387 protein-coding genes, 5 tRNA genes, 3 pseudogenes and 1 riboswitch (2 of these 396 running past the window's edge) are annotated in these 461,373 nt (G+C 60.1%); of the genes and pseudogenes, 207 read left to right on the top strand and 188 right to left on the bottom strand.

The features are described from left to right. Nucleotides 1-680 carry the 3' portion of an EamA family transporter RarD gene (gene rarD, locus Q1B40_RS12465; protein ID WP_299814622.1) on the top strand. It extends 253 nt beyond the left edge of the window, so 680 of the gene's 933 nt are visible here — the last part of the coding sequence; the start codon falls outside the window, past its left edge; the stop codon is at nt 678-680. Between the two features lie 7 nt (nt 681-687). Here rarD and Q1B40_RS12460 read toward each other — a convergent pair whose 3' ends face one another. After that, on the bottom strand, nt 688-1,305 hold the full coding sequence (locus tag Q1B40_RS12460; protein WP_299814619.1) for a TIGR00730 family Rossman fold protein: 618 nt from the start codon (nt 1,303-1,305) through the stop codon (nt 688-690). Nucleotides 1,306-1,518: 213 nt separating this feature from the next. Between Q1B40_RS12460 and Q1B40_RS12455 the strand changes: the two genes are divergently transcribed. The 8 genes from Q1B40_RS12455 to Q1B40_RS12420 all read left to right on the top strand — a co-directional run bounded on the left by Q1B40_RS12455 (nt 1,519) and on the right by Q1B40_RS12420 (nt 10,121). After that, nucleotides 1,519-3,033 carry a LysM peptidoglycan-binding domain-containing protein gene (locus Q1B40_RS12455; protein ID WP_299814617.1) on the top strand — a complete coding sequence of 505 codons (1,515 nt, stop codon included), beginning with the start codon at nt 1,519-1,521 and terminating at the stop codon, nt 3,031-3,033. 241 nt (nt 3,034-3,274) lie between these two features. Beyond that, nucleotides 3,275-3,667, top strand: coding sequence for a helix-turn-helix transcriptional regulator (locus Q1B40_RS12450; RefSeq protein WP_299814612.1), 393 nt, complete (start codon nt 3,275-3,277; stop codon nt 3,665-3,667). Between the two features lie 121 nt (nt 3,668-3,788). Beyond that, the gene (locus Q1B40_RS12445; RefSeq protein ID WP_299814937.1) at nt 3,789-5,663 is read left to right on the top strand and encodes an ABC transporter ATP-binding protein/permease; all 1,875 of its coding nucleotides are present in this window, start codon (nt 3,789-3,791) and stop codon (nt 5,661-5,663) included. Nucleotides 5,664-5,974: 311 nt separating this feature from the next. Then, nucleotides 5,975-6,925, top strand: coding sequence for a LysR family transcriptional regulator (locus tag Q1B40_RS12440; RefSeq protein ID WP_299814609.1), 951 nt, complete (start codon nt 5,975-5,977; stop codon nt 6,923-6,925). A gap of 120 nt (nt 6,926-7,045) precedes the next feature. Next, entirely contained in the window at nt 7,046-7,750 is a 705-nt protein-coding gene (locus tag Q1B40_RS12435; protein ID WP_299814606.1) for a phosphatidylserine decarboxylase, read from the top strand. Nucleotides 7,751-7,824: 74 nt separating this feature from the next. Beyond that, entirely contained in the window at nt 7,825-8,631 is an 807-nt protein-coding gene (locus tag Q1B40_RS12430; RefSeq protein WP_367279117.1) for a phosphatidylcholine/phosphatidylserine synthase, read from the top strand. Nucleotides 8,632-8,728: 97 nt separating this feature from the next. Continuing rightward, entirely contained in the window at nt 8,729-9,478 is a 750-nt protein-coding gene (locus tag Q1B40_RS12425) for an SDR family oxidoreductase (RefSeq protein WP_299814603.1), read from the top strand. A 115-nt stretch (nt 9,479-9,593) separates the two neighbouring features. Next, on the top strand, nt 9,594-10,121 hold the full coding sequence (locus tag Q1B40_RS12420; RefSeq protein WP_299814600.1) for a GNAT family N-acetyltransferase: 528 nt from the start codon (nt 9,594-9,596) through the stop codon (nt 10,119-10,121). Nucleotides 10,122-10,187: 66 nt separating this feature from the next. On the opposite strand, the gene Q1B40_RS12415 is transcribed toward Q1B40_RS12420, so the two are convergent. From Q1B40_RS12415 to Q1B40_RS12400, 4 genes are all read right to left on the bottom strand, one after another. Next, nucleotides 10,188-11,141 (bottom strand): bifunctional helix-turn-helix transcriptional regulator/GNAT family N-acetyltransferase, encoded by a 954-nt coding sequence (locus Q1B40_RS12415; protein ID WP_299814597.1) that lies wholly within the window; start codon nt 11,139-11,141, stop codon nt 10,188-10,190. 307 nt (nt 11,142-11,448) lie between these two features. After that, a complete protein-coding gene (locus Q1B40_RS12410; RefSeq protein WP_299814594.1) occupies nt 11,449-15,015 on the bottom strand; it encodes an efflux RND transporter permease subunit in 3,567 nt (1,188 codons plus the stop codon). After that, the gene (locus Q1B40_RS12405) at nt 15,012-16,115 is read right to left on the bottom strand and encodes an efflux RND transporter periplasmic adaptor subunit (RefSeq protein WP_299814591.1); all 1,104 of its coding nucleotides are present in this window, start codon (nt 16,113-16,115) and stop codon (nt 15,012-15,014) included. Before Q1B40_RS12405 ends, Q1B40_RS12410 begins: the two co-directional genes overlap by 4 nt. A 26-nt stretch (nt 16,116-16,141) precedes the next feature. Beyond that, complete coding sequence (locus Q1B40_RS12400) at nt 16,142-16,699, bottom strand: PadR family transcriptional regulator (protein ID WP_299814588.1); 558 nt, start codon at nt 16,697-16,699, stop codon at nt 16,142-16,144. A 309-nt stretch (nt 16,700-17,008) separates the two neighbouring features. On the opposite strand from Q1B40_RS12400, the gene Q1B40_RS12395 reads away from it, so the two are divergent. Beyond that, nucleotides 17,009-17,368, top strand: a complete 360-nt coding sequence (locus Q1B40_RS12395) for a hypothetical protein (protein ID WP_299814586.1) — start codon at nt 17,009-17,011, stop codon at nt 17,366-17,368. A gap of 13 nt (nt 17,369-17,381) precedes the next feature. Here Q1B40_RS12395 and Q1B40_RS12390 read toward each other — a convergent pair whose 3' ends face one another. Continuing rightward, nucleotides 17,382-17,531: a hypothetical protein gene (locus Q1B40_RS12390; RefSeq protein ID WP_156510613.1), complete on the bottom strand. Its 150-nt coding sequence runs from the start codon at nt 17,529-17,531 to the stop codon at nt 17,382-17,384. A gap of 175 nt (nt 17,532-17,706) precedes the next feature. Here Q1B40_RS12390 and puuE point away from each other — a divergent pair, with 175 nt between their 5' ends. Together puuE and Q1B40_RS12380 are read left to right on the top strand one after the other, a co-directional pair. Next, on the top strand, nt 17,707-18,618 hold the full coding sequence (gene puuE, locus Q1B40_RS12385) for an allantoinase PuuE (RefSeq protein WP_299814583.1): 912 nt from the start codon (nt 17,707-17,709) through the stop codon (nt 18,616-18,618). Between the two features lie 580 nt (nt 18,619-19,198). Next, nucleotides 19,199-19,384: a hypothetical protein gene (locus Q1B40_RS12380; protein WP_299814581.1), complete on the top strand. Its 186-nt coding sequence runs from the start codon at nt 19,199-19,201 to the stop codon at nt 19,382-19,384. Between the two features lie 148 nt (nt 19,385-19,532). Here Q1B40_RS12380 and pcaF (Q1B40_RS12375) read toward each other — a convergent pair whose 3' ends face one another. Both pcaF (Q1B40_RS12375) and Q1B40_RS12370 read right to left on the bottom strand, forming a co-directional pair. Then, nucleotides 19,533-20,738 carry a 3-oxoadipyl-CoA thiolase gene (gene pcaF, locus Q1B40_RS12375; RefSeq protein ID WP_299814579.1) on the bottom strand — a complete coding sequence of 402 codons (1,206 nt, stop codon included), beginning with the start codon at nt 20,736-20,738 and terminating at the stop codon, nt 19,533-19,535. 112 nt (nt 20,739-20,850) lie between these two features. Beyond that, complete coding sequence (locus Q1B40_RS12370; protein ID WP_299814576.1) at nt 20,851-22,251, bottom strand: mannose-1-phosphate guanylyltransferase/mannose-6-phosphate isomerase; 1,401 nt, start codon at nt 22,249-22,251, stop codon at nt 20,851-20,853. A 172-nt stretch (nt 22,252-22,423) separates the two neighbouring features. On the opposite strand from Q1B40_RS12370, the gene Q1B40_RS12365 reads away from it, so the two are divergent. The 8 genes from Q1B40_RS12365 to Q1B40_RS12330 all read left to right on the top strand — a co-directional run bounded on the left by Q1B40_RS12365 (nt 22,424) and on the right by Q1B40_RS12330 (nt 29,965). Then, nucleotides 22,424-23,362: a metal ABC transporter ATP-binding protein gene (locus Q1B40_RS12365; protein ID WP_299814573.1), complete on the top strand. Its 939-nt coding sequence runs from the start codon at nt 22,424-22,426 to the stop codon at nt 23,360-23,362. Then, the gene (locus tag Q1B40_RS12360) at nt 23,352-24,179 is read left to right on the top strand and encodes a metal ABC transporter permease (protein ID WP_299814570.1); all 828 of its coding nucleotides are present in this window, start codon (nt 23,352-23,354) and stop codon (nt 24,177-24,179) included. Before Q1B40_RS12365 ends, Q1B40_RS12360 begins: the two co-directional genes overlap by 11 nt. Next, nucleotides 24,176-24,583, top strand: coding sequence for a Fur family transcriptional regulator (locus tag Q1B40_RS12355; RefSeq protein ID WP_299814567.1), 408 nt, complete (start codon nt 24,176-24,178; stop codon nt 24,581-24,583). The genes Q1B40_RS12360 and Q1B40_RS12355 overlap by 4 nt, the downstream gene beginning before the upstream one ends. A gap of 95 nt (nt 24,584-24,678) precedes the next feature. After that, nucleotides 24,679-25,260 (top strand): NnrU family protein, encoded by a 582-nt coding sequence (locus Q1B40_RS12350; RefSeq protein WP_299814564.1) that lies wholly within the window; start codon nt 24,679-24,681, stop codon nt 25,258-25,260. 199 nt (nt 25,261-25,459) lie between these two features. Further along, nucleotides 25,460-26,140: a tetratricopeptide repeat protein gene (locus Q1B40_RS12345; RefSeq protein ID WP_299814559.1), complete on the top strand. Its 681-nt coding sequence runs from the start codon at nt 25,460-25,462 to the stop codon at nt 26,138-26,140. After that, the gene (locus Q1B40_RS12340) at nt 26,141-27,493 is read left to right on the top strand and encodes a PQQ-binding-like beta-propeller repeat protein (protein ID WP_299814556.1); all 1,353 of its coding nucleotides are present in this window, start codon (nt 26,141-26,143) and stop codon (nt 27,491-27,493) included. It begins immediately after the preceding gene. A gap of 151 nt (nt 27,494-27,644) precedes the next feature. Further along, a complete protein-coding gene (gene der / locus Q1B40_RS12335) occupies nt 27,645-29,072 on the top strand; it encodes a ribosome biogenesis GTPase Der (RefSeq protein WP_299814552.1) in 1,428 nt (475 codons plus the stop codon). A 95-nt stretch (nt 29,073-29,167) separates the two neighbouring features. Then, nucleotides 29,168-29,965, top strand: coding sequence for an inositol monophosphatase family protein (locus Q1B40_RS12330; protein WP_299814549.1), 798 nt, complete (start codon nt 29,168-29,170; stop codon nt 29,963-29,965). A 25-nt stretch (nt 29,966-29,990) separates the two neighbouring features. On the opposite strand, the gene Q1B40_RS12325 is transcribed toward Q1B40_RS12330, so the two are convergent. The 11 genes from Q1B40_RS12325 to rpsF all read right to left on the bottom strand — a co-directional run bounded on the left by Q1B40_RS12325 (nt 29,991) and on the right by rpsF (nt 40,213). Then, nucleotides 29,991-30,362 (bottom strand): VOC family protein, encoded by a 372-nt coding sequence (locus Q1B40_RS12325; RefSeq protein WP_299814546.1) that lies wholly within the window; start codon nt 30,360-30,362, stop codon nt 29,991-29,993. Nucleotides 30,363-30,399: 37 nt separating this feature from the next. Continuing rightward, nucleotides 30,400-31,014 carry an HAD-IA family hydrolase gene (locus Q1B40_RS12320; RefSeq protein ID WP_299814543.1) on the bottom strand — a complete coding sequence of 205 codons (615 nt, stop codon included), beginning with the start codon at nt 31,012-31,014 and terminating at the stop codon, nt 30,400-30,402. 71 nt (nt 31,015-31,085) lie between these two features. Then, nucleotides 31,086-31,814: an SDR family NAD(P)-dependent oxidoreductase gene (locus Q1B40_RS12315; protein ID WP_299814540.1), complete on the bottom strand. Its 729-nt coding sequence runs from the start codon at nt 31,812-31,814 to the stop codon at nt 31,086-31,088. A 62-nt stretch (nt 31,815-31,876) separates the two neighbouring features. Next, the gene (gene purF / locus Q1B40_RS12310) at nt 31,877-33,349 is read right to left on the bottom strand and encodes an amidophosphoribosyltransferase (protein WP_299814537.1); all 1,473 of its coding nucleotides are present in this window, start codon (nt 33,347-33,349) and stop codon (nt 31,877-31,879) included. Between the two features lie 182 nt (nt 33,350-33,531). Beyond that, nucleotides 33,532-34,143 carry a CvpA family protein gene (locus Q1B40_RS12305; protein WP_299814535.1) on the bottom strand — a complete coding sequence of 204 codons (612 nt, stop codon included), beginning with the start codon at nt 34,141-34,143 and terminating at the stop codon, nt 33,532-33,534. A gap of 73 nt (nt 34,144-34,216) precedes the next feature. Next, nucleotides 34,217-35,611 carry a DNA repair protein RadA gene (radA, locus tag Q1B40_RS12300; protein WP_068410479.1) on the bottom strand — a complete coding sequence of 465 codons (1,395 nt, stop codon included), beginning with the start codon at nt 35,609-35,611 and terminating at the stop codon, nt 34,217-34,219. 15 nt (nt 35,612-35,626) lie between these two features. Then, a complete protein-coding gene (gene alr, locus Q1B40_RS12295; RefSeq protein ID WP_299814530.1) occupies nt 35,627-36,757 on the bottom strand; it encodes an alanine racemase in 1,131 nt (376 codons plus the stop codon). Between the two features lie 181 nt (nt 36,758-36,938). Then, nucleotides 36,939-38,423 (bottom strand): replicative DNA helicase, encoded by a 1,485-nt coding sequence (locus Q1B40_RS12290; protein WP_299814527.1) that lies wholly within the window; start codon nt 38,421-38,423, stop codon nt 36,939-36,941. Nucleotides 38,424-38,790: 367 nt separating this feature from the next. After that, nucleotides 38,791-39,396: a 50S ribosomal protein L9 gene (gene rplI, locus Q1B40_RS12285; protein WP_299814524.1), complete on the bottom strand. Its 606-nt coding sequence runs from the start codon at nt 39,394-39,396 to the stop codon at nt 38,791-38,793. A 115-nt stretch (nt 39,397-39,511) separates the two neighbouring features. Continuing rightward, entirely contained in the window at nt 39,512-39,760 is a 249-nt protein-coding gene (gene rpsR / locus Q1B40_RS12280) for a 30S ribosomal protein S18 (protein ID WP_068410465.1), read from the bottom strand. Nucleotides 39,761-39,766: 6 nt separating this feature from the next. After that, entirely contained in the window at nt 39,767-40,213 is a 447-nt protein-coding gene (gene rpsF / locus Q1B40_RS12275; RefSeq protein ID WP_299814518.1) for a 30S ribosomal protein S6, read from the bottom strand. Between the two features lie 585 nt (nt 40,214-40,798). Between rpsF and fabD the strand changes: the two genes are divergently transcribed. From fabD to gmk, 7 genes are all read left to right on the top strand, one after another. After that, nucleotides 40,799-41,743: an ACP S-malonyltransferase gene (gene fabD, locus Q1B40_RS12270; protein ID WP_299814515.1), complete on the top strand. Its 945-nt coding sequence runs from the start codon at nt 40,799-40,801 to the stop codon at nt 41,741-41,743. A 72-nt stretch (nt 41,744-41,815) separates the two neighbouring features. Continuing rightward, entirely contained in the window at nt 41,816-42,553 is a 738-nt protein-coding gene (gene fabG, locus Q1B40_RS12265; protein ID WP_299814512.1) for a 3-oxoacyl-[acyl-carrier-protein] reductase, read from the top strand. A gap of 260 nt (nt 42,554-42,813) precedes the next feature. Beyond that, nucleotides 42,814-43,047: an acyl carrier protein gene (locus Q1B40_RS12260; protein ID WP_008194310.1), complete on the top strand. Its 234-nt coding sequence runs from the start codon at nt 42,814-42,816 to the stop codon at nt 43,045-43,047. 85 nt (nt 43,048-43,132) lie between these two features. Beyond that, nucleotides 43,133-44,398, top strand: a complete 1,266-nt coding sequence (gene fabF, locus Q1B40_RS12255) for a beta-ketoacyl-ACP synthase II (RefSeq protein ID WP_299814508.1) — start codon at nt 43,133-43,135, stop codon at nt 44,396-44,398. Nucleotides 44,399-44,627: 229 nt separating this feature from the next. Beyond that, nucleotides 44,628-45,758 carry an endolytic transglycosylase MltG gene (mltG, locus tag Q1B40_RS12250; RefSeq protein ID WP_299814500.1) on the top strand — a complete coding sequence of 377 codons (1,131 nt, stop codon included), beginning with the start codon at nt 44,628-44,630 and terminating at the stop codon, nt 45,756-45,758. A gap of 59 nt (nt 45,759-45,817) precedes the next feature. After that, entirely contained in the window at nt 45,818-46,711 is an 894-nt protein-coding gene (locus Q1B40_RS12245; protein WP_299814497.1) for a YicC/YloC family endoribonuclease, read from the top strand. 5 nt (nt 46,712-46,716) lie between these two features. Further along, nucleotides 46,717-47,409, top strand: coding sequence for a guanylate kinase (gene gmk / locus Q1B40_RS12240; protein WP_299814494.1), 693 nt, complete (start codon nt 46,717-46,719; stop codon nt 47,407-47,409). 47 nt (nt 47,410-47,456) lie between these two features. Here the strand turns inward: gmk and rsmA are convergent, their stop codons facing one another. From rsmA to lptF, 6 genes are all read right to left on the bottom strand, one after another. Then, on the bottom strand, nt 47,457-48,308 hold the full coding sequence (rsmA, locus tag Q1B40_RS12235) for a 16S rRNA (adenine(1518)-N(6)/adenine(1519)-N(6))-dimethyltransferase RsmA (protein WP_299814491.1): 852 nt from the start codon (nt 48,306-48,308) through the stop codon (nt 47,457-47,459). 1 nt (nt 48,309) lies between these two features. Next, nucleotides 48,310-49,332 (bottom strand): 4-hydroxythreonine-4-phosphate dehydrogenase PdxA, encoded by a 1,023-nt coding sequence (pdxA, locus tag Q1B40_RS12230; RefSeq protein WP_299814488.1) that lies wholly within the window; start codon nt 49,330-49,332, stop codon nt 48,310-48,312. 5 nt (nt 49,333-49,337) lie between these two features. Continuing rightward, on the bottom strand, nt 49,338-50,258 hold the full coding sequence (locus tag Q1B40_RS12225; protein ID WP_299814485.1) for a peptidylprolyl isomerase: 921 nt from the start codon (nt 50,256-50,258) through the stop codon (nt 49,338-49,340). Nucleotides 50,259-50,468: 210 nt separating this feature from the next. Further along, nucleotides 50,469-52,787: an LPS-assembly protein LptD gene (locus Q1B40_RS12220; protein WP_299814482.1), complete on the bottom strand. Its 2,319-nt coding sequence runs from the start codon at nt 52,785-52,787 to the stop codon at nt 50,469-50,471. 63 nt (nt 52,788-52,850) lie between these two features. Beyond that, nucleotides 52,851-53,942 carry an LPS export ABC transporter permease LptG gene (lptG, locus tag Q1B40_RS12215; protein ID WP_299814479.1) on the bottom strand — a complete coding sequence of 364 codons (1,092 nt, stop codon included), beginning with the start codon at nt 53,940-53,942 and terminating at the stop codon, nt 52,851-52,853. Beyond that, nucleotides 53,942-55,117, bottom strand: a complete 1,176-nt coding sequence (gene lptF, locus Q1B40_RS12210) for an LPS export ABC transporter permease LptF (RefSeq protein ID WP_299814476.1) — start codon at nt 55,115-55,117, stop codon at nt 53,942-53,944. The genes lptG and lptF overlap by 1 nt, the downstream gene beginning before the upstream one ends. Nucleotides 55,118-55,391: 274 nt before the next feature. Between lptF and Q1B40_RS12205 the strand changes: the two genes are divergently transcribed. Continuing rightward, nucleotides 55,392-56,891 carry a leucyl aminopeptidase gene (locus Q1B40_RS12205; RefSeq protein WP_299814473.1) on the top strand — a complete coding sequence of 500 codons (1,500 nt, stop codon included), beginning with the start codon at nt 55,392-55,394 and terminating at the stop codon, nt 56,889-56,891. A gap of 83 nt (nt 56,892-56,974) precedes the next feature. On the opposite strand, the gene Q1B40_RS12200 is transcribed toward Q1B40_RS12205, so the two are convergent. Together Q1B40_RS12200 and Q1B40_RS12195 are read right to left on the bottom strand one after the other, a co-directional pair. Continuing rightward, nucleotides 56,975-57,535, bottom strand: a complete 561-nt coding sequence (locus Q1B40_RS12200; RefSeq protein WP_299814469.1) for a type 1 glutamine amidotransferase domain-containing protein — start codon at nt 57,533-57,535, stop codon at nt 56,975-56,977. 201 nt (nt 57,536-57,736) lie between these two features. Beyond that, a complete protein-coding gene (locus tag Q1B40_RS12195) occupies nt 57,737-58,093 on the bottom strand; it encodes a PRC-barrel domain-containing protein (RefSeq protein ID WP_299814466.1) in 357 nt (118 codons plus the stop codon). Nucleotides 58,094-58,800: 707 nt separating this feature from the next. On the opposite strand from Q1B40_RS12195, the gene Q1B40_RS12190 reads away from it, so the two are divergent. Both Q1B40_RS12190 and Q1B40_RS12185 read left to right on the top strand, forming a co-directional pair. Continuing rightward, nucleotides 58,801-59,253 carry a DNA polymerase III subunit chi gene (locus Q1B40_RS12190; protein WP_299814464.1) on the top strand — a complete coding sequence of 151 codons (453 nt, stop codon included), beginning with the start codon at nt 58,801-58,803 and terminating at the stop codon, nt 59,251-59,253. 49 nt (nt 59,254-59,302) lie between these two features. Next, nucleotides 59,303-59,695 (top strand): rhodanese-like domain-containing protein, encoded by a 393-nt coding sequence (locus Q1B40_RS12185; RefSeq protein WP_299814462.1) that lies wholly within the window; start codon nt 59,303-59,305, stop codon nt 59,693-59,695. A gap of 15 nt (nt 59,696-59,710) precedes the next feature. On the opposite strand, the gene Q1B40_RS12180 is transcribed toward Q1B40_RS12185, so the two are convergent. The 3 genes from Q1B40_RS12180 to Q1B40_RS12170 form a co-directional block, all read right to left on the bottom strand. Continuing rightward, nucleotides 59,711-60,409: an HAD family hydrolase gene (locus Q1B40_RS12180; protein ID WP_299814460.1), complete on the bottom strand. Its 699-nt coding sequence runs from the start codon at nt 60,407-60,409 to the stop codon at nt 59,711-59,713. Further along, nucleotides 60,409-62,292: an ABC-F family ATP-binding cassette domain-containing protein gene (locus tag Q1B40_RS12175; protein ID WP_299814458.1), complete on the bottom strand. Its 1,884-nt coding sequence runs from the start codon at nt 62,290-62,292 to the stop codon at nt 60,409-60,411. Before Q1B40_RS12175 ends, Q1B40_RS12180 begins: the two co-directional genes overlap by 1 nt. 182 nt (nt 62,293-62,474) lie before the next feature. Next, nucleotides 62,475-63,353, bottom strand: a complete 879-nt coding sequence (locus Q1B40_RS12170) for a DUF4344 domain-containing metallopeptidase (protein ID WP_299814456.1) — start codon at nt 63,351-63,353, stop codon at nt 62,475-62,477. Between the two features lie 238 nt (nt 63,354-63,591). Here Q1B40_RS12170 and ndk point away from each other — a divergent pair, with 238 nt between their 5' ends. The 4 genes from ndk to Q1B40_RS12150 all read left to right on the top strand — a co-directional run bounded on the left by ndk (nt 63,592) and on the right by Q1B40_RS12150 (nt 70,552). Next, the gene (ndk, locus tag Q1B40_RS12165) at nt 63,592-64,014 is read left to right on the top strand and encodes a nucleoside-diphosphate kinase (RefSeq protein ID WP_299814931.1); all 423 of its coding nucleotides are present in this window, start codon (nt 63,592-63,594) and stop codon (nt 64,012-64,014) included. 297 nt (nt 64,015-64,311) lie between these two features. Beyond that, nucleotides 64,312-64,758 carry an EF-hand domain-containing protein gene (locus Q1B40_RS12160; RefSeq protein WP_299814454.1) on the top strand — a complete coding sequence of 149 codons (447 nt, stop codon included), beginning with the start codon at nt 64,312-64,314 and terminating at the stop codon, nt 64,756-64,758. A gap of 125 nt (nt 64,759-64,883) precedes the next feature. Further along, entirely contained in the window at nt 64,884-66,980 is a 2,097-nt protein-coding gene (locus Q1B40_RS12155; protein ID WP_299814452.1) for a molybdopterin oxidoreductase family protein, read from the top strand. A gap of 191 nt (nt 66,981-67,171) precedes the next feature. Next, a complete protein-coding gene (locus Q1B40_RS12150) occupies nt 67,172-70,552 on the top strand; it encodes a hypothetical protein (RefSeq protein WP_299814450.1) in 3,381 nt (1,126 codons plus the stop codon). Between the two features lie 88 nt (nt 70,553-70,640). On the opposite strand, the gene Q1B40_RS12145 is transcribed toward Q1B40_RS12150, so the two are convergent. Beyond that, nucleotides 70,641-71,801 (bottom strand): exo-alpha-sialidase, encoded by a 1,161-nt coding sequence (locus Q1B40_RS12145; RefSeq protein ID WP_299814448.1) that lies wholly within the window; start codon nt 71,799-71,801, stop codon nt 70,641-70,643. A gap of 138 nt (nt 71,802-71,939) precedes the next feature. Between Q1B40_RS12145 and Q1B40_RS12140 the strand changes: the two genes are divergently transcribed. Continuing rightward, a complete protein-coding gene (locus Q1B40_RS12140) occupies nt 71,940-72,578 on the top strand; it encodes a 5-formyltetrahydrofolate cyclo-ligase (protein WP_299814446.1) in 639 nt (212 codons plus the stop codon). A gap of 59 nt (nt 72,579-72,637) precedes the next feature. On the opposite strand, the gene Q1B40_RS12135 is transcribed toward Q1B40_RS12140, so the two are convergent. The 3 genes from Q1B40_RS12135 to purM form a co-directional block, all read right to left on the bottom strand. Beyond that, nucleotides 72,638-73,711 carry a tartrate dehydrogenase gene (locus Q1B40_RS12135; RefSeq protein WP_299814444.1) on the bottom strand — a complete coding sequence of 358 codons (1,074 nt, stop codon included), beginning with the start codon at nt 73,709-73,711 and terminating at the stop codon, nt 72,638-72,640. A 301-nt stretch (nt 73,712-74,012) separates the two neighbouring features. Next, nucleotides 74,013-74,660 carry a phosphoribosylglycinamide formyltransferase gene (gene purN, locus Q1B40_RS12130; protein ID WP_299814442.1) on the bottom strand — a complete coding sequence of 216 codons (648 nt, stop codon included), beginning with the start codon at nt 74,658-74,660 and terminating at the stop codon, nt 74,013-74,015. Continuing rightward, nucleotides 74,657-75,748, bottom strand: coding sequence for a phosphoribosylformylglycinamidine cyclo-ligase (purM, locus tag Q1B40_RS12125; protein ID WP_299814440.1), 1,092 nt, complete (start codon nt 75,746-75,748; stop codon nt 74,657-74,659). The genes purN and purM overlap by 4 nt, the downstream gene beginning before the upstream one ends. A 224-nt stretch (nt 75,749-75,972) precedes the next feature. Here purM and Q1B40_RS12120 point away from each other — a divergent pair, with 224 nt between their 5' ends. From Q1B40_RS12120 to Q1B40_RS12105, 4 genes are all read left to right on the top strand, one after another. Next, on the top strand, nt 75,973-77,070 hold the full coding sequence (locus Q1B40_RS12120) for an AI-2E family transporter (protein ID WP_299814437.1): 1,098 nt from the start codon (nt 75,973-75,975) through the stop codon (nt 77,068-77,070). A gap of 11 nt (nt 77,071-77,081) precedes the next feature. Beyond that, entirely contained in the window at nt 77,082-77,762 is a 681-nt protein-coding gene (locus tag Q1B40_RS12115; protein ID WP_299814434.1) for a DnaA/Hda family protein, read from the top strand. 145 nt (nt 77,763-77,907) lie between these two features. Then, a complete protein-coding gene (locus tag Q1B40_RS12110; RefSeq protein WP_299814928.1) occupies nt 77,908-80,082 on the top strand; it encodes an RNA degradosome polyphosphate kinase in 2,175 nt (724 codons plus the stop codon). Nucleotide 80,083: 1 nt separating this feature from the next. Then, nucleotides 80,084-81,604, top strand: coding sequence for a Ppx/GppA family phosphatase (locus Q1B40_RS12105; protein WP_299814431.1), 1,521 nt, complete (start codon nt 80,084-80,086; stop codon nt 81,602-81,604). Between the two features lie 65 nt (nt 81,605-81,669). Here Q1B40_RS12105 and Q1B40_RS12100 read toward each other — a convergent pair whose 3' ends face one another. After that, nucleotides 81,670-82,134 (bottom strand): hypothetical protein, encoded by a 465-nt coding sequence (locus Q1B40_RS12100; RefSeq protein WP_299814428.1) that lies wholly within the window; start codon nt 82,132-82,134, stop codon nt 81,670-81,672. A 153-nt stretch (nt 82,135-82,287) separates the two neighbouring features. Beyond that, complete coding sequence (rnd, locus tag Q1B40_RS12095; protein WP_299814425.1) at nt 82,288-83,472, bottom strand: ribonuclease D; 1,185 nt, start codon at nt 83,470-83,472, stop codon at nt 82,288-82,290. 147 nt (nt 83,473-83,619) lie between these two features. Here rnd and Q1B40_RS12090 point away from each other — a divergent pair, with 147 nt between their 5' ends. From Q1B40_RS12090 to Q1B40_RS12080, 3 genes are all read left to right on the top strand, one after another. Continuing rightward, nucleotides 83,620-84,246, top strand: a complete 627-nt coding sequence (locus Q1B40_RS12090) for a ParA family protein (RefSeq protein WP_299814422.1) — start codon at nt 83,620-83,622, stop codon at nt 84,244-84,246. 188 nt (nt 84,247-84,434) lie between these two features. Further along, a complete protein-coding gene (aspS, locus tag Q1B40_RS12085; RefSeq protein WP_299814419.1) occupies nt 84,435-86,216 on the top strand; it encodes an aspartate--tRNA ligase in 1,782 nt (593 codons plus the stop codon). 159 nt (nt 86,217-86,375) lie between these two features. Then, a complete protein-coding gene (locus tag Q1B40_RS12080; RefSeq protein ID WP_299814416.1) occupies nt 86,376-88,163 on the top strand; it encodes an ABC transporter ATP-binding protein in 1,788 nt (595 codons plus the stop codon). A gap of 84 nt (nt 88,164-88,247) precedes the next feature. Here the strand turns inward: Q1B40_RS12080 and Q1B40_RS12075 are convergent, their stop codons facing one another. Beyond that, nucleotides 88,248-89,417 carry a hypothetical protein gene (locus Q1B40_RS12075; RefSeq protein ID WP_299814413.1) on the bottom strand — a complete coding sequence of 390 codons (1,170 nt, stop codon included), beginning with the start codon at nt 89,415-89,417 and terminating at the stop codon, nt 88,248-88,250. Between the two features lie 139 nt (nt 89,418-89,556). Continuing rightward, on the bottom strand, nt 89,557-90,456 hold the full coding sequence (locus Q1B40_RS12070) for a sugar kinase (protein WP_299814410.1): 900 nt from the start codon (nt 90,454-90,456) through the stop codon (nt 89,557-89,559). A 232-nt stretch (nt 90,457-90,688) separates the two neighbouring features. On the opposite strand from Q1B40_RS12070, the gene Q1B40_RS12065 reads away from it, so the two are divergent. From Q1B40_RS12065 to Q1B40_RS12050, 4 genes are all read left to right on the top strand, one after another. Continuing rightward, nucleotides 90,689-92,296: an EAL domain-containing protein gene (locus Q1B40_RS12065; RefSeq protein WP_299814407.1), complete on the top strand. Its 1,608-nt coding sequence runs from the start codon at nt 90,689-90,691 to the stop codon at nt 92,294-92,296. Between the two features lie 163 nt (nt 92,297-92,459). Further along, complete coding sequence (locus Q1B40_RS12060; RefSeq protein WP_299814404.1) at nt 92,460-93,029, top strand: TetR/AcrR family transcriptional regulator; 570 nt, start codon at nt 92,460-92,462, stop codon at nt 93,027-93,029. A gap of 7 nt (nt 93,030-93,036) precedes the next feature. After that, nucleotides 93,037-94,131, top strand: a complete 1,095-nt coding sequence (locus Q1B40_RS12055) for an efflux RND transporter periplasmic adaptor subunit (protein WP_299814401.1) — start codon at nt 93,037-93,039, stop codon at nt 94,129-94,131. Nucleotides 94,132-94,161: 30 nt separating this feature from the next. Next, nucleotides 94,162-97,275 (top strand): efflux RND transporter permease subunit, encoded by a 3,114-nt coding sequence (locus tag Q1B40_RS12050; RefSeq protein ID WP_299814398.1) that lies wholly within the window; start codon nt 94,162-94,164, stop codon nt 97,273-97,275. A 571-nt stretch (nt 97,276-97,846) separates the two neighbouring features. On the opposite strand, the gene Q1B40_RS12045 is transcribed toward Q1B40_RS12050, so the two are convergent. The 3 genes from Q1B40_RS12045 to Q1B40_RS12035 form a co-directional block, all read right to left on the bottom strand. Continuing rightward, nucleotides 97,847-98,344 carry an ureidoglycolate lyase gene (locus Q1B40_RS12045; protein ID WP_299814394.1) on the bottom strand — a complete coding sequence of 166 codons (498 nt, stop codon included), beginning with the start codon at nt 98,342-98,344 and terminating at the stop codon, nt 97,847-97,849. Between the two features lie 4 nt (nt 98,345-98,348). Next, nucleotides 98,349-99,170, bottom strand: coding sequence for a bifunctional allantoicase/(S)-ureidoglycine aminohydrolase (locus tag Q1B40_RS12040; protein WP_299814391.1), 822 nt, complete (start codon nt 99,168-99,170; stop codon nt 98,349-98,351). A gap of 261 nt (nt 99,171-99,431) precedes the next feature. Then, complete coding sequence (locus tag Q1B40_RS12035) at nt 99,432-100,640, bottom strand: NADH:flavin oxidoreductase/NADH oxidase family protein (RefSeq protein WP_299814388.1); 1,209 nt, start codon at nt 100,638-100,640, stop codon at nt 99,432-99,434. Nucleotides 100,641-100,787: 147 nt separating this feature from the next. On the opposite strand from Q1B40_RS12035, the gene denD reads away from it, so the two are divergent. Beyond that, complete coding sequence (denD, locus tag Q1B40_RS12030; protein WP_299814385.1) at nt 100,788-101,774, top strand: D-erythronate dehydrogenase; 987 nt, start codon at nt 100,788-100,790, stop codon at nt 101,772-101,774. Continuing rightward, on the top strand, nt 101,771-102,547 hold the full coding sequence (locus Q1B40_RS12025; protein WP_299814382.1) for an SDR family oxidoreductase: 777 nt from the start codon (nt 101,771-101,773) through the stop codon (nt 102,545-102,547). Before denD ends, Q1B40_RS12025 begins: the two co-directional genes overlap by 4 nt. Nucleotides 102,548-102,904: 357 nt before the next feature. Here Q1B40_RS12025 and Q1B40_RS12020 read toward each other — a convergent pair whose 3' ends face one another. From Q1B40_RS12020 to Q1B40_RS12000, 5 genes are all read right to left on the bottom strand, one after another. Beyond that, entirely contained in the window at nt 102,905-103,459 is a 555-nt protein-coding gene (locus Q1B40_RS12020; RefSeq protein WP_299814379.1) for a TRAP transporter small permease, read from the bottom strand. Between the two features lie 56 nt (nt 103,460-103,515). Continuing rightward, nucleotides 103,516-104,490 (bottom strand): TRAP transporter substrate-binding protein, encoded by a 975-nt coding sequence (locus Q1B40_RS12015; RefSeq protein WP_299814376.1) that lies wholly within the window; start codon nt 104,488-104,490, stop codon nt 103,516-103,518. A 22-nt stretch (nt 104,491-104,512) separates the two neighbouring features. After that, nucleotides 104,513-105,796 carry a TRAP transporter large permease gene (locus Q1B40_RS12010; RefSeq protein WP_299814373.1) on the bottom strand — a complete coding sequence of 428 codons (1,284 nt, stop codon included), beginning with the start codon at nt 105,794-105,796 and terminating at the stop codon, nt 104,513-104,515. A gap of 13 nt (nt 105,797-105,809) precedes the next feature. Beyond that, nucleotides 105,810-107,339 carry an amidase gene (locus Q1B40_RS12005; RefSeq protein ID WP_299814370.1) on the bottom strand — a complete coding sequence of 510 codons (1,530 nt, stop codon included), beginning with the start codon at nt 107,337-107,339 and terminating at the stop codon, nt 105,810-105,812. A gap of 137 nt (nt 107,340-107,476) precedes the next feature. After that, nucleotides 107,477-108,430: a LysR substrate-binding domain-containing protein gene (locus tag Q1B40_RS12000; RefSeq protein ID WP_299814367.1), complete on the bottom strand. Its 954-nt coding sequence runs from the start codon at nt 108,428-108,430 to the stop codon at nt 107,477-107,479. 570 nt (nt 108,431-109,000) lie between these two features. Between Q1B40_RS12000 and Q1B40_RS11995 the strand changes: the two are divergent. From Q1B40_RS11995 to Q1B40_RS11970, 6 genes and pseudogenes are all read left to right on the top strand, one after another. Next, a pseudogene (locus tag Q1B40_RS11995) lies at nt 109,001-109,158 on the top strand (3-oxoacyl-ACP reductase); the annotation flags it as partial. A 285-nt stretch (nt 109,159-109,443) separates the two neighbouring features. Further along, a complete protein-coding gene (locus Q1B40_RS11990) occupies nt 109,444-110,391 on the top strand; it encodes a hypothetical protein (protein ID WP_299814364.1) in 948 nt (315 codons plus the stop codon). Continuing rightward, nucleotides 110,388-111,266, top strand: a complete 879-nt coding sequence (locus Q1B40_RS11985) for a ThiF family adenylyltransferase (protein WP_299814362.1) — start codon at nt 110,388-110,390, stop codon at nt 111,264-111,266. The genes Q1B40_RS11990 and Q1B40_RS11985 overlap by 4 nt, the downstream gene beginning before the upstream one ends. Nucleotides 111,267-111,268: 2 nt before the next feature. Then, nucleotides 111,269-112,504 (top strand): hypothetical protein, encoded by a 1,236-nt coding sequence (locus tag Q1B40_RS11980; protein WP_299814359.1) that lies wholly within the window; start codon nt 111,269-111,271, stop codon nt 112,502-112,504. Then, the gene (locus Q1B40_RS11975) at nt 112,501-113,610 is read left to right on the top strand and encodes a GNAT family N-acetyltransferase (RefSeq protein ID WP_299814356.1); all 1,110 of its coding nucleotides are present in this window, start codon (nt 112,501-112,503) and stop codon (nt 113,608-113,610) included. The genes Q1B40_RS11980 and Q1B40_RS11975 overlap by 4 nt, the downstream gene beginning before the upstream one ends. Beyond that, nucleotides 113,607-114,608 carry a hypothetical protein gene (locus Q1B40_RS11970; protein ID WP_299814353.1) on the top strand — a complete coding sequence of 334 codons (1,002 nt, stop codon included), beginning with the start codon at nt 113,607-113,609 and terminating at the stop codon, nt 114,606-114,608. Before Q1B40_RS11975 ends, Q1B40_RS11970 begins: the two co-directional genes overlap by 4 nt. A gap of 1 nt (nt 114,609) precedes the next feature. Here the strand turns inward: Q1B40_RS11970 and Q1B40_RS11965 are convergent, their stop codons facing one another. Next, complete coding sequence (locus Q1B40_RS11965; RefSeq protein ID WP_299814350.1) at nt 114,610-116,286, bottom strand: hypothetical protein; 1,677 nt, start codon at nt 116,284-116,286, stop codon at nt 114,610-114,612. 182 nt (nt 116,287-116,468) lie between these two features. Between Q1B40_RS11965 and Q1B40_RS11960 the strand changes: the two genes are divergently transcribed. Continuing rightward, a complete protein-coding gene (locus tag Q1B40_RS11960; protein WP_299814347.1) occupies nt 116,469-116,795 on the top strand; it encodes an antibiotic biosynthesis monooxygenase in 327 nt (108 codons plus the stop codon). 566 nt (nt 116,796-117,361) lie between these two features. On the opposite strand, the gene Q1B40_RS11955 is transcribed toward Q1B40_RS11960, so the two are convergent. The 3 genes from Q1B40_RS11955 to Q1B40_RS11945 all read right to left on the bottom strand — a co-directional run bounded on the left by Q1B40_RS11955 (nt 117,362) and on the right by Q1B40_RS11945 (nt 120,045). Continuing rightward, on the bottom strand, nt 117,362-118,681 hold the full coding sequence (locus Q1B40_RS11955; RefSeq protein ID WP_299814344.1) for a GNAT family N-acetyltransferase: 1,320 nt from the start codon (nt 118,679-118,681) through the stop codon (nt 117,362-117,364). Between the two features lie 85 nt (nt 118,682-118,766). Beyond that, nucleotides 118,767-119,540: a glycerophosphodiester phosphodiesterase family protein gene (locus Q1B40_RS11950; protein ID WP_299814341.1), complete on the bottom strand. Its 774-nt coding sequence runs from the start codon at nt 119,538-119,540 to the stop codon at nt 118,767-118,769. Nucleotides 119,541-119,580: 40 nt separating this feature from the next. Next, entirely contained in the window at nt 119,581-120,045 is a 465-nt protein-coding gene (locus Q1B40_RS11945; protein WP_299814338.1) for a RidA family protein, read from the bottom strand. A gap of 317 nt (nt 120,046-120,362) precedes the next feature. Between Q1B40_RS11945 and Q1B40_RS11940 the strand changes: the two genes are divergently transcribed. Next, entirely contained in the window at nt 120,363-121,241 is an 879-nt protein-coding gene (locus Q1B40_RS11940) for a cell envelope integrity EipB family protein (RefSeq protein ID WP_299814925.1), read from the top strand. Nucleotides 121,242-121,278: 37 nt separating this feature from the next. Here Q1B40_RS11940 and Q1B40_RS11935 read toward each other — a convergent pair whose 3' ends face one another. The 3 genes from Q1B40_RS11935 to Q1B40_RS11925 are packed head-to-tail and all read right to left on the bottom strand — an operon-like array spanning nt 121,279 to nt 123,585. Beyond that, a complete protein-coding gene (locus Q1B40_RS11935) occupies nt 121,279-122,574 on the bottom strand; it encodes a DNA polymerase IV (protein ID WP_299814923.1) in 1,296 nt (431 codons plus the stop codon). A 50-nt stretch (nt 122,575-122,624) separates the two neighbouring features. Beyond that, complete coding sequence (locus Q1B40_RS11930; RefSeq protein WP_299814335.1) at nt 122,625-123,293, bottom strand: hypothetical protein; 669 nt, start codon at nt 123,291-123,293, stop codon at nt 122,625-122,627. Further along, complete coding sequence (locus tag Q1B40_RS11925) at nt 123,286-123,585, bottom strand: DUF3572 domain-containing protein (RefSeq protein ID WP_299814332.1); 300 nt, start codon at nt 123,583-123,585, stop codon at nt 123,286-123,288. The genes Q1B40_RS11930 and Q1B40_RS11925 overlap by 8 nt, the downstream gene beginning before the upstream one ends. A 139-nt stretch (nt 123,586-123,724) precedes the next feature. Here Q1B40_RS11925 and Q1B40_RS11920 point away from each other — a divergent pair, with 139 nt between their 5' ends. Next, nucleotides 123,725-124,096, top strand: coding sequence for a response regulator (locus tag Q1B40_RS11920; RefSeq protein ID WP_068410288.1), 372 nt, complete (start codon nt 123,725-123,727; stop codon nt 124,094-124,096). A gap of 559 nt (nt 124,097-124,655) precedes the next feature. Here the strand turns inward: Q1B40_RS11920 and rpmG are convergent. The 13 genes from rpmG to Q1B40_RS11855 all read right to left on the bottom strand — a co-directional run bounded on the left by rpmG (nt 124,656) and on the right by Q1B40_RS11855 (nt 140,250). Beyond that, nucleotides 124,656-124,823 carry a 50S ribosomal protein L33 gene (gene rpmG, locus Q1B40_RS11915; protein ID WP_094070346.1) on the bottom strand — a complete coding sequence of 56 codons (168 nt, stop codon included), beginning with the start codon at nt 124,821-124,823 and terminating at the stop codon, nt 124,656-124,658. Between the two features lie 218 nt (nt 124,824-125,041). After that, nucleotides 125,042-125,443: a RidA family protein gene (locus Q1B40_RS11910; protein WP_299814319.1), complete on the bottom strand. Its 402-nt coding sequence runs from the start codon at nt 125,441-125,443 to the stop codon at nt 125,042-125,044. Between the two features lie 104 nt (nt 125,444-125,547). Continuing rightward, nucleotides 125,548-126,294 (bottom strand): NUDIX domain-containing protein, encoded by a 747-nt coding sequence (locus Q1B40_RS11905; RefSeq protein WP_299814316.1) that lies wholly within the window; start codon nt 126,292-126,294, stop codon nt 125,548-125,550. After that, nucleotides 126,291-126,773: a DUF983 domain-containing protein gene (locus tag Q1B40_RS11900; RefSeq protein WP_299814313.1), complete on the bottom strand. Its 483-nt coding sequence runs from the start codon at nt 126,771-126,773 to the stop codon at nt 126,291-126,293. Before Q1B40_RS11900 ends, Q1B40_RS11905 begins: the two co-directional genes overlap by 4 nt. Next, nucleotides 126,770-129,022 (bottom strand): ribonuclease R, encoded by a 2,253-nt coding sequence (gene rnr / locus Q1B40_RS11895; protein ID WP_299814310.1) that lies wholly within the window; start codon nt 129,020-129,022, stop codon nt 126,770-126,772. Before rnr ends, Q1B40_RS11900 begins: the two co-directional genes overlap by 4 nt. Nucleotides 129,023-129,084: 62 nt before the next feature. Next, nucleotides 129,085-131,781, bottom strand: coding sequence for a type I DNA topoisomerase (gene topA / locus Q1B40_RS11890; protein ID WP_299814307.1), 2,697 nt, complete (start codon nt 131,779-131,781; stop codon nt 129,085-129,087). 158 nt (nt 131,782-131,939) lie between these two features. Further along, nucleotides 131,940-133,094, bottom strand: coding sequence for a DNA-processing protein DprA (gene dprA, locus Q1B40_RS11885; RefSeq protein WP_299814304.1), 1,155 nt, complete (start codon nt 133,092-133,094; stop codon nt 131,940-131,942). Beyond that, nucleotides 133,091-133,756, bottom strand: coding sequence for a glycerol-3-phosphate 1-O-acyltransferase PlsY (gene plsY / locus Q1B40_RS11880; protein ID WP_299814300.1), 666 nt, complete (start codon nt 133,754-133,756; stop codon nt 133,091-133,093). Before plsY ends, dprA begins: the two co-directional genes overlap by 4 nt. A 160-nt stretch (nt 133,757-133,916) precedes the next feature. Then, nucleotides 133,917-135,221, bottom strand: a complete 1,305-nt coding sequence (locus Q1B40_RS11875; RefSeq protein ID WP_299814297.1) for a dihydroorotase — start codon at nt 135,219-135,221, stop codon at nt 133,917-133,919. A 12-nt stretch (nt 135,222-135,233) separates the two neighbouring features. Beyond that, the gene (locus Q1B40_RS11870) at nt 135,234-136,199 is read right to left on the bottom strand and encodes an aspartate carbamoyltransferase catalytic subunit (protein ID WP_299814294.1); all 966 of its coding nucleotides are present in this window, start codon (nt 136,197-136,199) and stop codon (nt 135,234-135,236) included. Between the two features lie 112 nt (nt 136,200-136,311). Then, a complete protein-coding gene (locus tag Q1B40_RS11865) occupies nt 136,312-137,238 on the bottom strand; it encodes an AEC family transporter (protein WP_299814291.1) in 927 nt (308 codons plus the stop codon). Between the two features lie 52 nt (nt 137,239-137,290). Beyond that, nucleotides 137,291-137,776 (bottom strand): Holliday junction resolvase RuvX, encoded by a 486-nt coding sequence (gene ruvX / locus Q1B40_RS11860; RefSeq protein ID WP_299814288.1) that lies wholly within the window; start codon nt 137,774-137,776, stop codon nt 137,291-137,293. A gap of 68 nt (nt 137,777-137,844) precedes the next feature. After that, nucleotides 137,845-140,250: an EAL domain-containing protein gene (locus Q1B40_RS11855; protein ID WP_299814285.1), complete on the bottom strand. Its 2,406-nt coding sequence runs from the start codon at nt 140,248-140,250 to the stop codon at nt 137,845-137,847. A 239-nt stretch (nt 140,251-140,489) separates the two neighbouring features. On the opposite strand from Q1B40_RS11855, the gene Q1B40_RS11850 reads away from it, so the two are divergent. From Q1B40_RS11850 to Q1B40_RS11840, 3 genes are all read left to right on the top strand, one after another. Continuing rightward, on the top strand, nt 140,490-141,194 hold the full coding sequence (locus tag Q1B40_RS11850; RefSeq protein WP_299814282.1) for a metal-dependent hydrolase: 705 nt from the start codon (nt 140,490-140,492) through the stop codon (nt 141,192-141,194). 62 nt (nt 141,195-141,256) lie between these two features. Further along, nucleotides 141,257-141,805 carry a cupin domain-containing protein gene (locus Q1B40_RS11845; RefSeq protein ID WP_299814279.1) on the top strand — a complete coding sequence of 183 codons (549 nt, stop codon included), beginning with the start codon at nt 141,257-141,259 and terminating at the stop codon, nt 141,803-141,805. Between the two features lie 74 nt (nt 141,806-141,879). Further along, complete coding sequence (locus Q1B40_RS11840; protein WP_299814276.1) at nt 141,880-142,584, top strand: VIT family protein; 705 nt, start codon at nt 141,880-141,882, stop codon at nt 142,582-142,584. A 98-nt stretch (nt 142,585-142,682) separates the two neighbouring features. Here Q1B40_RS11840 and Q1B40_RS11835 read toward each other — a convergent pair whose 3' ends face one another. Next, nucleotides 142,683-143,879 carry a lytic murein transglycosylase gene (locus tag Q1B40_RS11835; protein WP_299814273.1) on the bottom strand — a complete coding sequence of 399 codons (1,197 nt, stop codon included), beginning with the start codon at nt 143,877-143,879 and terminating at the stop codon, nt 142,683-142,685. A gap of 230 nt (nt 143,880-144,109) precedes the next feature. Between Q1B40_RS11835 and Q1B40_RS11830 the strand changes: the two genes are divergently transcribed. Continuing rightward, nucleotides 144,110-145,291 carry a phytanoyl-CoA dioxygenase family protein gene (locus tag Q1B40_RS11830; protein ID WP_299814270.1) on the top strand — a complete coding sequence of 394 codons (1,182 nt, stop codon included), beginning with the start codon at nt 144,110-144,112 and terminating at the stop codon, nt 145,289-145,291. Between the two features lie 96 nt (nt 145,292-145,387). Here the strand turns inward: Q1B40_RS11830 and Q1B40_RS11825 are convergent, their stop codons facing one another. Both Q1B40_RS11825 and Q1B40_RS11820 read right to left on the bottom strand, forming a co-directional pair. Beyond that, complete coding sequence (locus tag Q1B40_RS11825; protein ID WP_299814267.1) at nt 145,388-145,867, bottom strand: hypothetical protein; 480 nt, start codon at nt 145,865-145,867, stop codon at nt 145,388-145,390. 154 nt (nt 145,868-146,021) lie between these two features. Next, a complete protein-coding gene (locus Q1B40_RS11820) occupies nt 146,022-147,191 on the bottom strand; it encodes an SH3 domain-containing protein (protein WP_299814264.1) in 1,170 nt (389 codons plus the stop codon). On the opposite strand from Q1B40_RS11820, the gene Q1B40_RS11815 reads away from it, so the two are divergent. The 7 genes from Q1B40_RS11815 (at nt 147,192) to amt (ending at nt 157,470) form a co-directional block, all read left to right on the top strand. After that, entirely contained in the window at nt 147,192-147,530 is a 339-nt protein-coding gene (locus Q1B40_RS11815) for a hypothetical protein (protein WP_299814261.1), read from the top strand. Continuing rightward, nucleotides 147,527-148,714 (top strand): ABC transporter substrate-binding protein, encoded by a 1,188-nt coding sequence (locus Q1B40_RS11810; protein WP_299814258.1) that lies wholly within the window; start codon nt 147,527-147,529, stop codon nt 148,712-148,714. Before Q1B40_RS11815 ends, Q1B40_RS11810 begins: the two co-directional genes overlap by 4 nt. A 202-nt stretch (nt 148,715-148,916) precedes the next feature. After that, nucleotides 148,917-149,417, top strand: coding sequence for a TetR/AcrR family transcriptional regulator (locus Q1B40_RS11805; protein WP_299814255.1), 501 nt, complete (start codon nt 148,917-148,919; stop codon nt 149,415-149,417). A 111-nt stretch (nt 149,418-149,528) separates the two neighbouring features. Next, nucleotides 149,529-150,635, top strand: coding sequence for an alkene reductase (locus tag Q1B40_RS11800; protein WP_299814252.1), 1,107 nt, complete (start codon nt 149,529-149,531; stop codon nt 150,633-150,635). A 300-nt stretch (nt 150,636-150,935) separates the two neighbouring features. Further along, entirely contained in the window at nt 150,936-152,780 is a 1,845-nt protein-coding gene (gene ilvD / locus Q1B40_RS11795) for a dihydroxy-acid dehydratase (RefSeq protein WP_299814249.1), read from the top strand. Between the two features lie 112 nt (nt 152,781-152,892). Further along, a complete protein-coding gene (locus Q1B40_RS11790; protein ID WP_299814246.1) occupies nt 152,893-153,993 on the top strand; it encodes a metal-dependent hydrolase in 1,101 nt (366 codons plus the stop codon). A gap of 279 nt (nt 153,994-154,272) precedes the next feature. After that, a complete protein-coding gene (gene amt / locus Q1B40_RS11785) occupies nt 154,273-157,470 on the top strand; it encodes an ammonium transporter (RefSeq protein ID WP_299814243.1) in 3,198 nt (1,065 codons plus the stop codon). A 56-nt stretch (nt 157,471-157,526) separates the two neighbouring features. Here the strand turns inward: amt and Q1B40_RS11780 are convergent, their stop codons facing one another. The 3 genes from Q1B40_RS11780 to Q1B40_RS11770 all read right to left on the bottom strand — a co-directional run bounded on the left by Q1B40_RS11780 (nt 157,527) and on the right by Q1B40_RS11770 (nt 161,666). Next, the gene (locus Q1B40_RS11780) at nt 157,527-158,471 is read right to left on the bottom strand and encodes a hypothetical protein (RefSeq protein WP_299814240.1); all 945 of its coding nucleotides are present in this window, start codon (nt 158,469-158,471) and stop codon (nt 157,527-157,529) included. Between the two features lie 340 nt (nt 158,472-158,811). Further along, nucleotides 158,812-159,195, bottom strand: coding sequence for a hypothetical protein (locus Q1B40_RS11775; RefSeq protein ID WP_299814237.1), 384 nt, complete (start codon nt 159,193-159,195; stop codon nt 158,812-158,814). Between the two features lie 290 nt (nt 159,196-159,485). Then, entirely contained in the window at nt 159,486-161,666 is a 2,181-nt protein-coding gene (locus Q1B40_RS11770) for an anthranilate synthase component I (protein WP_299814234.1), read from the bottom strand. A 410-nt stretch (nt 161,667-162,076) separates the two neighbouring features. Here Q1B40_RS11770 and sthA point away from each other — a divergent pair, with 410 nt between their 5' ends. Both sthA and Q1B40_RS11760 read left to right on the top strand, forming a co-directional pair. Next, nucleotides 162,077-163,477 (top strand): Si-specific NAD(P)(+) transhydrogenase, encoded by a 1,401-nt coding sequence (gene sthA / locus Q1B40_RS11765; protein WP_299814232.1) that lies wholly within the window; start codon nt 162,077-162,079, stop codon nt 163,475-163,477. 215 nt (nt 163,478-163,692) lie between these two features. Continuing rightward, a complete protein-coding gene (locus Q1B40_RS11760) occupies nt 163,693-165,114 on the top strand; it encodes an 8-oxoguanine deaminase (protein ID WP_299814230.1) in 1,422 nt (473 codons plus the stop codon). Between the two features lie 32 nt (nt 165,115-165,146). Here Q1B40_RS11760 and Q1B40_RS11755 read toward each other — a convergent pair. Both Q1B40_RS11755 and Q1B40_RS11750 read right to left on the bottom strand, forming a co-directional pair. Then, a pseudogene (locus Q1B40_RS11755) lies at nt 165,147-165,488 on the bottom strand (rhodanese-like domain-containing protein); the annotation flags it as partial. A 39-nt stretch (nt 165,489-165,527) separates the two neighbouring features. Beyond that, nucleotides 165,528-165,926: pseudogene (locus tag Q1B40_RS11750) on the bottom strand (FKBP-type peptidyl-prolyl cis-trans isomerase); the annotation flags it as partial. Between the two features lie 298 nt (nt 165,927-166,224). On the opposite strand from Q1B40_RS11750, the gene Q1B40_RS11745 reads away from it, so the two are divergent. After that, a complete protein-coding gene (locus Q1B40_RS11745) occupies nt 166,225-167,766 on the top strand; it encodes a class I adenylate-forming enzyme family protein (protein WP_299814229.1) in 1,542 nt (513 codons plus the stop codon). On the opposite strand, the gene Q1B40_RS11740 is transcribed toward Q1B40_RS11745, so the two are convergent. Next, entirely contained in the window at nt 167,763-168,338 is a 576-nt protein-coding gene (locus tag Q1B40_RS11740) for a MarR family winged helix-turn-helix transcriptional regulator (RefSeq protein ID WP_299814227.1), read from the bottom strand. The two genes, Q1B40_RS11745 and Q1B40_RS11740, sit on opposite strands and share 4 nt — an antisense overlap. A gap of 226 nt (nt 168,339-168,564) precedes the next feature. On the opposite strand from Q1B40_RS11740, the gene Q1B40_RS11735 reads away from it, so the two are divergent. Further along, nucleotides 168,565-169,542, top strand: a complete 978-nt coding sequence (locus Q1B40_RS11735; RefSeq protein ID WP_299814225.1) for a DMT family transporter — start codon at nt 168,565-168,567, stop codon at nt 169,540-169,542. Nucleotides 169,543-169,573: 31 nt separating this feature from the next. On the opposite strand, the gene Q1B40_RS11730 is transcribed toward Q1B40_RS11735, so the two are convergent. Continuing rightward, entirely contained in the window at nt 169,574-170,467 is an 894-nt protein-coding gene (locus Q1B40_RS11730; protein ID WP_299814223.1) for an ROK family protein, read from the bottom strand. Between the two features lie 162 nt (nt 170,468-170,629). Here Q1B40_RS11730 and Q1B40_RS11725 point away from each other — a divergent pair, with 162 nt between their 5' ends. Further along, on the top strand, nt 170,630-171,574 hold the full coding sequence (locus Q1B40_RS11725; protein ID WP_299814221.1) for a DUF6030 family protein: 945 nt from the start codon (nt 170,630-170,632) through the stop codon (nt 171,572-171,574). A 59-nt stretch (nt 171,575-171,633) separates the two neighbouring features. Here the strand turns inward: Q1B40_RS11725 and Q1B40_RS11720 are convergent, their stop codons facing one another. Then, a complete protein-coding gene (locus Q1B40_RS11720; RefSeq protein WP_299814219.1) occupies nt 171,634-172,560 on the bottom strand; it encodes a pirin family protein in 927 nt (308 codons plus the stop codon). A gap of 148 nt (nt 172,561-172,708) precedes the next feature. Between Q1B40_RS11720 and Q1B40_RS24710 the strand changes: the two genes are divergently transcribed. Continuing rightward, nucleotides 172,709-173,230, top strand: coding sequence for an AAA family ATPase (locus Q1B40_RS24710; RefSeq protein ID WP_367279116.1), 522 nt, complete (start codon nt 172,709-172,711; stop codon nt 173,228-173,230). Between the two features lie 83 nt (nt 173,231-173,313). Next, nucleotides 173,314-173,919: a thiamine phosphate synthase gene (locus Q1B40_RS11710; RefSeq protein WP_299814215.1), complete on the top strand. Its 606-nt coding sequence runs from the start codon at nt 173,314-173,316 to the stop codon at nt 173,917-173,919. A 45-nt stretch (nt 173,920-173,964) separates the two neighbouring features. Here the strand turns inward: Q1B40_RS11710 and Q1B40_RS11705 are convergent, their stop codons facing one another. Continuing rightward, nucleotides 173,965-174,846, bottom strand: a complete 882-nt coding sequence (locus tag Q1B40_RS11705) for a LysR family transcriptional regulator (protein ID WP_299814213.1) — start codon at nt 174,844-174,846, stop codon at nt 173,965-173,967. 332 nt (nt 174,847-175,178) lie between these two features. On the opposite strand from Q1B40_RS11705, the gene Q1B40_RS11700 reads away from it, so the two are divergent. The 6 genes from Q1B40_RS11700 (at nt 175,179) to cydX (ending at nt 184,026) form a co-directional block, all read left to right on the top strand. Then, complete coding sequence (locus tag Q1B40_RS11700; RefSeq protein ID WP_299814210.1) at nt 175,179-176,678, top strand: CoA-acylating methylmalonate-semialdehyde dehydrogenase; 1,500 nt, start codon at nt 175,179-175,181, stop codon at nt 176,676-176,678. A 745-nt stretch (nt 176,679-177,423) separates the two neighbouring features. After that, a complete protein-coding gene (gene cydD / locus Q1B40_RS11695; protein WP_299814208.1) occupies nt 177,424-179,193 on the top strand; it encodes a thiol reductant ABC exporter subunit CydD in 1,770 nt (589 codons plus the stop codon). After that, nucleotides 179,190-180,860: a thiol reductant ABC exporter subunit CydC gene (gene cydC / locus Q1B40_RS11690; protein WP_299814205.1), complete on the top strand. Its 1,671-nt coding sequence runs from the start codon at nt 179,190-179,192 to the stop codon at nt 180,858-180,860. Before cydD ends, cydC begins: the two co-directional genes overlap by 4 nt. A gap of 266 nt (nt 180,861-181,126) precedes the next feature. After that, complete coding sequence (locus tag Q1B40_RS11685) at nt 181,127-182,731, top strand: cytochrome ubiquinol oxidase subunit I (RefSeq protein WP_299814203.1); 1,605 nt, start codon at nt 181,127-181,129, stop codon at nt 182,729-182,731. Between the two features lie 5 nt (nt 182,732-182,736). Then, nucleotides 182,737-183,894: a cytochrome d ubiquinol oxidase subunit II gene (gene cydB, locus Q1B40_RS11680; protein ID WP_299814201.1), complete on the top strand. Its 1,158-nt coding sequence runs from the start codon at nt 182,737-182,739 to the stop codon at nt 183,892-183,894. Between the two features lie 12 nt (nt 183,895-183,906). Beyond that, entirely contained in the window at nt 183,907-184,026 is a 120-nt protein-coding gene (gene cydX, locus Q1B40_RS11675; RefSeq protein ID WP_299814199.1) for a cytochrome bd-I oxidase subunit CydX, read from the top strand. 139 nt (nt 184,027-184,165) lie between these two features. Here the strand turns inward: cydX and Q1B40_RS11670 are convergent, their stop codons facing one another. After that, nucleotides 184,166-184,708 carry a peroxiredoxin gene (locus Q1B40_RS11670; protein WP_299814198.1) on the bottom strand — a complete coding sequence of 181 codons (543 nt, stop codon included), beginning with the start codon at nt 184,706-184,708 and terminating at the stop codon, nt 184,166-184,168. A 476-nt stretch (nt 184,709-185,184) separates the two neighbouring features. Between Q1B40_RS11670 and Q1B40_RS11665 the strand changes: the two genes are divergently transcribed. From Q1B40_RS11665 to Q1B40_RS11655, 3 genes are read left to right on the top strand one after another with little or no spacing between them, the layout of a single operon-like run. After that, nucleotides 185,185-185,625 carry a TRAP transporter small permease subunit gene (locus tag Q1B40_RS11665; RefSeq protein WP_299814196.1) on the top strand — a complete coding sequence of 147 codons (441 nt, stop codon included), beginning with the start codon at nt 185,185-185,187 and terminating at the stop codon, nt 185,623-185,625. Beyond that, nucleotides 185,622-187,178, top strand: coding sequence for a TRAP transporter large permease subunit (locus Q1B40_RS11660; protein WP_299814194.1), 1,557 nt, complete (start codon nt 185,622-185,624; stop codon nt 187,176-187,178). Before Q1B40_RS11665 ends, Q1B40_RS11660 begins: the two co-directional genes overlap by 4 nt. 19 nt (nt 187,179-187,197) lie before the next feature. Continuing rightward, on the top strand, nt 187,198-188,262 hold the full coding sequence (locus Q1B40_RS11655; RefSeq protein ID WP_299814192.1) for a TRAP transporter substrate-binding protein: 1,065 nt from the start codon (nt 187,198-187,200) through the stop codon (nt 188,260-188,262). Between the two features lie 57 nt (nt 188,263-188,319). Here Q1B40_RS11655 and Q1B40_RS11650 read toward each other — a convergent pair whose 3' ends face one another. Beyond that, nucleotides 188,320-189,381 (bottom strand): AbrB family transcriptional regulator, encoded by a 1,062-nt coding sequence (locus Q1B40_RS11650; RefSeq protein ID WP_299814190.1) that lies wholly within the window; start codon nt 189,379-189,381, stop codon nt 188,320-188,322. Between the two features lie 401 nt (nt 189,382-189,782). Here Q1B40_RS11650 and Q1B40_RS11645 point away from each other — a divergent pair, with 401 nt between their 5' ends. From Q1B40_RS11645 to Q1B40_RS11605, 9 genes are all read left to right on the top strand, one after another. Further along, nucleotides 189,783-190,232 carry a tripartite tricarboxylate transporter TctB family protein gene (locus tag Q1B40_RS11645; RefSeq protein WP_299814188.1) on the top strand — a complete coding sequence of 150 codons (450 nt, stop codon included), beginning with the start codon at nt 189,783-189,785 and terminating at the stop codon, nt 190,230-190,232. Continuing rightward, nucleotides 190,232-191,785: a tripartite tricarboxylate transporter permease gene (locus Q1B40_RS11640; protein WP_299814186.1), complete on the top strand. Its 1,554-nt coding sequence runs from the start codon at nt 190,232-190,234 to the stop codon at nt 191,783-191,785. The genes Q1B40_RS11645 and Q1B40_RS11640 overlap by 1 nt, the downstream gene beginning before the upstream one ends. A gap of 11 nt (nt 191,786-191,796) precedes the next feature. Further along, the gene (locus Q1B40_RS11635) at nt 191,797-192,747 is read left to right on the top strand and encodes a tripartite tricarboxylate transporter substrate binding protein (protein ID WP_299814184.1); all 951 of its coding nucleotides are present in this window, start codon (nt 191,797-191,799) and stop codon (nt 192,745-192,747) included. Nucleotides 192,748-192,801: 54 nt separating this feature from the next. Continuing rightward, nucleotides 192,802-193,764 carry a D-2-hydroxyacid dehydrogenase family protein gene (locus tag Q1B40_RS11630; protein ID WP_299814182.1) on the top strand — a complete coding sequence of 321 codons (963 nt, stop codon included), beginning with the start codon at nt 192,802-192,804 and terminating at the stop codon, nt 193,762-193,764. Nucleotides 193,765-193,852: 88 nt separating this feature from the next. Further along, nucleotides 193,853-194,668, top strand: a complete 816-nt coding sequence (locus Q1B40_RS11625) for an alpha/beta hydrolase (protein ID WP_299814180.1) — start codon at nt 193,853-193,855, stop codon at nt 194,666-194,668. A gap of 37 nt (nt 194,669-194,705) precedes the next feature. Continuing rightward, nucleotides 194,706-196,796 carry a 3-hydroxyacyl-CoA dehydrogenase NAD-binding domain-containing protein gene (locus Q1B40_RS11620; protein WP_299814178.1) on the top strand — a complete coding sequence of 697 codons (2,091 nt, stop codon included), beginning with the start codon at nt 194,706-194,708 and terminating at the stop codon, nt 196,794-196,796. A gap of 3 nt (nt 196,797-196,799) precedes the next feature. After that, nucleotides 196,800-198,002: a 3-oxoadipyl-CoA thiolase gene (pcaF, locus tag Q1B40_RS11615; protein ID WP_299814176.1), complete on the top strand. Its 1,203-nt coding sequence runs from the start codon at nt 196,800-196,802 to the stop codon at nt 198,000-198,002. A gap of 1 nt (nt 198,003) precedes the next feature. After that, the gene (locus Q1B40_RS11610; RefSeq protein WP_299814174.1) at nt 198,004-198,663 is read left to right on the top strand and encodes a glutathione S-transferase N-terminal domain-containing protein; all 660 of its coding nucleotides are present in this window, start codon (nt 198,004-198,006) and stop codon (nt 198,661-198,663) included. A 100-nt stretch (nt 198,664-198,763) separates the two neighbouring features. Then, nucleotides 198,764-199,516: a GntR family transcriptional regulator gene (locus Q1B40_RS11605; protein ID WP_299814171.1), complete on the top strand. Its 753-nt coding sequence runs from the start codon at nt 198,764-198,766 to the stop codon at nt 199,514-199,516. A gap of 25 nt (nt 199,517-199,541) precedes the next feature. Here the strand turns inward: Q1B40_RS11605 and Q1B40_RS11600 are convergent, their stop codons facing one another. The 13 genes from Q1B40_RS11600 to Q1B40_RS11540 all read right to left on the bottom strand — a co-directional run bounded on the left by Q1B40_RS11600 (nt 199,542) and on the right by Q1B40_RS11540 (nt 212,265). After that, on the bottom strand, nt 199,542-200,309 hold the full coding sequence (locus Q1B40_RS11600) for an enoyl-CoA hydratase/isomerase family protein (RefSeq protein WP_299814168.1): 768 nt from the start codon (nt 200,307-200,309) through the stop codon (nt 199,542-199,544). Nucleotides 200,310-200,339: 30 nt separating this feature from the next. Continuing rightward, nucleotides 200,340-200,951 carry a flavin reductase family protein gene (locus Q1B40_RS11595; protein ID WP_299814165.1) on the bottom strand — a complete coding sequence of 204 codons (612 nt, stop codon included), beginning with the start codon at nt 200,949-200,951 and terminating at the stop codon, nt 200,340-200,342. A 21-nt stretch (nt 200,952-200,972) separates the two neighbouring features. Beyond that, nucleotides 200,973-201,596, bottom strand: a complete 624-nt coding sequence (locus Q1B40_RS11590; RefSeq protein WP_299814162.1) for a carboxymuconolactone decarboxylase family protein — start codon at nt 201,594-201,596, stop codon at nt 200,973-200,975. Further along, nucleotides 201,596-202,786, bottom strand: a complete 1,191-nt coding sequence (locus Q1B40_RS11585) for a CaiB/BaiF CoA-transferase family protein (protein WP_299814159.1) — start codon at nt 202,784-202,786, stop codon at nt 201,596-201,598. Before Q1B40_RS11585 ends, Q1B40_RS11590 begins: the two co-directional genes overlap by 1 nt. Next, nucleotides 202,786-203,607 carry an alpha/beta fold hydrolase gene (locus tag Q1B40_RS11580; protein ID WP_299814156.1) on the bottom strand — a complete coding sequence of 274 codons (822 nt, stop codon included), beginning with the start codon at nt 203,605-203,607 and terminating at the stop codon, nt 202,786-202,788. The genes Q1B40_RS11585 and Q1B40_RS11580 overlap by 1 nt, the downstream gene beginning before the upstream one ends. A gap of 186 nt (nt 203,608-203,793) precedes the next feature. Further along, entirely contained in the window at nt 203,794-204,948 is a 1,155-nt protein-coding gene (locus tag Q1B40_RS11575; protein WP_299814153.1) for an acyl-CoA dehydrogenase family protein, read from the bottom strand. Beyond that, a complete protein-coding gene (locus tag Q1B40_RS11570; protein ID WP_299814150.1) occupies nt 204,945-206,009 on the bottom strand; it encodes an acyl-CoA dehydrogenase in 1,065 nt (354 codons plus the stop codon). Before Q1B40_RS11570 ends, Q1B40_RS11575 begins: the two co-directional genes overlap by 4 nt. Before the next feature lie 9 nt (nt 206,010-206,018). Then, nucleotides 206,019-207,242: a CaiB/BaiF CoA-transferase family protein gene (locus Q1B40_RS11565; protein ID WP_299814147.1), complete on the bottom strand. Its 1,224-nt coding sequence runs from the start codon at nt 207,240-207,242 to the stop codon at nt 206,019-206,021. A gap of 259 nt (nt 207,243-207,501) precedes the next feature. Next, entirely contained in the window at nt 207,502-209,022 is a 1,521-nt protein-coding gene (locus tag Q1B40_RS11560) for a tripartite tricarboxylate transporter permease (protein ID WP_299814144.1), read from the bottom strand. Between the two features lie 5 nt (nt 209,023-209,027). After that, nucleotides 209,028-209,480, bottom strand: a complete 453-nt coding sequence (locus tag Q1B40_RS11555; RefSeq protein ID WP_299814141.1) for a tripartite tricarboxylate transporter TctB family protein — start codon at nt 209,478-209,480, stop codon at nt 209,028-209,030. 63 nt (nt 209,481-209,543) lie between these two features. Beyond that, nucleotides 209,544-210,539, bottom strand: coding sequence for a tripartite tricarboxylate transporter substrate binding protein (locus Q1B40_RS11550; protein ID WP_299814138.1), 996 nt, complete (start codon nt 210,537-210,539; stop codon nt 209,544-209,546). A 227-nt stretch (nt 210,540-210,766) separates the two neighbouring features. Continuing rightward, nucleotides 210,767-211,399 carry a fumarate hydratase C-terminal domain-containing protein gene (locus Q1B40_RS11545; protein ID WP_299814135.1) on the bottom strand — a complete coding sequence of 211 codons (633 nt, stop codon included), beginning with the start codon at nt 211,397-211,399 and terminating at the stop codon, nt 210,767-210,769. Further along, nucleotides 211,396-212,265 (bottom strand): fumarate hydratase, encoded by an 870-nt coding sequence (locus Q1B40_RS11540; protein WP_299814132.1) that lies wholly within the window; start codon nt 212,263-212,265, stop codon nt 211,396-211,398. The genes Q1B40_RS11545 and Q1B40_RS11540 overlap by 4 nt, the downstream gene beginning before the upstream one ends. 304 nt (nt 212,266-212,569) lie before the next feature. Between Q1B40_RS11540 and Q1B40_RS11535 the strand changes: the two genes are divergently transcribed. Further along, nucleotides 212,570-213,046 carry a MaoC family dehydratase gene (locus Q1B40_RS11535; RefSeq protein ID WP_299814130.1) on the top strand — a complete coding sequence of 159 codons (477 nt, stop codon included), beginning with the start codon at nt 212,570-212,572 and terminating at the stop codon, nt 213,044-213,046. A gap of 153 nt (nt 213,047-213,199) precedes the next feature. After that, on the top strand, nt 213,200-214,219 hold the full coding sequence (gene dusA, locus Q1B40_RS11530) for a tRNA dihydrouridine(20/20a) synthase DusA (RefSeq protein WP_299814127.1): 1,020 nt from the start codon (nt 213,200-213,202) through the stop codon (nt 214,217-214,219). 26 nt (nt 214,220-214,245) lie between these two features. Here dusA and Q1B40_RS11525 read toward each other — a convergent pair whose 3' ends face one another. From Q1B40_RS11525 to cobS, 4 genes are all read right to left on the bottom strand, one after another. Then, nucleotides 214,246-214,959 (bottom strand): TIGR02281 family clan AA aspartic protease, encoded by a 714-nt coding sequence (locus Q1B40_RS11525; protein ID WP_299814124.1) that lies wholly within the window; start codon nt 214,957-214,959, stop codon nt 214,246-214,248. Beyond that, nucleotides 214,956-215,141 (bottom strand): DUF1289 domain-containing protein, encoded by a 186-nt coding sequence (locus tag Q1B40_RS11520; RefSeq protein WP_299814121.1) that lies wholly within the window; start codon nt 215,139-215,141, stop codon nt 214,956-214,958. The genes Q1B40_RS11525 and Q1B40_RS11520 overlap by 4 nt, the downstream gene beginning before the upstream one ends. Nucleotides 215,142-215,326: 185 nt before the next feature. After that, nucleotides 215,327-216,514, bottom strand: coding sequence for an alpha/beta hydrolase (locus Q1B40_RS11515; protein ID WP_299814118.1), 1,188 nt, complete (start codon nt 216,512-216,514; stop codon nt 215,327-215,329). A 34-nt stretch (nt 216,515-216,548) separates the two neighbouring features. Beyond that, nucleotides 216,549-217,331, bottom strand: a complete 783-nt coding sequence (cobS, locus tag Q1B40_RS11510; protein WP_299814917.1) for an adenosylcobinamide-GDP ribazoletransferase — start codon at nt 217,329-217,331, stop codon at nt 216,549-216,551. Nucleotides 217,332-217,553: 222 nt separating this feature from the next. Here cobS and cobT point away from each other — a divergent pair, with 222 nt between their 5' ends. Next, nucleotides 217,554-218,579, top strand: a complete 1,026-nt coding sequence (gene cobT, locus Q1B40_RS11505; protein WP_299814115.1) for a nicotinate-nucleotide--dimethylbenzimidazole phosphoribosyltransferase — start codon at nt 217,554-217,556, stop codon at nt 218,577-218,579. 21 nt (nt 218,580-218,600) lie between these two features. On the opposite strand, the gene Q1B40_RS11500 is transcribed toward cobT, so the two are convergent. Continuing rightward, on the bottom strand, nt 218,601-220,157 hold the full coding sequence (locus Q1B40_RS11500) for a HAMP domain-containing sensor histidine kinase (RefSeq protein ID WP_299814112.1): 1,557 nt from the start codon (nt 220,155-220,157) through the stop codon (nt 218,601-218,603). 131 nt (nt 220,158-220,288) lie between these two features. Between Q1B40_RS11500 and Q1B40_RS11495 the strand changes: the two genes are divergently transcribed. Both Q1B40_RS11495 and Q1B40_RS11490 read left to right on the top strand, forming a co-directional pair. Continuing rightward, entirely contained in the window at nt 220,289-220,927 is a 639-nt protein-coding gene (locus Q1B40_RS11495) for a uracil-DNA glycosylase family protein (protein WP_299814109.1), read from the top strand. 171 nt (nt 220,928-221,098) lie between these two features. Continuing rightward, nucleotides 221,099-221,584 (top strand): Lrp/AsnC family transcriptional regulator, encoded by a 486-nt coding sequence (locus tag Q1B40_RS11490; protein ID WP_299814106.1) that lies wholly within the window; start codon nt 221,099-221,101, stop codon nt 221,582-221,584. Nucleotides 221,585-221,611: 27 nt separating this feature from the next. Here the strand turns inward: Q1B40_RS11490 and Q1B40_RS11485 are convergent, their stop codons facing one another. Then, nucleotides 221,612-222,265, bottom strand: coding sequence for a TetR/AcrR family transcriptional regulator (locus Q1B40_RS11485; protein ID WP_299814103.1), 654 nt, complete (start codon nt 222,263-222,265; stop codon nt 221,612-221,614). Between the two features lie 170 nt (nt 222,266-222,435). Between Q1B40_RS11485 and Q1B40_RS11480 the strand changes: the two genes are divergently transcribed. From Q1B40_RS11480 to Q1B40_RS11465, 4 genes are all read left to right on the top strand, one after another. Continuing rightward, entirely contained in the window at nt 222,436-224,472 is a 2,037-nt protein-coding gene (locus tag Q1B40_RS11480; RefSeq protein ID WP_299814100.1) for an NADH:flavin oxidoreductase, read from the top strand. 145 nt (nt 224,473-224,617) lie between these two features. Then, nucleotides 224,618-225,853, top strand: a complete 1,236-nt coding sequence (locus Q1B40_RS11475; protein ID WP_299814097.1) for an SRPBCC family protein — start codon at nt 224,618-224,620, stop codon at nt 225,851-225,853. Nucleotides 225,854-225,857: 4 nt separating this feature from the next. Further along, nucleotides 225,858-226,931 (top strand): hybrid-cluster NAD(P)-dependent oxidoreductase, encoded by a 1,074-nt coding sequence (locus Q1B40_RS11470; protein ID WP_299814094.1) that lies wholly within the window; start codon nt 225,858-225,860, stop codon nt 226,929-226,931. 134 nt (nt 226,932-227,065) lie between these two features. Beyond that, nucleotides 227,066-227,566: a DUF302 domain-containing protein gene (locus Q1B40_RS11465; RefSeq protein ID WP_299814091.1), complete on the top strand. Its 501-nt coding sequence runs from the start codon at nt 227,066-227,068 to the stop codon at nt 227,564-227,566. Nucleotides 227,567-227,601: 35 nt separating this feature from the next. Here Q1B40_RS11465 and Q1B40_RS11460 read toward each other — a convergent pair whose 3' ends face one another. Both Q1B40_RS11460 and Q1B40_RS11455 read right to left on the bottom strand, forming a co-directional pair. Further along, a complete protein-coding gene (locus Q1B40_RS11460; RefSeq protein ID WP_299814088.1) occupies nt 227,602-228,483 on the bottom strand; it encodes an NAD(P)-dependent oxidoreductase in 882 nt (293 codons plus the stop codon). Between the two features lie 134 nt (nt 228,484-228,617). After that, nucleotides 228,618-228,785: a hypothetical protein gene (locus Q1B40_RS11455; RefSeq protein WP_299814086.1), complete on the bottom strand. Its 168-nt coding sequence runs from the start codon at nt 228,783-228,785 to the stop codon at nt 228,618-228,620. Nucleotides 228,786-228,884: 99 nt separating this feature from the next. On the opposite strand from Q1B40_RS11455, the gene Q1B40_RS11450 reads away from it, so the two are divergent. Continuing rightward, nucleotides 228,885-229,775, top strand: coding sequence for a LysR family transcriptional regulator (locus tag Q1B40_RS11450; protein WP_299814083.1), 891 nt, complete (start codon nt 228,885-228,887; stop codon nt 229,773-229,775). A gap of 7 nt (nt 229,776-229,782) precedes the next feature. On the opposite strand, the gene Q1B40_RS11445 is transcribed toward Q1B40_RS11450, so the two are convergent. From Q1B40_RS11445 to Q1B40_RS11430, 4 genes are all read right to left on the bottom strand, one after another. After that, nucleotides 229,783-230,949 carry an aminotransferase class I/II-fold pyridoxal phosphate-dependent enzyme gene (locus tag Q1B40_RS11445; RefSeq protein ID WP_299814080.1) on the bottom strand — a complete coding sequence of 389 codons (1,167 nt, stop codon included), beginning with the start codon at nt 230,947-230,949 and terminating at the stop codon, nt 229,783-229,785. 48 nt (nt 230,950-230,997) lie between these two features. Further along, nucleotides 230,998-231,825 carry an ABC transporter permease gene (locus Q1B40_RS11440; RefSeq protein ID WP_299814077.1) on the bottom strand — a complete coding sequence of 276 codons (828 nt, stop codon included), beginning with the start codon at nt 231,823-231,825 and terminating at the stop codon, nt 230,998-231,000. After that, nucleotides 231,822-232,535 carry an ABC transporter permease gene (locus tag Q1B40_RS11435; protein WP_299814075.1) on the bottom strand — a complete coding sequence of 238 codons (714 nt, stop codon included), beginning with the start codon at nt 232,533-232,535 and terminating at the stop codon, nt 231,822-231,824. Before Q1B40_RS11435 ends, Q1B40_RS11440 begins: the two co-directional genes overlap by 4 nt. 133 nt (nt 232,536-232,668) lie before the next feature. Next, entirely contained in the window at nt 232,669-233,445 is a 777-nt protein-coding gene (locus Q1B40_RS11430; protein WP_299814072.1) for an ABC transporter substrate-binding protein, read from the bottom strand. Between the two features lie 503 nt (nt 233,446-233,948). On the opposite strand from Q1B40_RS11430, the gene Q1B40_RS11425 reads away from it, so the two are divergent. Further along, on the top strand, nt 233,949-234,596 hold the full coding sequence (locus Q1B40_RS11425; RefSeq protein WP_299814069.1) for a glutathione S-transferase family protein: 648 nt from the start codon (nt 233,949-233,951) through the stop codon (nt 234,594-234,596). A gap of 37 nt (nt 234,597-234,633) precedes the next feature. Here Q1B40_RS11425 and glp read toward each other — a convergent pair whose 3' ends face one another. The 7 genes from glp to Q1B40_RS11390 all read right to left on the bottom strand — a co-directional run bounded on the left by glp (nt 234,634) and on the right by Q1B40_RS11390 (nt 241,038). Further along, on the bottom strand, nt 234,634-235,911 hold the full coding sequence (gene glp / locus Q1B40_RS11420; RefSeq protein ID WP_299814066.1) for a gephyrin-like molybdotransferase Glp: 1,278 nt from the start codon (nt 235,909-235,911) through the stop codon (nt 234,634-234,636). Beyond that, nucleotides 235,908-236,429, bottom strand: coding sequence for a molybdopterin-guanine dinucleotide biosynthesis protein B (mobB, locus tag Q1B40_RS11415; RefSeq protein ID WP_299814914.1), 522 nt, complete (start codon nt 236,427-236,429; stop codon nt 235,908-235,910). The genes glp and mobB overlap by 4 nt, the downstream gene beginning before the upstream one ends. A gap of 2 nt (nt 236,430-236,431) precedes the next feature. After that, nucleotides 236,432-237,058 (bottom strand): molybdenum cofactor guanylyltransferase MobA, encoded by a 627-nt coding sequence (mobA, locus tag Q1B40_RS11410; protein WP_299814911.1) that lies wholly within the window; start codon nt 237,056-237,058, stop codon nt 236,432-236,434. A gap of 415 nt (nt 237,059-237,473) precedes the next feature. Further along, on the bottom strand, nt 237,474-238,643 hold the full coding sequence (locus Q1B40_RS11405; protein WP_299814063.1) for a benzoate/H(+) symporter BenE family transporter: 1,170 nt from the start codon (nt 238,641-238,643) through the stop codon (nt 237,474-237,476). Nucleotides 238,644-238,791: 148 nt separating this feature from the next. Continuing rightward, nucleotides 238,792-239,250, bottom strand: a complete 459-nt coding sequence (locus Q1B40_RS11400) for a BLUF domain-containing protein (protein WP_299814060.1) — start codon at nt 239,248-239,250, stop codon at nt 238,792-238,794. A gap of 457 nt (nt 239,251-239,707) precedes the next feature. Beyond that, nucleotides 239,708-240,298: a GNAT family protein gene (locus tag Q1B40_RS11395; RefSeq protein WP_299814057.1), complete on the bottom strand. Its 591-nt coding sequence runs from the start codon at nt 240,296-240,298 to the stop codon at nt 239,708-239,710. Nucleotides 240,299-240,357: 59 nt separating this feature from the next. Next, nucleotides 240,358-241,038: an SDR family NAD(P)-dependent oxidoreductase gene (locus tag Q1B40_RS11390; protein WP_299814054.1), complete on the bottom strand. Its 681-nt coding sequence runs from the start codon at nt 241,036-241,038 to the stop codon at nt 240,358-240,360. 273 nt (nt 241,039-241,311) lie between these two features. On the opposite strand from Q1B40_RS11390, the gene Q1B40_RS11385 reads away from it, so the two are divergent. Together Q1B40_RS11385 and Q1B40_RS11380 are read left to right on the top strand one after the other, a co-directional pair. Next, complete coding sequence (locus Q1B40_RS11385) at nt 241,312-242,472, top strand: Mrp/NBP35 family ATP-binding protein (RefSeq protein ID WP_299814051.1); 1,161 nt, start codon at nt 241,312-241,314, stop codon at nt 242,470-242,472. A 366-nt stretch (nt 242,473-242,838) separates the two neighbouring features. After that, the gene (locus Q1B40_RS11380) at nt 242,839-244,077 is read left to right on the top strand and encodes a multidrug effflux MFS transporter (protein WP_299814048.1); all 1,239 of its coding nucleotides are present in this window, start codon (nt 242,839-242,841) and stop codon (nt 244,075-244,077) included. A gap of 49 nt (nt 244,078-244,126) precedes the next feature. On the opposite strand, the gene moaA is transcribed toward Q1B40_RS11380, so the two are convergent. After that, the gene (gene moaA, locus Q1B40_RS11375) at nt 244,127-245,116 is read right to left on the bottom strand and encodes a GTP 3',8-cyclase MoaA (RefSeq protein ID WP_299814908.1); all 990 of its coding nucleotides are present in this window, start codon (nt 245,114-245,116) and stop codon (nt 244,127-244,129) included. A 294-nt stretch (nt 245,117-245,410) separates the two neighbouring features. On the opposite strand from moaA, the gene Q1B40_RS11370 reads away from it, so the two are divergent. Beyond that, the gene (locus Q1B40_RS11370) at nt 245,411-246,847 is read left to right on the top strand and encodes a deoxyribodipyrimidine photo-lyase (protein ID WP_299814045.1); all 1,437 of its coding nucleotides are present in this window, start codon (nt 245,411-245,413) and stop codon (nt 246,845-246,847) included. A 117-nt stretch (nt 246,848-246,964) separates the two neighbouring features. Beyond that, on the top strand, nt 246,965-247,333 hold the full coding sequence (locus tag Q1B40_RS11365; RefSeq protein WP_299814042.1) for a DUF971 domain-containing protein: 369 nt from the start codon (nt 246,965-246,967) through the stop codon (nt 247,331-247,333). 79 nt (nt 247,334-247,412) lie between these two features. On the opposite strand, the gene Q1B40_RS11360 is transcribed toward Q1B40_RS11365, so the two are convergent. The 5 genes from Q1B40_RS11360 to Q1B40_RS11340 all read right to left on the bottom strand — a co-directional run bounded on the left by Q1B40_RS11360 (nt 247,413) and on the right by Q1B40_RS11340 (nt 252,024). Beyond that, nucleotides 247,413-248,006: a L,D-transpeptidase gene (locus Q1B40_RS11360; RefSeq protein ID WP_299814039.1), complete on the bottom strand. Its 594-nt coding sequence runs from the start codon at nt 248,004-248,006 to the stop codon at nt 247,413-247,415. A gap of 371 nt (nt 248,007-248,377) precedes the next feature. Further along, the gene (locus Q1B40_RS11355) at nt 248,378-250,015 is read right to left on the bottom strand and encodes a fumarate hydratase (protein WP_299814036.1); all 1,638 of its coding nucleotides are present in this window, start codon (nt 250,013-250,015) and stop codon (nt 248,378-248,380) included. 184 nt (nt 250,016-250,199) lie between these two features. Beyond that, a complete protein-coding gene (locus Q1B40_RS11350; RefSeq protein ID WP_299814033.1) occupies nt 250,200-250,757 on the bottom strand; it encodes a YceI family protein in 558 nt (185 codons plus the stop codon). 24 nt (nt 250,758-250,781) lie between these two features. Continuing rightward, complete coding sequence (locus Q1B40_RS11345; RefSeq protein WP_299814030.1) at nt 250,782-251,366, bottom strand: cytochrome b; 585 nt, start codon at nt 251,364-251,366, stop codon at nt 250,782-250,784. 73 nt (nt 251,367-251,439) lie between these two features. Then, nucleotides 251,440-252,024, bottom strand: a complete 585-nt coding sequence (locus Q1B40_RS11340; RefSeq protein WP_299814027.1) for a YceI family protein — start codon at nt 252,022-252,024, stop codon at nt 251,440-251,442. A 437-nt stretch (nt 252,025-252,461) separates the two neighbouring features. On the opposite strand from Q1B40_RS11340, the gene Q1B40_RS11335 reads away from it, so the two are divergent. From Q1B40_RS11335 to Q1B40_RS11325, 3 genes are all read left to right on the top strand, one after another. After that, complete coding sequence (locus Q1B40_RS11335) at nt 252,462-253,181, top strand: glycerophosphodiester phosphodiesterase family protein (RefSeq protein ID WP_299814024.1); 720 nt, start codon at nt 252,462-252,464, stop codon at nt 253,179-253,181. Nucleotides 253,182-253,613: 432 nt separating this feature from the next. Next, nucleotides 253,614-254,630, top strand: coding sequence for a FecR domain-containing protein (locus Q1B40_RS11330; protein WP_299814021.1), 1,017 nt, complete (start codon nt 253,614-253,616; stop codon nt 254,628-254,630). Between the two features lie 162 nt (nt 254,631-254,792). Beyond that, nucleotides 254,793-257,585 (top strand): EAL domain-containing protein, encoded by a 2,793-nt coding sequence (locus tag Q1B40_RS11325; RefSeq protein ID WP_299814018.1) that lies wholly within the window; start codon nt 254,793-254,795, stop codon nt 257,583-257,585. 7 nt (nt 257,586-257,592) lie between these two features. Here the strand turns inward: Q1B40_RS11325 and Q1B40_RS11320 are convergent, their stop codons facing one another. From Q1B40_RS11320 to Q1B40_RS11295, 6 genes are all read right to left on the bottom strand, one after another. Beyond that, the gene (locus tag Q1B40_RS11320; RefSeq protein ID WP_299814015.1) at nt 257,593-259,050 is read right to left on the bottom strand and encodes an NAD-dependent succinate-semialdehyde dehydrogenase; all 1,458 of its coding nucleotides are present in this window, start codon (nt 259,048-259,050) and stop codon (nt 257,593-257,595) included. A 329-nt stretch (nt 259,051-259,379) separates the two neighbouring features. Continuing rightward, nucleotides 259,380-259,733, bottom strand: coding sequence for a helix-turn-helix domain-containing protein (locus Q1B40_RS11315; protein ID WP_299814012.1), 354 nt, complete (start codon nt 259,731-259,733; stop codon nt 259,380-259,382). A gap of 219 nt (nt 259,734-259,952) precedes the next feature. Beyond that, the gene (locus tag Q1B40_RS11310; protein WP_299814009.1) at nt 259,953-264,299 is read right to left on the bottom strand and encodes a translocation/assembly module TamB domain-containing protein; all 4,347 of its coding nucleotides are present in this window, start codon (nt 264,297-264,299) and stop codon (nt 259,953-259,955) included. Nucleotides 264,300-264,304: 5 nt separating this feature from the next. Then, entirely contained in the window at nt 264,305-266,161 is a 1,857-nt protein-coding gene (locus Q1B40_RS11305; RefSeq protein WP_299814006.1) for an autotransporter assembly complex family protein, read from the bottom strand. 391 nt (nt 266,162-266,552) lie between these two features. Then, complete coding sequence (gene folD / locus Q1B40_RS11300) at nt 266,553-267,464, bottom strand: bifunctional methylenetetrahydrofolate dehydrogenase/methenyltetrahydrofolate cyclohydrolase FolD (RefSeq protein ID WP_299814003.1); 912 nt, start codon at nt 267,462-267,464, stop codon at nt 266,553-266,555. A gap of 147 nt (nt 267,465-267,611) precedes the next feature. Next, on the bottom strand, nt 267,612-268,796 hold the full coding sequence (locus Q1B40_RS11295; protein ID WP_299814000.1) for an AGE family epimerase/isomerase: 1,185 nt from the start codon (nt 268,794-268,796) through the stop codon (nt 267,612-267,614). 225 nt (nt 268,797-269,021) lie between these two features. Between Q1B40_RS11295 and Q1B40_RS11290 the strand changes: the two genes are divergently transcribed. From Q1B40_RS11290 to Q1B40_RS11270, 5 genes are all read left to right on the top strand, one after another. Next, nucleotides 269,022-270,152 (top strand): polysaccharide biosynthesis/export family protein, encoded by a 1,131-nt coding sequence (locus Q1B40_RS11290; protein WP_299813997.1) that lies wholly within the window; start codon nt 269,022-269,024, stop codon nt 270,150-270,152. 75 nt (nt 270,153-270,227) lie between these two features. Beyond that, nucleotides 270,228-271,577, top strand: a complete 1,350-nt coding sequence (locus Q1B40_RS11285) for a capsular biosynthesis protein (RefSeq protein ID WP_299813994.1) — start codon at nt 270,228-270,230, stop codon at nt 271,575-271,577. Next, on the top strand, nt 271,561-272,883 hold the full coding sequence (locus Q1B40_RS11280) for a capsular biosynthesis protein (protein WP_299813991.1): 1,323 nt from the start codon (nt 271,561-271,563) through the stop codon (nt 272,881-272,883). The genes Q1B40_RS11285 and Q1B40_RS11280 overlap by 17 nt, the downstream gene beginning before the upstream one ends. A gap of 2 nt (nt 272,884-272,885) precedes the next feature. Continuing rightward, nucleotides 272,886-274,625: a hypothetical protein gene (locus Q1B40_RS11275; RefSeq protein ID WP_299813988.1), complete on the top strand. Its 1,740-nt coding sequence runs from the start codon at nt 272,886-272,888 to the stop codon at nt 274,623-274,625. Between the two features lie 68 nt (nt 274,626-274,693). Next, nucleotides 274,694-275,506, top strand: a complete 813-nt coding sequence (locus Q1B40_RS11270) for an SDR family oxidoreductase (protein WP_299813985.1) — start codon at nt 274,694-274,696, stop codon at nt 275,504-275,506. A 32-nt stretch (nt 275,507-275,538) separates the two neighbouring features. Here the strand turns inward: Q1B40_RS11270 and Q1B40_RS11265 are convergent, their stop codons facing one another. The 3 genes from Q1B40_RS11265 to Q1B40_RS11255 all read right to left on the bottom strand — a co-directional run bounded on the left by Q1B40_RS11265 (nt 275,539) and on the right by Q1B40_RS11255 (nt 286,571). Then, on the bottom strand, nt 275,539-276,897 hold the full coding sequence (locus Q1B40_RS11265) for an aminotransferase class I/II-fold pyridoxal phosphate-dependent enzyme (protein WP_299813982.1): 1,359 nt from the start codon (nt 276,895-276,897) through the stop codon (nt 275,539-275,541). Between the two features lie 40 nt (nt 276,898-276,937). After that, on the bottom strand, nt 276,938-284,557 hold the full coding sequence (locus tag Q1B40_RS11260; RefSeq protein ID WP_299813979.1) for a type I polyketide synthase: 7,620 nt from the start codon (nt 284,555-284,557) through the stop codon (nt 276,938-276,940). 475 nt (nt 284,558-285,032) lie between these two features. Continuing rightward, the gene (locus Q1B40_RS11255) at nt 285,033-286,571 is read right to left on the bottom strand and encodes a trimethylamine methyltransferase family protein (RefSeq protein ID WP_299813976.1); all 1,539 of its coding nucleotides are present in this window, start codon (nt 286,569-286,571) and stop codon (nt 285,033-285,035) included. A 466-nt stretch (nt 286,572-287,037) separates the two neighbouring features. Here Q1B40_RS11255 and Q1B40_RS11250 point away from each other — a divergent pair, with 466 nt between their 5' ends. Next, nucleotides 287,038-289,599 (top strand): FAD-dependent oxidoreductase, encoded by a 2,562-nt coding sequence (locus Q1B40_RS11250; protein WP_299813973.1) that lies wholly within the window; start codon nt 287,038-287,040, stop codon nt 289,597-289,599. Between the two features lie 93 nt (nt 289,600-289,692). Beyond that, entirely contained in the window at nt 289,693-290,718 is a 1,026-nt protein-coding gene (gene bmt / locus Q1B40_RS11245; RefSeq protein ID WP_299813970.1) for a betaine--homocysteine S-methyltransferase, read from the top strand. 62 nt (nt 290,719-290,780) lie between these two features. Here bmt and Q1B40_RS11240 read toward each other — a convergent pair whose 3' ends face one another. Next, entirely contained in the window at nt 290,781-291,290 is a 510-nt protein-coding gene (locus Q1B40_RS11240; RefSeq protein ID WP_299813967.1) for a hypothetical protein, read from the bottom strand. A gap of 187 nt (nt 291,291-291,477) precedes the next feature. Between Q1B40_RS11240 and Q1B40_RS11235 the strand changes: the two genes are divergently transcribed. After that, complete coding sequence (locus Q1B40_RS11235; RefSeq protein WP_299813964.1) at nt 291,478-291,903, top strand: PaaI family thioesterase; 426 nt, start codon at nt 291,478-291,480, stop codon at nt 291,901-291,903. Between the two features lie 100 nt (nt 291,904-292,003). On the opposite strand, the gene Q1B40_RS11230 is transcribed toward Q1B40_RS11235, so the two are convergent. Continuing rightward, entirely contained in the window at nt 292,004-293,170 is a 1,167-nt protein-coding gene (locus tag Q1B40_RS11230) for a GGDEF domain-containing protein (RefSeq protein ID WP_299813960.1), read from the bottom strand. A 359-nt stretch (nt 293,171-293,529) separates the two neighbouring features. On the opposite strand from Q1B40_RS11230, the gene rplM reads away from it, so the two are divergent. Both rplM and rpsI read left to right on the top strand, forming a co-directional pair. After that, nucleotides 293,530-293,997, top strand: coding sequence for a 50S ribosomal protein L13 (gene rplM, locus Q1B40_RS11225; RefSeq protein ID WP_068417336.1), 468 nt, complete (start codon nt 293,530-293,532; stop codon nt 293,995-293,997). 2 nt (nt 293,998-293,999) lie between these two features. Further along, nucleotides 294,000-294,476, top strand: a complete 477-nt coding sequence (rpsI, locus tag Q1B40_RS11220; RefSeq protein WP_299813955.1) for a 30S ribosomal protein S9 — start codon at nt 294,000-294,002, stop codon at nt 294,474-294,476. A gap of 103 nt (nt 294,477-294,579) precedes the next feature. Here rpsI and Q1B40_RS11215 read toward each other — a convergent pair whose 3' ends face one another. Next, nucleotides 294,580-295,020: a helix-turn-helix domain-containing protein gene (locus Q1B40_RS11215; protein ID WP_299813952.1), complete on the bottom strand. Its 441-nt coding sequence runs from the start codon at nt 295,018-295,020 to the stop codon at nt 294,580-294,582. 71 nt (nt 295,021-295,091) lie between these two features. On the opposite strand from Q1B40_RS11215, the gene Q1B40_RS11210 reads away from it, so the two are divergent. Continuing rightward, nucleotides 295,092-296,345 (top strand): MFS transporter, encoded by a 1,254-nt coding sequence (locus tag Q1B40_RS11210; RefSeq protein WP_299813948.1) that lies wholly within the window; start codon nt 295,092-295,094, stop codon nt 296,343-296,345. On the opposite strand, the gene guaD is transcribed toward Q1B40_RS11210, so the two are convergent. After that, nucleotides 296,321-297,661, bottom strand: coding sequence for a guanine deaminase (gene guaD, locus Q1B40_RS11205; protein WP_299813945.1), 1,341 nt, complete (start codon nt 297,659-297,661; stop codon nt 296,321-296,323). The genes Q1B40_RS11210 and guaD overlap by 25 nt on opposite strands. A gap of 185 nt (nt 297,662-297,846) precedes the next feature. Further along, nucleotides 297,847-298,812, bottom strand: coding sequence for a cation diffusion facilitator family transporter (locus Q1B40_RS11200; protein ID WP_299813942.1), 966 nt, complete (start codon nt 298,810-298,812; stop codon nt 297,847-297,849). A gap of 218 nt (nt 298,813-299,030) precedes the next feature. Here Q1B40_RS11200 and speB point away from each other — a divergent pair, with 218 nt between their 5' ends. Beyond that, a complete protein-coding gene (speB, locus tag Q1B40_RS11195; protein WP_299813939.1) occupies nt 299,031-299,993 on the top strand; it encodes an agmatinase in 963 nt (320 codons plus the stop codon). 20 nt (nt 299,994-300,013) lie between these two features. On the opposite strand, the gene Q1B40_RS11190 is transcribed toward speB, so the two are convergent. After that, entirely contained in the window at nt 300,014-300,619 is a 606-nt protein-coding gene (locus tag Q1B40_RS11190) for a DUF6653 family protein (protein ID WP_367279118.1), read from the bottom strand. Between the two features lie 400 nt (nt 300,620-301,019). On the opposite strand from Q1B40_RS11190, the gene Q1B40_RS11185 reads away from it, so the two are divergent. After that, entirely contained in the window at nt 301,020-303,287 is a 2,268-nt protein-coding gene (locus Q1B40_RS11185) for an EAL domain-containing protein (RefSeq protein WP_299813933.1), read from the top strand. Between the two features lie 39 nt (nt 303,288-303,326). Here Q1B40_RS11185 and Q1B40_RS11180 read toward each other — a convergent pair whose 3' ends face one another. After that, nucleotides 303,327-305,132 carry a class I poly(R)-hydroxyalkanoic acid synthase gene (locus tag Q1B40_RS11180; RefSeq protein ID WP_299813930.1) on the bottom strand — a complete coding sequence of 602 codons (1,806 nt, stop codon included), beginning with the start codon at nt 305,130-305,132 and terminating at the stop codon, nt 303,327-303,329. Between the two features lie 232 nt (nt 305,133-305,364). On the opposite strand from Q1B40_RS11180, the gene Q1B40_RS11175 reads away from it, so the two are divergent. The 12 genes from Q1B40_RS11175 (at nt 305,365) to Q1B40_RS11120 (ending at nt 318,638) form a co-directional block, all read left to right on the top strand. Beyond that, nucleotides 305,365-305,616 (top strand): hypothetical protein, encoded by a 252-nt coding sequence (locus Q1B40_RS11175; protein WP_299813927.1) that lies wholly within the window; start codon nt 305,365-305,367, stop codon nt 305,614-305,616. Between the two features lie 239 nt (nt 305,617-305,855). After that, a complete protein-coding gene (locus Q1B40_RS11170) occupies nt 305,856-307,091 on the top strand; it encodes a GGDEF domain-containing protein (protein WP_299813924.1) in 1,236 nt (411 codons plus the stop codon). Between the two features lie 200 nt (nt 307,092-307,291). After that, nucleotides 307,292-308,509, top strand: coding sequence for an LL-diaminopimelate aminotransferase (locus tag Q1B40_RS11165; protein WP_299813921.1), 1,218 nt, complete (start codon nt 307,292-307,294; stop codon nt 308,507-308,509). Nucleotides 308,510-308,531: 22 nt separating this feature from the next. Continuing rightward, a complete protein-coding gene (locus tag Q1B40_RS11160) occupies nt 308,532-309,854 on the top strand; it encodes a homoserine dehydrogenase (protein ID WP_299813918.1) in 1,323 nt (440 codons plus the stop codon). A 57-nt stretch (nt 309,855-309,911) separates the two neighbouring features. After that, complete coding sequence (gene glpX, locus Q1B40_RS11155) at nt 309,912-310,907, top strand: class II fructose-bisphosphatase (protein WP_299813915.1); 996 nt, start codon at nt 309,912-309,914, stop codon at nt 310,905-310,907. Between the two features lie 69 nt (nt 310,908-310,976). Then, on the top strand, nt 310,977-312,794 hold the full coding sequence (recJ, locus tag Q1B40_RS11150; protein ID WP_299813912.1) for a single-stranded-DNA-specific exonuclease RecJ: 1,818 nt from the start codon (nt 310,977-310,979) through the stop codon (nt 312,792-312,794). 97 nt (nt 312,795-312,891) lie between these two features. Continuing rightward, the gene (locus Q1B40_RS11145; protein WP_299813909.1) at nt 312,892-313,083 is read left to right on the top strand and encodes a hypothetical protein; all 192 of its coding nucleotides are present in this window, start codon (nt 312,892-312,894) and stop codon (nt 313,081-313,083) included. Between the two features lie 169 nt (nt 313,084-313,252). Further along, a complete protein-coding gene (locus Q1B40_RS11140; protein ID WP_299813906.1) occupies nt 313,253-314,161 on the top strand; it encodes a nitrilase-related carbon-nitrogen hydrolase in 909 nt (302 codons plus the stop codon). Nucleotides 314,162-314,275: 114 nt separating this feature from the next. Then, the gene (locus Q1B40_RS11135; protein ID WP_299813903.1) at nt 314,276-314,761 is read left to right on the top strand and encodes an NUDIX hydrolase; all 486 of its coding nucleotides are present in this window, start codon (nt 314,276-314,278) and stop codon (nt 314,759-314,761) included. 135 nt (nt 314,762-314,896) lie between these two features. Beyond that, entirely contained in the window at nt 314,897-316,405 is a 1,509-nt protein-coding gene (locus tag Q1B40_RS11130; protein WP_299813900.1) for an inorganic phosphate transporter, read from the top strand. A 135-nt stretch (nt 316,406-316,540) separates the two neighbouring features. After that, nucleotides 316,541-317,026 (top strand): NUDIX hydrolase, encoded by a 486-nt coding sequence (locus Q1B40_RS11125; RefSeq protein WP_299813897.1) that lies wholly within the window; start codon nt 316,541-316,543, stop codon nt 317,024-317,026. A 121-nt stretch (nt 317,027-317,147) separates the two neighbouring features. Further along, a complete protein-coding gene (locus Q1B40_RS11120; protein WP_299813894.1) occupies nt 317,148-318,638 on the top strand; it encodes an inorganic phosphate transporter in 1,491 nt (496 codons plus the stop codon). A gap of 34 nt (nt 318,639-318,672) precedes the next feature. Here Q1B40_RS11120 and Q1B40_RS11115 read toward each other — a convergent pair whose 3' ends face one another. The 5 genes from Q1B40_RS11115 to Q1B40_RS11095 form a co-directional block, all read right to left on the bottom strand. Further along, nucleotides 318,673-319,389: an endonuclease/exonuclease/phosphatase family protein gene (locus Q1B40_RS11115; RefSeq protein WP_299813891.1), complete on the bottom strand. Its 717-nt coding sequence runs from the start codon at nt 319,387-319,389 to the stop codon at nt 318,673-318,675. 171 nt (nt 319,390-319,560) lie between these two features. Next, nucleotides 319,561-320,136 (bottom strand): sarcosine oxidase subunit gamma, encoded by a 576-nt coding sequence (locus Q1B40_RS11110; protein WP_299813888.1) that lies wholly within the window; start codon nt 320,134-320,136, stop codon nt 319,561-319,563. After that, the gene (locus tag Q1B40_RS11105; RefSeq protein ID WP_299813885.1) at nt 320,129-323,131 is read right to left on the bottom strand and encodes a sarcosine oxidase subunit alpha family protein; all 3,003 of its coding nucleotides are present in this window, start codon (nt 323,129-323,131) and stop codon (nt 320,129-320,131) included. The genes Q1B40_RS11110 and Q1B40_RS11105 overlap by 8 nt, the downstream gene beginning before the upstream one ends. After that, nucleotides 323,128-323,433: a sarcosine oxidase subunit delta gene (locus Q1B40_RS11100; protein ID WP_299813882.1), complete on the bottom strand. Its 306-nt coding sequence runs from the start codon at nt 323,431-323,433 to the stop codon at nt 323,128-323,130. Before Q1B40_RS11100 ends, Q1B40_RS11105 begins: the two co-directional genes overlap by 4 nt. A gap of 13 nt (nt 323,434-323,446) precedes the next feature. Then, on the bottom strand, nt 323,447-324,700 hold the full coding sequence (locus Q1B40_RS11095) for a sarcosine oxidase subunit beta family protein (protein WP_299813879.1): 1,254 nt from the start codon (nt 324,698-324,700) through the stop codon (nt 323,447-323,449). A gap of 396 nt (nt 324,701-325,096) precedes the next feature. Here Q1B40_RS11095 and Q1B40_RS11090 point away from each other — a divergent pair, with 396 nt between their 5' ends. Together Q1B40_RS11090 and fghA are read left to right on the top strand one after the other, a co-directional pair. Then, nucleotides 325,097-326,209: an S-(hydroxymethyl)glutathione dehydrogenase/class III alcohol dehydrogenase gene (locus Q1B40_RS11090; protein ID WP_299813876.1), complete on the top strand. Its 1,113-nt coding sequence runs from the start codon at nt 325,097-325,099 to the stop codon at nt 326,207-326,209. A gap of 159 nt (nt 326,210-326,368) precedes the next feature. Continuing rightward, nucleotides 326,369-327,205, top strand: coding sequence for an S-formylglutathione hydrolase (gene fghA / locus Q1B40_RS11085; protein ID WP_299813873.1), 837 nt, complete (start codon nt 326,369-326,371; stop codon nt 327,203-327,205). Nucleotides 327,206-327,215: 10 nt separating this feature from the next. Here the strand turns inward: fghA and Q1B40_RS11080 are convergent, their stop codons facing one another. The 5 genes from Q1B40_RS11080 to Q1B40_RS11060 form a co-directional block, all read right to left on the bottom strand. Beyond that, nucleotides 327,216-328,292 (bottom strand): lysophospholipid acyltransferase family protein, encoded by a 1,077-nt coding sequence (locus Q1B40_RS11080; protein ID WP_299813870.1) that lies wholly within the window; start codon nt 328,290-328,292, stop codon nt 327,216-327,218. Further along, entirely contained in the window at nt 328,289-329,722 is a 1,434-nt protein-coding gene (locus Q1B40_RS11075) for a cytochrome P450 (RefSeq protein ID WP_299813866.1), read from the bottom strand. Before Q1B40_RS11075 ends, Q1B40_RS11080 begins: the two co-directional genes overlap by 4 nt. 144 nt (nt 329,723-329,866) lie before the next feature. After that, complete coding sequence (locus tag Q1B40_RS11070; protein WP_299813863.1) at nt 329,867-330,277, bottom strand: DUF423 domain-containing protein; 411 nt, start codon at nt 330,275-330,277, stop codon at nt 329,867-329,869. Between the two features lie 12 nt (nt 330,278-330,289). Beyond that, entirely contained in the window at nt 330,290-332,329 is a 2,040-nt protein-coding gene (locus Q1B40_RS11065; RefSeq protein ID WP_299813860.1) for a M3 family metallopeptidase, read from the bottom strand. Nucleotides 332,330-332,480: 151 nt separating this feature from the next. Next, entirely contained in the window at nt 332,481-333,089 is a 609-nt protein-coding gene (locus tag Q1B40_RS11060) for a pyridoxamine 5'-phosphate oxidase family protein (RefSeq protein WP_299813857.1), read from the bottom strand. 477 nt (nt 333,090-333,566) lie between these two features. Between Q1B40_RS11060 and Q1B40_RS11055 the strand changes: the two genes are divergently transcribed. The 7 genes from Q1B40_RS11055 to Q1B40_RS11025 all read left to right on the top strand — a co-directional run bounded on the left by Q1B40_RS11055 (nt 333,567) and on the right by Q1B40_RS11025 (nt 341,411). Then, nucleotides 333,567-334,910 carry a substrate-binding protein gene (locus Q1B40_RS11055; protein ID WP_299813854.1) on the top strand — a complete coding sequence of 448 codons (1,344 nt, stop codon included), beginning with the start codon at nt 333,567-333,569 and terminating at the stop codon, nt 334,908-334,910. A 308-nt stretch (nt 334,911-335,218) separates the two neighbouring features. Beyond that, nucleotides 335,219-336,247 carry a branched-chain amino acid ABC transporter permease gene (locus Q1B40_RS11050; RefSeq protein ID WP_299813851.1) on the top strand — a complete coding sequence of 343 codons (1,029 nt, stop codon included), beginning with the start codon at nt 335,219-335,221 and terminating at the stop codon, nt 336,245-336,247. A gap of 73 nt (nt 336,248-336,320) precedes the next feature. Then, the gene (locus tag Q1B40_RS11045; RefSeq protein ID WP_299814905.1) at nt 336,321-337,388 is read left to right on the top strand and encodes a branched-chain amino acid ABC transporter permease; all 1,068 of its coding nucleotides are present in this window, start codon (nt 336,321-336,323) and stop codon (nt 337,386-337,388) included. 11 nt (nt 337,389-337,399) lie between these two features. Then, nucleotides 337,400-338,155 (top strand): ABC transporter ATP-binding protein, encoded by a 756-nt coding sequence (locus Q1B40_RS11040; RefSeq protein ID WP_299813848.1) that lies wholly within the window; start codon nt 337,400-337,402, stop codon nt 338,153-338,155. After that, nucleotides 338,152-338,931, top strand: coding sequence for an ABC transporter ATP-binding protein (locus Q1B40_RS11035; protein WP_299813845.1), 780 nt, complete (start codon nt 338,152-338,154; stop codon nt 338,929-338,931). The genes Q1B40_RS11040 and Q1B40_RS11035 overlap by 4 nt, the downstream gene beginning before the upstream one ends. Nucleotides 338,932-339,194: 263 nt before the next feature. Next, nucleotides 339,195-340,328 carry a calcium:proton antiporter gene (locus tag Q1B40_RS11030; RefSeq protein ID WP_299813843.1) on the top strand — a complete coding sequence of 378 codons (1,134 nt, stop codon included), beginning with the start codon at nt 339,195-339,197 and terminating at the stop codon, nt 340,326-340,328. Nucleotides 340,329-340,466: 138 nt separating this feature from the next. Beyond that, a complete protein-coding gene (locus Q1B40_RS11025; RefSeq protein ID WP_299813840.1) occupies nt 340,467-341,411 on the top strand; it encodes an ornithine cyclodeaminase family protein in 945 nt (314 codons plus the stop codon). A 6-nt stretch (nt 341,412-341,417) separates the two neighbouring features. Here the strand turns inward: Q1B40_RS11025 and Q1B40_RS11020 are convergent, their stop codons facing one another. Beyond that, on the bottom strand, nt 341,418-342,269 hold the full coding sequence (locus tag Q1B40_RS11020) for a GNAT family N-acetyltransferase (RefSeq protein WP_299813837.1): 852 nt from the start codon (nt 342,267-342,269) through the stop codon (nt 341,418-341,420). Between the two features lie 340 nt (nt 342,270-342,609). Here Q1B40_RS11020 and Q1B40_RS11015 point away from each other — a divergent pair, with 340 nt between their 5' ends. From Q1B40_RS11015 to Q1B40_RS10990, 6 genes are all read left to right on the top strand, one after another. Further along, nucleotides 342,610-345,324 (top strand): caspase family protein, encoded by a 2,715-nt coding sequence (locus Q1B40_RS11015; RefSeq protein ID WP_299813835.1) that lies wholly within the window; start codon nt 342,610-342,612, stop codon nt 345,322-345,324. A gap of 11 nt (nt 345,325-345,335) precedes the next feature. Further along, nucleotides 345,336-345,599, top strand: coding sequence for a hypothetical protein (locus tag Q1B40_RS11010; protein WP_299813832.1), 264 nt, complete (start codon nt 345,336-345,338; stop codon nt 345,597-345,599). A gap of 32 nt (nt 345,600-345,631) precedes the next feature. Continuing rightward, nucleotides 345,632-347,254, top strand: a complete 1,623-nt coding sequence (locus Q1B40_RS11005) for a caspase family protein (protein WP_299813829.1) — start codon at nt 345,632-345,634, stop codon at nt 347,252-347,254. A 192-nt stretch (nt 347,255-347,446) separates the two neighbouring features. Further along, on the top strand, nt 347,447-348,133 hold the full coding sequence (locus tag Q1B40_RS11000; RefSeq protein WP_299813826.1) for a hypothetical protein: 687 nt from the start codon (nt 347,447-347,449) through the stop codon (nt 348,131-348,133). Continuing rightward, nucleotides 348,130-350,064, top strand: coding sequence for an adenylate/guanylate cyclase domain-containing protein (locus tag Q1B40_RS10995; protein WP_299813824.1), 1,935 nt, complete (start codon nt 348,130-348,132; stop codon nt 350,062-350,064). The genes Q1B40_RS11000 and Q1B40_RS10995 overlap by 4 nt, the downstream gene beginning before the upstream one ends. 179 nt (nt 350,065-350,243) lie before the next feature. Beyond that, nucleotides 350,244-352,259 carry a M23 family metallopeptidase gene (locus Q1B40_RS10990; protein WP_299813821.1) on the top strand — a complete coding sequence of 672 codons (2,016 nt, stop codon included), beginning with the start codon at nt 350,244-350,246 and terminating at the stop codon, nt 352,257-352,259. A gap of 68 nt (nt 352,260-352,327) precedes the next feature. Here Q1B40_RS10990 and tssH read toward each other — a convergent pair whose 3' ends face one another. From tssH to Q1B40_RS10945, 9 genes are all read right to left on the bottom strand, one after another. Beyond that, nucleotides 352,328-355,144 (bottom strand): type VI secretion system ATPase TssH, encoded by a 2,817-nt coding sequence (tssH, locus tag Q1B40_RS10985; RefSeq protein WP_299813818.1) that lies wholly within the window; start codon nt 355,142-355,144, stop codon nt 352,328-352,330. A gap of 25 nt (nt 355,145-355,169) precedes the next feature. After that, a complete protein-coding gene (gene tssG / locus Q1B40_RS10980) occupies nt 355,170-356,744 on the bottom strand; it encodes a type VI secretion system baseplate subunit TssG (RefSeq protein ID WP_299813815.1) in 1,575 nt (524 codons plus the stop codon). Beyond that, nucleotides 356,741-358,738, bottom strand: a complete 1,998-nt coding sequence (gene tssF, locus Q1B40_RS10975; RefSeq protein ID WP_299813812.1) for a type VI secretion system baseplate subunit TssF — start codon at nt 358,736-358,738, stop codon at nt 356,741-356,743. Before tssF ends, tssG begins: the two co-directional genes overlap by 4 nt. Continuing rightward, a complete protein-coding gene (gene tssE, locus Q1B40_RS10970; RefSeq protein ID WP_299813809.1) occupies nt 358,735-359,286 on the bottom strand; it encodes a type VI secretion system baseplate subunit TssE in 552 nt (183 codons plus the stop codon). Before tssE ends, tssF begins: the two co-directional genes overlap by 4 nt. A 143-nt stretch (nt 359,287-359,429) precedes the next feature. Further along, complete coding sequence (locus Q1B40_RS10965) at nt 359,430-359,915, bottom strand: type VI secretion system tube protein Hcp (RefSeq protein WP_299813806.1); 486 nt, start codon at nt 359,913-359,915, stop codon at nt 359,430-359,432. 205 nt (nt 359,916-360,120) lie between these two features. Then, the gene (gene tssC, locus Q1B40_RS10960) at nt 360,121-361,644 is read right to left on the bottom strand and encodes a type VI secretion system contractile sheath large subunit (protein WP_299813801.1); all 1,524 of its coding nucleotides are present in this window, start codon (nt 361,642-361,644) and stop codon (nt 360,121-360,123) included. After that, nucleotides 361,645-362,199 (bottom strand): type VI secretion system contractile sheath small subunit, encoded by a 555-nt coding sequence (tssB, locus tag Q1B40_RS10955; protein ID WP_299813799.1) that lies wholly within the window; start codon nt 362,197-362,199, stop codon nt 361,645-361,647. A 296-nt stretch (nt 362,200-362,495) separates the two neighbouring features. Then, entirely contained in the window at nt 362,496-363,779 is a 1,284-nt protein-coding gene (locus Q1B40_RS10950; protein ID WP_299813795.1) for a type VI secretion system ImpA family N-terminal domain-containing protein, read from the bottom strand. Between the two features lie 72 nt (nt 363,780-363,851). Continuing rightward, nucleotides 363,852-364,532, bottom strand: coding sequence for an OmpA family protein (locus Q1B40_RS10945; RefSeq protein ID WP_299813792.1), 681 nt, complete (start codon nt 364,530-364,532; stop codon nt 363,852-363,854). A 388-nt stretch (nt 364,533-364,920) separates the two neighbouring features. Between Q1B40_RS10945 and Q1B40_RS10940 the strand changes: the two genes are divergently transcribed. The 11 genes from Q1B40_RS10940 to Q1B40_RS10890 all read left to right on the top strand — a co-directional run bounded on the left by Q1B40_RS10940 (nt 364,921) and on the right by Q1B40_RS10890 (nt 381,667). Beyond that, nucleotides 364,921-366,750, top strand: coding sequence for a type VI secretion system Vgr family protein (locus tag Q1B40_RS10940; RefSeq protein WP_299813789.1), 1,830 nt, complete (start codon nt 364,921-364,923; stop codon nt 366,748-366,750). Nucleotides 366,751-366,814: 64 nt separating this feature from the next. Further along, nucleotides 366,815-367,411 (top strand): hypothetical protein, encoded by a 597-nt coding sequence (locus tag Q1B40_RS10935; protein ID WP_299813786.1) that lies wholly within the window; start codon nt 366,815-366,817, stop codon nt 367,409-367,411. Between the two features lie 22 nt (nt 367,412-367,433). Further along, the gene (gene tagH, locus Q1B40_RS10930; RefSeq protein ID WP_299813783.1) at nt 367,434-369,206 is read left to right on the top strand and encodes a type VI secretion system-associated FHA domain protein TagH; all 1,773 of its coding nucleotides are present in this window, start codon (nt 367,434-367,436) and stop codon (nt 369,204-369,206) included. 60 nt (nt 369,207-369,266) lie between these two features. Beyond that, nucleotides 369,267-370,601 (top strand): type VI secretion system baseplate subunit TssK, encoded by a 1,335-nt coding sequence (gene tssK / locus Q1B40_RS10925; protein ID WP_299813780.1) that lies wholly within the window; start codon nt 369,267-369,269, stop codon nt 370,599-370,601. After that, nucleotides 370,601-372,208, top strand: coding sequence for a type IVB secretion system protein IcmH/DotU (icmH, locus tag Q1B40_RS10920; protein WP_299813777.1), 1,608 nt, complete (start codon nt 370,601-370,603; stop codon nt 372,206-372,208). Before tssK ends, icmH begins: the two co-directional genes overlap by 1 nt. Nucleotides 372,209-372,244: 36 nt before the next feature. Continuing rightward, nucleotides 372,245-375,898, top strand: a complete 3,654-nt coding sequence (gene tssM, locus Q1B40_RS10915; RefSeq protein ID WP_299813774.1) for a type VI secretion system membrane subunit TssM — start codon at nt 372,245-372,247, stop codon at nt 375,896-375,898. A 142-nt stretch (nt 375,899-376,040) separates the two neighbouring features. Further along, complete coding sequence (tagF, locus tag Q1B40_RS10910) at nt 376,041-376,733, top strand: type VI secretion system-associated protein TagF (protein ID WP_299813771.1); 693 nt, start codon at nt 376,041-376,043, stop codon at nt 376,731-376,733. Further along, entirely contained in the window at nt 376,730-377,494 is a 765-nt protein-coding gene (locus Q1B40_RS10905) for a protein phosphatase 2C domain-containing protein (RefSeq protein WP_299813768.1), read from the top strand. The genes tagF and Q1B40_RS10905 overlap by 4 nt, the downstream gene beginning before the upstream one ends. After that, nucleotides 377,494-379,425, top strand: coding sequence for a serine/threonine-protein kinase (locus Q1B40_RS10900; protein WP_299813765.1), 1,932 nt, complete (start codon nt 377,494-377,496; stop codon nt 379,423-379,425). Before Q1B40_RS10905 ends, Q1B40_RS10900 begins: the two co-directional genes overlap by 1 nt. A 32-nt stretch (nt 379,426-379,457) precedes the next feature. Next, on the top strand, nt 379,458-379,880 hold the full coding sequence (locus Q1B40_RS10895; protein ID WP_299813763.1) for a biopolymer transporter ExbD: 423 nt from the start codon (nt 379,458-379,460) through the stop codon (nt 379,878-379,880). Continuing rightward, nucleotides 379,877-381,667 (top strand): hypothetical protein, encoded by a 1,791-nt coding sequence (locus tag Q1B40_RS10890; RefSeq protein WP_299813760.1) that lies wholly within the window; start codon nt 379,877-379,879, stop codon nt 381,665-381,667. The genes Q1B40_RS10895 and Q1B40_RS10890 overlap by 4 nt, the downstream gene beginning before the upstream one ends. 11 nt (nt 381,668-381,678) lie before the next feature. Here the strand turns inward: Q1B40_RS10890 and Q1B40_RS10885 are convergent, their stop codons facing one another. The 3 genes from Q1B40_RS10885 to Q1B40_RS10875 form a co-directional block, all read right to left on the bottom strand. Continuing rightward, on the bottom strand, nt 381,679-382,362 hold the full coding sequence (locus Q1B40_RS10885; RefSeq protein ID WP_299813757.1) for a MotA/TolQ/ExbB proton channel family protein: 684 nt from the start codon (nt 382,360-382,362) through the stop codon (nt 381,679-381,681). 51 nt (nt 382,363-382,413) lie between these two features. Continuing rightward, a complete protein-coding gene (locus Q1B40_RS10880; protein WP_299813754.1) occupies nt 382,414-382,845 on the bottom strand; it encodes a hypothetical protein in 432 nt (143 codons plus the stop codon). 70 nt (nt 382,846-382,915) lie between these two features. Further along, on the bottom strand, nt 382,916-383,353 hold the full coding sequence (locus tag Q1B40_RS10875) for a DUF1036 domain-containing protein (protein WP_299813751.1): 438 nt from the start codon (nt 383,351-383,353) through the stop codon (nt 382,916-382,918). A 59-nt stretch (nt 383,354-383,412) separates the two neighbouring features. On the opposite strand from Q1B40_RS10875, the gene Q1B40_RS10870 reads away from it, so the two are divergent. Next, nucleotides 383,413-383,979, top strand: a complete 567-nt coding sequence (locus Q1B40_RS10870) for a biopolymer transporter ExbD (RefSeq protein ID WP_299813748.1) — start codon at nt 383,413-383,415, stop codon at nt 383,977-383,979. A 106-nt stretch (nt 383,980-384,085) separates the two neighbouring features. On the opposite strand, the gene Q1B40_RS10865 is transcribed toward Q1B40_RS10870, so the two are convergent. From Q1B40_RS10865 to Q1B40_RS10855, 3 genes are all read right to left on the bottom strand, one after another. Then, nucleotides 384,086-385,627 carry a caspase family protein gene (locus Q1B40_RS10865; protein ID WP_299813745.1) on the bottom strand — a complete coding sequence of 514 codons (1,542 nt, stop codon included), beginning with the start codon at nt 385,625-385,627 and terminating at the stop codon, nt 384,086-384,088. Nucleotides 385,628-386,312: 685 nt separating this feature from the next. Continuing rightward, a tRNA-Glu gene (locus Q1B40_RS10860) sits at nt 386,313-386,388 on the bottom strand. Between the two features lie 125 nt (nt 386,389-386,513). Further along, on the bottom strand, nt 386,514-386,954 hold the full coding sequence (locus Q1B40_RS10855) for a VOC family protein (RefSeq protein WP_299813742.1): 441 nt from the start codon (nt 386,952-386,954) through the stop codon (nt 386,514-386,516). Between Q1B40_RS10855 and Q1B40_RS10850 the strand changes: the two genes are divergently transcribed. The 4 genes from Q1B40_RS10850 (at nt 386,953) to Q1B40_RS10835 (ending at nt 389,495) form a co-directional block, all read left to right on the top strand. Beyond that, entirely contained in the window at nt 386,953-387,786 is an 834-nt protein-coding gene (locus Q1B40_RS10850; protein WP_367279115.1) for an NAD-dependent deacetylase, read from the top strand. The genes Q1B40_RS10855 and Q1B40_RS10850 overlap by 2 nt on opposite strands. Before the next feature lie 137 nt (nt 387,787-387,923). Beyond that, nucleotides 387,924-388,505 carry a cold-shock protein gene (locus Q1B40_RS10845; RefSeq protein WP_299813736.1) on the top strand — a complete coding sequence of 194 codons (582 nt, stop codon included), beginning with the start codon at nt 387,924-387,926 and terminating at the stop codon, nt 388,503-388,505. A gap of 402 nt (nt 388,506-388,907) precedes the next feature. Continuing rightward, nucleotides 388,908-389,273: a DUF192 domain-containing protein gene (locus Q1B40_RS10840; RefSeq protein WP_299813733.1), complete on the top strand. Its 366-nt coding sequence runs from the start codon at nt 388,908-388,910 to the stop codon at nt 389,271-389,273. A gap of 145 nt (nt 389,274-389,418) precedes the next feature. Next, a tRNA-Pro gene (locus Q1B40_RS10835) sits at nt 389,419-389,495 on the top strand. A gap of 197 nt (nt 389,496-389,692) precedes the next feature. Here Q1B40_RS10835 and Q1B40_RS10830 read toward each other — a convergent pair. Continuing rightward, entirely contained in the window at nt 389,693-389,926 is a 234-nt protein-coding gene (locus Q1B40_RS10830) for a hypothetical protein (protein WP_299813730.1), read from the bottom strand. A 439-nt stretch (nt 389,927-390,365) separates the two neighbouring features. On the opposite strand from Q1B40_RS10830, the gene Q1B40_RS10825 reads away from it, so the two are divergent. Together Q1B40_RS10825 and Q1B40_RS10820 are read left to right on the top strand one after the other, a co-directional pair. Further along, the gene (locus Q1B40_RS10825; protein ID WP_299813727.1) at nt 390,366-390,671 is read left to right on the top strand and encodes an ETC complex I subunit; all 306 of its coding nucleotides are present in this window, start codon (nt 390,366-390,368) and stop codon (nt 390,669-390,671) included. 147 nt (nt 390,672-390,818) lie between these two features. Next, a tRNA-Arg gene (locus Q1B40_RS10820) sits at nt 390,819-390,895 on the top strand. Nucleotides 390,896-391,049: 154 nt separating this feature from the next. Here the strand turns inward: Q1B40_RS10820 and Q1B40_RS10815 are convergent. After that, nucleotides 391,050-391,370 carry a hypothetical protein gene (locus Q1B40_RS10815; RefSeq protein ID WP_299813724.1) on the bottom strand — a complete coding sequence of 107 codons (321 nt, stop codon included), beginning with the start codon at nt 391,368-391,370 and terminating at the stop codon, nt 391,050-391,052. 230 nt (nt 391,371-391,600) lie between these two features. Between Q1B40_RS10815 and Q1B40_RS10810 the strand changes: the two genes are divergently transcribed. Continuing rightward, complete coding sequence (locus Q1B40_RS10810; protein ID WP_299813721.1) at nt 391,601-393,478, top strand: BTAD domain-containing putative transcriptional regulator; 1,878 nt, start codon at nt 391,601-391,603, stop codon at nt 393,476-393,478. Here the strand turns inward: Q1B40_RS10810 and Q1B40_RS10805 are convergent. Both Q1B40_RS10805 and Q1B40_RS10800 read right to left on the bottom strand, forming a co-directional pair. Then, nucleotides 393,470-393,757, bottom strand: coding sequence for a hypothetical protein (locus Q1B40_RS10805; protein ID WP_299813718.1), 288 nt, complete (start codon nt 393,755-393,757; stop codon nt 393,470-393,472). The two genes, Q1B40_RS10810 and Q1B40_RS10805, sit on opposite strands and share 9 nt — an antisense overlap. A gap of 84 nt (nt 393,758-393,841) precedes the next feature. Then, nucleotides 393,842-394,132 (bottom strand): hypothetical protein, encoded by a 291-nt coding sequence (locus Q1B40_RS10800; RefSeq protein WP_299813715.1) that lies wholly within the window; start codon nt 394,130-394,132, stop codon nt 393,842-393,844. Between the two features lie 271 nt (nt 394,133-394,403). On the opposite strand from Q1B40_RS10800, the gene Q1B40_RS10795 reads away from it, so the two are divergent. Then, entirely contained in the window at nt 394,404-395,798 is a 1,395-nt protein-coding gene (locus Q1B40_RS10795; RefSeq protein WP_299813712.1) for a YcaO-like family protein, read from the top strand. A gap of 268 nt (nt 395,799-396,066) precedes the next feature. Here the strand turns inward: Q1B40_RS10795 and Q1B40_RS10790 are convergent, their stop codons facing one another. Then, a complete protein-coding gene (locus Q1B40_RS10790; RefSeq protein ID WP_299813707.1) occupies nt 396,067-396,615 on the bottom strand; it encodes a CAP domain-containing protein in 549 nt (182 codons plus the stop codon). Next, nucleotides 396,615-397,451, bottom strand: a complete 837-nt coding sequence (locus Q1B40_RS10785) for a phosphodiesterase (protein WP_299813704.1) — start codon at nt 397,449-397,451, stop codon at nt 396,615-396,617. Before Q1B40_RS10785 ends, Q1B40_RS10790 begins: the two co-directional genes overlap by 1 nt. Nucleotides 397,452-397,618: 167 nt before the next feature. Here Q1B40_RS10785 and Q1B40_RS10780 point away from each other — a divergent pair, with 167 nt between their 5' ends. The 4 genes from Q1B40_RS10780 to Q1B40_RS10765 all read left to right on the top strand — a co-directional run bounded on the left by Q1B40_RS10780 (nt 397,619) and on the right by Q1B40_RS10765 (nt 401,522). After that, a complete protein-coding gene (locus Q1B40_RS10780; protein WP_299813701.1) occupies nt 397,619-399,478 on the top strand; it encodes a glycosyltransferase family 39 protein in 1,860 nt (619 codons plus the stop codon). Between the two features lie 25 nt (nt 399,479-399,503). Continuing rightward, a complete protein-coding gene (locus tag Q1B40_RS10775) occupies nt 399,504-400,373 on the top strand; it encodes a phosphatase PAP2 family protein (RefSeq protein ID WP_299813698.1) in 870 nt (289 codons plus the stop codon). Further along, nucleotides 400,370-401,131: a glycosyltransferase family 2 protein gene (locus tag Q1B40_RS10770; RefSeq protein ID WP_299813695.1), complete on the top strand. Its 762-nt coding sequence runs from the start codon at nt 400,370-400,372 to the stop codon at nt 401,129-401,131. Before Q1B40_RS10775 ends, Q1B40_RS10770 begins: the two co-directional genes overlap by 4 nt. Nucleotides 401,132-401,207: 76 nt before the next feature. Continuing rightward, nucleotides 401,208-401,522 (top strand): lipid-A-disaccharide synthase N-terminal domain-containing protein, encoded by a 315-nt coding sequence (locus tag Q1B40_RS10765; RefSeq protein ID WP_068412202.1) that lies wholly within the window; start codon nt 401,208-401,210, stop codon nt 401,520-401,522. A 21-nt stretch (nt 401,523-401,543) separates the two neighbouring features. Here the strand turns inward: Q1B40_RS10765 and metC are convergent, their stop codons facing one another. Then, nucleotides 401,544-402,722, bottom strand: coding sequence for a cystathionine beta-lyase (metC, locus tag Q1B40_RS10760; protein WP_299813686.1), 1,179 nt, complete (start codon nt 402,720-402,722; stop codon nt 401,544-401,546). Nucleotides 402,723-403,232: 510 nt separating this feature from the next. Here metC and Q1B40_RS10755 point away from each other — a divergent pair. From Q1B40_RS10755 to Q1B40_RS10735, 5 genes are all read left to right on the top strand, one after another. After that, nucleotides 403,233-404,252 carry an amino acid ABC transporter substrate-binding protein gene (locus tag Q1B40_RS10755; RefSeq protein ID WP_299813683.1) on the top strand — a complete coding sequence of 340 codons (1,020 nt, stop codon included), beginning with the start codon at nt 403,233-403,235 and terminating at the stop codon, nt 404,250-404,252. A 233-nt stretch (nt 404,253-404,485) separates the two neighbouring features. Further along, nucleotides 404,486-405,691, top strand: coding sequence for an amino acid ABC transporter permease (locus tag Q1B40_RS10750; RefSeq protein WP_299814902.1), 1,206 nt, complete (start codon nt 404,486-404,488; stop codon nt 405,689-405,691). Nucleotides 405,692-405,704: 13 nt separating this feature from the next. Next, the gene (locus tag Q1B40_RS10745) at nt 405,705-406,856 is read left to right on the top strand and encodes an amino acid ABC transporter permease (RefSeq protein ID WP_299813680.1); all 1,152 of its coding nucleotides are present in this window, start codon (nt 405,705-405,707) and stop codon (nt 406,854-406,856) included. 69 nt (nt 406,857-406,925) lie between these two features. After that, the gene (locus tag Q1B40_RS10740; protein ID WP_299813677.1) at nt 406,926-407,729 is read left to right on the top strand and encodes an amino acid ABC transporter ATP-binding protein; all 804 of its coding nucleotides are present in this window, start codon (nt 406,926-406,928) and stop codon (nt 407,727-407,729) included. Between the two features lie 383 nt (nt 407,730-408,112). After that, nucleotides 408,113-409,453, top strand: a complete 1,341-nt coding sequence (locus Q1B40_RS10735; protein ID WP_299813674.1) for a globin-coupled sensor protein — start codon at nt 408,113-408,115, stop codon at nt 409,451-409,453. 10 nt (nt 409,454-409,463) lie between these two features. Here Q1B40_RS10735 and sseA read toward each other — a convergent pair whose 3' ends face one another. The 5 genes from sseA to Q1B40_RS10710 form a co-directional block, all read right to left on the bottom strand. Beyond that, a complete protein-coding gene (gene sseA, locus Q1B40_RS10730) occupies nt 409,464-410,309 on the bottom strand; it encodes a 3-mercaptopyruvate sulfurtransferase (protein ID WP_299813671.1) in 846 nt (281 codons plus the stop codon). A 9-nt stretch (nt 410,310-410,318) separates the two neighbouring features. Then, the gene (locus Q1B40_RS10725; RefSeq protein WP_299813668.1) at nt 410,319-410,792 is read right to left on the bottom strand and encodes a GFA family protein; all 474 of its coding nucleotides are present in this window, start codon (nt 410,790-410,792) and stop codon (nt 410,319-410,321) included. Between the two features lie 100 nt (nt 410,793-410,892). Next, on the bottom strand, nt 410,893-411,609 hold the full coding sequence (locus Q1B40_RS10720) for an alanyl-tRNA editing protein (RefSeq protein WP_299813665.1): 717 nt from the start codon (nt 411,607-411,609) through the stop codon (nt 410,893-410,895). A 67-nt stretch (nt 411,610-411,676) separates the two neighbouring features. Next, a complete protein-coding gene (cls, locus tag Q1B40_RS10715) occupies nt 411,677-413,191 on the bottom strand; it encodes a cardiolipin synthase (RefSeq protein ID WP_299813662.1) in 1,515 nt (504 codons plus the stop codon). A gap of 21 nt (nt 413,192-413,212) precedes the next feature. After that, nucleotides 413,213-414,247: a cysteine synthase A gene (locus Q1B40_RS10710; protein ID WP_299813659.1), complete on the bottom strand. Its 1,035-nt coding sequence runs from the start codon at nt 414,245-414,247 to the stop codon at nt 413,213-413,215. A gap of 333 nt (nt 414,248-414,580) precedes the next feature. Here Q1B40_RS10710 and Q1B40_RS10705 point away from each other — a divergent pair, with 333 nt between their 5' ends. Together Q1B40_RS10705 and Q1B40_RS10700 are read left to right on the top strand one after the other, a co-directional pair. Next, nucleotides 414,581-415,216 (top strand): ChrR family anti-sigma-E factor, encoded by a 636-nt coding sequence (locus tag Q1B40_RS10705; protein ID WP_299814899.1) that lies wholly within the window; start codon nt 414,581-414,583, stop codon nt 415,214-415,216. A gap of 70 nt (nt 415,217-415,286) precedes the next feature. Next, nucleotides 415,287-416,096 carry an SDR family NAD(P)-dependent oxidoreductase gene (locus Q1B40_RS10700; RefSeq protein ID WP_299813656.1) on the top strand — a complete coding sequence of 270 codons (810 nt, stop codon included), beginning with the start codon at nt 415,287-415,289 and terminating at the stop codon, nt 416,094-416,096. 4 nt (nt 416,097-416,100) lie between these two features. On the opposite strand, the gene Q1B40_RS10695 is transcribed toward Q1B40_RS10700, so the two are convergent. The 4 genes from Q1B40_RS10695 to Q1B40_RS10680 form a co-directional block, all read right to left on the bottom strand. Then, nucleotides 416,101-417,258 (bottom strand): cyclopropane-fatty-acyl-phospholipid synthase family protein, encoded by a 1,158-nt coding sequence (locus Q1B40_RS10695; RefSeq protein ID WP_299813653.1) that lies wholly within the window; start codon nt 417,256-417,258, stop codon nt 416,101-416,103. Nucleotides 417,259-417,349: 91 nt separating this feature from the next. Further along, nucleotides 417,350-418,195: a DUF1365 domain-containing protein gene (locus tag Q1B40_RS10690; RefSeq protein WP_299813650.1), complete on the bottom strand. Its 846-nt coding sequence runs from the start codon at nt 418,193-418,195 to the stop codon at nt 417,350-417,352. Further along, entirely contained in the window at nt 418,192-419,490 is a 1,299-nt protein-coding gene (locus Q1B40_RS10685; RefSeq protein ID WP_299813647.1) for an FAD-dependent oxidoreductase, read from the bottom strand. Before Q1B40_RS10685 ends, Q1B40_RS10690 begins: the two co-directional genes overlap by 4 nt. Before the next feature lie 262 nt (nt 419,491-419,752). Further along, nucleotides 419,753-420,352: a hypothetical protein gene (locus tag Q1B40_RS10680; RefSeq protein ID WP_299813644.1), complete on the bottom strand. Its 600-nt coding sequence runs from the start codon at nt 420,350-420,352 to the stop codon at nt 419,753-419,755. Between the two features lie 819 nt (nt 420,353-421,171). Here Q1B40_RS10680 and Q1B40_RS10675 point away from each other — a divergent pair. Further along, nucleotides 421,172-422,239 (top strand): D-TA family PLP-dependent enzyme, encoded by a 1,068-nt coding sequence (locus Q1B40_RS10675; RefSeq protein ID WP_299813641.1) that lies wholly within the window; start codon nt 421,172-421,174, stop codon nt 422,237-422,239. Nucleotides 422,240-422,305: 66 nt separating this feature from the next. Here the strand turns inward: Q1B40_RS10675 and Q1B40_RS10670 are convergent, their stop codons facing one another. Together Q1B40_RS10670 and Q1B40_RS10665 are read right to left on the bottom strand one after the other, a co-directional pair. After that, a complete protein-coding gene (locus Q1B40_RS10670; protein WP_299813638.1) occupies nt 422,306-423,547 on the bottom strand; it encodes a GAF domain-containing sensor histidine kinase in 1,242 nt (413 codons plus the stop codon). Between the two features lie 383 nt (nt 423,548-423,930). Beyond that, nucleotides 423,931-424,842 carry an ROK family protein gene (locus Q1B40_RS10665; protein ID WP_299813635.1) on the bottom strand — a complete coding sequence of 304 codons (912 nt, stop codon included), beginning with the start codon at nt 424,840-424,842 and terminating at the stop codon, nt 423,931-423,933. A gap of 217 nt (nt 424,843-425,059) precedes the next feature. Between Q1B40_RS10665 and nagA the strand changes: the two genes are divergently transcribed. Continuing rightward, a complete protein-coding gene (gene nagA / locus Q1B40_RS10660; protein WP_299813632.1) occupies nt 425,060-426,205 on the top strand; it encodes an N-acetylglucosamine-6-phosphate deacetylase in 1,146 nt (381 codons plus the stop codon). 57 nt (nt 426,206-426,262) lie between these two features. Here nagA and galE read toward each other — a convergent pair whose 3' ends face one another. Together galE and Q1B40_RS10650 are read right to left on the bottom strand one after the other, a co-directional pair. After that, nucleotides 426,263-427,294 (bottom strand): UDP-glucose 4-epimerase GalE, encoded by a 1,032-nt coding sequence (gene galE / locus Q1B40_RS10655; RefSeq protein WP_299813627.1) that lies wholly within the window; start codon nt 427,292-427,294, stop codon nt 426,263-426,265. A gap of 182 nt (nt 427,295-427,476) precedes the next feature. Next, a complete protein-coding gene (locus Q1B40_RS10650) occupies nt 427,477-428,385 on the bottom strand; it encodes an ABC transporter substrate-binding protein (RefSeq protein ID WP_299813624.1) in 909 nt (302 codons plus the stop codon). A gap of 97 nt (nt 428,386-428,482) precedes the next feature. On the opposite strand from Q1B40_RS10650, the gene Q1B40_RS10645 reads away from it, so the two are divergent. The 4 genes from Q1B40_RS10645 to Q1B40_RS10630 all read left to right on the top strand — a co-directional run bounded on the left by Q1B40_RS10645 (nt 428,483) and on the right by Q1B40_RS10630 (nt 431,907). Then, nucleotides 428,483-429,472 carry an iron ABC transporter permease gene (locus Q1B40_RS10645; protein ID WP_299813621.1) on the top strand — a complete coding sequence of 330 codons (990 nt, stop codon included), beginning with the start codon at nt 428,483-428,485 and terminating at the stop codon, nt 429,470-429,472. Nucleotides 429,473-429,480: 8 nt separating this feature from the next. Further along, nucleotides 429,481-430,491 (top strand): iron ABC transporter permease, encoded by a 1,011-nt coding sequence (locus Q1B40_RS10640; protein WP_299813618.1) that lies wholly within the window; start codon nt 429,481-429,483, stop codon nt 430,489-430,491. Beyond that, entirely contained in the window at nt 430,484-431,278 is a 795-nt protein-coding gene (locus Q1B40_RS10635; RefSeq protein ID WP_299813615.1) for an ABC transporter ATP-binding protein, read from the top strand. Before Q1B40_RS10640 ends, Q1B40_RS10635 begins: the two co-directional genes overlap by 8 nt. Before the next feature lie 182 nt (nt 431,279-431,460). Beyond that, a complete protein-coding gene (locus Q1B40_RS10630; protein WP_299813612.1) occupies nt 431,461-431,907 on the top strand; it encodes a GNAT family N-acetyltransferase in 447 nt (148 codons plus the stop codon). A gap of 193 nt (nt 431,908-432,100) precedes the next feature. Here the strand turns inward: Q1B40_RS10630 and Q1B40_RS10625 are convergent, their stop codons facing one another. Continuing rightward, a complete protein-coding gene (locus Q1B40_RS10625; protein ID WP_299813609.1) occupies nt 432,101-433,657 on the bottom strand; it encodes a serine hydrolase in 1,557 nt (518 codons plus the stop codon). A 538-nt stretch (nt 433,658-434,195) separates the two neighbouring features. Continuing rightward, nucleotides 434,196-434,271: transfer RNA gene (locus Q1B40_RS10620), tRNA-Asn, on the bottom strand. Between the two features lie 266 nt (nt 434,272-434,537). Continuing rightward, a riboswitch (cobalamin riboswitch) is annotated at nt 434,538-434,750 on the top strand. Between the two features lie 32 nt (nt 434,751-434,782). Between Q1B40_RS10620 and cobU the strand changes: the two genes are divergently transcribed. The 7 genes from cobU to Q1B40_RS10585 are packed head-to-tail and all read left to right on the top strand — an operon-like array spanning nt 434,783 to nt 443,150. Beyond that, on the top strand, nt 434,783-435,334 hold the full coding sequence (gene cobU / locus Q1B40_RS10615; RefSeq protein ID WP_299813606.1) for a bifunctional adenosylcobinamide kinase/adenosylcobinamide-phosphate guanylyltransferase: 552 nt from the start codon (nt 434,783-434,785) through the stop codon (nt 435,332-435,334). Beyond that, a complete protein-coding gene (gene cobW, locus Q1B40_RS10610) occupies nt 435,331-436,449 on the top strand; it encodes a cobalamin biosynthesis protein CobW (RefSeq protein ID WP_299813603.1) in 1,119 nt (372 codons plus the stop codon). The genes cobU and cobW overlap by 4 nt, the downstream gene beginning before the upstream one ends. Nucleotides 436,450-436,491: 42 nt before the next feature. Next, nucleotides 436,492-440,250: a cobaltochelatase subunit CobN gene (gene cobN / locus Q1B40_RS10605; protein ID WP_299813600.1), complete on the top strand. Its 3,759-nt coding sequence runs from the start codon at nt 436,492-436,494 to the stop codon at nt 440,248-440,250. Next, entirely contained in the window at nt 440,247-440,885 is a 639-nt protein-coding gene (gene cobO, locus Q1B40_RS10600) for a cob(I)yrinic acid a,c-diamide adenosyltransferase (protein ID WP_068412109.1), read from the top strand. Before cobN ends, cobO begins: the two co-directional genes overlap by 4 nt. Before the next feature lie 18 nt (nt 440,886-440,903). Further along, on the top strand, nt 440,904-441,374 hold the full coding sequence (locus Q1B40_RS10595; RefSeq protein WP_299813595.1) for a GNAT family N-acetyltransferase: 471 nt from the start codon (nt 440,904-440,906) through the stop codon (nt 441,372-441,374). A 2-nt stretch (nt 441,375-441,376) separates the two neighbouring features. Further along, nucleotides 441,377-441,688 (top strand): YrhK family protein, encoded by a 312-nt coding sequence (locus Q1B40_RS10590; RefSeq protein WP_299813592.1) that lies wholly within the window; start codon nt 441,377-441,379, stop codon nt 441,686-441,688. Between the two features lie 22 nt (nt 441,689-441,710). Beyond that, nucleotides 441,711-443,150 carry a cobyric acid synthase gene (locus tag Q1B40_RS10585; protein ID WP_299814896.1) on the top strand — a complete coding sequence of 480 codons (1,440 nt, stop codon included), beginning with the start codon at nt 441,711-441,713 and terminating at the stop codon, nt 443,148-443,150. A gap of 11 nt (nt 443,151-443,161) precedes the next feature. On the opposite strand, the gene cbiB is transcribed toward Q1B40_RS10585, so the two are convergent. Together cbiB and cobD are read right to left on the bottom strand one after the other, a co-directional pair. Then, nucleotides 443,162-444,139, bottom strand: a complete 978-nt coding sequence (gene cbiB, locus Q1B40_RS10580) for an adenosylcobinamide-phosphate synthase CbiB (protein WP_299813589.1) — start codon at nt 444,137-444,139, stop codon at nt 443,162-443,164. Between the two features lie 9 nt (nt 444,140-444,148). Beyond that, a complete protein-coding gene (gene cobD, locus Q1B40_RS10575; protein ID WP_299813586.1) occupies nt 444,149-445,150 on the bottom strand; it encodes a threonine-phosphate decarboxylase CobD in 1,002 nt (333 codons plus the stop codon). Nucleotides 445,151-445,337: 187 nt separating this feature from the next. Between cobD and Q1B40_RS10570 the strand changes: the two genes are divergently transcribed. Further along, on the top strand, nt 445,338-445,574 hold the full coding sequence (locus Q1B40_RS10570) for a hypothetical protein (protein WP_299813583.1): 237 nt from the start codon (nt 445,338-445,340) through the stop codon (nt 445,572-445,574). Nucleotides 445,575-445,604: 30 nt separating this feature from the next. On the opposite strand, the gene Q1B40_RS10565 is transcribed toward Q1B40_RS10570, so the two are convergent. Beyond that, nucleotides 445,605-446,735 (bottom strand): carboxylate-amine ligase, encoded by a 1,131-nt coding sequence (locus Q1B40_RS10565; protein WP_299813580.1) that lies wholly within the window; start codon nt 446,733-446,735, stop codon nt 445,605-445,607. A 210-nt stretch (nt 446,736-446,945) separates the two neighbouring features. Further along, nucleotides 446,946-447,019 (bottom strand) — tRNA-Cys (locus Q1B40_RS10560). 249 nt (nt 447,020-447,268) lie between these two features. On the opposite strand from Q1B40_RS10560, the gene Q1B40_RS10555 reads away from it, so the two are divergent. From Q1B40_RS10555 to Q1B40_RS10545, 3 genes are all read left to right on the top strand, one after another. Continuing rightward, nucleotides 447,269-447,931 (top strand): protein-L-isoaspartate O-methyltransferase, encoded by a 663-nt coding sequence (locus Q1B40_RS10555; RefSeq protein WP_299813577.1) that lies wholly within the window; start codon nt 447,269-447,271, stop codon nt 447,929-447,931. A gap of 312 nt (nt 447,932-448,243) precedes the next feature. Continuing rightward, a complete protein-coding gene (locus Q1B40_RS10550; RefSeq protein ID WP_299813574.1) occupies nt 448,244-449,635 on the top strand; it encodes a TolC family outer membrane protein in 1,392 nt (463 codons plus the stop codon). 285 nt (nt 449,636-449,920) lie between these two features. Beyond that, the gene (locus Q1B40_RS10545) at nt 449,921-450,676 is read left to right on the top strand and encodes a PopZ family protein (protein ID WP_299813571.1); all 756 of its coding nucleotides are present in this window, start codon (nt 449,921-449,923) and stop codon (nt 450,674-450,676) included. Nucleotides 450,677-450,761: 85 nt separating this feature from the next. Here the strand turns inward: Q1B40_RS10545 and Q1B40_RS10540 are convergent, their stop codons facing one another. Continuing rightward, nucleotides 450,762-451,187 (bottom strand): DUF1284 domain-containing protein, encoded by a 426-nt coding sequence (locus tag Q1B40_RS10540; RefSeq protein ID WP_299813568.1) that lies wholly within the window; start codon nt 451,185-451,187, stop codon nt 450,762-450,764. Between the two features lie 260 nt (nt 451,188-451,447). On the opposite strand from Q1B40_RS10540, the gene Q1B40_RS10535 reads away from it, so the two are divergent. Beyond that, nucleotides 451,448-454,378: a valine--tRNA ligase gene (locus Q1B40_RS10535; protein WP_299813565.1), complete on the top strand. Its 2,931-nt coding sequence runs from the start codon at nt 451,448-451,450 to the stop codon at nt 454,376-454,378. A 183-nt stretch (nt 454,379-454,561) separates the two neighbouring features. Continuing rightward, the gene (locus Q1B40_RS10530) at nt 454,562-455,035 is read left to right on the top strand and encodes a DUF2155 domain-containing protein (protein ID WP_299813562.1); all 474 of its coding nucleotides are present in this window, start codon (nt 454,562-454,564) and stop codon (nt 455,033-455,035) included. 121 nt (nt 455,036-455,156) lie between these two features. On the opposite strand, the gene Q1B40_RS10525 is transcribed toward Q1B40_RS10530, so the two are convergent. Next, complete coding sequence (locus tag Q1B40_RS10525) at nt 455,157-455,825, bottom strand: alpha/beta hydrolase (protein ID WP_299813559.1); 669 nt, start codon at nt 455,823-455,825, stop codon at nt 455,157-455,159. A gap of 298 nt (nt 455,826-456,123) precedes the next feature. Between Q1B40_RS10525 and Q1B40_RS10520 the strand changes: the two genes are divergently transcribed. From Q1B40_RS10520 to Q1B40_RS10495, 6 genes are all read left to right on the top strand, one after another. After that, complete coding sequence (locus Q1B40_RS10520; protein WP_299813557.1) at nt 456,124-457,293, top strand: cysteine desulfurase family protein; 1,170 nt, start codon at nt 456,124-456,126, stop codon at nt 457,291-457,293. Between the two features lie 111 nt (nt 457,294-457,404). Further along, nucleotides 457,405-458,877, top strand: coding sequence for a Fe-S cluster assembly protein SufB (gene sufB, locus Q1B40_RS10515; protein WP_299813554.1), 1,473 nt, complete (start codon nt 457,405-457,407; stop codon nt 458,875-458,877). Between the two features lie 43 nt (nt 458,878-458,920). After that, on the top strand, nt 458,921-459,058 hold the full coding sequence (locus Q1B40_RS10510; protein ID WP_299813551.1) for a hypothetical protein: 138 nt from the start codon (nt 458,921-458,923) through the stop codon (nt 459,056-459,058). Nucleotides 459,059-459,088: 30 nt separating this feature from the next. Then, nucleotides 459,089-459,844, top strand: a complete 756-nt coding sequence (gene sufC / locus Q1B40_RS10505; RefSeq protein ID WP_299813548.1) for a Fe-S cluster assembly ATPase SufC — start codon at nt 459,089-459,091, stop codon at nt 459,842-459,844. Between the two features lie 14 nt (nt 459,845-459,858). Continuing rightward, a complete protein-coding gene (gene sufD, locus Q1B40_RS10500; protein ID WP_299813544.1) occupies nt 459,859-461,178 on the top strand; it encodes a Fe-S cluster assembly protein SufD in 1,320 nt (439 codons plus the stop codon). A 148-nt stretch (nt 461,179-461,326) separates the two neighbouring features. After that, nucleotides 461,327-461,373 carry the 5' portion of a cysteine desulfurase gene (locus Q1B40_RS10495; RefSeq protein ID WP_299813541.1) on the top strand. It continues 1,210 nt past the right edge of the window, so the window shows 47 of its 1,257 coding nt (coding positions 1-47); it begins with the start codon at nt 461,327-461,329; its stop codon lies beyond the right edge, outside the window.

Raw genomic sequence — 461,373 nt, 5'->3', positions numbered from 1 at the left:
GTGCTTCGGCCACCCTTATCGCGGTGAACTGGCTGGTGTTCGTCTGGGCGATCTCTAACAGTCAGGTTCTCGATGTATCGCTCGGATATTTCATCAATCCGCTGGTGAGCATTCTGGTCGGGCTCGTGGTGCTGCACGAAAAACTGTCTCGCGGGCAGGCCGTCGCGATTTCGATCGCGGTGCTGGCCGTGGTCTTGCAGGCTGTGCTGGCCGGCGGATTGCCGTGGGTATCGCTTGTCCTGGCGTTCTCCTTCGCCGGGTACGGCTATGTCCGGAAGGTGACGCCCGTCAAGGCAACCCCTGGCCTGTTTGTCGAAACATTGCTGCTGTTTCCCCTGGCCGCAGTCTACATCCTTTTGAACCTGAGCTGGGGCGTGGATGCGCTCATTCTCAACGATCTGCCGGTGCTGGCGGCGCTCGCGGGAACCGGCATCGTCACGGCTCTGCCGCTCATCTTCTTTTCGTCGGCCGCCCGCCGGGTGCCGCTCTTCATGCTTGGGCTGATGCAGTATCTCGCACCGTCCATCCATTTCCTGATGGCTGTCTATGTCTGGGGGGAGCCGCTGGATCAAACCAGGCTGATCGGCTTCGTCATGATCTGGGCCGCACTGGCGGTCTTCACCTGGGACAGTTGGCGACGTTACCGCAAAAGCCGGTCCGTCACCGAAAAAGGAACGTGAAGAGCTATTAGAGTTCCGACACGGAGAGCAATTCGTCGGAAACTTCCTGGGGAGCGCCCGAGATGGATTGGCGCAGCATCGGCAGGATATCGTCCAGCCGGTTGGCAACCAGATAGGGCACTTCGGTTTCCGGCCGGATGTAGCCCTGCGCCCGCATGTGATCGAAAAGTTCCAGCAGCGGTGACCAGAAACCGTTGATATTGGCAAGCGCGACCGGCTTGCGATGCTGGCCGAGCTGTGCCCAGGTCATCATTTCAACAGCTTCCTCAAGCGTGCCGATGCCGCCGGGCAGGGCGATGAAGGCGTCCGACTTCTGAAACATCAGATGCTTGCGCTCGTGCATGTCCTTGGTGACGATCAGGTCATCCAGCGACTCCAGCATGACTTCCCGCTTTTCCAGGAAGTGGGGAATGATGCCCGTGACTGCTCCGCCCGATTCCAGCGCGGCGTTCGCGACCGTGCCCATAAGGCCGACGGAGCCTCCGCCGTACACCAGGCGCAGGCCCGCTTCGGCGATGAGCTGACCCAGCCGGGTTGCTGCCGCTTCATGCGAGGGATCCGAACCGAAGCTGGATCCGCAATAAACACATACGCTTGTGAGCTGATTTTGAGTGACCGTATTCATGACTCAAAGATGTGGCATCGTGACGGGTAAGACGTCAAGCATTCTGTTCGAAGGACTTGGCTCTCAAGCAGGATTTCTTGCCGCGCCTGTAAAAGGCGGCTATGCATGAAACCTGATGGAATTATGCGACGGCGCAACCGCCGCTCCGCACTGAAGGGGACAGTTTCAGAAAAAGCTCCGGAGTTTCCGTTTGCTTTTCTGATGGGATGAGCAATGAACAAGCAGACACTGATCTGGAGTTTGATCGTAGCGGTGCCGGCCGCCGCAGCGGCGGTGACGGGGTATGTCTATCACGAGACCGGCCGATTGCCGTTCCAGACGCCCGCCGAGACCACTTCCACGCAGGCCGTGACCGACGGCAAGTCGCAGGATCAGGCGGCTGTCTCGGATGACCAGTCTCTCGTAGAAGAAACCGGCCAGACAGCTGCGGCAGACCCGCAGGATCAGGCCGTTGACGAAGCTGCCGCGAAAGTGCCGAGCTTCGACGTGGTCGGCGTCGAACCCACCGGTGAAACCGTCGTCGCCGGACGTTCCGAGCCCGGCGCGATCGTTGCGCTGACCGCCAATGGAAAAGTCGTCGGCAAGAGCATCGCCAACGAAGCGGGAGAGTGGACCATCATTCTCGACGAACCGCTGAAGCCCGGCGATTATGACGTCGGTCTGGAAGTCCATGACGAAAAGGGTCAGGCCATCGCGCAATCCGAACAGCGTGTTGCAGTCTCCTTTTCCGACGATGGGAATCAACAGCCGCTCGTCGTCCTGAATTCGCCGGAAGGCCCGTCCGACATTCTTCAAATTCCCGATACGGCGCAGGAAGTTGCCCAGAGCGCGGATGCACCTGCAGCAAGCGAAGAACAGGTGGCCGACGTCACGGCGAAACCGGACGAGACGGAAGCCGGCGCGTCTGAAACAGTGGTCGCTTCCGCCGAACCGGCCACCGCGGAGAACAAGCCTGCCGTTCCCGATCAACAGAGCACTGCAACGGCAACTCCCGATCCGGCAACGGATGTTGCCGTGGCAACTCCGTCCGACGAACCGGTGGCCGCTACCGGGGAACAGGAAGCGGCAGCCGACGCATCTCAAGACAAGCCTGCCGCTTCCAAGACCGCCCTTGAAACCGCCGATGGCAAAACGTCTCAGTCGCCCGCTGCCACCGTGGACAGCGGATCGGCCGGTGATGCGGCGCCGACTGTCACGGTCGAAGCGGTCGAATCGGAAACAGACAAGGTCTACATCGCCGGCACCGGCGAACCCGGATCCTCCGTCCGGGTCTATGTCGGCGACGAGTTTCAGGGTGAATCCAGGATCGATTCCGGTGGAAAATGGCTGGTGCAGGGCACCAAGAATGTTGCCGAGGGCAATGTCGAAATCCGCGCCGACCTGATCGGTGAGGACGGCAACTCGGTGGATGCCCGCGCGGCGGTGACCTTTGAAAAGGAACAGGACCAGCAGATTGTTCTCACCAAGGTCGTCGCGACCGGCGCCAGCGGCGGCAGTGGCGACCAGGAGGCTGACGTCCGCAAATCGCTGCCGGTGGTCATCATCCGCAAGGGCGACAATCTCTGGCGGATTTCCCGTCGTCTCTATGGGGACGGCTTTCGCTATTCCACCATCTACCAGGCCAACCAGGATCAGATTCGCAATCCGGACCTGATCTATCCGGGACAGGTGTTCCTGACACCGGAAGGCGACCTGAACTGGCCGAAGCCACCGGCCGATAACGGCTGATTTCAGTCCGGGTTTTTCAAGGAAAAAGGACAGGAAACCATATCCGGCTTGCTGTCCTTTTTGATCGCACCCCTTGTCTTGGGGATAATTCATCGCATATCACCGATAAGATCTATCGGGATTCCTGCGCGCGTTTCGCCGCACGCAGGCGGTCCGGTTCAACCTTGAAATCCGGTTCTCCGGCTGTCGCGCGGCATCGCGCCAAAGCAGGTTCTGCGGGTTTCCTCCAGGGAGCTGAAAAATGAGCGGGGCGGGATCGCCGGCGGACACAAAATGCGCAGCGCCGCAGGCGGAAATGTCGAATTGCGAGGAACTCGCCGCCATTTTCCGGGCTCTCGGCCACCCTGCGCGTCTTGCGATTGTCAGGCAGCTTGCCAGGCAGACCGATGCCTGTTGCGGGGAAATCGTGAGTCATTTGCCGCTCGCCCAGTCGACCGTTTCCCAGCATCTGCAGGTGCTCAAGGACGCCGGACTTCTGTCCTGCGATACCCGTGGGCGCAATTGCCACTATCTCTTGAACCGGGACAAGCTGCGCCAGGCTGAACAGAGCTCGAACGATTTCTGGTCCCGTCTCAATTCCTCGGAACCGGCCGGTCTTCCCTCAGACGAACCGTCCGTTCTCACCACAAAATAGAGAGTTGCAGGCTGCCCCGGCAGTCCGGAGATTTTATTTGACAGATCCATCAGCCACCTCGCCGCGAAAGCCATCTGCCGCGGCATCAGGCAGCCATCCGAAACAGGCAAAGGTCAAGGCGGTGAATGCCGATGAAGGCAGCACACTGACGACGCTTGCCAATCTGTGGCCCTATATCTGGCCGTCAGAACGCCCCGACCTGAAAAAGCGTGTCCTGCTGGCCATCTTCGCCTTGGTCATCGCCAAATTCGTCACGGTGCTCTCTCCCTACTTCTTCGCCTGGGCAACCGATGCGCTGACAGGAGAGGGCACGCCGAACCTGCCGGCTTTCCTCGTCGCGCCGGTCATGCTTGTGCTGGCCTATAACGCCGCCCGCATTCTGGCTGTCGCCTTCAATCAGCTTCGCGACGCGCTGTTTGCCCGGGTGGGGCAGCACGCCGTGCGCCAGCTCGCATTTCTGACCTTCCGCCATCTGCACGAACTGTCGCTTCGGTTTCATCTTGCCCGGCGGACAGGCGGGCTCAGCCGGGTCATCGAGCGCGGCGTCAAGGGCATTGAATCCATTGTCCGCTTCACCATCCTGAACGGCATCCCGACGGTTCTGGAATTCGCCCTCATGGCCGGGGTCATCTGGTATCAGTTCGGCTTTGTCTACGTCATCATCGTCGCGGTGATGATTGTTGCCTATGTCTGGTTCACGATCAAATGCTCGAACTGGCGCATCGAAATCCGGCGCGAGATGAACGACAGCGATACGGACGCCAACTCCAAGGCCATCGACAGCCTGTTGAATTTCGAGACCGTGAAATATTTCGGCAATGAGAAGATGGAAGCGCGGCGCTTCGATGAATCCATGGCGAAATACGAGAGCGCGGCCACCAAGACCTGGACGTCGCTTGCGTGGCTCAACCTCGGTCAGTCGGTGGTCCTCGGGATTGGCATGGCCGCTTGCATGGCGTTGTCCGCCAGGGCGGTTCTGGCAGGCGAGCAGGACATCGGCGACTTCGTCCTGATCAACGCACTGCTGATGCAGATCTCCATTCCGCTGAACTTCATCGGCTTCCTCTACCGCGAGATCCGGCAGGGACTGGCGGATATGGAATCCATGTTCGATCTTCTGCTTGTTCCAACGGAAATCTATGACAAGCCGGACGCCGCTCCTCTCAGGGCGGTCGAAGGCACGATTACCTTCAAGGATGTCCGCTTTCACTACGATCCCGACCGGCCAATCCTCAAGGGGATCGACTTCGAGGTGCCCGCCGGCAGAACAATCGCGATCGTAGGTCCCTCCGGAGCGGGCAAGTCGACCATTTCCCGGCTGCTGTTCCGCTTCTATGACGTGACCGGAGGGTCAGTGGAGATCGACGGGCAGGACTTGCGCGATGTCACCCAGGAAAGCGTGCGCCACGCCATCGGCATGGTTCCGCAGGACACGGTGCTTTTCAACGACACCATTGCCTACAACATCCGCTACGGCCGTCCTGATGCGAGCGACGAAGAAGTCCGGGAAGCAGCGCGTATGGCGCAGATCCACGACTTCATCGAGAAACTGCCGAAAGGCTATGCATCGGAAGTCGGCGAACGCGGACTGAAACTGTCCGGCGGCGAGAAACAGCGCGTGGCGATTGCCCGCACGATCCTCAAATCGCCGCCGATCCTGATCCTCGACGAGGCGACTTCCGCGCTCGATACCCACACGGAACGGGAAATCCAGTCCGCTCTGGACGAGGTTTCCCAGAACCGCACGACGCTGGTCATCGCCCACCGGCTTTCAACGGTGGTCAATGCGGATCAGATCATCGTGCTGGAAGCCGGCCGGATCGCCGAGCGTGGAACCCATACGGAGCTGCTGGACAGCGGCGGGCTCTATTCATCCATGTGGGCGCGCCAGCGCGAAGCGGACGAAGCCGAGGAGCGGCTGCGGGCGGCGCGGGAGAACGACGAGCTCGGTATCGTCACACGCGGCCAGACAGCGGATTACGTGCCGGAAAACTAGGCCAGAAGGGACTGACCGGGCGCTACGCGGCGCGGTCTTTCCTGGGCACCTGGTCGTTGGCGCATGTATTGCGCCCGACAAGGGGAGGGCGGCCTGTATCGTGCGCGGGCCGCGGGCGGAACAGAAATCCGGACACTGCCCTGACCAGTACTCTCAATTCGGCATGTCTGGCGCTTCGGGCGCGGGCCTCGTATTCGTCTCCTGTGTGCATCATCGTCTTGGGTCTCCGTGTCGGTGCGGAGGTTATCGCATGTTGCATTTGGTTGAAGAATTGGGCTAATTTGAAAGATATCTTTCGAAAGTTTCGAATAATGCGCCTTGATGACCTGAAATTCTTCAAACGTGTCGCCGAACTCGGCAGTCTGTCCGCGGCCGGGCGTGAAATCGGCCTGTCGCCTTCCGCAGCCAGCAGCCGGCTCAGCACGTTGGAAAAGAACCTGGGAGCCCAACTCGTGTCCCGGACCACCCGGCGCACGCGGTTGACGGAGGCCGGCGAGGTCTTCCTGCGTCATGCCGGCTCCGCCGTACGCGAGATGGACCAGGCCAAGGCATTGATCGATGCGGCGGAAGATTCGCCTCGCGGCACCTTGCGGATATCGTCCAACGTCTTCTTCGGCCGCAAGCACATCCTGCCTCACCTGGCTGAATACCGGCAGCTCTATCCCGATCTCCACCTTCAGGTCGACATGACAGACCGGATGGTCGATCTTCTGGAAGCAGGCTATGACTTGGGGATCCGTGGCGGCCCGATGCCCGATTCCAGCCTCATCGCCCGCAAGCTCGGCGGAAATCGCCGCGTTTTATGCGCCAGCCCCGACTATCTTGCCCGCAAGGGAACACCGCAGACGCTGGATGACCTGCGCCATCACGATTGCATCGGTTTTGATTCCATGCCCGTGTGGTATTTCAGCGGACCGGATGGCGAGATTGCCTATCAGGCGGAATCTCCCGTGATTTCGGGTGACAATGGCGACTTCGCCTATGATGCGGCGATTTACGGTCTCGGTCTGACGGTCAAGTCTCTGGCGCATGTCTGGGAGGACCTGCGCGACGGCCGGCTGGTGGAATTGCTGGAGGATTATCCGATCACCCGCACCGGCAGCATCTATGCGGCCTATCCGCCGACCAGGTTCATTCCGCCCAAGATCACCACCTTCGTCGATTTCCTGATCTCCAAATTCGGTCGTCCGGCTTACTGGGAAACCGATTACCGGCAGGCCGCCGCAGGGGCATCCGGGCAAAGTGCTTTGAAAAGCGCTTGAAATTCCGCAAAGCCTGTTCTCTTCCGCTGCAAAAGCCTCTAGAAGCGAGGGGAGAAAAAAAGACGCAACCGGTGCATTTACCGAGCTGAAACGCGCCTGTTCTGAAAGCGGAAAGTTACAATGTCGATTGCAGATTCAATCTCCAAGGCGATGGTCCCGATCCACCGGGAGGGTTGGCCCTTTATCGCGATTGCGTTGGTCGCGACGCTGGTCATCGGCTGGTTCATTGACCCGCTGTTCTGGATAGGGCTCATCTTCACTGGCTGGATCTGCTACTTCTTCCGCGATCCCAAGCGGGTAACCCCCGTCGGCGACAGCCTGGTGATTTCACCGGCGGATGGGGTGGTCAGTCAAGTGGGGCTTACCAGGCCACCGGCAGAGCTGGAACTCGGCAACGAACCGCTTATGCGGGTGTCGATCTTCATGAATGTCTTCAACTGCCATGTGAACCGTGCGCCGTTCGGCGGCAGGATCACCCGTGTCGCCTATCGCGCCGGCAAGTTTCTCAATGCCGACCTCGACAAGGCGAGCGAGGACAACGAGCGCAACGGTCTGGTGATCGAGGCAGGCGATACGCAGATCGGAGTGGTGCAGATCGCGGGCCTCGTCGCCCGGCGGATTGTCTGTTTCGTGCGCGAAGGGGAGACGATCTCGACCGGCGACCGTTTCGGCCTGATCCGGTTCGGCTCCAGGCTGGATGTCTACTTTCCGGTGGGCACCGTGCCGAAGGTTGCCTTCGGCCAGACCATGATTGCCGGCGAGACGATCCTTGCCGACCTGGCGCAACCGCAAGCTCCCTCGCAGCCTCTGACCCGTGTCAGCTGAGGGGCGTTGTGACTGAAACTCCCGAACCCAAGATGGTGCAACAACGGCGGCAACCGCGTTTCCGCCGCGTGCCCATGCGTCTGATTATCCCGAACCTTGTCACACTTCTGGCCCTGTGTTCCGGCCTGACGGCCGTGCGCATGGCTTATGAAGGGTTCTGGGACTTCGCAGTGGGCGCCATCCTTCTTGCAGCGGTTCTCGACGGCGTCGACGGCCGGGTCGCGCGGTATATGAAAGGCACGTCCCGCTTCGGGGCGGAGCTGGATTCGCTTGCCGATTTCGTCAACTTCGGCGTTACTCCGGCGTTGATGCTGTACCTGTGGATCCTGAAAGACGCGGGGTCGCTCGGCTGGATCGCAGCGCTGATTTTCGCGATTTCCGCGGCCCTCCGCCTTGCCCGTTTCAATGTGGCGCTTGAAGATCCGCAAAAACCGGCCTGGGCGCATCGCTTCTTCACAGGTGTTCCTGCACCGGCGGGAGCGCTGACGGTGCTGTTGCCGCTCTACCTCGACTTTCTCGGGCTGTTTCCGCACTGGTTTGCCGACGAAGCCTTCGTAGCCTTCTATACGATAGCCATCGCGTTCCTGCTGATCAGCCGTCTGCCGACCTATTCCGGCAAGTCGATCGGCACCCGTGTGCGACGAGACCTCGTCCTGCCGCTGTTTGTTGTCGCAGTATTGATCGTGGCACTCGTCGTCAGCTATCCGTTCCGCATGCTGGCCGGAGGGTCGGTGCTGTATCTGCTGAGCATTCCGTTTTCCTGGCGGGCGCACCGCAAACTGGTCCTGGCTGATGCTTCCATGGTCCTGGATGACGATGGGGACGAATGCGACACCGATCTCGACAATCTCGGTGATCGGGACAAGGATCACGGCGGCTAGATCTGTCTTGAGGAGACCCGGGCGCTCGCGTTTCGGGTTTCCCGAGACCGGATCGCCGTTCATTTAAAGGCCCTCGAAATCTTGAGGAGCCAAAAACATGTTAACCGGAAAAACTGTTCTGATTACCGGCGCCAGCAGCGGCATCGGTGCGGCCGCTGCACGGCTTTTCGCCGACAAGGGCGCCAATCTCGTGCTTGCCGCCCGACGTGAGGACAGGCTGGAAGAGGTGAGGAACGCGCTGCCGGAGGCAGCCGGACGGATCTGCATTTTTGCAGGCGATGTCGCGGACCCGGACTTTTCGGAAAACTCCGTCAGGGCCGCCGAAGAGGCTTTTGGCGGACTGGACGCAGCCTTCAACAATGCCGGAATGCTCGGCGACATGGGCCCTGTTCCGCAAATGACCCTGCAAAGCTGGAACGAGGTCGTCACGACAAATCTCACCAGCGCCTTCCTGGCGGCAAAGCATCAGATCCCGGCAATGCTGGCCCGTGGGGGTGGATCGATCGTCTTCACCTCCTCCTTTGTCGGTCACACCATCGGTCTGCCGGGGATGGCGGCCTATGCGGCGGCGAAGGCCGGTCTGATCGGTCTGACCCAGGTTCTTGCAGTGGAACACGGAGCGGACAACATCCGCGTGAATGCCTTGTTGCCGGGAGGGACCAAAACGGAGATGGCCGGCGATGACCCTGCGTTTCATGACTATGTCGCAGGACTGCACGCGCTCAAGCGCATGGCGGCCCCGGAGGAAATCGCCAAGGCAGCGATGTTCCTGCTGTCCGATGCCGGATCGTTCGTCACGGGATCGGCTATGCTGTGCGATGGCGGCAATTCTATCTGCAAGGGATGAAACGTGACCGGCGGGCGGGGGCCGGTCCCGCCTCCCGCCTGAAGACGGATATCCGCTTGTCTTGGCAACCGGACCCGGCGATACAAGGTGGAACACTCCCCGAGGAGCCTTAGTCGTGAGCAAAGACACAGATCTGCGCCCTGGCACGGAAGCCGACTTACCTTCTATCGAAACGCTCTACGGGTCGGCCTTTCCGGAGGAGGACCTTGTTCCACTGGTCCGTCAGTTGCTCCGGGCACAGGAAGGTGTCCTGTCGCTGTTGGCGGTTTCCGGCGATGATATTGTCGGTCATGTGATCTTCACCAGATGTACCGCCGAACCGGGGGGGCATACGCTCGCGTTGCTTGGACCGCTTTGCAGCGCGCGCTCCGTCCGCAAGCAGGGCATCGGCAGCCGTCTGGTCCGGGCCGGGTTGGAGCGTCTGGAAGCCTGGCAGGTAGTGCAAGTGCTTGTTCTGGGCGATCCGGAATACTACGGGCGCTTCGGTTTCCTGCCCCGGTGCCCGATTGCGCCCCCTTATGAAATCCCTGAAGGTTGGGCCACCGCGTGGCAATTTCTGAATCTGGACGGGAGTAAAGCGCCCGGGACGGGCCGGCTTGTCGTACCGCCGCCATGGCAGGAACGGACGCTTTGGGTAGATTAGGACAAGCGAAGTTTGTCAGGGGTGCTTACGGGCAAACATCTGCTCCGTCACGGGAGATAAGCGCTGTTACTTCGGCCGTCTGCGGATGAATTTCTGTTCGGTGACCGCCTTGCCCCACTGATCGCCGACATATTCTTCGACCAGCACGAAGCTGTGTTTTTCGTATAAGCCGCGGGCGGCTTCGAGGCCCTTCAGGGTCCAGAGATGAATTTCGTCAAATCCGAGCCTGTCGCAATGGGTGAGTGCCTTCAGGAGGAGGGCCTTGCCGAGCCCCTTGCCGCGCAGGCGCTCCGACAGGATGAACCAGCGCAGATGAGCGATATTGTCACCAAGGTCCTCGCCATCGATGCTGATCGACCCGATGATCTGTCCGTCCTCTACAACGCACCAGCTGTTGTTCGCCGGATTGCCGATACGCGGCATGAACTCGGCCATGGCTTTTGAGACAACGCTTTCAAAGGCTGGTCCCATGCCGACGATCGGCCCGTGGGTGCGGGCATGCATCGCGGCGATGTCGCCGATCATACCGGTCTGATAGCCTTCCACGATCTCGAGGGAAGGGTGCGACCCGTCCGTAGCCTCGTCAGGCGACGGCAGCGCATCGGCATAGGCGGAGAGGCTTTGGGCCACGATTTCGGCTGTCATCCCCCTTACCCTTGAAAGAGCGCCGCGCGCCAGTCGCTCACCGAACTGATCGACTGTCCGAAAGGTCTTCTTGCCTTCCGCCGTCAGGTTCAAACCGAAGGCTCGGCGGTCCGTCTCGGACCGGGTCAGCTCAATCTCGTCCCGCTTTTCGAGCGTTTTCAGCAGCCGGCTGATGGTGGATTTTTCCAGTTTCAGCCTGGCTGCCAGTTCCTTGGCCGTGATGCCCGGATGAAGCCCGATTTCCATGATGGCGTGAACACCCGAACCGGAAAGGTTGGTTCCGGCGATGGTCTTGTCGAGAAAACCGAATTCCCGGACCAGCTTCCGGGAGGCGGCGCGGACGTCCTTGACGAGGGCGGGAGAGGTTGTGGTCATGTTGAAACCCATATAGTTGTATTAAGCAACTATATGGGTAGCCGGAGCGGATTTCAAGTGAAAGCGTCCACAGGACTGAACACGGTGCACTCAGTTCAGTGGCAAACGTCCGTTCGTCGTCCCGGATGCGGTACGGATGAGAGATCGGAGAGGCAATGTTTGTCGGTGGGAAAAGGTCACTGGAACAAAAGGTCTCGTGACTCACCGGTCTCGCGTTTCGCCAGACCTGGATGACGACGGTGAGAAGACAACCTTTTCAGCGAAAAGGGCCGCCGGATACCGGCGGCCCTCATGTTTTGTCGTGGCTTCATTCCGCCGCGTGCGGCAGATCTTCTTGCGGGGGAAGCTTGGGTGAAGCCGGTTTCGGCAGGGAAACGACCGTCGCGGCAGCCCTGTCATTGTTCTCCTGCAGCGTATCGGCATGTGCTCCGTCTGTGGCCGGCAGCATCGCGTAGCCCAGTTTGCGCTGGGAGAAGGCGAAGATGGTCGCGAACAGATTGGACCACACACTTGGCGCTGCGATCATCACGGGGATCATCAGAAGGGTTAGCAGGGTCGAGAAGGCGAGGCCGGAAATTACCGCCGTTGCCAGCTGCACCCACCACACCGCTGTAATGCCGCCATAGGCGATCACCTGGTTGAAGAAGTCGAAGTTGACCATGGTCGCCATCGGGATGAGACCCGCGATGGTGGTGATCGTGGTCAGCAGGATCGGACGGATTCGCTGGGCGGATGTTTTCAGGATCGCGTCAAGCGGTGGCAGTCCGTCTTCAATGAACCGGTTGTAGGTGTCGATCAGAACGATGGCGTTGTTCACCACGATCCCCGCCAGCGCCACCACCCCGGTCCCGGTCATGATGATCGAGAAGGGCTGGTTGGTGATGAGCATGCCCAGCAGCACGCCGAAGACCGACAGGATCACCGTCGAGAGGGTCAGGAATGTCTGGTAGAACGAGTTGAACTGGGTCAGCAGGATCAGGAACATCAGGAACAGCGAGGCAACCATCGCCTTCATCAGGAACTCGCCCGACTCCTGCTGGTCCTCGTCCGCACCGCGGAACTTCAGATAAACGTTCTCCGGCCATGTCTGACCGTCCAGCCAGCTCTGGAACGCCGCGACCTGTTCCGTCGGGTTCGACCCGGACTCCGGGTTGACGGTGGCTTTCACCATCATCGAATAGAGCCCGTCCCGGCGAACGATCTCTGACACTTTCGGCGCCGGTACGCGGCTGACGAAATTCGCCATCGGCACCAGGCCGAGACTGGTCTGCAGGCGCAACTGGTCGAAGCGGCCGATGCTGCGTTCGTTTTCCGGCAGCCGGACGCGGATATCCACCTCGTCCTCGCTGTCGCCCGGCCGGTATGTCCCGATCAGGACACCGTTGGTGACGAGCTGGACCATGTTGCCGACAGAGGCGATATGGGCCTGGTAGCGGCCGGCCTGTTCCCGGTCGATGGAAATCTGCCATTCGATGCCGGGCAGGGGACGGTCGTCCTCCTGATCCATCAGGACCTCTTCACCGTTGATGTGGTCCCGGATTTTGGCAACCGCCGCGACCATGTCGTCATAGTCGGTCGACTTGACCTCAAGCTGGATATCCTTGCCAGTCGGCGGCCCGCCTTCGATCTTGCGGGTTTCAACCTTGATACCGGGGATATCCGCCGTCTGGGTGCGGATATCGGCGAAGATTTCCTTCGCCACGCGCCGGCAGCAGAAATCGGCAAGCTCGATGTTGATTTCGCCCATCACGTCGGCAGGCTTGTCCTGGACATCCCCGACCGCCGGACCGCCGGAAGACCCGCCCGGAGGAAATGCATTGGTGATGACGTTTTCAATGCCGGGGATCGTCATGATCCTGTCTTCCACCTGGACGACCAGATCACGGGCCTCGCCCGCCGACATGTTGCCCCGGCCCGAAACCAGCACGACGGCCTGTTCCGGTTCCTCATCGATGAAGAACTGCACACCGGTGGGATTGGCCACGAAGGCGCCGATGATGGCGGCGCAACTGACAACCAGCAGAAGAATCGCAGCGACGTTACCGATGGGGTTGCCGGCAAACAGCTTCAGGATCCGCACATAGATGCCGGTGAAGCCGCGAACGGTCTTGACGTCAAAGGCCTCCGATCCTGAAAGTTTGGCAGCTTCTATCCTGTCCAGCTCGGCGCGTTTGGCCGCGCGCGCCTGCGACCAGCGAACGAACGGACGCAGGATGCGGTAGGAGAAATAGCCGATCACGACGAAGGCAAGAATGCCAAGCAGGATTGTCACGGGCTGGATCAGACCGGCTGAAACGAACCCGGACAGCGCGAGTGGCACGAACGGGCCTGCGATCACCGCGAGAGCGAAAAGCAATGCAATGGTCAGGGCCAGCAGCGCGGTGGCATGGCGGCTCATCCAGTGCGAGACCTGAGCCAGTATGCCGCCGGTCACCGGCAGGAACACCATCGCTGTGAACAGCGACGCGGTCAGGACGATGATCACCATGATCGGCAGATAGCTCATGAACTCGCCGGCGACACCTGGCCACAACAGCATCGGTAGGAAGGCCACCAGTGTCGTCGCGGTCGAGGAGACGATCGGCCAGAACATCAGCTTTGCGGCGCGGATATAGGCCTCGCGGTCCTCCATGCCTTCCTGGATCTTCCGGTCGGCATATTCGGTCATCACGATCGCACCATCGACAAGCAGGCCCACCGTCAGCACGAGGCCGAACATGACCATGTTGTTGACCGTCTGGCCGATGCCGCCGAGGATGAGAAAGCCGATCATGAAGGAGGTCGGGATCGCAAGGCCGACAAGCAGGGCGGATCGCAATCCGAGCGCGGCCAGCACCAGGATCATCACCAGGAAGATCGCGGTCAGGATCGAGGATTGCAGCGAGCCGAGCACTTCGAAGATGTTGTTCGACTGGTCGAGCATCATGTCGACGCGGATCGTCTCAGGCCAATCTTCCGATGCCTTCTCGACGATCTCCCGCACGGCGGTGTTGTTCTCGATGATGTTCGTGCCGATGCGCTTGACCACCTGAAGGGAGATCGCCGGATTGCCGTTGACGCGCGTATAGGCGTTCGCATCCTTGAACGTGCGGCGGATTTCGGCAACGTCTGCCAGGGTGACGACACCTTCGCCGCTCTGTTTCAAGGGCAGGGTGTAAACATCTTCAGCCGTTTCGACGAGACCGGGAACCTTGACGTTGAACCGGCCCTTGCCGCCGTCGATGAAACCGGCCGGAACCAGCTGGTTGTTGAGCTGCAGCGTATTGAGCAGTTCCTGCTGCGTGATCGAATAGGATTCCAGCTTCTGGGTGTCGATCAGAACTTCCAGCAGCTCTTCCCGGTGGCCGGTGAGATCCGCCGAACGCACGGAGTCGATCGCCTCGATTTCATCCTTGAGCCTGCGGGCGTGCTGATAGAGCGTACGCTCTGGAACATTGCCCGAAAGGGCGATGATCATCGTCGGCGCCAGTGCGAAGTTCATTTCCGTGATGGTCGGCTCTTCGGCCTCGTCCGGAAGCTTGCTCTTTGCCTGATCGACCTTGTCGCGCACATCCGCCAGCGCCTCGTCCTTGTTGAACGAGATGTCGAATTCAAGGACGATGCCCGCGTGGCTTTCCGACGCGATCGCGGTGATTTCCTTCAGGCCGTCCAACCCGCGCAACTCCGTCTCCATCGGCCGTACCAGCAGACGCTCGGAATCTTCCGGCGAAATGCCCTGCTGGGTGATGGAGATGTAGAAGATCGGCAGGTCGATATCCGGACTTGCTTCCTTCGGAATGGAAATATAGGTCGCCGTACCGGCGATGATCAGCGCCAGCATCATGACGAAAACAGTCTTTGGGCGGCGAAGAACGCCTTCGAGCAAGTCTATCATTTGCTGACCTCTGCGGTCTGAAGAACCGGTTCCACAATCTGTCCGTCCGAGACATATTCCTGCCCAACGGTGATGGCGGTCACTTTGTCCGGCAGTCCGCCGATCCACATGCCGTCCTGGTCGCCGCCGAGAACCTTGACTGGATAAAAGACGGTCTTGTTATTTTCGTCCACGCCGCGAATTCCAACTTGTCCCGCATCGTTGAGCGTCAGAATTGCCGGCGAGATCAAGTGGGCCTTTTCAGCCGGCAGGGACAGCATTGTGAGAGCGGTGACACCGTCCCGGGCCCTGCCGTCCGCGTTCGGCAATTCAATCTCGATGCGAAACGTCTTTGTGTCGGGATTGGCTGATGGCGAGATGTAGCGCACCTTGCCGTCGAGGGATTCACCGGTCACCAGCTTGACCGTCGCCGGCATGCCCTCGGAGACGTGGCTGATTTCCAGTTCGGACACCTGCCCGATGGCAATCATCGGATCGGAATCGATCACCGTCGCACAGATATCGCCATTTTCCAGATGCGCTCCGACTTCCGCCATCGGGCTTTCGATAACGCCGTCGATGGGGGATTTTATCACGGTGCGCTGGAGTTCGAGCTCGGCCTCCTTGAGGCGGGCCCTGGCAGCGTCGCGCTGAGCGAGGACGGCGGCTACACGGTTTTCGGCGGTGAAGCCCTTGCTGTTCAACTGCGTGGCCGCATCGTGGTCGAGTTTTGCCTGGGCCAGCACGGCCTTCGCTTCCAGCACGCTTGCCTCACGGGTTCCCCGGTCAAGGACACAAAGGATATCACCTGCAGACACACGGCTGCCCTCGCGGGCCGGGCGTTCGACCACGGTGTCGGTGGTCACGGTCCGCACGGCGACCTTCGCCTCGGCTTCCGTTCTCCCGCGAACTTCCAGAACAGCCCGGCGGTCCTGAGCGACCAATTCTTGAACCTGAACACGGAAAGGGGCGCTGGTCGCCTGGCTGACGCGCAGAGCCGGAGTCGGCGCCGCATTTTCGCCGTCGCCCACGCCGCCGATTACCACCGTGCCGGTGTACATCCAGAAACCGATGCCTGCCGCTAGTCCGGCTGCCAGGACGTAGGAAAGTTTCACACGCATTATGTCTTGTCTCCGAAACTTCAGGCTTACTCAGCGGCCGCCGTATGTGGGCTGGCTGCGTCTTCAGCAATTTTGATCAAGGCCTCACCGTGTTCTTCCAGATAGGTGAGGGTGAAATTCATGCAGGCAATGCCGTAGTCCCGTGTCCATCCGGAGCCGGGGTGCGGGCAAGCAGTGTCTTTGTGTGTGTCGGTCAGCAGGCGCAATTCCTCCTGCACCTGAGCCCTGCGGCGCTCCAGCGCGCGGCGGACGACTTCCGGCGGAAGCTGCGCCGCATTCAGGGCGATGAGCAGAAACGGGGATTTGAAGGTGTCCGGTGCCTGGGGTTCGCAAAGTGAGCTTATGAATTCCGCCCGCCCGGCTTCGGTGATCGAATAGACCTTCCGTGCGGGTTTGCCGGCCTGCGGTTCCTCGCGCACGGTCACCAGCCCTTCCGACTCAAGACGCGCCAGGGCCGGATAGATCGACCCGAAGCTCGCGTCTTCGAAATAGCTGAACCGACCGTCCGTGGACTCCTTCCGGATCTCGTATCCGGTGGCATCCCCGAAAGACAGGATTGCAAGACATAGGCTGCGTACGCTCATCAATTTCTCCGCGGCCGGGAGCTCTCTCCCGGATCGACGGTCCTTCCAGCGTGATGGAATGACAGGAAGAGCCCACTCGGCAGACCTGTCAAAAGTCACATATACCGGACCGATATATCGAACAAATATATGCCTTCACCTCTTCATTCAAGAGTGCGACGCACAATTTTTCCATGTTTGGGCAACAAAATCCGTCAATCCAAACCGCTTCGATCCTGATCGCTCCTTTTGACAGCTTGTTGAAGGTGCAGGGCGGGCGTTAGAATGGAGTGAGTTCTATTCGCAATTGCAGCATCGGGAGACGGCGAGATGGACAGGATTGGCAAGATTGTCGGCCGGCTGAAACTGCCGCGCGATCCCCTGTTCAGATTATTGGCAATCAACGCTACTGCCGGAATTGCTGTCGCCGGCCTGGTTCTTGCCGGAATTTTCTGGGCCAACATCGGCAATTTACGTGTGCTGGTGCTCAATTCCGACGATCCGGTTCTCCCGGTCATCATGCTGGCCATTGCGCTGGTGATCACGCTCGGATCCGTCGTCATCGGATCGGCCATCATGCTGCTTGGTGAAAACGATGCCGGAGGCGCGACCCCGTCGAGATCCCGCCCGATGCGCATGAAAAACGATCTCAAGCCGCTGCCGGTCGCGGCGGGCGGCCGCCGCCACTGAAAATATTTGAACTTTAGTCTGCCAGCGTCCGGTAGACGACGTTCGCCTTGGCGCCGTTCGTCTGGCGCGGGTCGAAATCGGCGAACAGCGTCATGGCGGCAGCCGCAAGAAGAAGCAGCAATCCTGCGGATGAGAGCTTCATCTCTTCGGGCCTTTCAGTCATGACGTTCTCCTTGTTTGAGAGGCGATTTATAGCGTCGCAGCTTCTAAAACCCCGGTAACAGCTCCTGTAAAATTTTACTTACCGGCATTTTTGCCAAGGACGATTGTCTGCATGCTTGCACGGCTTGTCCGGATGCGCTCTTTTGTCGAAAGCGAAAGACTGCCTGGAGTGAAAAATGAGCGATTCTTATCCGCGCGACATGATTGGATACGGCCGGACACCGCCGGATCCGCAATGGCCGGGGGGAGCGAAAATCGCGGTTCAGTTCGTGCTGAACTACGAAGAAGGCGGCGAAAACAACATCCTGCACGGTGACCCGGCATCCGAAGCTTTCCTCTCGGAAATCGTCGGGGCGCAGCCCTGGCCGGGCAAGCGTCACTGGAACATGGAATCGATCTATGAATACGGCTCGCGCGCCGGCTTCTGGCGGATCTGGCGCATGTTCACCCAGCGCTCCCTGCCGGTCACGGTCTACGGTGTGGCGACTGCGCTGCAGCGCAATCCCGATGTGGTGGAGGCCATGAAGGAAGCCGACTGGGAAATCGCCTCCCACGGATTGAAGTGGATCGAATACGCAGACATGGACGAGGAGGAGGAGCGTCGCCAGCTTCAGGAAGCGATCCGCATCCATGAAGAGGTGACCGGCGCCAGACCTCTCGGCTGGTACACCGGCCGATGTTCCATGCAGACCCGGGACCTGGTCATGGAGGAGGGCGGTTTTCTCTACGATTCAGACAGCTACGCGGATGACTTGCCCTACTGGGTCGACGGTCCGAACGGTGACCATCTCGTGATTCCCTATACGCTCGATAGCAACGACATGCGCTTTGCCGCCATCCAGGGGTTCAATTCCGGAGACCAGTTCTTCAGCTATCTCAAGGACTCCTTCGACACGCTCTATGCCGAAGGGTCGGACGGCGCGCCGAAAATGCTGAATGTCGGCCTGCATTGCCGTCTGGTCGGGCGACCGGGCCGCGCAGCCGCACTTGCCCGTTTCCTCGACTATATCCTGGCCCATGAGGACGTCTGGGTTGCCCGGCGGATCGACATCGCCTGGCACTGGCATGCGCATCATGGCCGAAGCTGACCCGATCGCTCTCGCTTCGCGCGTCCGGGGATGAGGCAAGAGGAACCGCGCGTCCTGTCTCGGCGACCAGAAGAACATTTCTTCCTCGTCATGCCATGGCATCCACGCCGCTTCTTTGCCACGCACTCGAGCCTGACCTGATCTGATGTCGTGGCATGGATTGCAGTATCAAGCCCTGCAATGACGGCGCAATTTCAGGGGATTTGCGGTTCCCAAGTCGGCACTGCACGTGGCAGAGGTGATAGCTACGGCGAGAACGAGCGATGGGTAACAGGTCACAAGGCGCTTCATGGGAGGCGCCTTTTGTTTTGTGACGCAATGTATACAGCGAGCGAAATTAACCAAACTCGTTAAAATACAACTTAAAATCGCACCACACCTGTTGTGTGCAGGAACAGCATGTTTTACGACCTTGGGTAGATTAATAATCTATTAACCATTGCTTGGGGTTGTGATGCGTTATTTGCTTAGAAATTTCCATATCTTTGTTTTCGTGTCTTTCTCGGTCTTTTCTGCACTTTTTGTCGCGAACGAGCCCGAGCGGACTGTCCATCTTGTACGGCCGTTGGTTGCAGATGCGGTGGAGCTGAGGGATCTGGCTGTGGGAGCCTATCTGGAAGCCCGCGACGTTAACCTTCGGGATGCAGTGGATGAAGTCCTGTCTGTCTATATCAGGACATTGAGAATGCCGACTTTGCTGTTCGAAGGTCTTTCGGAAAGGATTGATGAGGTCGAGCGCAAGATGGCCAGACAGTCGCGCACCTGAATAGCCCGGCATGCAGGACGAACCTCGATAGAGGCTCTCCGCGCTGCCTGCTTAAATCCGATATGCACCGGATACCGTAAGGCCAAAGAGCTGACGGTCCCGACGCCACCGAATTCATTCGAAACCCGGAAAAACCTGAATCCAGACCCTAGACGGCGGCCAGTGCGATTGCGATGCCCTGTCCGACACCTATGCACATTGTCGCGAGTGCAAGTTTGCCGCCGCGTTTGTTCAATTCAAGCGCGGCTGATCCTGTAATACGCGCACCGGACATGCCAAGGGGATGGCCGAGGGCGATGGCGCCGCCATTCGGATTGACATGCTCACCGTCTTCCGGCAGGCCGAGATCGCGCATGACTGCGATACCCTGAGCGGCGAAAGCTTCGTTCAATTCAATCACATCGAACTCGGCGAGCGCGATTCCGTGCCGGGCACACAGCTTGCGCGTGGCAGGGGCAGGGCCAATCCCCATGATGCGTGGCGGAACGCCAGCCGTGGCGCCGCCGACAATCCGGGCGATCGGTTTGAGATTGTATTTCGCGACGGCGGCTTCCGAGGCGATCAGCAGCGCGGCTGCACCGTCATTGACGCCGGAAGCGTTTCCGGCGGTTACCGAGCCATTGTCCCGGAACGGTGTCTTTAGGCCGGCAAGCTGTTCCCGCGTCGTTCCGGGGCGGGGATGCTCGTCCGTATCGGCCAGCACCGGATCGCCTCTGCGCTGCGGGATCATCACCGGCACGATCTCCTCGGCGAAACGGCCGGAGGCCTGTGCCTTCCCGGCGCGTTCCTGGCTGCGCAGGGCGAATGCATCCTGATCCTGCCGCGAAATGCCGAATTCTTCGGCAACGTTTTCCGCCGTCTCGGGCATGGAGTCGATGCCATACTGGCTTTTCAGCAGCGGATTGACGAAGCGCCAGCCAATCGTGGTGTCGTGAATTTCCGCATTTCGGGAAAACGCGGTTTCCGCCTTCGGAATAACGAAGGGCGCACGGGACATGCTCTCTACGCCGCCCGCGATTGCCAGATCGATTTCTCCGGCCTTGATGGCTCTGGCGGCTGTCAGGACCGCATCCATTCCCGAACCGCACAGCCGGTTGAGCGTCAGGCCTGGAACAGTGTCCGGCAGTCCGGCCAGAAGCGCTGCCATGCGCGCGACATTGCGATTGTCTTCCCCGGCCTGATTGGCGCAGCCGTAGAAGACGTCATCGACACTCGCCCAATCCGTGTCCGGATTGCGCTCCATCAGCGCTTCGATCGGGATCGCGCCCAGATCGTCGGCACGCACGCCGGAGAGAATGCCGCCGAAACGGCCGATCGGCGTCCGGACATAGTCGCATATGAAGACGTGGTGCATGGGCTGTTCCCGGTCTCGGTGCAGGCAGGGGACCGACGCGGTCCGTTCGGCGCAAAGTCTTGCCGGAAATCAGGATGGAAGGCAAGAATGCATCACAGGCCTGAGTGGTAAGTCAGGTTTCTTGTGATGTTTCGTGCCGCAAGATATCGTCTTCATCCAGATAGGTTCCCGACTGGACCTCGATCATCCGAACCGGGATCTTTCCCGGATTGTGCAACGTATGCTGCGCACCAAGGGGAACATAAGCCGACTGGTTTTCCGTCAGCAGCCTGGTCTGCCCGTTGATGGTGATTTCCATGGTTCCGGAAACGACGACCCAGTGCTCCGCCCGGTGCAGGTGGCTCTGCAGGCTGAGGCGTTTGCCGGGTTTGATCATCATCGACTGGACGGCAAACCGGTCACCGGCGTTGATGCGTTCGGTATAGCCCCACGGCCTGTAGGAGCGCGGATGGATATCCACCTCTGTCCGGCCTTCCGCCTTGAGCTGCTCGACCACCTTTTTCACGTCTTGGGCCTTGTCCTTGTGGGCGACGAGAACGCTGTCGGTGGTGGCGATGACCATGACGTCTTCAAGGCCGATGAGCGAGACCAGACCGCGGCCCGCGTAGGCAAGACAATTGGTGCTGTCCAGAAAGCGCGCATCTCCGAGCGCGGAGTTGCCGTCGCTGTCCTTGTCGAGAACGGTCCAGATCGCCGACCAGGAACCAAGATCGTCCCACTCCGGCGCTATCGGCGCGCAGACGACATTCTCCGCCTTTTCCATGATTGCGTAATCGATGGAGATATCGGCGAGTTTTTCGAAACTCTCCTGATCGAGACGCGTGAAGTCCAGGTCGCCATGCCGGGATTTCATGACCGCGGCAATATCCTCGTACATCTCCGGCTGGTATGTCTTGAACGCTTCGATCATCGTTTTCGCCGAATACAGGAATATGCCGGCATTCCAGACATATCCGCCGTCCTTCAGGAAGGATTCGGCGCGGGCAAGATCGGGTTTTTCGACAAACGCCTCCACCGGCCGGACCGGGGCGTCGCCTGCGGCAACCTTGATATAGCCGTAGCCGGTATTGGGCTCGCTCGGCGTGATGCCGAAAGTGACGATGGCGCCGTTCCTGGCAGCTTCCTCGGCAGTAAAGACGGCATCAAGGAAAACGTCTTCTTTCTTGATCAGGTGATCGGAGGGAAGCAGCAGCACAAGCGCCTCCGGGTCGGTCTCGGCGGCGATAATGGCCGCCATGAGCGCAGGGGGGGCCGTGTTTCGGCCAACCGGTTCCAGCAGGATTGAATTTGCCTCCAGACCGACTTCGACCAGCTGTTCTCCGATAAGAAAGCGGTGATTGTTGCTGCCGATCACGATCGGGGCGGCAAAGCCGGGCTGGTTGACGCGCTTGCAGGTTTTCTGGAAAAGGCTTTCGCCTTCAAACAGGGTCAAAAACTGCTTCGGCCGGTCTGTGCGTGACATGGGCCAGAGCCGCGAACCGATGCCACCGGACAGAATGCATGGAAAAATCATATGCCTGTTCCCGAAAATTCATTTGCGCAGTGTAAACTCAACTCCCGTCCAACCGTTCCGAGGAATAAACATCGCCGGTGGAAGTTGCAAGCGGCGGGCGGGACCGCTATGTGTGTTACAACATAACATAGATGCACGCTTCGCAGGACGGGCGTTCCAGGCTCGCAATACCATGAAACAGCCAGACTTAAAGCCAGAATCCGGACCGGGGCTCGCACCCGTGTCCTTGCAAGAGCCCGTGCTGGTACGGCTCGAGCGGGCAGGCATCCGCAAGGGGGCGGACTGGCTGGTCCGCGGCGTCGACCTGACGGTTTCACCAGGCGAAATCGTCACCCTGATCGGTCCGAACGGTTCCGGAAAATCCACGACCGCCAAGATGGCGCTCGGCATCCTGAAACCGAGCGAGGGGCGTGCATCGAGACGGCCCGGTCTCAAGGTGGGCTATGTTCCGCAGAAGCTCGCCATCGACTGGACGCTGCCGCTGAGCGTTCAGCGGTTCCTGCGCCTCACCAATCCTTTGTCCGACGCGCAATGCAGGCAGGCGCTTGAGCAGACGGGTGCCGCCAGGCTGATGAAGTCGGAAATGCGGACCCTGTCGGGCGGCGAGCTCCAGCGCGTCATGCTGGCGCGGGCCATCGCGCGGCACCCGGATCTTCTCGTCCTCGACGAGCCGGTGCAAGGCGTGGATTATGCCGGTGAAATCGCGATCTACGACCTGATTTCCGAAATTCGCAGTTCTCTCGGCTGCGGCATTCTGATGATTTCCCATGACATTCACATCGTCATGGCCGCCGCCGATCAGATCATCTGCCTGAACGGCCATGTCTGCTGCCGTGGGACGCCTTCCGATGTCAGCAAGAGCGACAGCTACCACGCACTTTTCGGAGCACGCGCCGGGACCGCGCTGGCGGTCTATGAACATCATCATGACCACGTTCATCTGGCGGACGGGCAGGTTCGCCATGCAGATGGCTCGCTGTGTTCCGATTGCCCGGGAGACCACCACGACCACACCGCAGAGGGACATGATCATTCCATGGATGGGCATGTAACGGACACAACCGGCCGGGACGAAGCCGGCAAACGCAAAGATCTCGGCAATGCTGGATGATTTTTTCACAAGGGCCCTGGTTGCCGCGGTCGGTGTGGCGCTGGTTGCCGGACCGCTGGGCTGCTTCATCATCTGGCGCCGAATGGCCTATTTCGGCGACACGCTTTCCCATGCCGCTCTCCTGGGGGTCGCGCTTTCGCTGCTGCTGGAGGTCAACACCACTCTGACAGTCGCGGTTGTCTCCGTCATTGTGGCCGTGTTGCTGCTTTTCCTGCGGCGCAGCGACACTCTGTCGTCCGACGCGCTCCTGGGGCTTCTGTCCCATTCGGCGCTGGCCCTGGGGCTGGTGTGCCTTGCCTTCATGACGTGGGTTCGTGTCGACCTGCTGGGACTGCTCTTCGGCGATATCCTTGCAGTGACAAGGATCGACATCGCCATGATTTACGGCGGCGGCGGGCTTGTATTGTGCGTGCTGGCGCTGATCTGGCGGCGGCTCTTTGCGGCAACGGTCAGTCCGGATTTGGCCGCCGGGGAGGGCCTGCAGCCGGACCGCACGGATCTGGTCTTCATGGTGCTGACGGCTGTGGTGATTGCCATATCGCTGAAGATCATCGGTGCGCTGCTGATCACCGCACTGCTGATCATTCCGGCGGCCGCCGCGCGCCGGCTTTCATCGACGCCGGAGCAGATGGCCGTTGTCGCTGGGCTCACAGGCGCCGCGTCGGCCGTCGGGGGCCTGTATGCGTCCTTGCACTACGACACGCCGTCCGGCCCGTCGATTGTCGTGGCGGCCATGGTGTTGTTTGCGGTCAGCCTTGTCCCCGGAGGGCTAATCGTGAGAAGGATGGTTTCAAAGACGCGAGGAGACCGGCCGTGAGGACGCATGCTCAACACGAACTGACGAAAAACCAGGCCCTGGTTTTCGGCTCTCTTTCCGAAGCGGGTGGTCCCTTGACGGCCTATGCCATTCTGGATCTTCTGCGCGAAGATGGCTTCCGGGCGCCGCTTCAGGTCTATAGAGCGCTCGACAAGCTGGTCGAATTCGGAATAGTCCACCGCCTGGAAAGCTTGAATGCATTTGTGGCCTGCAGCCACAAGGATTGCACCGGGCACGGTTCAGCCGCTTTCGCCATCTGCGAAAAATGCGGGGATGTGCGCGAGTTCACACCTGACGACGCGGTCAGGCTGTTGAAAGACTGGACCGAAAGTCAGGGCTTCGCGCTGGCAAGAACGACAATTGAATTACGCGGTACCTGCAAGGACTGCGTCGCCTCCGGTTAACCTGGGTTTGCGCTGTATCTGTGCCTGTTTGCCTGATGGGCAGGTTCAGTGTGCGACGGCTGGGGCGCTTTGAGGTGAATTGAGGGAGAGCGGGAATGGTTTTACTTGTTGCGGGACTTGTTTTGTTTCTGGGGGTGCATCTCGTGCCGACGAGACCGGCCCTTCGATCCGGATTGATTTCGAAGCTCGGTGAATATGGCTACAAGGGCGCCTTCACGCTGATTTCTGCAGCGGGATTCATCCTCATCGTCTACGGCTATGGTGCCGCGCGCTTCGACGGGTCGCCGATCTTGTACGACCCACCCGTCTGGCTGCGCCATGTCACCTTGCTGCTGATGATACCGGTCTTCATCTTTCTCGTTGCCGCTTACGTCCCGTGCCGGATCAGGAATGCCCTGAAACATCCGATGCTGGTTGCGATCAAGCTCTGGGCCCTGTCCCATCTGCTCGCCAACGGCGATCTGGCCTCCGTACTGCTTTTCGGCTCCTTCATGGCTTGGGCGGTGTTCGACAGGATATCGGTCAAGCGGCGCGGGCCGGGGGCCGGGCAGCCGGACTTTGTTTCGGGCGATCCGGGCAAATGGTCCGATGTCAGCGTGATTCTGGTCGGGCTCGCTCTTTATGGATTGTTCGTCTGGAAACTTCATGCGCTGCTGATCGGAGTATCCGTGACCTGAAGCGGGCACACTGCGGCGGAAATTCCGGCAGATCCGGCCTTTTCGGCGGGCCTTGCCCCACTTGCGCCATGAAATGCAGGTTAAGCCCGTTCAGGGAATTGCCCGAAACGGATCAAATGGATAATGTGCGCCACTCAAACAGGGGCGTAGTCCGGCCAGCTTGCCGGACAGACAGAGTGAATGCAGGAAAAAGACACGCATGTCCGATATATTTCGTGAAGTCGATGAAGACATCCGCCAGGAGAAGTACCGTCGACTTTGGGACCGGTTCGGCTTCTGGTTGATCGGTGTTGCGGTCCTGATTGTGGTCGGCACGGGTGGTTATCGCGGTTGGCTCTACTGGCAGGAAAATCAGTCGCAGACGGCCGGCGACAAATTCTTTGAAGCCGTTCAGATGTCCGAGGCTGGAGATTTCGAGGGTGCGGCCGCACTTTACGGCGAGCTCGACTCGGCCATTGGCGGTTATCCTGCCTTGGCGAAGTTCCGCCGGGCGACGGATCTGGCAAATGCCGGGCAGACGGACGAGGCACTTGCCGAATTCGACGCCCTGTCCAATGAAAGCAGCCTTTCGGATGCCCTCAAGGACGTGGCGGCCCTGCGCGCGGGCTATCTCGTGGTGGATACACAGGATTACGCCAGTGTGGCCGACCGGGTGGAAAGACTGACGGGCGATACCGGACCGTTTCGGGCTGCGGCGCGTGAACTGCTTGCTCTAAGTGCCTGGAAGAACGGTGATATCGAAACCGCTCGCGAATGGATAACCGCGCTTGAAGAAGATCCGGAAACGCCCGCTGATCTGAACCGCCGCGTGGCGCTTCTGGCCGATGTCATCCGCGCCGAGAACGGCGACGTGAAGGCGGACAGTGAAGGAAACAACTAGGTGATTTTTGCGACCGTTTCTTCCAGCCGGCGTGGTTTGTTCGGTGTACTGGCTTTGTCTCTGGCCCTGACCGGATGCGGCTCGGTCGGCGAGTTTGCCGATAGTGTGAACCCCTTTGGCCGCGAAAAGATTCTGCCGGGCGAACGCGCACCGGTTTTCGACGGCGCGGATCCCGTCGCGCAGGCGCTTGGCCAGTCCGCATCGGTCGGCCCCGCCACCGGCGGACAAAGCTGGACAACCGCCGGCGGCGGATTGACCAACGATCCGGGCAATGTGGCCATTTCGGTTTCCGGCAACAGGTCCTGGCGCTCTCAGGTTGGTTCCTCGGGAGGCGGTATCACCTCCTCGGCGCTGCGAATTTCGGCCCGTCCGGTCAGCGATGGCAGCCGGATCTACATCTACAAGCCGAACGGCGAAGTTGTTGCCCTGTCGACAGGTGGCGCACGCCAGTGGACGCAGAACCTGCGTCCGGAAGGCGAACGTGACATCGGACCTGGGGGCGGCGTGACCGTCGAGGGCGGCGTGGTCTATGCGGCGACCAGCTACAGGCAGCTCGCAGCGCTCGAAGCCGGGTCAGGCCGTGTGATATGGAAGGTCGATCTGGATACGCCGGCGCGCGGCGCGCCTGTGGCCGGTGCCGGCCATGTGTTCGTGGTCTCGCAATCCAACGAGGTTTACGCACTCTCCCAGTCAGATGGCAGCATTGCCTGGACATATGCCGGCATCGAGGAAACCGCGGGGCTTCTGTCCGCCGCCAATCCCGCCATTTCCGGCAACCGGGTGATCGTGCCGTTCTCCTCCGGTGAAATCATGGCGATCAACATCAAGTCCGGCGAACCGGAATGGGTCGACGGGGTCTCGCGCGGATTCCGTACACTGGCCCTCTCGGGTCTGGCGGATGTGTCGGCAAGTCCGGTCGTCTCCGGGAACACGGTCTATGCGACCGGTGTTGCCGGTCGTACCGTCGCCGTCGACGTTCGCAGCGGACAGCGCAAGTGGGAACAGGATCTGGGCAGTGTTCATACGCCGGTCGTTTCCGGAAGCGCGCTGTTCATGGTGGATCTCGATGACCGGATGGTGGCAGTCAGCCTGAAGTCCGGGGAAACCCTCTGGGCAACCGCTCTGCCGCGCCCGGAAAAGAAGAAAAGCCGGCGCAACTGGGCAGGTCCCATTCTGGCCAATGGAACACTTGTGGCGTTCTCCAGCGACGGGCAGATTGCTCTCGTGGATGCCGCTTCCGGCAAGGTCATGTTGACCCAGCGCACCAACACGGATGTCTACGTGACGCCGATCGCGGCGGGTGGCCGTGTTGTCGTGCTGACCGGCAATGACGGTGTCGCCGCGTTCAATTAGTTTTTGGAGCACTTGCGTCCGCATCAGCGCGGACGAGATGCTTTGACACTTTAAAATCGATCAGTTCTTCTGCTTTTCTGCGGTCCCGCAGGAAAGCGGACTGATCATAGGCCGGGCCCGTTCAGGAGGTCCGCCATCAGGAGTAATTGCTGTGGGCGCTACAGTCGCCATTATCGGACGGCCGAATGTCGGCAAGTCCACGTTGTTCAATCGACTGGTCGGCAAGCGCCTGGCCCTCGTTGACGACACACCGGGCGTGACCCGAGACAGGCGTCCGGGCGACGCCCGTCTGGGCGATCTGCGCTTCACCATCATCGACACCGCCGGTCTCGAAGACGCGGACATGAGCACGCTGGCAGGACGCATGCGGCGCCAGACGGAAGAAGCCATCGAAACCGCCGATGCCGTTCTCTTCGTCATCGATGCACGTGCCGGCGTCACGCCGCTCGATGCCCATTTTGCCGATGTCGCGCGCAAGACGACGCGCCCGGTGATCCTGCTTGCCAACAAGGCGGAAGGCCGGGCAGGCGAGGGCGGCTTATACGAATCCTATTCGCTCGGCCTCGGTGAACCGATCGCCATTTCCGCCGAACACGGCGAGGGCCTTGCCGATCTCTACGATGCGCTGAAACCGCATGTCGACCGGATTGACGACGAAGAAGAAGCCCGCCGCGAAGAAGCCGTCACCAATGTCGCGGTCGACGAGGACGGCGAGATTGTCGGCGAGGAAGATCCTGTCGGAACCCATGACCGCCCGTTGCGCGTGGCGATTGTCGGCCGGCCGAATGCCGGTAAATCGACGCTCATCAACAAGATGCTCGGTGAGGATCGCATGCTGACAGGCCCCGAAGCGGGCATCACGCGCGATTCCATTTCCGTCGAGTGGATCTGGCGAGAACGGCACATAAAGCTTTTCGATACTGCAGGCATCCGCCGCAAGGCGCGCGTACAGGAAAAGCTGGAGAAACTCTCCGTCGCGGACGCGCTTCGAGCGATCAAGTTCGCCGAAGTGGTGGTGGTGACGCTCGACGCCACCATGTCCTTCGAAAAGCAGGACCTTCAGATCATCGATCTTGTCGCGCGCGAGGGCCGGGCCCTGGTGATCGCGATCAACAAATGGGATCTGGTCGAGGACCGGGAAGCGGCCTGGAAGAAGATCCGCGACGCCAACGAGCGCTATTTCAACCAGATCCGCGGCGTACAGATCGCAACCCTGTCCGGTCTTCAGGGCCAGGGCATCGACAAGCTGGTGGAAAGCGTCTTCACCGCATACGAGGCCTGGAACTCGCGTGTTTCCACCTCCAAGCTGAACCGCTGGCTGGAGCGGGTGACGGTCAACCATCCGCCGCCGGCCGTCGCCGGTCGCCGCGTGCGCCTGCGCTACATGACCCAGGCGAAAACCCGTCCGCCGCATTTCGTGGTGTTCTGCTCCCGGCCGGAACAGCTGCCGGAGAGCTACACCCGCTATCTGGTGAACACGTTGAGAGCCACCTTCAACATTCACGGCACACCTATCCGCCTGTCCTACCGCAAGGGCGAAAACCCTTACGCGACCAAGAAAAAGCGGAAAATCCAGTAGCCGGGTCCACCTCGTTTCAATCATTCACGCGAAAGCTGTTCGATTTTCCCTGAACAGCTTTTCCTCCGCCAAAACTCTTTGAAGGAACTCTTTTGATGTCACAAGAACGGCTTGATTTCGCCGAAACCCTGGCCCGTAAGGCAGGTGAACTCGGAGTGGAATATTTCCGCAAGCTGGACACCTTGACGGTGACGCAGAAGGGCCACCAGGACCTCGTCTCCGAAGCCGACCGCAATGTGGAAACGCTCATTCGCGGCGAGATCGCCAAGGCTTATCCGCAAGACGCCATTCTGGGCGAGGAACACGGCATGGAAGAGGGCACCTCGGGTTTTACCTGGGTGACGGACCCCATCGACGGTACGGCGAATTTTGTCGCCGGCATCCCGCAGTGGTGCGTGATCATCGCCTGCGTCCACCAGGGCCAGGTGATCGTCGGTGTCATCCATGATCCGGTCTCCAACGAAACCTTCAAGGCGGCGGCAGGTCACGGGGCCTTTCTCAACGGCAAGCCCATCAAGGCGTCCGACAGCAAGAGCCTTTCCCACGGTTCCGTCGGCGTCGGCTTCAACGGCCGCACGGCGGTCACCGACGCTGTGAATGTCGTCGGAGCGCTCGTTTCCAAGGGCGGCGTCTTCTTCCGCAATGCCTCCGGCGGCCTGATGCTCGCCTACGCCGCTTCCGGCCGTCTCATCGGCTATGTGGAATCCCACATGAACGCATGGGACTGCCTTGCCGGCATGCTGATCACCCGGGAAGCCGGCGGCGAAGTGATGGAACAGGATATCAACCATTCCCTCACTCACGGTGCCCGCGTGGTCGTCGGCGCTCCCGGCGTCTTCAGCGACCTGAAGGAAATCGCCGAAAGTTCCTTCTCCCCACTCGAAGCGGCCTGACCGGAAAAACCGCTTTTTTGCAGGTTCACACGTGCTGATCGACCAGGACCGGGTTTCCGTCCGGGTCGATCAGCATGAAACTGGCGCGGCCGCTGCCCGACTCGTCCGCCTCCGAGACGAAGCTGTAGCCTTTGGCTTTCAGGTCTTTCTGGATGTCCCGCACGTCCTGAAAATCCTTCAGGGGCTGGCCGTCCTGATCCCATCCGGGATTGAAGGTCAGGATGTTGTTCTCGAACATGCCCTGAAACAGCCCGATAATCGTGTCGCCGTTCTTGAGGACGGTCCAGTTATCCGCGTTGGAAATTCCGATATCTGCAAAACCGAGACCTTCGTAAAAGGCCTTTGATTTTTGAAGATCCTTGACCGCAAGACTGATTGAAAACGCACCGAGCTGCATGGAAAGCTCCTTTCCCTGAATGCCGGGAAGCATGCTTTCAAAGACCGAGAAAGGACGCAAGCTCCGAGCGGGTGTCTTCGGTGAAATGAAAAACCTGCCAGCCGAGCGCAGCGGCTGATCTGATATTCGCGGCACTGTCGTCGATCAGAAGAATCTCGCGGGGAGCCAGGCCTATCGCTTCGGCGACGTGCCGGAAAAAAACCGCGTCGGGCTTGGCATGACCGATGCGGCCCGACGAGAACACGCGGCTGACCAGCTTTCCGAACCCCGCGTTCTCCTCGATATAGGCGGAGCGCCGGGTCTCGTTGTTCGTCGCAATCACCTGGAGAATGTTGCGTTCGGCCAGTTGGCCGAGCAGCTCCACTGTGTAGGGATCTTTCAGGTCGTCCTTGGCGAACCAGTAGTCCAGAAGCGTGGACGCGTCGACAGCGTGACCGCTATGGTCAAGCCAGTCCTGCACATGGGTTTTCAGATCCCGCTTGCCGGAGATCATGTGTACGAACTGTGCGTCGAAAACGCCTTTCTCGAAAACCTCGAGCGGAATGCCCAGATCGGCTTCAAGAGTGTCGGCCCACACAAACCGGCCGTTGACGATGTTGCGGTTGAGCACCCCGTCAAAGTCCCAGGCGATTGCCCTGGTGTCGCTGTGCATTTGCGAACGTTCCGAATTCAGAACTGCCCCTCACGAGCGACTTCGAAAAACCGGAGAAGGGGAGGAGGACCTCAGCGTTGAACCCACTCACGGCTGACCCGGTCGAAGAGCAGGCCCGTTTCCAGAACATCCGGTTTCAAAAGCTTCAGCAGATCTTGCGCGACGACTTCCGGGGTCGGCAGGTTCTCGGGGATCTCACCCGGCATGGCCTTGGCGCGCAGACCGGTGCGGGTCGGGCCGGGGTCGACCAGATTGATCTTCATGGCGGTTTGCCGGCTTTCGTTCGCCCAGGTCCTGGCCATCGCCTCGACTGCTGCCTTGCTGGTGGACTGCAGGCCCCAGAATGCCGTGCAGGTCTGTGCCTGTACGGAGGTCAGGAACAGCGCCCGTCCGGCATCCGACTGACGCAGCAGCGGGTCCAGCGATCGGATCAGCCGCCAGTTCGCGGTCACATTCACCGCCATGACCTTTTCGAAGTCCTTCGGCCCGATATGGCCGAGGGGCGACAGGACGCCCAGCATGCCCGCATTGCCGACGAGGATGTCGAGCTTTTTCCAGCGCTCGAAAATCGCAGCGCCAAGCCGGTCCAGCGCATCGAAATCGGTCAGGTCGACCGGCACCAGCGTCGTCTGGCCCCCGGCGGCTTTGATTTCGTCGTCCAGATCTTCCAGACCACCGACCGTGCGCGCGATGGCAATGACATGGGCTCCGCGCGCACCAAGCTGTTTGGCAAGCTGATAGCCAATACCGCGGGAGGCGCCGGTCACCAGAGCTATCCGGCCTTCAAAGTCTTTTTCCATTGAATGTCTTGATCGATCTGAAGGTGTTGGAGCATTCCGCGTTCAACCGTATGCCGGATGCGCTAGCCGACTTCCACAAGGCGGGGCGGTCTGATGAAGTCCTGTTCCCCTGAAAGGTCTGTCAGCGGCGTTGGGTAGTCCCCGGTGAAGCAGTGATCGGTGAACTGCGGATTGGCGTTGTCGCGCCCCTCGTAGCCCATGGCCTTGTAAATGCCGTCCACGGACAGGAACGCCAGACTGTCGGCACCGATATAGGCGCGCATTTCCTCAAGGCCGTATTTGGCCGCCAGAAGCTTTTCGCGCACCGGGGTGTCGATGCCGTAATAGTCGGAAAACTTGATCGGCGGGCTGGCCAGCCGGAAATGGACCTCGCGGGCTCCGGCATCGCGGATCATCTGAACGATTTTGACGGACGTGGTGCCGCGCACCAGACTGTCGTCGACGAGCACGACGCGCTTGCCTTCGATCTGCGACCGGTTGGCCGAGTGTTTCATCTTCACGCCAAGCGCGCGGATCTGCTGCGTCGGCTCGATGAAGGTGCGGCCGACATAGTGGTTGCGGATAATGCCGAGTTCGAACGGCACGCCGCTTTCCTGGCTGAACCCGATGGCGGCCGGGACGCCGCTGTCGGGCACCGGAACGATGACATCCGCCTCGACCCGGGTTTCCCGGGCAAGCTGCCTGCCCATTTCCCGGCGCACGTCATAGACGCTGCGGCCGCCGACGATGGAGTCGGGCCGCGAGAAATAGATGTATTCGAAGATACACGGCCGGGCGGTCTGCTTGCCGAACGGGAAAAAGGATTCAATCCCGGTCGGCGTGCATACGATGACCTCGCCGTTTTCCACTTCGCGAATGAACTTCGCGCCGATGATATCGAGCGCGCAAGTTTCGGAGGCCAGTATAGGCGCACCGTTGAGATCTCCCAGAACCAGCGGACGGATACCGAGCGGGTCGCGGGCGCCGATCAGCTTCTTGGCTGTCAGCGCCACCAGGGAATAGGCGCCTTCCATCTGGGTGATCGCCTCGATGAAGCGATCGACGATCTTGTCCTTGCGGGAGCGGGCGACGAGCTGGAGAACCACTTCGGAATCCGACGTCGACTGGCAGATCGCTCCGTCGCGGATCAACTGGCGGCGCAGGGTGAGGGCGTTGGTAAAGTTGCCGTTGTGGCACACCGCGATGCCGCCGCCGTCAAGTTCGGCGAACAGCGGCTGGACGTTGCGCAGGATCGTCTCGCCGGTCGTGGAATAGCGCACGTGTCCGATGGCGGCCATGCCGGTCAGGCGCCCCATCGTCTCCGCGTCGGAGAAATGGTCGCCGACAAGCCCGAGATGCCGTTCCGCCCGGAACTGCTCATTGTCGTAGGTGACAATTCCAGCTGCTTCCTGGCCCCTGTGCTGAAGGGCGTGCAGGCCAAGGGCCGTCAGGGCGCTGGCATCCTCGTGACCCAGAATGCCGAACACACCGCACTCTTCGCGCAGCGTGTCGTCATTGATGTCAAACGCTTCATGCAAGTCGGCTTCGCCGTTCATGGCGAACACTCCTTCGTTCCGGCCGGCATCAAAAAGCCTGCCTGGATCAACCGGCGTCCAATCGGAATCGACTGGAGCTCTGAGAGTTGATCGATTTCAAAGTGCCGAAGTAGCCTGTGTTCCACGGATCGCAGGATACTCCGGATCAATTTTTGCATTCCAGGACACGTTGCCTGTCCGCGTCAATTGCTGTCCGTCGTAAGTTGTTCAAGGCCCTGGCGTTCGGAGTCGCTGTAGTTCGGCTCCTCTGCAGGCGTGGATGCATCGCCGCCGGTCAGGTTGTTGTCGCGGATCTTGTCGAGGATCGCCTTTTCCGGATCTTCCGGCAGCACGGCCACCAGACGCTCGCCGATGGACAGCAGGATCGGCCGCGATTTGGCATTCACCACCCAGCCCGGTTGCTGGTCGGGTTGGACGAACCAGTTGAAGAACATCATCGCCACCACAACGAGAAGCAGTCCGCGCACGGCGCCGAACACGAAGCCCAGTGTCCGGTCCAGCGCACCGATGCGGCTGTCCAGCACGAAGTCGGAAATCCGCATGGTGATGTAGCTGACGACAATGAGCGTAACAAGAAAGACGGCAGCTGCGGAGACGCCGATGGCGACCAGGTCATGGGCTATATATTGCTTGGCGTAGGGAAGCACGCGCTCATAGAGCAGAAAGGCCGCTGCCGCCGCCGCAACCCAGGAAACGATGGAGAGCACTTCCCGGACAAATCCGCGGATCATCGCGAGGACCGCCGAAATGAACATGATGACCAAGAGAAGTCCGTCCAGCAGCGTTATCGGCATGGTCCTGAAAAATCCTCTTCTGGCGCTCGATAGCGAGCGGCAACCTTTAGTTGGAACCCGTTTCCATCATGCGTCAACTTTCCTTCAAGGCACCAGCCTCAGCCGAGATTTTGGCGACAAAGTCCCCAAGTTCCGCCAGTCCGGTCGTCTTGAAGGACGCTCCCGCGCTGTCCTTCAGGTTGCCCTCCGGGCAATAGGCCTGATCGAAGCCGAGTTTCTCCGCTTCCTTCAGCCTGGATTGAGCCTGGGCCACCGGCCGGATGGCCCCGGACAGGCTGACTTCGCCGAAATAGACGCAATTGGCCGGAAGGGCAAGTCCGCTGAGTGAAGAGATCAGGGCGGCTGCCACGGCAAGGTCGGCGCCCGGCTCGTTGATCTTGAGCCCGCCGGCGACATTCAGGTAGACATCATGCTGGGAAAAGCGGACGCCGCACCGCGCTTCCAGCACCGCCAGGATCATCGACAGGCGCGCGCTGTCCCAGCCGATCACGGCACGTCGCGGCGTGCCGAGAGAGGATTGCGCGACCAGTGCCTGGATCTCGATCAGCAGCGGGCGCGAGCCTTCCAGGCCGGCAAAAACGGCAGCGCCCGGGGCGCTGGAGTTCCGGTCGCCCAGAAACAGGGCCGACGGGTTCGGAACCTCCACGAGACCCTTGCCCGTCATCTCGAAGACGCCTATTTCATCCGTCGCGCCGAAGCGGTTCTTGACCGAGCGCAGGATGCGGTACTGATGGGCTCCGTCGCCTTCGAAATAAAGCACGGCATCGACCATATGCTCGACCACCCGCGGTCCCGCGATCTGGCCGTCCTTGGTCACATGCCCGACAAGCACCATGGTGGTACCGTTCTTCTTTGCGTAGCGCACCATAGCCTGCGCGGAGGCACGGACCTGGGTGACGGTGCCGGGCGGCGATTCGACCTTGTCGGTCCAGAGCGTCTGGACGGAATCCAGGATCAGCAGGGCAGGTGCCGTGTCCGACTCGAGCGTTGCCAGGATGTCTTCGACGCTGGTTTCCGCCGCCAGCGCGACTGGAGCTTCCGAAAGGCCGAGCCTTTCAGCCCGCAGCCGCACCTGACCGATCGCTTCTTCGCCGGAGATATACACAGTCTTGTGCCCGAGCCTCGCCAACTGGGCGGCAGCCTGGATCAGCAGCGTGGATTTGCCAATGCCCGGATCGCCGCCGACGAGCAGGGCCGATCCGCGAACGAACCCGCCGCCGGTTACCCGGTCAAGCTCGGCCACCTCGGTCCTGATGCGCGCAGCTTCCTTTGCATCGCCGGTCAGTCCCACCAGCGGTATCACCCGTCCCTTGCTGCGCGAGGCCCGTCCGGGTCCGCCGCCGATCCCGCCGCCGGTCTGCTCTTCGACAATACTGTTCCATTCGCCGCAGGATTCGCAGCGTCCGGCCCATTTGGCGGTAACCGCCCCGCAGGTCTGACAAACATAGGACGAGGGCCGCCGGGCCATGAAACGCTGCTCCGATCAAATGAGAGGGGCGTAGACGCGTTCGAAGCGCCGCCCGAGACTTGTCAGGTATTCGTAATCGATGGTTTCCGCATAAGCCGCAAGGTCGGAAGCCGCAACACTCGGCCCCAGCATTTCCACAAGGGCGCCCCTCTTGAGCAACTCTTCGGGAACATCGGTGACATCGAGCGTGATCATGTCCATGGAAATGCACCCGAGGACAGGCGCCCTGTATCCGCCGATCATGGCGAAGCCGCCGGGACGTTCATCCGACGAGCTTGCACGGCGCAGCAGGCCGTCCGCATATCCGGCGGCAACCACGGCGTTCCTGAGGGGGCGTGTGGCCGTCTGGCGGGCTCCGTAGCCGATAGTGTCACCCTCGGGGACGTCGCGCACCAGCATGATGCGCGCCTCGACCCTGGCCACCGGCTTCATGGCATTGGGTTCACTGTCGATTGCCTTGCCGCCGTAAAGCGCGATGCCCGGTCGGACCAGGTCAAAATGATACTCCGGTCCCATCAGGATACCGGCGGAGTTCGCCAGGGATCTCGGGATATGGGGAAAGGGAGCGGTTACCTCCCGGAAGAGGTCGAGCTGCCGGCGGTTCATCGGATGTGCAGGCGTCGATCCGCAGGCCAGATGGCTCATCACAAAAGAGGGAACAAACGGTCCGAGCAGATCCGCATCGCTCATGGCGGCGGAAAACTCGGCCGGTGACAGGCCGAGCCGGTGAATGCCCGTATCGACATGGACTGCGGCGTCCAGATTTTTTCCCGCGCTTTTGCAGATCCCGGCCCATTCGCGAAGCTCGCAAAGCGAACCCAGAACGGGACGGATATCATGCTGGATGAAATGCTCCGCCGATCCGGGAAACAGACCGTCGAGAACATAGATGACGGCATCGGGCAAGGACGTCCGCAAGGCGAAAGCCTCGGCCGGGACCGCAACGAAGAAGGTTCTGCACCCGGCGCCGGAAAGCGCCTGTCCGGCTTGTTCCTGGCCGACCCCGTAGGCATCCGCCTTGATGGCCGCGGCGCATTCGGCTTTACCGCCCAGCTTGCCGTTCAACGCGGTCCAGTTCGCGGCGATGGCCGCCAGATCGATGGTCAGGCGACCGCCATATAAATCGGAGGGAAAAGGGGAGGGCATTGGGGAAGTCACGGTCCGGGTGGTGCTCCAGTCACGCAAGACAGCATTGGAATCGGTGCCGACTTTAACCCATAGACTGCCGTGTCCGCCAATCTTCAAAAAACGCGGGCCGCGGCAATTACGCGCGCGGCCTGATTGTTTGAGGTATCGCGGCGGCGATACGATTTCTGTCAGCAGCAGGCTATTCGTAACGCTCCGGCAGGTGATCGTCCTCTGCAAGGTCGGAGAAGCGGGTGTACTGGCCCTCGAAGTGGAGGTAGGCGGTGCCTGTCGGGCCGTGACGCTGCTTGGCGATGATCACTTCCGCCTTGCCCTTGGCGGCTTCGTGCTTGGCTTCCCAGGCCGCGTATTCCGGCGAACCGATTTCCGGCTCCGTCTTGGAAAGATAATATTCCTCGCGATAAACGAACAGAATCACGTCCGCGTCCTGCTCAATGGAGCCGGATTCACGCAGATCCGACATCATCGGCCGCTTGTCGTCTCGGGATTCCACCTGACGCGAGAGCTGGGAAAGGGCGATGATCGGAACTTGCAGCTCCTTCGCCAGCGCCTTCAGGTTGGTCGTGATTTCCGTGATTTCCTGAACCCGATTGCCGGAATTCTTGGCGGATCCCGAGAGCAGCTGAATATAGTCGACCACCAGCAGGTCGAGCCCGCGCTGGCGCTTCAGCCGCCGGGCCTTCGACACCAGGGCGGCAATCGAGATGCCACCGGTCTGGTCCACATGCAGTGGCACCGTTTGCATGGTCTGGGCGCAGGCCGCAAGTTTTTCGAATTCGGCTTCGGTGATATCGCCGCGCCGGATCTTCGAAGACGAAATTTCCGCCTGTTCGGAAATGATACGAGTGGCGAGCTGTTCGGCCGACATTTCCAGCGAGAAAAAGCCGACCACGCCGCCATTGACAGTCTCAAGGTTGCCGTCGGGCCGTTCTTCCGCCTTGTAGGACTGGGCGATATTATAGGCGATGTTGGTTGCAAGCGAGGTTTTGCCCATGGCGGGGCGGCCTGCGAGAACGATAAGGTCGGAGGACTGCAGCCCGCCCATCAGCCGGTCGAGTTCGCGCAATCCTGTGGAAATGCCAGACAGGGCGCCTTCGCGGTTATAGGCGGCATGCGCCATCTCGATGGTTTCCGACAGAGCGTCGCTGAAGGTGACGAATCCGCCTTCGGTGCGGCCAGTTTCGGCCAGTTCGAAAAGCCTGCGTTCAGCGTCGTCGATCTGCTGGGTCGGCGGCACGTCGATCGGCGCGTCATAGGCGATGTTGACCATGTCCTCGCCGATGCGGATCAGGTTCCGGCGGATGGCAAGATCGTAGATCGTGCGGCCGTAATCCTCGGCATTGATGATCGAGGCAGCATCGCCGGCGAGACGCAGCAGGAACTGGGTCGCGGTCAGGTCGGCGATTTTCGCTGACGCCGGATAGAATGTCTTCAGCGTGACCGGAGACGCGGTCTTGCCGGCCCGGATGAGGTGGGAGATCTTCTCGAAAACATCCTTGTGGGGAGGGACGAAAAAATGGACCGGCTCGAGAAAGTCTGACACCCGGTAGAACGTCTCGTTGTTCACCAGAATCGCACCCAGAAGCTGCCGTTCCGCTTCCGCGTTATGCGGCGCGAGGCGCTGGATGTCTTCCTCAGTTTCAACCTTCTGCAGTTTGCCGTTCATTTCGTCCCCCGGTGGCCCAACTGCACTGGGAATACCCTCAGACGGGAACAGGCTCAAGCGGCAAAAAAAGCTGTTTTTGATTCCCACCGTCTCCGGCAGATCAGCGGGGATAGAATCGAATCCCGCTTGACTCGAAAGCCTGTAGTGGACTCAAGGCCCTAGTGCTTAGTTATTGAAATTACGTATTAATTTAGAATGATAAATAGGCGGTTAAGGATTTGTTAAAGGTTTCAGTGCCTTGCGGGGGAGACTGAAATCGGGGCATGAGCCCGGTTCCGCGAGTGGGCAGAAAAATCGCCGGCAAAACAAAAAAACGGCGCTGCAGGCAGCGCCGTTTGATTTTAGACGGATAAGGGTCCCGAAGGGATTATTCCGGCTTTTCTTCGGCCGCTTCTTCGCTGGCCTCGGCAGCTTCTTCGCCGCCTTCGCCGTCAGCGTCTTCTTCGCTTTCGTCTTCTTCTTCAAATTCGAAGACGTCCATTTCCGGAGTGGTGAGGTCTTCACCGGCGGCCTGACGGACCGCTTCGTCGGAGGAACGGGCAACGTTGACCGTAACGGAGACTTCGACTTCCGGGTGAAGCCGGATCAGAACGCTGTGCAGACCGATCGTCTTGATCGGGGTGCGCAGTTCAACCTGGCTGCGGGTAACGGTGAAGCCGGCTTCGGTGAGGCCATCCGAAATGTCGCGGGTGGACACTGAACCGTAGAGCTGACCGGTTTCACCGGCAGAGCGGATCATGACCAGGATTTCGCCGTCGAGCTTGGCGGAAACGCTTTCTGCTTCGCTCTTGCGCTCGAGGTTACGGGCTTCAAGCTGGGCACGCTCATTCTGGAAACGTTCCAGGTTGGCCTTGTTGGCGCGCAGCGCCTTGCCCTGCGGCAGAAGGAAGTTACGGGCATAACCGTCGCGGACGCGTACGGTGTCGCCCATCTGGCCGAGCCTGGCGATACGCTCAAGAAGGATAACTTGCATTATATTGCTCCTACTGTCCCACCGTTTGCGGTGGTTAGAGGCCATTTGCCCGCGGCCCCAATTCGGGTCTCCCGGGCGGACCCGGGAGAAGGCGTCTCCATAGATAAGGAGAGGCTTAGCTGATCAGGAACGGCAGCAGGCCGAGAAGGCGGGCGCGCTTGATCGCACGGGCCAGCTCACGCTGCTTTCTGGCGGAAACCGCGGTAATCCGGCTCGGAACGATCTTGCCGCGCTCGGAAATGTAGCGCTGAAGCAGACGGATGTCCTTGTAGTCGATCTTCGGTGCGTTGGAACCGGAGAACGGGCAGGTCTTCCGGCGACGGAAGAACGGACGGCGGCTCGGAAGCTGTGCAACATCAACCATGATCAATTACTCCCCTTCTGCACGGCGCGGAGGACGGCTGCCACCCGGGCGGTCGCCCCGGTCGCCGCGATCACCACGGTCACCGCGAGGTCCGTCACCGCGTCCACCGCCACCACGGCGGTCGTCACGGTCACGCTTTTGCATCATTGCGGACGGTTCTTCGTCCAGCTCATCGACGCGGAACGTCATGAAGCGCAGGACGTCTTCGCTCAGGCCCATCTGGCGTTCCATCTCGGCAACCGCTGCATGCGGAGCGTCGAGGTTCATCAGCGTGTAGTGAGCCTTGCGGTTCTTCTTGATGCGGTAGGCGAGGGATCGCAGACCCCAGGTCTCCACTTTACCAACAGTACCGCCGGCGCCTTCAATGAGGCCCTTGTACTGTTCGACGAGTTGTTCGACCTGCTGGGCCGAAACATCCTGGCGCGCCAGGAAAACGTGCTCATAAAGAGGCATGAAACAAGCCTTTCTTCGTGTTGACAACGCAGGGCTGGCGCAGAGCCTCCTCGCAGCTTCGGAAAGGCACGAGAATTCTAACGAGAGCGGGAACACGGGAAGTCGGATCTTTTTCAGGGATCCTGGCAAAATGCCCTTCCGTTCAGCCCCCGGCCATACCCCGGATGAAGCGCGCTCTATACTCGCTTTCGGGAAAATTGCAAGCTCAATCCACCAAAAGATGAGGGAAACGGCACTCCATCCCTTGCTTGTTACTTCGCAGTTGGCGGAAGCAGCGTTTTTGTTCTTCGAACGGCACCTTGCAACAGGCTTTTATCAATCCGTCCCTGCCGGGAACACCCTGTAGAGAAAGAAACCGGAGAATCGGATTTTCGGGTGCGGGCGGAGTTGAAAACGCGTAAACAGGACGCGAAATAGGAATTGATTGAGGGCTGGGCCTTGACAGTTTGGTCAAGAGCGTATCATAGCCTCGCGCCAAGTTTGGCATGTGGCCCCGGGCGGGCCGCTGCATCGCTTTTCAATCAAAGCCGAAGATCTCTTGCTGGATGGCAGGGCTCTCACACGTGTCACGGAGGCGTATTCCAGATGACCATTGCATTCACCTTTCCCGGACAGGGCAGCCAGAGTGTCGGAATGGGCAAGGTCCTTGCCGATACATATCCGGAAGCCAAAGCCGTCTTCGACGAGGTGGACGAGGCCCTGGGGCAGAAGCTCTCCCAGGTCATGTGGGACGGACCGGAAGACGCGCTGACGCTTACGGCGAATGCACAGCCGGCTCTCATGGCTGTCAGTCTAGCCACCATGCGCGTTCTGGAATCCAGAGGCTTCGATCTGGCCACCGGCGCCACCTATGTGGCCGGCCATTCGCTCGGTGAGTATTCCGCGCTGGCGGCCGCAGGAAGCCTGGATGTGGCAACCGCAGCACGCCTGCTGCGTGTGCGCGGTGATGCCATGCAGAACGCGGTGCCCGTCGGCCAGGGGGCAATGGCTGCGCTTCTCGGGCTGGATTTCGACGTGGTCGTCGAAGTCGCCGCGGCCGCTGCCCAAGGCGAGGTCTGCCAGGCGGCAAACGACAATGCGCCCGGTCAGGTTGTCGTCTCCGGACATGTGGCCGCCGTCGAGCGTGCCATAGAGATTGCCAAGGCCAAGGGCGCCCGCCGCGCCCTGCTGCTGCCGGTCAGCGCTCCGTTCCACTGCGCGCTGATGGCGCCGGCAGCCGACAAGATGGCCGAAGCGCTCGCCAGCGCGGAAGTGCGCTCGCCGGTCGTGCCGCTGGTGGCAAATGTCGTCGCCGGGCCGATCACCGCGCCTGACGAAATCCGTGGCCGGCTCGTGGAGCAGGTGACCGGCACCGTGCGCTGGCGGGAAAGCATCACCTGGCTTGCAGAAAACGGTGTCGACACATTTGTCGAAATTGGAACCGGCAAGGTACTGACCGGCATGGTAAAACGCATCCACAAGGAAGCCACCGGCCTCGCCGTCAACACACCTGAAGACATCGATGCCTTGCTGGAAAAGACTTCCGGCTGACGCCTTAATAACAGGCCATCAGAGTTAATGTCCCGCTGCGGGGCGCATTCACGATCAGGGAAGGACCCCCACATGTTCAGCTTGGAAGGGAAAAAAGCTCTCGTTACCGGCGCAACCGGCGGCATCGGCGAAGCCATCGCCCGTGTGCTCCATGCGCAGGGCGCGAGCGTTTCACTGTCCGGCACCCGCGCCGAGAAGCTGGAAGCGCTGGCATCGGATCTGGGCGAACGCGCCTTTGTCACACCTGCTAATCTGTCGGACCGGGAGGCTGTCGGAGGACTTCTTGCAGCAGCCGAGGAGAAAATGGGCTCCGTGGACATCCTGGTCAACAACGCCGGCATTACCCGCGACAACATTTTCATGCGTATGAAGGATGAAGAGTGGGATCAGGTTCTGGAGGTCAATCTGACCTCCGGTTTTCATCTGTGCCGGGCAGCGATCAAGGGCATGATGAAGCGCCGGTCCGGCCGCATCATCGGCGTCACATCCGTTGTCGGCGTGACCGGAAATCCGGGGCAGGCCAACTACGCGGCGGCGAAGGCCGGAATGATCGGCATGTACAAGTCCCTTGCGCGGGAAGTCGCCAGCCGCAACATAACGGTCAACACGATTGCACCGGGTTTCATCGAAACGGCGATGACCGATGCACTGAACGACAAGCAAAAAGAATCGATTTTGGCGAGCGTCCCGGCGGGTCGTCTGGGCACTTCGGAGGAGATTGCTTCGGCCGCACTCTATCTTGCCAGTGACGAAGCGGCCTACATGACCGGGCAGACGCTACACGTCAATGGCGGCATGGCCATGATTTAAAAGGAAGTTTCGCCGAGCAGGCAAAAAGAATCCGGGCAGCTCCCGTGCGGTCTGGACCGGCTGGTAAAGGGCAACAAAGTATGTTACCAACCCGCCGATTGTTACGAATTGCGCAGTCACGTTCGATATTCCGTGTTCGGAATCCGTCCTGCCTGCGCGCAGACATCTTGAAGACAGCGATCGCCTGCCACCGTTTTCCTGGAAACCGGTCAGGGCAAGCTTCGCCAAAGATGAACAGACGAAAACTAAGGAAGTAAAAGATGAGCGATATCGCGGATCGGGTAAAGAAAATCGTCGTTGAACACCTCGGTGTGGATGCGGAAAAGGTCGTGGAAGGCGCAAGCTTTATCGATGACCTGGGCGCAGACAGCCTTGACACCGTTGAACTGGTCATGGCGTTTGAAGAAGAATTCGGCGTGGAAATCCCGGACACCGCAGCAGAAACCATCCTGACTGTTGGCGACGCCGTCAAGTTCCTGGAAGCCAACAAGTAAGGGCGCTGCCCTTCCTGATTTTGAACTGAATCTGGTGCCGGCGGGGCAGGTCCCCGCCAGTCCTTTCCAACGCAAGTGCAGGTTTATGAGGCGAGTTGTCGTAACTGGGGTGGGCATGGTGACGCCGCTTGGTAGTGGTGTTGATGTCACTTGGAAAAAGATCCTCGAAGGCAAAAGCGGGGCAAACAAGGTCACCAATTTCGAAGTCGACGATTTGGCCTGTCAGATCGCCTGCCAGATTCCGCGCGATCCCTCTGCAGAAGGGGCTTTCAATCCGGATGACTGGATGGAAGTCAAGGAGCAGCGCAAGGTCGATGACTTCATCATCTACGCCATGGCTGCAGCCGATCAGGCAATAGCTGATTCCGGCTACAAGGCAGAAACCTACGAGCAGCAGGTGCGTTCCGGCGTCCTGATCGGTTCGGGCATCGGCGGACTGCAGGGCATTGAGCAAGGTGCCAACATGCTGGCCGAAAAAGGCCCGCGTCGCCTCAGCCCGTTTTTCATTCCCGGACGTCTCATCAATCTGGCTGGCGGCTATGTTTCCATCCGCCACAGCCTCAAGGGACCGAACCACGCCGTTGTGACCGCGTGTTCGACCGGGGCCCACGCCATCGGCGATGCCTCCCGCCTGATCGCCTTCGGCGACGCGGATGTCATGGTGGCCGGTGGAACCGAATCGCCCGTCTGCCGTCTGGCTCTCGCCGGATTTGCCGCGTGCAGGGCCCTGTCCACCGGTTTCAACGACAGCCCGGAAAAGGGATCCCGGCCCTATGACAAGGCCCGCGACGGCTTCGTGATGGGCGAGGGCGCCGGCGTTGTGGTTCTGGAAGAATATGAACATGCCGTGCGCCGCGGCGCGACCATCTACGCCGAGGTCATTGGCTATGGTCTCTCCGGCGATGCTTATCACATCACCGCTCCGTCCTCCGATGGCGACGGCGCCTACCGTTGCATGGAAGCGGCCCTGAAGCGCGCGGAAGTCACCCCGGCCGACATCGACTATGTCAATGCGCACGGAACATCGACGCCGTTGGGCGACGAGATCGAACTGGGCGCCGTGACCCGGCTTGCGGGCGAACATGCCTCCGGCCTCACCATGTCGTCGACTAAATCCTCCATCGGCCATCTGCTGGGTGCGGCAGGGGCCGTTGAAGCAATTTTCTCGGTTCTGGCTATCCGCGACGGCATGGCGCCGCCGACCATCAATCTCGACAATCCATCGGTCGAGACCGAAATCGATCTGGTGCCGCACAAGCCCAAAAAGATGGACATCAATGTCGCCTTGTCGAATTCTTTCGGCTTCGGCGGCACAAATGCCTCGCTTGTCTTCCGTAAAGTTGCCGCATAACCCGTTCAAATTCTCTCGGCCCGCATCTATTCTCATGGTGCGGGCCGAGTCGTTGATCGTGACCATTGGTCAGTAAGGGCATTCTTTGATCGCCAAAGTGCGGGCAAGATGCTCTAACGATTTAAATTCGATCGACTGTTCCGCTTTCATATGGGCCCATGTGAAAGAAGGTTTGGTGTAGAGCCTGAATCAGGGATCTGGGGGCTCAGTTTTGGAGGTGCGACCAGATATGCGCATTAAGCCGAAAAGCCCGCGTGAAGCCTTGCAGCCGGAACCGGCTCCGGGACCGCCGCAACGCTCCCGTCACGTCCGCAATCCGCTCGTCATTCTGGTCAACATGATCATCTCGCTTGCCGTGATCGGGCTCGCCACGCTTGGCGGCGTGCTTTATTTCGGCAAGGAGAAGTTCGAGGAAGCCGGTCCGCTTCAGGAGGACGCCACGGTGGTGATTTCCTCCGGAGCCGGTCTTTCCGGCATCACCGACCGGCTGTCCAGCCAGGGGGTGATCGAGGACAGTCTGATCGATGAATGGATCTTCAATCTCGGCATCCGCTTCTACAAGAACGCTACGAAGCTGAAGGCCGGGGAATACGCCTTCGCGCCCGGCGTTTCGATGCAGGAGATCATGACCGATCTGGTGGAAGGCAATGCCGTCACTCACTCCGTCACCGTCCCGGAAGGCTGGACCACGGCGCAGATCATAGAGCGGGTCCGCGCGCATCCGGTTCTGTCGGGAGAAATTACGGAGATCCCCCGCGAAGGCGACCTGTTGCCGGAGACCTACACATTCGCGCGCGGAACGACACGTCAGGAAGTTCTGGAACAGATGAAGGCGGCCCAGGAAAAGCTGTTGGCGGAAATCTGGGAGCGCCGCTCCGAGGATCTGCCGGTGACCTCGCCGGAAGAACTGGTGATCCTGGCGTCGATCGTTGAAAAGGAAACCGCTCTGGCCGACGAGCGGCCACGCGTCGCCGGTGTTTTTGTCAACCGTCTGAACAGAAACATGCGCCTGCAGTCGGATCCGACGATCCTCTACGGTCTTTATGGCAGCGAAGCCTGGCTCAAGGACCGCTCCGCGATCAAGCAGTCGGAATTGAAGGCGGACAACAAATACAACACCTACCAGATCGACGGGCTGCCGCCCGGACCGATCGGCAACCCCGGCCGCGCGGCCATGGAAGCCGTGGCCAATCCGTCACGCACCAAGGATCTGTATTTCGTCGCGGACGGCACCGGCGGGCATGTTTTCGCCGAAACCTATGAGCAGCATCAGGAAAACGTCCGCAAGTGGCGGCAGATCGAACGGGATCTGCGTGAGGCTGAACAGAACGCGCAAACACAGCCGGCGACGTCCAACTGATCGAACATTCGACAGGGAAGGCGGAAGATCGCTCGCACAATGTCCGCAAGGGGGGGCTCATGGCACTGGCCAGCATGACGGGATTTGCGCGCGCGCTGGGGGAAACAGGTCCGGTTCGCTGGACCTGGGAACTCAGATCGGTCAACGGCAAATCCCTCGACCTGCGCATTCGCATTCCCGCCGGACTGGAAACGCTAGAGCCGAAGATCCGCGAACGTTGCGGCAAGCTTCTCAGGCGCGGCAATGTCACCATCGGTCTTGCCATGCAGCGCGACCAGTCCGAACAGCAGCTTCAGGTGAATGAAAAAGCGCTTGAAGCGGTTCTTTCCACGATTGACCTTCTGAAAGACCGCGTACCGGATCTCGCGCCGCCCTCCCTCGACGGCATCCTGTCACAGAGAGGCGTGTTCGAGCTCAAAGAACCGGAAGAGGACCCGGAGGCCCAGGCCGCCCTGCACAACGCGCTGCTGACCACTCTGGACGCTGCCCTGATCGATCTGGTCGACATGCGCCATACTGAAGGCCAGGCGATCAGCGGTATCGTCCGCAAGCAGATCGACACCATCGCCGAACTGACACAGGCAGCCGAGAACCTGCCGGCCCGCACCACGGAGGCGATCAAGGCCCGGTTGCGGAAGCTGGTTCTCGATCTTATGGACGCCTCGGACGGTCAGCTCGACCCGCAACGTCTTCACCAGGAAGCGGTGATCCTGGCGACGAAGGCGGATATCCGCGAAGAGCTCGACAGGCTGCATGCCCATGTCGCCGCCGTCCGCGAACTGATGGACGCCGGTGGAGCGATCGGCCGGCGCCTCGATTTTCTGGCGCAGGAATTCAACCGCGAGGCCAATACCTTGTGTTCCAAATCCAACGATGTCGAATTGACCGCGATCGGGTTGGACCTGAAGGCGGTGATCGATCAAATGCGTGAGCAGATACAGAACCTGGAGTAGACCATATGAGCGAGTCGCGCACTGGAACGACCGTCAGCGCGGATCAGGCCGAACAGCAGCGCAGGGGGCTGATGCTGGTTCTGTCGTCTCCTTCGGGGGCGGGAAAGTCCACCATCGCACGCCTGCTTCTGGAAAAGGAAGACAATCTGGAATTGTCGATTTCCGTCACAAGCCGGCCACGCCGCTCCAGCGAAGTCGATGGTGTGCATTACCATTTTCTGGATGCCGGGCGGTTCGAGCAGATGCGCGATCACGGCGAATTGCTGGAATGGGCGGAAGTCCACGGCAACTACTATGCAACGCCCCGAGCTCCCGTGGAAAACGCCATCGAGAACGGCCGGGACATCCTCTTCGACATCGATATCCAGGGTACGTTCCAGCTCTGCGAGAAAATGCGGTCCGACGTGGTGTCGATCTTCATCCTGCCGCCGTCGATTGCCGAAATGAAATCCCGTCTGCACCGGCGCGCGGAAGACACCGAGGAAGTCATCGCCAAGCGCATGAAAACCGCGGTCGAAGAAATGTCCCATTGGGGTGAGTACGACTATGTGGTCGTCAATGACGATCTGGAGCGTGCTTTTGAGAATGTCCGCTCGATCCTGAGGGCGGAGCGCCTCAAGCAGTTCCGCTCCCCGAAAATCGGCCCGCTGATTCAGGGCATGGTCGAGGATCTGCAGAAGGAACTGGGCGAAGAGTGAAGTCATGCGGACCTTGATGCGCAGGGTCCGAATGAATGAGACGCGCTTTAAACCGCTCCGGCTGCCCTGAAGACATTGGCGAGGTTCACAAACCCGGCAATGTCGATTTCCTCCGCCCGCGCCGTCGGCTCGATGCCTGCCTTTACGATCAGGGCCTCCGCTTCCGGCGAGAGCGCCTTGAGGCTCGACCGCAGCATCTTTCGGCGCTGGCCGAACGCGGCGGCGGTGAGCCTTTCCAGAGCGCTCAGCTCGCAGGGCAGGGGCGCAGTATCGGGCGTCAGGTGCACCACTGCGGAGGTGACCTTTGGCGGCGGGGTGAAGGCCTTGGGACTGATGTCGAACAGGATGCCGCCCTTGCAGCGCCATCCGGCCAGAACGCCGAGGCGCCCGTAAGCCTTTGAGCCCGGTGGCGCGACGATCCGCTCGCCGACTTCCTTTTGAAACATCAAGGTCAGCGACGACCAGAAGGGCGGCCAATCCGCTGTGGTGATCCAGTTGAGAAGCAGCTGCGTGCCGACATTATAGGGCAGGTTTGCGGCGATGCGGACCTTGCCGCCACCAGTGAGGGCAACGGGATCGAGTTTCAGGGCGTCGCCTTCGATGACCTCAAGCCGGCCCGGATAGTGCGCCGAAATCTCCGCAAGAGCGGGCAGGCACCGGCTGTCCTTTTCAATCGCCACGACTTTCCTGGCGCCGGATGCGAGCAGGGCCCGCGTTAGGCCTCCCGGCCCCGGTCCGATTTCCAGGACGGTGCAGTCCTCCAGGCTTCCCGCCGAGCGGGCGATGCGCGAGGTCAGGTTCAGATCGAGCAGGAAGTTCTGGCCGAGCGATTTCTTCGCATCAAGGCCGTGGGTCGCGATCACGTCGCGCAACGGGGGCAGATCGTCTATCTGGGCCAATTTACACCTGGTCGGGATTGGCAAGAGCATCCGCGAGACGCACAGCCGCCGAAAAGCTGTCGATGCGGGCCGTGCCGGTGCCCGCCAGCCCGTAAGCGGTGCCGTGATCCGGGGAGGTGCGCACGAAGGGCAGCCCGAGGGTGACATTCACGCCCTCGTCGAAGCCGATTGTCTTGGCCGGGATAAGCACCTGATCATGGTACATGCCAAGCACGCAGTCGTAGGCTTTGCGAGCCGGTGGATGAAACAGGGTATCGGCGGAATGCGGGCCGGTTGCCGCTATGCCTGCCGCCTGGAGCCGCGCCACGGCCGGTGCGATGACATCGCGGTCTTCCGTGCCGATACTGCCGTCTTCCCCCGCATGCGGATTGAGGCCGCAGATCGCCAGCCGGGGATTGGTGAATCCGAAACGGGTACGAAGATCCTGCGCGGTGATTTCGGCGGTCTGGACGATGAGGTCTTCCGTCAGCGTGGCGGGCACATCCTTGATCGGAATATGGATTGTAACCGGCACCACCATCAATTCCGGACCGGCAATCATCATGACCGGCTGCGCCGGAGCATCGGGCCAGTGTCTGGCGGCAAGCGCACCCAGAAATTCCGTATGCCCGGGATATGAAAACCCGGTTCTGTAGAGCGCGGCCTTGTTGATCGGGTTCGTCACCAGACCTGAGGCCAGTCCGCTGCTGATGTCTTCGACACAGCCTTCTATGGAAGCGATGACCGAGGAGGCGGTTTCGCTCTGTTCCTCGCCGGGCCGGTCCACCAGGGCAGGGCCTGTCTGGACGACCGGCAGGCATTTTGAAAACCGTGCGCCGGCCTGATCCGGCGTCAGGCTTTCCATGCGGATATTCAGACCGAGCGCTTGCGCCCTGCTGGCGAGAAGAGCCTCATCCCCGCGCACGTAAAAAGGCGGCAGGTGGAGAGACTTGCGATTTGCCCAGGCCAGAAGAACCAGATCGGGCCCGATGCCCGCAGGTTCGCCCAAGCTGATGGCGATCGGTTTTTTTGCGGGGCGGCCCATATCGTTCAGCGATAGATGATGGTCGCGCGGCGGCGGATTTCCATCAGGTAACGGCGGGACTGGCTTGCGCCTTCCTTCGCGCGCAACTCATTTTCAAGCTCCGTGCGCACGGCGATATCCGACGCGATTTCCCGCTTGCCGCATAAAGCGATCATTTCATAGCCGACAGGCGTGGTGTTCGGCGTTGTCAGATTGCCGATTTCCAGCTTCTCGATTTCCGTACGCAGCTTCTCCGGCAGTTCCGTCTCAAGCCGGCGGCCGATGGGCTGGACCACCACTTCGCTGTATTTACCCAGGACGGGACCAGCTCCTTCGCAGCCGTTGAAGGCAGCACGGATCTGGTTGCTTTCCTGTTTGCGCTTGGACTTGAAGCCGCCGGAGGCATTCTTCGGAACGACGACGATCACGCGCTTTAGATCGTATTCGATCGACTTTTGCCGGTCTTCCTCATCGGTCTTCTTGAGCGCTGCGATAATGTCGGATTCGTCAACTTCGATATTGCCGCTGAACCGGCGGCTCAGGATCTGGTTCCACGCGATCTGCGCTTTCAGGCGATCCTTGAGCGTATCCGGTTTTACGCCGCCACTGCTCAGCGCCTTGGAAAGCTGGGAAGGGGACATTTTCACGTTGCGGGCGATGTTGTTGAACGCGTTGTCGACTTCGGACTGGCTGACTTCGACACCGACCCGCGCAGCCTCGGCCAGCTTGACCTGATCGTCGATCAGTTCCTGTTCCGCTTCCCGCTTGGCAATCGAGGCCGATTTGCGCTGCGTCAGCGTGATCAGCCGTGAACGCTGGGAGATGTCATAGTCAGTGATGGGAATATCATTGACGATGACCTTGATCGCAGCTGTTGCAGATCCTGAAAACGGGACCGCCAGAACCAGCGCGAGGCTGAAGAAAACCGGGACGAAACGAAGTCGCATTACCTAACCATCCGTGCTGGCCTGCGGCCAAACCGAAGTTTGAACATGACGCGGTTTTAAAGGAATCGCCCCACGTTCTGATGTGTCTATGATCAGTTGTGTCGCATATTGCGGTCACAAATTCAAAGGTTCCGCGCATCATGCCTTATTTCATGGCGGTATGATGTCTTTGCGGAAATGCCCGCTATGCTCTGCTGCTGTTTCAGCAACCTAGTTCAGAGCGCCGCTCGAAACCTGGGTATTGCCGATGGTCCTGAGGCCTATGCGGAAATACAGCGTGCGGTCGACCTCGTCGCCGTCGTTGCGGCTGCGGTCCTCGGCATAGGAGACGGACAGGGAGAAGCCTTCATCGTCATAGCCGACCCCGAAGCCGTCCTGAACGATGTCGTTGTTTTCCAGATCGTAACGCATCGATCCGAAGACCCGCCAGTTTTCTTGCAGCCGCAGGCTCGCCGCGCCCAGAAGCTCTTCGCGGGGATCGTCGATGCCGACATCCGGCTGAGCATTCAGGAAGGCGTAGGCGAGGGTGGAAACCACCGGACCGTAGATGCCGGTTGCCTGCGCCTGCAGACGGTTGATCGAGAAATCGTCCTTGTCCAGCCGCGCCTGCGCGCCCAGTTTCACGCCGTATTGCGTGTCCAGATAGAGGCTGCCGACATAGTCGGACAGCGTGGTCGCAAGGCCTGAATCCTCGGTCGCTCCCAGAATGTCCGGCACCGCGTAAGAGTTTTCCCCGGCCAGCTGGTAGGACCGGCCGAACAGGCCGCTGATGTAATAGCCGCTGTCCAGCTGAAGCTTGTAGTTCAGTCCGACATTCAGGCGCGTGCCGCCTTCGGCGCGGTCAAAGCCGGAAAACTTGTCATAGTCGAACAGGGTCGTTGTGTCGAAGACGATACTCTGGGCGTCGTCGTTCGGCAGTTCTCCGATGCGCTGCTCGTTCGGACGGGCAACGATCTGCGCGATCGGCTCGAGGATCTGGTTGCCGCCGTTGAACGTGGCGATGAAGGGATAGCGGTATTCCAGACCAATGGCCGGCATGGCCCGGCCGACAAAACTCTCCCCGGTCAGCGCGGTCACGTCGGAATCGGGCGAGGCCAGGAAAAACAGGTCGCCGCGCATATAGGCGAAGGGGGTGAAGGACTGGCCGAGCGGATCGACAAAGGTCCGGCGCCAGTTCCCCTTGAGAGACAGACGGGAAAACGTTCCGTCGACACCGCGGAATTTGGCCGTTGTACCGCCGTCGATGGAAAAGGCATCCGTTTCGTCGCGCGTGAGCGACGTGAAGTTCGCGGTCAGCGCGAGTTCGCCCGCCAGGATAGGATCGGCGAAAACATAGTCATAATCGATCACAGGAAGGACAAGCGGCTGTTTGTCCTGCAGGGAACTGCCGACCGGAGAAAATCCGTTCGCATCGAATTCACTGTCGGTATAGTCCTCCTGGGAAATCTGGAACGCATAGGCGCGCACGGTCAGCGCATTGCGGTCCGTCTTTCCTTCCAGATAGATTTCCGAGGTTTCGCCGTTGTCGCCGAAACTGGTGAAGGAATAGTCCTTGAAAAACGCACGGTCGCTCTTGTAGGTGAGGTTCCAGCCGAGGGTCCAGTCCTTCGAGAGGCTTAAAGACGCCTTGGAATTGACGGCACCGCGCCAGCGCTCATCTGCCCTGGAGGTCGAAAACTCCCCGGGACGTGCCTGGAAAAGCCCTGCGGCGGAAACGCTGACCTCACCCGCAGAGAACCTTTGACGGTACTCCACGTCGCCGAACAGCCCTTGCGTGGTCAGGGGCGTGAGTGTGGTCGTCAAATCGTAATACGGGTCGAGCGCCCAATAGTAGGGAACGGTCACGCCATAGCCTAGCTTGTCCGACACGATCCCGCTCGGCATGAGGAAACCGGATTTTCTCTTGATCGTCGGATCCGGCATCGACAGGTAGGGCATATAGGCGATCGGCTGACCGTAGACCTCGAAGGCGGCGTTCTCGAACCGGATGATCTTTTCCTGCTGATTGTGGATGATCTTCTCGGCCCTGACGCGCCACAGTGGTGGCTTGTCCGGCGGTGTGGTCGGCTTGGTATAGACCGTGTAGACGCCGTTCTCGATGGTCGTGACGTTATCGCCCTCGCGCCGCGCCTGTTCGGCCAGGAACCGCGTGCGCTTGGTCGTGTCGATTTGCAGGGCTCTCGCAAAGCCTTCCGAAAAATCCTCCGACAGGGTCAACTCTTCGGTGCGCACGACATTGCCGCCGGCTTCGATGAAGATGACGTTGCCCATCGCCTTGAGCTGCTCGCTCTTGCGGTCGAAGACAATCTGGTGCGCCTGCACGGTATTGCCGTCGTAATAGACCTGGACATCTCCGGTCGCGACGATCAGGTCACGGTCGAAGTCATAGGTGATCTCGCTGGATTCCAGAAGCAGATTGGCGTCCGGGTCGATATCCGCGGAAATTCCGCTCGTCAGGTCCTGGGCATACGCCGGGGACGTGATGGCGTGACAAAGGGTTGCTGCAATGGCGAAAGCGCTCGCCGCCATCAGCTGCCTGCCCCTTACGGACCAAATCTCTGTGTTCAGGAAAAACGGAAAAGACATAGATCCTTACCCGTCTTCCTGATGCAAGAGAATCGTCAACCCCATCAGTACTCCAAATATTCCAGGCGCCCACGCAGCCACTGTCGGAGGCACTATACCCGCCCCTCCGAAGTCCTTGGCAAGCTCGGTTAGAACGTAAAGCACGAACCCGGAAAGGATTCCACCCAGAATCATGCTTCCCAATCCGCCAAACCTCGAAACTTTAAGGGAAACTGCCGCTGCGATCAAAATCATGGCCACCAAAAGAAGGGGCCGTGCCAGCAGCGTCTGATACTGCAGATTGTACCGGTAAGCGGGTAACCCTGCGTTTCTGGCCAATTCGATGAAGCGCGGCAATTTCCAGAAGGAAATCGATTCGGGGGAACCGATGCTCTCCCGGACCTCTGTCGCGGTCAGAAATGTGCTGACCTCATAGCGTCCATAAGTCTGGGGATCTTGCTCGGTCGTGTAGACGATCGCGTTGTCCAGGTACCAGATCTCGTCTCCCAGGCGGGCCTCCTCGGATTCGATCCGCTCCCGGAAGGTTCCATCCTTGTCGAAGGTGAAGATGGTCACGCCGATCAGTCGGGTCCCGCCCTCCAGAAGCTTCTTGGCCAGCAGAACCGATTCCCCGTCGAGCCCGTCCTGGCGCACCCACACGTCGTTGGAGGTCTGCATCAGGAAGCTCTCTTCCGCTCCGAACAGGCCGGTGGCGACTTCGTCCGATTTCTGCTGAAACCAGACGGCTACCGGATTGTAGACCGTGACGGAAAGCACGCCGAGCACGATGCCGACGATGATCGCCGGCATGGAGAACTGCCAGACCGAAATACCGGAGGCCCGGGTGACCACCAGTTCCAGGCCGCGGCTCAACGTCACGAAGGCCGCGATGGCGCCGAACAGCACTGTAAACGGGATCACCTGTTCCAGAAGCAACGGCACACGCAGGGCGGAAATCAGTGCCACCCGCAGGACAGTGAAGCCTTCGCGGTCGCCGCCGCGCCGTACCAGTTCCAGAACGTCGAACAGGTAGATCAATACCGCGGCGAACAGCAGCAGGCCGAGGATCGCCTTCAGGAAACGACCTGAAAAATAGACCGACAGGGTGCCTCCGAGCATTATGCCAGGCCTCCCTTCAGACGGTCGGTCACGGCTTCGATCCGCTCATGCACGGCCAGTTGAAGAGAGGTCAGCCATTTGGGATCGGAGCTGCGCTGTCCGCGGAAGATGGAAATGAGCGCGAGTGTCGATCCGGCGGCGGGCACAACGTAAAGCAGACCCAGGAGCGCGGTGGAGCCACCCGAAATCGCCGTAACGCCGAAACCTGCCGTTCTCAGAAGCACGCAGGCGCAAATCGCTCCGACGACCGCCAGACCCCGGCCGTGACGCGTCGTGCGGGCCTTCCCGAGAAAGGCGAAGACAATCAGGCCGAAGGCAATGCAGTAGAGCGGCTGGCTGAAGCGTTCATGCAGCTCCGCCGTCAGTTTTCCGGAATTCTTGAGGGCATAGGCGTCGTCACCAGGTGGCGACATCAGGTTGCTCGTTGTCCGTTCGCTCGCCTTGTAGACCGGCTCGCCGGCTTCTGGAATGAGGTTGGAAAGGTCGAAGGCGTAGGACTGGAAGCGGACGATGGAGATGTCGCCCTGTTTCTTGGGGCGGCGCTGGATGGTGCCGTTTTGCATCACCAGAAGCGTCCTGTCGGCCGCTTCGACGATCAGACCCGTATCGGCTTGATAGGTGAACGCGGTTTCCTCGTCACGTGTGTCGTGCAGCAGCAGGCCGTCCAGAGTGCCCTTGCCCGACCGGTTGCGGATATGAAAAGTCAGACCGTTCTCGACGGTTATGAAGCGGCCCGGCTTGACGATATTGGCGACGAGGTCCGCCCGCACCCGCGTGATTTCCGTTCTGAGCTGGGCAAGGCCCATCGGTGCGAAATATAGCGACATGCTGGCTGTCAGCATCATGACAACCGTTGAAAACAGCAGCACGGGTTTGAGCACCAGAAAGCGCGAGCCGCCGCTGGCATCGATCACGATGAGCTCGCTGTCGCCGGACAGGGCGTTCAGCACCAGGATGAGGGCGATCATCAATGCGAAGGGGGCAACAATCACGATCAGAAAGGGCAGGGCCAGAATCGTGATGCCGATGAACTGAACGATGGTCTGGCCTTTCGACGTGACCAGATCAAGCTGACGCAGGGCCTGAGTTGCCCATACGACACCCGTCATCGCGGCAATCGTAAGCGTGAAGGCGTAGGCAGTCCGGCGGACGATGTACCGTTCGAGCGTTTTCATAAAGATGCCGGACCATGTCCCTTGTAACCATGACGATAATTCAGCTCATAACCGAATAACACGGAATGTGGTGAAGGGCCCATGAATAAGAATGGTTAACCTGCATTAAATTTTATCCCACTTGCCCAAAAGCTGTTGAAACCCCATGATTTGTCTGGAAGACCGAAATCACAGGATATGAACCCCGACACGGCCCTTGGCGGCCCGGGACGGTTCGATCCTGCTGCCGCCTTTCCCCTATCGGGCGAACATCCGTAACAAATAGGACCGACGAATGATCAAACTTGCGAAAACCTCATTTTCAAAAGCAGAAGCTCCGAAGAAGGGCGTGGCGGTGATCCTGGCCGGCGAGGACCTGTCCCTGGGCACGCTCGCCGCTGAGGTCGTTTCCGGTCTTGAGGGGGGATTGCAGCGCGCAGCCGGAATCGCCGGCTTCAAGGGGCAGAAAAAATCCTGCCTGGATCTGGTCGCACCGGCCGGATCGGGCCTGGACCGGTTGATCGTCTTTGGCATCGGCAAGCCTGCCGACCTGAGCAGGGACGACTGGCGCGCATTCGGCGGTGCTGTCTTCGCCGAACTGCAAAAAGCCAAGGCGGATGCCGCGACCGTTCTTCTGGACGCGCCCGAGGGGACAGTACTGTCCGCGGAATCGGCGGCGGAATTCGCAATGGGTGCCAAGCTGCGCTCCTATGCGTTCGACGCCTACAAGACGAAGAAAAAGGGCGACGACAAGGACAAGGATCTCAAGCTCACATTGTCGGTTTCGGATCTGAAAGGCGCCAGGAAAGCCTGGGCGGCCGCGGAAGCTGTCACCGACGGCGTGATTCTGGCGCGCGACCTGGTGAACGAACCGGCCAACATTCTCGGCCCCGTCGAATTCGCCAGGAAGGCGGAAGAGCTTGGAAAGCTGGGTGTCGAGGTCGAGGTTCTCGGCGAAAAGGAGATGAAGAAGCTGAAGATGGCGGCGCTGCTCGGCGTCTCCCAGGGGTCTGTTCGTCCTCCGCGTCTGGCGGTGATGCGCTGGAACGGCGGCAAGAAAGGCGACGCGCCGGTCGCTCTGGTCGGCAAGGGTGTCGTCTTCGACACGGGTGGCATCTCCATCAAGCCTGCCGCAGGCATGGAAGACATGAAGGGTGACATGGGCGGAGCGGCAGCGGTCGTTGGCGCCATGCATGCCATCGCCGGTCGCAAGGCCAAGGCCAACGTGATCGGTGTCATCGGCCTTGTTGAAAACATGCCCGACGGCAACGCGCAGCGGCCTGGCGACATTGTCACCGCCATGTCCGGCACGACCATCGAGATCCTCAATACGGATGCCGAAGGCCGTCTCGTTCTGGCCGATGCGCTCTGGTACACCCAGCAGAAATACAAGCCCGCCATCATGATCGACCTGGCGACGCTCACAGGTGCCGTGCTCGTCGCGCTCGGCAATCAGAATGCGGGACTGTTCTCCAACAACGACGATCTGGCCGACAAGCTGCTGGCTTCGGCGCGGGCGAGCGGCGAACCCTTGTGGCGGCTGCCGCTTTCAAGCGACTACGACAAGATCATCGACACGCCCAACGCGGATGTGAAGAACACCGGTGGCCGCTGGGCGGGCTCGATCACCGCCGCGCAGTTCCTTCAGCGCTTTGCCAATGACGTGCCCTGGGCGCATCTGGACATCGCCGGTACGGCCTTCGGCGCTCCGAAGGATGATATCTGCCAGAGCTGGGCATCCGGCTACGGCGTGCGTCTTTTGAACCAGCTCGTGGAAGATCACTACGAAGGCTGATCTGCAAGGCTGTGCGGGCAGAAACAAAAAAGGGGCGCGTCCCGGCAGGACGCGCCCTTTTTCCGTAAAGGAACCAAAGCCGCTTAGGCGACCTTGCGCTCGTGTTCACCTTCCTTGACCTCTTCGACGATCTTGGAAACGAATGCTTCCAGATCTTCCGGCGAGCGGCTGGTGATGATGCCGTTCGAGATGGCGATTTCCTTGTCGACGACATTGGCGCCGGCGTTCTTCAGGTCGGTGCGGATGGAATGGTAGGAGGTCATCTCCCGGCCTTTCACCACGCCGGCTTCGATCAGCAGCCACGGAGCATGGCAGATCGCCGCGACGATCTTGTCCGAGGAGACGAATTCCCTGACCTTGGCAACCGTTTCCTCGTCGGCGCGCAGAATATCCGGGTTCATCTGGCCGCCCGGCAGAACCAGGGCGATGTAGTCATCAACCTTGACGTCGCTGATCTTCAGATCTGCGCTGAATTCGTCACCCCAGTCCTTGTCTTTCCAACCCTTGATGGCCTTGCCGTCCAGTGTCGCGACATGAACGGTCGCGCCTTCTTCGCGCAGGCCGTTGAGCGGTACTTCGAGTTCGGACTGTTCAAATCCGTGTGTCGCCATGATGAGAATTTTGGCTTCGGTAATCTTCGGCATTTGAAATCTCCTGTATTGTGCGGAGGCCACGGTCCAGGCGGCCACCGGAAGTGCCTTGCCGGTTCATGGCGAGGCCTCGGTTCGTTCGGGAGGGAAACGACCGGGGAGGCGGTGCGTTCCCTGAAATTACATAAAAGTGAGCGCTGGAGCGCGGTGGATCCCCGGCCGGATCGAACCGGCCGGGTGGGAGGAAGATCTCCCTTACATCCAGTAGTAGGGCACGGAAAAATAGTCGAATGACCGCTTTTCCCACTCACGGTCGGAGTGCCATTCCGGATGAGCCTCCGGCGCGCCCTTCAGCTGTTCTTCGCTGATGTCGGTGACGAAAGCGTCCTTGGAGACATCGTAGCTGAGCTTCTTCCAGGGAATGGGATATTCATCCTGCCCCAGACCCAGGAAGCCGCCGAAGGTCATAACCGCGAATGTCACGGTGCCGCTGTTTTTCTCGATGATCAGATGATCGATTTCACCGACCTTTTCGCCATCGATTCCGTAGACTGCGGTGCCGTTGACGTCCTTCGAGTTCACAACTGAAGAACTGGTAAGTTTCTGATCCATGTTTCCTCTCCTTGCAAATTCGTTGCAGGCAGCAGGGAAACAAGTCTCTCTTGCTTCGGTTCCTTGTGGACGCGGCAATTTTAACGAAAAATATTTTCTCAAACGAATGGAACTTCAGCCCGGGAAGGGCAGGGGTAGACCGGCGAATCCGGATCTCTTTGCGGGCATGACCCGCCGAAGAGGAAGGCAGATCCTATGCTGATCCTCAGAGAGTGTCGGAGGGCACCTGAGTGCCTGACTTCAGATGCGGGATGCCCGCCGGCAAAAGAAAAACCCGCCACGAGGGCGGGTTTTTCGGATGTCAGGAGTTAAGGCGTTCAGCAGGTCTTGTAAGCCTGGCAGGCTGTGGCCGGCTCGACCAGGAAACCCATTCCAACAGTGGCGCCAGCAACGACAGCCACCAACGCACAAAACACAACAACACGTGCAAGCATTCACAAAATCCCCTTTTAAGCCGGTTCGGAATAACCGCTCACCAACTCAAATCACTTGATCCATGGATCGTCCCCAGGGACGAAATCTAGCCAATCGACATTTGCGAAGGGTTAATGATACGAGTCTTGTTGCCTGTCCATGCCGCGCTTGCCGCCAAAGCCATTTGGCGGCTCTGTTGTTGCATGCCTGCATCACCTTCCCCCGGTGCCTTTGGATAACTTCCGGGCACAGGCGGGAAACGCCTTAATTGAAACAAGGTTCCGCATTCGTCGATGACAACTGAAGTCGTGTTTTATCACCTGCTGCACCAACCGCTCGAGGCGGCGCTGCCAAAGCTGTTGCTGAAATGCCTGGAGCGGGACTGGAAGGTCGTGGTGCAGACCGGATCCGAGGAACGCTGCAGCGCGCTCGATGCGCATTTGTGGACCTTCGCCGATGACAGCTTCCTGCCGCATGGCACGAAGGCCGATGGCCATGCCGAACATCAGCCGGTCTACCTGACGGCCGAGCAGGACAATCCCAACGCCGCAAACGTCCGGTTTCTGGTGGACCGTGCGCCGCCGCCGCCGCTCGCTTCCTACACAAGGGCTATCTACATGTTCGACGGAAACGATCAGGACGCCGTTCAGGAGGCCAGGATGCGCTGGAAGGAGGCCAAGGACGAGGGATTCGAGATCGCCTACTGGCAGCAGACGCAAACGGGCGGCTGGGAGAAGAAGGCCTGATATCGGCTAGCTCCGACATGACGGCTGGACGGAAATCGGAGAGGAATGCATGAACAAACTGAAACTGTCTTCGCAAGACCTGGTGAGATCGGCAAAGGCCCGCATCGAGGAAATCGAAACCGGTGACGCGATTGCCCTTCACGGCGATCCGGACGTGGTGTTTGTCGACCTCCGCGACATACGCGAACGGCAAAGATCCGGCGTCATCCCCGGAAGCTTTCATTGCCCGCGCGGAATGGCCGAATTCTGGGTCGATCCGGAAAGCCCGTATTTCAAGGAGGTTTTCGGCGAAGACCGGCGTTTCATCTTCCACTGCGCTTCCGGCTGGCGCTCGGCCCTGACCGTGGCGACGCTGAACGACATGGGGTTCAAGTCAGCCCATCTGAAGGACGGCTTTACCGACTGGGTGGAAAAGGGCGGTCCGGTGGGACGGAAAGACTGACTTAACGCGTGTACGCTAATTCAGCCGCGCCAGAAGCTGCGGCACCTTGCCGATGTGATCGACCCGGTGGAACCTGTCCTCGCCTTGCGGTTCGTCCGCTTCTTCCAGCTCCCAGGTGATCTCGTAAGGCACATGGACGCCGTAAGCCCCGGCCTCAAGTGCCGGCAGAATGTCGGACTTGAGGGAATTTCCGACCATCATCGCCTCGGTCGGTCCGCTCCCGTGACGGGAAAAAAGGGTTCTGTAGGTTTCGGGGTTCTTTTCAGAAACGATCTCGATCGCGTCGAAACAGACATCGAGACCGGACGCGGTGACTTTCCGTTCCTGGTCGAACAGGTCACCCTTGGTGATCAGCACTAGCGCGTAGTCGTTGCCGACGGCTTTCAGTGTCTCTTCCACATGGGGCAGGGGCTCGATCGGATGGTTGATCATGTCCCTCCCGGTTTCGAGTATCTCGGAAATCACGTCGGCCGGCACCTGCCGGTCCGTGACCTCGATCGCGGTCTCGATCATCGACAGGGTAAAACTCTTCGAACCATAGCCGTATTGGAGCACATTGCGCCGTTCCGCAGCCAGAAGGCGCTCGGAAAGGTGGCTCTTGTCCGAATAGTCGGCGAGCAGCGAAGCGAACCGGTCTTCCGTCAGCCGGAACACCCGTTCGGTGTGCCAGAGAGTGTCATCGGCGTCGAAACCGAGTGTGGTGATTGTGGCCATCAGACCACGGCCTCATACTCGGCGGAAAGCTCCAGCCACTCTTCTTCCATCTTCACCAGTTTCTTTTCGCAAAAGGCGCGTTCCTTGGCGAATTTGGCGGCCCGTTGCGGATCGAGGGCGAAAAACGCCGGATCGGCGAGAGCCTTGTCGAGCTTGGCGATTTTTTCCTGAAGCCGGGCGATTTCCTTTTCGGCGACGGCGATCTTCAGCTTCAGCGGCTTCAATAGGCTGCGCTTTTCCGCCGATCCCCGACGCTTTTCCTGCGCGGAGGCTTTTTCGGCTTCTTCCGCCGCCTTTTCGCGAGCCTTGCGGGCCGCCTCCGGCCCTTGCAGGATCAGCCGGCGGTAGTCTTCCATGTCGCCGTCATAAGCTTCAACCTTGCCGTCGGCCACCAGCCACAAACGGTCGGCGCAGGCTTCCACAAGATGCCGGTCATGGCTGATCAGGACCACAGCGCCCTGAAACTCGTTCAGCGCCATCACCAGCGCTTCGCGGCTGTCGATGTCCAGGTGGTTGGTCGGCTCATCGAGGATAAGCAGATGCGGTCCGTCGAACGTGGCAAGGCCGAGAAGCAGCCGGGCCTTTTCGCCGCCGGACAGGTCTTTCGCCGGTGTGTCCATCCGGTCGGTGGGCAGGCCGAAACGGGCGACCCTGGCGCGCACTTTTGCTTCCGGTGCTCCCGGCATCAAGGCGCGCACATGTGCCACCGCGTTTTCCGCGGGCTTCAGTTCGTCCAGCTGGTGCTGGGCGAAAAAGGCGATCTTCAGCTTGGACGCCCTGGTGATCTCGCCGCTCATCGCGCCGAGCCGGCCCGATATCAGCTTGGCGAATGTCGACTTGCCGTTGCCGTTGGCCCCCAGCAGCGCGATCCGGTCGTCCGTATCGATATTGAGCGTCAGCCGGGAGAGGATTTTCGTCTCGCCATAGCCGGTCGAGACGTCCTCGAGCTTCAGGATCGGCGGAGCAAGCTGCTGTTCGGGATTTGGAAAATGGATCGGCTTGCTGCTTCCCTCCGTCAGGGCGGCGATCGGCTGCATTTTCTCCAGCATCTTGAGCCGTGACTGGGCCTGCCGGGCCTTGCTGGCCTTGTAGCGGAAGCGGTCGACGAACGCCTGCATGTGCTTGCGCTGGGCGTCCTGCTTTTCCTTGGCTTTTCCGGCAAGGATCAAGGCCTCGCGCCGCTGCCGGTCGAAACTGTCATAGCCGCCCGTGTAATAGGTCAGCTTGCCGCCTTCCAGATGGACGATGCTGTCGACCGCGTTGTTGAGAAGGTCTCGGTCGTGGGAAATCAGCAGCACCTGGTGCGGATAACGGGCGACATAGTTTTCAAGCCACAGCGTGCCTTCCAGATCGAGATAGTTTGTCGGCTCGTCAAGCAGCAGCAGGTCGGGTTCGGAAAACAGTACCGCCGCCAGCGCCACGCGCATGCGCCAGCCGCCGGAAAAGGACGAGCAGGGCCGTTGCTGAGCTTCGGCGTCGAAGCCGAGGCCGGACAGGATCGTGCCCGCGCGCGCTTCGGCGGTATGCGCGTCGATATCGGCAAGGCGGATGTGGATCTCGGCGATCTTGTGCGGATCGGTCTCCGTTTCAGCGTCCGCAAGCAGACGGCTGCGCTCCTTGTCGGCGGCAAGGACCACCTCCATGAGCGTTTCTTCGGTGCCGGGTGCCTCCTGGGCGACCTGGCCGATCCGGGCGCGCTTGGGGATCTGGACCGAGCCGGTCTCGGTGGAGAGATCGCCGGTGACAATCTTGAAAAGGGTGGATTTGCCCGCACCGTTTCTCCCCACGAGGCCGGTTTTGGCCTTGCCGGGTAGCGTGACGCTGGCGTTTTCGATCAGGAGGCGGTCCCCGATCCGGTAGGTGACATCTGTAATTTGCAACATGGGCCGGATATTTGGCGAACCGGGCGCGAGGATGCAAGCGGAAAGCTCGGCTTTACCCCATCATGTCGCGGGCTGTTGCTTTGCTGCACGAACCTCCGGCAACCACACCCGCAGTCACGGAAGGGAAGGCGAGTGGAACCTGGCTTCGTGAGTGGGGGACAACGCTCTACACGCCGTGCAGCTCATTCTTCTTCGTAAAGCAGACCCAGATAGAGATCGGCGAATGCGCCGAGCATTTCGTGGCACAGGATGACTTCCCGTATTTCCGGGTCCCAGAAGGCGTTGTCCTCGCCGCAGGCAGCTGCGCGGAAGGTGATGTCTTCGGGAATGTCGTAGCGCGTGTCGAATTCCCTGGCGACGTCCTCCAGCAGCTCGCTGGTCTTCAGGAACTGCGCGAGGATCTGCAGGCCTTCCGGCGCCGGATCGTGAACGGCCTTTATCCTGCCGCCCGGCGTATTGCTCTTGCGGGCGAAGGATGCGGTTGCCAGCTGCCAGGATTCTGAAGCCTGGGCATAATCGAAGGCGCAGCTTTCGATCCGGTCCTCCGGCAGGTCCAGCTCATGGGCGAGATCCATGAAGGCCTCCTCGTCGGCTCCGACCATGAGGCAGAGCATCCTGAACCCGCGCTGCAGGTCCAGATCGTGCTCATCGTAGAAGACCAGGTTTTCGCCGGTGCTGTCGGCCATCAGGAACCAGCCGGTCATCGCATCCTGAAGCATCAGGTCCACGTCGCTCGTTTCGGTTTCCAGCATGGTGACCGTCGCAAGATTGTCGACGGCGTCTTCCTCCTGGGCCAGCACCGGCAGTTCGAGTACGGAGATCAGCATGTGCCCGCCCTCATGATAGAGGGTGTGCAGGGCATTGCCGGCGACGAACAGCAGCAGTTCTTCCCGCTCTTCGGCGGAAAGCTCCGCAAGGTCGTCTTCGAGGGTGGCGTAATAGCTTTCGGTGTCCTTCGCCTCCGCCCGGATGGGCGCTGCCGCAAGGTACATGAGCAAGACGAAAGTGACCCCGCTCGTAATCGTCGCGAGGCGTCCGGAAATCGCGGCCAGCGTTGTCATTCGATACTCAATCCGTCTTGACGTCCGGCCGAATTGTTCAGCCCCAGAGCGCACAGATTAGGCCGCGCCTGCCGTCAATGCCAGTAAACTTCCGTAAGGGAGTAGGTCGTCAACACCGGATTGTCTTGCCGCTCCCCCTTGCGGGCCGCGCAGGCCCCCGGTATGAAGGCCGCGAAATTCATGAATGAGCCGGCCCAGCAGATCCGCCGGGCGCTCCTGTAACGAGAAAGACGAAACCATGGCGATTGAACGCACGTTTTCCATGATCAAGCCGGATGCAACCAAGCGCAATCTGACCGGCGCAATCACCGCCAAGCTGGAAGAAGCCGGCCTGCGCGTTGTGGCCTCCAAGCGCGTCTGGATGTCCCTGCGCGAAGCGGAAGCCTTCTACGCGGTTCACAAGGAACGGCCTTTCTTCGGTGAACTGACCGAATTCATGTCCTCCGGCCCGACCGTCGTTCAGGTTCTGGAAGGCGAAAATGCCATCGCCAAGAACCGTGAAGTCATGGGCGCGACCAATCCGGCTGACGCAGCCGAAGGCACCATCCGCAAGGCCTACGCCCTGTCCATCGGTGAAAACTCCGTACACGGCTCCGATGCAGCAGAAACCGCCGCAGAGGAAATCGCTTTCTGGTTCTCCGGCGTCGAACTCGTCGGCTGAAGGTTTTAAAGACATTCTGCCAAAAGCCGGTCCCTCGGGGCCGGCTTTTTTCGTTTGCCGCCCTGATTGTCTGGAGACCTTGGTGCGTTACAGGCTGTTACACATTCTTACGAGTGCACGACAGCATCGCGGCGGCGCACCTCCTATCTTCAGGATGTCAGGAAATGGAATGGGAGAAGGATCATGCGCTCGACCAACGTTGCTTTCTGGCCCGGTTGTGAATGGTTCCGCCTCAATGTCCCTTTTTTTTTGACGAAAATATTCATACATTCGAATCTGATTAATAAAGGTGATGCCATGAAAACCTCTGTACTTGCGATAGCCGCCCTGATGACGCTGACGGCAGTTCCTGCGGTGCTGGCCGGGGACCGTCCGGGGGCGCATTTCATCGAGAACTGGGATCTGAACAGCGACGGTGAGGTGACTGCTGACGAAGCGCGGGAACGGCGGGGCAATGTTTTCGCCAGCTTCGATGCCAATGACGACGGCTACCTGGATGCGGAGGAATACGAGTTGTTCGACGAGGCCCGCGCTCAGGACATGGCGGAAAACGAGCCGGCAGGCATGGGGCGCGGAGCCCGCAATCCGGCAAATGGCATGCGTCTTGAGGTCAACGACAACGACAGGGACGGCAAGGTCTCCCAGGCGGAGTTTCTGGACAACGCGCCTGACTGGATCGCGATGATCGACCGGAATGGCGATGGCGTGGTCTCGCTGGCCGATTTCGGACCTGGCAGGAAGTAACGGTTTATCCGACCCGATCCGGCCTGAAGGTCAGTTGATCCGGCGGCGCGCTCTAGCGTGCCTCCGTACTTGACAGGCGGTCGAAGGGCGGGGAACTTGCCGGCTCAATCCAACCGGATGCGACCATGACCCGGCAACAGCCCAAAACCGCCTTTTCCGCCTGTCCGCACGACTGCCCGTCGACGTGCGCTCTCGATGTGCACTTCGATCCCGACGGCAGGATCAAACGCCTGAACGGGGCGAGGGACAACGACTACACGGCCGGGGTCATCTGCGCCAAGGTCGCCCGCTATGCGGAACGGCTCTATCATCCCGACCGCCTGCTGAAACCGCTGCGCCGGGTGGGCGCCAAGGGGGAGGGCAGGTTCGAGGAGATCTCCTGGGACAGCGCTCTCGACCTGATCGCCGAGAAGTTTCTCTCAGCAGAGGCCGAATTCGGCGCGGAAAGCGTCTGGCCCTACCACTATGCGGGAACGATGGGGCTGGTCCAGCGCGACAGCATTCTCCGGCTGCGCCACGCGAAAGGCTATTCGCGTCAATTCGACAGCATCTGCACCAACATTGCCTGGACCGGTTATGTCGCCGGCACGGGAAGGCTTGCCGGGCCCGATCCACGCGAAATGGCGGTCTCCGACCAGATTGTCATCTGGGGCACCAATCCCGTGGCGACCCAAGTCAACGTCATGACGCATGCGATCACCGCGCGCAAGAAGCGCGGCGCCCGCATCATCGTCGTCGACGTCTATCGAACCGAGACGATGAAACAGGCCGATATCGGCCTGATCGTCAAACCCGGCACCGACGCCGCCCTTGCCTGCGCGATCATGCATGTTCTCTTCCGCGACGGTTTCGCCGACCGCGACTATCTCGAAAAATACACCGATTGCCCGGATGACCTGCAAGCTCATCTCCAGTCCCGGTCGCCCGAGTGGGCTGCCGCGATCACCGGACTTGAGGCCGCACAGATCGAGGAAGCCGCCCGGCTGATCGGTGAGGTGAGAAAGACCTATTTCCGGCTCGGTTACGGCTTCACGCGTTCGCGCAACGGCGTGGTCGCGATGCATGCCGCCAGCTCGATTGCCGCTGTCACCGGTGCATGGCAATACGAGGGCGGCGGTGCCTTTCACAACAACGGCGCCATCTACGAACTCGACAAGGAGATGATCGAGGCCGGATCGCTGAAAGACCCGGCCGTGCGGGCTCTCGATCAATGCCTGATCGGCCGGATCCTGACCGGCGACGAAGCAGCCTTGCTCGGCGGTCCCCCGGTCAAGGCGATGCTGATCCAGAACACCAACCCGGTGTCCGTCGCCCCGGAACAGGACCTGGTCAAACAGGGCTTTGCCCGCGAGGATCTGTTCACTGTGGTTCATGAACAGTTCATGACCGAAACGGCGAAAATGGCCGACATCGTCCTTCCGGCCACGCAGTTTCTGGAGCACGACGACATCTACAAGGGTGGCGGACATCAGTACCTGATACTGGGACCCAAGGCGGTGGAGGCACCGAAGGGACCACGCGAGAATATATTTGTTATCAACGAGATCGCCGGGCGTGTTGATTCAAGACCTCACCCGGGATTCGATATGAGCGCGCGCGATCAGATCGCCTGGATGCTGGAAAATTCCGGTTACGGAACACTGGAGGATCTGGAGGCGGGCAAATGGATCGACCTGCAGCCTGATTTCGAGACCGCGCACTATCTGAAAGGCTTCGGCCACGCGGACGGCAGATTCCATTTCAGGCCGGACTGGGGTCGCTCCGCGGCGCCTAACAAGCCGGAGGGCGATCCTTTCGGCCCCTGGCAAACGATGCCCGAGCTGCCCGACCAGTGGGACAGCATCGAAATCGCCGACGAACAGCATCCGCTCCGCCTGGTGACGGCCCCGGCACGCTCTTTCCTCAACTCGACGTTCAACGAGACGGACAGTTCCCGAAAAAAGGAAGGCCGGCCCGAAGTCTGGCTGCGCCCGGAAGACGCAGCCCGCTTCGGCATCTCCGACGGTGAGAAAGTGAAAATGGGCAGCCGGCGTGGTGTGGTCACGTTGCACGCCCGTCTCGTCGAAACGCTCGCACCGGGCACCGTCATCTCCGAAGGCATCTGGCCCAATGATGCTTTCGAGGACGGCAAGGGCATCAACACGCTCACCGGTGCCGACCCGGTGGCGCCTTACGGCGGTTCTGCGTTCCACGACACGGCAGTGTGGGTGAGGGCGGTTTAGCGAACGGACGCAATTGTTCCATGGCGCATTGCTCAGGTTTGTGAATCAACCTAAAATTTAATGGGGATTGGAGCTTGACCCGACGATTAAAACGTCGGGTGCCGTTGCACGTCAACGGCGGTTTCTCCCTGTCGGGACATCGGTAAACAGATGTCGCCAAGTCGCTGCAATGTGACGCCTGGGAGAGGCTGATGAAAACACTCGTTTCCGCCATTGTGATGGTCGGGTTCGCATTTTCCGCGCAAGCCGAGATCTGGTGCGATGCCACTCCGCCGAGCCCCTACGACACCGCGGCCGGGCTTATGCCGACGGAAGGGACGTTCGAGGGCACGACGTGCGCGGAACTTGAAGCGCGGCTGAAAACCCCCGGCGCAACCCAGCCGTCCGGCGACAAGGTGGCGCCTGAAGTCTACGAAAACCTGGTCAGCCTGTTCTTCATCAACATGTGCCACCGCCGTAAGGCGCCCGTCGAGGCCGGAAAACCCGTTGGTGAAGGCTGGTATCGCGACAAATATGTACGCCAGTTGGGACCGGAGATGGCAACCGGTGTGACCTTCGGTACATCGGGCTCCGGTACCTGGCAAACCCATCAAAGTGCGTTTCATTCACCCGCGGTGATCTGGTACAACCAGATCGCGTTTGACTGGATCTCGACGTTCCGGACCGGGGAAGAAACGGACTACAGTCTGCCGGACCGCCCGATGCCCGATGGCGCGATCATCGTGAAGGAAATGTATTCCGCGCCCGCCACCGTGTGCCAGGACCGCGATCCGATGACGCTTTTCCCACAAAGCGGCATTGCATTCATGGTGCGCGATGCCGAGGCAACGCAGGACGGCTGGTACTGGGGCTATTACGGCTTCGCCCTTGGCGACACCAAGGCCGAGGCGCAGAACAACTTTGCAACGCAAACCACGAAGTTCAGCCCCGACGCCACCACGCAGAACGTTTCCGCCAACGATTGGCCGGCGATTAATCGCGGTCCGCCGGCGATGGGCTTTGGGCAGTATTGTCTGAATTGCCACGCGTCCGCCGTCGACAATTCGACCTTCTCCAGCATGCACAACCTGCAACTCGGCAAGGGCGAGCCGAAGAGTTATCTGACCAACGCCTGGTTTGACGTTCAAGTGATCAGTGACCCGGCCTCCCTGACGCCATCCAAGACTGCTCGCCCGTCAGAGACTGACGACATTGAGAATGGCCATAAACTGCGCGCCTTCCTGTCCACTGTCGAAGGCGCGCAGACTGCCGGCGAGACAGCGGCGGCAGGCCCGATCTCCACATATCTGTACGACAAGACCGCGGTTCCCGAGAACGCCGATGATGTCAGCATGGTCAGTGCGACCTACGACACGGCGGCCGTCTTTTCCGGTGAACTGACCGATGCCAGCGAATACCTGACCTCGGATCAATGCGGTGGCTGCCATGATGCTGGCGGCACGGGCATGCAGTTCGACATGACCCAGCCGCTGAGCGTGGCGGAGCATACGCGATTGCAGGAGAATGCGGGCAAGGACACGTCCGTGCCGTATCTTTACAATTATTCGCCCTATGCCACCTGGCGCACCTCTCCGATGGGTCTGGCCGGACGCGACCCGATCTTTTTCGCGCAACTGGCCTCCGAGACGAAAACCTTCCACCCGGGCGCCTATGACAACGGCAAGAAGAGCGTGCCGGACTTCATCGAAAACACCTGTCTGGGGTGTCACGGAATTTCAGGCCAGCGTCAGTTCCAGATCGACACCTATGATGCATCGACCGGCACCTGCGAAGAGTTCACCCGCGATGACGTGGACGCCATTCCAGCGGAATTCGACGATATGGCTGCACGCCACGCGGGCCTCGCCAGGGACGGCATCAACTGCACGTCCTGTCACCGGATGGATTTTTCCGACGCAACCGTCGTCGGTCATGGCGATGACAGCGGTGGATCGAAGGCAACCGAGACACGCAACGCCTGTGTGGAGCAGCGTCAGGAGACATTCAGCCAGAACGGCGACGGCAAACCTGCCAACACCAACTTCGCAGCCACCTTCACCGGCAGTTTCAAGGTCGGTCCTGCCACGGAAATCAACGGCCCGTTTGGCGGGCCTGACGATCCGGCCGGCCCGATCAAACCCGTGCCGATGCAGAACGCTCTCGGGATCACGCCGAAATACCACGAAGGCTTCAAGGACTCGGTCGTGTGCGGCTCCTGCCACACGGTGCATTTGCCGGTCCTGGGCGAGACGGACCCTGACGCCGAAAACCTGAATATTCTCGGGCATGTCTACGAGCAGACAACCTATCCCGAATGGGCTTTCAGCGATTACCGGTCCGGCAAGTTGCTGGGAGTGGACCTGCTGGGCAAGGACGACCGGGGCAGCAAGTCCGAGGAGTGCCAGGGCTGTCATTTGCCGAGCAGGACGGCGGATGGCCAGGACTTCGTCAGCAAGATCGCCAGCATCCAGGAACGTACGAATTTCCCGGTTTCCGATTATGTCGAACCGGCAGAAGATGTCGATCTGCCCTACCGCAAGGGCTTCGCCAAGCATTCGCTTGTCGGGCTGAACATGTTCCTTGTGGAGATGGCGGACAAATTCCCGAATGTGCTCGGTATTCCCGCCTTGAGCCCGATGCTTGTGAACAAGGGCCTGAATCCGGCCGATCTGACGAAGCTTGCAATGCTCGACAATGCAAGGAACGCCACGGCGACCGTCGAGGTTACACAGAAGGCGTCCGCGCCAGTCAACCCTTCGACGGGAGCCCCCTATGGCAACGCCTATGAGGTGACGGTGACCAACCTGACCGGACATAAATTTCCGTCCGGAGTCGGATTCCGGCGCGCCTTCATCGAGTTCTCCGCCTACGACGAGGCCGGCAAAGTGCTGTGGCAATCGGGGGCTGTGAACCCGGCCGGGCAAATCGTCAATGCGCAGAAAGACCCGGTCGCCGGGGAGGTCTGGTGGACCAGGCAGTGTGAACGCCCCGACAACTGGGCAGATCGGCCGCATCAACCGCACTATCAGCTGATCACACAGCAGGATCAGGCGCAGGTCTATCAGGAACTGGTCAGCACGCCGCCGGAAAACGCGACACCGGCAAGCTGTGGCCACGACGCGACACCGGCCGGTGCGCTGACAACCAGCTTTCTGTCGATCTGTGCAGAGGTCAAGGACAACCGGCTTTACCCGTCCGGTTTTCTGCCGCTGGCACACCGGATCGAGATCGCGAAGGCTCTGGGCGCGCAGCCGGACCTCGCCGAAGATACCACAGCGCTGGGCGTGACCGACGCCGGGGGCGTCATCGACCCTGATTATGACGCCGAGGGGTCGCAGAAGATCGCCGGTGCGGACAGCCTGACTTATGCTTTCGATGTGCCCGGCGCGACTGTTGCAAAAGTCACGGCACGGCTGCTGTATCAGGCAACGCCGCCCTTCTACCTGCAGGACCGCTTCTGCACCGGGAAGGACAGCAAGGACACGAACCGGCTGTTGTATCTGACGGAAAATCTGGTGGGCGACGATACGCCCGAGATCAGGGACTGGGTCCTGCAGGTCGGCTCTACGGCAGAGTACAGCGCCGCGCGGTAGTGCCTGGGAGGCCATGCACGCCACTCTGCGAGGGGGGCGACGGTCGGGGTGTACGGCGATCAGGGTCTGCTGGTCGCCGTCACTGCAGCTATCTCCGGTCCATCACCTCAACCGACAGCACGGTCGGCAAATGCCGCGCTATTTCCTGCCAGTTTTCGCCCTCGTCGAGACTTGCGAAGACCGAGCCGGAGTTTGTGCCGAAATAGAGCCCGGCCGGATCGCGTGTATCGCCGGCCATCGCCTGGCGCAGCACGGTGAAGAAACAGGCCTCCTGCGGCAGCCCCTGGCGTTTTGCTTCCCAGGTCTTGCCACCGTCCGCCGATTTCCACACGGCTGCTGCCGCATCGGGCGGAAAGCGCCCGTCAGTGTCGCTGTTGAGAGGCAGGGTCCACACGGTCTGCGGGTCCCTGGGGTGAACGCGGATTGGAAAGCCGAACGTTGAGGGCAGTCCGTCGGTGATACTGTCCCAACTGCGGCCGCCATCAGCCGAGCGCCAGACGCCGTGATGGTTCTGCTGATAGAGAACGTCGTTGTCGCCGGGTGCGCGCATCATGTTGTGGACGCAGTGGCCGGTTTCCCCGTCGCGGGGCGCGGCCGGATGGCTGTGGCCTTCGCAGGCCGCCGCGTTGGACAGACGGTTGCGCCGCTCCCAGGTGACGCCGCCGTCCTCGCTGGCGAAGACGCCTGCCGCGGAAATGCCGATCCAGAGCTTCGTCGGATCCTGAGGATGGGAAACGATAGTGTGCAGCACGAGACCTGCCGCGCCGCCGTTCCAACTGTCCGCGGAGGGGTGGTTGGCAAGACCGTCCAGATGTTCGAAGCTGCGGCCGCCATCGGAACTGGCCAGAAAGCGCGCCGGTTTCGTACCGGCGTAAAGCTTGCCATGCGCGAAACCCAGCGACCAGATCTGGGAAAAATCGTCGTCAAAGGGCACAGGCTCCGGTGTCCAGTTGAGAAAGGCGGCCGTATCCGGGTCGTTGGCGGCCCATTCGTCCATGGTGCCCCTGGTCAGTTTGCAGAGGTCCCAGCTTTCCCCGCCATCGGCCGACCGCCAGATGCCCGCACCATACCAGTCCCCACCGCCACCGGCCCAGATCGTGCCGGTTTGCGCATCGCCGATCACGTGGTTGATCGGCCAGCCGTTGCATAAGGGGCCTTTCACGGCCCAGCCGGATCTTTCCGGCCCGCCGGACAAAAGGAACGCTCCCTTGGAGGTTCCAACCAGTAACGTCAATTCCCCTCTACTCATTGCCTGTCCTCCACACACTTCAGGCCAATTTTATCACGAAATGGACAAATGGTACGCCTTCACTTTTGGGGACTTGCAGCAAAGACACGCGCCTGACAGCATGTGACAATCGGTTACGCAAGAACTCGGAAAAAGCAGATGAGCGAAGAGGAAGACCGTCCCGGTGATCCCGTCTGTTACGCCTGCAAGATCGTCGCCGGACACATCGTCGATCCGCAGACCTTCAGGGATGTCAGCCGTTTCCGTAAATCCGAACGCACCCGCCTCATGGAAAAGCGGCGGCGGATGGAAAGCGCTGAACGGCGGGAAAAGACCGCGGCGCTGATCGTGAACCTGCACCGGTTTCTGGAAAACAGAACCTTCGGAAAAATCGCTGTCTACTGGCCCATTCGCGGTGAGCCGGACCTGCGGCCCCTGATGACGGATCTCTGTGATGCGGGCCGGACCGTCCTGCTTCCCGTTGTGACCTCGAAGGAAACTCCGCTCCAGTTCCTGCCCTGGCGCCCGGGGTGTGAAATGACGCGCGGGATCTGGAATATCCCGGTCCCCGCCACAGGCGAGGCCGAGACTCCGGATATCATCCTCTCGCCGCTGGTCGGCGTCGATGGCGACAATTTCCGCCTCGGCAACGGCGGCGGATACTACGACCGCACCCTTGCAGGCTTCGACAGGAAACCTCTCACGATTGGTGTGGGTTTTGAATTCTGCCGCATACCGACGATTTTCCCCTTGCCCTGGGACATCGCAATGGATGGTGTCGTGACCGAAGAGGGGTGAACTTCAGGGACGGCCCACACTGATCGGGAAGAGCGCCGGGAAACCGGTGATCTCCACGCTCAGATGTTTTCGCTGCGAATGGCCTCGCACACTGCGTCGGTCACTTCCTGCGTCGTCGCGGTGCCGCCGACATCGGGGGTCAGAATGCCGTCTTCGCAGACCTTTTCCACCGCACGCATCAGCCGCTCCGCAGCGTTGTTTTCGCCAAGATGGTCCAGCATCTGCGAAGCGGTCCAGAACGTGGCGACCGGATTGGCGATGCCCTTGCCGGTGATGTCGAAGGCCGATCCGTGGATGGGTTCGAACATCGAGGGAAAGCGCCGCTCCGGATCGATATTCGCGGTCGGGGCGACGCCTAGGCTTCCGGCCAGCGCTCCGGCAAGATCCGAGAGGATATCCGCATGCAGGTTGGTGGCAACGATCGTATCGAGGCTCTTTGGGTCCTTGACCATGCGCACGGTCATCGCGTCGACCAGCATCTTGTCCCAGGTCACATCGGGAAATTCCTGCGAGACTTCGGCTGCGATCTCGTCCCACATGACCATACCGTGCCGCTGCGCGTTCGATTTGGTGACGACTGTCAGGAACTTGCGGGGACGGGACTGCGCGAGGCGGAAGGCATAGCGCATGATCCGGGTGACGCCGGCCCTTGTGAAGATCGCGACCTCCGTACCGACTTCTTCCGGCAGTCCCCTGTGGGCGCGCCCGCCATGTCCGGAATACTCGCCTTCCGAGTTTTCGCGCACGATCACCCAGTCGAGGTCCCCGATGCCGACACCTTCAAGAGGTGACGATATGCCGGGGAGGATTCGGGTCGGGCGCACATTGGCGTATTGATCGAACCCTTGGCAGATCGGCAGACGCAGTCCCCAGAGCGTGACGTGGTCCGGAACATCGGGAGCGCCGACCGCGCCGAAAAAGATCGCGTCGAAGGCCTTCAATTGCTCTATGCCGTCCTCGGGCATCAGGGCACCGGTGCGCTTGTAACGCTCCGAGCCCCAGTCGAAAGGCGTCACATCCAGCAAGAAGCCGCCATCCCGTCGCGACAGGGCCTCGAGAGCCTGCAGACCGGCTGCAATGACCTCCGGACCGATGCCGTCGGCGGGAATGGCCGCGATCTTGTAGTGCTTCATGGCTGATGTCCGTTCATTCATGGCCGTCTTTCACGCCGGGTGTGCCGATGATACTGACAGTTTTGACATGTCGCATCCTCTTTCCTTGAAACACTCTTTAGCCAATACGGGTCCGGGAACAGAAGCGCATTCCGGAAGGTTTCACCGTGTATGGGAGGACACGCGATCCGCGGTCGCGTTGCTGCGCGCGGTCGCTCTGACACCTGTGCCCCGACAAAAGGACAGGCAGTCCGGGAACGGCATTCGTCTGTTTCAGGCAGGTGTCAGGCGGGCAGCGCGATCAGGATTCCACCTGCCCTCGTCAGGGCCACACCAGGTCTGCGGGCTCGGCTTCGCATCCGCCGCTCGTGACGCGCGTCCCTGCGACCCTGGCCTTGCCGCCGGCAACCAGCGCCAGAGCTTTGGGATAGATCTTGTGCTCGACCTCCAGCACGCGCGCAGCAAGCGTATCCGGGGTGTCGGTGTCGAGTACCGGAACGGCGCCCTGGATGATGATCGGACCGTCATCCATTTCCGCCGAAACGAAATGCACCGTCGCGCCGTGAAGTTTTACGCCTTCCTCCAGCGCGCGCTCATGGGTGGCCAGACCCTTGAAGGAGGGCAGGAGGGCGGGATGAATGTTGATCATCCGGTTCGACCAGGCGCCCACCAGAAACGGCGTCAGAATGCGCATGAAGCCGGCGAGGGCGACGAATTCGATACGGTGTTCTTTCAGGACCGCGTCCAACTGGCGCTCGAAGGCCTCCCGGTTGCCGGCGAACTCCTTGTGATCGACCACGGCGGTCGCGATACCCAGGTCGACGGCACGCTGAAGGCCCTGAGCGTCCGGCCGGTTGGACAGCACCAGGGCGATTTCCGCCGGGTAGTCCGGCTGCATTGCCGCTGAAATCAGCGCGCCCATGTTGGAGCCACGTCCGGAAATCAGGATGGCGGTCTTCCGGCGTGTCATTTTGAAAAGCCCGCCGAGATAGCCAGGGCGTTGTCGAAGAGGACGGGAGCAGCGCCCGCCGCCTCGATGCGGCCAATAGTAGCCACCGTTTCTCCGGCGTCCCTCAGGACACTGGAGACGGCTTCCGCTTCGTCTTCGGCGACCACCGCCACCATGCCGATGCCGCAGTTGAAGGTGCGCAGCAGCTCGGCTTGCGCAACACCGCCGGTTTCCGCCAGCCATCCGAAGACGGCCGGAACGTCTATGCGAGCAAGGTCGATCCGCGCCGAGCAGCTGTCCGGCAGCACGCGCGGCAGGTTTTCCGTCAGCCCGCCGCCGGTGATATGGGCAAGCGCCTTGATGCCGGAAGTCTGCCTGAGCGCAGCCAGAAGCGGTTTGACGTAGATCCGCGTCGGCACCATCAGGGCTTCGCCCAGCGACTTGTCATTGTCGAACGGAGCGGCATCGGACCATGTCAGGCCGGATAGTTCGACGATCTTGCGAACCATGGAATAGCCGTTGGAATGAACGCCGGAGGAGGCGAGGCCGAGCAGCACATCGCCTTCGGCCACATCCTTGCGCGGCAGGATCGCGCCACGTTCGACCGCGCCGACGGAAAAGCCCGCAAGGTCGTAATCGCCCTGCACATACATGCCGGGCATTTCGGCGGTCTCGCCGCCGATCAGCGCGGCGCCTGCCAGCTTGCAGCCGTCGGCAATCCCCGCGACCACGTCTGTAGCGGTATCGACGTCCAGCGCGCCTGTCGCGAAATAATCGAGGAAGAACAGCGGTTCTGCGCCCTGAACCACGAGATCGTTGACGCACATCGCCACGAGGTCGATCCCCACGGTGCGGTGCTGGCCGGTTTCGATGGCGATTTTCAGCTTGGTGCCGACACCGTCATTGGCAGCCACCAGCACCGGGTCGGTAAATCCGGCACCCTTGAGATCGAACAGGCCGCCGAAGCCACCGATGTCGCTGTCCGCGCCCGGTCGGGAAGTCGCCTTGACCAGCGGTTTGATGCGGTTCACCAGTTCGTTGCCGGCGTCGATATCAACACCGGCATCCGCGTAGGTCAGGCCATTGCTGGGCGGGGTGGTCTGGCTCATGGGGCGCTCCGGAACTTCGTGCGTTTGGCTGTGCCACGCGGCTTACAGTCTGGTGCCTCGGAAAACAAGTGGGCAGTCGGTCTCTCGTCACGCAGCGGCAACAGCCGGAGGCGCCATTCACACCCGTATCGAAACCGGCTGACGGGCTTGACCGGCACACGGGTTTGATCCCATGTGCAGACAAGGACAAACTTTTTAGACCCCTTATCTACAAGGAGCCATTTATGACCCTTCGCCGTCAGGTCCAATTCTGGTTGCTGTCCCTGGCTGTATTCTGCGCCTTTCTTTATGTGTTTTCCGGCGTGCTTCTGCCATTTGTGGCCGGAATGGCGGTCGCCTATCTGCTCGACCCGGTCTGCGACCGGCTGGAAAGGATCGGCATAGGGCGGATGTGGGCAACGCTCACCATCCTTCTGGGCTTTATTTTCATACTGGTTCTGTTTTTCATTCTCCTGTTGCCGGTGCTCGGCGATCAGCTGGCCAAGTTCCTGGAGAATTTTCCCGACCTCGTCCGTCAGCTCCAGGGGCTGCTGTCGAAAAACTTTGGGTCCGGTCTTGCAGCTGCCGCCGGTATCGATGCCGATGATCTGCAGGCGACCATGACCAACCTGATCGGGCAGGGCGCGTCCTTCGTGGGAAAGCTGGCCCAGTCGTTGTGGAGTGGTGGCCAGGCGCTTCTGTCGATCCTCTCCCTGTTCGTCATCACCCCGGTGGTTGCCTTTTATCTGCTGCTGGACTGGGACCGCATGGTCGAACGCATTGACAGCTGGCTGCCGCGCGACCACCAGGACCAGATCCGCGAACTTGCCGCGGAAATGGATGCGGCCGTCGCCGGCTTCGTGCGGGGCCAGGTGTCCGTCTGCCTGATCCTGGGAACATTTTACGCGGTGGCGCTGGCAGTGGTCGGGCTCAATTTCGGCCTTCTGATCGGCATGGGGGCAGGACTGGTCAGTTTTATTCCGTTTGTCGGTGCCGGCCTTGGCCTTGTGCTTTCCGTTGGTGTGGCGCTGGTGCAATTCTGGCCCGACTGGCCGTGGATTGTCGCGGTTGCGTCGGTTTTCGCTGTTGGACAGTTCCTGGAAGGCAACATTCTTCAGCCGAAGCTGGTCGGTGACAGCACGGGCCTTCATCCGGTGACGCTGATGTTCGCACTCTTCGCCTTTGGATATCTCTTTGGATTTGTGGGGATGTTGATCGCTGTTCCGGCGGCTGCGATGATCGGTGTGCTTGCGCGCTTCGCCCTTAGGCAGTACCTAGCAAGCCCCTTGTACAGGGGAACCGGCCACCCGGCGCCGGTTCGGGAAGACAGTGTAAAAGAGTAAGTATCAGATCCATGGCGGAACCACCGCGCCAACTGCCGTTAGACCTGCCGCATGAGGCCGCGCTCAGCCGTGAGGATTACCTCGTTGGCAGTTCGAACCGGGCGGCGTTCGAGCTTCTTGAGCGCTGGCCGGACTGGCCGTCTCCGGTGGCGGTACTGGCCGGGCCCGTCGGATCCGGCAAGACGCATCTTGTCAGGGCTTTTCAGGACGAAACAGGCGCGGCGGTCATCGCCGCGAAGGATCTGCGGGAAGCCGACGTCGAAACCCTGGCCATGGCCCCGGCAGCCATTGTCGAGGACGCCCATCGCGGTGTCGACGACACGGCGCTGTTCCACCTGCTGAACGCCTCCAGGCAGGCCGGGCGGACCGTTCTGATCACCAGCCGCACCTGGCCGGCAAGCTGGAATATCGCGCTTCCCGATCTCCTATCGCGACTGCGTGCCGCAACTCCGGTGGAAATTCAGGAACCCGATGACGATCTGTTGCGCCGGGTTCTGGTCAAGCTCTTCGCCGACCGCCAGATTTCCGTGGATATCGGCGTGGTGGATTATCTCGTCGTGCGGATGGAACGTTCGCTGGAGGTCGCCATGCGCGCGGTGGAGGCAATCGACCGGGAAGCGCTGGCAGGCCGCGTCGGGATCACCAAACCGCTGGTCGGCCGTGTTCTTGAAAATGTGCATAAAGGCGCATGATCGCTCAAATTGCCAAGGGGCTGTCATTTGCCTGCTCAGGAGTCCATGCTAGTGAGCGCTCCGGACCGGTAGAAGGAATGATGCGATGAATCAAACTCCTGATCTTTCTGACGTTCTGCCGTCTTCAACTGGCCCCGAGGCCGATATGGCCAACCGGCAGCCCGCTGACCGAACCGAAGACACCGGCGCCGACCTGGCGACGTCTCCGGCCCGCTTCATGAACCGGGAACTCTCCTGGTTGCAGTTCAATCGTCGGGTCCTCGAAGAGGCGATGAACGAGAGCCATCCGCTGCTGGAGCGCATCCGGTTCCTGTCGATCTCCGCCAACAATCTCGACGAATTTTTCATGGTGCGTGTCGCCGGCCTGCGCGGTCAGCATCGCGCCGAAGTCATGAACCTGTCCGATGACGGCCTGACACCGTCCGAACAGCTGCAGAAAATCAGTGAGGCAGTGCGGGAGCTGCAGGCGTCCCAGCAGGAAATCTGGGGCGAGCTGCGCCGTGAAACCGTCGACAAGGGCATCGAGATCCTCAAGGGCGATACGCTGGACGATGCCGACCGGGCCTGGCTGAAGGACTATTTCCTGGCCTATGTGTTCCCGGTTCTGACACCGCTCGCCATCGACCCGGCGCATCCGTTCCCCTTCATTCCCAATCTTGGTTTTTCCATCGTTTTCGAGCTGGTTCCGACCTCCGGCGGACGCGGCATGATCGCGCTGCTGAGGATTCCCAACCAGGTCGACCGGTTTGTGCAATTGCCGGTCAGCGGCGGCAGCACCGCCCGCTTCATCGCGATCGAAAAGGTTGTCAGCCTCTTCATCGGACGGCTGTTCCCGGGCTACCAGATCCGCGGCAAGGGCGCGTTCCGGGTCATCCGCGACAGCGACCTTGAAATCGAGGAAGAAGCGGAAGATCTGGTCCGCCTTTTCGAAAGCGCCCTGAAACGCCGTCGCCGGGGATCTGTGATCCGTCTTGAAATTCAGGACACGACACCGCCCGCCTTGCGCGAATTCGTGGCGGAAGCGCTTCAGGTGAGCGAGAACGAGATCTTCCTGGCAAATGGCCTGCTGGCGCTGAACAATCTGTCCCAGATCGTCGATCTGGAACGGCCGGACCTGAAATTCGAACCCTATACGGCAAGGTTTCCCGAGCGTATCCGCGAGCATGGCGGCGATTGTCTGGCGGCGATCCATCAGAAGGACATCGTCGTCCATCACCCGTACGAATCCTTCGACGTGGTCGTGCAGTATCTGCGCCAGGCCGCGCGCGATCCCGATGTCGTCGCGATCAAGCAGACGCTCTACCGGACGTCCAACAACAGCCCGATCGTCAAGGCACTGGCCGAAGCGGCCGAGGCCGGCAAATCGGTCACCGCGCTGGTGGAGCTGAAGGCGCGTTTCGACGAGGAAGCCAATATTAAATGGGCGCGCGATCTGGAGCGCGCCGGGGTTCAGGTGGTGTTCGGCTTCATCGAATTGAAGACCCACTCCAAACTGTCCATGGTCATCAAGCGCGAGCAGGGCCAGCTCAAGACATATTGCCATATCGGCACCGGCAACTATCACCCGATTACGGCCCGGATCTACGAGGATCTGTCCTTCTTCACCGACGATCCGGGCATCGCGGAAGATGCGGCGCGGGTGTTCAACTACATCACCGGATATGCGGAACCGGCGGAACTCAACAACCTCGTCGTTTCGCCGGTCAATCTGCGCAGGCGCATGCTGGAGCTGACCGAAGCGGAAATCACGCATGCGAAGGACGGCAAGCCGGCGCAGATCTGGATGAAGATGAATTCACTCGTCGATCCGGAAATCATCGACGCGCTCTACCGGGCCAGTCAGGCGGGTGTGCAGATCGATCTGATCATTCGCGGTATCTGCTGCCTCAGGCCGGGCATTGCCGGACTGTCGGAAAACATCCGGGTCAAGTCCATCGTCGGACGGTTTCTGGAGCATTCGCGCATCTATTGCTTCGGCAACGGTCATGGTCTGCCGTCGCCGAAAGCGCATGTCTATATCGGCTCGGCCGATCTCATGCCGCGCAACATCGACCGCCGTGTCGAGGTTCTGGCGCCGCTGCTGACGCCGACCGTTCACGAACAGGTTCTCGACCAGATCATGGTGGCCAATCTCAAGGACAATCAGCAAAGCTGGCGCATCCTTGCCGATGGCAGTCACGAGCGGATTCTGCCGGGAGCAAACGAGGAAGCCTTCAATGCGCACCGCTATTTCATGACCAATCCATCCTTGTCGGGGCGTGGCAAGTCCCTGAAGAGCGATCGGCCAAAGCCGTTCCTGAAACGGCAAAAACGAGGTTAGCATGACACGCGCATTCAAGCCGGCCCGCGGTCGTCTCAACGGATCGGGACCGGTGGCAGTCGTGGACATCGGCTCAAATTCGGTGCGCCTGGTGATCTATGAGCGCCTTGCCCGCACGCCGACCATGCTCTTCAACGAGAAGCTGCTTGCCGGCCTTGGCCGCGGCGTCGCGGCGACCGGACGCATGGCGGAGGATTCGGTCAACCTGGCGCTTGGAGAACTGGCGCGCTTCAAGGCCCTGATTGAACATACCGGCTGCAAGGAACTCTATATCGTGGCAACCGCCGCCGCGCGGGATTCCGAAAACGGGCCGGCGTTCGTGCGTCAGGTGGAAGCGTTTCTCGATGCGCCGGTGCGCATTCTCAACGGTGGCGAGGAAGCCTACTATTCCGCGCTTGGGGTGATCGCCGGCTTCTGGCAGCCGCGCGGCATCGTCGGAGACATGGGCGGCGGCAGCTTGGAGCTTGTTGAAATCTCGCAGGGCGTGCCGGGTGTCGGCGCGACATTCCCGCTGGGCGGCCTGCGCCTGTCCGAAGAAGCGGACGGCAAGCTCGCCAAGGCCGGAAAAATCGCCGAGGAAGCGCTGAGGGGGTTTGACTGGCCCGATCTTGCGCCCGGAGAGCGGACATTCTACGCGGTCGGCGGCACCTGGCGTTCCCTGGGCCGCCTGCATCTCATCCAGAACAAGTACCCCTTGCATGTAATGCACAACTACGAAATCAGCGCGGAAGAGGCCATCGAGTTCTGCCGGAAGATCGCCGTGCCCAATCTTGAAGGCGTCGACCAGTCGGACGTGGTCTCCAAGCAGCGGCGTCCCCTGGTTCCCGTCGGCGCCGTCGTGCTGGAACAGGTGCTGACCGCCATGAAGGCCGAGCGGCTGGTATTCTCCGCGACCGGCGTGCGTGAGGGGCTGCTGCATGAAAAGCTGCCGCAGGACATGCAGGCCCACGATGCCGTCATCGAGGCTGCCCGTGAACTCTGCATCCTGCGCGCCCGCTCACCGGACCATGCCGAAGAACTGATCGCCTGGACCGATACCCTGTTCAGGGAACTGGAGATCGAGGAAACCGCCAACGAAACCCGGTTGCGGCACGCCGCCTGTCTGCTGTCGGACATCGGCTGGCGGGCGCATCCGGATTACCGGGGCGAGCAGAGCCTCAACATCATTTCCAACGCTTCATTCGTCGGGCTGGATCATGCCAGCCGTGCCTATCTGGCTGCGGCCGTATTCTATCGGCACGACGGCCTGCGGGAAGGGGCGCTCTCGCCGGTCATCCTGCATCTTTTCACCGATCGGCTGCGAATTCGGGCCAAGGTGCTGGGCGCAGCCCTGCGCGTCGCATCGCTTCTGAGCGCGTCAATGTCGGGCCTTCTGCCGAAGGTCGGAATTTCCAGGACGGAAGACGGTCTGACTTTGGAGCTCCGCAAGGATCTCGCCGCGCTCGACGGCGAACGTCTGCGCAAGCGCGTCAACCAGCTCGGCAAGGCGATCGAAACGACAGTCACTGTGCAGGCAGGCTAGGCCCACCACGTTTGGCGTGCATCGCGCAACAAGTGGAGCACTGCTGTCGATAAGTCGTCTCGCCGTCAGGGGATCTGTTTCTGACCGCCAGCGGCTGCGGGCGGATGCTTCCAGGCGAGATACAGGCCTGCGAGCAAGACGAAAACATGCGGCAAGGCCACACTCGGCCAATAGAGCACGCTCAACCAGTCAAACCAGTCGTAGGAAAGCTGCCAGTCCGTGATGATGCCAAGCCTGTAGTCAGCGATATTTGAGCAATCCTTGATGAGCTCAAGCGCTTGCAGTCTTGCGACATAGCCATTCTGGTAGCTTTTCCAGAACGCATCCGTGATCCAGAAGGGTATTGCGGAAAATGCGGCTATCAGGATCGCGACACGTCCGGAAAGGGTGACTTTTTCAGCGTAGACCGCGATTATCGCCGCCAGGCCGACAGTTACCGACCAGCTTTTCAATGTCAAAGATTGCTCGTTGAAGCTTTCATATGTGTTGTAGAGCAGCTCATATTCGTTCCAGAGAAAATCGCAATTCATGAACGGTCACTTGTCACAATGGAGATTTACCTGAAGGGCAGTGAGCGGGGGCAGGATCATCGGCGCTTGAAGTCAACAGCTCCTCAAGAAAACCCTCGATACGACCGTGATTGCAGCAACCCGGGCGGAAGGGTGGCCCCTCCCGCCAAAAAACTACTCAGCCGCCTCGGTTTCCAGATCCTCTTGCGGCGGTTGATCGAGCGCGACGATCTGACGATTGCGGAAGGCGAGGGCGACTTCGCCGTGCTTGAGTTTCAGCGCGGTTTCCCCGAAGAGTTCCCGGCGCCAGCCTTTCAGCGCGGCAACGTCGGCTTCATCGTCGGCGGCGATCTTTTCAAGGTCGTCGACCGTTGCGATCACCTTGGCGGCAACACCGTTGGCTTCGCTCACAAGTTTCAACAGGACCTTCAGCAGATCCACTGCCGCAGCCGAGCCGTCGGGCGCCTGTCGGCCCTTCGGCAGCCTGGGCAGCTTGTCCCTTGGAAGTTCCAGCGCCCGCTTGATGGCCTTCAGGATGTCATCGGCGGTCTTGGAGCGTTCGAAGCCGCGCGGGATTGTTCTCAGCCGTGCGAGCGTTTCCGTGTCCTGGGGCTGCTGCGCGGCCAGCTCATAGATCGCGTCGTCCTTGATCACCCGGCTTCTGGGAACGTTGCGCGCCTGCGCCTCCGTCTCGCGCCAGGCGGCAACTTCCATCATGACGGCGAGCTCAATCGGCTTGCGCACCCTGAGCTTCAGCCGTTTCCAGGCCTGGTCGGGATCCGTGCGGTAGGTGGCGACCGAGGTCAGCACCTTCATCTCGTCCTGCACCCAGTGGCTGCGGTTCTGCTCCGCCAGATTGGCGTTCAGGAACTGATAGGCGTCGCGCAGATGGGTGACGTCGGCAAGCGCGTAATCAAGCTGCTTGGTGGTAAGTGGTCGCCGCGCCCAGTCGGTGAAGCGGGACGACTTGTCGATCTGGGCGCCGGTCACCTTGTAGACCAGCTGATCGTAGGAAATGGAATCACCGAAACCACAGACCATGGCGGCGACCTGTGTGTCGAACAGGGGCGCCGGGATGAGCCCGCCCAGATGATATACGATTTCGATGTCCTGACGAGCGGCGTGGAACACCTTTGTCACGCTATCGTCGCGCATCAGCTCGAAAAAGGGTTCAAGGTCAAGCCCTTCGGATAGGGCGTCGACGATGAAGGCCAACTCCGGTCCGGCCATCTGAATCACACAGAGCTTGGGCCAGAAGGTGGTTTCACGGAGAAACTCCGTGTCCACTGTCACATAGTCGTTGGCTGCAAGGCGCTGACAGGCAGCGGCGAGGTCTTTTGTTTTTGTAATCACATGCATGGTGATGAAAAGCTATACCTGAGTTCTGCCGCTTTGTCGCCACGAAATGGCAAAAAATACATCCCGAAACGCTTGAAAAGGCGCAATAAGTGCGCCTATGTTGGGGCGGTCGATACGCGGCGGACAGAATGGAAACGGGGAGAGAAGATGCGCAGGATTTTGGTGGTGAATTCGAAGGGCGGATGCGGCAAGACCACGATCGCCACGAATCTTGCGGTGGCTCTTGCGGTCCGCGGCGACGACGTCGCGCTGGCGGATGCGGACCGGCAAAAATCCAGCCTATCCTGGGTCAGGCGCCGTCCGAAAAATCTTGCAAGGATCGAGAGTCTCAACTGGAGCAAGGAAGAAGCGATCGGTGACAAGGACAAGAAACTGGACGCCATTGTCATCGATGGCCCGGGCGGACTGCGCTCCGAACTTGCCAAAAACCTCATTGCCGAGGCCTCCGACATTGTCATACCGGTCCTGGCCTCCGCCTTCGACTGGGATGCAACCCTGAAGTTTCTGGACGGGATTTCCGACATCAAGCGCGTCCGCAAGGGCAAGGCCGAGATCTTCGTGGTCGCCAACCGGATCGACCGCCGCTCGACTCAGGTCGCCGATCTGGAAAAGACCTTCGCTGCGAAAGGCTTTCCGCTTCTTGCCCGCATTTCCGATCGGGTGCTTTATGCCCGCCATGCGGCGGCAGGCTCCGGTGTTTTCGATTTTTCCGACGGGCGCTCGCACGAGATCCGCGGCCAGTGGCACCCGTTGCTGCAAGCACTGGATGCCTGAACAGGGCATTTTCCGGTCTCATTCAGCGAAGGGTCCGGTCACCCGCCGTGAAAGGGGATAGGCAAGCATCGCACAAGCCTCTCCCTTGACTTTCGCCGCGCAACATGGCTTTTGCAGCCGGACACGGCCTGCCTCTGGCGGGCCGTATTGGTTTTCCATGCAAAAATAAGAACTGTCGAGGAACGAGAATGCACCCCTACCGTAGTCACACTTGCGGTGATCTCCGTCTGTCCGATGAGGGAGAGACCATTCGTCTTTCCGGCTGGGTCCACAGGGTCCGCGATCATGGCGGGGTGCTGTTTATCGATCTGCGCGACCATTACGGCGTGACCCAGTGTGTGGTCGACCCGGATTCGGCCGCCTTCAATCTGGCCGAAACGGTGCGCTCCGAATGGTGCATCCGCATCGACGGCAATGTAAAGAAGCGCTCCGACGAGACCATCAATCCGGACCTGCCGACCGGCGGGATCGAGGTCTTCATCCGCGAGCTGGAAATTCTCGGTGCTGCAAAGGAACTGCCGCTGCCGGTCTTCGGCGATCAGGATTATCCCGAAGAAGTGCGCCTGAAATACCGGTTCCTCGACCTTCGGCGCGAGAAGTTGCACGAGAACATGATCCTGCGCTCCAATGTGGTGCGCGATCTGCGCGACCGCATGTGGGCCATCGGTTTCAACGAGTTCCAGACGCCGATCATTACCGCGTCCTCGCCGGAAGGCGCCCGCGACTTCCTGGTGCCGTCGCGGTTGCATCCGGGCAAGTTCTACGCGCTTCCGCAGGCTCCGCAGCAGTTCAAGCAGCTGCTGATGGTCTCCGGCTTCGACAAGTATTTCCAGATCGCGCCGTGTTTCCGGGATGAAGACCCGCGCGCCGACCGTTCGCCGACCGATTTCTACCAGCTCGACATGGAAATGTCCTTCGTCACCCAGCAGGATGTTTTCGACACGATCGAGCCGGTGATTGCCGGTTGTTTCGAGAAATTCGGCAAGGGCCGTCCAGTCAACCGCAACTGGCCGCAGATCTCCTACAAGGATTCCGCACTCTGGTACGGCAACGACAAGCCGGACCTCAGGAACCCGATCAAGATGCAGATCGTCTCCGAGCATTTCGCCGGGTCCGGTTTTGCCATTTTCGCAAACCTTCTCGAGCAGCCGGGCACGGAAATCCGTGCGATCCCGGCGCCGAAGGGCGGCAGCCGCAAGTTCTGTGACCGGATGAACAAGTTCGCCCAGGGCGAAGGCTTGCCGGGCATGGGCTATATCTTCTGGCGCAAGGCGGAAGACGGCTCCATGGAAGCGGCTGGTCCGCTCGCCAAGAACATCGGTCCGGAGCGCACCGAAGCGATCCGGGTGCAGCTCGGTCTCGAAATCGGCGACGCGGCCTTCTTTCTCGCCGGCAAGCCGAAGCAGTTCGAGCCGGTCGCGGCCAAGGCCCGCGTCATCATCGGCGAGGAACTCGGCCACACCGACAAGGACAAGTTCGAATTCGCCTGGATCGTCGACTTCCCGATCTATGAGCGTGACGAGGAAACCGGCGAAATCGACTTCTCGCACAACCCGTTCTCCATGCCGCAGGGCGGGATGGAAGCGCTGGAAGGCGACCCGCTCGAGGTTCTCGGCTTCCAGTACGACCTTGCCTGTAACGGCCACGAGCTGCTGTCCGGCGCGATCCGGAACCACAAGCCGGAAATCATGTACAAGGCGTTCGAGATTGCCGGCTACCCGGCTGAAGAGGTCGACAAGCGTTTCGGCGGCATGGTCAACGCCTTCCAGTATGGCGCTCCTCCGCATGGCGGCTCCGCGACCGGCATCGACCGTGTGGTCATGCTGCTGGCGGACGAGGCCAATATCCGGGAGGTCATGCTCTTCCCGATGAACCAGAAGGCCGAAGACCTGATGATGGGCGCGCCCGGCGACGTGACGCCTGCCCAGCTTCGCGATTTGCACCTGCGCCTGAACCTGCCTGAGGACTGATCCCGGGTCCCTGGACAGTCTGGCTCAGGTCACGGCGTGACCTGAGCCCACTTGCGGCCAGGCATGAAATGGGAGTACCTCTCTGGAAGAGGGCTTCGAGGCTGGCTCAGTCGGCCTCCCGCATGTCGGGTTCGGCAAATTACGGAAAGGCACCGCCTCGTGTTCAACCCTGCGAAATGGCAGGTCTGGGAAGATCCGGATGGAACCGTCCAGCTGATCAAACGGCTGCTTAGCGAAAACATCCGGGCTTATATCCCGCGCTACGCTCTTGCATTCGTCTTCATGGGGGTGGTCGCCGCCACGACCGCGGCCAGCGCCTGGATCATGAAAGATGTCATCAACGAGGTTTTCATCAACCGCGACAAGATGATGATCTACACGATTGCCGGCGCGGTCATCTTCATCTTCACCCTGAAAGGTTTTTCGACCTACGGCCAGATGGTCGTTCTGTCCCGTGTCGGCAACGCCATTGTCGCCGACCTGCAGAACCGCCTCTTCAAGCGTCTGACCGAGCAGGACCAGTCTTATTTCGACCGCATGTCCCTGCCGGAACTGACCATCCGCGTGAATACCGGCGCTGGCAGTGCGCGCTCCGTTATCGAGATGCTTGTCCTGACGCTCGGCCGGGATGTCCTGACGCTGATCGGTCTCGTGGGTGTGATGGTCGTCCAGGATCCGCTCATGAGCTTTCTGGCTCTGCTGATCATGCCACCTGCAGTGATTGGCGTCAGTATTCTGGTCAAGCGGGTCAAGACGTATGCCAAGCGGCAGGTGGTTTCCAATGCCAAGATCGGCGCGACCATGCAGGAAACGGTTCTCGGCATCCGCATCGTCAAGGCATTCGGCATGGAACCGGCGATGCACCGGCGGATGGATGTCTCCGTTTCCGAAGTGCAGCATCAGTCCAACAAGATCGCCTCGCTGACGGCCCGCACCTCACCGCTGATGGAAACCCTCGGCGGGTTCGCCATCGCGCTGGTCATCTTCTACGGCGGTTATTCGGTCGTCGAACTCGACAAGGATCCGGGAGCGTTTTTCGCCTTCATCACGGCGTTGCTGCTTGCCTACGATCCAGCCCGGCGTCTCGCACGGCTGAATGTCAACCTGAACAAGGCGATTGTCGGCGTTCGGCTGATGTATGAGCTGATCGACGAGGAACAGGACCTTAAACAGGTCGACAACGCCGCGGAACTCAAGGTGACCGAAGGCGAGGTGGCTCTCAGGGACGTTCATTTTTCCTATGGAGAAGGCGCCGCCCTGCGGGGGCTTTCCCTCACCGCCGAGGGCGGCAAGACCACCGCGCTGGTTGGCGCTTCCGGTGCGGGAAAGTCGACGGTCTTCGCCCTGATCGAGCGCTTCTACGATCCGCAGAGTGGCGACATCGTCATCGACGGCCTGGGGCTCAAGGACGTTTCGCTTGCGTCACTGCGCCGGAACATCGCTTACGTCGGCCAGGAGTCTTATCTCTTCAACATGAGCATTCGCGACAACATCGCTGTCGGCAAACCGGGCGCCAGCCACGATGAGATCGAGGCCGCGGCGCTGGCCGCCAACGCGCATGATTTCATTCTGGAGCTGCCGAACGGATATGACACGGCAGCCGGAGAAGGCGGTGGACGTCTGTCCGGCGGCCAGCGCCAACGCGTCGCGATCGCGCGGGCGATGCTGCGCGATGCGCCCATCCTGCTTCTGGACGAGGCGACGTCCGCACTGGATGCTGAATCGGAAGCCAAGATCCAGTCGGCGCTGGAAACGCTAATGGCGGACCGCACCACCCTCGTCATCGCGCACCGGCTGAGCACGGTGCGCCACGCTCACAAGATCCATGTTCTGGAAAAGGGGCGGGTGATTGAAAGCGGAACCCATAACGAACTGTTCGAGCATGACGGCATCTACCGGCGTCTGTGCGAGCTGCAGTTCCAGAACCGCAGCGAAGCGGCCGAATAAGCGTCTTTTCTGATCTGAAATGAAAAATGCCCGGATCGTCTGATCCGGGCATTTTTGGATTTTAACCGTCGCTACCGTTCGGGCCTACTCGTTGGCAGCTATGCTGATCGACAGGATCTGCGGGATCATGTGCGGCGCGAACATTGCGGTTCCCATGATCTGCGCCACAGGTACAGGAACGCCCGGCGCCGCATTGATCTCCAGAGAGTCCGGCGTGGTCAGAAACTGTGTGACCGCTTGCTCAACCTTATCCTGCAACTCCTTGTTCTGCAGCAGTCCGAGCATAAGCGGCAGGCTGCCGGTCAGGCGTTCGACATAGACAGGTGTTTCGAGACCGGCCTTCTGGGCCTCGACATCCAGGATGCGGCCCGTCAGCGAATCGTCGTCCAGCCGGATGCCCAGTTTCTGCACCGTGACGGCCTGCAGGGCAGTCATTGCCTCCTTAGGGTCGCCGGAGCTCTGGTTGAGCTGCATGATCACGTCCCGGGTGACGCCACCCAGGGAAAACGACAGTGACAGGCTGGCAGCCTGCTGGGCGTTGATCTTCAGCTCAGGAACGCTGATCGTTGCCGTCTCGGGATCCCATTTGCCGGACCCGGAGAGATCGACCGTCAGCGTTTTGTAACCCAGTTCGCTGAGCGATTTGGACTCGCTGGCTTCGATCTTGTCGACATCGATCTTGGCACCGGAAACGGAAAAACTTCCCGCCGTCGGCAGGTCCCCGTCCATCGCGTCGATCGAGGAGGTGATTTTCTCGACATCGGCAATCTGTCCGTTTTCGTCGCGGATCGCGATGCCACTGATTTCAAGCGTGCTGTAGCTCGGGTTGACCGGAGCCTTGTCCGCTTTCACTTCCGCGGCCGATGGCAGGAGCAGGCTGGTTGCTTTCAGGTTTTTCAGGGACATTCCGCCGTCGTCAGCGGCAAATTCCAGATTTTCCAGATCGAGGCTGGAGAGTTTGAGGCGGCCGTTCTCCTGAAGGGCACCACCTGTCAGCGTCGTGGTGCCGATGGTGACCCTGGCATCATCCTTTTCCTCGTTGGTGATGACGAGATCCCTGATCGATACCGCGTCGCCGGACGTATCGACGGCACCGTAGCTCTCAACGGTTCCTTCTTCTGAATCCAGCAGTTCCAGAAAAGCGTCGGCAACCTCGTTTCCACTCGGCTCGAAAGCAAGGGCCGGCAGGCCCTGAAGGGCGAAAAGGCTGGCAGCAAGACCGGCGGCAAACCGGTGGGATCGGAAAAACATCATGAAATCTCCAGAAAACGGATGGCATTAGCCGTGTCGGGTAATCCCTGCATAACCTAAGAGGGTATGGCCCAAGTTCCAGTGCGGAGCAAGGCGAAAGCCGGGGCCGCGTGGGGCGGGGCTTGCCTCCGCAAGCCGCTGGTCACGCGGCTGTCTTTTCACGGAATGTGGAATTGGCCCGCTCGACATCTTCCATCGAAGGCAGGCTTGCTTCATTGCCGAGATGTTGAATTGCATGGGAGGAGGCGCCGCGGGCGAACCTGAAATGCTTGTCCCAGCTGTTCTCCGGCCAGTGCAGGTAAGAGGCGATGTAGGCTCCATGGAAGACATCGCCTGCACCGTTGGAATCCACCACCTTGTCAGCGGGGACCGAAAGGGCGGGAAGGACTTTGTCAGGACCGCCGGCCTCGTACCAGACCATGCCGTGCTCGCCGAGTGTCACGGCGCCGACGGGACAGTTCTTCGAACGCAGGTAGCTCAGCGTTTCCCCCGTCGTCTTGCCGAGTTGCTGACAGAAGCGCTCGGAAACCACCGCGATGTCGATATGGTTCAACAGCTCGTCCGTGTTCTCGCGGACCGCACCGCCGTCCAATGAGGTCAGAATGCCGAGGTTCCGGCAGGTTTCCGCGTAGTGTTGCGCGGCGTCCGGCATGTGCCCGTCGAGATGAAGCGCTTTCATGCCGGCGATCGTCAGCGGCGGAAAGGGATGCAGAAAGTCATTGTCGCGGCAGCGGACGATCGCCCGTTTGCCACCCTGCGGCATGATGAAGGACAGGGAGGATTCGCGCACCTTGCGTCCATGGACCGAGATGCCGTAGGCCGCCGCCATGTCCAGAAACATGCGCGCCAGCCAGTCATCGGCCAGCGAACACAGAAGCTCCGGCTTGCCCCCGAGCTTGGCGCAGCAGAAGGCCGCGGTCACCGCGTTGCCGCCAAAGCTGATGGCATAATCCTCGGCAATCGTCTTTTCATCGCCTGTCGGGAGACGGTCGGTCAGAAAGGTGACGTCGATATAGGACTGGCCGATAAACAATGCCTGCATGGAGTTCTCCCTGGATCAGTCTGCGTTCATGCGCGTTTACGAGTTCATGACCTGGTGGGGGTTTTCCCCCGTCGCGATCCTAATCAGATTGCGCAGGAGAGGGCTTTGATCTGGATGAAACACCAGCATATTCAGTCCTTGTTTACCCAGATCGGCGATTGTCAGAAAGAGATTATTCACAGAACAGGCATGCGTTTTGTCCCTCCGCTATATTGGCTTTGCAAAGACGGTCATGGTTGCCCTGGTACTGGCGACCACACCTCTGTTTGCAATCAATATAATCCTGAACCAATACGCGGAACGGCGTGCGGTGACCGAAATGAAGGCCATGGGCAACGTTTCGATCCACCGGGCGGAAGAGGCTATCAGCACCACCGTGTCGCTGTTGCAGCGGCTCGACAGGGACAATGTTCAGACCTGCAGCGCCGAAGACCGGGTCATTTTCGAAAAGCAGATCGTTGAACACGGCATGATCGACGCCATCGGCCTTGCCGATGCTTCCGGTCAGCGCATGTGCATCATTCCCGATCGCGAGCTGGCCGGAAAGGTCATCCTGCCGCCGCTGCGTGTGGACGGTCCCCTGGTGGGCATCGGCATGCTCGAGCGCAGCTTTCTTGGGGCCCATGCCGCAGTGATCAGCTGGGACCTGAAAAACCAGTCACGTCTGTTCGCCGAGGTGACGCCCGCGGTGATCGCCATGGACCCGGGCCCGGAATATCTGCGCTCCTACCGGCGAACGGAGCTCCGTCTGGGCAACAATCTGCTCTGGTACAATGTCGGCGGATACAATTCCATTGGCTCCGATCCGGAAGAGATGCTGAACGTGGAGGTCGCCTCCGAGCTTTATCCGCTCGTGGCCACGATCACCGCGCCTGCTTCATCGGCACGACAGGCCGTTCAGGACCTCAAGGTGCTGGCCGCCGCCGCTTGCGCGGGTATCGCCGTCCTGTTCGTCGCCATCGGGGTGTGGTTCTCCTGGCGGCCCGAGAGCGAGGCGAACGACGAGTTCATTGCGGCTATCCGCAACGGCGAATTCATTCCCTATTATCAGCCCGTCATGGACATCGAGAGCCATCGCCTGCGCGGTTGCGAGGTGCTGATGCGCTGGAAACGTCCGAACGGCGTGATCGTTTCGCCGGGTCAGTTCATGGCCTATGCGGAAAACAATGGCCATATCTTCGATATGACCCGGCACATGATGCGGGTGGCCGCCGAAGAGATCGGGACACTTTACGGCGACAATCCCGATCTCAAATTGTCGATCAACCTCTTTGCGGGACACTTTCTGGACCGCGAGATCGTGACCGATATCAAGGCGATCTTCGAAAAGTCCAATATCTCCTATCAGCAGATCGTCGTCGAGGTGACGGAACGCCATCCGCTGGAAGACATGGATCTTGCCCGCAAGATCATTGCCGAACTCCAGGCGCTCGGCGTTCGTGTCGCGCTGGACGATGTGGGCACCGGTCACGGCGGCATGGCGTATCTGCAGAAACTCGGCGTCGACATCATCAAGATCGACAAGATGTTCATCGACACGATCAGTTCCGATGACAACTCCACCACGATTGTCGATTCCATGGTCGAACTGGCCGACAATCTGGGCATGGGCATCATTGCCGAAGGTGTCGAAATGGAAGAGCAGATCGAAAGGCTCCTGGAGCTTGGCGTGACTGCCGCCCAAGGGTATTTCTTCGCTGCGCCGATGCCTGCCGGCGAATTCATCGCCTACGCCGAGCAAACGGAAATCGAAGCGCGTGAGCGCGAGCGGAAGGTGGCGGAAGCCGCCGCAGCGGCACGAGCTGCCTCTGAAACCGGAATCAAGGGCGCCGCAGCCTGATCTCTCCGCCAGGCGGAGCTTTCCTCATACGTGAACCTTTCTCCTGGCCGGCTGAATAAGCCATGGGCAGGAATATTTGCTGCATCGCAATAAATGCCACTTGTCTGTACCGGCTGGACGGTTTATATCCTCAGCAGATATGTACTGACTGGACGGTATAAATATGGCTGTGCGAAGCGCTCGAAAATCACAGGATTCGAAGTCGGAAATCCTCAAGGCTGCCCTGGAGGTCGTCAAGCGATCCGGTGCGCCGAGCCTTACGATCGATGCGGTTGCGGAGGAAAGCGGCTTTTCCAAGGGCGGCGTTCTCTACAATTTTCCGACAAAGGATGCGCTGATCACCGGGATGGTCGAGTTTCTCGCCGGCCAGTTCGAGGGCGAGATCGCGACCGCCCGGGAAAAGCATCTATCGTCGCAATGTCCGACGCTCAGCGCCATGATCGACGTCACCGAAGGCTGGCTGCGCGCACACAAGGACGTTGCGCAGGCCATGCTGGCGACGAAGGTCGACCGGCCCGATCTCAGCAAACCCTTCATGGAAGTCAAGACGCGGCTGAAAGCGGCGATTGCGGAAGAAACAACAGAAATGGGCAAGGCCTGTGCCATCTGGGCCTCTCTGGAGGGGCTGCATTTCTCCGAGGCCCATTGTGTAACGATTTTCACCGAGGAAGAGCGCCGGGAAGTCTTCAAGCAACTTCGCCTGTGCCTGCAGAAAGACAAGAACCGGGATTGATCACGACATGACCGCACTTCGCAAAACCACCATCGCCCGCCTTGCCGCGCTCCTGCTCGCAGCATGGTTCCTGTCGGCCTGTCAGGAAGACGTTCTCGATCCGGTGGCACAGGCCGAGGCGCAGCTGCACGCCGCGCCGCGGCCTGCGAAAATTTTCACCGTGACCGACAAGGTCGGATTGCTGGAGCGCCGCTTTGCCGGTCGCGTGGCGGCCGTCCAGACGGTTGACCTGTCCTTCCAGGTACCCGGAAAGATCATCGAGCTTCCGGTTCTGGAAAGTCAGCGGGTCAAGAAAGGCCAGCTGGTCGCCAGGCTGGACACCACCGACTTCGACCGGGCGGTCCGCGAAGCCACCTTTCGCTCCGAGCAGGCCAAGCGCGAACTCGACCGGCTGGAAACCCTGCGCGAGCGCTCGATCATTTCACAAGCGGCCTATGATGAGCAGAAGAACGTCCATGACCTTGCCATGGAGGAGCTGAAGGAAGCCAAGCAGAACCTCGGTTACACCGAGCTGCGCGCGCCCTTCGACGGTATCGTCTCCATAAGGCTCGTCGACAATTTCACCACCGTCAGCGTCGGCACGCCGGTGGTTCAGGTGCATGATGTCTCCGAAGTGCATGTGGACATCAACGTCGCCGAAGCCCTGTTTGCCCGTGTGACGGAAGAGGACGTGGAGTCCATCGAGGCGACGTTTGCAGCCTTCGGCGACAAGCGGTTTCCGCTGACCTACCGCGAGCATTCCAGCCAGGTGGATGAAGTGACCCAGACCTACAGGGTAACTCTGGCGATGCCCAAGGCCGGAGCCGAACAGCTTTCTCCCGGCATGACGGCGTCGGTAATCGTCAGGTTCTCGCCGCAGGGACTGGAACTGGGCGAGCAATTGCTGGTGCCCTTCGATTCCGTCGCCGTTGACGGTGAGGGTAATGCCTTCGTCTGGAAATTTGCGGATGCAACCGGAGAAGTCTCCAGGCAGCCGGTGGAAATCGGCACCGTGATGGGGGACTACATGCCGGTCAGCTCCGGCCTGGAACGGGGAGATGAAATTGTTTCCGCGGGCGTTGCTTACCTCAGCGACGGCCAGATCGTGCGCCCACTGCACTGATCCCGAACGGTCAGCAAAAGGATCAGAACTTTGGATATCGCACGTTACTCAATCCAGAAACCGGTCAACACCTGGATGATCGTCCTCATGGCGCTGCTCGGCGGGCTCTGGGGGCTGTCCACGGTGGGCCGGCTTGAAGACCCGTCCTTCACCATCAAGCAGGCGCAGGTCATCACCAGCTATCCCGGCGCGACCGCGGCGGAGGTGGAAAACGAAGTCACCGAAAACCTGGAGACCGCGATCCAGCAAATGCCGCAGCTGGACCTGATCACCTCGGTGTCGGAACCCGGCCTGTCGCGGATCAGCGTCGAGATAAAGCCGACCTATGACGGCAACGAACTGCCCCAGGTGTGGGATGAATTGCGCCGCAAGGTCACCGACGAGGTTCGCAACCTTCCCGACGGGGTCGGCACGCCGCTGGTCTATGACGATTTCGGCGATGTCTACGGTCTCTTCTACGCCTTCACGGCGGACGGCTACACCAATCGGGAGATCCGTGAAACGGTCAAGCGGATCCGCAGGGAACTGCTGACGGTACATGGTGTCGGCAAGGTCGATATTTCCGGCGAACCGGAAGACGTCATCTATCTGAATATCGATCATGAAAAGATGGCCGGCCTCGGCATTTCCAACAGCGACATCATCGGTGTTCTGGATGCGGAAAACCGTATCCAGACCAACGGCTCGGCGATGTCGGGGCAAAAGCGCATCCGGCTGGTGACCGCTTCCGCCTTCGACGATTTTCGCGGCATCCAGGACCTTGTGATCGGCCGGCCCGGCTCGACGGCCATGATCCGCCTGTCGGACGTGGCGACGCTGGAACTTGGGGAGCCCGAGCGCCCCAGCCGGCTCATCCGGCACAACGGCCACGAGGCGGTGACTATAGGCGTCTCTCAGGTGGACGGCACGAATATCGTCGATGTCGGCGGACATGTGATCGAGAAACTGGCCGAGATCGAGGAGCAGCTTCCCGTCGGCATGCAGATCCACCCGATCTACGAACAGAACGTGGTCGTCGATGAAAGCGTGAACGGCTTCATCCTGAATCTGGCGGCCTCCGTGGTGATCGTGATTGCCGTCCTTGCCCTGTTCATGGGCTGGCGCGCCGCCGTGGTGGTGGGCACGGTTCTGCTGCTCACGGTTCTGGCGACGGTCCTGTTCATGCGGATCTTTGCAATCGAGATGGAGCGCATTTCCCTCGGAGCGTTGATCATCGCCATGGGCATGCTGGTGGACAACGCCATCGTCGTCGCCGAAGGCATGATGATCAACATGCAGCGGGGCCAGAAGGCCATCGATGCTGCGAGCAAGGTGGTGGCGCAGACCATGTGGCCGCTGCTGGGCGCAACGGTCATCGGCATCATGGCCTTTTCCGGCATCGGGCTGTCTCCTGACTCGACCGGGGAGTTCCTGTTCTCGCTGTTTGCCGTGATCGGGATCTCGCTGCTGCTGTCCTGGGTCTTCGCCATCACGGTGACGCCGCTGTTCGGCAAGTATTTCTTCAGGACCGCCACCGGCAACCTGGACGATCACGACCCTTACAAGGGCATTCTCTACACGATTTACCGCAAGCTGCTCATCGGGACGTTGCATGCACGCCTCCTGACGGTTCTGGTGCTTGTCGGCATCACCGTTGCCTGTGTGATGGCCTTCGGCAATGTGAAGCAGGCCTTCTTTCCCGACAGCAACACGCCGATCTTCTATGTCAACTACTGGGCGCCGCAGGGCACGGATATCCGTGTCACCGAGTCCGATCTCAAGGAGATGGAGAAAATCGTCCTGGCCGACGAGCGCGTCGAGACCGTCACCGCCTTTGCAGGCGGCGGGGCGACGCGTTTCATGCTGACCTATGCACCGGAGGATGCCAATCCCGCCTATGGTCACATGATCATCCGCACCACGAGCCGCGACGATATCGACATGCTGGCGCTGGAACTCCGGCAGCAATTCGCCGAGCGCTTTCCGGCGGCCCAGATCATCACCAAGCGCCTTGTTTTCGGCCCCGGTACCGGGGCCAAGATAGAAGCCCGGTTCTCCGGTCCAAACGCGAATGTTCTCAAGCGTCTCGGCGACGAAGCCCAGGCGATCTTCTCCCAACCCGACAATGCGCTGGCCGATGTCAATACCGACTGGCGGCAGCGCGAACTCGTGGTGCGGCCGATTTTCGACGAAGACCGTGCCCGCATTTCAGGCGTGACCCGGGAAGAACTCTCCATGGCGCTGAAATTTGCCACGGAGGGCGTTCAGGTCGGGGCCTATCGGGACATCGACGAAAGCATTCCGATCGTCGCCCGCAAGGCGGGAACCGACGGCATCTCGGTGAACGAGAGCGTGTCCGACGCCCTGGTGTGGAGCAGCAGCCAGCGCCGTTACATTCCCATCGACGAGATCGTCAGCAAATTCGTCATGGAGCCCCAGGATACCCTCATTCACCGGCGTGACAGGGTCCGCACCCTCTCGGTGAGGGCCGAGACCACGGCAGGAGAGACCGCGTCCGCCGCGCTCGCCAGGGTTCGCCCGCAAATCGAGGCGATGGAGCTGCCGCCCGGCTACGCCCTGGAGTGGGGTGGGGAATACGAAAGCACCAATGACGCGCAGGCCTCGCTCGGCGCCCAGCTCCCGCTCGGCTTCCTGGTGATGCTGATCATCTCGATCATGCTGTTCGGTTCCGTCCGCCAGCCGCTGATCATCTGGCTGATGGTGCCGATGTGCATCAACGGCGTCGCTCTTGCGCTTCTGGGTACGGACACGGCCTTCGGCTTCATGTCACTGCTCGGTTTCCTGTCGCTTTCCGGCATGCTGATCAAGAACGCCATCGTGCTTCTGGAAGAGATCGATCTGCTGATCCGTGAGGGCAGGGAGAAATACGAGGCGATCGTCGATGCCTGTGTGTCGCGTATGCGGCCCGTGATGCTGGCGGCGATCACCACCATCCTCGGCATGGCGCCGCTTCTGTCCGACGCCTTCTTCCGTGGCATGGCGGTCACCATCATGGGCGGCCTGGCCTTCGCCACCGTCCTGACCCTGATCGCGGCACCGGTGCTCTACGCCCTGTTCTTCCGGGTCCGCCCGCCGAAGAAGACCAAGGCATCGGCGGACACCGGCAGCCCCGCGCCAGCAGCAATGCCCGCACCGGCTGAATGACTGCAATACAGGGATGGGCAGCATTTTGCCGCTCTCCCGGCACACTCCCGTCTCCCCCCTTGAGGGGGAGATGTCCCCGCAGGGGACAGAGGGGGGGGAAGCGGTTCCGCAAGTTCTGACAGGATTTGCGCGCCGAGAGGCCGTCCCCCCCTCTGTTCGTTTCACGGACATCTCCCCCTCAAGGGGGGAGCCATCGCATTGACCAGATAAACCGGTCAGGATCGCGTGTTGAATATGTGATTTTATGCGTGTCACCCCGGGCGAAGACCCGGGGCCCACTCGCGGTGCAACTTGCTGAAACAGATGAGTTCCGGTCAGCGAAACTTTTGCAATTCTCGCGCTCTCTGGAAATGAGTAGGCCCCGGGTCTCGCTTTGCTCGCACGGGGTGACCCGGATGGTTGGCGCGGCTTCCAAGCCATTTGCAATGGTCGTGCCTTCAAGGGAAGAGACTGGAAGCAAGGCGCTGTATCTCGGGCACCTTCAGACCGTTTTTTCGGGGCAGATGTGGCCCGATCCGGGTGAGTTAATATTATAATTCAGACCTTTATCCGGAATTCCGGACTCAATCTGTCAACTTCCCCGAACAACCTCATAAGGTTCCTCGAACCAGAATTCCTCCAGATTGTCGCCGTCGCCGATCCGGTCGACGACCGAAAAGAGACCCGGATCGCTCAAGGGTGTCAGCACGCCGTGCCAGGTGTTGCGATAAAAATTGATACCCTGGCCCGGTTCGGTGATGAAGGCCCTCGGCAGACCCGGCTTGCCATTGTCGTCCGGGCAGACGATCACCAGGAAAGGAGCCTGTGTCATCGGCAGGAAGGCCTGGCTGCCGAGCGGGTGCCGCTCGACCAGTTCCAGAAGGTAGGGCAGGGTGCGTTTTTCCGACAGGAACAGGCTGATGCCCGTGCGGGCATCGTCACCGATCATGTCGAGCGCCGCCAGATCGTGGTAGCGGCCGCATTTGCCCTGGTTGATGATCTTGGTCGGCTCACCGCTGGTGTCGATCACCTCGCCGTATGGGGCGAAGGCGTCGCGTGTCAGTGGCTCGGTCACAATTCTGCGCGCCATGGGCTTACAGGAGCTTCATGTGGCGGTTGACGTCCTTGTAGAGCAGATAGCGGAACCTGCCCGGACCGCCCGCGTAGCAGGCTTGCGGGCAGAAGGCGCGCAGCCACATGTAATCGCCGGCCTCCACTTCCACCCAGTCCTGGTTCAGTCGGTAGACGGCCTTGCCCTCCAGCACGTAGAGGCCATGCTCCATCACGTGGGTCTCGGCGAATGGAATGACCGCGCCCGGTTGCAGCGTGACGATGTTGACATGCATGTCGTGGCGCAGGTCGTCCGGTTCGACGAAGCGCGTCGTCGCCCATTTGCCGTCCGTGCCCGGCATCGGGTTGGGCGCGACGTCTTTCTCGTTGCGCACGAAAGCCTCCGGCTTTTCAATTCCATCGACCGCCTCATAGGCCTTGCGGACCCAGTGAAACCGCACCGGTGCGCTGCTTTCGTTCTTCAGGGTCCAGTTGCAGCCTGCGGGCAGATAGGCGTAGCCGCCTTCTTCCAGAAGATGAAGACTGCCCTCGATGACGACGCTCATGTTGCCTTCCACCACGAACAGCACGCCTTGCGCCCGCGCGTCCGTTTCCGGTTTCGTGCTGCCGCCGCCGGGCTGAACTTCCATGATGTACTGCGAGAAGGTTTCGGCAAAACCGGACAGCGGCCGCGACAGTACCCACAGCCGGGTCTTGTCCCAGAATGGCAGGAAGCTGGTGACGATGTCGCGCATCGTGCCTTTGGGGATGACTGCATAGGCCTCGGTGAAGACCGCGCGGTCGGTCAAAAGCTGGGTTTGCGGCGGATGACCGCCGCTCGGGGCGTAGTAGGAATTGGAAGTCATTGAGGGTTCCTGATGGCGCCTGGAGGGTATGCCGAGTTTAAGAACTGTGCTCCCGGCAAAGCAATGGAAAAAGCAACAGGATCAGACTGTCTGCAACCTGATTTTGTCATCAACTCTGTTGAATGAACTGAGAAGCTGAATACCACCCTCGGCGGTCATCCCGGACGCAGCGCAGCGAAGATCCGGGACGATCTCGCAAAACAGAGTTGATGACAAAGCTGAGGATTTGCGTCCGGCATGGCGACAGTTCCGGTATCTTTCTCACGCGTCTTGCCTGGTAGCGCCGCCGAAGTGGCGCAACCAGGTACCCGTTCGCGCCCTGTCGCGCGCCTCATAGGCTCGGATCGCCTCGTGAAGGCCCGACGCGTCAGGCATTTCCGCGTCGGAGCCTATGCCGGTCAGCCGCATCGTGTACCACGCGGTTATGCCGCCCTCCGGGGCTTCGGAAAATCTGGGAAACTCCGGTTCTGGCATCTTGCCGGCTTTCCACTGGTCGGCGAGGGAGGGCACAAGGGCGAGTGCGCGCGCCAGACCAACGACATCGGTCGCGCCTTCTGTCACTGCGTCCTCTGCCTGCGCGCGGGTCTTGAACCCGCCCGTCAGCATCAGCGGTTTGGATGTGACAGTTCGGGCCCGCTTTGCGAAACCGATGAAATAAGGCCCGCGTCCCGCTCCGTCGGAGGCGGCTTTCGCACCGGGGAAATAAGTCCCGCCGCTGATGTCGATCAGATCGACGGAAGTGTTCTCAAGCGCCGCCACCACCTCCAGCGCCTCATCTTCACTCAGCCCGCCCTCCAGCTGATCCGACGAATTGAGCTTCACGCCGATCGGAAACTCTGGCCCGACGGCGGCGCGCGTGGCCTCTATGGCTTCCAGCAGCAGCCGCATGCGGTTGGCGATCGGCCCGCCGTACGCATCGCTTCGCCGGTTGAACAGCGGCGACAGGAACTGGCTGAGCAGAAATCCGTGCGCCGCATGGATCTGCACTCCGCCGAAACCGGCCTGCTGCGCCAGCCGCGCTGTCCGCGCGATCAACAGGGGAAACTGCTGGATCTCCTCCGCTGTCATTTCCGCACAGCGCAGCCCCGGCAGGTCAAGCGCGCTCGGGCCCCTGGGAGTGCTGGTCGGCGCATAGGCGAGCGCTCCGGCATGGCCGAGCTGCAGCCAGAGCTGCATGCCGTTGGCTCCGCCCTTGCGGGCGAGCTCACGAAAACGCTCCAGATCGGACGCTTCGTCAAGCACAAGATTGCCGGGCTTTTCAGCGTAACTCGGTGTGCCCTGAACCTCGCCGACGATGGCAAGCGCCGTCCCGCCTTCGGCCCAGTGCCGATACAGCCGGACCTGTTCCGCCGTCGGATGGCCCGTTCCGTCTCCAAGGGAATCCGACATCGCCGATTTCGCGATCCTGTTTTTCAGGATGACACCGCAGGGCAGTGTCAAGGGTGAGAACAGTCCCTCGTGGTGTTGCATTTCAATTTCCATGACCTGATTGTGCAGCGTCTGTTTTACATTTCCGAAAATGCACCGTAGCGCAATGCCGGAAAATTCTTCTGCGGCCGTTCGGACGCGCAAATATCCATGGTCTGAAAATCGACGGTCATGAAGGGAGGGGTGAAAATGCATGTGCTCGTGATTGGCGCCGCCGGAATGGTGGGCCGCAAGCTGGTGGAAAAACTGGCGGCGGACCCGTCCGTCTTCGGCTTCGAGGTCAGCCGCCTGACGCTTGCCGATGCGTTCACGCCGCCCGTGCCGCCGCCCCTTCAGGCCATCGCCACGGCGCTCACCCTGGATCTTGCCACGCCCGGCGAGCCGGAAAAGCTGATCGAAGCACGCCCGGACGTGATCTTTCATCTCGCCGCCGTCGTCTCCGGAGAGGCGGAAGCCGATTTCGACAAGGGCTATGCGGTCAATCTGGACGGCAGCAGGATGCTTTTCGAGGCTATCCGCCTTGAGAGCGCACGCACACCCTATTGCCCGCGTGTCATATTCGCTTCGTCGATTGCCGTCTTCGGCCAGCCGTTTCCGGAAAAGATCGGCGACGAGTTCCTGTTGGCGCCGCTGACGAGCTACGGCACCCAGAAGGCGATCACCGAACTTCTGCTGGCGGATTATTCCCGAAGGGGCATTTTCGACGGCATCGGCCTGCGCCTGCCGACCATCTGCGTGCGGCCCGGCACGCCGAACAAGGCGGCTTCCGGGTTCTTTTCCAACATCCTGCGAGAACCGCTCTCCGGCAAGGAGGCCGTTCTGCCGGTCGGGGAAGACGTGCGCCACTGGTTCGCCAGCCCGCGCGCCGCAATCGGTTTCTTCGTGCACGCCGCCCGCATCGACACCGCGCTGATAGGCCCGCGCCGCAGCCTGTCCATGCCGGGTCTTTCGGCAACAGTCGGCGAACAGATCGAGGCGCTGCGCCGCGTCGCCGGTGAAAAGGCCGTGCGCCTCATCCGCCGTGAGCCGGATGCGGGGATCGCGCGGATCGTTGCCGGCTGGCCGACCGATTTCGACGCCCGGCGGGCAGGCGAACTGGGCTTTCAGGCCGAAACATGCTTTGACGACATCATTCGAATACATCTTGAAGACGAGCTGGGAGGCACGCACGCATGACACACAACGGTTTCGACGTGAAAGGCAGGATCGCCCTTGTGACCGGCGGCGGTACCGGCATCGGCCGGGCCATGGCGAAGGACCTGAGCAAGGAAGGCTGGCGCGTGGTGATTTCCGGCCGCCGCAAGGAGGTGCTTGAAAAGACCGCCGCCGAACTCTCGGCGGAAACCGGCAGCGAAGTGACCTGGAGCGCCGCAGATGTCGGCGATCCCGCCTCCGTACGCGCGCTGTTCGACGATATCCGCGAAAAATTCGGCCGCATCGACCTGGTGGTCAACAACGCCGGCATTTCCAATTCCTCCGTGCCGCTGGAGGACATCAGCTTCGAGGAATGGAACCGGGTCGTCGCCGCCAACCTGACCGGCGTCTTCCTGTGCACTCAGGAGGCCTTCCGCCTGATGAAGGCGCAGGAACCGCGCGGCGGCAGGATCATCAACAACGGCTCGATTTCGGCAACGGCGCCACGGCCGAACTCCGCCCCCTACACCTCCACCAAACACGCCGTCACCGGCCTGACCAAATCCGCCGCCCTCGACGGCCGCCCGTTCGACATCGCCTGCGGCCAGATCGACATCGGCAACGCCGCCAGCGACATGACCGCCCGCATGAGCGGCGGTGTCCTGCAGGCCAACGGCGAAATGATGAGCGAACCCACCATCGACCCGGCCCACATCGCCCAGGCCGTCGTCTACATGGCCAGCCTGCCACTGGACGCCAACGTGCTGACCCTGACGGTCATGGCAACGAAGATGCCGTTTGTGGGGAGGGGGTAGGGGGGAGGCTGGTCCTTTGTGGCGGGGTGTTTGGAGAGCTGCGTAGGGCGCGAAGCTGGCTTTTCCGTGTTTCGCTTTAAGGTTGCCTTTGCTGCAGCCCCTTTATTTCGCAACGGCTCAGGATCAACAAGCCGGTGAAGGGCGCAGTCTCGAGAGCTGGCGAGAAGAGTGCTTTGCGCAAGAGCGGCGGCATTTTGTGGCCCGACTTCAATCGCAGTGCTGCAGCTCCTGCCGGGGCAGCTTGCATGTGGACGGTCGGGTTTCCCGCACGGCCGGTCCACACCCTAGATGGTGCGAATAGCAGGCATTAGACAGGGTTGGACCGCTTTACCTGAATATCCCTGCCAAGGCGTCTCGTCAGTCCTTTGGAGTTGGTGCTTTCTGCCCGGTGTGATCATTCCTCGGTGAGGCAGGAGGTGGCGTCGCGGCCCAGCGGGCAGCGAGATGCAGAAGGATAATGATCATCGCCAACGGAACAGCGACCGATATCCAGACCATCGGGATGCCGAGCGTGTCCGCGGTGAGTCCTGATTGCCGGGCGAGGTAGCCTTTCGCGAAGCCACCGCGCAGACCGATGAAACAGAAATATATGACCGGCAGAATGAAGGTCAGGATGGCCGCAGTCTGGATGGCCTCGGCGATCACGCCAAGAAAATGGGGGCGCGGGGGAAAGACACTGTCGAGCAGAATGGCGTCGGAACGCGTCTTGAATGACAAGGTTGCCCCCAGGAGGCCGGTCCAGACCATGGCATAACGGGCGATATCCTCGGTCCAGACCGGAGGCGAGAAAAATATGTATCGAGCGACGATCTGGATGATCACGGTCGCGAACATCAAACAGACACAGAATATTGCGACCCGCCTTGCACCCTGATGCAGGCCGTTGCTGAGGCTGACGATAAATGTGCGCATGTGATTTTCCAGCTCCGTGGCAGGCGGGCCCGCCGGTGCGGCCCGCCTATCTGTGATCAGCGGTTGCTGCCGGACAGGTCAACCCAGATTTTCACATCTTCGGCGGGCATCAGGCCTGAATCATAGACCGCCTTCGAGGCTTCACGGAAGACGGCTCGCTCTTCTGCAGACAGGCGCTGGACGGTCACGCCCTTTTCTTCAAGTGCGGTCAGCCCTTTCTCGGAAGCTACGTCGAGCCATTGCCGTGCCGCGGCATCTGCGGTCTTTACCGCCGCATCCACGGCCGAACGGTCAGCGTCGGACAAACCATCATACCAGGCCCTGGAGGCGATCACGGCGCGGAGCGGCCATATCACACGGGCATCGGAGAAGTTCTTCACAAAATCGGTCTGTCCGAACATGACCGGAATGAAGGGGGAGTTGAGATAGCCATCAATGACGCCGGTCTGCAAACCGGCGGGCACTTCGCCCCAGGGCACGATGGTTCCGTTCGAGCCCCAGGCTTCGTACATGGCGATCTGGGCGTCATCCAGCGCACGCATCCGCATGTCGGACATATCGGCAGGCGAGCGCACCACCGCAGTCGTGCTGATCACGCCCGATGACGGTCCGAGCGGTGCAAGCGCCAACAGGATCGCATCCTGTTTCGCCAGATTGGCATTCACCCGCTCGAACACCTTGCCCGCTGCAAGGGCACGATCCATATGAGCGATGTCGTCGAAGATGTAGGGGAGGCGCACGCCGTAGATGAACGGGTCCACCTGCGCCACGGATCGCACATCGGCCAGGGAGATTTCCAGCAGACCGGTCGAGATCTGGTCAAAAATTTCCGCCTCGTTGCCGATCGACCCGCGTGGAAGCTCACGCACCTCCATGCCGGCCTCGGTCAGCGCATTGCCGAAAGCATGAGCCCAGTTGTACGATCCGGAGGTTTCCAGATCCGGTTTGCTGTCCAGTGCGATTTTGACCTCCGCGAATGCGGATGTCGACATTGCCATCAGTGTTGCCACTGCTATTGCCTTGAGTTTCATTGGACGTCCTCCCTTTGAATGCCTAGTTGACTGAAAGCTCGAACAGGCGTGGCAGACTGAGACTGATCGCAGGCCAATAGACCAGCGCCAGCAACAAAAGCACCTGAACGAGGATGAATGGCAGCGTGGCATAGGCCAACCGCCAGTAGTTGAGTGATGTGAGTGCTGAGACCACGACCAGACATTTCCCCAAGGGGGGCGTGATCAGTCCGATACAAAGATTAAAACACAGCACAATCCCGAGATGAACAGGACTGATTCCCTGTTCGAGTGCCTGTGGCACGAACAGCGGGACAAGAAGTGTCAGGGCAACGGGTGTATCCATGAACATGCCCGCAATCAGAAAGATGGCGGCCAGAAAGAACAGATAGCGTGTGCCGGTCAAGCCGAAGGATTCGACCCAATCGGCGAGAGCCTGAGACCATCCGAGCTGGCCCGCCAGATATCCCAACACGGAAATCGCGGCAAGTATTATGAAGATGGTGCCGGTCATGCGTGCCGTTGCTTCGACGGCATCAAAAATCATGCGCCACTTGAGCCCCGCGTAGAACTGTCCTGCCAGCAGCGCCACAAGAACGGCGATTGCGGAACCTTCAGTCGGCGTGGCCAGCCCGAAAACAAGAGATCCAAGGATCACCACAGGCAGACAAAGAGCGGGGGCTGCATGCAGCAAGCTCGGCAAAAAGCGCGGCAGGTCATCGGATTTTCCGCCCGGGTGCTTTTTAACGATTGCGATGACGGCATTTAACAACATCAAGGCAGCAGCCAGCAAAATACCGGGTACCACACCGGCGATGAACAAGGCCGCGACAGAAGTACCAGTCAATCCGCCATAGATGATCATGATGATCGACGGGGGAATGATCGGCCCGATCATGGAAGAGGCCGCGGTGATCGCGCCCGCATAATGGGGGTCATAACCGCGCGCCTTCATCTCCGGCACAAAGGTCCGCGACAGAGCGGCGCTGTCGGCGATTGCCGATCCGGAAATGCCCGCAAAGAAAACACTGGTCAGAATGTTTACGTGCCCGAGCCCGCCACGGAAACGGCCGACAATGGACATGGCAAAATCAATGAGGCTGCGGGTAACGCCGGCGCGGCTCATGATTTCAGCGGTCAGAATAAACAGCGGCATCGCCATGAAGGCAAAGACATCGAGCTGGGCGAAGATACGCTGGGGCAGGATGGACAGAAACTGGGTTTTCCCGACGGCAACAAAGGTCAGTACCGATACGGCACCCATCATATAGGCAAAGGCCGTACCGCTGATGAGCAAGACAACAAAGACAATTGGGATCAACCACATGATATATGTCCTGTCACACGGCCGTTTGCATCGACGACGGGTCCTGCCGTGTAACGTCGCCCATGATGGGGGGATGGGTCACGATCGAGCGCGGGTCAACGGTGGGTGGATTGAGCTTTTTCAAATCCAGCCGGGGCCGGGCTGTTTCAACAGATTGACCGAACAGCGTCTCAAAGGCCCTGGCCGATGCCAGGAGTTTTTCATCCTCGCGCACCGCTCCAAGTATCTGCAACCCGAACGGCATTCCGTGGGAGTCAAGCCCGGAGGGGAGTGTAATGGATGGTCCGCCTGTCAGCGATCCACGATATGTCAACGCCAGCCAGCGATAGTAGGTGTCCATGGACTGGCCATCAATTCGAGTTGCGTGGGATTGCGTCCACGGAAACGGTGAAACAGGTGAGGTCGGCAACACAATGACGTCGATATCGGACATCACCGCATTGAATTTCCGCAGAATTCTTGTCTGTTCAAGATGCGCCCAAGCACGATCCGCCAGGCTCATGGAGAGGCCGAGCGCGACGTTGGCGGCGATATTCGGGCCGAACTCATCCGGCGTTTCCCGGAGTGCCGCACCAAAGGCAGCCACGAAGCTCTCTGCGCGAAGGATGTCAAAGGTGCGGTCCATGTCGCCCAGGTCGAGGTCTACGGCTCGGCACTCCTTGACGTGAGGTCTCAGGGCATCAACGCGTGCCCGAAAGGTCTCCCGAATGACCGGATCCACCGGTGCGCCGCCAAAATCCTCGCTGACACCAACGCGAAGGTCGCGAGGCTCGACCTGAGCAAGCCGGGCAAAGCGATCAGGATCGGCTGGCGCGGACAATGGATCGTCCGGATTGTAGGACTGGCATACCCCAAGCATGAGCAGAAGGTCATCCATGGTGCGCGCCATCGGGCCAAGCACTGAGATGCCGGACCAACCGAGTGGCCGTGTCGGGTGCGCAATGACGTCAACCGAGGGGCGGAAGCCGACGATGCCGCACAGAGCGGCAGGCAGCCGCAGCGACCCGCCCGTGTCTGATCCGGTACACAATGGCAGAAGATCAAGGGCCAAAGCGGCAGCCGAACCGCCTGACGATCCGCCTGCGATAAGGTTCGGATCGAACGGATTGCAGGTGGCGCCCCAGACAGGATTGCGGCTGTTTCCACCGGCGCCAAGTTCCGGAACGTTGGTTTTTGCAAGGATTATGGCGCCAGCTTCGCGCAGGCGCGCCACCATCGGCAAATCCTGATCAGGAACGTTTGCGCGAGCGCGCGCACTCCCATGCGTCGTCAGAAGTCCTTTGGTGTCTTGCAGGTCTTTCACGCCGATAGGTAACCCGTCGAGCGGCCCTTTCGGAGTTCCGGACTGCCAGCGGCGTGTTGCCTCGACAGCCTGCGCTCTCGCGCCTTCGGCATCAAGAGCGGCAATGGCGTTTATGACTGGGTTGAACCGCTTGATGCGTTCAAGGCAAGCGTCGACCACCTCGACTGGTGTGGTCTCATGGCGAGCAAATGCCTCGAGCAGTTTTACTGCAGGCAGTTCGGCGAGCGTGAGGTCAGGCATGCGGTGAGGCAGCCCGCTCGATGGCGACTGATTTCATATTGGACTCCTCCCAAAGCTCCAAGTCCATAATGCTAGTTGGGGGAGACATCCGGGAAAATTGAATTCTTTGCCGCTTACCATAACTAAATGGAATGGTCTTAAGTGTTGAGGTTGGTTTTATTTCCGCTCGCACTCTGAATCAGGCACTGCATGAACAGCTCGAATATGCCGTCGGGTATCTTCTGATCCGGCATCCAGAAACAACGCGCTTCCGACAGGAAACCTTCTGTGTCGAGCGAGAGCACGACGATATCGCCGCGTGCTGCGTGGATTTGCGCCAGACTTTCGGGAAACAACCCGAGTGCAGGCAATTTGCGCATCAGTTCCAGGTTCAGGGTCAAGGAGGCTGAAGCGATGGTGTTTTGCGGCAGCAACAAACCGTTACGAGCAAACAACGCATCCACTGCCTGGCGGGCGATCGAGTTCGATTGGGGTAGTATCCATGGCCAATCGGGAACAGACTGCCATGAAATATCGCTTTTGCGCGCCAACGGATGCCCTCGTCCGGCAACAACGACGATAGGCTCCTTGAACAAGGCAGTTTGCCGGATGCCCGGCAGTTCCATCGGTTGCCAGATCCGGGCGATCAGAAGGTCGATCTTGCCGGCAGTGAGCTCCGGGAGCAGCGACACGAAGTGGCCTTCGATCACCGCGATATTGGCCTTGGGAGCGCTGCCTTTCATCAAGGCGATTGCCTCAGGCAGAAGCAGCGGAGCTACCGAGCCGACGGCACCTACTGTTACTGAGCCGGACACACCTCTCGCCATGGCGTCGATGTCAAATGCGGCGCGGTCTATCTGGCTCAAAACCAATCTGCCATGCTCGGCCAGTTTGAGGCCTATCGGAGTAAGATGGAGTCGGTTTCGGTCCCGTATCACGATGGAAGCGCCTACGATGCGCTCCAGTTCCGCGATCTGTTTGGAGATCGCGGGCTGCGTGACATTGAGGGCTTCGGCAACACGCGCCACAAGTCCCAATTCGGCAAGACTGGTGATCATACGCAGATGGCGCGTGGTCAGCCTGGTGTGCCAATCCGAGTTCGAAATGCTCAAGCCTCCTCGTCATCTTTATGCCCTGGAACGCCTCTGATTATAACTCTTTCTTATCATGACCAAAGCCGGTTCCCACCTCTGGCGAGGCATTCACGCACGTTTTTATCCCGGATAGAGAGCGTAATTCCAGAGCCTGCTTAGCGCTGCGCACGTGCCCTACAGGACCATCGTGCCGCGGAAGGTTCTCTCGCAAGTCCTTCAAGAAAAAGATGGATCACGAAGACAGGCCCGGCGGGCATAAAGGGCGCTCGGGCCGTGCCACGAGACTGGGGTGGCGTGGAGGAAACGGGGAGCTGCTTAGGGTGTGGACTCATAAAATTATGCTTTCAGGTCGTTCAGAAAATGATTGGCGCCAAGGCGCAAGATCGCAGGAAACCTTTCTGGTTTTCGAGATTTTGCAACGCTGGAGACAGTCGCTTTCTGAACGATCCGAAGGACATCAATCCGGCTGCGAAGAGCCGCGTCAAAGCCTTTGCCCCATGCACCAGCATGGCTCTTCAGGCTTTTCCTTGCTCTGCTTTGTCGGATTGATGCCTGAAAGTACAATTTTATGGGTCCACACCCTAAGGCGGCGTCCTGCAGGCCAACGGCGAAATGATGAGTGAACCACCATCGACCCGGCCCACATCGCCCAGGCCGTCGTCTACATGGCCAGCCTGCCGCTGGACGCCAATGTCCTGACCCTGACGGTCATGGCAACGAAGATGCCGTTTGTGGGGTGGGGGTAGGGGGGAGGTCTGTTTGGCATGGTGTGTGGAGCGGGCTTTCTGTGCAAAATGAACAGATGGCCGCAAGGCGCCAGAGAACCAGCCACTCCTGAATTATAAAGGGTTTCAAAAGATTTCTGAGAAAGAATGGCCACTACGGGGTAAGTAGGAGCTGCAAATACTATTGATCTATGTTTTTCAGTCACCAGCTGCCACGCAGCTGAATATTAGCGGACTGCCGCGAGTTTTTGCGATTTCTGATCTTAATATATGCTCCCGTCGCATATCCATGTTCGGAGCGAATCTTTGAAAGCCTTAATTCACGCTATCCGTCAGCCCTATCTGGATGCGCAGTTTGGAACCGGTAACGGTTCCTACACCCGATTGATCGAGCGTCCCGGTCTTTGGATGACGCAACAAGAGCTTGATGCGCTCTCTAGCGATCTACGCGCGGTTGCTGGGAGAACCCTGGAGGCAGGGGCGCTCGAATACGGTGTCTTTGCAGCGGACAGATCCCGTATGAACGATAGCATAATCACCGTGATATACAGCGAGAGCGAAGAGCGCCCCGTGGCGTTCAATGCTTTGGCTGTCATTAACGCCGAATACAATGGAAAGCCGACCAAGGTCCTGCACCTTGGGCTGGTCATGGTAGATCCGCAAGCTCGTAGCCAAGGCTTTTCCTGGATTCTTTATGGTCTTACATGCCTGATCCTATTTATCAGGAGTGGTCTCCGCCCTCTCTATATCTCAAATGTTACCCAGGTTCCGGCAATCATTGGAATGGTTGCGGAAACCTTCAGTGATGTTCATCCCGTTCCAGGCGCAGGGCCAGCGCGCGATTTTGCTAAAGTACAGATCGCTCGTTCAATCATGACAGAACACCGGCATGTGTTTGGCGTAGGACCAGAGGCGGAATTTGACGAACAAAACTTCATCATCCGTAACGCATATACAGGCGGCTCTGATGACCTCAAAAAGACTTTTGAAGTAGCGCCGAAACATCGTGACGAGGCCTTTAACGTGTTTTGTCGCGACCAGCTAGACTATGATCGCGGCGACGACTTTCTCCAGATCGGAACAATCGACATCGACGCTATGCGCCGCTACGTGACCAAGTCGGTGCCGCGTCGTTCGCTGGCCAACCTGGCGGCTTTGACGGCACTCGTTCTGTTGCGACGTGCAGTCCTTCCGTTTTTTTACTGGCTCGATGACAGCCGAGCCTACGGATCTTTGAGACCCTGGAAAACATGACATTCAACTACGCGGATTTCACCACGAGAAACCTGGGTTTCGTTACGCCTGAGGAACAGGAACGTCTGCGCGAGGCCACTGTCTTCGTCTGTGGAACAGGCGGTATGGGCGGCGCGGCGATCCTGGCGTTGGTGCGCGCTGGAATCGGGCGTCTTATGCTCGCCGATATTGACGAATTCGAGGTTTCGAATTTGAACCGCCAGGTGTTCTGTACGTTGGCATCAGTCGGTAGCCACAAGGCGGAAGCGACAAGCGCGGCCTGTCTCCAGATCAACCCGGACATCAAGATCGAAGTTTTCAGAAATGAATGGCCAGAGCATGTGGATAATCTTGTCGGTGGCTCGACCGTAGTCATTAACGGAACGGACGATCTGGCCGCTTCCCTTCTGCTCTACCGGACGGCACGAACAGTGGGGAAGGCGGTCATTGACGCATATGCTTCGCCATTGCCATCTGTATATGTCACCCGGTCGAATGACCCTATGCCGGAAGAGCGGCTTGGATATCCGACTCTCGGAACACCTTGGGATCAAATCAGCGAACAGCAACGAGCGGATTCCTTTCTGCGGGAAGCAGAATATGTGATCCTGAATTCATCGTCTCGTCACCATGTCGATCTGGAACTTGCAGGTCAGGTCGCTGCGGGTACACGAAGCCGAATGTCTTTTGCGCCGATGGTCATCTCCACGGGCATGCTGATGGCTTACGAAACGATAGCGCTTATTCTTGAACGCGAAAGTCCGACCGACGCCGCCGGCTGGTTCTTCAATCCGTACAAACCGGCGATCGAAAAGCCACGCAACCGCGTCGCAACCGCACTCATGCGACCGTTCGTAACCAGATTTCTCGCAAAGATGATGGCCAGCGGCACATGATCATGTCGGAAATAGATCTCATAAATACGATAATATCCGTGTCTGCGATTTGTGGCCTCCTGATCCTGCTAAAACGCATTCGCACTTCCGGAGTGAAGAACAACCTGGAAGATCGCTTCGAGGCGATCATCTGGATTGTTTCCGTGTTTCTGACTTCCCGCATTGTCTTCAGTTTCACGGGGGCAGACCTTTTTCGTTTCATGACGTTTGCAACAGCCGCCGTTATTCCCCTCGGTGTGTTGCTGCTAACCGAGCGCCTTCTGCGTCGGCACGCTCCGAGGCCAGCCAAAATTCTGTTGGCGGGTGGCGCTTTCGTCTTCGTCTTGCTTGCTCTGTTTCCCGCCATAACTGCCAGCTTCTTTTTCGCGATGGCCCTGCTCGCGTTTCAGCTTTCCGGCTTTGTGATTGCAGGTGTTCTGGTTGTCCTGCGAGACAGGAGCAGCCTTTCGCCAACCGAAGATATCACGATCAAGCGAGTCAGCCTGTCTCTCGTCGTTATTCTGCCGTGCGTGATGACCGATTTCCAGCTCGTGAAGGTCTGGATGCCAGTTCAGCTTTCAGGGTTGGCAATACTTGTGACTTGCTGGCTTTTCTTGAGCATGTGGCAGCCGAAATTACAACGCAAGATATTCATTACGGTTCTGACCCTTTTTGCGGTGGCGGCCGGTTTAAGTGCAGCTGTGATGGCATGGCGGTATGAGCTGAACGCAACGGAATGGATGCAGACAGCCGCTCTTGTGTTGTCGGTGCACATGCTGGCGTTGATTATCCGTGACGCGCTCTATCTGGCTGAAGCGGAGCGGCAAAACGCGGTGTTTTCCAAAATTGGTTTTGGCGTCGTACCGTCGCTCGAATCCTATCTTGAAGACCTTTCGAGAAGCGGTGTTCTCGATGGAACGCTTCTACTGGGTGAGAGGCATTTATCGGAATTCGACAACGAGGCTATCGGGGCGAGGTTTGGGACCGCGTTAGTTTTAGCATCCGGCGACCTGCCCGTCGAAAGCGCACTGGATACACTGGCCGAGAGCCAGTTGCGAGCGTTGTTCGATCGGTATGCCGCGACCCACCTGATCTTGGTTTCTCGTCTGCCTTTGACGATCGCGGTGATGCGCCAACCCGGATTTACGACCCTTGATATTGATCCGGAATTGCAGGCCGCATTTCGCATTGCTCAACTTGTGTCGCAATGCGAATTGCTCTCTGGCTCATCGACTGCAGAGAAGAGAGGGGCATCATGACGCTGGTGCTACAGAAACATAATTTTGAAGCATTTTTTGAGGCGCCGTTTTCCGCCTACGGTTCAACCTCGCACTATGTCTCGCCGATGAAATTGGATCTGAAGCGATTTCTCTCAACCAAGGAAAACCCGCTTTTTGGAGCTGACGATGAACTGACCTTTTTTACGGCCCATCGGAACGGAAAAGTGCTCGGCCGGATTACCGCCCATGTTCACACAGCCTCCAATGAGGCTCATGGCTGGAACCGGGCTTATTTCGGCTATTTCGATTGCGCCAATGACCAGGAGGCGGCCCGCGCCTTGCTCGGCGCCGCGGAGGATTGGGCGCGGTTACGCGGTCATGAAGAAATCATGGGCAATTTCAATCTCACGGCGATGCAGCAGATCGGGGTGCAAACCGCGATGTTTGACGCTCAGCCATACACGGACCTTGTTTACAGCCCTCCCCATATTGCCGAGTTGCTGCGTGAGAATGGATACAGCGCAGAGTTTCCCATGACCACGTTCGAGCTTGATTTATCCAAGGCGGAGCCTCCCGCAATAGGCACCAAGCAGCAGGCAATTATCGACAACCCCGATTTCCGCTTTGTGCCTGTAACCCGGTCGAACGTTGCCGAACGGATGGAGGATGCACGCCTAATCCTGAATGCGTCATTCGCGAATAACCCAATGTTCGTTCCCGTGTCACGTGAGGAATTTCACTTTCAGGCCCGCGACATGAAATGGATTATGGATCCCCGCATTTCCGCGGTTCTCTATCATCGCGACAAGCCGGCCGCCTGCATCATTTGCGTGCCCGACCTAAACCCCTTCCTGCGCAAGACGCGATCACGGTTCGGCATAACGAGCCTCTTTCACTTTGTCAGACACAAGGTTACCTGCAAGCGTGCGGTCTTGATCTTCTCTGGTGTGATACCGGAATTGCAAGGCCAAGGGGTTAATCCCGTCGTCTTGCACCGGGTTATCCTGGCGATGAAACAGGCGGGCTATGAAAAACTCGGCAACACTTGGATTGGCGACAGCAACAAGGCGAGTCTTGCGCAAAAAGAGAAATCTCATGCGGAGCCTCTGCACAAATTGCATCTATTCAAAAAAGCTTTGTCATGATGGTGCTTTCCTCCGCTGACTTCACAAAACTTGTCGCGAGAGCCAACCTCGCACCCTCGGTACACAATACGCAACCAACGCGCTGGAAGCTTGAAGATGACGGGTCGATCAGCCTTTGGCTGGATCACAACCGGTGCTTGGCCGTCGGTGATCCCGAGGGACGAGACACTCGTCTGAGCTTCGGCGCGGCGCTGGAGGGTACCCGTCTCGCGTTGTCTGAATTCGGCCTCGGTATTCGGTCAAGGGAACTCCTTCCGAGAGGTGACAGCGCAGGCATTGCACAATTGGCGAAAGTGGAGGTTGTCGAGACAGGTCAGATAGACAGGCATGCCAACATCGTCGGGCAAAGGCACACCTGGCGTGGTGGTTTTACCGAGGCCACGGATATTTCTAAACGACAGATTTCGCAGGTCGCTGCGGATCGAGATGACATACTAGTCATTGGAAGCAAACCGGAAATAGCTGCCCTGTCCGAGATGAATGACGAAGCCAGCTTGATGTTTTTCTCCAATACGCCTTACCGTGAGGAACTTCTTTTCTGGATGCGCCTTTCGCGGAATCATGACCAATGGGCCGTAGACGGCCTGAACGCCGAGGCCATGGCGATGAGCCGTCTCGAGGCTTTTGGAGCCGGCATCGTTTTGCGCACGCCCGTTTTCAAAATTCTCAAAGCGCTGCATCTCGCCAGCGGGCTTGTATCGGAAAAAAAGAGGTCCATGACCTCCTCCGCGATCCTGCTCTTTCATCGGCCCTATGATGAGGACCCGCTCGATAATGGCGTCGCGTTTTATGGTCTGCTGCTGGCTCTTGCAAGCGTGGGGCTTTCCGCCTGGCCGATGTCGGTGCTCGCCGATCATCCTGATTGGCGCGCCGAGCTTTGCAGTCGATTTGGTGTCGCGGACGATAGAAGGCTGGTCAATGTCCTCCGCGTCGGTCCGACGCCGTCTGGCGCCGAACTCGAACGTGCCCGAATCCCCGCGAAAGATCTTATCCTGTAGATCAGAGCAATTTAAGGTACTCCAGCAACGCCCGCTTGGCGTCATCGCTCAGTCCGGAAAACTCCTTTTCATGCCCCTTGCTGTCGAGACCGAACGCTGTCGTGTCCACTAGGGCCGGTTCGGACCACGGCGTGTAACCATCGGGTGTCGTCCAGCTTCCATCGGGTTGCGGATCGCCGGCAATGCCGACTTTCTCCAAGTCCAGCCTATGTCCGCCAACATTGAACCGCGTCGGTCGCGTTTCCGGGTTCATCATATGCCATAGCGTCGGCACGCTACCGTTGTGAAAATAGGGAGCGCTGGCCCAGAGCCCGATCAAAGGCGGGGCCGCATAGGTGTCGACCGACCGGGCCGAAATGTATTTCCCGAAAAGTGAGGCGTTGACCGCGCTTGAGATTTCACTCGTGAGCAAACGGGCGCGCTGCGGATCCGTACCAACATTCCCTTCCCAGTTGGGGAAAGAGGTCAGTGCCGGTGTTTCGAGGCTGTCATTGTAAGTGCCGTGGCATTCAGCACATTTGTTTCTATAGATCTCGCCGCCTTCTGCGAGGAGGGAGGGGTCGATCAGGCCGGGGAAAGGCTGAGGCTTGTAATCCTTCATCCAATCCGTAATCCAGAAGGCAGGCTCAATGGACGTTTCTGCGACCTCTGGGGTAACGCCCATACTCGGGACAGTGAAATAAGCAATAATCCCCGCCAGCCCGCGCCGATGCCGTGGGTTGATGTCTTCGGCTTTGACGGTGGCTGTATGGTCGATACCCGGAATGGCATAGGTGCCGGTATTGAGCAGCTTGTAGCGCCACAGTCGCCCTCCCAGATCGGGTACCGAGTTGAATATGCTGTGCTCCAAAACAGTGCCTTTGGGGATCAGGCCGAGCCTGTTTTTGAGGGAGTCGAGCCCGTTTGTTGCTCCAGCCAGGCTGGCTCGAAATGGCAGCAACCGGCCGATTTCGGCATCCCGTTGATCCACGGTTTTCTTTAACTCGGGTAAAATGAAGTTGCGCAAGGTGAAGTTCTCGCGCCATCCGGTTTCCGGATAAAGCCGGTCTACCGCGGCCATCAGCAAATCGGGATCCCCGCTCCAGTCCCGCATCGCTCCAAAAAGTGTCGACGTATAGGCTTCCAGGTTGATGGAGCCATTCGGCATGCCAAGCCAAACATGGTTTAGGTTAGGCATCCCATTTGCGTCATACATTACGCTGCTATGACATGCAGCACAGCCGATATTGCCGATCGTTGCGCCAATTGGAGGAAACATCCGACCCGCAAAACCAACATTCTGACCGACTGGATACTGGATTTCAGGTGCTTCTAGATCTTCAGGCCAATTGCCGAATGACTCCGGAGAATGGAAGCCAAACCGACGAAATATGGCCTTGAGGTCAACCTCGCCAACGAGATCTAAGTCACCATCAACGGCGCTTAAAGCAAGAGCGGCCGTCACGAGTTTCCACGGCGATGCTGAAACGCGCAGTGTATCTGACGTCAGACTGGAGAAATCGCCGAATGCAAAATATGCGATGCCGCGATGGTGGTCGGTTCTTAAATTTTCCTTGACCGCAGTATATTCAACCGAGGTTCCCGAAAACCGATCAAGCGGAAAGGAAAAGGCAGCAAACGCGAGTACAATCAGGGAAAAACCCAAAAAAAGATATTTTTTTCGAATCTGTAAATTCATAAGCGAAATAGCCTTGTTTGAACCTGTTCTTTTTTATCTCAAAGACATGAATGGAAAATTGCGGCCCATTGTGAAATTAACTCAGTCATTGTTTCGGCAGGTTGTAGGTAAGCTACACTCTCTCCCCCTCCATATTGCCCACCCTCGCAAAACGTGCCAGCCTTCGGGGGAGGAGGAGAGCCATGCCTGAGATATCCAGTGACCGGGATTGCCAGACCGTCATCACCACCTTCGAAATGACGCCGGGGACCTGTTTCGACCTTCTGGACGAGCTGAAGGATGCCTACGAGGAGTTCATCCGTCATCAGCCGGGGTTCATCGGCGCGGGGCTTCATGTCAACGACGCGCAGACGCGCATCGCCAACTACTCGCAGTGGCGGCGGCGGGAGGATTTCCTGGCGATGCTGAGATCGCCGGAAATGCGCGCGCGCAACCGCCGCATCAGCGGACTGTGCAAGAGCTTCGAACCGGTGATGTATGACGTCGCGGAGAGCTTCGAACGGGCCTGAAGGCGTGTTTCAGCAGGCTGCGCCCTTGCTCCGCATGACTCCCCGGGCGCAGCGGAGCGCAGACCCGGGGTCCACTCTCGGTGCCGCTTGTCTGGAAGCTGAGCGTATGGGGCAGTCTCTGCAGACATCCAGCAGAAGCTCTGGAAACGAGTAGGCCCCGGCTCTGCGCTGCGCTTGTCCGGGGCGACAGCCGTGGGCTTTGCGGGCTCGGGATCATCCGTAACCGCGAGCGATTGCCACTCCGGGCATCCCCGGCCTTGAGCCGGGGTCTTTCTCTCATTTATCTGATTTCAGGAGAGGTCCCGGCTCAGGGCCGGGACAGCGCGGTATATGTGGCGGGTGTCCGGTCTCGTTCCGGGGGAATAGCCGAGGGGGATGCGGGTTCGGGATCATCCGTATCCGCAGGCGGCCACCACACCCTGCATCCCTGGCCTTGCGCCGGAGTCTCTCTCGGCTTCGGTCGATCTCGGGAAAGGTCCCGGCTCAGGGCCGGTACGGCGCGGGAGGTGTGGGGGGAGTGCTACGCAAGCCGAGGCTATTGACGTTGCGGCGGAAGCTTTCCGCGTTCAGCCGTCTTTCCGGAAAGGCGCGTGCTCGGCGAGGGCGGCGTTTTCGTGCTCTACCGCGGCGCGCTCGTGTTCCAGGAAATCGGCGATCGCGTCGTGCAGGCCCTCATGGGCGATCCAGTGGGCGGAATAGGTGGTGGCGGGCAGGTAGCCGCGCGCCAGCTTGTGCGCGCCCTGCGCCCCGGCTTCCACGCGTTTCAGGCCGTGGGCGATGGCGAAATCGATGGCCTGGTAGTAGCAGAGCTCGAAATGCAGGAACGGATGGTGTTCCGTGCAGCCCCAGTTGCGGCCGAACAGCGTGTCCGAACCGATGAAGTTGAGCGCGCCGGCCACATACCGCCCATCACGTTTGGCCAGCACCAGAAGCGTGCGGTCGGCCAGCCGTTCGTTGATCAGCGAGAAGAATTCGCGGTTGAGATAGGGCCGGCCCCATTTGCGGCTGCCGGTATCCAGGTAGAAAGTGTAGAACGCGTCCCAATGGGCCTCGGTCAGGTCAGCGCCGGTGGCCCATTCCACCTCCAGGCCCTCGGCGCTCAGCGCTTCGCGGCGTTCCTTGCGGATGGCCTTGCGCTTGCGCGAGGCGAGATCGGCCAGAAAGCCTTCGAAACTGTCGTAGCCGTTGTTTTCCCAGTGGAACTGCTGGTCGGTGCGCTGCAGGTAGCCGAGTTCGCCGAGATGGTCCCATTCCGGTTTCGTCAGGAAGGTCGCATGGACGGAGGATGCGCCGGTCCGCTGGCAGACCTGAACCAGCCCGGCCGCCAGCGCCTGCATTCCGGCTTCCCGGTTGACGCCGGGCCCGGTCAGGAACCGTCTGCCCGTGGCGGGGGTAAAGGGCACGGAGACCTGCAGTTTCGGGTAATACTCGCCGCCCGCCCGGTGAAAGGCTTCGGCCCAGCCGTGGTCGAAGACATATTCACCCTGCGAATGGCTCTTCAGATAGGCGGGCACGGCGCCCAGAACCGCACCTGCATCGTCTTCCAGCAGCATGTGCCGGGGCAGCCAGCCGGTTTCGGCGGTGGCGCAGCCCGAGGCTTCCAGCGCTTCCAGAAACGCATGCGACAGAAAGGGGTTGAAGGCGGCTTCTTCGGCCAACGGCCCGGCATCGTCCGCCAGAGCGGCGGCCAGGTCGTCCATGCCGGAATATTGAGTGGCGTCTTTTTGCAGAACACCGCCATCCGTCATCTGCCAACCGGGATTGGCGACCCGGTCCCACGCCTCTGCGGAGACATCCTTCAGCGACGACAGGATGCGCAGGGTCACGGTCTGTTCCGCGCCTGCCGACGCCGGAGCCTTGCCGTCCTTGGAGGGGGATGAGGTCATGCGTCAGAAAGAACCACGATTTGAAACCATGACCGAAATGTAGCGCCGCCATTTTGCAGCGCAAGAGGCGCGGGCACGTCTTGCGTCAAATCGTGGGTTTTATGTCCGGATCGAAACCCTCGAAAACGATCTGGTCGGCATATTTCGCAGCCTTTTCGCGCTGCTCGCGGGTGCGCACCGTCCAGCACATGATCGGAAGCTTCCACAGCGTGTGCAGCAGGCTGGGCCCGGCCTTGGGCAGGTCCTTGATGCCGTAGGAGATGAAATGCGGCCTTGTGCGCGGCGCGTGCAGGATATGGCGCAGGATGAACCGGTCCATGCGGCCGTGCAGGCCGTATGTGGGGCCGGGTTCGGCCGCGTCCGCCACGATGCCGCGCAGGACGGAGGGGTTGTGGCTCCGGGCGATGGACAGCATGTCCGGGTCGAAGGTCTTGATCGCCGCCGCCCCCTTGTATGCCGCGACCTGGTCAATCACCCGGCGCACGAAGGCGCCCTGGGCGTCGCGGCGCAGCAGCGACTTGATCTCGATGACCAGCGGAACCTTGCCGTCGACAAGGTCGAACAGATCCTGCAGCAGCCACAGGCTGTTGGACCCGGTCTTCATGTGGATCCGAACCAGATCGCGCGCGGTCTGCTCGATGACCTTGCCGGTGCCCTCCGTCAGCCGGTCGAGCGTGTAATCGTGGAACACCAGCGCCTCGCCGTCGGCGGTCTCCTGAACGTCCACCTCGATGGCAAAGTCTTTCTCCACCGCGGCGGCGATGGCGGCAGGCGTGTTCTCGATGATGCCGTTGTCCGCATCGTGATAGCCGCGATGCGCGATCGGGCGGGCGAATATCGCCTGGAGGTCCGGGGTCATGGCTTGGGTCTTGGTCAAGAGGGAAGTGCCAGAAAGAAAATCAGTCCGCGATTTCGAAAATCGCCTCGATCTCCACGGCCGCGCCGAAGGGCAGGGAAGCCGCGCTGACGGCGGAGCGGGCGTGCCGGCCCTTGTCGCCCATGGCGTCCACCATGAAATCGGAAGCGCCGTTGATTACCTGCGGCTGCTCGGTGAAATCGGCGGTCGAATTGACGAAGCCGACGATCTTGACGAGACGCGCGGCTTTCTCGAGATCTCCGAGGGCGGCCTTTGCCTGCGCCAGAAGGTTGATGGCGCAGAGCTTTGCGGCCGCCTTGCCGTCATCGACGCTGACATCGGCGCCAAGCTTGCCGGTGACCTGGATCTTTCCGTCTTTCATCGGCAATTGGCCGGAGATGAAAAGCTGGTTGCCGGTTCTGACGAAAGGAACGTAATTGGCTGCGGGCGCTGCGGCCTCCGGCAGGGTGATCCCGAGGTCGGAAAGGCGGGCTTCTACGGTGCTCATGAGGGGTCTCCGCGCTGGTGTGTCTCGTTGAATTCTGCTGTCCGCAGGCCTATGTGAGGTTGTCCGGTGTCTTGGCGTAATTCGCCGGACCTGACAAGGCCAAATTCTTCGTCGTCGCGGCAAGGAAGCTGTGGAGGAGGCGGCATCGGCCTGCCGGAAAATGCCGCTTCCGGTATATTCGTGCGAGATATGCCCCGCACCTGAAGTTTTCACGCGCGGCTGTTCATTCGCTCTGGCGAAACAGGCGGTTTGCCGCATAATGTCCGGCACGGGCCCTCGCGGCTCTCGAGTGTCCGGGCGAATAAGAGGTTTGATTGATGCAGTGCGTTCCCAAGTCCGTATCCCTGACCTTCCGGGGTGTGCTGCTGGCTCTTGCCGCCTCGTCCGTCGCGGCGAGCGGGGCTGTCGCCGGAAACATGGGATCGGCCGCGGCTTATAAGCTGGTGCCCCACCGGGCCGTCTACGACATGAAGCTCGGCGACATGGAAGAGCAGTCCGGCATCGCGGGACTGAACGGGCGGATGGTCTATGACTTTTCGGGCAGCGCCTGCGAAGGCTACAGCGTCAATTTCCGCTTCGTGACCGAGTTTCAGGACGCCAACGGCGGTTCGCAGATCACCGATCTTCAGACCACCTCCTTCGAAGAGCCAAAAGCTGCAGGCTATCAGTTCCTGTCGAAGACCTTCGTCGACCAGGAACTGGTCGAGGCAACGCGCGGCACGGCGCGCGCGGGCACCGGCACGAAGACGGTCGAACTGAAGGAGCCTTCGGAAAAGTCACTTGAAATCGGCCGCGAGGTGCTTTTTCCCACCGAACATCTTCTCGCGGTGCTGAAATCAGCCGACGAGGGCGTGCATTTCCTGGCGGCCGACATCTATGACGGCGCGGAAACCGGTGAGAAGGTCTATGCCACCACAACGGTGATCGGTTCCAGAACGCTCAGCCCGGTCAAACCCGGAGCAAAAGGGCCGGAAGCGCCGCTGTCAGGGCTGCATTACTGGCCGGTGACCGTGGCTTATTTCGATCCGGCCGAAGAGAACGCCAGCGGCGAACTGCTGCCCGTCTATCAGCTGTCCTTCTGGCTTTACGAGAACGGCATCAGCGGCAAGCTGAAACTCGACTATGGCGACTTCACCATCCAGGGCCAGATGACGGCGCTGGAACTCTATGACGAGGTCGAGTGCCCCCGGCATTAGGGACCTTCCCGGCAGGTGCCGTAGCCTGACGGTAGAGTCAGGTCTTTCTTGATTTTTCCGCCATCTTGGCCGCATGGGTCAGGCCGAGTTCAACAGCCGATTTACCGAATTTGTCCCGCAGCCGGTCAACGGCCAGTTCGGCGTTCTTGCGCCGCTCGGCGGACTGATCGAGAAGATCCTTCGGGTCGGCGCGTTCGGCAGGCTCCAGGTCGCTGACGCCGATGCCGATCAGCCGGAATTTCCGGCCGTCGGTTTCGATTTCAAGCAGGGCCTCGCCGGCGGCGTAAATCCTGTCGGCAAGCTGCGTTGGATCAGCCAGATGCCGTGCGCGCGTGGTGGTCTTGAAGTCGGCCGTCTTCAGCTTCAGCGTTATTCCGCGCCCGCACAGCTCCGATTTCTTCAACCGGGCGGAGACCTTTTCCGACAGGCTGCGCAGGATCGGCCGCAGCGTGTCCAGATTGGAAATATCCGTCCGGAACGTCGTTTCCGACGAGACGCTCTTCGCGCCCCGGCCCGGTTCGACGGAGCGCGTGTCCTCGCCGTTGGAAAGCTTGGCAAGACGCAGTCCGATCGAGCCGTAGCGGCGCGCCAGATCCACGGAGTCCATGGTCTGCAACTGGCCGATGGTACGGATCCCGTCTCTTTCCAGTTTCTGCTGAAACACCTTGCCGACACCCCAGATACGGCCGACGGGCATTGCCGCCAGCACGGCTTTCGCTTCCCCCGCGCCGATCACCGAAAAGCCGCGCGGTTTTTCAAGTTCTGACGCCAGCTTTGCCAGGAATTTGTTCGGCGCCAGGCCGACGGAGGTGCTGATGCCGATGTCCCTTTCCACATCGCGGACAAATTTGGAGAGCGTTTCGGCCGGTGTCGCGTGGTGAAGGCGCTGTGTTCCCGTCAGGTCGAGAAACGCCTCGTCGATGGAAAGAGGCTCCACCAGCGGCGTCAGCGCACGCATGCGTTCGCGGATTTCCTTGCCCACGCGGGCGTATTTCTCCATGTCTGGCTTGATGACCACGGCATCGGGACAGGCTTCCAGCGCCTTGAACATCGGCATGGCGGAGCGCACGCCGTAGATGCGGGCGATGTAGCAGCAGGTCGAGACGACCCCGCGCTGGCCGCCGCCAACGATCACCGGCTGGTCGCTAAGCTCCGGATTGTCGCGCTTTTCAATGGCCGCGTAAAAGGCGTCGCAGTCGATATGGGCAATCGACAGCATGTCGAGTTCCGCATGCCGCACAAGCCGGGGGCTGCCGCAGGACGGGCAGCGGGGGGAGGCCGACTTGAAGCGGTTGCCGCAGTCCCGGCAAAGGGCTCGATTTTCCGGAACCATATGGATCACAACAGGGGCTGGCGGGGAGGTTTGCAGCCCCGCTTGAGTCATTACTGGTCCAGAATACCGCTGATGAAGGCCGCCGTCTCCTGCCAATCGCCCGTCACGAGATCAATATGGCTTTCCTGCAGCAGCGATCCCCGGAACCGGGCATCGGCGACGAACTGGATCTGGGTGGCTGCAGGCAACGAGGCGCTCACCGAGCTGTGGTTGGTCGGGCTGTCGTCGATGAAGACGAAGGGGCCGGGGCGCCCGGCGGCAAGTGCGGCGACCGCGCCGCCCTTGGGGCCGGAATTGGCAAGCACCGGATAGGGGATACCCATGCCCGACAGCAGTTTTTCGCGCTGCGGCTTGTTGTGACCGCCGGGCAGATTGGTCAGCAGCACGATTTCCCAGTCCCGCGAAAGGTCGCGCAGGGCGGCATCGGCGCCCGCAACCATGTCCTGCCGATGGCTGGTTTCATCGAAAAAGGCCAGCAGGTGTCGGCGCACATCGTCCGCCGGGAGCGTGGTTTGATCCGCCTTGCGGCCGATATTGCCCGTCAGCCGGTATTCATGCTTCAGAAAGGCAAGATCCCGTGCATCCAGATAGGCTTCCAGGTGAGTGATGAAGTGAAGGATCACCTCGTCGACGTCGCAGATGATCAGCGGCCTGTCGACAACGGGAAGAGCGTGGATCTGCTCCAGAACCTCCGGCAGGACCGGCGTGGGTTCAGGCATGGTCTTCCTGCCCTCCGGCAAGGGCATACCGCGCGGCGGCCATCATGGTCGGCCTGACACCGGCATTTTCGCAAAATGCCAGCAGGAGCGCTTCATCCATCATGTAGAATTCAAGCACTCCGGCCAGAAAACCGGGCTCTTGCGCCGCTTCCCTGATCACTTCCGGCCCGATACCGGACATGGCGAGAAAACGCCCGACTTGTTCCGGATCCCGGCTGAGCTGCAGAAGTGCTTCCGTGGCGATACCTTGCGCTTCTTCAACGGACAATGACTTCGCCTGTAGATTTTTCATTGTGTTTTTTTGCCTTTCTGAAACGATTCCGGGTTAGAACAAACCTAATGTAGGCCGCACGAAGGTTCTACCGCGGACAATAAAACGCCGCGAGAATGATAATTGGGACCGGCTTTCTGCCGGATAAAGGGCCGGAAATATGGCGAAAACCGTGTTGATCGTAGAAGACAACGAGCTGAACATGAAGTTGTTTCATGATCTGCTCGAAGCACACGGTTACAATACCTTGCAGACCCGCACCGGGATTGAAGCTCTGCAACTGGCCCGTGAAAACCATCCGGATCTGATCCTGATGGACATCCAGTTGCCTGAAGTCTCGGGGCTCGAAGTCACCAAGTGGATCAAGGAAGACGAGAATATCGCCTCGATCCCGGTCATCGCGGTGACGGCTTTCGCCATGAAGGGCGATGAAGAACGGATCCGCCAGGGCGGCTGCGAAGCTTACATTTCCAAACCGATTTCTGTGGCGAAGTTTCTGGAAACAGTGCGCGCCTACCTGGGCGAAGCCTGAGCCGGGACTACCCGCAGCCGTGTTCCGGCGAAAGAATTCCGCAAGGTTTCGTACGAGCGCAAGTATGCGGTCACGGTCTCCGATGCGGCGAATCAAAGTGTCGCGCCTGCCTCGACGGTCATATTAAGGTTACAGATTTACTAAGATCATATTGTTCCTGTGCAAATTTTTTGGAAAGTGTTGCATTCAGGTTGCAATAGGGTAGTGTGACCTCAGATTGGGGATAACCCCGATGGTTTATTTGGCGAGGGCGCTGCTGCCGTCGTGACTATCCAGACATGAAGATACCCCTCGGAGTGCTCAGGTCCGCCGCATCTCCTGGGTCCGTGGGGCAGGTCGGCAGGGAACCGGCCGAAGAGTGGCCTCCTCGAATGCCGTGTTCCCGCCGACCACTTTTTTCCGCCATATCCGTCTGAAATGAGCCTGGAGGCCCGGCCTCCGGGTCGTCAGGTTGTATTTATTTGGACGGTTCCCGTGGTGGTCGTCACGCCGGGCCGGCGGGGAAACGAAAAACCCGCCGGAAAGGCGGGTTCTTGCAAACACAGTCTGAAAGCCGGATCTACTTGATCTTGGCTTCCTTGAACTCGACATGCTTCTTTGCAATCGGGTCGTATTTCTTCTTGACCATTTTTTCGGTCATCGTGCGGGAGTTCTTCTTGGTGACATAGAAGAATCCGGTGTCCGCCGTGGAGAGCAGCTTGATCTTGATTGTTGTCGCCTTGGCCATGGCCTTGGATCCTGTTCCTTGTTGTAGAGCATAGGGTTCTTGCGGCCAGATGGCTGGCGGTGAATCTGCCCCGATGTCTGAAATCAGCGCGAAACCTACTCATCGGTGCGTGAAAGTCAAGCGCTCCCTGCCGTTCGCGGCATGATTTGATGGATTGAGAGGAAAAAACACCGGGGTGGAGCGGGGCACGCGGTCCGCATCCGTCCACCGGCTTTTGCTTACGCGAGCTTTGGAGACCGGCAGGCAACCGCCTTGATCTCCACGATAGCGCCTTCCCGGACAAATCCGTTGACCTCTATCGCGGTCCAGGCCGGATAGGGCTCTTCGACAAATTCCGCCCGGATTGCCTTGAACATCTCGAGATGAGACCGCAGACCGACGTGATAGCTCGTCATGTCGACAAGCGCACCATAGCTGAGGCCGTCTTTTGCCAGCACCAGTCCAACCTTTCGGAACGCGTTGCGGATCTGCGTCTCCGGATCCTTCGGCAGGTCTCCATTTGGCTCCGCGCCGGTGAAACCGGTCAGGAATATAAAGTCGCCGCAGGCAAGGCCCGGAGACATCTTCCAGTCCGTGTAGTAGGGCTTCAGTTCTTCGGGAACGACCGCGTGCATTTTCATGAGAAAAGCTCCTGATTTTCCGGATTCAACGCATCATGCGTCAGTATGGAAGACCGGGCGGTGAAAGTCTCGGGTTTTCAGAAGAATGCCCTGCGGATGGTAGCCTAGATAAGCGTCCGCTTGAAGCCGCCCTTGCGGAAGAAGTAGTAGGGGACGGGAGTTGTCGGCGACAGGTCGGGGTCTGTCTCCAGACGCTCTTCCAGGTCGGCGAGGATCCTGGTGGTGATCATCGGCAGTTCCTTGCCGCGCGCCTCTTCCAGGGTGAGCCAGGCGCAGTCCTCCAGCTCTCCGGAGGGTCCCTTGCCGTCCGGCAGGCTGTCGGCGACAGCATCGGCCCAGACGGCCAGGAAACGCGTGTCGAAGCGGCGCGGGCGCTGCGGTGGCGTGATCGCCCGGGCGATCATGCGCATGCCGCCGAGATCCGGCTGGATGCCCCGTTCCGCGAAGGCTTCAAACCCGCTGCCCAGATGGAGAGCCGCACCGGTCGATTTTTTCCCGATGAAAAGACCGGCTTCTTCGTATGTCTCGCGGATCGCCGCCAGCGCGAGGGCCCGGACGCGGGCCGCAGATTTGACGTTCTTCAGATCCTCGGAAAGCTTTGCCTCGACGTCAGGATGATAGGGGGCAACATTCGTAATCCGGGAATCGGACGGATCGACGCGCCCGCCGGGGAAAACGAACTTACCCGGCATGAAGGCATGCCGCATGTGACGCCGTCCCATCAGCAGGCGGACGTTGCCGTCGTCTTTGCGGTCGAGAATAAGCAGCGTCGCGGCGTCGCGCGGCCGGATGTATGGGTAATTACCGGCCTGTTCGTCTTTAGCCAGCTGCTTCTCGAACGATCCGCTCATGAGAGCCTTTCGACAATGGCGGGCGAGGGCGCCGGAACCACCGGCAGGTCGTCCTCCGCGTCCGGATCGAAGCCATGCATGTAAAGCGCCCACTGTAGCCCGATCAGGGCGCCCTTGATGGGACGCATGAGGACGAGGGCGAGAATGATCGTCAGCGGCAACCAAAGGCTCATGTGGATCCATATGGCCGGGTGCCACAGGACTTCCACCGCCAGCAGCGCCGGAATGATGATGTGGCCGACGATGGTGATCGTGAAGTAGGGCGGGGCGTCGTCGGCGCGGTGATGGTGGAACTCCTGCCCGCAATGGGAGCAGGCATGGGCGTTCTTCAGGAAGCCTTGAAACACCTTCCCCTGGCCGCAATTCATGCATTTGTTGGCCGCACCGCGCAGCATCGCCGCCAGGACCGGGCGCGTCGGCTTGGTGCCGGTCAGCTCCGCTGCATCCGGAATGGCATTTGTCTCATAGCGAACCGTCACGAAGACCTCCTGCGTCTGTGTTTGGCTGGCGAGGTCTTTGTACGTCCGCCTTTCGGCGGTCCGCGTCGGGCCTTGGGGGCCGCTTTCCGGATTTGCTTGCCGCCTATGCGGCCGTGACTGATCAGTTCGAATGTCAGCGATCCGGCAAACGGTGCGGCATCGACGAGTCTGACCTCTACCTGATCGCCAAGTTGGTAGGTCTCTCCGGTTTTGTCACCTATCAGCGCGTGCGACCCTTCGTCATAGCGGTAATAGTCGAGACCGATGGTCGAGGCCGGCACGAAGCCGTCCGCCCCGGTATCCTGAAGGCGCACGAAAAGGCCGGATTTCACCACTCCGGCGACCCGGCCCTGGAACGTGGCGCCGATCTGATCGCTCATCCACAGGGCAATCAGCCGGTCTATCGTGTCTCTCTCGGCCAGCATGGCGCGGCGTTCGGCCGCGGATATTTCCGCTCCGATCGCGTCGAGTTTGCTCTCGATGCCGTCCGGCAGCCCGTCTTTGCCCAATCCGAGGGCCGAGATCAGGCCCCGGTGGACGAGAAGATCGGCGTAGCGGCGGATCGGCGAGGTGAAATGCGCATAACGGCGCAGGTTCAGCCCGAAATGGCCGATGTTCTGGGGCGCATATTCCGCCTGTGCCTGACTGCGCAGCACCACCTCGTTGACGAGATGCGCATGCGGCGTGTCCTTCACCTTCGACAGGATGTTGTTGAAGGCGGACGGACGCAGGCCGCCGGAAGAAGGCAGCTTCATGTTGAGCGTGGTGAGAAAGTCCTTCAGGGCTTCCAGTTTCTCGGGCGTGGAGGCATCGTGAACCCGGTAGAGCAGGGCGGTCTTCTGCTTTTCCAGCGTTTCCGCGGCGGAAACGTTTGCCTGGATCATGAACTCCTCGATCAGCTTGTGCGCATCCAGGCGCTCGGGCACATAGACGTGATCGACGGTGCCGTCTTCCTTCAGCTTTATCTTTCGTTCGGGCAGATCGAGATCCAGCGGTTCCCGGTCGTCCCGGCCCCTCTTCAGCACCTCATAGGCTGTCCAGAGCGGCTTCAGGACGCCCTCCAGAAGCGTTTCGGTCTTCTCGTCCGTGACGCCGTCAATGGCCTTCTGAGCCTGAATGTAGGACAGCTTCGCGGCCGAGCGCATCAGGACACGGTGGAAAGTGTGCCTGAGCTTGCGGCCGGACTTGTCGAACACCATGCGCACCGCGAGCGCCGGCTTGTCTTCCTTTTCCCGGAGCGAACAGAGCTGGTTGGAAATCCGCTCCGGCAGCATCGGTATCACCCGGTCGGGAAAATAGACGGAGTTGCCGCGCAGGCTGGCTTCCCGGTCCATCGGCGAACCGGGCGTCACGTAATACGCAACATCGGCGATTGCGACATAGGCGATATAGCCGCCTTCGTTCTGCGGGTCTTCATCCGGTTCCGCGAAAACCGCGTCGTCATGATCCTTGGCGTCGGGCGGGTCGATGGTGATGAGCGGGATCTTGCGCCAGTCCTCGCGCTTGCCGAGCTTGTCGACCGGCTCGGCTGTCTCTGCCTGAGCCTCGACGCTTGCGGGAAAGACATGAGGGATGCCGTGCGACTGAAGGGCGATCTCCGAGATCGCCTTTTCCGACTTCATCGTGCCGAAGCGTTCGACAATCGCGGCCAGCGGATGGCCGTAGCGTCCGGACCGTGTCACCTGAACGCTGACGAGGTCGCCGTCACCGGCGTCCTTGAGATCGGCTGCATCGACATCCAGCTCGCGCTGCTTGCGGTCGATCGGCTCCAGATAGGGGGGACGGTCTCCGTCGCGTTTCCTGAGAATGCCGAGGATCGCTCCCTGGCGTTTTTCCAGCACCTTGATGACCCGGGCTGCGTGTGTCGCTTCCCCGCCGGTCTCCGCCTCGGTCAGACGGATCAGCGCCCGGTCGCCGACGCCCGGCTGTGTGGCCTTGGTCTTGCCGGTCAGGATAAGGATTTTCGGCGGATCGCCCGCTTCCGCGTCCCAGTCCACGGGAACGCCGAGCAGCTCACCATCCCGGTCCCGCTCCACCAGACTGGCGACGAACACCGGCGGCATGTCGCCGGGCCGGATCATTTTCTTGTTGCGCTTTTCAAGAAATCCCTCTTCGGAGAGGTCCTTGAGCATTTTCTTCAGGTGAATGCGGGCACCGCCGATGATGCCGAAATGGCGGGCGATCTCGCGCTTGCCCGCACGCCCCGGGTTGTCCGCCACAAAGGCGAGGATGTCCTCGCGGGAGGGCATCTCCCCGGGGACCTTTGCGTGTTTCCGACTTGTGTGCTTTCGCGGGTTAACTCGTTTTGCGCTCAAGACGCATCATCCCAGGGAACTTCACCGGACGAAGCATCGACAGGGGTCTTGGCTGTCTTTTTCGCCCCGGTTTTTTTGGCTGCCGTCTTGGTGGTCGCCGCTTTCTTGGTTGCGGTTTTCTTGGCTGCCGGCTTTTTCGCAGCCGTTTTCTTGGCGGCGGTCTTGCCTTTGCCGCCCTTCGAGGCCTTGGCCGCGATCAGTTCGAGCGCCTGTTCCAGCGTCACCGCCGTGGGGTCACTGTCCTTGGGCAGCGTCGCGTTGATCTTGCCGTGTTTGACATAAGGCCCGTAACGCCCGTCATAAACATTGATCGGGCCGCCGTCCGGGTGCTCGCCAAGTTCCTTCAGCGGCGTTGCAGCGGACCGGCCACCGGTCTTGGCGCGTTTTTCAGCCAGGGCATCGACCGCGCGGTTGATGCCGACGGAAAACACCTCGTCCGGCGACGAAAGATTGGCGTAGGTGCCCTCATGCAGGACGAAGGGTCCGTAGCGGCCGATACCGGCGCTGATCATCTTGCCGTCTTCGGGATGCGGTCCGACCTCGCGGGGCAGCGACAGGAGTTGCAGCGCCTTTTCCAGATCGAGATCCGCCGCCGACCAGCCCTTGGGCAGGGAGGCGCGTTTGGGTTTGGCTTCCTCGCCGAGCTGCACATAAGGACCGAAGCGTCCGGTGCGAAGCGATACATCCACCCCGGTTTCCGGATCCTGACCGAGGACTTTCGGGCCCTCGTCGCCTTCTCCGTCTTCACCGTTCGGCTTGCCCAGCTGGCGGGTAAAGCTGCATTCCGGGTAGTTGGAGCAGCCGATGAAGGCGCCCCAGCGGCTGACTTTCAGGGACAGCTGGCCGGTTTCGCAGGTGGGGCACTTGCGCGGGTCGGAGCCGTCTTCCTTGGCCGGGAAAATATGCGGGCCCAGCAATTCGTTCAGGGAGTCGATGACCTGGGAAACGCGCAGGTCCTTGATGTCGTCGACCGCGCCGGAAAAACCTTTCCAGAAATCGCGTAGGACCTCCACCCAGGAAAGTTCACCGGCGGAGATCTTGTCGAGCTGTTCTTCAAGACTCGCGGTGAAGTCGAATTCCACGTAACGCTGGAAAAAGCTTTCCAGGAAGGCGGTGACGATGCGGCCCTTGTCCAGCGGAATGAGCTGCTTCTTCTCCAGTTCGACATAATCCCGGTCGCGCAGGGTCTGCAGCGTGGAGGCATAGGTGGAGGGCCGGCCGATGCCGAGTTCTTCCATCTTCTTCACCAGGCTTGCTTCCGTGTAGCGCGGCGGCGGCGTGGTGAAATGCTGGGAAGCTTCGATTGCCTTGGTTTCTCCGGCGACGGAGGCTGCGCTCAAGGCAGCGCCTTCGTCCACGGCGGGCAGGCGTTTGGAGCTTTCGTCCTCGTCGTCGTCGCGCCCTTCCTGATAGAGCGCCAGAAATCCATCGAACCGGACAACCGAGCCGGTGGCGCGCAGGTTGGCGCGTTTGCCGGAACCGTCCGCCAGGATCTCGATGGTGGTGCGTTCCAGAACGGCAGATTCCATCTGCGACGCCATGGTCCGTTTCCAGATCAGTTCGTAGAGCTTGGCCTGGTCCGGATCGAGGAAGCGGGCAACGTCCTTGGGACGGCGGGACAGATCCGTCGGGCGGATCGCCTCGTGAGCTTCCTGGGCGTTTTTCGCCTTGGTGGAATAGATGCGCGGTTTTTCAGGAACGTATTTGTCGCCGAAATCCTGACCGATGACGGAGCGGGCAGCGTCGATGGCCTCGGCGGCGATCTGCACACCGTCGGTACGCATATAGGTGATGAGACCGGAGGTCTCGCCGCCGATGGACACGCCTTCATAGAGTTTCTGCGCCACCTGCATGGCCCGCGAGGCGGCAAAGCCGAGCTTGCGCGAGGCTTCCTGCTGAAGCGTGGAGGTGGTGAACGGAGCCGCCGGATTGCGCCTGGCCGGCTTCGATGCCACGCTGTCGACCTTGAAGCTGGCGCGTTCCAGCATGGTCCTGATCGCGGTGGCATCCGCCTCGTTGGTGATGTCGAGACGACCGATCTTCTTGCCGTCGAAACCGGTGACGCCGGCCTGGAACATGTCGCCGGCCGGAGTTTTCATGTTGGCGAGGATCGACCAGTATTCCTGCGGACGGAAGACCTCGATTTCCATTTCCCGGTCACAGATCAGCCGCAGGGCGACCGACTGCACGCGGCCTGCCGAGCGCGCGCCCGGAAGCTTGCGCCACAGCACCGGTGACAGGGTGAACCCGACCAGATAATCAAGGGCGCGGCGCGCCAGATAGGCATCGACCAGCGGCACGTCAAGTTCGCGCGGGTTCGCCATGGCTTCCAGAATCGCCTTCTTGGTGATCGCGTTGAACACCACCCGTTCGATCTGCTTGCCTTTCAGCACCCGCTTTTTTTGCAGCACTTCAAGAACGTGCCACGAAATGGCTTCCCCTTCGCGGTCGGGGTCGGTCGCGAGAATGAGGCGGTCGGCATCCTTCACCGCGGCGGCGATCTCTGAAAGACGCTTCTGGGATTTGCCGTCGACCTGCCAGGTCATCGCGAAATCTTCGTCCGGCTTCACGGATCCGTCTTTCGGCGGCAGGTCGCGCACATGACCGTAGGACGCCAGAACCGTGTAATCGGACCCGAGATATTTGTTGATCGTCTTGGCTTTCGCCGGAGATTCCACGATGACGACGTTCATTATTACCCAAATTATTTTTGCCGGAGACGGGACGTCCGCCCGGTGGAGAACATTATTTTTATGGCGAGACGATCACGGATCACACGCCGTGTGTCAAATGGACCTTTGAACCTTTCCGGTCAACCCGTCCGCTCGCTATACCGGTTATCCACCGGGATTCAGACCGAATTCGGTCCCCAAAGCAGGGCGGAAATCCTGTTGCCGCGATGGCGCTCGATCTTTCCTGCCAGCTCCAGTTCCAGCAAGATGACGTGGATCGAACGGGTATCTGCGCCCAGGAAGCGGATCAGTTCGTCAAGATCGACAGGTGCCGGCCCCAGGGCCGAAAGCACTTTCTGCCGCAATTCGTCATCCGGGTTCGGCGGCGGCGAAGGGGCGTCCCGGTCATCTTCCAGAAGCCGTTGCTGAAGGGGCAGGGCGGGTTCCAGCCGCCCGGAGAGGCTTTCCAGAACGTCTCCGGCCGAGGTCACCAGGGTCGCGCCCTGACGAATCAGCCCGTTCGCGCCTTCCGAGCGCGGGTCGAGGGGAGAACCCGGAACGGCGAATATCTCCCGGTTCTGCTCGAGCGCGTAGCGGGCGGTGTGCAGGGACCCTGACGCCTTGGCAGCCTCGATGACGATGACACCCAGGGAAATTCCGGAAATCAGCCTGTTGCGCCTGGGGAAATCGCGGCCGCGCGGTTTCCAGCCCAGAGGCATCTCGCTGATCACCGTGCCGCCCCTGTCGAGGATCGCGGCCAGCAGCCGGTCATGTTCAGGCGGATAGAGTATGTCGATGCCACCGGCGAACACCGCCACGGTGCCGGTCGCAAGGGCCGCCTCGTGGGCAGCCCCGTCGATGCCGCGCGCCAGCCCCGAGACGATGATAAAACCCTGCTCGCCGAGATCCTGCGCGAACCGTGCCGCCAGTTTTCTCCCCGAAAGCGAGGCGTTGCGCGCGCCCACGATCCCGAGCGCTTTCGGCTGTGCCAGGATGGGGCCACCCTGAACCGAAAGAACCGGCGGCGGGCCGTCGATATGCCTGAGATGCGGCGGGTAGCCGTCTTCACCGAACGCGATGAGCTCCGCGCCTCGCGCGCGGTGAGCCGCCAATTCCGCCTCCGCATCTTCCAGGGAACACAGCCGGTAGCTTTTCTTGCCGCCGCGCCGGGAAAGTTCCGGCAGAAGGTCCAGTGCCCGCTCGGCGGACCCGGCATGGTCGAGCAGGTCGAAAAATGTCGCCGGTCCGATATTTTCCGACCGTATCAGCCGCAGCCACGAAAGACGCTGGGCGTCGGAAAGCCGGGGCGTCTTATACCGATCAGATATGTTCACCTGTCCGTGCCGTCCGATGCGGATGCGGGGTCTGGCGCGGGGTTGGCTTTGGAACCGATCCTGCTTTCCTGGCCGCGCAGCAGCCGGCCGATATTCTCATGATGTTTGGCCCACAAAAGAACACCCAGAAGCACGAACATTTCCGCCATCTGGAACTGGTGGAAAGCGAAATACAGCAGGATCGGGGTGGCGAGGCTCGCCGTCAGCGCGGAGAGCGAGGAAAAGCGGAAGAGAAATGCCATGGCGATCCAGATCGCCGCGGCCAGCAGGAACATGGGCCAATAAAGCCCGAGCAGGATGCCAAGATATGTCGCGACACCCTTGCCGCCCTTGAATTTGAGCCAGATCGGAAACAGATGGCCCAGAAAAGCTCCGAGGCCGGCAATCAGGGCCATCTCCTGGCCGTACATTTGCCCGACGATCAGAACCGCTGCGGTTCCCTTAAGGCCATCGCCCAGCAGGGTTGCCGCAGCCAGGGACTTGCGGCCCGTGCGCAATACGTTGGTGGTGCCGATATTGCCCGAGCCGATCTTGCGGATATCGCCGAGACCCGCCATCCGGGTGACGATCAATCCGAACGGGATGGATCCGAGCAGATAACCGAAGGCAAGGGCTGCCAGATAATAGGGCCAGGCAAATGCCCAGCTGATCGGATCAGGCACGCGGTTTCCCCCCTGAAGGCACATGGTTTCGGCGTCAAGCCATGGAATATTCCGGCATCCATGCCGTGTTACCGCGCCGTGTGCAATTGTTGTCTGGCGCAATGTAACGGCATGAATTGCCGGATCAAGTCCGGCAAACACGAAACCGGAGAGCGTCGGCCTATTGGGCGTGATTGTAGACAGTTTTTCCGGCAACCACCGTGCGGAGCACCCGTCCCGAAAACCGTGCATCCACGAAGGGTGAGTTCTTGGAGCGGGAGCGGATCGCGCTTTTTTCCAGAACCCAGGGGCGGTCGAGATCGAAGATGGTGATGTCCGCCGGAGCGCCCTTGGCCAGACGTCCGGTTTCCAGCCCGAGCCGGTCCGCCGGGCTGCTGGTCATGGTGCGAAGAAGGGTGATCAGATCGATCTCGTCGGAATGATGCAGCCGCAGCGCAGCGGCGAGCAGGGTTTCCAGACCGATGGCGCCGTCTTCGGCTTCCGCCCAGGGATGCCGCTTGGTTTCCACGTCCTGCGGGTCATGGTTGGAACAGATGATATCGATGGTTCCGTCGGCGACGGCTGCGACCATCGCCAGCCGGTCGTCTTCATCGCGCAGCGGCGGTGACATCTTGAAGAAGGTCCGGTAGGCGCCGATGTCGTTTTCGTTATGGGTCAGATGATTGATCGACACCCCGGCGGTGATGTCCAGCCCCCGGCTCTTGCCGGTACGGATGACGTCGGCGCTGTCTGAGGTGGAGATCAGGTTCGCGTGATATTTGCCCTTGGACATGCCGACAAGGCGCAAGTCGCGTTCCAGCATGATGATCTCGGCTTCGCGCGAGACCCCGGAAAGGCCTTTCCAGCTTGCGTTGAGGCCGGCATTCATGACGCCGCCGGCAAGGTCGGGGTCCTCGGTGTGATGAATGACAAGCGCATCGAAGTCGCGGGCATAGGTCATCATGCGGCGCATGACCTGCGCATTCTTGACCGACTTGTGGCCGTTGGTGAAGGCGACGGCTCCTGCTTCCTGAAGAAGCCCGATCTCGGCCATTTCCTCACCTCTAAGCCCCTTGGTCAGGGCCGCCAGCGGCAGAATGTTTACGCTGGCCGTATCGCGCGCCCGCCGCAAAATGAAATCCACCAGCGCCGGATCGTCGATGACCGGATCCGTGTCCGGCATGATGCAGATGGTGGTAACGCCTCCGGCGGCCGCGGCCTGGGAGGCGCTTGCCAGGGTTTCCCGGTGTTCCGCGCCCGGTTCGCCGACAGAGACGCACATGTCGATCAGGCCCGGACAAGCGATTGCGCCCTTGCAGTCGATGATGTCCGCGCCGTAGGGAGCGCCCTGATTGGCAGCTTCCGGTCCGGCGGCGAGGATCGTTCGATCGGCGATGATGATCGAGCCGTGCGCGTCCATTCCGCGCGCCGGATCGATCACTCTGGCGTTGGAGAGAACCAGAGGTTTGGGTGCATCGTGAGCCACTGTTGCAGTCCTCTAGTTATTCGGCAGGTTGGCTGCGAGCGCTTCCAGAACGGCCATGCGCACCGCCACACCCATTTCGACCTGCTCGCGGATGAGGCTCTGCGCGCCGTCCGCAATTGAAGCGTCGATCTCCACACCCCGGTTCATCGGGCCGGGATGCATCACCAGCGCATCGTCCTTGGCATAGGCGAGTTTCTCCGCGTCGAGACCGTAATAGCGGTAGTACTCGCGCACCGACGGCACGAAGGCACCGTTCATGCGTTCGCGCTGAAGACGCAGCATCATGACGATATCCGCGCCCTCGAGGCCCTTGCGCATGGAGTTGAAGACTTCAACGCCCATTTTCGCGATTCCCGAGGGGAGCAATGTCGAAGGCGCGACCACGCGCACCCGCGCTCCGAGCGCATTCAGGAGAATGATGTTGGAACGCGCCACCCTGGAATGGGCGATGTCGCCGCAGATCGCCACGGTCAGCCGGGCGATCTTGCCCTTGTGGCGGCGGATGGTCAGGGCGTCCAGCAGCGCCTGGGTCGGGTGTTCATGCGGCCCGTCGCCTGCATTCACCACCGAACAGCCGACCTTGCGGGCGAGCAGATGCACGGCGCCCGCCGCGTGGTGGCGCACCACCAGAAGATCCGGATGCATCGCGTTCAGCGTCGCCGCCGTGTCGATCAGCGTCTCGCCCTTTTTGACCGAGGACTGGGACACAGCCATGTTCATCACATCCGCACCGAGCCGTTTTCCGGCCAGCTCGAAAGAACTTTGCGTGCGGGTGGAGTTTTCGAAGAAGAGATTGATCTGGGTGCGGCCCTGGAGGACGAGCCTGCGCTTGTGGATCTGGCGGGAAACCTCGACGGCTTCTTCGGCACGGTCCAGAAGGCCCAGAATTTCGTGGGGGTGAAGACCCTCTATGCCCAGCAAATGACGATGGGGATAAGGGTTGTCTCGATGGGTGTCTTTTACGGTCATCGAGATCATGCCTATAGGTGGAATCGCGCCCGCGCACAAGACAGGAATTCAGCTCGTGCCCACTGTCCACACGCTTGCTAATTATTTGAACGGATGGACAAAAGCAGAGGCTGCGTAAAGGTCAGGTGAACAGAAGCATGGCCAGGGGAATTGTCACTGTTGCGGCAAGGGTTTGCAGCGTGATGATCTCCCCCATCAGTTTCGCGTCGCCGCCCATCTGCCGGGCCAGGAGATAGGCGTTGCTGGCGCAGGGAACCGAACTGGCAATGACGACCACCACGAGCGCGTCACCGGTCACGCCGAACAGCCACGCGAACCCGAAGGCAAGAGGCGGCATCAGGAGGGGGCGCAGAAAGGTGCCCATGGTGAGCGCGGGCCCCGGTCGGCGCAGCGATCCGAGATCGAGCCCGGCGCCGACGCAAATGATCCCGATAGGCAGCGCCGCGCGCGAAAAGATCTCCAGCGTGTCGTCAATAACGAAGGGCAGGGTGATCCCGCTGAAATTGAAGACGAAACCTGCCCCGATGGAGAGCATGAACGGATTTGTGTAGAGGTCTTTCAGGATCTTCGCCACGCTGGGCGCGGTTGTTCCGGCATAATGCAACAGGACCAGAATGCTGGCGACATTCAGCGGAGGGATCATGAAAACCATCGCAACCGCGAGCATGGCAAGGCCTGCTTCTCCGGCGACATTGTCGGCGATCGCAAGAGCGATCATACCGTTCCAGCGCAGAGTGCCCTGAAATATCGACGTGAACCGCTCCGGCGCGATGCCCCAGATACGCTCTATCGCGGGGCGGACCGCAAGCAGGAGCAGCGCCATCAGCGTAATCGACGCCAACAGGCTGAGACCCATGTTGAGCGTGGGAAAGCTGCTGAAATCGGCCTGGGCAATAATCCGGAACAGGACGGCGGGAAACAGCACGTAATAGGCGAGTTTCTCGATGCCCCGCCATTGGTCTCCGGTGATCAGGCCGATCCGTGCGATCAGATAGCCGCAAGCAATCACCAGAATAACCGGAACCAGGGCGGCAAGTGTTGTCAGCATCGAGGACTATTCAGCTTGGCTAGGGGGCAGGGACAGGTGACCAAAGGGCGGTTCAGGTTTCAAGACCCATGAAACCGAGCCGGTCCAGGAAGCCCTGCAGGATATAGGCGGCGGCCATCTTGTCGACGACTTCGGCACGTCTGGCGCGGCTTGAGTCGGCTTCCAGAAGGGTCCGCGTCACCGCCGCGGTCGACAGGCGCTCGTCCCAGTATGTGATCGGCAGATCGGTCTTCTGGGCCATGTTGCGGGCAAAGGCACGGGTTGCCTGGGCGCGCGGCCCCTCGCTCCCGTCCATGTTCAACGGCATGCCGAGAACCATGCCGCCGATCTCGTGCTTGCCGCAGATCTGCAGAAGCTTTTCCGCGTCCTGCGTGAATTTCTTCCGCCGGATCGTCTCCAGGGGCGAGGCAATTCCACGTCCGAGGTCGGACAGGGCCAGACCGATGGTTTTCGTGCCGAGATCAAGGCCGATCAGCCGCGTGTTGTTCGGGATGGCGGCGAGGAAGTCTTCTAGAGAAAGTGCGGAGTCATTTGCCATGGCGAGGCTTTATCAGGACGGCAGCGTTTGTTCCAGCGCGAATGCAGCCGCGAGCAATAAGCCTGTTTCTAGACGGCTTCGGACTCCGGCTTCAGGTAGGCGTGACCCGAACTGCTGTTCTGAAGGTCAAGCCAGGACATCAGCTCGCGAAGAGGCAGCGCGCCGGTGAAGTAGCGCCCCTGGAGGGCGTTCGCGCCCAGATGTGTTGCGAATTCTGCCTGGCTTTGTGTCTCGATACCTTCCGCGACGGTCTTGCAGCCCAGCTTCTCCGCCATGTCGATCGTCGAGGCGAGGATAGTCCGGATGCGTGGATCCACGCTCGCTCCGGCGATCAGGGAATGGTCGAGCTTGAGATAATCGACCGGAAGACCGGCGAGGCGGGTGATGTTCGAATAGCCTGTGCCGAAATCGTCGATCGAGACCTTGTATCGAAGGTCGTGGAGACGCGTGAAGGTCGAGAGCGCGCGCTTTTCCGATGTGAACAGGGCATCTTCGGTCACTTCGATCTCCAGCCGCGCGCTGTCGAAGCCAACGTCGGAACGGATTGTCTCGAGCGTGTCGATGAAATCGGGTGAAACGAAATGGTTCGAGCCGATGTTGACCGACATCCAGAGGTCGTGACCCTCGTTCAGGATTTGCGCATGATCCTTCATCGCCTGACCGACGACCCATTCGCCCAGACGGTTCATCGCGTTCGATGCCCCGAGCATGGGGATCCAGTATTCAGGCAGTAGATAACCAAGTTCTGGATGGTTCCAGCGAACGAGCGCCTCGACGCTGACCACTTTGCGCCGGGTGGTGCAAATTTTCGGCTGGTATTCCAGAAACAGCCGGTCGTCTTTGATCGCCGATATGAGGTCGCGCCGGATTTCCGCTGCCGATTGCCTGTCGATCTCCGGTGAAAAGACATGCATCCGGTTCTTGCCCGCGCGTTTGGCGTGATACATGGCAACGTCCGCACGTTTTGTAAGATCTTCCAGCCTCTGGCCATGTTCGGGAAACCGGGCGCAGCCGATACTCGCGCTCGCGGGAATGCTGAGTTCGGGGCTCGAAGCTGCAAGGGCCGCAAGAACACGCTCCAGAAAGGCCTGGATGCGGGGCTCGGACACCAGGCCCTGTATCAGCATGATGAATTCATCGCCGCCGATGCGAGCGACCAGGGGTGGCGCAATCGTGCCGTCGGGCACCGCACTGTCCAGATGCAGGCTGTCAGCCATTTCCAAAAGCGTTTGTGCGCAAGCCTTCAGATGCAGGTCACCGGCATGATGGCCATGCAGATCGTTGACTTCCTTGAAGTTGTCCAGGTCGATCAGCGCGACGATGCCGCCACGGTCCGGGTCGTGCGCTTCCCTCAGGATCGGTTCTGCAACGGATTGCAGATGGTCGCGGTTGGGCAGTCCGGTGACGTGATCGCTGTAGGCAAGCCTTTCTATCTGCTCGCCCGCCCGTGTCATGCGGGAGACCATTGTGTTGTAGCTCTCGCAGTAGTCGGCGATTTCCCTGAAGCGGATCAGGCCACTGCGTGGTTTGACGGGGGTCAGCTTCTGGTGTCGGGCGCTGGTATGCGTCGCCCGTGCCAGGTCCTCGAGCGGCCTCGACAATGACCGTGCCAGGAGCAATCCGATGGCGATCGTCGCCAGGACGGCGCCGCCGATAATGAGCAGCAGGGAGGACTGGTTCGTAGCGACCTTTTCGTAGATTTCAGAAACCGGTTGCGCAACCATCACGCCCCATCCCGGGCCTGGTACCGACGTGAAACCGGCGATCATCTCCTTGTCGACCGCGGGGGAGAAGAATTCCGCGATGCCGGTTTCGCCGTTCATCATGCGTGCGACTATCGGGATCTGCGAGATGTTCTTCCGGGTGTCGACCCATTCCTGCCTTGGGTGGGCGATCACCGTGCCTGACCGGTCGACAATGGCGGCGTGGCCTTTCTCGCCGAAAATGATGCTCTGACTGAGGTTCTTGAAATAGGCCGACGAGATCTCGGCGATTGCGTAGTGGTTCTCCAGTTCCCGGATCAGAAAGACACATGTGCGATTGTCCTTCGACGCCATGACATCGGAGTAGACCGGCATGTCCGTGCGGGCGATCTTCTTCAGGTCGGCGAACAGGTCCGGCGGCACCTGGTGAACGATGCCGGACCCGGACGTCCAGATGCCACCGGTCACCCTACCGTCTGTCTTGTCTGCAAGGAACACGCAGCACATGTCGAACTGGGTCAGAAGGCCGGCAAGTTCGTTCGGGCTCTGGCCGCGAACCAGGCTCGATGTCACCGTCTTGAAAGTGGTGACGAGATTGCGCTGATAGCGGTCCAGTGCAAAGCCTGTTTCGCGGGCAAGAAGCAGGTGCCTGTCCTCGACCTCGGCAAATTCCCGTGACACCGCATCGCGATAGGACCAGATGCTGAAAATGAGGGTCGGCAGAAGTGTTGCAATCAGCAAGAAGAAGACGAGATAACTCCTGATCTTCATTCCGAAATCCTCTCCCCAGCCGACTCGGATACAGAAGTTGCCATCTTGCAATTTCAGGCGGCGTGCCCTCTATTTCGGAGAGGCCCTGCATGCGCTCCGCGCAGGCAAGTATTTGATACCGCTTCGTGCAACCGTATCAAAATTGCATAAATGATAACATCGACAAACTTCGCAGTGTCATTTTTAGGGTGAAAACCGATCCAGGGTCTGCTTGGTCTGAACTGAGGTAACGTGAACAAATGAAACTTACATGGTATGGCCATTCCGCATTCAAGATCGAAATCGATGGCGCGTCTATCCTTATCGACCCGTTCCTGACGGGAAATCCGTCCTTTCCGGACAGCCTGAGCGTTGACCGGGTTGCTGAGGGCGTGACCCATCTGGTCCTGACGCACGGGCACGACGACCACATCGGCGATTCCATCGAGATCCTGAAGAAAACCGGTGCGCAGCTGACGGCAAATTTTGAAATCTGCATGTGGGCGAACCGCCAGGGCGTCGAAAATTTCAGTCCGATGAATACCGGCGGCAAGGTTGATGTCGGACCGTTCGCCGTCGCGCTGACACGGGCGGACCATTCGTCCTCCAAGCAGACGGACGGTGAAGCCATCTACCTTGGCAATCCGCACGGCGTGATCATCGAGGCGCCCGGTGAAAAGGTTCTCTATCACATGGGCGACACCGACATCTTTTCCGACATGGCGCTGATCAACGAGATCTATAAGCCGCAGATCGGCCTGGTTCCCATCGGCGACCGTTTCACCATGGGCGCGCGAACGGCGGCGATGGCCTGCAGCCGGTATTTCGAATTCGAGACGATCCTGCCTTGCCACTTCGGCACGTTCCCGGTCCTCGACCAGACATCTGATGCTTTTGCCCGGGCGCTTGGCGACGCCTCCGGCGCACTTAAGACAATTGCGCCCGGTGACAGTATCGACGTATGAGAGTGAGAGGTCGGCAAGACGTGCACATCTGACCGGCCGACGCGTTTTCGGAAGAGATCATCATGTCCTGGACCAAGTATCCCATCTGCCTTGGCTTTGCCCTTCTGCTGGCCGGATCGCCCGCTCAGGCGGCCGACAAGTCGATCACCCCCGACGGCAAACCTGCGCCCTCGCAACCGGCCGCAAAACCCGGTTCCAAGGCAGCGATGGAGGCGGAAACCGCGGCGAAATTGCCTTATTCCAAGGTGGAGGAGGTGTTTTCCGGCGATGAGACAGTCGCCGGGGAAAAAGTTGCCTTTCCGCAGGACAATCCGTCGGTCAAGGCGCTGGTTGTGACGATGGAGCCGGGTGAGAAGACCGAATGGCATCAGCATCACGCGCCGCTCTTCGCCTATATCCTGGAAGGCGAGGTCACGGTGACCTACGAGGAACTCGGCAAGAAGGTCTATCGCCAGGGTGAGGGCCTTCTGGAAGCCATGGACTTTACCCACCGGGGTGAAAATACCGGCACCGGACCGGCGCGCATTCTGGCCGTGTTCCTGCTCGGCGACGGCGGCAAGCCGACTGTGATCGAGCCGGCTCCCGGTGACGACAAGGCCAGGGTGGAATAGGCGCTTTCTAACCTGACGAGCTTTGTTACGCACGGCATGCTCAAGCGCCCAATTCAAATTCGAAAGACAGAAAAATGCCAGAAGCGTCCGCACATCCGGGGGAACCTCACTACATCACGCGCAGCGGCTGGCTGCGGGCCGCGGTTCTCGGCGCGAACGACGGGGTTGTGTCGGTCTCGTCCCTCATCATCGGCGTCGCAGCGGCCAATCCGGATCCGGGCACGGTCGTGATTGCGGGCATTGCCGGGCTCTCGGCAGGCGCAATGTCGATGGCGGCGGGCGAATATGTTTCCGTCTCATCCCAATCGGACACGGAAAAGGCCGATGTCTCCAGGGAAAAGAGTGCCTTGCAGGAGTTCCCTGAAGAAGAACTGGCCGAGTTGGCCGCCATCTATCAGGAAAAAGGGCTGAGCGAGAAGACAGCCCTCGTGGTTGCCAGGGAACTCACCGAAAAAGATGCGCTTGCTGCGCATGTTCGCGACGAACTCGGCTTGTCCGAGGCGCACGCGGCCAACCCGCTTCAGGCGGCGTTTACCTCCGCCGTGACGTTCAGCGTTGCCGCGGCGATACCTTTGCTGGCGGCTTTTGCCGCCCCCGCAAATTCGATTATTCCGGTGGTCCTTGTCGTCACCGTCATCGCCTTGGCGGCGCTTGGCGCGCTGGGCGCCAGGGCGGGCGCGGCACCCGTTTTGCGGGCCACTCTGCGCGTGGTGGTGTGGGGCGTCTTCGCAATGGCGGTTACGGCGGGCGTGGGCTGGCTCTTCGGCGTCGCTGTCTGAGCCGCGCCCGTATCCTGAATCACTTCACCGCCACCGTGTTCGCGGTCAACGGAACGAGGGCAGGATGCCTCGTCCGTCCTTGCAGCCGATCAGCCGACCTACAGCCGGTTCAGCAAGGCCGGTGTCGGCCATGCGTCCGCGGGCATGCCGAGCTTCTGCTGGACGTCCTGAACGGCAGCGCGGGTGCCTGAGCCGAGAATGCCGTCGATCTTGCCGACATCATAGCCCTTGTTGCTGAGTTTGGTCTGAAGCTGCTTCATCTGCGCGTCGTTCAGACCCTGCTCCGGATTGCCCGCATTGTAGACCGGTGCGCCGGCCAGGCGCGTGGCGAAATAGGCGGCCGTGGTCGTGTAGATGAACGACTGGTTCCATTCCAGATAGATGTTGAAGTTCGGATAGGCGAGGAAGGCGGGACCCTTGCGCCCCTGTGGCAGCAGCAGGGAGGCCGGAAGGTTTGCGGAAATCTGCCCCCAGCGCGGCTGAACGCCGAGAGACGCCCACTGGGCGCCTGTCCGGGTCTTGTCCAGACCCGTTGCCGCCCAGTCGAGGTTCTGCGGCACGGTCACTTCCTGAAGCCAGGGTTCGCCCTTGCGCCAGCCGAGATGGTGAATGAACGCCCCGGCGGTCAGGATCGCGTCGGAAGCGCTTTCCTTCAGCTTCACATGGCCGTCTCCGTCACCGTCCTTGCCGAATTTGATGATGTCCTCGGGCAGCATCTGGACCATGCCGATTTCACCTGCCCACGCACCGGTGGTGTTGCGGGGATCGAGATCCCCGTGCTGGACCATCTCGATTGCTGCGATGAGCTGCGGGCGGAAGAGCTGCGGACGACGGCAATCATGGGCGAGTGTCGCCAGCGCGTTGACCGTGTTGAAGTCCCCCTGAACCGCACCAAAGTCTGTCTCAAGCGCCCAGAAAGCGGTAATGACGGGAGCCGGTACGCCGTATTCCTGCTGGGTACGCTGAAAGATGCCGGCGTATTTTTTCATGTTCGCGGCACCGTTCTTCATCCGGTAGCCGGAGATGACCCGTTTGGAGAATTCCAGAAAGGTCAGCTTGAAGACGCCCTGCGCCCGGTCGCGGGAAAGCACCTTCCTGTCAATCTGTGCGCCTGCAAGCGTTTGATCCGCCGCCCGCGCCGAAAGCCCTTTGGCGACGGCTTCCTGTTTGACGCCCGCCAGGAATTGTCTGAAGTCGCCACCGCATTGCTGGGCAATGGCGGGAGAGCCGGCAAGGCAGAAGGCTGCCACGGCGGCAGCGGCAAGGCGGGTTGAAAATAGCGCACGGCGGGTCATGAAAAATCCTGTCGTCATTGAAACCTGTAGAAAGGCAGTGCCTTCCCGAAATCGGCCACAGTTGACTTCGCTTCACGCTTCAGGTCAACCGCGCAAGCCAACCTTGAACCGGTCTTCCACGATGCTGGTGCCTGCCGGAGGCAACGGAGTTATGCCCTAAGGGCAGCGCGTCGCGCTTCCTGTGCGGCCAACTGTTCAATACTCTGAGTGTGAACAAGGGAGGAAGTGCGATGAAAGACACCGTCGAAGGGGCCGCCGCCTATTACGACCAGGACGCCTGTGACCTTAGGGCATTTTCCGCAATCATCGACCAGACCACGCGCGCCGAAGACGTGCCTCATGCCACCGGCATAGAAAAGAACATTCCCGTCTATGACATGGCGGACTTGCACTCCGCCCTTGAGGGGCACGAAACCCGCAAGAAGATTCTGGCAGAATGGGCGCGTGTCCTGCGCACCGGTGCCGGGGTAGTGGCACTTAAGAATACCTATGCCGACACGACGGTGCTGGATGAAGCCACCCGCATCTATGAGCGCATCATCGCGGAGGAACGGCGGCGCAGCGGCGGCGGCGGGGATCACTTTGCGGCCTCAGGCGCCAACGACAGGGTCTGGAATTCGCTGCAAAAGCTTTGCGAAGCTGCGCCGGAGGTCTTTCTGGACTACTTTGCCAATCCCGCCATTGCTGCGATATGCGAAGCATGGCTGGGACCGAACTATCAGATGACGGCACAGGTGAACCTCGTGCATCCAGGAGGTGCCGCGCAACAGGCGCATCGCGACTATCACCTGGGCTTCCAGTCCGCCGAAGTCTGCGCGTCCTATCCCGCCCATGTCCACGAAGTCTCTTCGACACTCACGTTGCAGGGGGCAGTTGCCCATTGCGACATGCCGGTGGAAAGCGGACCGACGAAACTGCTGCCTTTCTCGCAAGCCTATCTTCCGGGATATGCCGCATGGCGCCGCGATGATTTCCGGGCGCTTTTTGAACAACGCCACGTGCAATTGCCGCTGGCGAAGGGAGACACCGTCTTTTTCAGTCCTGCGCTGTTCCATGCCGCCGGTGCCAACACGAGCGACGATATTCACCGGTTTGCCAACCTGCTTCAGGTATCCTCCGCATTCGGCCGCGCCATGGAGACGGTCGACAGGGACAAGATGTGCAGGCTGCTGTTCCCTCATGCGGTGCGCGCCAAGGCCGAAAACAGGTTGAGCGCCACCGAACTTTCCGCTGCGATCGCGGCGACCGCCGAAGGCTATCCTTTTCCGACGAACCTGGATCTGGATCCTCCGACAAACGGACTGGCCCCGGAAACACAAGCTGCATTTTTCCTGAGGGCCTTGTCTGAGGAGCTCAATGAAGACGATTTCGAAAAGCGACTGGACCACATGAAAAACGCAAGATCTGCATAAGTCCGGGATCGTTCTGAACCGCGCCGTTCCAAACGCCATTTCGCCGCCTGCGTGTGGCGACTTGTTGAGACGCCGTCATAGGCCGGGACGAAACATTTAGCGGCAGTCGTTGAAGCCCGATCCTGCCGTGATGCTGCCGTCGGGCGTTTTTCTCAAAGGCGCGTTGACGCTGGCGGAGGACCGGCAGTCCGGCGATGGCGCGCCCAGGTTCGGTGCCGGATAGAGCGGGGCGGCATTCACGCCCGAGGTTTGCTGAAGGCACATCTGGTAGGCGGTGTCGTAGAGCGCCTGCCACCCGCCAGGCATGGAACCGAGATTGTCGAGGACACCGAGCGCCGCGCCCGCGCGCGCACCGCGACGCGCCCCGGAAGGGCCTTGCCAGGCGCCGCCCGCAACAGCCCCCGCCATGCCTCCGTCGACCGCGTCTCCGACAACATCGCCGCTGCCCATGTGGGCATTGGCGTAATCGGTGGCGTAGGTCACGCAATCGGTTCCATCCGCGAAGGCGGGGAGGGAATAGGTGAGCTGGGCCACGAGCGCGATACCGGCAAAGCGGGCAGATCTGGGTTTGAACATGGTCCGTCTCCTGCGTTCGGTCCGGAACATCCCGCGAAACACTGCTTCGAGCATTGACGGCGGGGCGTTCCTTCCACCGCTATCCGGCGGGTGTCACGACAGGGCGCATACTGCCGGAAGCAGCTTAACAAGCCTCTACCCGGTCCGGTCGAATTCAATCGACCTGCGCAGACTTTTCCAGAAACTTCTGGCCGACGTAGCCGGTTTGTCCTTCATGCAGAATGTTGCACCACCATGGTCCGCAATTGCCGAACCGGACGTCCGCGCCTGCCGGAACAACCGTAAGAATTTCCGCGTTGCTGTCCGCCGATTGCCGCAGGTTCACGGCAGCGGCGATCTTGCCGGAATTGGGAAAGGACGGATCGGCAGCTCCAGTCTCCTGTGCTGCCGCCACAACCTCTGCGTTCCCGTCGGCTTTCGACACATCCTCCAACGGCGAGACTTCAGCGGCGATGGCAGTCGATCCAGCGGCCTCTACCGGGGCGTCATTTGCCGCGAGAGCGAGCACCGGAAGGTCTTCCACGGTGCTTTCGGATGGTGCGACCGGCACGGTTATCTGGCGGACGTCCAGCCGCGCCTGGATCTTGCCCTCCTGGGATGCGGCAGACCCGCTATCGGCTGCCGAGCCTGTCAGGCCTTGTGCGGCGAAAGCCTCGCGCAGTTTTTCCTTGGCTCTGGCGATCTGAAGTCCCTCGGCATCGGCGGCTGCTGCACCGTCAGTGACAGCCGGTTCGATCGTGGAAACGCCCGGTTCCGCCACACTTGTCACAATCAGGTCCTCAAGTGTCGTTTCCGCCGCTGTGAGCTGCGGGGCGTTCTCAAGGGCGCTGCTTTCGCCGTTTCCGGGCAGACCGGCCATTGTGAGCGCAAGTGCGCCGCCGCCTAAGGCGATGATAGCGAGCGTACTGGCGATCAGCGCCTTGAAACCGGGACCATGGCGTACCGGCTGAGCTGCAGGCTGCCTGCTCCGGTCCCATGAGACGGCCTTGCGGTTCGGCTCCAAGGGAACGCCATCCTCAAGCTTTTTCCGAACGCTTTTCAGCATCTCTAGAGAGGCTTCTTCCCCGGAGGTGTCCGGTTTTGGCCGGTCGGTCTCTTCAAGGATAATTTCGGGCTCGGGAGCGTCCGCGGCTGCATGCATCTGCAGGATTTTTCCCGCAAGGCCTGGTGGGGGGAGGGTGCCCTCGGCAACGGAGCTCTCTGTCGCAGGCTTTCGGACCTCAACCAGCCGCAGATCGCTTTTGGTCGCAGGCAGATTGGCGTTGTCGGGTGTGCGGTCGGCGAATGGATCGCAAGCGATGGCTGGAGCGGAAAAGGAATACATGTGGCCCTCCTGCTGAAACTGCGTTTTTTGGGCATGCCGGGAGCGGTTGTCTGTTCGATCAGACCATTAATCCCCGTCAATGCGCCGGGAGACGGGCGGCTTTGCGGCAGCTCCAAGGAATTTTCGCGGGAATGTGACGTGGAAGTGTCGGTGTTTATCCCCTGTTTGCAAAAGCCTAACCAGTCTTTGCCATACTTGAGAGAATCAGTTGCAGACGGGCCAAAGAAGTGGCGGCGGGTGCATCCGGCGGTCATTTGGACGCAAGATACGATGCTTCGGCGAAAGCAGTTCGATCTGGTGCCGGTGCAGCAAATGCAAAGAACGGGCAAGACACCATGAAACGCTGGATCTTCCGAATTTTCACCCAAACAGGCAGCCTTGCGGCCGGCCTGCTGCTGGTGTGCCAGATGGCAGTATCCCAGGAAGTTCAGGAGTTGAAGATCGGCCTGATGGCGACCCTGTCCGGTCCCGCGGCGGTTTACGGCGAACATATGCGCGACGGATTCATGCTTGCCGTCAAGCAGTCCAACGGCGCGCTGGGCGGCCTGCCGACCAATGTGCTGGTTGTCGACGACAAGCTTGATCCTGCCTATGCCCTGGAGCAGGCCACCAAACTGGTCGATGAAAACGGCATCGATATCCTCGTCGGCGTGAACTTTTCAAGGGTCATGCTCGCGATCCATGACCCGGTGGTGCGGTCGAAAACTCTCTTCATCGGCACTCATTCCGGACCGGCTCCCATCGCCGGGCGCAATTGCAGCCGCTACTTCTTTTCCATGGCCTCGCAGGATGACCAGGTTCACGAAACCATGGGACGCTACGCGAGTTTGAAGGGCTACCAGCAGGTCGTCACGATCGCCCCGGATTACGAAGCGGCCCGGGACGCGGTGGTCGCGTTCCGCCGCCATTTCAAGGGTCAGATTGCCCGCGAGATGTTTGTAAAACTCGGGACGACGGACTTTTCGGCAGAATTTGAACAGATCGCCGAAATCGAACCGGACGCGATCTATGCCTTCATGCCGGGGGGCATGGGGGTGGAACTCGTCAAGCAGTTCCACGTGTCGGGCCTGAAAGGCATCGTCCCCTTCCTGTCCTCCCAGACAATCAACGCAGTGACATTGCCTTATACGGGTGAGATGGCCGAGGGGCTGTTTTCCGCTTCTCACTGGGCGCCCAACCTGGACAATCCGGTCAACAAGCGCTTCGTGCGCGACTTCGGCAGGGAATATGAATACCAGCCGTCGGTTTTTGCAGCCCAGGGATACGACGCCGCCAGGCTCATACACTTCGCGCTTGAACTGACCGGAGGAATCAAGGAGCAGGAAGCATTGCTGTCCGTCATCAGCTCCGCGCCTTTCGAAAGCGTGCGCGGAGATTTTCGCTTCAATTCCAATCAATTCCCGATTCAGGATTTTTATATTGTCGAAGGCGTGAGGCGCACCAGCAAGCTCTATGAAATGGAAGCTGTGGCGCGGGTTTTCGACGATGTCGGCGATGCATATGCCGGTTCCTGTCGCATGTAATCCTTGCAGGTGTGTGATCGCCTGGACGGAAATGTGAAACGATCAGTCCAGATATCGGACTTCCGGCTCTTGCATTCCGGACTGCACGGTCCATATCAATCACATGTCACACGCGACGTCTTCAAAATCTCTGCCTGGAAACAAGGCACCCGGACCGGGGCGGCCGCGCAACTTCGATGAAGCTGCGGCACTGCAAACCGCCATGTGCGTCTTTTGGCAGAAGGGCTTTGAAGCGACCTCCCTTGACGACCTGACCGCTGCCATGGGTTTGAGCCGGTCAAGCTTCTATGGAGCCTTCGGTGACAAGCAGACGCTCTTCCTGAGAGCGGTCGAACACTATTCGAAAAACGCCATCCGCACGCTCAAGGAGATAGCAGAGGCGACAGACGGCGATGCCGTCGAGGCGATGATGGAAGCCATCTCGGATCCCCATGGCGGGTCGAGAGGCTGTCTTCTGGTCAACTGCATCACGGAACTCGCACCCCATGACACCAGGGTCGCAGAGCTTGGCCGCCGCCATCTGGAAAGCATCGAGGAGATCTTTGCGAAGGCGCTTGACCCTCAAGATCCCGGCGCCGTCCGTGACAGGGCACGCGCCTATACCTCACTTGCAATCGGAACCCTTGCTTTGCGTAAGGCCGGTATTCCGGCCGATCGCATAGCCGACACCCTGAAGCAGGCCAAAACGGTGCTCTCTCCCTAGGAACCGTCTCTGGTGTGCTTCGTTAACCCCTAAGTGAATGCGCCTGAATATGGACTGAATGATCCATAATCAGGCCGCCAGAAACCGAATGACACTCAAAGGAATGTGTTCATGTCAGAACCGAAATTGTTTTCTCCTGCAAAAGCCGGCGCAATCGACCTGAAGAACCGCGTTGTCATGGCACCGCTGACCCGTAACCGGGCGCGCGCAGAAGACGACACGCCCCACGATCTGCATGTCGAATATTATCGCCAGCGGGCAGGGGCGGGGCTCATCGTTACCGAAGGTTCCCAGATATCTGCCCAGGGCAAGGGCTACGCCTGGACCCCGGGCATCTATTCCGATGCCCAGGTCGAAGGCTGGAAAAAGGTGACCGATGCGGTCCACGCGGAAGGCGGCAAGATCGTCATTCAGATCTGGCACGTCGGCCGGATATCGCATCCCATTCTTCAGCCGGGCGGCGTTGACCCGGTCGCCCCTTCCGCGATTGCCGCGAATTCCAAGACCTTCGACGGCACCCAGTTCATCGAAACGCCGATGCCGCGGGCACTTGAAGAAAACGAGATCGCGGGTATCGCGGAAGATTTCGCCAGGGCTACGCGAAACGCGCGCAAAGCCGGTTTCGACGGTGTCGAGGTGCATGGCGCGAACGGTTATCTGATCGACCAGTTCCTGAAGGATGGTGCCAACCAGCGGGATGATGCCTATGGCGGTTCCGTTGAAAAGCGCATGCGGTTCCTCAAGGAAGTTATGGATGCCGTGACCGGTGCATGGAGCGCCGACCGTGTCGGCATCAGGCTGAGCCCGTTCTCCAACGCCAACGACATAACCGACAGCAATCCGCAGGAAACATTCACCCATGCGATCCGGCTGCTGAACACCTACGGGCTGGCGTATCTCCATCTGGTCGAGGGGCAGACCGGCGGTCCGCGCGATATTCCCGAAGGCGGCGATCTGGCAGCGCTCTATGCGCTCTTCGATGGTGCCAGGATGGGAAACAACGGCTATGACCGCGCTTCTGCGATCGAAGCCGTGGAAAGCGGTGCTCTGGATCTTGTCGCATTCGGCCGCGCGTTCATTTCCAACCCTGATCTTGTCGACCGGCTGAAAAAGAACGCCCCGCTGAACGAGCCCGACAGGGACACATTCTATGGCGGCGGCGCCAAGGGCTACACGGACTATCCCACTTTGGCGGAAAACTCCGTCGCGGCCCAATAAACCGGTCCGGTTTCAGGCCGCCTGACATCCACCCCTCTCCGGGCGGTCTGAAGGAAAGCCGGTGCGGACTCAGGTCCGCACCGGCTTTCCTCGTTTCAACGTTCCTCCCGGCAGGAGTAAATGGGCCTGAAATCGAACCGTACCGCAGCGTACACTTTTTGCCTATTCAGGCCTTTCGCTTCGGACAAAAACCTGTCAAACCCGGTATCAGACAGACATCGGGCGCGGATACTGCTCAGCTTCGGCCGGAATTTGCCCGCCGGGGAAGGCGGTATGCCTGCAATTGGAGGGAGACCCAGAATGCCCCCGTATCGTTCAAGAACATCCACCCATGGCCGCAACATGGCCGGTGCGCGCGGCCTTTGGCGCGCCACGGGCATGAAGGACGGCGATTTCGGCAAGCCGATCATTGCGATTTCCAACTCCTTCACCCAGTTCGTGCCCGGTCACGTGCATCTGAAGGACCTCGGTCAGCTGGTCGCCCGGGAAGTGGAAAAGGCAGGGGGGGTCGCCAAGGAATTCAACACGATCGCGGTCGATGACGGCATCGCCATGGGCCATGACGGCATGCTGTATTCGCTGCCCTCGCGCGAGGTCATTTCCGACGCGGTCGAATATATGGTCAACGGCCACTGCGCCGATGCGCTGGTGTGTATCTCCAACTGCGACAAGATCACCCCGGGCATGCTCAATGCCGCCATGCGGCTCAACATTCCGGTGGTCTTCGTCTCCGGCGGTCCGATGGAAGCCGGCAAGGTGGTACTTGAGAACGGCGTTGAGAAATCGGTCGATCTGATCGACGCCATGGTGGCCGCCGCCGATGACAGCATGTCGGACGCCGATGTCCTGACAATGGAACAGAACGCCTGCCCGACATGCGGCTCCTGCTCCGGCATGTTCACCGCCAATTCCATGAACTGCCTGACGGAGGCACTTGGCCTGTCGTTGCCGGGCAACGGCTCGACGCTGGCCACCCATGCCGACCGCGAACGCCTGTTCGTGGAAGCCGGCCACCTGATCGTCGACCTGGCGAAGCGTTACTACGAACAGGATGACGAAAGTGTCCTGCCGCGCAACATCGCCAGCTTCAAGGCTTTCGAGAACGCCATGAGTCTCGACATCTCCATGGGCGGTTCGACCAACACCATCCTGCACCTGCTGGCAGCCTCTCAGGAAGGCGAGATTGGCTTCACCATCGACGATATCGATCGTCTGTCCAAAAGTGTTCCGGTCCTGTGCAAGGTCGCGCCGGCGATCGAGAATATCCACATGGAGGATGTCCACCGCGCTGGTGGTATCATGTCGATCCTTGGCGAACTCGACCGCGCGGGACTGCTGCACACCGATGTGCCGACGGTTCATTCCGCGTCCATGAAAGAGGCATTGGCGCGCTGGGATATTCGCCAGACGAACTCCGAAAGCGTACACACCTTCTTCAAGGCCGCGCCGGGCGGTGTTCCGACCCAGGTCGCCTTCAGCCAGGACCGGCGTTGGGACGAACTGGATCTCGACCGGAAATCCGGCGTCATCCGGGAACTGGACCATGCCTACAGCAAGGATGGCGGCCTGGCCGTGCTCTACGGCAACATCGCCGAGGACGGCTGCGTCGTCAAAACGGCCGGGGTCGATGAGAGCATCCTGAAATTCTCCGGTCCGGCCCGGATCTTCGAGAGCCAGGACACGGCCGTTTCCGCGATCCTGACCAACAAGGTCAAGGAAGGCGATGTTGTGCTCATCCGGTATGAGGGACCGCGCGGCGGACCCGGCATGCAGGAAATGCTCTATCCGACCAGCTATCTGAAATCGAAGGGACTGGGCAAGGCCTGCGCGCTCGTCACGGACGGGCGCTTCTCCGGCGGCTCGTCCGGTCTGTCCATCGGCCACCTTTCACCGGAAGCCGCCGAGGGAGGTGCTGTCGGCCTGGTTGAGGAAGGCGATCTGATCGTCATCGACATTCCGAACCGTGTGCTGAAGGTGGACGTGAGCGACGAGGAACTGGCACAGCGCCGGGCCGCCATGGAAGCCAAAGGCGACAAGGCCTGGAAGCCGATCGAAAAGCGCACACGCAAGGTGACCAAGGCCCTTCGCGCCTATGCGGCGATGACCACAAGTGCCTCCAAGGGCGCTGTCCGCGAAGTCGACTGAGGCGACACCGTGCCGTGAACGGATGAGGCGGGCTTTTGGGCCCGCCTTTTTTGCCGCCACCTGCCTGTCGGCGGCTTCTTCCCCAGAGCATTAAAGATGATAGGCTGACCGGATGGATTCTCTCACTCAATTCGTTCTCGGAGCCGCCGTTTCCACCGCGCTTCTCGGCAGCAAACTCGGACCGCGCAAGGCTGCCCTGCTTGGCGGTGCGCTCGGCACTCTGCCGGATCTCGATGTGCTTATCCCCTTCGACGATCCGGTGGACAGTTTCGTCTATCACCGGGGCTGGACCCATTCCGTTTTCGTGCATGCGCTTGCCACGCCCATTCTGGCCGAAGGGCTGCTGCGGCTCTTTCAGGGGCTGAGGGATCATCGTTTGCGGGTCTGGGCGGCTGTTTTCTTGTGCCTGTCGACCCATGCGGCCATTGATGCGATGACGGTCTATGGTACGCGGATCTTCTGGCCGTTTTATCGCGATCCCGTCGGCGTCGGCTCCGTGTTCATCATAGATCCGCTCTACACGCTGCCGCTGCTGGTCATGGTGGTGTGGGCCCTGTGTACAAAAACCTGGACATCCCGTCTTCGAAACTGGGTCGCGGCTGCGCTCATTGTGTCCACCGGGTACCTTGCTCTGAGCGTGGTGGTTCAGCAGGTCGTCAAGGACAGGGCGCTGCAGGTCTTTCTGGAGAACGGCGATCCGCCGGACAAGATCTACGCCCTTGCAACGCCGCTCAATATCCTTGTCTGGAAGGTGATCGGATTGCGCCAGAACAGTTACGACAACATGTATCTGTCGCTTCTCGACGAGCCTGGGCCGGCGGAAGTCTATTCCCATCCGCGCCATCTCGAACTGGTGAGCTGTCTGGGGGCGAGCGAAGCCTTCCGTAAACTGGACTGGTTCAGCAGAGGATACTACCGGGCGGAACTGATCGACGGGGACGTTGTCCTGTCCGATCTGCGCATGGGCCTGACACCGGGCTATGCGTTCCGCTTCGTGATCGGTGAAACCCGCGATACCGGCATTGAGCCGTCAGGACCGGAGCGTCTGGCGGATACGGTCCGGGTGGAAGAAGGCGACTGGGACTGGCTCGGAGCGCGGTTGCGGGGCAGGACTGCCGTGCGGCGGGCGGAAGCGGATATGCCACCTGTGCTACCAGAGGCGCGGTATGTTGCAGCGCTGGAGTGTTCGCAAGGGGCTGCCGGGGCAGGGTGACACCAGCAGATAACGCGGACCGGGGGCACCGGGATGTGGCGTAATTTTAGGCTCGCCGCGGGAGGCGTTGCGCTGCCCGGCCGGGCTAACGAACCGGGGTGGGTAAAATAAGCTATTGTTTTTCAGATGGTTGAATTCCGGAATTGGTTGGACCGGTGCGGAGCCGGGTGATGAAGAATTATGCAGGAATTATCCGGTAAAAGCCTTAGTAAAAATAGCAATTAAGAATTAACTAATCCGGGAAATCATGCCTCTGTTTTCGAACAATGGGGCAGATAAATGAATAAATGGAGGGTCGGTTCAACAGCCGGTCTGTGCATCGCCGCTCTGGTCACTTCGACCGCGATCGGTGCCACGGAGTTCGCTGGGGCAGCCCCCACCCGGCAGAGCCTCGATATGGTGTGGGTCCTGTTTGCGGCAGGTCTGGTGCTGCTGATGCAGGTTGGCTTCATGCTGCTTGAGGCAGGCCTTGTACGCTCCAAGAATTCCATCAACGTTGCCCAGAAAAACCTGCTGGATCTGGCGGTTTCTGTTCTTATTTTTGCATTCTTCGGATTTTCCTTCGCTTTCGGCGCAGGAGGGAGCTGGTTTGCAGGTTTCGATACGCGCCTGTTCGGGCTTTCCAGCCTCACTCCGTGGGAACTGACCGTCTTCGCCTTTCAGGTGATGTTCTGCGGAACGGCGGCAACCATCATTTCCGGAGCGGTTGCCGAGCGCATGCGCCTGTCGGCCTATGTCTGGTGCTCCGCTCTGACCGCAGGGCTGATCTATCCGGTCTTTGCCCATTGGGCCTGGGGCACCGCCCTTTACTCCGACGCCGTCGCGGTTCTGGGCAATGCCGGGTTCGTCGACTTTGCCGGTTCCACTGTCGTTCATGGCACCGGCGCCTGGATCGCGCTCGCTGCCTGCACCTTGCTCGGGCCGAGGATCGGCCGGTTCAGCAAGGATGGCAAGCCGTTCCGTATTCAGGGGCATAGCGCGGTTCTGGCCACATCCGGGGCACTGATCCTGTTTGTCGGCTGGTTGGGGTTCAACGGCGGCTCGACGCTTGCCGCATCCTGGGACGTGCCGGGCATTCTGGCCAATACGGTGCTCGCCGCTGCGGCCGGAACGGCGGTCGGCTATTTTCTCGGCCGCCGAAAAGACAAGTTCATATTGCCTGAAAACTCGATCTCCGGACTGCTGGGCGGTCTGGTCGCCATAACCGCCGGGTGCCACATTCTGACCCCGGCCGGCGCCATGATCGTCGGCGGCCTTGGGGGAGCGGTCGCGATCCTCGGGTCCGTCTTCCTGGAACGCGTCCTGAAGATCGACGATCCGGTCGGGGCCATCAGCGTTCACGGCTTTTCCGGCGTGGTCGGAACACTGGCGCTTGCGCTGCTCGCTCCTGTGGAGCTTCTGCCGCTCGGCGCCAGGTTGCCGCAATTCGCTATCCAGCTCAGCGGTGTGATTGCCTGTTTCGTCTGGTGTTTCGGCGCCGGCTGGCTTCTGCTTACGGGTCTCAACCGGCTGCAGCCGATGCGTCTGGATGCAGGCAGCGAGGAACTCGGCCTCAACGAAGCCGAACACGGCACACGCCTCGGTATCGGCCATGTGGAAGACGCGCTCGATCGTCTGATCGCGGGCAAGGCGGACCTGTCCATGCGGCTGGACGTTTCCAAGGGTGATGATTCAGAACGCCTGACACGTCTGTTCAATGCGTTGATGGACACGGTCCAGTCGGAGGAACAGGCGCAGAACCGCGTGGCGGATGCCCAGCGGACCCGTGAGGAGGCCGAGCGGCTTTCAGCGCTGGCCAACGCCACGTTCGACGCCATCGTGATTTCCGTCGACGGACGCATACTCGATGGAAACAAGACCTTCGAGGAGCTCATCGGATACGGTATCGAAGAGCTCGAAATGCGCGGCCTGTACGAGTTTGTCGACAATGAACTGGCAGGCACCCTGGAAGAGCATCTGATCCGGGCCGAGAAAGAGCCGAGGGAAGTAACGCTGATCAACAGGGACGGCGGGCACGTTCCCGTTGAAATCCGCACACGCGTGATCTCCTACAGAGGCATCCCGACGCGGGTCTCCGCGCTCGTGGATCTGCGCGACCGCAAGAAGGCGGAGGCACAGATCCTCCATCTGGCCCAACACGACCCGCTCACCGACCTTCCGAACCGGGCAGTCTTCAACGCCGAACTGAAACAGGTGATGGATAAATGCGCGCGCAGCGGCCACGCGGCGGCGCTTCTTCTTGTTGATCTTGACCGGTTCAAGGATATCAACGATCTGCACGGACATCCGGTCGGCGATACCGTCATCCGGATCACCGCGGATCGTCTGCGAAAAAACTGCCGCAGCTGCGATACGGTATCCCGGCTGGGCGGCGACGAATTCGCAATCGTCCAGAGCAGCATACAATTCACAAATCAGGCGGAAGACATGGCCTTGCGGCTCGTTCAGGCTCTGTCCGAACCGGTCGACTGCGGTCAGGGACTGGTTCTCAAACCCACCGCAAGCATTGGCGTTGCCCTGTTGAAGGGCAGTGACGACGCGGATCAGGTAATCTCGAATGCCGATATCGCGCTCTACAATGCCAAGAACCAGGGGCGCAATACCTATTGCCTGTTCCAGTCCGGCATGGGCGACGAAGTTCGCCAGCGCCGGGCACTGGAGAAGGATCTGAATGCGGCACTCTCCCAGGAGCAGTTCGAACTCTATTTCCAGCCGCGCATGAACCTTTCCACCTGCAGGATCGAAAGTTACGAAGCGCTCATCCGCTGGCATCATCCTGAACAAGGCCTCATCAGTCCGGCCGAATTCATTCCCGTTGCGGAAGCGTCCGGCCAGATCGTGGCAATCGGCAAATACGTTCTGGCCGAAGCCTTGCGCGTCGCATCCACGACAATCCTGTCGTCGAATATCAGCCTCAATGTCAGCCCGGTACAGTTCCGCGACCGTGGGTTCGTCGATGACGTTCAAAGCGCCATAGCGAACTCCGGCATTCCGGCAGAGCGGATCGAACTTGAAATCACCGAGACCACGCTGATCGAAGACAATGCCAGGGCGCTTTCCATTTTGATGCGGCTGAAGGAAATCGGAGTGAAAATCGCTCTGGACGACTTCGGGGTCGGCTATTCTTCGCTGAGCTATCTGAGCCGGTTTCCCTTCGATTGCATCAAGATTGACCGGTCCTTCGTGCAGGAAGCACGGCGGAACTACGGGTCGCTTGCCATCATCGAAACCGTGGTGCGCCTCGGCAAGGCACTCAACATGCGCGTTGTCGCCGAGGGTGTGGAAGACATCGAAAAGCTCCTGCTGCTGGCGCAACACGGCTGCCACGAGGTCCAGGGCTACCTGATCGGCAAACCCGAGCCGGTCGGCAGGCTCATTAGCGCGGTGCCGGTCGAGGTTCAGGAAGCTCTGGACACGCAGAAGTTCGGTGGCTTGAAGGTCTTCGAGGCAAAGGCAGCCAGAGATATGGCAAGCTGACGTTGCCTTGCTCTCATGCATCTTGAAAGGGCTCTGGCGGCTCCCGGTCGGGGAGTTCAGTTCACCTGGGATTCCGCGACGGGGATCAACATGATCCGGCTCAGCAATTCATCCGGGTCCTGAATTTCCGGGACCTGGTTGCAGTCGGGTGTATCCGGCGGGTCTTTCGCTGCGGTTTCCTTCAACACGACGCAGATCGGAATTGAGGACTGGCGGGTTCCCTTCACGGCGGCGGTAATGACGTCCAGCAGCGATCCGTCTGTCTCCAGCAGCGCCAACGCAAGGTGCTTGGCGAAGAGCGAGATTGTTCTGTCGGCGGAATAGTTCGCAACCTGGCCGGAACCGGAAGAGGACACAAGGGCTTCGGGCCGATCCTTGAAGTCGACCGAATGGCCGTCCAGCAGATGCACATTGACCGCGTGAGAGTTGTTCGTGTCGAGAATGAGAACGACTTCCGCAGCGGGGATCGTATGGATCATCGCCGCAAAGGCCGACGCGGAGATCCAGGTTCCCTCGCTGATCGCCTGAGCGGCTGTTTCCGGTTTCTTCCCGGCCCAAAGCTCTAGGACATATCCGGACTGGTCCGTCGCCGGGTCCGTATCCGTATCGTCCTTGCCGAGCGGCAGGTTGGCATAAATGATGAGCCGGTCTTCCGGCCCCAGCCGGTTTGAAAGTTCCGTCGCCTTGCGCTTGAGAGCGGCGGCACTTGCACCTTCGTTGATGAGGAGGTGCATATGGTCCGGTCCGGCATCGATCCTGGGCGCCAGTGCCGTCACCACTTTTTCCAGGCTGTTCCTGCAAATTTCCAGCGACTGTGGGTTCCAGACAGGGCAGTTGCCAATGCCGAGAACGTGGGTCTCAAGACGAGGTGTTTCCTGGGCCGGCGAAGAAAAGGACCAAAGCGTCGCGGCAAGCACCAGCGCTGCGAAGCGGAAAGCGCGGAACCGGTCTCCGTGCCACCGCGCAAACTGTGTGCGGGCCGATTGCACCTTTCCGCTCATCCTGTCTCCCCAGGGTTCTGTTCCATGAAGTCGTGTCCCGCTCGCAGGAACCGCCGACATTATTATTTGCCCCCTGAAGTCCGGTTAAATGAAGCGCACAGATTCCATGGAACTGTGTGGCGAATTGTTAATCAACAATATTTTCCGTGAACATGGTTTTGTGATGTCGAAAAGAATGAAAGCCCGTGCGAAAAGGCACGAACTCTGTATCTGATCTGAAAAACGATTGAGGAAATGGCAGCAGTTCGGAAAATTAAAAAAACTGCGCAGCGTTGCCGGTGGAATGAACGACTGCAACGAGAAGACCGCGCCTTGAAGGCGCGGCCAGTCTCTGAGGTCATCAGGAATCGTTGGTGTCGATCATCGGCTGATTGGTCGGCTCTTCACCGCTCAGATCGCCGTAGACGTCCTTGGTGCCGTCAGCGGGCAGATCAGCGGCTGCGTCCATCTTCGCTTCGGCATTGGCTTCTGCCTGCTGCTCGAGCGTCAGGGGCTCTTCGCCGTTCAGGTCGCCGACCATGTCCTTGGTGCCGTCCAGCGGCAGGTCTGCGGCACTGTCGGCCCGGGCTTCGTAATTTGTGGAGCCCTGTACTGCAGGCTTCAGCGGTTCATCACCATTGGCATCGCCGTTGAAGACGCCCTCAGCCTGAACGGACCCCATGAGTGCGGTCGATACGAAAAGGGCGCTGAGGATCGGTGTCGCGGTTTTCTTGAAAGAAAGCATACGTTTTCTCCTTTGGTTTTGCTGAACGATGCCCGTCGGACGTTGCCTGTTTGGCGTTGCCTCGACGGCGTTCGGGGAGAGAATGCAATCAGTCACCGGGACGTTCCAAAATTTCCGGTCACAAAAATTTCAGCCGTCCGCCTTTCAATTTTACGGAACGAAATCAATGGGAAAGCGTCCGCGCACAGGCGATAGGGTCGCAGGTCCGAGGCGACAAGCCCCGTATTGAGTCAGGCGCTGCGACGTGTTGTCGCCCGGCTTCCAACACGTCTCAGGCACGCATGCGTTCCCTATATAGCCTCTGCCATCCGGTTGGCTGAAACAAGCCGGGAAACGACATTCTCGATGATCTTGTGACCGGCTTCCTTGTCGAGGGACATGATCGACTCGGGGTGAAATTGCACAGCCGCGATCGCTTCCTTCTGATGCTCGATCGCCATTACCACTCCGTCTTCGGTTTCTGCTGTCACGCGCAGGTCGGCAGGCAGCGTGTCGCGCTTTGCATAGAGAGAGTGATAGCGTCCGACCACCACAGGTGCCTCCAGTCCCTCGAAAAGAACGGAATTGCCCGCGATGCTGATGGGCGAGGGCTTCCCGTGAACCGGTATGTCGAGCTGGCCGAGCTCGGCGCCGAAATACTCCGAAAGGGCCTGCAGGCCGAGACAGACACCGAAGATCGGCAGCGCGCGGGAGCGGGCCCTGCCGATGGTTGCCGCGCAATCGAAATCCTTCGGATTGCCCGGCCCGGGCGACAGCACGACCAGGTCCGGATTGACGTCATGGAAGACATGATCGGCCACGGGCGTCCGGTAGGTGACCACCTCCGCACCAGTCTGCCGGAAGTAGTTGGCAAGCGTGTGCACGAAACTGTCTTCATGATCGACCAGAAGGATCTTCATACCCTGTCCGGGTTTGCGCTCCACCTGTTTTTCAAGCGCCTTGGTGGCCAGACCGGCTTCGCGCACCGCTGCCCGCATGGCCTCGGCCTTGAGTTCGGTTTCCGCTTCCTCGTCTTCCGGCACACTGTCATAGAGCAGCGTCGCACCGGCGCGGATCTGCGCCGTGCCGTCCTTGATGCGCACGGTTCTCAGCGTCAGACCGGTATTCATGTCGCCGTTGAACAGGACCGCGCCGATTGCACCGCCATACCAGGCGCGGGGAGATTTCTCATGATCCTCGATGAACTGCATCGCCCAGCGTTTCGGCGCACCGGTCACCGTCACCGCCCAAGTGTGCGACAGGAACGCGTCGAGCGCATCCATGTCTTCGCGCAGGATACCCTCGATGTGGTCCACGGTGTGGATCAGGCGGGAATACATCTCGATCTGGCGGCGGCCGATCACCTTGACGGAGCCCGGCACGCACACACGGCTCTTGTCGTTGCGGTCGACGTCGGAACACATGGTCAGTTCCGCTTCGTCCTTGGCCGAGTTCAGGAGCTTGCGGATCTGCGCCTCGTCTTCGATGGCGTTCCTGCCGCGGCGGATGGTGCCGGAAATCGGGCAGGTTTCCACCCGCCGCCCGCCGGTCACCCGCACGTACATTTCCGGTGACGCACCGACGAGATATTCGCTGTTGCCGAGATTGAAAAAGAACGAATAGGGGGAGGGGTTGATCTGCGCCAGGCGCCGGCAGACCGCCGATGGCGGATTGGCGCAGGGCTCGTAGAAAGTCTGGCCCGGCACGGTTTCGAACAGATCGCCGCGGCGGAAATAATCCTTGGCCTTCTCGACCAGCTTTGCATATTCCCCTGGCTCGTGATCGCCCCGGCCCGGATCGATATTGGCCGGCGTATAGGGGTGGTTTTCGCCTGTCCGGTCCAGTCCTCTCGTGGTCTTGCCGTTGACGACAAAATCATATTCCAGCACATAGGCGCGCTTGCCGTGGTGGTCGACGATCAGGATCTCGTCCGGCAGGAACAGCACCACGTCACGCTGATCGTCGGGCCGCTGCAGCTTCAGATCGATCTGTTCGAACTGAAAGGCGACGTCGTAACCGAATGTGCCGTAGAGCCCGAGCTGGTCGTCGCCGCAGGCAAACAGCTCCTTCAGCGCCCGCACGATGGAGAAGGTCGAGGGCTGGCGGGAGCGTTCTTCCTCGTTGAACAGCCGGTCCGGCTTCTTCACCGTCAGGTTGATCCGCGTTTCGGAGGCCTCGAAGGTTTCAACATCCTCATGCGACTTCAGGGCCGCGACGAGGGCAGGCAGAAGGATCTTGCCGCGATCGTTCAGCGAGCGGATTTCCACCCGCCGGTCGGCGGCTTCCAGCACCAGCGGCGGATTGACGATGGCCATGTCCCAGCGCGTGTAACGTCCGGGATATTCATAGGACGAGGCCAGCACCGCGCCGAGTTCCCCGTCCAGCCGGTCGATCCATTCGGAGGTTCCGGTCTCATAGTCTGAAGGACGTGACGAGCGCAGGATGGTGATCCCGCCATTGGTTTCAAAGGTCTGGTCAGCCAGCGCCGGCATGGTTCTTCTGGTCCCGTTCTGGTGGCTGCCCGGAAATGCTGGCGGCCTTTTAAAGCACCAAGGCCGCCAGCGGTATCCCGCGGCGGCCTTTGGTTTGATCTATGATCCGTTCAGAGCATGACTGATCGCTGGCCGCCTATTTCGCGCCGCGCCACCACCATGCTGCTTTCAGGATCGTGTTCATGAAAAAAGGGATATCGGAAGGAGAAGGCGATGGCAATGGGCATCTGGCGGCAAAATGCAGGCAAACATGCGCTTCCCGGGTGTTGTACCGGTTCTCTTGACGTATTTACGGAGGGTTGAGCGCAATCTCGGCGTCCTTCCACTTCAATTTGCCCTTGCCGTCTTGACCCTTGATCCTTGATGCTGTTTTTGCGGTGCAACGACCGAGAGACGGCAGTGAGGGGCACATGGATAATTACGATCTTATCGTGATCGGCAGCGGCCCGGCGGGCCGGCGGGCAGCCATCCAGGCGGCAAAATTCGGCCGCAACGTGCTGGTGGTCGAAAAAGGCGGCCGCGTCGGCGGCGTCTCCGTCCACACCGGCACAATTCCTTCAAAGACCTTGCGCGAAACGGTGCTGAACCTCACGGGCTGGCGGGAGAGGGGATTTTACGGCCGCTCCTACCGGGTGAAGGACGACATTACCGCCTCCGATCTCAGGACGCGGATGCACATCACGCTCGACCATGAGGTGGAGGTGCTGGAACACCAGTTCGCCCGCAACAAGGTCGACACCATGCGCGGAGCGGCAAGGTTCATCGACCCGCATACCATCGAGGTGGAGGGCGAGATCGGTGAAGTCCTGAAATTCACCGCCGACAAGTTTATCGTCGCCGTCGGCACCAAACCCTTCCGGCCGGACTATGTGCCCTTCGACGGCGAATATGTTCTCGACAGCGACGACATTCTCGATCTGGCCGATCTGCCACGGTCCATCGCGGTCATCGGTGCAGGCGTCATCGGTGTTGAATACGCGTCGATTTTCTCCGCGCTCGACGTCCATGTGACCCTCATCGAGCCGCGCGATACCATGCTCGACTTTCTCGACAAGGAGCTGATCGCCGATTTTACCCACCAGCTGCGTGACCGCGGCATGGCCCTGCGCTTCGGGGCCAAGGTGGAGAAGATCGAAAAGCATGGCCCCGCCAATTGCGAAATCACGCTCGAGGGCGGGCGCTCCATTCGCTCCAACGTCATCCTGTTCGCCGCCGGCCGCATGGGGGCGACACCTTCCCTCAATCTGGAATCCTGCGGGCTGGAGGTCGACCACCGGGGACGGCTGAAGGTGGATCCGATGACCTTCCAGACCGATGTGCCGCATATCTTCGCCGCCGGCGATGTGATCGGCTTCCCGAGCCTTGCCTCCACCTCGATGGAACAGGGCCGGATCGCGGCCTGTCACGCGCTCGGCGAAACGGCCTATGATCCGCCGGAATATTTCCCCTATGGCATCTACGCGGTTCCGGAAATTTCCACGATCGGCATGACCGAGGAAGAGATCAAGGAGCGCGGCATTCCCTATGAATGCGGCGTCGCCCGCTTCCGGGAGACCTCGCGCGGTCACATCATGGGCCTCGACAGCGGCATGCTGAAAATGATCTTTTCACTCAAGACCCGGCGCCTGCTCGGCTGTCATATTGTCGGGGAGGGTGCGACCGAACTCGTCCACATCGGCCAGGCGGTCCTGAACCTGCGCGGCACTCTGGAATATTTCGTCGAGAACACCTTCAACTATCCGACCCTCGCCGAGGCTTACAAGATCGCCGCTCTCGACGCCTGGAACCGCATGCCACCGCTGGAAGAGTGAAGGCGATTTTTGCACCCTCCGACGTTATTCCGGACACGTGAGACGCAAGTTGACCGCCGATCCGGATCAACGCGCATCTGTGCGGCCCTTGTTCGCAACGACGGCGGATGGCATTTTGACAATTCCGCATCAGCCGCCTCTGATTTTCCAAAAATGGCGCCGAAGCGCCTGACCGGTTGGCCTGCCCCGAAATTCATCTCTGCCAAGGACCGCCCATGCCGCAGACCCTGCTCCTGAAGAATGCCGACATCCTTGTCACCATGGACGGCGACCGGCGGGAGATCACCGGTGGCGGACTTTTCGCCGAGGACGGCATCATCCGGCAGGTCGGCCCGTCCGACGAGCTGCCGCAAACCGCCGACAGGGTGATCGATGCCACCGGACAGATCGTTTTGCCCGGCTTCGTCAACACCCACCACCATCTCAACCAGACGCTGACCCGCAATCTGCCTGCGGCGCAAAACAACAATCTGTTCCCCTGGCTGCAGGCGCACTACCGGATCTGGGCGAAAACCCATCCGGAGGCTTCGCGCGCCAGCACCCTGATCGGCTTGGCGGAACTGGCTCTGTCCGGCTGCACAACCGTGTTCGACCACACCTATCTTTTCCAGAGCGGCAACAAGGTCGACTACCAGATCGAGGCGGCGCGCGATCTCGGCGTGAGATTTCACGCAAGCCGCGGGTCCATGTCCCTCGGCGAGAGCAAGGGCGGCCTGCCGCCGGATGCCTGCGTGGAAGACGAGCAGCATATCCTCAACGACAGCATCCGCGTGATCGACCGCTATCACGACGCATCGCATGGCGCGATGACACGCATCGTCCTGGCGCCCTGTTCGCCGTTCTCCGTTTCGGAAAACCTGCTCCGCGACAGCGCGCTGCTGGCGCGTGACAAGGGCGTGATGCTTCACACACACCTGTGTGAGACGCTGGACGAGGAGCGCTACACGATGGAGCGTTTCGGCAAGCGTCCGGTGGAATGGATGCAGGAACTCGGCTGGACCGGGCCGGATGTCTGGTTCGCCCATGCCATCCACGTGGATGACGACGAGATCCGCCTTTTTGCCGCAACCGGCTGCGGTGCCGCCCATTGCCCGTGTTCGAACATGCGCCTGGCCTCCGGCATCGCGCCTGTAAAAAAATACATGGCTGCCGGGGTGAAGGTCGGCCTCGGTGTCGATGGCTCCGCCAGCAACGACGGTTCCAACATGTTGATGGAAGTTCGCCAGGCAATGCTTCTGGCGCGGCTCAATCTGGGCCTTCAGCCGGTGGTGGACCCGCAAGGCAACGCGCTTCCTCCACTCTCGCACCCGTCGCGGGCAGACGAATGGATGACCGCCCGCGAAGCCCTGGAACTGGCAACCCTCGGCGGCGCGTCTGTTCTGGGCAGAAATGACGTTGGGTCATTGGAAACAGGCAAATGCGCGGATTTCTTCACGCTTGATCTTAACACGATCCATTTCGCGGGAGCCATGCACGACCCGGTCGCGGCCGTGGTCTTCTGTGCTCCTCAGGTGGCGAAAACCACAGTCGTCAACGGGCGGGTGATCGTGGAAAATGGCCGCATCGTCACCATGGATATGGCGCCGGTGATCAGGGACCATAACCGCATGAGCCTGGAACTGGCAGCGGGGGAGTAGGAGCGACGGGAAAACCGGAGCTTGTCAGGAAGTCAGCAAAGCCAGCAGTTTTCCGGCAGCTGTGCTTCGCTCACATCGCCGCCGTCGCTCATCCAGGCAACGATGCCGTTTTCGACATTGGCGATATTGGTGAACCCCGCCTGACCGGCGAGATATTCCGACAGCGCCTGACTTCTGCGGCCTGTCCGGCAAATGAAGACGACTTCGTCGGCAGGCCCTGAGATTAGTTTCTGCAGCTCCGTCCCGAACTGCGGATTGACGTTGCCGCCCTGATCGAAAAACGTCAGCAGATGGCTGCCCGGGATGACCCCGGTTTCGCGCCATTCCTCCGGCCGGCGGATGTCGATGACGGTGGTGCCTGAAGCCAGTTTCGCCTTGAGCTCGTCGTTGCCGATATCGGAGAATTTCTTCGCCTTCACGTCCAGCAGCTCGATCTCGAATTTCAAGGTGGCATCAGGTGGAATGACGCCGCCCGCGCCCTGAGAGCCGTACGCCATATCCGGCGGAATGATCAGCTCGCGCTTGCCGCCGACCTGCATGCCTTCAACGCCTTTTTCCCAGCCTGGAATGACCCGCCGCTCGCCAAGGGTGAAAGAGAAGGGCGTGCCCCGGTCGACGCTCGAATCGAACTTCGTGCCGTCCATCAGCCAGCCGGTGTAATGCACCACCACCGTTTCGCCGACATTGGCCTCTTCGCCGGTCCCTTTTTCGATGTCGCGGATCTGCATTTCCTCTTGTGCGGATGCAGAGACCGAGAAAACCAGGGTGAAGGCAAGTATTGCGAGATATCTGATCATTGAAACCTTTTCCATTCAGCCGATGTACCGACGTCTGCAAGGAACCTGATACAGGGGGGCACCGAAAGCAAGACCAACCGGATCACTTGCGCCTCGGCTCTCCGGCTTGTGAAAGAGTGCCCTGCGATAGTGATAAATCAGGAGGGAAGTGGATCTTTCCGATTGCAAGCGGGTGCTGCCGGGAAAACCGTGGGAGCTTCCGGACATGGACTGGAAATGGATTTCCTGTTTTGAGCGTATGAGGGATAAGTATTTTTTCAACCGGATCCGGTAAGCAAACGCGACAAGATGTTGCCTTTTGGGGAGGAAAGTCATGCCGATTTCCGGGCCGCCGCTGAAAAAACCGCTGGAGCTCGCCGGGATCTTGAACCTCGGGCTGAAGACCAAGCCAGACGAGGAGGTGCTTGTATCGCAGCGCCGCCGCTGGACGTGGCGGGCCCTCGAGGCCGTGTCGAACAGGCTGGCCGGCAATTACCTGGGGCTCGGATTGCTGCCTGGAGACCGTGTCGCGTCGCTCATGCCGAACCGGACGGAGCTTCTCATCCATTATCTGGCTTGCATGAAATGCGGACTGGTCGCCGTACCGCTGAATTACCGCTATATGGCGCCCCAGATCGATCATGCGCTCGAAGTCGCCGAACCGAGAATTCTGCTTGTTCACGAGGAACGTCGTGAAGACCTGGAAACCAGCCAAAACGCGGGGCGCCTGGACCTCGGCCAGATAATCTATCGGGACGACTGGGATACCGGGGGGAGCGCCGTTTCGCCGTTCGAAAGCCTCATGACGGAGGACCCGGTCAGTCGGATTGTTCCTCCCGGACCGGAAGACCCGGCGATAATCTTTTTCACCTCCGGAAGCACCGGCGTACCCAAGGGTGTCTGTCACAGCTTCAAGACTCTGGGCTGGATCATTGCCAGTGCGGTGGAAAGTTTCGAGATGAAGCCGGATGATATCATGGTGCCGGGCGGATCGGTGTCCCATGTCGGTGGCCATCATTTGTCCATGATGACCATTGCCGCCTGCGGAAAGGTCGTACTGCCGAGAACCTTCGATGCCGACGAAATTCTTCCGCTACTGCGAAGGGAACGGCCGACCAAGATGTGGATGCTGCCGTCAGCGCTCTATGCCCTGGTTTTGGAGCACGGAGCCAAAAGAGAGGATTTCGCCTCCGTCAAGGCCTGCTTTTCCGGTGGCGACAAGGTTTCGGCAGCACTTGAAAAGGAATTTACCGCGCTGGCCGGCATCCCGATCGCGGAGGATTACGGAATGACCGAGATTGGCATTCCAACGGTGTCTCCACCGACGGCACTGAAGATCGGTTCTGTCGGGCCGATAGGTCCCGGTTACCGGGCATCGCTGCGCGGCAAGGATGGACGGGAGGTGGCTGTGGGAACCGACGGGCGGCTCTGGATAAACTTTCCGGGCAATATGGTCGGCTATTGGAACAACCCCGAGGCCACGGTTGAGACGGTGGTGGACGGCTGGCTCGACACCGGCGATGTGATGAGTGTCGATAGCGAAGGCTACCTCTGGTTTCACGGCCGTGAAAAACAGATCATCATTCATGACGGATCGAATATCTGTCCGCAGGAAGTGGAGGCTGCGCTCCTGGAACATGCTGCGGTGGAAAGCGCTGGCGTGGTCGGTGTGCAGAACCGGCTGCATGGCGAAAATGTGCGGGCGTATGTCACGCTGGATCCGGACGGGGATGTCCCCACGATGCAGGACCTCATTCAGTTCGCCCGGGCTCGCGTGGGGTACAGGGCCCCGGAGGAAGTGATTGTTCTCGACGCAATGCCGCTCAATGCAACCGGAAAGATCGACCGTGTGTCCCTGAAGAAGATGGCGACTTAGGGGGTCTTTTTTTCCGCTGCCGAGCGGATCAGCTTTTCGAGCAGGCGCGAGAGCTCGTTCTGCTCATCTTTCGTCAGCCCGTCGACGGCCGCGTGCAGGGTCTCCACGTAGTCGGGTATCTTTCCCTTGATCAGCCCGAGGCCTTTCTCGGTCAGGCAGACGGAGAGGGCGCGCCGGTCTTCCGGGTGCGGGCAGCGCTCAATGAAACCTGCCTTTTCGAGTCTGTCGAGGCGTGCGGTCATGCCGCCCGAACTCATCATGGTGGTGCGGTAGAGCTCGGTCGGCGTCAGCTTGTAGGGCGGGCCGGAGCGCACGAGCGTCGCCAGCACATCGAATTCACCGGTTTTCAGGCCGATCTCGGCATAGGCGGGCACCTGATAGTCCCGGCTCATCACGTGGGCCGCCTCGTTCAGCCGGCCGATCAGCACCATCGGCAACAGCTTTCCGGCAACCTCCGGCATTTCGTTCTCCCACTGCCGGCGGGCACGCTCGGCCCGGTCCAGCAACAGGTCCGCAGGGTCTCCGAAGAGGTGAGGGACAGGCTTCCGGGGATCTCCGGATTTGATGGTCATGGTCTGGTTCCCGAAAGATCCTGGCTGCGCGCTAGGATGACCTGTTCAAGCCCCGGAAAAGATTCGCCATTCCGGTGACCGCGACGAGGAAATGCTGCCCCTCTTTACAAAGAAATTCAGCCTGACTCAAGAATCTTGATATAAAGTATCTTGAAATAAAGATAAATGATGTTATCTCTTTCCGATGGCAGACACAGGCCGTAAATTGAACAGAAAGGAACATCCAATGGCGGACACCACCGGACCCGGGCAGCAGCACGGAGCCGTCAGCCCCGGCACTGTTCGTGCAGGCGTCGCTGCGGCCAAATTGCTTGATCAGCCGGTCGCCCTGTTGCTAGTCGTCGGCGGGTTTCTGGCACTCTCCACCATTATCGCCAAGGCGGCTCCCGGCCTGGGCTGGCATCCTCTGGCGTTGCTGCAATGGGCCATTCTGGGCGGTGCGGCGGGTCTTTTTGCCCTGAGCCGGATGTCCGGCCGCAAGGTTGTTCGGACCGGCGATCCGGTGGATCGCAGGCAGCTTGCGATCTATCTCGGTTTCAGCGGCCTGCTGTTCGTCGTGCCCAACATGATCGCGGTGGTCGCCGCTTCAAAGGTCGGTGCGGGCTTCGTGTCGCTCAGCTATGCCTTTCCCCTGGTGCTGACTTACGCCTTTGCCGTTCTCCTGCGGCTGGAGCGCCTGCAGCTTATGCGCGGGGCAGGGGTTCTGGCTGGTCTTGGCGGCGCGGTTCTGCTGGCCGGTTCCGGGTCGAAATTGTCCCTGGAGGCATCGTGGTGGTCGCTTTTCGCGCTGACCATTCCGGTGTTTCTGGCTGTTGGAAATATCTACCGCACACTGAAATGGCCCAAAGGCGTCGGCCCGGTCGATCTGGCCGTGGGCATGATGGCAGTCGGATTTGTCGGACTTGCCGCCTTCAACGCAGCCATGGGCACGCCTGTCGCGCCGGCTTCCTGGACAACCGGCGCCGCCGCGCTGCTTGCCGCGCAGATCGCGATCTTCACCCTTCAGTACGGCCTGTATTTTCGCCTGCAGCAAACGGCTGGCCCGGTCTATCTGAGCCAGATCGGCTCCGTCGCGGCGGTGACGGGTCTCGGGCTCGGATACCTGGTGTTCGCGGAAGTTCCCGACCTCGCAAGGCTGGCGGCGGTCGCCAGCGTCGGAGTGGGGATCGTGCTGGTGACCCTAGGCCGGCCGCGAACACTCTGATCCTTCGCCGTGAGGCCGTTCGCTGGGCCCGTCAGCCCCAGAGCCAGGCAGCTCCGCGCACGCCGGAGCTGTCGCCGTGAACGGCCTTGCGGATCGGCGTCTCGAAGGTGTCGGAAAAGATGAACGGCAGCATGGCCGGGGCGAGGTCCTCATAGAGCTCGTCGATATTCGACATGCCGCCGCCGAGCACGAACACATCCGGGTCCAGCAGATTGGCGCTCATGGCGAGCGAACGCGCAAGACGGCTGACGTAGGCGTCATAAACCGCATTGGCCGCCGGATCGCCGGAGCGTTTCAGTGCAATGATCTCGTGCCCCTTGAGAAGGTTGCCGGTCCTCTCCTTGTAGTCGAGCTGAAATCCGGTGCCGGAGCACCAGCGGTCGATCACGCCCTTGTGGCCGATCCAGCTGTCCGGTCCGGGAAATTCTTGCTGCGTCATCCAGGGAACGGTGATGGCGCCCCATTCGCCGCCAATGCCGTTGGCACCCAGATGCGCCTTGCCGTCGATGGCGATGCCCGATCCGCAGCCGGTGCCGACGATGATCGCGTGCACCACATGTGCACCTGCTCCCGCACCGTCTGTCGCCTCGGAAACAGCCAGGCAGTTCGCATCGTTCTGAATGCGCACGGGACGGCCGAGGACTTCCTCCAGATCCCGGTCCAGTGGCTTTCCGTTCATCCAGGTTGAATTTGCGTTCTTGACCAGCCCGGTCTTGGGCGAGAGGGACCCGGGTATGCCGAGGCCCAGCGTGCCGGTCTGCCCGGTCGCCTGTTCGGCGGCATCGACCAGCGCCTTCACGGCGGCAAGGCAGCCGTCATAGTCTCCCTTGGGCGTGTCGACACGCTGCCGGAAGAGTTCGTCTCCCGCATCCGAAAGCGCGATGATCTCGATTTTCGTGCCGCCCCAGTCAATTCCCAACCGCATGTCAGTCCACCCGTTTCAGCAACTAGAGAGCCGCTGCCTGTCTGTCTTCCAGCTCGTCCGCCACCGCCTAATTGACAGAGGTCGGGTTGCGTTTTCAACACTTTGGTTTGATATATCCCGAACCTTGCCCCGGCAACAGGCGGCGCGGTGGAAACGGACTGAATGGCAGGCTGGAAGGACAGGCTCAAGCATTGGTTTTCCGGGGACGCGGCACGGGACCGCGGCCCGGAGGAAAAGCAGCGGCCTGCGCGCAGACCCGGTTCCGGGTCGAAGACACCGCATTGGGCTGTAGAGGAGAGCGAACCCACGACAGCACCCGGCAAGCCTGCTGTGGCGTCCGCAAGGACCGCAAGCCACCGGAAACCGTCATTTGTCACCCACTATTATGTCTGGGGCACGCTGGCGCTTCTGCTCCTGGCCGCTGCCACCGGAGGGATCGTCTGGCAGCTTCAGCAAGGCACGGACGCCGAGGTGACAGGACCGCGCTTCAGTGACCCGCTTTTGCCGTTGGGTGAGCGTGTGAGGAACGAACTGCTCAATCCTTCTCCGGAACTCAGTGCGGAACTGAAACGCGGTTTTCATGGCAAACCTTCGGAGCTCTGCGCCGAGCTGCATGACCTCGGGCTGGAAAACAGCGGCTGGAAAAAAGCGCCCTTCCAGCAGGACCGCTGGCAGTGCGCCTCCCTGGTGCAACTGACCACGCCAAGTGTCGATTACGGGTCCACGACACTGTTTTTCCTCCTCCGGGGTCCTTCGCAAGACAAGATCGACTATCTGCGCCTCAAGCTGGTGGTCGAGGATCCGAAGCAGAAACAGATCGGGCTGGATGCCGTCTGGCTGGTGACAGACGCTCTGGCCACGCGCTATGGCTGGACGGTTCCCGACCCGTTCCGGCAGGCGGTATCCGGATTTGAGAAGCTTGAGACCATTCACCGGGGCGTCAGGCTTTCGGTGGCCCCTGAGGACCCCGATCTGACCGGCGATCCGCTGGCCGGCCAGCGGCTCAACATCATCCTGAATTTCGGCGAACCGGATCTGATCCGGCCCGCGGACCGTTTCGAAAAAGCGCCGCCGCTGGAAAGCGGATGGAGTGTCGAGCAGCCCTGATCTCGGTGACGCCTTGGGGTGCGAACCCTGAAACAGGTATCTGTTTATTGGAGTTGGTATCAGCGTTCCGGCAGGGGAATGAACTCTTCCGCGTCGCCCGGAACTGTGTCGAAACGCCCGAGCCGCCAGTCTTCCTTCGCTTGTTCGATCCGCTCCTTGGAAGAAGAGACGAAGTTCCACCAGATGTAACGCCGTCCGTCCATCGGTTCGCCGCCGAGAACGACGAAACGTGCCGGTTCCAGCGCGTTGTTCTCGACCACCAGATGATCGCCCGGCTTGAAGACCAGCAACTGGGCAGGGTCGAAGCTCTGGCCGGCGATGCTGATCTGGCCGGCGACCGTATAAAGGCCGCGCTCTTCCCAGCCCGCATCGAGCGGAATTTTCGCGCCGGGCTCCAGGGAGATATCGGCATAGAACATGTCCGAGGCCGTCTGGACCGGGGCCTTGTGTCCGTAAAGCGCGCCGGCAATCAGTTTGACGGAAGCTCCCTTGTCGGAAAATTCCGGCTGCGCGTCCGTGCCGAAATGCTGGAACTCCGGCTCACCTTCCTCCAGATGCTTCGGCAGAGCGACCCAGCTTTGCAGCCCGAACAGCGGCCGTTTTTCAAGCCGGCGCTCCGCCCGCTCGCGCTCGGAATGGACAATACCCTTGCCCGCGCTCATCCAGTTCAGCGCCCCGGGCGTGATGGCGATCTCGGTGCCGAGGCTGTCGCGGTGATACATTTCCCCTTCAAACAGATAGGTGACCGTCGCCAGGCCGATATGCGGGTGCGGGCGCACATCGATACCGCCGCCGACGAGAAGTTCCGCCGGTCCCATCTGGTCGAAGAAGATGAACGGGCCGACCATCCGGCGCCGTGCGGAGGGTAGGGCCCTGCGAACCGAAAAGCCGCCAAGATCGGAGGTCCGCGGGACGATGATGGTTTCAACCGGATCGCAACTTGCGGCGTTTCCGGCGATCGGGTCGGGGGTATTCAACCAGCTCATCTGCCTCTCCTTGACTATCAATCTGCGTCTGGAGATCAGATAAGAACGTCTCCGTAAAAATGTCCATTGAACAGTGCGTTTGCGTCTTTTCATTCTTGCAAGGACCGTTATAAAGACCGGCCTTTCTTGCAAATCTCGGTGACTTTTCATGAAACGCGTCATGATCGTCGGTGCTCCCGGATCCGGCAAAAGCACGCTTGCTCGCGCGCTTGGCGAGAAAACCGGCCTGCCGGTCCATCACATGGACAAGATCCACTACCGGCCGGGCTGGGTCCCACGCACGAAAGCGGAAAAGGATAGGCTCACCCACGAAGTGCATGTCCAGGATCGCTGGATATTGGAAGGCGGACATTCGAACACCTACGGGGAACGGCTCGCTCGCGCCGACACCTTCATCTGGCTTGATATGCCCGTTGGCCGGCGTCTGGTCCGTGTGTTGCGCCGATCCGTGAAATATTATGGCCAAAGCCGCCCGGATCTTCCAGACGGCTGTGTGGAACCTTTCAACCTGCAGACCCTCGAGTTCTTTTATTTCATCTGGCAGACCCGCCACAGTGCCCGGCAAGTTGGAGGAGATTTTTCGTGCGCCGCCGGCTCATCTGACGGTCCACCGTCTGGAAACGTTCGCGGATGTCCGGCAATTCCTGGACGGCCTTTCAGATGCCACTGAACCCGCGCGCCTGCCTTGACAGCGGGCGCGCCGGGCGACATGGCAGGTCCGGCAACATCTTTTATCGGCAGGACGGTGCAAGCATGAAACTCGATCCATTCTATCCCATCGTCGACAGCTCCGACTGGATCGCGCGGCTCGTGCCGCTTGGCGTCAAGCTGGTTCAGCTGCGCATAAAGGACATGCCGGAAGCCGAATTGGGCCGGGAAATTGCCGCTTCGAAAGCGGTCTGCGATGATCATGGTTGCCGCCTGATCGTCAACGACCACTGGCAGCTCGCCATCGAGGAAGGTTGCGATTTCGTTCATCTGGGTCAGGAGGATCTGGCCGATGCGGACGTCAGGGCCATCCGCAAGGCCGGTCTTTGTCTGGGTGTCTCCACTCATGACGGCGAGGAACTGGAAACGGCGCTGTCCGTCGATCCTGATTATGTCGCGCTCGGACCGGTCTATCCGACCGGGTCCAAGGAACTGAAATGGGCACCGCAGGGACTGGAAAAGATCGGCGGCTGGAAACGCCAGATCGGCGGACTGCCTCTGGTGGCCATTGGGGGGCTGACGCTGGAGCGGGTATCGGGCGTTTTCGAAAACGGCGCCGACGTGGCAGCCGTTATTTCCGACGTCACCGGCAACCCGGATCCGGAGGCCCGGACACGGCAGTGGCTTTCGCTGACGGCTCGGTGGCGGTAAACGCTGAGCCGTCCGCTCCGTTTGACTGTCTGCACCGAGTGCCTGTCAGGCGAATATCGCTTTGTCGTGTGCGACCTGATCGCGCAGGAACTCCTGGACGGCGGCCACATGGCGCAGCGGCCGAGAGCTTTCATGGGTCACCATCCAGTAGGCGCGGTGGATCTTGATTTCCGGTAGAACCGCAACAAGGCCGGGGTCACCGCGGGCGATAAAGTCGTGCAGTATGCCGATACCCGCACCGGCGCGCACGGCCTCGGTCTGGCCGAGGGCGGAGGCAATTTCGAACCGGGCCGACCAGTCGCGCGTTATTTCCGTGCCGTAGCTGAGCGAGGGTGAATAGAGAATGTCCTCCACATACCCGATCAGATCGTGTGCGCTTAAATCGCTTGCCTCTCCGGGCGCGCCGTGCCGGTCGAGATAGGTTCTGGAGGCATAAAGACCGAGCGCGTAATCTACCAGCTTGCCTGCAACAAGACGTCCGGTTTCCGGCCGGTCGACCGTCACCGCAATGTCGGCTTCGCGCCGCGACAGCGAGAAGGAGCGGGGCATTGGAACGAGCTGGATCGTCAGGCCCGGATGTCTTTCGGTGAGTTTCCCGAGACGCGGCGCAAGATAGGCGACCCCGAACCCGTCCGGTGCTCCGATGCGCACGGTGCCGGTAATGCCGGGCGTGTCGCCGCCGAGATCGGCCTGCGCGGCAACCGCCTCCGCTTCCATCCGCTCCGCCCGCTCAAAGAAACGGTCGCCGCTTTCGGTCAGGACACATCCGGACGTTGACCGGTCGAACAACCGTGTGCCCAGGCTCTCCTCCAGGGCCGTGAGCCGTCGGGCGACAGTGGCGTGATTGACGCCAAGCCGTCGCGCAGCCGCCAGTATCTGTCCCGTGCGGGCGATGGCGAGAAATACGCGGATATCGTCCCAGTTCACGTTGTGCCCCTTTCTCAATCTCGCCTTTTGTCATCCCCACGCAGACGGGGAACCAGTCCCCTGAGCGTTTTGGTCGGATATGCAGGCGCTGCGGCGTACTCGATCCCGGCTCTCCACACCGTTGTGACCGGGATGGCAAGGAGAGGAAATTGGACTTATCGTGATCGCTGCGAATTTTTCCGTATCTGAAGCAAATGCCATAACTATAAAAAATGCACAACAGATACGGAAAACTGCGGCTTGTTTATTGCAAAAATAAAAGTCAAAAAGACTGAGATTTAAAAGCCAGAAACAGGGTCTGCGCGCGGCAGAGCTTACGGGAGAAACGCAAGATGCAGAAAATCGGTCATTTTATCGGCGGCAAGCATGTGGATGGCACATCCGGCCGTTTCGCGGATGTCTATAATCCGGCTACCGGCGAAGTGCAGGCTCAGGTCGCGCTCGCCAGCCAGGCGGAAATGGATGCGGCCATCGCCAATGCAGCTGCCGCACAGCCGGCCTGGGCGGCCACCAACCCGCAGCGCCGTGCCCGCGTGATGATGAAATTCGTCGACCTGCTCAACCGCGACATGGACAAGCTGGCCGAAGCGCTCTCGCGTGAACACGGCAAGACCCTGCCGGACGCCAAGGGCGACGTGATCCGCGGCCTGGAAGTCGCGGAATTCTGCATCGGCGCCCCGCATCTCCTCAAGGGTGAATTCTCCGAGGGAGCCGGTCCGGGCATCGACATGTATTCGATGCGCCAGCCGCTTGGCGTCGTCGCCGGCATCACGCCGTTCAACTTTCCGGCAATGATCCCGATGTGGAAATTCTGCCCGGCGATCGCCGCCGGCAACAGCTTCATCCTGAAGCCGTCCGAGCGCGATCCTTCCGTGCCGATCATGCTGGCCGAACTGATGATCGAAGCCGGTCTGCCCGCAGGCATCCTCAACGTCGTCAACGGTGACAAGAGCGCCGTGGATGCCATTCTGGACGACGAGACCATTCAGGCGGTGGGCTTTGTCGGCTCCACGCCGATCGCGCAATATGTCTATTCGCGCGCAACGGCCTCCGGCAAACGGGCGCAGTGCTTCGGCGGCGCGAAAAACCACATGATCATCATGCCGGATGCCGACATGGACCAGGCTGCCGACGCTCTGATCGGCGCGGGTTACGGCGCTGCCGGTGAACGCTGCATGGCGGTTTCCGTCGCGGTTCCGGTCGGCGAAAGCACGGCCAACGCATTGATCGAGAAGCTGACGCCGAAGATCGAAGCTCTGAAGATCGGTCCCTACACGGCCGGCAACGATGTCGACTTCGGTCCACTGGTCACAAAGGAAGCTTTGGCGCGCGTCAAGGGTCTCGTCGAGCAGGGCGTCAAGGAAGGTGCGAAACTCGTGGTCGACGGCCGCGGTTTCTCCATGCAGGGCTATGAAGACGGTTTCTTCATGGGCGGCTGCCTGTTCGACAACGTCACCAAGGACATGGAGATCTACAAGACCGAAATCTTCGGCCCGGTTCTCTCCGTCATCCGCGCCAAGGACTATGAGGAAGCACTGGACCTACCGATGAGCCACGAATACGGCAACGGCACGGCGATCTTCACCCGGGACGGCGATACGGCGCGCGATTTTGCCTCGCGCATCAACATCGGCATGGTCGGCATCAACGTGCCGATCCCAGTGCCGCTCGCCTATCACACCTTCGGCGGCTGGAAGAAATCCGGCTTCGGCGATCTCAACCAGCACGGTTCCGACGGGTTCAAGTTCTACACCCGCACCAAGACCGTCACCTCCCGCTGGCCTTCGGGTCTGAAGGATGGCGCCGAGTTCTCCATCCCGACGATGAAGTAAGATCGGACCAGCCTGTTTTCTGCTGATGGCAGGAACGCTTAAAAAATTAAGAGAGGGCGGCGCAATCGCGTCGCCCTCAGCCTTATGAAAAAGCCATGTCTTTACCGTCGTCATCCCGGCTCGCGCTTCGATGCGTCCGGGATTGTTCGTTGGCGACTGGGTCAGCGGTATCGGAGGAGATTTCCCGGTTTCGCGGGCGGTTACGGTCTTGATTTGGCAACGCTCACTTGCTCCGGCTGTCACCCCGGCCAAGCACAGCGCTGAGCCGGGGCCTACTCGTTCGCAGTGGCTCTGTTGGGTGTCTCCAGGGCCGCTTCACACACAGCCCCCGGGACAAACAATACGGCGCGCAGGCCCGAAGCGGGTAGCGTCCGCCGATGAACAATCGCCCTTGCTTCAGCAAGCAGCACCGCGAGTGGGCCCCGGCTCAGCGCTGCGCTTGGCCCGGGTGACAGCCGAGGGTGGTATTCAGCTTTTCGGTTCACTCAACAGAGTTGATGACCAATTGAAGCTTAGTCAGCCGTCTGATGGGCGGCGCTATCGCGTCGCCCTTTTTGTTTTTCCGCAGGTCTTTCAGCACCCGTGATCCGACCCGTTTCCTTGTGGAACTCGAAAAACGGGCGCGCTAAGACGAGTGGGTGGGGAAACCGTGGCAATGTGCCACTTGAATTCACCGGGGGAGCGCGACATCACATTTCCGATGTTAAAGAGATTGACTTCAGAGACAGCCGGAGCGGGAGAGCCGGTGCAGCGGCAGGCACATGCCGCTATCGGTCAGCCGCTCGAAGGCGAGGGGCGTGCATTGCGCCGGACCGGCTATCTTCTCGGGGTATCCGATCTGTTGTGGATCCCGCAAGCCGGACTGATCTCCATTGCTCTGGGAAAAATGCTGGCGGATCTTTCCGGGGCCGGAGCAGCCGGTCTTCAGTCGGCATTGGTGTCGGGGCAGCTTTTCCTCATCGTCGCAGCGCTGGTCTGCCTCGCGTTGCTCAGGACCTTCCTGCAGAACCAGGCATTGAACGGCGCCCGCCGCGTTGCGCACAAGATCCAGAGCCGGGCGAGGGAGCACATTCTGCAGGTGTCGGTGAAACGCTCACCCAGCGCGGATTTCCCGGCGTCGGGCGCCTTCGCGGCGCGGATCACCGAACAGGTGGATCTTCTCGGACCCTATTACCGCAATTATCTCCCCCAGGTCATGCGCCTGAAACTCGTGCCGCTGGCGATCGTTCTCGTCACCGCCTGGTTCAGCTGGCTGGCAGCGCTGATCCTCCTGATTTGCGGCCCGTTGATCCCCGTCTTCATGGCCCTCATCGGGATGCGGGCCAAGGCCGCGAGCGCGGCGCAGCAGGAAGAACTGACCCGATTGAGCGGCATGCTTCTGGACCGTATCCGCGGACTGGAAACCTTGATCCTGTTCGGCGCGGCAGAGCGCACCGAAGACGATATCCGCTCCGCCGGTGAGCGCTTCCGGCTGGGAACCATGCGCGTCCTCAAGATCGCCTTTCTCTCCTCCACCGTCCTGGAACTGTTCTCCGCGCTCGGCATCGCCTTTTGCGCCGTCTATGTCGGGTTTTCGCTGCTGGGCGATATTCAATTCGGCACCTGGGGCGCCCCGCTGACCTATTCGGCCGGGCTGTTCGTCCTGCTGCTGGCGCCGGATTTTTTCGCGCCGCTCAGGGCCTATGCCGCGGCCTATCACGACCGAGCCGCCGGTATTGCGGCGCTGGAAAAACTGGCCGCCTTGATCGCGGAAATCGGACCGGACAGCCCGCAGCTGCCTGAATGCATTTCCATGGAACACTCGGCCGCGGTCGCTCTGGAAGGCATCTCCTCGCCACCCTCGATCCGCTTTTCGGACGTGACGCTCACTCTGGCGGGACGGCGGATATTTGCGAATATGGATCTTGATGTCGCGCCGGGAGAAACGGTCTTCCTCGCCGGGCCGAGCGGCAGCGGCAAGACGACTTTGCTGGATTGTCTCCTCGGATTTCATAACCTCGCTGAAGGAGACATCCGGATCGATGGGAAGAGCGCACGGCAGGTTGCCGGTCCTCTGCGCCGCAATGTGATCTGGATCAGTCAGTCGCCGCGTCTCTTCCATGGAAGCCTGAAGGCCAATCTGCTCAAGGGCGTAGAGAACGGCGTGCCTGTAAACGAAGACGACCTCTGGCAGGCATTGCGTCTTGCCGGTGCTGAGGAGCTTGTCAGGCGTCTGCCGCACGGGCTTGCCACACAGTTGGGAGAGGACGGGTTCGGCCTGTCGGTCGGCGAAATCCGCCGCGTGGCGCTGGCGCGCGCCGCAATGCGCCGGAACGCAGCGCTGGTCCTGGCCGACGAACCGACCGCGGGTCTCGACGAAGATACAGCGGCCGACGTGATCCGCGGCCTGAAAACCCTGACGGCCGGCCGTACCTCCCTGATCGCCTCCCATGATCCGGCTGTCCTCGAAATGCCGGGCCGGACCATCGATCTTGTGGATCTGGCAGCCGGGGTGAGGGAAGGGGCCGCGCCATGAAAGCCGTCTGGCAGATCGTTTCCTCACAGTATCGCCATGACCGGTTTCACTTCTGGCTTGGTATTCTCGCTGCCATCCTGCCCGCTGTGGCCGGTATCTTGCTGCTCGGAGTTTCCGGATGGTTCATCACCGCCGCTGCGCTGGCGGGGTTGAGCGGGGCGTTCCTGAACATATTCGCGCCCAGCGCGATCATCCGCGCACTCGCCATTATCAGAACCGGGGGAAGATACGGCGAACGGGTGGTTACTCATGACGCGACGTTCCGGTTCCTGGCCGCGTTGCGCAATCAGCTCTTTGCCGCCTTCGTGGCAACGAAGGACCGCCACCGCCGTTCGGCGGTTCTTCTCAACCGCCTGACCCTGGATATCACCGCGCTGGATACGGTCTATCTTCGCATCGTCGTGCCTGTCCTCTTGTGTGGTGTAATCGCGGCCGGTCTCCTGTGTGTCTGGTTTGCGATATCCCTGCCGATGTTCGTGGCAGGGGCCGTGTTTCTGGGTGCCTGGGCCGGGCTGGCGTGGGTGTCGGTTGCCCGGGCGGACGCAAAGGCCGCGCGGCGGGCGGATGCCGCTTCCGACGCCATCAGGCTTCGGGCCGCCGATCTGGTCGCGGGCCGCCGCGACCTTGCCATCTATGGCGGTCTCGACGCCGCAGCAGCACCCATCCTGTCCGCCGCCGACCGGCTGACGGTGGCCGAGGACGTGGAGGAGTGCCGGGCAACCCGGTTGATCTGCCTGTCGAGTCTTGTCGGCCAGACCTTTCTTGCCGTCTCCCTTGCCGTGGCTATCGTGGGAACAGCGCAAGCCGCGTTCACCCCGGCACTCGCGGTCGGACTGGTTCTGGTTGTCGTGGCGTTGCCGGAGCTGTTCTCCATGGCCCTGCCGGGCCTGGCCAGACTGCCGCGCACAGCATTGGCGGCCAAAAGGGTCTCGGCTCTTCAATCCACCCCGCTTGCGCAAACGACCAGCGCACAAACGCCAGTGATCCGTCAACCGGGTGACAATCCTGCTTTGCTTGGCTTCGAAGGCGTGACCTTCCGGTATCCGGGAGCAGCGCGGAATGTTCTCGAGACACTGTCCTTTGACATTCGCAAAGGAGAAGTGGTCGCGATTGCCGGACGGAGCGGCTGCGGCAAAAGCACTGTCGCGGCCATTGCCGCGCGCATGCTGGAACCGCGCACCGGCCGCGTCTTTCTGGAAGGGCAGGACCTTCGCACCTATGACGAACAGGCGCTTCGCCGCTCGATCACCGTGCTTGGTCAGCGGGCGTATCTGTTCAACGACACGGTCGCCGCCAATCTGCGTATCGCGAATGCGGATGCGAGCGAAGCAGACCTTTGGGCCGCGCTGGAGCATGCCGCGCTGGCCGACAGGATCGCGGAAAGCCCGCTCGGCTTTGGAACGGTTCTGGGCGAGGGCGGCCTCGGCCTTTCCGGCGGCGAACAGCGGCGGCTGGCGCTCGCACGGGCCTTTTTGACCCGGCCGCAACTTTTTATTCTCGATGAGATGACCGAAGGTCTCGACAAGGAAACGTCCCGCGATGTTCTGTCCCGGTTCCTGGAATTCAGGGGCAGTGCATCCGTTCTGATGATTGCCCACAAGCGGCTTGAACTCGAAGCGGCGGACCGGATTCTGCGTCTGCCCGAACCGGGACATGAAATCCGGTGAGTAAAGACGGCTTGTCCGGGTTTCCGGCTGCCGGACACGATCTGTCGCATTGACCTTGCCTGGCCGCTGGGTCACGATCCCGGGTGTGGAGAGCAATAGGATAAGGTCCTGACTTTAGCCGGTTTATTTGTTTGGCGAGCCTGAAAACCCTGGTCTGTAGACAGGTTCGCCCGTACGCTTCAAACCTGCATCGTATGTGAGCCTTCACACCTTGGATGCAAATGCATCGCGCTCAGGTCGGTTGTGACTTGAAAAGGGGAAAAATGATGGAATTCGACGTTGTCGACCTGTCCCGGCTGCAATTTGCCATGACGGCGCTTTACCATTTCCTGTTCGTGCCACTGACCATCGGGCTGTCCATTCTGCTGGCGACCATGGAAACGGTCTATGTGATGACCGGCCGCGAGATCTGGAAGCGCATGGTCAAGTTCTGGGGCACGCTCTTCGGGATCAATTTCGTCCTGGGTGTCGCGACTGGCCTCACCATGGAATTCCAGTTCGGAATGAACTGGGCCTATTTCAGCCAGTATGTCGGCGACGTTTTCGGCGCCCCCCTTGCGATCGAAGGCCTGATGGCGTTTTTCCTCGAGGCGACCTTCGTCGGCCTGTTCTTCTTCGGCTGGGACAAGCTCTCCAGACGCCAGCACCTCGCCGCCACCTGGGCGGTGGCGATAGGAACCAACCTCTCCGCCCTGTGGATACTGATCGCCAACGGCTGGATGCAGCATCCGGTAGGCTCCGTCTTCAATCCGGACACGATGCGCATGGAGGTGTCCAGCTTCTATGACGTCCTGTTCAATCCTGTCGCACAGGCCAAGTTCGTCCACACGGTCTCCGCGGGCTACATCACGGCAGCCATGTTCATGCTGGGCATATCCGCCTGGTACATGCTGCAGGGCCGGCACGTGCGGATTGCCAAACGCTCCATGGCGATTGCCTCGGCCTTCGGTTTCGCATCGGCCTTGTCCGTCGTCGTCCTGGGCGATGAAAGCGGTTATGAGGCCAACCTGAACCAGCAGATGAAACTCGCCACCATCGAAGCGATGTGGGAGACCGAACCCGCTCCGGCAGCGTTCAACATCGTTGCCTGGCCGGACATGGAGGGGCGTGACAACCTCTTCGCGATCGAGGTGCCCTATGTGATGGGCCTGATTGCCACCCGCTCTTTGGACACGGTGATCCCGGGCATCAAGGACCTGGTAGAGCGCTCCAAGGATCGCATCCGGCAGGGAGCCATCGCCTGGGACGCCTTGCAGAAGATCCGCAACGACGCGGACGGCGTCGGAGAAGATGTGCGCAACACCTTCGCCAGGAATGCGGATTCCCTCGGCTATGCTTATCTTCTGTTGCCCTACACCGACAATCCGATGGAAGCGACGGACGAACAGGTGGACGCGGCGGCTTGGTCGACAGTGCCGAACGTCCTGCCGATGTTCTACGCATTCCGCATCATGGTCGCCTGTGGCTTCTTCTTCATCCTGATGACGGCGGTCTTCTTCTATTATTCCTCCTCGGGGCAGCTCGACAGGCTTCGGGAAAAGCGCCGCTGGCTGCTGCACATTGCGGTCTGGTCGATCCCGCTTCCCTGGATTGCCTGCGAGATGGGCTGGTTCGTCGCCGAATACGGCCGTCAACCGTGGATCATCGAAAGCATGCTGCCGACGGCCGTCGGGGTCTCCAGCCTCAGCGTGACGGAAGTGTTGCTGACGCTGGCCGGCTTCGTGGCACTATACAGCACGTTGCTGGTGGTCGAGGTCACCCTGATGATCAAATACATCAGGATCGGTCCGGATGAAGACGAGACGGTGGGCGATACGCGGGCAACATCCGCGCGTCCGCTCGCCGACCCAGCCCCAGTTCCTGCGGAGTAAGACACATGGTTCTTTATGAATTGATCGATTACTCGACGCTGAAGATGATCTGGTGGCTGCTTCTGGGCGTGTTGCTGATCGGTTTTGCGGTCACCGACGGTTTCGACATGGGCGTCGGAACCCTGCTGCCCTTCATTGCCGGAACCGATATAGAGCGGCGTGTGGTCATCAACACCATCGGTGCTACCTGGGAAGGCAATCAGGTCTGGTTCATCCTCGCCGGCGGAGCCATCTTCGCCGCCTGGCCACCGCTCTATGCAATCAGCTTTTCCGGTTTTTACCTCGCGATGTTCGTGGTGCTGGCCGCCATGATCCTGCGCCCGGTGGCGTTCAAATACAGATCCAAGCGGCCTGACCCGGCCTGGCGCAGCGCCTGGGACTGGGCCCTCTTCACCGGGTCCTTCGTTCCGGCTCTGGTCTTCGGCGTCGCGGTGGGCAATGTCCTGCTGGGTGTGCCCTACAAACTCGATCCCGACCTGCGCATGACCTATGACGGCTCGTTCTTCGGTCTGTTTTCGCTCTTCTCCCTGCTGTGCGGATTGCTGTCCGTGTCGATGCTGGTCATGCACGGCTCGGTCTGGCTGGTCATGCGGGCGAGCGGCGATATCGCCCGCCGGGCGCGCCGCACCGGCACAGTCGCCGCAGGTCTTGGCATCCTGCTTTTCGCACTTGGCGGATATCTGGTCTCCACCGGTTTTGTCGAAGGCTTCCGCATAACATCCGAGGTCGACCCCAACATGGCGGCCAACCCGCTTGCCAAACAGGTGGTGACCGAAGGCGGTGCCTGGATGCGCAACTACGCGGCACATCCGATCCTCTGGCTGGCACCCGGAATCGGCTTCCTCGGCCTTGTCGGCACGCTGTTGCTGCTGCAGACGCGCCTGGAAATGCTGGTCTTCGTATTTTCCAAATCGGCGGTCTTCGGGATCATCGCCACCGTCGGCGTGTCCATGTTCCCCTTCATCCTGCCTTCCTCGATCCAGCCGGAGGCCAGCCTGACAGTGTGGGACGCGGCTTCCACCCATCGGACCCTGTTCAACATGCTGGTGGCGACGGCAATCTTCCTGCCGATCATCCTTGTCTACACGGCCTGGGTCTACAAGGTGCTCTGGGGCAAGGTCGATGAGGAAACCATCGAACGCGACAACCATACGGCTTACTGAGGAGACGAACGAATGTGGTATTTTGCCTGGGCGCTCGGCATGCCTCTTGCGTGCTGTATGGCGATCATGAACGCCATGTGGCTGGAAATGCGTTCCGACGACGCCCGCAGACGAAATGAGAGCGATCTCTGAACGCATTACCCGATAACAACGATACGTCCTGTTGTGCATAAAAGAAGCCCCGAACAAATTGTCCGGGGCTTCTTTTTTCGGCGCTATGCGAGGAGACGGCGAGGAAGCTCCTCATCCGCCGGTTCAGCGGATAGCCTCGTCAGGCTGCCACGACCTTTGCAGCGCGCAGCTTTTCAAGGATGTTCTGCGGCGAGGAAACGCCATAGGGGTCGCTTTCGCAATTGTCGGAGAAGCCTTCTTCTTCGAACCACTGCTCGACGAGGCCATCGTTGACGACAGCTCCGTAGCGCCAGGAACGCATCCCGAAACCGAGATTGTCCTTCGCGACCAGCATGCCCATCTTGCGGGTGAACTCGCCGGAACCGTCCGGGATCACCTTGACGTTCTCGATGCCCTGGGCCTTGGCCCATGCGTTCATGACGAAGGCGTCATTGACCGAAATACAATAGATCTCGTCGACGCCTTCCGACCGGAACTCCTCATGGAGCTTTTCGAAATCCGGCAGCTGAAAGTTGGAGCAGGTCGGTGTGAAGGCACCGGGCAGCGAGAAGAGCACGACCTTCTTGCCCTTGAAATAGTCGTCCGAAGTCTTGTCTTCCCAGCGGAACGGGTTCGGACCTTCAATGGCATCGTCGCGAACGCGTGTGCGGAAGGTAACGAAGGGAACTTTTTTGCCAAGCATTCGAAAACTCCTTGGAGATACAAAGTTGAATAGGACATTCAGAACGCTGAAACGCACCATTTGCCGAGGGAGGAACGACGGGTCTGGAAACGGCATCCTGAAGGTGAAAAGCAGTTTTTCGCCTAGCGCATTTGCTGCACTGCCGCAATCCATTTTGCGATGCAAATTCACAGGATCGACAAGCATTGGTTGCGCCTTTCCGGACATGGCCGTCCGCAACGGCGGAGATCTGCCGCCTCCGCTCTTTTGGTGCGCCCGCCCGGCAGCAACCGCAAATTCGATTGTCCCGCATGGATTTCAGGCAAATCCCTGAATGAATTCCGGCAAATCATTGTATACACGCGTGATTCCGGCGATTAAGTTGGACAGCTTCCGAGCCGGCGTAACGTGATTTGGGCTCGGTATCGAAGCACCGAAATTTTACGCGAAACAGGTTTTTTATGCGGAATGTGATTGTGACCGTGCGGGCGATTTGCATGGGGCTGGCCGCTGTCGTCTTCCTCGGGCAATTGGCCATGGTGCTGATGCGCTACCTGCTCGGCGTCGGCTTTCTGGAAATCCAGGACGCGGTCAACTACGCGTTCGCAGCGCTCGTTGCCTTGTCTGTCGCCGTGACCTTCGACGCGGACAGGCATGTGCGTGTGGATGTCCTGCGCCAGAGATGGAGCGCGCTCACCAACCGGCGGGTCGACTGGCTTGGCGATCTCCTGCTTGCGCTTCCGGTGTTTGCTCTCATGGCGTGGTCTGCTTTCCCGCTGGTGCGGAGCTCCTGGGCCATTCTCGAAGGCTCGCCGGAAACCGGGGGGCTGCCGGGTCTGTTCATCGTCAAGACCTGTCTTCTGATCCTGCCGTTGCTGATTGTGCTGCTCGTTCTTCTCCGTTTTGCCTGTCTTGTGCGGCGGACTGCAGCAAGATGAACCCGGATCTTCTCTGGCTCGCCATCCTGGCTTTTGCCGTCTTCGGCGCGATTCTCTCCGGCGTTCCGGTCCTTCTGGCGATTGCCGGGGCACCGACGCTGGTTGCGCTGCTTGCGGCCTCCACGGGACATTTCGACCTGGTGTTCTTTCAGGCGGTGCCTCAGCGCGTCTATGGCGTGATGACCAATCCGCTGCTTCTTGCCGTGCCGCTTTTCGTGCTCATGGGCCTGCTGCTGGAGAAATCCGGCCAGGCCGAGCGCATGCTGAAGAGCCTGTCGGCCGCGCTCGGCGGCAACCAGTCGGCGCTGGCGCTGTCCGTGGTGCTCGTCAGCGCACTGATTGCCGCTTCGACCGGCATCATCGGCGCAACCATCGTCATGCTGGGAACCATCATGCTGCCGGCGCTTTTGTCTGCCGGCGTGGACAAGCACATGAGCAGCGGCCTGATCTGCGCCAGCGGCACGCTCGGGCAGATCATCCCGCCTTCGATCGTGCTGATCCTGCTAGGCGATCAGGTCTCCAACGCCTATTTTGAAGCGCAGCAGGAAGCCGGGAACTTCGCGCCGGATCCGGTGACCGTCGGCGACCTGTTCGCAGGAGCGCTTATTCCCGGAATGCTGCTGGTGGTCTTCTATGCGGCCTATGTGGTCCTGAAACTGCGAACCTCGCCCTCGCGCGGCCGGCCGGCCGCTGTCCGGAGCGAAATTTCCGCCGCTCGACTGGCCATGAACATCGCCCCGACGCTGGGGCTTATCGTCGCCGTGCTCGGCAGTATCCTGCTCGGCATCGCAACTCCCACGGAAGCCGCCAGCGTCGGTGTCGCCGGAGCCATCCTGATCGCGGCCGCGGTCCGGGGCCGCTCCGGCCTACGCATCGCCGCGGCCTGTGCAGCACTCGCCGTTGTGCTTTTGGGTCTGCGCCAGGCCGAAGTGTTCGGGCTGGAGTTTTCAGGCGGGCGCATCAACTGGTCGCTCATGACTGTCTTTTCGGTTTCGCTGACGGCGTGCGCCTTCGCGTTGTTGCTCGGGGCCATAGGGTCGCTTCTGCGCGGCGGAGTGCTTCTGCCGGCTCTGCGTGAAACCGTCACAATCACCGGCATGATCTTCGGCATCGTGATTGCCGCCGGTATCCTGTCGCTGGTCTTCCGCGGTTTCGACGGCGACGAGCACGTCGCCGAGCTGCTGCAGTCGCTGCCCGGCGGGGCTTACGGCATGCTGTTGCTGACGATGCTGGTGATCTTCCTGCTCGGGTTCATCCTGGAGTTCGTGGAGATCATTTTCATTGTCGTTCCCATCGTCGGTCCGATCATCCTGCAATCGGACATCAGTCCGGTCTGGTTCGCGGTGCTGATCGCGCTCAATCTGCAAACATCGTTCTTGACACCGCCGTTCGGTTTCGCGCTCTTCTATTACAGGTCTGTAGCGCCTGCGGAAATCAGGACGTCGGACATCTATGTCGCGGTCATTCCGTTTGTCGCAATTCAACTGCTGGCACTGGCACTTGTCGCCGTATTTCCGGCGCTTTCAACCTGGTTGCCCGCAACTCTGTTCTGATCAGTGGGGGAGATAATCCATGAAAAGACGTGATTTCCTGAAGGCGGGCGCCGTTGCAGCTCCCGCAACCATGCTGGCGGCGCCGGCGATTGCCCAGGGCAAGGTCGAGTGGAAACTGCCAACGTCCTTTCCGGCCAAGGCGCCGGGTGTCGGCACCAATGTTACCGCCTTCGCCGACCGCGTCGCTGCCATGTCCGACGGCCAGCTGACCTTCAAGGTCTATTCAGGCGGCGAACTCGTGCCGCCATTCGGCGTGGAGGACGCGGTAGAGCAGGGGACGGCTGAAATCGGCCACTCCACCCCCTATTACGCCGCCTCGAAAAACTCGGCCCTGCATTTCTTCTCCGCCGTTCCCTTCGGCATGACCGCAGAAGAAACCACCGCCTGGCTGCGCTATGGCGGCGGCCAGGATCTCTGGAACAGCATCTATGCAGAGCGCGGCCTGGTGCCGTTCTACTCCGGCAACTCCGGCGTCCAGGCGGCCGGCTGGTTCAAGAAGCCGATTGAAAGCCTGAACGATCTGGCCGGGCTGAACATGCGCATCGCGGGTCTTGGCGGGGAGGCGATGCGCAAGCTGGGCGTCAACGCCGTGTTGTTGCCGCCTCCGGAAATCTTCCCGGCGTTCCAGTCCGGCGCGATCGATGCGGCCGAATGGGTCGGACCGATGCTGGATCAGGCGTTCGGCCTGCAGAAGGTTGCCGACTACTGCTACGTCCCGGCCTTCCACGAGCCTTCCGCAGGTCTTGAGATCGTCGTCAACAAGGAAGCCTATGACAGCCTGGCACCGCACCTGCAGGCGATTATCGCCAACGCCGCCGAGGCAGCGTCGGTGGAGACGACCGCCCAGTTCGATTATTACAACGCGGTCGCCATGCGGAAGCTGAAGTCGGAAGGCACCACCTTTGCCGCCTTCCCGGAAGACGTGACGGCAGCGCTCAAGACAGCCGTTGCCGAGGTCATGGCGGAAAATGCCGCCGCCAATCCGTCTTTCGCTGAAGTTCAGAAAAGCTACGACGCGTTTCTCGATCTTTCCAGGGACTATGCGGTCCTCATGAAAGCGGCAACCTACACCCAGCGGGTTTAGCGGAGCGGGAGAAGCTCACCGGCTCAGGCCTTCGTTGGCCTGAGCCCCATGCCGCGCTCATTCGCCGGCCTCCGGTTGCTTTGCGGGGGGCTTCCGGCGATGGGTCAGACGGGCGATCCAGCCGAGATTGGGCATGATCAGAAAGATGCGGGTCAACTGCATGGCGGTGACCATCGCCACGTCCTGTCCGAGGACCCCGGCCGTCAGTGCCATCTCGGTCACGCCGCCGGGAGCGATCCCCATCAGCACTGTGGCGAAAGGCGCCCCGAAAAGCCACGACAGGGCCTTCGCGCCGAGGATACAGGCGACCAGAAGCAGCGTTGATGACAGCAGGATCTGGCCGATAAGCCGGTTGCGCTGCTCCAGCAGTTCTGGGCGAAAACTCGACCCGAGCCAGGTGCCCAGAACGATCTGCGCGGCGGCAAGCAGAGGTGCGGGGATATCGTAGGCCGGAAAATCCAGTGCCGAAAGCGCGGCGATCACGAAAAGCGGACCGAGAAAAAACGGATTGGCGAACTTCAGGACACGGAAGATCACCGGTCCGAGAAGCGCCCCCGCGAGGGTGACGGCGATCCCGGCCAGGCCGTCCTGTCGTGGGAGAACTTCCGCAAGCACGCCCTGTTCGGTGCTGCCAAGGTGCAGCAGGAACGGAATAACCGCGACCACCAGTGCGATACGGGCGGTCTGCGCCAGAACGATCGGACCGTGAGGGACGCCGAAGCGTTCGGCCAGAACGCTGGCCTCCACCGGGGACGTGGGGACGACCGCAAGGAGCGCCGAGACCGGATCGGTGCCGTAGATCCGTCTCTGGATCTGCGCCACGAGCATCGCTGCAAACAGCACGAAAAGACCGACGGATATCAGCAGGGGAGCGGTGCGAAGCAGCGAATGCAGCGCCTCGGGCGTGAAATGTGATCCCACGAAGGTGGCGACAACGATCTGTCCGAAAGGGCGGGTGCGTGTCGAGACCTTGACCTTGGTGAGGCCCGTCGCCGTCAGGATTGCCGTCGCGAACAGGGGGCCGATCATCCAGGGCAGAGGTGCGTTGATCTGGGAAAACAGGAAGCCGGCGCAGGTGGCGACGAGGTAGAGCGCCGGTAGCGCCAGTTTCGAGCCCATGTCGATAGGTCCTTGTTGCGCGGCACTCGGGCTGCGAAAGCATTTCACTGATACCTGAATTTTGCAGTCAGTATAATATGCTATAAGAATGATTCAATGGGTTGCGCGAGAATTTGTATCCTCAGGTTTCCTAGTGAAGTAGGGGCGATGTTCTCCCGCAAGATCTTTGGTCGGTGCATCCGAATTCAATCAATGAAACCCCTCCTTGAGCAGTCGAAAAGGCGCTGAAAAGCCAGTCATAGGCGCATCCATCGAGCGCGGTTTGAATGCGTATTTGACAATAAGCTATATTTGTATTCTTTTAAGGAAAGAACGGCGTCCGGAAACGGGGGAGGAGCTCTTGTTCCCGGCGTTGCACAGACCGATAGGCTGAGAGAAGCCGTACCGGGATGGGAGGACAGATGTACAGATTCGACTATACCGACCTGGCCGGGGGTATGCTGCTCTTTCTGATCGGCGCCGGTGTCAGCCTCGTCTCGGTGGGCAATTATCCGCTCGGAACCTTGCCGAGGATGGGGCCGGGAATGTTTCCGGCAATCCTGGGTGTGGTGCTTGCCGCACTGGGTGTGTCGCTGGCGATCCAGGCGCTGCGCCGCACGGGCAGCCGGCCGGATGTCCGCTTCTTCTCGCCGCTGTTCGTGCTCGGCGGCGTCATGGCGTTTGCGCTGACGATTGTTCCCTTCGGGCTGATCCCGGCAATCGTCTCCATCGTGGTGATCTCGTCGCTCGCCGAACTGCGCATCCGTCCCGTCAGCCTTGTTCTGCTCTGCATTGCTCTCAGTCTTATGGCGCCGCTGGTGTTTGTCGTCGGTCTCGGACTTCCCATTCCGCTGATCCGGTGGCCTTTCTGATGGAATTTCTGGGCAATATCGGGCTTGGTTTCAGCGTTGCGCTGAGCTTCACCAATATCTTCTACTGCTTCCTGGGTGCGTTGCTGGGGACATTTGTCGGCGTGATACCGGGGCTGGGCGTTCTGGCCGCGATCTCCATGCTGTTTCCGCTGACCTTCCACCTTGAGCCGACGACCGCGCTGATCATGCTCGCCGGCATCTGGTACGGCACCACCTATGGCGGCTCCACCGCCTCGATCCTGCTCAATCTGCCGGGCACGCCGGCCAACGCCGTGACCTGTCTCGACGGCTTTCCGATGGCCAGGCAGGGCCGTGGCGGCGTGGCGCTGTTCATGACGACGGTGGCCTCGTTCTTCGGCGCGTCCTTCGGGATCATTCTCCTGACCCTATTCACACCGGTCATCGCCGAATACGCGCTGCGCTTCGGCTCGGCCGAATATTTCGCGCTGATGCTGATGGGGCTGGTCGCGGCGTCGACGATCTCGGAAGGCTCGGCGATCAAGGGGCTGTCAATGATGGTGCTGGGGATCATCATCGGGCTCATCGGGATGGATTCACAGACCGCAACGGCCCGTTTCACGTTCGGATCGCTTGGTTTGCTTGAAGGCGTCAGTCTGATCGCGCTGGCAATGGGGGTCTTCGGCGTGGCCGAGATCATCATGTCCGTCCGGCGCGTGAAAGCGACCGACATCGATCCGGACAGCGTCAGGCTGAAGGCGATCAAACCGACGCGGGACGATGTGCGGCGGTCCTGGATGCCGATGCTGCGCGGCTCGACCATGGGGTCGTTCTTCGGCACGTTGCCCGGCACCGGGCCGTCCATCGCAGCCTTCCTGTCCTATGCCGTCGAAAAGCGCCTGTCCAAAACGCCGGAGCGGTTCGGAAAAGGCGCGATCGAGGGCATCATGGCTCCCGAAGCCGCCAATAATTCTGCCGATCAGACCGCCTTTATTCCGACCTTGTCCCTGGGCGTTCCGGGCAGCGCCACCATGGCCCTGATGCTGGGCGCACTGATGATCCACGGCATCGCGCCGGGGCCGACGCTCATTTCCGACGAGCCGGAGCTGTTCTGGGGGCTCATCATGAGTTTCTGGGTCGGAAACATCATCCTGCTGATCTTGAACATCCCGCTGATCGGCGTCTGGGTGCGGATGCTGACCATCCCTTACAATCTGCTTTATCCGTCGGTTCTGATGTTCATCTGCATCGGTGCCTATACCGCCAGCTTTTCTCCGCTGAATGTCTGGATGGTCTTTGCGTTCGGGGCTCTGGGCTATGCCATGCGGATCTTCCGCTTTCCCGGCGCGCCGCTCCTGCTGGGCTTTGTGCTGGGCCCGTTGATGGAAGAGCATTTCCGCCGCGCCATGCTGCTGGGCCGCGGCGATTTCATGACGTTTTTCGATCGCCCAATCAGTGCCGTGATCATGGCGCTGACCGGCTTGATCCTGCTGTGGAGCATCTGGGGGTCGGAGGGCGTGCGAAAGCGCCGGACGGACCGCGCGCCATCGGCAGGAACCGACCACGATCCAACCGAAAAAGCATCTGAAACGTGAGGAGGAAAACTATGAAGAAATTTATCACCGCAGCAGTGGCGGCACTGGGGTTCGCCCTGCCGGCAATGGCCGCCGACTACCCGTCCGGGCCCGTGACCATCGTCATTCCCTATTCCCCGTCAGGCAATACGGATGTCTTCGCCCGCCATCTTGCGCCCTATCTCGAGGAAAAATGGGGTCAGCCGGTTGTGGTCGACAACAAGCCCGGCGGCGGATCGATGATCGGCACCGCCTATGTGTCGCAGGCCGAGCCGGACGGGCAGACCCTGCTGATGACGTCATCGGCATTCGTGACCGCTCCCGCGATCCAGAAGGATCTGCCGTTCGACTCGCGGACGGACCTGGTCCCGATTGTAAACGTCGGACATGTCTCCTTCGTGCTGATCGTCAACGGGGAGTCTCCCTATCAGACGCTGGAAGAATTCGTGACCGCCAGCAAGGAAAGCCCCAAGTTCGCAGCAACGGCAGGCCTGGGAACCACGACCCATTTTGCGATGGAGAAATTCATCCTGGACAGTGGCGCAGACATTGAAGTCGTGCACTTCAAGGGTGGCGGCCCGGCTGTTGTGTCGATCCTGAGCAATGAGACGGATATCTATGGGTCGAGCATCAGCTCTGCCGGCAAGAACATCGAAGCCGGCAAGGTCCGCCCCCTGATGGTGCTGGGCAATGACCGCATTGACGTCATCCCCGACGTGCCTTCGGCTGCGGAACTGGGCTACCCGGATCTTGAGATCAAGCAATGGCTCGGCGTTTTCGCGCCAAAAGGCACGGATCCGGAAATCCTTGCGAAGATCAACGCGGACGTCAACGAGGCCCTCGCCAATCAGGCCTTCATCGACACGGTCACACCGCTGGACTGGACCTTGAACGGCGGCACGTCGGAGGCCTTCGTGACGCAGGTCGACGAGGAGCTGACCAAGTGGCAAGCTCTCGCCGATGCCGCCGGTATCAAGAAGTAACATCACCTCGGCCCGGCCGCCGACTGCGGCCGGGCCATTTACGGATCATGCCAGATGACAGATAGACCGATTTGCGCCGTCCTCGACGATTATCAGGACGCCGCACTGACGTCGGCGGATTGGTCAAGCCTGAAGGACAGGGTTGAAATCCGCCGGTTCGACAAACACCTGGGTGACGAAAACAGTGTCGCCGCCGAACTTGCCGACTGCACCATTATCGTTGCCATGCGCGAACGCACCGGGTTTCCGGAAAGCCTGCTGAAACGGCTGCCCAGGCTGCGGCTGCTGGTCACGACAGGCATGAGAAACCGCAGCATCGACCTTGCTGCCGCAAAGAATTTGAACATCACCGTCAGCGGAACGGGCGCCGCCGGAAATCCGGCCGCGGAACTGGCCTGGGCCGGGCTTCTCGCCTACATACGCAAACTTCCGGAAGAGGTCGCCAACTTTCGTGCCGGCGGTCCCTGGCAGACCGGTCTCGGCCGTTCGTTGCAAGGGCGGAAGCTGGGCGTCGTCGGGCTGGGGAAACTCGGTCGCCGGATGGTGGGCTTCGGCCAGGCCTTCGGCATGGATGTCTGCGCCTGGACACGAACGGATCTGGCCTCCCGCGCCGAGGCGCTGGACATCGAACCGGTGACCTTGCCCGAACTTTTCCGCACCAGCGATGTGATCACCATTCAGCTCTCGCTTGTCCCGGAGACCGAGGGGCTGATTTCCGCGGACCTGCTGGGGGCGATGAAAAGCGACGCTGTCTTCGTCAACACCTCGCGCGGGCCGATCGCGGATGAGGAAGCTCTGATCGCCGCGCTTCAGGACAAGCGCATTGGCGGCGCCGTGCTCGACGTGTTCGGGCAGGAGCCGCTGCCGAACGATCATCCCTACCGCCGTCTGTCCAATGTGCTGGCGACGCCGCATATCGGCTACGTCACGGAGGAGAATTACCGCGCCTATTACTCCGGTGCGGTCGAAAACATTCAGGCCTGGCTCGACGGCACGTCGCTGCGCGAGCTCACGTGAATGAAGCCGCCACGCCCGCTGACACACAGCATGCAACAGCGCCCTCCGGCGCTGTCGCCAGTGCGCTTGAAACATGAAGGAGGAACCGTTGAGCACCGCTTTTTCCAGCGAAATCAGGTTTGTAAAAAACGGAGCCGCCAGCATCGCCTATACGGTGAGTGGTCCCGGCGGCGATGATGCGCCGACACTCTGCCTTGTCGCCTCCACCGGACGCGGGCCGGAGGACTTCGTCCATCTGGCCGAAAAACTGACCGAAGCCGGACTGCGCGTGGTCCTGCCATGGCCGCGCGGCACGGGCCAGAGCGAGGGTCTGTTGCACGGGATCGACTTTCACGACCTTGCAGCTGATGCCGCTGCCGCGCTGGAGGCTGAAGCCGGGCGGGGCGGCGCGGTGATCGTCGGCCATGCTTATGGCTGCTGGATCGCGCGAACCGTGGCTGAGGACCGGCCCGACCTCGTGAAGGGCATTGTTCTTCTGGCGGCGGGCGGTGGAAAATGGGCACCGGAATTGTCGCGCGGGATCGATGTCGCGATGGACCCGGATGCCCCGGAAGCGGAAAGACTGGCCGCGCTGCGGTTGTGTTTCTTTGCCGAAGGCCATGACCCGCGCCCCTGGCTCAAGGGGTGGTCGGGGGAACTGGTCAAGGAGCAGCGTACCGCGCGCGCCAACACCGAGCGGGACAGCTGGTGGTCCTCCGGAACGGCTCCCATCCTCGATATCGTCGGCCTGCAGGACCCGTTCCGTCCGGCGGATGCGCGCGACTTCTACCTCAGGGAATTCGCTCCGCGCGTCGACCTCGTGACCGTCGACGGTGCCAGCCATGCCTTGCCCGACGAAAGGCCGGACGAGGTCGCCGCGATCATGGTCCCGTGGATCCGGGCGCTGCCGGGCGTCGCGGGCTGATCAGGCACGCAAATCAAGAAACGAAAGTGCAAGAGACGTGAACAAGATCGTTACGGAAAAAGCGCCTCACCAGTCCCCGGGGCGTGTGGATTTCGCCATGCAGGGTGAAATCGCTGTGCTGACCATCGACAATCCGCCGGTGAATGCCGGATCTCATGCAGTGCGCAAGGGCATTGTCGAAGGCATTCAGGCCGCTCAAGCTGCCGGAGCGAGCGGGGCGGTGCTCATCGGAGCAGGCCGTTGCTTCGTCGCAGGATCGGATCTGCGCGAATTCGGCAAGCCGCTGGTCTGGCCTGAACTTCCCGATGTGATCGCCGCGCTCGAGCAGGCGCCTTTCCCGGTGGTGGCGGCGCTGCACGGTGTGGCTCTTGGCGGCGGGCTGGAGCTCTCGCTGGGCTGTGACTATCGCATCGCCGCACCGGCCACCGAAGTGGGCCTGCCGGAGGTGAGCCTGGGGTTCGTTCCCGGTGCGGGAGGCACCCAGCGCCTGCCGCGTCTTGTGGGCCGTTCCCTGGCAATCGACCTTATTTGCCGCGCCGCGCGTATTCCGGCAACCAGGGCGCATGACATCGGGCTGGTCGATGCCCTTGCTGAAGGCGATCTGCAGGAGGCAGCAATTGCGTTCCTCAAGGAACGGCCTCCCAAGCGGATCGCCAGGAACCTGACCCCGCCGAATGAGCCGGACGAGGTCATCGAGGCCGCCGCTGCTGCCGCGCTCAGGCGCGGCAAGGGACGCCCCAACGTCGCCGAAGCGATCCGGCTGGTAAAAGCTTCCGCCGGAGACGCGCAGGCAGCTCTGGCCGATGAACGTGCGGTCTTCCAGGAACTGCGATTGAGCGCGGATGCCGTCGCTCTGCGTTACCTGTTTTTCGCCGAACGCAAGGCCGCTTCCGTCGACGGGCTCGACATGTCGGCTGCCCGCGCGGTGACAAGCGTTGCCGTGATCGGCGGCGGCACGATGGGGCAGGGCATCGTCCGGTCGTTTCTCACTGCCGGACTTCCCGTTGTGCTGATCGAACGCGACGAGACTGCGCTGGCGGCGTCGATGGCAAAGATCGCCGAGAACCTTGAGGATCAAGTCCTCAAGGGGCGGCTGGATACAGAGACCGCAGACGCCCGCAAGGCGGCGCTCAGTGGCGCGGTGGACTATTCCGCCTTGAGCGGCTGCGACCTTGTCATAGAGGCGGTGTTTGAGGAAATGTCGGTCAAGAAGGATGTTCTGAACCGGCTTGAGGCGGTTCTTTCTCCCGAGGCGATCATCGCCACGAATACCTCCTATCTCGATATCGACGAAATGGCGGCGGATCTGGCGCACCCCGAACGGGTGCTTGGCCTGCATTTCTTCAGCCCCGCCGATATCATGAAGCTGCTGGAGGTCGTGCGGGCTGAGGCGACTTCCGATGCCGTACTGGCAACCGGGCTTAAACTGGCGCGCAAGCTGGGCAAGCAACCCGTTGTTGCCCGCGTTGGAGAAGGTTTCATCGGCAACCGCATCTACGCCGCCTATCGCCGCCGGGCCGAGCTTCTGGTGCTGGATGGGGCTTCCCCGCAAGCGGTTGACGCGGCCGCGGCATCTTTCGGCTTCGCCATGGGGCCGTTCGCGGTCTCCGACATGTCGGGCCTCGACATCGCCTGGGCCATGCGCAAGCGGCAGGCGGCGACACGGGACCCGAAGGCGCGCTATGTCACCATTCCCGACAAGCTTTGCGAAGCCGGCCGGCTGGGACGCAAGACCGGCAAGGGTTGGTACGACTATGCTTCGGGCAAGGCGCAGCCCGATCCGGACGTCGCGGACCTGATCGAGGTCGCGAGAGCTGAGGCCGGTGTGACGGCGCGCGGTTTCGATACGCAGACCATCCAGCGCCAGCTGCTGGCTGCCATCGTGAACGAGGCGGCCTGTCTTCTGGACGAGGGTATCGCGCAGCGGGCCTCCGATGTCGATGTGGCGCTGACAAACGGCTATGGCTTTCCGCGCTGGCGGGGTGGCCCGCTTTACTGGGCATACCAGCAAAACCGCGCGGCGCTGCGTGCCGATCTCGGCGCCCTTGCCGAGGCTGTCGGGCCAGGACATCGCGCCGGGCCGGTGGACGGAATTCTCGACCAGATTGAAATCCCACAGGAGGGCTGAGCGATGCAGACCGTCTATATCTGCGACTATATCCGCACCCCGATCGGCCGCTACGGCGGCAGCCTGTCGTCCATCCGCACCGACGATCTGGCCGCACTGCCGCTGAAGGCCCTTCGCGATCGCCACGCGGATCTCGATTGGGATGCCGTCGTGGATGTCATCTATGGCTGTGCGAACCAGGCCGGCGAAGACAACCGCAGCGTCGCGCGCATGGCGCTGCTGCTGGCAGGTCTGCCGGAGACAGTGTCCGGCACCACGATCAACCGCCTCTGCGGCTCGGGCATGGACGCCGTTCTGTCCGCATGGCGGCGGTTGGCGGTCGGCGAGGGCGACCTTGCCATCGCCGGCGGTGTTGAAAGCATGAGCCGCGCGCCCTTCGTCGTGCCCAAGGCCACCAGCGCTTTTTCCCGCCAGAGCGCCATGGAAGACACGACCATCGGCTGGCGTTTCATCAATCCGGAGATGGACCGGGTCTACGGCACGGATTCAATGCCCGAAACGGCGGAGAACGTGGCGGAGGCCTTCAACGTCTCGCGCCAGGATCAGGATGCCTTTGCGCTCAGATCGCAGAACCGGGCCGCTGCGGCGATAGCCTCCGGCGTGCTGAGCGAAGAGATCGTCCCCGTTGCCGTTTCCCAGCGCAGGGGCGACCCTGTCGTCTTCGACACGGATGAGCACCCGCGCGCGACCACTGCTGAGAAGCTGGCCGCGCTGCCCGCGCCCTTCCGCAAGGGGGGCTCGGTGACGGCGGGCAATGCGTCCGGCGTCAATGACGGCGCGGCGGCGCTGATCCTGGCGACCGCCGAAGGGGCGAAACGCCACGGATTGACACCACTTGCCCGCATCACCGGCGGAGCGACAGCCGGTGTGGCGCCGAGGATCATGGGGATCGGCCCGGCGCCTGCGACGGAGAAGCTCTGCGGCCGGCTCGGCCTGTCGCCCGCAGATTTCGACGTAATCGAACTGAACGAAGCCTTCGCCAGCCAGGCGCTGGCGGTCCTGCGCCGTCTCGGGGTGCCGGACGATGCCGATCATGTGAACCCGCGAGGCGGGGCCATCGCGCTTGGTCATCCGCTTGGCATGTCCGGTGCCCGGATCACCGGAACGGCGGCACGTGCGCTCGCACGCGGTGAAGGTAAAACAGCGCTCGCCACCATGTGTATCGGCGTGGGGCAGGGCATAGCAATATCGCTGGAGGCGGTGTGAAATGATGAAACTGCATTGGTCCCCCCGCTCGCCTTTCGTCCGTAAGGTGATGATTGCCCTGCATGAAACCGGGCTGCTCGACGAAGTGGAATGCACGCGGTCCGTGGTGGCGGTTCATCTGCCGCCCAACGAGCAGGTGATGCCCGACAATCCGCTCGGCAAGATCCCGGTGCTGGTGACGGAAGACGGCAAGAGCATCTTCGACAGCCGGGTGATCTGCGAATATCTCGACATGAAATCGGGAACCGGCCTTTTTCCCGCCGATCCGGCCACACGGCTCGACCAGCTCCGCTGGCAGGCGCTGGCCGACGGGCTGACCGACATTCTGCTGATCTGGCGCACGGAACTGTCGCGCGAGAGCGGTCCGTGGCAGGCGGTCACCGAAGGTTGGCTGACCAAGGCCCGCGCCGTGATGGCCCGGCTTGAAAAGGAAGCGCCCCTGCTGGACGCCGCCCCCTTCGGCATCGGCCATGTCGCGCTGATCTGCGCCCTCGGGCAACTTGATTTCCGTTGGCCCGATTGCCGCTGGCGCGATCATTTTTCGGCCCTGGAGGTGCTGGAAGCCCGCATGGTGAAGCGCCCTTCGGTTGTTGCCACGGCGGTCGTGGACGATCAGGACAGCGGCGCCGGTGACCTGACCAAGGGGCATCTGACCTTCTGAACGGCTGCCGACACCAGTAAAAAGCATTAAAACTAGATTTTATGATTGATAGCGCCTGCCAGTCCCCTTAGTCTATGTTGGAACAAATTGAGGGAGCCTCATGGCAGACGTGAAGTCAGACAACGCGACCGTCCAGGCGTTGCAGAAGAGCAATGTCTCGCGCTACATCCAGCTCGCAAGCCTGTTCCGCCAGCGGATCGAGAGCGGCGAGTGGGATGTCGGCAGCCAGATCCCGACGGTGAAGGAACTCGCCGATCAGTGCGGCGTCGCGACAATGACGATCCGCCAGTCGCTGGATATCCTTGAAAAGGAAGGCCTGATCGAACGCTACCGCGCCAAGGGCACCTTTGTCGTGGAGCGGCCCAAGCGTGACCTGTGGTGCGAGGTCAAGACCGACTGGACCGGCATGCTGATCGCGCGCGACAACGCGACGATCGAGATCCTGGGCGTGGAGCCCGGCGCACATCTGCCGCGTCATGAAGGCGACATGGGCAACGCTGCGCCGTCCTACCGCCACTTGCGGCGCAAGCATACTCGAAACGGCCAGGCTTTCCTGCTCGCCGATGTCTTTATCGACGAGCGGATCTGTGAACATATCCCGGAAGAAAACTATACCAAGGTGACTGCCATGCGGCTGGTGGCGGACATCCCCGGACAGACGGTGACGAACGCCAACCAGATCGTGACCATCGGTTCCGCCGACCTGGAAACCGCAACGCATCTCAACATGTCCATCGGCGACCCGATAGCGCGCGTTCAGCGCATTGCAGTCAATCAGAACGGCGACATCATCCTTCTCGCCAACGGCATCTATCGCGGCGACATGATGAAGATCGAGGTCAAGCTGCGTTAGAGCCCCCGCTCTGTCCTTGCCGAATTCAGGTCTTGAACACGGGCGCCCGCTTTTCGCGGAAGGCTGCCATCGCCTCGGCTGTATCTTCGGAGGTGGAGAGCGCCTTGGTCTGGCTCTGTTCGAACCGGTAGCCGTCGTAGATCGACATCCCTTCCGTCACCTGGAACGATTTTTTCGCTGCCCGCACGGCTGACGGACTGGCTTTGGCGATGTCGGCGGCGATGCCCCGGGCAGTCTCCATCAGCGCTTCCGGCGCGACGCAGGCCGAGGCGGCGTTCATGCGCACAAGCTCGCTGCCGTAGACCCGGCGGGCGGTGTAGATCATCATCCGGGCATCGCTTTCGCCGAGGTGCCGGCGCACATGGGCGACACCTCCGGCGAGACCCACCATCACCTCGGTCATCTGCAGAAAGCCCTTTTCCGACACCACGAGGATGTCGCAGCAGAGGGCGGTCACGCAGCCGGCGCCTATGGCAGCGCCGTTGACGGCCGCGATGATCGGCTTGGGACACTCCAGCAGGCAGTCGAAGCTGGCTCTGACCCGGCGATTGTGCGCGGTGTAATGCCCCGGCTCCTGGGTTGGACGTTCGGAAAGATCGGCCCCGGCCGAAAAAGCCTTTCCTTCGCCGGTAAGCACGATGGCGCGCACGTCACTCCGGTCGCCGAGCGCATCGACCACGTCGACCAGTTCCTCGCGGAAACGGTTGTTCTGCGCATTCACCGGCGGGCGATTTATCGTAATTGTTGCAATGAAGTCGCTTACATCCAGCGTAAGGGTTTCGTAGCTGCTCATGGGCGTGTCTCCTGCCAGTGGGCGCGTTGATCAGTGTTCGGACGGCACCGGGCGCGGCATCTCGAATGAACGGTTGGTGACGCTGTAGTCACGATACCCCAGCCGCGCGAGCGGTTGCATGAGCTCTATGTCCACTTTGCCGTCGCGCAGCACGCTCTCGTCAATATGAATTCCCACCACCTCGCCGAAAACCACCCGGTTGGTACAGGGCGCGCCTGTCGACGGTAACAGCGCCACGATCTGAGACAGCCGGCACTCTATCGAGACAGGTGCGGCGGCCACCCGAAGACAGGGAATGTTGGTGCAGGGTTCCGATGCGAGGTCGGCGGCCGCGAACTCGTCCACTTCGGCCGGGAAGGGGGCAGAGGACTGGTTCATCTTCTCACGCAAAGCGTAACTGACGATGTTGACACAGAAACAGCCGGTCGCCTCGGCATTGGCGATGCTGTCCTTCTGGCCGTCGGAGGAGAACATCACGAAGGGCGGATTGGAGGCGACGGTGTTGAAGGCGCTGTAAGGTGCGAGATTGGGCGTGCCGTCCTTCGCCACGGTGGAGATCCAGGCGATCGGTCGCGGCACGATCAGGGCCATCCACGGATTGTGCGGCAGCCCGTGCTCCTCGCTTCGAGGGTCGTAAAACATCAGGCAGGCTCCGTCTGAGCGTCAGGCGTCGGTGCCTGGGATCTCGGCCAGCTTGCCGGGATCCACGGGCAGCGAGGAGGTCATTCCCTCCGGCAAGGGGATGCGGTGGACGTTCAGGGTCATCGCCACCATGGAGTAGTAGCCGATGACCGCTGTCAGTTCGACCGCGCCGACTTCTCCCCAGCGGGAAACGATCCCGGCATAGGTTTCCGGCTCCACGTCGCCCTTCTGCACCAGCTGTCCGGCGAAGGCATAGACCTCGCGCCCTTCCTCATCCTCTGCGAAATCGGGCACCTCTCCCAGACGGATGGCGTCGATGATATCGGCGGCCAGTCCGGCGCGGGTGGCGTCGGAGGCATGGATTGTCCACTCCAAGCCGCTGTTCCAGCGCCGCGCGGTCACGAGGATGGCCAGCTCCGACAGGCGCGTGGGCAGGGATGTCTCGAACCGCAGCACCTGTCCAAGTCGCTGCCAGCGGTCGGCCAACTCCGGGTTATGCAACGCCGCGCGCAAGGGGCCGACAAGTGTCCGGCGCGGACCGGACACGATCTGCTCATAGACCTCACGTTGCGCTTCGGTCATGGTTTCGGGGGTCGGAAAGCTGATCCGTCCGCCGCCGACAGGTGTGCCATGGCCATTCTTCATTACTGCGTCTCTCCCAGTCCGAGTGCCGAAAGCACTTCTTCGGTATGTTCCCCCAGCAACGGCGGCGCCTTGTCGAACGACAGCGGCGCGTTGCGGAAATTGAGCGGGCTGACCACCTGTTTGACGGTGCCGGACAGCGGGTGCGGAATGTCGCGCAGCATCTTGCGGTGCTGTATCTGCGGTTCCTCGAACACACGGTCGATGGTGTTGATCGGCCCGGAGGGCACGCCTGCAGCGGCAAAGGCTTCGCACCACTGGGCGATCGTCCGGCCGGCCAGCGCCTTGATCAGCAGGCCTTCAAGCTCTTCCAGGTTCTCGACCCGGGCGGCGTTGGTGGCGAATTTCGGTTCGTCGGCCAGATCGGTATGGCCGATAACCTCGGCGAACTTGCGGAACTGCCCGTCATTGCCCACCGCAAGCACGATGAAACCGTCGGAGACCGGGTAGACATTCTGCGGCTGGATATTCGGGTGACGGTTCCCGCGGCGAACCGGCTTCTGGCCGGAGACCAGGAAGTTCATCGCCTGGTTCGCCAGCATCGCCACCGACACGTCAAGCATCGCAAGGTCGATATGCTCGCCCTTGCCGGTCTTGTCGCGGTTCGAAAGAGCCGCCAGCACGCCGATGGCGGCATACATGCCGGTCATGATATCGACGATGGGCACACCGACCTTCTGCGGACCGCCGCCCGGTTCGCCGTCGGGGCCACCGGTGACACTCATCAGTCCGCCCATGCCCTGGATCATGAAATCATAGGCTGCGTCCTGGGCCTGGGGTCCTGTCAGGCCGAAGCCGGTGACGGAACAATAGACCAGGCCCGGATTGACCTCTTTCAGGTCCTCGTAGCCGAGGCCCATCCGCTCCAGTGTGCCTGTCTTGAAGTTTTCCAGCAGGATGTCGCTTTTCGCCGCCAGCGCGCGCACCGCGTCACGGCCTTCCTGACTTTTCAGGTCAAGCTCCACAGAGCGCTTGCCGCGGTTCACCGACAGGTAGTAACCGGCTTCCTGCGTGGGATTTCCCTCGCTGTCCTTCAGAAAGGGCGGACCCCAGCGCCTGGTGTCGTCGCCCGCACCGAGGCGTTCCACCTTGATGACGTCTGCCCCAAGGTCCGCGAGGATCTGGCCGCACCAGGGCCCCGCCATGATGCGGCTGAGGTCGAGGACACGTACATGCGAAAGCGGGCCGGCCATCAGCGGGGCTCCTTGGTCTTGGTTGCGGCGTGCGCGTCGAGAAACGCAAGCAGCGCGGCATTGAAAGCATCGGGATCCTGGAAATTGGGCACATGGCCCGCACCGGGGATCTCCGCGAATTGCGCGTTCGGCACCGGGGCGAACTGCGCACGGATGGTTTCGGGCATTGCTCCGTCCTTCTCGCCGACAATCCCGACAAACGGGCATGTGAGTGAGGGCAGGACCGCGCTGTAGTCGTAACTCTGCAGAGCCTGGGTCGCTGCGGCGTAGCCCTCCACGGGCGTGGCGGCGATCATGGCGGTAAGGACCTGCGCCTTCTGCGCTTCGGCATCGATACCGGGGAGCCAGCGCGTGACCGTGTCGGCGGCAATTCTCGCCATTCCTTCGGCGCGGGCGGTTTCACGCCGCTCCGTCCAGAAGGCCTCACGTCCGGCCCCGCTCCGTGCAACCCCGTCCACCACCACGAAGGCGCCGAACAATTCGGGCCGTGCAGCCAGGGCGGCAAGGCCGGTGGGCGCCCCCATGGAAAGTCCCACGAATGTGCAAGTGGTGACGTCACAGGCCTCCAGAAGCGCCAGGAGGTCGGTGCCATAGTCGTCGAAGCTCATGGGGTCCTGGGAAACGCTGGACGCGCCGTGGCCGCGCTGGTCGTAGCGCAGAACGCGATACCGGCCTGAAAGAGCTGCAACCTGGCCCTTCCAGATGGAAAGGTCGGTCGCGACCGAGTTGGAGAACACCACCAGGGGTGCATCCTGCGGCCCGTCGATCCGGGCGTTGATCTGGCCGCCACCGGGCAAGGGAACGGTCAATTGTCCGGTCATTCGTCACCTTTCACGCCTGCCGCGCAGGCAGATCTGTTGAGGAAACCCATTCTCATCACCTCTGCCAGGGCGGGAAGCCCGGCAAGGTCTGACGTTGCATGGGCGCCCGGGATTGTCTGTAACCGTAGTGATAAAACACAAAAAGTCAATCTTATAACTTATATGAAGTTGTCGCCGTCTTTGGAGCTAGCTCGGCAGGTTGAGAACAGCCTTCGCCAGTACGTTGCGCATGATCTCGGTGGAGCCACCGAAAATCGTCGTGGGCCGGGCTGAAAGATAGGTGGCGGCGGCGTGAAGCTGCCTGTCGCCTTCGGGTGGATGGCGCAGCCCGGAGTCCTCCTCCGCGACCTCCATCATAAGCTCGGAGATGCGCTGGTAGAGCTCGCTCTGGAAGATCTTCAGCATCGCCACGTCCGCGCCGATGTCCTCACCACCGCGCAGCTTGTCGACGTAGATTTCGAAGAGGTCGGTCAGGTCCAGAACATCGCAGTGCAGGGCGACGTAGCGGTCACGGAAAACCGGATCGTCCCAGACCCCGGCCCGCAGCGCGATCCGCTTCAGCCGCGACATCGCGCTGGCCGAAAGGCGCGGTGCGCCGATGAACACCCGCTCATGGCCCAAAAGCGCCTTGGCGGCGGTCCAGCCCTGATTGATCTCACCCAGGATGTGATCGGCGGGAACCCGGACATCGTCGAAGAAAACTTCGCAGAACTCCGCTTCCAGCTCCAGGTTCTCGATGTTGCGGATGGTCACGCCGGGCGCATCCATCGGCACGAGCAGGAAGCTGATCCCCGCCTGTTTCCGGACAGTCTTGTCGGTGCGCACGAGGATAAAGATCCAGTTGGCGTCCATGCCCAGCGTGGTCCAGGTCTTCTGGCCGTTGATCACCCACTCGCCGCCGTCCAGCACGGCTTCGCAACGCACCGCCGCCAGGTCCGATCCGGCACCCGGCTCGCTGTAGCCCTGCGCCCAGATGTGTTCGCCCGAAAGGATCTTCGGCAGGAAAAACGCCTTCTGCGCCCCCGTCCCGTATTTCAGAAAAAGCGGCCCCAGCATGACCGGGCCGATATCGTTGACCCGTGCACAGCCGTAGCGTTCGAATTCCTCGATGAGGATCAAATGCTTGCCGGCAGTCAAACCCATGCCGCCGTGCTCGCGCGGCCAGGTTGGGCAGATCCAGCCATGCTTTGACAGGATCAGGTACCAGGGTTTGACCTCTTCCCAGTGCAGCCGGCTGAGGGCGTGGCGCGGGATATCAGGATAATTCTCCTCCACGAAGCTGCGCACCGTGTGGCGGAAATCCGCATCGTTCATGGCGTTGTAATCGGGCAGGGAAATCATGCAGCGTCCTCCTGATCGAGCAAGGCGGCCAGGCTCGCGCGCTGCTGCCGCGGACCGCCGAACAGGTTGGCCTCGCTCATCGCCTTGCGCACGAACAAGCCGATATCGGCCTCGTCGGTGATCCCCATGGCGCCGTGCATCTGCACTGCCTCGCGCGCGACCAGCATCGCCAGCTTACCGGCGCGCAGCTTGCAGCGGGCCGCGTCCCGGGAGCGGGTCCGTTCGTCGGCGCCCGTATCGAAACGGCGCGCGGTTGCGGAAATCGCCGCACGGGCCAGCTCCAGCCGTATCTTCATTTCGGTTGCCCGGTGCTGCAGCGACTGGAAGCTGCCGATCGGCTTGTCGAACTGCTTGCGCACCCGCAGGTAATCCAGCGTTATTGTGAGTGCGCGCTCGGATAAACCCAGCAGATAGGCCGAATGGGCAAGCCGGGCATCCTGAAGAACCTGCTCGACCCGCTCGCAGGGGAGTAACTCCGCCTCGACGCCGTCAAAGGTCAGGAGACCGGTCCGGCCGCCGTCCAGCGTTTCCTCGCTGGTCACGGTCAAACCCTCCGCACCGCGTGGAACCACGGCGACGCCGTCGCCGGTGACAACCGCGAAGAAATCCGCGTCTGCGGCGCCAGGCACATTGTATTTCCGGCCCTGCAGCCGGCCGCCCGACGCGCCGCCGCACCAGTCCTGCGCGCCGATACGATCCTGCCAGGCGGTCACGATCACCGCCACGCCGGTCAGGGCAGCCTCGGGCAGCGCGTCCTGCAGCAGGGCCGCAGCCATGAGGGAGGAGAGTATTGGCCCGGGCACCAGCCCGCCGCCCAGCACTTCCATCAACGCACAGGTCTCGCGCATGCCAAGGCCCAGACCGCCCGCGTCTTCTTCAACGCGCATCAGTATCCAGCCGAGATCTGCAGCCTGGCGCATCACCTCCCGGTCAAATCCGGAGCCGTGAAACCGGGCCTTGCGCACACGGCTGAGGGTGCCGTCTGCCGGCACGACAGCGCGGGCGCTGTCGACGATCATCCGCGCGTTTTCCTGCCAGTCTTCTGTGTCCGGTTCGCTCATGATTGCCTCCTATTTCACGATGCCGATGTCGCGCAGAGCTGCGATCTGCAATGCGTCCAAGCCGAGCCCGGCCAGAATTTCGTCTGTATGTTCGGCGAAGCGGGGAGGGGGCACCGCATTGGCGGTGTCCGATCCGGAAAACCTGACCGGGTTGGCGACGTAGCGCACGCGCCCGGCCGCTTCATGCTGCATTTCCTGCAACAGGCCGCGCGCCTGGACCTGCTCCATCCGGAAGACGTCGTCGAAGGTGTTGAGCGGGCCGGCGGGAATGCCGATGGCTTCCAGCTCAGCATAACAGGCGTCCGCCTGCTTTCCGGCCAGCTTTTCGGCGATCATCGGCACCAGGATATCGGCATTCTGGACGCGGGCGAGATTGGTGGAAAACCGCGTGTCCTCGGCAATGTCTTCAAGACCGAGATACGCCGCGAAACGGGCAAATTGCGGGTCGTTTCCGATGGCGATCATGATCGGACGGTCAGCGCAGTCGAAAACCTGCCAGGGGCAGGTGATCTGCGAAGCGGTGCCATTGCGGCGCGGCAGCGTGCCCGAGGAAAGGTAGTTCATCGCCATGTGCGATGCGGCGTGGATCTGTGTATCCAGAAGGGCGATGTCGATGAACTGCCCTTCACCGGACACCGCGTCGCGCTGGTTCAAGGCCGCGAGAATGGCCGAGACCGCGTATTGCCCGGCGGTGATGTCGGAGATCGAATAGCCGACAAGGGCAGGGCCCGCGCCGGGCTCGCCTTCACCTGTGCCGGTCATGCTGAGCAATCCGCTCATCGCCTGGAATATCGGATCGTAGCCCGGCAGATGCTTCATCGGCCCGGTCTGTCCGAACCCTGTGATCGAGCAGTAGACCAGCTTCGGATTGAGCTTGGCGACGGTTTCGAAATCCAGTCCGAAACGCGCAAGCGTGCCGGTCTTGAAATTCTCGATCAGCACGTCCGCATCGGCGATCAGCCGTCGGGCGATCTCCTGGCCTTCGGGTTTGGAAAGATCCAGGGCGAGGGATCGCTTGCCCCGGTTCATGGCCAGAAAGGAAGACGTTTCACCCGTGGGTTCACCGTCGGCGTCAAGATGCGGCACACCCATGCGGCGCACGTCGTCTCCGCCTTTCACATGCTCCACCTTGACGACATCTGCCCCAAAGTCCGCCAGCATCTGGGCTGCCCATGGACCGGCAAAAACGCGACTCAAATCCAGAACCCGGATATGACTGAGTGTTCCGGTCATCACGTTCCTCCTCGTTGATCTGTCTTGTCAGGGTAGCCGCTGCACGACCGCTTATTCAAGCAAAAAACCATAATTATGATTTATTGAGTTTGTTCTTGTTCGTCCGCTTTGCAGTCGGGGAGGCGTCATCTCTTGCGAGGCCGATCCGTCGGGGATGGCTTTTCATGTCAGCGAGGGGATGTGTGGAACGGCCGGACCACACTGCAGGACGCACGATGTGGTTCAGCGCGCCCGGTCAATCCCGGGAAAGGCTCGTATCCTAGCCCTCACCAATCGGGAACACCTGGTCCTTCCGGCGCGCTGCGACCAGGCTTCTGATTCCGCCAAGCACGGCCCAGACCAGCATCAGCGCTGATATGGCCAGAAGAGATCCGGTCAGCGGATCGGAGACCAGGCGTATCGGATCCCCCCGGGCCATGAGCATCGCCCGGCGCAGGTTTTCTTCCAGCATCGGGCCAAGGACGAAGCCGAGTATGAGCGGCGCCGGCGAATAGCCCGTTCTCTGGAACAGGTAGCCCAGGGCCCCGAATATCACCACGAGGCTGACATCGAAGACGCTGGTGCGCATCGAAAAGACGCCGATGCATATCAGCGCGATCACCACCGGGTAGATATATTTGTAGGGGAACTGCAGAACGCGTACCCACAGGCCGATCAGCGGAATATTGAGAACCAGCAGAAACAGGTTGCCGATCCAGAAACTGGCGATCAGGCCCCAGAACACGGTCGGATGATCGGAAATCAGCAGCGGACCCGGCGAGATGCCGTGGATCATCAGTGCGCCCAGCATGATCGACATGGTAGCGCTGCCTGGAATGCCGATTGTCAGCGTCGGGATGAAGGCAGTCTGGGCAGCGGCGTTGTTGGCGGATTCCGGTGCGGCGATGCCCTCGATGGCGCCTTTGCCGAAGCGCGTCTTGTCTTTTGCGATACGGATTTCCGTCGCATAGGCCATGAATGCCGCGATCACCGTTCCCGCGCCCGGAAGAGCCCCCAGGAACCCGCCTATGGTGCTGCCGCGCGCCATCGGCCCGAAGGTTCTGCGAAGATCCTCGCGGGTCGGCATCATGCTGCGCGCCGTGACCTTTTCCGAGATCTTGCGGGTTTTCGAGCCACTGATCGAGCTGATGACTTCCGAAACACCGAAGACCCCCATTGCCATGGCGACCAGGCTCACCCCGTCGCGAAGTTCCAGAAAATCGAATGTGTAGCGAAAATCGCCGGTTGTGACGTCGGTACCGACCGTGCCGAGCAACAGGCCCAGCACGACCATGATGAGACCCTTGATCACGGAGCCGCCGCCGACGGTCACTGCCGCCACGAGCCCGAGCAGCATGAGCGCGAAATAATCGGCTGGGCTGAAACCGAGACCGAGCCTGGCAATGGACGGACCAAATCCCATCAGCGCCACGATGCCGACGGACCCGCCGACGAAGGATGCGATCGCAGTGATGAACAGCGCCACTCCGGCGCGGCCCTGCTTGGCCATCGGATTGCCGTCGAGGCAGGTCACGGCGGCCGAAGGAGTTCCCGGCAGGTTCAGCAGGATCGAGGCGATGGAGCCGCCATATTCGCCGCCGTAGTAGATCCCGCCCAGCATGATCAGGGCCGTCGTCGGCTCCAGATAGAACGTCAGTGGCAGCAGCATTGAGATCGCGGCAAGGGAGCCCAGTCCGGGCAGGACGCCGATGAAGGTGCCGAGAAAGACGCCGAGGAAGCAGTAGGCCAGATTTTCAGGCGTGAACGCGGTGGCGAAACCCAGGAGAATGTTCTCAAACATATCGGCTAAAATCCCAGGCGAAAGAGCGGCAGGGTCATTCCCAGAAGCTGCGAGAACAACAACCAGGCCCCGATGCAGGTAACGATCGCCAGGATCGCAGCGGGCTTCCAGCCGTAGCGGGGCTCGGACAGGGTCGCGAGCCCGATGACCACGAAGAACGCCGGGATCAGGCCGAAGAGCGCGATTGTGACAGCAAATCCCGCGACGGCTGCCAGGATGGCCAGCAACGGCCGCCAATCGATTCTGGAAGAAGTGCTTTCGGGCTCACGCTTCATGAAAGCGGACACCCCTTCTGCCACGGCTAGCAGGACAAGGACGGCGGACAGGACGACGGGAAAATATCCGGGACCCATTCTGCGGGCCGAGCCGATGTCATACGTCGATGCGATGACGAGGGCGGTCAGGCCGATTCCTGCCAGAAGGATGGCAACGACGAGCCGAAGCGAAATGGTTTTCATGGCGATCTCTGAATAAAGGCGTGCGAAGCGCGGCGAACAGTACCGCCGCGCTCCATTTTATTCTTATTTTTTGGGAACACCCGCAGTTTCGATCACGCCGATCCATTTCGAACGTTCGTCATGGAGGAATTGAGTAGCCTGTTCCGGGCTGCTGATCGTGGGCGCCAGGCCTTTCGTGGCGAATTCACCGACGACGCGGACATCCTTCATTGCTTCATTCAGGGCGTCCGACAGTTTCGCCTGAACATCGGCAGGCGTGCCTTTCGGTGCGACCAGCAGGTTCCAGAGCGTCGCAGTGTAGCCTTCAAAGCCGCCTTCGATCACGGTCGGCACATCGGGCATGAGGGAAGACCGGTCGGGCGAGGAGACGGCGAAGGGCTGAATATTCTCCGCACGAACGTGCTCTGCAGCGCCCGGGGTCGTCAGCATGGCGATATCGACATGGCCGCCCACGACGTCATTCAACAGCGGCGTGTTGCCCTTGTAGGGGATATGCAGCATGTCGACGCCGGCGAGGCTCTTGAGATATTCCATCGCCAGATGGCCCGGTGTTCCGACGCCGGAACTGCCGTAGGTCAGAGCTTCCGGATTTGCCTTGGCGAATTCCATGAGTTCCGGCAGCGTTTGCGCCTCAAGCCCGTTGCGGCCTGCAATAACGAGGCCGAGGGTCCCCATGACGCCGATCACGTCAAGGTCGTTGTCGATGTCATAGCCGGAATCGCGGCCCAGGGCATCGATCAGGATCGAAGCGCCGACACCGCTGACGCCCAGCGTGTAGCCGTCGGGATCAGAACTGGCGACGTGCGAAATGCCGACCGTACCACCTGCACCCGGCCGGTTTTCGACCAGAACAGGCTGCCCCAGGGTGTTGGACATGTGTCCGGCAAGGATCCGCGCGACAACGTCGGTCGATCCACCCGGCGGGAAGCCGACAACCAGCGTGATCGGCTGGGTCGGATAGTCCTCGGCGATGGTGGCCCCTGCGGAAACGACCGCGAGCCCTCCGATGACACTCGCGGCAAGCGAACGGCGAATTTTGTTCCAGTGAAAACTCGGCATATGGTAAACCTCCCAGTTCAAGCTCGATGATAGCCGCCTGATTTCAAGGCGACTTCATAAAGCTAGTAATATAGTTTTTAACTTTTTTCATCTGCGGCGCAAGTTTTTTCTTGCCCTCAACGCCGACAGGATTGACCGCCGATCTATTGGGCGAAATCTCGTGGCCGTATCTGACGTCGGGTTTTGCAGGGGGCTTTCCTGCCGCCCGGCCTTCCACGATCGCCCGTTCAGCCCTCGAAGCTGTCGCGCTCGGCGCGCATCTCGTCCAGGATCGACGCGCGCTTTCCGAGCGATGCTTGCGAGGTCCGGTCGTAGATGCTGTTGCCCCGGGCATCGATGCCGACGGTCAGGGGGCCAAGGCGTTCGACCTCAATCCGGACGATCCGGTAGTGCGAGATCATTTCCGGCCAGCCGATCCCGGTGACCTTGCGGATCCCGGCCGTGATAATCGGAGCGCCGCCCCCCAGAAACGACAGATAGACGCAGCCGTTTTCCGCCATGGCGCGTGCACATGCCGCATCCAGCCCGCCCTTGCCGCCGGTTGCGCGCAGGCCAAGTCCGGGGATGAGGCGGGGCATATGTCCGTTGAAGCGGGTGCTCGTCGTCGGGTTCATGTAGACAATGCTGAGCGTACCGTCCTCGGCTTCCTCGTTCAGGCTGCCAAGATGAAAGAGTGCGCTCCCGCTCATGTCGAACGGCAGGGGTTCGGCGCCCTCCAGGCACTTCAGCAGCCGGTCGTGAGTCGGAAGGCCCGCAGTGGCGAAGATTTCCCCCGTCAGATAGACGAAATCTCCGAGGTTCAGCTTTTGCGCCGCCTCCTGGCTGAGGGGCAGCGTCAGCTCATGCTCCGTCACGCTCATTCCGACCACTCCATCCGTCCGTCTCCCCAGATCCGCACCCGGGCGCGGCGGTTGATCCAGCAGTTGAAGCACACGGCGACGGGGGTAAAGCCGTGTCCGCTCGAAAAATCCACATGCACGCCCAGGACTGTCGTGTCGCCGCCTGTGCCCATCGGCCCGAAGCCGAGCCCGTTGATCGCCTTCGTCAGCCTGGCCTCCATCGCCGCCAGCACCGGGTCCGGGTTCTTCTCGCCAATTGGCCGCAGGGTCTGTTTCTTGGCAAGGCCCGCGCAATGGTCGAAGGTTCCGCCGATGCCGACACCCATGAGGACAGGCGGGCAATGCTGAGCACCGGCCTTGATCGCCACATCCAGGATATAGGTCTCGATCTGTTCAAGGGTGGGAAAGGTGAAGAGCTCCAACGCCGCCCAGCGGCCGGACCCGAGCGCTTTGGGGGAGCAGACCATCTCGACATAATCGGCGCCGCTCTCGAAATCATAAGAAACGATCGGCATGTCCTTGCCGTGATACCCGCGTTCCAGCGTAATCGGGTTGGTGACATGTTTCAGGAGCGGCGGCTCGATGGTCTCCACGAGGGTTTCATAGCCCTTGCGGATCGAGGCCTTGAAATCGCACGCAAGCTCCGCCTTGCTGCCGACCTTGACGAAATAGACAGGCACGCCGCTGTCGGAGCACACGAAAGTGTCCTTGTTTTCGGCCATCTCGGCGCTTTTGAGCTGAAGCTTGAGGGTCTGCCGCGCGGTTTCGTTCGTTTCCGTCTCCATGGCGGCGGCCAGGGCTGCCTTCGCATCTTCGGGAACTTTCCTGAGCGACCGGGAATAAAGTTCTCCGGTGGCTTCGATGATCATGTCGTCGGTTATTGGCATGGCGGCGAACTGGCCTCGGCTGGAAACGCGGCGATTGCGCGTTCGGGCGGTAAACGGCGTGGAACCCGGCCGGGAGCCGGGATTGTCTCAAGGCTAAGAGGCAAACCTATAAAAGTCAATTATATGACTTTATATTGATTTTACTTTTGCGCCGCATTGGGCGGCTGTGCTGCCGTCACGACTGTCCGGGTAGTAGGCGCTGCTTGCGGGAAGCGCATCGATTGCCTGCGGCTTAAAAGATATATAATTATGATCTAATGATTTTAATGGCCGCGCATACGTTGGCCAAAGGGAGGAGATCGCAATGCTGAACCTGGTCGAACCATTGGATTTCGCGCGTCACGCAGGGGCCGACCTCGGTGTGACGGACTGGATGGAGATCACGCAGCAGCAGATCGATGCCTATGCCGAGTTGACCGGCGACGACCACTGGATCCATGTCGACGTCGCGCGGGCTGCGCGCGAGCAGCCGGACGGCCGCACGATCGCACACGGGCTCTTCCTGCTGGGATTGATCCCCCGTCTGCAGCGCCAGCTCTTCCGCATCGAAAAGCGCGGCGCCGGCCTGAACTACGGCTATGAGACCGTCCGTTTCACCGCCCCGGTGCCCGTCGGCTCGAACATCCGCCTGCACCAGCAGGTCATCGGCGCCACCGCGAAAGGAACCGGCGCCCGCATTGAACTGCGCTCGACCATCGAACTTCAGGCCAGCGAACTTCAGGCCAGCGAAAAACCGGCTCTCGTCGCCCATGGCATCTTGCTGATAGCGCGGCAGGGGTGAGCCGGATGCCACTGCGCAGCTATAATTTCAGCGTATTTTCCCGTTACGCCGTCAGGAGCCGTGCGTAAACGTTTCGCACCCGCCAAGTATTGCAACCTGGCCAGAAATATGAAACGCAGGGCGCGCCAAAACCGGAACAAGGCAATCGCGTTCGTGTTGGAACCAGAAGCAGACAATATCTACAAGCACCCGCTCTTCTCCGTCGCCCCGATGATGGAGTGGACGGATCGGCATTGCCGTGCGTTTCACCGGCATCTGACCCGCCATGCGCTGCTGTATACGGAGATGGTGACGACGGGAGCGGTGATCCATGGCGACCGGGAGCATCTGCTCGGGTTTTCGGATCTTGAGCATCCGCTTGCCTGCCAGCTCGGAGGATCGGATCCGGCGGAGATGGCGGAGGCGGCGCGGATCGTTGCGGACTTCGGTTACGATGAGGTCAACATCAACGTCGGCTGTCCCTCCGACCGGGTCCAGTCCGGCCGTTTCGGAGCCTGCCTGATGCACGAACCGGAGCTGGTGGCGGCCTGTGTCGCGGCGATGAAGGCGGCGGTGGATATTTCGGTCACGGTCAAATGCCGCATAGGGGTCGATGACCAGGACCCGGAAGAGGCGCTGGACCGGATGGCCGACGCTGTCTTTGACGCCGGCGCCGACGCGCTGTGGGTGCATGCAAGAAAGGCCTGGCTGCAGGGGCTGAGCCCGAAGCAGAACCGCGATGTTCCGCCGCTGGACTACGAGCGGGTGCTGCGGCTGAAGGCGCGGCTGCCTTACCGGTTCATCGGCCTCAACGGCGGCCTGCAGAGCCTCGATCAGGCGGAGCCGTTTCTGGAAACCCTCGACGGCGTCATGTTCGGCCGCGCTGCCTATCACACACCGCGGATACTGGGTGAGGTCGACAGGAGGCTTTACGACGGCAATCTGCCGGACATTTCGCCTTTCGAGGCTGTACGGGCGTATACGGCCTACATGGAAGAGCAACTGAGCCGGGGTGTGAAGCTTTCCCATATGACGCGGCATATGCTGGGGCTGTTCCACTGCCAGCCGGGCGCACGCTCCTGGCGGCGCATTCTCACCGTCGAGGCGATCCGGCCCGGCGCCGGTCTTGAAGTTGTCGAAAAGGCGCTTGCGGCTGTCAGCCCTGCGGATGTGACGGCCGAGGCGGCCGAATAACCAACGCTTGCCGCGAGGCACTGAGGTCAGGGCGTGATGATCAATTTGTCGCCCTCGATCCGCCAGCTTTGCAGCCGGTCGAGCGCGGTCATGCCCAGAAGACTTCCGTCCAGAGTGCCCTGACGGGCGACGAAGCCGCGGATATCACGCAATGTGTGGTCCCCGATGGTGATCGTGTCGATCTTCACCGGCGCAACGAGTGTGCGGCCGTTTGCGGTGGAGACCGGCACGGTGAAGGACAGGTCCTCGGCCCTGTATCCGGCGCGGCGCGCATCCTCGAAGGTCAGCACGACAGCGCTTGCCCCGGTATCGAGCAGGAACTGTGTTCGCTTGCCATTGGTGCGCCCGTCGACGACGAAATGACCTGTCGCATCGCGCACGATCAGGATCGAGCCGTCCGGTTGCGAGACAGCCATTCCCGGGGCGAGCGCGCCAAGCACGCGGTAGCCGGCCTGCACCAGGTCGGCGCGGTAGGTGTAGCCGACGACCAGTACAAGGCCGAGGCCGCCCCAGAACACCGTGCCATGAATGATTTCACGCACTTTCGGCTGTCCGAACAGGAAACTTGCGATGAACACGAAGGCGAGGGCGGACAGGGCCACGATCCGCGGTCCGCTGCTGTCGAAGTTGACGTTTTCAGGATCGGTCGGATCGCCGAAAAAGAAATAGAACGCGGCCACGGCCATGACGATCACCAGGACGGCGGTGACCAGTCCGCGAAGCTGCTTCGGGTGTCTCATGCGCCCGTGTCCGTGCCAGAGTCCTGGCTGCCACGGCGCCTGTCGAGATCCGCCAGGATCTCCAGTCGTTCGATCTCGCTGTAGCCCGCCCAGCCGGCGATCTCGTCGAGCGTGCGAAGACAGCCGGTGCAAAGGCCGTTTTCCCGGTCGATCTGGCAGATTTTAGTACAAGGTGACTGCATCAGGCCGATATGGCGCTTGAATGTGGCTTTGCCAAGACAAAAGATGGCTCAAACTTGCGCTGGAGCATGTTGCGTTTAACAGAATTCAGGAAGGCGCCCGAACGCATTTGCAATGCAAACGCTGCCTCGAGCATCTTCCCTGATTCACAAATCCGCTTGAACGCGACATGCTTTAAAAAGCGGTGTCAAAGGCTGCCGCCTGTGGCGAGGACGACCGGGGCTGCAATGATCCGGATCGGCAGGGTGACCGCCGCTTGCGCGGTGTTTCCGACGAAAGTGCCGAGGTCTCCGCCGAAGGTGCGTGTGCCGTCGATGCTGGATTCGCTGGTCAGGCTGCCGTTCGCGAAGGCGCGCTGAAGTTCGGGAGCGAATTCGGCGAGGATCGCGTATTTGGAGTGATGCGCGGAATCCTCCGCCTCAAGGTCGGTCACATCGATGACGATGGCGCCGAGTTTGGTCAGTTCCTCATCGTCGGAGAAGGCGCCGAGCCGGTCCACGCCGCCGGACAGGGCGCGCGACAGGCGCAAGGCCCGGTCATCGGCGGAAACGATGACGACGAACGGCTTGTCGACCTTGCCGAGCCTGCGCAGGTGCGACTTGAACAGGTCGATATCGATATCCGGGGCCGCCAGAACCACGTAATGGATCTTTTTCTGGATCTTGTGTCGCAGCGACGGCGGCATCTGGCGGATGGTTTCCATCAGGAGATAGTTGCCCATGGAATGGGCGAGGATACTGATTTCGTCGGCGTCGCTGTTCGCAAGTTCGAGCAAGGTCTTTTCCAGCGCGTCGCGGGCGATGGCGGCGCTGTTCAGGTCGTAAAGGTAATCCCTGAGTTTGCCGCGTGAAGCCCAGGTGAAAAGCACCGGGACAGCGCCGTTGTTCGAATCGTGGGCGAACTGGGTGAGACGATAGAGGCTCTCGGCGAACAGCGTGTTGTAGCCGTGAATGAACAGGAAGACTTCTTTCTTGCCGCGCGGCCGCTTTGCAAGTTCCTGATTGATCCGGGATTTGAAAGCCTGGGCGGAGGGCAGGTAGCCGGCGCTTCGGGCGACGAAATCGGTGCCTGGATCGCCCGGAAGGCTGGCCGGCCACTCGATGATGCCGGGCTTGTGCGTCGGCGGAACTGAGATCCGCGCTTCGGCGTAGTTGACCTCGACAGAGCGCTCGCCGCTGAAATAGGTGTCCGGCCGGTCATCGCGCGCCCGGGTGGCGACGATGAAGATGTCATGGGCCCGGGCGCCTTCGGCAGCATCCGAATTGAGTGCCAGCGCGCCGACTTCCGGCCGGCCGGAACAACCGCCGAGCAGCACGGCACAGGCCGTCAGCACCATCAGCACGCGCATCATTGGAAGCCGGTAAATCGATACCATCGGCAGGTTCCGCCTCGAAACGGGTTCCGGTGACCTATGGAACCATCAGCACACCCAGCAGGAAACCAAGCCCGGCGAGTTGTTGCATGGCTCCGAGGACATCCCCGGTGACGCCGCCGATCTTGGCGCGCGCCAAGCGACCGGTAGCATAGCTGGCAGCGGCTGCAAACACACAAGCGAGAGAAAATGCCGCTAAGGAAAGTAACAACGCTGCCGGGATCAGCACAGGGATCGTCACCAGGGCCGCCAGATGGACCGTTTTTTCCTCCGGCTTGCCGAACCTTGCCGCCAGACCTTCCGGGCGCGCCAACGGCAGGATCTGCCATTGCCAGACAAGCAGCGTGCGGCTGAGTGCCTCGCCGCACAAAAACAGGAGTGCAGCTTCGGCAGGTCCGAACCGCTGCCAGAGCGCCGCCAGAAGCGCGACACGCAGGACTGTGGAAAGCACCAGCGCGAGGGCGCCGAACGCGCCGATGCGGCTGTCCTTCATGATCTCCAGGCGCCTGTCACGGGTTGCTCCGCCGAAAAATCCGTCGGCGACGTCGCTCAGTCCGTCTTCGTGCAGCGCGCCGGTGGTGATCGCCAGCAGCGCCGCGACAAGCGCGGCTACGGCAAGTCCGGGCAGAAGCGTATATCCCAGCAGCAGGCCGCATCCGGCGGCGGGAAGGGCGATGACGAACCCGGCCAGCGGGGCGGCCCGGGCGATTCGGGCAAAATCGGGTGCGGCCGCCGGATCGTCCACAGCGTTAATCCGCGGCACGGGCAAGCGGGAGAAGAATCGCACGCAGGCGGCGGTGTCCGCTGCAAATTCCGTCAGGCCCTCAAGCCGGTCCCCGACTTGATCCCAAGTTTTGTCCGCGCCGGATTTGGCCTCACTATCAGGCGTTTGGTCGGTTTCACGGTTCATCGGGCCGGTCCTGCGCTTGAGTTTTCGCAAAGCCTCATTATAGATCGGCGGCTTAGCGAGACCAATGGCCGGCAGGGTGCCGGACCGTAGAGGCTCTACCACTTTAAGATCCAGACCGGGAACCTGAAATCCATGTCCCTTTCCGACACCGCGCTTCCCTTCGAAGATATCCGCAACCTGGTCAAGTCGATGCCGGGTCCGGATGATGAGGCGGTGGGGAAGGTGAAGGCGCGCGACGCTCAGCTGACGAAGCCTGCCGGTTCCCTGGGACGTCTTGAGGATATCGCCGAGTGGCTGGCGGCGTGGTCGGGGAACGCCCCGCCGAAGATCACCCGGCCGATGGTCGCGATTTTCGCAACCGCGCACGGGGTCGCGGAGGAAGGTGTCTCGGCCTTTCCAAGCTCGGTCAACCGCCAGATGGTGGAGAATTTCGCTGCCGGCGGCGCGGCCATCAACCAGATCTGCCGGGCCTACGATGTGGGTCTGAAGGTGTTCGATCTGGCAGTCGAAATGCCCACGCCCAGCATCACGCGCGAAGACGCCATGGACGAGGCCAATTGCGCCGCGACCATGGCTTACGGCATGGAAGCTCTCGCCGGCGGTATCGACCTTATCTGTCTGGGGGAAATGGGGATCGGCAACACGACTGTCGCCGCAGCCGTCCTCAACGCCCTGTTCGGTGGCCGCTCCGAGGACTGGATCGGCCGGGGAACCGGCGTGGACGACGAAGGCCTGGCCCGCAAGCGGGAGGCGGTTCAGGAGGCTGTTGCCCGATTGAATGGCGAAAAGGATCCGCTGGAGATCCTGCGCAGGACCGGCGGGCGGGAAATCGCCGCCATGGCCGGTCTCATCATTGCCGCGCGGTTGCAGCGCGTGCCGGTGATCGTCGACGGATTTGTGACCACCGCTGCCGCGGCCGTGGTCTATGCGATGGACCCGTCCGGACTGGATCACTGCCTGTTCGCCCATGTCTCGGCGGAACAGGCCCACGCGAAAGCTCTGGAGCATATGGGCAAACAGGCCCTGTTCGATTTCGGTATGCGTCTTGGCGAGGGAACCGGGGCAGCTCTGGCGGCAGGCATTGCCAAGGCCGCTGCGGAAGTGCACTCCGGCATGGCGACTTTCGCCGACGCAGGGGTTTCCGGAAAGGCGGACTGACGAAGGCTGGCCTGACTATCGTCAGGCGGAGCGGGTTTCCCGGTCGCTGCGGCCCGGTTTCTGATCGTCCGGATCGACCCAGTCGACGTCCGGCGCGTAGTTCATCACCCGGGCGCGGGGCAGCGAGACGATCACTTCCGTACCGACACCGGGCTTGGACTTCAGGTTGAATGTGCCGTCATGCATGGCAATGAGGGCCTGGACGATGGACAGTCCGAGACCGGTTCCGGGCTCCGCACTCTTGATCGCATGCGACCCCTGGCCGAAAGCCTCCAGCACTGTCGGAATCTCGTCCTCCGGAATGCCGGGACCGGTATCTTGGATGGAGACATACTGCCCGCCGTCAGAGGTCAGCCCGATCCGGATGCGCACCTTGCCGCCCACCGGGGTGAATTTCACCGCATTCGACATCAGGTTCAGAACAACCTGGCGCAAGGCGCGTTCGTCGGCCCAGACCTTCGGCAGGTCCGGCTCATGGGTGTGATGCAGCACGATGGATTTTGCATCCGCGCGCACCTTCATCATGCTTCCGCATTCGTCGACGATATCATCCAGGAGCAGCGGTTCCTCGTGCAGTTCGTGCCGCCCCGCTTCGATGCGCGACAGATCGAGGATTTCGTTGATCAGGTTGAGAAGGTGCTGACCGGAACCGTGAATGTCCTCCGCGTAGGAGCGGTAATTCTTGTTGTGCATTGCGCCGAGCACTTCATCCTTCATGATCTCGGAAAAGCCGAGGATGGCATTCAGCGGCGTGCGCAACTCGTGGCTCATGGTGGCCAGAAAGCGGGACTTGGCGATATTGGCAGCTTCCGCCCGCCGCCGGGCTTCGTCCGACATGGCGTTCGCGGTTTCCAGCTCGGCGATCAGATGATCCTTCTCGGCCCGGTACTCCAGCATGGTGTTGGCGTTCTTCAGCAGCTGGTTGCCGAGAATGAAGAAAAAGCCCTGGGCGCCGATAGCCATTGCCGCGAGCGTGTAATGGATCGGATCCACCTGCTTCAGAAAACTGACGGTCACCAGAAGCGTCATCGGTATGGTGCTGGCCAGGAGGCACTTCGGCATGGTCGCCGATTGCATCGTGTTCATTGCGACGACGATCAGCAGCGTCGCGAAATGAAAGATGACAAAGCCGTCGCCGGATTCAGCGGTCTGGGGCAGCAGGAAGAAAGAGGCCCAGCTGCAGCCATAGATGAAATCGCCAATCGTAAAGCGTTTGCGCCAATAGACCCGCGCCTTCTGGTCCGAAGGTGCTTTTTCGTAGGCGTGACTGGCAACCACCATGGCGATATGGGTGCTCAGCGTCACGACGAACCAGGCGCCGATGAAAACCGGGTTGATCCACAGAACGGAAATGGCCGCGACGATCAGTGCCAGAAGCGGCACCGCATAGGCCGCGTTGATCCTTGTGTCGGCGAAGAGATGCTGGCGTTCGAGATCGAAGGTGGTGTGGCGGTATTCCGGAGCGCCGAGACGGCTGCGCACGTTCTTCATGCCGCGCGCCATCTCCCGGCGTCGCATGGCGCGCTGCTCGTTGATGGCGAATTTGTCTTCGCCGCTCTCTGACGAAAGAGATTCCATTAGCCGCCCGGAAGTATCGAATTGATTATTGTATTACTGCCTGTTTAGTCACTCTGACTCACCATTCCTTAAGATCGTCCTCAGGATCGTGGTAAGCGAAAGGTTAACCTGTCCGTCGAAGGTGCAACTTGTTGTCCAAGAAGAAGAATTCGAAAAACCTGGAGAAATTGACCAGGCAGGTGCGTGCCTGCCGCGTCTGTGTCGAAAATCCGCTGAAGGCCCCGCTGCCGCATGAGCCCCGGCCTGTGCTGCAGGTGTCTTCCACTGCCCGGATCTGCATATGCGGACAGGCGCCCGGGACACGGGTGCATCGCAGCGGCCAGCCTTTCACCGATCCTTCGGGCGATCGTCTCAGAAACTGGATGGGGATCGGCGAAGACGTCTTTTACGATGCCGCGCGTGTCGCCATTGTCCCGATGGGTTTCTGCTTTCCGGGGCTGGATGCGAAAGGCGGCGATCTGCCGCCCAGGTCCGAGTGCCGGATAACCTGGCATGACCGGCTGTTTGCCGCCATGCCGCAGATCGAACTCGTTCTGACGATCGGCCAGTACGCCCAGGCCTATCATCTGGGCGCGCGGCGGCGGAAAACGCTTACCGAAACCGTTGCCTGCTGGCGGGAGTATTTCGAGGCGGAACGGGAGGCCGGTCAGCCGGCGGTGCTGCCGCTTCCCCATCCGTCCTGGCGCAACAACACCTGGCTGAAAAAGCATGCCTGGTTCGAGACCGAACTGCTTCCGGTCCTGCGTGCCGAAGTCGCCCGGCTGATCTGAAATGGATAATTGCGGCCGCTGGCCCGGTTTCGAATATAATTCTCAATTCAGCGCGAATTGACAATCTTGTTGAAATTCCGTTACGTGTTTTCCGGAAAATGGGAAACCATTTCCCAAGTCCCGCTATCAAAGTAACTCACCAACTGTGCTGCCAAACGCAGGATACAGCTCATGATCGACCGCATCGACCGCCGCATTATGTCCATCCTTCAGGAGGACTGCACCGTTCCTGTCGCCGAAATCGGCAGGCGGGTCGGCCTGTCCACGACGCCCTGCTGGCGCCGCATCCAGAAGATGGAGGAGGACGGCGTGATCACCGGCCGGGTCGCATTGCTCGATCCGGCGAAGGTCAATGCCAAGGTCACCGCGTTCGTTGCCATCACCACCAACCAGCATTCCGAGGACTGGCTGAAGAAATTCGCAGATGTCATCAAGGAATTTCCCGAAGTGATGGAATTCTATCGCATGGCCGGTCAGGTGGACTATCTGCTGCGCGTCGCCGTGCCGGACATTGAGGCCTATGACGCCTTCTACAAGAAGCTGATCGCGAAGATCGACATCTCCGACGTCTCCACGACCTTCGCCATGGAGCAGATCAAGAACACCACCGCGCTGCCGCTCGCCTATGTGGCGACTGAAAAGCCCAAGCCTGAATGAAGAGCAGCGGCAGCCGATAGACCGGGCTCAGTCTCCGGTCGCCGCCGGCAGCGGATGGCGGGAGAGAAACCGGGCGAACTCCGCCTCGGTGGGCTTCCGGCCGGTGAAGATCTCCGCATAATAGGGCATGCGCTTCAGCCTCGGCGCCAGCGGTTCGTCGGGACCGTCTTTTTTCATGGAAATATAGCCGATCTGCGTTTGATAGATCGTGCTGGCCCGGATGTGGGCATAAGTGGGGTCGTAGCCGAAACGCTCGAACATCGCCTGAAATGCCTCGACCCGCACCCGGTCTGCTTCCTCCAGCATCCCGGCAAGGCTTTCGTCGGTGTGGGCCCAGTTGCGCACGGCGAATTCAAGGCGCGAGTCGAACAGGTCCGGCCTTAGCCAGAGGTCGAAGACGTTCAGGACCGCCTCGCTGATCGTTTCCGCATAATCCTCTGTGCGCCGGACAAGGTTGCCGGTGTTGCGCGCCTGCCAGTGCGTGACCAGGGCGTTGAGAAGGTCCTTGCGGTCGGAAAAGTGGCCGTAGAAACTGGTGCGCGACAAGCCGAGCCGCTCCGCAAGCGGCATCACCTTCACGGCATCGATACCGTTTTCCAGAAGTGCCTCATACGCCGCCCGGATCCATACCTCTCGCGTTCCGCGCCATCCGGATGTCTTGTCGATCAAAGCTTCTTTCATGCCGTCGTTTTTACCAACCCCTCCGAACGCCCGCAAACGAAATTGACACCTATGTTTTCAAAAACGACATGAATGTCGTTTTTGTGTCTTTTCACGAGCCCGGCAGACAACCTACTCTTGTAGACAAGCCGGCCCCGGGAATGTGAGAGGCCACGTCCAGAGGAAAACGCATGTCGAAAGATCCGTTGCTGCAGCCCTACAAGCTGAAATCCCTGACACTGAAAAACCGGATCATGATCACGTCTCATGAACCGGCCTATCCGGAAGACGGCATGCCCAAGGACCGGTACCGCGCCTATCACGAGATACGGGCGAAGGCAGGGGTGGCGCTGACGATGACCGCCGGATCCGCTGCCATATCCAGAGACTCGCCACCGGTGTTCAACAATATCCTGGCCTATAAGGACGAGGTGGTTCCCTGGATCACCAGGTTGACCGATGCCTGCCACGAGCACGGCTGCGCGGTGATGATTCAGCTCACCCATCTTGGCCGGCGCACCAACTGGAACAAGGCGGACTGGCTTCCGGCGGTTTCTTCCAGCCATGAGCGGGAGGCATCCCACAGGGCGTTTCCGAAGAAGCTTGAAGACTGGGACATCAACCGGATCATCGAAGACTATGCGAGCGCGGCCGAACGGATGAAGGCCGGCGGCATGGATGGCATCGAACTGCAGGCCTACGGTCACCTGATGGACCAGTTCTGGTCCCCGCTGACCAATACCCTGGACGCTCCCTACAACGGAACGCTGGAAAACCGGATGCGGTTTTCGCTGGAGGTGATCGACGCCATTCGCAAGCGCGTCGGCAATGACTTCATTGTCGGTGTTCGTTTCACCGCCGATGAAGAACTGGACGGCGGGATCACACCGGAGGACGGGCTGGAGATCGCCCGGCGCCTGAAGGCCACCGGCCAGATCGACTTCCTGAATGTCATCCGCGGCCATATCGATACCGATCCGGGCCTGACGGATGTCATTCCGGTTCAGGGCATGCGCAACGCGCCGCATCTGGATTTTGCCGGGCGTATCCGCAAGGAGATCGGCCTGCCGACCTTCCATGCCGCGAAGATCCCGGATGTCGCGACCGCACGCCACGCCATCGCCGAAGGCCTTCTGGACGTGGTTGGCATGACCCGTGCCCATATTGCCGATCCGTTCATCGTCAGGAAGATCACGGAAAAGCGGGAAGGGGAGATCCGCCCTTGTGTCGGAGCGACCTATTGCCTCGACAGGATCTACCAGGGCGGCGAGGCGCTTTGCATCCACAACGCGGCAACGGGCCGCGAACTGTCGATGCCTCACGAGATAGAACCGGCGGACGTCAGCAAACGGGTCGTCGTTGTCGGCGCCGGGCCGGCGGGCATGGAGGCAGCACGCGTGGCCGCCGAACGCGGTCACAAGGTCACGGTTCTGGAAGCTGCGCCCGACGCTGGCGGCCAGATCCGCCTGACGGCCCAGTCGGAACGCCGCCGCGAGATGATTTCGATCATCGACTGGCGCATGGAACAGTGCCTTGCGCGCGGTGTCGGCTTCCGTTTCAACGTCTTTGCGGAGGCGGAGGACGTCCTTTCGGAAGATCCCGAGGTGGTCATTGTCGCAACGGGCGGACTGCCGCACACCGAAGTGCTTTCGCAAGGCAACGATCTTGTCGTGTCCTCCTGGGATATCATCTCCGGGGATGTGAAACCCGGAAACCGGGTGCTGGTTTACGACGATGCCGGCGATCACCCGGCGCTGCAGGCCGCCGAACTCATCGCGGCCACCGGAGCCCATGTCGAGGTCATGACGCCGGACCGGTCCTTTGCCCCCGAAGTCATGGCCATGAACCTGGTGCCCTATATGCGCGCCCTGCAGGAAAGGGATGTCCGGTTCACCGTCACATACCGCCTGAAGGCGGTCAGGCGCTCCGGCAATCTCCTGACCGCCGTGATCGGCACGGATTATTCAGCCCATACACAAGAACGGGACTTTGACCAGATAGTCGTCAACCACGGCACCGTGCCGATGGATGAGCTATATTTCGATCTCAAGCCGCGCTCGAAAAATCTCGGTTCTGTCAATCAGGATGCGCTGCTTTCCGGCCGGCCGCAGCCTCTGGAGGCCAACCCGGAAGGGCAATTCGCGCTTTACCGCATCGGTGACGCGGTCTCCGCGCGCAATACCCATGCGGCCATCTACGATGCCCTGCGGCTGGTCAAGGACATCTAGAAATGCTGCATCGCACGCATTTTATTCTTGCTGCGTCCAACCTGCATAAGCCGATGCCGTTTTTGGCTATGGCGGCGAAGACGGGAGAGCCTAGTTTCCGGTCATGAGATGAGCCGCGAGAGTCGGCTGGATAGGGTGTGTCAAAATGCTGAGCGATGCGGATGTTCTTTCCCTCCTGATGGGCCGCCGGCCAGGGTATTCCCTGCCGCAGGCGTTTTATACCGACGCGGATGTCTTTCAATCGGACATGAAAAACATCTGGCACAGCGAATGGATCTTCGCCGCGCCTTCGGCTGAGCTTCCCAAATCCGGGGCCTATATCACCCTGCAGATAGGCGCCTATTCGGTGATCATCGTCCGGGGGGCGGACGGCACCATCCGAGCCTTCCACAATTCCTGCCGCCATCGGGGCAGCCGCATCTGCTCGGCCGCCAAAGGCTCGGCGCCGAAACTGGTCTGCCCGTATCACCAGTGGACTTACGAGCTTGACGGCAAGCTGCTTTTCGCGCGCGAGATGGGGCCGGACTTCAAGCCGGAAGAGCACGGGTTGAAACCTGTCCACTGCAAGAATATCTCCGGCATGGTCTTTATCTGCCTTGCCGATGTCGTGCCCGATACCTCCGAGCTGGAGAAACAGGCAGCCCGCTACGGCGGCCCGCATGAACTGAGCGGACTGAAGGTCGCCCATAGCTCGACCATCATCGAGAAAGCCAACTGGAAGCTGGTGATGGAGAACAACCGGGAATGTTATCATTGCTCCGGTTCCCATCCGTCCCTGTGCCGCACCTTCCCCGATGACCCGTATCTGGTCGGCGGGGACGACGCGTCCTCGTCCAATGTCGGCAAGGCGCATGTGGAGCGCTGCGAAAAAGCCGGTCTGCCGGCGAAATTCGTGATTGCTCCATCCGAACAATGGCGCTTCGTGCGCATTCCGTTCCTCGGCAACGCGGTCAGCTACACGATGGATGGCACGGCGGCGGTCTCAAAACGTATCGGCACGGTTCCGTTCGACAATGCCGGGTCCTGCCTGTTCTTCCACTTCCCCAACACCTGGAACCACTTCCTGTCCGACCAGGTGCTGACATTCCGCATGCTGCCCGTCGGGCCGATGGAGACCGAGGTCACCACCACCTGGCTGGTACACAAGGATGCCGAGGAGGGGCGCGATTACGATCTGGAACGCCTGACCGAGGTCTGGATGCACACGAACGACGAAGACCGGCGCATCGTGGAAGAAAACCAGATCGGCATCAATTCTCCCGCTTATGAGCCCGGCCCCTATTCCACCACGCAGGAAAGCGGTGTCATCCAGTTCATCGACTGGTATGCGCGGGCGCTTGAAAACAGGCTGATCGGCCGCTTCCGCGTGGCGGCGGAGTAGAGCCATGATCCCGATGCCCGGGCGCGAAACGCCTGTCTGGACCGATAGCGAGATTCTGGAATGCGTCAGCGTGCTGCCGGAAGCGCCCGATGTGAAGACCTTCACCTTTCGTCCGCCTTCCGGCGCAACCTTCCTCTACAAGGCCGGCCAGTTCATCACCCTGGACCTGCCTGTGCCCGGTGGCAATGTTCAGCGCACCTATACGATCTCCTCCTCGCCGGTGACGAATGCCTATATCTCCCTGACCGTGAAGGCCCAGCAGGGCAGCGTCGGCACGAGATGGATGCTGGATCATCTGGCGCCGGGCATGCGGATCAAGGCCTTCGGGCCGGCGGGGCTTTTCCATCTGCCCGTCAATCCGGACGGCAAATATCTCTTTGTCTCGGCGGGCTCAGGCGTCACGCCGATGATGTCCATGGCAACCACCCTGTTTGAACGCGGTGAAGACCCCGATATCTGTTTCATCCAGTGCGCCAACCGCCCGGTCGACCTCATCTTCCGCAAGAAGCTGGAATACATGGCGAGCCGGGTGAGCGGGCTTCAATTGCATTTCGTCGTCAGCAAGAGCGATCCTTACGAGGTCTGGACCGGGTATCGCGGTCGTTTCAACCAGTTGATGCTCGGTCTCATGTGCGCGGATTACCTGGAGCGGGAGGTCTACTGCTGCGGTCCGGACGGCTTCATGGACGCGGTGCGCGAGATCCTGAACGCGCTGGGCTACGACATGGACCGCTATCATCAGGAGAGTTTCCAGGCACCGGCGGAGACCAATGCGGAACTGACCGAATTCGACGATGTCGTTCCGCAGGAGGACGTCAAGGCGCAGATCGTTTTTGCCGGTTCGAAGGTTTCCGCGTGGTGCTCTGAAACGGACACCGTCCTGGCGGTGGCCAAGGGCGCGGGCCTCAACATTCCGTCCGGCTGCACCTTCGGGGTCTGCGGAACCTGCAAGGTGAAGAAGCTGTCCGGCGACGTGCACATGGTTCACTCCGGCGGTATCAGCGAGGACGATGTCGACGCCGGTTACATCCTGGCCTGCTGCTCCAACCCGATCGGAACGATCGAGGTCGACGTTTAGATTTCCCGCGCGCCTTCAGGCGAGGCAGTCTGCAAAGACGCGGTCAGACCGGAAATATGCAAGGAATGCGATATGTCAATTGCTCCCGGCTGCAGGAAGCGTATTCTTGCGGCCGCATCAAGGGAGGACATCGTATGTTGGAAAAATTCGGAAAGATCGCTCAGGCACTGCTTCTGGGCACCGCTTTGATGACAGGCGCGACATCTGTCTCAACGGCCCAGGGCGTTCCGGAAGGGGTGACCGCGTATGAAATCGAAGGTGCCTTCGACGATATCCGCTTCGATCTGGAAAACGCCATCGTCAACCGCGGTCTGGTGATCGATTACGTCTCGCATATCGGCGACATGCTGGCCCGGACCGGGGAAGATGTCGGCGGCAAGAAGGAGATCTTCTCCAACGCCCAGGCCATGCTGTTCTGCTCGGCCAATCTGTCGAGAAAGGCCATGGAAGCGGACGCGGCGAATATCGCCTATTGCCCCTACACCGTGTTTGTTTATGAAACCCCGGAGACTGCAGGCAAGGTCACGGTCGGTTTCCGCCAGCTTTCACCTACCGGGTCAGAGGAATCCAGGGCCGCCATTGCCGATGTCAATGCGCTGCTCGATGAGATCGCCAGGGAAGCTTCCGGGCAGTAAGGAGCGGCATTGAACGGGCAAGGCGGCCGGCAGGATTATTTCTTGTCGGCGTTTTCCAGCCGGGCGATCAGGCTGGAAGTATCCCAGCGCTCGCCGCCCATCGCCTGAACCTCGGCATAGAACTGGTCGACCAGGGCCGTGACCGGCAGGCGGGCACCGGTATCATTTGCCGTTTTCAGGCAGATACCGAGGTCCTTGCGCATCCAGTCGACGGCAAAACCGTAGTCGAATTTGCCGTCGTTCATCGTTTCCCAGCGGTTTTCCATCTGCCAGGATTGTGCCGCGCCGCCGCGGATCGCCGAAATCACCCGCTCGACATCCAGATCCGCTTTCTTGGCGAAGTGAATGGCTTCGGAAAGCCCCTGAAGAACACCCGCGATGCAGATCTGGTTGACCATCTTGGTCAATTGTCCCGCGCCGCACTCGCCCATCAGTCCGGCAAACTTGGCAAAGCTTTCGATGATCGGCTTGGCTTTTTCGAAAACATCCTGGTCGCCGCCGCACATGACGGTCAGCGCGCCGTTCTCCGCACCTGCCTGTCCGCCGGAAACCGGGGCATCGATGAAGCTGCAGCCCTTGTCCTTGGCGGCTGCATAGAGCTCCCGCGCGACTTCTGCGGATGCTGTGGTGTTGTCGATGAAAACGGCACCCTGCTTGAGGCCGTGAAAGGCACCGTCCGCACCGGTGGTCACAGTGCGCAGATCGTCGTCATTGCCCACACAGGAGAAAACGAAGTCGCAGCCTTCCGCGGCTTCCCTGGGTGTTTTTGCAAAGCTGCCGCCGAACTCTTTGGCCCATTTTTCAGCCTTGGCGGTGGTGCGGTTATAGACAGTAACGTCATGGCCTCCCTTGTTTTTCAGGTGGCCGGCCATCGGATATCCCATGACTCCCAAACCGATGAATGCAACCTTTGCCATCGAGACGCTCCCTTTTCAGAAAAAGACCCGGTGAACACCGGGCCGTTGAATGAGTTGTTCGTCTGGAGTTCTAGGATATTTGTTGCAGTCTGTCAGCCTGAAGGCTCTGTGAGCCAGAAATCAGTCAGTCTGGCTCAGTTCTTCGGGGCGGGACGCCGGACGAGCCGGCGCAGCCAGCCGAAAAAGGCGCCGTTCCTCTTGGCAGCGACGGCATCGAAGCAGCGCTGGGTGAACGGGTCGGGACGGGTACTTGCGGAAAAGCGGGTTGCTTCCTGAAAGCTGCGTGCATAGATATTCAACATAGCCTTACATTCCTTTCCGGTGTGTGTGATAAGAATGTGGCTGTATCCCGGCTTCAAATCCAGTCAGGAAGATTTTCAACATGTAAGGTGAAGTTACATATGGATTGGCGCTCTCTTCCCTCGCTCAACAGTCTGAAAACCTTTGCCGCCGTCGCGGAGACGAAAAGTCTCTCTGCCGCGGGGCGTGAGCTGAATGTCACGCATGCAGCCATCAGTCAGCAGGTGAAGAGCCTTGAGAACTTTCTCGGGCTGCAGCTTGTCGTGCGGGAAGGGCGCGGCATTGTCCTGTCGCCGGAAGGAGAACAGCTTTTCGAGGGGCTGAGCCGCGGGTTCGAGGCGATCCTGGAAACTCTGGACGAACTCTTGCGGGAGGACATTGCTCGTCCGCTGAACATCACCGTGACGCCGTCCTTCGCCGTCAGCTGGCTGATGCCGCGTATCAACGATTTCCGCCTCAAGCATCCGGATATCGAACTCATGCTCAACCCGACCGCTGAAGTGGTCGAGTTGAAACCCGGCGGTGTCGATCTTGCGATCCGCTTCGGCAAGGGAGACTGGCCGGGCTTTGAGTCCGAGCTCTTCATCTGCACCAACTTCGCCGTTGTCGGCGCAAGCTGCCTGATCGGCGACAAGCGCATCGAGAAGCCGGAGGACATCCTCGAGTTTCCATGGCTTTCCGAATACGGCACGAACGAACTGACGATCTGGATGGAGCGTCAGGGCGTGGTTCCGACCGGCAAACTCAACATCACCCACCTTCCGGGATACATGGTGCTCGAAGGGGTGCGCAGAGGTGAAGGCATTTCAGCAACGGCGAAAATGTTTCTCGAAGCCGATATCGCCACCGGCAATCTCAAGGTCCTGTTCGAAGAGGGCGTCTATCCGGGAACCGGCTACCATCTGGTGACACGCCCTGGTGTCAAACGCCCACCCCTGAAGGCTTTCATGAGCTGGTTGCGAACCTTGCGACCGGATCTGACGGACTGCTGACAGGCCTTCAGATCACAGACAGCGCCTGGTCGAAGTCCGCGATCAGATCGTCGATATGCTCGATCCCGATGGAAAGCCGCAGCAGATTTTTCGGAATGCCGGAGCTTTCTCCCTCGATCGTGTAGCGGTGTTCCACAAGGCTCTCCGTGCCCCCGAGCGAAGTCGCCCGCTGGAAGAGGTCGAGCGCTCCCGCGACCTTCAGGGCCTCCTCACTGCCGCCTTTGAACTGGACCGAAAGCAGCGATCCGAATCCGCCGGTCATCATCGATCTGGCAAGTTCGTGCTGCGGATGGCTGGCAAGTCCTGGATAAAGGACGGTCTCGACTTTCGGATGCTCGTGCAGAAATTCCGCCAGCTTGCGGGTGTTGGCGTTCATGCGTTCCACGCGCAGTGACAATGTCCTGAGACCGCGCAGTAGCAGCCAGGCCTCGAAGGACCCGAGGACAGCACCCGCCAGCTTGCGTTCTTCACGAACGAATGCCCAGGCCTCGCTGTCCGCATCGGCGGTGGTCACGACCCCGCCGAGAAGATCGGAATGGCCGTTGAGAGCCTTGGTGGCCGAATGCATCACCAGATCCGCGCCAAACCTCAGCGGCTTCAGGATCAGCGGCGTCGCTGCGGTGGCATCAACGCATGAAATCGCGCCCATTTCCTTGCAGCGCGTTGCAATGTTGCGGATATCGGCGACTTCCAGAAACGGATTGCTGGGTACCTCCAGCCAGACGAGATCCGGCTTTGTCACCGAAATTTCGTCAAGGAATACCTGAAGATCGCCAGCGTCCGCCTCGACCAGGGCGACGTTACCGCGCGCGCAGAGCTTGCGCAGGAACAGCGTGGTGCCCCAATAGATTCCGGACTGGACAAGCAGCGTGCCGCCGGGTTTGACGGTCCGGGCAATCGCGGCAATCGCTGCCATGCCGGAGGCGAACAGGCGGCTTTCGGCACCGCCCTCAAGCGTGGCAATCAGGCCTTCGGTCTTGAGGAAAAGGTCGTTGTCGTCGCGGCTGTAGAGGTGGCCGGGATTGCGCAGTTCGTAGGCTTCGTCGCGCACGAATGTCGTCGCCGTGGGGATCGGCGGCACGACGGCGCCGGTCGCCCGATCATAACCGCCGCCGCCATGGGCAAGCAGACTGTCTACATGAAGACCGGGCGTGGACGAGGATGTCTTGGACATGACGGATGATCCGTTTGTAAGGAGAAGAAGGCCGAAAACGGCGAAAGACTAACGCTTCAGGTGACGGGTAAGACGCAGCTCTATCCTGTCCCATACGCGGCGGAGAACCTCCACGATGACGAGATACAACACCGCGGCCCAGATATAGGCCTGAAAGTCATAGGATCTGGAATAGGCCCGCCTGGTTTCGCCCATAAGGTCGTAGATCGTGACGATGGAGGCAATGGCGGAGCCCTTGATCATCAGGATGATTTCATTGCCGTAAGGCCTGAGCGCCACCATCATCGCCTGCGGCAGGATCACCTTGAAGAACGTGACCGGCCTGGACAGCCCGAGCGCTTCCGCGCCTTCCCACTGACCCTTCGGCACATTCTGGATTGCGCCGCGCAGGATTTCCGCCTGATAGGCGGACGTGTTGAGCGCAAAGGCGAAAATCACGCAGTACCAGGCTTCCCGGAAAAAACTCCACAGACCAACGGCTTCCAGTTCCTCTCGGAACGAGCCCGCGCCGTAATAGATCAGGAACGTTTGCGCCAAAAGCGGTGTGCCGCGGAAGAAGTAGACGTAACCGTAGGCGGGGGCGGAAAAGATGATCCACCTGGAAGACCGGGCAGCCGCGATGGGAAGACTGAGCAGAGCTCCGATCAGCAGTGAAAGACTGACGATCTGCAGCGTCACCAGAAAACCGTCGATGTAGTTCGGCCAGTACTTCAGGACAAACGGGCTGGCGACGTTGGAACCAAGATAATAGACCAGCGACGCCCCGGATACGATCCACAGCGCCATCAGAACGTGGCCGAGTATCCGGGCGTTGGTCCAGCGGCGCGGCGGGGCCGGGGGGCGTTTGAGTTCGGCTGCAGGATTGGCTGCAATCATCGTGCGGCTTCTCCTCGTTTGGTCCAGCGTTCGACCCGGGAAAGACCCGCGGAGGAGATCATTGCCAGCACCAGGTAGACCAGGCAGGCAATCCCGAAGAACAGGAAAGGCTCCTTTGTCACGCGTGCGGCAATTCCCGCTTCGCGCACCAGATCGGCCAGGCCGATGACGGAGACGAGGGATGTTTCCTTGACCAGGATCAGCCAGAGGTTCCCGAGGGCGGGCAGGGCAAGGCGGATCAGCTGCGGCAGAATAATGAATCTCATCGTCTTGAAACGCGACATGCCGAGCGCTTTCCCGCCTTCGTACTGGCCGTCAGGGATGCCACGGAAAGCGGACAGGAAAGCTTCGGAGGCATAGGACGAAAAGACAAACGCCAGGGCGACCATGCCCGCGACAAAGGAGTTCACCTCGACGTAGGTTTCGACGCCGATCATGGTCAGGCCGTATTGAATGCCGATCTGAACCCCGAAATACACCAGAAAGAGTGTCAGGAGTTCCGGCAGGCCCCGGAAGATTGTGGTGTAGATATTGGCGGCGAGCCTGAGACTGGGCTCTGACGAATTCTTTGCAAGTGCGATCACAAAGCCAAGGAACAGGCCGAATGGCAGCGTTGCGATTGCCAGAGACACGGTCACCAGAATGCCGAATGCAATGGTGTCGCCCCAGCCGCCTTCGCCAAAGGACAGCAGCGTCAAAGCTTCATTCATAAGCCGGCGCTTCTTTCTTGCTTATCGTTGTTGGTTCAACCGCCCCATCGGCCGAACTGCGGAAGGCTTTCTTGCAGCCAGGGCACGGCGCGATTTGCGCGCCGTGCCCGAGAGTTGAAAAACAGCGGGCTGATCAGCCGCCGTAGACGTCGAACGTGAAGTACTTGTCGTTGATTTCCTTGTACTTGCCGTTCGCCAGGATGCCTTCGATCGCCGTGTTGAACATCTCCTTGAGGTCGCCGTCGTCCTTGCGGATGGCGATACCTGCACCTTCACCGTTGATGACCGGATCCGGGGTGAGCGTGCCAAGCAGCTTGCAGCAGGCGCCGTCATCGGTCGCCAGCCAGTCGGAGAGCACCACGACGTCGTCGATCACACCATCGATACGACCGCTGGCAACGTCCAGCTTGTACTCGTCAGGCGTCGGATAAAGCTTCAGCTCCGCGGACGGCAGCTTCTCTTCGGCATAGTTGGAGTGGGTCGTGGAGGACTGGGCGCCAAGGGTAATGCCTTTGAGGTCGGCATCGGACGTGCCGGCGATCTTGGAGTCCTTCGGCACGGCGATTGCCGGCGGGGTGTTGTAGTATTTGTTGGTGAAGTCGACCTTCTGCTTGCGCTCTTCGGTGATCGACATGGACGCGATCACGGCGTCGAACTTGCCGGCCTGAAGAGCCGGGATCATGCCGTCCCAATCCTGGGTGACGAATTCGCACTCGACCTTCATCTCTTCACACAGCGCCTTGGCGATGTCGATGTCGAAGCCGATCAGTTCGCCATCTGCAGTGAGAGAGTTGAACGGAGGGTAGGCGCCTTCGGTGCCGATGCGCACCTTGGACCAGTCTTTCGCCTCGGCGCCGCTAACGACAGCCAGAACTGCAACAGCGGCAGCAGCCATACGCAATACACGCATATTTGGTTCCCCTAATTACTTTTCTTCGCGGCGCAGGCGGGTTTCTCCCGCCTTGTAGCCCGATTGTCCTATTCCATACACTTCAGCCTGAATTTCAAGCATGCCTGATAAAAAAACACAGCGTAGATGTGTATTTCTCGCGCGTTACACGTGCGTATCGAAAGGGAAGGCATCGACAGGCTGTGTTAATCCGCTGCCATGGGCGGGCAGCCGGTGTCTGCGAATGAAGCGGTTCCGCAGTGGCGCGATGCCCGGCACGCAGAAGCTGATTTTGTGAGTACGGCGCGGTTTTTGAGACACCTGACTGTTTTTACAGGCAGAAACCATCTGAAGATTCCAGTGGAATCGATGCCGGTGCAGACGCATTCATCAAGATTTTTCTTGATATTCATGACGTTATTGAATTTGTAGCTGTCCGTAGAACTCCGTAGGATTGCTATCGGCACGGGAATCCGTTCCACCGGAACGAGGGCGCGCCGGATTTCCTTTAACAGGGGCTTGAAATGGCAGCATTTGAACTGTTCATCGGAAACAAGAACTACTCTTCGTGGTCGTTCAGACCGTGGATCGCGCTGAAACAGAAGGGGATTCCATTCCGGGAACACCTGGTGCCCTTCGACTTTGCGCGCGGCAACCCCAAGTTCGCGGCCTTTTCGCCGAACATGAAGGTTCCGGTTTTGAAGGACGGCGATCTGACCGTCTGGGACAGCCTGGCAATTCTTGAATATGCATCCGAGATCTATCCCGAAAAGGGCTTGTGGCCGGAAGAATTGACGTCCCGGGCCAAGGCAAAGGCTGTTTCGGCGGAAATGCATTCCGGGTTTGTTGCCCTGCGCAGCGCCTGTCCCATGAACATGCGTCGTCCGGCCGAGGAGGTCGAGGTCAACGATGGCGTCAAGGCGGATGTTGCACGCATCGTGCAAATCTGGGGCGAATGCCTGGAAGAGTCGGGCGGGCCTTTCCTGTTCGGCGATTTCACCATTGCCGATGCGATGTTCGCCCCGGTTGTCAGCCGCTTCACAACCTATCGTCTTTCAGATGATCCCGTCTTCCATCGCTACAGCGAAACGATGACATCCACGCCGGCATGGCAGGCCTGGGAAGAGGACGCCCTGAAGGAACCCTGGGTGGTGGATGTGGACGAGGTCTGATTGCCGCAGGTGGACTGCTGCTTGAACGCGTCCCGCTCTAGCGAATGCCGAAACCGGAAAAGGGCAGGAAAGTCACCGGATCGCCCCTGGCGACGCTCCGGGTCTCTTCGGGAATTTCGATCAGGCCATCCGCCTCGCGCAATCCCGTGATCAGACCCGATCCGTCGCGCCCGAATTTCCGGACGACGGGCCGCCCGTTGCCGTCGTTCTGCAGATAGCCCCGGTAGAACTCGCGCCTGTCCGGCTTCTTGTTCGTGACTTCGAAGTCCGCCGGGACCTGAAAACGCTGCGGTTCGAGGAAGGCACCGCCTGCCATCACGCTGATGACTGGCCGGGCGTAAAGCAGGAAACTGACCATGGCCGCAACCGGATTTCCGGGAAGCCCCAGAAACGTGCAGGCGCCGATCTTGCCGAACATCATGGGCCGGCCGGGCTTGACCGCAAGCTGCCACATGTGCCGTTTTCCTAGCCGGTCCAGGGCCTTGTGGATATGATCTTCTTCACCTCGGCTTGCACCGCCGGTGGTCAGGACGACATCGAACCGATCTGACGCTTCTCTCAGCGCGGTTCCGACGAGAGAAGCCTCGTCCCTGATGATCCCCAGATCCTCGGCTTCGACAGGAAGTCCGGCGCACAGGCCCTGCAACAGAAAATGATTTGCATCGTAAACATCTCCGAGAGAAATCAGGTCTCCCGGACGGCGCAACTCGTCGCCGGTAGACACCAGACCCACCCTGAGCTTTCCGAAGACGCTGATATCGGCCAGGCCGGTGGAAGCCACGGCCGCCAGATCCTGCGGACGCAGCCGGTGACCGGCTTCCAGGATGGTAGTTCCTGCCGCGATATCTTCACCTGCCTTGCGGCAGTTGGCGCCTTTCCTCAACCCCTGCGGCACGACCACGAACTCCTGACCGTCCTGCCGGTGCGGCTCGCAATCCTCCTGCATGGCGACGGTGTCGGCGCCCGGTGGCATGACCGCTCCGGTGAAAATCCGCGCAGCGGACCACGGCGCCATTCGGGCATCGCTGGCATGACCGGCGGCGATCCTTTGCTGCAGCCGGAAAAATCCGCCGGCTTCGTCGAAATCGGAATGGCGGAAGGCGTAGCCGTCGACGGCGGAATTGTCGGCTAGCGGGACATCGCGTGGCGCCGTGATGTCTTCGGCGAGAATGCGCTCCAGCGCCTTTGCAAGCGGCAGGCTCTCCGGGACTGTAACGGCTGAAATCCGTTCCTTCAGGATTGCTAGCGCTTCATCATGAAGGAGCATGTCCTTGCTGTGCGCGAAACAGTCGTCGACAAGTCCTTTGCCGGTCATGGGGCGGGTCTTTCCAGTTCAAGACGCGCTTGGATGAAATCCGCGATTTGCCCCACATCGTCGAGATGGAAGACCGGGAGCTTTTCGTCCGGCAGGCCATGATCGGCGGCAATTGCGACGATGTTCGGATCGGAGACCGAAAGCGGCTCCCGGTCACCCGATGCACTGCGCCGGGTCTCGATCTTCGGATGCGCTTCGCGCTTGTAGCCTTCGATCAGGATGAGATCGCACGAGGCGATGCGCGAAAGAATGGCGTCCAGAGGCGGTTCCTCGTCTCCCCTGAGTTCATGCATCAGGGCCCAGCGACGACCTGACACCAGGGCGACTTCATGCGCGCCTGCTTCCCTGTGCCGGTAGCTGTCGGCGCCGGGCCTGTCGATATCGAAATCATGGTGGGCATGCTTGACCGTCGAAACCCTGAAGCCCCGGCGGGTGAATTCCGCCACCAGACGGGTCACAAGCCCGGTCTTGCCGGAATTCTTCCAGCCGGTAATGCCGAAAACGGGTGTGGCGTTCATCGTCACCTGGGGCTCATCGCTTCCTGAACCTTCGCAAGGTCTTCAGGTCGGTTCGCATTGAAAAAGGGGTCCATGCCGGTTGCCGGGTCGGTGCTGAATGAGACTTCCACGCTGTCATGACGGTCGACGAACGCGAGCACCTTGCCGCTCTGGCCGCTCGTCAGCCAGTCGTGCAGATCTTCGTAGAGAGCAACCGGCCACAGGCCGAAAACGGGATGCAGCCGGTCGGAAGATGAGGCGAGAGCGATGACCGGCTCTCGCGAAGGGGTGACCGAACACAGATGCTTCACCAGCGTTACGGGGAAAAACGGCGTATCTCCGGCAACCGACACGACGTGGGTAATGCCCGGTCTGTTCGCTCTGGCATAGGACAGCCCTGCCAGTATTCCGGCGAGAGGTCCGGCAAATTCACCGACAGGATCTGCAACGACCGGCAGACCGAAAGGCGAGAAGCGGCCCGGATCGCCATTGGCGTTCAAGATGATTTCCGGGACCTGCTGCCTGAACCGCTCGACAACCATGTCCAGCATCGTCTTGCCGCCGAGGTCCATCAGGCTCTTGTCGCCGCCGCCCATGCGGCGGGACTGTCCTCCGGCAAGAATACAACCGAGGACCCGGTCCGCACTCAACACCCCGTGCTCCGTCTTCATGCCGCCGATAGTCTCCTTATGCACTTCTTGCCGTCCCGACAGGACATCAGCCTAGGGTGTGGACTCATAAAATTATGCTTTCAGGTCGTTCAGAAAATGATTGGCGCCAAGGCGCAAGATCGCAGGAAACCTTTCTGGTTTTCAAGATTTTGCAACGCCGGAGACAATCGCTTTTTGAACGATCCGAAGGACATCAATCCGGCTGCGAAGCGCCGCGTCAAAGCCTTTGCCCCATGCACCAGCATGGCTCTTCAGGCTTTTCCTTGCTCTACTTTGTCGGATTGATGCCTGAAAGTACAATTTTATGGGTCCGTACCCTAGAGTGATTTGCATTCGAACTGAACCGTTTGATCGCAAATCCTTCCTGCAGGGTCCATTGCCCGAAGGCAAGGCGTCAGGTGTCCGAACGGGCCTTCGTCAGCGCCATGAACGCGCCTCCGGCAAGAAGACCCCAGAAGGCTCCCGAGACACCGAAAAAACTGACGCCGGAGGCAGTGACGGCGAAGGTGATGATCGCGCTGTCCCGTGTTCCTGCCGCTTTTGTGGCCTCTCCGATGGAAAAGGCAAAGGCGCTCAACAGGGCAAGGCCCGCAACCGCCTCGATGAGGATTGAAGGTGTGGCGGCGACAAAGGTCATTACCAGCCCTGCGAAGAGGCCGAACAGGATATAGACCGCTCCTGCCGCCGCAGCCGCCCAGTAGCGCTGGCCGGGGTCCTTGTGCGCGTCGTCTCCGGCGCACATGGCCGCCGTGATCGCGGCCAGATTGACTGCATGTCCGCCAAAGGGAGCGGACAGGAGGCTGAAAACGCCGGACAGGGTGAAAAGCGAACCGCTGTTCGGCTGGTAGCCATAAGCTCTCAGAACCGCGATCCCGGGGATGTTCTGCGACGCCATGGTGACGATGAAGAGCGGCAGGGCGATGCTGATCATCGATTCGATTGAAAACACCGGCGTGATCAGGATCGGTAAACTGATCAATTCGGCCGATGAAAGGTCGATGGGACCGCTGATATAAAGGGCTATCGCGAAGGTCATGATCATTGCCAGCGGCACGGCGTAAAGCCGGGCGAACCGGAAGGCGATGGCCCATGTCGCGATGATCGCAAGGCCGCTCACCGGCAGTTCCGCGACGGCCCGCACCGGGGCGAGACACAGTCCGAACAGGACACCGGCCAGCATGGCGTTGGCAAGCGGCGCCGGGATGGCGGCTACTGCTCTGCCGAACGGGCGGATAAGTCCGGCAAGCACGATCAGCACGGCGCAGACGATAAAGGCGCCAACGGCGGCAGCGAAACCGCCCTCAGGTGCGCCCGCGGACGCCAGAAGAGCAGCTCCCGGCGTGGACCATGCAATGCTGACGGGAATGCGTGTGTAAAGGGAGGCAACGATGGCGCAAAGCCCCATCGATATGGACAGCGCCATCAGCCCGCTGGTCGCTTCCGCCGCATTTGCCCCGGAGGCTGCCAGTCCCTGGATCACGATGGCGAAGGAACTCGCAAAGCCGACGATGGCGGCAAGCAGACCGGCTGACAGAGACTGGATGGCAGGTGGCCGAAATGACATGTGTGCATCCTTTGAAAACGGGCACACAATATCCGCGTTGTCGGCAAACGGAACAGGTATTCAAACCGGGAAATCGGATCAATCGGATCTTTTCCCGCAACTTTATTGTTGCCGGGTCATTCCCGAACCGGCTTGCGTCCGACCCTTGTCAGATCATCAGCATGTCGTTGGTCAGGCGGCCTTCCATCAGTTCCGTGGCGAAATGACCGAACGCCAGATAGGCTTCATCGCGGGTCACGTCGCCGGGATGATCCAGAAGCGGACGCAGCACGGCGTGCTGCGAGGCGGCGATACCGTCGGTCAGGTCGCGGAAGAACATCAGCGAATTCGGAAACAGTCTGAAATCGGCCGGTTCATGAACGATGCCCTCGATCGCGTGAAGACGCGTATCGTTCATGACGCAATAGACCGTGTCGAGCACCTGGCCCGGCCGGCCTTCCAGAACCTGGATGATGTGCTGGTCGACAAGCAGGAGAGCGCCGGTGACCCCGGCCTTCCGGTTGATGCGGCGGATGCGCAACAGCGTCTTGTCGATCTCGTCAGGCAGGGGCAAACGCATCTTGTCCCATCTGATCTTGCTTCGGTAGCAGGCGCGGTAGAGTTCCATGGCGTGTCCATCCTTGAGCCGATGTATCCAGCCTGCGCGCCAATCCCTCACATTTGCTTAAAATTAAAATCAATTTGGAAGCATTTCCCTCAAAGGTACACGGATGCTTCTTGAATCTTGGAAAACCTGTGCTTTATCGTCCTGCTTTCAGCAAAATAAACCTGTGCAAAACTACGAATACTCTTTGCAGGCCCAGGAACCCGCTTAGCGGGTTTCAGACTGCTGACAAACCCTCAATTCGTCATTCCCGACAAGTGAGACGTCAGTCGAGCGCCGATCTGGAATCCAGACATATTCTGCGCCGTAGGCGCGCCTTGGATTTATAATTCCAATCACTTATTTGGGTGTGGTGCTCGCTCTCGCTCGCTCATACGCGCTGGATTCCAGATCTGCGCGCAGCGTTGCCGCACTTGTCTGGAAGGACGAGGCCGAGGGTTTTTCAGCAGTCTGGCCCCCCTTAGCGGGTTTCTACCAGCCTGAAATCCAGCCCGGCTTTCACGGCCGGCCATTCGTGCGGGAGAATCGAATATACGGCGGTATCCCTCAGCGCCCCGTCGGCGGTGCGCTGATGCGAGCGCAGCACTCCGTCGAGTTTCGCCCCCAGCCGTTCGATTGCCGCGCGGCTCTGACGGTTCATGAAATGCGTGCGGAATTCGACCGCAATGCAATCGAGGCCTTCAAAGGCATGGGCCAGCAGCATGCGTTTGCATTCGGTGTTCAGGCGCGTGCGCTGAACCGCCTTGCGGTACCAGGTGGAACCGATCTCCACGCGTTTATGCACCGGGTCGATGTTCATGTAGGTCGTCATGCCGACGGCCTTGCCGTTCGGGGTCAGCACCGCGAAGGGGAGCATGGAGCCCTTTTCCTGAAGATCGAGACGGCGGTCGATTTCCGCCGGAACCGCGCTCGGTTTGGGAATGGATGTGTACCAGGTCTTCCACAGATCGTCCTCTGCAGCGGCTTCCGCCAGATCGGGGCCGTGCTCCCTGGAGAGCGGCGCGAGGGTCGCATAGGTTCCGGTCAGGGTGACGGGAAGAGGCCAGCTCATGAGGTTTCTCCAACGGTAATCATCTCGACTGGATATGCTTACATCAAATGCAAAAGGCTTTAGAAGGGGCGCTCTTCACCCGTCCACTTGAAGAATTTGCCCGTGCCGGAAAGGCTCAGGGTTTCGGCAATCTTCATCACGCCGGCAGCGACGTCGGCCGGAGCCGTGTCTGCGGACGGACCGCCCATGTCGGTCTGCACCCAGCCCGGGTCGATCAGCGCTACAGGTATGTCTTCCGGTTCAAGCACGGTGGCAAGTCCCTGCATGACCTTGTTCACCGCCGCTTTCGAGGCCCGATAGGCAAGAGTGTCGGGCTTGCGGTAGCCCATCCAGGCCATCTGGCTCGATATTGTCAGGATTTTGCCTGCATCGGACAATCTCAGATGGGGAAGAAAGGCCTGTGACACCGCAAGCGGCGCAAGCGTGTTGACGGCAAGCGTTTCGGCAAACCCGTCAAAATCCATGTCGGTCGGGGTCTGGCGCGACGGCCCGATCACCCCGGCATTGTTGATCAGCAGATCCAGACTTCCGGTCAGTTCGGCTGCCGCCGACGCGACGGCTTTGTGGTCCCTGACATCGAAGATCAGCGGCGTGTAGCCCGCGCCGAGTTTGCCGGCCGCCTCCCGGGCCGCCTCTGAGGAGCGGACGGACCCGAACACCGTCCAGCCGCTTTTAAGCGCCGCGCGCGCCAGCTCAAATCCGATCCCGCGGTTTGTTGCGGTGATAAGGCATGTGGGCATGCGGATGTCCTTGTCAGGGAAAATTCCCGGCGCCGCCGGAGGATGGGCTTGGTGTATAAAAGTAACCGGCGAAAAGCGGCGCGCAAGACAAACATTGTCCCTGTATCAATCCGTGACAATGTGATTGAAATGGCGGCCTGTCCGAACCGGGCGGCAGAAACGCGTTCGCCTGCTGCCTTTTGACAGATCGTATGAATGGCTATGACGGTATATGCCGGGAAACCGGATCAGGGGGCTTGTCCGCGCAAGCCGGTGAATTCAACGGGATGAAATATGAGCGACAGCATAAAAACCGCAGTCCTTGAACGCCTCGCACAGATCAAGGGACCCGATCTCGAGGGCGATATCGTTTCCCTGGGCCTGGTTTCGGATGTGTTCGTTTCCGATGGCCGCGTGGCGTTTTCCATAACCGTCCCGGCGGAACGGGCGCATGAACTGGAACCTTTGCGGCAGGCGGCGGAAAAAGTCGTCAAAGAAGTCGATGGCGTGGAAAACGCGATGGTGGCGTTGACCGCGGAACGGGCTCCCGGAAAGACTTCTGGAAACGCCTCTGCTCCCGCTCAGACACCGGCTCCGCGTCCCGCGCGGCCTCAACCGGCCCGGGAGGAAAAAGCCCCGGCCAAACCCGGTGTTCCGGGGATACGCCATATCATCGCCGTCGCCTCGGGCAAGGGTGGCGTGGGCAAATCGACAACCACCGCGAATCTCGCGCTGGCAATGGCGGCAAACGGCCAGACGGTCGGTGTACTGGACGCCGACATCTACGGTCCGTCCGTCCCGCGTCTGTTCAAGGTGTCGGGCCGTCCCGAACAGGTCTCCGGCAGACTGATGAAGCCGCTGGAAAACTACGGCGTCAAGGTCATGTCCATGGGCTTCCTCGTGGAGGAAGAAACGCCGATGATCTGGCGCGGGCCGATGGTCATTTCCGCCCTGACGCAGATGTTGCGGGAAGTCGCCTGGGGAGAACTGGACGTGCTCGTGGTGGATATGCCTCCGGGCACGGGCGATGCCCAGCTGACCATGGCCCAGCAGGTTCCGCTTGCCGGCGCGGTGATCGTTTCGACGCCCCAGGATCTTGCCCTGATAGACGCCCGCAAGGGTCTGAACATGTTCAAGCGTGTCGATGTGCCTGTTCTCGGGATCATCGAGAACATGAGTTATTTTCTCTGCCCGGATTGCCGCGGACGGCATGACATCTTCGGCCATGGCGGCGCGCGCGCGGAAGCCGAAAGGCTCGATGTACCGTTCCTGGGTGAAATCCCGCTGACCATGAAGATCCGCGAAACGTCCGACGCCGGCACGCCTGTCGTCGTTTCCGATCCGCAAAGCGCGGTCGCCGCGGTCTACAGGGATATCGGCGCGAAGGTATACGAGGCGATCGAACAAGCCGCGGCCACGCCGGACCGGGCTGCTCCGCAGATCGTCTTCGATTAAACACAGGGTTGCATCCAGCCTCACGGCAGGTGGAAACAGGGCCGCGCCGGTTTTCACCTGCCGCATGAGTCCCGGTCAAACCCTGTTCTGGGGTGATGTGCAGACGTGTGTCCTGACTGCCTCGAAAACCTGCGTGTTGGAAAAACGCGGCGGCATCACGCTGATTCCGTTACGTGACTTGTCGGGAGCGCCCACTCGCTGTTTCCGAATACGGGAAAGTTGAATTTATTTTTTTCTCGCCTGACCGCATGAGCCATTGAGATAATTACGGTTTTTCACGGCCAGATCACGCAGAGGGCTTATGTTCGCCCGACCACTGGCTGCACTCCGGTGCCTTAAAAATACAAATAAAGGTTCCTTCCGGGCATGAGTACCCGACCGTCCCCGACTGGTGGGGCTGAAGAAAAGCCCTCTCTGGCAACTTTGATTGCAATCACCGCCGTCACCCCTCTGGCCATGCAGATTTATCTGCCGTCGCTCGCGGGGATGATGATCGTATTTTCCGCGACCGCCGGAGAAATACAGCTTTCGATGTCGGCATTTTTTATTGCCGTGGCCATCTCACAGCTGTTCTGGGGCCCCTTGTCCGACCAGTTCGGTCGCAGGCCGATCATCATCATCGGGATGGTCTTGTTCGTGATCGGCAGCGTCCTGTGCCTGCTCGCCCCGACAATCGAGGCACTGATTGCAGCCCGCGTCATACAGGCTGCGGGCAGTTGCGCCGGAATGGTGCTGGGAAGGGCTATCGTCAGGGATATCTACGGCCCCCGGCAGGCCGCCAGCATGATCGGCTTCGTAACCATGGGCATGGCCATCATGCCGACCATCGCGCCTGCCGTCGGCGGTGTCCTTGACCAGTTTTACGGTTGGCAGGGCGGGTTCGTGCTGATGCTGATCTTCGGAGTGGGTGTCCTTGGTGTGAGCATCTTCTCGCTGCCCGAGACCCACAAGGAGCGAACGGCGGTCGGCGCGCGTCAGGTTATACGATCGTACGGGATCATTTTCCGCGAGCCGCTTTACTGGAGCTATGGACTGACGGCGGCCTTCAATGCGCTGACCTATTTCGCCTATCTCGGCGGAGCGCCTTACATAGCCTCCGAACTTCTGTCCCTGAGCGCTGCGGAAATGGGAATATATTTCATGGTCGTGGCCATCGGCTACATGGCCGGGAATTTCCTGTCCGGGAAGTTTGCCGAACGGGTCGGCATCTTTCCGATGGTACTCACCGGCACGATTATAGCCGCGCTTTCAGTTGCGCTTGTTGCCGGGATTACTGCGTTTGGCGCCCTCACGCCGCCGGGCCTTTTCCTGCCGATGTTCCTGCTTGGGCTCGGCAATGGGGTCTGCTTGCCCAGTGCGCTGGCGGGCGCGATCAGCGTCCGTCCGGAACTCACCGGGTCCGCAGCCGGATTGACGGCGTCGCTTCAGGTCGGAACAGGGGCCATCGCCGGGTCGCTCGTTGCGTGGCTGTATGCGCACAGCTTCATGGCGGGGACCGCCTGGGGCATGATCCTGATCATGGCGCTGGGATGCAGCCTCAGTCTGGCTGCTGCCCTGTCCATTCGTGCAATTACTGCCCGCCAGGGCTTCGTGCCGGCGGAATGACAACTGTCGTCGATTTTCAGGAGTGTCAGCGCCCAGCCGATCCGGCCATTCAGCCGCCGGTCACGCTCATGTGGCGCGATACCGCGGGCTGCCGGCCGGTGCGGTCGATGATGAAATCATGACCCTTGGGCTTGCGACCGATGGCTTCGTCGATCGCCGCGTTCAAAAGGTCGTTTCCTTCCGAAGCCCGAAGCGGGTCGCGCAAATCGGCCATATCGTCCTGGCCGAGACACATATAAAGCTGGCCGGTGCAGGTGACGCGCACCCGGTTGCAGCTCTCGCAGAAATTATGGGTCATCGGCGTGATGAAGCCGAGCCGCCCGCCGGTTTCCTCGACCGTGACATAGCGTGCGGGGCCGCCGGTCTTGTAGGGGATGTCCGTCAGCGTGAACGTTTCGGCCAGCCGCGCGCGGACGGTTGACAACGGCAGATACTGGTCGGTCCGGTCGCCGTCGATTTCGCCGAGCGGCATGGTCTCGATAAGGGTGAGATCATGGCCATGATCGTGGCACCATTTCAGCATGGCTACGATTTCATGCTCGTTGACATCCTTGAGCGCGACCATGTTGATCTTGATCTTCAAACCCGCCTCTGTCGCCGCCCGGATCCCGTCCATGACCTTGCCGAGATCGCCCCAGCGGGTGACGGCCTTGAACTTCTGCGGATCGAGCGTATCGACGGAAACGTTGATCCTGCGAACGCCGCAGTCGTAAAGCTCTCCGGCAAAACGGGAAAGCTGCGAGCCGTTGGTGGTGAGGGTCAATTCTTCGAGAGCGCCGCTGTCCAGGTGGCGCCCAAGGCCACGGATCAGGTTCATGATGCCCTTGCGCACCAGCGGTTCTCCGCCGGTCAGGCGCAGCTTGCGCACGCCCTTTTCAATGAAGGCGGTGCACAGCCGGTCCAGCTCTTCAAGGCTCAGGACCTCGCGCTTGGGCAGGAACGTCATGTCCTCCGCCATGCAGTAGACACAGCGGAAATCGCAGCGATCGGTCACGGAGACGCGCAGATAGGTCACGGCACGTCCGAACGGATCGATCATCGGACCGAAGGCGCCGTGTCCGCCGGTTTCCACCGGCCTCGCAATCTCACCGTCCTTCACGTTTTGCTCTCCCTCAAACGCGCCGTTTCATCGATCATATGATGGCGTGGCCGGAAATATCAAATAAATCCGGACCAAGGCTCTCCGGTTCAGCTTACAGGTAAACTTATCGGTTTACCGCTGTCAAATCCGGATGCCTGGAAAGCGCGTGTATCGGGAGATGTTTCCCGAACTTGAATTGATCCGCTCGCTGCCTGCGGCGTATGTCTTTCACAGAACACATAAAGAGGCAGCATGACCACACTTGTCTGGTTCCGGAAGGACCTGCGCACCATCGATAACCCGGCGCTCTTTGAGGCGGCGAAAAAGGGGCCGGTTCTTCCCGTTTTCATACTTGAAGACCCGGATCAGACCGGAGAGGACCACCCGCTCGGCGGCGCCAGCCGCTGGTGGCTGCATCACAGTCTCGCCGCGCTGAAACGGAAATTGCCTGGACTGGTGTTCATGCGCGGCAATGCAAGGCACCTCATTCCGCAACTTGCCAGGCAGGCAGGTGTCGACGCGGTTCACTGGAACCGCTGCTACGAGCCGCATGCGATTGACCGGGACCGGGATATCAAGAGTGCCCTGAAGGACGACGGCTATGACGTGAAAAGCTTCAAGGCGTCGCTGCTTTATGAGCCCTGGGAGCTTGAAACCAAGGCGGGCGGGCCTTTCAAGGTTTATTCCCCCTTCTGGAAAACGGCGCGGCAACGCGAGATCGATCCGCCGCTTCCGGCTCCCGAAAAGATTGAATTCCTGGCGTTCGATGAGGGCGAGACGTTGGACGACTTCGAGCTCCTGCCGCATGCCCCGAACTGGGCTGCCGGCTGGGATGACCTGTGGCAACCGGGGGAGGAAGGTGCTGAAGAGCGGCTGAAATCCTTTCTGAAAGACGGCCTCGACGGTTATGGCGAACTGCGCAACCGCCCCGACAGACCAAAAACATCGCGGCTGTCCCCGCATCTTCATTTTGGGGATATCTCCCCGCGCTCGGTCTGGCACGAAACCCGGCGGCAAATGAACGAAGAGGGCGCGCCCGCGGATGACGGGATGAAGTTTCTCTCCGAACTTGCCTGGCGCGAATTCTCCTATCACCTGCTCTATCATTTCCCGCACCTGCCCAGTGAAAACTGGCGACCCGTCTTCGATGCCTACCCCTGGCGGGAGGCAGGCGACGATCTGAGGCGCTGGCAGGAGGGGCGGACCGGTTATCCGATCGTCGACGCGGGCATGCGTGAGCTCTGGCAGACCGGCTACATGCACAACAGGGTGCGCATGGTCGCGGCGAGTTTTCTCATCAAGCATCTTCGCCTTGACTGGCGCCATGGTGAGGCCTGGTTTCGGGATACGCTGGTGGATGCCGACCTTGCCAGCAATTCCGCAAGCTGGCAGTGGGTAGCAGGCTCAGGCGCGGACGCCGCGCCCTATTTCCGGATCTTCAACCCGATCACCCAGGGACAGAAATTCGACCCGGACGGGATCTATGTCCGTCGTTGGGTTCCCGAACTGGAAAAGCTTGGCAACGCTGATCTCTTTGCGCCGTTTGACGCTTCCCCGGACGCTCTTGAGCGGGCAGGGGTCACGCTCGGCAAGACCTATCCGCATCCGCTTGTAGATCATGCCAGCGCTCGCCAGGCGGCGCTCAAGGGGTATGAGGCCGTGAAGGAGGCGGGACAAAACGCGTCTTGACGGCAGAGGCGGAGCGTGGTGAGGCATTCTGTAGCGTGGTGCGTTTAAGCGGCTTCATGGTTTCAATTCAACGCGACACGTTTCAAGGCGCTCCGCCGGATCACAAAGGACCCGATCATGACCGACAAAACCGCCCCCTGGCCGACGGAACTGCGTGTTTCAGCGGACAGAAAGACGCTCACGGTGGCGTTCGACACCGGTGAGCGGCATGAACTGGCGGCTGAATATCTGCGTGTCTGCTCGCCTTCGGCGGAAGTCCAGGGACACGGTCCTTCGCAGAAGCGGACGGTTCCGGGCAAACGCAATGTCGGGATCATGAAGATCGAGCCGGTGGGCAACTATGCGGTCCGGATCCATTTCGACGACATGCATCACTCGGGAATATTCACCTGGGCCTATCTGCTCGAACTCGGACAGGAGCGCGACAAGCACTGGGGCGGCTACCTTCAGGAACTCGAGGAAAAAGGCCTGAGCCGGGGCAACTGAAATTCTGCCTGAGCGGTTTCGGCAATAAAAAAGCCGGGCTTCGCAGCCCGGCTTTTCTGAAATGTTGGTGTACGCCCGCTCAGCGCTTGACGATGACCCGCGAACCGACCTTGACGTTGTTGTAAAGGTGGATCACGTCTTCATTGGCAAGACGGATGCAGCCGGAAGATACAGCCGATCCGATCGTCCACGGCTCGGTCGTTCCATGGATACGGTAAAGCGTCGAGCCGATATAGAGCGCACGCGCCCCCATCGGGTTGTTCGGACCACCCGGCATATGTGCCGGCAGAATGCGGCCCTTGCGACGTTCGCGCACGCGCATCTGCGGCGGCGGTGTCCAGCCCGGCCACTCAGCCTTGCGCGTAATGTTGTGCGTACCGGCCCACTGGAAACCGTCCTTGCCAACGCCGACGCCGTATTTCATCGCCTTGCCGCCCGGCAGCACGTGATAGAGCCGGCGCTCGGAGGTGTCGATCACGATGGTGCCCGGCTTGTAGGGACCGTCATATTTGACACGCTTGCGCTTGATCGGTGAAGGGCCGCCCGGATGGTATTTCGGGGTAACCCAGGTATTCGTGCTGTGATCGAAAAAGCCGTAACGCGGTGCTGCCTGTGCCGTCAGCGCAAATGCGCCGGCAATCACCGCGACCATAACAAATAAAAGTCTATTCATATTAATCCCCCATAAGCACCGGCCCACGCCTGAATGATGCTGTCTACAGAAGGTGACATTAAAAAATTTACCTTGCCGCACAGTTAATAATCATGGCGCAAAAAGGTCAAAAAAGAAATCTCACGTTGATGTGAGCGCCAGAAAGCAGGCGTGAATGTGCTGTAATTGCAACGATTCTCGCGCGTTAGGCGCGTTTGGTCCGGCAGATCCCGCCCCGGTTGTCGTAACTTGCGATTTTACTGTCTGCCTGAGCGATGTTTGAGAATCAGCCGTAACGTAAAGCAGAGGCCGTAGCCTGTCCGACTGACCCGAGCCGGGCAGGAGTTGCACAGGGTCGCGCGCAACCTCTGCACCGGATGCAATCCTTCGCGTCAGCCCAGGTTCAATTCCTTGAAGAAGTCGTTGCCCTTGTCGTCGATCACGATGAAGGCGGGAAAATCCTCGACCTCGATCTTCCAGATGGCTTCCATGCCGAGTTCCTCGAACTCGACCACTTCCACCTTCTTGATGCAGTCCTGGGCAAGGCGTGCCGCAGGTCCGCCGATGGAGCCGAGGTAGAAACCGCCATGGGCCTGGCAGGCGCGACGGACCTGGGCGGAGCGGTTGCCCTTGGCCAGCATCACCATGGAGCCGCCGGCAGCCTGGAACTGGTCGACGTAGGCGTCCATCCTCCCGGCCGTGGTCGGCCCGAAGGAGCCAGAGGGCATGCCTTCCGGGGTCTTGGCGGGACCGGCATAGTAAATCGGGTGGTTCTTGAAATACTCGGGCAGCGGTTCACCGGCTTCCAGACGATCACGCAGTTTGGAATGCGCCAGATCGCGGGCCACGATCAGCGGCCCGGTCAGCGACAGGCGGGTCTTGATGGGATGTCTGGACAGTTCGCCGAGGATTTCCGACATCGGCCGGGTCAGATCGATCTTGACGACGTTGTCCGACAGGTGGTCGTCGGTGACTTCCGGCAGATATTTTTCCGGATGCATCTCGAGCTGTTCCAGAAACACCCCGTCACGGGTGATCTTGCCGACGGCCTGGCGGTCCGCCGAGCAGGAGACGGCCAGTCCGATCGGCAGCGACGCACCGTGGCGCGGCAGACGGATGACACGCACGTCGTGGCAGAAATACTTGCCGCCGAACTGGGCGCCGACACCCGTTGCCTGTGTGAGCTTGAGGATCTCTTCTTCCATCTCGTGGTCGCGGAACGCATGGCCGAGCTCGGAGCCCTGGGCGGGCAGACCGTCCAGATACCGCGCCGATGCAAGCTTGGCCGTCTTGAGGTTCATTTCCGCGGACGTACCGCCGATGACAATCGCCAGATGATACGGCGGGCAGGCAGCCGTGCCGAGGGTCAGGATCTTTTCTTTCAGAAACTCGATCATGCGGTCATGAGTGAGCAGCGACGGTGTGCCCTGGAACAGGAAGGTCTTGTTGGCCGAGCCGCCACCCTTTGCCATGAACAGGAACTTGTAGGCATCATCGCCGTCCGCATAGAGCTCGATCTGTGCGGGCATGTTGCTGCTCGTGTTCTTTTCCTCGAACATGGAAATCGGAGCGAGCTGGGAATAGCGCAGGTTTTTCTTGAAATAGGCGTCTCTGGAGCCTTCGCCGAGCGCGGCTTCGTCCGTGCCGTCGGTCCAGACCCGGCGCCCCTTCTTGCCCATGATGATCGCGGTGCCGGTGTCCTGACACATCGGCAAGACGCCATGCGAGGCGATATTGGCGTTCTTCAGCAGATCGAAGGCGACAAACTTGTCGTTCTCGGTCGCTTCCGGATCATCGAGGATTTTCCGAAGCTGTTCCAGGTGGCCCGGTCGCAGATAGTGGTTGATGTCCTTGAAGGCTTCTTCCGCCAGCAGGCGCAGGCCTTCTGGCTCCACCATCAGAACCTCTTCGCCGTTGAATTCCGCGGTTTTGACGTAATCCGAGGTGAGCTTCCGGTAAGGCGTCTTGTCCTCGCCCTGCGGGAAGAGGGCGCTGTGATGATAGGCGGGGGGCGTGATTGGAGCGTTCATCGGACGGTTTTCCTGATCTGGCTGCTTCCGGTCTGCCGGGCAGCCGGAGGCGCTGGAACATTGTGTGCCGTTCTCATACGGCAAAAAGGCCCCGCACGCCAAGTGCCCGGGCCTTCGCAGTTCGTCTGATTGTCCTGTGTCCCCAAAGACGGCACCCGGCGGACAATATCTGTGTGGCCCGGTTTTACCGGACCGCCGTCAGATCCAGTGTTACCGTCACGATATCTCCGACCGTGTCTGTGCCGACACCGGCTCCGAGCCTGTAGTCGAGACGATTGACGGTGGCGGTGCCCTTGGCGGTGGCCGTGTCGCCGTCGATGTCCAGGGTGAATTCCAGGTCCACCGGCTGGGCGGCCCCTTTGATCGTCAGCAGGCCGTCCGCGCGGTAGGTGTTGCCTTCGACGTGGCTGACATTTTGCGACGTGAATTCGGCGGTCGGGAAGTCGTCGATGTCGAACCAGTCCTTGCCGGGCAGGGTGCCGTCAAACTGGGGGTTGCCGGTGGAGGCGCTCATCGGTTTGATCTCGGCGGAAATCCTGGCCTGCTCCGGCGCGTCCGGATCGAACTCGATGTCGGCTTCCCAGGTGGCGAAAAAGCCTTTCAGGGTTCCGGTGCCCTGTTTGACCTCAAAGCCCAGCTTGCTCCTGTCCGGATCCACATTCCATGTTTCCGAAAGGGCGGGGCTCGAAAGTGCCGCAGCGGCAACTAACGAGAAGGCGTAAGCGTTTTTTCTTAGAGACATGTGAGTGTTTCCTGAAGTTGGAAATCAATTATCCGTTTTGGCGGGCCCGGTGGAAATCATCCGGGTCAATGTGTCGTCCCGGGAAATGAAATGATGCTTGAGAGCTGCGGCGACATGCACCGTGATGAGCGCGATCAGCAGATAGGCACCGTATTCATGCAGCAGCTTGAAAAAGCTCTCGGCCTGCTCCTGGCTGCCGAGGGCCTCGGGCACATGCAGATGCGGGACCGGAAGCACGTTGAACAGGATTGTCGGAATGCCCCAGGGCGAGGCGGACACCATGAACCAGCCGGTCACCGGAAGAGCGAAGATCAGGGCATAGAGACTGGCGTGACCGAGATGCGCCGCGATCTTCTCAAGAGGCGGCATGCCTGCGGGCAGCCGCGGGGAAGGATTGACCAGCCGCCAGAAGAGACGGAGCACGGCAAGGGTCAGCACGACGAAGCCGATGGACTTGTGGAGCTGAAACAGCTCGAACGTGGCCGGCTCGGTCTGCGGCAACTGACGCATGTACAGCCCGAGCGCGAGCATGCCGATAATCAAAAGGGCCATCGTCCAGTGAAAGGCGATGGCAATCCACCCGTAGCCTGATTTCGAATTGCGCAGCATGTCACGCTCCTTGGAATGCAGGGACCGGACGGGCCGGTCCCTGCCAGCGGCAGATCAGATGGTCGCCTGCCGATCAGTTCGTTGCGTCACTCTTGAGTGATTCCGCGTGAAACGTCACGGTCACTTCGTCGCCGACATAGGGCACATACATGTCCATGCCGTAATCGGAACGCTTCAGGACGGTGGAAACCGCGAAGCCGGCAGCTTCCTTCTTGGCCATCGGATGTTCGCCGATGGCAGTGACGTCGACGATCAGGGTCGCAGGCTTGGTGATGTCCTTGATGGTCAGGTCGCCGGTCACTTCCAGCTGATTGTCTCCGGTCTTTTCAACCTTGGTGCTCTTGAAGGTGGCCTGCGGGTATTTCTCGACATCGAAGAAATCGGCGCTAAGGAAATGGGCGTCGCGATCGGGAAAGAAGGTGTCCAGGCTGGAGACGTCGATCGTGAATTCGATCGAAGAGTTGGCCGGCGTTTCCTTGTCGATCAGCAGAGTGCCGTCCCATTCACCGAAGCGACCTTCGGTGGTGGAGTAGCCGAGATGATTGTAGGAGAAGGCAAGGTTCGCGTGCGACTTGTCGAAGTCGTAGGCGACTGGCTCGGCGGTGGCTGTGCCGGCAAGAAGAGACAGGGCAAGGGCAGTGGCTGCAAAACGGATCATGATCAAACCTCAATAGCGTTGTCCGGAGCGTTCGATCGTGAACGCCGTCACGTCTAGATAGACATAATTCGCCTGAGTGCTATTTGACTGACTGTTCGCGGTAGCTGAACAATGACAGCAGGGCTGACCAAATCTGACGAAACGGATCATCCGAGGAAATTTCAGTGTCCTGATGATGTTCCTTGTGTCCGGATCAATGGACGAATCGCGATTTGACAGCCAATATCAGCCGGATAACGAATGCATTCGGCAAGGACTGCCGGTTGGTGGACTGTCTGGAACGTGTCTCGCTGACAGGAATTCATGAGCAAAGTTTCAGTGTCATCAATTCATCAAGAAATTCAGGCACATATTCTGCCAGCTATCCTTCCGGATATGCTGGCCGTCGGCCTCGGTTTGCTCCCGACATCCGGTTTGGAGACACAGGAGAATGAGACGTGAAACAAGCGGTCATAGTGTGCCATCGGGGAGCCAGCCTCGTAGCTCCGGAGAACACCATAGCCTCGCTTGAAAAGGCGATCGACATCGGTGCCGACGTGGTCGAATTCGACGTGCGGCCATCCAGGGACGGTGTGCTCTACGTCATCCACGACGCCGAAGTGGACAGAACAACCAACGGAACCGGCAGGATCGCCGAGATGACCGCGGCCGACATCGATGCGCTGGATGCGGGAAGCTGGTTCGGATCCGAGTTTGCCGGCGAGCGGGTTCCGCGCCTGGATGCCTTTCTGGATACCTGCCGCGGACGGATCGCGACCTACGTCGAGATCAAGGAAGGCGATCCGGCCGAAATCCGGGACATGCTCGCCGTCCGGGGCATGCTTGAAGATGCGTGGACATTCTCGTTCGATCAGGCAATCCGCGCCGAAGCCCGTGCCAAGGTGCCCGACCTGAAGCGTATGGTGCTTTTCATGCACGTCGGATCGGTTGACCGCGCCGTCGCGCAGGATGCGCAAATTCTCGAGTTCCACCACGACAATGTGGAAGAGCAACTGGTGGTCAGCGCCAAGGAGGCCGGCCTCATTACCCAGATGTTTTATGCAGGCGACGACCGGGCCGTCTTTGAAAAAGCGGTGCGCTGCGGTGTCGAACAGATGAACATCGATCACGTCGATGTCTTCCGGTCCGTGGAGCGCGAACTGATGACGCCGGTCTAGGGTCCCGACCAGCCACCTTCTGCGGCGCACTGCGATGCGCTGCCGAACACTCGCGAAGTGCCGCCATCACGCTTTACCGGCTGCGACCGGTCAATCCTTGCAAACCCGGCCAGGTACTTCAGGCAAGGCGCTTTCGCATGGACATTTTCCCGATTTGAGATGACAGCCAAAATTCATTGAGAAGAAGACCGTTGTTTCAATAAATATGTCGACCTCACGTCGAAGAGTAATTTTTATCATTACTATAAAGATCGCATAAACATTTTTAACCTTGGAGCTTCACCTTAGGTTAAATTATGGAATGCTAATGTTTAAGGCAATTACTATTTACTAGGTAAATTTGCCATGACTGTGCATATGTTTGGTCGACGTACCAAATGGCCGTTTTCACGTGTCAATTTCGCAGTTCCAGCCTTGCCGACGGTGAGCGCTGTGCGTTTTCTTTCGGTTATTCTGTTGGCCCTTGCCGTTTTGAGCCCTGCCTATGCCGCCGCCGAAGAGTGGGTGGTCAAAAGAATTTCAGGGACAGCTTATTTCGTGGCGCCCGGCATGGAGGCAGTCCGGGTCAAAAAAGGGATGGTGTTTCAGAAGGGCTTCACACTCGGAACGCGTTCGGGTGCACGGGTCCTGGTCGCTCGCGGCAGCGAAAGCATCGCGGTGGGGCCGAGCACGACTTTCGCAATATCCAGCTATCGCAGCCGGGGAGGCAGAACGACGCTTCTGCAGCGCAAAGGGACCATCGGCATTGATGTTGAAAAACGACGGCGCCCGCATTTCACGGTCGAAACCCCGTTTTTCGCAGCCCTGGTCAAGGGCACAAAATTCGAAGTTCAGGTCGGCAAGGACCAGGCGCGTGTTTCGGTTGAAAGAGGTGTTGTTGCCGTGGAGGATTTCGCCTCCGGTGAAAGGACGGACCTCGGTGCGGGTCAATACGCGGCCAGTTCGCCCTCCAGAAAGGTTGGCTTGTCTGTAGGCGGAACGACGAAACCGTCGGTGCGCCCGGGGACAAAGCGACCGCCCGCGTTCGAGACGCCACCAGTGGAGAACGTCCCGGCCGCGACCACGTCCTCGAACTCGAACTCGGGAACCAGCAGTTCCGATGTTAGTGGCACCAGCAATGCCAGCGGCAACAGCTACGGCAATTCCGATGGCAACGGCAACAGCAATGCGGGCGGAAACGGCAACGGCAACTCCGGTGGCAACGGCAACAGCAATGCCGGCGGCAACGGCAATGGCAATTCCGGTGGCAACGGCAATGGCAATTCCGGTGGCAACGGCAACAGCAATGCGGGTGGAAACGGAAACGGCAACTCCGGTGGCAACGGCAACGGCAACAGCAATGCGGGCGGCAACGGCAACAGCAATGCCGGCGGTAACGGCAACAGCAATGCCGGCGGCAACGGCAAAAGCAACGCCGGTGGCAATGGCAACGGGAACGGCAAAAAGTAGATTGGGCCGAGCGCGGATGGACTTCAGATACCCTCGCTTCAGTCGTCGATGTGATCTGAAGCTCTCCGCGTCTGGTTGAGCGCAGTGGAGAGGTCAGGCACGACAAGACTGACCAAATCAACTTCAGGATCTTCGATCGATTTCGATTGGAGGTCTGTCTAATTGGAAAACCAGAGCGGGCGGGCACGGGTGCAAACCTGGCAGGGTGATCATAAAAAGCGTTTCCTTTACGCATTTTTGGCCGTGATCTGCACGATTGCGGCGGTCGGACTCCTGCGCCTTGCTGGTGTGGGAACGGCCTTCGACCGGTTCTTGTGGGAAGTCAGGTTTCAGATCGATCATCGGCCCGTGTCGGGAGAGATCGTCATCGTCGACATCGACGCAAGGAGCCTGGAGGAAATCGGAGTCTGGCCTCTGCCTCGCAGGTTATTCGCGCAGGTGACGGATCGGCTGATCGAAGAGGGCGCACAGGAGATCCTGTTTGATGTGGACTTCAGCACCGCCTCGTCCAGCGAAGACGACCGCCTTCTGGCCGAAGCCTTCGAAAGAGCAGGCAACGTCAGTCTTGCGGTGTTCCGTCAGGCTGCCGCATTCGACGGGGCTTCCGGCGAAATCGTCAATCAGCCTGTAGACGTGCTTCTCGATACTGCCTGGCCGGTCGTTGTCATGGTTCCCATGGAAAGCGACGGCCGGATATGGAACTCGCTCTACGGATACGAGATCGGCGGGGCGTCCGAAATTTCCGCCGCGGCGTTTCTGGGGGATCACACCGGAAAGACCGGAGGAACATTCGGTCTCGACTACAGCATCGCACAGGACGAACTGCAGCGCATCTCGCTGGTCGACGTTCTGAACGGTACCGGAGTGACCGGCAGGCTGTTCGGTAAAAAGGTCATCATCGGTGCGAGCGCGCAGGAACTCAGGGATCTCTTTCCCGTGCCCGTATATGGCATTCTTCCAGGCAGCGTGATCCAGGCCCTCGGAGCCGAAACACTGTTGCAGAACAGAGCACTGGCGGCCGACGGGCAATTTCTTACAAGCCTGTTTGCGCTGGCTGTATTGTTCATGCTCATGCTGACGAGAATTGAGGGTTGGAGCGTCAAGATCCTCATCCTGACGCTGACTGCCATCGCGTTGGAGCTGGTCGCATTCCAGATTCAAAAATCCTTTCCCGTTCTCGTCCAGTCAGCGAGCGCGCATTTCATACTCCTGTTCGGTGCGTCGATCGTGGTGTTCCGCGAACTCGGCTTTCACAAACTGGGATCTCGTCTTGCCGCAGTCGGCAAGCGCAACAGCGAACGGATGCTCGGACAGGTTTTTGATGACAGTTTCGATGCGATCATCGTTGTGCGAGAGGATGGACAGATAACCGCGGCGAACCGGATGGCCCGATCGCTGTTCCCTGGCGAAACGCTTGTCGGCAGTGCTGCGCGAAAGGTACTGCCGCAGGAGTTGGCCGATGAGATGCTGGCGGTTTTCGAAAAACAGTCTTTCGGCATGCCTGCCTCCAGAACCCTGTTTGCCGCAAAGGAGAACGGAAACAGGCAATTCATAGAGTATGTCGTGACCCGGTCGGAACAGACGGTCGTCACGAACAGCCGCCAAAGCGAAACCCGGATGCTGGCCTGCCTGACCTGCCGCGATGTAACGCAAGAGCGCGGCTCGGCGGAAAAGCTGAGTTATCTGGCCCGGTTCGAACCGATCACCGGTCTTTTGAACCGGAACGGTTTCGAAGAGGAACTGGAAAGCAGGGTCCGGGCCGCCCGGCAAGGCGGACAAACTCTGTGTCTCGTCCAGTTTGCCATTGCCAATCTGGATCAGATCATGGCCTCGCTCGGATTTACCTATGGCGATCGCGTGCGCCAGGCGGTTGCGTCCCGTCTCAGGAATCTCGCGGTCGAGGAAATCTCCTGGTCGGCAATTTCACCGGACGTCTTCGCCGGAGTGGCCACCTGTGAACCGGGCGAGGACAAGTCTCTGGAGCTGATCGAGGCAGTCCGCGCTGCAGTCGGCGGAATGCTGACGATTGACGGCGCAAGGATCACGATCCGGCTCAAATTCGGCTATGTGCTCGCTGACGGTTGCACCTCGCCGGACAGGCTTCTCAAGAACGCAGGAAATGCCCTCGCCAAGGTGCGCCGGGAAGACCGGTCCTCGGTTCAGGCGTTCCGGCCGGAACTGGATGAGACGCTTCTGCGACGGTGTACGCTGGAGACGGAACTGCTCAAGGCGATTTCTCGCGATGAACTGCGCGTTTACTACCAGCCACTCGTGGTCCTGGCTGACAGGACCGTCTTCGGCGCCGAAGCCCTCTTGCGATGGGATCACCCGAAGCTGGGTCCGGTTTCTCCGGCCGAGTTCATACCGATTGCGGAGGAAAACGGGTACATTGTCGAGCTTGGCGAGTGGGTCTTGAACCGGGCGATGAAAGAAGCCTCTTCTTGGAACCAGCCTCTCGAACTGTCGGTAAATGTTTCAGCTGTGCAGATCAGTCAGGGCACCTTCGTTGCAACGGTTGCCGAGGCTCTGGAGCGTTCGGAATTTGCTGCGGAGAGACTGGGCCTTGAGGTGACGGAATCCCTGTTCATTGATGAAAATCTTGAACTTGAAACCTGCATGGAAGAATTGAGATCGCTTGGCTGCCACTTTTCCCTGGACGATTTCGGCACCGGATATTCCTCGCTGGGCTATATACCCCGATATCCGTTTTCAAGGATCAAGCTGGACCGGTCCTTCGTGACGCCGACCATGTCAAGCAGGCAGGATATCGCCGTGGTCGAGGCGGTGCTCAATCTCGCCAGAGGGTATGGCATGTCGGTGATTGCCGAAGGGATCGAAACCCCTGACCAGGCCGGCAAGCTTTTGGAGCTCGGATGCCAGCTGGGTCAGGGATATCTGTTCGGCCGACCGATGGATGCGACCGGTTTTGCGGCGCTGCTCAGGAAGGCGGCCTGAGGCCAGCCTACATGCCAAGGCCGCCAATGCAGTTGTATTTGACGTTCAGATAATCATCGAGGCCGTATTTGGATCCCTCGTTTCCGACACCGCTGTCCTTGAAACCGCCGAAAGGGGCGACCTCGGTGGTGATCACGCCCTCATTGACGCCGACAAGGCCGTATTGCAGCGCTTCCATCACACGGAAACTGCGGCCGAGGTCCCTAGTGTAGAAGTAGCAGGCAAGACCGAATTCCGTGTCGTTCGCGAGCGCGATGGCTTCTTCCTCGGTGTCGAAGCTGAAGAGCGCCGCGAGCGGTCCGAAGGTCTCTTCACGGGCGACCTTCATGTCCTTGCTGGCCCCGGTGATCAGTGTCGGCTCGAAGAATGTTCCCGGGCCGTTCGAAGGATGGCCTCCGGTCACCAGAGTGCCGCCCTTGGAAAGCGCGTCCTGAACATGAGCGGCAACTTTCTCCACGGCGGCCTCGTTGATCAGCGGTCCTTGCGTAACGCCCTTGTCCAGGCCGTTTCCGACTTTCAACTGCTCCGCCATTGCCGTTTTCAGCTTTTCGGCGAATGCATCGTAGACGCCTGCCTGGACGTAGATCCGGTTGGCGCAGACGCAGGTCTGGCCGGAATTCCTGAATTTGCTGGCAATCGCTCCTTCAACAGCACGGTCGAGATCCGCATCGTCGAAAACGATGAAGGGGGCGTTGCCGCCCAGTTCCATGGAAATCTTCTTCATATTCTTGCCGGCGTTGCCGGCCAGCAGTTTGCCGACCCGGGTGGACCCGGTGAAGGTGATTTTCCGCAAGGCCGGGTTCTCGCACATCTCCTCGCCGATAGCCGGGGCATCGCCGGTAATGATGTTGATCACGCCCTTGGGCAGATCCGATTTCTCGGCCATCACGCCGTAGACCAGCGCGGAGTAGGGCGTGAACTCGGCCGGCTTCATCACCATTGTGCACCCGGCGGCAAGCGCTGCGCCAAGCTTGCGGGCGATCATCGAGTTGGGAAAGTTCCACGGCGTGATGGAGCCTGCGACGCCTACCGGCTCCTTGGTGACCAGAATGCGCCGGTCGGCCCAGGGCGAGGGGATTGTATCGCCGTAGACGCGTTTGCCTTCTTCGGCAAGGAAACGGATGTATTTGACACCAAGCGCGATCTCGCCCTTTGCCTCGGCAAGCGGTTTACCCATCTCCGTCGTCAGAAGGACTGCCAGATCGTCTATCTGGTCCATGATCGCATCGCACAGATTGTGCATGTGTCCGGCGCGCGCTTCTGCGGTCAGGGCCTTCCAGCCCGGCAGTGCAGCGTCCGCGGCGGCGATAGCGCGCGCGGTTTCCGCCCGTCCGCACATGGGTACGGTTCCGATCGTTTCGCCGGTCGCAGGATTGGTCACCTCAATGGTCTTGCCGCTGTCGGCATCCAGCCAGGCGCCATCGATAAAGACCTGTTGTTTCAAGAGCGAAGTATTCAGTGACATGGGAAGCTCCCTGGAGATGGGGATGAAGCGGTGGACGGATTGGCGACCAGACCCGACCCCTTAGAGATAGGGGGCGAGTGCAGGCTCATGCAATAGCTTTTGTGAAGAGGATCAGCTTCTTGAAAGGAGATTTCGCTCAATACGGCTGTCAGGCCTGACCGGTATGACCCGGGCAGGATCCCGGATAACATGTTTCATCAACCGTTGTTTTCGAGCAGGTTTCCCCGTTGCTCCGGCTGCCATCGCCGCGATGAAATGGCAACCAACGGGGAGGGGGAGACGAACGGAAGTTCGTCATCGGGTCGAGATATTCGGGTCGGGCCTTGCAGCTATTCCCCGTTCATACGCTCCTGAAGCGTCCCGATTTCATCGGCAAGCGCCTGGGCCTGCCGTTGAATGCGGTCGAGGGCAACCCGCATGCTGTCCAGATCCGCGCCCGGGGCGTCTTCAGAAAGCGGTGGTGTGCCGCGGCCGACGAGCAGCCAGGTCGGACTGACATTCAGAACGCCGGCGAGAAGAACGAGCTTGTTGGAACGCGGCTCGGAACGGTCGCTTTCCCAGCTCTGCATCGTCGCCGTCTTAATGCCGAGACGGCGCGCCAACTGGGCGGTGGACAGTCCCGAGGCATCCCGTGCCTTGCAGATCCGTTCCCCCAAAGTGTAATCGGTGCTGTTGTTGGACATGGTCGCACTCCCGTCACTGACGATCGTTTCCGCCGCCAGATATACGGTCCCCGCCGGTCCCGACGGAGAATTTTTCCTGAATATGTGGTTCATGGCCCGCAACCTCGCACGGCAGGCCTGTGCATCGCAACAGCTGGACCGGACTTTGTCGGATTGAGATCGCCGTACGGCGGAATTCCGCGATGTTATTGATAGGAATATCAGGGTTCGGAAATGGGTTCAGTATTCTTTCTCGAAGAAAATACCGGCTTTCGATGAGCCGTCCGCCCCGACTTCACCGCGCACTTTCAGCCCGCGGTCCAGATCGATGTCGACCTGAACTCGGCTCGAATCCGTACCGGTTCCCTGTTTGACGCCAAGGTAGATGTTGTCGTTGATATACTTGCCGACCGAAACCGACGGACCGTCCTCACCGGTGGTATTGACGTCAATCTCGTCGAGACCAAGCGACTTGCGGATCGAGGCAAGAGGACCGTTGTCGTTTCCGCCCGTCAGCGTCGCGATGGCGGCAGCCAGCCGCGCGACCTGGGTCGGCGAAAGATTGCCGACACTCTTGCCGAAGAGCAGAAGAGCGAGCACCTCGTCCTGCGGGAGTTCCGGAGAGGACGAGAACGCGATTTGCGGGTCGTCCGCCTCGCCGCTGACACTCACGGTAATCGTCGTATCGCTCACGGTTGTTGTCGCTGCAAAATCGAGGACCGGTGTCAGCGATCCCTCGAACGTGGCGGTGCCGTGCGAGAACAGAAGCCGCCGTGTCAGGATATTGAGTTGCCCGCGTCGCAGGCTGAAGGCGCCGATCGCTTGCGGGGAGGTTGTCGTTCCTACAATCTTGAGTTCGCCCTGCAGTTCGGCATCAAGGCCGCGGCCGCGGACGAAGATCCGGCCGGGCGCGGAAAGCAGGATGTCGAGCCGTGGCGGGAAACTTCTGTCCTGGGTTTCCGTCTGCCGCGATCCGCCACTGAGCTCCGCTGCCTGCAACTGGACCGCCTTCGAAGCGTTCACATGGCGTACATCGACAGGAGGAATAGCGCCCGGCAGACTTTCGGGAATGGAAATGTCGGCCTTGTTGATGGTGACCTTTCCATCGATCAATGCCGAACCGGACGGGGAGGAAAGCGGGCCGGACACTTTCAGATCGGCATCGATATCCGCCGTCAAAAGGCCGGGGTCAACGTAGCGGCCGTTGTTCAGCTTGAGGGCAATGTCGGCGGTCAGGCCGTCTTTCATGCCCACTGTGCCCTCGGCGGAGAAAGTCCCCCCGGTGGCAAGGTCTCCCGCGATACCGTTCAACACGGCCTGGTCCTGGGAAATCGATATGGTGCCGCCGATGTTCTGAGCGGTCAGGCCGGTGGTCAGACTGGTTATCTGGAGACCGGCCGGTGTTGCCGTAACCTGGTAGGAAGGGTTGGAGGCGGTGCCCGAAACCGTGCCCTGCAATGAGATTGTTCCGTCGCCTCTCAGCCCGGAATCCAGCAAGGGACGCCGCAACGTGGCAAGGGGAACCGTACCGTTAAGCGATATGGACAGGGCGTTCGGTTTGGAAAGTCCGATGGTGCCCTCGGCGGTCACGTTCAATCCGTTCGGATCGCTGACGCGGGTGGTCTGTGTGACCTGATCGGATTTCAGCGAACCGGATGACGTCAGATCGAGAGCCGTAAGACCGTTGCTGCTGAGGTCGCTGGAGGTGAGCGAAGAACCGGTGATCGTCCACTGCGCTTCGGGAGACGCCGCACTGCCCGTGGCTTTCACGTTGCCGGACAAGGTGCCTCCAAGACCCAGGGACGGCAGAAATGCGTTTGCGAGGCTCAGGGGCACGGACTTCAGATCGGCAGCAAGGTCCAGTGACTGTCCGGCTTTGCCGGCGACCGAAAGTGACCCGTCGCCAAGCTTGAGCTCGAGAGGCTCGATGGTCGCTTCGCCGTCGCTGTAGGAAATGGTTGTGGGCTGCCTGAGGGCGCTGGAAAGGCCTTGATAGTGCAGGGCCAGCTCCTGAAGCGCCAGCACATATGCACCGCTGTCGGGTTCGCTGATGCGGGCCTTGAGGGACAGCCCGTCACGATCGTCCTTGTCCATGGCGACTTGTGCCGTGATCGCGGTGCCGTCGCCGTCCGGTGTGGCGCTTATGTCGGCGCTGTGGATGGGCGTTGCGTCCGTCAGCAGGCCGGAGAGCTGGATATCCGCCGTGATGTTTTCCGGAGCATAGGGCGCCGCTACATTGGCTTTCAGCTTCAGGGTGCCGACACTGACCGAGGGTATGCCGATATCGGCGCCGGTGACGTCAACCGCCAGCGTTCGGTTGTCCGGATTGGCGGACATCGTACCTTGCAGGCGGCCGCTTATTTCGGTCAGCAGCAAGGGGGAGAGCGAGGCGAGGTCCGGTGCGTCGATTGTCAGATCGCCCTTCAGCGTCTCGACGGGCTTGTCCACATTCGCGATGGACAGAGTCCCCGTCACGGTGTTTCCGGCAAGGCGGATCGACAGGGGGGCGACGTCGGCGCCGCCATCCTTGCTGGTCAGCACGACATCGACGGCAATCGGCTGACCGTTGAGGGACGCCGTGCCCTTGACGGCGGCAGTCGGTGCCGCCGGATCCGCCGTCGCATCCGCGGTAAAACTCAGATCGTCGAGAGGCGTTCCGGCAAGCAGGATCTTGTCAGAAGTGGCATTCGCCTGCACTTCAAGAGCGCTTAGCGGGCCGGAGGACCCGATCTCCAGCGAAAGACCGCCTTCTAGCCGGGAGTCTATCTTGGACAGATCCTCAAGACTGACTGTCAGATCGGACGTAAGGGCGGGTTCCTGGTAGTGCGCATCGCCGCGAACCTCCAGGGCATTGTTCTTCAGCGTCAGGCTCTCGACGGTTATGTCGTCCTGTCCGGCCAGAGCCAGCGTCAGATCGAGATTGCTTTCGCCCGAAAGCAGCATGTCCGCCTGGGAGACACCGGTTTTGAGCTCACGCATCACGAGGGCGCCGGTTGCCGAACCGGTGAGTGTCTCCGGGTCCATGTCGGCGGAAAATGTTCCGGAAACGCTTCCCCCGAGATCGCGCCCGGCGAGACCCGAAAATTTCGCCAGATCCGAAACGGACAGGCGGCCACGCGCATCGACCTTGCCGGCGGAAATCTCCGTATCCGTCAGCGTGGCATGACCGGTCGCGGTGCTTATGGCGAGATCGGCGATCCGCAGGGAGTTCTTCTTGCCATCGGCTGTACCCTTTCCCTGAACGGATACCGGGCCCGACAGCGGGTCTGTTTCCTTCGTCAGCCCTTCAAGTCCGGCAATTGCGAGGGAAAAGTCGAACGGTGAAGTCATGATGGAAGGTGTGAGATCGGCGCCGGAGCCCGAGGCCTTCAGATCCATCGCTCCCGTGCGGACTTCCGCCGTCTGAAAGGACGCAATGCTCACATCGCCTGACCAGTCAGCGGAAGACCGCTGGCCGGAAACGGTGAAATCTGCCTTGAGCGGGCCGAAAGCAATCCGTCGCTCGGCCAGTTCAACAGCAATCAGGGCGTCGTCGCCCGCGCTCACCGAAAGCGTGGCCGTGGCGTCGATTTTCGCGCTGCTGAGGTCTGCGTTGGCGTCCAGAGACACAGTTCGGGTCTTGAGGGCTAGAAGCGCCGATTGTGGCGTGAAATCGTCGGAGAACCGGGCTTCCCCCGAAGCGTTCGTGGTACCGAGCAAAAAGGCCTGGACTTCGGGAGGCGCCAGGGGGGCGAGATCGCCGTCAAGGTCGAAGGAGAGATGCCGTCCCTCGGCGTCATCCTCAATTCTTGCGGAACCGGTCACGGTTGTCCGTCCGTCGAGATCCAGACCGAGCCTTGCCGCCCAGTTGGTCAAGGGGCCGTCGCCCTTCAGTTCCAGACGCAGGGCCGGAAGGTCCGGAACCTCGAGAAGACGGGCAGCCAGTCCTCCGCGCGGCTCCGAAACCGTGATGTCGAAGGCAAGTTTTTCGGCGGCCGGTTCGAACTCGGCACTTGCAGTCAGGCCGGCGTCGACACCGTCGATGCGCTTGACGTCCAGTTGAGCGGTGAGGAGGGCAGGGTCGGCAGCGAAGGCCCCTGATCCGGCGGCGCTCAGGGAAACGGGAGTTCCAAGCAATGCCTGGCCCAGATTGACTTCGCCGAGACGGAAACGTTCCAGGGTGACATCGACCGGCAACGAGAAACCTGCAGATCCATCGTCGCTGGAATCGGCGTCAGCGGCTTCGTCTTGCGGGATTGCAGGTTGTCTTGCCAGATCGACCCGGTCAGCGGTCACGCTGTCGATATCCAGCTCGCCGGAAAGGAGCTTCAGCGGATTCCAGCCGAGGGCGATCCGGTCGGCGTCAAGCCAGACACCAGCCTCATCGGCAACAGTCAGGCTCTCGAGCCCGCCGTTGAGACCGAAGTCGACATGAAGGCCTTCGATCCGGACGATCCGTCCGTCAGCGGAGGCAAGGTTGCTGACGACACCGGAGACAAACGCCCGGCCGGCCGACACCTGCATCGCTGCGATGGCGAAAAGCGGAACGGCAATCGCAAGCGCGATCAGGAATCCGAAGACCCGTAATGAAAACCTTAGAAAACGCATATGCGCTAAAACGCCTGGCTCAAACCGACATAAAGGGCGAAGTCCGGGTCACCCGGTCCCGGATCCAGCGGTATGGCCGCATCGATACGAAGCGGTCCTATCGGTGTAAAGTAGCGCAGCCCGGTACCTACGCCCACCTTCAGGCCCTCAGAAAAGTCGGGAAAACTGTTCTCATATGCATTTCCCGCATCCACAAATCCGACGACACCAATCGTTTCGGTCATCTGGACGCGAATTTCTCCGGACAATTCGATGAGAGACCGGCCTCCCGTCACTTCGCCATCCACCCTCGGACCGACATTCCGGTAGGCATATCCGCGGATAGAACCACCTCCGCCGGCGATATAACGCCGGCTGGCCGGGACAGATTCGACGGAGGGAGCGAAAATGGACCCCGCCGTGACCTTTCCGGCGAGAATGAAACGCTTGGATTCATCCAGCGCGTAATAGCTGGACACCGTGCCTTTCACGAACCCCATGGCGTTGGAGTTGAGTGTGTCATAAGCCGGTTCCGCAAAGAGCGCGGCAAAGACCCCCTTTGAAGGGTTCAAAAGGTTGTCCCTGTTGTCAAAGGTCAGGTCGGCCGGCAAGCCGACGAGCAGATAGTCGTTGTCCCCGAAGGCATCCTCTTCGTTGGCATAGAAAACCTCGGCGCCCGCACGGCCCTTGAGCTGTTCGGTGAATTCGCGGTTCAGATAGGCATCATAGGTGATTGTGCGGCTCAGATAGGCATCGGGATTTTCCTGTCGGGCGCCCAGGCTCGTTGAGAAACTGGTTAGCGGACCGAATACGCCGGGTTTTTCAAAGGCAATGCGCGCGGAATATTCGAGTTTCTCAAGGCTTTCGTTGGCGATCCGGCCGACGGACCCTTCAATCGACAGCAGCTCGCCGCGGCCGAACAGGTTTCTGCGCCGCCAGTAGGATTCCACCCCGAAGCCTTCCGTGCTGGACCAGGAGGCCCCGGCGCCGATCACATGACGTTTGCGTTCGGTCACTTCAATGGTGATTGGCATCGTGCCGTCCGGTCCGGCTATGTCACCTTCGACCAGCCGGACGGAAGAAAAGATACCGAGGTCGTTGAGGCGCTTGCGAGCCCGCGCAAGGTCTGCCGGAGAATAGAGCGCGCCTTGCGGAAGCATGGCCTGCTGAATGACGAACGCCGGATCGGTCACCTTTGTCCCGCTGACGGAGACGGCGCCGAAATGGGCCTTCGGGCCCGCATCGGCGACCAACGAAACCGCGAGACGGTTGGTGCTGTGATCGGCCGTAATCCGCCGCTCGGCAATCTTCGCCTTCGGATAACCGCGACCGCGCAGGACGGAGACCATGCGTGCTTCCGCCGTCAGGATCTCATCGGAAGCAGCCACTTCGCCGGGAGAAAGATCCCAGAAGGCAGGATCAGAGGAAAGGTCGGCTCCGCGCGAGGAGATCGAAATATCCCCGAAGGTGAAAACAGGGCCCGGGTTCACCATGATGGTGACATTGACCGGGCGGGCTGCGGGTAACTCCGGCTGCTCCAGGGCGGTCTCGAGCGGAATGCCCGCGAGCATGATGTTGACGGTCCCGCCGTAGCGGCCGATTGCGTAAAGCTTTGCAATCAGGCGTTCACGATCGGAGAGCGCGCGGGCCAGCAGCCCGGCTTCTCCGGACGGCAGCTGTTCCTGCTGCTGCATCAGGATCGAAGCGGCGCTTAATTCCTTCGACAGCTGTTCATTGCCGCTCGAGACGGTGATTTCAGGTTTGTAGGCGGTGGGGTCGGGAACGGTTTCGGTATTTTCATCCGAAGACCCGAAGGGTTTCCAGCCGAAAAGTTCGAAGGAATGAGCAGACTGCGGTACTGCTGACAGTGCAGTGAATAACAATCCGGCCTGCAGGACGCGTCTGGCAGCACAAAACACACCGCTCGCCGGCAAGCCGGCCGATGCTATAAAAGCGTAACCACGCACACCCGAAACAAGGCCGGGTTTGCAGGACGGTAGACCCATCACTTACTGCCGCCTGACGGTTTGGCATGGCCGGATTGCCTCAGTGCATCCTGTCACAATCAAGCCAAACTGCGAACGCAGCCCCTACGTTTCTCACGTTAGGTCAACCACGGTTAATGTACTCTCAACACGATAGATCATGGCGGTGCAAACAGCGCAAGTGCATTGGCGCAACAACGACTTGAAACAAACAGTGCCGCCCGCGTCGAAGCTCGATCATCTCATGTTCGAGCAACTTTACAATGCTCCGGACAAGAGCGTAGGGGCTCTAAAATAACGGTTGTTCTTCCGGAAGGTGGAGCAGGCGCCGCGCGGCGGTCAGCGTGTTGACCATGAGCATGGCGATGGTCATCGGCCCGACGCCACCGGGAACCGGCGTGATCGCGCCGGCGTGCTCCAGGGCCTCCTGAAAGGCGACGTCGCCGACAAGCCGGCTCTTGCCTTCGCCGCGCTCAGGGGCGGGGATACGGTTGATACCCACGTCAATCACCGTCGCTCCTTGTCCGATCCAATCCCCCTTGATCATTTCGGGACGACCGACGGCAGCGATGACAATGTCGGCCGCGCGCACGACATCGGGCAGGTTTTGGGTCCGGCTGTGAGCGATGGTGACGGTGCAACTTTCCTGAAGCAGCAGGCTGGCCATCGGTTTGCCGACAATGTTGGATCGCCCGATCACGACGGCATTCTGCCCGGCAAGCGTATCCCCCAGCGTCCGTTTCAGGAGCACCAGGCATCCCGCCGGCGTGCAGGGCACCAGGGCGCTTGCGCGTTCTCCGGCCGTGAGAAGACCGACATTGACAGGATGGAAGCCGTCGACATCCTTTTCCGGCCGGATCAGGCGGAGCACCTTACTCTCGTCGATATGTCCGGGCAGCGGCAACTGCACCAGAATGCCGTGAATGTCCGGATCGTTGTTGAGGCTTTCGACAAGCGAGAGAACATCGGCTTCGCCGGTCTCCGCAGGAAGCGTATGCTTGACCGAATGAAACCCGCAGGCTTCCGCCGCCCGGTCCTTGTTGCGGACATAAACCTGGCTTGCCGGATCTTCCCCGACAAGCACGACCGCCAGGCCCGGGCGCACACCGCTGGTTTCAATCAGCGTTGCTGCCCGGCGGGTGATTTCATCGCGAACCGATTCTGCGATCGCCTTGCCGTCAATGATCTTTGCCTCGGGCATCCCGCGTCCTTGTTTCTGTGTTTTTGAGCTGAAATCCGGATTCGGCGACAAGCTATAGAATGTCGCCGGCAAATGAAAAAGGCGGATTACGTCTTTTCCTGCTTCCGATTCGTCATGAGGCGCTTGAATGCAGGCAGCCCCGTTCATTCAAAGAGACTTCGCAAATGCGCTCAATTCGGAAATTGCACAGACGATGTGGTAGAGCGAGCTGGCCGGGGCCGGCTCGTCGACAAACTCTCCCTCCGGCGTGAGCTTGTCGTGCCACAGACCCTCCGGCACATCCTTGAAGTAGATCTGCAATGCCCGCACGGCATCGGGAATGTCGGAAAGATAGGCCTCTCTCTCGGCACCGGTCGAAATCTTCGCCATGGCGACCGCCGCCTTGATCCACTCGGTTTGTCCCCAAAGTCTGGCAACGGGATCGCGAACGGTGAAATCGTCGTTCAGCGCCATGAAGGCCACGCCCCGGCTTTCATCGATGCCATAGGTCCAGCCGATGTCATAGAGGCGGCGTGCGGCGACAAGGGCACCGGCATCGCCGCGCGATTGTCCCCATCCTGCCAGCAGCCAGGCCCATTCGAACTGGTGCCCCGGTTCCATCACACGGCCTTTGTCGCCGGATGCAGGCGTCCAGTCGAGGTCGAAGAATTCACGCAAACCGCCGTTTATCGGGTCGATAAACCGGGTCAGCGCAAGCTCGGCTATTTCATCCGAAAGGTCTGTCCAGACGGGATCGTCGGAGATTTCCTCCCAGGCACGGCACGCCTCGAACAGATGCATGTGCGGATTGGAACAAAGCGGCGCCTTGTCCGGATTGGTCTCCCGGAACCCGGCTACCGAATGACGATAATTTTCGAACAGAAAGTTCAGGAGATCCTTGGCATGCGCAGTCGCTGACGCCCTGCGTTCAGGAACCGTTGCCGCAATCTGCGCGAAACCGAACAGGGCGAAGGCCTGATTGTAGAGGTCAAACGAAGGATCCGTGATCCGGTTTTTCATGTCTGCGGCGCCCGCATAATAGCCTGCGTCTGTCAGGAACACTTTCACGTGCCAATCCGACAGTTTTGTCGCCAGTTCGACGGCCGGACCCGGCCAGCCAAGTTTTCCGCCTTCCAGAAAGGAATAAATCTGCCGGGGAACAATGCGTGCGCGGCGCGGCACCGAAACGGCCTGCGCGCTTGCAAGGTCTATTGCTTCGAAACACTCTCCCGCGGCAAGATCTGCACCTGTTGCAACCCAGACCGGAAGAGCCTTTTCCGTCAGCCAACCTGTCAAATCTTCCGAGGATTTCCTGATTGTTTTACCGATCATGGTAACGTCGTTTTCGGTCATCGATGTCCTCGTTGTGAGCGGGTAAACCTCGGGACGCATGTGCTTCATATGTGCCGATCTTAAGACGATAAATCGGAAATTAATCAATTCACTAGGAAAAAGAGGTGTACTGTTACAGCAAAGTCACAGGTGGGGAATTTCTCCTGGGAATAAGGCCGTTGCGTCTTGGACATCCTGGCAAGAGGGTGTTACCAGACTGACAGCAAACGGGTGGAACGGGGTCTAATGCGAATTTTGTCAGTACTGGTGGTTGCGGGGGCGTTGTTCGGATGTTCCGCTCTACCCGGAGACGGGCCGGCCGCAATCAATATTACCTCGCAGGATGTCGAGGACAGTGCCAAGGCCGGTGATTACACCGTCGTGGTACTCGAACCGACGAACATTGACTTCGTTAAGGCCTACCGTCCCCTGGCGTTCGCTAATCAGTTCCACGGCGTGGGCAGCGGCGGTTCGTCGACCTTGCTCGGGGTCGGGGATACCCTGGTCGTCACGATCTGGGAAGCCTCTCCCGACGGATTGTTCTCCAGCGCTGGCGGCGGATCGAGCCAGATACCGTCCGTGGTGGACGAAAACGGCTATATCTTCATTCCGTATGCGGGACGCGTCCGTGCGGCGGGTCTGAGTATCGAAGGGCTGCGCCAGTCGATCCAGAAAAAACTGATCGGCAAGGCCGTCGAGCCGCAGGTGCTTGTTTCTTTGAAGGACAAACTCAGCACGACTGCTGTAGTTGTCGGCGATGTGGCGAAGCCGGGCGTTTACCCTCTGCCTCTGCGCAACACGCGCCTGTTGGACCTCGTGGCCCAGGCGGGTGGGTCCCGTGAAGCCACTTACGAGACGGTGGTTACTCTGAAGCGGGGACGCCGTGCCGGTACGACGCGGCTGGAAGACCTGATCGACTATCCGGAAAACAACGTTCTCGTTTCCCCAGGTGACAATATTCTTCTGTCGCACCGTCCCCGCACCTATTCGGCTTTCGGCGCTGTAAAGGCCAATCAACTCGTCCCGTTCAAGACCAAGACGGTGACGATGGCCGAGGCGCTGGCAACGGTGGGTGGGTTGCGTGATGATCGTGCCGATGCGAATGGCGTGTTCCTGTTCCGCTATGAAGACGCTGCGCTTGTGCGCAAGCTGAAGCCGGTGCTCGACAACAAGCTCTCCGGTCAGACGACTGTTCCGATGGTCTATAAGCTGAGCCTCAGGGACCCTCAGGGTTTCTTCCTGGCGCAGAATTTCGAGATGCGGGACAAGGATATCCTCTACGTCTCGAACCATCCGACCGCGGAACTCGGGAAATTCCTCCAGATTATCGCACCGCTCATCAGCAATTACTCGTCGGTCCAGCGACTTTACGAGTAAAGATTGCCGGTCGAAACTTTCAGCGGATTGAACCGGCAGTTTCAACCGTCCAAGCCAGCAGGTTGGCGTAATGCAATGAGTCCAGTCAGCTCCATGGTGGTGCTTTTTCTGCAAGGTCCGCCCGGGGTCTTTGCGCGCACCATCGCGGACCGCCTGGAAAAACGGGGTGTACAAACCTTGCGAGTCAATCTGTCGGCGGGGGACTGGCTCGGCTGGCATGACCGCAGATGCACCTCCTACCGCGGCAGGCTTGATAACTGGCCAAAATGGTTGCGGGACTATTGCGGGCATAACAAAGTTACACACATCGTCTATTACGCCGACCGCGTTCCTTATCATGTCGCCGCGGCTGAAGTCGGTGCGGATATGGGGCTGGTTTGCCTGGCTTTCGAGAACGGATATTTGCGGCCAGACTGGCTTACGCTGGAACATCGCGGCATGTCCGCTCACTCCCTTTTTCCAGAGGATGCGGACCTCATACGCCGGAGCGGCGAGACGCTTCCGGAAATCGATCGTCAGCCGCTATACAAATATCCGTTCATCAACGAAGCGGTGAATGAAGTCAGCTATAATATGGCCAACGTGATTTTCGCGTGGGCCTTTCCCGGTTATGTGCGTGACAAGCTCTATCATCCATTCATTGACTATCTCAGCAACATTCCCCGGTTCGCGATGGCCAGGCGCCGCAATCGCCATGCCCATCATGTCATCGACGACATAATCGCCACCGGGCTTCCCTATTACGTTTTTCCGCTGCAGCTTCAGAGCGATTATCAGCTTCGCTACAATTCCCAGTACGATCATATCGCCGAAGCTGCCGAGGAGGTCACTCGGTCCTTCGCACTCCACGCGCCGTCATCTGCCCGTCTGGTCTTCAAGGTGCACCCTCTCGACAACGGCATGGAGCCCTGGTCGCGCATCTTGCGCACAATTGCCAAAAAACACGGCGTCAAGAAACGCGTTCTCCTCGTGGACGGTGGAAACCTGGCCAGGCTTCTTGGTCACGCGGCAGGATCCCTGACCATAAACAGTACGACCGGATTGCACGCGTTGCGGGCGGACTGTCCGACGAAGGTTCTCGGGATCGCGCTTTATGACATCGAGGGTCTGACATGCCAGAAACCGCTGGACGAGTTCTGGCGCGGTGCCTCCGCACCGGACAAGAACCTTCTGGAAGCACTGGAGCGTTTGCTGGCAGCTTCGATACAGGTCAAAGGCTGTTTCTTCACCAGGGAAGGCCGCGAAGCGGCGGCGGAACTTATGGCCGAACGCATCATTGACGGGACCGTCAATCTGCCGGACGCGCTTTGCGAGGCTCCTCCAAGGCTGGAAAAGGCGCGGTCACGTGGCATCGCAACCACTTTTTCCGAGCAAATAAAGACGCGCGGCAAGATGGAGCGTTGGACTCATGTCTGGCCAGGATGAGTCCCGCAAGTCAGAGCCCGGCATCGACACCTCCGCGCGGCGGGTTCTCTTTCTGCAGGGGCCGCTATCACCGCTTTTCAGGCTGACTGGAAATCATCTCCGAGAGCTCGGCTGTCAGGTGTTCCGGATCAATTTCTGCGCCGGAGACTGGCTACATTGGCACGGAGCGGGATCCAGCAGCTTCAAAGGTCCGCCGCAAGACTGGCCCGAATTCATTGAAGCCTTTTTGTCCGCGCATGGAATTACGGATCTGGTGCTGCACGGCGATCAGCGGCTCTACCACCGGGTCGCTATAGAAAAAGCGCTTCCGCTGGGAATTCAGATTGCCGTGACCGAACTCGGCGCCCTGCGGCCGGGCTGGATGACGCTGGAGAGAAACGGGCTGTCGACGTTGAGTCGGTTTCCGCAGGAGCCCGATGCTGTGCGGACCGTTGCGGACAGAGCAGGGGACGTGGACCTGGAGCCGCTGTTTCCATCCTCCTTCTGGCTGCAAACCGCTCCGGACGTCGTCTACAATCTGACGAACGTGTTTTCGAAGCCGCTATATCCGAACTATGTTCGCCATACGATCTACCCGCCGCTGGAGGAGTATCTGCGCGGCGCAGTGCGGCTCCTGCGGGAAAAAAGCCGGACCGCAGAAGCAGAACGCACAATGCAGGCGCTTCGGAATACGGGCGCCAGATATTTTGTTTTGCCGATCCAGCTTGAAGGCGATTTCCAGCTTCGCAGGCACTCTCCGTATGAAAGCTTTTCTCAGGTTCTGGACATTGTGTTCAAATCGTTTTCCGAGACGGCGCCCGTTGACGTGCATCTGGTATTGAAAAGCCATCCACTCGATGTCGGATTTGAGAAATGGCCGGAGGTATCGAACGCATTGGCCCGCCAGCATGGCCTGAGTGATCGAATGCATTATCTCGATGGCGGCGGCCTGTCGAAACCTCTTGAGGCTGCGGCTGGCGTGGTGACGCTCAACTCGACCGCCGGCCTGGAAGCCTTGCAGGCGATGGTGCCAGTCAAAACCCTGGTGCCGGCCCATTACGACATTGAGGGACTGACACACCAAGGAGACCTCTCCGGTTTCTGGAATGATCCGCAGAGCCCTGACCCGTCGCTCCTGAACGCTTATATTCGCGCATTGGCAGCGACCACCCAGATTCGCGGGTCGATTCATAACCGGGAGGGTGTGTCCGTCGCTGCCCGGAATATCGCGGATCGTATCGTAAAACGTGAGCTCAACCCGCTTGGAGCCTTTGTCGAGCCGCCGCCAAGGCTTGAAAAAGCGCGTAAACTCGGGGTGCCGCTGTGAATATGCGCACCAAGGGCCCGAAAATTCTCTTCGGAGCGGATCCTTTGCTCGTGAAGTGGAAGGCGCGTATCAAGGCCGCTCTTCAAGAGCGAGAAGCGAAAGAGGAGATCCAGGGGCAATTGTATGTCGCCGCCGCACCCGAGCGTCTGCCAATGGTCGTTGACCTGGCGGTGCGAAAAGCAGCGGGCCTTCTTCTCGTGCTTCCGGGGCCGACACCAATTGACGCCAAACGCATTCCTGCCAGCCTCATTCTTCTGCCAGTGGCAAAACCTGGCGATGAGGATCTGAGTAAGCCCTGGGAGCTCCTTGTGCGCGCCTGCGCGGAGGCGGTCGTGACAGACGGGGCTGTGGGAGGGGCCGATCAGCAATTCGTCAGCACCTGGCGTTCCCTTGGCCTTTCATGCGCGTTGGCCGGAGAGCCTGAACTTTCTGCACGCGGCGGCGAGGATCTGGAAGGTTTGCTCTCGAACCGAAAGCACACAGGGGAGGCAAGTGGGGGCAGGCAAGCAATTGACGAGATGTCCGGAAAGCGCGGCATCGCACCGGAGAGTGTGCTGGACTCCATACTGACCCAAAACTCGGTCTGGTTTTCGCCTTATACCGGACAGCCGGTCGACTGGCCCGAAGCCCTGCAAATCTTCCATACCATCCAGTCGAGCTGGCAGGAAAACCACCGCGCAAGCCATTGTTATGGAGCCCAATACTGGAACCACCCCTCGATCCGGGCAACCTTCGCCGGCAGGGGCGGAGACGTGTCATTTCACGAAACCCGGGAAGAAACGATCGCGGCAGCAAGCCGAAGCGGCGGTCAGGTTTTGTCCTGGGCAGGACGGACGGATGCGGCATTTGAAGAGGCTTGCTTGGAAGCAGAAATTCCGCTCTTGCGGATCGAGGACGGGTTCCTGCGGTCTGTGGGGCTGGGGGCGGGCCTCGCACGTGGCGCGATGCTTGCCGTGGACGACCTTGGTATCTACTACGACCCGTCCCGGCCAAGCCGGTTGGAAGTGCTGCTGAAAGACTATGAACTCTCGGAGGAGGAAAAGCATCGTGGCAAACATCTGGTTGAACTGATCGGTGCCGCCCGCGTGTCGAAATATAATTTCGGCAAATCTCGCAAGTTTTCCTTTCCTGCCGGAAGAACCGCGATCCTGGTCCCGGGACAGGTCGCGGATGACGCCGCGATCCGCAAGTCGATGTCTGCGACAATCGACTGTGCCAATACGCCGAATGTGAATCTGGATCTGTTAAAACTGGTGCGCGCCCGGCATCCGGACGCCTATCTGGTTTTCAAGCCGCACCCGGATGTGGAAACTGGATTGCGCAAGGGCAAGGTCGACCGGCAAACGGCGTTGAAATACGCCGATGAAATTGCCGAGGATGCCAACATCATCGATCTGATCGAAGCGGTCGACAGTGTCGAAACCTTCTCTTCGCTTTCCGGCTTCGAGGCGATCCTCCGCGGCAAGAAGGTGACCGTGCATGGGGCGCCGTTTTATGCTGGCTGGGGATTGTGCGAGGATCTGACGGATATTCCGGGCAGGGGACGCACCCGCAGCCTGCCGGAACTGGTCTATCTGGCTTTGGTCAAATACGCCCGTACGGTCGACCCGGTCTCTCTGCTACCCTGCACGCCAGAATTCCTCGTGGCGAGACTGAGTGAACAGCGTGGAGACCGGAGACATCTTCTTGTCACGGCCTTGAAGCGTCATTCATCCTGGCTCGGACGCAAACTGGGCATTTGAACTCTCATGAGACTTTCAATTCATTAGAATCCGCTCGAAATCCGGGCGACCCGGAAGAAGGAAAGGCCATGACGAACCGATATGACAGAGTCATCGTGCTGACAGGCGCCAGTGGCGGCATCGGCCAAGCGCTGGCCAGGGAATTTGCCGGCCCGGGAACCTTTCTGGCGCTGATCGGGCGTGACGAAGGGCGGCTCGGACCGGTCCTGGCAGACATACGTGCACTTGGCGCGGAAGGGGAAGCCGCGGCGATCGACATTCGGGATCGGGAAAAGCTTCACGCTTACCTGAGCGATCTCGATGCGCGTAATCCCGTTGATCTCGTGATTGCCAACGCGGGGGTCACAGCCGGTCTCGGTCCGGACCGGACCCGTGAAAGCGACGCTGACAGTGATCGGCAGATCGACGTGAATTATCGCGGAGTGGTCAATACCGTTTCAGGTGCCGTCGATGCCCTGCAAACTCGCGGTCGGGGACAGATCGTTCTGATTTCCTCGCTGGCGGGCATACGCGCTCTTCCGGATATGCCGAGTTACAGCGCAACCAAGGCAGCGATCATCGCCTACGGCCACTCTCTGCGCGGCTGGCTAAAAGCCTACGGCGTCTCGGTGACGATCATATGTCCGGGCTTCGTGACGACACCTATGTCCGCCAGGCACAAGGGTTCAAAGCCTTTTGAAATGTCCGCCGAGAAGGCCGCTAGATTGATGCGGCGCGCGATAGAACGCCGGCGCGCCTTCTACGCCTTTCCGTTTTTGCTGGCATTCGGCATACGGCTGCAGAATCTGTTGCCGCCCATCCTGGGCGATCTGTTCCTGGGCGGATTTTCAGCGGAGATCGAGCGCGATCCGCGTTACCGGGACCCATCATCTGACACATAACGGAAAAAACGGCCGCTGCGAGGGCCGCCGGGTTACCTGGCGGCCTTGATCAGCCGATCCACCGCCGTCCCGTCGGCGCGCATGGCATCAAGCTCGGCAGCTGTTGTTTCGACGGCCCGGACAATCTGTTCTTCAGTGTGTTCGCTCGTTATGAAAAAGCGGATGCGCGCGGATTTTTCCGGAACGGCCGGAAAAATGATCGGCAGGGCATTGATGCCTTTTGCAAGCAAGCGATTGGACAGTGTTGCCGCACCGGCGGAATCGCCGACGATAACCGGAATGACAGCATATCCCGTGCTCGGTCCGGTGTTCAGACCTGCCTCTTTCGCCAGTTTGAGAAACAGCGAGCCGTTTTTCTGCAAACGCTTCACCCGCTCCGGCTCCTGTTCCAGAAGTTCCGCAGAAGTGATGGCAGACCCGGCAAGCGCGGGGGACAGGCCAACGGAAAAGACGAAGCCTGGCGCCGTAACCTTCAGATAGTCGCACAGAACTTTCGAGCCGGCGATATAGCCGCCGCAGGACGAAAAGGTCTTGCTGAGCGTTCCCATCCAGATTTCGACTTCGGTCGGATCGATCCCGAAATGCTCGGAGATGCCATGGCCGGTTTCGCCCAGAACACCGATCGAATGCGCTTCGTCCACCATCAGCCAAGCGTCATAGGACTGCTTGAGTTTGACGATCCTCTTGAGATCGGGGAAATCGCCGTCCATCGAATATAGGCCCTCGACGGCAATCAGAACTTTTTCGAATTTGTGCCGGTGATCGGCCAGCATTTTTTCCAGCGCATCGAGATCGTCATGCGGAAAATTCATGCGGGTTGCGCCGGAAAGCCTGACACCTTCGGCAATCGAGTTGTGCACGTAGGAATCTGTCAGAACCAGATCCCCCTTCTGCATCAAATGCCCGATGGTTGTGACATTGGTGGCATGGCCCGAAACCATGACAATGGCGGCTTCAACTCCGTGGATGCGGGCAAGAGCTGCTTCCAGTTCACCGTGAATGGGCCGTTCGCCGGCGACGATCCTGCTGGCGGAGACACTGGTGCCGAAGCGCTCGACTGCCTCCTTAGCCGCGGCGTTCACCTTGGGGTGTCCGTTCAGTCCGAGGTAGTTGTAGGAAGCAAAATTATCGTAGTTGTGCCCATTTATAAGGCTGGTTTCAGTCGCCAACCCGTCATGCGGCCGGAAAAAGGGATTTTCGATCCCCATCATGTCCGCAGCTGCCCGATGCATCTGCAACTGCTTGACCTGAGGCAATTCCTTGAAGTCGAAAACCTTGCGTTTGGGAGACGTTGCTTGAGCACGCTCGGGCGCTGAGGCTGAACGCCCGCGCGCGGAGCGCCGGTTGGCTTTCAAGCTGTCCATAAGCTTGGCCCGATCATCTGCGCCCATATTGGTCATTCCTTGTTATATCCGGCCCGGCTGCTTTCGGTCAGAGGAAGGAGCCGAGTTCACGGCTCTTGCTCTCGACTTCGGCTGCAACATCGGAAAGGTCGTCCGTTTCGGAGCGGTTGTCATCCATATGCAGGCTGGCGAGCTGTTGGCTCTCGTCCGACATGCCGGAAGCGTTTTCTTCTCCAAGAACACGATTGGCTACCCGGGTGGACAAGTCAATCAGAGTTGCTCCATTGGCCAGTGACATCAGCGGGATGTCGATACCGAGCTGGCGCTCCGCACTCATGCGCAGTTCGAGAGCCATGAGCGAATCCATGCCGATATCCGAAAGTGGCTTGTGCGAGTCGATCTCCTCGGGCGCAATTCGAAGGATCTTGCCGATTTCCGCGGCCAGAAGCTTCGCAACCGTCTGCGCGGCGGTGACCTGATCCATGCCCTGGAGCATGGCAGCCAGATCAATCACGCCGTCCGAACCGGTGTCATCCTCGTCGCCGAGCCCAAGCAGGCTGACAAACGGTGTTCCCACCAGGGCGAGATCCTTGCGCGCTGCCTGCCAGTCGATCCGGGCATAACCGAGCGCCGCAAGGCTCACATCCTTCGACTGTTCCGGCAACGCCAGCAGCGCCATAAGACCGTCCAGGGCTTCCTTGGCCGTCAGAGCATGCCGGCCAAGCTTGCGGGACAGCATTTCGTTGACATCTTCGTTGCGGGCCAGATAGCCGGCGTCGGAGATGGCGCCCCAGGCGACGGCAAGCGCAGGCCTGCCTTCGGCGCGGCGCCTGCGGGCCAGCCCTTCCAGATAGCCGTTCGCGGCCACATAGTTGGCCTGACCGGGATTGCCCACAAGGGTGGTGGCCGAGGAATAGAGAACGAAATGGTCCAGCGGATCGTCTGCTGTCAGACGGTCGAGCAGTTCCGCGCCACGAACCTTTGGCGCAAGCACCCGGGTCAGTCCATCGTGATCCATGTTGGCGATCAGGACGTCGTTCAATACCATGGCGGTGTGGAAGACACCCTTGATCGGTTTTCCGTGCGCACGAATGTCCGAGAGCGCGGTTTTTACCGCATTCTCATCGGTGATATCGCAGGCATGACCCGTGATGTTGACACCGCGTTCCGTCAATTGGGCGAGGACGGACTGAGCTTCCTCGCTTGCATCGCCTCGGCGGCTCAGAACGGCAAGGTTCCGCGCACCGTGGTCGGCAAGCCGGTTCAACAGCGCGGCGCCGAAACCACCGAAGCCACCTGCAATCACATAGGCGGCATCGCCGTCAAAGGCGATGTCGGTTGCCGCCGGAACTGAAGCTGGCACGTCAGGCGGACGAATGACGATCTTGCCGATATGGCCTGCCTGCTGCATCAGACGGAAGGCATCCACAACGTCGGCTGCTTCGAACACGCGATGCGGCAGAGGCCGCAGCGTACCGTCCTCGAACAGCTCGACAAGCCTGACGAAAAGGTCCTCGGCCAGTTTCGGCTGGCGCGTCAGCAGCTGATCGGCGTCGATACCGAAGTAGGTGAGGTTCTGGCGGAAAGGACGCAGACCGATCCGGGTGTTGCCGTAGTAGTCCCGTTTGCCAAGCTCCAGGAAACGCCCGAACGGTTTCAGCACCTCGATGCTGCGTTCCATCGCTTCGCCGAACAGCGAGTTCAGGACCACATCGACGCCGTCGCCGCGGGTTTCTTCAAGAACGGCATCGACGAATGCAAGACTGCGGGAATCCAGCACGACATCCGCCCCGAGAAGCTTCAGCGTGTTACGCTTGTCCTCGGATCCGGCCGTCGCGATAATCTTCGCACCGCGCCATTTTGCAATTTGCAGGGCCGCCAGGCCGACGCCGCCGGCGCCGCCGTGGATCAGCACGGTTTCCCCTTCGGCCAGGTCGGCCAGATGAACCAGAGCATAAAAGGCGGTCAGGAACGTCACCGGAATGGTGGCCGCTTCCTCGGCCGACACCGTCGTGGGCATCGGTGCGCATCCGCTTTCATCGACGGTGACATGAGACGCGAAACAGGCCGGTGCGAAAGTGATGACCTTGTCGCCGGTCTTGAACCGGGTGACGTCGGGACCGCAGGCGACCACATGGCCGCAGCATTCCATGCCAAGGGTCGGGCCGGCAAAGCCGTCTTCCAGGGCCTCTTCCGGCAACAGGCCGAGCGCCCACATGACATCGCGGAAGTTGAGACCGCTGGCTTCAACCGCGATTTCGATATCCTTGCCGGCAAGCTCATGACGTTCAACCGCTTTCCAGGTCAGCTGGTCGAGTGAACCCTGGCGCGTAATGTCAAGCTGCATGGCAGGGCGGGCGCCTTCCGGGAGGGCGGTGTCCGCCAGCACGCCGCCCTTGAGGAGGCGCAGGCCGGATCGCGTTTCGCTGTCGAGAACGATCTCCCGTTCGCAGTTCGCGATAAGGATTTCCTCCGCGACGCGCGCCGCGGCAATACCCGGTTCCAGATCTGGAGAGACGTCGATCAGCTTGAGGTTCGCATCCGGGTATTCATTCATCACTACCCGGCCGAAAGCCCAGATGCCCGCCTGATCGGGGGCAGGCCCCTTGCCGCCGGCGATGTCCTGAGCACCGGCCGGTGCGAGGAGAGTGAATTCACCCTGTTCCGCTCCGAGCGCTTTCAACAGCATCATCATGCTGTAGGCGCGGCCATCGACGGAACTCAGCGCGTCGCCCGGTTTGGCGTAGGCACCGCGCAGGTGAACCAGCCGGCCGTCATGTGCCGCAAGAAGTTGCGAAAGAGCCTCGTCCCGAGCTTCGGGTGGCTGATCCTGACTCTGCTCCAGCGCGGCGCTCCAGATGCCTTCGCCGAGTTGTTCGGTCACTTCGCCCGGAACAAGAAGCGTTGCTGCGTGGCCATGCCGTTCCATGCAGGACTTCAAGCCTTCCGCAAGACGGTGGGCCGGGCCCTCCGCATCTGTCAGAAGCAGGAAAGCCTTCGTTTCCGGAACCGTCTCAGCAGCTTCTTCGCTTTCCACTGCATCGGAACCATCGGCATCCTCGGGAACGCGAGCACAGATCAGATCGGCTTCGATCAACGTGCTTTTGAGAGGAATGGTTTCGATGTTCCTGAGACCGGCGGTTTCAAGGATCTTCGTCCAGTCGCTCTGCTGCCGGGAGATCGGCTCGTCGGCGCTCGATTGCTCATCCCACCAGTTCGACCCGACACCCATGATCAGGTCCGAAAGAGGGTGTGGCAGCGGTTCGGCCGCAAGCACAACACCACCGGGAGTAACCGACCTGGTGAAACGCTTCAGCGTATCCGGATCGATATCGGCAAGCGAAGTATCGAAAAGCACCAGGTCGAAATAGTTCGAGACATCGAATTCCGCTTCGGTCGGCTCCAGGAAGGTCGTGGCGGAACTTCCCTGCCAGAGACGCTCACCGCGGCCGACGGCGGAGGATGTCGCATCCGTAACCGTCAGGGCCATGTGGGTCGGATCGAGGTCCATGTCGAGGTTTGCGGCGAGACCGCCACTGGCACCCACGAGAAGCACCCGGAAAGCCTGATCCTTCGGCCAGGTCGCGAAAATCGACCGGGCGCTGCTCTGCAGCGCTGTCGACAATGCCCGTTTGCCGGGAGAGGAGGATCGATAGGCGTCGAAAAGGCTTGAAGCGTATAGCTTGGCGGCCGTTTCTTCCAGTCCTGACGTGAATATGTCGGTCAGACCCGTCCAAAGTCGGGCGAGAAGGGCGGCTTCAGAGATATGTTCTCCACCGCCATCCGTAAGGGCCTGAAGCAGATCGTGCGCCGCAGGATGCCCTGCAGGATCCTCAAGCCGGAAACCCTCGTCCGTTTCTTCGCACAGACCACTTTCCGAAAGCCACGCCAGCATGCTGGCTGCAAGCGGCGCTGCGGTTTCGTGCAGTTCGCCCGCTGAAACGAGTTCGGCGACACGGATAGGCCTGTCACCGAACTTGCCGAACAGCGTGTGGTGAGAAATTGCCCTGCCGAGAGCTTCGATCAGAACGCGGCTGTCGTCCGGTTCCTGCTCTTCGGAACCGGCAAGATCCAGTCTTGCCGCGAGGTCTGCGAGTCCTTCGAAGGTCTTCTGCAGCGGAGAAATCCGCTCCGGGTCGGGAAGAACGGTGGCGATCTGCCGATAAACGAGGTCATCCGGCCGCGTGTCCTGACCGAGTGTGACCGCCTTGAAGCGCGCCTTGTTCAGGCGTGCAACAGTCTGTCCGTCCGCGTCCAGGAATTCGAAACTTGCCTCGATCGATCGCGGGGAGGCCTTCGTGACTTCGATGCTGACTGATGCCGGATGGGTTTCAGGCGCCAGAAGGCGCAGGGTTCCAAGCCTGATAGGCAGAAACGACGTGTTTTGCGGAACACCCTTGACGCCGTCAAGAAGGGCAAAGAGCCCGTGAAAACCGGCGTCGACCAATGTCGGGCACAACACGAAAGGCAGCTTTTCCAGGCTGGGGTCCTGGCCCAGCAGGTCCACGGTGGCAGTCGTGTCTGAATGTTTGACCACGCGATGGGCACGCCGGAAGGCCGGGCCGTAATTCAGGCCGAAACTTTCCGTGATCTTGTAAAGCGTTTCATGATCGAGAACGGAAACGCTGTCCGTGCCGGCTTTGAGCCAGGGCTTTCTGGAAGTGGTCGAGGGTGTAATGAAGGTTCCACGAGCATTCAACGACCAGTCGTTGTCTGACAGCCGTGGCCGGGACAAAATTTCGATCACATTGTCGTCGGATGAAATCCGGACCTGTGTTTCCCAGACCTCGTCGCCATCAATTACCAGCGGGCGCACGATGTCGAAATCGCGCAGTTCGATCTGATCGCCCCTGGTCCAGCGCAAGGCTGCCCTGAGGCACATTTCGATGTAACCGGCGGCGGGAAAGACCACACTTTCTTCGACCTTGTGATCATGCAGGAACGGCAGGGAACCGCTGTCGATATGGTTGAACCACTCGGCAGTGTCCTTGCGCAGCCGGTATCCCAGCAGCGGCCAGGTCTGGCCGAACATGAAATCGACCTGTTCCGGGGTGCTTTCCGGGCGATACTCGGAATTCTGCCATGGATAGGACGGCAAGCCGGTCCGCTGTGCAGGCTTCGGTCCGACGTATTTCTCCAGATCCGTTTTACCGCCATGGGCAAGGATCGAGGCGGCGATCCGGTCGAGCGGATTGCCTGCGGGTACAGCCGATTTTTTGGAAGGTTCCTTGAGCGTTTCGAGAAACTTGGCTTTCTTGCCCTTGGCTCTCAGAACGTCGTTGATATAGGTGCCCAGCACCGGTTTCGGCCCGATTTCCACCAGAACGCTGAAATCGTCGGCGGTCATGTTTTCAATCGCGGCGGCGAAGAGGACCGGTTGGCGGACATTCTTCCACCAGTAGTCATTCGAAACGCTGACGCTTTTTTCGTCAGGTGTCACGGTCGAATAGAACGGCAGCGTGGCTTCGCCCGGATCAAGTCCATCCAATGCGGCCAGAAGCGGTTCCCTGATCGGGTCCACGAGGGCACTGTGGAACGGATAGGCGAGGTTGAGGCGGCGCATCGCCCATTTTTTCTTGCGGGCAAACTTGGAAAAAGCGTCCAGGCTGTCGCTGTCGCCGGAGATTGTCACGCTGCGCGGGCTGTTGTCGGCTGCAAGTTCAAGGCGGGGGAGGCCGCTTTCCTTGATGGCCGCAACCGCCTGATCCGCAGACAGCAAGAGAGCGCCCATGGACCCGAGGTCACGGACGACTTCCTGCTCGCTGGAGCGGGCCCGGATGACACGCACAGCCTGTTCCAGATCAAGAGCGTCGGCGCACCATGCCGCGGCGACTTCGCCGACGGAATGCCCGGTTGTGCCTGCAGGCGTAATGCCGCGTTTGCGGAGCGACTCCACGATGCCGATCTGAATAGCGAACAGCAGCGGTTGGGCAATTTCCGACCGCTCCAGATCGCTTTCAAGATCCTCGGCAAACAAGGTGGTCACCAGAGACCAGCCGCTCAGACCCATGAAGATCCTGTCGACTTTGTCGAATGCTTCCCGGAAGGAGGCATCCGCCTGATAGGCTTCCTGGCCCATTCCGGCCCATTGCGAGCCGTTTCCGGAAAAGACGAAACCGACTTTTGCATTCGCCTTGATGATGCTTCCCGACACAAGGTCGGGCAGTTCTTCGCCGTTTTCGGAGAAAGAGCGCAGAGCGTCGAGCTTTTCCTGCCTCGACTTGCCCAGAACGACCAGACGTTCGGAAAGCAGGTCGCGGCTGTGGGCGCTGGAGGCGATGAGGTTGCCCGTGGCGTCCTCACCGGCGTTGTCGAACCGCTTCAGGTAGCGTCCGGCAAGCTCCTGCAGAGCCTCTTTGGAACGGGCGCTGATAATGAGGGGTGCGTCTTCCTGCGTCGTCGTTTCGCTTGCCGGAACCGGGTCCGGATCGCCGATGACGGCATGTGCGTTGGTGCCGCCGAAGCCGAAGGAGTTGACACCGGCAAACCTGCGGTCTTTCGAAGGCTGAAGATCAATTGCCTCGCCGGCGACCTTGAGATTGAGTTCTTCGAACGGAATATCCGGGTTGGGCGTCTTGAAATGCAGCGACTTCGGAAACAGATCCTCCTTAAGGGCCATCACGGCCTTGAGGAGGCCGACAAGCCCGGAAACCGGTTCCAGATGGCCGACATTGGTTTTGACCGACCCGATCGGCAGGACGTCGCTGCGTTTTTGCCCGATCACCTTGCCAAGCGCATCTGCCTCTGCAGGATCGCCGACCCGGGTTCCAGTGCCGTGCGCCTCGACGAACGCCAGCTTTGCCGGATCGATACCGAGCCCTTCGTAAATCTCGCGCAGCAAATCAGCCTGCGCATAGGGGGAAGGCAGGGAAAGACCGACGGTGCGCCCGTCGGCGTTGATGCCTGTCGCCAGCAATTTGCCGTGGCTTTTGGAACCTTCAGGCATTCCGGCACGCGCGGCGCGCAGGATGATCACAGCGCCCCCCTCCGAGCGCACATAGCCGTCACCATTGGCATCGAATGCCTGGCAGAGCCCGGTCTGGGAGAGCATGGTCGCGCGCGAAAATCCGACGAAGGCGAACGGGCTGAGGAGCAGGCTGACGCCGCACACGATGGCGGTATCAATCTGACCGCTCTCTATCGCCGAGACGGCTTCATGCAGAGCGACAATCGATGAGGAACAGGCGGTATCGACCGTGAAGCTCGGCCCTCTCAGGTCGTAAATATAGGAAATTCTGTTGGAGACGATCGACAGGGTGTTGCCTGTCATGAACTGCATGTCCGCCATGGCCGGATCGACCAGAAAGCGGTGATGGTAATCCAGCGAGGATGCGCCGACATAAACCCCGGTTGACGTGCCCGCCAGATCGCTCGGCCGGATATTGGCGTGTTCCAGAGCTTCCCAGACGAGTTGCAGCAACAAACGCTGTTGCGGATCCATCTGTACGGCTTCGCGTGGCGAAATGCCGAAAAAGGAAGGATCAAAACCCCAGACATCATCCATTTGCCCGGCTGCCCAGGTGTAGGTCTTGCCGGAGGTGGATTGAAGCGGATGGCCGAATCGCGCCAGCGGCCAGCGGTCGGCGGAAACAGATGTGACGGCGCATTCACCGTTTTTCAGAAGTGACCAGAATTCGTCAGAATCTTTGGCTCCGGGAAGCCGACTGGAATAACCTAAAATGTCGATGTTTGAGGTAAGCGACGCCACAGAACAACCTGTTTTTATTGGTTAGGGTAGATCAAGTTATTGAATTTTAGACAATATTATAGTCACAGAATAGTCATTTTTTCAGGGCTCCCTCAACGTCAGATCCGCATGCGATTGGCCTATCCTGCATAGTGCCAAGCGCAAGCTTATCCCAAGCCCCAGTCTGATTCCACCGACCGTTGCCTTCTCTATCCGGGAACCATTAGCCCAAGAGGGAAAATTGTGGAAGGCATTTAGCGCAAAAAGAGCATGCGTTTTGTAAGTAATGCCTAATTCATACGACAATCGCGGTAATTTTGTGGAATACGCTTGGGAAATATACAGCCCGTACAGCACGTTCGGCGTGTAATCGTGCAAAACGCTTCATAATAAAAAGCACCCCGCAATCGCTTGAGCGCGGGATGCCCTGGAAGGAGGGTGTGAACAACTGCCTCGCGACGCGCCGTGGCCCGGTCTTGTCGTCGCGTATTTGCTTTTAAACGTTGCTGTCCGGAAACGAGGCCTTGCGCTCTGTCATGAAAGCCTGCAGCGCCTCATCTGTTCCGGGATCGAGTTCCGGCCCGGTATAGGCAGCAAGCTGCTCTTTCCAGCGGGCATTTGCACGCCGGGAAGCATCAAGTTCGCCATCGGCAAGCCATTGTTCGTAGGAGTTGTTGTCTGCTATGGCAGACCGGAAGAAGGCGCTTTCGAAATTCCGCTGGGTATGCGCGGCACCCAGGAAGTGTCCTCCCGGTCCGACTTCCTGCAGAGCATCCATTGCAAGGCTTTCGTCCGACAGATCTATTCCCTTTGCCAGAACATGCATCATGCCCAACTGGTCGGCATCCAGAACAAATTTTTCGTAGGACGAGCACAGTCCGCCCTCGAGCCAACCAGCCGAATGCAGTGCGAAATTCACACCCGACTGCACGGTTGCCAGGATGGTTTGGGTGGATTCCTGCGCCGACTGTGCATCCGGAAGTTTTGACGCGGTGAAGGAACCGCCGGACCGGAACGGCAGGTTGACACGCCTGGCGAGTTTGGCGGCGCCGTTGAGGAGGAGCGACCCTTCGGGGCTTCCGAAGGTCGGTGCACCCGACTGCATGGAAATGGAGCTGACGAAAGCGCCGAACACCACCGGAGCGCCCGGACGCACAAGCTGTGTCAGCGCACAGCCCGCCAGGGCTTCCGCAAGCACTTGGGACAGCGTGCCGGACACTGTCACCGGGCTCATGGCGCCAGCCAGGATGAACGGCGAGACAATGCAGGCCTGGTTGTGGCGCGCATAGACTTTCAGGGCACCGAGCATGGTCGCGTCGAATACCAGCGGTGAATTGGCGTTGATCAGCTGTATCATGACGCAGTTCTGATCGACGAAGTCCTCACCGAAAGTGATCTGGGCCATCCTGACGGAATCTTCCGCCCGCTCCGGCGCGGTGACCGACCCCATGAACGGCTTGTCGGAATATTTGATATGGGAATAGACCATATCGAAATGGCGCTTGTTCACCGGCAGGTCCACCGGCTCGCAGACCGTCCCGCCGGAATGGTGGAGCCAGGGGGACATATAGGCGAGTTTCACGAAATTCCGGAAATCCTCGATCGTACCGTAGCGGCGGCCCTGGTCGAGGTCGGTAACGAATGGCGGGCCGTAGACCGGTGCAAAGACCAGATTATTGCCGCCAATCTCGACATTGCGGGCCGGATTGCGGGCATGCTGCGTGAATTGCGCCGGCGCCGTCTTGAGAATCTCGCGCAGCATCCCCTTGGGAAACCGCACACGTTCGCCCTCAACTTCCGCCCCGGCGATCTTCCACAGGTTCAGGACTTCCGGATCTTCGCGAAACTCCAGGCCGATTTCCGCAAGAATGCGGTCGGCATTGGCCTCGATCAGCTCCGCGCCTTCGTCGCTGAGCACGTCATAGACCGGAATGTTTCTGGAAATATAGGGAACGGATTGGCCGCCCGGGCCAGCTTGCCGCCGCTCGCGGCGTGCATTTCTTCCTCGGCGGCCTGATACGGCGGCGTCTGACATTCTAAGGCTCCCAAGATGGAATTTCGTCTATTGCAGTCTTCACCAGCTCATGCGGCGGTCAGGGTCCAGATGCGTCTTAACCTACTCTAATTCCGGCATCGAGGTCCCGGAGTATTTCCTTTGTTCTTGCGCAGACACTGTCATGGCGGAAACCAGGTTGGAAAGTTTTGCCCGTTTTGACCCTGGTACAGCCAGCGCGCACCGCGCGAAGCGCTTCCGGGCAAGCGGCCGATATTTTCAAGGGGACGGTATTTCGGTTCGGCGTGTCGTCGTGACACTGCCGGCATGACGCAATTAAGCTATTTTGCCGGAGAATCTGCCGCGATACTGCCCGTCGGAAAAGGAACGTCCGGGGCCGGCCTATGGGAACCGGTATTCGGATCGGCATTTTCCGTCGCGGATCTAGGGTGGCGGCAGAAGCGCGGCATTGGCGCATTGCAGCCAACCCATTGAAAAGGAATGAAAGATGTCAGCATTTCCTGGCAAGGCAAAAGTCGTCATTGTCGGCCTGGGCGGTATTGTCGGAGCTTCGGTGGCCCATCACCTCATCGAACGCGGCTGGGACGATATCGTTGGCATCGATAAATCCGGCATTCCCACTGACATCGGCTCGACGGCGCACGCGTCCGACTTCTGCTACACGACGAGCCATGATTATCTCTCCGTCTGGACCACCCAGTATTCCATCGATTTCTTCGACAGGATGGGTCATTACGCCCGCGTCGGTGGCCTGGAAGTCGCGCGCACCGGCGACGACGCCTGGATGGAGGAAATCAGACGCAAGGTGACTTCCGGCAAGGCCTTCGGCACGAATGTGCGGTTGGTCACGCCTGCCGAGATCAAGGAAAAATTCCCGCTGATCGAGGAGGACATGGTCCAGGGCGGCATGTGGGACCCCGACGCCGGCCTCGTCATTCCGCGTTCACAGACCGTGGCGGGCAAACTCGTCGATGAGGCCGAGAAAACCGGCAAGCTGAAGGCCTTCGCCAACACCCCCGCCCAGTCATTGATCGTGGAAGGCGGACGCATCAAGGGCGTCGTCACCCATCGTGGCACGATCATGGCCGACCACGTCATCGTCTGCGCCGGTCTCTGGGGCCGGCTGATCGCGAACATGGTCGGCGAAGATCTGCCGGTGATGCCCGTCGATCACCCGCTCACATTCTTCGGTCCCTATAACGAGTTCGAAGGCACCGGCAAGGAAATCGGTTTTCCGCTGCTGCGCGACCAGGGCAACTCCGCCTACATGCGCGACACCGGCGACCCCCGGACTGCGGAAGGCGGGCAGATCGAGTGGGGTTTTTACGAGCCGGACAATCCGCGCATGTGCCACCCGCGCGACCTTCTGGAAAAGGATCAGGCGCGCCTGTCTCCCTCGCAACGCGATCTGGAGATGGAACAGGTCATGGAGCCGCTCGAACGCGCCATGGAACTGACCCCGATCCTCGGCGAGATCGGTTACAACGAGGGCCATTCCTTCAACGGCCTTTTGCAGGTTTCAGCCGGAGGCGGTCCGTCCTGCGGCGAAAGCCAGAAGGTGCGCGGTCTCTGGTATTGCATAGCCATCTGGGTCAAGGACGGTCCGGGATACGGCAAGCTGATTGCCGACTGGATCACCGATGGTCAGACCGGGATCGATCACGCGTCCATCGACTATTCGCGTTTCTATCCGCATCAGCTCACCGAGGACTTCATCGAGGGCCGTTGCTACGAGGCCGCCCAGAAGATCTATTTCCCGGCGATCCACCCGCGCGAACCCTATGCAAGCGGCCGGAACGTCAAGCGCTCTCCTTTCTATGAGCGCGAGGTGGAACTCGGCGGCCATTTCATGGAACTCGGCGGCTGGGAGCGCGCCCACGGATATGCAGCCAACGAGCATCTGCTTGAAAAATATGGCGACAGGGTCCCGGTTCGCGAAAACGAGTGGGACAACCGCCATTTCTGGCGCGTCTCAAATGCAGAACATCTGGCGCTGAGCGAGGATTGCGGCATCATCAACCTGTCGCATTTCTACATGTTCGACGTTGAAGGCCCGGATCATGTAGCGCTGATGGAATGGCTGTGTGCTGCCAGGATCGGCAGCGACGCCAATATCGGCAAGGGGATCTATACCCACTTCCTCGATGACGCAGGCAATGTCCGGGCGGATCTGACGGTTTTTCGCATGGCCGATCGCTGCCGTATCGTCGATGGCGCCGATGCTGGCCCGCGCGACTATCACTATGTGAAGCGCATTGCCGAGGACAAGGGCTTCGACGTCACCGTGACCGACGTCAGCGAAACCTACACGACCATCGGAATCTGGGGACCGAACGCGCGCGCGAACCTGAAGAAGGTGGTCTCCGATCCGGATGCGTTGGACCCTGAAAACTTCCCGTTCGCGGCAATCAGGCAACTTGAAATTGCCGGGAAAGCCGTAACCGCGCTGCGCCTCTCATATGTTGGCGAACAGGGCTGGGAACTGCATATGAAATACGAGGACGGTCTGGCCGTCTGGGATGCCCTGCGCGCCACCGGCGTGATGGCAGTCGGCGTGGAGACCTACGCCAACTCGCGTCGCATGGAAAAGAGCCTGCGTCTGCAGAATGCCGACCTACTGACCCAGTATAATCTCTATGAGGCCGATCTCGCCCGGCCCAAGGTCAAGGAGGCCGACTTCCGCGGCAAGGCAAAGCATGTGGAATACAGGGCGCGAGAACATCAGCCCGCCATGCTCTGCACCCTGGTCATGACCGAAAACACGGATGCGGACGGCGTGAAGCGCTATCCGGTGGGTGCCATGCCGGTGATCGATCCGCAGACTGGAAAGACGCTGGTCGACAGTCTCGGGCGGATTTCCTACACGACCTCGGTCGCCTTCGGCCCGACCATCGGAAAGAACATCGCGCTTGCCTACCTGCCGCACGACTATTGCCAGGTCGGCCGCAAGCTCAATGTCGAATATTTCTGCGAAACCTATCCGGTTGAAGTGGTCGCGGTCGGTTACAAACCGCTTTACGATCCGGAAAATCTCAAACCGAGAAGTTGATGCACGCAGATGCGCAGACCCTTAACCTTTGGTGGGCTCTGATAACAAATGCCCCAGGCGGGCGGCCAATGAAAAAGTGAAAGACGAAACTTGATGTCCAAGCTGGAAGATCTTCTGGCCCGAAATGGCGCTCTGCTTGCTGACGGCGCGACCGGAACCAACCTCTTTGATATGGGCCTTGTGTCCGGCGACGCCCCGGAGCTCTGGAACACGGACGAGCCGGAAAAGATCAGGGCGCTCCACCAGTCGTTCGTCGATGCCGGCTCCGATATCATCCTGACCAACACCTTCGGCTGCAATCGCCATCGGCTGAAGCTGCACAACGCTCAGGGCCGGGTGAAGGAGTTGAATATTGCCGCTGTGAAGCTGGCCCGTGAGGCCGCCGACACCGTGGACCGGGAGGTCCTGATCGGCGGCTCCATCGGTCCGACCGGTGAACTTTTCCAGCCGCTGGGCGCACTGAGCTACGAAGAGGGCGTCGCCGCGTTCAGGGAGCAGATCGAAGCTCTGGCGGAAGGCGGGGCGGATATCCTCTGGGTCGAGACCATGTCGGCTGTCGAGGAGATGAAGGCTGCGGCGGAAGCCGCGGAGGGCTTTGGTCTGCCGCTGGTGATCACGGCGAGTTTCGATACCGCCGGCAAGACGATGATGGGGCTGGCGCCGAAGGGGCTGGGGGACCTTCAGACGCAATTTGCCTGCACGCCTGTCGCGATCGGTTCCAATTGCGGGGTCGGCGCCTCTGATCTTCTGGCCGCGATCATGGACATTACCGAGGCCTATCCCGAAGCGATCGTGGTCGCCAAGGCCAACTGCGGCATTCCGCAGATCCGCGGCGACGAGGTCGTCTATACCGGCACACCCGATCTCATGGCCAGATACGCGCATATGGCTCTTGATGCCGGTGCGCGGATCATCGGTGGCTGCTGTGGCACCTCGCCGGTCCATCTGGCGGCCATGCGTCAGGCGCTCGATAGCCATCAGGCCGGAAAGCGGCCGGAACTTGCGGAAGTCATTTCAGAAATCGGCCCGCTGGTGTCACCTCCCAACAGGGAAGCCGACGCAGCACGGGCCGAGAGCGAGGGCGGAACTGGCCGCCGCCGCGGCCGCCGGAGAAGCTGAGAGGCCTGGATGGCTGCTGAACAAGTCCACCAGCGTTCAATCGACCTTCGTCAGGGGCTGTTTCAGCAGCTTCCGGGCGTTGCCTTGTCGTAGGCTTCGCTTGTTTCCTTCAAACTCGCGGAAACGATGCCCATGGGCTGGTAGGGCGGATCGGTCTGCATGCCGAGATTGGTCATGTGGATCTTGTAGCAACCGGTAAAGACCTTGCTTGACCCGTCCGTCCGCTTCGCCGACAGCACCACGGGAACATTCCAGTAGATCTGGCCGGCCCCCGGATCGGGGTCCGAATTGCCGAACTTCACCGAGACGCTTTCGGTATCATCGTATCCCTTGGTCCATTTTTCGAAATCCGCAGGCGCCATGTCCGGTTGGAAATAACTGTAGGCCTGGACGTAGAACTTGTTGTTGATCGCGTAATAATAACTCTCGATCAGTTTTTCCGGTGTCGACCGGTCGTCCATATAAGTCCAGTTGCCGGTCTGCGCTGCGGCCGGAACAACAGACGCAGCGGAGGCCAGAACCACGGCAACGGAAACGGCAAGGAATTTACGAAAAAGCGGGAATTGAGCCATCGGACTCTCCTGATTGAAACGCGATTGTAGCCGTATTTTTTACAAGCATGGCCGCCAACAGGTTGTCAGAAGCTTACCGAAATGTCCGAAAGCGTGAGAAACCCGTTGCCGGTTGCAATTCACCTAATTTGACGTTTACGTAAGATGAGTTGAAAAAAAGACGTTAATCTTGGGAGTTGTCGGGAAAATGCAGCCGGTCATGAACGCACAGGAAATCATGGAGATGCTGGATCGGGAGTTCCCGCAAATCCATGCCGGGGGCAGGGTCTATTCCATCGACAGTGTCTCTTCGGGGCAGGTTGTCCTGCGTCTGACCGCCAATGAAATGCATCTTCGGCCCGGCGGAACGGTATCGGGCCCATCCATGATGGCGCTGGCCGACCTTGCAGCCTATGTGGTGATCCTTGCCCATATCGGACCCGTGGCGCTGGCGGTCACCACAAGTTTGAACATAAACTTCCTGCGCAAGCCCGGACCGGGCGATCTGCTTTGCACCTGCCGGCTGCTCAAGCTTGGAAAGCGGCTTGCGGTGGTGGAATGCAGTCTTGCCGGGGAAGGCGAGGAAGAGCTGGTGGCGCATGCGACGGCCACCTATTCGGTCCCGCCCCGCTGACCAGGCCGATCCGAGGCCGCCGCCATCTTCGAAGCCATTCACTCTGCCAGCGCGCGTTGATCCCCGGTAAAGTCGGAGTAGGGGGGCGTTCAGGGGAAACTCAGGCCGATTGCCGGGGCTCTTCCTGTTTGAAAAGGCCTTCCAGGTCGCTTGAGTATTCAACCACCTGACCGCGTCCTCTGCGTTTTGCGGCATAGACCGCCAGGTCGGCACGGTGGAGGACCGCTTTTTGCGTGTCACCCGGTTCGGACAGATACGCGCCGACGCTCAGACTTGGTGTGTAGTTCTGCCCCTGGTAGCGGAAAGGCACCTTGATCCTGTCCATGAGGCGTCCGTAGAGATGCTGGAAATCGGCCTCGTCGATATCCCGGCAAATCACGATAAATTCGTCTCCACCGAAGCGGCCGACCATGTCGTCGGAATTTCTGACGCTTTGCCGCAAGATGTCGGCGATATGCTTGAGAAGGCGGTCGCCGCAGGCATGACCGAACCGGTCATTGACCTGCTTGAAGAAATCGACGTCCACGAAGAGGATGCCGAGACGTTGCGTCGATGCCGAGGCGTCGAAAAGCTGGTCGAGCGTTTCGGAGATTGAATTGCGGTTCAAGATCCCCGTCAGCTGGTCATATTTCGTCAGTTCCAGCAGACGCATGTCGCGGTTGCGGAGTTGCTGCGTTCTGATCACGAAGGCGGCGGCGGGGAGCGCCAGGATCAGGCTGGTGGCAAAGATCAGGATCCAGCTGATCTCCTCGAACGAATCCTCAAGCGCGTCTTCAAGTTCGCTGACGTCCACATAAACCTCGATTGACCCGATCCGCTCGCCGTTGGGCAGGGTTGCGGGAAAAAAGGCTTCGACGATCGTGTCCGGACCGCTGCGCTGGCCACGCTCGTCAGTATGATGAATTGCGAAAACCGGCTCGCCTGTACGGTAGACTTCAATTGCCTTGTTCTGACTGTCCTCAATCGTTACGGGGTCGGTCGTGTTCGAGACGAAGATGCGCTGGCCGTCTTCATCGAAGAATTCGAAATGCAACATGTCGACCATGCTGAAGGATTTCTCCAGCTGTCTGATTTCCTCTTCGGAAAGAGCGCCCTCGACGAACATCTGGTGCGCGTTCGGAATTTTGCCGAAAAACTGATCGGACCAGACCGCCGTCTTGGTTTCGGCGTGCCTGAGGATCGATGAACTGACCTGCCAGTCCAGAAGTGTATGCAGTGCCCCGGACAGCGCAATAAACAGGGTCGCTCCAAGAAGGACGGCGATCACCGAGGGTTTACTCAGGCAATTTTTCAAGACTGACAACTGCATATACCGGGCTTTGTGAGCTTTTCAGAGCAAACAAGAACACAGATCCCTTTAACCTTGGGTAAAATACGGACGGGCAATTCAATCTTCCTGCCGTTTGGCAGGCGGTGCGGGGAGGGAAACCGGAAAATAAGATGTGGTATTAAGATACCGTTTTTATAAATAATTGAATTTATTGATAAATTGGCGACGCTCTGGCGAAGAACGTTCTTGACGCTGCGATGGGGCCGGCGTATAAGCGCCCACGAACGAATTCAGGTCCGTTCGTCGGCTCAGGCCGCGCGGGCCTTTTCTTTAACTGACCAGTATGGATCAAACTCATGAAGACCTTCTCTGCCAAAACGGCTGAGGTCGAGAAAAAGTGGATCTTGATTGACGCAGAAGGCATGGTTGTCGGGCGTCTCGCCGCTTTCATCGCCAACCATCTGCGCGGCAAGCATCTGCCGACCTACACGCCCCACATTGACACCGGTGACCACGTCATCGTCATCAATGCCGACAAGGTGGTGTTCACCGGCCGCAAGTACGACAACAAGAAGTACTACTGGCACACCGGTCACCCGGGCGGCATCAAGGAGCGCACCGCGCGCGCCATTCTCGAAGGCCGTTTTCCCGAACGTGTTCTGGAAAAAGCTGTTCAGCGCATGATGCCGGGCGGTCCGCTGTCCAACAAGCAGCTGAAAAACCTCAAGGTTTACGCTGGTCCGAACCATCCGCATGAAGCTCAGACACCCGAAATGGTCGACGTGAAGAGCCTCAACGTAAAAAATGACGGCAAGAGGGCTTAACAATGGCTGAGCTGCAATCCCTGGAAGAACTGGGCGGCGCGGTCGAATCCGCAGCCCCCGAAGCTCCGGTCCATGTCCAGAAGCTGGACAGCCTGGGTCGGGCCTACGCAACCGGTAAACGGAAAGACGCCATCGCACGCGTCTGGATCCGTCCGGGCACCGGCAAGATCGTCGTCAACAAGAAGGACTACACCGAGTATTTCGCTCGTCCGGTTCTTCAGATGATCCTTCAGCAGCCGGTCATGGTTGCCAACCGGTCCGGTCAGTACGACGTTATCGCGACCGTTACCGGTGGTGGTCTTTCCGGTCAGGCAGGCGCTGTGCGTCACGGCCTTTCCAAGGCGCTGACCTACTATGAGCCGGAGCTGCGCGGCGTTCTGAAGAAGAACGGCTTCCTGACCCGTGACTCCCGTGTTGTCGAACGTAAGAAGTTCGGTCGCGCCAAGGCCCGCAAGAGCTTCCAGTTCTCCAAGCGTTAATCGCCGGACAAACTGGATTTGCAAATCAAAAGACCCGCCGGAGCGATCCGGCGGGTTTTTTCATGTCTTTCGAAAGTCTCTTTGCCCCAAGCTGCGCGCCGACCTAAGGCTTGCTCCGCTCCGGAACACGTTTCTTTTCCACCCGGCCGCGTTTGCGGCGATTGCTGATGCGGATCAGCTGCTGAAACTTCGGGCACTCCATATGGCTCGGCGCCTTGCACTCCGCCACATGCCGGATCATGTCACGGAGCACCGAGAGCCGTTCTATCTGCCGGTCGAGTTCATCGGCCTTCAGGTGAAGGTTCGGCCTGGAAAGAGCAGGGCGGCCATCCGGTCCGAACATCTTCGCGATGTCATCGAGCGCAAATCCAGCCGTTTTGCCAAGCGTGATCAGCGCCAGCTGGTCCAGAACATCGGCGCTGAAAAGCCGCTTCAATCCCCTGCGGCCGAGGGAGGTGATCAGCCCTTTTTCCTCATAGTGGCGGATTGCCGAAGCGGCGACTCCGGTCTGTTTCGATATTTCTGAAATATCCAGTAATTTCATCTCTTGACCTCAAGTCGACTTGAATTGCTACGCTGCCTTCCGGTTCTCTGAAAGGCAAGGAAAAACAAGAAATGTTTCGTACAAATTCGATGTCCGGGCATCCACGCTGGCTGGACGCGGCCGCAGTCACGCTGCTGATGACGGCAACGCTGAAAATCATGGCAAATGCAACCATCAGCCCGGCCTTGCCGGCACTCGAGGCGAGCTTTGCAGACGACCCGAATGCAGCCTATCTGACGCGCTTTCTGGTTTCCGCGCCATCGCTTTCCGTCGTGCTGGTCGCACCGCTCGCCGGCATGCTGGCCGATCGTATCGGACGGGCCCGGCTGCTGCTGGCAGGTGTCCTGCTTTTCGTGCTTTCCGGCAGTGCTGGAGCCTATTTGCCGGATCTGTTTTCCATTCTGGTCAGCCGCCTTCTGCTTGGCGTTGCCGTTGCGATGGTCATGACCGCCCAGGTGGCTCTGGTGGGGGACATTTTCAGCGGCGGGCAGCGCAGCGCCTTTATGGGATGGCAGACCGCGGCCATCAATTTCAGCGGGTTTCTTTACATCGGTTTCGCGGGTGGGCTTGCCGGTCTCTCTCCAAGACTTCCGTTCCTGGTCTATGCCTTGCCGGTTCTCCTCCTGCCGCTTCTGGTGCCGATCCTGCGCAACGAAAAACGGCCTGCGACAGCTGCCGTTCGTTCTCCGGAAGTGCCGGGGGAAACGACCGCCTCACGCTGGTTCCTGCCGGCGGCCTCGACCGGCTTTCTGACCATGGTCACCGTCATGCTGTTTTTTCTGATGCCCAGTCAGTTGCCGTTCTATCTCCACCAGAACGGTTTCGACGCGGCTTCCGGCACAGCCATAGGGCTCGGAGCTCTCACGCTGACAGGCGGTGTCGTGGCATTCGCGTTCCGGCGGATCAGCGAGCGTCTCGGACTGCCCGCCACCTTCGGCCTGGGGTTTCTTCTGATGGGCTGCGGATTCGCGTCTCTGGCGAGTGCCCCGTTATGGTCTCTCATCCTGGCAGGGGCAGCGCTGGTGGGGGCTGGATATGCCTTGGCCCAGCCGGGTTTCCTGATGCTGGCCCTGCAAGTGGCGCCGCCTGAGCGCAGGGGCAGTGTTGCGGGTGTCATCACAACGGCGATGTTCCTTGGACAGGTGGTCTCACCGCTTGCGTTGACGCCGATTATCCAGAACTTCGGATTTGCTGCGGTGTTCCTGGGCGCCGCTGCCACGCTGTTCATGCTCGCAGCCGCATCGCTGTTGTTCGCCCTACTGCGCCAAGGGGGACGAAAAGATCGAATTGATCCCGATCGTCAGGCGCTGGCGGCAGAGAGCTGACCGGTCTTCCGTCTTTCCCCGGCTACATAGGTTTCAACGACAACCCGGTCATCGCCCATCGTCTGCAGCACGAAGAGCTCTTCGGGAAGCGTTTCCACCGTTTCCATCCGCAGGGCCATGGGCCGGGTCGCCTTCGCATCGAGAACCACCACGTCGGCATCCGTACCGGGCTCCAGCGTCCCGATCCTGTCGGTCATGGAAAGGGCGGCCGCGTTACCTAGCGTGATCCAGTAGAAACTTGTCAGCGGATGCATGCGCTGGCGCTGGAGCTGAAGGATCTTGTAGCCCTCGTCCAGGGTGCGCAGCATGGAATAACTGGTACCGCCGCCGACATCCGTCGCGATGGCCGTCGGGATACCCGCGCTTTCCATTCCGGCCTTGTCAAACAGCCCGCTGCCCAGAAACAGATTGGAGGTCGGACAGAAAACCGCCACCGAACCGGTTTCCCGCATCACCTGCATCTCGTGACCCGTCATGTGGATGCAATGGCCGAGAAGCGTTTTGGACCCGAGCAGGCCGAAGCTTTCGTAGACCCCGAGATAATGACCCGCGTCCGGATACAGCTCGCGGGTGAAGGCGATTTCATTGTGGTTCTCGTTGATATGGGTCTGGACGTGACAGTCCGGATGCTCCCTTGAAAGGGTCCCGGCGGCCTCCAGTTGTTCCGGTGTCGACGTGATGGCAAAGCGCGGTGTGATCACGTAGTGCGCCCGGCCGCGGCCGTGCCACTTCGCCAGCAGCGCCTTGCTGTCGTCATAGGAGCTCTGTGCCGTGTCGCAAAGCGCCTCGGGCGCGTTGCGGTCCATCATGGTCTTACCGCCCAGCATCAGCATGCCGCGCGCCTCGGCTTCCTCGAAATAGGCGTCCACGGAGTTGGGGTGGCTGGAGCAATAGGCAACTGCAGTGGTGGTGCCATGGCCCAGAAGGGCATCGTAGAACTCGCCGGCGATGCGTTTGCCATGCGCCTTGTCCGCGAACTTCAGTTCGCACGGGAACGTATAGTCGTTCAGCCAGTCCAGCAACTGGTCCGCCCAGGAGGCGATGACCTGCGCCTGCGGAAAATGAATATGCGTGTCGATGAAGCCCGGCAGGATCAGATGCGGCCGATGGTCGATGATTTCGGCAGTTGGCGGTGCGGCGTTCCTGACCTCTGAAAACACGCCCTTTGCGGCGATTTTGCCATTCCTGATTAGCAAGGCGCCGTCTTCCTCGTAGGAATAGGCGCTGGTATCTTCCGGCCCTTGGGGAGCTGCGGAAAAGCTCAGCAGTCTGCCACGCAGGATTTTCACATTCTGATCTGCGGTCTGATCTGGCACGAAAAGATATCCCTGGTCCTGAGGCTTGAAATGCACCCGTAAGGCGCTTCCTGTTTTAAGTCCCTCGGTAGGAAGGAACAATGGATCATCTTTGCCGATTTGGAAAAGCTGATCCGCATATGCGGCGTGTCGAAATGCGCGGGAGATCTTCCGCCGCCCATGCTGCTGCTCGCATCATGTGAATGTTATGTCTCGGAGGCTGTGGAAACCTCGATGGTGACATGGGTGATGCCGTGTTCGTCCCTGAGGCGGGCGCGCATTTCCCCGGGAACTGTTTCAGCAAATTTCTCCGAAGAGACCACGGCATGCATGGTCGCGTTGACCTTGCCTTCGGCGAGCGACCACAGGTGAATGTGGTAGACGTCCGACAGGCCCGGTATCGCTGCGAGCAGATCGGCCTTCATGGCCTCGCGGTCAATGTCCGTCGGAGCACCTTCCAGAAGGATGTGCGACGACTGCCGCAGGATGGTGACCGCCGAGCGTAGAATGAGCAGCGCGACGAACACCGAAAGGATGGGATCGATCGGGTACCAGTTGGTGAAATAGATGATCACGGCGGCCATGATAGCGGCGACGGATCCGAGAAGATCCCCGAGGACATGCAGGATCGCGGAACGGATGTTGAGCGAGCCGTCGCCGCCGCGCTGCAGGATGAGAAACGCACCGATGTTCACGGCAAGCCCGATCACGGCGATGATGAACATCGGGCCGGCAAGAACCTTCTCAGGTTTCGCGAACCGTTCGGCAGCCTCGATGCAGATCCAGGCAGTGACGCCAAGCAGGAAAATGGCGTTGGAGTAGGCGATCAGGACAGGCAGCCTGTCGCGGCCGTAGGTGAGGCGCGCGTCGGCGGGCTTCTTCGCCTGCTGGAACGCCCACCAGGCCAGTCCCAGGGAGGCGGCGTCCGTGACCATGTGGACGGCGTCTGCCATCAGCGCCAGCGATCCCGCCAGCCAGCCGCCGATCAGTTCGGCAAACATGAAACTTGCGATCAGCAGACCGGCCCAGGCCACCGCGCGTGCATTGCTGTCGTTCACTGTCGGAGCGTGATCGTGCCCCGAGTGATCGTGGCCGGAGTGCTTATGGCCGGAATGACCGCCACCGGCATGCTCGTGCCCGTCGCCGGTCTCGCCATTGTGGGGCTCGGTCATCAGGTTGATCTTTCTGTCACAGGCTTGAATTCAGATCGGCAAACCGAAGTTTGAACAGTTCAGGGGGCATTTCAAGGTGCGCGGCCATGAAGCAGCCTGCATCGGCACCACTGATCCACCGTAAAAATACCGGTTCGGGATGATTGGACTGAGGTGGGATGGCTGCTAAAACCAGATGGCGATGCAGTTCGCATCGCGCAGCTTCCGGGAAAACAGAAATGTCATCAGATTTGCCGCGTCAGACCGATAATGCCTTTCTGGGAGCGTCCGTGAAAGGCGGCTCGCACGAGCCGACCTACGGCGGCGCCTTGTCCTTCATGCGCCGGCGCTACAGCCGCGATCTCGACGGGGTGGATCTTGCGGTCTGGGGCATTCCCTTCGATGCGTCTGTCTCCAACCGGCCGGGCGCCAGGTTTGGGCCGCAGGGCGTGCGGCGTGCATCGGCGATTTTCGACGGCGATCCACAATACCCGTTCAACATGGACCCGTTCGAACAACTCGCCTGCGTGGATTACGGCGACTGCGTTTTCGATTACGGTCGCAATGCCGATATTCCGGTACACATCCAGACACAGGCAGCCGGCATTCTCGCGGCGGACACACATCTGTTTTCCATCGGCGGCGATCATTTTGTCACCTATCCGCTGCTGAAAGCCCATGTCGCCAAGCATGGCCCGCTTGCTCTGGTGCAATTCGATGCCCATCAGGATACCTGGCCGGACGAGGGCGACCGGATCGATCACGGTACGTTCACCGGACGGGCGGTGCGCGAAGGTCTCATCGACCCGAACAGGTCCATCCAGATAGGCATCCGCACGCATGCGCCTGAAACCTGTGGTCTCGACATCATCTACGGTCACGAGATGGACGACTTGGGTATTGCGGGAACCATCGACCGGATCGTCAGCCGGGTGGGGCAGGGACCGGCCTATATGACCTTCGATATCGACTGCCTGGACCCAGCCTTCGCACCGGGCACCGGCACGCCTGTCGCCGGAGGCCTGTCTTCCCGCGAAGCGCTTTCCATCCTGCGGGGACTGGGGGCGATCGATTTCGTCGGCGGCGATGTCGTCGAGGTATCGCCCGCATATGACCACGCCGACATCACATCGATCGCGGGAGCCAGTGTTGCGCTGACCTATATCGGCCTGCTCGCGGAAAAGCGCGCAAAAGCGGATTGAACCTTGAGCCCGGCTGCGGCCTAAACGCTTTTCCGGTGCTCGGGGGCGTCGCGGTGATTGTCGTTTTCCGCGGTCAGAGACCAGGAACGGTAGAGCGGGTCCCTGTCTTTCATGACCCGGTAGAGCTGGACCAGTTTCTGGAATGTCGTGATCTGGGCACAATAGGCGACGAGAAGGCCGGTCGACGTCAGGATCGGCGAGGCTGTGAACCCACCTAGGACGGCAACAAGGGTTCCGGTCCAGAACACCAGATACAGCGTCGTGAGACGGTGGTTCAGCCCTTGCGGAACGGCCACAAGCAGCCTGTTCAGCCAGATTCTCTCACCGAAAACGACAAGTTTCGTCCAACTGCGGCGATGCGATGAAACGATGGAAGGCCTGGGGATCAGCAGCAGGACAACAGCGACGACGATTGTCAGAAGCACGGCTCCGGCATGTCCTATCCACAGATGAGCCCACAGCGCTCCAGTGACAAGAACTGGTGCGGCAAGCTTCACATAAGGCGATACGAAGCGTGGTGATTTGCCCGCTCCACCGCTCGGGCGCAGAAGGCGCGTGTTGCTGCCGAAGGCATTAAGCTGCCCGGGTCCGGTTTTGCGTGGAATCTGGAGCTGAGACGGTTGCATGGACAGTTGGGTGCCGGGTTCGCGGATCAAGAAATGACAATACCCGGGTGTCTATGGATATTGCAAATAACTTTCGTATGGTTCCGGCACCACCCAAATAGTTGACGCCGGCAGCAAAAGCTTTTGGGGAGAAAATCTTGCAAGCCGTTTCAGGTGGCGTTGAGTTCAAATAAAGTCATGAAGATAGCGGGAGAATTTACGGGATTTCCGATTGAATATTAATGCAGTCATGAAGATCGAGATTGTTGTTTTAATGATTTTTTATCTTGAAATTGTTAAAAATACGAAGGCTGCGGAGACGGCCGCATCCACAGGCTAGGGGAGTTCGATGGTTTTAAACTGGAGCCGGCAACTAACTGACCTCATCGGGCCGGAAGATGGGGCGTCACTGGCTTCGGAATTGGCACGTCTGAATGAAATGCCGCAGCTTCGCAAGGGCGATGAACTCTATCTGACCGGTGAATGGCTGCAGACGCTTGTCGACCAGGTGAGCGATTACATTTTCGTCAAGGACCGCAAATCAAGGTTCGTGATGGCGAACCGCCAGGTCGCGATCGATATCGGATACAGCGATTTCTCCGAATTGCTCGGCAAGACCGATATGGAGCTTCATCCGCAGGAAATCGGCTCCGGCTTCATGAAAATCGAAGCTGAAGTGATGGCGACAAAATCTCCCCAGATCGACCACGAGGAATTCCTTATTTTGCCGACAGGCAGGAGAAAGTGGTTTTCCGCCTCGAAATTTCCGGTCACCAACGACAAGAACGAAGTTGTCGGGATTATCGGTATCTGCCGGGACATCACCGAGCGCAAGAAAGCTGAAAAGCTGCAGCAGGGGCAGAACAAGGTTCTGCAGGAGATCGCCAGCGGCAAGCCGCTGGACGACGTGCTGGAAACACTGGTTCTGACGATTGAAGACCAGCTGGACGGTGTTTTCGGGTCGGTGATGCTGACGGATGAGACCGGCACCCGGCTCATGTATGGCGTGGCTCCCAAGCTGCCGAAAGCCTATGTGGAACAGACCGACATGATAGAGGTCGGGCCTGGAATGGGGTCTTGCGGCACAGCGGTCCACACCCGGCAAAGCGTGTTTGTCGACGATGTCCGCACCCATGAGCTTTGGAAAGACCACCAGGACATCATGCGCAACTATGACATGCGCTCATGCTGGTCCGTACCGTTTTTCAGCAAGGATTCCCGGGTTCTCGGAACCTTCGGTCTTTATTCGACGGAAGTGCGCACGCCGACCGGACACGAGAAAAGACTGGCGACGGAGGCCGCGCGCCTGGCGTCCATCGCGGTGGAACGCGATCAGGCGGAAAGCAAGATCCGCTATCTCGCCCATCATGATGTTCTGACCGGGCTGCCCAACAGGCAGGAATTCAAGCACAAGCTGGAAGAAAAGGTCGAGATCAGCCGGAAGTCGGGCGAGCCGGTGGCCGTGGTGTTTGTCGATCTCGACAACTTCAAATTCGTCAATGACAGTTTCGGGCACACGATCGGCGACAAGGTTCTGGCGATCGTTGCCGAGCGGATAAAGTCGGTTCTTGCAGAAAACCATGAGGCGATCCGCTTCGGCGGCGATGAGTTCGTGCTGATCGTCGAGGGCGGTTCGGCGCTCAAGGAGGACCTCCTGGGCCTGATGAGCGATCTGCGTGCGGTCACCACCAAGACCATAAACATCGGTGACCTGTCTTTCCACGTGACCTGCAGCATCGGGGCTGCATGTTATCCGGAGGATGCGCAAGACGCGGCCGAGCTTCTGAAAAATGCCGACAAGGCGATGTTCGAGGCAAAGTCTTCCGGGCGGGACGGTTTCAAGATCTATGACCAGACCCGGCCTGAGAAATCCGTCAACAAGCTGACATTGCTGGAGGAGATGCGCACTGGTATCGAAAACGGGGAATTCTTCCTGGAATACCAGCCGCAATACAATCTCGTCAGCGGACGGATTGTCGGCGCAGAAGCGCTGGTCCGCTGGCAGCATCCCACTCTTGGCCGCCTGATGCCCGGTGAGTTCATCGCGCTCGCCGAAGAGAGCGGATTGATCGTTCCTCTCGGCCGCTGGGTGCTGGATGAAGCCTGTCTGCAGAACCGGCAGTGGCAGGAGCAGGGACTGACGCCGATAACGATGGGCGTGAATGTCTCGGTCAGGCAGTTCCGGGATTCCGGATTGATCTCCGACGTGACGGCGGCCTTGAACAAGTCCGGGCTGGATGCCGGGTATCTTGAACTGGAGGTCACCGAAAGCCTCCTCATCCAGAATGCCGACCAGGCGGTCCGGATCATGGACGACTTCCGCCGGATCGGATTGAAGCTTGCCATCGACGACTTCGGGACCGGCTATTCCAGCCTGGCGGCGCTCAAGAGTTTTCCGCTTACCCGTTTGAAGATCGACCGCAGCTTCATCCGAGATCTCGATTTTGATGAAAATGACCGCAGCATTGCACGGGCGATCATTTCTCTGGGGCGGGAACTCGGGCTGAATGTCGTCGCCGAAGGCGTTGAGAGCGCCAAACAGCAGGCGTTCCTGGCAAGTTGCCGTTGTGAAACCGTGCAGGGTTTCCATTTCGGCCGGCCGATGAGCGCAACCCGGTTCGGCAAGTTGCTCGCCATGACCCTGACGCCGCTGGATTCCCACTTCGGGCGCATGGAAAGGCGTGCTTGAAGCACCCCTTGTTCAACCGCGCGCGCATATGGTTCGGGATCAGGCTTTTTTCATCACATAGGATCCTGGTGCGTCTTCCAGGATTTTGACCCGGTAGGCGCCGGGTTTGCGGGCCTTTGCCTTGGTGGCGTCCTGTTTGCGGATCCACTCGTCCCAGTAAGGCCACCAGGAGCCCGGTTGCTCTTCAGCGTTGTTGAGCCAGTTTTCAAGCGTTCCCTTGGCTTCGCCGCCCGTCCAGAACTGATACTTGTTTTTGGACGGGTGATTGACGACACCGGCGATATGACCGGATCCGGCCAGCACATATTCCACCGGTCCGCCGAAGCAGCCTGAGCCGAGGAAAACGGATTTCGGCGGCGCAATGTGGTCCTCGCGCGTTGCCAGATTGAAAATCGGGATCGTCACCTTGGAGAGGTCCAGCCTCTCGCCCGCGATTTCCATTTCCCCCTTGGACAGTTTGTTGTCGAGGTAACAGTTGCGCAGATAGAAGGAATGATTGGCCGCAGGCATCCGGGTGGAATCGGAGTTCCAGTAAAGCAGGTCGAACGGGAAGGGCTCCTTGCCCTTCAGGTAGTTGTTGACCACATAGGACCAGATCAGGTCATTCGATCGCAGCATGTTGAAGGCCGAGGACATCTTTGAGCCGTCGAGGTAGCCGCATTCGGCCATTCTCTTTTCCACGAGGGAAATCTGCTCTTCGTCGACAAAGACCTTGAGATCGCCCGCGAAGGTGAAGTCGACCTGGGTGGTGAAAAACGTTGCGGTCTTGATCCGCTCGTCGCCGATACGGGCCATGTAGGCCAGCGTCACGGCCAGAAGGGTGCCGCCGACGCAATAGCCGATCGTGTTGACTTCCTCCTGGCGGGTGGCGCGCTTGATCACGTCGAGAGTATTTAGAATACCCTCCTTCATGTAATGCTCGAAACTCTTCTGTGCCTGCTGCTCATCCGGGTTGACCCAGGAGATCACGAAGACGGTATGACCCTGGTCGACCGCCCATTTGATGAACGACTTTTCCGGATTCAGATCGAGAATGTAGAACTTGTTGATCCAGGGCGGCACGATAAGAAGCGGTCGCTTGAGCACCTCGTCGGTGGACGGTGAGTACTGGATCACCTGGCATACGTCGTTCTGGGAAATCACCTTGCCGGGCGTCGTGGCCAGGTTCTCGCCGAACTTGAATTTCGACGGGTCGGTCTGCCGGATCTTCAACTCGCCCTTGCCGGACTTCAGGTCCTCGACAAGATGCTGCATGCCCTTGACCAGGTTCTCGCCATTGCTCTCCATCGTCAGGCGAAGCAGCTCAGGATTTGTCAGAACGAAATTTGACGGCGAGACCGCGTTGGCGATCTGCGTAACGTAGAATTCCGCCTTGTGGCGGGTGTGCTCGTCGAGGCCCTGGGCATCATGGACCATGTCCTCGGCCCACTTGCTGGTGATGAGATAGAGCTGCTTGATGAAATCGAAGAACTGGTTGTTTTCCCAGTCGGGGTCCGCGAACCTCTTGTCCCTCGGGGGTGTCTGCACAGCAGGTTCCGAAGGCTCGCCCATCATGCGCTTCAGGGAGGAATTCCACAGGTCGATATAGCTGCCCCACAGCCGAGACTGGGCTTCGACGGACCTTTGCGGGTCGGAGGCCCAGTATTCACCGACTTGTGCAAGGGTTTTGACGATGCCGGTCAGTTCGTCCGTCGTCTCATGGCTGATCTTGCCCTGTTCGCGAGGCTCGATATAGGCGGCCATCGCCTTGCCGGCATTCTCCAGCGTTTTCGCCAGATTCTGGGCGAAGGCTTCCGGATTGTTTATGATGTATTGCAACATGGGATGCTGGCGATCATCAGCCATTAGCGGGGTTTTCCTCCGGTTTTCCTGCCCCGTCCGGCCCTGGGGTGGCCAGAGAGCCCGTTTTTGTTCAAATCCGTTATCTTGTTATATTTCCGCTGGTATTTTGAACTATCAGGTATTTATGACACAAGGTTCCGGTTGCGTCGATTGGATTCCAATGGCTTTGAACGTTCCGGCTATCGGAGATTTGTGACAGTGGGATGGACGTGGGAACGGCATCGAGGAGAGGCGCTTGTCAATAATACATAAGGTTTTAGCTCCGGCTTGCGGCCTGTCGCTGCTCTTCGGGCTCGCTGCCTGCGCGGTCGGCCCCGGCACGCCGCTCGTGGATGCGCTCAGGACCAGTCCGGGTGAGGGAAACACAAGCGTTCCCGCGCCGAAAGGCTATCGTCCAACGGTTTATGCTGGTGAAACCTCCGGGCTGATCAATCCCAAGGAAAGAGTAGCGACAGAAGCCTATCTGGAAAGTCTGGCGTCGCAATAAAACCGGCGTCGCTCAATGCAGACGCATGGTCCGATCTGGAAGCTTTTGGCCTTCGTCTCAACGCATGAAATCAATATTTTGATGCTCTGAACCCAGGTGAAAAATGTGACTGGCGGCGTGGCGCCGGAAAGTTGATTTTCTTCGATTGACCTAAATGACATTGATATTTTCGGCATGAATTAAAGTGTTCTTTTACAACTTTAGGGGAAGTATCCGGTTGTGGCAGGATGGAATTTTCGATGACGCTTGATACCCCTACCTTGTTTACCAGCGTAATGGTCGCCAAATTCGCCGGCAGCGCCATTCTGATCCTGTTTTTTCTCTTCTGGAAAGCCCGCAGCGCGGTCTGTGCACGCAGTCTCCTGATCTGGTCGTGCGGCATGTTCCTGGCCGGAATCGGAGCTCTTCTGATCGCCATGCGCGGTGTCGTTCCGGATGGTTTGAGTATCCTGGCGGCGAACACGCTTGTTATTCTGGGAGTGGGGTTGGGACGCAGCGCTTTTGCGACTTTCCTTGGGGGGCGTCCCGCCATCTGGCTGAATTTTGCCGTCGCAGGTGTCTGGATTGCCTTTTGCCTTTATCCGCCTTTTTTCGGCAGCTTCCTGGCGCGCACCAACTTCGTACAGAGCTACCTGATCCTGACCTGCCTTTCCATCGTCTGGATGGCATTCCGGCAGAACAGGGACAACCTCCACACGGTCCGGCTGCTCGGCGTGACGACCCTGATCGAGTGCCTTGGGTATGCGTGGTTCACCGGGAACCAGAACGTGCTGCTCTATCCGGATTTTCAGTCTGCATTTCCGCAAGGGTTCATGGCGGTCTATCTGGTCACGATCCTGCTTGCCACCGTGATGGCCATTCTGTTGCCCGCCTGCATGGTCGTCGAACGCTCGCTGCACGGTTTCAGGGAGCAGGCCAGTCAGGATGCTCTGACGGGACTTGCGAACCGCCGCTATTTTCTGGACGGCACGCAAGACTGGATGTCCGAAAGCAGAGCGGACGGTGGAACCTTCAGCCTGATCATGCTGGACCTGGACGGGTTCAAATCCGTGAACGACAGATACGGTCATCCCATGGGCGATGCCGTGCTTCAGCTTTTTAGCCGCGTCCTGAAGGATACACTCGATGTCACGGCCGTCCCGGGACGGCTCGGAGGCGAGGAATTCGCTGTGTTCCTGCCTGATTGCAGCCAGGAACCGGCCCTGCTCACCGCCCGGCGGGTGTGCCGGCGGTTCAGTATGGAATGCCGGGAAGCCTCCGGTGGAAAGCTCACAGTCACCGCCAGCGCCGGGGTAGTGACCGCCAGCTGCAATGTAACCCTGGAGCGTGCGCTGGAAGCGGCCGACAAGGGGCTCTACAAGGCCAAGCGCCAGGGAAAGGCGCAGATCGTCACGATGGATTTTTCCCCCGAGGGCGAGCTGCAGAATTCCGTGACGGAGCCCGCATTTTCCTCCCAGCGCAAGAAAGCCGCCTGACAGGCGCTCCCGGCACCCCGTTCGGGCGCGGCAATGCCCGAGCCTGCGACGTGGCGGATTTATCCTATTTCCGGAATATGTGCGCGTGACATAAAGACGGGTGCGTATTTATTTCGAGGCTGCTAAAAGACCTCCGCCGCGCTGTTGTTGCCCCTGAAGCGCCGCGCGGCCCGTATCGTCAACTCGCAAGGATCCGCGCCATGGAGGAATTCCACAAGATCAAACGGCTTCCGCCGTATGTCTTCGAACAGGTCAACCGTCTGAAAGCGAAGGCGCGCGCGGCCGGGGCGGACATTATTGATCTCGGCATGGGCAATCCGGATCTGCCGACACCCAGGCACATCGTCGACAAACTGACCGAGGCGGTCCAGGATCCGCGCACCCACCGCTATTCCGCCTCCAAGGGCATTCACGGCTTGCGCAAGGCGCAGGCGGCCTATTACGGACGCCGGTTCGGCGTGAAACTCGATCCGGAAACCCAGGTGATCGCGACCCTGGGGTCCAAGGAAGGGTTTGCCAACATGGCTCAGGCGATCTCCGCTCCCGGGGACGTGATTCTGAGCCCGAATCCGAGCTATCCTATCCACACCTTCGGCTTTCTCATGGCCGGCGCGTCGATCCGCAATGTGCCAGCCGAACCGGGCGCTGACTTTTTCCACGCGCTGGAACGCGCCGTCATCCATTCCGTGCCGAAGCCGATCGCCCTGATTTTGTGCTACCCGGCCAATCCGACCGCTTGCTGCGCGGATCTGGAGTTCTACAAGGACGTTGTCGCATTCGCGCGCAAGCACGACATCTTCATCCTGTCCGATCTGGCCTATTCCGAGATCTATTTCGGCGATACACCGCCTCCGTCCGTGCTGCAGGTGCCCGGCGCGATGGACGTCACGGTCGAATTCACTTCGCTGTCCAAGACATTTTCCATGCCAGGCTGGCGCATGGGCTTTGCGGTCGGAAACGAGCGTCTGATTTCCGCGCTGGCGCGCGTCAAATCCTATCTCGACTACGGTGCATTCACGCCCATTCAGGTTGCCGCGACGGCGGCCCTGAACGGCCCGGACGATTGCATCAAGGAGACGCGCGCGGTCTACAAGCGCCGCCGCGATGTGGTTGTCGACAGTTTCGGCCGCGCGGGCTGGGACATTCCGGCGCCCGAGGCCAGCATGTTCTGCTGGGCGCCGATCCCCGAGAAGTTCCGTTCCCTGGGAAGTCTCGAATATTCCAAGCTGCTTCTGGAAGGAGCGGAGGTTGCGGTCGCGCCGGGCATCGGCTTCGGCGAGCATGGTGATGAATACGTGCGCATCGGACTGGTGGAAAACGAGCAAAGGCTGCGTCAGGCCGCAAGAAATATCCGCCGCTTCCTTGAAACCGCGGATCAAAAGCTGCACAACGTCATCCCGCTCGGGACCTCAGGCTGAATAGAACTGGATTAATTCCCATATGTCAGAAGCATTGAAAGTGGGCGTCGCCGGCCTTGGCACCGTGGGCCTGTCCGTTGTCCAACTTCTCGCAAAACATGCAGGGCAGATCGAACGCAAATCCGGTCGGGCGGTGACGGTGACTGCGGTCTCCGCCCGCGACCGCGGCAAGGATCGCGGCTTTGATGTTTCCACGCTGGAATGGTTCTCCGACCCGGTCGAAATGGCCGAGAAGGCGAACATCGACATATTCGTTGAGCTGATCGGCGGCGACAGCGGCCCTGCCGAGGATGCAGTGCGCGCGGCGCTCAAGCGCGGCGTCCATGTGGTCACGGCAAACAAGGCCCTGCTCGCCAGGCACGGTGTCGATCTCGCGCTGCTCGCCGAGAACAACAATGCCTGCCTGAATTACGAGGCCGCCGTTGCCGGCGGGATACCGATCGTCAAGACGTTGCGGGAATCCATGTCCGGCAACGACATCAGCCGCGTCTATGGTATCCTGAACGGGACCTGCAATTATATTCTCACCCGGATGGAGGCCGAGGGCATCGGCTTTGAGGAGTGCCTTGCCGAAGCGCAGCGCCTTGGCTACGCCGAAGCCGATCCGACCTTTGACATCGAGGGCAATGACACGGCCCACAAGCTGGCGATCCTGACCAGCCTTGCGTTTGGCACGAAGATTGCTGACGACGATATCTATGTGGAGGGGATCACGTCGATCTCTACAGCCGATATTCAGGCAGCGGACGAGCTTGGCTTCCGCATCAAGCTTCTGGGGATCGCCCAACGGACGGAGACAGGCATAGAGCAGCGCGTACATCCGACCATGGTGCCGAAAACCTCCGCGATTGCGCGGATCGACGGCGTATTGAACGCTGTTGCTGTCGACGGCGATTACGTGGGTGAAATCGTTCTGGTCGGACCGGGCGCCGGCGGCAACGCAACGGCGTCATCCGTCGTCGCGGACATTGCCGATATCGCCCGCGGGGATGAAACCCCCGTGCTCGGCATGCCGGCAGGAGACCTGAAAGACTACCAGCGGGCGCGGATGCGCATGCATGAAGGCGGATATTATATCCGGCTGTCTGTTTATGATCGTCCGGGAGCATTCGCCGAAATTGCGCGCTGCATGGGCGATGCCGGTATTTCGCTCGAGTCGATTGTCCAGAAGCGTCACGCGGCTGATGAAGCACCTGCAAAATATGATGCGGACGTGCCTCAGCCCGTCATGTTGATCACCTATGAAACCACTGAAGTCGCGATCAAGCAGGCGCTGGAGGCGATCATGTCGAAAGGCGTGGTTGCCGAAGAGCCGCAACTGATCCGCATCGAAAAACTGAATTGAACCTGTGAATTCGAGTGTGCCACGCGGGGCGGCCTGCGGGGAGAACTGGAGAAACTGATGTCCGATACCGAAAAACAGCCGACCAGTGGCCTGGACCGAATTCTGACGCTTGAGTTGGCTCGTGTCAGCGAACGGGCAGCTGTTTCAGCAGCGCGCCTGCGCGGCCGCGGCGACGAGATGGCCGCGGACCAGGCTGCAGTGGACGCAATGCGGCGCGAACTGAACAGACTGCCCATCGACGGCACGGTGGTGATCGGCGAGGGGGAACGCGACGAAGCGCCCATGCTGTATATCGGCGAAAATGTCGGCACCAAGAACGGCCCGAAGGTGGACATCGCCCTCGATCCGCTGGAAGGCACGACGATTTGCGCAAAGAACCTTCCGAACTCGCTGGCCGTCATTGCCCTGGCGCCGGAGGGTGACCTGCTGAACGCACCCGACAGCTACATGGACAAGATCGCGATCGGCCCGGGGTATCCGGACAATCTCATCGATCTGGATGCTCCGATTGCCGAGAACCTTGCCGCCGTCGCCAAGGAAAAGGGCGTCAAGATCAACGAGGTCACCGCTTGTGTTCTGGACCGGCCGCGTCATGCCCGCCTGATCGAGGATATCCGGGCAACCGGTGCGTCGATCCGCCTGATCGGAGACGGAGACGTTGCAGGCATCATTCATACGACCGATCCGGACGAAACCGGCATCGATCTCTATGCCGGAATCGGCGGAGCGCCCGAAGGGGTGCTGGCGGCTGCAGCATTGCGCAGCATCGGAGGCCAGATGCAGGCGCGGCTGGTGATCACCCGCGAGGAGCAGGTCGAGCGGGCTCACCGCATGGGCATCGAGGACATCAAGAAGAAATACACCTTGCAGGAAATGGCGGGGCCGGATGTTCTTTTTGCGGCAACCGGCGTGACCGACGGGAACTTCCTGCAGGGCGTTCGCTTCGGCCGTCATCACATCACGACCCACACCGTCGTCATGCGCTCGTCCACCGGCACGGTCCGCTACATCAAGGCCCAGCACACGGATCTGGAAAAATTCCTTCTGGACTAGACCGGATCTCTTGGGAGCAGGCGCAATTGACTGGGCATGCTCCGGGGTCTTTTGACATTTAGGCTTTGAATGATCGGGAATGCAGGAGAAGAGGAGAGGCGGCTCGTTCTGGGGGTCGCCCGTTCGGCAAATGACAATGCCTGGCGCGAACGCCTGAGCGCAGCGCAGGCACGCACTGCAACGGCAATTGCCCAGATGCACGGGCTGCCGGATGTTCTTTCCCGCGTCATGGCCGCCCGCGGCGTTCTGCCGGACGAAGCGCCCGAGTTTCTCGATCCATCCATCAAGGCCCTTATGCCGGATCCCTCCACGCTTGTGGACATGGATGCCGCGGTCGCCCGCATCGCCGATGCCGTCCAGGCAGGCAAGAAAATCGCCATTTTCGGTGACTATGACGTCGATGGCGCCACGTCCTCGGCGGTCTTTGCAAAATACCTCCAGGCAATGGGGCTCAACCCCGTCATTCACATTCCCGACCGGATCATCGAAGGCTACGGCCCGAACGGACCGGCGATCGAGCAACTGCGGCAGGACGGCGCGGAACTGCTGGTGACGCTGGACTGCGGCAGCACCTCCGTCGAAGCCTTTGAGACGGCGCACAAGCTTGATCTCGATGTGGTGGTCATCGATCACCACCAGGTCGGCGAAACGCTTCCGAACGTCAAGGCGCTGGTCAATCCCAACCGGCAGGACGATCTGTCGGGGCAGGGGCATCTGGCTGCGGTCGGCGTGACCTTTCTTTTTCTCGTCGGGTTGAACAGGGAATTGCGGCAGCGGGGTGCCTTCAAGGACAGGCAGCAGCCCGACCTGATGGGACTGCTGGATCTCGTTGCCCTTGGCACTGTGTGCGATGTCGTACCGCTGCAAGGGCTTAACAGGGCGTATGTCACCCGCGGACTTGCCGTCATGCATCAAAGGCGGAATTTCGGTTTGACCGCCTTGTCGGACGCCGCGCGTGTGAGCGGCAAGCCGGCCAGCTATCATCTCGGCTTCCTGCTGGGACCGCGGATCAACGCCGGGGGACGGATCGGGGACGCAGCACTCGGGGCCAGGCTCCTGACGACGGAAGACCCGCACGAGGCGCGGGCAATTGCCGAACGCCTCGACCAGCTCAATTCCGAGCGTCAGGCAATGGAAGCGGTGATGCTGGAAGAGGCGGGCGCGGAAGCGGCAATGGCCATTGAGGCACGGGATCCGCCGGTTCTCCTGACCGGATCCGACGGATGGCACCCGGGCATTGTCGGCCTGATTGCCTCCCGCCTGAAAGACGCCCACCGCCGGCCGGCCTTTGCCATCGCCTATGACGAAACGGGCAAGGGAACCGGCTCCGGCCGCTCGATTGCGGGCGTCGACCTTGGCAAGGCAGTTCGCACGGCTGTTGACGAAGGACTTCTGGAAAAAGGCGGCGGTCACGCAATGGCGGCGGGGCTCACCGTGCGCCGGGAGAAGGTGGCGGAGCTGGAAGCCTTTTTCAATGAAAGGCTCGGTGACGACGTAGAAGCGGCTACTGCGCATCGCGAGCTCAAGATCGACGCCGCGTTGACCGCAACCGGTGCGACGCTCGACCTGCTGGAGCTTCTTGAAAAGGCAGGACCTTACGGAGCAGGACATTCCGAACCGGTTTTTGCCTTTCCCGCACACCGGGTTACCTTTGCCGACGTAGTCGGCAAGGGCCATGTCCGGGCGACACTGGCAGCCGGCGACGGAAGCACGCTCAAGGCAATCTGCTTCAAGGCGGAGGACAAACCGCACGGCCGGATGCTGCTGGAAGGCCGGGGCCGTTCGCTCCATGTCGCCGGAACGCTCTCGATCGACACCTGGCAGGGAACCCCCAAGGTGCAACTGCGCATCCTCGATGTGGCGGATCCGCAAAAGATCCGTGTGTAGGGGCAGTGCGGGTTTGACCCGGACACAGCGCCTTTAACCAAACGCTAACGCCCTTCACCTAACGTAAGCACTCACGAAGGAATCGCGAGGGGCAGGCATGCGCGCTCAGAATGAGCTTTCGCCGTATTTTGCGGAAATTGACCGACGCACGGATCGTGCCCTGAAGGGCATCCGCGAGGTCCGCCGGACCCCGAAACTGTATGCCCTTCCGCCGGAACCGAAAGCCGCCGTTGTCGGCACGGGCTTCCTGATTGTCCTGGCGGCATTTGTCGGGCTGTTTCTTGCCTGAGCAAGCCGGCTGACGTTTCAGCCTTGATCTTCCCTGATCAACTCATTTATCTCTGGTGTTCCCCGGAATCTCCTCTGCGTTCGGATGAACGTTGCAAGGCGAATCTGATCTCCTGAATCCCATCCGTTTGCGTTTCCGAGCGTTCATCTGAAGGCAGGACGTATTCGGAATGATTTCGCGTGGCGCCATGTCAGATTATTCAATTGCTCTCTGGTCCTTCAATCTCGGACGCGCACCGGGCTCGGTCGCCGACATGGCCGGACAGATCGAGGAAGGCGTCAAGCGCGCAGCCGAAGCCGGAGCCAGGCTTCTGGTTCTTCCCGAATACCTGATCGAATGCTGCCTCGCCTTCAAGCCCGATGGATTGCCGCCGGAACAGGAGATGTCGTTTCTGGCAAGTGTCGGCGCCGAATTGGTGCCTATGATCAGGCACTTTCCGCAAAAACACGGCGTTTCCCTGCTGGCCGGGACGATGCCGGTCACGACAGCAGCAGGGATCACCAACACGGCCGTTCTGTTGACGGCTGACGGCCGGGACATCCGTCAGGACAAGCTTTCTCTGACCCCTTTCGAGCAAAGTGCCGACACATGGCACCTGACCCCGGGAACCATTCTGCGGGTTTTTGAACTCGACGGATTGAAAATGGCGGTTCTGATCTGCCTGGACATCGAAATGCCCGCCCTAAGCTGTCTGCTTGCCGGGCACGGCGTGGACCTGCTGCTGGTCCCTTCGATGACCGAGAAACCGTCCGGCTACTATCGGGTGTTCGGCTGTGCCAAAGCGCGTGCGGTGGAACTCATGTGCGCCGTGGCAGTCTGCGGCGTGGTCGGCACCTCCAGGGGGACGACACAAAACGATACCAATTTCTCCGGTGCGGCGCTGTATCTGCCCTGCGAGGAGGAATTCGGACATTCCGGTGTCGCAGCGGACATTCCGCCGACTGGTGGTGCCGGTGGTGAAGAACCCTTTCTGGTCGCAACGGTTCCCTTTCAGCAATTGCGCGACCTCAGATCGGGCAAGGCTGAAGTCTGGCCGGGAGCCTGGACCGCCGACCATGTGTCTGTCGCCGCCGGGTAGGTGGAAGATATAAACACTTTCACAGCTGAGGTTTGCGCACATAGTGCACTTTCCGATGGACTGTCCCGTGCCGAATCTCTATACACGCCTAGTTGTCATAGGTCAGGTGTGGAGATGAGATTCGCAAGGTCGATATCGGTGCAGGAATTTTCGTGGCTGCAAGGGCTTGGTGGTTTGTTCCTCAAACCGGCCAGATTGCAGATCGCGGCACTGTGCTTTCGGCCCGGCGACAAGGAGCCCGAAATTCTTTTGGTTTCCACACGCAACACCGGCCGTTTGATTCTGCCCAAGGGCTGGCCGGAAAAAGACAAGCCGGCGCATCAGACCGCTATAATCGAGGCCTATGAAGAAGCCGGGGTGGTGGGGAAAGCCGACCCCAGACCGATGGGGAGTTTCCGCTCCTACAAGGGGCTTTCCGAAGGACTGAAGATCCGCACCAAGGTCCTCGTCTTCAAGATACGTTTCGAGAAGCAGCTTGAGGAATTTCCGGAGATCGGGCAGCGCCGGTGCGTTTGGTTGCCGCTGTCCGAAGCCATGGAAGCGGTAGAAGAGCCGGCCTTGAAGCGTTTCCTGCGCAGCAAGCGCCCTCAGATCAGGTGAACTATTCAGACAAGTAACGAATTTCAAGTGCGACTGATGCACCAGTGTCGTCTCACCCTGCCATCTTCAGCCTGTTATCCGGTCTGACCGGGCGGGCTTTCCCGACTTCATTCCGGCTTAAAAAAGGCTTGTTGCGTGCCGACACAAAAGGACCTGAAATCCAAGGCCCTGGACAATGATCTCGACCGGATCGGATTTGTCAGCGACGCGGCGGAGTCCATGGGCCGGCGACTCGTGGGACCGGGCGTGGCTCTTGTCTTTCTGGTCATCTGTGCCGCCTTTGCAGCCTCCCAGGTAACCTCCAGCGCCTTCTCCGACGCGCTCATTCTGGTCGCAGCCAGCGCGATCGGGGGCTATCTGGCGCTCAACATCGGCGCGAACGACGTCGCCAACAATGTCGGCCCTGCCGTCGGCGCCCGGGTGATGAGCCTGACCGCGGCGCTCCTGATCGCGGCGGTTTGCGAAAGTGCCGGTGCCTTGCTTGCCGGAGCGGACGTCGTCTCGACGGTTTCAGGCGATATCCTCAGTCCGAATGACGTGCGCGACAGTTTCGAGTTCATGCAGGTCATGCTGACGGCCATGGCGGCGTCCGCGCTCTGGATCAACTTTGCGACCGTGATCGGCGCGCCGGTCTCCACCACCCATTCCATCATTGGCGGCGTCGTGGGTGCCGGCATCGCCGCCAGCGGCTTTGCCGCGATCAACTGGACCACCATCTCCACCATCGCCGTGACCTGGGTCATGTCTCCCGTCCTGGGCGGCGTCATCGGCGCTGCCCTGATGGCATTCATCAACGCCCGTGTGGTCTATGCGCCCGACCGATTGAAAGCGGCCAGGATCTGGTTGCCGGTCCTGTTGGGAATCATGGGAACGGTGTTTACCGGATACATTCTGCTGAAGACGTCGCACAGGCTCATCACCATCCCCGAATGGCTGGCAATCTGCCTGTCACTGCTGATTGGGCTGGCTGTCTGGTGGTTCTACCGGGGTGTCGTCCGCGACCAGTCGATGACGTTGAAGAACAGCGCCCGCAGCCTGCGGAGCCTGTTCGCGGTGCCGCTCATGATTACGGCCGGTCTCCTGTCGTTCGCTCATGGCGCCAACGATGTCGCCAACGCCATCGGTCCGCTGGCGGCTATTGTGCTCAGCCAGTCGAACGAGTTTCCGGATCTGATCTTCTGGTACATGGGATCGCTCAATCCGGTCGTTCCGATCTGGGTGAGCGCGGTCGGTGCCTTCGGTATCTCGGCGGGGCTGCTGCTGTTCGGGCGCCGCTTGGTGACCGTGGTTGGCAAGAAAATCATCAAACTGAGCCCGGTCCGCGCCTTCTGCATCACGCTGTCGACGGCGGCTACCGTGCTGGCCGCCTCTGCCTTTGGCATGCCGGTATCGTCGACCCACATCGCGGTCGGCGCCCTGTTCGGTGTTGGCTTTTACCGGGAATGGTACCGCAACCGCTATGTCGCAGACGGCGGGGTGATGAAACCCCGCAAGATGCTGAAGAACCGCGAGGTGCGGCGGCGCCGTCTGCTGGTGCGCCGCGCCTACCTGCTCACCATCGTAGCCGCCTGGGTGGTGACGGTGCCCGCGTCCGCCCTGTTGTCGGCCGCATTGTTCCGGTTGCTGCAGCTGATCCTGGCTTGATGATCCCGGCTTGATGATTTCGGCACGGATCTCGTCGAGCCGGGGATGCTGAAAGTGCATCGAGTGCGCTTTTATTGGACTTCGCCCGTGCATTGAATTAGTCTGTAGGGAAGCGTAACGCACGGAAAGGAAAGCATGTCCCTGATAAATTCCACTGATGTCTACCGACCGTCCCTGTTGCAGAGCCTGTCGCTTCTGTTTCAGCGGCCCTCTCGTCTGCAGATCGCGGCACTTTGCCTGCGCCAACGCAATGGCAAGCGGGAAGTGCTCATGGTTACCTCCAAAACGACACACAGGTGGATCCTGCCCAAGGGCTGGCCGATCGTCTCTCTACGGGCCCATCGCACGGCGGCTATCGAAGCTTTCGAGGAAGCCGGGGTGATTGGCACCGCGCGCAAGAAACCCTTTGCCAGCTTCCGGTCCCACAAGGGTGGGAAAGGGGGCCTGAAGCTCCGGACCAAGGTGCTGGTCTATCTGGTGGATGTCGAGAGCACGACGGACGTGTTTCCGGAGCGCGGTGAGCGGGACGTGCGCTGGTTGTCGATCGAGGAAGCTGTCAGGATTGCAGAGGACCCGGGCCTTGTGCAGGTGTTCCGGCAGCTCGGAAGCTTACCCAGCTAATATTTTTCGGCGAATTCAGGTCCGATCGGTTGACCTTTTCAGCGGTTTCTATAAGGCAATCGCGTAGAAGCGCCTGCCCGGCAGGACGTGACTTGCGAGGCCCCTCTCAATTGGACCGCCCATGCCGAATCTGAAGAAGCCGACGCTCGACAAAGACCTCGACAAACTCAGTTACATGGAAGAGGCGGCCGGGTCGCTTGGCCGCGGCCTGATCGCGCCGGGCATCGCACTGGTCTTCATCGTTCTGTGTGCCCTGGCTGCCGGCGCGTCCATGTCGGGCACGCCGGGGGCGGTCATCATCGTCGCCGCTGCCGCGATCGGCGCCTATATGGCGCTCAATATCGGCGCGAACGATGTAGCCAATAACGTCGGACCGGCGGTCGGCTCCCGGGCGATGTCACTGGTCACGGCACTGGTGATCGCGGCGGTATTCGAAAGCGCGGGAGCGCTGATTGCCGGCGGTGATGTGGTCGGAACGATCTCCAAGGGCATCATCGACCCGCAAGCGGTGGCAGACGCCAACGTGTTCATGGCGGCCATGATGGCGGCCCTGGTTTCCTCGGCGCTGTGGATCAACCTGGCAACCTGGATCGGCGCTCCGGTGTCGACGACCCATTCGATCGTCGGTGGTGTCATGGGCGCCGGTATCGCGGCTGCCGGCTTCGATGCCGTCAACTGGACCACCATGAGCAGCATTGCGGCGAGCTGGGTCATCTCGCCTTTTCTCGGTGGCCTGATCGCCGCCGGAATTCTGGCCTTCATCAAGACCTTCATCATTTACCAAGACGACAAGATCAAGGCTGCCCGGACCTGGGTGCCGGTCCTGATCGGGGTGATGTCCGGAGCCTTCGCCAGTTATCTGGCGCTGAAGGGCTTGAAGAAGATCATCAGGATCGACATGCCGACATCGCTGCTCCTGGGCATCGTGTTCGGTTTTGTCGTCTGGTTCATTGTGCGTCCCTTGATCCGGCGTCAGTCGGAAGGGCTAGAGAACCGCAACCAGTCTCTCCGTGTCCTGTTTTCCGTTCCTCTGGTCTGCTCCGCCGCGCTGTTGTCCTTCGCGCACGGAGCCAACGATGTGGCCAACGCCGTCGGCCCGCTGGCCGCCATCGTGCACACTGCGCAATTGGGCGATGTCGCTGCCAAGGTCAGCATTCCGCTCTGGGTAATGGCGGTCGGTGCTTTCGGCATTTCTTTCGGCCTGCTGCTGTTCGGCCCGAAACTGATCCAGATGGTCGGGCAGCAGATCACGAAGCTCAACCCGATGCGGGCCTATTGTGTTTCGCTTTCCGCCGCCATCACGGTGATTATCGCCTCCGGGCTCGGGCTGCCGGTCAGTTCCACGCATATCGCTGTCGGGGCCGTGTTCGGTGTGGGTTTTTTCCGGGAATGGTACACCGAACGCTCCAGGCGGCGCCTTGAATACGTGAACAAGATACAGGGCGGCAACAACGTGGTCCGTCCTGTCCGCAACCGCGAGGAACAGGCCCGTCGTCATCTGGTGCGCCGCGCCCATTTCATGACCATCGTCGCGGCGTGGATCGTGACGGTTCCCGCCGCCGCCGTTTTGGCGGGCGCGCTTTATTTCGTGATCATAAAGCTGATTTCCTGATCAGCCCAACGTCTGCCGCGATCCGCGTCTGCTGTTATCCGGGGATATGACCCGCTGGCTCGAGGATGAGCGTTGCCCACACCGGGAGATGGTCCGAGGCGACGCGGGACGTCTTGGATTTGTGCACACCTGCCTGGCTGACGGTAAATTCCGGACTGGTAATGATACGGTCGAGACTGCCGACCGGCATCGGACTCGGAAAACTGCGCCCGGGCGTGGTCACTTCATAGCGTTCCTCGAAAAGCTTCATACTGCCCGATGCGTCGCGCCATTCGTTCAGATCGCCGATCAGAACGGTGGGCAGATAGTCCATGTGTTCATGCAGCTGGTGCATGAGGGACGTGATCTGTTTCTTGCGGAAATGGGCCACCAGGCTCAGGTGCATGGCCGCCACGCGTAATTTTTCGCCGTTGACAAGGAGATCCGCGGCCACGGCGCCGCGTGGCTCCAGGGTCGGAAGCTCAATCCGCCGGTAATCGAGAATGCCGATCTTGTCGCGGACAAGCAGAGCGTTGCCGTGCCAGCCGAGGCTCATGTCGCCGGTTGCAAACGGCACGGGCCGGTAATCCGTTTCCGCCAGAATGCTGTCCCTGTCCAGGGTGCTTTCGCGCGGGCCGAAGCGCTTGTCGGCCTCTTGCAGCGCAAGTATGTCACAATCCAGTTCCCGGATCACTTTCAGGGTGCGCTCCGGACGGCGGCGGGCGTCCACCCCGATGGATTTTTGAATGTTGTAGGAACCGATCTTGATCATGGGGGACAGATTTGCGGGCTTCCGGCTGTAATTGCAAGCGCGCTGGAAGCAATACCAGCCGCTGGGGTCTCTAATCAGGCGTTACCGGAAAAGCATACAAACAAACCCCTTGCAGAATATTACCGCCTGCAAGGGGCCGAATTTTCACGGACGCTGCCCGGGAACGGACGATCAGGCCGCTTCAAGTTCCTGCGCACACTGAACAAGCAGCCCGGCCACATAATCCATGAAGGATCCCCAGGCCTCGACCACGAAGGCGTCCGGACCAATCCGCCAGATCATCACCGGCGCTTTATGAAAGAGGGTGCGCGTCACTGTGCCGACAGGAAAGGTTTCCTGCGAAAGGTCGACGAAGATACCGGTGTTCAGCAGCCATGCAGCCTTCTCGCCGGTGACTATCACCGCTTCCGAGCGGTCGGAAACATCCACCAGCGCATGCGGCTCATTTCCGAGTTTGCTGCCGATGCCGGTGATCACGGCCTGAAGGTCCTCTTCAGGCGCCAGCAGGGTCCATTCATCCGGACCCATCCAGAGAGCGGCCCGTTTGGCGGTAGTCTCGCTGGTCAGGGGCTTGACGGGGAGGGGAACCCCGAAAGCGGTTCCGGCTTTCTTGAGGGAGGCCGTGCGCGCCCGGAAGGAGAACCGCGCGAGCGGAGCGACCTTCAAAATGGACACGCTGGCCAGGCCGAGAAGAGGGGGCTCGCCCGCGTCGGGCGTGATCAGGTCGCTTGCCAGAAGATCAGACATCGAGCCGAGCTCCTTCCTTGTCGTAAAACACCGTGCCGGTGACCTCGACCGGGATGCTGCCTTCCGGCATGGGCACATAGAGCGCCTTGCCCTCAAGGGCGTGGCCGTTCTTGACGATTGCCAGAGCGATCGAGCGATCGAGCGCCGGGCTGAAATAGGACGAGGTCACGTGACCTTCCGCCGGTGTTCCGGTGGCCGGATTTTCCAGGGTCGTGACCTGTGCGCCTTCCTCCAGCTTTATCTTCGGATCCTTTGTCAGGAGCCCGACCAGTTGCTTGCGGTTTTCAGCCTTGAGATCCGGCCTCTCGAGCCCCCGCTTGCCGACGAAGTCGAACTTCTTCTTGCCGATGGCCCAGGTCATGCCCGCGTCCTGAGGGGTGACTGTGCCGTCGGTGTCCTGGCCGATGATGATATAGCCCTTCTCGGCGCGCAGCACGTGCATCGCTTCGGTGCCGTAGGCGACTCCGTCATGCTTTGCGATCTCTCCGGCCAGGGTGTCCCACATCATCTTTCCGTGGCGGCGGGACACGTTGATTTCAAACCCGAGTTCACCGGTGAAGGAAATGCGGAACAGGCGGCAGGGAACGCCGCAGAACGTGGCTTCCCTGACGCTCATGTGCGGCAGGGCTTCGGCCGACAGGTCGATCCCTTCGATGAAGGGGGCAATCACCTCGCGGGCCTTGGGCCCCTGAACGGCGGCGACGGCGTACTGGTCGGTGGTGGACGTAATCCACACATCGAGATCCGGCCATTCCGTCTGCAGGTAGTCCTCCATGGTCGCGAACACGCTCGGCGCGCCCCCGGTGGTGGTCGTGACATGGAAGCGGTCATCGGCAAGGCGTCCGATGACACCGTCGTCGGTTATGAAACCGGCATCGTTCAAAAGCAGGCCATAGCGGCAGCGCCCAGGAGCAAGCTTCTTCCACGGGTTGGTATACATCCGCTCCAGAAACTCGGCTGCGTCCGGTCCGACCACTTCGATCTTGCCGAGCGTGGACGCATCGAACAGGCCGACGCTTTTACGCACGGTCCTGCATTCCCGCTCCACGGCAGCGTGCATGTCCTCGCCGTTTTCAGGGAAATACCAGGCGCGTTTCCACTGGCCGACATCCTCGAAGAGGCCGCCTTTTGCAACCACCCAGTCATGCGACGGTGTTTTTCGGACCGGGTCGAAGAAATCGCCGCGCGATACACCGGCAAACAATCCGAAGGTGGTTGGCGTGAAGGGCTGGCGGAAGGTCGTCAGCCCCACGTCCGTGAGGGGCTTGTCCAGCGCACCGGAGGCAATCTGAAGCGCATTCATGTTCGAAAGACGGCCCTGGTCGGTCGCCATGCCGGTTGTCGTGTAGCGCTTGATATGCTCGATCGACTGCATGCCCTCGCGCACGGCGAGTTTGACGTCCTTCGCCGTGACGTCGTTCTGATAGTCGACGAACGCCTTGACGCGCGACGCATTGCGGTCATGGGGGAGGGCACCGAGCGTGCCACCACTTCCGGCTTCTCCGCCGCTCGTCCGGCTATGGGTAATCGTGGCGGATTTTCCGGTTGCCGCCCGGGCGGCGCCTTCTCCGGCAGCGTAGCCGTCCGCGAGGGACGCCTGCAAGCCGTACAACCCGTTCGCGGCGCCGGTGGAGCGCTCTTTCTGGACCGACTTGCCCGGTACGAAAGCGCCTGCCTCTGCGTCCCAGACGACCTTGCCGCGCGACTGGGAGAAAAGACTGACGGTCGGTGTCCAGCCGCCGGACATGAGCAGGGCGTCGCACTCGATCTGACCGCCTGAAGCGACCTGACCGGACGTCATCAACCTGCCGAGAAGCGCCGCCTTGATGCGTTTGCGGCCCAGGGTGCTCGTGATCACGCACCCGGCTTCGACCCGGATGCCGCGTGCGGCGGCTATGGCAACAAGGCTTTCAGGCGGAGATTCGCGAAGATCGATAATCCCCACGACTTCCACGCCATGATCGGCAAGATCGAAGGCTGCCTGCCAAGCGCTGTCGCATGCCGTTGCGACCAGAACCTTGTGCCCGACCTTCACGCCGTAGCGGTTGAGATAGGTGCGTCCGGCGTCCGCAAGCAGAATTCCGGGCCGGTCGTTTTCCGGAAACACCATCGGCCGTTCGATGGCGCCGGCGGCAATCACGACTTCTTTGGCGCGCACCTGCCACAGGCGCTCGCGTGGCAGTCTCGGGTCGGGATCTGCAAGATGTTCCGTCACCCGTTCGGCGAGCGCGACAAAGTTATGCGCGAAATATCCGAATGCGGTGGTGCGGGGCAGCAGTGTAACATTGTCCATCGCGCCAAGTCTGGCGATGGCTTCGGCAACCCAGACAGCCGGGTCCTTGCCGTCGATGGTCGCGCTGCTTTCGCTCAGAAGCGACCCGCCGAACTCGGCCTGTTCGTCGCACAGGATGACCTTGGCGCCTGTCTCGGCAGCGGCGAGGGCCGCCGCCAGACCGGACGGTCCGGAACCGGCAATCAGCACATCGCAATGGGCGTAAAGATTGCCGTAGCTGTCGTGATCCGGGTTTTTAGGCGGTTTGCCCAGTCCGGCCGCCGCCCGGATGATGGGCTCATAGACCCTGTCCCAGAAGGATTTCGGCCACATGAAGGTCTTGTAGTAGAAACCGGCCGGAAAGAGCGGCGACAACAGGTCGTTGACCGCGCCGACATCGAAGCCGAGTGACGGGAAACGGTTCTGCGATATGGCTTTCAGACCATCGTAGAGTTCTACCTGCGTTGCCCGCAGGTTCGGCGTCTGATCGTCCTTGCGGTAGACGCCTACCAGCGCGTTCGGCTCCTCCGAGCCGGCTGTCAGGATGCCGCGCGGCCGGTGGTACTTGAACGAACGGCCGACCAGGTGGACGCCGTTTGCAAGCAGGGCCGAGGCAAGCGTGTCGCCCGCATGGCCGTGCAATTCCTCGCCGTCAAATGTGAAGGTGAGTTCCTCGGCGCGGTCGATCCGCCCGCCTTTTTCAGTCCGGAACGGCTGGCTCATTTGCCTGCCTCCCTGGCCAGTGCTTCAAGATCCGGCTTTGCTTCGCCCGTCTTGTAGATCTTCAGGAATTCATCGCTGACCGTGTCGCGAACGGCGTTGAAGAACCGTCCGCAGCCATGGATATGGCGCCAGCGTTCCGCGGCGATGCCCTTGGTGTTGGAGCGCATGTAAAGGAACTCCACCCAGTCGTCGTCGGTTGTCTTTTCCGGATCGGATGGCCGCGCTATATGCGCTTCGCCGCCGCAGCGGAATTCGGTTTCCGCGCGCTCGATCTCGCAATAGGGACAATAAATCAGAAGCATCTCGGCATTTTCCCTAATGGGCCACGGCGGCCGCGGCCGCCTCGTCGATCAGGCGTCCGGTGCGGAACCGGTCGATGGTGAACGGCGCGTTGATCGGATGGGGCTCGTCCCTGGCGATGGTATGCGCGAAGACGTGACCCGATCCGGGCGTGGCCTTGAACCCGCCCGTTCCCCAGCCGCAATTGACGTAAAGCCCGGGCACCGGCGTTTTTGACAGGATCGGCGAGCGGTCCGGCGTGGTATCGACGATACCGCCCCAGTTGCGCAGCATGCGCATACGGCGGAAATGCGGGAAGAGTTCGCAGATCGCGTCGATGGTATGATTGCTGATATGGATGCCGCCGGTCTGGGAGTAAGAGACATACTGGTCCGTACCGGCCCCGATCACCAGTTCGCCCTTGTCCGACTGGGAAATATAGGCGTGAATCGTATTGGACATCACCACGCACGGAAACGCAGGTTTGATCGGCTCGGAGACGAGCGCCTGAAGCGGAAAGGATTCAAGCGGCAGGCGAACCCCTGCCATTTCCATGACCACGGATGTGTGCCCGGCAGTCACCACGCCGACTTTCCCGGCCTTGATGAAGCCTTTCGCCGTTTCGACCCCCTCGACGGACCCGTCCTGGCTTCGCCGAATGCCGGTCACTGCGCAGTTCTGGATGATGTCGACGCCAAGGGCATCGGCGCCGCGGGCATATCCCCAGGCGACCGCGTCATGGCGCGCCGTGCCGCCAACCCTTTGCAGGGCCGCGCCCAGCACCGGGTATCGTATGTTCTTCGAAATGTTCAGGGGCGGGCAGTAGTCCTTGGCCTGCTCCGGGCTCAGCCATTCGTTCTGAACTCCGGCCAGCCTGTTGGCGTGGATATGTCGCTGCGCGACCTGAACATCGTGAATCGTATGCGCCAGCATCATCACGCCGCGCGCTGAATACATGACGTTGTAATTCAGTTCCTGGGACAGGTTCTGCCACAGGCCGATGGCGTGATTGTAAAGCGCGGCGCTCTCTTCCCAGAGATAATTGGACCGCACGATGGTCGTGTTCCGGCCGGTGTTCCCGCCGCCGAGCCAGCCTTTTTCAATCACCGCCACATTGCGGATGCCGTGTTCCCTGGCGAGATAATACGCTGTTGCCAGCCCGTGCCCGCCGGCGCCGACGATAACCACGTCGTATTCAGCCTTGGGTTCCGGGGACCGCCACTGGCGCCCCCAGTTCTGATGCGCTGAAAAGGCGTTTTTCGCCAGTTCCAGGAAGGAATAACGCTTCATAAAGCAGCGGCTCCGCGCGTTGCTGGCCGTCTTTCCCTGTCGCCCAGGGATCGGCGGCGTCTCCAGTTGAATCTCCGTGACCCGGACCTTAGCGACAAGGACCGGGTCCCGTCCATCGCCCGGCATATTCGCGATTGCACACCTGCTTGCGTATCAGGTTTCAGTCGCATGCTTGTCAGAATACGACATGAGTGTCTAAAGCCCGCAGGCGGTTGCGGAAAGATACCGGAAATGTGGCTGAAAACCTCGATTTTCAGGAGATGGTGCCTGAATGGAAATCATTGCGCGAACCAGGCCCGAATGCGTAATTCCGACACTGAGTGCCGCAAGGGTTCTTGCAATTGACGGCCGGGCCGGTAACTCTCCTTCAAATTCTGGAATCTGGGAGATACATCCATGGAAGTTCGTGCCGCTGTCGCCGTCGGGGCCGGAAAACCGCTCGAAGTCACGACCGTGAACCTGGAAGGCCCGCGCGCTTTCGAAGTCCTCGTCGAAATCAAGGCGACGGGTATCTGCCACACCGATGAGTTCACTCTGTCCGGAGCCGATCCGGAGGGGCTGTTCCCGGCGATCCTGGGCCATGAGGGCGCCGGTGTTGTCGTTGAAGTGGGGCCGGGGGTCACGACCCTGAAACCAGGCGATCACGTCATTCCGCTCTATACGCCCGAATGCCGTACCTGCGAATACTGCCTGAATCCGAAGACGAATCTCTGCCAGGCGATCCGCTCAACACAGGGCCAGGGCCTGATGCCGGACGGCTCGTCGCGCTTCACAACGCTCGATGGCGACCCGATCCTGCACTATATGGGCACCTCCACCTTCGCCAATTACACAGTCGTGCCGGAAATCGCATTGGCGAAAATCCGCTCCGATGCGCCATTCGACAAGGTCTGTTACATCGGCTGCGGCGTTACGACCGGTATAGGCGCGGTGATCAATACCGCGAAAGTGGAAATCGGCTCGCGGGCCATCGTTTTCGGCCTCGGCGGCATCGGGCTGAACGTCATCCAGGGCCTGCGGCTTGCCGGTGCCGACCAGATCGTCGGCGTGGACCTCAACGCGGACAAGAAACCGATGGCGGAGCGATTCGGCATGACCGATTTCGTCAATCCGTCCGAGGTCGACGGCGATCTGGTTGCCTATCTGGTGAACCTCACCAAGGGCGGCGCGGACTACACCTTCGATGCGACCGGCAATGTGAACGTCATGCGGACGGCGCTGGAAGCGGCCCACAAGGGCTGGGGCGAAAGCATCATCATCGGCGTCGCACCCGCAGGCGCGGAAATCTCGACGCGGCCGTTCCAACTGGTGACCGGACGGTCCTGGCGCGGAACCGCCTTCGGCGGTGCGCGCGGCCGCACCGACGTGCCCCGGATCGTCGACTGGTACATGGACGGCAAGATCGAGATCGATCCGATGATCACCCACACTTTGCCGCTCGAAGATATAAACAAGGGCTTCGACCTGATGCATTCGGGTGAATCGATCCGTTCGGTCGTGCTTTACTGATCCTTCGGTCCGGGCCGGCCCCGGCGTCGGTTGCAGGCAGGTGATCCGGCGGTCGGGGATAGGGGCCGGCATTCCAGCCGGGCCTCGCCGAGAGGAGACCCTTCACTCGAAGGGAATGCCGTCTGCGTTGAATTTTTCGAAAGTTGGAAGTTGAGGACCATGAAAACGATATCCGAAAACAAGGCTTTCGGCGGCACTCAGGGCGTTTACAGCCACATGTCGGAGGCCTGTAACTGCGAAATGACTTTTGCAGTCTATATGCCGCCGCAGGCAAGTAACGGCCCGGTGCCGTGCCTGTGGTATCTTTCTGGCCTCACATGTACTCACGAAAACGCAATGACCAAGGCCGGGCTTCAGGCACACGCTGCCGAATTCGGAATTGCCATTGTCTTTCCGGACACCAGCCCGCGCGGTGAGGGTGTGGCCGATGACGAGGCTTACGATCTGGGGCAGGGGGCCGGTTTCTACGTTAATGCGAGCGAGCCGCCCTGGCAGGCCCACTTTCAGATGGAAACCTATATTGCCAGCGAATTGCGCGATCTCGTGACCGAGAAATTCGAGGTTTCCGTCCACCACGGCATCACCGGGCATTCAATGGGCGGTCACGGCGCCCTGACACTGGCGATGAAATATCCGGGGCACTACCAGTCTCTTTCCGCCTTCGCACCGATCGCCAATCCCGTTGCATCGGATTGGGGCCGCAAACAGCTGGGTGCCTATCTCGGCGGCGATGAGAGCGGTTGGGGCACTCACGACGCCTCAATGCTGTTGAAGGACAAGGGATGGAGCGGAGATATCCTGATCGATCAGGGGGCGGACGATCAGTTCTATGACCTCCTGAAACCGTCTTCCCTGGTCACCGCGCTGGTGGACACGAAAACCACGCATGAATACCGGCTCCAGCAGGGCTACGACCACTCCTACTATTTCGTCTCGACCTTCGCGCGCGACCATGTCGCCTGGCATGCGGAGCGGCTGAAAAGCAGCAGGTCCTGAAGCTCTTGCCTCATACCTGCTGCGTCCCGGCATTCCTGAGCGCGAGCTTTTTCGCGTAGGGCGTGTTGCGGAAGCTTTGCGGCAGGCGCAACTCGCCGAGCATGTACCATTCCTCCACATGATCGAGGACGACCGGCTCGAAGACCCGGTTGAGGTCCCTGATGGTGTCCGGAATTTCATAGGCGGACTGCGCTGCGGATCGTTTTATGGCCGGGAGGATGACAAGTTTGAACCGGGCCGGACCTGTACGGGTGAGGTAGGTCGGAACGAGTGTCCCCCCGCAGGCATTTGCAATTTTGATGGCGACGACAGCGTTGCCCTTGTCCGGCAGCTTCCTTCCGAAGAGTGGCAGGTGGACCTGCTTGTCGCGAACCTCGTCGATGAAGATGGTCATGGAGTATCGCCCGGTGGTCATCAACCGGCGAAGAAGGTAGGCACTGCGCTGGCCGGGCGGGAACAGATACTGGTTTCTTTCCTTGCGGATCGCATGAACGATCCGGTTCTTGAAACGGTTCGGCTCCGGTTGAAAAGGCCCGATGCTGGGACCGGTCAGGTTATCGTGGATGGCGACGAACAGGGCTTCCCATGTGCCAAGATGCATGGACGTGAAAATCAGTGGGCCACCGGCATTTCGCGCGGCTTCGAGGTTTTCGATGCCTTCAACAGTTATATGAGAGTTTTTCCATAACCTGTTGACAATGCTAAATTCTGAAATGCTCCGGCCGATATTCTGCCACCATCTGTGAAGTCCGGCTTCTTCGTCCGCCTCGCTCTGCCACCTGCCGCGCGTCAGTTCCGAGAAATTGCGTTTGATGCGGTTCGGGAAGAGTTTGTTACGGTAGGACCAGCGCACCAGCGGTGTGAGCGCCTTGCCGAAGCCGGACACGAAGTCCGGAGGGCAATGTTTCAGGGCGGAGTGGAAAATGGTGTTGAGTAAGCCGTCCTTGCTGTGACGGATCCAATAGAGCCTGGCCTTGTCGCGCAGCTTCGGATCCTGTGACAGCAATGCGCTTATCGGCGGCGCGGCAGGCTCCGTCGCGAGCGTCTCCGCAAAGGGAATATCTTCCAGCCTGTCCGGTTTTTTCATGTCCGCCGGGGATGAAGGGTCATGGGCAGATGGTCACCGGGGCGCAACGTCAACCGGGCGACCGGCTGGACATCCGTGCCCTCCTTCAGCTTGAGGTCGAAATTCTGCGCAAGGATGGCGAGACTGAGTATGGCCTCCGTCATGCCGAACTGCAGCCCCGCACAGATGCGCGGCCCAATGCTGAATGGCACATACCCGTATTTGTTGGGCTTTTTGGCCTTTGGATCGAGAAACCGCTGCGGATCGAACACATCGGGTTTCGCCCAGAGCTTCGGACTGCGGTGTATCAGCCAGGGCACCACCATCACCAGCGATCCCTTGGCAAACCGCTTGCCGCCGATTGTCGTGTCGGCCATGGCTTCGCGCGCAAGGATCGGAACCGGCGGATAAAGCCGCAGGGTCTCTTCCACCACGGCTTTTGTATAGGGCAGGTTCGCCACATCCTTGAAGGTCGGTGTTCGCCCGGCGAGTACCGTGTCGAGTTCGTTCTGCAGCTTTTCTCGTGTCCGATCGCACTGGGAGAGCAGGAACCAGGCCCAGGCGAGTGTGTTGGCCGTGGTTTCATGACCGGCCATGAAGATCACCGCAGCTTCGCTGCGGATGGCGTCCCGGCTCAAGGGATTGCCTTCGTCGTCGCGAGCTTCAAGAAGACCGCCGATGACAGAGGCTTCGCCTTTTTGTTTTTGCGCGTCGTAGCTGTCGATGATTTCATCGAGCACAGTCATGATGCGTTTGACGGGTTTCTTGACGGACCGCCCGCGGATGCGTGGCAGCCATTCGGGCAGGCCGAAGAGGGAGAACAGATCGATCTGGTCGATGTGGCGCTGATATTCGGAGAAGCCCTGAACCACCTCGGCGGCATAGTCCTTGCCGAGCTGGCGGCCGAAAATCGTCCGGCTGATGATTTCCGCTGTCAGATGGGCCATCTCCGCCAGCGCATCGACCTCCGCGCCGTCGCCGAGCTTTTCCCAGTCGGCGCGTTTTTCGTCGATCGTGTCGATCATGATCGGGGCGAAGCCCTTGACGCGCGAGCCGTGGATGATCGGCGCGACGATCTTGCGGCGCTTCGCCCAGGTTTCCGTGTCGCTGATGAACAGGCCGTCGCCGAGCAGCGGTTCCAGCGCATGCCGCATCTGCGGGCTTTTGCGCTGCAGGACTTCGTGATTTGCCTGGAAGGCTTCGCGCACCACATCCGGCCGGTTGCAGATCACAAGGTCGCGGGTGAAGATCCTCTTGCTTCGGAGGCGGCTCTGAAAATCATCGAGGCCCCAGATCGACAGGAAATTCCGTTTTGCCAGGCCGATAAGGGTCCAGACCGGAGGCATCTGTTCATGGCGGAACGGATACGGCGGTACGTATTCCTTTACCGGAGAAGCCTTGGGCTTTCCGACTTTCTTGGCACCTTCAGGCTTGGGCACAATCACAGTCACAAATGAATTCCAGATCTACAGGTCATGGCCGGCTCAATCTGCTCTCATGGAAGCGAAAAAGCCGGTTGAGAAAATGTATATGAGCATCTTGTCCGTGTTCGTCCGAACCCGGACGGTCCGCGATTCCAGTTCGCTCGCTTTTAATCACTTGGGTCTGACACGTAAAGCACTGAGCGCGAGCACTAACCAGCCCAGGATCACCATCATGCCGCCAATCGGTGCGGACATGGAAAACAGCCTTTCTTCCAGAATGACGCGTGCGAACATATCACCGCAGAAGAGGATCAGCCCTGCGGTCATGAGAAGCATGACCACGGGCAGGAACAGCACCTTGCGAATCTGCGAGAGAATGCCGAGCCCGAGAAACACCGGCGCATGCAGCAAAAGCAATTGCGCCGCAGTTTGCAGCAGCGACGACGCGGAGGCGTGCGCGGACATGGCCAGACTTATGACGCCAAGAGCGCCGGCAAGACCGGACAGGACGAGGCAGAGGCGCAGGAGCGCCGAGGTAGGCGCGCCCGCAACGGACTGGCTTTCATAGTGCATCGGTTTCATCGAGCGCTCCCGTCAGGCGGCAAAGCCGCGTTTTTCCAGAAGTGCATCGATTTTCGGCGCGCGTCCCCGGAAGGCCACATAGGCTTCATCGGGGTCCTGGCGCCCGCCGGCCGAATAGATGTGGGTCAGGAGCTTTTCCGCCGTTTGCGGATCGAAAGCGTCTCCCTTTTCCGTAAAGGCCCCGAAGGCGTCCGCATCCATCACCTCTGACCACATGTAGCTGTAGTAGCCGGCGGAATATCCGTCACCGGAAAACACATGCTGGAAGTGCGGGATACGGTGGCGCATCGTGATTGCCCCCGGCATGCCGATCGTGTCGAGCTCCCGGCGTTCGAATTCTGCGATGTCGAGTCCCGACGGATCGTCCAGCAGGTGCATTTCAAGATCGAGAAGCGCGGACGAGATATATTCGACCGTCTCGAAACCCTTGTTGAAATTGCTGGCAGCCAGCAGCTTGTCCAGAAGCGCCTTCGGCATCGGTTCGCCGGTCCTGTAGTGAACCGCGAACCTGGAGAGGATTTCCGGTTCCGACAGCCAGTGCTCGTAAAGCTGCGAGGGAAGCTCGACGAAATCGCGCGCGACGCTGGTTCCTGAAATGAACGGGTAGGTCACATCGGACAGCAGGCCGTGCAGACCGTGGCCGAATTCGTGGAACAAAGTGCGTGCATCATCGAACGTCAGCAAGGTGGCTTCACCCGGCGCGCCTTTGGAAAAATTCATCACGTTGACGATGATGGGCGTTACCTCGCCGTCCAGCTTGTGCTGGGACCGGAAGGCGCTCATCCAGGCACCGGAGCGCTTCGACGACCTGGCGAAATAATCGCCCAGGAAAAGCCCGACATGCCTGCCGTCTCTTTTAACCTCGAACACGCGAACGTCGGGATGATAGACGGGCAGGCCCTTGAGTTCTTCGAAGGTAAGACCGAAGAGGCGGTTCGCGGTGTCGAAGGCTGCCTCAATGATGTTGTCGAGCTGCAGGTACGGCTTTATTTCAGATTCATCCAGATCATGCTCGGCGTTGCGGACCTTTTCGGAATAGAACCGCCAGTCCCAGGCTTCGATCTTGTGGTTTTCGCCCTGGTTCTGGGCCATTCGAGAAAGCTTGGCTTCTTCCTCGTGCGCCTGAGATACGGCGGGTGCCCAGACCCTGGTCAGCAGGTCGCGCACGTTGCCGGGTGTTTTTGCCATCGTGTCATCGAGTTTGTACGCGGCGAAGGTGTCATAGCCGAGGAGTTTCGCCTTTTCGGCCCTCAGCGCCAGCGTTTCCTTGATGATCTGCCTGTTGTCGGTCTCGCCGCCGTTCTCACCGCGCGCGCTCCACGCCTTGAAGGCTTCCTCACGCAAACTCCTGTTGGTTGAAAACTGCAGGAACGGCTCAATGGACGAGCGTGAAAGGGTGATGACGTGCTTGCCCTCCAGGCCGCGTTCTTTAGCTGCCTCGGCCGCGGCGCCAAGCAGGAAGTCGGGCAACCCGGCGCGATCCTGCTCTGTTTCCAGGACAAGCTGATAGTCGGATTCATCCTTCAGGATATTCTGGGAAAACTGCGTGCCAAGGGTCGCAAGGCGCTGGGAAATTTCCGCCATCCGGGTTTTGCCCGCTGCATCGAGCCCGGCACCGGCGCGCTGGAACATCTTCCGGTACCGCTCCAGTACCCGCAATTGTTCTGCGTCCAGCTGCAGGGTTTCGCGCTGCTCCCACAGGGCCGCAACCCTGTTGTAGAGCTTTGCGTTCAAGAGCATGTCCGAGGAATGTTTGGCCAGCTTCGGCGAGATATCGCGTTCTATTTTCTGAAAGGCGGCGCTGGTGTGGGCGCCTGTGAGATTGAAGAACGTCCGCGCGACCCGTGAGAGCTGCTCGCCGGATTTTTCCAGAGCGACGATCGTGTTTGCGAAGGTTGGCTCGGCTTCCTGATTGGCGATCTCGTCGGTCTCCTTGCGGGCCGTCGCCATCGAGACATCGAAGGCCTCTTCGAAATGAACCGGTTCGATGTCGCTGAACGGCGGCAGTTCGAAAGGTGTTGTCCAATCGGCAAGCATCGGATTAGCGGTCATGGGGATCCTCTGGAATGACTGACAAGCCGGATATTTCAGATCCGGGTATTTCAGATATGGTGCGGGAAGGGAAGGTTCACAGCCTGTCCGCGATATAAATCCAGGCGCATACTCGCGCAGCTGCGATGTGCCGTCGGTTTGGCGGGGTCCGTCACCACATGCTTTTTGCCGCGCGTTCAGGCCAGGCGTCATCATAAGCCTTGCCGTCAAAGCTGTCCCTGATTTCATGCATGATTGTCCCAGGGGTCGGCAATTCGCCCTTGGAGACCTGGGCGCCGGCGTCCCACAGACGTGCGCGCATGATCGCTCGTGCACATTGAAAGTAGACTGTAGCGATAGAAATGACGATCACTGAGCGCGGCTGCCTGCCTTCCTTTTCGAAGCTGGCAAGCAACTCCGGATCGACAGAAATCTCAGCTTCGCCGTTGATACGCAGGACGTTGTTCCAGCCTGGGATGATGAACATCAGCGACACGCGGGGATCGCGGACGATGTTGCGCAGGGAATCGATCCTGTTGTTTCCCTGCCGATCCGGCAACAACAGTGTGCGGTCGTCCCGGACGCGGACGACGGCCCCTTCATCGCCACGCGGAGAGCAATCAAGCCCTTCGGGGCCGCAGGTTGTCAGGGCGCAGAAGGGCGCGGCTTCGACAATCCTCCGGTAAGCGGGACTGAGGTGGTCGATCTCTTTGACGAGGGAAGCTTCACCGGGTTCGCCGTAATGTGCATGCAACTGGTCGAGAGACGTCAGAATGGTCATGTTTGAGGTGGCCTCTTGCGGGGAAATCCGTTGGGATGCGGAGCGGTTGCGACCATATCTGTGCGTCGCTGTCAGCGTCAATTTCTCTCGCGGATGCAAAATTGCGGGCGCTGCGTAAAACTTTCGTCTAATTCGGGGCGCGTGGCAGCGTTTTTCCTGCCGTTGGCTTGAAGTGTTGCGCCGCCGAAAGTATTTCTACTAAGTGCATGTATAGAAAAGATAATAATAATGCTGCAATGCAATATAAATTGGCAGTGTCTGACCGTGTTTACTTCGAAAGTCTAATGAGCTGGCAGACGATGCGCGCCGATAGTCGTATTGCTGAATTGAGGTTCATTTTTTTACAGTCCCCGCAGCTTGCAATTTTGGCGCGGAGGAGCCGGAGTTCCGGACGGGGAACAGCCAGGATTGCTTGCGGCTGAACAGCCACAGCAGGCGTGTCCGAGGTGGACCGCCGTGCCTTTCTGGGAGGAAAGTATGAGCTTGATTCGTAAACCCCTAAACCGCCGTTCAATCCTGCGCGCCGGTGCAATGGGTGGTGCTGCCCTGGCAACGCCGACCATTTTCACAAGCGGTGCATGGTCCGCGGGCTATCTGAACGAGCCGACAGGGGCAGAAGTCGTCCTCGGCTTCAACGTTCCGCAGACCGGCGCTTATGCCGATGAGGGTGCCGACGAACTGCGCGCTTATCAGCTCGCCGTGAAGCACCTGAACGGTGAGGGCGACGGCGGTCTCCTGAACACGTTCTCGTCCAAGGAACTTAAGGGCGGCGTAAACGGCAAGAAGGTCGCTTATGTGACCGGCGACACGCAGACCAAATCCGATGCCGCCCGCGCATCCGCAAAGCGGATGATCGAGAAGGACGGCGCGGTCATGATCACCGGCGGTTCGTCCTCCGGTGTGGCTATTGCCGTGCAGTCGCTCTGCCAGGAAGCAGGCGTCATCTTCATGGCGGGCCTGACCCACTCCAACGACACCACGGGCAAGGACAAGCGCAAGAACGGTTTCCGTCACTTCTTCAACACGGAAATGTCCGGCGCGGCTCTCGCACCGGTGCTCAAGAACAACTACGGCACCGATCGCAAGGCCTATCACCTGACCGCCGACTACACCTGGGGCTGGTCGCAGGAAGAATCGATCAAGAAATACACCGAAGGCATGGGCTGGGAGACAACCGCTGCGGTTCGCACCCCGCTCGGCGCAGGTGATTTCTCGCAGTACATCACTCCGGTTCTGAACTCCGGCGCCGATGTTCTGGTCCTGAACCACTACGGCAAGGACATGGTGAACTCCCTGACCCAGGCCGTCCAGTTCGGTCTGCGCGACAAGCAGGTCAACGGCAAGGACTTCGTCATCGTCGTCCCGCTCTATTCCCGCCTGATGGCGCAGGGTGCCGGCGAGAACGTCAAGGGGATCTTCGGATCCACCAACTGGCACTGGTCGCTGCAGGACGAAGGCTCGAAAGCCTTCGTGAAATCCTTCGGCCAGGAATACGGCTTCCCGCCGAGCCAGGCAGCCCACACCTGCTACGTTCAGACTCTGCTCTATGCGGATGCGGCGCAGCGGGCCGGAACCTTCGATCCCTGCGCGATCGCAGCGGCTCTGGAAGGCTTCGAGTTCGACGGCATGGGCAACGGCCCGACCCTCTACCGGGCCGACGACCACCAGTGCTTCAAGGACGTTCTGGTTGTGAAGGGTAAGGAAAACCCGACCTCGCAGTTCGACCTACTGGAAGTCGTCGAAGTGACCCCGCGCTCCCAGGTTGAGTATCCTGCGGAAATGCTCGGTGGTGAGCTTGGTACCTGCAACAACGGTGCCTGATGCATGAATGACGGCAGCCGCCGGTGCCTACCAGCCGGCGGCTGCCGTTCTTTTTGGAGCATCTCGTTCACTGTCACGGAACGCAGGATGCCTCCGGCTCAACTGTTTCTTGTGGAATCGTGGAAATGCGGAATAGTTGGCCGATCCCGAAGTCTTGAAACAATCCGCGATTAGCTGAACGCAGATTGTTTCAGATCAACCCGTTTTCTTGTGAAATGGTGTAAAAGCGAAATAGTTAATCGACCCCAAGGTGTTGAAGCAATCTGCTTCATCAACGCAGGTTGCTCCAGGCAAAAAGCGGCAGAACAATGGATGTGATTCTTCTACAATTGCTCAACGGGCTGGATAAGGGCGGCGCTTACGCGCTCATCGCTCTGGGTCTGACCCTTATCTTCGGAACCCTCGGGGTGGTTAACTTCGCCCACGGGGCGTTGTTCATGCTGGGTGCCTTTTGCGCGGTTACCTTCAACAAGCTGCTCAGTCTGGAAGTCGTGACAATGGATCCGACCAAGACCACGGCCTGGGGATCGCCCATGGAGATCCGGACGCCCTATGTCGAGGCGATGCTGGGGGATTTCGGCACTTGGATGCTCAATTACTCCGTGCCCATGTCCATACTGCTTGCCGTGCCGGTGATGCTGCTGATCGGCTTCATCATGGAACGGGGCCTGATCAAGCATTTCTATAAGCGTCCGCATGCGGACCAGATCCTCGTGACCTTCGGTCTGGCGATCGTTCTCCAGGAGATCATAAAGGCGATCTACGGCGCCAACCCGATCCCGCAGTCAGCGCCTGAGCTGGTGCGCGGCGCGGCCGATATCGGGTCGATATTCGGTTTCGATCCCGGCGTTATCGTCTATCCCTACTGGCGAATGGTCTATCTGGCTTTTGCCGGTGCCGTGATAGCCGCTGTTTTCGCTTTTCTGCAATTCACCACCTTCGGAATGGTCGTGCGCGCCGGCATGGCGGATCGCGATACGGTCGGTCTTCTGGGCATCAACATCGAACGGCGCTTTACGGTCGTCTTTGCGATCGCCGCCGTGGTCGCCGGGTTGGCCGGGGTCATGTACACGCCGATCCTGCCGCCGGACTATCACATGGGCATGGACTTCCTGGTCCTCAGCTTCGTTGTCGTTGTTGTCGGTGGTATGGGTTCGTTGCCCGGGGCAGTCGCGGCCGGCTTTCTGCTCGGCATCCTGCAATCCTTCGCTTCCATGAACGAAGTGAAAGCGATCCTGCCCGGCATCGATCAGATCATCATTTATCTCGTTGCAGTGGTCATTCTACTCGTGCGTCCGCGCGGGCTGATGGGCCGCAAAGGCGTCATGGAGAACTAAAAACATGACAAGTAAAACGTCTCCCATGCGCGACTGGATCTTTTTCGTCGTGTTCGCCATAGCGGTTCTCACCATGCCGATCTGGCTGGCGCCGGTCGGTGCCGGCTACCCGGACCTGCTGCAGAAATTCATGATCTACGGTCTGTTCGCGACCGGCTTCAACCTGCTCTTCGGTCTGACGGGATATCTGTCCTTCGGACACGCTGCGTTTCTCGGGGTTGGCTCCTATTCGGCCGTCTGGACCTTCAAGCTGCTCGGCATGAACCCGGTCCCCGCGGCTTTCGTGGCGGTGGTCACATCCGGGATCTTCGCTCTGCTCATCGGCTATGTCTCGCTGCGCCGTTCGGGGATCTACTTCTCCATCCTGACACTCGCCTTTGCGCAGATGTCCTACAACCTGGCCTATTCCGTGCTGACGCCGATCACCAACGGGGAAACCGGCCTGCGGGTTTTGCGGTCCGACCCGCGTCTGTTCGACTCCTCGAACGCGGTGGACGGCCCCTTGATCGCCAACCTGTTCGGCATCGAGATGACCGGCTACGCGGGCTTCTATTTCTGCGCGATCGTTCTGTTGATTGCCTTCTTCATCGCTCAGCGGATCTTCCGTTCGCCCTTCGGCATCATGTTGCGGGCCGTGAAGACCAATCAGAATAGGATGAACTACACGGGCCTTAATCCGCGTCCCTACACCCTGGCGGCGTTCGTGATTTCCGGAATGTATGCCGGTCTGGCCGGTGCCCTGCTGTGCATCACCGACCCGCTGGCCGGGGCGGAGCGCATGCAGTGGACGGCGTCGGGCGAAGTGGTTCTGATGACCATTCTCGGCGGTGCCGGTACCTTGCTGGGCCCGATTTTCGGTGCAGCGCTGATCAAGTACTTCGAAAACATCTTCTCCGCATTCAACGATCAGACCCTGCATGAGATTTTCGGGTTCCTGCCTGATTTCCTCGAAGTGCCGGTCGTCGCGGTGACCAGTCTGTTCGTCGGTGAAGGCTGGCATCTGACCCTGGGGGTCCTGTTCATGCTGATCGTGATCTTCCTGCCTGGTGGACTGATGGAAGGCTTTTCCAGAATCGGGCGCCTGTTCAAGCGCTCTTCCGGGAAGTCCGATTCAAGCGGTGCCGCCGCGCCAGCCGAGTAAGGAAAATACTGATGGAAATTCTGAAAGTCTCGGGCGTGAACAAGGCCTTTGGCGGCCTGAAGGCCCTCAACAATGTGAATCTGGCCGTTGAAGAAGGTATGGTTCATGCCATCATCGGACCCAACGGTGCGGGAAAGTCGACGCTTCTGAATTGTTTTGTCGGCCGCCTCATTCCCGATACCGGCTCGGTCATGTTCGGCGATACCTCGCTGATCGGGCTCAAGGCGCACAAGATCAATCAGGCTGGCGTCTCCCGGGTGTTCCAGACACCTGAAATCTTCAGCGACCTGACGCTACTGGAAAACGTCATGATTCCGACCATGGCAAAGCGGGATGGCGAGTTCGCGCTGCACGCCTTCAAACGTCTCGACAGGGATGCCGAGATCCTGGACAAGTCGATGCACATGCTCGAGGACGTCGGTCTTGCCGAAAAGAAGGACATGATCGCCGCGTCCCTGTCACGTGGTGACAAGCGACGCCTGGAGCTTGCCATGTGCCTGGTTCAGGATCCGAAGCTGCTGCTGCTGGATGAACCCACCGCAGGCATGTCGCGCGCCGACACAAACAACACGATCGATCTCCTGAAACGCATCGGCGATCGCGGGATCACCAAGGTGGTGATCGAACACGATATGCACGTGGTCTTCTCGCTTGCTGACAAGGTTAGTGTGTTGGCACAAGGCACCGTGATCTGCGAAGGAAAACCGCAAGAGATCAAGGGCGATCCCCGCGTTCAGGAAGCTTATCTGGGAGGAGCACACCTGTGACCATCACTGAAGACCAGTTCTCGGGCGGAACCGCGCCGGGTGTGCAGCCGCGCAGGGCGCAAGGAACCGCGCCGGCGTTCTTTTCGGCCTGGGACGTGCACGCCTATTATGGCGAAAGCTATATCGTCCAGGGGGTGAATTTCGACGTTCGGGAAGGCGAGATCCTCGCGTTGCTCGGCCGTAACGGCGCGGGAAAGACCTCCACGTTGCGGACAATCGCCCGCATGGACAATCCCAACCTGACCCATGGCGAAATCTGGCTCGATCACAAGCCGCTGCACGAAATGAAGAGTTATCAGGCAGCAAGACTGGGCGTCGGACTTGTGCCGGAAGACCGTTGCATCATTTCCGGCCTGACCGTTGAGGAAAACCTCCAGCTGTCCCAGATCGCCGAACCGAAGGGCTGGTCGATAGAGCGGATCTACGATCATTTCCCGCGCCTTGCAGAGCGCCGGGCGCAGGACGCCGTGACCATGTCCGGCGGCGAGCAGCAGATGCTCGCTCTGGCTCGCATTCTGGCACGTGACATCAAGCTGCTTCTTCTCGATGAGCCTTACGAAGGTCTGGCGCCGGTGATCGTGCAGGAGATCGAGCGCATCCTGGAAGGCGTCAAGGATCTGGGCATAACCACCATCATCGTCGAGCAGAACGCGATCGCGGCTCTTCATCTGGCTGACCGCGCAGTGATTCTGGACATGGGCGAAGTGGTGTTCGACGGAGCGGCGCAGGAAGTGCTCGACAATGCCGAACTGCGGCAGGAGTACCTCGCCATCTAGCCGGATTTTCTTGGCGGCTTTTCCATGCGCCAAGAAAAGACGAATTGGATAAGCAAGTTAAGCTGGTTTGCTGGCCTCTGGATGAGGAAGTTGCTAGCGAGTTTAGCCCTCGGATCTCAAAGGCCGGCGCGACCAGCGCCGGTCTTTTTTTGTGGACAGTTTTGCCAATGATCGGTGTGCGGGATCAGCGTGTTGCAGCAAAAAGCGGCCGCAGCCTATAGTTCGAGCGCCGATTTCCGCAATTCTTCAACCGGGGATAGCCTGTGAGCGTCTTTAGAACCGAATTGCCCAGCCTGGTAGGCTTTCTGTTATTCGCAGCCTTCACCCTTGTCGGTGACAGCCTGAAACCTGAAACGGTTGGTGTCAGCGTTTCGCTGATCCTTCTGGGTGTGATTTTCGCCGCTGTTCTGTGGTGCGCCTTCTCTGTGGTGAGGCACGCCGGGTGCCTTGCAACGATCTTCGGCGAACCCTTCGGTACCCTGATCCTGACCCTTGCCGTGATCGGCATCGAGGTCGCCCTGATCGTCGCGATCATGTTGTCCGGCGACGCCGTGCCGACGCTGGCGCGTGAAACCATGTTTTCCGTGGTGATGATCGTCCTGAACGGACTGGTCGGCCTTTGCCTGCTGCTGGGGGGGTTACGTCACAAGCACCTGACCTACAATCTGCAGGGCGCGAACGCGTTTCTTTCGATTCTGGTGCCGCTTGCGGTCTTTGCTCTTGTACTGCCGAGAATGACGCAATCCGCTCCGGGAGGTGCGCTTTCGGGTCTTCAGACCGGCTTCGAACTGGTAATGTCTGTTTTGCTTTACGGTGTCTTCCTCGCCATGCAGACCGTCACCCACAGCAACATTTTTCGTCAGCCGGTTGCTGGTGACGGACCGGTTGCTGAGGGCGCTAAAGTGGAAGAAGACGACGATGGGCATCATGGCGGTGAAGTCCGGTCGGTCTCCTTTCACATTTTTGGGCTTTTCGGCGCGCTGCTGCCAATCATTCTGCTTTCGAAGAAACTCGCGCTTTATGTGGATTTCGGCATGGACGGACTGGGGGCTCCATTGGCGCTGAGCGGCTTCATCGTCGCCTCTCTCGTCCTGATGCCGGAAGGCCTGAGCGCCTTGCAGGCTGCGGTCGCGAACAAGCTTCAGCGGGCAGTCAATATCTGCCTCGGCTCCGCTGTGGCGACCATCGGCCTCACGGTTCCGGCGGTGCTGCTTGTCGGGTGGATAATGGGTCTCAAGGTTGAACTGGGCCTTGAAACGCCGGAAATCATTCTCCTGCTCCTGACGCTTGTCGTCAGCATGCTGACCTTCGGCGCCCGGACAACCAATTATCTCCAGGGCGCGGTTCACTTGGCGCTGTTCGCTGCCTATGTGATGATGATTTTCGATCTGGCCTGACGCAAGATGCGCCGGTACGTTTGAAACCTCCATCTACTCAGACGGGCGATCGACGCCGATGGAACTTCCGTTGTTTCTGACATGGGTAGACGGATGTGATGTCCAGCCCACCTCTCGACCGATACAGATTGGCCCTTGATGCTACTCCTGTCCGAAGACCAAACCCGCGACGCCCTGCTTTTTCCGGATCTGATCGATGCGCTGGCGGACATGTTCCGCACCGGCTGCGAAATGCCGACGCGCCACCATCACGACATGGAGGTGCCCGGCGAGCCGGACGCTACGATGCTCCTGATGCCCGCCTGGCTGCCGGGAAGCTTTGCCGGGGTGAAGGTCGTCAATGTCATGCCGGGCAATTCGGCGCGCAATCTGCCGGCCGTCTCCGCGCAGTATCTTCTGTCCGATGCGCGCACCGGCGCAATGCTGGCGCTGGTTGACGGCGGTGAGCTGACGGCCCGCCGCACCGCAGCCGCATCCGCCCTGGCAGCGCGCTATCTGGCGCGTTCGGACGCCCGGCATCTGCTGGTGGTCGGGGCCGGCCGTCTGGCGGCCAACCTGGTGGAAGCTCACATGGCGGTCCGGCCGATAGAGGAGGTCACCGTCTGGGGGCGCTCCCTGGAAAAGGCCGAAGCGCTCGCACAAGACCTCAGGGGGCGGTTTCCGGTGACGATCCAGGCGGCTGAGAACCTTGATGAAGCGCTCGGCAATGCGGATATCGTCAGCGCGGCGACACTGTCGGTCGAACCGCTGATCTGCGGCAAAGCCGTGAAACCGGGTACCCATGTGGATCTGGTCGGGGCGTTCAAGCCCAGCATGCGCGAAAGCGACGATGAGCTCATCCGGCGGGCGCAAATCTTCGTCGATACACGCGATGGCTGCCTCTCCGAGGGAGGTGACATCGTTCAGCCTCTCCGCTCCGGAGTTCTGTCGAAGGACGACGTCAAGGCGGACCTTTACGAGCTGTGCCGGGGAGGGCATCCGGGCCGTCAGTCCGACGCGGAAATTACCCTGTTCAAGTCAGTCGGTGCGGCCCTGGAAGATCTGGCCGGTGCGATCCTGGCCTTCCGCAATACGCAAGGCTGAAAACGCTCAGCCGAGTTCGAAAGTGGTGATACCGAACATCTGATCGAGCGGCAGGTCCGGGGCCGGTCCGCGATACATGCGGAATGTCTCGAACTCCGGCGAGAGCTCGTATTTTTCCGCAAGCAGCAGCGCGGCCGCATTGGGCTCCGGAGTGTCGAGAACGATCATCTGACCCTTGACCTGCCCGGCGAGCGCGCGAAAGAGCGTATCGGCGATTTCGGGCGTATCGGCAAAGAGCGGCCCTATCTTGTAGCCTTCATGGCACTGACGGATGACGCCATAGCCTTTGACAATGCCATCTTCTGCGAAAGCGAAGCCTCTGCGGGTCTCGAGCATTGGCGCCGTCCAGAGTTTCAGGAAGTCAAGCCGCGGGCCGGGAAAGAACCGCCGGTCATAGTCGCGGATCGTCGGGAAAATTCCCTGACCGAGCGGCGCCAGGCGCGGGTCCATCGGCGTGTCGCACAGGGACATGCCGGCCTGACGGATATTGCGGTAAACCGGCTTGAAGCCGTGTTCTGCATAGCTGGCGGTCTGTTCCTTGACCGCATCGAGGCCCAATAGCCTCGGTCCGAGATGGTCCAGGGCCTGCTGCCAGATCCGATGGCCGTAGCCCTTCTGGCGGTGGCCGGGCTTGCAGATGTAAAACCCGATAAAACCGAAATCATCGCCGTAGCGCACGGCGGAAATGACAGTGACGAGCTCGCCTGCAACCTCGCCGGCAAAAAAACCGTCCGGATCGGCCGCATAAAAGGCTTTTCCGTCCTCAAGACCAGGATTCCAGCCCTCTTGCCGGGCCATCTCGAGCGCAATCTGCATTTCGTCTTCCCGCAGGGCACGGATCTCAAGGGCTTCGGACATGACGGCTCCAGGTGCGTGGTTTTCTATACAGCTTGCGGCAGACTAATTTGACTCGGGGGGATTTGAAAACCGCTCCGGGCCGTCAAACCGCAGACGTAAAACATAAATCCCGACTTTCGGAGGGAACCCGGCTTGCGTCCAGGCAGCAAGTGTGCATCAATTTACCAAAGGTAATGCTCTCATACATTTCAGCGAATTGAGGGAATTATCTCGGGCATCAATCAATTTCGGGGGCAAAGGCGGCAATCGGGCCGGATCGAAAGCAGTGTGCGGTCCGTCACAGACCGGCAATGGCTCGAGGGTCTAAAAGAGAAGTACGGATTTCAACGTTGAGGACGTTATGACGAAACGGTACAATCTGCCTCTCGCTACTCGACATGCCACCAAAGTGGTTTCGAAGCCCGCCGTCCGCTTGCGGCGAGCCGTGCGCTTTGGCCTGTTCAGCCTGCCGCTCGCACTGGCGTTGGCAGGGTCAACCGCACTTACTGCCACCGCACAGGAAGCAGGCCGCAGGGTCGCCCTCGTGATCGGAAATCAGGACTACCAGTATGTAGAGCCGCTGGTAAATCCGCAGAACGACACCAAGGAAATATCGCGGATCCTGCGAGAAGCCGATTTTGATGTCACGCTCGGGCTGGATCTCGACAAGAAGGACATGGAGGAGGTCGTCCGCCGGTTTCTTCGCGAACTCAAGGACGGCGACACGGCGCTTTTCTATTATTCAGGCCATGCCCTTCAGGTCGGTGACGCGAACTTCATTCTGCCTGTCGATGCAAAACTGGCGTCGCAATACGATCTGGAATTCGAAAGTCTCAAGGTCTCCCACCTGCTCGACTACATGAAAGCCGCCTCCAGCCTGCAGATCGTCATGCTGGATGCCTGCCGGGACAATCCCTTCGAAATCGCAAGCCTGTTCTGGGGAGAACAGGAATATGCGCTTGGAAAGACCAGGGGGCTCCGCCGCATACCCAACAAGCTTGGAACCTTCATCTCCTATGCCACCCGTCCGGGCCAGGTCGCCTATGACGGGGACGGACCCATGAGCCCGTTCACGTCTTCCGTGGTCGGCAACGCCCTCGATCCGAAACTTGAGATCAAGGACCTGATGACCAGGGTCCGGGACGAGGTTGTCCGCAAGACCGGGGGGCAGCAGATCCCTTACGAGGATTCAACGCTTGTCACCAATTTCTATTTCGTGCCGCCTAAACCGGAACCCATCGTCACGGCACATCACCGTGTCAGCGTTTCCGTAGGCAGCACGGCCGTTGCGCTCAATATCCCGGCCCCCGTTCAACCGGAAGGTGGAACGCTCGAAGCCACGCTGACCCTGGCGCCGGAAAAGGGAGAACTGCAGCTGGCGGATGGTAAATCCGTCGCCGAAGGCGATGTTCTCAAGGCTGAAGAGCTTGCCGGTCTGCAGTTCGTTCCCACCGGCGCAAATGCCGGCAATGTGGAACTGATCGGCTACGAAGTGAAGGACCAGTGGGGCAGCAGCGTCTCTGCCATCGCCTCGATCACGGTTGCACAGGCAGCCACACCGGTCGTTGAAGACGATCAGCAGGAAGACCGAAAAGCGCGTTTGGCGGCGGTGCTGGCCTGGCTGACGGAAAGATCGACCACCGGTACCGTGGAGGCCGACATCGGCGTCGGTCCGGTTGAGGTCTATCCCGAAGCGCCGGTGGAAGGACTTCCGGCAACCAGCGACTGGCTGAAGGTCGCATCCGTCGATACCGATCTGCAGCTTTCGTCCGAGGGCCGTCTGCTTCAGGCCGGAGATCGTTTTCCCGTTTCGGCGCTGGCGTCGCTGACGGTCCGGCCGCAGATCGGCAGTGAGCGGGAAGCGCAGGAATTCAAGCTGGAGCTCCCGAATGAAACCGGCGGCGCTCTCACGACCATCACCCAGATCGTTCAGCCGCGTGTGGACCGTTGCGATCAACTGGCAACGCAGCCGTTTGATCTTCAGGCGGTGACGGAAGGACGTCTGGCGAACGATCTCGATCCCCAGGCAATCGACACTGCCTGTGCCGCGGCAATGGAAGCCTATCCGGAAATCGGCCGCTTCGTGTTTCAGCGCGGGCGCGGGGCGTTCGCGGAAGGCGACCTCGATCAGGCGATCGCCTATTTCGAGCAGGCCTACCAGATGGGGCATGTGCGTGCCGGACAGGTGCTCGGCCGCATGTATTTCCTCGGCGCCGGAATTGACCGGGATCAGGAAAAGGCCGTGGAACTTTACCGCAAGGCGGCCGAACGTGGCGACGCCTATGCGCTGCATTCGCTCGGACTGGCCGAGATCCGGGGAGACGGGACCGCCCAGGACGAAAAGGACGGTCTGGAAAAACTTCTGCAGTCCGTCGAGGCCGGGCACACGTTTTCCTACAATGCCATCGGCGGCTTCTATCTGAACGGCGAGCACGTGGCCGAAAACATCGACAGGGCCGTTTATTATTACAACAGGTCAGCCGGTCGGAACGACATTTACGGCTTCCTGAACATGGGAACGCTTTACCGGGACGGCAAAGGCGTACCGCAGGATTATGAGGCTGCGCTGGGTTGGTTCAAGAAGGCCCATGAAGGCGGACATCCCGCTGCTGGCACCGCCATCGGCCTGCTTTATTTCAACGGTCAGGGCGTGGAAAAGAATCCCGTGGAAGCGACAAGGTGGTTTCGTGAAAGCGCCCAGCGCGGCGATGCCTGGGGTGCCTTCAACACCGCGTTCATGCTGGGCGAGCAATCGGGAGAAGCTGCCGGTCGCGACCGGATAAGAATGCTGGCCATGGCCGTTGCCGTGGACCCGTCCTCACAGGCGGCGGAAAAAGGCAGGGAAGCGCTCGGCAAGGCGAACCGTGGGCTCAAGGCCAAGGTGCTGCAGCAGGCGTTGACGGATCTAGGCTACGAACCCGGGCCGGTGGATGGTCAGCCGGGCCGCAAAACCCGGGAGGCCCTTAAAGATTTCTTCAAGGCTTCCGGTCGGCAGCCTGTTCAAGGGGATGAAGCATTGATCTCGTTGGTCAAGCACCAGTGGGAACAAGATCGCCCGCGCTACGATTTGTTTTAAGGAGAAGGATTATGAAATTTTCAATCCAATTGCTGCCCGTGGCCGGGCTGTCCGTATTGATGCTCGCCGGGTGTCAGACACAGCAGGGTGCGACGCCGCAGGCCGTCAGCGCGCAACCGGCGCCTGTCCGAGCAAACGCCGCCACTCCAGCCGTCGTCGATCCGATCAATGACCCGTCTATGCGGGACAACGACAATGGCGGCGGCGGCGGCGGCGGCGGCGGCGGCGGTGGCGGTGACAGCCCCGGTGGTGGCGGTGGCGGCTCCTGGGGCTGACCCGAGCAAACCCTGATTGAAGAGACAATCCCATGGGAATTCCGTTTCGTACAAGAACCGGGCAGTTGATCGCGCACGGCTGCCTTGGACTTGCCTGCCTTGCATTGCTTGCCGTCCCGTCGTTTGCGGGCGAATGGCGGGCTCTTGTCATCGGTGTCGATGCCTACGAGCACGTCTCGCCGCTGAAGGGTGCGGTCAATGATGCGCGCGACATCGCCGAGACGCTTGAAGCGGCCGGCGTACGCGACCTGACGGCGCTCTATGACGGTGAGGCCACTCGCGCCGCAGTCCTGTCGTCCTGGGAGGGATTGATCTCACGGTCCGGTCCGGACGATGTCCTTGTCTTGTCCTATGCCGGGCATGGGGCGCAGGAGCCCGAGTGGCTGGCGGGCTCGGAGGAGGACGGGTTCGACGAAGTCTTCCTGCTGGCGGGCTTCGATGTGGCTGCACCCGGCAACGGTGAGCGCCTGCGCGATGACGACGTGGCCGCCATGCTGCGTGCCGCCGGCGGACGCAGCGTTCTGGTCCTGGCCGACAGCTGTCATTCCGGAACCATGACCAGGTCGATCGATCCGCGTATCAAGCGGCTGGGAACGCGTCTGGTCGGGCTGCCTCCTTTTGAAGACGATGTATTGAGATCGACACCCCTGCCTCCGGTCCTGGCGCAGGCGGGTGCCCCTGGCAAGGATCTGGAAGACCTGGACAACGTCATCTATGTCGGCGCGACAGTCGACGGTCAGGTAATCCCGGAACTGCTCATCGGCGGCAAGCCGCGCGGGGCGCTGAGCTGGGCCTTCGCGCGCGGCGTGGAGGGAAGAGCGGATCTGGACCGCGACGGCGGCATCACCATGGCCGAACTTAGCCGGTTCCTGAAGGAAACCGTGCGCGTGGCGACCGAGGGCCGTCAATCCCCGAGCCTCAGTATCGGCGGTGAGACCCGTGCAGCGGTTCTGCCCAGGGTCGATGGCGCGATATTCGACCGGAAAGCAAGCGAACTCACCCTTGCCGCAAGCACCGGGACCGCCGATCCTCTTCTTGAAAGCCTCTCCCTGCAGCATGAAGGGCGCGTGAAGGTCTCAGGGGAGGGCAATGCCGATCTCTTCTGGGATGTGGAAGAAGGGGATGTATTGACCAAATTCGGCGACGTGGTTCTGCAGGGCGGGGCCGGGAATGCCGACCGCTTCTCAGACGTGGTGACCAAATGGGTCTTCCTCACCGACCTTTATACCCTCTCCAGAGACTTGCAGCCGATTGAAGGCACGTTGCAGCCTTCCGTCGGTCACATATCTGAGGGCTCGCCTTTCAAGGTAGGCCTGACGTCCGGACAAAACGGGTTTATGGCTGTTTTCGCACTGGAAGCGGACGGGACACTGCGGGTGCTGGCCCCGGACAGGATTGCGGATCCTCTCGGCAAGGACACATCCGTTGAGGCGGGCAATCCCTATGTGCTCAATCTGCGCGCGGGCCTGCCGTTCGGAGCCGATCACATCGTCATGGTACGTTCGTCCAAGCCCATGCCCCGGCTTGTCGGGGTTCTGTCCGCGCTGGATGGCCGGCCGCTTAACGCCGAGCTGCTTCCACAGATGCTGAAACTGATCGACGAAGCCGCGGACGCCATCGGCATTGCCGCTGTTTATACCCAGCCTGCCGGATAGTTCGATAACGAACGCGACAGATGCGTATCCCGTTGTTGCCTAAAACCATTTATGTGACCATAGCCACACTTGTACCGCCATTCCTCTGATATAACTTGGCTCATGAACGGCGCTGGGCTCGACAAGGGCGCAGGGTGCCAGTGGACAAAAGACGTGAACCAAAGACCTGGTCCATAGACTTGGGAGACAGTCATGACGCATTCGCTAAAACGCGCCCCTGTCCGGCAAAGCCTTTACGCCACCGGACTGGCGGCAGCCATCACATTCGGGTTTGCCGGATTGTCGGGTCCGGCACTTGCCGATCCGATCGCGCTGATCCTCGATAAATCCGAGGCGGTGCAGGTTTCCGCCTTCACGGAACTTATGCCGGGAGACGTGGTTGATCTGGGGTCCGAGGGGCATATCGACCTTCTCGACTACGCCGCCTGTCAGGAGGTCCGCGTCAAATCCGGCACAATCACCGTTTCCTCTTCAGGCTTTGCTCTGGATGGTGGAGAACAGGAGGTTCTGCGGGCAGGCAATTGTCTCCAGGCAGATAGCGGCACCGGTGACGAGACTGCGGACAAGGGACTGACGGTCACGCTGCGCGGCCTTGCGCTTGAGAACAAGAAGGCGGCTTCGCTGATGCTGCGCTTCGACGACAGGCTGCGCGATCAGTACGACACGGTCTTTGTCTCCTTTGAAGGAGGAGAGCCCAAGCGGTTCGATGTTCTCGACAACATCATGACCGAGATGCCGGACAGGGAAGCTGAAAATGAAGCCGTCGAGGTCGAGCTCTTCCTGCAGGGCAAGGCTCCCGACTATGGTGTGGTCATGCGTAAATTCACGATTGATCCGGCGCAGGTCGGACGGAAAACAGCTGTAGTCATCGTGAAATGACGTCGGGCGGCCGGATTGCGGACGCAGCACTTGGCCGGAAGACGCTTTTTGCCGTCATCGCCCTGGCAGCGGTATGTGCGGGCGTAGCCATCGGGTTGACAGCCAAAAGGGCCGTCTGGGAAGGTTGGGTTACCGACCGGCTTTTCCAGATCCGGGCGATGCTGACACCGGGACAGGAAGACGCTCCCGTGCCGGTGGTGGTGATCGGCCTGGACCAGATCGCGCTTGCCTCCGAAAGACTTGCCCCCATTCCGCGTGTTCTGATGACCCCCGTCATGGCGGAAGCCGGACAGGCGGTCCTCGACGCCGGCGCGCGCGCGCTGGGCTATGATTTCGTTTTTGCTTATAGCGCCGATGCCTTCAAGGACCTGGAAACCGGCGAGGCGCGCCTGAAGGGCTTCGACCAGCCGTTCCAGAGGTTCCTTTATCGGAACAGGGGCAGGGTTTTCATCGCCCATACCGAGGTCGGTGTGCCGCATCGCTCCTTTTCCGCCGCGGCCGGTGCAGGCGGTGTGCGCTCGGTGACGGTCTCCGCTGAAAATGACGGCGTGGTGCGCAGGCACTCTCCCGACTTTCCGTTGTCGGACTCTTCCTCGCTCATCGACGCCCTGATCGCTTCGACCGGCGCCGAGGTTCCGGAGGCCTACACCGCCATTCCCTCGGCGAGGCTTGCCACCTCCACGCCATATCTATCCGTGCTCGATGTCTTGAAGATGCAGGAAAGCGAAGCCGGCAGGCAGGAACTGAACCGGTTCGTCGACGGCCGGATCGTCCTTTTCGGAGGTTTGCTGCCCTATGAGGACGAACACCTTTATTCCGACCGCTTCCTGCCGCGAACTCCCGCCGATCTCGTGGAAACGGGGGCAAGCGGGCGTCCGCGGGTTCAATCCTATACTGCCGGTGTTTTCATCCTGGCGGACTTGATCGCGGCGGCCCTGTCGGATCGGATGGCGGTCTCGCCTTCCCGGGGCACGCTTCCGGCTCTTGCCCTGGTGTTTTCCATTATTGGTGCCGCCACCGGCTTGCTCCTGCCGCTGTTCGCGCTGCCGTTCATGGCGCTCGGCGGTATTTTAGCCGGTCTCGGCGTCACCCTTGTAGGCTTGGAGGCCGGTGTCCTGTTGTCTCCGGGCGTAGCGCCCGTTGCTTGCGTCAGCGCGATGGTCGTTGCCGGCATCGGCAAGGTCGGAATCCTGCAGCGCCGGCAGCGTTCGCTCGTGCGTCTGTTCGGCCACTACCTGGCGCCGGACGTCATCAAACAGATGGCGCAATCTGAACAATTGCCTGAACTCGGCGGCGATACGCGCAACGTGGTTGTCGCCTTCATCGACATTGTCGGCTTTACCAAGATGTCCGAGAAGCTCGCCGACAGGGATGTGGTCCGGGTGGTCAATTCCTGTTTCGATGCGATCGGTCAGGTGATTACCTCGCACCAGGGATATATCGACAAATATATCGGTGACGCGATCATGGCGGTCTGGAACGCGCCAAATTTGGTCGAAAACCCGGAAAAAGCAGCTGTCGATGCCGCAAGGGACATTATCGGCAAACTGGATCATATCCGGGAAATCACCGGACAGCCGCCGCTGGATCTGCGTATTGCGCTCAATGCGGGGCCGGTTCTGGTCGGTGACATAGGCGGTGAGCACCGCCGCTCTTTCACGGTGATGGGCACGACCGTCAACACCGCGAGCCGGATCGAAGCCATCGCCAAGGAGAAGAAGGTTCGCCTCGCGGTCAGCCAGTCGGTCGCCGAAAAACTTCCCGGGTCTTATCCTGCGGTGGAAATCTGGTCGGGCCAGTTGCGTGGTCTCAGCACCGACATGTCGGTATTCACGCTGGATATACCTGAAATGTATATGGAAAAAGCCGACGCAGACACTGCTGGAAAGGACGCTCAGGACCGCAGCAAACTGTTGAATTTCCCGCGATAGAACACCTGAATGGGGCGCCATTTTTCCGTTGTGACGAGACTTTCCGGTTTTGCATCTTGATGTCTCCTCCGGCATGATCGTTGAAGCACAAGCTGATTTCCATGGAGTAACCTGCGGGCACATGATCGCCGACAAGATACTTCGACATCTGAAGCTCTTTTCAAGACGTTGGTCCCTGTATGGCTCAATGGCCTGACAATCAGAATCCCGGAGGGCATCGCCCCGAGTTCGACCGGACCATCATCCGTCCGTCCGGCAAGGGATCTGCGACGTTAGAGGACGCCAATGACCGTCCGGACCTGGCTGGTCGCCCGCAAGCACCGGATCGCCCGAAAGTACCGGTGAAAGCGTCGCCGAAGCGATCTTCAAAGCTGTTATACGCCGCCATGGCCATAGGGTTTCTGGTCGTGGGCGCAGGAGCCGGCGGTCTGGCGCATCTTTTCACTTCCGGCGCGATTTCATTCTCGCCGCCTGAAGAAACAGCCACCTCTGACACACCGGACAGCACAGAAGAAGCGGCGACACCCGGTCCGCTCGCGGACGCTTCATCCGCCGCGCAAGAGGCGGGGCAGGGGGAAAGTCCTTCTGTGCCGGAAGAGATCAAGCCGGAACGTCTCAACGAAGAAGACCTGGATATTCCCGCCGATCCTTTTTTCGATATGGCCATGTCCGCCGTCATTCCGCTGGCCGGGGATCCGGTGCTTCTCGGCCGGGGTGCCGCCGCCCAACGGATAGAATTGACGGAAAGACCGGTCCCGGCAAGCGCGTCGCCGGATGATGCCGCCTTCGTGCCTGCGGCAAGCGCTTATTTCCTCGACAGCCAGATGCTGGACGAGGATGGCAATCTGATCATCAGCGCGCCGGGCAGTGAAACCGATTTCCAGTTCGGCAATTTCGGTGGCGGCAGCGATTCCGAAGGGATCGTCGTTGAAGAAGACAGCAGCCAGGGGGATGGCCAGTCACCGGACCTGCCGGTTTTTCTGAAACCGCCAACGGACACATTGAATCTCTTTTTGTCGGAGCGCCCGATAGGCCAGGGGCCGAGCCGTATCGAAATCCGCACCGGAATTTCCGAAGCGACCACGCTGGGCGATTTTCTGAAGGACAACAGCTTTGACGAGGATGCCGGCAAACTTCTTGTCGATTTCGCCGCGAGCGAATTCCAGAAAAGCGATTTGATCGCGGGCGATAAAATCGCGATCAGGGGGGTCAGAATGCCCAACAAGCTCGGGCGTATCGGCGACTATTACCGGCCCGTCCAGATCTCCTTCTACGGTCAGGACGGATATCTCGGCACGGCCGCTTTTTCCACGTCCCGGGATGGCGACACCTATGTTCACGGTGCCGATCCCTGGTTCGGAAAGCCCATCGTTGAAGAGGACATCGCACCCGTAAAGGTCGCGGGCGCTGCAAAGAAACATCGTCTTATCGACGGGCTTTACGCAACGGCGGTGCGAAACGCCGTTCCGGCCTCCATTGTCGGCGAGGCGATTGCCTATCTCGCGCCCACCACGGATCTCAAACGCACGATTGAACCGGATGAACGGTTCACGCTGGTGTTCACCGATATGCCGAGGGACGAAAAGCGCGGCGGCGGCCGTGTCCTGTTCGCTGGCGTGCGCCGGGGGGATGATTGGTCGGTGCGCTGCTATGTTTTGAAAGCCCCCGGCAATCGCGGCTTCGCCTGTGTCAACGAAGGGGGCAAGGTCAGCCTGTCCGGCGCCATGCTGGTGCCAGTGAAGGGGGTTCTGACGTCGAAATTCGGCATGCGCTTTCATCCGATCAAGAAGACGGAGCGCCTGCATGCCGGTGTCGACTGGGCCGCACCGACCGGCACGCCGATCCGCGCGGCCTTTTCCGGCAAGATCACTTATCGGGCTGTCCGGGGCGGCTATGGAAATTTCATAGAACTGACCCACAAGGATGGCATCACCAGCCGATACGCGCATATGCACGAATTCGCTGACGGAATTGAATTGGGATCGGTCGTTCAGGCCGGCGATCTTATCGGTTATGTGGGCACGACGGGATTGTCGACCGGGCCTCACCTGCATTTCGAAATCCGCCAGCGCGGCGAACCGGCCGATCCCCTGGCTTTCGAAATGGAGACCGGTGCGGATGCGCCTCAGTCGGTGGCGAGCAACGACCTCAAGAACTATCGCGTCGCCATCGGCGATATCCTGAGCGTGCAGTAGCGACCCGGCTCCGACCCTTTCACGGAATGATCCGTGCAAGCGTCAGAGCCGGGCACGCCGGTTCGATTTTACTCGGCAGCTTCCGGCTGGATTTCAAGACCGTCGTCACCGGCCTTGATCGCAACCTTTGAAATCGTCTCGCCGTTCATCTGCGCCGTCAGGAATGCGCGGGAAAGTTTGGGCAGAAGATCGTTGGTCAGGATGTTGTCGATCATCCGGCCGCCGCTGTCCGGGTCGCGGCAGAGGGAGACAATATGGGCGACCACATCCTCGCCATAGACAAGTTCGGCCTCCCGGTTTTCCCGGACCCGCTTGACGATCCGGTTGAGCTGAAGGCGAACGATAAAGCCGAGCATGGACGGTGACAGCGGATAATAGGGAATGGTGACGATACGGCCGAGCAGGGCGGGCGGAAACACGTCGAGCAGAGCCGGTCGCAGGGCTTCCGCCAGTTCTTCCACGTTGGGTGCGTTCGGGTCGGTGGCCGCCAGCTCAGGGTCGCTGGAAACCGGAGCGTCCAGCATATGTCTGGCCGCGTTCATGATGATCTCGGTGCCCACATTCGAGGTCAGCAGGATCAGCGTGTTGCGGAAGTCGATCTTCCGGCCCATGCCGTCTTCCATCCAGCCCTTGTCGAACACCTGGAAGAAGATCTCATGCACATCCGGGTGGGCTTTTTCCACCTCGTCCAGAAGCACGACGGAATAGGGCTTGCGCCGCACTGCCTCCGTCAGACGGCCACCTTCGCCGTAGCCGACATAGCCCGGAGGTGCGCCCTTCAGGCCGGAAACCGAATGGGCTTCCTGAAACTCCGACATGTTGATGGTGATCATGCTCTCTTCGCCGCCGTAAAGCGTTTCGGCGAGCGCGAGGGCCGTTTCCGTCTTGCCGACACCTGACGGGCCGCACAGCATGAAAACGCCGATCGGCTTGTCCGGGTTGCCGAGCTGGGCGCGGCTGGTCTCGATCCGCTTGGCGATCATGCCCAGGCCGTGGGCCTGGCCGATTACCCGCTTGGTGAGACTGTCTGTGAGGTTGAGGATCGTCTGCATCTCGTCCTGAACCATCCGGCCGACAGGGATACCGGTCCAGTCGGAGATGATGCTGGCAACGGCCTCATCGTCCACATAGGCATAGACCATGCGGTCGTCTTCCGGGATTTCCGACAATTCCGCCCGCTTGTCCTTGAGGGCAGTACGGATAGCGTCCTCGTCTTCCAGATCGACGTTTAGGTCCAGTTCGATGTCGTCGATGCCCACCAGCGCAGGCTGTTCGTTTTCCGGGTCCTCGATATCCACGCTTTCCGGATGTGGGGCAGGTTCACCGCCCTTCAGCGCAATCAGCGCGGCGTTCAGACGGCGGATTTCCGCTACCAGTTTGCGCTCGCGTTCCCATTCGCCGCGAAGGGTTTCGATGGCGGTCTCTGTGTCCTGAATGGCGGTGTCGAGCGCATCGAGCTGTTCCTGATGCTCCATGCCCAGTTCGGCGTCATTGGTCAGCGCCTGCCGTTCCGTTTCCAGAAAGCCCTTCTTTGCGACCAGGTCCGACAGTTTTGCCGGCTGTGCCGCCTGGGAGATGTTCACCCGCGCCGAGGCCGTGTCGAGAACGCTGACCGCCTTGTCCGGCAGCTGGCGCGCCGGAATATAGCGGTGCGACAGGGACACGGCGGATCTCACTGCACTGTCGAGAATGCGCACCTGGTGATGCTCTTCCATCGGTCCCAGCAGGCCACGCACCATGGCAAAGCATTTTTCTTCGTCGGGCTCATCCACCTGCACGGGCTGGAAACGTCGTGTCAGGGCGGGGTCTTTTTCGAAATGCTGGCGGTATTCCGACCATGTGGTGGCAGCGACTGTGCGCAAGGTTCCGCGCGCCAGCGCCGGTTTCAGGAGGTTCGCTGCGTCGCCCGTGCCGGCCGCGCCGCCGGCGCCGACCAGCGTATGGGCTTCGTCGATGAACAGGATCGTCGGAACAATGGAGGCATGAACCGCGTCGATGACGGCGCGCAGGCGTTTCTCGAATTCCCCCTTCATCGAGGCACCGGCCTGAAGGAGGCCGAGATCCAGCGCGCAGAGGCGCGTGCCCAGAAGGGCAGGGGGAACGTCCCCTGAAACGATCTTCTGCGCAAAGCCTTCCACGATAGCGGTTTTGCCGACGCCGGCTTCCCCTGTCAGGATCGGATTGTTCTGGCGGCGGCGCATCAGTACGTCGATGACCTGGCGGATTTCCTCGTCACGTCCCACGATCGGGTCGAATTCCTTCGCCCGCGCCCGGGCGGTGAAGTCCACCGTGAACTGGGAAAGCGCATCTTCTCCGGCACCGCTGCCCGGGGCACCCTGAGCGCTTTCCGCGGTCGCACCGGGTGCTGCGGACTGGGGGCCGGATCCGTCCACCGGACGGGCGCCGGTTTCCCCCGAGGCACCGGCAATCTTGTCCAGATCGCGCACAAGGACGTCGCGGTTGAGAGATTCCAGGGCGGAGGAATAACCGCGCAATTCGCGCCAGGTGTTTTTGTCGCCCATCATGGCAATCAGCACATAGGCGGACCGGATCTTGTAGTCGCCGTACCTCAAGGTGCCTTCGAACCAGGCCCGTTCGAGCGATTCCTGGAAAGGGGCGGCCATGGAGGGCAGTTCGGTCTGGTTGATTTTCAGCTTCGCGATGGCCTGCTGCAAATCGCCGTCGACCGTTCCTGCATCGATGCCGAAGTGGCGCAGGATATGGACGAAATCCGTGGCCTCGTCGCGCGCGAGATAATAGAGCCAATGGAGGATTTCCAGGTGCCGATGGCCGGAGCTCTTCGTCAGGCGCATGGCCTTTTCCAGGCACTCGTAGCTTACGGTAGTAAGTTTGTTGGCAATGGTTTCAACCAGAATGTCACTCATGATACCGGCCTTTCAAATTTGAGACCTATTGATAAACGGTGGTGTGGCGGCGCACGGGCCGGAAACGGGTATCGGTCAGCATGTCCTCACCCTCTTCATCGATGTCTTCTTGTTCCGCGGCTGTCGCGGCAGGCGATTTCAGCCAGCCGATGTGTCCGAGTGTCGCCGAGTTGCTGCGGTTCATGTGCACCGACGAGGCACAGCGTTTTGGAAGGGCGAGCTCAATTTCGTATTCGACCTCGAGACCCAGATAAAAATCGATGAGATCGAAGAGTTTTTCAGTCCAGGGATTGGGCTTCGTCCGTGTCGGCGGCAGAAACTTGCGATATTCGTCGAGCGACCGGGTGAAGATGCGGATGCGGATCTTGTCGCTGACGCTGTAGACCCTGGCTCCGACAATCGTATCCGCCCCCAACCGGCCTGCGCCACCGGGACCAAGGCCGCCAAGGCTGAGCTGGTCGTCGCTGTCCAGATGCAGCCACGTCCCGACACACTGGTCGATTTCCACCCTGACCCCGAAAACACCGGTGATCAGGCTCTTCAGACGTGCCGCACTTTTCGTCTTGGGCGACATCAGGCCCGTGTAAAGCAGCTTCAGACGATCATCGATGCCGTCCAGGTCGCGGTAGATAGGCGCGCCGAGCCCGATGGACGAGCCGATATAGGACAGGAAGCGGTCGTCATCGGGCCGGTCATGTTGGACGATCGGTCTTGCGTCCGCCCAGGCGCGATAAAACAACTGGATAAAGCGGTTGTTGAAGACATCCAGAAATCGCGGGAATTCGTCATTCCCGCGCAGCCCCGACATGATGGCTTCATCCGTATATGCCCCGGGTAGAGCACCTTGCGGGCCGAGCAGTCCCAGGAAACGTTCCAGAAGGACCAGACCTCCGGAGTTGTCGCGGGTGGCGCGTTCGATCGTTGACGTCGCGAATTCACTGGACGGGTCCTGCCCGAAGCGGACGATGTCCTCCATGAGACGGCGGCTCTTGCCGATGCGGGGCGGTGCAGGTTCTTCTGCCTTTTTGGGACCGTCCAGCCCCGGAGCTTTTGCGCCCGGTGCGGTTTGCCCCTCCAGCATGCGAAGAACCGCCAGAAGATCGTGTCCGCCCGGGTGTTTCTCGATCCGGTCACCCAGGGCGGCCAGAAGCGAAGCATATTGCTGCTGCACGGGAACTTCGATCCTCGGCTCGACGGGAGGCGCAGTGTCTTCGCCGGAGTCCGCCTCCAAGCCGTCTGCCGACGGGAGATCGATACCGGAAGCCGGATCTTCAGGCTGAGCTTTTACATCTTCCGAGCCGGGCACCTGGTCTGGTTGTGGCTCCTGTTCTTCTGAAAGGTCTTTGGGGGGCGATTCTATCGTTTGCGATTTGATCGCCTCGTCAGGATCCGGGCCGGGTTCGATCTCCGGCGATGCGTCGGCCGGAGAACCGGCTTCCACTGCCTCCGTTTCCTCTTCGCGAGTTTCGGCTTTGGCATCGGCATCCGGCCAGACTGTCGGTGCACCGCCGCCGATCCGCAGCACCGTCTTGTCCCGCGCTGAGGCCTTGTCCGGAAGCTCGGGCTCCAGTTCCTGGTCCTGGTCGTCCGCCCCGCTCATAGGATCCCTTTTGCCCCGATCCTGGGCGGCCACTTCATGATCGTTCCCCGCTCGGTCGTGGCGATCACGCATTGGGTAAAGTGATTGATGGAGGCATATTCCGCGACGAACCTGTCCAGCACCGCCCCTATCAGGAAGGCGCTGGTCCCTTCAAAGGCCTTGTCGTCGAGCGTTATGGTGACCTCAAGTCCTCTGGCGACGCCTGTTCCTGATTTCTGCTGCAGTCTGCGAACCACGGGGCGTGTCGAGACGGCGCGCACGGACTGGGCCTGCCGGTCCGCCGAATTATCGGAAAGCGGAGCGAACACGCTCAGTATGTCGCGGAAGGACCGGCCATCTTCACCGGCGGCATCGTGAACCAGGCCGGTATGGTTGAGGGCGAGAATATTGATCAGGCGCCAGGCAATGGCCCCTGTGTGGCCGTCCTCGCCAAGCCTTTCATTGTACGACAGGAGCGGTGGTCTCGGGGCTGTCGGCCCGGCGACGCATTCGACCTTGAGCCCGATATCTTCAAGCACCCGGAAATCGCCGACGTCGGACTTGTCCGGATTGCTGCCGACAGGGAGATCGGCCGCCAGCGCCCGGTTGGAAGCCATCACCTTCAGGGAAAGTTCCGCAAGCCGCTTGTCACCGCTCTGGAGCAGGGCGGCGGCCTGGGCGCCGCTGGAAATCGAAACGAAGGTTTCCGTACCGATGTAGGAGCTTGGCTGCATCCGTCGCAGTTCCGAGGAGGATTGGCGGCGCGGCATGCGGCGAATGGTGTAGAACCACTCATGCCCGGCTTTTTCCGTATCCGGTGCGACGCTGTAGAGCGGTTCGACGGCTCTTTTTTCACCGCCGGAAAAATGCGCGTTGACCTCCGTCACGGAGTGAATCTCGTAATCGAGCGGCCGGGTGCGGTCGGCAATCACCGCGAATTCATGCTGCCCCTTCTTGATCGGCACCCTGTCGGTCTGGCGTTCGAACAGATTGACCGCCGGTGCTGAGTGCAGGGAGAAAATCTTTTGCTCTACATGAGCTGCCAGCCGGGTCTCTGTTTCGTCGAATACAAACACCAGATCGAAGGATTTCGCCTTCACCCGGTCCAGGTAACGGCGCAGGCCCGTGAGGCGGAAACCCAGGAAGCTGCGGGGAAAATTGAAATAATCGCGCAGATAGTCGAAGCCGGTGAACATTCTGCGGTCGTTGCGAAGCAGGGCGTCTTCCTCGTCGAATCCGAGCTGCCTGATGGCATCGACCGGCATCCGCTGAAGGGAGACCTGTCCGAAGGCGTCTTCGGTTCTGAGATAGAGCGCAATTGTATGACCGAAGATCTGCTCATAGACCTTCGCCGCCAGGTCGACAGGGCCGATCAGCCTGACAGGAAGCTCGTCGATCCGGCAACCGGCCACCTGGTATTCCGGCTTCTTGAGTGCATCTTCCGCCGAGACCTCGTTTTCAGGGTCTTCGGACATCCGATGGGTGAGGGTGATCGACAGCCCCGCTCTTGCCCGCTTGTCTTCGGCCATGTCCGCGCCGAGCCCGGAGATCTGGGCTGCCGAGCTCAGGTAGCGGGCCCCGGTCAGTTCAAGCGGTGTCAGGGTAATCGGAGCAGACAGGGTGAAACGGCAGCGCACTTCGCCGCTGCGCTCGCGAAAGACCGCTTCCATGGGCGCATGACGGTTGATCTTGATACCGTTGCGCAAATTCGCATCGCCGTATTTCGGCGTGATCCGGGCAAGCACCATGGACGGGATAGGGGCAAGCGCCGAGGGGTAAAGCTGTTCGAAAAGATTGGACGTGAATTCGGAAAACTCATGCTTCATCTTCAGCTGGACGCGCGCTGCCAGGAAGGCCGCGCCTTCCAGCAGGCCCGACAGCATGGGGTCGGAACGATCTTCCAGGAGACCGCCAAGGCGCTCGGCCACGGCAGGATAGGCTTCGGCAAACGCCGAACCCTGCTCGCGCAGATACGTCAGTTCCTGATTGTAGAGATCCAGAAATTCCCGGTTCATCCCGTCGCCCCGACTATCTTGATGCGGCCGAGGGCGGGATCGACGTCGGCGATGAATTCAGTTCCGATCCGCACCGGATCGCAGCGGATCTCCGCCTTGATCAGAAAACGTACCTTGAAGGTGTCGCTGGCGCCATCTTTGTCTCGAATGACCTGAAGCGTGCGCGGGTCCATGCGCGGTTCGAAACGGATCAAGGCTTCGCGGATATCGTCCGCAAGCCTGTCGATCCGCACCGTGTCGACGATGTGCACCGAAAGGTCCGGCAGTCCGTAATTGAGAATGGAGGTTGTGACTTCCGGAAACTCGGACAGATCTTGGGTGGAATTCAGGTTCACGGTGTTCAGGAGAGACTGCAGGTCGCGCCGGACTTCCGAGATAAGCGTGTGTTCGGTAACCCCGTAGGACCGCGACAGACGGCGGCCGGATCTGATTTTCTGGCCATCTGCAGGGCTCTTCTGGCGGGCCTGGGCGGCCTTGTAGTCCGGGTCTTCCATCGCCCGGAATGCCCACATCAAGGGGGCATGCATTTTTACACTCGATTTAGCCATTGGCCATGCCCACGCTGATTGCTTCCCCTGGTACCGGTACTGTCAAACCGATGCTGCGGCCCAGTCCGAAACCTCGGTGGCCGCCGCATTCACAAAAACAGGCTGCCGCGCCAAAGGCGCGGCAGCCGTGCGGGCCGAAACCCTTATTTCTTTTCGTTTGCCGCGATGTCCCATGCAAACTCCGGAGCCGCGCCCTTCGAGCCGTCCGGCTTCTGTTCGGTGTAGATGTACTTGTACTCACCGAAGTTCAGCGTGATGCTTTCCGTGATGCGGTCGTCAGACCCGCTGCCACCGGTCGAGACATTGGTGACGATAATGTCCTTCATCTCGATCTTGATGTATTCCAGCGGGCTGTCGCCAGCGGCCTTGCGCACAAACATCGTACCCTTCGTGATGTGCTTGCCGGTGGACACATGCTGGAGCAGCACCGGGGTCGATTTATCGACAAATTTGGTGATGCTCAGATCCTGGAAGTGTGCCTTGCCCGAACCGGAACCGCCGCCCATATGCGTGGTGCCGGACTGGGAAGCGCCCCACGACCAGGACAGGACGTCAATCTTGTCCTTGTGGGACTTGTCCTGTGCTTCGCCTTTGATGCCTTCAAGCTCGAGAAAAAAATCGACAGCCATTTTAATAGATCCTCTTGGTTGTTGACGGCCAGGAAAGTCGTTCTGGCGCTAAGTCTGTTATTTCTGACAACTACCTCGGACCTCGCGGTCCAAACCCCTGAGCCGTATGTGGCCCGTTTGTACCTCCACCCGGTGAAATGACCGGGGTGCATCCGCGAGGGATGCTTGCCGGCGGACGGACACCGCCCGCCGGCAATTTCTTGGATCAGTTTCCGTCTTGCGGAATACGGGAGGCCAGGCTCATGCCGATATCCATGCCTTCCAACTGATAATGGGGACGCAGGAAGAACTGGGCTCTGTAGTAGCCGGGGTTTTCCTCGTCCGGGACGATGGTGACCTTGGCTTCCCGAAGCGGTTTGCGCGCCTTGGTTTCCTCGGTCGAATTGTCCGGATCACCATCGACATAGTCCATGATCCAGTCGTTCAGCCACCGCTGCAGCTGCGCCGATTCCTTGGTGGAGCCGATCTTGTTGCGCACCATCACCTTGAGGTAGTGGGCGAAACGGGTGGTCGCGAACATGTAGGGCAGACGGGCGGACAGATTATCGGATGCGGTCGCATCCTTGCCGTCCGGACCGGAGAACTGCCTTGGCTTGAAGACCGACTGGGCACCCAGGAAGGCAGCCTGGTCGGTGTTCTTGCGATGGATGAGCGGGATCAGGCCCAGGCGGGAAATCTCATGCTCCCGCCGATCGGAAACAGCAATTTCCGCAGGGCATTTCTGATCGACGCCGCCGTCGTCGGTTTCGAAAACGTGGGTCGGAAGTTCCTCGACCAGCCCGCCGCTTTCCACGCCGCGGATGCGGACGGTCCAGCCGAATTCCTTGTAGGCCTTGTTGATGTTCGAGGCCATGGCGTAGGCGGAATTCATCCAGGAGTAATTGTCGTGGCTGTCCTCGCCGAATTCCTCTTCGAACGCGAATTCCTCGACCGGATCGGACTTGGCGCCGTAAGGTTGGCGGGCAAGTACGCGCGGCATGGTCAGACCCAGATACCGGGCATCTTCCGATTCCCTCAAGGTGCGCCACTGTGCGTGAAGTTCCGTATCGAAGATCTTCGACAGGTCGCGCTTGGCCGGAAGTTCGGTCCAGCTGTCCATCTGCATGAGCTGCGGATCGGCGGCTGCAAGGAACGGGGCATGCGCTGCCGAGGCGATCTTCGCCATTCCACGCAGGATGGTGATGTCCTGGGCTTCGTGGGAGAATTCGTAGTCGCCGACAAGGCAGCCGTAGGGCTGGCCGCCGAGCTGGCCGAATTCGGCTTCGTAGATCTGCTTGAACAGCGGACTCTGATCCCACTTCGCACCGCGATAGCTCTTGAGAACGCCGGCCAGCTCTTTCTTCGAGATATTGAGGAACCTGAGTTTCAGGGAGGCATCGGTTTCCGACTGGTGGACCAGATAGTCCAGCCCCCGCCAGGCGCTTTCCAGCTTCTGGAATTCCTCGGCGTGAATGATCTCGTTCACCTGGGACGTCAGCTTCTCGTCAAGCTTGGCGATCATCTCGTCGATGGTGTCGTAGACATCGTCCTTGATGAGCGCCTGATCTGACAGGGCTTCGGAAAGGAACGTGGACATCGCGTTGTCGACAAGCGCGTTGGCCGTGTCGTTTTCGGTCTTGATGCGGAAATTCTGCTTCAAGATGGAGGCGAATTCCTCGGGACTTTTTTCACCCGCAGCTTCGCCGGCCGCTGCGCCACTGGTCTGGGCACTGGTTTCCGTGTTGCTCATTTAAGCCTCCTCTGTCCCGCTGCCGTCTTTCGCACTGCCGTCGGACTGCGCTTTTTCCGCATCCATTTGCTGAGCGAGAGCCGCCATCAGGGCCGGGTCCCGGGTCAATTCCTCAAGCTGGCTGATGGCCTGCACGCGGCCGTCCATCATGGTGCGCAAGGCCGCGAGGCTGCGGCGCGCATCCAGGAGCTTTTTCAGGGCAGGAACCTGTTCGGCAACTTTACCTGGCGTGAAATCATCCATGCTCTTGAAGCGGAGCTGGACGCTCAGCTTGGAGTTTTCTTCACCGGAAAGCTTGTCCTTCACCGTGAAGGAGGTACCCGGTTCGATTGCTTCCATCCGCTTGGTGAAATTGTCCATGTCGATATCGAGAAGCTTGCGGTCGTCGATATCCTGCTTTTCCACGCCGGGGTTATCGCCGGAAAGGTCGGCCATGATGCCCATGACGAAAGGCAGCTCGACCTTCTTTTCCGCGTCGAACGGATCCTCGTAGAAAATGTGAACGCGAGGGGGCCTGTTGCGCTTGATAAAGCTTTGCCCACTATTGGATGCCATTGTACTTGCCTTTCGTTTCGCTGACCCGGGTGTAGAAGAGGTCAAATTTAGTCAAATACTCACGCAGGGCATTTTTTGATTTGTTGTTTCGAATCTGCGTTTTGTCTCGTTGGTCACTATGTAAATCGATTGTCTGTCGCGGGGGTGTGATGACAGTCACATGATCGCCGCTTTAAAATTTTTTTCAAATGTTCAGGACCCGAATATTGAGGACCCGTTGGCTCTTTGTGTCAAGAAAGAAGCACTGGAAACGCAGGGGAAGCGGGCCGTCGTCGCGTTTTCTCCTTTTCTCGTGGTCATTCTTCTTCCGGTCTGAGAAACAGGTTGAGCAGGCCCGTAAAAGAGCCGGAGCTCATGTTCTGCGCCTCGTCCAGCAGAAGAGGGATGGGGCTTGTGGGTTCGTTGGCTGAATAATAGCCCTTGACGGCGGCGATGGCCTTCATCGCGTCGTTGCGGTTTTCGATGACCATGACCGAAAATCCTTCGATATCATCGCTCTCCCGATTTTCACCGTCATTGAGATCCAGCAGCCTGTCGTTGGACAGTTGAAGCCCGCTTGTCCCGAGCACCAGCGCCACATCGTCAAACCTTCGCGGCATCAGGATCTTCAGCGCATCGAGATAGGATTTTCCGACCAGGCCCCGTGCTTCGCGCACCAGAAATAGCGCCGGATGTGACGGCTCGCGGGAGGCGAAATAGTCTTCGACCGCGTCAAGAATCAGTTTCGATTGGGCCGCGTTGCGGATTTCCGACTGCGATGCCTGGTCCACCGGGGCAAGGCCGGCATCTTCCTGGCTGCTCTCATCGCCGGCCGCGTCACCGGTTTCCTCCGTCACGCGGCCGAGGCGGGTGTTCAGCTCCCTGTTCATGTCCTGCAGGAGCGTCACGATCTCCTCGTAGACCGGTGGGGCGGCCTTGGCGCCGCTCTGCTGGAGTTTTTCCATACATATGTCGGTGATCGCCTGCAGTTCGTCGGGAAGGTCGGCCAGATCCTTCAGAACTTCGTCGATATCTGCCTGCTCGAGTTCGCCGGAGGTGAGTGCGGCATCGATCGCCCCGAGCGAGACCGTGTGTTCGTCGGGCCTCGCGGTGGCTGTTCCTGCCGCAACCTGTATCGTGCGATAGCTGATTGGTCCCGCCCGGCGGGTCTTGATCAGGGGAGCGGCTTCCAGAGGCAGCATGACGGTCGGACGATTGTTGAGTGCTTCGAGAGCACCCATCCGCTCCATATGGCCAAAATCGGCGTCGGAGGGATGCACTTCTTCCCAATGATTTTCGAGCAGCCGGCGGATAATTCGCACCGAATTGGCAAACAGGTGGATCTGGCCATTGAGAAGACCGAACTGGCCGAGAAGGACGAGTAGTCTGACGTCCCGGGATTGCTTTAAAAAGCCATCCATCTGTTTGAAAAGGTCGGTAAACTCGATCTCGGAACGGTCGAACTCGCTGAACCGCTCCGGCAGCATTTCCTCGCATGAATCCAGAAGCGCGGCAAAAGCGGGTTCGGAGTCATAAAGATCCGGACCGCAACCTGCGCCGGGCGAAACTTCCGTACCGTATGTATCGGGATCGAAATTCATGCACCCTCCCGGCGCGGATAAAGATGCTCCAGCCGGCCTTCAAGGCGGGCTGGAGCAATCTGACAGACAACCCTATTCAAGCACCAGCTTGCTTTCCACCCGGCGGTTGGACGGGTCGTTGATATCGGCCACCTTGGGCCGGGTCTTTCCGTAACCGACGGTCTTGAGACGGTCCCGGCCGACACCGAGCGACACGAGAAACTCCGTGACCGCCGCGGCCCGGTCTTCCGACAGGCGCTGGTTGTAGGGAGCGGATCCGATGCCGTCGGTGTGTCCTTCGATGACGAAGGTGGCGCTTGCAAGAGCCGGATCGTCGATGCCCTTGGCGAACTCCTGCAGGTTCACCCTGGCTGAAGGACTGAGCCGCGCGGATGCGTATTCGAAGGACACCAGCAGGTTGAAACCTTCGCCGATCGCCTTGGTTTCCGGATCTGCGACGAGCGCTTGCGCGTTCCCGTCGCCCTCAGACGTGACGGCCACCTGGCCGCCTTCCGCCTTGGCGGCATCGGGATTACACTCGTCCCGCGTTCCGATGCACAGCGCCCGGCTCGTGCCGACTGGCTTCAGGGAACGGGTCTTGAGCTGTTTGAAGTGGCGCGTCACGTCATCGGCGGAATAGGTGGCGTCCTGGGCGGACGCGGAACCGGAGACAAGGCCGGTGAGTGCGAATGAAAGCGCTGCCGCCAGCAAGAGACGGCCGGGCTTGGAGTGACGGAAGGCATTCCGGTCACACGTAGTCAGGGGATTGGTCACGATATCAGTCCTCCTTGTGGAGTGCTCGAAGGCGTTGTGGCAATGGGTTCAGAAATGCATCGTGCCAGTTTTCAAAAAATAATGGTGTGGCGAAAGTCACTAAAGTACGCTTTGATATCAGTATGTCCTATTGCGCACAATTAGCAAGAGGGCCGTTAGCGTGACTTTATCGAGGTGATTAAATAACTTAAGCCGGGCCAACCTGAAATTCATGGACAATTGCGTAGGGCGTATTACAACGTTCGAACAGACAAGGTTGGCGTTTAAATCATTTGCAACAATTGTGTTATTGAGCACATTATTTTTATCGGAAACGCCTTAGGAACTGACTGAAAGCGGCAGAAATGCCGGAACCGTCAGGAACCACAGTATTTCCGAGGAGAACTTCGTGGCCCAGGGACAACTCAAGCAAGCAAACCGCATGGCCGAACTGACTTCGGTCTACGGGAAAGATGAGCTCTCGGTAATCTCCATCGAGTGTGACGAGGGCATGAGCGAGGATTTCGAAATCCGCCTGGAGGTCATCAGCCAGCAGGAAGATCTGGATTTCGACAAGGCGATCGCCACGCATATGACGGTCAAGGTGGTCACCAACAACGGCGACACCCGGTATTTCGACGGGCTTCTGACCGATGCCAAGTGGCTCGGGCACCGCGACGCTTATTATGTCTACCGGCTGACATTGCGCCCCTGGTTCTGGCTGCTGACCAAGAATGCGAACTGCCGGGTGTTCAAGGACAAATCAGCTCCGGACATCATTTCAGAAGTCCTCGGAGAGCATGATTTCTCCGATTTCCAGAACAAGCTGACGGAGAGCTACGATCCGATCCATTATTGCGTCCAGTACCGGGAATCGGATTACGATTTCTGCTGCCGCCTGATGGAAGAATTCGGAATTTCCTATTTCTTCGAGCATCTCCAGGGCAAGCACAAGATGGTGCTTGCGGATGCCAAGTCGTCCTACAGTCCGATTGTCGGCGATTCCACCATTCCCTTCATTGCGCTTGGCGGCGACAGCCAGCGGGATGAGGAACACATCTATCACTGGATCCCGAGCCGGAAGTTCCGGACCGGAAAATTCGCCGTCAACGACTACGATTTTGAAAAGCCGAGTGCCTCGCTGGAAGCGGAACGCGAAGCCGGGTCCAAGTACCGGGCCGGAAAGCTGGAGAATTACGATTATCCGGGCCGCTACACCGAGAAGGACAAGGGTACGAAATACAGCAATATCCGCCTCGATGCGGAACAGGCTTCCGACAAGCGCATTCAGACTGCCGGCGAAGTTCCGCGTTTCTACGCCGGCGGCCTGTTCACGCTGAAGGACCATCCGCACGGGCCGCAGAACCGGGAATATCTGGTGGTCCGGGCAAGTCACCAGATCATTACCGAGCAGTATCGGAGTGGCGGCAGCGGCGGCTCCCAGGGCGAGGCCTATACGGGCACCTATGACGTTCTTGCCTCCGATATCACGTTCAGGACCCCGGCCACCACACGCAAGCCGCGCATCCCCGGACCCCAGACGGCCAAGGTCGTCGGGCAGGGGGAAATCGATGTGGACGAGTACGGCCAGATCATGGTCGAATTCCACTGGGACCGCGACAAGACCCAATCCCGCCGGGTGCGTGTCGCTCAGGTCTGGTCCGGCAAGAACTGGGGCGGCATCTATATTCCGCGCGTCGGCCAGGAGGTGATCGTCCAGTTTCTGGAAGGCGATCCTGACAAGCCGATTGTCATCGGAACGGTCTACAATGCGGAAAACATGCCGCCTTACGACTTGCCCGCCGAAAAGAACAAGGCCGGTGTCAAATCCGACTCCACGCAAGGCGGTGGCGGTTACAACGAATTCGTCATGGACGACACCAAGGGGCAGGAACTTGTCGGTGTGCACGCCGAGAAGGACATGGAGACCGTCGTCGAGCATGACGACAGCCTGCATGTCAAAAACTGCCGCGACACCAAGATCGGCGTAAACCGGACGGAAAAAGTCGGCAACAATACAACGGAAAAGATCGGCAAGGACTGGAAGGTGACTGCCGGAACCAAGATCGAATTCATCTGCGGCGCCAGCAAGATTGTCATGACGCCGGCATCGATCAAGATCGAGTCGCCCATGATTGACGTCAAAGCTTCCGGCAAGCTGACTGCGAAGGGCACGTTCACCGATGTGACTGCCAGCGCGGTATTGACGGTCAAAGGCGGACTTGTTCTGATCAACTAGAAGCGACCTTTGAAAAATACGGCAATCGGAACAAGCTTCAACGGGAAGAAACGGAGTAGAGCAGATGGGATCACGTATCCGCTTTACCAGGGCGAAACAGGTTTTCGAGACCTATCCTGAACTGTCGGAAACGGTGAAAGAACCGGCTTCCGACATCGCTCCGCAAGACTATACGCTGGAGCTGCGCGATGGCGATGCACCGCTGACCGCGCTTGCCTATTTCGCGCATGTCCTGCCGAAACGGGAAGCCGTGTGGTGGGGTATGAAATGCGTTGCCGGCCTGGACGGGCCAGGAACGCCGGATGACCGCCAGGTTCTGGTGCTGAGCGAAACCTGGGTGCGGGAGGGGGACGAGGACGCCCGTGCAGCCGTTCATGCGGCGGCGGAAGCCGCCAGAACGGAAAGCGCTGCCGTGTGGATCGGGCTTGCGGCCGGCTGGTCGGGTGGTTCCCTGTCGCCGAACCCGGAGCACCGGGTCGAGATGCCTGACGATCTGACCGCGAAAGCGGTCAATACAGCTTTGCTGATTGCGCTCGGCACGGTTGAGCCTGACAAACGGGACGAAGCGCTTAACTCTTGCCTTTCCGCGGGGCTGTCCTTCGCTGAAGGCGGTTCTATGCCGACGGTCAGCCTTAACGGGCAGGCTCCGGCCAATTCGTAAGCAATCCGGGAGATTTGCTGGAATGCGTATCACGCTGCAGATCGAGAATGTCGATCGGCTCGAAACCGGTGGCCAGGTGTCCTACAGTTGCGCCGACCGGGGGTTCGATATCGGTCGTCACGAGCATCTCGACTGGAGTCTGCCTGATCCGCACAGGGTGATTTCCGGCAAGCACTGCGAAGTGCGCTTTGAAGGTGGACAGTTTGTCCTGCATGACATCTCCACGAACGGAACGTTCCTGAACGGCAGTCCCAATCGCATGGACAGGGCCCATGCGCTGCGGTCCGGCGACAAACTGATGATCGGTGATTACATAATCTCTGTTGCGCTGGAAGCAGGGGAAAGCGTCGGTGCAGGGATGGCGGCCGGTTCACCGGCCATGCCTCATGGCGAAACACCACGCTGGAGCGCACCGCAATCTGCCGCACCGGTTGCCCCGGATCCCGCATGGCCTTCGTCCCCGTCCGCGCCGGAGCAGGCCCCTTATCCGGTTCAGGACGCCGGTGGCAGTCCCTGGGGGGCGCCATCCGCAGGCATGGAGGGTAGACACGCCCCGCCGTCTTCAGCGCCCGGTGTCGGCACGCCCGCTGACGATGTCTGGAGCCAGCAGGGACACGGCTGGGGCAGCGCCGATCCTGCGCTCTACGACCCGCAGGCGCAATTTTCCGAACGGGAGGCGGCAAGACCCGCTCAGGCGGATCCGATGGATCACCTGGCGGCGCAGCCCGATCTCGCACCGGCTGCACCGGCAGCGCCGGCTCCGCTTCAATCGCCTGCGGAGGTCAGCTCCGCTTCGCCGTTTCCGCCGTTAAGCGGCGGATCGGAGCAACCCGAGCAACCGCTATTCGGCATGCCGGACCTCGGCTCGCCGGGCAATCCGGAACAGGATGCCCCGCCACTGCATCCGCAGGCAGGTCCTTCTGAAACCGGCACAGCATCGCCGTTTCCCGAAGCCACCGCTTGGACAGATCCTGCACCGGCCGAGCCCGCCCCGGCTGTGGAGGACGAGTTCCCGGCAGCACCGGCGAACACGACAGAGATTCCAGCAGCGTCGGTACCGGAACCGGACCCCGTGGCGGCTCTAGCATCGATGCCGCCGAATGAGGTGGCGCCCGCTGAAACCGCACCGGCACCTGCACCCGCACCTGTCCCCGCCGAGACCTCTGAAGCGCCCCGGTCGCCGGAGGCAGCTGCCGACTTCATCAAGGCTTTCGCGCAAGGTGCGGGCATTCCGGAAGCGGTGCTTCAGGGGCGCGATCCCGAGGAATTCGCCCGGGAAATCGGATCGGTCCTGCAAGGCATCACCGGCGATCTGATGGGCCTGCTGCAGGCCCGCAGTCAGGTCAAGGCGATGACGCGCAACGCCAACCGGACCCTGATCAGCCGAAGTGGCAACAACGCCCTGAAATTTTCGCCGACCCCGCAAATGGCTCTGCAGACCATGTTGTCCCGGGAAGCGGAAGACAATGGCTACCTGCCGATGAACAAGGCGATGCAAGCCGCCTTCCGGGATATCCAGAAACATCATGTCTGGACCTATTCGGCCATGCAGAAGGCCGCGGCGCGGTTTGATGATACCCTGTCTCCCAAGGCGATAGAAGCCGAGGGAAAGACTGCGAAAAGTCCGTTTGGCGGACAAAAGGCCAAACTCTGGGAGCGGATGCAGGAACGCTGGACGTCCTTGTCCGGGGCCTATGACGACGGTCTTGTGGGTGTTTTCACCCAGTATTTCACGGAAAGCTACGAAGAATTGACGAGTGAAGACCCGGAGCAGCAATCCGGGCGGATTGACTAAAAACGTATTTGAAGTCTGAAGAGCGCTACGGCGTTTCGTATGTCAAGGAGCAGTGCCTGAATGTCGTGGTATAGCAAGGTCGCATGGACCGAAGGACTGTTTTTGAGGCCACACCACCTCCAGCAGAGCGACCGTTATGCGGAGCATATGCTGGACGAGCGGGTCAGGCTCGCTTCCGCCTATCCTTGGGGCTTTTCCGATTTCGAGATCGATCAGGATGTCGGTCAGCAATGCCGCTTCGCGCTGCGCCATGGCCGGGGAATCTTTCCGGATGGCACGGTGTTCAACTTCCCGGCAGACGGTACGCCACCGCCCGCGATCGATGTTCCCGAGGACGCAGCCGGACAGATAGTCTGGCTCGGCATTCCGGAGACCACGGTCAACGCGGTTGAAGTGTCGAACGGCCGCGAGGACGCGGCCACCCGCTATATTCAGGGACGCGAGACGATCATCGATTCCACTTCGGCAATCCGGCAGGAAGAGGAAATCGATGTTGCCCATCCGCGGCTGATGTATTCCATCCGCGCAACGCCGCATCCCGGGCAGGTCTGCCTGCCGGTTGCCCGGATTACCGAAATCAAGGACCGGATCATCATCACGGACGGCGCTTTTGCTCCGCCGGTTCTGGCGTGCCACGTGCATCCCGTCGTGACCGGCTGGGTCGATTCCGTCATTGGCTGGGTCGAACGCAAACTCAGCGAGCTGGCCCGTTACGCGGCCGATACCTCCGCCGGTGGAGGCTTGCAGAATTTCGACTACCTGACGCTGCAGTTGCTCAACCGCACCCATCCGCTGCTGATGCATCTGCGCAAGTCCGCCTATGTGCATCCCGAGCGCGTCTATTCGGAGTTTCTGCAGCTCGCCGGCGAACTGGCGACCTTTGCAACGGACGAACGCCGGGCCCGCAATTATCCGGTCTACGATCACGACAAGCTGCACGACATCTTCAAGCCGGTGCTGGCCGACATCCAGGCATTCCTGTCGGCAGGATATGACCGCCGTGCAATTCGCCTGCCGCTGGAACAGCTGGCTCCGAACGCCTTCAAGTCGACGATTGTCGACCGCAATCTGTTCTCGCAGGCAAGCTTCGTCATAGAAGTGGCCGCCCGCCGTCCGCTTACCGAGATCCAGACCGAGTTTCCACGGCTCTTCAAGGTCGGGCCTTTCGGGCAGATGCGCCAGATCGTCTATTCCAACCTGCCGGGCATCCCCCTGATCCATATGCCGGTGCCGCCTGCGCAGATCCGCGCCCTGACGGACAGGGTCTATTTTAGACTCGACAAGACAACGCCGTTGTGGCGCGAATTCAGCCAGGATTCGGCAATCGGGCTTCAATTCTCCGGCAACTGGCCGGAGCTGCAGCTTGAATTCTACGCCATCCGGGAGGGCCGGTGATGGCCGACAATGACGACCCTTTTGGCGTTTCCAAGCGCAAGGGCAAAACCATCGTCCGGCCCAATCCAGGCGGCCGGTGGAGCGAAACCCAGCCCGGCGCAACGCCTCCGCAGGCCCCGGTACCGCCGCAAAATGCGCCCGGACAACCCCAGCCACCGCAGCAGCCTCAGCGCCCGGCCAGTGCACCGGACCCATGGCAGGGCGGCGCCGGATCCGGACCGGATCCCTATGCGCCGACGCCGGCCGGCTATGAATATGGCCAGCAGCAGGCCCCCGACCTCAGGACGCCGCCTCCCGGTCAGCAACCTCCGCAGACGCCGCAACCTCCGCACGGCGCCGGTCCCGCAGGCCCGTCCGTACCGCAGGGCGCCGGGCAATTGGCCCAGACGCCGGACATCAACCAGATCCGTGTCGCCAACCGCAATCCCATTTCCCGTGCCGCAGCGCCATTGCTTCTGCTTTTGGGCCGCCTGCACCTGACAATGACGGACGCGCAGTTCGATGCCCTGATGCGCGATGTCTACAGCTCCATCAAGACCTTCGAACAGGACTTGCGCAGCGCCGGCATCACCGATGATCAGATCCGATCTGCTGCTTACGCGCTGTGTGCCACTTCGGACGATATCGTTCAGAACATGCCATCCGCGGGACGGCACCAGTGGACGCAATATTCCATGCTGACCCAGTTCTTCGGACAGGCAACCGGCGGTGTCGAGTTCTTCCAGCTTCTGGAAAAGGCAAAGCAGGACCCTGGCCGGAACTACGGCGTTCTGGAGGTGATGCATGCCTGCCTGTCGCTTGGATTTTACGGAAAATACAGGGCCATTCAGGGCGGACAGCAGGGGCTTGAGCGCGAGCGCAGGGATCTGCACGAAATCCTGAGGCGTGTCCGGCCACGGCCGGGAGATGATCTGTCTCCGCATTGGCGCGGTCTGGAACTCCTGCAGAAGCGGACCGGTTTTTCCGTCCCGATCTGGTCGGTTGCCGCCGTCGCGGGGGCGTTGCTGCTCGGCGGCTACGTCACCTTGATGCTGCTGCTGTCCAGTGGCAGCGAAGTTCTTGCAAGCCGGGCTGCGGCTCTTTTTCCCAACGGACCTGTCGAACTGGCGCGCGAAGGCTATCAGCCCAAACCACCACCGCCGCCGCCACCGCCCGAAGACGCCACCATCGATACGGTTTCAGAACGGCTTGCAGGTCTGGACGGGCTGGAGATCTCGCAGGCGGGTCCCGCGATCATGTTGCGCATGCGGGCCCAGTTCGATGTAGCTGCGGCCACCTTGCGGCCGGAATTCCAGCTGCTTGTCGAACAGGTGGCGCAGACGCTTGCTGACGTGGACGGGGAAATTCTGGTCGTCGGTCATACGGACAGCGATCCGATTCGCAATAACCCGCGTTTTCCGAGCAACTGGCACCTGTCCGTCGAGCGCGCGAAGTCCGTCGCGGCCGTCATGGACGCCGTCCTTCAGGCACCTGGCCGGGTGCAGGTGGAAGGGCGCGGTGCGGATGAGCCGATCGCTCCGAATACCAGCCGGGAAGGCAAGGCGCTCAACCGCCGCGTCGAAGTTTTCCTGAAGCCGCCGACCAAAGGTCTGGTGATCAACAATTGAACGTCAGCCGGGTAACCGCAGAATAAGGCACTATCGATGAAATTCTGGCTTGGAATATCGGCAATTCTGATTGGCATTCTCGCCCTCATTGCCTTGATCTGGTTCGGCGGACCGTTCCTGGCGATTGCCGGGGTACGCCCGTTTGAGCCCCTTTGGGTGCGGTTGCTTCTGTCATTCTTCATCCTTCTGACGATCGGAGGCTGGGCCGGTTACCGGATCTACAGGCGCATTGCGGCGAACAGGGCGCTCGAACAGGAAATCCTGCAGCCGAAAGCCAGTGACGAGGACAAGGAGATCCTGTCCGAGCGCATGAAGGATGCGCTGAAGACCCTGAAAACCGCGAGCGGTGGCGGCCGGACCTATCTCTATGATCTTCCCTGGTACCTGATGATCGGTCCGCCGGGAGCGGGAAAGACCACGGCTCTGGTGCATTCCGGCCTGAAATTCGCCAACTCTCGCGGCAAGGGAGAAGCGCAGAAGCTGGAAGGGCTCGGCGGCACCCGTTATTGCGACTGGTGGTTCGCGGAAAATGCCGTCCTGATCGATACGGCTGGACGCTACACCACTCAGGATTCCGATGCCGAGCACGACCGGGAAGGCTGGCTCGGGTTCCTGAAGATGCTGCGCAAGGCGCGGCCACGCCAGCCGGTGAACGGCGTCATGGTGTCGATCAGCCTCGAAGACCTCATGACCCTGTCCGAGGAAGAGCTGAAGCTGCATACGGACGCCATCCGCTCGCGGCTGATCGAGCTCTACAAAACCCTGAAGATCGATTTCCCGGTCTACGTGATCTTCACCAAGGCGGACACGATTGCCGGTTTCATGGAGTTCTTCGGCTCCTATCCGGAGAGCCGGCGCAATCTGGTGTGGGGGGCAACCTTCCAGACGCGCGAAAAGACCAAGAACATGGTCTCCGAAGTTCCGGCGGAATTCGATCTGCTCATCGAACGGCTGAATGAGGAGATGGCCGATAGGCTGCAGGAAGAGCCGGACCCGCGGGCACGGTTGATGCTCTATGGTTTTCCGACGCAGGTCGCCGCCCTCCGGGACCGGCTGACCGGCTTCTTGAACGCTATTTTCGAGCCGAGCCGTTATTATCCGAATGCGGTCCTGCGCGGGTTTTACTTCACTTCCGGAACCCAGACCGGAACGGCGATCGACCGGGTCATCGGCTCCATGAGCCAGGCCTTCGGAACCGCCTATCAGGCGGCCGCTCTCTCCGGACAGGGAAAGAGCTATTTTCTCCGCGATCTCCTGACCAAGGTGATCATCGGGGAAGCAGGCTGGGTCACCCACAATCGCCAGGCGGTACGTATGGCGACGGCCGCGCGGATCAGCGCCTATGCGGCAATCGCACTTGTCACGATCGGTCTGGGCACCCTCTGGACCGTCAGCTATCTCAACAACCGGGCCCTTATCGATGAAACCGCCAAGGCGGTGGCGGCGGTACGCGCCGAAGGCGAAGGGGTCCTGGACCAGCGTGTGGTGCGTGACGACAGCCTGCGCGACACCACCTATATTCTCTCGCTGCTGCGCGCTCTTCCGGCCGGTTACGACAGCCGCAACGATCCGACGCCGTTCATGGAAAAATTCGGTCTCAGCCAACGCGAACGCCTCGAGGCGGCGGGCGTGACGTCCTACCGCAGCGGTCTGGAACGTCTGCTGCGCCCGCGGCTGCTCCTCAGAATTGAAGAGCAGATGACCGATGTGCTCGACAACCGCACGGGACCAGGCGGTCAGGACATCGACGATCTCTACAATCTCACCAAGCTCTACCGGATGGTTGCCGGCGATGCGCCGGAGATCGACAAGGAGCAGATCAAGAACTCCTTCCGGGCGGATTTCCTCCAGAGTTTCCCTGGCCCCCAGGGAGAGGTCCTGCGCAACGAGCTCAATACCCACGTCGCGGCCATGCTGGACCTCGATTTCGGCGGCAATGTTCTGACGAGCCAGCTTGACGGAGTTCTGGTGGCAGAAGTCCAGCGCGAACTTGCCCGGGTCAGCGTGGCCGAACGCGGTTACGCCCTGCTGAAATCCCGGGCCAAGGGCCTGGCGAGCGAGGACTGGATCGCCGAACAACGCGGCGGCCCGGATATGGAAACCGTCTTCGAGACCGAAAACGGCGATACGCTGGATACGGTCGCAGTCGACAAGTTCTACACCTATCCCGGATTTCACCTGACGGTTCTGCCGAACCTTGCCGGGATCCGGGAGGAGCTTCAACGCGACAATTGGGTTTTCGGCGACATTGGTGAAGGCGACGCCTTCGCCGACCAGTATCAGACGCTGCCGGGAGAAATCCTGACCCTCTATACCAGAGACTTCATCGCGGCTTGGGAAGACGCACTCGGCAACCTCAAATTCAAGTCGATGCGTGACGACAAGCCGCTTTATACAGCACTGCAGGCCGTTTCCGCTCCCACGTCGCCGGTCGTCCAGATCTTGGAAAGCATCCGCCGGGAAACCTTGCTGACACAGGACCTGTCAAGTGACGGCATTGCCGGGATCGGGTCGGGAGGCAGCGCTCAGGATGCCGGCGGTGAAGCCGCTCAAAAGGTCTTCCAGCGCTATGTGCTCGACTCCTCCGGCGGATTGAAACGCATCGGCCTCGAGGCAGGGATCAAGGCGCTGGCGCCGAACGGTGTTTCCGGTGCACTTGGCGCGGTGACGGGCGGCGGCGGACCGGAGATCATCCCGGGCAAGGCGATCGAGGATCATTTCCGTCCCTATCACGTGCTTGTGGAAGGCGAAAACAGCCGCAAGATCGATGCGCTTCTGGTCAACTTCAAGAACATCCTCGACAACCTTCTGGTGGTTGCCAACAATCCGCTGCAGAGCGAGACGGCAAACTCCAACGTCCAGATTCAGGCTTCCCTGCTCAGGAGCAATGCCACTCGGTTTCCCAATCCCTTCGACAAGCTGATCCTGCAGGCGGCCAAGGAATTCGACGAGGAATTCAAGGAGACTTCGATCACGCAGCTCAATGAAAAGCTGAAATCGCAGGTCGTCGGACAATGCCAGGGGATCGTCGGGCGGAAGTTCCCCTTCACCAATGGTCGTTCCGAAGTGCCGATGACCGAGTTCGCCAAGCTGTTCTCACCTTCCGGGATCATGCAGCGGTTCTTCGATGAAAACCTGAAACCCCTGGTCGATACCTCGGCGAGGCCCTGGACGTGGAAACCGGAAGTCTCGCAGTCGGACCGGTTGTCCAACGCCACACTGCGTCAGTTCGAGCGCGCGGACCTGATCAAGCAGGCGTTCTTTCCAACTGGAAACGCCTTTCCTTCGGTCGGCCTTCAGGTGGTGCCGCGCGCCTTGTCGCAACAGGCCGATGCGGCGAGCCTGGAAGTGAACGGCAACCTGGTTCTGGTCACGCGCGGGCCAGGCTTCAACGCGGAGATCGAGCCGCTTCCCGCGAGTTTCGATTGGCCGAGCAACACGGCAACGCCAAGGGTCGTTCTGGTGATCCAGCCTGAAGTTCCCGGCTACAGGTCGCGTCAGGAAATCCATGGCGATTGGGCGTTCTACCGCTTTATCCAGTCCAACCGGGTGAGTTCCGACCCGAACAAATTCGTCATCCGGGAAACGCTTGGCGGCCGGCAGGTTGCCTTCACGATCACGCTGCGGTCGAAGCCCAATCCGTTCTTCCTGTCGGCCGTCGGGGATTTCAGCTGCCCGACGAGTTTCTAGAGCCACTTGTGAAGAACGGAGCCAACTGATGGAGCCATGTCAACTTGTCACTACGGCGCGGTGCGCAGGGCGATGCAGGGCATCGGACAGGCACGACAACACTCGTCAATTGGTCTCTTGCGTCTTGAAAGAGCTCTAGGCGATGGCGGGTGTTCTGGGCGGCGGTTATTTTGGCAAATTGCCGGCACGGGGGGACTTTGTGACCGGTGCCTGCCCTGCAGGTTTCCTGAAACTCTGGGAACCGTTCCTGATCGAGGGGCTCGCGCAGTCCCGGCTGGACCTGAAGGATGCCTGGGAGGAGGCCTATATGACCATGCCGGTTTGGCGGTTCTGGATAAAACTCGAAAACGGCGGCAAGCTCGAGGACGCCGTGGCCGGTGCCTTCATGCCGAGCGTGGACCGGGTAGGGCGCAAGTTTCCCCTGACGGTGGTTGCTCCGGTCAATCCCGGCGAGAGCAAGACAGTGCGTCCTGCCGGCGACTGGTACGAGACGGTGGAAGCAATCCTGCTGCAAACGTTGCAGGAGGATGCGGATCTGGCCGGCTTCCAGCAGGCGGTGGCCGATCTCGTTCCGCCGGTGCCTGCTTCGGACGACAATCCTTCCGCTGGAATACCCGAGCTTGCCGCTTTGGGAGAAACCGGAGAGTGGGTCAGCTCCGGTTTTTACTGCAAGGCAGGGGACCGGGAATATGCATTCGCCTGCTCCGGCTTGCCGAATGCACATGCGTTCCGCTGGCTTCTCCTGCCGGAATCCTTTGGCGGGGCGGGCGCTGACGAACATCAAGAGGCAGGGTCATCAGGTGGGCTGTATCATCCGGAGGACAGTCGGACATGATCGGGAAATTACAGGAAGCCCTTCGCGGATATGCGGTCGGGGTCACCCATACGGGCCGGGTGCGGGAAGAAAACCAGGACACCTATTTCGTTGATGAAGGCAAGGGTGTTTTCGCCGTCATGGACGGGGCGGGGGGGATGAGCGGCGGAGCAATTGCTTCCGGGCTGGTCAAGGAGGCGCTTTTCAATATCACCCAGCCGCGAAGCGCCGAAGAGTTGCTTGAACAATTCGAAGGCCGCATGATCGCCGCGAAGGACCGGATTGAGAATGCCGCCGCCAGGGCGAACGGCGGTCAGATGGGAACGACCATCGCCGCGCTTTTGACCTACGATTCCAACTTCGCCTGTATCTGGGCGGGTGACAGCCGAGTTTACCGGTTCCGCAACGGCCAGCTCGAGCAGGTGACGACGGATCATACCGAAGCCCAGGAACTGGTTGACCAGAATGTCCTGACCGAAGAAGAAGCGAGAAATTTCGCACGGCGCCACGTCATCACCCGGGCGATCGGGTCCGGTCTGGATCTGGAGCTGGAGATGGTGTCCGGCAATCTCCTGCCCGGGGACCGGTTTTTGTTATGCTCGGATGGACTGACCGGGCATCTGGATGATTCCGTGATCGGCACTTTCCTGATGAACGGCGCCCCGAACGCGGCGGCGCAATGCCTGATCAAGGGAGCGCTCGACGGTGGCGGTTCGGACAACGTGACCGTGGTGATCGTGGATATTGACCGCATGTCTGCGGCTGAAGGAGCTACCGACTGATGAGCCCAGCTCAAAACCTGCTGCCGAAAGGAACGCGGCTCAACAATCTTTATGAGATTGAGGAGCATATCGCCGACGGCGGCATCGGAACTGTCTACCGGGCAAGGGATGTGGAAAGCGGCGACCCGGTCGCCATCAAGGTGCTTCTGGCAAGTTTCGCCAGGGACCCGATGATTCTCGATCTGTTCAAGCGCGAAGCCAAGATCCTGCGGAAACTGAAACACGATGCGCTGACCCAGTATTTTGTCTTCGCCAAGGAGCCGACACTCGGCATCTATTATCTGGCCATGGAATTCGTCGCCGGTCCCTCCCTGAGCAAGCGGATTGAAGCCGGACCTTTGGAACCGGAGGCCGTCTATCGTCTTCTCCAGCGGGTCGCGTCGGCGCTTCAGGCCGTTCACGACCGGGAAGTCATCCACCGCGACCTGTCGCCGGACAACATCATCCTTCAAAACGGCGATGTCGGTCAGGCCAAGATCATCGACTTCGGTATTTCCAGGTCGAATACCGGTGGCCCGACGATTATCGGCGACGGTTTTGCCGGCAAGGTGAATTACGTCTCGCCCGAGCAGGTCGGTATCTTCGACGGCAAGGTCACACCGCGCAGCGACATCTATTCGCTCGGTCTCGTTCTTGCCGAGGCGCTGACCGGCAAGCATATCGACATGGGGGGCACCCAGGTGCAGATTGTCGAAAAGCGCCGGCAGTTGCCCGCGCTTGACGGGATCGACATCCGCTTTCGCCCGCTTCTGGAAGCGATGCTGCAGCCCGATCCCGCCAACCGGCCGGCCTCCATGGCTGAAATCGCCGAGTGGACGATGGGGGCGCCGATGACGCGGCGCGTTCAGGAGGCGACGATTATCCGGCCTTCAGGCCCGCCGCCGGAACAGTCCGCCCTAGACGAAAGCCCGCCCCCGGTCAGATGGGGCCGCCGTATCCTCATCGCCGCGTCTCTGCTGGGATTTGCCGGGCTCGGTGCCGGTGGGGTCTATTTCCTTGCAGGTCAGACGGTGCCCGATCTGGAAGACAAGCCGGTTCTGGTGGCAGCTCCGCGCGAAAACGCACCCTCGGCTCCGGTCCGGCCAAGCACTGCAGCACCAGAAGCCGATAAAGATCAGACGGGATCCGGCACGGAAAATCCCGCCGTTGCGGCACTTCCCGCCAAGCCGGTTGTGGAGACGCCGGACGTTGCAACACCGGCCCCAGGGGGCAACCAGCAACCGCAGGAAACTGGCGAGCAACTGACCAGCATCGCGCCGCCGGACATTCCGGTGAAGGAGGAAACTCCGGAGGCCGTTTTCCCGGAAGCCGTGAAACCGGAAGATCGCATTCGCAATTTCGTCCGCGGATATCAGGCCGGTGACTGCATGTATCTTCAGCCGGTGGAGATCGCCAGTCGGTCGGCGCAAATCGAGGGATTTGCATCGCGTACACCACCGTTCATAAGTTTTGACAGCGATTTCACCCAGAGCCAGGGGTTCGAGGCAAAGATCCAGGTCAATCTGGTCACTGACGCGCAATGCCCAGCGATCGCATTCCTGAGAGCGACACCTCAGGGAGGCGCGAAGACAAAACTCTATCTGGATATGCAGCGCACCGTCATACCCAATGGTGAAAACATGGCCGGGCGGATCTCCGGATACGATCCGGCAACCGGAGAACTCGGTCTGCTCTATGTTTCCAGCAACGGCGAAGTCGCCAATCTGTCACCCTTTATCCAGACGGATGATGGCGGTGCGGGCTTCGTGGTTCCTCTCAGCCTCACGACCTCGTCGGAGGAAACCGGACTGGTCATCGCCATGGTCGGGCCGGATATCGTTTCAACCCTCAAAAGCCGGACTGAAAAACAGGCAAAGCCGTTCTTTGAAGGTCTGTCGCAGGACAGTGCCGTCCTGCGGGCAACAGCAACGACGATCAAGGTCGTACCGTGAACAGGGGCGGGTGAACGTGATACGGTCGTGAGATGAAGCGGTATACGAAACCCATCCATCTGCCTCAGGCTATGGCTCACCGGTCAGCCGACAGTTCGCTGGCGCTGATCAATGTGGTTTTTCTGCTGCTAGTGTTTCTTCTGGTCGCCGGAACCCTGAAGCCGACGCTTCCGGAGGACTTTGCCTGGGCGGAAACCACCTCGGGGGCTGGAAACGGCAGCATTCAGGGCAGCCTCGTTCTGGCGCGAACCGGGGAGGTGTGGTTTGAAGGCGAACGACTGGACACCGCTCAACTTGATGCGTTCGTTGCGAAAGCCTCCGAGGAGACGGACAAACTGGCTGTCCAGGTCGACAAGCGCACCAGAATGGAGGCGGTCGCCGCTCTCGCGAACACGCTCAGGGCCAACGGGATCACCCAACTTACTCTGGTTACGGTCGAGGCGGATGGGCCGTGAGTTCGGCGCTCTACAATCAGGACGGCCAATGGGAAATTCCGGGTTTCTTGTGGCCGGCAGTTCTTGGAACGTCGGTTGCCATCCATATCTCGGTGCTGATCTATGGTCTGCCGGATATGTCTTTCCTGCCGGATGATCCGGCACCGCTACATGAAACCGAAGTCATCATCGACAGCGGCGGACTGACGTTTGCACCTGTGCAGGCGATCGAGAGCGTTCCGACCCAAACGGCAGTTCCATCCGCGGCGCCGGCCATTTCCCCTTCAGAATCGCTCCAGCCGGTTGTTCCGCAAACAGCTGTTGCGACCCGCCCTGTGCAGGAAAATCCCTTGCAGCCGACGACCTCGGACGCTGCGTCCCGGCCGGATATACCGAACCCTGCCAACGTTCAGGTTTCCGAGGCTGCGGCGGCGCTGAAGCCCTCGGGAACCCCGGTGAGTGCAGCGCCGGTCACGCCGGTGCAGCAGCCGAAGAACCTTGCTGTTTCTCCCGTCAAGCAGACAGTAGCCTCTGTTCAACCGGTCACAAACCTCAAGCCAAGTCCCGTCGTGAGCGCTGTTCAGGCCCCGGCCACGGCTCCGATCAGTCAGCCAGGCGTTGCACCTGTAACGCCTGCTGTTTCGCCCCTCAGGCCGATAACAGGTCAGGAAACCGGAGGTGTCGAAGAAACGCAAACAACTGTTCCGCTTTCCGTCGCGCCGCCGGACATCCGGCCACCAGCCCCGGCTCAGCAGGAGTTCGCTGTCAGTCCGGCGCAGGAGATAGTGGCAGTCACCCCGGCATCGTCCTCGTCAGTCGTGACCGGGGGAACGGCAGCGGTCGCCGTAAAGCAGCAACCCAATGACGTGCCTGCGGCACCCAGACCGGTCACTGCAACGGCTGTTGCCGCGACAGGTGCGACGGCCATCAGCAACGTCGGGGCTTCTTCCGGCGTTGTTCAGGTCGAAAGTGGAACGGTTCAGGCGGTCAGGCCGGTCGAGCAGAAAGTCGCTTCCCTGCGACCGACGGAGGAGGAGGTGACGGCGATTGCACCATCCAGGCCCGAAACGTCCACGCTGCCCGTAGCGCCGCAGACATCGGACCCGGCACAGGGCGTTGCGCCGGTCGAGGTTGCCAGCATTGATCCGCTTGCAAAAGTGTCCGGTTATGTCGCCAGCTACGATCCCGGCGAGTGTGCCCACCTGACAGTCATGTCTGCCGGTGCGGACAGCGCGGCGGTCACTGCCTATGGCGCGGGCATTGCACCGTTCGCCGTCTTCGATCAGCGCTTTGCAGCCGATCAGGGCTATGAGGCGAAAATCGAGGTTCGCCTGGTAACCCGCGAGCAATGCGCGCTTCTGGATGCCCTTGGTTTGTCGGATGGGGTGGAAGCGGCGGGACTGGTCGAACTCGACAGGACAATCGTTCCAAGCGGAACGCATGTCTCCGGTCTGGTTCAGAGGGACTTGCCGCTGGACAGGATCGCCGCAGCGGAAGCGGCGGGCGTTCCCTTGAACGGCATGGGGTCGCCGGAACTCTACCTCATCGACGATGGCGGACAGATTCACGACGGCCGGGATTATATTCTTCCGGCGTCAAATACGCTGACGGCCGGTGCGTGGCGCTTTTCGGTTCCTGTCACGCTTCTGTCCGGAGAGGACAGCGAGACAGCGCTGGTGCTCGCCATCTGGAACCGACCGGAGGCCAGTCAACCGGCGCGGTTCGGAAGCCTTCCCGCCGGGCGGATCTCAGACGTTCTTGCGGCACCGGGGGTCTATTCGCTGACCGCGTTCAAGGTGTCTCGTTAAACCGAAATTCGTCAGGAAGCTGCAGGGTCCGGATTGAGTGTGCTTGCGGATCCGGCGGTAAACACGCCCGTCAGCAACACTTCGATTGCGGCCCGTTCCTTTTCCAGACGGGCCTCGAACCAGGTCACGGCCACCGACACCGGTATGGCGACGGCAAGGCCGCAGGCGGTGGTGAGCAGCGCAACCCATATGCCGCCAGCAAGAGTGGCCGGATTAGCTGCGGCGCCGGATTCCTGCAGTGTCTGAAATGTTTCGATCATGCCGAGAACAGTGCCGAAAAGGCCGAGCAAGGGCGAGATCTGGGTGACCAAGTCCAGGGCTTTCAACCAGCTTGCCAGACCGAACAGCCGGTCCGCCGCGCGTGCGGAAATCTCTTCTCTCAGGCGCTCTTCCCTGATGTCACGCTCCTGGGAGGACAAGCTCTGCTGATCCAGCATCTGGATGGCGTCCATGGCATTGCGGACAAGAGCGGCGGAAAGGGAACGGTCCTTGAGGAGGTTCTGGGAGGCCTTGCTGCGCTCGCCCGCACGCCACTGGGCGACGGCGCGTCGCACCTGGCCGTGACGCCCCACACGGGCGCTCGAGAACTGGAAAACCTTTGCGAATATAACCGCGAGTGCTGCAACGGAAATTCCCAGCAGAATGAGGACAACCGGGCCTCCGAGTTCCAGCAAAGAGGAAGATGTCTCAACCATGCAACCGATATTTCCTTATTCGCCCGGACGCGGGACGTTCCATTTCCGGGCTCAGTCCCCGAATTCAATCGGCGTGCGGTTCTTCAGATCGAGAAGATCGGGACAGTAAACGTCGGTTATGGCCGGAGGGACGCAATTGAGGACATCGTTGATGTGCAGACGGGACAGGCTTTCACAGGACTTGCCGGCGAGGTCGAACTGCAGAACCTTGGTTTTGCCTGCTGAAATCCGGGAAAAATCGAGACGCAGGAACTGGTCCACCAGACCATCGGTATTGAAGGCGACCATCTCCAGGCCAAGCTGGTCTATGGGACGCTGCAGGCCGTTGGTAGCAATGATCGACAGGCGGCAGCCACCGTCCTGGGTAGCTTGAACATGGTTGAGCTCAAGGCCTATCTGGCCGGTCACTTCCTGGGCCAAGGTGGAAGCCGCAAAAGCGGCGCTCAGAAATCCTGCCAGAACAAACCGTGTTGAAAAATGCATGTGGTTCCCCCGAATAGTTGCCTTGAACCGAATGAATACGTCGGCGAAAGCCAGCGTCTGGCCGCCGGAATCAGTCATAGGACAGGAGCACGGTCCAGTCTTGCGCTCCCTCGGTCTCGATCTGGAAAAAGTCCGCTTCGATCAGCCCCCGCTGCCAGCATTGATCTCCGTCATACAAAACGAATTTTTCTTCCCGAATGCAAAGGGTAATGTCACCGCCCAGCCGGCTTTCGCTGAAACCGTCAGCGACATGAAGATAGTAACGCTTGGCTGTAAGCGCCTCCTGGAGAATCTGGCTGCAGGCGTTTGAAGTGATGGTCCACCAGCCTTCCGTCCGCACACCTTCTTCAGTTTCGTAGCCGATGGCGACATTCACAAGGTCAACGGACCCGTTGCAGACCCGAAGGCCGGCTTCAGCAACGTTTGGAAACGCCAGTAAAGCTCCGGCAAACACCCCGCCGACAACGGTTTTCAACCTGTTTCCCCGATCCTTGGTGCGTCTGTTCAACAGCGGTTCCCGCATATTCAAGCTGACCTGATTTTCTTCCCGTCAATCACGCTAAGGAAATGCAATCCAACGGTCAATTTCCCTTTGAGGTATACCGCCATCATCCGCTGGCGGATAAGTTGACGGGAAGATTGCAGCAAGGGCAAACTGGGCGGCTGTGGGGTGACGTCGCCTTGCGGAAATGCATCGCAAAGGTCGAGCAGATGATTTCAATCCGGACACCGCTTGTAAAACGCAGACGCATTCCTCTGACGCCGCTGATCGATGTGATTTTCATTCTTGTGATGTTTTTTCTTCTCTCGTCAACTTTTGGCATATGGCGACCGCTGGAGGTTTCTCTCGGTGGCACAAGGACCGGCGAAACCGTCCCGCAGGCCTCAGCAACTGCGCCCTCTGTGCTGATTGTTGCGCGTCCGCAATCGGAGACGGGGACAATAAGGCTCAACGTCAACGGGCTGGAGCTGGAGCTGGATCAACTGGCCGAGGAACTGGACAGACTGGCCAGCCTTGGCGCGGAGGGGGCGATTCTTGTGCCGGCAGGTGGAACCGGTTTTCAGACCGTCGTGCGAATTCTGGACGAAGCAAGATCCTCCAGAATAAAAAGAGTGAGTCTGAAACTGGACTGACGGGTTTCGTCTGGACGCTGCCCTAACTTGTAAACAGCGCAGGACCTTCAAAAAATGAAAAGCCCGGCGATGTGCCGGGCTTTCTGGTTCTTGCATTCGGTTCGCCTCAGCGTCCGATGGCGCCACCGATAATGCCGCCGACGACACCGCCGAGGAAGGCCGCTCCGGCCGGGTTCATCGATCCACCGTTGTTTTTCGCACGGGTATTCTTGGTGTTAGATGTGCGCCGTGTGCTCGTTGCGCTGCGGGATGCCTGGGCTGCCTGCTGCTTGCGCTGCACTTCAGCCGCATAGGCTGTGTACTGGACCGCGGTCTGGGTGGTCAGCAACGCATATTGGGCAGCCGTGAAGTAGCCCGTCGGGACGATGCCGTTCGTGGTCTGCCAGGCGGCGATACCGGCACGGGTCTTCGGACCGAAGGCTCCGTCGGGATTGCCGACGTTGTTACCGGAAAGGTTCAGGCGGGCCTGGACTTCCCGACGAGCGGTCCGGTTCCAGCCAAGGCTGGCTTCGGTAGCCTGGGTACCTGGAACCGCTTTTTGCGGATCCGGCAGACCGGCCACGATGCCGGTCCCGGCCTGCGGAGCAGTTCCGGCCGGTGCAGACGGGTTCAGCGAAGCTACCTGCGACTGGCTTTCAAGACGCTTGATCGAGTTACGTGCGAAACCTGCGAACGTGCCGTTCGGATACGTTTCCAGGTAGGACTTGTAATCGGCGACATTGTTGCTGTCTTTTACCGTCTCCCAGACCAGCTTTTCCCGTTCCCAGGAGATCGTGGACTGAGTGGCCGTATTGACAGCAGCCTGATTGACAGCGGGAGCTGTAGTTGCGGTGGTGCCGAGCGAAGCGACTTCGGTCGTCGGTGCGGCGGCGACCGCTTGCTTGTTCAGGAATACCTCACCAATGAGGGACGCGTTCACCCAGGGACGCTGGCGCTTTTCCGTTTCGTCAAAGACGTCACCGGTCACGCGGGTCATCACGGTCTGGATCGAGACGTTCGGTGTATCGATATGCCGGATGAGGGCGGACGTGAACGGAGAATTGGCGCCGTCGCCGTCAAGGGCGACATCGCCCGGGCTGGTGGCGAACGCAATAACGGAGCCTTCGCCGCCGGTTTCCTGCACCTTGATCTCAGCAAGGCCTGCACCGACGTTGCCCGAACGGCTGGGACCCATGCGGCGGGCCAGTGTCCGTGCCAGCGGATTGTCGCGGCAGGCATCCAGGAACACCATCTGCACTTTCACGTCCTTGGACATCTGCCGCAGGATGAAGTCGACCGAAATCGTTTCGAAATCGAGAGACGTTTCGTCTTCGATTTTCGCGTCGATCGGAACCAGCAGGTTCTGCCCGGCGATCTGCATGCCGTGTCCGGCGTAAAACAGCAGGGCGATTTCGGCGCCGTAGGCTTTCTTGGCGAACTCCATGACGGTCCGGCGCATGTCGCTGTAGGTCTGGTCCTGACCCGCGACGACCTCAAATCCGAGACCGCGCAGCTTGGTCGCCATCGTCTCGGCGTCGTTGGCCGGATTGGGCAGTTGTACTGTATGCTCGTAAGCGCCATTGCCGATAACCAGGGCAACGCGCTTGGCCAGTGCCGGGGCCGTTCCTGCAATCACGATTGCCAGCACGGCGATCATTCGTTTGAACATGTCCTGTCCTCTCGTCGATCATTGTTGCCAGTCGGTGCGACCGATCTTCACTCGAGGTTATTGTCCTCTTGGGAACAGGATATACCCCGGGCGGCGTGATGTTTCTGTAATGCGTGTCACAGGAACTTGAATCTGTAAAACCTGCCCCAATGACTTAAAAATACGACCCGGTGCGAGCCGGTTCGTTGCTAAAATACAAAACTACCGGCTCATTATATCCAATAGATCATGGGAACGCCACAATTGACGTCGCGTTTTCGCTTTCTTTTCGCTTGTTATTAAAGAGACCCTGAAACGCACGGCTGAATTCAGGTCGAATTAGCCGGTTATGTGAAATTTTTTACGACTTTGAGGATCGAGGTGGCGCAAGTCCCGTGACCGGTGTCAGGTCCGGCAATGCCCGGGTCCGGCTATTTTGAATAGTTCACGGAAAGACTTCCTAACGCGGCTTCTAAATCAACAGCCTTCGAACAGGGACGCCCTGGATGGCTGGGAAAGCGGATATTCTCAATTACATGCAGAAGGAAAACGTTGCCGCGTTTTATCGGTGCGAGCTTTCGGGCTGCACGTTGCCCCGCAAGGGTGATCCCGCTCAGCAGGTCACAGGGCGCTACATTTCGCCGACAACCAGCTGAAACCGGTAGGGACCGGCTGGCGTTTCATATGTCTGATTTTGCGGGAGGTATGGTACGCCCAACGGGACTCGAACCCGTGTTTCCGCCGTGAAAGGGCGGCGTCCTAGACCGCTAGACGATGGGCGCGCGGTCGACGCGGCTGCGTCGTGGGGAGGCTTATAGGCGGGAAATTAGTTGCCCGCAAGAGCCAATAGGACAATTTTTTGCAGGCCCGGATATCCGGGCCTGCCATTGTTGAAAACCACCCGGTTTCACCACTCGCCGATATTCGGCATGGAGGCCCAGGGCTCTTTGATTTCAAGGGCTTCGCCCTTTTGCAGCAGTTCGAAGGAAATGTTGTCCGGCGAACGAACGAACGCCATGCGGCCTTCGCGCGGCGGGCGGTTGATCGTCACGCCCTGTTTCTGCAGGTTTTCGCAAAAAGCATAGATATCGTCGACCTCATAGGCGAGGTGGCCGAAATTGCGGCCGCCCGAATATTCTTCCGGGTCCCAGTTGTAGGTCAGTTCAAGCAGGGGAGCCGAGTTGGCTTTTCCTGCTTCGACATCGTCCGAACCTGCCAGGAAAATCAGCGTGAAACGGCCCTTTTCGTTTTCGTGGCGGCGGATTTCCTGCATGCCCATCTTGTTGCAATAGAAATCCAGGGATTCTTCGATGTTGGTTACACGAACCATGGTGTGCAGATAACGCATGTTCTATCCTTTCCTCGATCGAGGGAATTTGCGGAGCCAGCCGAACCTGCCCATGACACTCATCACCAGCTTGCCGGAAGCGCGGCACTTTGTGGCACAATTTCATGGAGGTGCCTACCGCCGGATTGTGGCGTTGACCGGGGCGGGAATTTCGACGGAGTCCGGAATACCGGATTTCCGTTCGCCGGGTGGCATATGGTCGACGCGGCGACCGGTTGAATATCAGGATTTCCTGGCCTTCGAGGAGAGCCGCCTGGAAGACTGGGACCGGCGGTTCGAGATGATGGAGTTTTTCGCCAGGGCAGTCCCGAACGCCACGCATATGGCGCTTGTCCTTCTGGCGCGTTCAGGTTTTCTCAAGCGCCTCATCACTCAGAATGTCGATGGACTGCATCAGGCATCGGGATTTCCGCCGGAGCTTTTGACCGAGATCCACGGAAATTCAACTTATGCCACATGCCTGTCCTGCGGGGAAAAAGCGGAACTGGAGCCACAAAGACATTATGTTAAGGTCGGCACCAGCCCGGTCTGCGGAGTTTGCGGCGGCTATCTCAAGGCAGCCGTGATCAGTTTCGGCCAGCAGATGCCGGAAAACGAACTGCGCATGGCCGCCGAGGCGGCACAGAACTGCGATCTGTTTCTTGTGCTCGGGTCGTCCCTCGTTGTGCACCCTGCGGCTCAACTGCCTGTCATGGCCGTTCAAGGCGGTGCCGAACTGGTGATTCTGAATGGCGAGGAAACTCCACTCGATTCTCTGGCGTCAACTGTCATTCGCACGCCTTTGGCTCAAACGTTTGTGAGTTTTGCCGAAGATTCGGCGCAGTTGACGTAAATGGCCTGTGGTTAGTCCGACAATTTCCCTTCTCGCGATAATACGCAATGTTATCCTTTTGTCAGAAATAGGCTGAAGGGTGAGTCGTTAATTGCCTACCAGCCAAGTGACGCGGACCAGAGACGGGACAAATGGCTATGGGGGTTAAAACCGCACGCGAACCCCGCGAACTCGAGACCCTGGCGGATGATGTCGCCCTGGATGTATTCGAGATTGCCGGAACGATTAAGTGGTTCGATGTCGGTAAGGGCTACGGCTTTATCGTACCGGACAGCGGTGAGAATGACATTCTTCTGCATGTGACATGCCTGAGGCGCGACGGCTTTCAGACCGCCTATGAAGGCGCGCGGGTTGTTTGCGAAGTGCTCGACCGGCCACGTGGGCTACAGGCGTTTCGCATTCTGTCGATGGATGAAACGACGGCAACGCATCCCTCGCAACTTCCGCCTTCCAGGACCCATGTTCAGGTGGTGCCGGAAGGTGGCTTTGAAAAAGCGACGGTGAAGTGGTTCAACCGGGTAAAGGGGTTCGGTTTTCTTACCCAAGGTGAGGAAACGGAAGATATCTTCATCCATATGGAAACGCTGCGCCGCTTCGGTATTACGGAGTTGCGGCCCGGACAGGATGTTCTGGTGCGGTTCGGCCAGGGCCCGAAAGGCCGCATGGCCGCGGAAATCCGCCCGGTCGGGGCAGGGACCCATATTCCCGCTTCCCACTGACTTGAACACACAAATTCCAGACGCTGCGTATCAGGCCGGACATGATCCGGCCTTTTTTGTTTGTCGAACATGGTCCCGGTTCAGCAGGGGCCTTCGTCGACGGAGCCTGAGCATTTGCGGAAATGCTCGCAAGACCGGCATGGTTCAGTGTAGAGGTCAAAACACCTTCGGGCCGAAGCGGTCGGAGGCCTGACAGTTGAAGGATTTGTAAGGGGGGGGGCATCTTGTCTGCATTCAAGCAATCGTTGGTGTTCCGCTTCTGATCAGCTCATGGGTTTCACAATGATTTCACGCTTTCCCCTTTTTACGGCTTTTTGTTTCACGCTGTGCGCAATCCTTGTCACGGCATCCCTTTCGACACGTGCCGACGACAGCCAGACAGAGCTCCCTGTGGAAACCCTGATGGTCCGGTCGGGCGACCGCGAACACCGTTTTGAGGTGGAAGTCGCGGCAACCGACCGTGAAAGGGCAAAAGGTCTGATGTTCCGGGAAGAAATGGCTGCCGACCACGGAATGCTGTTCATCTTTGAAGGCGAGGGGGATCGTTATTTCTGGATGAAGAACACGCCTCTGCCGCTCGATATCATCTACATCAGCGCCGCCGGCAGGATCGTCAGTATCGCAGCGGACACCACGCCTTTTTCGGAAGAGGTCGTGCCCTCGGGAGCGCCGGCCAGATACGTGCTGGAGCTCAACGCCGGAACGTCCGCCCGGCTCGAAATCGCGCCCGGGGACACTGTGTCCAGCCCGTCAATGGCGATCGACTAGGGGGTGGTCATGATTCCGGTCCAGAGGGAGACCGGAACCGGAAACAGGTGGAGACACAGTGCTTTCCACAGCGGTGGGAATGTCTCGGCTTCACGCGCACTTGACGCCAGCACCGTTCACGGATACACCCCACAAATCAACGGATCGGGGCATAGCGCAGCCTGGTAGCGCATCTGGTTTGGGACCAGAGGGTCGCAAGTTCGAATCTTGCTGCCCCGACCAAAATTTCCAAGTTATTTCAAACTCTTTACCGGGTTCTATCTGCCTGCTCATTGGATTGGCGGCTGACGGAAACTGTGCTGACGAGAAGTTGGACACGGTAGGGCTGCGATTGCCTGCCGCGCGCAGACAAGCTTCCGGAGCAGAGCTCGTGTTCTGTCATTAGGATGATTGAGCTTGAAAGTGCCGGATTTTGGAAATTACCGGTCGAATGCCTTCAGCAGCAGTGACATGACATTCATGAACTCGTCACGTTTGTCAGGCGTCAGGTCTGCGGGATCCGACACGGCGTAATCCAGCGTCAGTATCATGTCCCACATCTCGGTAAGATTCGCAGCATCAATGGCTTTTTTCAGATTATCCGGCTCGACAGCGCTTGGCTGAACGTGTTCCGGAACATAGGCCCCTAAGCCCTTTATGGATCCATAATGCATGAACGGGTCTTACTCGTTGTGGTTCCGGAAACTTTCGGGATCAAATATCAGATAAATCCGTCAGTTTTTTCGTTCTAAATCAACTGTATAGCGCTGACACATCTTAATCGGTGTTGATTGAGCACAGATTAAGATGTGTCAGTCATTCGTGCACGCAAAGCCCATTTTACCATCGTTTGGCGAACCACTATAGATCCTTGAGCATATAACGATCGGGAGCTAATAGCATAGGTTGCAATTCGGTGCCATGGAGAATATCGGTCTATAAACAGCCACTGGAAAACACCGTTAATGCAAACTTTTTTTATTGTTTGCATGCACAATGGTCCGGTCGTTCATCGGCAGGATCGAGAACGGTGTTGACTTCCGCCGAAAAGGCGGGAAAAAGCTCTGGTACAGGTAGTTGATCTCCGGGACCTTGAATGAGGGGCACAGAAACATGGTTGCGCGCATTTACCGTCCGGCAAAAACCGCCATGCAATCCGGCAAGGCAAAGACCCACCGCTGGGTGCTGGATTACGAGCCGGAGTTGGCCAAGTCCGTCGAACCTTTGATGGGCTATACCTCTTCCGCCGACATGAAACAGCAGATTCGCCTCTTCTTCGAAACCCAGGAAGAAGCTGTCGCCTATGCACGCCGGCATCGCATCCCCTACAGGGTGGAAAAGGCTCAAGACCGCAAAGTGCGTGGTTCGGCTTATGCGGACAACTTCAAGTTCAACCGGGTTGCCCCCTGGACTCACTGAACGAAGAGAATGGGATTTCCTCTGTCCGAAGTTCCCGGCGCGTGCCGGAATTGACTGTTGAAACGCGTTTTCCCGGATCGACACGGACACTTTTCCTGGCGCATTAAATAGCAGCGGCAAGGAACGGTAACATCCAGGGTTAAATCAGGCCCCGTAGCTCAGCTGGATAGAGCGCTCGCCTTCTAAGCGAATGGTCACAGGTTCGAATCCTGTCGGGGTCGCCACTTTTTCAAAATTTTGCATACCGCACAACAACCTGATCTTGAACGGGTTCCGACAGTGCCAAACCCTGCTCAGGTCAAGAAAAAACCGGCTCTCCAGAAATTGAGAAAGCCGGCTGATTCTCAAATGGAACTTCCTGAGAAGCTGTCGACGCTGTCAGGCGGAATCAGACTTTGAGGAAATATTCTGCTGTCCGACCATGAGCGGCGTGATCTTGGTCTTGAGGATCATGTCGAGATCCTCAGTCCCGTCTTCCAGAGACTGGAGCGCCATGTCGAGGAAGTAAGAGCAGAAAGTCCGGCCGTCCTTGTCCGATTCTTTCCTTGTATAGCGAATCATCCGCTTGATAGCTTCGATCGCCGGTTCTTGGAGCGATTCCGCAGGAATCGGTTTGTCGACTGTCTTAGACATAATACTACCCACCAGTAATAGTTTACCGATTGCAGCAACGCTGCTGTGACCATCCACCGAAAGCATGCTCTTGCGGCGTGAAAGGACCGTGATAAGGTGCTGTTGTGTTTCCGGTTTCGTAATATTCGCGGTTGCGCTATCACGTCGATGATGATGTGCAATTCAATTGCGGGGAATTGATGGCAAACGTGTTTTGCTTTGCCTGCCTGGGGCGGCCTTTGCTTCTGGATAAAGGCCAGGAACCCGTTGCGGTAAAAACCCGTAAGGCTTTGGCCGTCATGGGATATCTGAGCCGTATGAGCGGCTTCTCATCGCCCAGGGAGGCATTGGCCGATCTGCTCTGGAGCAGTGCCGATCGGCACAAGGCGATGCAGTCCTTGCGGCAGGCGCTGCGCCAGCTCAAAACCGCTGAGCAGGAAGCCGGTATCGATATCGTGAAATCCCTTCCGGGTCACGTAACGCTCGATGCAACTGCATTTACGTCAGATCTGGGGCATTTGCTGTCGCTGCTGGAAAAAGGCCGGACAGAGGACTTTCGCGAGGCCGAGAACCTTTGGCGCGGAGATTTTCTCGCCGGTTTCGAGGATATAGATCCGGATTTCTCCGACTGGCTGACCGTTGAACGCGAGCGTGTGCGCTCCGAAGTCACGTCCGCCGCTTTCAGGCACCTCAATCAGATCAGAACCGATGACGGCGGCAATCAGGTGGAGGCGGGGGCCAACTTTCTGCTGAAAATCGATCCTGCGCTCGAACCGGCTCACCGGATCCTGATCCGCCTTTACAAGAAGCTGGGCCATCAGGATCGCGCAGAACAGCAGTTCAAGGCTTGCGAACGTGAAATGCGCATTCATCTGGATGAAGTTCCGGATGAGGAAACCCGAAGCCTGCTTGAACAATCGACACCCAGCGCTGAAGTGGATGCCATCTTCCGGAACTCCGGCGAGGTGGGGGCGGTTCGCGGTTATCTTCCGAACAGCAACGACGTCGTGCACTTGCCGGAAATATCGATCATCTCGTCTTCCCTTTTGAAAAAGGGCCTCAACGACGCGGTGCACCTGAGGGAAGAGATTGTTTCGGGGCTTTCGTCCTTCCGTTCGTTCGATCTCTACGAATCGGAATATGTCGGCGACGAAAATTCACCCAGGCCGACACTCGTCGAAGGTCATGAGCTCGGGTGTTATCTGCTTCGCTTCCGCCATGATGAACGCTCGGGCAAAGTCGTCGTTCAGTTTGAAGATCGTGGCAGCGGCCAGATCGTGTTCAATGAGATTGTCGATCTGGCACTGTGGGAGGGTATCGTTCCAGCCGCCAGCCAGATCGTGAGCCGTATACATGGTCACTCGATTGGAAAACTTCGAAATCCGACCAACTCAGCAGTCTTCGCACGCTGGTGTCAGGCGGATTCGCTGTTGTGGGATTTCACGCCGCAGTCGGACGAAAAAGCGATGCGGCTTCTCGACGATATCGAACAGACAAATCGATCTTTCTCGATGATTTATTCCGCCAGGGCTTCCATTATCATGAAGCGGGAATTGCACTTCCCCCTCTATGACAAGTCGTTCTCCGGGGGGATGGGAAACCTGTTGAGCCTTGCGGAAAAGTCCATAATGCTCGACCCGTGGCAGGCCATGAACCAGCGCATTTACGGTTGGGCGCTCATATTGTCCAACATGCCGGACGAAGCAAGGCGGGCTTTCCAGAATGCGGGCCGTCTGAGCGCCGCCGATCCCTCGAACCTGATGTCAGTCGCCGAAGGCCTGGCGTTTTCCGGAGATGTATCGGACGCGCTCGCCACGGCTGAAAGAGCGTTTTCGCTGTTTTCATTTGTGCCGCGGGTCTTTTACGAATACCTGGCAAACATCTATTTCGCCGCGGAAGACTATGAAAACGCCATTGCGCAGATAGAACGTGGCGCGGGTGTGGGAGTGGGTGGCCTGACCACGCGCGTTGCTGCGCTGTTGTGTTCAGGTCGCGAGGCCGAGGCTTTGCAGACGCTTCAGCGCTTCAGCGATCAACTGCCCTCCAACCTGAGAAACGCATCGGCTGTGGCGGAGAGCCCGGAAATCTGGCGAAAGAAGGTCAACTTCTTCCAGAACGAGAAGGTTCGCAACGACTACGACCGGGGCGCCATCATGGTGCAGAATTTCCTGTTCAACGGCGCGGCTTCAGTTTAGTCGCAGCGATGCAGACAGGTTGGTCAGATAATCCGCGTTGCCGTCGTTCAGCTTGCCCGCATTCAGGCGGAAAGGAAGAGCGGCCGCATTGGGATGTTCTTTTTGATCAATGACCTTGAAGTCCAGAAGTTCAGTTGTTTGCGCCGGAAGGCCGATTTCTGACAAATAGGTCGATGGATCGCTCTGAAACGCCTGCCGGAACTCTTTGTCGACAGCTGCCCTGGCCAGGAGCTGACCCAGTTTTTTCACGTTTTTCTGATAGTAAGGAAATCTAGCCATTTCTGTCCACTCTCAGAGATTTCGCCCGAATTCTCAATCACGGGATTGGAATTCGGGCGCAATGTCATTCAACCTGAATACCTGTTACTCAGGAAGATCTTCGTAGTAGCAGCTTCCGAGCGCGGCTTTGCCCAGTTCTTCGAAGTAGGCTTCGTCGCCTGCGGCAACGCGGGCAGCATCGACTTCGGCCGGCACCACCAGATGAACCGTGTCCGCGGTATCTGCAAAGATCGCAACGTCGGAGGTGGCTCCGATGGAGGCCAGGACTTCAGCCGAATTTTCGATCAGCTGTGCACGGCTGTCCGAATCCTGAATGATTGCACCAAGTTTCGCGCCAATTTCCAGGGCTTTGTCATAAGTCTTTGTAGCGTGCATATTATGACTCCTTAAGTTAAGGTTGTGTCGTGATCTAGCTGGTGGTTGGATGGTCACCTAGCTAAACAGAAATAAGTCAAACATTAGTAGTATGGTTACTTGTTCCAGATAATTACTAGTGTTGACTGCTTTCATGTCTAACGTAGATTGGGTTGGGGTATTTTCTCAATAGTAGTGCGTTTAATCTACGTGGGGTGCAATTGCAGGGTGAACGTGAGTATTTTATGGTTACTTTCTTAAGGTTGCTGAGCAGTGAGTGAAGGGGCGGTTTTTGCCGAAGAGTAATGAAAAAAGCCAAGTCAACCTTCCCCCCAAAGTGGTTGCGGATCTTCTCAGAACCGGCTTGCTTGTCGGCGAAGAGGGAACCGATCGGCTGCATATGGCTGACCGGAGCCTGTCCCTCTTTCTGCCACTGCTGACTTCGTTCGACGTGAAAATTGTACCGGTGTCGATTGACGCCTGTCCGGTGCGTTTTTGTTCCGGAATTTTAACGATGGCTTCCGATATCCCGGGGTCTGACGGCCCGGTGGTGAAATCCATTCCGGCGGGAGGGCAGGGACGAACGTCAGAGTCAGCAACCATTAGTTGCATTGGCGAGCTCACGGAACGCATAAGCCTTTGCTCAGAAGGGAAAAGAGACGCTCGGATTTTTACCAGTGATAAATATCAACCTCAGGTTGGAATTTCACGAATGCTCGGGTTGAGTTCAACTCAGGAACAGCAGTTGGCCCGCAGACTTTCCGCTGGAGGGAAGGGGGCGAAAGGAGGTGTTCCGGATTGGCAAGATATGTCAGATCGCAGGGTCCGTCTCACACGCCTGGGCGGTCACGCCAGCGAGCCGGTCATCGCTGAATTTCCGGCTACGGGAATTCTGTTCAATGAATTGGAACGGGTCACCGGTGGACGCATGTCGCTTGCCTCCAGTTCCGGGTGCGCGGTCTGGAGCGACCTGGAAGGCGCGCGCGAAAGAGCACTGCTTGAACTGGTGGAGCGCGATGCAATCGCCCAGGCCTGGTACAACCGCCTGGGGATAACATTACTCACGGAAGGCTGTCTGGCCGAATTACTCCCCGGATCCCTGTGCGCATTTTTGTCGGATCGTGAGCGCTTCTGGAGGCTGTGCATTGTTGATACGGAGCTGGACGCCTTCGTGGTGTTGGCCTTTTCCCATGAGCTTGACGGCCGCCGTGCGGCTTTTGGTTCCTCGGCCGGCTTGGACCTTGCCTCGACTTGTGAAAGTGCAATCCAGGAAATGCTTCAGGCCGAATATTCCCTGGACCTCATGGAACGGGCGTATTCGGGTGCCGCAGCACCTGGCGGGGCGCCGGGTTCGTTGCCAAGGCAGCTGATATTCGCCAGAGAGCGGTCGATACTAGAGGAATTGCCTTTGACAGATGCGCCCGTTGCGTCTGCAGGGGACCTTGAAAAGTCCTTTACCTTTGAAGGTCTCCTTCAAGGTTGCCTGGAAAAAGGGTTTGAGATCTGGGAGTTCGACGCAACGCGTTCGGATTTGAAGGTGCCTTGCATCAAACTCCTGTCTCCCGATTTGTGCAGTTGGGAACCGCGTTTCGGCAAGCGCAGGCTGTTCGAAGGTGTTGTAAATCGCGGTCTTCGCGCAACGCCAGCGACAGAGTCAGAATTTGCCGCCCGCCCGTTTCCCTTCTGATTTCCCTCTGTTCTTTCTAGATCCGCTTGAGGCAGATCCCCGTCGATCAGGCCTGTTGACTCACGTCCACAAATTCCAGCGAAAACAGGCTTGGAGCTCTGGACTGCTCATTGGCGTGAGCGTTTGACAATGAGCAGGACGCAGGCTAAAAAACATGACACTGATACTCAGGTATTAGAGCATCAGGTGCTAGGATGAGACTTGGTCATCCGATCTCTGGAAATGACTTCAGGCGGGGGAAACCCCGCTTTTTTTTCGGTTTCATGCATCAACGCAGGGTCGGGCGGCCGTCCGAGTAGGGGCGGGCAAGGGTCATCACCCAGAAATTACGCCATTTCCCGGTGTTGCGGTTGGTTCGCGCAATACCGACACGAGTCACGTAAGGGTTGAGCAAATTCTTGTTGTGACCCTCCGATCCCTGCCATCCGCGGAAGGCGGCCGGCAGGTCCGCATAGCCCGCACCGAGATTTTCCGCCCCCGCGTAATTGGCGTAACCGGCCTTGTCGAGCCGTTGTGACAGACCGAAAACACTGTGCGCCCAAGTGTCCATACTGTCGCGTTCGGCTATATGCCGCGCCATCTTCTGGGATACAGCGTCCAGTTGCGGATCGTGCTGGAGCGCCGGAAGGTCATGTTTCTTTCGGTAGGCATTGATCATCGACAGCATCTGCGCCTTGTCGACCGTCTGATCTGTCAGAACTGTCTTGTCTTCCAGCTCTCCGCCACCCGGCAGCGCGCCGCAGGCGGCAAGCAGTAAGGCGAACGCGCCGAATAGGAGGGCGGCATGGACCCTTTGCGGAAAGGCCTGCACCCGCATCAGGCTTCATCCCCCGGCCAGACAACGCCCTCGTCGGCAAAGAAATCATGCGGCCCCGGGAAATTCTCCACATAGGACATGTGGGAAATCACACCTGAGCTTCGCGAATAATAATGGAGAAAGTAAGCGGCGGGCTCAAAGTTGAACTGGGGGGGACTGTTCTCCGTCAGATCCAGAACCACCTGGTGTCCGGTGCTGGGGGAAAGGGTCATGATCTTGCCGGCGAACCCGGCAATGATCGGCCGGTGCAAATGGCCACAGATCAGTCTTTCCACGTGATTATGGGGCGCTATCACCTCCGCTAGCGCAGGTGCATCGAGCAGCCCGATCCTGTCCATATGGCCAATGCCCGAGAGCGCCGGCGGGTGATGGAGGGCGACAAGCGCGGGTTTTGCATTGTCGCGCAAAGTCGCATCCAGCCAGGCAAGCTGATCTTTGCCGAGTTCGCCTTCAGGTCTTCCGGGTAGATGGGTATCGAGTGCTATCAGCTGGAGATCGCCTATATCGGCCCGATAGAAGACCTTGCCGTCGCCGCTCTCGGAAATGCCGGGAAAATCGCGCATTTCTCTGCGCATATCTGCGCTGCCGTCGTGATTGCCGGGGATCATGTAGATCGGCAGGTCCAGCCGCGATAGAAGTTCACGCGCAACCGCATATTCGCGCGGATCGCTGCGGTCCGTCAGGTCGCCGGTAATGACCAGGGCATCGGGCGCGGAACTGAGAGCCCTGAGCGACTGCATCGCCCGTTCGGCAAACATGTTGGTATCGGAAACCCGGTAGCACGCGAGGCCTCTGGGGCGCAGGTGCAAATCCGTCATATGGGCAATCAGGGTCATCGGAAAATCTCGGATGTCAAAAGGTGTTTCAGGACTGCGGACGATAGCCGAGCAGGCTGGCATGGCAAGCGGTTGTTTCCCTTTTTGCAAAGCTCATGTAGGACATGTTCTCTAATAACGGCGACCGGCTGGGGCAGGCTCAAGGCAGGTATCGGAAACTGGAATTGATGGCTGACAAAAGCGAAGAATACGATAAAGTTCCGCAGAACGATGCGGTCGGGACCACTGATTCCGGTTCGTCCGACGCCTCCGCCGGCACGCAGCAGGCCGCGGGCCATCAGGCCGGGAGCGCCGGATCGCCGAAGGCGCTGCGCAAGCCGGTCTGGCTGCGCATATTCGGCCATGACGTGACGGCTCCCTTTCTCCTGCTTTTGCTCTCCCTGTTCCTGTTCGTTCCGGGACAATGGACCGTGCCTCCGCTTGACCGGGACGAACCCCGTTTCACCCAGGCGACCAAGCAGATGCTGGAGACCGGCGACTACATTGATATCCGGTTCCAGGAAGAGGCGCGTCACAAGAAACCTGTGGGCATATACTGGCTGCAGGCCGCAGCGGCGAAACTGACCGGGCAGGGGGCTGAAGCTCCGCTGTGGGTATACCGTCTGCCGTCGGTGATCGGCGCCGTGCTAAGCGTGCTGGCGGCGTTCTGGATGGCACGTGCCTTCATGGGCCCTGCGGGAGCCTTGCTTGTCGGCGGGTTCGTTGCCATGGCGATCATTGTCGGTGTCGAGGCCCGTCTGGCCAAGACCGATGCGGTCCTGCTGGCGACAATCATCATAGCGCAGGGCGCACTGGCGCGCATATGGTTGAAAGATCCGGGGCACCGCCTGTGGGGGCTGAGTTTTCTATTCTGGACAGCCCTTGCGGCAAGCGTGCTCGTCAAGGGACCGGTTGGACCGATGGTTGTCGGCCTGACTGTCGCGGGCCTGATGATTGCGCGTCGCAAGGTCGGGTGGTTCAAGGCAGCTTCTCCACTCGTCGGCATTATTTGGATGCTGCTTCTGGTGTCACCCTGGTTCGTGGCCATATGGATCGCTACCGACGGCAGCTTTTTTACCGAAGCGATCGGCAAGGATCTGCTCGGAAAGGTCGGACAGGGCCAGGAAGGGCACGGCGCGCCGCCGCTGACACATTTCGGAGCCATGTTCGGTGTCTTCTGGCCGTTGCCGGCGTTTCTTCTGATCTCCCTGCCGCTGATCTGGCGTGAACGGGCCAGTCCGCTGGTGTTGTTCTCTCTTGCCTGGTTTGGTCCTGGCTGGATTGTGTTCGAACTGGTGTCGACAAAGCTCCCCCACTACACCATGCCGCTTTTGCCGGCTCTCGCGCTTCCGGTCGCCGCTGCAATGGTTGACGGGGCGGGCACAAATACCAGGACCTGGGTTCGCTGGATCGCGGCGATTCTGCTGGCGCTTCCGGTGGTCGGTCTCGCCGTCGCCGCCTTCGCAGGGCCTTTCGCGCTCGGCACATGGCCGTCGCCACCCGGGGCCGTCCTCGTCGCGATTGGTGCCGTATTCGTTGTCGCCGCGGCCACGCGGCTCTTGCGCGGTCCGGCGCTCCATGCGCTTCCGGCAGTGTCTATGGCCGCGATATGCGTTGCCGTCGGGGTCTGGGGCTTCGTGGGGCCGGCCCTGTCACCGATATGGGTCAGCCCGCGTCTTGTTGCGGCCCTGGACGGGATACCGGGCTGCGCCCGGCAGGAAACCCGCCAGGTGGTCACGTCGGGCTTTCACGAACCGAGCTTTATCTTTCTGGAAGGAACGGACACCCGCATCATTTCGCCGAAAGGCGCTGCGGAGTTTCTTGCCCAATCCGGAGATGCAGCGCCCGGCGATTGCCGTGTCGCGGCCATAGAAAGCCGGGAGGAACCGGCCTTTTTGGCGGCTGCCAAAGAGATTGGTCTTGTGCCGGAGGTTCGAAAAAGGGTAGACGGCCTCAACATCAACGGCGGTGATAAGGTCGATATCGCGCTTTATCAGAACGCCGGTTCGCTTACGGCTACGCAGGACGGCAATGACGAGCAGCGGTAAATTTGTCTGGCGGGTACATGCGCGCATGCGCGGAAATGTAAGGCGCGCGGCAATTCTGTTTGCCGGGCGCAAGGAACGCTCTCGCCACAACCGGGATCCGCTGCCTCCCGGCCAACGGCCGCAGGACATCCTCGCCGTGCTTCTGCTGACGGTCGGCATTGCGGTTGTCGCCTTTGACGTTCCGACCTTTCCCTGGCTCCAGTCTCTGCCAAGCGAATATCGCTCCGCTTTTCGGGTTTTCACCGATCTCGGCAAGTCCGACTGGATTCTCGGATCGACGGGGATCGTCTGCCTTGCCCTGCTGGCGGTCGACGCGGGACGCTACGCTTTTCGGCTGCGCATGGCCATCGGCGCTGTCTTCACCTATGCCGCTTTCATCTTCTATACGGTTGCCGCAACAGGTCTTCTGGCAATCGTCTTCAAGTGGTCGCTGGGGCGCGCCCGGCCGAAACTCTACGAAGAAGTCGGCCCGGTCCACTTTGACTTCCTTGCCTTCAACGGCAGCTATACAAGCTTTCCCTCCGGCCATTCGACCACCGTCGCGGCCCTTGCAACCGCACTTGCCTTCATCTTTCCCGCGTACCGCTGGCTCATCGTGGTCGCCGCCTTCTGGCTGGCCTTCAGTCGGGTCATGGTCGGCGCTCACTACCCGAGCGATGTCATCGCCGGGACCTTGCTGGGCATGACCTTCACCTTCTTTTCGGTCCGGGCAATGGCGCGCCGGAGGATCGGTTTTCACTTGTCGGCTTCCGGCAAGATCGTGCCCAATATGAATCCGCTGTCCGCAAAGGCTTGCCTGCGCGCGGTCTGGCAGGTTATTCGCGGCCGGCGCAGCGCGGAAAGGGTTCTACCGGAGGCGCAAATGGCGGAACAGGCAGAACGGACACGCTCATGACCCAAAGTTATCTTGAAGGGCTGGCCGCAAACAGGGGATCGCTCGCTGTTACCGTCGTCGTTCCCGCCAAGGATGAGGCGCAAAACCTGCCGATCCTTCTCGACGAGATCGAAACGGCCCTGGACGGCCGGCGCTTTGAAGTCATTGTCATAGACGACGGATCTTCCGACGGAACGGACATCGTTCTGCAGGATTACGCGGCAACCCATGACTGGTTGCGTCCGATCCGGCATGAAAACTCCTGCGGCCAGAGCTGTGCGGTGCGCACCGGGGTGCAGCACGCCCGCGGCGATGTTGTCGCGACGATAGACGGCGACGGGGAAAACAATCCGGCCTACATTCCGAAGCTGCTCGATGCGCTCGAGGCAGCAGGCCCGGCGGTTGCGCTTGCTGCCGGTCAAAGGCTCGGCCGCAAGGCCAGTCTGGCAAAACGTTATGCTTCCAAATTCGCCAACAAGATCCGCGGCGCGATCCTGCGCGACAACACCCGTGACAGCGGTTGCGGTCTGAAGGCGCTGCGCCGGGACGTTTTTCTGCAGTTGCCGTATTTTGACAGCTGGCACCGGTTCCTTCCGGCGCTTGTCATCCGTGAAGGCTACGGCGTGACCCATATCGACGTGCAGGACCGTCAGCGGCGGCACGGCACCTCCAAATACGGGATCTTCGACCGGGCTCTCGTCGGAGTACTCGATCTTGCAGGTGTCTGGTGGCTGCGGCGCCGCCGCAAGAAAATTCCCGAGGTCAGGCCGTTGACCTGATCATCGCCTGGCCCGTTGAAGCACCGATCCTGCAAGAATAACCGCCGAAAGACCGAAAACACCGACTGGACCTCACATGAACGCACTTTTTGACTGGCTGCACGCGGTATTCGTCGAGCAATTCGATCTCTGGATTATCCTCGGTTTCATTGCCCAGGCGATGTTCATGATGCGTTTCGTCATTCAGTGGATCGCATCGGAGCGGGTCGGCCGCTCCATCGTCCCTGTGGCCTTCTGGTTCTTTTCCATCGCCGGCGGGGTGCTCTTGCTGATCTATTCCATACAGCGTCAGGATCCGGTGTTCATTGCCGGTCAGGGACTTGGCCTGTTGATCTATTTCCGGAACCTCTGGCTTATCTTCAAGGAAAAGCGGCACGACCCGACGATCTGATCGTGCCACCGGAAAGCGCAGTTACTTGAGGGACTGCTTCAACGCCTGATCGAGATCCTTGATCAGGTCCTCGGGATCTTCCAGACCGATATGTAGACGAACGGATTGCAGGTCATTGTCGGGCTGGGTCACGGTGCGCATGCCCTTCAGCCGGACAGGTATTGCAAGGCTTTCGAAACCACCCCAGGAAAACCCGAGCCCGAACAGGTTCAGGCTGTTGAGGAAGCTGTAAGCCTCCTCCCTGGTGGTGCCTTTCTCGAAATCGAATGCGCACAGGCCGGAACTGCCGGTAAAGTCCCGTTTCCAGATCTGATGTCCCGGATCGCTCTCAAGAGCCGGGTAGCGTATTCTTCCGATACCGGGCTGATCCTTCAGCCAGTCGAGCACCGTGAATGTGTTGCGCTCGTGGCGCTCAAGACGCACGGACAGGGTTCGCAACCCGCGGAGGCCCAGGTAAACGTCGTCGGGAGCCACGTGGCTGCCCATGGCGCCGCAGAACGCATCCAGGTTCTCCCAGACCCGTTCACTTGCGGCGATCGTTCCGAGCATCACGTCGGAATGGCCGACGATATATTTCGTGCCTGCCTGAATGGACAGGTCTATTCCCAGAGAAAGCGGCTGGCAGTAAAGCGGGCTGGCCCAGGTGTTGTCCATCAAGGTCGTTGCGCCGATCTCATGCGCCGCTGCGGCGATTGCCGGAACATCCTGCATTTCGAAGGTGAGGGACCCGGGAGCCTCGGTGAAGACGGCCGTGGTTTCCGGTCGAAACAGCGACCGGATGCCGTCTCCAAGGCCCGGATCGTAATATTCCACCTCGACGCCGTAACCGGGGAGCACCGTATCGGCGAAATGCCGGGTCGGACCATAGGCCGTGTCGGCGATCAGAATATGGTCGCCTGACTTCACGCAGGACAATATGGCGAGCGCAATCGCGTTCAGGCCGGAATTTGCCAGCTTGGCTCCGGCGGCGCCTTCCATTTCCGTGAGTGCCTCTTCAAGGGAATTTGTGGTCGGATTTCCACGCCGTCCGTAGGAGTAGGTCTGCTTGCCGGTGACCATTGTCTCGACATCCGGGTAGAGAACGGTCGAGGCATGAACGACGGGCGGATTGACGAAACCGTGAAATTCCTGCGGATGGCGTCCGGTGTGGGTGACGACCGTGTCGATCTTGTTTTGCACGTCAGAAGAGTTGTTGTTCATGATGTCCTGCTTGAGTGGCGTGGCCTCGATGCTTAAGAGCGAAATATCAAGGTGTTAGTCAACACTAGCTGAACGGAAGATATCTTCAACCCGGTCGGCAAATCATCGGGTGGGGCAACACAGTTCACGAAGCAGGAAGCACGAGGACAGCCCCAGCGATGATACCGTTTTACACATGTTTTCAGATCCGAAATCAGTGTGTGGACCGGGCAGCTTGCACACGCTGATTGCATCTTAGGCAGCCGGTGCGGAGAAAGTGAACATGTTCGTGTTTTGTGCATCTGCGGCGGGCAATTTGGTCGTTCGGTCAAGAAATTTGACGAGAATAAGACACCAAGTACTTGACCCGAACAGCCAAATGCCATCGTATGGGCGTGTTGGGTGGGACGCGAGACGTCTGGAGGAAGTGGCCGGAAAGGCCGCAGTCGTCCTCAACGAATGACGGCGAGGACGTCTTCCTGTCTGGCCCGACGGAGTAAAGTATGGGTAACAAATAAAGGCTGCATATCCATGTCGAAAAAAATCCTTCCGCTCGTACTCGGCGCTGCTATGGGAGTCGCCGCAACGACGGCTGCCGGTGCAACGACGCTGGAAGACGTCAAGGCTAAAGGTTTCATTCAGTGTGGCGTGAGCCAGGGCCTGCCGGGTTTCTCGAATCCCGACGCACAGGGCAACTGGACCGGACTGGACGTTGACCTCTGCCGCGCAATGGCCGCCGCAGTATTCGGCGACGCCTCCGCTGTGAAATTCACTCCGCTGTCTGCAAAGGAGCGTTTCACCGCTCTGCAGTCCGGCGAAGTTGACGTGCTGTCACGCAACACCACCTGGACCATGTCACGCGACACCCAGTTGGGTCTGAACTTTGCTGGTGTGAACTACTATGACGGCCAGGGCTTCATGGTCCGCAAGGATCTTGGCGTCACGTCCGCTCTGGAACTTTCCGGCGCATCGGTCTGCACCAACACCGGTACCACCACCGAGCTGAACGTTGCCGATTACTTCCGTTCCAACAATATGCCGTACGAAATCGTTGCTTTCGAAAAAGCCGACGAAGTTGTTGCTGCATATGACGCCGGTCGTTGCGACGTGTACACCACGGATGCGTCCGGCCTGTACGCTCAGCGCCTGAAGCTCACCAACCCGGGCGATCACATGGTTCTGTCGGAAATCATTTCCAAAGAGCCGCTTGGTCCGGTCGTGCGTCAGGGTGACGACGAGTGGTTCAACATTGCCAAGTGGACATTGAACGCGATGCTCAACGCTGAAGAACTCGGCGTTACTTCCGCAAATGTCGATGAAATGAAGGCTTCCGACAATCCGTCCGTCAAGCGCCTGCTGGGCGCCGAGGGTGCATTCGGTGAAGCCATCGGCCTGTCCAACGACTGGGCTTACAACATCGTCAAGAACGTCGGCAACTACGAAGAGTCCTTCAACGCCAACGTTGGTCCGGACACTCCGCTCGGCATCTCGCGCGGTGTGAACGCATTGTGGAACAAAGGCGGCTTCATGTACGCCCCGCCGGTCCGCTGATCCTCATATAATCCGAGGGTTGATGGGGTTCCGGCGGCGCAAAGCTGCCGGGACCCCTAATAAATTCCACGCACCGGAAGTCGGAATATACCGGCAATGGCGTGGGGGACAGACTGTCTCGACCGACAGGGGAAAGCGCGAATGCGCTCTGTAGAGACAGGTTTAGACGTGAAAGAGGAGAGGCCGCAGGCCGGGCTCTTTCCGTATAACTTGGGCGAGGTTCTATGTCAGTAATGGAGCAGGACTCGGCGGGGGCGCCGGCGCGTGCTTCGCTGATGAATGATCCCAAAGTCCGCAGCATCTTTTACCAGCTGGTATTGGTGGTTGCGGTGGTTGCCTTGGGATACTTCATCGTTTCGAACACGATCACCAACCTTGAGCGGCAGAATATTGCCTCCGGTTGGGGCTTTCTTGAGAACACGGCCGGCTTTGGAACCAACCAGTCGCTGGTCGAATATTCAGAAACTTCGAGCTATGGCCGGGCTCTCTACGTCGGCTTTTTGAACACACTGCTGGTTGCCGCGGTCGGCATCTTTTTTGCCACGCTTCTCGGTTTCATTATCGGTATCGCCCGTTTGTCCAATAACTGGGTGATCAACCGGCTGGCCTATTGTTATGTCGAGCTGGTCCGCAATATCCCGTTGCTGCTGCAGATCTTCTTCTGGTATTTCGCAGTGCTGCGGGCCATACCCGGCAAACGGGAGAAATGGTCGATATTCGATACATTTCACCTGAACATCGGTGGGATGCGGCTTCCGAAACCGATCTGGGAACCCGGGTCCGAGTGGGTCGGCTACGCCCTGATCATCGGGATCATCGCATCGTACTTCGTCTCGCGTTGGGCGCGCAAACGCCAGGAAAACACAGGACAGCAGTTTCCGGTTTTCTGGTCCGCAATGGGGCTCATCGTCGGCATCCCGATCATTACCTATTTCGTCACCGGCATGCCCATGACCCTGGAGCATCCGAATTTCGTTGAATCTGGTCCTATCCTTCGTCAGGGGTTCGAGCTGAACGTCGGGATCAACGTGATCCCCGAGTTTCTGGCTCTGACGGCAGCGTTGTCGATCTACACCGCTTCGTTCATCGCCGAGATCGTTCGTGCGGGTATCCAGGCCGTAAGTCATGGTCAGACCGAAGCGGCGCATGCGCTTGGTCTGCGCAACGGGCCGACACTGCGTCTGGTGATTATCCCGCAGGCAATGCGCGTGATCATTCCGCCGCTGACCAGTCAGTATCTGAACCTCACGAAGAATTCTTCCCTGGCGGTCGCCATCGCATATCCGGACCTTGTGTCCATGGGCGGCACCGTTCTGAACCAGACCGGTCAGGCGATTGAAATCATCGGTATCTGGATGGCGGTCTATCTATCGCTCAGCCTGATCACTTCGGCCTTCATGAACTGGTACAACCAGCGCATGGCGCTCGTGGAACGGTAAGGAGCGCATCATCATGTCATCTACAAATTTGTTCCACATCAGAACCGAAGAGGCGCCGCACATGGCGGCGCCCATCTCGACCACCGGCATCATCGGCTGGATGCGGCAGAACCTGTTCTCGTCCATCAGCAACACGGTGTTGACGATCATCGGCATCCTGCTGGCCTATTGGCTCATAGCGCCTCTTGTCCAGTTTGCATTGATCGATGCGGTCTGGACCGGCCAGAACCGGGATGCCTGTCTGCCACAGGACGGTGGCCACAGCGGGGCCTGTTGGGCGTATGTGAAAGCATACTTCCCGCAGTTCATCTACGGGCGCTACCCCAGTGAGGAGGTCTGGCGGGTCAACATCGTTTACGCGCTGTTCCTGCTGCTTCTGGTGCCTCTGGCAATCCCGAGCGCGCCGTTCAAGCGGCTGAATGCGATCCTGTTTCTGATCGTCTTCCCGATCATCGCCTACTACCTGCTGACAGGTCTGGTCATCGGCGACTGGGTTGTCCTTCCGATCGTGGAAACTGCCGTTTGGGGCGGGCTTCTCGTGACGCTGGTGATCGCCGTAACGGGCATCGTCGCGTCCTTGCCGCTGGGTATCGCGCTGGCACTCGGACGTCGGTCGAAAATGCCGATCATCAGGACGATTTCGATTGTCTTCATCGAGTTCTGGCGCGGCGTGCCGTTGATTACCGTGCTGTTCATGTCCTCGGTCATGCTGCCGCTGTTCCTGCCGGAAGGTGTCACCTTCGACAAGCTGCTGCGTGTGCTGATCGGCGTGACGCTGTTCTCCGCCGCCTATATGGCGGAGGTGGTTCGCGGCGGTCTTCAGGCAATCCCGAAGGGGCAGTATGAAGGCGCGATGGCTCTGGGACTTCGCTTCTGGCCGATGATGTATCTCATCGTCCTGCCACAAGCGCTGAAACTGGTGATCCCGGGCATCGTCAACACCTTCATCGGCCTGTTCAAGGATACGACTCTGGTTCTGATCGTCGGCATGTTCGACCTGCTTGGCCAGATCCAGTCCTCCTTCACGGATCCGACCTGGTCGACGCCAAGTCAGGGGCATACCGGTTATCTCTTCGCAGCAATGGTGTTCTGGTGCTTCTGCTTCGGCATGTCGCGCTATTCCATCTTCATGGAGAACAAGCTGCACACGGGACACAAACGCTAGGAATTCGCATCCGGGGCGCGCGGGACAAGCGCTGCGCCCCGGACCCGAAACACTCTTGGAGTAGACATCATGACAGTGAACGCAGTACGCGACGAGGAACTCGCAGCCGATCGCACCAAAATGACGATTTCGGAAACCGATGTCGCGATCGAAATCAAGAACATGAACAAGTGGTACGGTGATTTTCACGTTCTGCGCGACATCAACCTGAAGGTCATGCGTGGCGAACGGATCGTCGTCTGCGGCCCTTCCGGCTCCGGCAAGTCCACGATGATCCGCTGTATCAACCGGCTTGAAGAGCATCAGGCCGGCCAGATTCTGGTCGACGGCATTGAACTGACCGACGACCTGAAGAAGATCGATGAAATCCGTCGCGAAGTCGGCATGTGCTTTCAGCACTTCAACCTGTTTCCGCATCTGACGATCCTGGAAAACTGCACGCTGGCGCCGATCTGGGTGCGCAAGATGCCGAAGCGGGAAGCGGAGGAAATCGCGATGCACTATCTGGAGCGCGTGAAGATCCCCGAGCAGGCAGCCAAGTATCCCGGACAGCTCTCCGGCGGCCAGCAGCAGCGCGTTGCCATCGCCCGTTCGCTCTGCATGAGCCCTAAGATCATGCTGTTCGATGAGCCGACTTCGGCGCTCGATCCGGAAATGATCAAGGAAGTTCTCGACGTTATGGTCGGTCTTGCGGAAGAAGGCATGACCATGATCTGCGTGACCCACGAAATGGGCTTCGCCCGCAAGGTCGCGAACCGGGTCATTTTCATGGACGCGGGACAGATCGTGGAACAGAACGAACCGGAAGAGTTCTTCACCAATCCGCAGCACGAGCGGACGAAGCTGTTCCTCAGCCAGATCCTGCATCACTGACAAGGACGTTGGTCAGACGGATACCGACTGTTTGAACCCGTCGCGTCGTATCCGCTTGCAGCCATGCCGGCAAGAAGAGGCCCTGGGACACCTGTTCCAGGGCCTTGTTTGTGGAACGGGGGTACCGCTTGCAACCAATGCAGCCACGCGCAATTCGCCGATAAATAACCTGGTGCGGGTGGAAGCATTTCGGGGTGTATGTCGGAAAGCTTCGCGGCAATTGGGGTCTCGGAGCATGCTTCGCTCTTATTGTCAGAAGCGCCGGTAATTTTTCTCGCGAGGGCGAAAAAACATCCGTAGAAATAGACGGTTTGACCGTCGTTGTTAAAGAATTGTTGAACGTTGAAGAGCGAGTTAGGGACACTCACAAACGGTAGGTCTCCATGCACGACAGCGATATCGATTTCCAGTCCCGAATGAAGTTCATCCAGATTGATCAGCAAGCCATTGCCTCGCTCAGGAAGCTCTGGCCGGTTGTCCAGCCGGCCCTGGACGATCTGCTGGAAGGGTTCTATGCGCATATCAAGACGCAACCCGAACTGGCATCTCTGGTGGGTGGAAAGACATCGCGGCTTGTTTCGGCGCAAAAGGCGCATTGGGAAAAGCTGTTCACCAGCGGCTTTGATAAGGCCTATCTGGAAAGCATAAACACGATCGGTCATGTTCATTGCCGGATCGGACTTGAGCCACGCTGGTATATCGCCGGCTACAGTTATGTGCTCACCCGGCTCCAGAATCTTCTCATTCGCAAATACAGGACGTCGTTCAAGGATCTTGGGCAGATGCTCGGTCATGTCACATCGGCCGTCATGCTGGATATGGATCTGGCGATCTCGACGTACGAGGAAAAGCTTCTGCAGGAGCGCGCCGAACAGACGGAGCGTCTCAACCGGATGATTGAACGGTTCGAGAGCCAGGTTGAGCAGCCTCTCCTGAAAGTCGATGAAGATGCACGCGATATGGCCGCTGAAGCGGGCCAGTTGATGGACGTCTCCAAATCCGCACAGGAACAGGTCCACGTGGCAGAGACGGTTTCAAGGGAATCCAGCGAAAGTGTTCAGACCGTAGCGTCGGCGGCGGAAGAACTGTCGGCTTCCATACAGGAAATCTCCAAGCAGATCTCGAACGCCTCCCGGACCGCGAGCGAGGCTGCCGACAATACGGAGCGTTCCAGTGAGCAGGTTTCAAGCCTGGCGGGGGCGGCGCAAAAAATCGGCGATGTCGTCGGCTTGATTCAGGCCATTGCCGAACAGACCAACCTGCTTGCACTCAACGCGACCATCGAGGCCGCCCGCGCAGGGGACGCAGGCAAAGGCTTTGCGGTCGTTGCCAGCGAGGTCAAGACCCTTGCAGAACAAACGGCCAGGGCGACCGAGGAAATCAGTCAGCAGGTCGATGAGATCCAGCAGTCGACAGGCAATGCGGTCACGTCCATTCGTTCGATTTCCGAAGTGGTCAACCGGCTTGATGAAATGACGGCAACAATCGCCGCTGCGGTGGAAGAACAGGGTGCGGCGACGCAGGAAATATCGAAGAGTGTCCAGACTGCCGCCGCTGGCGCCGACACTCTGGATGAGAACATTGGCGGTGTGGGGCAAGCGATCGAATCCACAGGCCGCGCCGCGGAAAATTTCCTTTCGGCAGCCAACCGCATGACTGCCGGCGCCAGTGTTATTTCAGAGGAAATCCGCGGCTTTTTCAACGCGTTGAAGACCGGAAGCTGAAGTCACGCGGTCACGCCGGACCGGTGACGACCTCCGTGTCGTCCCGGCCACCCCATTCGGCCCAGGACCCGTCATAGAGGGCCAGGTCCCGAGACCCGAGAATGGTCAGACCAAGCGTCAGTATGGCAGCGGTGACACCGGACCCGCATGTGGTGGTCACCGGCTTCTCCGGATCTATACCCGCGTCGCGGAAGGCAGCGGCAAGCTCTTCGCGCGGCAGAAAAGTTCCGTTTTCAGAGAGAAGCCGTGTGAAGGGCAGATTGCGCGCCGTCGGCATGTGACCGGACCGGAGACCGGCCCTCGGCTCGGGCGCGTCCCCGGCAAAACGCTCTGCAGATCGCGCATCCAGAATCTGCCTCCGGCCGGTCGATATTGTGTCGCGCAGGTGGGCCAGGTCGGCCACAGCGCCGTGGTTCAGGCGGGCCGTAAAATGCCTTTGAACCGGGCGGGGCGTATCGTCGTCAAACGGCCGTCCTTCCGCCCGCCATTTGGGAAATCCGCCATCCAGCACATAGACGCGCTCCACTCCCATGGTGCGGAAGGTCCACCAGACGCGCGCGGCGGAGTAGAGGCCGAAATCGTCATAGACCACCAGCGTCTGCCCGTCGCCGATACCGAGTTTGCGCATGGCGGAAGAAAAGACGTGCGGGGCCGGGAGCATATGGGGCAGCTCCGCCCCCTTGTCGCAGATCTCGTTGACGTCGAAGAAGACCGCGCCCGGGATATGGGCTTCTGGGTAGACCGGCGGTGCATCCGGATGTGTGACCGGCGGCATCCAGGCATTGATGACCACCAGATCGGGAGAGGACAGATGATCGGCCAGCCATTGGGTGGTGACGAGCGGGTGGTCGGTCATGCGATTTCCTTAAGTCTCGTAAAGGCCTTTGGACGTGTGCCAGTCTTCGATGGACAGATCCGGATAGCGCTGGAAGTGAACATGTCCCGGGCCTTCGGGAACATCAACCCAGTCCGGCTTGAATTCAAGCATGATATGGACGGTCTCCGGCGGCGTTGGCAAGGGGGAATCTATTGCGCCGGCGTGGGGATGGATCAACTCCGGCCAACGCGGATCCCAGAGCCAGAGGTGACTGCCGCAAGTGGCGCAGAAATGCCGTTCCGCCGTACTGGGCTGTCCGTCTTTCACAGCATGGTAAAAAGCCTTGGAGGCTTCGCCTTTCATCTTCAGACTGTCGGCGGCGGCCATCAGATTGATGGCATATCCTCCGCTGCCTCCGACCTTCCTGCAGATTGAACAATAGCATCGCATGAAAGGGTAGGGGGTCCGGCTTTCCACTTCGAAAGTCACTGCCCCGCATTGGCAACCGCCCGAAAGCTTCATCTTCTGGCTTCCACTTCTACATTCATCGTTCCGAGGAATACTGACACCTTCGACCGACACTTCAAGGCCGGTCAGAGGGGCCGGTGAACTGTCTATGATATCAGTCCGTCAGACGAATGCGCACGCGCCTGTTCTGCTTGCCCTTCTTTTCGATCTTGCCGAGGGCGAGCGGTCCGATTTCCGACGTTCGGGAAACATGGGTGCCGCCACAGGGCTGCAGGTCGACTTCGCCGCCGATCCGGACCAGCCGGACCCGTCCCGAACCGCGCGGCGGCTTGACGGTCATCGTCTTGACGAGACTGGGGTTGGCGTCCAGTTCCTCATCGGTGATCCATTCGGTGGTGACTTCATGATCGCCGCCGGCGAGTTCATTGATCTTTTCCAGCAGGCTGTCCTTGTCGATGGTCTCTTCACCCATGTCGAAGTCGAGCCGCCCCTCCGGATCGCCGATCTGGCCGCCGGTGACCGGAAAGGGCAAGGCCACTGACAGCAAGTGCAGGGCCGTATGCATGCGCATCAACCGGTAGCGCCGGGACCAGTCGAGGTGGACGGTCAGTTTCGTGCCCGGCGAAGGCAGGGACTGGCCCTCCAAAGGCACATGTACAATGGATTTCTTGTCCTCGTCATAAACCGTCGTAGCGATCTCGATCCGGCTGCCGTCTTCCAGCTCCAGAGAACCGATGTCGCCGGGCTGCCCGCCGCCGGTGGCGTAAAAGACGGTCCTGTCCAGCACGATACCGCCGCGCTCGTTGACGCCCACCACGTCCGCTTCACAGGATCGAAGATAGGCATCGTCGCGAAACAAGGGGGGCGTCATGAGGGTCTCCTTCGAACAGTCTGACGGAAAAGGAACAGGGCGAACCGGAGCTGGTCACCACGAGATCTCAGAGAATTGGCGAGAGAAGCCGCGCACCCTGGGCCAGGACGCGGAAGACATAGCTGCGGGACTGGAAGGCGTCCGGCCAGGTGAGCTTCGCGCTCTTGAAATCGGTTTCCAGCATTTCCTCCACCTTGCCGATCATGCGCTCATGGGTGAACCACAAGGTGAGCTCGAAATTGATCTGGAAGGACCGGTTATCGAAATTCACCGTGCCGATCGAGACGAGGTCGTCGTCCAGAAGGGTCACCTTCTGATGCAGGAAACCGTCCGTATAGCGGTAAACTTTCACGCCGCGCTGCACCAGGGTGTCCTCATAGGCATGGCTGGCGAGCCAGACAGTCCAGTGGTCGCGTTTTTCGGGCAGCAGAATGCGCACATCGACACCGCGCATGGCTGCCGCGCACAGGGCTGTCTGCACATCCAGCGAAGGCACGAGATAAGGCGTCGTGATCCAGAAGCGTTTCTTGGCCCGTGCGGCCGCTTCCACAAAGGCGATCGCGCATTCTTCCAGTTTGTCGGCAGGTCCCGTGGGCATCACCAGAACGGATTCGTCCCCCGGCATCGGCACTTCGGTGACCGGAGGTAATTCGATCCGCTCGCCGCTGGCCCAGAGCCAGTCCTCCGTAAAGGACAGCGCGCAGCCGACGGCTGCCGGTCCGGCCACCTTCACATGGGTATCGCGCCACCTGCCGAACCACTTGTTGCGCCCGACATACTGGTCGGCAACGTTGTGACCGCCCACGAACGCGGTGCGCAAATCGGTGACGACCAGCTTGCGGTGATTGCGGTAATTGAGCCGCATCGGCCCCAGAAGGCGCAGGAACTTGTGATTTTCATTGAAACCACAGACCTTGATGCCGGCTTCTTTCAGGCGGATGAGATACGCTCTCGACAAGCCGTGGCTGCCGACGTCGTCGTAAAGGAAATAGACGCGCACGCCGTCTTTGGCCCGGGCAATCAGTGCATCGGCCATTTCCCGACCGAGCGCATCTTCATGAATGGCGAAAAACTGAAAAAAGATGACATTCTGCGCTTCGGCGATGGCTTGTTTGATGGCGGAGAATGTTGCCTCGCCATCTATCAGCAGGTCGGCGGTGTTGCCCGCCAGAAACGGAACCCCGGCAACGCGTGACAACACCGGCCAGTCCCGGGTTTCCTCATGATCTGTAAGCCCGAGTTCATCTGCCCGTCGCGCCCGTTCCGCACGGCCCAGTGTGGCCTGGATCTTGGCGTAATCGGAAAATGAACGCCACCCGAAGACGAAATAGAGCGGCACGGTGATATAGGGCAGGAAGAACAGCGACAGCAGCCAGGCAACCGAACCTTGCGATGTCCGCGAGTTCATGACCTCACGGACGGCGCAGACACCGGCGGTGATATACATGATCGCGACAAAGGCCGCGACCAGGCCGAGATTGTGCGCCATGAGGTCGAGAAAACCGACGTCCTGCACCGTTTCCCTGATCACCGCGTCGGCAACCGCGCCATCCTGTATGAGATCTTGATCTGTAGGATCCATGTATCTTCAGCCTGGCGTGCGTCAGGCCATGGGCGGCTGGATGGAGACCTGCCGTTCCAGCCATTCGGGAACGGGAAGGTTCTTGGATCGCAGAAACTCCGGATTGTAGAGCTTGGACTGCGACCGGGTACCGTGGTCGCACAAGATGGTGACGATGGTCTTGCCCGGACCGATTTCCCTGGCAAGCCGGCGCGCGCCGGCAAGGTTGATGCCGGTGGATCCGCCCAGCAGAAGGCCTTCATCCCGGGCGAGGGCGAAGACCAGCGGCAAGGCCTCCTCGTCCGGGATCGTATAGGCATGATCGACCTTCACGTCGCAAACGATCGGCGTGCTGCGGCCAAGGCCGATGCCTTCCGCAATGGACCCGCCTTCGGAAGCGACGGCCTCTCCTGTGGTGAACAGCGATTGCATCGCCGCGCCCCGCGGGTCGGCGCAGCCGATAATGACGCCGGGTCTGTTTTCCTGAAGAAAACTGGACACACCGGCCAGCGTTCCGCCGGAACCGACGGCGCAGATGAAACCGTCCACCTTGCCGCCTGTCTGCTCCAGAATCTCGGGACCTGTGGTCAGGTAATGGGCCTTCCGGTTGTCGAGATTGTTCCACTGATCGGCGAAAATGACGCCGTTGGGTTCGGTTTTGGCCAGCTCTTCAGCCAGACGCCGGGCAACATGCTGGTAGTTGTTCGGGTCCTTGAACGGCTTTGCAGGAACTTCGACCAGTTCCGCGCCGCAAAGACGCAACATGTCTTTCTTTTCCTGGGTCTGGGTTTCCGGAATCACGATCACGGTTCTGTAACCGCGCGCACTGGCTACCAAGGCAAGGCCGATACCGGTATTGCCCGCTGTTCCTTCCACGATCACGCCGCCCGGCTTGAGATCGCCGCGGGCTTCCGCCTCAAGGATCATCTGACGGGCAGGGCGGTCCTTGACCGACTGGCCTGGATTCATGAATTCTGCCTTGCCGAGGATTTCACATCCTGTTTCTTCGGAAAGGGCCTTGAGGCGGATGAGGGGCGTGTTGCCGATGGCATCGACAACGGAAGCTGACACAGACATTTGTAAAATCCCGGGTGATCTGGCCAGACCCGGTGGCGGCCAGATGGAATCTGATGAGACCGGACGCTAATTGTCTCGACCAAGTGGATCAAGTTCGCAATGTAAGGCCTGGAGCCTGGAATGCCAGCATTGAGAGAGAAATTACGTTGTTTTCCCGCCGTTTGATAAAATGTGCGTGCGGATATTTTCCCTCTCGGGACAGAGGGGAGATTCAAAATCGAACTATTTTGGTGTATGGAATGATCTGAATATCGCTGCCTGGCGTATCGGCCATGTAGCAACGTGAGTGTTCGGAGCCTGATGAGAGCGATAATGGAAAACAACGTGACTGGAATGGATGAATTGCTGGCCGGCTATGCGGCCGGGACGCTATCCTATCCAGCCCAGGCGCTCGTTGGCGCGCATCTGGAATTGAGTGGCCGGAACAGGGGCTATGTATCGTCTCTGGAAACTCTCGCCGGCCTGGATCTGGACGGCTCGGAGCCTGTTCCGCTGAGCGACCGCGACACGGCTCTCGGCGCGATTTTCAGCTCCGAGGCGCCTCTGCTCGACGAGATTTCATTCTCCCCTCCGCAAAAGGGTTCGGTCTCCTCTGGAGTTCCGCGTTCGTTGCAGAGCATTATCGGCTCTTCCATGAACGAGGTTGCCTGGAAAGGGCTGCTGCCGGGAGTGCGTGAATGCAGGTTCGGTGAAATCGACGGCTGCAATACCAGTCTGCTGTGGGTCCGGGGTGGACGGGCCTTGCCGTCTCACACACACCATGGCGCTGAACTGACGCTGGTCCTGCAAGGGGGCTTCAGCGATGACGACGGACACTTCGTGACCGGGGATATCGCCTTTGCCGACGGCGATGTGGATCACAAGCCGATTGCCGACAAGGGCGAGGATTGCATCTGTTTCGCGGTCACTGCAGGCCGTCTTGAACTGACAGGCCCCATCGGACGCTGGTTCGCACCTTTTATCAGCTAGGGCGTAAACTGCCTTGAGAGCAATCCGGTCGCCCGGTGTTTGCGTATGACGCAAAAGCGAGGTGGCCTAATTGTTCGAAAAATCATACGTCGCGTCTTCCGAGGACGGTTGCGCCTGGGTGACAGGTGCCAGTTCAGGCATAGGCCGGGCACTGGCGATCGATCTTGCGCGTGACGGCTGGCGTGTCGCCGTAACTGCACGGTCCGCGGACGCGCTGCAGGAACTGACCGACATGTCCGGTGATTTGCCGGGTGAAATTCGTGCCTTTCCGGGAGACGTTACCGAAACCGGCCATATGGCGGATCTTTGCGGAATGATAACCCGCACGTTCGGAAGCCTTGCGCTTGTCATCGCCAATGCAGGCGTTTACCTGCCGCAGGACGGACTGAACGGCAAGGCCGAAGACTACCGCAAGAGTTTCGACGTCAATCTCATGGGAACGGTGAACACGCTGCTTCCGGCCATTGATGTGATGAAGTCGCAAGGCCGCGGACAGATCGCGGTCGTGTCTTCCGTCGCCGGATATAGCGGGCTGCCCACCTCCGCAGCTTACGGCGCGACCAAGGCCGGGCTGAGCAATCTGGCGGAATCCCTGAAATTCGATCTGGACGGTGCCGGCATCCGCATCCAGATCGTCAGTCCGGGTTTCGTCGATACGCCGGCAACCGAATCCAATCCGTTTCCGATGCCCTACCTCGTTTCCGTGCAGGAAGCCGTGGAGCAGATCCGCAAGGGACTTGCCCATCGAAGAAAGTTCGAAATCGCCTTTCCGAAGGCCTTTGTCCGACAGCTCAAGCTGCTGCGGATCCTGCCTTACGGATGGTATTTTCCACTCGTCGCGAGAACGACAGGCTGGAACAAGAAGCGCAGGCAAGACTGACCGGTCAGGCGGCTTTCTCGTAGACCATCTGCCGGACGTCGATGTTGCCTGAGCGGAACCCTGCTTCGCAATAGTGCAGATAGAACTCCCAGAGCCGTTTGAACTGGTCGTCGAAGCCCAGTGGCCGGATCCGCGGCCAGGCCTGACGAAAACTCTGCCGCCATTCCTGAAGCGTGCGGGCGTAATCCTGACCGAATATCGTCTGGTCGGTCAGGTTCAGACCCAGCGACTTGCTGATCTCAGTGAGCTTGCCGGGGGGCGGCAGCATGCCGCCGGGAAAGATATAGCGCTGAATGAAATCGGTTCCGCGCCGGTAATCCTCGAACATCTTGTCCTGAATGGTGATGACCTGCAGGCCGGCCTTGCCGCCGGGTTTGAGGCATCTGGATAGCTGGTTGAAGTAGGTTGGCCAGTATTTCTCGCCCACCGCCTCGAACATTTCGATCGAAGCGATGCGGTCGAAAATACCCTGTTCGTCCCGGTAGTCCTGAAAGACCACATCGACCTTTTCACTCAGACCTGCCTTGAAGATCCGCTCTTTCGCGTAGTCGAATTGTTCCCGGGAAATGGTCAGAGCGCGCACATGGGCGCCGACGGTCTTTGCGACATGTTCGGCAAACCCGCCCCAGCCGCAGCCGATCTCCAGAACCTTGTGGCCGGGCTCGATGCCGGTGTGGCGGATCAGGGAGCTGTATTTCTCGGCCTGGGCCTGTTCCAGATTGTTGGTTTCGTTGCTGTAGATCGCCGACGAATAGGTCATCGACGGGTCGAGCCACTCCTTGTAGAAGGCGTTCCCGAGGTCGTAATGCGCCGAAATGTTTCGTCTGGACCCGCGTTTGGTGTTGGCGTTCAGCCAGTGGCGGACCGAAAGCAGGATGCGCGTGAACGGGCGGCCTTGCAGCACCTCCATCATCGATTCCTGATTGATGCAGAAGACTTCCAGAAAGGTTGTCACATCCGGCGAGGACCAGTATCCGGCCATGAATGCTTCGCCGACCCCTACATCTCCCGCCTGGACCACCATGCGGAAGAAGCGCCAGTCGTGGATTTTCAGGACGCCGCGCGGACCGTCTTCAGTACCCTTTATGAGGAATGTCCTGCCGTCCGGAAAGGTGACATCCAGGGAGCCATAGCGGATCTTGAGCGCCAGGCCGGAAGCCATTCGCACAATTCGCGAGGTCCCTTTCAATGTGTTGCGGAAATTGTCTGGTGTCAGAACAATCGGCTCATTCATGGTAGAACCTCTTGAAATGTCAAATCTTCGAAGCCAGCGACGCATGGCGGGAATGCTCTTTGGACCCGTGATCTTTCTTGGGTCCGGAATGAAATGGTACACGCTTGCGCCAGATTTTAAAGGCTTCCCAGTGAATGCCGCAAATTACCTTCAAGGTTAGAAACGGTATCCGCATGCATTGACGCAAAATGCTTCGGCTCGTGAAAGGTTCCCTCGCTCCGGAAAATGTCGCGGAAAGCAACGGGCCCTCGGTGTCTTTTTCAAGAATACGCACCCTGACCACGTCGCCCGGAGGCAGCATGCGGAAGTAATACCGCTGATCCATGCCTATGAACGGGGAGACGTGAAATTCCTTTCCTTGTTCCTGGCGCACGCCAGCATCGCTCAACTGGCCGGGCTCGACCGGCGCCACATAGGTATGCATGCCGCCGAACGTGTTGCGCACTTCATAGACTAGGGCCATCAACTGCCCGTCGGCAGCGTAGGCATAATAGACGCTCAGCGGGTTGAAACCGTATCCAAGCACCCTCGGATAGGCCAGGAGAAGAATCCGGGCAGGTGCCTCCAGCCCCTGGTCGTCCAGAAGACCTTCTATATGCTTTCGCAGGTCGGAACCGTCCCTCGGGCCGTGGTCCTTTTCATGAAAGGAGAGAAGATTGAAGCGGTTGAGCGAAAACAACCGGGTTGAATTTTTCGCCTCGTCCAAACGATCCAGATCGATCAGCATCGAAAAAACCGAATAAGCGAACCGATGTTCCTTCGGTTTCATGCGCGCGTGCATGACCGAACCGCTGTAAAGGGCTGCCGCGCCGGTCGGAACGGAGCCGTTGTCGCTCAGCCGGTTTGACCGCGTTTTCGTATTCATTCGGCGGCGTCCAGATAGCGATATGGCGGCTCCGGCTCTTCCCAGGGCACACGGGCACCCAGGGCCCTGGCAACGGACAGGCCGGATTTCAGACCGTCTTCATGAAATCCGTTGCCGGTCCAGGCACCGCAGAACCACGTATTGTCGATCCCCTGAATGTCGGGCAGACGTTTTTGCGCGGCCAATGCGGACGCATCGAACTGCGGGTGATCGTAGACGTATTTGGCAAAGGTTCTGTCTTCGTCCGGTGCCTCGAACGGATTGAGGGTGACGAAAACCGGTTTTCCGGGATCGATGTTCTGCAACCGGTTCATCCAGTAGCTGACCGTGACGTCCCGCGTCTCTCCTGCGTCCCTGTCGGACAGGTAGTTCCACGACGCCCAGACCCTTTTGTTTCTCGGCATGAGATTCTCGTCCCGGTGCAGGTAGACCTCATTCGGCCGGTAGCGGATCGACCCCAGAATCTCGCGCTCCTGGTCGCTCGGATCCGCCAGCATGGCCAGGCTCTGATCCGTGTGTCCGGCGAGCACGACATGATCGAACACGTCCCTGTTGCCGGAGGTGTCGCAGACGGTCACCTTGCCGTCCTGCCGCAGGATTTCGACGACCGGCGTTCCAAGCCGTATACGGCCTCTGAGCGGGTAAAGAAGCCGGTCCACATAGTTCCTGCTGCCCCCGGACACGGTCCGCCAACGCGGCCTGTCGAAGGAAAGCAGACGGTGGTTCTCGAAAAAGGCGACAAAACTTTCCGCTGGGTAGGCATGCATTTCAGCGATCGGGGTGGACCAGATGGCAGCTCCCATGGCCAGCAGGTAATCATTTATGAACCCGCGTGAATAACCTTCCTTCGCCAGGTAACCGCCAAGCGTCTGGCCGCGAAGAGATCCTGCCTTCAAGTCTTCCACGGACCGTTTGTTGAAACGGAAAATGTCGCGCAACATGCGCAGGAACTTCGGTGAAACCAGGTTCTTGCGCTGCGCGAACACCCCGTTCAGGCTGTGACCGGACCACTCGAGCGCACCATTGTCGGCAGAAAGCGCGAAACTCATGTCGCTTGTCTCGCTGGCGACACCGAGATGATCGAGAAGAGCTGTGAAATTCGGATAGTTGAGTTCGTTGTAGACGATGAATCCGGTGTCCACACTCAACCTGGTTCCGTCATAGTCGATGTCGGCCGTCGCGCTATGCCCTCCAGGGCGCATCCGCTTTTCGTACAAGACGACGTCGTGAGAGTGGCTGAGTGCCCAAGCTGCGCTGTTTCCGGAAATTCCGGAGCCGATGACGGCTATCCGCATGTCTGATCCTTTGATATCCCGCGGCTGGTCCCTGGGACGTCCGGCGGTGAACTTGTTCCATTTTTATTCCCGGAATGCTTACGGGAGGGGGAGCAAGGCGGATCACGCAATAGAATGAAATTAAAACAAATTTTCTTTCGGCGAGCGCGCCTACGCCTGTATACGCAAACGCTCTCGCGCAGACGATACAGCCTGCGCGAGCTTACACCAGCCGACGGCGTTCGTGGGCTTTTTTACCGCGCCTGACGCGGTCTTTCCCCAATCAGGCCTTCGGTGTTCCAACGATCCAGTTCCAGGCGACCTGGACACGCGTCCTTGCGGTGTCGAAGAACGAAACGATCTTGTCCCACACCACCTGGCCGAAATCGGCTACTTGCAGCATCGGGCCGCGCTTGACGGAAATATCCTGTGTTTCGATCAACTCGACGGTCGTGGCGTCGGCACCGTCATTGATCACCCGGCGGGTAACCATCAGGGTCGCTTCCGTTGCCAGGCGGGACTCGTCCTTGTCGGCGACAACCATGTCCTGATCCATCGAACTGACGACAACGGCACGACCATCCGGCAGCAGATGGGTTTCGTTGGTCTTCACTTCGGAATCGTAAATGACTTCACCGTAGGAATCGATCAACTCAACCCAGACGGTCTTCCGGCCGTCCAGTTCGATCTCGCCGACCCAGATTGTCAGTTCGCTTTCAAGCGGGTCGGTCTGCTCCTGTGTCGCCGAGGCGACGGTTACGGCAAGACGGTCCTCCGGAAGAGTGATTGTTTCCTGAGGAAGTGGGGCCGCGACTGCGCTACCCGCCGCAAGGACGAGGATGAGAGCGAGCGCAATAGTTCCTGTTCTATTATTCCGTTGCATGTACGCCTCCCAGGGCTAATACAACCTTTTTCACCGAATTCGGGGTTTGCGTTGGTCCTTTTGGACTCTTTTGCAGTCTGACCGGTATCGTGTCGTGACCTTGTGAAAATGCACCCCAATTGCACTGTCACGATTTGGACATTATCGCACCACAATCTGCCTATCAGGTGTAATTGACATCACAATTCCGGACAATTTTAGTTACTATTTGTTAATAACTGTGGTTCCGGCGGCAATTTTCAAGATTAATCACCGCAAAGTGAAGTCAACACCCTGTCAAGACTGTCAATGGAAAAAGCTTTCGATCATTGACTGTGGCTTGTTACGTAAACGTTCAATCGAGAAAAAAGTTTCAAAATAATCAAAAAAGATCCCGCAAGCATATCCTGATCCGACAGCAAAAAGCAGTGGGAAAAATCATGCATCCGGAAGCCTCATCTTACAGGAAACGAGCGTTTTTTCAACCATCATCGATTTGTGCGACGAAATCCCGAGGTCAGTCAGGCAGCCAACACCTGCTTCAAACGGAACGTCGGGCGAGGTGAGGGGACCAGGGGACAACGTCTCTCATGACGCCGAGCTGCGTCAGCCTAAAGCCGAATTGGGTCCGCACTCGGTGGTATGCCAACGAGCCGCTTTCCGGTTGCGGGAACGATCCGGAACAACGAAAAATTCAGGTGGCGATATCTGACAACAGCTCTTATCAATCCTTCGCGCCGGTGCGGTCCTCGATCCTGGATGGTTCGGCGCAACGGGCCTGTCCGATCGATCTGCGGACTGCGCGTCTTTTGAACCTGCAACTCTCCGGGAGAGTGATTTATGAGCGTTGGACTTTCCATCCATGAGCTTCTGACGCCGGTTGCGGTGATCGACGAAGCGATCATGGAAAACAACATCAAGGTCGCGCAGGAATATTTCGACCGGATCGGCCGCAATTTCCGGCCGCATATCAAGACGCACAAGATCCCGGCCCTGGCCTCGCTACAGACGGCTGCAGGCGCGAAGGGGATCAATTGCCAGAAGCTGAGCGAGGCGGAAGTGTTCGCCGATGCCGGGTTCACGGATATCCTGATCACCTTCAACATGCTGGGCGCGGCACGACTGGAGCGTCTGAAGGCGCTGAATGCAAGGGTGGATCTTCAGGTCGTTGCCGACAACTCTGCGGTGGTGGAAGCACTTGCCGGGAGCTTTGACGCGGACCGGCCCCTGAAGGTGCTGGTCGAATGCGACACCGGCGGCGGACGCAACGGCGTTCAGTCCCCTGCCGATGCCTTGCATCTGGCTGAAACCATCGACACCTGCGCGGGGCTGACGTTTCACGGCCTGCTGACCTATCCCAAACCCGCGTCCGAGGCGGAGGTGCAGGCCTTCTTCGCAGAAACCATCGGGCTTTTGAACCGGGCCGGCCTGAAGTGCCCGGTCGTCTCCCACGGCGGTTCGCCAAGCCTGTTTGAATCCCACCTGGTGGCGAGTGCAACGGAACACCGCGCCGGAACCTACATCTTCAATGACCGTGCCATGATGCGCGCCGGCATGTGCGATCTCGACGATTGCGCCATGCATGTAATCGCGACGGTTGTCTCTCGTCCGACCGAGACACGCGCTATTCTGGATTCGGGATCGAAGGCGCTCACGTCGGATCTGCTTGGCTTTGCCGATCACGGTTTCATCGTCGACTATCCGGACGCCACCATCGTTTCCCTGAGTGAAGAACATGCCGTGGTCGATCTGTCCGGCTCAAGGAACAGGCCGGAGATTGGCGACCGGGTGCGCATTGTCCCGAACCACACCTGCGTGGTCGCAAACCTCTTTGACCAACTCGTCTTTCACCGCGATGGCGTTGTCACACGAATGGAGACTGTAGCCGCTCGCGGGAAGGTGGTCTAGAGGCCCTGCCGCGCTCTTTTCCAAAGCGCTGCGGTTCGTCCGAGGCCCGCCAGAGGACGTCGGTTGCTATGCGTTTGCGGCAACTGACGGGAGCTTGAGGGCAAATGTGGTGGAACCATCGTCGCAGATGAGATCGACCCGGCCGCCGTGGGCCGTGGCGATGGAGGAGGCGATATAAAGGCCCAATCCGAGACCATTGCTTTCGGCGCTCTTGCCGCGTTGAAAAGGTTGGAACAGACGACTCTGCACATCTTCAGGAATGGCTTCGCCGCGATTGACGACCGACAGGACCAGCTCGGCGCCGTTACTGTGGCCCCGCACTTCAATCGGACTGTCGGCGGCGCCATGCTTGACGGCGTTGCTGATCAGGTTCGACAGGGCCTGCGCCAGCCTCGGGGCATCGCAGCGCACCGGGTGATCGAGGGCTAGATCCAGCGTGATATGGCGTCCCTGTTCGGCCGCCCGCACCTCTTCGACGGCATGGGCGATGGCTTCGGCGAGCGGGGCGTCCGGTTTCGGGTCGATCTTGATGCCGCCGCCAAGGCGAGACCTTGCGTGAAGCATCATGTTTTCGATCAGATCGTCCATGCGCAGCAGGGTGGACCGCATCAGACCGAGAACCTGCGATCCCCTTTCGCTCAATTGCTCCCGATCCATCTGCCGCATTCCGGCTGCTAGAGCGGCGACAGGATTGCGGAGATCATGTCCAAGGATCGCCACGAATTCTTCGCGCGCCTTTGCCAGCTTTCGTTCATGCAGGACGAGTTCTTCCTGCGCCTTCAACTGCTCCTCGGTTTCCAGGATCCTGCCGATAAGCTCGGCGAACATTTCAAACATCGCAATGGCGCGCGCATGCTTGATATCGCGGGGGACGGTGTCGAGTGCGCACAATGTGCCGAAGAAAGTTCCGTTGGCCCGGAAAATCGGAATCGAGGCATAGCTGACAATTCCGTACTGAACCGCCACGGGGTGATTGCAGTAGACCTCGTCGGACGCAGAATCGTTGAACAGGATTTTCTTGGCCGTATCGCGCACTGTCTGACAAAAAGTCGAACGGACGTCGATTTCGTCACCTTCGATCAGGCCGAAATCGATCTCGTCGAGCGAACGGCAGGTGACCCACCGGTCCTGCGTCACCCGCGCCACGGCGACAAAGCGCATTCCGGTGGCCAGCATCACGGTTTCCAGGATAGGCCCGACGGTCTCACTCGTGGCAATTGTCTCGATATCCGCCTGAAAGTCGTGACGCCCGGCTTTATAGATCGCATTGTTCTGAAGTCGCGCGGTCAACTCGGCGGTTGTATCCATCTGATGTCCTTTATCGTGTGATGCGTAACGTCGGTGTTCAGATGAACACCGGCATAATTTCATATCAAAGCAGGTAGATCCAGTGTGCCGCCTTCGGAAATTCGGCGGAATGGCCGTAACAAATTCACGGAACACTTGAGGTGGACTTCGGGCTCGAAGCGTTCGGGAGCATTGTCGGATTTTGCTATCTAGGATGTCTTTGCGGTGAAACCAAGATCATTCTAGATTCATAAGAAATTTTATGAAACCAGAAAGGTGCCGCGTTTCTAATCCGTTAGGAGCACTTCAGTGGTGTTGTCAGATCGGGGATGTTGTTGTTCCCTGCGTCAGCAGCGTTTTGCGCTTCCGTCCAGGCTGCCTCGATAGTGTCCACGCAAACGTCCTTACGCGGTTTCATTCGTGAATGTGCGGCGTGCGACGATAGCCGCTCCCTGCAGGCCGCCGTTTTCGGCGAAACGCCCCCTGATCACCAGCGGGTCGGGATAATCGGCCAGGACAAGCGCCCGGGTTTTCCTGTCGATCAGGTCAAGCAATGCAACGTCACCGGAAAGGCCGCCGCTGACCGGGATGATATCCGGACCCAGCGTGTTCACCAGAACCGACAGCGCTCTGGACAGCAGGATGGCATAGGCTTCGACGGTCGCGGATGCTGCGGGGTCTCTCGCATGCCAGGCGCTTGTGATGTCGGTGCTGGAAAGGGTCGAGCCATGCAGGGAAACATGAATGCGTTCCATGCCGCGCGCGGAGCAGACGGCATCGATACAGCCGGTCTGGCCACAGCCGCAGGGGTAGTGTTCCAGTCCCTGCAATTGCCCGCCTGCGGTCGGATCCACGACGGGACCATGTCCCCATTCGCCGGCAACACCGCCGAATCCCTTGATCAATTCCCCGTTGATGACCAGACCGCCGCCGACGCCTGAGCCGAGAATGACCCCAAAGACGACTTCCTTACCCCGGCCGGTCCCGTCAACCGCTTCTGCCAGTGCGAAAGCATTGGCGTCATTGATGATCAACACGCGTCGGCCAAGTGCCTTTTGCAAGTCTTCCAGAACCGGCCGTTTATGCAGGCAGGGAATATTGGCGACATCGGCGATGCCGGTCCTGTCGTCGAAGGCTCCGGCGAGAGAAATCGAGATGGGGGAGTGGCTGTCTCCGGCGCAGGCGGCGATTGCCGCCACAAACGAACTCCAGTCGTCACCGGGCGTTGCGACGCGGCCCGTCTCGGCGACGGTACCGTCCTGCTGGAGAACACCATGACGGATGAAGGAGCCACCGATATCGAAACAGGTTATCATGGCGGCTCAAACGACTCAGGATCTGTATTGAAAACACCCGAATACAATACCGATATGCCACCGGTCGACAAGAGCGCGTTGCCACGGAACACCTTAGCTACCGGTTCCACGTCCTTGTTCAGAGTGTCGCTCAATAGGCGCTTGTCAAATGGTTCGCTTGCCACCACGGATTAAATCCGGGTATCCCCAAACATCCGAAAAAGGTGAGCCAAGCGACATGACCGGAGCAACCGCCTACCGCTGCAAGGAAATCTTTGACGGCGATAAAATCCACCGCGACAGCGCTCTCCTGGTGGATGGAGGGCTTATCTCCGGGCTATGCGCTGTTTGTGACATTCCCGACGGCCACGCAGATATCGATCTGGGCGCCGGCGTGCTGTCCCCTGGATTGGTCGATCTGCAGGTCAACGGCGGCGGCGGGCTGATGCTTGGCGAAGCCCAGAGCGTGGAGGACATCGCCGCCATTTGCGCAGCTCATGTTCAACTCGGCACGACGGCGCTAACGCCGACCCTGATCACCGACACGCCGGAAACGACCACCCGGGTGATCGATCTTGCCGTCAAGGCCTGGACCGGTGGTGTTCCCGGTTTCCATGGATTGCATCTGGAAGGGCCGCATCTTTTCGCCGGTCGCAAGGGCGCGCACGACGCCGACCTGATCCGTCCCATGACGGACGATGATATCTCGCTTTATCTCACCGCGGCAAAACATCTGCCCAGCCTGATGATAACGGTTGCTCCCGAGACGGTCAGCGGCAAACAGATCGCCAGACTTGTGGAGGCTGGAATTCACGTCAGTCTCGGCCACAGCGACGCGTCCTATGATCAGTGCCGGCAGGCGGTGGAGGCGGGGGCATCCTGCGTCACCCATCTCTTCAATGCGATGAGCCCCTTGCGCCACCGCGAACCGGGGCTGGTCGGCGCTGCCCTGGATCTGGGAGTTCTCGATGTCGGACTGATTGCGGACGGCATTCATGTCGATCCGGTCGCGATGAAGATCGCTCTGAAAGCCAAGACCGGTCCGGGACGCGTCTTTCTGGTTACCGATGCCATGTCACAGACCGGAACGTCCGTCACATCCTTCATGCTCGGTGGGCGCGAAATCCTTCGAAGGAACGGCAGGCTGACACTGGAAGACGGCACTCTGGCGGGGGCCGATATCGATCTTCCGGCGTCGCTCAGATACCTGAGGGACAATCTGGATCTTGGTCTGGAGACTGCGCTGGCAATGGTCACCAGCGGCCCTGCTGATGTTCTCAAGCGTCCGCTCGGCAGATTGAAACAGGGCCGTTCTGCCGACTTCGTGCACTTCAGCGCTGACTTGGTGGTTGGAGGCGTCTGGCTGTCAGGCAAGCCTGTTTAAAACCGTTTTATGGACCTGATTTCCGGCTTCACCGGACTCCCGCAACCACCCGTAATGCTACTCGGTGTCGGTTTCATATCCGCGCGGGTTCTTGCAGACCCACTTCCAGGTATCCCTGCACATGTGGTCCAGTTCGCGTTCGGCCTTCCAGCCGAGCAGCTTCTCGGCCAGCCCCGTATCTGCATAACATTCGGCGACGTCGCCTTCTCGGCGCGGCGCGAACGTGTAACGGACTTCCTTGTTGGAGGCGCGCTCGAACGCGCGCACCATCTCCAGCACGCTGTAGCCGTTTCCGGTTCCCAGATTGACGGCGAAGCAGTTGGACGGCGCTGAACCGGAGGCCAGAACCTCATGGGCGCGCAGGTGTCCTTCGACGAGGTCGACAACATGAATGTAGTCGCGCACGCCCGTGCCGTCTCTGGTCTCATAGTCGTTGCCGTAAACCGAAAGCTGATCGCGGCGGCCGTCTGCGACCTGGGTGATGAACGGCATCAGATTGTTGGGGACCCCGAGAGGGTTTTCGCCGATAAGGCCGCTGTCATGCGCGCCGACAGGATTGAAATACCGCAGGATACCGAAGCGCCAGGACGGATCACTGGCGGCAACGTCGCGCAGCATGTTCTCGATAACGAGCTTGGTGCGCCCGTACGGATTGACCGCGCCTGTCGGGTGATCCTCCGTCAGCGGCAGGAATTGGGGCTCGCCGTAGACGGTGGCGGAAGACGAAAAGATCATCTGTTTCACGCCGCATCTGGCCATGGCCGAAAGCAGACGGTGCGTGCCGACAACATTGTTGTCGTAATAGGCAAGAGGCATGGTGTTGGATTCGCCCACCGCCTTCAGGCCGGCGAAATGTACAACGGCCGTACAGCGATGCTGTTTCAGGACGTCTTCCAGCCGGGCCTGATCGCGAATGTCGGCCTGTTCGTAAGCGACTTTCCGGCCGGTTATCTCGGCAACACGATCGAGGCTGACGCTGTTGGAATTGGAAAGATTGTCCAGGACGACAATGTCATGTCCTGCCTGCAGGAAAGCCACGCAGCAGTGGGAGCCGATATATCCGGCGCCGCCGGTAATGAGTACAGTCATACGTCCGCCAAGTCGTCGTGCATCTTCCGGGAAGACTTATGCGAAAACAGGCGCTTTTAACAGGCTTATTGTGCGTAAACGGCAGAAATATCCGCGTCAATCAGGGGGCATCACATCCATTTATGGAGGGGTATCCTGCGGTCTCTTGACTGCAGGATACCCCGAGCATGTTGGCTTGCCGCTTATTTCACACCGTAGATCCCGGCAAGATCCTCGATCATCAGTTGCGCGGCCAGAATTCCGCCGGCGGTATTCCAGATGGCGTCGCTGACGCGGTGAACCTTGCCGGCCTCGACAGCGGAGAGGGACTGCCACAGGGGATCGGCCAGAATATCCTCTTCGGCGGCCATGCCTTTGCCATCACCCTGGTCCCACGTGAAATAGAAGATCCGGTCCCCGTCCATGTCCGGAATGCTTTCCTTGCCGGTGCGGATGGCGAAATCCTCGACATTCTGGTTGTCGGGCCGGTCGAAACCGATGTCCTTCAACAGCACGCCTGAAAAACTGTCGAGCTGGTAGATGCGGATCTGACCGGCCAGAAACCGGATGACGGAGACCTTCTCCTTCAGGGCATCGCCGAGTTTTTCCCGCAGCGAGACGACCGAAGCGTCATAGTCGGCGATGGCGGCTTCCCCTTCGGCGGACTTGCCGAGAGCTTCGGCATAGAGGCGGAAATTGACCTTCCAGTTGCCGCGCAGCCGCTCGGACACCACCGTCGGCGCAATCGCGGTCAGCTGCGGATAGATCTCTTCGTGACGCTGTTTGTTGGCAAGGATCAGATCCGGTTCGAGAGCTGCGATCATCTCCAGATTGACGGCGCTTTCCTTGCCGACAGGCTCAGCGCCTTCCATTGCTTCTGAAATGTGATCCCACCACGGGTCGCCGTTCCAGGAATTTGCGGCACCGACCGGTGTGACCCCGAGGGCCAACAGGGCTTCCGTGCCTTCGTTTGTCAGAACGACAACGCGCTTCGGCGCATCGGGCACCGTGACCGTACCCATGGCATCGGTGATATCGCGGGCGAGGGCCGGACCGGTCACCAGCGCCGCGCAGAGCGGAAAGATGTGCAGAAAAATGCGGAGGATATTCACCAGATTGTCTCCAAAAATATGAGTATTTGCCTCAACTATCAGAAATGTGTATGTGACGAAGCCATTGGTTTGTCAATTGGAGAGGAGAGCAGCGCGTGTGACCCGGCTTATGAGCGGATTGTGCCTCATGCTGTTTCTGGCCTGCGTCTTGAGCCTGCATGCCGGGCTGACAGTCTTTGGCCCGGCAACGGTGATCTCCGCGCTTGCCGGAGGTGAGGGGACGGATGCCCTGATCATCACCACCTTGCGCCTGCCGAGAACCCTGATCGGGCTTTGCACAGGCGCGGCGCTGGGTCTCTCCGGCCTTCTGATGCAGTCGGTCACCCGCAATCCGCTCGCGGAACCCGGTCTTCTGGGCGTGAACGCGGGAGCGGCGCTTTTCGTGACGCTCGGCGCGACGGTTCTGGGATTTTCAGGGCTTGCCGGTATTGGGACAGCGGCCATGCTGGGAGCCTTGTTCACGACTGGGCTGGTCTTCCTTCTGTCTGTCTCCGCGGGAGGCTCGGACAATCCGGCAACGACGCTGCTTGCCGGGGTAACCGTGGCGGCGCTGTTCGCCTCCTTCACCCAGACGCTTCTGCTGATTGACGAAACGGCGCTTGAGACACTGCTCTTCTGGTTGTCGGGTAGTTTTGCCGACCGGCCGCTGAAGCTGCTTGTTCTCGGCGTGCCTCTGCTCGTTGCCGGATGCGCGGGGAGCTTCTTTTTCGCTTCGTCTCTCGATGCCTTGCGGCTCGACGATGCGAGTGCCCGCACGGTCGGTGTGAATGTGTTTCTCGTGCGCATCGCCGCGCTTGCCTTCGCGGCCTTGCTGGCTGCCGGGGCCGTGGCGATGTCGGGGCCGGTGCTGTTTCTGGGGCTGGCCGCGCCGCATCTGGCGCGCCGCCTGATGGGCGACACGCTTCCCTCCACACGGGCGCTGATTGTCCTGTCGATGCTGACAGGAGCGCTGATCGCGGTTGTCGCCGACATCCTCGCCCGGATCATCGTCGCTCCGGGTGAAGCGCCGATAAGTGCGGTTCTGGCCCTGGTCGGCGTGCCGCTGCTGGTGCATCTGCTACGGCGCAGGAAGGCGGTCTCCGTATGACTCCGGTCATGCCGTCAGCTGTCAGACTGGCTCCCGTCCTGGGACTGCTCGTTCTGGCGACCATCGCCGCGATAGGCATCGGCTCCAGTTTCATGCCGCCGGAGCGGGTGGTGAGTGCTCTCATGGGGCAGGGTACACGGATGGACGAGGTCATCGTCTGGAAGCTTAGGCTGCCGCGCGTCCTTCTGGCGGTTCTGGCCGGCGCGGCTTTGGCATTGGCCGGAGCGCTGCTGCAGCGCGTTGTCCGCAACCCGATGGCTTCGCCCTCCGTTCTGGGAATATCCGATGGCGCCGCGGTCGGCATCCTGGTGTTTCTGTGGATGTTTTCCGACGAGGGAAACAACCTGATCGTCTCCGTCCACTGGCAACCGCTTGCAGCCATCCTGGGAGCCAGCATATTTGGTGGGCTGGTCATGCTTCTTGCCCTGGCGGACAGGGGCGGCAACAGGTCGTTGAAGATCATCCTTTACGGCATAGCGCTCGCCGCACTCGCAAAAGCGGTCGTGACGCTGCTGATCATTCTCGGCCCGGTCTACAGGGCCAGCCAGGCCCTGACATGGCTGACAGGGTCCGTCGGCGCCGCCCATTGGGACGATGTCCTCACGATGGCTCTGGGCCTTGCCCTTGCTGCGCCCTTCCTGGCGTCGCAAAGACTGGTGCTGCGGCAACTGGTGCTGGATCCTGAAAGTGCTGCGACCACCGGCGTTCCGCTTGAACGCGCGCAATTCATCCTGCTTGCGACGGCGGTTGCGCTCACCGCACTTGCTACGGCGCATGTCGGGGCGATCGGTTTTGTCGGACTGGTCGCACCCCATATCGCCCGTGTCATGCACGGCCAGTTCCGCAGCTTCTATCTCTTGTCCACCGCCCTCACAGGCAGCCTCATCGTGTTGAGCGCCGATCTGCTGGCTCGCACCATCGCGCCGCCGCTGGAACTGCCCACCGGCGCATTGACGGCCCTGGTCGGCGCTCCGCTCTTTCTTTACCTGCTGATCAAAGGACGGCGATATCATGCCTGATTTCATGGCGCGCCTGAGCGGCGTGACGGCGGCCTATGACGGCACGCCGGCGCTCGGCGGTATTTCCCTCGACCTGCCCGACAACAGGATCGTCGCTTTCTGCGGACCTAACGGCAGCGGCAAGTCGACGGCGCTACGGGTCATGCGCGGCCTGCACAAGGTTGAAAGCGGCGAGATCACCGTCGCCGGCAGGGCCCTGGGGGACTGGTCGCCGAAGGAACTTGCGCGGCAGGTGGCAATGCTCTCCCAGTCGCCCCAGGCGCCATCCGATCTGACGGTGGAGGACCTCGTCATGATGGGGCGCTTCGCCCATCGCGGCCGCTTTTCCGGCCCGTCGGCGGAAGATGTCGCGGCCTGCGGCAAGGCGCTGCAGATCACCGAAATGACCGAACTGAAGCACCGTTCCATCGCGCAACTCTCCGGCGGTCAGTTGCAGCGGGCCTGGGTCGCGATGACGCTTGCGCAGAACGCGCCGCGCATTTTCCTCGATGAGCCGACCAATCACCTCGATGTCGCTCATGCTTTCGAACTGCTGGATCTGATCAGACACTTGAGCCGGGCGGAAAACCGCAGCTTCGTCATCGTGCTGCACGACCTCAACATGGCCATGCGCTATGCCGACCATGTCGTGCTTTTCAAGCAGGGCGCGGTAACTGCCAGCGGCCCGACGCAGGACGTGCTGACCGAAGACGCCGTCTCCAGCGTCTTCGGTATTTCCTGCCGGATCCTGACACTGGAGGGCCTTGAACGTCCGGTGATCGTGTCCTGGGGCAAGAACAGGGGCTGAACATGCTCAAGCGCCAGACACAATTGCCAACCTGCATCTCAGAAACACCCCTGACCGGTTTCGAAGACTGTTGCCCTGGAACTGGCAGTCACAAGGTCCAGCACCGGCGGCAACATCATGACGAGGCACAAATCGGGGCATGATCGCGAAAAAATTCTGTCTGTTGAGAGAAGGTCATCCAATTGAATTACAAATTCCACGCAGTCGAATCAGAGAAAGACTGGTCTCGTTTACATGACATCAGGCGCACGGTGCTCTTTGCGTCCGGTCGCCACTCCGTTGAGTATAACGAGAACCATCCTGAAGATCGGAAAGAAGGAAACATACCGTATTTGCTGGACTTGGACGATCAGGCAGTGGGTGTGGTCCGTATCGACTATAAGGGCAGTGTTGCAGTCGTCAGACTGGTTGCCATTGCAGCGACCGAGCAAGGAAACGGGCACGGCAGACAACTGAATGCCATGATTGAAGCTGAGGCAAAGAAGCATGGAGTAGAGACGCTACGTGTGAATGCCGCACCGGGAGCCGTTGGCTACTACGAAAAGGTGGGATGGGAACGCGCAATCTGGGATGCGAATGAACTCGTCGGCCTTGCCAGCAATTGCATCCAGATGAGCAAGAAAATTTAACGGTCTCCACGCGCCGATAGCTCCTCACAGCAGCTAAATTTTACGGAAGCAGATGGCACGGGAGGCTTTTCAGATTGCTCCGGAAATTATTCTCGGGGCAACGGTCAGCTTTCGACATATGGCACTCACGGGAGTTCGCGCCCCCGTGAGTGCCGAAGGTCAGGGCAATTTGAGACCAACCCCTGGGATGCCCTTAATACCGCTCGAATCTGGCCGGTCCGTCCAGCACGAAAATCTCGATTTCCAAGCTGTCTGCCTGCTCGGACGCACCTGAGAACGTCGCCATTGAGCGCGAGCCTTCTCCGGCATTTTCACTGACGAAATCGAACACCATTGTCGCACCGTCCCAGGGAAGCAGCGGCAACTTCATGGGAGCGGGACCTGCGAGAAGGATAAGGCCATCATTTTCCTCTCGAACCTCGACTGTTCCGAAGTAGGGATGTCCATAACGGCCGACGCAATAACTCGGCTCGGGCGCAGGTGCGGCGGCGGTCGGGAAAGCTTCACCGGCGGTGACGCCGATCGGCACATGGAAACCCTGAAACAATCTTTCGTAACCGGAGAACCAGTCACGGGTAACCCGGCCGACCTGCACCATGTCAGTGAAGGAAGCGCCGATGGATTCGGCCGCGCCGACAGGTGTGGCGTTGGTCAGGACCACGATCCCGACTTCGAGCGAGGGCACGAGCGCGAAGTAGGTCGCTGCCCCCAGGGCAAATGCACCGGAATGACTGATGACAACGCGTCCTGTCGGAGACGTCCCCACATTGAAGCCGTAGCCGTAGAAACCGCCTCGCTCGTCCGGGGTATGCGGGCGGCTGGAAAAGCTCTGCGGACTGATTGCCGGCTGCAACGCCTGCGGAGAGATGAGATCCGCTCCGTCGGCCAGCACCATCTTCATCCATTCGGCCAGGTCGTTCACCGTCGAGCTGACGCCACCTGCCGGTGACTGCGCATCGGGCTGACGCTGGTACATTTCCTTGAAGCCGTCGCCGCGTTTTATATGTGGAATGGCACGGTTGTCGCGTGCGATGAAGTCATCGAAGCGGGCACTCGTCCTGGTCATGCCGAGAGGCTGGAATATGGCCTCTTCGGATAGCGCGGCCCAATCGGAACCCGAAGCAGTGGCCACCGCTTCCGCCGCTGCGGTGAGACCGAAATTCGTATAGGCATAACTGGTGCGGAAGGGAGACAACGGTTGCAGACGCAGCCGTTCGAGGATTGTCTGACGGTCAAAGCCGAGATCGTCAAGATCGTCCCCGGCATGGCTGGGCAGACCGGAACGGTGGCTGTAGAGATCACCGATTGTCAGCAGATCGGTGATCGTCGGATCCGAGAGGTTGAACCAGGGTAACAGATCACGCATCCGGCTGTCCCAAGACACCACGCCGCGCGAGACCTGTCTTGCAACCACGGTGGCCCCCACCGACTTGGACAAAGAGGCCACCTGGAAAACGGTGTCGGCGTTAATCGTCTGGTTGCCTTCACCACCCCGGTCGCCAAAGCCCTTGGTATAGACCGTCTCACCCTGATGAACGACGGCAACGGCGATACCGGGCACACCGCTGCGGGCCTTTATGTCTTCCACGATCTTGTCCAGCGCGCCGATGGCTTTCTCGACTTGTCCGGCCTGGACTTCGTTTCCGGGAGTTCTCGATGGCGGTAGCTCCTGGGCCAGGACCGACCCCGGCAATGCGGCCAGGGAAGCGGTCGCCAGGAAACGGCGGCGTGTAAGCGTGTGAAACGACATGCGATACCTCTCAATCAGCAATCGTGCTTCTGAAGCGCGGCGAACCGCAAAATGGAACACCAGTAACTCGGCCGGATCGTTGTTTTTCCAGATGACTAGAGAGTCAGCCCCAATCTGAAGAACACACGTGTTCCGGGATCTTCCGCATTGTCCGGCCGTTGCCACGGGGTGGCGGTGAGCACCTGAAAATTGACGCGTTCCGCGACCATGCCGCTGATGCCGATCCCGGCCGATCCGAGCGCGTCGCGGGAATAGTCGGCGGCGTCATCTGGTCAAGGCAAACTGCCCAGGCGAATCTCTTGATAATTTTACCCGGTTAAATCGGGAGAGCAAACAAAGCCGAATGCGGTGCCAAAATGAAATAAGTAATTTGTCTGTCAGCGAGATTTGAAACAGGGCGAATGCCCTTCGCTTTACTGGAAGAACGAAACCTGCGTCTCTGCGATGATAGGAGAAGAAATAGAAGTATCCAGCCAGATCGCTGAACATCGCAAACAAAAAAAGCCTCGGCGATTTCTCGCTAAGGCTTTGTTTTGTATGGCTCCCCAGGCCGGACTCGAACCAGCGACCCAGCGATTAACAGTCGCTTGCTCTACCAACTGAGCTACTGGGGATCACCACGCACGGGAGTGGCCGAGGCCGTCCCGTCGATGGGGATGCGTATATCAAAGGCGTGATCCGTTTGCCAAGCCCCCGGCGCTGTTTTTTTCATCAAGCCCTCACTTTTTTATCCGGCATGTGGAAACAGCCATATTTTTCAGAAAGCTAACCGGCGCGAGCGGGTTGGAAAACCGTCGGTCCGCTAATGCCGGAAGGCCTTTCGCGAGCGCAGGAAAAGCGTCTGTCGGGCGGGACCCTGCTTGTTTCCGCTGCAATATGTGGATAGGAAGGCAATGACGGTTCCGGAAAGGGTTTTGCCCGATCCGGATGAAACGGGAATCCGGTGCGGTCCATGCGGCCTTAAACCGGAGCTGCCCCCGCAACTGTGAGCGGTGAGCGTCTGCACGATGACCACTGGCCGGAATGGCCGGGAAGGGGTGTGGGACGCAGTGAGCCGCAAGCCAGGAGACCGGCCGTCGGAAAAGCAACCCAGTGGCGCTGTCGGGCGGACGGCGGGGAGACTGTATGACGCAAGCAGACGGCCCGGGTGCCACGCTCGTTCTTGGCGGCGCCCGCTCCGGAAAAAGCCGGTTCGCGGAAGACCTGGCGGAAAAATCCGGCCTTGAGAAAATCTATGTCGCAACGGCTGCCGCCTTCGATTCTGAGATGGCGGAGCGGATCGGCGATCACCGCACCCGGCGCGGGCCTGCCTGGACCACTTTTGAAGAACAACTTGATCTGAAAAATGTCCTCCGGCGGCAAAGCCAACCGGGCAGGGTCGTCCTTGTGGACTGTCTGACCCTGTGGCTGTCCAATCTGACCTTCGCCGAAAAAGACATCGCCGCCGAAACCACCGAACTCTGCCAGACCGTCGCAGACCTTCAAGGGCCGTGCGTTTTCGTGTCGAACGAGGTCGGCATGGGCATCGTGCCGGAGAACCGTCTTTCAAGGTCGTTCCGAGATGCGCAGGGACGGCTCAACCAGAATATGGCGCAGGTTTGCCGGCAGGTGGTGTTTGTCGCCGCCGGCCTGCCGACCCTTTTGAAACCCAACCTTCAACCGGAAATTCGATTATGACCACTTCGTCCATGCAGCCGGGCCGCAAGATCCCGGCAACCATCGTCACCGGGTTCCTGGGAGCGGGCAAGACAACGCTGATCCGCAACCTGCTGCAGAACGCCGACGGCCGACGGATAGCGCTGATCGTCAATGAATTCGGCGACATGGGCTTCGACGGTTCGCTGATGAACGGCTGCGCCGATCCGGATTGCGCGGCGGAGGAAGTGGTGGAACTCACCAACGGCTGTATCTGCTGCACGGTTGCCGACGATTTTCTGCCGACAATGGAAATGCTGCTGTCCCGCGACACGCCGCCCGAACATATCGTCATCGAAACCTCCGGCCTTGCCCTTCCGCAGCCGCTGGTCAGGGCTTTTTCCTGGCCGAGCGTCAAATCGAAGGTGACCGTCGATGGTGTGGTGACCGTCCTGGATGCGGCTGCTCTTGCCGAAGGCCGGATCGTGCTCGACCAGGCGGCCCTGGATGCCCAGCGCGCCGCCGACGATGCGCTGGATCACGAAAGCCCGGTGGAGGAGCTTTTCCAGGACCAGTTGCGCTGCGCGGATCTGGTCGTTCTCAACAAGGCCGACCTGGTGTCGGCCGAGGCGCTGAAAGCCGTACAGGAAAAGATCGCCGTCGACGTACGCCCGGCGGTGCATATCGTGGCTTCGGAAAAGGGCACCTTGCCGATTGAAGTGCTGCTCGGCCGCGGCTCCGCCGCCGAGGATGACATGGCCTCGCGCCACGAGCATCATCACCATCACGATGACGACCATGATCACGCTCACGACGACGACCATGACCATGATGACCATCACCACGATCATCACGACCATCACCACCACGACGATTTCGAAAGCCATGTTCTGGAAGTCGCCGCTTTCGACAGCCTGAAGACTGCGGAAGCCAGGGTGCTGGAGGCAATGGCGCTGAAGGGCGTGCTGCGGATCAAGGGAGCTGTGCTGATTGACGGCAAGGCGGCTCCGGCCATGGTGCAGGCGGTCGGCCCGCGTGTGGAAACCTGGTTCGCCGCAGGTGCGGAAAGTTCCGGCAAGCTTGTGGTGATCGGCCTCAAGGGCCTGGACCTGGAAGCCGTGCGCGGCCTGCTGGGCGGTCTGAAAGCGGCGGCCTGAGCGATGATTTCTGCCGCACTCATGGATCGCGTGACGCCCTAGATGCATATTCTCGCCAGCCAGACGCGCCGTATCGATGACGGTGGCGACGCGGTCGATCTCGGCCAGTCACCGGCCGATGTCCTGTTCTTGTCCGCGGCCGACACGGAACTCGGCAGCTTTGCCGCAGCCCATGCCGGTCTGAATGAGGACCGGGCCGCACTGCGCCTTGCCAACCTGATGGCCCTGTCGCATCCCTATTCGGTCGATCTTTACGCCGAACAGACGGTGCGCGGATCGAAACTGGTGATCCTGCGCATTCTGGGCGGCGTGGAATACTGGCGCTACGGTCTGGAGCGCTTCGAGGAGGAGGTCCGCGCCAGCGGCATCGACCTGATCGTCATCCCCGGTGACGACAAATGGGACGAGGACCTGACCGGCCGCTCGACGCGTCCGGCTGAGGAAGTGCACCGGTTCTGGCGCTATTGCGTCGAGGGTGGTGCGGAAAACTACGCCAATGCGCTGCGGTTCGCGGCTTTCCTTCTGGAAAAGACCGACGAACCCGCCCATCCCGTGCCTTTGCCGCGTGCAGGTATCCATCTGCCCGGTCATGCGGCTCCGGATCTGGCGGCGCTGAAGGCCACCTGGCGCGATCCGGCGCGGCCCGTGGCGGCGATCACCTTTTACCGCGCCCTCGTGCAGGGTGCGCAAACGGCGCCCATCGACGCGCTCGTCGAGGAACTGGACCGGGCTGGCGTCAACGCGCTTCCGGTCTTCGTCTCCAGCCTCAAGGAAGCCGAATCCATCGCCGTGCTGGAGAGCCTGTTTGAAGGCGCTCGACCGGATGTGATTATGAACGGTACAGCTTTCGCGGTTTCCAAAGCGGGGATCGCCCACCAGCCGACACCGCTGGACCGGCCCGGCAAACCTGTGCTGCAGGTAGTGTTTTCCTCATCCTCCCGGGAGGGCTGGGAGGACAGCGACCAGGGTCTCTCGATCCGCGATCTTGCCATGCATGTGGTCCTGCCGGAAATCGACGGCCGTATCCTGACGCGGGCTGTTTCCTTCAAGGAAGAAGGCGTTTTCGACGCCGAAACCCAGTCCACACCGGTAAAGTTCACGCCGGTTCCGGATCGTATTCGTTTCGTCGCGGACCTCGCCGCAGGCTGGGCGAAGCTGGGACATCTGGGTGCCGGGGACAAGAAAACGGCGTTGATCCTGGCCAACTACCCCAACCGGGACGGGCGTCTTGCCAACGGTGTCGGACTGGATACACCCGCATCCTGCGTATCGCTTCTGGCGGCCATGGGGGCCGCCGGCTACGACGTCGGCAACGCGCCGGAAACATCCGCTGCTCTCATGGACATCCTGACGTCCGGTGTGACCAACGCGATTCAGGGGCGTGAGACGAGAGATGGCTTTCAGGCTCTTTCGCTGGAAGATTACCGGCAAGCGTTCTCGAGACTGCCGGAGAAAGTGAAATCCGCGGTTCAGGAGCGCTGGGGCAGGCCTGAGGACGATCCTCACGTGACCGGCGGAGAATTCCGCCTGGCGCTGCACCGCTTTGGCGGGCAGATGGTCGGCATTCAGCCGGCCCGAGGCTACAATATCGACCCGAAGGAAACCTATCACGACCCGGCTCTGGTGCCGCCGCATCACTATTTCGCCTTCTACATCTGGCTGCGGTACGGGTTCGGCGTCCATGCTGTTGTTCATCTCGGCAAGCATGGCAATCTGGAATGGCTGCCGGGCAAGGCTCTGGCGCTGTCCGAAGCCTGTTTTCCCGAAGCGGTTCTCGGGCCCGTCCCCAACATCTATCCGTTCATCGTCAACGATCCAGGCGAGGGCGCACAGGCCAAACGCCGCACCTCCGCTGTCATCGTCGACCACCTCACGCCGCCGCTCACCCGCGCCGAAAGCCATGGTGCGGCGGAAGAGCTGGAGACCCTGCTGGACGAATATTACCTGGCGAGCGGCGTCGACCCGCGCCGCCTGAAGGCCTTGACGCGGGAAATTCTCGATGCCGCCGTCCGGCATGGGCTCGACAAGGATATCGGCCTCGATGAGGCGATGGACGAGGACACCCGTCTGGCGCGGTTGGACGCTCATCTTTGCGACCTGAAGGAACTGCAGATCCGCGACGGGCTGCACATTCTCGGCACAAGCCCGGAAGGTGACCTGCTGACGGATCTTCTGGCTGCGCTGGTGCGCGTTCCAAGAGGCAAGGAACTTGCGCAGGAAAGTCTCCAGCGGGCGCTTGCAAATGATCTCGGCTTTGGAGCTTTCGATCCTCTCGATTGTGATTTTTCCGAAGGCTGGAACGGACCGAAGCCGGAGATATTGCAGGCGATGACGGACGCCCCCTGGCGCTCTAACGGCGATACGGTGGAACGTCTTGAATGGCTGGCGCGGGATCTGATTGCTGGCGACAGGGCGGTACCTGCAGAGTGGCAGAGAGTTCATCCCGTCCTGACGGAAATCGCCGAACACTTGCGTCCGGCGGTGACAGGATCGGGACATGCGGAGACTGCCGCTGTTCTGACGGCGCTCGATGGCGGCTTTGTCGAACCGGGTCCGTCTGGGGCTCCCTCGCGCGGCCGGCCCGACGTTCTTCCGACCGGAAGAAACTTTTATTCCGTAGATGTTCGCGCAGTTCCCACCGAGACCGCCTGGCGGCTGGGACAGCAATCGGCGAACCTCGTGGCCGAGCGCTATTTCCAGGACGAAGGCGAATGGCCGGCGTCGTTGGTGCTGACCTGTTGGGGTACGGCGAACATGCGCACCGGCGGCGACGATATCGCCCAGGCGCTGGCGCTCATCGGCGCGCGTCCTGTCTGGGAACAGGGATCGGGCCGGGTTACCGGGTTCGAGATTCTGAAGCTCTCAGACCTCGGACGGCCACGCGTCGACGTTACCCTGCGCGTTTCCGGTTTCTTCCGCGACGCCTTTCCGCACCAGATGGATCTCTTCGACAGCGCCGCGCGCGCTGTTGGCGCGCTGGAGGAACCCGCAACGGCCAATCCGATTGCCGCGCGTATGAAAACGGACGCGAGTGAACTGGAAAAAAGCGGTGCGAACGCGCAGGAAGCGATGCAGAGGGCAGGATACCGGGTTTTCAGCTCCAGGCCGGGCGCCTATGGTGCCGGGCTGCAAGCGCTGATCGACGAGGGCATCTGGGCGGAACGGGGCGACTTCGCCGAAGCCTTCCTCACCTGGGGCGGCTATGCCTATGGCGGTGGCGGGGACGGCGCACCGGCAAGAGCCGCGCTGGAAACGCGCCTGACATCGGTCGATGCGGTGCTGCACAACCAGGACAACCGCGAGCATGATCTGCTCGACAGCGATGATTATTACCAGTTCGAAGGCGGACTGGCGGCAACGGTGGAAACGCTGAAGGGCGCGGCACCGAAGGTCTATCACAACGATCATTCGCGCCCGGAACGCCCGGTGGTGCGCTCCTTGTCGGAAGAAATCGGCCGTGTCGTTCGCGGAAGGGCGGCCAATCCGAAATGGATCGCCGGCGTCATGCGCCACGGCTACAAGGGTGCCTTCGAGATGGTGGCGACCCTGGACTATCTCTTCGCCTTTGCCGCCACCACCCGCGCTGTCGGAGACCATCATTTCGACCAGCTCTATGAGGCCTATCTGGACGATGAAACCGTCCGCGATTTCCTCAAGGAGGCCAATCCGGCCGGCTTGAAGGAGATGCTGGCGAGATTTCACGAAGCCATCGAGCGCGGCCTCTGGACGCCGAGGCGCAATTCCACCCATGCTGCACTCAACGATCTGAAAACCACACTGGAAGGGACCGAAACGCCGTGACCGCCGATAACGACAAACCGGAACTGTCCGACGAGGAACTGAACGCCCGCCATGCGGAAAAGATGCGCAAGAAGAAAGCCGCGCGCGACAAGATCATGGCCACCAAGACCATCGAGAAAGGCCTGCTGATCGTCCATACCGGCAAGGGCAAGGGCAAATCGACAGCAGGCTTCGGCATGGTGTTCCGCTCGCTCGGGCACGGCCACAAGGTGGGTGTGGTCCAGTTCGTCAAGGGACGTATCGAGACGGGGGAACGCATGGCGCTGGAGCGGTTCTCCGATCTGGTGACCGTCAAGCGCATGGGGGAGGGGTTCACCTGGGAAACCCAGGACAGACAGCGCGATATCGACGCAGCCCAACAGGCCTGGGACGCTGCCAAGGAGATGATCACATCCGGCGACTACCGGCTGGTTTTGTGCGACGAACTTAATATCGTCCTGCGCTACGATTACCTCGATATCGCCGAAGTCGTCGCGTTTCTGGAAAATGAAAAGCCGGAGGATGTGCATGTCGTCATTACCGGCCGGAACGCCAAGGACGAACTGATTGAAATTGCCGATCTGGTCACCGACATGACGCAGATCAAGCACCCCTTCCGTTCCGGAGTGAAGCCGCAAGAAGGCATTGAATTCTAGTCACCGAACCGAGGACATATGCCTTTTACGATTATCGCTGCCAGCAGCGCCGACTCTCATGAAATAGCAACGCTGCTCCGCCGCTCGATCCTGGAACTCTGCACGGCCGATCACGACAATGACCCGGCAAAATACGAGCCCTGGCTTAAGAACAAGACGGCGGCGAATATCGAAAGCTGGATACACGGACAGGGCGGTGTTTTCACCGCCGTCGATCCGGACCGCAAGGTTCTTGGCGTGGCAATGGGATCACCGGATGGGGAAGTGCTTTTGAATTATGTCCTGCCCGATGTCCGCTGCACGGGGATCAGCAAGATGCTCATGCGGACCCTCGAGGACTATTTCCGCGACCGGGGCCTGGACAGGATCCGCCTGAAAAGCACGGAAACGGCCAGGAGGTTCTACCAGTCGCTCGGATACGCCGAGACAAGTGAGATCGAGACTCGAAGGGGGATGACCTTCCGGAGATTCGAAAAGGTGTTGGAATGAACATGGGCAGACTTTTTGACATCCGAAGCCGAACGGCATCGAAAGATCACGCGGAAATCGTCCGCCGGTATGAGCTTTATCGAACGCTCGTCGAGTTTCTGGCGGCGCTGGCGTTTGTCGTCGGAAGTATCTTCTTTTTTTACGAAAGCCTGGTCTACGCGGGAACCTGGCTGTTTCTTGTCGGTTCGGTTCTTTTCGCCGTCCGGCCTTCCATCCGCCTGTTGCTCGAACTGCGTCTGGCCAATCTGCCGGTGCCGGATGAATTCCGCCCTTACGGAGCCGCCCGGGACGAAAGTTCCCGTGGTGACGGGTAAGCAGGTGAAAACACCGGCCATCATGATCCAGGGCACGGGCTCCAATGTGGGCAAGAGCCTGATCGTGGCCGGCCTGTGCCGCCTGTTTGCCGACCGCGGCCTTGCCGTGCGTCCGTTCAAGCCGCAGAACATGTCCAACAACGCGGCGGTGACTGCGGACGGCGGTGAGATAGGCCGTGCTCAGGCGTTGCAGGCGCTGGGGTGCCGCGTGGAAACGTCTGTCCACATGAATCCCGTCCTGCTGAAACCGGAAACGGACACGGGCGCCCAGGTGATCGTACAGGGAAAGCGTTTCGGCACCTTGCGGGCACGGGAGTACGGAAAGCAGAAAGCAGAACTTCTTCCAAAGGTTATGGAGAGTTTCTCAATCACATCCTCAGAAGCGGATCTGGTGATCGTGGAGGGCGCTGGAAGTCCTGCGGAAATCAATCTGAGAGCCGGTGACATTGCCAACATGGGCTTTGCCGAAGCCGCCGGTCTGCCGGTTCTGCTGTGTGCCGACATCGACCGTGGTGGCGTGATTGCCTCCGTTGTCGGAACCCACGCGGTTCTGAAACAGCAGGAGCAGCAGCGCATCCGGGGGTTTTTCATCAACCGCTTTCGGGGGGACCCCAACCTGTTCGAAGAGGGCATGCGGGAGATCGAGGCGCGGACCGGTTGGCCGGGGCTGGGCGTCATTCCCTGGTTCGCCGATGCAGCCAGACTTCCGGCGGAAGATGCGCTCGGTCTGGCTGACGGGTTTGGCCGCGACGGCATGAAGATTGTTGTGCCGGTGACCTCCCGGATCGCCAATTTCGATGACCTCGATCCCTTGCGCCTGGAACCGGGTGTCGTGCTCGAGTTGATCCAGCCCGGCAACCCTTTGCCGGGGGATGCGGATGTCGTGTTGCTGCCCGGCTCGAAGTCGACCATCGGCGACCTGGCGTTTTTCCGTGCCCAGGGCTGGGATATCGATCTGAAGGCCCATCACCGGCGAGGCGGCCACATTCTCGGCATTTGCGGCGGTTTCCAGATGCTCGGCAGGACGATTTCCGATCCGGACGGCATCGAAGGCGCGCCCGGCGCGGTCGAGGGGCTCGGGTTCTTGAACGTGGAAACCGTGTTGACGCCGGAGAAATCGACAGTCCCGGCAACCGGCACGCATGTTGCCAGCGGCGCGCCGGTCTCTGGCTACGAGATCCATGTCGGGCGAACAAACGGACCGGACTGCGGCAGGCCGATGATGAAGCTCGCGGAAAACGTTCCGGACGGTGCTGTCTCCGCCGATGGTCTCGTGTCCGGAACCTATGTCCACGGCCTCTTCACGAACGATGCCTTCCGCACCACCTATCTGTCGGACTTCGGAGCAAGCTCGGGTGTTGCCTATGACCGCAGTATAGACCGGATCCTCGGCGATCTTGCGGCCCATCTGGAAAAGGCACTGGACGTGGAAAAAGTGCTGCAGATTGCGCGGGACGAATAGCCGGATGCTCTCTACAGCGCGAACAGGACCGCAAGGACAGCAACGAAAACCGTCTGCAATGCGAATGCCCCCAGCATGATCGCAAGCGCTCTGGAAATATCGGCCGCCGATGCATCTCTGCGCCCGGCTGCATTCAGGAAGCGGTCGTTGACCGTGTAGCCGGGATAGATCCTCGGACCTGCGAGGGAGAGGTTCAGTGCCCCGGCCATCGCCGCTTCCGGCCAGCCGGCATTGGGAGAGCGGTGTTTTCCGGCATCGTCCAGCGCACACCGGACACTCGTGCGGATCGAACCACGTGCAAGCGGTGCCGCCAGCGCGATAAAAAGGGCGGAAAGCCGCGAGGCAGGCAGATTGATGAGGTCGTCGAACCTTGCGGAGGCCCAGCCGAAATCCGCGTAAACCTCGTTCTTGTGGCCGATCATGCTGTCCGCAGTGTTGACCGCCTTGTAGGCGATCAGGCCCGGCAGGCCGAGCACGGCGAACCAGACCACCGGCGCGACCACCCCGTCGGAGAAATTCTCCGCACAGGATTCGATCGCCGCCCGCGAGACACCAGCTTCGTCGAGCTGTTTCGGGTCCCGTCCGACGATCATCGAAACGGCCTTCCTGCCGCCTTCAAGGCCGCCGGTCTGAAGGCCGTCGCGCACGGCTGCAACATGCCGGTAGAGGCTGTTGAGCGCGATGAAAACAGCGGCGATCACCACGGTAAAGATTTCTCCGAGCGGTAGGCTCGCGGCCAGTGCATGGATACCGGCGCCGATCAGGAGACTGCCCGCCACCAGGAAAAACAGGGTCAGGACACCGCCGAGTTTGCGGACGAAGGGCTCATGGGCCGTCTTGTTGAAGTGCTTGTCGAAGACGGCAATCAGCTTGCCGATCCACACCACAGGATGGGGGAGCCGCTTCCACAGCCAGGCTGGATCGCCGATCACCGCATCGAGCAACAACGCCGCCAGCAACACCCAGAGCGTGTTTTCATAAATCAGCATGATTGCTGGTTAAATGTCTTTTTGCGCATCGGCAAGGGCTTGCGAGAGGCGCTCAAGATTCGCGGGGCCGCCGGGCAGGCCGAAGCGGATCCATGTGGGCGCATAGTCGAACACCCGTGTCCAGATGTGGCGGCGTGCAAGGGCCTCGTGAAGCGCTTTGGCATCCCGAAGGCCGGCAAGCGCGAAGAGCGTCGTCCCCCCGAAAACGCTCAAGCCGGCTTCCGAGAGCGTCAGGGTGAGGTCGGCCATGTCCTCGGCAAGCCGATGGGTCATGCTCTGCCGAAAGGCGTCGTCCCGTAGCGCGGCAGCGCCGATTTCCAGCGCCGGGCCGCTGAGGCTCCAGCTTTCCAGCAGGCCGGACACCTTGGCGGTAATTGCTGTGTTGCCGGCAAGAAAGCCGAGCCGCAGGCCCGCGAGACCGAAGAACTTGCCGAAGGACCTGAGGACCAGAACGTTCTCGTCGCCAAGATGCAGCAGGATGCTGCCGCCCGGAACGACGTCGGCGAACGCCTCGTCGATGACCAGGTATCCGCCGCGTGCCGTCAGGGCGCGGGCAATGTCCAGCAGGCTCCTGACATCCACCAGGCGTCCATCCGGGTTGTTCGGGTTGACCAGCACGGCGATCTTCGCGTCCGCCGGGACGGCGTGGATGCTGGAGATTTCGACCGGCGGCCGGTTTTCGCGCGTCCATACTGCCTTGTGGCTGGAATAGGTGGGGGAGACGAGGGCGACGGGACCGTCCGGCAATGCCAGGGGCAGCAGCGAAAGCAGGATCTGTGTGCCCGGCGCGGCGACAAGACCCAGATGCTCCGGCACCTTGTAGGCGTGCCGGGCAGCGGCAATCAATCGTTCCTCCGCGGCCTTCTCCGGCAGAGCCGTCCAGGCGCCGGCGGACATGGTCCGCTGCAGCGGATAGCTGTACGGATTGATGCCGGTCGACAGGTCCAGCCAGTCCTCCCGCATGCCGCCAAAGCGTTCCATCGCCAGGGTCAGATCCCCGCCATGCTCCATGGAATTGTCCTTTCATGGCCGTGCAGGCCAACGGAGTGATCTTTTTGAGAGGCTTATCCGATTTGGCAGACAAGGTCACCGGCGGAAACGACACGGTCTTGTCAGATCTGCCGATTGACAGAACCGGCCCGAAATCAGAAAAGAACAAAACAGGAACAAGTGCCTCGAACCATGCTCGGAGTTTAATATGACCACTGGCCGCAGCCGACCGCCGAACGATTTCGACAGGGCCACGGTCCTGGAGGTCCTGGGCGAGGCGAGGGGCACGCTTGTCGAGGCGAAGCGGTGCCTGCGGCCCAGATCCGGACTGTCGCGATCCGCCGATGCGCTGATTTGCGAAATCGATGAATTTGCGCTCGTTCTGACGGGGGCGGAGGATTATTTCCATCTGAAGGCGCATGGAACACCCACCCGTCGGTCGTGAGGTAGCAGGGCGGCCCATGAGCGCAGATTGTTACAGGCCTGACTGCGTTTCACGCACCAGATGATCGACGATCCTGTCGAGCATGTCCTGAGGAACGGTGGCATCTTCTGCAACGCCTTCCGCCAGGGCCAGCTGTCTGTCCGCGGATGTGCCTCTGGAGGCAATGGTGCGGATATGCTCCAGCTCCTGCTCGCATCCGAAGTGGACCGCATCCGGCATCACCAGGTCGACAAGCTCGCCGACCATCGCCTCGAAGGGGGAGGTTTCGTTGCGGCCGAAATCGATCAGCCTGGCCGCTGTGCCGTATCTTTGCGCCTGCCAGCGGTTTTCAGCCAGCAGGAACCGGGAATAGCGCCGCCAGCCCAGATTGGCCCGGCGCAGCCTGTAGAGCATGCGGCACAGGCACCGGTAGAGGGCGGCGATGGCAACGGCATCGTCCAGCAGCGGGCAGACGTCCGTGATCCGCATTTCCAGTGTGGGAAAGCGATCCGACGGCCGCATGTCCCACCAGATCTTGGTCGCATCCTCAAGGACACCGGCACGGATGAGTATATCGACCGTATGCCGGTAGTCGGAATTGCTTTCGAATGCCGGTGGCAGGCCAGTTCTGGGCATCTCATTGAAAACCGATAGCCGATACGACTTCAGCCCTGTCTGGCGGCCGCGCCAGAAGGGGGATGAGGTGCTCAGTGCCAGCAGATGGGGCAGGAAATAGGCAAGCTGGTTGAACAGCTCGATCCGCAATTCCTCGTCTTCTATCCCCACATGCACATGCATGCCGCAGATCACCATGCGCTTGGCGACGACCTGCAGGCTTTTGGCAATTTCATTATAGCGCTTCTTGTCGGTATGCGCCTGGTCGGTCCATTCGGCAAAGGGATGCGTGGATGCGGCGATGGGAGCCAGGCCAAAGACGGCCGCTTCGCGCGCGACGGTCCGGCGGAAACCGGCAAGTTCGCTGCGCACCTCCGCCAGGGTCTCGCAGACCGGTGTGCCGACCTCGATCTGACACTTCAGGAATTCCGGGCTGACCTGGTCCTTCAGCGCCGTTTCACAGGCCGTGAACAGCTCCGCCGGCGGGGATCTCGCCAGGTCCCGTGTTGCCGTGTCGACAAGAAGATATTCCTCTTCGACGCCGATGCTGAAACTGGGCTCGTTCATTGGATGAGCATCCCGGTTTCGCGCGCGCCGCGTCAAGGCAGGAGAAATGCGGATGGGATCGGAAGGACATCACCCGCTACCGTCCACTTAAGGTTTCCTGCGCGGAGACGCTATCGTGAGGATGAGGAAACGACCACAATCCCTCACAGAGCGGTGAGTGATCCCGTTGTCGGGAACGCACGCAGACAGGAGATCAGGAAAGCGGGAAAATGGAGGCCCCGACCGGAATCGAACCGGTGTGCATGGATTTGCAATCCACTGCGTAACCACTCCGCCACAGGGCCCCAGGGTGGTGTGTCGCGCCTTATCAAACAGTTGCACGATTTGGTCAAGTCCTGAATTAGGGGCATTACGGATTTCCACCACTGCAAGGAGGGATTGCCGATTTTCAGTCTACCGGTAACGAAAACCCGGCAGAAACCGGGGACTTCCGCCGAAGCGATGCAGGAGATGCTTGTCAGGCAGCCTCCGCCTCGTTAATGAACGTTTCTCAAGAGGCGCCGGATGCCCGGCAAGTCAAAGTGAGGGCCGATATGACGGACTTTAGCCAGTCCCGCCGCAAGATGGTGGACAACCAGCTGCGCACCAACGATGTGACCGATCACCGGATCCTTGATGCGATGGAACTTATCCCTCGGGAGCGCTTCGTGCCGGCCTCGAAAAAGGTCGTGGCCTATATCGATGAGGATCTTCCGATCGGCAGCGGCGAAACGGGCAGGGTGCTCATGAAACCGCATATCTTCGGCAAGCTCGTGCAGCTCGCCGAAATTCGGGAAAACGATGTCGTGCTGGTGGTCGGTGCTGGAACCGGTTACAGCGCCGCGGTTGTGTCGAACCTCGCAGCGTCCGTTGTCGCGCTGGAAGAAAACGCCGATCTTGCCAGGACCGCGACCGAAGTTCTTGTCGATCTGGGAATCGAAAACGCGGTTGTCGTGGAAGGACCGCTGGTGAAAGGCTACGCCAGCGAAGGTCCGTACGACGTGATCCTTGTGGACGGTGCTGTCGACGTTCTGCCTGTGGCCCTGACGGACCAGTTGAAACCCGATGGCCGCCTTGCGGTTATCGAAGGCCGAGGCGGTGCCGGGGCTGCAAAGCTTTACCAGAGATCCGGAAATGCGGTCAGCAGCCGTTTCGGTTTCAATGCTGCCGTCAGTCCCTTGCCGGGATTCGAAAAAACCAAAGATTTTGTATTCTGAGGAGACACTGCGCCCGGCGATGGCAGCCGGACATATGATGTGCTTCGATGAGTGCGGGCAATATGCCCGATCGCTTCGAAAAAAGGGGCTTTCCCGGCTTTCAGCGAGTTCTGTAAAAATACGATTGGTCCCGGCTGCTTGCGGCGGGGCCATTTGATTGCAAAATACCAGTCTGCCCGCACCAGGCAGAAACTTGTTGCCCAGAAGCCGCACTCGTATATTTTCCAAATTTATCCGGTTCGAACGGTTGAAGAAAAACACTCATCAGTTTACTCAACTTAATCGAGATGGTTGGTCCGGAAGGAGTGTGGAGTGTTTGGTCGTTCAACTTTGAAAGTAGTGGCCATCGCGTTGGGTCTGTTGGGGGGCGTCTCCGCCAGCGCATTGACCGGGGCGGCCTATTCGACTGCACATGCTGAATCCATAGCAGATGCACTGGCTCTGGCTTACACCAACAACCCTTCCCTGAACGCCGCCCGCGCGCAGTTGCGCAGCGTTGACGAAGGCGTTCCGCAGGCGTTGTCCGGCTGGCGCCCGACGATCACGGCTTCCGGTTCAGCCGGACGGATAGGTTCGGACGTTGACGGCTCCAAGTCCTACTACAACAACTCGTCGATTTCGCTTTCGATCAGCCAGATTGTTTTCAACGGATTCAAGACGGTCAATTCAACCCGTCAGGCAGAATCGCTTGTTCGCGCCCAACGCGAAAGCCTGATGGCGACCGAGCAGGACACGCTCCTTGATGCGGCCAGTGCCTATGTCGATGTGATCCGCGACACCGCGCTTGTATCGCTGCAGCGCAGTGACCTGAAGTTCCTTCAGGAGCAGGTCCGCGCCGCCAGGGATCGGTTTGACGTGGGTGAAGGCACCCGCACGGATGTCAGCCAGGCGGAAGCCCGTGCAGCCGAAGCCCGTGCAAGCCTGAACACGGCGCTTGCGAACCTGAACACAAGCCGTGCCGTTTACCGGCAGGTTATCGGTGTCGAGGCCAACAAGCTGTCTGCCGACACGACGATCAGCCGTTATGTGCCAAAGTCTCTGGACGAAGCGCTTCAGGCCAGTGAAACCATGCAGCCGCTGATCCGCCAGGCGCAGCACCAGGTCGATGCGGCGGTTTTCAACATCAAGTCTCTCGAAGGCGAATTGATGCCCCAGGTGACCCTGGACGGCAGCTTCACCCGCACATGGAACCCTTCCTCCAGCACGGATCTCAGCGACAACGCACAGATTTTCGGAAACGTCAGCATTCCTCTTTATCAGGGGGGCAGCGTGTCCTCGCAGATACGGCAGGCGAAGGAAGATCTGGGCCAGACCCGGCTGCTGCTGGATGTCACCCGCGACCAGGTCCGTGCCAACGTTATTTCCGCCTGGGGGAACTATCAGGCGGCCGAAGCATCGATTGTCGCGGCACAGGCCGCCGTTGAAGCTCAGCAACTTGCCCTGGAAGGTGTGATCGAGGAGCAGCGTGTCGGCCAGAGAACGACCCTGGACGTTCTCGATGCACAGCGGGAGCTGGTAAGCCAGCAGTCCAATCTGGTAACCGCGCAAAGGAACCGCATCATCGGCGGCTACCAGCTGGTTGCCGCCGTTGGCCGTCTTGATGCCGACTCCCTCAGCCTCAGCGTGGCGCGTTACGATCCGTCAAAGCACTACAAGGCGGTGCGCGACCAGTGGTATGGCTGGCGTACACCTGACGGACGGTAAGATCAAAGTAACTTCTGTACTTCACGATGGCAGCTGCAGATCGATAATCTGCGGCTGCTTTTTTGCTTTGCCGGTGAAAATATCGGTAAATTGACCCATGTTGACCTGAAATGACCAACATGGTTCCACTGCGTACCAGTATTTTCCTACTAAAAAGGGGAAAAGACGTTTGTTGGCAGTGCGCTCGCTTTGCGCGTTTCTGGTTGACCCGCATAATTCCGGTTAACGAATCATTCAGATATAACTGGGTGTTCCGTCGCGTAGCCGAAAAGTACGGGGGAAGTCATGGCACAGGCGAAAAAGGCTGAAGAGCCGTCGATGGAGGAGATCCTCGCATCGATCCGCCGGATCATATCCGACGAGGACTCCCAGGGTGCTGACACAGGCGAGGCCGATGTCAGCGAAGAAATTGAAACACCGGTTGCAGAAGAGGCGGCTAACGATATGGGCGATGCCTCCGAGATGTCCCAGGATGATCTCGACAAGCTGTTCGACATGGACAGCGACGTTGAAGATATTGCTGAAGACGAAGATCTGGACGACATGGCTGCAGCCATGGAGGCCGATGCCGAAGCTGAGGCTGAGGTTGAAGTTGAAGCCGAGCCCGTCCCCGACGAAATTGAAGAAGATGTCCTTGAATTGACGGAAGAGCTCGCTGTTCCCGACGAAGAACCGTTGGAAATGGTGGATGGTCTTGCAGAGGATTTCGACAGCCCGGAAAGCGATGTGTCGTTTGCCGAACCCGAGGAGCTGGAACCCGCGCCAGAACCTGCTCCGGCAATCGCCACAACGCCGATCCCCGACGACCTGCCTCCCGTTGCCAGCGAGGCTCCGCTGACGTCGGACAACACCGGGGAAGCGGTTCACGCGGCTCTCGACAATCTGACCAACATGTTTGTGGGCTCCCAGGCGCTGACCGTCGAGGAACTCGTCAAGGACATGCTGCGTCCGATGCTGAAAGCCTGGCTGGACCAGAACCTGCCTCCGATGGTGGAGCAGATGGTTCAAAAGGAAATCCAGCGCCTTACGCGCCGCCGCTGAGTTCCGGCAGGCAACCAGGGTCTCCTGCACCTTCCAGAAAGCACACGTCGCACTTGGCGGCTGTGCCCCAATCGGGACGCTCCGATCAGGAAGCCGTCAGTCGGCACTCCTCGAAGCCGTCTCGCGCAATGGCGCTGCAGAGCCGGCGCCATTCGCAGCCTGCGCAGGCGGAGCGGATCGATCCGGCCTGAAAGGCTTTCCTGAGATCATCGACCCGGCGTCTGCTCAGCGGCAAGCTCCCTCCGGTTTCGACTTCGCAACCCAGAACCTCGCCGATCTCGGCGGCCGCAAGCCGGTCTCTCTCGACGACGCTGCTGTTGTGGCAGTGACAGGTCTCTTCCTTGAGCATCGGCCGGCAGATGTCATCCGGACCGCTGACGAGCCGCAGCGGTTCGCCGGTGTTCAGCCTCTCGACGATCCGGTCGTAGTTGCGCACGAAATCCACCGTGTAACCTTTGCCGAGATAAGTCAGCAGGCAGAGAAGGTGATGCGGGCGCAGCGAGACAGTCATGGAGACCTTATTACAGGAAACCGGAGGCTACCCAAGCCGGGATTTGCGGGTGGCAGGAATTCGCATGCTCCGAACCTTCCCGGGACCATGGCCGAAACCTGCCCGGACATGCAAACCGACATGCAAAGAAGTGATTTCGTGGCTTGCTGTGAGGGTTCACCGATGGTTTCACGGGTTTACCCGGTTGACTTGCGCCGACGCATCCGATTTACACGATGGCTCACGAATACCGAGATTCATCCTCCCATTGAGTGACCCTGATGCTGGATAAGACCTACGACGCGGCCAGCGTTGAGCCGCGGATTTACGAAACCTGGGAAAAGGCCGAAGCCTTCAAGGCCGGGGCCGGTTCAAAGGAGGGGGCACCTGCCTTCACTATCGTAATTCCGCCGCCGAACGTGACCGGTTCGCTTCACATGGGGCACGCTCTCAACAACACGCTTCAGGACATCCTGATCCGCTGGAAGCGCATGCAGGGCTTTGACGTTCTGTGGCAGCCGGGGACCGATCACGCGGGCATCGCGACGCAGATGGTCGTCGAGCGCGAACTGATAGAGAACCAGCAGCCCGGTCGCCGAGAGATGGGACGCGAGGCTTTCGTCGAGCGGGTCTGGGAGCAGAAGCGCAAATCCGAGGGGACGATCCTCGGCCAGCTGAAGCGTCTCGGGGCCTCCTGCGACTGGAGCCGGACCGAGTTCACCATGTCGCCAAACCTTTCGGCTGCGGTCCTGAAGGTTTTCGTCGATCTCTACAATGAAGGCCTGATCTACAAGTCCAAGCGCCTCGTGAACTGGGACCCGAAGTTCGAGACCGCGATTTCGGATCTGGAAGTCGAGAACATCGAGACCGACGGTCACATGTGGCACTTCAAGTATCCGCTGGCCGGCGGCGAAACCTACGAATATGTCGAGAAGGACGAGGACGGAAACGTCATCCTGCGCGAGACCCGCGACTACATCTCCATCGCCACGACGCGCCCGGAGACCATGCTCGGCGATGGCGCGGTCGCCGTTCATCCGGGTGACGAGCGCTACCGGTCGATCATCGGCAAGCTGTGCGAGATCCCGGTCGGCCCGAAGGCCCAGCGGCGCCTGATCCCGATCATCACCGATGAATATCCCGATCCGGAATTCGGTTCCGGCGCGGTCAAGATCACCGGTGCGCATGACTTCAACGATTATGGCGTCGCGCAGCGCAACAAGATTCCGATGTATCGTCTGATGGATACGACGGGAGCGTTGCGCGCGGACGGTGCGCCCTATGAGGAGGAAGCCGCCAAGGCGCAGGCGATCCTTGACGGCGCCGAGATGACGATCAACGAGATCGACCTCATCAACATCGTGCCGGACGACCTGCGCGGCCTGGACCGCTATGAGGCGCGCAAGCGCGTCATCGAGCAGATCACCGCCGAAGGTCTTGCGGTCATGGTCCCGGCGGACCATCCGGAAGTGGCCTGGATGAAGGGACAGGCGCCGGAATGGCATCCGCTGGGCCGGGCGATCGTCCGTCCGCTCGAGGACGATGCCGAGGCGCCGTCCGAGCTGCCGCTGGTCGAATCCAAGAAGATCATGCAGCCCTATGGCGACCGTTCGAAGGTTGTCATCGAGCCCATGCTGACCGACCAATGGTTCGTCGATGCCAAGACGCTCGCTGCACCGGCCCTGAAGGCGGTTAAGGACGGCGACACCAAATTCGTACCGGGCAACTGGGACAAGACCTATTACAACTGGCTGAACGACATCCAGCCCTGGTGCATTTCCCGCCAGCTCTGGTGGGGGCACCAGATCCCGGTCTGGTATGATGAAGACGGCAACGAATATTGCGCGCAGACCGAGGAAGAGGCGATTGCGAAGGCCGGAGGCAAGGCCCTGACCAGGGACGAGGATGTCCTGGACACCTGGTTTTCGTCCGCGCTCTGGCCGTTTTCCACCCTCGGCTGGCCGAACAAGACGCCGGAGCTGGAGCGCTATTACAAGACCGATGTCCTGATCACGGGATTCGACATCATCTTCTTCTGGGTTGCCCGCATGATGATGCAGGGCATCCACTTCATGCACGAGGTGCCGTTCCACACCGTCTACATCAACTCGATCGTGGTCGACAAGAACGGGAAGAAGATGTCGAAATCTCTCGGCAACGTTCTCGACCCACTCGACCTGATCGACAGCTACGGTGCGGATGCAACCCGGTTTGCGCTTGCCAGCCAGGAGGTCCAGTCGCGCCGGACGTTGCGGATGTCCGACCAAGCGGCCGAAGGCGGCCAGCGCTTCGCAACCAAGCTCTGGAATGCGGCCCGCTTCGCCGAAATGAACGGCTGCGCCCGTGTGGAAGGCTTCGATCCCGCCACGACGGCGCATACGCTGAACCGCTGGATCGCCACGGAAACCGGGAGATGCATCTCCGAGGTGACCGCGGCGCTTTCGGACTACCGCTTCAACGACGCGGCCGGCGCCGTCTACCGGTTCACCTGGAACACATTCTGCGACTGGTTCCTGGAACTCGCCAAGCCGGTCTTCAACGGAGAGGACGAGGCCGCGAAGGCGGAAACCAGGGCGACGGCTGCCTGGGCCATGGACGAAATCCTCAAGGTCCTGCATCCGTTCATGCCGTTCCTGACGGAAGAACTCTGGGAACGGCTCGGCGAGGGCGGTTCCGGTGCCGGCAAATTGCTGATGCTGAGTTCCTGGCCGGAAGCGCGGATTTCCGACGAAGCGGCCGCCGCCGAGATCAACTGGCTGGTCTCCCTGATTTCCGAGATCAGGTCTGTCCGCGCCGAGATGAACGTTCCGGCCGGCGCCAAGGTGTCCGTCGTCGTCGTCGGAGCGAACGACCAGACCCGGGCTCGCCTGGATACGCACAAGTCGGCCATCCTGCGCCTTGCGCGCGCCGAAACCGTTGACCTTGCGGACGCCGCCCCGGCCGGTTCGGCACAGCTGATCGTCGGCGAGGCGACGGTATGCCTGCCCCTGGCCGGCGTGATCGACCTCGGAGCGGAAAAGGCGCGTCTCGACAAGGAAGCCGGCAAGCTGGAGTCAGAGATCTCCAGGATCGAGAAAAAGCTCTCCAACCCCAAGTTCGTCGAAAAGGCTCCGGACGAGGTTGTCGAGGGCGAGCGCGAAAAGGCGGCCGAGGCGGGCGAGAAACTGGGCAACGTCCGGATCGCCCAGAAGCGGCTCGCCGAAATCGGCTGAACGAGAAACAGGCGGTCCGGGAAATGAGAGCTTGTCTTTTCCGGGCCGCAATTCGGTGTTAGCGGGAACTTCGATGTGCTCTGGCGGCATGGAATCTGTATGAGGTTGATGGCTGACTTGTGTGAGACTATGAGAGCGGCAATTCGCACTGTGAAGAGGCTGGGTGTTGCGGTGGCTGCCGTGATGGCGGTGACAGCGACCGCATATGCGGAAAAAATCGAGAATCCCGTTGCCGTCTTTTCCGGCCTCGACAAGATCACCGGCCGTATCATTTCCTTCGATGTCTATATCGGTGAAACGGTGCAATTCGGTGCCCTGCAGGTGACCCCGCGGGTCTGCCACACGCGTCCCCAAACCGAATCTCCATTGACGACAGGCTTCGTTCAGGTGGACGAAATCACGCTCAACAATGAAGTGCGGCGGATCTTTTCCGGCTGGATGTATGCGGCGAGCCCCGGGCTCCATGCTGTGGAGCATCCCGTCTACGACATCTGGCTGACCGACTGCAAACTCGCGTCGACCGTACCGCCGCCGGAAGACTACAGCGGTCCGCCGATCAAGGGCGTCGTCGCGGAAGGGGAAGATCCCCTGGCCGGTCCCGATGACGGGGTCGACAGCGGACCGGGGATACCCAAACCGAAACCCTTCCAGGGTTAGATCGACAGACCCGGACGTTTTTTGTATCCGTGGCAAGGATGGAAAATTCCAGCCCTGCCATCATTCCTCCGACCAAACAAAAAAAGCCCGCTGAAACAGCGGGCTTAGCAGTTTTGGGAAATCAGTCGACGTTGAGGTAATCCTCCGGGGTCAACCCGAGGCGGCCATCGACATAGGTGCCGCAGCGCTCCATCAGCTCATCCAGATCGTTTTCAAAGAAATGGTTGGCACCCGGAATGGTCTCATGATCGATGACGATTCCCTTTTGCGTCTTCAGCTTGTCGACCAGTGTCTGGACATCCTTCTGCGGCACGACCTTGTCGTTGTCGCCGTGGATGATCAGGCCGGAGGACGGGCAGGGGGCAAGGAAGGAGAAGTCATGCAGATTCGCGGGCGGGGCAACGGAGATGAAGCCTTCCACTTCCGGGCGGCGCATGAGCAACTGCATGCCGATCCAGGCACCGAAGGAAAAGCCGGCGATCCAGCAGGCGCGCGCGTCCGTATGGACGGTCTGTACCCAGTCGAGAGCGGCAGCGGCATCTGACAACTCGCCCTGACCGTGATCGAAAGTCCCCTGGGAACGGCCGACGCCGCGGAAATTGAAGCGCAAAACGGCAAATCCGCGCCGGGCGAACATGTAGTACATCTGATAAACAATCTGGTTGTTCATCGTGCCGCCGAACTGGGGATGCAGGTGCAGAACCAGAGCGATGGGGGCGTTCCGCTTTTTGGCTGGATGGAACCGGCCCTCGAGCCGGCCTGCGGGACCGTTGAAGATCACTTCGGGCATGAAGCGTTATGTCCTTGTCAAATTGTCGCGCCGGGTTTCCGGCGCTGGATTTTCAGAGTCTTGTTACGTGATTTCCCGTAAGACTAAACTTGACTCTTTGGTTCCGAGTTTCTAGAACCTTGTTTAGAATTATTCGAAAGTTCGCACCGCCAACTCAGTTGCAGACGACACTCGGTTCGACCGGTTGGGGGCTGTTATCGTCATCACAGCGGAAAATTTCAAGTTTTTCGAACATGTGTCTGATGTATAAGCGATTTTTCGACCCTAACCTAGCACCGTTTCAGGCTTAAAAGGTGTCATGCAGCGCCAATTCGATCCGATCTACCTCGACTACAACGCGGGCGCACCCCTGCGAACCGCTGCGCGCGAGGTGATGATCGAGGCGCTTGAAGACGCCGGAAATGCTTCTTCCGTCCATGGCCACGGTCGCACGGCGCGCGGCAGGATAGAAGCCGCCAGAGAGAAGGTCGCCCGTCTTTGCGGCTCCGGCAGCAGGGCTGTTACCTTCGTTTCAGGCGGCACCGAAGCGAACATGACCGCATTGTCGCCTGTCTGGCAGGACAGGGGCGCGCCTGTGTATCTCGACAAGCTCTTCCTGAGTGCTGTCGAGCATCCTTCGGTTACGACCGGCGGACGGTTTGCGACTGCGGACCAGATCGTGGTTGCCGTCGATCCGGACGGCCGCCTCAGGCTCGAAGCACTGGAAGATGCCGTGAAGGATGCCAATCCGGGGCTGATCTCGGTCATGGCCGCCAACAACGAGACCGGCGTGCTCCAGCCGCTTGCGGAAATTGGTGCGCTTGCCGCGAAATACGGCCATTTCTTTCATGTGGACGCGGTTCAGGCCGCCGGCCGGATGAAGATCGACATGGACGCCTGGCAGGCGGATGCGGTTTCCTTGTCGGCCCATAAATTCGGCGGGCCGCAGGGCATCGGTGCTGTTGTTATCCGGTCCACCGCGCGGGGGCCATCGCCCCTGATGGTCGGCGGCGGACAGGAAAACTGGCGGCGGGGCGGTACGGAAAATGTCGCGGCGATTGCCGGATTTGGTGCTGCGGCAGAAGCTGCTCTTGACGATTTGTCACGGACACGCCATCTCGCAGAGATGAAAGCCAGGCTCGAGACCGGGTTGCGAAACGTTTGTCCGGCAACGGTCATCTTCGGAGAAGCTGCGGATCGCCTGGAAAATACGAGCTGTTTCGCCGTCACGGGTGTTCCGGCGGAAACTGCGTTGATCTCGTTCGATCTGGAGAACGTATCCCTTTCGTCCGGATCCGCATGTTCTTCGGGAAAAGTGTCGGTGTCGCATGTTCTGACGGCAATGGGTGTCGGGGAAGACCTCGCCCGCTGTGCGCTTCGCATCAGCATGGGCTGGAACACTTCTCAGGCCGAGATCGACAGGGTTCTGGAGCTCTGGCCGCGCATTGTCGAACGGCTCAACCCGCAGGCACGCCACAGGGCGGCCTGAAACTGGAATTCGGCGGTTTCCCCGCCGGTGGAAAACAGCAGATGAATGTCACAGTCCATCTGCATGAATGTTTGAGTTGCGGGCAAGACGCCCGCTGAATGGAGGCAAGGTATGCCAGCTGTACAGGAAACCATCGACAGGGTGAAAGCCATCGATGTCGACCAGTATAAATACGGCTTCGTGACGGACATCGATTCCGAAAGAGGCGCCAAAGGGCTCTCCGAAGAGACCGTCCGTTTTCTGTCAGCCAAGAAGAACGAACCGGAATGGATGACCGAGTGGCGTCTGGATGCGCTGCGCCGTTTCATGCAGATGGAAGAGCCGGACTGGGCACGCGTTTCCTATCCGAAAATCGATTTTGACGAGCTTTATTACTGGGCGTCGCCGAAGTCCGTCGAAGGCCCGAAAAGCCTCGATGAAGTCGATCCGGAGCTTCTGGCCACCTACGAGAAACTCGGTATCCCGCTTCGCGAGCAGGAAGTCCTCGCGGGTGTGGAACCGAAGAACCGCGTCGCGGTCGATGCGGTGTTCGATTCCGTGTCCGTGGTGACCACCTTCAAGGAAGAACTCAAGAAGGCCGGCGTCATTTTTTGTTCCATCTCCGAAGCCTTGCGCGAGTATCCGGACCTGGTGAAGAAATATCTGGGCTCGGTTGTTCCGGTCACGGACAACTATTATGCGACCCTGAACTCGGCCGTCTTTTCCGACGGTTCGTTCGTCTATGTTCCCGAGGGCGTACGCTGCCCGATGGAATTGTCGACCTACTTCCGCATCAATGAACAGAATACCGGTCAGTTCGAACGCACGCTGATCATCGCGGAAAAGGGCGCATATGTGTCCTATCTGGAAGGCTGCACGGCTCCGCAGCGCGATGAAAACCAGTTGCACGCGGCCGTTGTCGAGCTGGTCGCCCTTGACGATGCCGAAATCAAGTATTCCACCGTCCAGAACTGGTTCCCGGGCGACAAGGAAGGCAAGGGCGGCATCTACAACTTCGTCACCAAGCGGGGCGATTGCCGCGGCAAGAATTCCAAGATCTCCTGGACCCAGGTGGAAACCGGTTCGGCGATCACCTGGAAATACCCGTCCTGCATCCTGCGCGGCGAGAATTCCCGCGGCGAATTCTATTCGATCGCGGTGGCCAACGGCTATCAGCAGATCGACAGTGGCACGAAGATGATCCACCTGGGCAAGAACTCCTCCAGCCGGATCATTTCCAAGGGCATTTCCGCCGGCAAGTCGCAGAACACCTATCGCGGTCTGGTTTCGGCACATCGCAAGGCGTCGAACGCTCGCAACTTCACTCAGTGCGATTCGCTGCTTATCGGGCAGGACTGCGGCGCCCACACGGTGCCCTACATCGAGAGCAAGAACGCATCGGCCCAGTTCGAGCACGAGGCGACCACCTCGAAGATCTCGGACGACCAGATGTTCTATTGCCTGCAGCGTGGACTGACCGAGGAAGAAGCCGTGGCGCTGATCGTCAACGGTTTCGTCAAGGACGTCATCCAGCAGCTGCCGATGGAATTCGCTGTCGAGGCGCAGAAGCTGATCTCGATCAGCCTGGAAGGATCCGTTGGGTAACGAGAATTTTGGAACTAGAAAACCTTCCGATTGGGACACCTGAATGCCAGATCGGAATTCAAATGACAGCGACCCTTACGAAGCGAAAAAGAAGCATCGCTATCTGAAGGAACGCGTCGAAAACAGTTGGTTTGCTCGTTTCGTTGAGGTGTTGGAACTGTTCGTGTTCTGGGCTCGATGAAGCAGAGCGAAAAAGTGAGGAAACATCTCAATGCTTGAGATCAAAAATCTGCACGCCCGCATCGCGGAAGACGAAACGGAAATCCTGCGCGGCGTCAATCTGACCGTCAAGGCGGGCGAAGTGCATGCCATCATGGGACCGAACGGTTCCGGCAAGTCGACCCTGTCCTATGTTCTCGCCGGCAAGGACGATTACGAGGTCACCGAGGGCGAAGTGCTTTTCGACGGCCAGAACATGCTGGACATGTCTCCGGACGAGCGCGCAGCCGCGGGCATGTTCCTGGCGTTTCAGTACCCGATCGAGATCCCGGGTGTCGCCACCATGGAATTCCTGAAAACGGCGATGAACGCACAGCGCAAGGCGCGCGGTGAAGCCCAGCTTTCCATTCCCGACTTCATGAAGCGGGTCAAGGAAGCTGCGGGTCATCTCAACGTGTCCATGGACATGCTGAAGCGCCCGCTCAATGTCGGTTTTTCCGGCGGCGAGAAGAAGCGCGCCGAAATCCTGCAGATGTCTCTGCTGGAGCCGAGACTCTGCGTGCTGGACGAAACAGACTCCGGTCTCGACATCGATGCGCTGCGTATCGTCTCTGACGGTGTCAACAAGCTGCGCGGTCCGGACCGGGCCATGGTGGTCATCACCCACTACCAGCGTCTGCTGGATCACATCGTGCCCGATGTCGTGCATGTCCTGTCGAAGGGCAGGATCGTCAAGACCGGCGACAAGGATCTGGCGCTTGAGCTGGAAAAGAACGGTTACGCCGACTACGTCGACGCCGCAGCTTGAGGGAGCAACGCGAAATGAATGCAAGCGTCCCCATCAAACACACGCAGGCTGAAAGCGATCTGATCGACCGCTTCGAGGCCGCCAAGGGCGCCTTGAGCGGTTCCGTGGCTGTCACGGCCCTCAGGGAAGCCGCTGTCAGCCAGATCCGCGACAAGGGTTTGCCGCACCGGCGTGTCGAGGAATACAAATACACCGATCTGCGCGCCTTCATGAAGTCGGCCGCTCCATTGGCCGCCGCCGCCGATGAAAGCGCTGTCAAAGCCATTCTGGGTGGCCAGGATGCCTTTGGTGAGCTTGAACGCTACCGGATCGTCGTTGCCAATGGCGCCTTTCTTCCCGGGCTTTCCGATCTCGAGGCGCTCGCAGGCGAAGGCGTGAGCGTTACCAGCCTGACCGACGAACTTGCCGGCGAGCACGGCGCACAGCTGCTCGCCTCGCCGAAGTCTGCGGCCAATGACGGCGTCCTGGCCCTGAACACGGCTTTCGTTCAGGGGGGCGTGGTCGTGAAGGTGAAAGAAGGCGCTGAAATCTCAAGGCCTGTCGAATTGGTACACGTGGCGGCTTCGGCCGGCGGGCAGATCAGCCGCAGCAGGATCAGCGTCGCAAAGGGTGCGAAACTGCGCCTCCTGGAGACCTTCGCCGGCGAAACCGGTAACGGCGAAATCAACATTGTCTTCGACTACGACGTTGCCGATACGGCGTCGCTTGTGGCGACACGGCTGATCGTCGGACAGTCGGATGCCGCCAGGCTGTTCACCTCGATTGCCACCATCGGCGCGCAAGCGGAATTCAAATCTCTCGGATTTATTGCCGGCCCGCGTTTTATCCGCAACCAGCAGTTCATCAATTTTGCGGGCGAGAATTCCAATGCCGGGATTTACGGTGTCACCATGGCGCGCGATGAGGATCTGGCGGATCAGACACTGATCGTCGATCATGCGGTTCCTCACTGCAACAGCCGCGAATTCTTCAAGACGGTTCTCGACGGCCGGGCGAAGGGTGTCTACCAGGGGCGCATCAATGTTGCCCAGCATGCCCAGAAAACCGACGGCGAAATGATGACCCAGGCGCTGCTTCTCTCCGAGGATGCAGAAATGGCCAACAAGCCGGAGCTGGAGATCTTCGCGGACGACGTTATTTGCGCGCATGGCGCAACCAGCGGACAGATTGACGAGGATCTGCTGTTCTACCTCCGCGCCCGCGGTATTCCGGAAGACGAGGCCAGAACACTTCTCGTGCTCGCTTTCCTTGCCGAGGCAATCGAGGAATATGGCGAAGACGACGTGACCGAGGGCCTGGAAGCGCGGGTGCGCGACTGGCTCGCCGGCCACTAGACATATAGTTCCCGGGTTGGGGGAGGAGCGTCCGGAGTTTCACCCGGATGTGCTTCCCGAGGCCCGGGACCGAAAACGAACGGAACGGACACCGCGGCTGGCCACGGTGTTGCGAACAGGGTGATCTGGAAACAAGGAGCAGCGGCTCATGTCGGTTGCAACCGCTCACGAGACCTCCCGGACATCGGGTTACGA

Source organism: uncultured Roseibium sp., from assembly GCF_947496995.1.
Lineage (GTDB): Bacteria > Pseudomonadota > Alphaproteobacteria > Rhizobiales > Stappiaceae > Roseibium.
This window is presented reverse-complemented; position numbering and strand designations above follow the sequence as displayed.

Bases quoted from the DNA above. Each gene is read 5' to 3' on its own strand.
- Q1B40_RS12460 (WP_299814619.1), bottom strand. From the start codon at position 1,305: ATGAATACGGTCACTCAAAATCAGCTCACAAGCGTATGTGTTTATTGC.
- Q1B40_RS12455 (WP_299814617.1), top strand. From the start codon at position 1,519: ATGAACAAGCAGACACTGATCTGGAGTTTGATCGTAGCGGTGCCGGCC.
- Q1B40_RS12450 (WP_299814612.1), top strand. From the start codon at position 3,275: ATGAGCGGGGCGGGATCGCCGGCGGACACAAAATGCGCAGCGCCGCAG.
- Q1B40_RS12440 (WP_299814609.1), top strand. From the start codon at position 5,975: ATGCGCCTTGATGACCTGAAATTCTTCAAACGTGTCGCCGAACTCGGC.
- Q1B40_RS12435 (WP_299814606.1), top strand. From the start codon at position 7,046: ATGTCGATTGCAGATTCAATCTCCAAGGCGATGGTCCCGATCCACCGG.
- Q1B40_RS12430 (WP_367279117.1), top strand. From the start codon at position 7,825: ATGCGTCTGATTATCCCGAACCTTGTCACACTTCTGGCCCTGTGTTCC.
- Q1B40_RS12425 (WP_299814603.1), top strand. From the start codon at position 8,729: ATGTTAACCGGAAAAACTGTTCTGATTACCGGCGCCAGCAGCGGCATC.
- Q1B40_RS12415 (WP_299814597.1), bottom strand. From the start codon at position 11,141: ATGACCACAACCTCTCCCGCCCTCGTCAAGGACGTCCGCGCCGCCTCC.
- Q1B40_RS12410 (WP_299814594.1), bottom strand. From the start codon at position 15,015: ATGATAGACTTGCTCGAAGGCGTTCTTCGCCGCCCAAAGACTGTTTTC.
- Q1B40_RS12405 (WP_299814591.1), bottom strand. From the start codon at position 16,115: ATGCGTGTGAAACTTTCCTACGTCCTGGCAGCCGGACTAGCGGCAGGC.
- Q1B40_RS12400 (WP_299814588.1), bottom strand. From the start codon at position 16,699: ATGAGCGTACGCAGCCTATGTCTTGCAATCCTGTCTTTCGGGGATGCC.
- Q1B40_RS12395 (WP_299814586.1), top strand. From the start codon at position 17,009: ATGGACAGGATTGGCAAGATTGTCGGCCGGCTGAAACTGCCGCGCGAT.
- Q1B40_RS12390 (WP_156510613.1), bottom strand. From the start codon at position 17,531: ATGACTGAAAGGCCCGAAGAGATGAAGCTCTCATCCGCAGGATTGCTG.
- puuE (WP_299814583.1), top strand. From the start codon at position 17,707: ATGAGCGATTCTTATCCGCGCGACATGATTGGATACGGCCGGACACCG.
- pcaF (WP_299814579.1), bottom strand. From the start codon at position 20,738: ATGCACCACGTCTTCATATGCGACTATGTCCGGACGCCGATCGGCCGT.
- Q1B40_RS12370 (WP_299814576.1), bottom strand. From the start codon at position 22,251: ATGATTTTTCCATGCATTCTGTCCGGTGGCATCGGTTCGCGGCTCTGG.
- Q1B40_RS12365 (WP_299814573.1), top strand. From the start codon at position 22,424: ATGAAACAGCCAGACTTAAAGCCAGAATCCGGACCGGGGCTCGCACCC.
- Q1B40_RS12360 (WP_299814570.1), top strand. From the start codon at position 23,352: ATGCTGGATGATTTTTTCACAAGGGCCCTGGTTGCCGCGGTCGGTGTG.
- Q1B40_RS12350 (WP_299814564.1), top strand. From the start codon at position 24,679: ATGGTTTTACTTGTTGCGGGACTTGTTTTGTTTCTGGGGGTGCATCTC.
- Q1B40_RS12345 (WP_299814559.1), top strand. From the start codon at position 25,460: ATGTCCGATATATTTCGTGAAGTCGATGAAGACATCCGCCAGGAGAAG.
- Q1B40_RS12330 (WP_299814549.1), top strand. From the start codon at position 29,168: ATGTCACAAGAACGGCTTGATTTCGCCGAAACCCTGGCCCGTAAGGCA.
- Q1B40_RS12325 (WP_299814546.1), bottom strand. From the start codon at position 30,362: ATGCAGCTCGGTGCGTTTTCAATCAGTCTTGCGGTCAAGGATCTTCAA.
- Q1B40_RS12320 (WP_299814543.1), bottom strand. From the start codon at position 31,014: ATGCACAGCGACACCAGGGCAATCGCCTGGGACTTTGACGGGGTGCTC.
- Q1B40_RS12315 (WP_299814540.1), bottom strand. From the start codon at position 31,814: ATGGAAAAAGACTTTGAAGGCCGGATAGCTCTGGTGACCGGCGCCTCC.
- purF (WP_299814537.1), bottom strand. From the start codon at position 33,349: ATGAACGGCGAAGCCGACTTGCATGAAGCGTTTGACATCAATGACGAC.
- Q1B40_RS12305 (WP_299814535.1), bottom strand. From the start codon at position 34,143: ATGCCGATAACGCTGCTGGACGGACTTCTCTTGGTCATCATGTTCATT.
- radA (WP_068410479.1), bottom strand. From the start codon at position 35,611: ATGGCCCGGCGGCCCTCGTCCTATGTTTGTCAGACCTGCGGGGCGGTT.
- alr (WP_299814530.1), bottom strand. From the start codon at position 36,757: ATGCCCTCCCCTTTTCCCTCCGATTTATATGGCGGTCGCCTGACCATC.
- Q1B40_RS12290 (WP_299814527.1), bottom strand. From the start codon at position 38,423: ATGAACGGCAAACTGCAGAAGGTTGAAACTGAGGAAGACATCCAGCGC.
- rplI (WP_299814524.1), bottom strand. From the start codon at position 39,396: ATGCAAGTTATCCTTCTTGAGCGTATCGCCAGGCTCGGCCAGATGGGC.
- rpsR (WP_068410465.1), bottom strand. From the start codon at position 39,760: ATGGTTGATGTTGCACAGCTTCCGAGCCGCCGTCCGTTCTTCCGTCGC.
- rpsF (WP_299814518.1), bottom strand. From the start codon at position 40,213: ATGCCTCTTTATGAGCACGTTTTCCTGGCGCGCCAGGATGTTTCGGCC.
- fabD (WP_299814515.1), top strand. From the start codon at position 40,799: ATGACCATTGCATTCACCTTTCCCGGACAGGGCAGCCAGAGTGTCGGA.
- fabG (WP_299814512.1), top strand. From the start codon at position 41,816: ATGTTCAGCTTGGAAGGGAAAAAAGCTCTCGTTACCGGCGCAACCGGC.
- Q1B40_RS12260 (WP_008194310.1), top strand. From the start codon at position 42,814: ATGAGCGATATCGCGGATCGGGTAAAGAAAATCGTCGTTGAACACCTC.
- fabF (WP_299814508.1), top strand. From the start codon at position 43,133: ATGAGGCGAGTTGTCGTAACTGGGGTGGGCATGGTGACGCCGCTTGGT.
- mltG (WP_299814500.1), top strand. From the start codon at position 44,628: ATGCGCATTAAGCCGAAAAGCCCGCGTGAAGCCTTGCAGCCGGAACCG.
- Q1B40_RS12245 (WP_299814497.1), top strand. From the start codon at position 45,818: ATGGCACTGGCCAGCATGACGGGATTTGCGCGCGCGCTGGGGGAAACA.
- gmk (WP_299814494.1), top strand. From the start codon at position 46,717: ATGAGCGAGTCGCGCACTGGAACGACCGTCAGCGCGGATCAGGCCGAA.
- pdxA (WP_299814488.1), bottom strand. From the start codon at position 49,332: ATGGGCCGCCCCGCAAAAAAACCGATCGCCATCAGCTTGGGCGAACCT.
- Q1B40_RS12225 (WP_299814485.1), bottom strand. From the start codon at position 50,258: ATGCGACTTCGTTTCGTCCCGGTTTTCTTCAGCCTCGCGCTGGTTCTG.
- Q1B40_RS12220 (WP_299814482.1), bottom strand. From the start codon at position 52,787: ATGGCGGCGAGCGCTTTCGCCATTGCAGCAACCCTTTGTCACGCCATC.
- lptG (WP_299814479.1), bottom strand. From the start codon at position 53,942: ATGCTCGGAGGCACCCTGTCGGTCTATTTTTCAGGTCGTTTCCTGAAG.
- lptF (WP_299814476.1), bottom strand. From the start codon at position 55,117: ATGAAAACGCTCGAACGGTACATCGTCCGCCGGACTGCCTACGCCTTC.
- Q1B40_RS12205 (WP_299814473.1), top strand. From the start codon at position 55,392: ATGATCAAACTTGCGAAAACCTCATTTTCAAAAGCAGAAGCTCCGAAG.
- Q1B40_RS12200 (WP_299814469.1), bottom strand. From the start codon at position 57,535: ATGCCGAAGATTACCGAAGCCAAAATTCTCATCATGGCGACACACGGA.
- Q1B40_RS12195 (WP_299814466.1), bottom strand. From the start codon at position 58,093: ATGGATCAGAAACTTACCAGTTCTTCAGTTGTGAACTCGAAGGACGTC.
- Q1B40_RS12190 (WP_299814464.1), top strand. From the start codon at position 58,801: ATGACAACTGAAGTCGTGTTTTATCACCTGCTGCACCAACCGCTCGAG.
- Q1B40_RS12185 (WP_299814462.1), top strand. From the start codon at position 59,303: ATGAACAAACTGAAACTGTCTTCGCAAGACCTGGTGAGATCGGCAAAG.
- Q1B40_RS12180 (WP_299814460.1), bottom strand. From the start codon at position 60,409: ATGGCCACAATCACCACACTCGGTTTCGACGCCGATGACACTCTCTGG.
- Q1B40_RS12175 (WP_299814458.1), bottom strand. From the start codon at position 62,292: ATGTTGCAAATTACAGATGTCACCTACCGGATCGGGGACCGCCTCCTG.
- Q1B40_RS12170 (WP_299814456.1), bottom strand. From the start codon at position 63,353: ATGACAACGCTGGCCGCGATTTCCGGACGCCTCGCGACGATTACGAGC.
- ndk (WP_299814931.1), top strand. From the start codon at position 63,592: ATGGCGATTGAACGCACGTTTTCCATGATCAAGCCGGATGCAACCAAG.
- Q1B40_RS12160 (WP_299814454.1), top strand. From the start codon at position 64,312: ATGAAAACCTCTGTACTTGCGATAGCCGCCCTGATGACGCTGACGGCA.
- Q1B40_RS12155 (WP_299814452.1), top strand. From the start codon at position 64,884: ATGACCCGGCAACAGCCCAAAACCGCCTTTTCCGCCTGTCCGCACGAC.
- Q1B40_RS12150 (WP_299814450.1), top strand. From the start codon at position 67,172: ATGAAAACACTCGTTTCCGCCATTGTGATGGTCGGGTTCGCATTTTCC.
- Q1B40_RS12145 (WP_299814448.1), bottom strand. From the start codon at position 71,801: ATGAGTAGAGGGGAATTGACGTTACTGGTTGGAACCTCCAAGGGAGCG.
- Q1B40_RS12140 (WP_299814446.1), top strand. From the start codon at position 71,940: ATGAGCGAAGAGGAAGACCGTCCCGGTGATCCCGTCTGTTACGCCTGC.
- Q1B40_RS12135 (WP_299814444.1), bottom strand. From the start codon at position 73,711: ATGAAGCACTACAAGATCGCGGCCATTCCCGCCGACGGCATCGGTCCG.
- purN (WP_299814442.1), bottom strand. From the start codon at position 74,660: ATGACACGCCGGAAGACCGCCATCCTGATTTCCGGACGTGGCTCCAAC.
- purM (WP_299814440.1), bottom strand. From the start codon at position 75,748: ATGAGCCAGACCACCCCGCCCAGCAATGGCCTGACCTACGCGGATGCC.
- Q1B40_RS12120 (WP_299814437.1), top strand. From the start codon at position 75,973: ATGACCCTTCGCCGTCAGGTCCAATTCTGGTTGCTGTCCCTGGCTGTA.
- Q1B40_RS12115 (WP_299814434.1), top strand. From the start codon at position 77,082: ATGGCGGAACCACCGCGCCAACTGCCGTTAGACCTGCCGCATGAGGCC.
- Q1B40_RS12110 (WP_299814928.1), top strand. From the start codon at position 77,908: ATGGCCAACCGGCAGCCCGCTGACCGAACCGAAGACACCGGCGCCGAC.
- Q1B40_RS12105 (WP_299814431.1), top strand. From the start codon at position 80,084: ATGACACGCGCATTCAAGCCGGCCCGCGGTCGTCTCAACGGATCGGGA.
- Q1B40_RS12100 (WP_299814428.1), bottom strand. From the start codon at position 82,134: ATGAATTGCGATTTTCTCTGGAACGAATATGAGCTGCTCTACAACACA.
- rnd (WP_299814425.1), bottom strand. From the start codon at position 83,472: ATGCATGTGATTACAAAAACAAAAGACCTCGCCGCTGCCTGTCAGCGC.
- Q1B40_RS12090 (WP_299814422.1), top strand. From the start codon at position 83,620: ATGCGCAGGATTTTGGTGGTGAATTCGAAGGGCGGATGCGGCAAGACC.
- aspS (WP_299814419.1), top strand. From the start codon at position 84,435: ATGCACCCCTACCGTAGTCACACTTGCGGTGATCTCCGTCTGTCCGAT.
- Q1B40_RS12075 (WP_299814413.1), bottom strand. From the start codon at position 89,417: ATGATGTTTTTCCGATCCCACCGGTTTGCCGCCGGTCTTGCTGCCAGC.
- Q1B40_RS12070 (WP_299814410.1), bottom strand. From the start codon at position 90,456: ATGCAGGCATTGTTTATCGGCCAGTCCTATATCGACGTCACCTTTCTG.
- Q1B40_RS12065 (WP_299814407.1), top strand. From the start codon at position 90,689: ATGGTTGCCCTGGTACTGGCGACCACACCTCTGTTTGCAATCAATATA.
- Q1B40_RS12060 (WP_299814404.1), top strand. From the start codon at position 92,460: ATGGCTGTGCGAAGCGCTCGAAAATCACAGGATTCGAAGTCGGAAATC.
- Q1B40_RS12055 (WP_299814401.1), top strand. From the start codon at position 93,037: ATGACCGCACTTCGCAAAACCACCATCGCCCGCCTTGCCGCGCTCCTG.
- Q1B40_RS12045 (WP_299814394.1), bottom strand. From the start codon at position 98,344: ATGGCGCGCAGAATTGTGACCGAGCCACTGACACGCGACGCCTTCGCC.
- Q1B40_RS12040 (WP_299814391.1), bottom strand. From the start codon at position 99,170: ATGACTTCCAATTCCTACTACGCCCCGAGCGGCGGTCATCCGCCGCAA.
- Q1B40_RS12035 (WP_299814388.1), bottom strand. From the start codon at position 100,640: ATGCAACACCACGAGGGACTGTTCTCACCCTTGACACTGCCCTGCGGT.
- denD (WP_299814385.1), top strand. From the start codon at position 100,788: ATGCATGTGCTCGTGATTGGCGCCGCCGGAATGGTGGGCCGCAAGCTG.
- Q1B40_RS12025 (WP_299814382.1), top strand. From the start codon at position 101,771: ATGACACACAACGGTTTCGACGTGAAAGGCAGGATCGCCCTTGTGACC.
- Q1B40_RS12020 (WP_299814379.1), bottom strand. From the start codon at position 103,459: ATGCGCACATTTATCGTCAGCCTCAGCAACGGCCTGCATCAGGGTGCA.
- Q1B40_RS12015 (WP_299814376.1), bottom strand. From the start codon at position 104,490: ATGAAACTCAAGGCAATAGCAGTGGCAACACTGATGGCAATGTCGACA.
- Q1B40_RS12010 (WP_299814373.1), bottom strand. From the start codon at position 105,796: ATGTGGTTGATCCCAATTGTCTTTGTTGTCTTGCTCATCAGCGGTACG.
- Q1B40_RS12005 (WP_299814370.1), bottom strand. From the start codon at position 107,339: ATGCCTGACCTCACGCTCGCCGAACTGCCTGCAGTAAAACTGCTCGAG.
- Q1B40_RS11985 (WP_299814362.1), top strand. From the start codon at position 110,388: ATGACATTCAACTACGCGGATTTCACCACGAGAAACCTGGGTTTCGTT.
- Q1B40_RS11980 (WP_299814359.1), top strand. From the start codon at position 111,269: ATGTCGGAAATAGATCTCATAAATACGATAATATCCGTGTCTGCGATT.
- Q1B40_RS11975 (WP_299814356.1), top strand. From the start codon at position 112,501: ATGACGCTGGTGCTACAGAAACATAATTTTGAAGCATTTTTTGAGGCG.
- Q1B40_RS11970 (WP_299814353.1), top strand. From the start codon at position 113,607: ATGATGGTGCTTTCCTCCGCTGACTTCACAAAACTTGTCGCGAGAGCC.
- Q1B40_RS11965 (WP_299814350.1), bottom strand. From the start codon at position 116,286: ATGAATTTACAGATTCGAAAAAAATATCTTTTTTTGGGTTTTTCCCTG.
- Q1B40_RS11960 (WP_299814347.1), top strand. From the start codon at position 116,469: ATGCCTGAGATATCCAGTGACCGGGATTGCCAGACCGTCATCACCACC.
- Q1B40_RS11955 (WP_299814344.1), bottom strand. From the start codon at position 118,681: ATGACCTCATCCCCCTCCAAGGACGGCAAGGCTCCGGCGTCGGCAGGC.
- Q1B40_RS11950 (WP_299814341.1), bottom strand. From the start codon at position 119,540: ATGACCCCGGACCTCCAGGCGATATTCGCCCGCCCGATCGCGCATCGC.
- Q1B40_RS11945 (WP_299814338.1), bottom strand. From the start codon at position 120,045: ATGAGCACCGTAGAAGCCCGCCTTTCCGACCTCGGGATCACCCTGCCG.
- Q1B40_RS11940 (WP_299814925.1), top strand. From the start codon at position 120,363: ATGCAGTGCGTTCCCAAGTCCGTATCCCTGACCTTCCGGGGTGTGCTG.
- Q1B40_RS11935 (WP_299814923.1), bottom strand. From the start codon at position 122,574: ATGGTTCCGGAAAATCGAGCCCTTTGCCGGGACTGCGGCAACCGCTTC.
- Q1B40_RS11930 (WP_299814335.1), bottom strand. From the start codon at position 123,293: ATGCCTGAACCCACGCCGGTCCTGCCGGAGGTTCTGGAGCAGATCCAC.
- Q1B40_RS11925 (WP_299814332.1), bottom strand. From the start codon at position 123,585: ATGAAAAATCTACAGGCGAAGTCATTGTCCGTTGAAGAAGCGCAAGGT.
- Q1B40_RS11920 (WP_068410288.1), top strand. From the start codon at position 123,725: ATGGCGAAAACCGTGTTGATCGTAGAAGACAACGAGCTGAACATGAAG.
- rpmG (WP_094070346.1), bottom strand. From the start codon at position 124,823: ATGGCCAAGGCGACAACAATCAAGATCAAGCTGCTCTCCACGGCGGAC.
- Q1B40_RS11910 (WP_299814319.1), bottom strand. From the start codon at position 125,443: ATGAAAATGCACGCGGTCGTTCCCGAAGAACTGAAGCCCTACTACACG.
- Q1B40_RS11905 (WP_299814316.1), bottom strand. From the start codon at position 126,294: ATGAGCGGATCGTTCGAGAAGCAGCTGGCTAAAGACGAACAGGCCGGT.
- rnr (WP_299814310.1), bottom strand. From the start codon at position 129,022: ATGCCCTCCCGCGAGGACATCCTCGCCTTTGTGGCGGACAACCCGGGG.
- topA (WP_299814307.1), bottom strand. From the start codon at position 131,781: ATGAACGTCGTCATCGTGGAATCTCCGGCGAAAGCCAAGACGATCAAC.
- Q1B40_RS11870 (WP_299814294.1), bottom strand. From the start codon at position 136,199: ATGATCTCGATGACCGTAAAAGACACCCATCGAGACAACCCTTATCCC.
- Q1B40_RS11865 (WP_299814291.1), bottom strand. From the start codon at position 137,238: ATGCTGACAACACTTGCCGCCCTGGTTCCGGTTATTCTGGTGATTGCT.
- ruvX (WP_299814288.1), bottom strand. From the start codon at position 137,776: ATGGCAAATGACTCCGCACTTTCTCTAGAAGACTTCCTCGCCGCCATC.
- Q1B40_RS11855 (WP_299814285.1), bottom strand. From the start codon at position 140,250: ATGAAGATCAGGAGTTATCTCGTCTTCTTCTTGCTGATTGCAACACTT.
- Q1B40_RS11850 (WP_299814282.1), top strand. From the start codon at position 140,490: ATGAAACTTACATGGTATGGCCATTCCGCATTCAAGATCGAAATCGAT.
- Q1B40_RS11845 (WP_299814279.1), top strand. From the start codon at position 141,257: ATGTCCTGGACCAAGTATCCCATCTGCCTTGGCTTTGCCCTTCTGCTG.
- Q1B40_RS11840 (WP_299814276.1), top strand. From the start codon at position 141,880: ATGCCAGAAGCGTCCGCACATCCGGGGGAACCTCACTACATCACGCGC.
- Q1B40_RS11835 (WP_299814273.1), bottom strand. From the start codon at position 143,879: ATGACCCGCCGTGCGCTATTTTCAACCCGCCTTGCCGCTGCCGCCGTG.
- Q1B40_RS11830 (WP_299814270.1), top strand. From the start codon at position 144,110: ATGAAAGACACCGTCGAAGGGGCCGCCGCCTATTACGACCAGGACGCC.
- Q1B40_RS11825 (WP_299814267.1), bottom strand. From the start codon at position 145,867: ATGTTCAAACCCAGATCTGCCCGCTTTGCCGGTATCGCGCTCGTGGCC.
- Q1B40_RS11820 (WP_299814264.1), bottom strand. From the start codon at position 147,191: ATGTATTCCTTTTCCGCTCCAGCCATCGCTTGCGATCCATTCGCCGAC.
- Q1B40_RS11810 (WP_299814258.1), top strand. From the start codon at position 147,527: ATGAAACGCTGGATCTTCCGAATTTTCACCCAAACAGGCAGCCTTGCG.
- Q1B40_RS11805 (WP_299814255.1), top strand. From the start codon at position 148,917: ATGTGCGTCTTTTGGCAGAAGGGCTTTGAAGCGACCTCCCTTGACGAC.
- Q1B40_RS11800 (WP_299814252.1), top strand. From the start codon at position 149,529: ATGTCAGAACCGAAATTGTTTTCTCCTGCAAAAGCCGGCGCAATCGAC.
- ilvD (WP_299814249.1), top strand. From the start codon at position 150,936: ATGCCCCCGTATCGTTCAAGAACATCCACCCATGGCCGCAACATGGCC.
- Q1B40_RS11790 (WP_299814246.1), top strand. From the start codon at position 152,893: ATGGATTCTCTCACTCAATTCGTTCTCGGAGCCGCCGTTTCCACCGCG.
- amt (WP_299814243.1), top strand. From the start codon at position 154,273: ATGAATAAATGGAGGGTCGGTTCAACAGCCGGTCTGTGCATCGCCGCT.
- Q1B40_RS11780 (WP_299814240.1), bottom strand. From the start codon at position 158,471: ATGAGCGGAAAGGTGCAATCGGCCCGCACACAGTTTGCGCGGTGGCAC.
- Q1B40_RS11775 (WP_299814237.1), bottom strand. From the start codon at position 159,195: ATGCTTTCTTTCAAGAAAACCGCGACACCGATCCTCAGCGCCCTTTTC.
- Q1B40_RS11770 (WP_299814234.1), bottom strand. From the start codon at position 161,666: ATGCCGGCGCTGGCTGACCAGACCTTTGAAACCAATGGCGGGATCACC.
- sthA (WP_299814232.1), top strand. From the start codon at position 162,077: ATGGATAATTACGATCTTATCGTGATCGGCAGCGGCCCGGCGGGCCGG.
- Q1B40_RS11760 (WP_299814230.1), top strand. From the start codon at position 163,693: ATGCCGCAGACCCTGCTCCTGAAGAATGCCGACATCCTTGTCACCATG.
- Q1B40_RS11745 (WP_299814229.1), top strand. From the start codon at position 166,225: ATGCCGATTTCCGGGCCGCCGCTGAAAAAACCGCTGGAGCTCGCCGGG.
- Q1B40_RS11740 (WP_299814227.1), bottom strand. From the start codon at position 168,338: ATGACCATCAAATCCGGAGATCCCCGGAAGCCTGTCCCTCACCTCTTC.
- Q1B40_RS11735 (WP_299814225.1), top strand. From the start codon at position 168,565: ATGGCGGACACCACCGGACCCGGGCAGCAGCACGGAGCCGTCAGCCCC.
- Q1B40_RS11730 (WP_299814223.1), bottom strand. From the start codon at position 170,467: ATGCGGTTGGGAATTGACTGGGGCGGCACGAAAATCGAGATCATCGCG.
- Q1B40_RS11725 (WP_299814221.1), top strand. From the start codon at position 170,630: ATGGCAGGCTGGAAGGACAGGCTCAAGCATTGGTTTTCCGGGGACGCG.
- Q1B40_RS11720 (WP_299814219.1), bottom strand. From the start codon at position 172,560: ATGAGCTGGTTGAATACCCCCGACCCGATCGCCGGAAACGCCGCAAGT.
- Q1B40_RS24710 (WP_367279116.1), top strand. From the start codon at position 172,709: ATGAAACGCGTCATGATCGTCGGTGCTCCCGGATCCGGCAAAAGCACG.
- Q1B40_RS11710 (WP_299814215.1), top strand. From the start codon at position 173,314: ATGAAACTCGATCCATTCTATCCCATCGTCGACAGCTCCGACTGGATC.
- Q1B40_RS11700 (WP_299814210.1), top strand. From the start codon at position 175,179: ATGCAGAAAATCGGTCATTTTATCGGCGGCAAGCATGTGGATGGCACA.
- cydC (WP_299814205.1), top strand. From the start codon at position 179,190: ATGAAAGCCGTCTGGCAGATCGTTTCCTCACAGTATCGCCATGACCGG.
- Q1B40_RS11685 (WP_299814203.1), top strand. From the start codon at position 181,127: ATGGAATTCGACGTTGTCGACCTGTCCCGGCTGCAATTTGCCATGACG.
- cydB (WP_299814201.1), top strand. From the start codon at position 182,737: ATGGTTCTTTATGAATTGATCGATTACTCGACGCTGAAGATGATCTGG.
- cydX (WP_299814199.1), top strand. From the start codon at position 183,907: ATGTGGTATTTTGCCTGGGCGCTCGGCATGCCTCTTGCGTGCTGTATG.
- Q1B40_RS11670 (WP_299814198.1), bottom strand. From the start codon at position 184,708: ATGCTTGGCAAAAAAGTTCCCTTCGTTACCTTCCGCACACGCGTTCGC.
- Q1B40_RS11665 (WP_299814196.1), top strand. From the start codon at position 185,185: ATGGGGCTGGCCGCTGTCGTCTTCCTCGGGCAATTGGCCATGGTGCTG.
- Q1B40_RS11660 (WP_299814194.1), top strand. From the start codon at position 185,622: ATGAACCCGGATCTTCTCTGGCTCGCCATCCTGGCTTTTGCCGTCTTC.
- Q1B40_RS11655 (WP_299814192.1), top strand. From the start codon at position 187,198: ATGAAAAGACGTGATTTCCTGAAGGCGGGCGCCGTTGCAGCTCCCGCA.
- Q1B40_RS11650 (WP_299814190.1), bottom strand. From the start codon at position 189,381: ATGGGCTCGAAACTGGCGCTACCGGCGCTCTACCTCGTCGCCACCTGC.
- Q1B40_RS11645 (WP_299814188.1), top strand. From the start codon at position 189,783: ATGTACAGATTCGACTATACCGACCTGGCCGGGGGTATGCTGCTCTTT.
- Q1B40_RS11640 (WP_299814186.1), top strand. From the start codon at position 190,232: ATGGAATTTCTGGGCAATATCGGGCTTGGTTTCAGCGTTGCGCTGAGC.
- Q1B40_RS11635 (WP_299814184.1), top strand. From the start codon at position 191,797: ATGAAGAAATTTATCACCGCAGCAGTGGCGGCACTGGGGTTCGCCCTG.
- Q1B40_RS11630 (WP_299814182.1), top strand. From the start codon at position 192,802: ATGACAGATAGACCGATTTGCGCCGTCCTCGACGATTATCAGGACGCC.
- pcaF (WP_299814176.1), top strand. From the start codon at position 196,800: ATGCAGACCGTCTATATCTGCGACTATATCCGCACCCCGATCGGCCGC.
- Q1B40_RS11610 (WP_299814174.1), top strand. From the start codon at position 198,004: ATGATGAAACTGCATTGGTCCCCCCGCTCGCCTTTCGTCCGTAAGGTG.
- Q1B40_RS11605 (WP_299814171.1), top strand. From the start codon at position 198,764: ATGGCAGACGTGAAGTCAGACAACGCGACCGTCCAGGCGTTGCAGAAG.
- Q1B40_RS11600 (WP_299814168.1), bottom strand. From the start codon at position 200,309: ATGAGCAGCTACGAAACCCTTACGCTGGATGTAAGCGACTTCATTGCA.
- Q1B40_RS11595 (WP_299814165.1), bottom strand. From the start codon at position 200,951: ATGTTTTACGACCCTCGAAGCGAGGAGCACGGGCTGCCGCACAATCCG.
- Q1B40_RS11590 (WP_299814162.1), bottom strand. From the start codon at position 201,596: ATGAAGAATGGCCATGGCACACCTGTCGGCGGCGGACGGATCAGCTTT.
- Q1B40_RS11585 (WP_299814159.1), bottom strand. From the start codon at position 202,786: ATGGCCGGCCCGCTTTCGCATGTACGTGTCCTCGACCTCAGCCGCATC.
- Q1B40_RS11580 (WP_299814156.1), bottom strand. From the start codon at position 203,607: ATGACCGGACAATTGACCGTTCCCTTGCCCGGTGGCGGCCAGATCAAC.
- Q1B40_RS11575 (WP_299814153.1), bottom strand. From the start codon at position 204,948: ATGATTTCCCTGCCCGATTACAACGCCATGAACGATGCGGATTTCCGC.
- Q1B40_RS11570 (WP_299814150.1), bottom strand. From the start codon at position 206,009: ATGAGCGAACCGGACACAGAAGACTGGCAGGAAAACGCGCGGATGATC.
- Q1B40_RS11565 (WP_299814147.1), bottom strand. From the start codon at position 207,242: ATGACCGGAACACTCAGTCATATCCGGGTTCTGGATTTGAGTCGCGTT.
- Q1B40_RS11560 (WP_299814144.1), bottom strand. From the start codon at position 209,022: ATGTTTGAGAACATTCTCCTGGGTTTCGCCACCGCGTTCACGCCTGAA.
- Q1B40_RS11555 (WP_299814141.1), bottom strand. From the start codon at position 209,480: ATGAAAACCATTTCGCTTCGGCTCGTCGTTGCCATCCTTCTGGCAGGA.
- Q1B40_RS11550 (WP_299814138.1), bottom strand. From the start codon at position 210,539: ATGCCGAGTTTTCACTGGAACAAAATTCGCCGTTCGCTTGCCGCGAGT.
- Q1B40_RS11545 (WP_299814135.1), bottom strand. From the start codon at position 211,399: ATGAGCGTGACGGAGCATGAGCTGACGCTGCCCCTCAGCCAGGAGGCG.
- Q1B40_RS11540 (WP_299814132.1), bottom strand. From the start codon at position 212,265: ATGCCAATAACCGACGACATGATCATCGAAGCCACCGGAGAACTTTAT.
- Q1B40_RS11535 (WP_299814130.1), top strand. From the start codon at position 212,570: ATGCTGAACCTGGTCGAACCATTGGATTTCGCGCGTCACGCAGGGGCC.
- Q1B40_RS11525 (WP_299814124.1), bottom strand. From the start codon at position 214,959: ATGAGACACCCGAAGCAGCTTCGCGGACTGGTCACCGCCGTCCTGGTG.
- Q1B40_RS11520 (WP_299814121.1), bottom strand. From the start codon at position 215,141: ATGCAGTCACCTTGTACTAAAATCTGCCAGATCGACCGGGAAAACGGC.
- Q1B40_RS11515 (WP_299814118.1), bottom strand. From the start codon at position 216,514: ATGGTATCGATTTACCGGCTTCCAATGATGCGCGTGCTGATGGTGCTG.
- cobT (WP_299814115.1), top strand. From the start codon at position 217,554: ATGTCCCTTTCCGACACCGCGCTTCCCTTCGAAGATATCCGCAACCTG.
- Q1B40_RS11500 (WP_299814112.1), bottom strand. From the start codon at position 220,157: ATGGAATCTCTTTCGTCAGAGAGCGGCGAAGACAAATTCGCCATCAAC.
- Q1B40_RS11490 (WP_299814106.1), top strand. From the start codon at position 221,099: ATGATCGACCGCATCGACCGCCGCATTATGTCCATCCTTCAGGAGGAC.
- Q1B40_RS11485 (WP_299814103.1), bottom strand. From the start codon at position 222,265: ATGAAAGAAGCTTTGATCGACAAGACATCCGGATGGCGCGGAACGCGA.
- Q1B40_RS11480 (WP_299814100.1), top strand. From the start codon at position 222,436: ATGTCGAAAGATCCGTTGCTGCAGCCCTACAAGCTGAAATCCCTGACA.
- Q1B40_RS11475 (WP_299814097.1), top strand. From the start codon at position 224,618: ATGCTGAGCGATGCGGATGTTCTTTCCCTCCTGATGGGCCGCCGGCCA.
- Q1B40_RS11470 (WP_299814094.1), top strand. From the start codon at position 225,858: ATGATCCCGATGCCCGGGCGCGAAACGCCTGTCTGGACCGATAGCGAG.
- Q1B40_RS11465 (WP_299814091.1), top strand. From the start codon at position 227,066: ATGTTGGAAAAATTCGGAAAGATCGCTCAGGCACTGCTTCTGGGCACC.
- Q1B40_RS11460 (WP_299814088.1), bottom strand. From the start codon at position 228,483: ATGGCAAAGGTTGCATTCATCGGTTTGGGAGTCATGGGATATCCGATG.
- Q1B40_RS11455 (WP_299814086.1), bottom strand. From the start codon at position 228,785: ATGTTGAATATCTATGCACGCAGCTTTCAGGAAGCAACCCGCTTTTCC.
- Q1B40_RS11450 (WP_299814083.1), top strand. From the start codon at position 228,885: ATGGATTGGCGCTCTCTTCCCTCGCTCAACAGTCTGAAAACCTTTGCC.
- Q1B40_RS11445 (WP_299814080.1), bottom strand. From the start codon at position 230,949: ATGTCCAAGACATCCTCGTCCACGCCCGGTCTTCATGTAGACAGTCTG.
- Q1B40_RS11440 (WP_299814077.1), bottom strand. From the start codon at position 231,825: ATGATTGCAGCCAATCCTGCAGCCGAACTCAAACGCCCCCCGGCCCCG.
- Q1B40_RS11435 (WP_299814075.1), bottom strand. From the start codon at position 232,535: ATGAATGAAGCTTTGACGCTGCTGTCCTTTGGCGAAGGCGGCTGGGGC.
- Q1B40_RS11430 (WP_299814072.1), bottom strand. From the start codon at position 233,445: ATGCGTGTATTGCGTATGGCTGCTGCCGCTGTTGCAGTTCTGGCTGTC.
- Q1B40_RS11425 (WP_299814069.1), top strand. From the start codon at position 233,949: ATGGCAGCATTTGAACTGTTCATCGGAAACAAGAACTACTCTTCGTGG.
- glp (WP_299814066.1), bottom strand. From the start codon at position 235,911: ATGACCGGCAAAGGACTTGTCGACGACTGTTTCGCGCACAGCAAGGAC.
- mobB (WP_299814914.1), bottom strand. From the start codon at position 236,429: ATGAACGCCACACCCGTTTTCGGCATTACCGGCTGGAAGAATTCCGGC.
- Q1B40_RS11405 (WP_299814063.1), bottom strand. From the start codon at position 238,643: ATGTCATTTCGGCCACCTGCCATCCAGTCTCTGTCAGCCGGTCTGCTT.
- Q1B40_RS11400 (WP_299814060.1), bottom strand. From the start codon at position 239,250: ATGGAACTCTACCGCGCCTGCTACCGAAGCAAGATCAGATGGGACAAG.
- Q1B40_RS11395 (WP_299814057.1), bottom strand. From the start codon at position 240,298: ATGAGCTGGCCTCTTCCCGTCACCCTGACCGGAACCTATGCGACCCTC.
- Q1B40_RS11390 (WP_299814054.1), bottom strand. From the start codon at position 241,038: ATGCCCACATGCCTTATCACCGCAACAAACCGCGGGATCGGATTTGAG.
- Q1B40_RS11385 (WP_299814051.1), top strand. From the start codon at position 241,312: ATGAGCGACAGCATAAAAACCGCAGTCCTTGAACGCCTCGCACAGATC.
- Q1B40_RS11380 (WP_299814048.1), top strand. From the start codon at position 242,839: ATGAGTACCCGACCGTCCCCGACTGGTGGGGCTGAAGAAAAGCCCTCT.
- moaA (WP_299814908.1), bottom strand. From the start codon at position 245,116: ATGATCGATCCGTTCGGACGTGCCGTGACCTATCTGCGCGTCTCCGTG.
- Q1B40_RS11370 (WP_299814045.1), top strand. From the start codon at position 245,411: ATGACCACACTTGTCTGGTTCCGGAAGGACCTGCGCACCATCGATAAC.
- Q1B40_RS11365 (WP_299814042.1), top strand. From the start codon at position 246,965: ATGACCGACAAAACCGCCCCCTGGCCGACGGAACTGCGTGTTTCAGCG.
- Q1B40_RS11360 (WP_299814039.1), bottom strand. From the start codon at position 248,006: ATGAATAGACTTTTATTTGTTATGGTCGCGGTGATTGCCGGCGCATTT.
- Q1B40_RS11355 (WP_299814036.1), bottom strand. From the start codon at position 250,015: ATGAACGCTCCAATCACGCCCCCCGCCTATCATCACAGCGCCCTCTTC.
- Q1B40_RS11350 (WP_299814033.1), bottom strand. From the start codon at position 250,757: ATGTCTCTAAGAAAAAACGCTTACGCCTTCTCGTTAGTTGCCGCTGCG.
- Q1B40_RS11345 (WP_299814030.1), bottom strand. From the start codon at position 251,366: ATGCTGCGCAATTCGAAATCAGGCTACGGGTGGATTGCCATCGCCTTT.
- Q1B40_RS11340 (WP_299814027.1), bottom strand. From the start codon at position 252,024: ATGATCCGTTTTGCAGCCACTGCCCTTGCCCTGTCTCTTCTTGCCGGC.
- Q1B40_RS11320 (WP_299814015.1), bottom strand. From the start codon at position 259,050: ATGTCACTGAATACTTCGCTCTTGAAACAACAGGTCTTTATCGATGGC.
- Q1B40_RS11315 (WP_299814012.1), bottom strand. From the start codon at position 259,733: ATGTCCAACAACAGCACCGATTACACTTTGGGGGAACGGATCTGCAAG.
- Q1B40_RS11310 (WP_299814009.1), bottom strand. From the start codon at position 264,299: ATGCGTTTTCTAAGGTTTTCATTACGGGTCTTCGGATTCCTGATCGCG.
- folD (WP_299814003.1), bottom strand. From the start codon at position 267,464: ATGCCCGAGGCAAAGATCATTGACGGCAAGGCGATCGCAGAATCGGTT.
- Q1B40_RS11295 (WP_299814000.1), bottom strand. From the start codon at position 268,796: ATGACCGAAAACGACGTTACCATGATCGGTAAAACAATCAGGAAATCC.
- Q1B40_RS11290 (WP_299813997.1), top strand. From the start codon at position 269,022: ATGCGAATTTTGTCAGTACTGGTGGTTGCGGGGGCGTTGTTCGGATGT.
- Q1B40_RS11285 (WP_299813994.1), top strand. From the start codon at position 270,228: ATGAGTCCAGTCAGCTCCATGGTGGTGCTTTTTCTGCAAGGTCCGCCC.
- Q1B40_RS11280 (WP_299813991.1), top strand. From the start codon at position 271,561: ATGTCTGGCCAGGATGAGTCCCGCAAGTCAGAGCCCGGCATCGACACC.
- Q1B40_RS11275 (WP_299813988.1), top strand. From the start codon at position 272,886: ATGCGCACCAAGGGCCCGAAAATTCTCTTCGGAGCGGATCCTTTGCTC.
- Q1B40_RS11270 (WP_299813985.1), top strand. From the start codon at position 274,694: ATGACGAACCGATATGACAGAGTCATCGTGCTGACAGGCGCCAGTGGC.
- Q1B40_RS11265 (WP_299813982.1), bottom strand. From the start codon at position 276,897: ATGGGCGCAGATGATCGGGCCAAGCTTATGGACAGCTTGAAAGCCAAC.
- Q1B40_RS11255 (WP_299813976.1), bottom strand. From the start codon at position 286,571: ATGTCAGACGCCGCCGTATCAGGCCGCCGAGGAAGAAATGCACGCCGC.
- Q1B40_RS11250 (WP_299813973.1), top strand. From the start codon at position 287,038: ATGTCAGCATTTCCTGGCAAGGCAAAAGTCGTCATTGTCGGCCTGGGC.
- bmt (WP_299813970.1), top strand. From the start codon at position 289,693: ATGTCCAAGCTGGAAGATCTTCTGGCCCGAAATGGCGCTCTGCTTGCT.
- Q1B40_RS11240 (WP_299813967.1), bottom strand. From the start codon at position 291,290: ATGGCTCAATTCCCGCTTTTTCGTAAATTCCTTGCCGTTTCCGTTGCC.
- Q1B40_RS11235 (WP_299813964.1), top strand. From the start codon at position 291,478: ATGCAGCCGGTCATGAACGCACAGGAAATCATGGAGATGCTGGATCGG.
- rplM (WP_068417336.1), top strand. From the start codon at position 293,530: ATGAAGACCTTCTCTGCCAAAACGGCTGAGGTCGAGAAAAAGTGGATC.
- rpsI (WP_299813955.1), top strand. From the start codon at position 294,000: ATGGCTGAGCTGCAATCCCTGGAAGAACTGGGCGGCGCGGTCGAATCC.
- Q1B40_RS11215 (WP_299813952.1), bottom strand. From the start codon at position 295,020: ATGAAATTACTGGATATTTCAGAAATATCGAAACAGACCGGAGTCGCC.
- Q1B40_RS11210 (WP_299813948.1), top strand. From the start codon at position 295,092: ATGTTTCGTACAAATTCGATGTCCGGGCATCCACGCTGGCTGGACGCG.
- Q1B40_RS11200 (WP_299813942.1), bottom strand. From the start codon at position 298,812: ATGACCGAGCCCCACAATGGCGAGACCGGCGACGGGCACGAGCATGCC.
- speB (WP_299813939.1), top strand. From the start codon at position 299,031: ATGTCATCAGATTTGCCGCGTCAGACCGATAATGCCTTTCTGGGAGCG.
- Q1B40_RS11190 (WP_367279118.1), bottom strand. From the start codon at position 300,619: ATGCAACCGTCTCAGCTCCAGATTCCACGCAAAACCGGACCCGGGCAG.
- Q1B40_RS11180 (WP_299813930.1), bottom strand. From the start codon at position 305,132: ATGGCTGATGATCGCCAGCATCCCATGTTGCAATACATCATAAACAAT.
- Q1B40_RS11170 (WP_299813924.1), top strand. From the start codon at position 305,856: ATGACGCTTGATACCCCTACCTTGTTTACCAGCGTAATGGTCGCCAAA.
- Q1B40_RS11165 (WP_299813921.1), top strand. From the start codon at position 307,292: ATGGAGGAATTCCACAAGATCAAACGGCTTCCGCCGTATGTCTTCGAA.
- Q1B40_RS11160 (WP_299813918.1), top strand. From the start codon at position 308,532: ATGTCAGAAGCATTGAAAGTGGGCGTCGCCGGCCTTGGCACCGTGGGC.
- glpX (WP_299813915.1), top strand. From the start codon at position 309,912: ATGTCCGATACCGAAAAACAGCCGACCAGTGGCCTGGACCGAATTCTG.
- recJ (WP_299813912.1), top strand. From the start codon at position 310,977: ATGATCGGGAATGCAGGAGAAGAGGAGAGGCGGCTCGTTCTGGGGGTC.
- Q1B40_RS11145 (WP_299813909.1), top strand. From the start codon at position 312,892: ATGCGCGCTCAGAATGAGCTTTCGCCGTATTTTGCGGAAATTGACCGA.
- Q1B40_RS11140 (WP_299813906.1), top strand. From the start codon at position 313,253: ATGATTTCGCGTGGCGCCATGTCAGATTATTCAATTGCTCTCTGGTCC.
- Q1B40_RS11135 (WP_299813903.1), top strand. From the start codon at position 314,276: ATGAGATTCGCAAGGTCGATATCGGTGCAGGAATTTTCGTGGCTGCAA.
- Q1B40_RS11125 (WP_299813897.1), top strand. From the start codon at position 316,541: ATGTCCCTGATAAATTCCACTGATGTCTACCGACCGTCCCTGTTGCAG.
- Q1B40_RS11120 (WP_299813894.1), top strand. From the start codon at position 317,148: ATGCCGAATCTGAAGAAGCCGACGCTCGACAAAGACCTCGACAAACTC.
- Q1B40_RS11115 (WP_299813891.1), bottom strand. From the start codon at position 319,389: ATGATCAAGATCGGTTCCTACAACATTCAAAAATCCATCGGGGTGGAC.
- Q1B40_RS11110 (WP_299813888.1), bottom strand. From the start codon at position 320,136: ATGTCTGATCTTCTGGCAAGCGACCTGATCACGCCCGACGCGGGCGAG.
- Q1B40_RS11105 (WP_299813885.1), bottom strand. From the start codon at position 323,131: ATGAGCCAGCCGTTCCGGACTGAAAAAGGCGGGCGGATCGACCGCGCC.
- Q1B40_RS11100 (WP_299813882.1), bottom strand. From the start codon at position 323,433: ATGCTTCTGATTTATTGTCCCTATTGCGAGATCGAGCGCGCGGAAACC.
- Q1B40_RS11095 (WP_299813879.1), bottom strand. From the start codon at position 324,700: ATGAAGCGTTATTCCTTCCTGGAACTGGCGAAAAACGCCTTTTCAGCG.
- Q1B40_RS11090 (WP_299813876.1), top strand. From the start codon at position 325,097: ATGGAAGTTCGTGCCGCTGTCGCCGTCGGGGCCGGAAAACCGCTCGAA.
- fghA (WP_299813873.1), top strand. From the start codon at position 326,369: ATGAAAACGATATCCGAAAACAAGGCTTTCGGCGGCACTCAGGGCGTT.
- Q1B40_RS11080 (WP_299813870.1), bottom strand. From the start codon at position 328,292: ATGAAAAAACCGGACAGGCTGGAAGATATTCCCTTTGCGGAGACGCTC.
- Q1B40_RS11070 (WP_299813863.1), bottom strand. From the start codon at position 330,277: ATGAAACCGATGCACTATGAAAGCCAGTCCGTTGCGGGCGCGCCTACC.
- Q1B40_RS11065 (WP_299813860.1), bottom strand. From the start codon at position 332,329: ATGACCGCTAATCCGATGCTTGCCGATTGGACAACACCTTTCGAACTG.
- Q1B40_RS11060 (WP_299813857.1), bottom strand. From the start codon at position 333,089: ATGACCATTCTGACGTCTCTCGACCAGTTGCATGCACATTACGGCGAA.
- Q1B40_RS11055 (WP_299813854.1), top strand. From the start codon at position 333,567: ATGAGCTTGATTCGTAAACCCCTAAACCGCCGTTCAATCCTGCGCGCC.
- Q1B40_RS11050 (WP_299813851.1), top strand. From the start codon at position 335,219: ATGGATGTGATTCTTCTACAATTGCTCAACGGGCTGGATAAGGGCGGC.
- Q1B40_RS11045 (WP_299814905.1), top strand. From the start codon at position 336,321: ATGCCGATCTGGCTGGCGCCGGTCGGTGCCGGCTACCCGGACCTGCTG.
- Q1B40_RS11040 (WP_299813848.1), top strand. From the start codon at position 337,400: ATGGAAATTCTGAAAGTCTCGGGCGTGAACAAGGCCTTTGGCGGCCTG.
- Q1B40_RS11025 (WP_299813840.1), top strand. From the start codon at position 340,467: ATGCTACTCCTGTCCGAAGACCAAACCCGCGACGCCCTGCTTTTTCCG.
- Q1B40_RS11020 (WP_299813837.1), bottom strand. From the start codon at position 342,269: ATGTCCGAAGCCCTTGAGATCCGTGCCCTGCGGGAAGACGAAATGCAG.
- Q1B40_RS11015 (WP_299813835.1), top strand. From the start codon at position 342,610: ATGACGAAACGGTACAATCTGCCTCTCGCTACTCGACATGCCACCAAA.
- Q1B40_RS11010 (WP_299813832.1), top strand. From the start codon at position 345,336: ATGAAATTTTCAATCCAATTGCTGCCCGTGGCCGGGCTGTCCGTATTG.
- Q1B40_RS11005 (WP_299813829.1), top strand. From the start codon at position 345,632: ATGGGAATTCCGTTTCGTACAAGAACCGGGCAGTTGATCGCGCACGGC.
- Q1B40_RS11000 (WP_299813826.1), top strand. From the start codon at position 347,447: ATGACGCATTCGCTAAAACGCGCCCCTGTCCGGCAAAGCCTTTACGCC.
- Q1B40_RS10995 (WP_299813824.1), top strand. From the start codon at position 348,130: ATGACGTCGGGCGGCCGGATTGCGGACGCAGCACTTGGCCGGAAGACG.
- Q1B40_RS10990 (WP_299813821.1), top strand. From the start codon at position 350,244: ATGGCTCAATGGCCTGACAATCAGAATCCCGGAGGGCATCGCCCCGAG.
- tssH (WP_299813818.1), bottom strand. From the start codon at position 355,144: ATGAGTGACATTCTGGTTGAAACCATTGCCAACAAACTTACTACCGTA.
- tssG (WP_299813815.1), bottom strand. From the start codon at position 356,744: ATGAGCGGGGCGGACGACCAGGACCAGGAACTGGAGCCCGAGCTTCCG.
- tssF (WP_299813812.1), bottom strand. From the start codon at position 358,738: ATGAACCGGGAATTTCTGGATCTCTACAATCAGGAACTGACGTATCTG.
- tssE (WP_299813809.1), bottom strand. From the start codon at position 359,286: ATGGCTAAATCGAGTGTAAAAATGCATGCCCCCTTGATGTGGGCATTC.
- Q1B40_RS10965 (WP_299813806.1), bottom strand. From the start codon at position 359,915: ATGGCTGTCGATTTTTTTCTCGAGCTTGAAGGCATCAAAGGCGAAGCA.
- tssC (WP_299813801.1), bottom strand. From the start codon at position 361,644: ATGAGCAACACGGAAACCAGTGCCCAGACCAGTGGCGCAGCGGCCGGC.
- tssB (WP_299813799.1), bottom strand. From the start codon at position 362,199: ATGGCATCCAATAGTGGGCAAAGCTTTATCAAGCGCAACAGGCCCCCT.
- Q1B40_RS10950 (WP_299813795.1), bottom strand. From the start codon at position 363,779: ATGAATTTCGATCCCGATACATACGGTACGGAAGTTTCGCCCGGCGCA.
- Q1B40_RS10935 (WP_299813786.1), top strand. From the start codon at position 366,815: ATGGGATCACGTATCCGCTTTACCAGGGCGAAACAGGTTTTCGAGACC.
- tagH (WP_299813783.1), top strand. From the start codon at position 367,434: ATGCGTATCACGCTGCAGATCGAGAATGTCGATCGGCTCGAAACCGGT.
- tssK (WP_299813780.1), top strand. From the start codon at position 369,267: ATGTCGTGGTATAGCAAGGTCGCATGGACCGAAGGACTGTTTTTGAGG.
- icmH (WP_299813777.1), top strand. From the start codon at position 370,601: ATGGCCGACAATGACGACCCTTTTGGCGTTTCCAAGCGCAAGGGCAAA.
- tssM (WP_299813774.1), top strand. From the start codon at position 372,245: ATGAAATTCTGGCTTGGAATATCGGCAATTCTGATTGGCATTCTCGCC.
- tagF (WP_299813771.1), top strand. From the start codon at position 376,041: ATGGCGGGTGTTCTGGGCGGCGGTTATTTTGGCAAATTGCCGGCACGG.
- Q1B40_RS10905 (WP_299813768.1), top strand. From the start codon at position 376,730: ATGATCGGGAAATTACAGGAAGCCCTTCGCGGATATGCGGTCGGGGTC.
- Q1B40_RS10900 (WP_299813765.1), top strand. From the start codon at position 377,494: ATGAGCCCAGCTCAAAACCTGCTGCCGAAAGGAACGCGGCTCAACAAT.
- Q1B40_RS10895 (WP_299813763.1), top strand. From the start codon at position 379,458: ATGAAGCGGTATACGAAACCCATCCATCTGCCTCAGGCTATGGCTCAC.
- Q1B40_RS10885 (WP_299813757.1), bottom strand. From the start codon at position 382,362: ATGGTTGAGACATCTTCCTCTTTGCTGGAACTCGGAGGCCCGGTTGTC.
- Q1B40_RS10880 (WP_299813754.1), bottom strand. From the start codon at position 382,845: ATGCATTTTTCAACACGGTTTGTTCTGGCAGGATTTCTGAGCGCCGCT.
- Q1B40_RS10870 (WP_299813748.1), top strand. From the start codon at position 383,413: ATGCAATCCAACGGTCAATTTCCCTTTGAGGTATACCGCCATCATCCG.
- Q1B40_RS10865 (WP_299813745.1), bottom strand. From the start codon at position 385,627: ATGTTCAAACGAATGATCGCCGTGCTGGCAATCGTGATTGCAGGAACG.
- Q1B40_RS10850 (WP_367279115.1), top strand. From the start codon at position 386,953: ATGTTCTATCCTTTCCTCGATCGAGGGAATTTGCGGAGCCAGCCGAAC.
- Q1B40_RS10855 (WP_299813742.1), bottom strand. From the start codon at position 386,954: ATGCGTTATCTGCACACCATGGTTCGTGTAACCAACATCGAAGAATCC.
- Q1B40_RS10845 (WP_299813736.1), top strand. From the start codon at position 387,924: ATGGGGGTTAAAACCGCACGCGAACCCCGCGAACTCGAGACCCTGGCG.
- Q1B40_RS10840 (WP_299813733.1), top strand. From the start codon at position 388,908: ATGGTCCGGTCGGGCGACCGCGAACACCGTTTTGAGGTGGAAGTCGCG.
- Q1B40_RS10830 (WP_299813730.1), bottom strand. From the start codon at position 389,926: ATGCATTATGGATCCATAAAGGGCTTAGGGGCCTATGTTCCGGAACAC.
- Q1B40_RS10825 (WP_299813727.1), top strand. From the start codon at position 390,366: ATGGTTGCGCGCATTTACCGTCCGGCAAAAACCGCCATGCAATCCGGC.
- Q1B40_RS10815 (WP_299813724.1), bottom strand. From the start codon at position 391,370: ATGCTTTCGGTGGATGGTCACAGCAGCGTTGCTGCAATCGGTAAACTA.
- Q1B40_RS10810 (WP_299813721.1), top strand. From the start codon at position 391,601: ATGAGCGGCTTCTCATCGCCCAGGGAGGCATTGGCCGATCTGCTCTGG.
- Q1B40_RS10805 (WP_299813718.1), bottom strand. From the start codon at position 393,757: ATGGCTAGATTTCCTTACTATCAGAAAAACGTGAAAAAACTGGGTCAG.
- Q1B40_RS10800 (WP_299813715.1), bottom strand. From the start codon at position 394,132: ATGCACGCTACAAAGACTTATGACAAAGCCCTGGAAATTGGCGCGAAA.
- Q1B40_RS10790 (WP_299813707.1), bottom strand. From the start codon at position 396,615: ATGCGGGTGCAGGCCTTTCCGCAAAGGGTCCATGCCGCCCTCCTATTC.
- Q1B40_RS10785 (WP_299813704.1), bottom strand. From the start codon at position 397,451: ATGACCCTGATTGCCCATATGACGGATTTGCACCTGCGCCCCAGAGGC.
- Q1B40_RS10780 (WP_299813701.1), top strand. From the start codon at position 397,619: ATGGCTGACAAAAGCGAAGAATACGATAAAGTTCCGCAGAACGATGCG.
- Q1B40_RS10775 (WP_299813698.1), top strand. From the start codon at position 399,504: ATGCGCGGAAATGTAAGGCGCGCGGCAATTCTGTTTGCCGGGCGCAAG.
- Q1B40_RS10770 (WP_299813695.1), top strand. From the start codon at position 400,370: ATGACCCAAAGTTATCTTGAAGGGCTGGCCGCAAACAGGGGATCGCTC.
- Q1B40_RS10765 (WP_068412202.1), top strand. From the start codon at position 401,208: ATGAACGCACTTTTTGACTGGCTGCACGCGGTATTCGTCGAGCAATTC.
- metC (WP_299813686.1), bottom strand. From the start codon at position 402,722: ATGAACAACAACTCTTCTGACGTGCAAAACAAGATCGACACGGTCGTC.
- Q1B40_RS10755 (WP_299813683.1), top strand. From the start codon at position 403,233: ATGTCGAAAAAAATCCTTCCGCTCGTACTCGGCGCTGCTATGGGAGTC.
- Q1B40_RS10750 (WP_299814902.1), top strand. From the start codon at position 404,486: ATGGAGCAGGACTCGGCGGGGGCGCCGGCGCGTGCTTCGCTGATGAAT.
- Q1B40_RS10745 (WP_299813680.1), top strand. From the start codon at position 405,705: ATGTCATCTACAAATTTGTTCCACATCAGAACCGAAGAGGCGCCGCAC.
- Q1B40_RS10740 (WP_299813677.1), top strand. From the start codon at position 406,926: ATGACAGTGAACGCAGTACGCGACGAGGAACTCGCAGCCGATCGCACC.
- Q1B40_RS10735 (WP_299813674.1), top strand. From the start codon at position 408,113: ATGCACGACAGCGATATCGATTTCCAGTCCCGAATGAAGTTCATCCAG.
- sseA (WP_299813671.1), bottom strand. From the start codon at position 410,309: ATGACCGACCACCCGCTCGTCACCACCCAATGGCTGGCCGATCATCTG.
- Q1B40_RS10725 (WP_299813668.1), bottom strand. From the start codon at position 410,792: ATGAAGCTTTCGGGCGGTTGCCAATGCGGGGCAGTGACTTTCGAAGTG.
- Q1B40_RS10720 (WP_299813665.1), bottom strand. From the start codon at position 411,609: ATGACGCCCCCCTTGTTTCGCGACGATGCCTATCTTCGATCCTGTGAA.
- cls (WP_299813662.1), bottom strand. From the start codon at position 413,191: ATGGATCCTACAGATCAAGATCTCATACAGGATGGCGCGGTTGCCGAC.
- Q1B40_RS10710 (WP_299813659.1), bottom strand. From the start codon at position 414,247: ATGTCTGTGTCAGCTTCCGTTGTCGATGCCATCGGCAACACGCCCCTC.
- Q1B40_RS10705 (WP_299814899.1), top strand. From the start codon at position 414,581: ATGGATGAATTGCTGGCCGGCTATGCGGCCGGGACGCTATCCTATCCA.
- Q1B40_RS10695 (WP_299813653.1), bottom strand. From the start codon at position 417,258: ATGGCTTCCGGCCTGGCGCTCAAGATCCGCTATGGCTCCCTGGATGTC.
- Q1B40_RS10690 (WP_299813650.1), bottom strand. From the start codon at position 418,195: ATGAATACGAAAACGCGGTCAAACCGGCTGAGCGACAACGGCTCCGTT.
- Q1B40_RS10685 (WP_299813647.1), bottom strand. From the start codon at position 419,490: ATGCGGATAGCCGTCATCGGCTCCGGAATTTCCGGAAACAGCGCAGCT.
- Q1B40_RS10680 (WP_299813644.1), bottom strand. From the start codon at position 420,352: ATGCAACGGAATAATAGAACAGGAACTATTGCGCTCGCTCTCATCCTC.
- Q1B40_RS10675 (WP_299813641.1), top strand. From the start codon at position 421,172: ATGAGCGTTGGACTTTCCATCCATGAGCTTCTGACGCCGGTTGCGGTG.
- Q1B40_RS10670 (WP_299813638.1), bottom strand. From the start codon at position 423,547: ATGGATACAACCGCCGAGTTGACCGCGCGACTTCAGAACAATGCGATC.
- Q1B40_RS10665 (WP_299813635.1), bottom strand. From the start codon at position 424,842: ATGATAACCTGTTTCGATATCGGTGGCTCCTTCATCCGTCATGGTGTT.
- nagA (WP_299813632.1), top strand. From the start codon at position 425,060: ATGACCGGAGCAACCGCCTACCGCTGCAAGGAAATCTTTGACGGCGAT.
- galE (WP_299813627.1), bottom strand. From the start codon at position 427,294: ATGACTGTACTCATTACCGGCGGCGCCGGATATATCGGCTCCCACTGC.
- Q1B40_RS10640 (WP_299813618.1), top strand. From the start codon at position 429,481: ATGCCGTCAGCTGTCAGACTGGCTCCCGTCCTGGGACTGCTCGTTCTG.
- Q1B40_RS10635 (WP_299813615.1), top strand. From the start codon at position 430,484: ATGCCTGATTTCATGGCGCGCCTGAGCGGCGTGACGGCGGCCTATGAC.
- Q1B40_RS10625 (WP_299813609.1), bottom strand. From the start codon at position 433,657: ATGTCGTTTCACACGCTTACACGCCGCCGTTTCCTGGCGACCGCTTCC.
- cobU (WP_299813606.1), top strand. From the start codon at position 434,783: ATGACGCAAGCAGACGGCCCGGGTGCCACGCTCGTTCTTGGCGGCGCC.
- cobW (WP_299813603.1), top strand. From the start codon at position 435,331: ATGACCACTTCGTCCATGCAGCCGGGCCGCAAGATCCCGGCAACCATC.
- cobN (WP_299813600.1), top strand. From the start codon at position 436,492: ATGCATATTCTCGCCAGCCAGACGCGCCGTATCGATGACGGTGGCGAC.
- Q1B40_RS10595 (WP_299813595.1), top strand. From the start codon at position 440,904: ATGCCTTTTACGATTATCGCTGCCAGCAGCGCCGACTCTCATGAAATA.
- Q1B40_RS10590 (WP_299813592.1), top strand. From the start codon at position 441,377: ATGGGCAGACTTTTTGACATCCGAAGCCGAACGGCATCGAAAGATCAC.
- Q1B40_RS10585 (WP_299814896.1), top strand. From the start codon at position 441,711: ATGATCCAGGGCACGGGCTCCAATGTGGGCAAGAGCCTGATCGTGGCC.
- cbiB (WP_299813589.1), bottom strand. From the start codon at position 444,139: ATGCTGATTTATGAAAACACGCTCTGGGTGTTGCTGGCGGCGTTGTTG.
- cobD (WP_299813586.1), bottom strand. From the start codon at position 445,150: ATGGAGCATGGCGGGGATCTGACCCTGGCGATGGAACGCTTTGGCGGC.
- Q1B40_RS10570 (WP_299813583.1), top strand. From the start codon at position 445,338: ATGACCACTGGCCGCAGCCGACCGCCGAACGATTTCGACAGGGCCACG.
- Q1B40_RS10565 (WP_299813580.1), bottom strand. From the start codon at position 446,735: ATGAACGAGCCCAGTTTCAGCATCGGCGTCGAAGAGGAATATCTTCTT.
- Q1B40_RS10555 (WP_299813577.1), top strand. From the start codon at position 447,269: ATGACGGACTTTAGCCAGTCCCGCCGCAAGATGGTGGACAACCAGCTG.
- Q1B40_RS10545 (WP_299813571.1), top strand. From the start codon at position 449,921: ATGGCACAGGCGAAAAAGGCTGAAGAGCCGTCGATGGAGGAGATCCTC.
- Q1B40_RS10540 (WP_299813568.1), bottom strand. From the start codon at position 451,187: ATGACTGTCTCGCTGCGCCCGCATCACCTTCTCTGCCTGCTGACTTAT.
- Q1B40_RS10535 (WP_299813565.1), top strand. From the start codon at position 451,448: ATGCTGGATAAGACCTACGACGCGGCCAGCGTTGAGCCGCGGATTTAC.
- Q1B40_RS10530 (WP_299813562.1), top strand. From the start codon at position 454,562: ATGGCGGTGACAGCGACCGCATATGCGGAAAAAATCGAGAATCCCGTT.
- Q1B40_RS10525 (WP_299813559.1), bottom strand. From the start codon at position 455,825: ATGCCCGAAGTGATCTTCAACGGTCCCGCAGGCCGGCTCGAGGGCCGG.
- Q1B40_RS10520 (WP_299813557.1), top strand. From the start codon at position 456,124: ATGCAGCGCCAATTCGATCCGATCTACCTCGACTACAACGCGGGCGCA.
- sufB (WP_299813554.1), top strand. From the start codon at position 457,405: ATGCCAGCTGTACAGGAAACCATCGACAGGGTGAAAGCCATCGATGTC.
- Q1B40_RS10510 (WP_299813551.1), top strand. From the start codon at position 458,921: ATGCCAGATCGGAATTCAAATGACAGCGACCCTTACGAAGCGAAAAAG.
- sufC (WP_299813548.1), top strand. From the start codon at position 459,089: ATGCTTGAGATCAAAAATCTGCACGCCCGCATCGCGGAAGACGAAACG.
- sufD (WP_299813544.1), top strand. From the start codon at position 459,859: ATGAATGCAAGCGTCCCCATCAAACACACGCAGGCTGAAAGCGATCTG.